The sequence below is a fragment of the Roseateles sp. P1_C6 genome, assembly GCF_056406315.1.
In genome coordinates, this window is sequence record NZ_JBFUAK010000001.1 from 282,710 (window position 1) to 700,960 (window position 418,251).

379 protein-coding genes, 9 tRNA genes, 1 other RNA gene and 1 riboswitch (1 of these 390 running past the window's edge) are annotated in these 418,251 nt (G+C 68.7%); of the genes, 175 read left to right on the forward strand and 214 right to left on the reverse strand.

Features of this window, described 5'->3' with window-relative positions; genetic code table 11:
* On the reverse strand, positions 1-792 hold the 5' portion of the coding sequence (locus AC1D29_RS01060) for a LysR family transcriptional regulator (protein WP_477893885.1). The gene continues 126 nt to the left of window position 1, outside the view; the window shows 792 of its 918 coding nt (coding positions 1-792); it begins with the start codon at positions 790-792; its stop codon lies off the left edge, out of view.
* 96 nt (positions 793-888) lie between these two features.
* Here AC1D29_RS01060 and AC1D29_RS01065 point away from each other — a divergent pair, with 96 nt between their 5' ends.
* The gene (locus AC1D29_RS01065; protein WP_477893887.1) at positions 889-1,533 is read left to right on the forward strand and encodes an FMN-binding negative transcriptional regulator; all 645 of its coding nucleotides are present in this window, start codon (positions 889-891) and stop codon (positions 1,531-1,533) included.
* A gap of 41 nt (positions 1,534-1,574) precedes the next feature.
* Here the strand turns inward: AC1D29_RS01065 and lpdA (AC1D29_RS01070) are convergent, their stop codons facing one another.
* From lpdA (AC1D29_RS01070) to aceE, 3 genes are read right to left on the reverse strand one after another with little or no spacing between them, the layout of a single operon-like run.
* The gene (gene lpdA, locus AC1D29_RS01070; protein WP_477893889.1) at positions 1,575-3,374 is read right to left on the reverse strand and encodes a dihydrolipoyl dehydrogenase; all 1,800 of its coding nucleotides are present in this window, start codon (positions 3,372-3,374) and stop codon (positions 1,575-1,577) included.
* A 15-nt stretch (positions 3,375-3,389) separates the two neighbouring features.
* The gene (aceF, locus tag AC1D29_RS01075) at positions 3,390-5,057 is read right to left on the reverse strand and encodes a dihydrolipoyllysine-residue acetyltransferase (RefSeq protein ID WP_477893891.1); all 1,668 of its coding nucleotides are present in this window, start codon (positions 5,055-5,057) and stop codon (positions 3,390-3,392) included.
* 18 nt (positions 5,058-5,075) lie between these two features.
* Positions 5,076-7,784 carry a pyruvate dehydrogenase (acetyl-transferring), homodimeric type gene (gene aceE / locus AC1D29_RS01080; protein ID WP_477893893.1) on the reverse strand — a complete coding sequence of 903 codons (2,709 nt, stop codon included), beginning with the start codon at positions 7,782-7,784 and terminating at the stop codon, positions 5,076-5,078.
* Between the two features lie 185 nt (positions 7,785-7,969).
* Between aceE and AC1D29_RS01085 the strand changes: the two genes are divergently transcribed.
* The 5 genes from AC1D29_RS01085 to AC1D29_RS01105 all read left to right on the forward strand — a co-directional run bounded on the left by AC1D29_RS01085 (position 7,970) and on the right by AC1D29_RS01105 (position 14,618).
* A complete protein-coding gene (locus AC1D29_RS01085) occupies positions 7,970-10,570 on the forward strand; it encodes a PAS domain S-box protein (RefSeq protein WP_477893895.1) in 2,601 nt (866 codons plus the stop codon).
* Entirely contained in the window at positions 10,567-11,190 is a 624-nt protein-coding gene (locus AC1D29_RS01090; RefSeq protein WP_056195018.1) for a response regulator transcription factor, read from the forward strand. The genes AC1D29_RS01085 and AC1D29_RS01090 overlap by 4 nt, the downstream gene beginning before the upstream one ends.
* Before the next feature lie 62 nt (positions 11,191-11,252).
* Positions 11,253-12,113, forward strand: a complete 861-nt coding sequence (gene folD, locus AC1D29_RS01095) for a bifunctional methylenetetrahydrofolate dehydrogenase/methenyltetrahydrofolate cyclohydrolase FolD (RefSeq protein ID WP_477893897.1) — start codon at positions 11,253-11,255, stop codon at positions 12,111-12,113.
* A gap of 1 nt (position 12,114) precedes the next feature.
* The gene (locus tag AC1D29_RS01100) at positions 12,115-14,103 is read left to right on the forward strand and encodes a M3 family metallopeptidase (protein ID WP_477893899.1); all 1,989 of its coding nucleotides are present in this window, start codon (positions 12,115-12,117) and stop codon (positions 14,101-14,103) included.
* Positions 14,103-14,618, forward strand: coding sequence for a DUF1697 domain-containing protein (locus AC1D29_RS01105; protein ID WP_477893901.1), 516 nt, complete (start codon positions 14,103-14,105; stop codon positions 14,616-14,618). The genes AC1D29_RS01100 and AC1D29_RS01105 overlap by 1 nt, the downstream gene beginning before the upstream one ends.
* A gap of 3 nt (positions 14,619-14,621) precedes the next feature.
* On the opposite strand, the gene AC1D29_RS01110 is transcribed toward AC1D29_RS01105, so the two are convergent.
* The 9 genes from AC1D29_RS01110 to AC1D29_RS01150 all read right to left on the reverse strand — a co-directional run bounded on the left by AC1D29_RS01110 (position 14,622) and on the right by AC1D29_RS01150 (position 24,555).
* Complete coding sequence (locus tag AC1D29_RS01110) at positions 14,622-15,725, reverse strand: patatin-like phospholipase family protein (protein WP_477893903.1); 1,104 nt, start codon at positions 15,723-15,725, stop codon at positions 14,622-14,624.
* A 19-nt stretch (positions 15,726-15,744) separates the two neighbouring features.
* Positions 15,745-16,266: a hypothetical protein gene (locus AC1D29_RS01115; RefSeq protein ID WP_477893905.1), complete on the reverse strand. Its 522-nt coding sequence runs from the start codon at positions 16,264-16,266 to the stop codon at positions 15,745-15,747.
* A gap of 127 nt (positions 16,267-16,393) precedes the next feature.
* The gene (locus AC1D29_RS01120) at positions 16,394-17,029 is read right to left on the reverse strand and encodes a glutathione S-transferase (RefSeq protein ID WP_477893907.1); all 636 of its coding nucleotides are present in this window, start codon (positions 17,027-17,029) and stop codon (positions 16,394-16,396) included.
* On the reverse strand, positions 17,026-17,559 hold the full coding sequence (locus tag AC1D29_RS01125; protein WP_477893909.1) for a hypothetical protein: 534 nt from the start codon (positions 17,557-17,559) through the stop codon (positions 17,026-17,028). Before AC1D29_RS01125 ends, AC1D29_RS01120 begins: the two co-directional genes overlap by 4 nt.
* An 8-nt stretch (positions 17,560-17,567) precedes the next feature.
* A complete protein-coding gene (locus tag AC1D29_RS01130; protein WP_477893911.1) occupies positions 17,568-18,095 on the reverse strand; it encodes a hypothetical protein in 528 nt (175 codons plus the stop codon).
* The gene (locus AC1D29_RS01135; RefSeq protein ID WP_477893913.1) at positions 18,092-18,514 is read right to left on the reverse strand and encodes a VOC family protein; all 423 of its coding nucleotides are present in this window, start codon (positions 18,512-18,514) and stop codon (positions 18,092-18,094) included. The genes AC1D29_RS01130 and AC1D29_RS01135 overlap by 4 nt, the downstream gene beginning before the upstream one ends.
* A gap of 38 nt (positions 18,515-18,552) precedes the next feature.
* Complete coding sequence (locus AC1D29_RS01140) at positions 18,553-21,372, reverse strand: M16 family metallopeptidase (protein WP_477893915.1); 2,820 nt, start codon at positions 21,370-21,372, stop codon at positions 18,553-18,555.
* 134 nt (positions 21,373-21,506) lie between these two features.
* A complete protein-coding gene (locus AC1D29_RS01145; protein ID WP_477893917.1) occupies positions 21,507-23,069 on the reverse strand; it encodes a hybrid sensor histidine kinase/response regulator in 1,563 nt (520 codons plus the stop codon).
* The gene (locus tag AC1D29_RS01150) at positions 23,053-24,555 is read right to left on the reverse strand and encodes an ATPase domain-containing protein (RefSeq protein WP_477893919.1); all 1,503 of its coding nucleotides are present in this window, start codon (positions 24,553-24,555) and stop codon (positions 23,053-23,055) included. Before AC1D29_RS01150 ends, AC1D29_RS01145 begins: the two co-directional genes overlap by 17 nt.
* 330 nt (positions 24,556-24,885) lie before the next feature.
* Between AC1D29_RS01150 and AC1D29_RS01155 the strand changes: the two genes are divergently transcribed.
* From AC1D29_RS01155 to AC1D29_RS01165, 3 genes are read left to right on the forward strand one after another with little or no spacing between them, the layout of a single operon-like run.
* On the forward strand, positions 24,886-27,264 hold the full coding sequence (locus AC1D29_RS01155) for a hypothetical protein (protein ID WP_477893921.1): 2,379 nt from the start codon (positions 24,886-24,888) through the stop codon (positions 27,262-27,264).
* A gap of 21 nt (positions 27,265-27,285) precedes the next feature.
* A complete protein-coding gene (locus AC1D29_RS01160) occupies positions 27,286-27,603 on the forward strand; it encodes a DUF1360 domain-containing protein (protein ID WP_477893923.1) in 318 nt (105 codons plus the stop codon).
* Between the two features lies 1 nt (position 27,604).
* Entirely contained in the window at positions 27,605-27,850 is a 246-nt protein-coding gene (locus AC1D29_RS01165) for a hypothetical protein (RefSeq protein ID WP_477893925.1), read from the forward strand.
* Between the two features lie 34 nt (positions 27,851-27,884).
* On the opposite strand, the gene AC1D29_RS01170 is transcribed toward AC1D29_RS01165, so the two are convergent.
* The 5 genes from AC1D29_RS01170 to AC1D29_RS01190 form a co-directional block, all read right to left on the reverse strand.
* Positions 27,885-30,824, reverse strand: coding sequence for an EAL domain-containing protein (locus AC1D29_RS01170; protein ID WP_477893927.1), 2,940 nt, complete (start codon positions 30,822-30,824; stop codon positions 27,885-27,887).
* A complete protein-coding gene (locus AC1D29_RS01175; protein WP_477893929.1) occupies positions 30,821-31,435 on the reverse strand; it encodes a FecR family protein in 615 nt (204 codons plus the stop codon). The genes AC1D29_RS01170 and AC1D29_RS01175 overlap by 4 nt, the downstream gene beginning before the upstream one ends.
* A 9-nt stretch (positions 31,436-31,444) precedes the next feature.
* Positions 31,445-34,462 (reverse strand): CHAT domain-containing protein, encoded by a 3,018-nt coding sequence (locus AC1D29_RS01180; protein ID WP_477893931.1) that lies wholly within the window; start codon positions 34,460-34,462, stop codon positions 31,445-31,447.
* Between the two features lie 66 nt (positions 34,463-34,528).
* Positions 34,529-35,689 (reverse strand): MFS transporter, encoded by a 1,161-nt coding sequence (locus AC1D29_RS01185; RefSeq protein WP_477893933.1) that lies wholly within the window; start codon positions 35,687-35,689, stop codon positions 34,529-34,531.
* The gene (locus AC1D29_RS01190) at positions 35,686-37,062 is read right to left on the reverse strand and encodes a DNA recombination protein RmuC (protein ID WP_477893935.1); all 1,377 of its coding nucleotides are present in this window, start codon (positions 37,060-37,062) and stop codon (positions 35,686-35,688) included. The genes AC1D29_RS01185 and AC1D29_RS01190 overlap by 4 nt, the downstream gene beginning before the upstream one ends.
* Before the next feature lie 102 nt (positions 37,063-37,164).
* Between AC1D29_RS01190 and AC1D29_RS01195 the strand changes: the two genes are divergently transcribed.
* Entirely contained in the window at positions 37,165-38,658 is a 1,494-nt protein-coding gene (locus AC1D29_RS01195; protein ID WP_477893937.1) for an FAD-binding oxidoreductase, read from the forward strand.
* On the opposite strand, the gene AC1D29_RS01200 is transcribed toward AC1D29_RS01195, so the two are convergent.
* From AC1D29_RS01200 to AC1D29_RS01220, 5 genes are read right to left on the reverse strand one after another with little or no spacing between them, the layout of a single operon-like run.
* A complete protein-coding gene (locus AC1D29_RS01200; protein WP_477893939.1) occupies positions 38,659-39,453 on the reverse strand; it encodes a hypothetical protein in 795 nt (264 codons plus the stop codon). It lies immediately after the preceding gene.
* A complete protein-coding gene (locus AC1D29_RS01205; RefSeq protein ID WP_477893941.1) occupies positions 39,450-40,439 on the reverse strand; it encodes a 2-hydroxyacid dehydrogenase in 990 nt (329 codons plus the stop codon). Before AC1D29_RS01205 ends, AC1D29_RS01200 begins: the two co-directional genes overlap by 4 nt.
* Positions 40,427-41,770, reverse strand: coding sequence for a sodium:proton antiporter (locus AC1D29_RS01210; protein ID WP_477893943.1), 1,344 nt, complete (start codon positions 41,768-41,770; stop codon positions 40,427-40,429). Before AC1D29_RS01210 ends, AC1D29_RS01205 begins: the two co-directional genes overlap by 13 nt.
* Positions 41,770-42,483, reverse strand: coding sequence for a nitroreductase (locus tag AC1D29_RS01215; RefSeq protein WP_477893945.1), 714 nt, complete (start codon positions 42,481-42,483; stop codon positions 41,770-41,772). Before AC1D29_RS01215 ends, AC1D29_RS01210 begins: the two co-directional genes overlap by 1 nt.
* Complete coding sequence (locus AC1D29_RS01220) at positions 42,480-42,920, reverse strand: acyl-CoA thioesterase (RefSeq protein WP_477893947.1); 441 nt, start codon at positions 42,918-42,920, stop codon at positions 42,480-42,482. The genes AC1D29_RS01215 and AC1D29_RS01220 overlap by 4 nt, the downstream gene beginning before the upstream one ends.
* A gap of 177 nt (positions 42,921-43,097) precedes the next feature.
* Here AC1D29_RS01220 and AC1D29_RS01225 point away from each other — a divergent pair, with 177 nt between their 5' ends.
* Both AC1D29_RS01225 and AC1D29_RS01230 read left to right on the forward strand, forming a co-directional pair.
* On the forward strand, positions 43,098-43,559 hold the full coding sequence (locus AC1D29_RS01225; protein ID WP_477893949.1) for a cache domain-containing protein: 462 nt from the start codon (positions 43,098-43,100) through the stop codon (positions 43,557-43,559).
* A gap of 70 nt (positions 43,560-43,629) precedes the next feature.
* On the forward strand, positions 43,630-45,165 hold the full coding sequence (locus tag AC1D29_RS01230; protein WP_477893951.1) for a methyl-accepting chemotaxis protein: 1,536 nt from the start codon (positions 43,630-43,632) through the stop codon (positions 45,163-45,165).
* Here AC1D29_RS01230 and AC1D29_RS01235 read toward each other — a convergent pair.
* Positions 45,143-46,078, reverse strand: a complete 936-nt coding sequence (locus tag AC1D29_RS01235; RefSeq protein ID WP_477893953.1) for a histone deacetylase family protein — start codon at positions 46,076-46,078, stop codon at positions 45,143-45,145. The genes AC1D29_RS01230 and AC1D29_RS01235 overlap by 23 nt on opposite strands.
* A 169-nt stretch (positions 46,079-46,247) precedes the next feature.
* Between AC1D29_RS01235 and AC1D29_RS01240 the strand changes: the two genes are divergently transcribed.
* The 6 genes from AC1D29_RS01240 (at position 46,248) to AC1D29_RS01265 (ending at position 51,289) form a co-directional block, all read left to right on the forward strand.
* A complete protein-coding gene (locus AC1D29_RS01240; RefSeq protein ID WP_477893955.1) occupies positions 46,248-46,805 on the forward strand; it encodes a phasin family protein in 558 nt (185 codons plus the stop codon).
* 167 nt (positions 46,806-46,972) lie between these two features.
* A complete protein-coding gene (locus tag AC1D29_RS01245) occupies positions 46,973-47,707 on the forward strand; it encodes a LiaI-LiaF-like domain-containing protein (protein ID WP_477893956.1) in 735 nt (244 codons plus the stop codon).
* Entirely contained in the window at positions 47,708-48,748 is a 1,041-nt protein-coding gene (locus AC1D29_RS01250) for a sensor histidine kinase (RefSeq protein WP_477893958.1), read from the forward strand.
* The gene (locus tag AC1D29_RS01255; RefSeq protein WP_477893960.1) at positions 48,745-49,476 is read left to right on the forward strand and encodes a LytR/AlgR family response regulator transcription factor; all 732 of its coding nucleotides are present in this window, start codon (positions 48,745-48,747) and stop codon (positions 49,474-49,476) included. The genes AC1D29_RS01250 and AC1D29_RS01255 overlap by 4 nt, the downstream gene beginning before the upstream one ends.
* A 50-nt stretch (positions 49,477-49,526) precedes the next feature.
* Positions 49,527-50,468: a YihY/virulence factor BrkB family protein gene (locus tag AC1D29_RS01260; RefSeq protein WP_477893962.1), complete on the forward strand. Its 942-nt coding sequence runs from the start codon at positions 49,527-49,529 to the stop codon at positions 50,466-50,468.
* Positions 50,465-51,289, forward strand: coding sequence for a lysophospholipase (locus tag AC1D29_RS01265; protein WP_477893964.1), 825 nt, complete (start codon positions 50,465-50,467; stop codon positions 51,287-51,289). Before AC1D29_RS01260 ends, AC1D29_RS01265 begins: the two co-directional genes overlap by 4 nt.
* On the opposite strand, the gene AC1D29_RS01270 is transcribed toward AC1D29_RS01265, so the two are convergent.
* The 3 genes from AC1D29_RS01270 to AC1D29_RS01280 are packed head-to-tail and all read right to left on the reverse strand — an operon-like array spanning position 51,267 to position 53,319.
* A complete protein-coding gene (locus AC1D29_RS01270) occupies positions 51,267-51,899 on the reverse strand; it encodes an LON peptidase substrate-binding domain-containing protein (RefSeq protein ID WP_477893966.1) in 633 nt (210 codons plus the stop codon). The two genes, AC1D29_RS01265 and AC1D29_RS01270, sit on opposite strands and share 23 nt — an antisense overlap.
* Before the next feature lie 6 nt (positions 51,900-51,905).
* Positions 51,906-52,835, reverse strand: a complete 930-nt coding sequence (locus AC1D29_RS01275) for a patatin-like phospholipase family protein (protein WP_477893968.1) — start codon at positions 52,833-52,835, stop codon at positions 51,906-51,908.
* A 58-nt stretch (positions 52,836-52,893) separates the two neighbouring features.
* Positions 52,894-53,319 (reverse strand): Lrp/AsnC family transcriptional regulator, encoded by a 426-nt coding sequence (locus AC1D29_RS01280; protein ID WP_477893970.1) that lies wholly within the window; start codon positions 53,317-53,319, stop codon positions 52,894-52,896.
* A 134-nt stretch (positions 53,320-53,453) separates the two neighbouring features.
* Here AC1D29_RS01280 and AC1D29_RS01285 point away from each other — a divergent pair, with 134 nt between their 5' ends.
* Positions 53,454-54,491, forward strand: coding sequence for an ornithine cyclodeaminase (locus AC1D29_RS01285; protein WP_477893972.1), 1,038 nt, complete (start codon positions 53,454-53,456; stop codon positions 54,489-54,491).
* Positions 54,492-54,619: 128 nt separating this feature from the next.
* On the forward strand, positions 54,620-55,471 hold the full coding sequence (locus tag AC1D29_RS01290; RefSeq protein ID WP_477893974.1) for a DUF4399 domain-containing protein: 852 nt from the start codon (positions 54,620-54,622) through the stop codon (positions 55,469-55,471).
* Here AC1D29_RS01290 and AC1D29_RS01295 read toward each other — a convergent pair.
* Entirely contained in the window at positions 55,468-58,401 is a 2,934-nt protein-coding gene (locus AC1D29_RS01295) for an HD domain-containing phosphohydrolase (protein WP_477893976.1), read from the reverse strand. The genes AC1D29_RS01290 and AC1D29_RS01295 overlap by 4 nt on opposite strands.
* Positions 58,402-58,617: 216 nt before the next feature.
* Between AC1D29_RS01295 and AC1D29_RS01300 the strand changes: the two genes are divergently transcribed.
* From AC1D29_RS01300 to AC1D29_RS01390, 19 genes are all read left to right on the forward strand, one after another.
* Complete coding sequence (locus AC1D29_RS01300) at positions 58,618-59,193, forward strand: outer membrane beta-barrel protein (RefSeq protein WP_477893978.1); 576 nt, start codon at positions 58,618-58,620, stop codon at positions 59,191-59,193.
* A gap of 61 nt (positions 59,194-59,254) precedes the next feature.
* Positions 59,255-60,178: a DNA-binding protein YbiB gene (gene ybiB / locus AC1D29_RS01305; protein ID WP_477893980.1), complete on the forward strand. Its 924-nt coding sequence runs from the start codon at positions 59,255-59,257 to the stop codon at positions 60,176-60,178.
* A gap of 83 nt (positions 60,179-60,261) precedes the next feature.
* The gene (locus AC1D29_RS01310; protein ID WP_477893982.1) at positions 60,262-61,248 is read left to right on the forward strand and encodes a sulfite exporter TauE/SafE family protein; all 987 of its coding nucleotides are present in this window, start codon (positions 60,262-60,264) and stop codon (positions 61,246-61,248) included.
* 4 nt (positions 61,249-61,252) lie between these two features.
* Entirely contained in the window at positions 61,253-62,974 is a 1,722-nt protein-coding gene (locus tag AC1D29_RS01315) for a nitrite/sulfite reductase (protein WP_477893984.1), read from the forward strand.
* Positions 62,971-63,465 (forward strand): DUF934 domain-containing protein, encoded by a 495-nt coding sequence (locus AC1D29_RS01320; protein ID WP_477893986.1) that lies wholly within the window; start codon positions 62,971-62,973, stop codon positions 63,463-63,465. Before AC1D29_RS01315 ends, AC1D29_RS01320 begins: the two co-directional genes overlap by 4 nt.
* The gene (locus tag AC1D29_RS01325; protein WP_477893988.1) at positions 63,462-64,220 is read left to right on the forward strand and encodes a phosphoadenylyl-sulfate reductase; all 759 of its coding nucleotides are present in this window, start codon (positions 63,462-63,464) and stop codon (positions 64,218-64,220) included. The genes AC1D29_RS01320 and AC1D29_RS01325 overlap by 4 nt, the downstream gene beginning before the upstream one ends.
* Positions 64,217-65,182, forward strand: coding sequence for a sulfate adenylyltransferase subunit CysD (gene cysD, locus AC1D29_RS01330; RefSeq protein WP_477893990.1), 966 nt, complete (start codon positions 64,217-64,219; stop codon positions 65,180-65,182). The genes AC1D29_RS01325 and cysD overlap by 4 nt, the downstream gene beginning before the upstream one ends.
* On the forward strand, positions 65,182-66,468 hold the full coding sequence (locus AC1D29_RS01335) for a sulfate adenylyltransferase subunit 1 (protein ID WP_477893992.1): 1,287 nt from the start codon (positions 65,182-65,184) through the stop codon (positions 66,466-66,468). The genes cysD and AC1D29_RS01335 overlap by 1 nt, the downstream gene beginning before the upstream one ends.
* Positions 66,468-67,256 (forward strand): uroporphyrinogen-III C-methyltransferase, encoded by a 789-nt coding sequence (gene cobA, locus AC1D29_RS01340; protein ID WP_477893994.1) that lies wholly within the window; start codon positions 66,468-66,470, stop codon positions 67,254-67,256. The genes AC1D29_RS01335 and cobA overlap by 1 nt, the downstream gene beginning before the upstream one ends.
* Positions 67,253-67,576, forward strand: a complete 324-nt coding sequence (fdxA, locus tag AC1D29_RS01345; protein WP_477893996.1) for a ferredoxin FdxA — start codon at positions 67,253-67,255, stop codon at positions 67,574-67,576. Before cobA ends, fdxA begins: the two co-directional genes overlap by 4 nt.
* Before the next feature lie 26 nt (positions 67,577-67,602).
* Positions 67,603-68,685, forward strand: a complete 1,083-nt coding sequence (locus AC1D29_RS01350; protein WP_477893998.1) for an NAD(P)/FAD-dependent oxidoreductase — start codon at positions 67,603-67,605, stop codon at positions 68,683-68,685.
* 138 nt (positions 68,686-68,823) lie between these two features.
* Positions 68,824-69,423, forward strand: coding sequence for a PEP-CTERM sorting domain-containing protein (locus AC1D29_RS01355; protein WP_477894000.1), 600 nt, complete (start codon positions 68,824-68,826; stop codon positions 69,421-69,423).
* 101 nt (positions 69,424-69,524) lie between these two features.
* Positions 69,525-69,630: riboswitch (TPP riboswitch) on the forward strand.
* Between the two features lie 72 nt (positions 69,631-69,702).
* The gene (locus tag AC1D29_RS01360; RefSeq protein ID WP_477894002.1) at positions 69,703-71,847 is read left to right on the forward strand and encodes a TonB-dependent siderophore receptor; all 2,145 of its coding nucleotides are present in this window, start codon (positions 69,703-69,705) and stop codon (positions 71,845-71,847) included.
* Positions 71,848-71,883: 36 nt separating this feature from the next.
* Positions 71,884-71,959, forward strand: a tRNA-Asn gene (locus tag AC1D29_RS01365).
* A 55-nt stretch (positions 71,960-72,014) separates the two neighbouring features.
* Positions 72,015-72,090, forward strand: a tRNA-Asn gene (locus tag AC1D29_RS01370).
* A gap of 156 nt (positions 72,091-72,246) precedes the next feature.
* A complete protein-coding gene (locus AC1D29_RS01375) occupies positions 72,247-72,801 on the forward strand; it encodes a hypothetical protein (RefSeq protein WP_477894004.1) in 555 nt (184 codons plus the stop codon).
* A 393-nt stretch (positions 72,802-73,194) separates the two neighbouring features.
* Positions 73,195-73,812, forward strand: a complete 618-nt coding sequence (locus AC1D29_RS01380; protein WP_477894006.1) for a PEP-CTERM sorting domain-containing protein — start codon at positions 73,195-73,197, stop codon at positions 73,810-73,812.
* A 169-nt stretch (positions 73,813-73,981) separates the two neighbouring features.
* The gene (locus AC1D29_RS01385; RefSeq protein WP_477894008.1) at positions 73,982-74,497 is read left to right on the forward strand and encodes a PEP-CTERM sorting domain-containing protein; all 516 of its coding nucleotides are present in this window, start codon (positions 73,982-73,984) and stop codon (positions 74,495-74,497) included.
* Positions 74,498-74,615: 118 nt separating this feature from the next.
* Positions 74,616-75,116, forward strand: a complete 501-nt coding sequence (locus tag AC1D29_RS01390) for a PEP-CTERM sorting domain-containing protein (RefSeq protein WP_477894010.1) — start codon at positions 74,616-74,618, stop codon at positions 75,114-75,116.
* A gap of 28 nt (positions 75,117-75,144) precedes the next feature.
* On the opposite strand, the gene AC1D29_RS01395 is transcribed toward AC1D29_RS01390, so the two are convergent.
* Complete coding sequence (locus AC1D29_RS01395) at positions 75,145-75,501, reverse strand: MmcQ/YjbR family DNA-binding protein (protein WP_477894012.1); 357 nt, start codon at positions 75,499-75,501, stop codon at positions 75,145-75,147.
* Between the two features lie 244 nt (positions 75,502-75,745).
* Between AC1D29_RS01395 and AC1D29_RS01400 the strand changes: the two genes are divergently transcribed.
* The 5 genes from AC1D29_RS01400 (at position 75,746) to AC1D29_RS01420 (ending at position 80,811) form a co-directional block, all read left to right on the forward strand.
* Positions 75,746-76,528 carry a tetratricopeptide repeat protein gene (locus tag AC1D29_RS01400; protein WP_477894014.1) on the forward strand — a complete coding sequence of 261 codons (783 nt, stop codon included), beginning with the start codon at positions 75,746-75,748 and terminating at the stop codon, positions 76,526-76,528.
* A 77-nt stretch (positions 76,529-76,605) separates the two neighbouring features.
* Positions 76,606-77,523, forward strand: coding sequence for a LysR substrate-binding domain-containing protein (locus AC1D29_RS01405; RefSeq protein WP_477894016.1), 918 nt, complete (start codon positions 76,606-76,608; stop codon positions 77,521-77,523).
* Positions 77,524-77,590: 67 nt separating this feature from the next.
* Positions 77,591-78,745 carry an alpha-hydroxy acid oxidase gene (locus tag AC1D29_RS01410; protein WP_477894018.1) on the forward strand — a complete coding sequence of 385 codons (1,155 nt, stop codon included), beginning with the start codon at positions 77,591-77,593 and terminating at the stop codon, positions 78,743-78,745.
* A 49-nt stretch (positions 78,746-78,794) separates the two neighbouring features.
* Complete coding sequence (locus AC1D29_RS01415; protein WP_477894020.1) at positions 78,795-79,643, forward strand: DUF2785 domain-containing protein; 849 nt, start codon at positions 78,795-78,797, stop codon at positions 79,641-79,643.
* Positions 79,644-79,653: 10 nt separating this feature from the next.
* Positions 79,654-80,811, forward strand: a complete 1,158-nt coding sequence (locus tag AC1D29_RS01420) for a serine hydrolase domain-containing protein (protein WP_477894022.1) — start codon at positions 79,654-79,656, stop codon at positions 80,809-80,811.
* 6 nt (positions 80,812-80,817) lie between these two features.
* On the opposite strand, the gene AC1D29_RS01425 is transcribed toward AC1D29_RS01420, so the two are convergent.
* Positions 80,818-82,143, reverse strand: coding sequence for a hypothetical protein (locus AC1D29_RS01425; protein WP_477894024.1), 1,326 nt, complete (start codon positions 82,141-82,143; stop codon positions 80,818-80,820).
* Entirely contained in the window at positions 82,140-82,928 is a 789-nt protein-coding gene (locus AC1D29_RS01430; RefSeq protein ID WP_477894026.1) for a phosphodiester glycosidase family protein, read from the reverse strand. Before AC1D29_RS01430 ends, AC1D29_RS01425 begins: the two co-directional genes overlap by 4 nt.
* 133 nt (positions 82,929-83,061) lie before the next feature.
* Between AC1D29_RS01430 and AC1D29_RS01435 the strand changes: the two genes are divergently transcribed.
* On the forward strand, positions 83,062-83,631 hold the full coding sequence (locus AC1D29_RS01435) for a YceI family protein (protein ID WP_477894028.1): 570 nt from the start codon (positions 83,062-83,064) through the stop codon (positions 83,629-83,631).
* A 56-nt stretch (positions 83,632-83,687) separates the two neighbouring features.
* Here AC1D29_RS01435 and AC1D29_RS01440 read toward each other — a convergent pair whose 3' ends face one another.
* The 5 genes from AC1D29_RS01440 to AC1D29_RS01460 all read right to left on the reverse strand — a co-directional run bounded on the left by AC1D29_RS01440 (position 83,688) and on the right by AC1D29_RS01460 (position 88,270).
* Complete coding sequence (locus AC1D29_RS01440) at positions 83,688-85,880, reverse strand: S46 family peptidase (RefSeq protein WP_477894030.1); 2,193 nt, start codon at positions 85,878-85,880, stop codon at positions 83,688-83,690.
* A 225-nt stretch (positions 85,881-86,105) separates the two neighbouring features.
* On the reverse strand, positions 86,106-86,483 hold the full coding sequence (locus AC1D29_RS01445) for a hypothetical protein (protein WP_477894032.1): 378 nt from the start codon (positions 86,481-86,483) through the stop codon (positions 86,106-86,108).
* A 114-nt stretch (positions 86,484-86,597) separates the two neighbouring features.
* Positions 86,598-87,407 (reverse strand): cupin domain-containing protein, encoded by an 810-nt coding sequence (locus tag AC1D29_RS01450; protein ID WP_477894034.1) that lies wholly within the window; start codon positions 87,405-87,407, stop codon positions 86,598-86,600.
* A gap of 10 nt (positions 87,408-87,417) precedes the next feature.
* The gene (locus AC1D29_RS01455; protein WP_477894036.1) at positions 87,418-88,128 is read right to left on the reverse strand and encodes a sigma-70 family RNA polymerase sigma factor; all 711 of its coding nucleotides are present in this window, start codon (positions 88,126-88,128) and stop codon (positions 87,418-87,420) included.
* 16 nt (positions 88,129-88,144) lie between these two features.
* The gene (locus AC1D29_RS01460) at positions 88,145-88,270 is read right to left on the reverse strand and encodes a hypothetical protein (RefSeq protein ID WP_477894038.1); all 126 of its coding nucleotides are present in this window, start codon (positions 88,268-88,270) and stop codon (positions 88,145-88,147) included.
* Between the two features lie 94 nt (positions 88,271-88,364).
* Here AC1D29_RS01460 and AC1D29_RS01465 point away from each other — a divergent pair, with 94 nt between their 5' ends.
* Complete coding sequence (locus AC1D29_RS01465; protein WP_477894040.1) at positions 88,365-88,865, forward strand: SRPBCC family protein; 501 nt, start codon at positions 88,365-88,367, stop codon at positions 88,863-88,865.
* Between the two features lie 6 nt (positions 88,866-88,871).
* Here AC1D29_RS01465 and dcd read toward each other — a convergent pair whose 3' ends face one another.
* The 5 genes from dcd to AC1D29_RS01490 form a co-directional block, all read right to left on the reverse strand.
* On the reverse strand, positions 88,872-89,438 hold the full coding sequence (gene dcd / locus AC1D29_RS01470; RefSeq protein ID WP_119045551.1) for a dCTP deaminase: 567 nt from the start codon (positions 89,436-89,438) through the stop codon (positions 88,872-88,874).
* Positions 89,439-89,560: 122 nt separating this feature from the next.
* Positions 89,561-91,132 carry an ABC transporter substrate-binding protein gene (locus AC1D29_RS01475; protein ID WP_477894042.1) on the reverse strand — a complete coding sequence of 524 codons (1,572 nt, stop codon included), beginning with the start codon at positions 91,130-91,132 and terminating at the stop codon, positions 89,561-89,563.
* Positions 91,129-93,147: an amidohydrolase family protein gene (locus tag AC1D29_RS01480; RefSeq protein WP_477894044.1), complete on the reverse strand. Its 2,019-nt coding sequence runs from the start codon at positions 93,145-93,147 to the stop codon at positions 91,129-91,131. Before AC1D29_RS01480 ends, AC1D29_RS01475 begins: the two co-directional genes overlap by 4 nt.
* Positions 93,148-93,194: 47 nt before the next feature.
* Positions 93,195-93,677: a ribonuclease HI gene (gene rnhA, locus AC1D29_RS01485; protein WP_477894046.1), complete on the reverse strand. Its 483-nt coding sequence runs from the start codon at positions 93,675-93,677 to the stop codon at positions 93,195-93,197.
* Positions 93,674-94,378, reverse strand: coding sequence for a class I SAM-dependent methyltransferase (locus AC1D29_RS01490; RefSeq protein WP_477894048.1), 705 nt, complete (start codon positions 94,376-94,378; stop codon positions 93,674-93,676). The genes rnhA and AC1D29_RS01490 overlap by 4 nt, the downstream gene beginning before the upstream one ends.
* Positions 94,379-94,429: 51 nt before the next feature.
* Between AC1D29_RS01490 and gloB the strand changes: the two genes are divergently transcribed.
* Together gloB and AC1D29_RS01500 are read left to right on the forward strand one after the other, a co-directional pair.
* Complete coding sequence (gene gloB / locus AC1D29_RS01495) at positions 94,430-95,215, forward strand: hydroxyacylglutathione hydrolase (RefSeq protein ID WP_477894050.1); 786 nt, start codon at positions 94,430-94,432, stop codon at positions 95,213-95,215.
* The gene (locus tag AC1D29_RS01500) at positions 95,212-96,813 is read left to right on the forward strand and encodes a transglycosylase SLT domain-containing protein (protein WP_477894052.1); all 1,602 of its coding nucleotides are present in this window, start codon (positions 95,212-95,214) and stop codon (positions 96,811-96,813) included. The genes gloB and AC1D29_RS01500 overlap by 4 nt, the downstream gene beginning before the upstream one ends.
* 4 nt (positions 96,814-96,817) lie before the next feature.
* Here AC1D29_RS01500 and AC1D29_RS01505 read toward each other — a convergent pair whose 3' ends face one another.
* The 5 genes from AC1D29_RS01505 to AC1D29_RS01525 are packed head-to-tail and all read right to left on the reverse strand — an operon-like array spanning position 96,818 to position 101,216.
* A complete protein-coding gene (locus AC1D29_RS01505) occupies positions 96,818-97,210 on the reverse strand; it encodes an MAPEG family protein (protein WP_477894054.1) in 393 nt (130 codons plus the stop codon).
* A 13-nt stretch (positions 97,211-97,223) separates the two neighbouring features.
* Positions 97,224-97,805: a recombination mediator RecR gene (recR, locus tag AC1D29_RS01510; RefSeq protein WP_477894056.1), complete on the reverse strand. Its 582-nt coding sequence runs from the start codon at positions 97,803-97,805 to the stop codon at positions 97,224-97,226.
* The gene (locus AC1D29_RS01515) at positions 97,802-98,128 is read right to left on the reverse strand and encodes a YbaB/EbfC family nucleoid-associated protein (RefSeq protein WP_477894058.1); all 327 of its coding nucleotides are present in this window, start codon (positions 98,126-98,128) and stop codon (positions 97,802-97,804) included. Before AC1D29_RS01515 ends, recR begins: the two co-directional genes overlap by 4 nt.
* 14 nt (positions 98,129-98,142) lie before the next feature.
* On the reverse strand, positions 98,143-100,014 hold the full coding sequence (dnaX, locus tag AC1D29_RS01520) for a DNA polymerase III subunit gamma/tau (RefSeq protein WP_477894060.1): 1,872 nt from the start codon (positions 100,012-100,014) through the stop codon (positions 98,143-98,145).
* A 32-nt stretch (positions 100,015-100,046) separates the two neighbouring features.
* Positions 100,047-101,216: a hypothetical protein gene (locus AC1D29_RS01525; protein WP_477894062.1), complete on the reverse strand. Its 1,170-nt coding sequence runs from the start codon at positions 101,214-101,216 to the stop codon at positions 100,047-100,049.
* Between the two features lie 65 nt (positions 101,217-101,281).
* Here AC1D29_RS01525 and AC1D29_RS01530 point away from each other — a divergent pair, with 65 nt between their 5' ends.
* The 3 genes from AC1D29_RS01530 to ffs all read left to right on the forward strand — a co-directional run bounded on the left by AC1D29_RS01530 (position 101,282) and on the right by ffs (position 103,137).
* Positions 101,282-102,394: an AIR synthase related protein gene (locus AC1D29_RS01530; RefSeq protein ID WP_477894063.1), complete on the forward strand. Its 1,113-nt coding sequence runs from the start codon at positions 101,282-101,284 to the stop codon at positions 102,392-102,394.
* Positions 102,395-102,642: 248 nt separating this feature from the next.
* Complete coding sequence (locus AC1D29_RS01535; RefSeq protein ID WP_477894065.1) at positions 102,643-103,029, forward strand: SirB2 family protein; 387 nt, start codon at positions 102,643-102,645, stop codon at positions 103,027-103,029.
* 10 nt (positions 103,030-103,039) lie between these two features.
* Positions 103,040-103,137, forward strand: an RNA gene (ffs, locus tag AC1D29_RS01540) — signal recognition particle sRNA small type.
* Positions 103,138-103,160: 23 nt separating this feature from the next.
* Here the strand turns inward: ffs and AC1D29_RS01545 are convergent.
* From AC1D29_RS01545 to AC1D29_RS01575, 7 genes are all read right to left on the reverse strand, one after another.
* Positions 103,161-103,589 carry a hypothetical protein gene (locus AC1D29_RS01545; RefSeq protein WP_477894067.1) on the reverse strand — a complete coding sequence of 143 codons (429 nt, stop codon included), beginning with the start codon at positions 103,587-103,589 and terminating at the stop codon, positions 103,161-103,163.
* A gap of 37 nt (positions 103,590-103,626) precedes the next feature.
* Positions 103,627-104,550 (reverse strand): OmpA family protein, encoded by a 924-nt coding sequence (locus tag AC1D29_RS01550; protein WP_477894069.1) that lies wholly within the window; start codon positions 104,548-104,550, stop codon positions 103,627-103,629.
* A 16-nt stretch (positions 104,551-104,566) separates the two neighbouring features.
* The gene (locus AC1D29_RS01555; RefSeq protein ID WP_477894071.1) at positions 104,567-104,833 is read right to left on the reverse strand and encodes a DUF4398 domain-containing protein; all 267 of its coding nucleotides are present in this window, start codon (positions 104,831-104,833) and stop codon (positions 104,567-104,569) included.
* A 297-nt stretch (positions 104,834-105,130) separates the two neighbouring features.
* Complete coding sequence (locus AC1D29_RS01560; RefSeq protein ID WP_477894073.1) at positions 105,131-107,506, reverse strand: protein kinase domain-containing protein; 2,376 nt, start codon at positions 107,504-107,506, stop codon at positions 105,131-105,133.
* 15 nt (positions 107,507-107,521) lie between these two features.
* Positions 107,522-109,300: a serine/threonine protein kinase gene (locus AC1D29_RS01565; protein ID WP_477894075.1), complete on the reverse strand. Its 1,779-nt coding sequence runs from the start codon at positions 109,298-109,300 to the stop codon at positions 107,522-107,524.
* Positions 109,301-109,509: 209 nt separating this feature from the next.
* Entirely contained in the window at positions 109,510-113,352 is a 3,843-nt protein-coding gene (gene hrpA, locus AC1D29_RS01570) for an ATP-dependent RNA helicase HrpA (RefSeq protein WP_477894077.1), read from the reverse strand.
* A 25-nt stretch (positions 113,353-113,377) separates the two neighbouring features.
* Positions 113,378-113,770: a VOC family protein gene (locus AC1D29_RS01575; RefSeq protein WP_477894079.1), complete on the reverse strand. Its 393-nt coding sequence runs from the start codon at positions 113,768-113,770 to the stop codon at positions 113,378-113,380.
* 85 nt (positions 113,771-113,855) lie between these two features.
* Between AC1D29_RS01575 and argA the strand changes: the two genes are divergently transcribed.
* The 14 genes from argA to AC1D29_RS01645 all read left to right on the forward strand — a co-directional run bounded on the left by argA (position 113,856) and on the right by AC1D29_RS01645 (position 134,283).
* Positions 113,856-115,199 (forward strand): amino-acid N-acetyltransferase, encoded by a 1,344-nt coding sequence (argA, locus tag AC1D29_RS01580; RefSeq protein WP_477894081.1) that lies wholly within the window; start codon positions 113,856-113,858, stop codon positions 115,197-115,199.
* 76 nt (positions 115,200-115,275) lie between these two features.
* Positions 115,276-115,554 carry an oxidative damage protection protein gene (locus tag AC1D29_RS01585; RefSeq protein WP_477894083.1) on the forward strand — a complete coding sequence of 93 codons (279 nt, stop codon included), beginning with the start codon at positions 115,276-115,278 and terminating at the stop codon, positions 115,552-115,554.
* A gap of 397 nt (positions 115,555-115,951) precedes the next feature.
* Positions 115,952-116,248 (forward strand): H-NS histone family protein, encoded by a 297-nt coding sequence (locus AC1D29_RS01590; protein WP_477894085.1) that lies wholly within the window; start codon positions 115,952-115,954, stop codon positions 116,246-116,248.
* Positions 116,249-116,525: 277 nt separating this feature from the next.
* On the forward strand, positions 116,526-119,696 hold the full coding sequence (locus AC1D29_RS01595) for a putative bifunctional diguanylate cyclase/phosphodiesterase (protein ID WP_477894087.1): 3,171 nt from the start codon (positions 116,526-116,528) through the stop codon (positions 119,694-119,696).
* A gap of 9 nt (positions 119,697-119,705) precedes the next feature.
* The gene (gene dnaG / locus AC1D29_RS01600; RefSeq protein ID WP_477894089.1) at positions 119,706-121,580 is read left to right on the forward strand and encodes a DNA primase; all 1,875 of its coding nucleotides are present in this window, start codon (positions 119,706-119,708) and stop codon (positions 121,578-121,580) included.
* A 368-nt stretch (positions 121,581-121,948) separates the two neighbouring features.
* Positions 121,949-124,177, forward strand: coding sequence for an RNA polymerase sigma factor RpoD (rpoD, locus tag AC1D29_RS01605; protein ID WP_477894091.1), 2,229 nt, complete (start codon positions 121,949-121,951; stop codon positions 124,175-124,177).
* A 64-nt stretch (positions 124,178-124,241) separates the two neighbouring features.
* On the forward strand, positions 124,242-125,210 hold the full coding sequence (locus AC1D29_RS01610) for an adenylate/guanylate cyclase domain-containing protein (RefSeq protein WP_477894093.1): 969 nt from the start codon (positions 124,242-124,244) through the stop codon (positions 125,208-125,210).
* Positions 125,211-125,225: 15 nt separating this feature from the next.
* Entirely contained in the window at positions 125,226-126,332 is a 1,107-nt protein-coding gene (gene hemH, locus AC1D29_RS01615; protein ID WP_477894095.1) for a ferrochelatase, read from the forward strand.
* A gap of 17 nt (positions 126,333-126,349) precedes the next feature.
* Positions 126,350-126,763, forward strand: a complete 414-nt coding sequence (locus AC1D29_RS01620) for an RNA-binding S4 domain-containing protein (protein WP_477894405.1) — start codon at positions 126,350-126,352, stop codon at positions 126,761-126,763.
* Between the two features lie 80 nt (positions 126,764-126,843).
* Positions 126,844-127,371, forward strand: a complete 528-nt coding sequence (gene grpE, locus AC1D29_RS01625) for a nucleotide exchange factor GrpE (protein ID WP_477894097.1) — start codon at positions 126,844-126,846, stop codon at positions 127,369-127,371.
* A gap of 36 nt (positions 127,372-127,407) precedes the next feature.
* The gene (dnaK, locus tag AC1D29_RS01630) at positions 127,408-129,408 is read left to right on the forward strand and encodes a molecular chaperone DnaK (RefSeq protein WP_477894406.1); all 2,001 of its coding nucleotides are present in this window, start codon (positions 127,408-127,410) and stop codon (positions 129,406-129,408) included.
* A gap of 74 nt (positions 129,409-129,482) precedes the next feature.
* Positions 129,483-130,637 carry a molecular chaperone DnaJ gene (dnaJ, locus tag AC1D29_RS01635; protein ID WP_477894099.1) on the forward strand — a complete coding sequence of 385 codons (1,155 nt, stop codon included), beginning with the start codon at positions 129,483-129,485 and terminating at the stop codon, positions 130,635-130,637.
* 234 nt (positions 130,638-130,871) lie between these two features.
* Entirely contained in the window at positions 130,872-132,509 is a 1,638-nt protein-coding gene (locus tag AC1D29_RS01640; RefSeq protein ID WP_477894101.1) for a response regulator, read from the forward strand.
* A gap of 97 nt (positions 132,510-132,606) precedes the next feature.
* Complete coding sequence (locus AC1D29_RS01645; protein WP_477894103.1) at positions 132,607-134,283, forward strand: phosphoethanolamine transferase; 1,677 nt, start codon at positions 132,607-132,609, stop codon at positions 134,281-134,283.
* A 22-nt stretch (positions 134,284-134,305) separates the two neighbouring features.
* Here the strand turns inward: AC1D29_RS01645 and AC1D29_RS01650 are convergent, their stop codons facing one another.
* Together AC1D29_RS01650 and AC1D29_RS01655 are read right to left on the reverse strand one after the other, a co-directional pair.
* Positions 134,306-135,430 carry a PA0069 family radical SAM protein gene (locus tag AC1D29_RS01650; RefSeq protein WP_477894105.1) on the reverse strand — a complete coding sequence of 375 codons (1,125 nt, stop codon included), beginning with the start codon at positions 135,428-135,430 and terminating at the stop codon, positions 134,306-134,308.
* 84 nt (positions 135,431-135,514) lie between these two features.
* A complete protein-coding gene (locus tag AC1D29_RS01655; RefSeq protein WP_477894107.1) occupies positions 135,515-135,898 on the reverse strand; it encodes a hypothetical protein in 384 nt (127 codons plus the stop codon).
* A 218-nt stretch (positions 135,899-136,116) separates the two neighbouring features.
* Between AC1D29_RS01655 and AC1D29_RS01660 the strand changes: the two genes are divergently transcribed.
* A complete protein-coding gene (locus AC1D29_RS01660; protein ID WP_477894109.1) occupies positions 136,117-136,947 on the forward strand; it encodes a ParB N-terminal domain-containing protein in 831 nt (276 codons plus the stop codon).
* Between the two features lie 100 nt (positions 136,948-137,047).
* Here AC1D29_RS01660 and AC1D29_RS01665 read toward each other — a convergent pair whose 3' ends face one another.
* Positions 137,048-137,665 (reverse strand): OmpW/AlkL family protein, encoded by a 618-nt coding sequence (locus AC1D29_RS01665; RefSeq protein ID WP_477894111.1) that lies wholly within the window; start codon positions 137,663-137,665, stop codon positions 137,048-137,050.
* Positions 137,666-137,852: 187 nt separating this feature from the next.
* The gene (locus AC1D29_RS01670) at positions 137,853-139,127 is read right to left on the reverse strand and encodes an MgtC/SapB family protein (protein ID WP_477894113.1); all 1,275 of its coding nucleotides are present in this window, start codon (positions 139,125-139,127) and stop codon (positions 137,853-137,855) included.
* Between the two features lie 269 nt (positions 139,128-139,396).
* Here AC1D29_RS01670 and AC1D29_RS01675 point away from each other — a divergent pair, with 269 nt between their 5' ends.
* Positions 139,397-139,762 carry a TraR/DksA family transcriptional regulator gene (locus tag AC1D29_RS01675; RefSeq protein WP_477894115.1) on the forward strand — a complete coding sequence of 122 codons (366 nt, stop codon included), beginning with the start codon at positions 139,397-139,399 and terminating at the stop codon, positions 139,760-139,762.
* 250 nt (positions 139,763-140,012) lie between these two features.
* Positions 140,013-140,540: a flavodoxin gene (locus tag AC1D29_RS01680; protein WP_477894117.1), complete on the forward strand. Its 528-nt coding sequence runs from the start codon at positions 140,013-140,015 to the stop codon at positions 140,538-140,540.
* A gap of 1 nt (position 140,541) precedes the next feature.
* Here the strand turns inward: AC1D29_RS01680 and AC1D29_RS01685 are convergent, their stop codons facing one another.
* Positions 140,542-141,486, reverse strand: a complete 945-nt coding sequence (locus AC1D29_RS01685) for a diguanylate cyclase domain-containing protein (RefSeq protein WP_477894119.1) — start codon at positions 141,484-141,486, stop codon at positions 140,542-140,544.
* Positions 141,487-141,506: 20 nt separating this feature from the next.
* Positions 141,507-142,502, reverse strand: a complete 996-nt coding sequence (locus AC1D29_RS01690; protein WP_477894121.1) for a S1C family serine protease — start codon at positions 142,500-142,502, stop codon at positions 141,507-141,509.
* 299 nt (positions 142,503-142,801) lie between these two features.
* Between AC1D29_RS01690 and AC1D29_RS01695 the strand changes: the two genes are divergently transcribed.
* Positions 142,802-143,203 carry a hypothetical protein gene (locus AC1D29_RS01695; protein ID WP_477894123.1) on the forward strand — a complete coding sequence of 134 codons (402 nt, stop codon included), beginning with the start codon at positions 142,802-142,804 and terminating at the stop codon, positions 143,201-143,203.
* A 22-nt stretch (positions 143,204-143,225) separates the two neighbouring features.
* On the opposite strand, the gene AC1D29_RS01700 is transcribed toward AC1D29_RS01695, so the two are convergent.
* Positions 143,226-145,763 carry a cation-translocating P-type ATPase gene (locus AC1D29_RS01700; RefSeq protein WP_477894125.1) on the reverse strand — a complete coding sequence of 846 codons (2,538 nt, stop codon included), beginning with the start codon at positions 145,761-145,763 and terminating at the stop codon, positions 143,226-143,228.
* A gap of 211 nt (positions 145,764-145,974) precedes the next feature.
* On the opposite strand from AC1D29_RS01700, the gene AC1D29_RS01705 reads away from it, so the two are divergent.
* The 4 genes from AC1D29_RS01705 (at position 145,975) to AC1D29_RS01720 (ending at position 148,237) form a co-directional block, all read left to right on the forward strand.
* Positions 145,975-146,181 (forward strand): YgaP family membrane protein, encoded by a 207-nt coding sequence (locus AC1D29_RS01705; RefSeq protein ID WP_477894127.1) that lies wholly within the window; start codon positions 145,975-145,977, stop codon positions 146,179-146,181.
* Positions 146,182-146,189: 8 nt separating this feature from the next.
* Positions 146,190-146,543, forward strand: a complete 354-nt coding sequence (locus tag AC1D29_RS01710; RefSeq protein WP_477894129.1) for a carboxymuconolactone decarboxylase family protein — start codon at positions 146,190-146,192, stop codon at positions 146,541-146,543.
* A 147-nt stretch (positions 146,544-146,690) separates the two neighbouring features.
* The gene (locus AC1D29_RS01715) at positions 146,691-146,867 is read left to right on the forward strand and encodes a YgaP family membrane protein (protein ID WP_477894131.1); all 177 of its coding nucleotides are present in this window, start codon (positions 146,691-146,693) and stop codon (positions 146,865-146,867) included.
* A complete protein-coding gene (locus AC1D29_RS01720) occupies positions 146,864-148,237 on the forward strand; it encodes an MBL fold metallo-hydrolase RNA specificity domain-containing protein (protein ID WP_477894133.1) in 1,374 nt (457 codons plus the stop codon). The genes AC1D29_RS01715 and AC1D29_RS01720 overlap by 4 nt, the downstream gene beginning before the upstream one ends.
* Before the next feature lie 76 nt (positions 148,238-148,313).
* On the opposite strand, the gene AC1D29_RS01725 is transcribed toward AC1D29_RS01720, so the two are convergent.
* Positions 148,314-148,910: an NAD(P)H-dependent oxidoreductase gene (locus AC1D29_RS01725; RefSeq protein ID WP_477894135.1), complete on the reverse strand. Its 597-nt coding sequence runs from the start codon at positions 148,908-148,910 to the stop codon at positions 148,314-148,316.
* Positions 148,911-148,965: 55 nt separating this feature from the next.
* Positions 148,966-150,969: a methyl-accepting chemotaxis protein gene (locus tag AC1D29_RS01730; RefSeq protein ID WP_477894137.1), complete on the reverse strand. Its 2,004-nt coding sequence runs from the start codon at positions 150,967-150,969 to the stop codon at positions 148,966-148,968.
* Between the two features lie 428 nt (positions 150,970-151,397).
* Between AC1D29_RS01730 and AC1D29_RS01735 the strand changes: the two genes are divergently transcribed.
* The 6 genes from AC1D29_RS01735 (at position 151,398) to AC1D29_RS01760 (ending at position 158,825) form a co-directional block, all read left to right on the forward strand.
* A complete protein-coding gene (locus AC1D29_RS01735; protein ID WP_477894139.1) occupies positions 151,398-151,769 on the forward strand; it encodes a response regulator transcription factor in 372 nt (123 codons plus the stop codon).
* On the forward strand, positions 151,766-152,536 hold the full coding sequence (locus AC1D29_RS01740) for an HD-GYP domain-containing protein (RefSeq protein WP_477894141.1): 771 nt from the start codon (positions 151,766-151,768) through the stop codon (positions 152,534-152,536). Before AC1D29_RS01735 ends, AC1D29_RS01740 begins: the two co-directional genes overlap by 4 nt.
* Before the next feature lie 23 nt (positions 152,537-152,559).
* A complete protein-coding gene (locus AC1D29_RS01745) occupies positions 152,560-153,354 on the forward strand; it encodes an ABC transporter substrate-binding protein (RefSeq protein WP_477894143.1) in 795 nt (264 codons plus the stop codon).
* Between the two features lie 3 nt (positions 153,355-153,357).
* Positions 153,358-155,889 carry a sensor histidine kinase gene (locus AC1D29_RS01750; protein ID WP_477894145.1) on the forward strand — a complete coding sequence of 844 codons (2,532 nt, stop codon included), beginning with the start codon at positions 153,358-153,360 and terminating at the stop codon, positions 155,887-155,889.
* 111 nt (positions 155,890-156,000) lie between these two features.
* Positions 156,001-156,777, forward strand: a complete 777-nt coding sequence (locus AC1D29_RS01755) for a response regulator (protein WP_477894148.1) — start codon at positions 156,001-156,003, stop codon at positions 156,775-156,777.
* Positions 156,774-158,825 carry a PAS domain S-box protein gene (locus tag AC1D29_RS01760; RefSeq protein ID WP_477894150.1) on the forward strand — a complete coding sequence of 684 codons (2,052 nt, stop codon included), beginning with the start codon at positions 156,774-156,776 and terminating at the stop codon, positions 158,823-158,825. Before AC1D29_RS01755 ends, AC1D29_RS01760 begins: the two co-directional genes overlap by 4 nt.
* On the opposite strand, the gene AC1D29_RS01765 is transcribed toward AC1D29_RS01760, so the two are convergent.
* The 3 genes from AC1D29_RS01765 to AC1D29_RS01775 form a co-directional block, all read right to left on the reverse strand.
* Positions 158,822-160,432, reverse strand: coding sequence for a methyl-accepting chemotaxis protein (locus AC1D29_RS01765; RefSeq protein ID WP_477894152.1), 1,611 nt, complete (start codon positions 160,430-160,432; stop codon positions 158,822-158,824). The two genes, AC1D29_RS01760 and AC1D29_RS01765, sit on opposite strands and share 4 nt — an antisense overlap.
* A gap of 70 nt (positions 160,433-160,502) precedes the next feature.
* The gene (locus AC1D29_RS01770; RefSeq protein ID WP_477894154.1) at positions 160,503-162,491 is read right to left on the reverse strand and encodes a putative bifunctional diguanylate cyclase/phosphodiesterase; all 1,989 of its coding nucleotides are present in this window, start codon (positions 162,489-162,491) and stop codon (positions 160,503-160,505) included.
* Positions 162,492-162,541: 50 nt separating this feature from the next.
* Positions 162,542-163,330 (reverse strand): Crp/Fnr family transcriptional regulator, encoded by a 789-nt coding sequence (locus AC1D29_RS01775; RefSeq protein WP_477894156.1) that lies wholly within the window; start codon positions 163,328-163,330, stop codon positions 162,542-162,544.
* 242 nt (positions 163,331-163,572) lie between these two features.
* Here AC1D29_RS01775 and AC1D29_RS01780 point away from each other — a divergent pair, with 242 nt between their 5' ends.
* Positions 163,573-164,073, forward strand: coding sequence for a Rossmann-fold NAD(P)-binding domain-containing protein (locus tag AC1D29_RS01780; RefSeq protein WP_477894158.1), 501 nt, complete (start codon positions 163,573-163,575; stop codon positions 164,071-164,073).
* 85 nt (positions 164,074-164,158) lie between these two features.
* Here the strand turns inward: AC1D29_RS01780 and glpK are convergent, their stop codons facing one another.
* A complete protein-coding gene (gene glpK / locus AC1D29_RS01785; protein ID WP_477894160.1) occupies positions 164,159-165,652 on the reverse strand; it encodes a glycerol kinase GlpK in 1,494 nt (497 codons plus the stop codon).
* 31 nt (positions 165,653-165,683) lie between these two features.
* The gene (locus tag AC1D29_RS01790; protein ID WP_477894162.1) at positions 165,684-166,451 is read right to left on the reverse strand and encodes a DeoR/GlpR family DNA-binding transcription regulator; all 768 of its coding nucleotides are present in this window, start codon (positions 166,449-166,451) and stop codon (positions 165,684-165,686) included.
* Between the two features lie 227 nt (positions 166,452-166,678).
* Here AC1D29_RS01790 and glpD point away from each other — a divergent pair, with 227 nt between their 5' ends.
* The 7 genes from glpD to AC1D29_RS01825 all read left to right on the forward strand — a co-directional run bounded on the left by glpD (position 166,679) and on the right by AC1D29_RS01825 (position 174,240).
* The gene (gene glpD, locus AC1D29_RS01795; RefSeq protein ID WP_477894164.1) at positions 166,679-168,301 is read left to right on the forward strand and encodes a glycerol-3-phosphate dehydrogenase; all 1,623 of its coding nucleotides are present in this window, start codon (positions 166,679-166,681) and stop codon (positions 168,299-168,301) included.
* The gene (locus tag AC1D29_RS01800) at positions 168,292-169,362 is read left to right on the forward strand and encodes an ABC transporter ATP-binding protein (RefSeq protein ID WP_477894166.1); all 1,071 of its coding nucleotides are present in this window, start codon (positions 168,292-168,294) and stop codon (positions 169,360-169,362) included. Before glpD ends, AC1D29_RS01800 begins: the two co-directional genes overlap by 10 nt.
* The gene (locus AC1D29_RS01805) at positions 169,362-170,390 is read left to right on the forward strand and encodes an ABC transporter ATP-binding protein (protein WP_477894168.1); all 1,029 of its coding nucleotides are present in this window, start codon (positions 169,362-169,364) and stop codon (positions 170,388-170,390) included. The genes AC1D29_RS01800 and AC1D29_RS01805 overlap by 1 nt, the downstream gene beginning before the upstream one ends.
* Positions 170,387-171,271 carry a carbohydrate ABC transporter permease gene (locus tag AC1D29_RS01810; RefSeq protein WP_477894170.1) on the forward strand — a complete coding sequence of 295 codons (885 nt, stop codon included), beginning with the start codon at positions 170,387-170,389 and terminating at the stop codon, positions 171,269-171,271. The genes AC1D29_RS01805 and AC1D29_RS01810 overlap by 4 nt, the downstream gene beginning before the upstream one ends.
* The gene (locus tag AC1D29_RS01815) at positions 171,264-172,076 is read left to right on the forward strand and encodes a carbohydrate ABC transporter permease (RefSeq protein WP_477894172.1); all 813 of its coding nucleotides are present in this window, start codon (positions 171,264-171,266) and stop codon (positions 172,074-172,076) included. The genes AC1D29_RS01810 and AC1D29_RS01815 overlap by 8 nt, the downstream gene beginning before the upstream one ends.
* Before the next feature lie 30 nt (positions 172,077-172,106).
* Positions 172,107-172,415: a DUF2160 domain-containing protein gene (locus tag AC1D29_RS01820; protein WP_477894174.1), complete on the forward strand. Its 309-nt coding sequence runs from the start codon at positions 172,107-172,109 to the stop codon at positions 172,413-172,415.
* Between the two features lie 91 nt (positions 172,416-172,506).
* A complete protein-coding gene (locus AC1D29_RS01825) occupies positions 172,507-174,240 on the forward strand; it encodes an extracellular solute-binding protein (protein ID WP_477894176.1) in 1,734 nt (577 codons plus the stop codon).
* A gap of 173 nt (positions 174,241-174,413) precedes the next feature.
* On the opposite strand, the gene dnaB is transcribed toward AC1D29_RS01825, so the two are convergent.
* From dnaB to ppsA, 7 genes are all read right to left on the reverse strand, one after another.
* Positions 174,414-175,838, reverse strand: a complete 1,425-nt coding sequence (gene dnaB, locus AC1D29_RS01830; protein ID WP_477894178.1) for a replicative DNA helicase — start codon at positions 175,836-175,838, stop codon at positions 174,414-174,416.
* Positions 175,839-175,988: 150 nt separating this feature from the next.
* Positions 175,989-176,441, reverse strand: a complete 453-nt coding sequence (gene rplI, locus AC1D29_RS01835; RefSeq protein ID WP_477894180.1) for a 50S ribosomal protein L9 — start codon at positions 176,439-176,441, stop codon at positions 175,989-175,991.
* 12 nt (positions 176,442-176,453) lie between these two features.
* Positions 176,454-176,744 carry a 30S ribosomal protein S18 gene (gene rpsR, locus AC1D29_RS01840; RefSeq protein WP_056873839.1) on the reverse strand — a complete coding sequence of 97 codons (291 nt, stop codon included), beginning with the start codon at positions 176,742-176,744 and terminating at the stop codon, positions 176,454-176,456.
* A 43-nt stretch (positions 176,745-176,787) separates the two neighbouring features.
* Complete coding sequence (gene priB / locus AC1D29_RS01845; RefSeq protein WP_477894183.1) at positions 176,788-177,081, reverse strand: primosomal replication protein N; 294 nt, start codon at positions 177,079-177,081, stop codon at positions 176,788-176,790.
* Positions 177,082-177,131: 50 nt separating this feature from the next.
* A complete protein-coding gene (gene rpsF / locus AC1D29_RS01850) occupies positions 177,132-177,497 on the reverse strand; it encodes a 30S ribosomal protein S6 (protein WP_477894185.1) in 366 nt (121 codons plus the stop codon).
* A 145-nt stretch (positions 177,498-177,642) separates the two neighbouring features.
* Entirely contained in the window at positions 177,643-179,709 is a 2,067-nt protein-coding gene (locus AC1D29_RS01855; protein WP_477894187.1) for a sodium:solute symporter family protein, read from the reverse strand.
* Positions 179,710-179,794: 85 nt separating this feature from the next.
* Positions 179,795-182,191: a phosphoenolpyruvate synthase gene (ppsA, locus tag AC1D29_RS01860; protein ID WP_477894189.1), complete on the reverse strand. Its 2,397-nt coding sequence runs from the start codon at positions 182,189-182,191 to the stop codon at positions 179,795-179,797.
* Positions 182,192-182,501: 310 nt separating this feature from the next.
* Here ppsA and AC1D29_RS01865 point away from each other — a divergent pair, with 310 nt between their 5' ends.
* Genes AC1D29_RS01865 through AC1D29_RS01875 form a run of 3 tightly spaced genes read left to right on the forward strand, consistent with a single transcriptional unit; the run spans position 182,502 to position 185,568 of the window.
* A complete protein-coding gene (locus tag AC1D29_RS01865; protein WP_477894190.1) occupies positions 182,502-183,818 on the forward strand; it encodes an HD-GYP domain-containing protein in 1,317 nt (438 codons plus the stop codon).
* Between the two features lie 44 nt (positions 183,819-183,862).
* Positions 183,863-184,684 (forward strand): posphoenolpyruvate synthetase regulatory kinase/phosphorylase PpsR, encoded by an 822-nt coding sequence (ppsR, locus tag AC1D29_RS01870; protein WP_477894191.1) that lies wholly within the window; start codon positions 183,863-183,865, stop codon positions 184,682-184,684.
* Complete coding sequence (locus AC1D29_RS01875) at positions 184,684-185,568, forward strand: EamA family transporter (protein ID WP_477894192.1); 885 nt, start codon at positions 184,684-184,686, stop codon at positions 185,566-185,568. The genes ppsR and AC1D29_RS01875 overlap by 1 nt, the downstream gene beginning before the upstream one ends.
* Here the strand turns inward: AC1D29_RS01875 and glgA are convergent.
* The 26 genes from glgA to rpsB form a co-directional block, all read right to left on the reverse strand.
* Positions 185,557-187,014 carry a glycogen synthase GlgA gene (glgA, locus tag AC1D29_RS01880; RefSeq protein WP_477894193.1) on the reverse strand — a complete coding sequence of 486 codons (1,458 nt, stop codon included), beginning with the start codon at positions 187,012-187,014 and terminating at the stop codon, positions 185,557-185,559. The genes AC1D29_RS01875 and glgA overlap by 12 nt on opposite strands.
* A complete protein-coding gene (glgC, locus tag AC1D29_RS01885; RefSeq protein ID WP_477894194.1) occupies positions 187,011-188,270 on the reverse strand; it encodes a glucose-1-phosphate adenylyltransferase in 1,260 nt (419 codons plus the stop codon). Before glgC ends, glgA begins: the two co-directional genes overlap by 4 nt.
* Before the next feature lie 68 nt (positions 188,271-188,338).
* Positions 188,339-189,517 (reverse strand): DUF2325 domain-containing protein, encoded by a 1,179-nt coding sequence (locus AC1D29_RS01890; protein ID WP_477894195.1) that lies wholly within the window; start codon positions 189,515-189,517, stop codon positions 188,339-188,341.
* On the reverse strand, positions 189,510-190,136 hold the full coding sequence (locus AC1D29_RS01895) for an energy transducer TonB (protein WP_477894196.1): 627 nt from the start codon (positions 190,134-190,136) through the stop codon (positions 189,510-189,512). Before AC1D29_RS01895 ends, AC1D29_RS01890 begins: the two co-directional genes overlap by 8 nt.
* Positions 190,133-190,918, reverse strand: coding sequence for an ABC transporter ATP-binding protein (locus tag AC1D29_RS01900; protein WP_477894197.1), 786 nt, complete (start codon positions 190,916-190,918; stop codon positions 190,133-190,135). The genes AC1D29_RS01895 and AC1D29_RS01900 overlap by 4 nt, the downstream gene beginning before the upstream one ends.
* On the reverse strand, positions 190,915-191,967 hold the full coding sequence (locus AC1D29_RS01905; RefSeq protein WP_477894198.1) for a FecCD family ABC transporter permease: 1,053 nt from the start codon (positions 191,965-191,967) through the stop codon (positions 190,915-190,917). The genes AC1D29_RS01900 and AC1D29_RS01905 overlap by 4 nt, the downstream gene beginning before the upstream one ends.
* A complete protein-coding gene (locus AC1D29_RS01910; RefSeq protein ID WP_477894199.1) occupies positions 191,951-192,784 on the reverse strand; it encodes a heme/hemin ABC transporter substrate-binding protein in 834 nt (277 codons plus the stop codon). The genes AC1D29_RS01905 and AC1D29_RS01910 overlap by 17 nt, the downstream gene beginning before the upstream one ends.
* Entirely contained in the window at positions 192,781-193,848 is a 1,068-nt protein-coding gene (locus AC1D29_RS01915) for a hemin-degrading factor (RefSeq protein ID WP_477894200.1), read from the reverse strand. The genes AC1D29_RS01910 and AC1D29_RS01915 overlap by 4 nt, the downstream gene beginning before the upstream one ends.
* Before the next feature lie 10 nt (positions 193,849-193,858).
* Positions 193,859-195,988 carry a TonB-dependent receptor domain-containing protein gene (locus AC1D29_RS01920; RefSeq protein ID WP_477894201.1) on the reverse strand — a complete coding sequence of 710 codons (2,130 nt, stop codon included), beginning with the start codon at positions 195,986-195,988 and terminating at the stop codon, positions 193,859-193,861.
* A 72-nt stretch (positions 195,989-196,060) separates the two neighbouring features.
* Positions 196,061-196,249, reverse strand: a complete 189-nt coding sequence (gene hemP / locus AC1D29_RS01925) for a hemin uptake protein HemP (RefSeq protein ID WP_477894202.1) — start codon at positions 196,247-196,249, stop codon at positions 196,061-196,063.
* 65 nt (positions 196,250-196,314) lie between these two features.
* Positions 196,315-197,085 (reverse strand): TrmH family RNA methyltransferase, encoded by a 771-nt coding sequence (locus AC1D29_RS01930; RefSeq protein WP_477894203.1) that lies wholly within the window; start codon positions 197,083-197,085, stop codon positions 196,315-196,317.
* Positions 197,082-197,723: a ribonuclease HII gene (gene rnhB, locus AC1D29_RS01935; protein WP_477894204.1), complete on the reverse strand. Its 642-nt coding sequence runs from the start codon at positions 197,721-197,723 to the stop codon at positions 197,082-197,084. The genes AC1D29_RS01930 and rnhB overlap by 4 nt, the downstream gene beginning before the upstream one ends.
* A complete protein-coding gene (gene lpxB, locus AC1D29_RS01940) occupies positions 197,695-198,819 on the reverse strand; it encodes a lipid-A-disaccharide synthase (RefSeq protein ID WP_477894205.1) in 1,125 nt (374 codons plus the stop codon). The genes rnhB and lpxB overlap by 29 nt, the downstream gene beginning before the upstream one ends.
* Before the next feature lie 4 nt (positions 198,820-198,823).
* Entirely contained in the window at positions 198,824-199,612 is a 789-nt protein-coding gene (gene lpxA / locus AC1D29_RS01945) for an acyl-ACP--UDP-N-acetylglucosamine O-acyltransferase (protein ID WP_477894206.1), read from the reverse strand.
* A 14-nt stretch (positions 199,613-199,626) separates the two neighbouring features.
* Positions 199,627-200,109 carry a 3-hydroxyacyl-ACP dehydratase FabZ gene (fabZ, locus tag AC1D29_RS01950; protein ID WP_477894207.1) on the reverse strand — a complete coding sequence of 161 codons (483 nt, stop codon included), beginning with the start codon at positions 200,107-200,109 and terminating at the stop codon, positions 199,627-199,629.
* Positions 200,106-201,146: a UDP-3-O-(3-hydroxymyristoyl)glucosamine N-acyltransferase gene (gene lpxD, locus AC1D29_RS01955; protein ID WP_477894208.1), complete on the reverse strand. Its 1,041-nt coding sequence runs from the start codon at positions 201,144-201,146 to the stop codon at positions 200,106-200,108. The genes fabZ and lpxD overlap by 4 nt, the downstream gene beginning before the upstream one ends.
* A 12-nt stretch (positions 201,147-201,158) precedes the next feature.
* Positions 201,159-201,665 carry an OmpH/Skp family outer membrane protein gene (locus AC1D29_RS01960; RefSeq protein ID WP_477894209.1) on the reverse strand — a complete coding sequence of 169 codons (507 nt, stop codon included), beginning with the start codon at positions 201,663-201,665 and terminating at the stop codon, positions 201,159-201,161.
* Positions 201,666-201,667: 2 nt separating this feature from the next.
* Positions 201,668-203,914 carry an outer membrane protein assembly factor BamA gene (gene bamA, locus AC1D29_RS01965; RefSeq protein WP_477894210.1) on the reverse strand — a complete coding sequence of 749 codons (2,247 nt, stop codon included), beginning with the start codon at positions 203,912-203,914 and terminating at the stop codon, positions 201,668-201,670.
* Between the two features lie 90 nt (positions 203,915-204,004).
* Positions 204,005-205,372, reverse strand: coding sequence for an RIP metalloprotease RseP (gene rseP, locus AC1D29_RS01970; protein WP_477894211.1), 1,368 nt, complete (start codon positions 205,370-205,372; stop codon positions 204,005-204,007).
* Positions 205,369-206,535: a 1-deoxy-D-xylulose-5-phosphate reductoisomerase gene (ispC, locus tag AC1D29_RS01975; protein WP_477894212.1), complete on the reverse strand. Its 1,167-nt coding sequence runs from the start codon at positions 206,533-206,535 to the stop codon at positions 205,369-205,371. Before ispC ends, rseP begins: the two co-directional genes overlap by 4 nt.
* A gap of 7 nt (positions 206,536-206,542) precedes the next feature.
* On the reverse strand, positions 206,543-207,379 hold the full coding sequence (locus tag AC1D29_RS01980) for a phosphatidate cytidylyltransferase (RefSeq protein ID WP_477894213.1): 837 nt from the start codon (positions 207,377-207,379) through the stop codon (positions 206,543-206,545).
* 15 nt (positions 207,380-207,394) lie between these two features.
* Positions 207,395-208,114, reverse strand: coding sequence for a polyprenyl diphosphate synthase (uppS, locus tag AC1D29_RS01985; protein ID WP_477894214.1), 720 nt, complete (start codon positions 208,112-208,114; stop codon positions 207,395-207,397).
* Positions 208,115-208,128: 14 nt separating this feature from the next.
* The gene (gene frr / locus AC1D29_RS01990; protein ID WP_477894215.1) at positions 208,129-208,689 is read right to left on the reverse strand and encodes a ribosome recycling factor; all 561 of its coding nucleotides are present in this window, start codon (positions 208,687-208,689) and stop codon (positions 208,129-208,131) included.
* A gap of 75 nt (positions 208,690-208,764) precedes the next feature.
* On the reverse strand, positions 208,765-209,475 hold the full coding sequence (gene pyrH, locus AC1D29_RS01995; RefSeq protein ID WP_477894216.1) for a UMP kinase: 711 nt from the start codon (positions 209,473-209,475) through the stop codon (positions 208,765-208,767).
* 96 nt (positions 209,476-209,571) lie between these two features.
* A complete protein-coding gene (tsf, locus tag AC1D29_RS02000) occupies positions 209,572-210,465 on the reverse strand; it encodes a translation elongation factor Ts (RefSeq protein WP_477894217.1) in 894 nt (297 codons plus the stop codon).
* 69 nt (positions 210,466-210,534) lie between these two features.
* Positions 210,535-211,281 carry a 30S ribosomal protein S2 gene (rpsB, locus tag AC1D29_RS02005; RefSeq protein WP_477894218.1) on the reverse strand — a complete coding sequence of 249 codons (747 nt, stop codon included), beginning with the start codon at positions 211,279-211,281 and terminating at the stop codon, positions 210,535-210,537.
* Positions 211,282-211,593: 312 nt separating this feature from the next.
* On the opposite strand from rpsB, the gene AC1D29_RS02010 reads away from it, so the two are divergent.
* Positions 211,594-212,841, forward strand: coding sequence for an NAD(P)/FAD-dependent oxidoreductase (locus AC1D29_RS02010; protein ID WP_477894219.1), 1,248 nt, complete (start codon positions 211,594-211,596; stop codon positions 212,839-212,841).
* Between the two features lie 10 nt (positions 212,842-212,851).
* A complete protein-coding gene (locus AC1D29_RS02015) occupies positions 212,852-214,204 on the forward strand; it encodes an NAD(P)H-hydrate dehydratase (RefSeq protein WP_477894220.1) in 1,353 nt (450 codons plus the stop codon).
* Positions 214,205-214,216: 12 nt separating this feature from the next.
* Here AC1D29_RS02015 and rnr read toward each other — a convergent pair whose 3' ends face one another.
* Complete coding sequence (gene rnr, locus AC1D29_RS02020; RefSeq protein ID WP_477894221.1) at positions 214,217-216,553, reverse strand: ribonuclease R; 2,337 nt, start codon at positions 216,551-216,553, stop codon at positions 214,217-214,219.
* 69 nt (positions 216,554-216,622) lie between these two features.
* Between rnr and AC1D29_RS02025 the strand changes: the two genes are divergently transcribed.
* Positions 216,623-216,707: transfer RNA gene (locus AC1D29_RS02025), tRNA-Leu, on the forward strand.
* Positions 216,708-216,966: 259 nt separating this feature from the next.
* Here the strand turns inward: AC1D29_RS02025 and AC1D29_RS02030 are convergent.
* The 20 genes from AC1D29_RS02030 to AC1D29_RS02125 form a co-directional block, all read right to left on the reverse strand.
* Complete coding sequence (locus tag AC1D29_RS02030) at positions 216,967-217,488, reverse strand: phosphoribosyltransferase (protein ID WP_477894222.1); 522 nt, start codon at positions 217,486-217,488, stop codon at positions 216,967-216,969.
* A 34-nt stretch (positions 217,489-217,522) separates the two neighbouring features.
* Positions 217,523-218,857, reverse strand: a complete 1,335-nt coding sequence (locus AC1D29_RS02035) for an adenylosuccinate synthase (RefSeq protein WP_477894223.1) — start codon at positions 218,855-218,857, stop codon at positions 217,523-217,525.
* A gap of 44 nt (positions 218,858-218,901) precedes the next feature.
* A complete protein-coding gene (locus AC1D29_RS02040; protein ID WP_477894224.1) occupies positions 218,902-220,065 on the reverse strand; it encodes an ATP phosphoribosyltransferase regulatory subunit in 1,164 nt (387 codons plus the stop codon).
* 64 nt (positions 220,066-220,129) lie between these two features.
* Positions 220,130-220,312 carry a DUF2065 domain-containing protein gene (locus tag AC1D29_RS02045; protein ID WP_477894225.1) on the reverse strand — a complete coding sequence of 61 codons (183 nt, stop codon included), beginning with the start codon at positions 220,310-220,312 and terminating at the stop codon, positions 220,130-220,132.
* Complete coding sequence (gene hflC, locus AC1D29_RS02050) at positions 220,309-221,217, reverse strand: protease modulator HflC (protein WP_477894226.1); 909 nt, start codon at positions 221,215-221,217, stop codon at positions 220,309-220,311. The genes AC1D29_RS02045 and hflC overlap by 4 nt, the downstream gene beginning before the upstream one ends.
* A 15-nt stretch (positions 221,218-221,232) precedes the next feature.
* The gene (hflK, locus tag AC1D29_RS02055) at positions 221,233-222,429 is read right to left on the reverse strand and encodes an FtsH protease activity modulator HflK (protein WP_477894227.1); all 1,197 of its coding nucleotides are present in this window, start codon (positions 222,427-222,429) and stop codon (positions 221,233-221,235) included.
* Between the two features lie 47 nt (positions 222,430-222,476).
* Entirely contained in the window at positions 222,477-223,724 is a 1,248-nt protein-coding gene (hflX, locus tag AC1D29_RS02060) for a GTPase HflX (RefSeq protein ID WP_477894228.1), read from the reverse strand.
* An 11-nt stretch (positions 223,725-223,735) separates the two neighbouring features.
* Positions 223,736-223,978 carry an RNA chaperone Hfq gene (gene hfq, locus AC1D29_RS02065; RefSeq protein ID WP_056198163.1) on the reverse strand — a complete coding sequence of 81 codons (243 nt, stop codon included), beginning with the start codon at positions 223,976-223,978 and terminating at the stop codon, positions 223,736-223,738.
* A gap of 80 nt (positions 223,979-224,058) precedes the next feature.
* Positions 224,059-225,396, reverse strand: coding sequence for a ribosome biogenesis GTPase Der (gene der, locus AC1D29_RS02070; RefSeq protein WP_477894229.1), 1,338 nt, complete (start codon positions 225,394-225,396; stop codon positions 224,059-224,061).
* Positions 225,393-226,529, reverse strand: a complete 1,137-nt coding sequence (gene bamB, locus AC1D29_RS02075; protein ID WP_477894230.1) for an outer membrane protein assembly factor BamB — start codon at positions 226,527-226,529, stop codon at positions 225,393-225,395. The genes der and bamB overlap by 4 nt, the downstream gene beginning before the upstream one ends.
* Positions 226,526-227,194 (reverse strand): YfgM family protein, encoded by a 669-nt coding sequence (locus AC1D29_RS02080; RefSeq protein WP_477894231.1) that lies wholly within the window; start codon positions 227,192-227,194, stop codon positions 226,526-226,528. The genes bamB and AC1D29_RS02080 overlap by 4 nt, the downstream gene beginning before the upstream one ends.
* Positions 227,195-227,229: 35 nt before the next feature.
* Positions 227,230-228,546, reverse strand: a complete 1,317-nt coding sequence (gene hisS / locus AC1D29_RS02085; RefSeq protein ID WP_477894232.1) for a histidine--tRNA ligase — start codon at positions 228,544-228,546, stop codon at positions 227,230-227,232.
* Complete coding sequence (gene ispG, locus AC1D29_RS02090; RefSeq protein ID WP_477894233.1) at positions 228,543-229,805, reverse strand: flavodoxin-dependent (E)-4-hydroxy-3-methylbut-2-enyl-diphosphate synthase; 1,263 nt, start codon at positions 229,803-229,805, stop codon at positions 228,543-228,545. Before ispG ends, hisS begins: the two co-directional genes overlap by 4 nt.
* Positions 229,805-230,698, reverse strand: coding sequence for a RodZ domain-containing protein (locus AC1D29_RS02095; RefSeq protein WP_477894234.1), 894 nt, complete (start codon positions 230,696-230,698; stop codon positions 229,805-229,807). The genes ispG and AC1D29_RS02095 overlap by 1 nt, the downstream gene beginning before the upstream one ends.
* Positions 230,699-230,731: 33 nt before the next feature.
* On the reverse strand, positions 230,732-231,517 hold the full coding sequence (gene pilW, locus AC1D29_RS02100) for a type IV pilus biogenesis/stability protein PilW (RefSeq protein ID WP_477894235.1): 786 nt from the start codon (positions 231,515-231,517) through the stop codon (positions 230,732-230,734).
* 20 nt (positions 231,518-231,537) lie between these two features.
* Entirely contained in the window at positions 231,538-232,647 is a 1,110-nt protein-coding gene (gene rlmN, locus AC1D29_RS02105; RefSeq protein ID WP_477894236.1) for a dual-specificity RNA methyltransferase RlmN, read from the reverse strand.
* A 40-nt stretch (positions 232,648-232,687) separates the two neighbouring features.
* The gene (gene ndk / locus AC1D29_RS02110; protein WP_348011985.1) at positions 232,688-233,116 is read right to left on the reverse strand and encodes a nucleoside-diphosphate kinase; all 429 of its coding nucleotides are present in this window, start codon (positions 233,114-233,116) and stop codon (positions 232,688-232,690) included.
* Positions 233,117-233,204: 88 nt separating this feature from the next.
* Positions 233,205-235,208, reverse strand: coding sequence for a pseudouridine synthase (locus AC1D29_RS02115; protein ID WP_477894237.1), 2,004 nt, complete (start codon positions 235,206-235,208; stop codon positions 233,205-233,207).
* Positions 235,205-235,960, reverse strand: coding sequence for an SMC-Scp complex subunit ScpB (gene scpB, locus AC1D29_RS02120; RefSeq protein WP_477894238.1), 756 nt, complete (start codon positions 235,958-235,960; stop codon positions 235,205-235,207). The genes AC1D29_RS02115 and scpB overlap by 4 nt, the downstream gene beginning before the upstream one ends.
* Positions 235,961-236,216: 256 nt before the next feature.
* A complete protein-coding gene (locus tag AC1D29_RS02125; RefSeq protein ID WP_477894239.1) occupies positions 236,217-237,197 on the reverse strand; it encodes an RluA family pseudouridine synthase in 981 nt (326 codons plus the stop codon).
* 60 nt (positions 237,198-237,257) lie between these two features.
* Here AC1D29_RS02125 and AC1D29_RS02130 point away from each other — a divergent pair, with 60 nt between their 5' ends.
* Positions 237,258-238,073: an outer membrane protein assembly factor BamD gene (locus AC1D29_RS02130; protein WP_477894240.1), complete on the forward strand. Its 816-nt coding sequence runs from the start codon at positions 237,258-237,260 to the stop codon at positions 238,071-238,073.
* Between the two features lie 2 nt (positions 238,074-238,075).
* On the opposite strand, the gene AC1D29_RS02135 is transcribed toward AC1D29_RS02130, so the two are convergent.
* Positions 238,076-240,016 (reverse strand): ATP-dependent DNA helicase, encoded by a 1,941-nt coding sequence (locus AC1D29_RS02135; RefSeq protein ID WP_477894407.1) that lies wholly within the window; start codon positions 240,014-240,016, stop codon positions 238,076-238,078.
* A 115-nt stretch (positions 240,017-240,131) separates the two neighbouring features.
* Positions 240,132-240,335 carry a YdcH family protein gene (locus AC1D29_RS02140; protein WP_477894241.1) on the reverse strand — a complete coding sequence of 68 codons (204 nt, stop codon included), beginning with the start codon at positions 240,333-240,335 and terminating at the stop codon, positions 240,132-240,134.
* 62 nt (positions 240,336-240,397) lie between these two features.
* Here AC1D29_RS02140 and AC1D29_RS02145 point away from each other — a divergent pair, with 62 nt between their 5' ends.
* Positions 240,398-241,168, forward strand: coding sequence for a PP2C family protein-serine/threonine phosphatase (locus AC1D29_RS02145; RefSeq protein WP_477894242.1), 771 nt, complete (start codon positions 240,398-240,400; stop codon positions 241,166-241,168).
* Here AC1D29_RS02145 and AC1D29_RS02150 read toward each other — a convergent pair whose 3' ends face one another.
* The 5 genes from AC1D29_RS02150 to AC1D29_RS02170 form a co-directional block, all read right to left on the reverse strand.
* Positions 241,169-241,765 carry a hypothetical protein gene (locus AC1D29_RS02150; protein WP_477894243.1) on the reverse strand — a complete coding sequence of 199 codons (597 nt, stop codon included), beginning with the start codon at positions 241,763-241,765 and terminating at the stop codon, positions 241,169-241,171.
* Position 241,766: 1 nt separating this feature from the next.
* Positions 241,767-242,867: a cell division protein ZapE gene (zapE, locus tag AC1D29_RS02155; protein WP_477894244.1), complete on the reverse strand. Its 1,101-nt coding sequence runs from the start codon at positions 242,865-242,867 to the stop codon at positions 241,767-241,769.
* A gap of 65 nt (positions 242,868-242,932) precedes the next feature.
* Positions 242,933-244,354: a dihydrolipoyl dehydrogenase gene (lpdA, locus tag AC1D29_RS02160; protein ID WP_477894245.1), complete on the reverse strand. Its 1,422-nt coding sequence runs from the start codon at positions 244,352-244,354 to the stop codon at positions 242,933-242,935.
* A gap of 18 nt (positions 244,355-244,372) precedes the next feature.
* Positions 244,373-245,635 (reverse strand): 2-oxoglutarate dehydrogenase complex dihydrolipoyllysine-residue succinyltransferase, encoded by a 1,263-nt coding sequence (odhB, locus tag AC1D29_RS02165; RefSeq protein WP_477894246.1) that lies wholly within the window; start codon positions 245,633-245,635, stop codon positions 244,373-244,375.
* A gap of 90 nt (positions 245,636-245,725) precedes the next feature.
* Positions 245,726-248,581: a 2-oxoglutarate dehydrogenase E1 component gene (locus AC1D29_RS02170; RefSeq protein ID WP_477894247.1), complete on the reverse strand. Its 2,856-nt coding sequence runs from the start codon at positions 248,579-248,581 to the stop codon at positions 245,726-245,728.
* A gap of 295 nt (positions 248,582-248,876) precedes the next feature.
* On the opposite strand from AC1D29_RS02170, the gene AC1D29_RS02175 reads away from it, so the two are divergent.
* The 5 genes from AC1D29_RS02175 (at position 248,877) to AC1D29_RS02195 (ending at position 253,859) form a co-directional block, all read left to right on the forward strand.
* Complete coding sequence (locus tag AC1D29_RS02175) at positions 248,877-249,719, forward strand: 2OG-Fe(II) oxygenase family protein (RefSeq protein WP_477894248.1); 843 nt, start codon at positions 248,877-248,879, stop codon at positions 249,717-249,719.
* The gene (locus AC1D29_RS02180) at positions 249,716-250,000 is read left to right on the forward strand and encodes a hypothetical protein (RefSeq protein WP_477894408.1); all 285 of its coding nucleotides are present in this window, start codon (positions 249,716-249,718) and stop codon (positions 249,998-250,000) included. The genes AC1D29_RS02175 and AC1D29_RS02180 overlap by 4 nt, the downstream gene beginning before the upstream one ends.
* Before the next feature lie 70 nt (positions 250,001-250,070).
* The gene (locus tag AC1D29_RS02185; protein ID WP_477894249.1) at positions 250,071-251,639 is read left to right on the forward strand and encodes an ABC transporter substrate-binding protein; all 1,569 of its coding nucleotides are present in this window, start codon (positions 250,071-250,073) and stop codon (positions 251,637-251,639) included.
* The gene (locus AC1D29_RS02190; RefSeq protein ID WP_477894250.1) at positions 251,636-253,201 is read left to right on the forward strand and encodes an ABC transporter substrate-binding protein; all 1,566 of its coding nucleotides are present in this window, start codon (positions 251,636-251,638) and stop codon (positions 253,199-253,201) included. Before AC1D29_RS02185 ends, AC1D29_RS02190 begins: the two co-directional genes overlap by 4 nt.
* Before the next feature lie 7 nt (positions 253,202-253,208).
* Positions 253,209-253,859 carry a trimeric intracellular cation channel family protein gene (locus AC1D29_RS02195; protein ID WP_477894251.1) on the forward strand — a complete coding sequence of 217 codons (651 nt, stop codon included), beginning with the start codon at positions 253,209-253,211 and terminating at the stop codon, positions 253,857-253,859.
* Positions 253,860-253,963: 104 nt separating this feature from the next.
* Here AC1D29_RS02195 and AC1D29_RS02200 read toward each other — a convergent pair whose 3' ends face one another.
* From AC1D29_RS02200 to AC1D29_RS02220, 5 genes are all read right to left on the reverse strand, one after another.
* On the reverse strand, positions 253,964-255,724 hold the full coding sequence (locus tag AC1D29_RS02200; RefSeq protein ID WP_477894252.1) for a beta-1,3-glucanase family protein: 1,761 nt from the start codon (positions 255,722-255,724) through the stop codon (positions 253,964-253,966).
* A 323-nt stretch (positions 255,725-256,047) separates the two neighbouring features.
* A complete protein-coding gene (locus tag AC1D29_RS02205; protein WP_477894253.1) occupies positions 256,048-257,001 on the reverse strand; it encodes an NAD(P)H-dependent flavin oxidoreductase in 954 nt (317 codons plus the stop codon).
* 13 nt (positions 257,002-257,014) lie between these two features.
* Positions 257,015-258,802, reverse strand: coding sequence for an acyl-CoA dehydrogenase (locus tag AC1D29_RS02210; RefSeq protein ID WP_477894254.1), 1,788 nt, complete (start codon positions 258,800-258,802; stop codon positions 257,015-257,017).
* A 78-nt stretch (positions 258,803-258,880) separates the two neighbouring features.
* Positions 258,881-259,813: an electron transfer flavoprotein subunit alpha/FixB family protein gene (locus tag AC1D29_RS02215; protein WP_477894255.1), complete on the reverse strand. Its 933-nt coding sequence runs from the start codon at positions 259,811-259,813 to the stop codon at positions 258,881-258,883.
* Positions 259,813-260,562 (reverse strand): electron transfer flavoprotein subunit beta/FixA family protein, encoded by a 750-nt coding sequence (locus AC1D29_RS02220; RefSeq protein WP_477894256.1) that lies wholly within the window; start codon positions 260,560-260,562, stop codon positions 259,813-259,815. Before AC1D29_RS02220 ends, AC1D29_RS02215 begins: the two co-directional genes overlap by 1 nt.
* Positions 260,563-260,734: 172 nt before the next feature.
* Between AC1D29_RS02220 and murI the strand changes: the two genes are divergently transcribed.
* Together murI and AC1D29_RS02230 are read left to right on the forward strand one after the other, a co-directional pair.
* Positions 260,735-261,535 carry a glutamate racemase gene (gene murI, locus AC1D29_RS02225; RefSeq protein ID WP_477894257.1) on the forward strand — a complete coding sequence of 267 codons (801 nt, stop codon included), beginning with the start codon at positions 260,735-260,737 and terminating at the stop codon, positions 261,533-261,535.
* A gap of 43 nt (positions 261,536-261,578) precedes the next feature.
* The gene (locus tag AC1D29_RS02230) at positions 261,579-261,794 is read left to right on the forward strand and encodes a YjfB family protein (protein WP_477894258.1); all 216 of its coding nucleotides are present in this window, start codon (positions 261,579-261,581) and stop codon (positions 261,792-261,794) included.
* Positions 261,795-261,827: 33 nt separating this feature from the next.
* Here the strand turns inward: AC1D29_RS02230 and AC1D29_RS02235 are convergent.
* The 12 genes from AC1D29_RS02235 to AC1D29_RS02290 form a co-directional block, all read right to left on the reverse strand.
* Positions 261,828-261,916, reverse strand: a tRNA-Leu gene (locus AC1D29_RS02235).
* Between the two features lie 68 nt (positions 261,917-261,984).
* Positions 261,985-262,060: transfer RNA gene (locus AC1D29_RS02240), tRNA-Gly, on the reverse strand.
* A gap of 40 nt (positions 262,061-262,100) precedes the next feature.
* Positions 262,101-262,176, reverse strand: a tRNA-Gly gene (locus tag AC1D29_RS02245).
* A 12-nt stretch (positions 262,177-262,188) separates the two neighbouring features.
* Positions 262,189-262,262 (reverse strand) — tRNA-Cys (locus tag AC1D29_RS02250).
* Between the two features lie 76 nt (positions 262,263-262,338).
* Positions 262,339-262,414: transfer RNA gene (locus AC1D29_RS02255), tRNA-Gly, on the reverse strand.
* Between the two features lie 96 nt (positions 262,415-262,510).
* Positions 262,511-264,925, reverse strand: coding sequence for an endopeptidase La (lon, locus tag AC1D29_RS02260; RefSeq protein WP_477894259.1), 2,415 nt, complete (start codon positions 264,923-264,925; stop codon positions 262,511-262,513).
* A gap of 70 nt (positions 264,926-264,995) precedes the next feature.
* Complete coding sequence (clpX, locus tag AC1D29_RS02265) at positions 264,996-266,267, reverse strand: ATP-dependent Clp protease ATP-binding subunit ClpX (protein WP_477894260.1); 1,272 nt, start codon at positions 266,265-266,267, stop codon at positions 264,996-264,998.
* A gap of 133 nt (positions 266,268-266,400) precedes the next feature.
* The gene (clpP, locus tag AC1D29_RS02270; protein WP_477894261.1) at positions 266,401-267,009 is read right to left on the reverse strand and encodes an ATP-dependent Clp endopeptidase proteolytic subunit ClpP; all 609 of its coding nucleotides are present in this window, start codon (positions 267,007-267,009) and stop codon (positions 266,401-266,403) included.
* 111 nt (positions 267,010-267,120) lie between these two features.
* Positions 267,121-268,434, reverse strand: coding sequence for a trigger factor (gene tig / locus AC1D29_RS02275; protein WP_477894262.1), 1,314 nt, complete (start codon positions 268,432-268,434; stop codon positions 267,121-267,123).
* A gap of 31 nt (positions 268,435-268,465) precedes the next feature.
* A tRNA-Leu gene (locus AC1D29_RS02280) sits at positions 268,466-268,552 on the reverse strand.
* A gap of 135 nt (positions 268,553-268,687) precedes the next feature.
* A complete protein-coding gene (locus AC1D29_RS02285; protein ID WP_477894263.1) occupies positions 268,688-271,864 on the reverse strand; it encodes an efflux RND transporter permease subunit in 3,177 nt (1,058 codons plus the stop codon).
* 13 nt (positions 271,865-271,877) lie between these two features.
* On the reverse strand, positions 271,878-273,017 hold the full coding sequence (locus AC1D29_RS02290) for an efflux RND transporter periplasmic adaptor subunit (RefSeq protein WP_477894264.1): 1,140 nt from the start codon (positions 273,015-273,017) through the stop codon (positions 271,878-271,880).
* A gap of 111 nt (positions 273,018-273,128) precedes the next feature.
* Here AC1D29_RS02290 and hpnC point away from each other — a divergent pair, with 111 nt between their 5' ends.
* The 3 genes from hpnC to hpnE are packed head-to-tail and all read left to right on the forward strand — an operon-like array spanning position 273,129 to position 276,069.
* Complete coding sequence (gene hpnC / locus AC1D29_RS02295; RefSeq protein WP_477894265.1) at positions 273,129-273,953, forward strand: squalene synthase HpnC; 825 nt, start codon at positions 273,129-273,131, stop codon at positions 273,951-273,953.
* Positions 273,950-274,798, forward strand: a complete 849-nt coding sequence (hpnD, locus tag AC1D29_RS02300; RefSeq protein WP_477894266.1) for a presqualene diphosphate synthase HpnD — start codon at positions 273,950-273,952, stop codon at positions 274,796-274,798. The genes hpnC and hpnD overlap by 4 nt, the downstream gene beginning before the upstream one ends.
* Positions 274,795-276,069 (forward strand): hydroxysqualene dehydroxylase HpnE, encoded by a 1,275-nt coding sequence (gene hpnE, locus AC1D29_RS02305; protein WP_477894267.1) that lies wholly within the window; start codon positions 274,795-274,797, stop codon positions 276,067-276,069. The genes hpnD and hpnE overlap by 4 nt, the downstream gene beginning before the upstream one ends.
* Here the strand turns inward: hpnE and AC1D29_RS02310 are convergent.
* Positions 276,009-277,079, reverse strand: a complete 1,071-nt coding sequence (locus AC1D29_RS02310) for a TIGR03790 family protein (protein WP_477894268.1) — start codon at positions 277,077-277,079, stop codon at positions 276,009-276,011. The genes hpnE and AC1D29_RS02310 overlap by 61 nt on opposite strands.
* 73 nt (positions 277,080-277,152) lie before the next feature.
* Here AC1D29_RS02310 and AC1D29_RS02315 point away from each other — a divergent pair, with 73 nt between their 5' ends.
* On the forward strand, positions 277,153-277,923 hold the full coding sequence (locus tag AC1D29_RS02315; protein ID WP_477894269.1) for an IclR family transcriptional regulator: 771 nt from the start codon (positions 277,153-277,155) through the stop codon (positions 277,921-277,923).
* Positions 277,924-277,985: 62 nt separating this feature from the next.
* On the opposite strand, the gene pbpG is transcribed toward AC1D29_RS02315, so the two are convergent.
* The 4 genes from pbpG to pssA form a co-directional block, all read right to left on the reverse strand.
* Positions 277,986-278,969 carry a D-alanyl-D-alanine endopeptidase gene (gene pbpG, locus AC1D29_RS02320; RefSeq protein WP_477894270.1) on the reverse strand — a complete coding sequence of 328 codons (984 nt, stop codon included), beginning with the start codon at positions 278,967-278,969 and terminating at the stop codon, positions 277,986-277,988.
* A 417-nt stretch (positions 278,970-279,386) separates the two neighbouring features.
* Positions 279,387-280,928, reverse strand: coding sequence for a 2-isopropylmalate synthase (locus AC1D29_RS02325; RefSeq protein WP_477894271.1), 1,542 nt, complete (start codon positions 280,926-280,928; stop codon positions 279,387-279,389).
* Positions 280,925-282,613 (reverse strand): 2-isopropylmalate synthase, encoded by a 1,689-nt coding sequence (gene leuA, locus AC1D29_RS02330; protein ID WP_477894272.1) that lies wholly within the window; start codon positions 282,611-282,613, stop codon positions 280,925-280,927. The genes AC1D29_RS02325 and leuA overlap by 4 nt, the downstream gene beginning before the upstream one ends.
* Before the next feature lie 197 nt (positions 282,614-282,810).
* Positions 282,811-283,635 carry a CDP-diacylglycerol--serine O-phosphatidyltransferase gene (gene pssA, locus AC1D29_RS02335; RefSeq protein WP_477894273.1) on the reverse strand — a complete coding sequence of 275 codons (825 nt, stop codon included), beginning with the start codon at positions 283,633-283,635 and terminating at the stop codon, positions 282,811-282,813.
* A 103-nt stretch (positions 283,636-283,738) separates the two neighbouring features.
* Here pssA and AC1D29_RS02340 point away from each other — a divergent pair, with 103 nt between their 5' ends.
* Entirely contained in the window at positions 283,739-284,017 is a 279-nt protein-coding gene (locus AC1D29_RS02340; RefSeq protein WP_477894274.1) for an NIPSNAP family protein, read from the forward strand.
* Positions 284,014-284,418 (forward strand): DUF1810 domain-containing protein, encoded by a 405-nt coding sequence (locus tag AC1D29_RS02345; RefSeq protein WP_477894275.1) that lies wholly within the window; start codon positions 284,014-284,016, stop codon positions 284,416-284,418. Before AC1D29_RS02340 ends, AC1D29_RS02345 begins: the two co-directional genes overlap by 4 nt.
* A gap of 56 nt (positions 284,419-284,474) precedes the next feature.
* Here the strand turns inward: AC1D29_RS02345 and ilvC are convergent, their stop codons facing one another.
* From ilvC to AC1D29_RS02360, 3 genes are all read right to left on the reverse strand, one after another.
* Positions 284,475-285,491: a ketol-acid reductoisomerase gene (gene ilvC / locus AC1D29_RS02350; protein ID WP_477894276.1), complete on the reverse strand. Its 1,017-nt coding sequence runs from the start codon at positions 285,489-285,491 to the stop codon at positions 284,475-284,477.
* A gap of 45 nt (positions 285,492-285,536) precedes the next feature.
* Entirely contained in the window at positions 285,537-286,028 is a 492-nt protein-coding gene (gene ilvN, locus AC1D29_RS02355; RefSeq protein ID WP_056198275.1) for an acetolactate synthase small subunit, read from the reverse strand.
* Positions 286,029-286,194: 166 nt separating this feature from the next.
* Positions 286,195-287,979, reverse strand: a complete 1,785-nt coding sequence (locus AC1D29_RS02360) for an acetolactate synthase 3 catalytic subunit (protein WP_477894277.1) — start codon at positions 287,977-287,979, stop codon at positions 286,195-286,197.
* A 239-nt stretch (positions 287,980-288,218) separates the two neighbouring features.
* Here AC1D29_RS02360 and AC1D29_RS02365 point away from each other — a divergent pair, with 239 nt between their 5' ends.
* The 7 genes from AC1D29_RS02365 (at position 288,219) to AC1D29_RS02395 (ending at position 292,465) form a co-directional block, all read left to right on the forward strand.
* Positions 288,219-288,785, forward strand: coding sequence for an RNA polymerase sigma factor (locus tag AC1D29_RS02365; RefSeq protein ID WP_477894278.1), 567 nt, complete (start codon positions 288,219-288,221; stop codon positions 288,783-288,785).
* The gene (locus AC1D29_RS02370) at positions 288,782-289,255 is read left to right on the forward strand and encodes a DUF3619 family protein (protein WP_477894279.1); all 474 of its coding nucleotides are present in this window, start codon (positions 288,782-288,784) and stop codon (positions 289,253-289,255) included. The genes AC1D29_RS02365 and AC1D29_RS02370 overlap by 4 nt, the downstream gene beginning before the upstream one ends.
* A gap of 10 nt (positions 289,256-289,265) precedes the next feature.
* Positions 289,266-290,075 (forward strand): DUF3106 domain-containing protein, encoded by an 810-nt coding sequence (locus AC1D29_RS02375; RefSeq protein ID WP_477894280.1) that lies wholly within the window; start codon positions 289,266-289,268, stop codon positions 290,073-290,075.
* Entirely contained in the window at positions 290,072-290,584 is a 513-nt protein-coding gene (locus AC1D29_RS02380) for an RDD family protein (RefSeq protein ID WP_477894281.1), read from the forward strand. The genes AC1D29_RS02375 and AC1D29_RS02380 overlap by 4 nt, the downstream gene beginning before the upstream one ends.
* Positions 290,581-290,958 (forward strand): diacylglycerol kinase, encoded by a 378-nt coding sequence (locus tag AC1D29_RS02385; protein ID WP_477894282.1) that lies wholly within the window; start codon positions 290,581-290,583, stop codon positions 290,956-290,958. Before AC1D29_RS02380 ends, AC1D29_RS02385 begins: the two co-directional genes overlap by 4 nt.
* Positions 290,959-291,000: 42 nt before the next feature.
* Positions 291,001-291,789: an AraC family transcriptional regulator gene (locus AC1D29_RS02390; RefSeq protein ID WP_477894283.1), complete on the forward strand. Its 789-nt coding sequence runs from the start codon at positions 291,001-291,003 to the stop codon at positions 291,787-291,789.
* Positions 291,790-291,853: 64 nt separating this feature from the next.
* Entirely contained in the window at positions 291,854-292,465 is a 612-nt protein-coding gene (locus tag AC1D29_RS02395; protein ID WP_477894284.1) for a LysE family translocator, read from the forward strand.
* Positions 292,466-292,472: 7 nt separating this feature from the next.
* On the opposite strand, the gene AC1D29_RS02400 is transcribed toward AC1D29_RS02395, so the two are convergent.
* Positions 292,473-292,811 (reverse strand): P-II family nitrogen regulator, encoded by a 339-nt coding sequence (locus AC1D29_RS02400; protein ID WP_056198291.1) that lies wholly within the window; start codon positions 292,809-292,811, stop codon positions 292,473-292,475.
* A gap of 35 nt (positions 292,812-292,846) precedes the next feature.
* Positions 292,847-294,517, reverse strand: a complete 1,671-nt coding sequence (locus AC1D29_RS02405; RefSeq protein ID WP_477894285.1) for an NAD+ synthase — start codon at positions 294,515-294,517, stop codon at positions 292,847-292,849.
* On the opposite strand from AC1D29_RS02405, the gene AC1D29_RS02410 reads away from it, so the two are divergent.
* A complete protein-coding gene (locus AC1D29_RS02410) occupies positions 294,516-295,724 on the forward strand; it encodes a GNAT family N-acetyltransferase (protein ID WP_477894286.1) in 1,209 nt (402 codons plus the stop codon). The genes AC1D29_RS02405 and AC1D29_RS02410 overlap by 2 nt on opposite strands.
* On the opposite strand, the gene ppa is transcribed toward AC1D29_RS02410, so the two are convergent.
* Complete coding sequence (gene ppa / locus AC1D29_RS02415; RefSeq protein WP_477894287.1) at positions 295,725-296,264, reverse strand: inorganic diphosphatase; 540 nt, start codon at positions 296,262-296,264, stop codon at positions 295,725-295,727. It lies immediately after the preceding gene.
* Between the two features lie 162 nt (positions 296,265-296,426).
* Here ppa and AC1D29_RS02420 point away from each other — a divergent pair, with 162 nt between their 5' ends.
* Positions 296,427-298,607 (forward strand): sodium-translocating pyrophosphatase, encoded by a 2,181-nt coding sequence (locus tag AC1D29_RS02420; RefSeq protein WP_477894288.1) that lies wholly within the window; start codon positions 296,427-296,429, stop codon positions 298,605-298,607.
* Between the two features lie 82 nt (positions 298,608-298,689).
* Positions 298,690-299,523 carry a J domain-containing protein gene (locus AC1D29_RS02425; protein WP_477894289.1) on the forward strand — a complete coding sequence of 278 codons (834 nt, stop codon included), beginning with the start codon at positions 298,690-298,692 and terminating at the stop codon, positions 299,521-299,523.
* A 37-nt stretch (positions 299,524-299,560) separates the two neighbouring features.
* Here the strand turns inward: AC1D29_RS02425 and AC1D29_RS02430 are convergent, their stop codons facing one another.
* Genes AC1D29_RS02430 through AC1D29_RS02440 form a run of 3 tightly spaced genes read right to left on the reverse strand, consistent with a single transcriptional unit; the run spans position 299,561 to position 303,339 of the window.
* The gene (locus AC1D29_RS02430; RefSeq protein ID WP_477894290.1) at positions 299,561-299,995 is read right to left on the reverse strand and encodes a hypothetical protein; all 435 of its coding nucleotides are present in this window, start codon (positions 299,993-299,995) and stop codon (positions 299,561-299,563) included.
* 58 nt (positions 299,996-300,053) lie between these two features.
* Positions 300,054-302,777 carry a serine/threonine-protein kinase gene (locus AC1D29_RS02435; RefSeq protein WP_477894291.1) on the reverse strand — a complete coding sequence of 908 codons (2,724 nt, stop codon included), beginning with the start codon at positions 302,775-302,777 and terminating at the stop codon, positions 300,054-300,056.
* A gap of 7 nt (positions 302,778-302,784) precedes the next feature.
* Positions 302,785-303,339 (reverse strand): ECF-type sigma factor, encoded by a 555-nt coding sequence (locus AC1D29_RS02440; protein ID WP_477894292.1) that lies wholly within the window; start codon positions 303,337-303,339, stop codon positions 302,785-302,787.
* A gap of 223 nt (positions 303,340-303,562) precedes the next feature.
* Here AC1D29_RS02440 and AC1D29_RS02445 point away from each other — a divergent pair, with 223 nt between their 5' ends.
* Positions 303,563-304,072, forward strand: a complete 510-nt coding sequence (locus AC1D29_RS02445) for a diguanylate cyclase domain-containing protein (protein ID WP_477894293.1) — start codon at positions 303,563-303,565, stop codon at positions 304,070-304,072.
* A gap of 165 nt (positions 304,073-304,237) precedes the next feature.
* Here AC1D29_RS02445 and AC1D29_RS02450 read toward each other — a convergent pair whose 3' ends face one another.
* From AC1D29_RS02450 to AC1D29_RS02475, 6 genes are all read right to left on the reverse strand, one after another.
* Positions 304,238-304,945 (reverse strand): ABC transporter ATP-binding protein, encoded by a 708-nt coding sequence (locus AC1D29_RS02450; RefSeq protein WP_477894294.1) that lies wholly within the window; start codon positions 304,943-304,945, stop codon positions 304,238-304,240.
* 82 nt (positions 304,946-305,027) lie between these two features.
* Entirely contained in the window at positions 305,028-305,807 is a 780-nt protein-coding gene (locus AC1D29_RS02455) for an ABC transporter ATP-binding protein (RefSeq protein WP_477894295.1), read from the reverse strand.
* Positions 305,804-307,096 carry a branched-chain amino acid ABC transporter permease gene (locus AC1D29_RS02460; RefSeq protein ID WP_477894296.1) on the reverse strand — a complete coding sequence of 431 codons (1,293 nt, stop codon included), beginning with the start codon at positions 307,094-307,096 and terminating at the stop codon, positions 305,804-305,806. The genes AC1D29_RS02455 and AC1D29_RS02460 overlap by 4 nt, the downstream gene beginning before the upstream one ends.
* A complete protein-coding gene (locus tag AC1D29_RS02465) occupies positions 307,096-308,055 on the reverse strand; it encodes a branched-chain amino acid ABC transporter permease (RefSeq protein ID WP_477894409.1) in 960 nt (319 codons plus the stop codon). Before AC1D29_RS02465 ends, AC1D29_RS02460 begins: the two co-directional genes overlap by 1 nt.
* Before the next feature lie 131 nt (positions 308,056-308,186).
* Positions 308,187-309,437 (reverse strand): branched-chain amino acid ABC transporter substrate-binding protein, encoded by a 1,251-nt coding sequence (locus AC1D29_RS02470; RefSeq protein WP_477894297.1) that lies wholly within the window; start codon positions 309,435-309,437, stop codon positions 308,187-308,189.
* 86 nt (positions 309,438-309,523) lie between these two features.
* A complete protein-coding gene (locus AC1D29_RS02475) occupies positions 309,524-311,170 on the reverse strand; it encodes a 3-(methylthio)propionyl-CoA ligase (RefSeq protein ID WP_477894298.1) in 1,647 nt (548 codons plus the stop codon).
* A 134-nt stretch (positions 311,171-311,304) separates the two neighbouring features.
* Between AC1D29_RS02475 and AC1D29_RS02480 the strand changes: the two genes are divergently transcribed.
* Genes AC1D29_RS02480 through AC1D29_RS02500 form a run of 5 tightly spaced genes read left to right on the forward strand, consistent with a single transcriptional unit; the run spans position 311,305 to position 315,000 of the window.
* Entirely contained in the window at positions 311,305-312,753 is a 1,449-nt protein-coding gene (locus AC1D29_RS02480) for a protein adenylyltransferase SelO (RefSeq protein WP_477894299.1), read from the forward strand.
* Between the two features lie 7 nt (positions 312,754-312,760).
* The gene (gene msrB, locus AC1D29_RS02485) at positions 312,761-313,171 is read left to right on the forward strand and encodes a peptide-methionine (R)-S-oxide reductase MsrB (protein ID WP_477894300.1); all 411 of its coding nucleotides are present in this window, start codon (positions 312,761-312,763) and stop codon (positions 313,169-313,171) included.
* A 56-nt stretch (positions 313,172-313,227) separates the two neighbouring features.
* Complete coding sequence (locus AC1D29_RS02490) at positions 313,228-313,863, forward strand: septation protein A (RefSeq protein ID WP_477894301.1); 636 nt, start codon at positions 313,228-313,230, stop codon at positions 313,861-313,863.
* Positions 313,860-314,138, forward strand: a complete 279-nt coding sequence (locus AC1D29_RS02495) for a BolA family protein (RefSeq protein WP_477894302.1) — start codon at positions 313,860-313,862, stop codon at positions 314,136-314,138. The genes AC1D29_RS02490 and AC1D29_RS02495 overlap by 4 nt, the downstream gene beginning before the upstream one ends.
* A 58-nt stretch (positions 314,139-314,196) precedes the next feature.
* Positions 314,197-315,000 (forward strand): peptidylprolyl isomerase, encoded by an 804-nt coding sequence (locus tag AC1D29_RS02500; RefSeq protein ID WP_477894303.1) that lies wholly within the window; start codon positions 314,197-314,199, stop codon positions 314,998-315,000.
* Between the two features lie 90 nt (positions 315,001-315,090).
* Here the strand turns inward: AC1D29_RS02500 and AC1D29_RS02505 are convergent, their stop codons facing one another.
* Positions 315,091-315,762: an ABC transporter ATP-binding protein gene (locus AC1D29_RS02505; protein ID WP_477894304.1), complete on the reverse strand. Its 672-nt coding sequence runs from the start codon at positions 315,760-315,762 to the stop codon at positions 315,091-315,093.
* Here AC1D29_RS02505 and AC1D29_RS02510 point away from each other — a divergent pair.
* On the forward strand, positions 315,761-316,405 hold the full coding sequence (locus AC1D29_RS02510; RefSeq protein WP_477894305.1) for an arylesterase: 645 nt from the start codon (positions 315,761-315,763) through the stop codon (positions 316,403-316,405). The two genes, AC1D29_RS02505 and AC1D29_RS02510, sit on opposite strands and share 2 nt — an antisense overlap.
* Here AC1D29_RS02510 and AC1D29_RS02515 read toward each other — a convergent pair.
* Together AC1D29_RS02515 and def are read right to left on the reverse strand one after the other, a co-directional pair.
* Entirely contained in the window at positions 316,402-318,408 is a 2,007-nt protein-coding gene (locus AC1D29_RS02515) for a DUF6600 domain-containing protein (RefSeq protein ID WP_477894306.1), read from the reverse strand. The two genes, AC1D29_RS02510 and AC1D29_RS02515, sit on opposite strands and share 4 nt — an antisense overlap.
* A gap of 67 nt (positions 318,409-318,475) precedes the next feature.
* The gene (gene def / locus AC1D29_RS02520; RefSeq protein WP_477894307.1) at positions 318,476-319,012 is read right to left on the reverse strand and encodes a peptide deformylase; all 537 of its coding nucleotides are present in this window, start codon (positions 319,010-319,012) and stop codon (positions 318,476-318,478) included.
* A gap of 51 nt (positions 319,013-319,063) precedes the next feature.
* Between def and AC1D29_RS02525 the strand changes: the two genes are divergently transcribed.
* The 5 genes from AC1D29_RS02525 to AC1D29_RS02545 all read left to right on the forward strand — a co-directional run bounded on the left by AC1D29_RS02525 (position 319,064) and on the right by AC1D29_RS02545 (position 325,766).
* On the forward strand, positions 319,064-320,020 hold the full coding sequence (locus tag AC1D29_RS02525) for an MBL fold metallo-hydrolase (RefSeq protein WP_477894308.1): 957 nt from the start codon (positions 319,064-319,066) through the stop codon (positions 320,018-320,020).
* A gap of 293 nt (positions 320,021-320,313) precedes the next feature.
* Positions 320,314-322,845: a nitrite reductase large subunit NirB gene (gene nirB / locus AC1D29_RS02530; RefSeq protein WP_477894309.1), complete on the forward strand. Its 2,532-nt coding sequence runs from the start codon at positions 320,314-320,316 to the stop codon at positions 322,843-322,845.
* A gap of 13 nt (positions 322,846-322,858) precedes the next feature.
* Positions 322,859-323,182: a nitrite reductase small subunit NirD gene (nirD, locus tag AC1D29_RS02535; protein ID WP_477894310.1), complete on the forward strand. Its 324-nt coding sequence runs from the start codon at positions 322,859-322,861 to the stop codon at positions 323,180-323,182.
* A 33-nt stretch (positions 323,183-323,215) separates the two neighbouring features.
* The gene (locus tag AC1D29_RS02540) at positions 323,216-324,028 is read left to right on the forward strand and encodes a formate/nitrite transporter family protein (protein ID WP_477894311.1); all 813 of its coding nucleotides are present in this window, start codon (positions 323,216-323,218) and stop codon (positions 324,026-324,028) included.
* A gap of 7 nt (positions 324,029-324,035) precedes the next feature.
* Entirely contained in the window at positions 324,036-325,766 is a 1,731-nt protein-coding gene (locus AC1D29_RS02545; protein ID WP_477894312.1) for a bifunctional protein-serine/threonine kinase/phosphatase, read from the forward strand.
* On the opposite strand, the gene ntrC is transcribed toward AC1D29_RS02545, so the two are convergent.
* The 10 genes from ntrC to AC1D29_RS02595 form a co-directional block, all read right to left on the reverse strand.
* Complete coding sequence (gene ntrC, locus AC1D29_RS02550; RefSeq protein WP_477894313.1) at positions 325,763-327,235, reverse strand: nitrogen regulation protein NR(I); 1,473 nt, start codon at positions 327,233-327,235, stop codon at positions 325,763-325,765. The two genes, AC1D29_RS02545 and ntrC, sit on opposite strands and share 4 nt — an antisense overlap.
* Positions 327,236-327,268: 33 nt before the next feature.
* Complete coding sequence (gene glnL / locus AC1D29_RS02555; protein WP_477894314.1) at positions 327,269-328,372, reverse strand: nitrogen regulation protein NR(II); 1,104 nt, start codon at positions 328,370-328,372, stop codon at positions 327,269-327,271.
* A 26-nt stretch (positions 328,373-328,398) separates the two neighbouring features.
* Complete coding sequence (locus tag AC1D29_RS02560) at positions 328,399-328,893, reverse strand: hypothetical protein (RefSeq protein ID WP_477894315.1); 495 nt, start codon at positions 328,891-328,893, stop codon at positions 328,399-328,401.
* Positions 328,894-329,010: 117 nt separating this feature from the next.
* Entirely contained in the window at positions 329,011-330,426 is a 1,416-nt protein-coding gene (gene glnA / locus AC1D29_RS02565; RefSeq protein ID WP_477894316.1) for a type I glutamate--ammonia ligase, read from the reverse strand.
* 165 nt (positions 330,427-330,591) lie between these two features.
* Positions 330,592-331,383, reverse strand: a complete 792-nt coding sequence (locus AC1D29_RS02570) for a competence/damage-inducible protein A (protein WP_477894317.1) — start codon at positions 331,381-331,383, stop codon at positions 330,592-330,594.
* 4 nt (positions 331,384-331,387) lie between these two features.
* The gene (locus AC1D29_RS02575; RefSeq protein WP_477894318.1) at positions 331,388-332,221 is read right to left on the reverse strand and encodes an EI24 domain-containing protein; all 834 of its coding nucleotides are present in this window, start codon (positions 332,219-332,221) and stop codon (positions 331,388-331,390) included.
* 8 nt (positions 332,222-332,229) lie between these two features.
* Positions 332,230-333,204 (reverse strand): sterol desaturase family protein, encoded by a 975-nt coding sequence (locus AC1D29_RS02580; RefSeq protein WP_477894410.1) that lies wholly within the window; start codon positions 333,202-333,204, stop codon positions 332,230-332,232.
* Positions 333,204-333,980, reverse strand: coding sequence for a polysaccharide deacetylase family protein (locus AC1D29_RS02585; RefSeq protein ID WP_477894319.1), 777 nt, complete (start codon positions 333,978-333,980; stop codon positions 333,204-333,206). The genes AC1D29_RS02580 and AC1D29_RS02585 overlap by 1 nt, the downstream gene beginning before the upstream one ends.
* The gene (locus AC1D29_RS02590) at positions 333,977-334,972 is read right to left on the reverse strand and encodes a YVTN family beta-propeller repeat protein (RefSeq protein WP_477894320.1); all 996 of its coding nucleotides are present in this window, start codon (positions 334,970-334,972) and stop codon (positions 333,977-333,979) included. Before AC1D29_RS02590 ends, AC1D29_RS02585 begins: the two co-directional genes overlap by 4 nt.
* 94 nt (positions 334,973-335,066) lie before the next feature.
* A complete protein-coding gene (locus AC1D29_RS02595) occupies positions 335,067-335,879 on the reverse strand; it encodes a TIGR00266 family protein (RefSeq protein ID WP_477894321.1) in 813 nt (270 codons plus the stop codon).
* 105 nt (positions 335,880-335,984) lie between these two features.
* Here AC1D29_RS02595 and AC1D29_RS02600 point away from each other — a divergent pair, with 105 nt between their 5' ends.
* The 8 genes from AC1D29_RS02600 to AC1D29_RS02635 all read left to right on the forward strand — a co-directional run bounded on the left by AC1D29_RS02600 (position 335,985) and on the right by AC1D29_RS02635 (position 342,332).
* Positions 335,985-336,569 carry a GbsR/MarR family transcriptional regulator gene (locus tag AC1D29_RS02600; protein WP_477894322.1) on the forward strand — a complete coding sequence of 195 codons (585 nt, stop codon included), beginning with the start codon at positions 335,985-335,987 and terminating at the stop codon, positions 336,567-336,569.
* Between the two features lie 67 nt (positions 336,570-336,636).
* Positions 336,637-337,065, forward strand: a complete 429-nt coding sequence (locus AC1D29_RS02605) for a thiol-disulfide oxidoreductase DCC family protein (protein ID WP_477894323.1) — start codon at positions 336,637-336,639, stop codon at positions 337,063-337,065.
* 20 nt (positions 337,066-337,085) lie between these two features.
* Entirely contained in the window at positions 337,086-337,481 is a 396-nt protein-coding gene (locus tag AC1D29_RS02610) for a hypothetical protein (protein ID WP_477894324.1), read from the forward strand.
* Between the two features lie 3 nt (positions 337,482-337,484).
* Complete coding sequence (locus tag AC1D29_RS02615; protein ID WP_477894325.1) at positions 337,485-338,303, forward strand: NAD-dependent epimerase/dehydratase family protein; 819 nt, start codon at positions 337,485-337,487, stop codon at positions 338,301-338,303.
* On the forward strand, positions 338,300-338,668 hold the full coding sequence (locus AC1D29_RS02620) for a DoxX-like family protein (protein ID WP_477894326.1): 369 nt from the start codon (positions 338,300-338,302) through the stop codon (positions 338,666-338,668). The genes AC1D29_RS02615 and AC1D29_RS02620 overlap by 4 nt, the downstream gene beginning before the upstream one ends.
* Positions 338,665-339,141 carry a DUF2269 family protein gene (locus tag AC1D29_RS02625; protein WP_477894327.1) on the forward strand — a complete coding sequence of 159 codons (477 nt, stop codon included), beginning with the start codon at positions 338,665-338,667 and terminating at the stop codon, positions 339,139-339,141. Before AC1D29_RS02620 ends, AC1D29_RS02625 begins: the two co-directional genes overlap by 4 nt.
* A 289-nt stretch (positions 339,142-339,430) precedes the next feature.
* Positions 339,431-341,842: an Ig-like domain-containing protein gene (locus AC1D29_RS02630; RefSeq protein ID WP_477894328.1), complete on the forward strand. Its 2,412-nt coding sequence runs from the start codon at positions 339,431-339,433 to the stop codon at positions 341,840-341,842.
* A gap of 118 nt (positions 341,843-341,960) precedes the next feature.
* The gene (locus AC1D29_RS02635; RefSeq protein ID WP_477894329.1) at positions 341,961-342,332 is read left to right on the forward strand and encodes a DoxX family protein; all 372 of its coding nucleotides are present in this window, start codon (positions 341,961-341,963) and stop codon (positions 342,330-342,332) included.
* A 1-nt stretch (position 342,333) separates the two neighbouring features.
* On the opposite strand, the gene AC1D29_RS02640 is transcribed toward AC1D29_RS02635, so the two are convergent.
* The 4 genes from AC1D29_RS02640 to phaC all read right to left on the reverse strand — a co-directional run bounded on the left by AC1D29_RS02640 (position 342,334) and on the right by phaC (position 346,510).
* Complete coding sequence (locus AC1D29_RS02640; protein WP_477894330.1) at positions 342,334-342,816, reverse strand: hypothetical protein; 483 nt, start codon at positions 342,814-342,816, stop codon at positions 342,334-342,336.
* A gap of 94 nt (positions 342,817-342,910) precedes the next feature.
* Complete coding sequence (gene phbB / locus AC1D29_RS02645; protein WP_477894331.1) at positions 342,911-343,648, reverse strand: acetoacetyl-CoA reductase; 738 nt, start codon at positions 343,646-343,648, stop codon at positions 342,911-342,913.
* 34 nt (positions 343,649-343,682) lie between these two features.
* Positions 343,683-344,867, reverse strand: coding sequence for an acetyl-CoA C-acetyltransferase (locus AC1D29_RS02650; RefSeq protein ID WP_477894332.1), 1,185 nt, complete (start codon positions 344,865-344,867; stop codon positions 343,683-343,685).
* A 20-nt stretch (positions 344,868-344,887) separates the two neighbouring features.
* Positions 344,888-346,510, reverse strand: coding sequence for a class I poly(R)-hydroxyalkanoic acid synthase (gene phaC, locus AC1D29_RS02655; RefSeq protein ID WP_477894411.1), 1,623 nt, complete (start codon positions 346,508-346,510; stop codon positions 344,888-344,890).
* A gap of 180 nt (positions 346,511-346,690) precedes the next feature.
* Here phaC and AC1D29_RS02660 point away from each other — a divergent pair, with 180 nt between their 5' ends.
* Positions 346,691-346,960, forward strand: coding sequence for a hypothetical protein (locus AC1D29_RS02660; protein ID WP_477894333.1), 270 nt, complete (start codon positions 346,691-346,693; stop codon positions 346,958-346,960).
* Here the strand turns inward: AC1D29_RS02660 and pgeF are convergent.
* Both pgeF and maiA read right to left on the reverse strand, forming a co-directional pair.
* Positions 346,880-347,611 carry a peptidoglycan editing factor PgeF gene (gene pgeF / locus AC1D29_RS02665; protein WP_477894334.1) on the reverse strand — a complete coding sequence of 244 codons (732 nt, stop codon included), beginning with the start codon at positions 347,609-347,611 and terminating at the stop codon, positions 346,880-346,882. The genes AC1D29_RS02660 and pgeF overlap by 81 nt on opposite strands.
* Positions 347,601-348,236 (reverse strand): maleylacetoacetate isomerase, encoded by a 636-nt coding sequence (gene maiA, locus AC1D29_RS02670; RefSeq protein WP_477894335.1) that lies wholly within the window; start codon positions 348,234-348,236, stop codon positions 347,601-347,603. Before maiA ends, pgeF begins: the two co-directional genes overlap by 11 nt.
* 181 nt (positions 348,237-348,417) lie before the next feature.
* On the opposite strand from maiA, the gene AC1D29_RS02675 reads away from it, so the two are divergent.
* Together AC1D29_RS02675 and AC1D29_RS02680 are read left to right on the forward strand one after the other, a co-directional pair.
* Positions 348,418-348,972: an NUDIX hydrolase gene (locus AC1D29_RS02675; RefSeq protein ID WP_477894336.1), complete on the forward strand. Its 555-nt coding sequence runs from the start codon at positions 348,418-348,420 to the stop codon at positions 348,970-348,972.
* Between the two features lie 22 nt (positions 348,973-348,994).
* Positions 348,995-349,765, forward strand: coding sequence for a substrate-binding periplasmic protein (locus AC1D29_RS02680; protein ID WP_477894337.1), 771 nt, complete (start codon positions 348,995-348,997; stop codon positions 349,763-349,765).
* Here the strand turns inward: AC1D29_RS02680 and AC1D29_RS02685 are convergent.
* From AC1D29_RS02685 to guaD, 3 genes are all read right to left on the reverse strand, one after another.
* Positions 349,762-349,953, reverse strand: a complete 192-nt coding sequence (locus AC1D29_RS02685; RefSeq protein WP_477894338.1) for a hypothetical protein — start codon at positions 349,951-349,953, stop codon at positions 349,762-349,764. The genes AC1D29_RS02680 and AC1D29_RS02685 overlap by 4 nt on opposite strands.
* Positions 349,954-349,965: 12 nt before the next feature.
* A complete protein-coding gene (locus AC1D29_RS02690) occupies positions 349,966-351,885 on the reverse strand; it encodes a S9 family peptidase (protein WP_477894339.1) in 1,920 nt (639 codons plus the stop codon).
* Positions 351,886-351,982: 97 nt separating this feature from the next.
* Positions 351,983-353,290 carry a guanine deaminase gene (guaD, locus tag AC1D29_RS02695; RefSeq protein WP_477894340.1) on the reverse strand — a complete coding sequence of 436 codons (1,308 nt, stop codon included), beginning with the start codon at positions 353,288-353,290 and terminating at the stop codon, positions 351,983-351,985.
* 39 nt (positions 353,291-353,329) lie between these two features.
* Between guaD and xdhA the strand changes: the two genes are divergently transcribed.
* Genes xdhA through AC1D29_RS02710 form a run of 3 tightly spaced genes read left to right on the forward strand, consistent with a single transcriptional unit; the run spans position 353,330 to position 357,689 of the window.
* On the forward strand, positions 353,330-354,805 hold the full coding sequence (gene xdhA / locus AC1D29_RS02700; protein WP_477894341.1) for a xanthine dehydrogenase small subunit: 1,476 nt from the start codon (positions 353,330-353,332) through the stop codon (positions 354,803-354,805).
* Complete coding sequence (gene xdhB, locus AC1D29_RS02705) at positions 354,802-357,120, forward strand: xanthine dehydrogenase molybdopterin binding subunit (RefSeq protein WP_477894342.1); 2,319 nt, start codon at positions 354,802-354,804, stop codon at positions 357,118-357,120. Before xdhA ends, xdhB begins: the two co-directional genes overlap by 4 nt.
* Positions 357,117-357,689, forward strand: coding sequence for a peptidoglycan recognition protein family protein (locus tag AC1D29_RS02710; protein ID WP_477894343.1), 573 nt, complete (start codon positions 357,117-357,119; stop codon positions 357,687-357,689). Before xdhB ends, AC1D29_RS02710 begins: the two co-directional genes overlap by 4 nt.
* Before the next feature lie 14 nt (positions 357,690-357,703).
* On the opposite strand, the gene AC1D29_RS02715 is transcribed toward AC1D29_RS02710, so the two are convergent.
* The 4 genes from AC1D29_RS02715 to polA all read right to left on the reverse strand — a co-directional run bounded on the left by AC1D29_RS02715 (position 357,704) and on the right by polA (position 362,216).
* Positions 357,704-358,339 (reverse strand): response regulator transcription factor, encoded by a 636-nt coding sequence (locus tag AC1D29_RS02715; RefSeq protein ID WP_477894344.1) that lies wholly within the window; start codon positions 358,337-358,339, stop codon positions 357,704-357,706.
* Between the two features lie 34 nt (positions 358,340-358,373).
* Positions 358,374-358,994, reverse strand: coding sequence for an ATPase (locus AC1D29_RS02720; protein ID WP_477894345.1), 621 nt, complete (start codon positions 358,992-358,994; stop codon positions 358,374-358,376).
* Between the two features lie 3 nt (positions 358,995-358,997).
* Positions 358,998-359,363 (reverse strand): type II toxin-antitoxin system prevent-host-death family antitoxin, encoded by a 366-nt coding sequence (locus AC1D29_RS02725; RefSeq protein WP_477894346.1) that lies wholly within the window; start codon positions 359,361-359,363, stop codon positions 358,998-359,000.
* Between the two features lie 78 nt (positions 359,364-359,441).
* Complete coding sequence (gene polA / locus AC1D29_RS02730) at positions 359,442-362,216, reverse strand: DNA polymerase I (RefSeq protein ID WP_477894347.1); 2,775 nt, start codon at positions 362,214-362,216, stop codon at positions 359,442-359,444.
* Positions 362,217-362,258: 42 nt separating this feature from the next.
* On the opposite strand from polA, the gene AC1D29_RS02735 reads away from it, so the two are divergent.
* From AC1D29_RS02735 to AC1D29_RS02750, 4 genes are all read left to right on the forward strand, one after another.
* Positions 362,259-362,552 (forward strand): hypothetical protein, encoded by a 294-nt coding sequence (locus AC1D29_RS02735; protein WP_477894348.1) that lies wholly within the window; start codon positions 362,259-362,261, stop codon positions 362,550-362,552.
* Positions 362,553-362,596: 44 nt separating this feature from the next.
* On the forward strand, positions 362,597-363,586 hold the full coding sequence (locus tag AC1D29_RS02740) for a homoserine kinase (protein ID WP_477894349.1): 990 nt from the start codon (positions 362,597-362,599) through the stop codon (positions 363,584-363,586).
* 82 nt (positions 363,587-363,668) lie between these two features.
* Positions 363,669-364,490, forward strand: coding sequence for a BPSS1780 family membrane protein (locus AC1D29_RS02745; RefSeq protein ID WP_477894350.1), 822 nt, complete (start codon positions 363,669-363,671; stop codon positions 364,488-364,490).
* 90 nt (positions 364,491-364,580) lie between these two features.
* On the forward strand, positions 364,581-366,548 hold the full coding sequence (locus AC1D29_RS02750) for a PhoX family protein (RefSeq protein ID WP_477894351.1): 1,968 nt from the start codon (positions 364,581-364,583) through the stop codon (positions 366,546-366,548).
* A gap of 101 nt (positions 366,549-366,649) precedes the next feature.
* On the opposite strand, the gene AC1D29_RS02755 is transcribed toward AC1D29_RS02750, so the two are convergent.
* Positions 366,650-367,054, reverse strand: a complete 405-nt coding sequence (locus tag AC1D29_RS02755; protein WP_477894352.1) for an HPF/RaiA family ribosome-associated protein — start codon at positions 367,052-367,054, stop codon at positions 366,650-366,652.
* A 146-nt stretch (positions 367,055-367,200) separates the two neighbouring features.
* Positions 367,201-367,623 carry a PaaI family thioesterase gene (locus AC1D29_RS02760; protein WP_477894353.1) on the reverse strand — a complete coding sequence of 141 codons (423 nt, stop codon included), beginning with the start codon at positions 367,621-367,623 and terminating at the stop codon, positions 367,201-367,203.
* 63 nt (positions 367,624-367,686) lie between these two features.
* Between AC1D29_RS02760 and AC1D29_RS02765 the strand changes: the two genes are divergently transcribed.
* Complete coding sequence (locus AC1D29_RS02765; protein WP_477894354.1) at positions 367,687-368,496, forward strand: class I SAM-dependent methyltransferase; 810 nt, start codon at positions 367,687-367,689, stop codon at positions 368,494-368,496.
* A gap of 125 nt (positions 368,497-368,621) precedes the next feature.
* Here the strand turns inward: AC1D29_RS02765 and AC1D29_RS02770 are convergent, their stop codons facing one another.
* Both AC1D29_RS02770 and AC1D29_RS02775 read right to left on the reverse strand, forming a co-directional pair.
* Positions 368,622-370,997: a UvrD-helicase domain-containing protein gene (locus tag AC1D29_RS02770; RefSeq protein ID WP_477894355.1), complete on the reverse strand. Its 2,376-nt coding sequence runs from the start codon at positions 370,995-370,997 to the stop codon at positions 368,622-368,624.
* An 18-nt stretch (positions 370,998-371,015) separates the two neighbouring features.
* On the reverse strand, positions 371,016-371,285 hold the full coding sequence (locus tag AC1D29_RS02775; protein WP_477894356.1) for a hypothetical protein: 270 nt from the start codon (positions 371,283-371,285) through the stop codon (positions 371,016-371,018).
* Positions 371,286-371,372: 87 nt separating this feature from the next.
* Between AC1D29_RS02775 and AC1D29_RS02780 the strand changes: the two genes are divergently transcribed.
* The 4 genes from AC1D29_RS02780 to AC1D29_RS02795 are packed head-to-tail and all read left to right on the forward strand — an operon-like array spanning position 371,373 to position 374,410.
* Positions 371,373-372,305, forward strand: a complete 933-nt coding sequence (locus tag AC1D29_RS02780) for a bifunctional helix-turn-helix transcriptional regulator/GNAT family N-acetyltransferase (RefSeq protein ID WP_477894357.1) — start codon at positions 371,373-371,375, stop codon at positions 372,303-372,305.
* Positions 372,302-372,694: a YchJ family protein gene (locus AC1D29_RS02785; protein ID WP_477894358.1), complete on the forward strand. Its 393-nt coding sequence runs from the start codon at positions 372,302-372,304 to the stop codon at positions 372,692-372,694. Before AC1D29_RS02780 ends, AC1D29_RS02785 begins: the two co-directional genes overlap by 4 nt.
* Positions 372,691-373,380 carry a pseudouridine synthase gene (locus AC1D29_RS02790; protein ID WP_477894359.1) on the forward strand — a complete coding sequence of 230 codons (690 nt, stop codon included), beginning with the start codon at positions 372,691-372,693 and terminating at the stop codon, positions 373,378-373,380. Before AC1D29_RS02785 ends, AC1D29_RS02790 begins: the two co-directional genes overlap by 4 nt.
* 31 nt (positions 373,381-373,411) lie before the next feature.
* The gene (locus AC1D29_RS02795; protein WP_477894360.1) at positions 373,412-374,410 is read left to right on the forward strand and encodes a zinc-dependent alcohol dehydrogenase family protein; all 999 of its coding nucleotides are present in this window, start codon (positions 373,412-373,414) and stop codon (positions 374,408-374,410) included.
* Positions 374,411-374,426: 16 nt separating this feature from the next.
* Here AC1D29_RS02795 and AC1D29_RS02800 read toward each other — a convergent pair whose 3' ends face one another.
* Positions 374,427-376,367, reverse strand: a complete 1,941-nt coding sequence (locus AC1D29_RS02800) for a CocE/NonD family hydrolase (protein ID WP_477894361.1) — start codon at positions 376,365-376,367, stop codon at positions 374,427-374,429.
* Between the two features lie 98 nt (positions 376,368-376,465).
* On the opposite strand from AC1D29_RS02800, the gene AC1D29_RS02805 reads away from it, so the two are divergent.
* On the forward strand, positions 376,466-377,335 hold the full coding sequence (locus tag AC1D29_RS02805; RefSeq protein WP_477894362.1) for an ADP-polyphosphate phosphotransferase: 870 nt from the start codon (positions 376,466-376,468) through the stop codon (positions 377,333-377,335).
* 1 nt (position 377,336) lies between these two features.
* On the opposite strand, the gene AC1D29_RS02810 is transcribed toward AC1D29_RS02805, so the two are convergent.
* Both AC1D29_RS02810 and AC1D29_RS02815 read right to left on the reverse strand, forming a co-directional pair.
* The gene (locus AC1D29_RS02810) at positions 377,337-378,407 is read right to left on the reverse strand and encodes a WD40/YVTN/BNR-like repeat-containing protein (protein WP_477894363.1); all 1,071 of its coding nucleotides are present in this window, start codon (positions 378,405-378,407) and stop codon (positions 377,337-377,339) included.
* A 3-nt stretch (positions 378,408-378,410) separates the two neighbouring features.
* Positions 378,411-378,680 carry a MoaD/ThiS family protein gene (locus tag AC1D29_RS02815; RefSeq protein ID WP_477894364.1) on the reverse strand — a complete coding sequence of 90 codons (270 nt, stop codon included), beginning with the start codon at positions 378,678-378,680 and terminating at the stop codon, positions 378,411-378,413.
* An 88-nt stretch (positions 378,681-378,768) separates the two neighbouring features.
* On the opposite strand from AC1D29_RS02815, the gene rarD reads away from it, so the two are divergent.
* From rarD to AC1D29_RS02830, 3 genes are all read left to right on the forward strand, one after another.
* Positions 378,769-379,647 carry an EamA family transporter RarD gene (gene rarD / locus AC1D29_RS02820; protein ID WP_477894365.1) on the forward strand — a complete coding sequence of 293 codons (879 nt, stop codon included), beginning with the start codon at positions 378,769-378,771 and terminating at the stop codon, positions 379,645-379,647.
* A 9-nt stretch (positions 379,648-379,656) separates the two neighbouring features.
* On the forward strand, positions 379,657-379,899 hold the full coding sequence (locus tag AC1D29_RS02825; protein ID WP_477894366.1) for a glutaredoxin domain-containing protein: 243 nt from the start codon (positions 379,657-379,659) through the stop codon (positions 379,897-379,899).
* Positions 379,900-379,971: 72 nt separating this feature from the next.
* Complete coding sequence (locus tag AC1D29_RS02830) at positions 379,972-380,421, forward strand: hypothetical protein (RefSeq protein ID WP_477894367.1); 450 nt, start codon at positions 379,972-379,974, stop codon at positions 380,419-380,421.
* Positions 380,422-380,619: 198 nt separating this feature from the next.
* Here the strand turns inward: AC1D29_RS02830 and ahpF are convergent, their stop codons facing one another.
* From ahpF to AC1D29_RS02845, 3 genes are all read right to left on the reverse strand, one after another.
* Positions 380,620-382,173: an alkyl hydroperoxide reductase subunit F gene (gene ahpF, locus AC1D29_RS02835; RefSeq protein ID WP_477894368.1), complete on the reverse strand. Its 1,554-nt coding sequence runs from the start codon at positions 382,171-382,173 to the stop codon at positions 380,620-380,622.
* A 137-nt stretch (positions 382,174-382,310) separates the two neighbouring features.
* Positions 382,311-382,874, reverse strand: coding sequence for an alkyl hydroperoxide reductase subunit C (ahpC, locus tag AC1D29_RS02840; protein WP_477894369.1), 564 nt, complete (start codon positions 382,872-382,874; stop codon positions 382,311-382,313).
* 109 nt (positions 382,875-382,983) lie between these two features.
* Positions 382,984-384,114: an HD-GYP domain-containing protein gene (locus AC1D29_RS02845; protein ID WP_477894370.1), complete on the reverse strand. Its 1,131-nt coding sequence runs from the start codon at positions 384,112-384,114 to the stop codon at positions 382,984-382,986.
* 497 nt (positions 384,115-384,611) lie between these two features.
* On the opposite strand from AC1D29_RS02845, the gene AC1D29_RS02850 reads away from it, so the two are divergent.
* The gene (locus AC1D29_RS02850) at positions 384,612-385,478 is read left to right on the forward strand and encodes a class I SAM-dependent methyltransferase (protein ID WP_477894371.1); all 867 of its coding nucleotides are present in this window, start codon (positions 384,612-384,614) and stop codon (positions 385,476-385,478) included.
* 50 nt (positions 385,479-385,528) lie between these two features.
* Here the strand turns inward: AC1D29_RS02850 and AC1D29_RS02855 are convergent, their stop codons facing one another.
* From AC1D29_RS02855 to lysA, 4 genes are read right to left on the reverse strand one after another with little or no spacing between them, the layout of a single operon-like run.
* Positions 385,529-386,623 carry a DegT/DnrJ/EryC1/StrS family aminotransferase gene (locus AC1D29_RS02855; protein WP_477894372.1) on the reverse strand — a complete coding sequence of 365 codons (1,095 nt, stop codon included), beginning with the start codon at positions 386,621-386,623 and terminating at the stop codon, positions 385,529-385,531.
* On the reverse strand, positions 386,623-387,204 hold the full coding sequence (locus tag AC1D29_RS02860) for an acyltransferase (protein ID WP_477894373.1): 582 nt from the start codon (positions 387,202-387,204) through the stop codon (positions 386,623-386,625). The genes AC1D29_RS02855 and AC1D29_RS02860 overlap by 1 nt, the downstream gene beginning before the upstream one ends.
* A complete protein-coding gene (locus AC1D29_RS02865) occupies positions 387,204-388,268 on the reverse strand; it encodes a Gfo/Idh/MocA family protein (RefSeq protein WP_477894374.1) in 1,065 nt (354 codons plus the stop codon). Before AC1D29_RS02865 ends, AC1D29_RS02860 begins: the two co-directional genes overlap by 1 nt.
* Before the next feature lie 31 nt (positions 388,269-388,299).
* Entirely contained in the window at positions 388,300-389,544 is a 1,245-nt protein-coding gene (lysA, locus tag AC1D29_RS02870; RefSeq protein WP_477894375.1) for a diaminopimelate decarboxylase, read from the reverse strand.
* 70 nt (positions 389,545-389,614) lie between these two features.
* Here lysA and AC1D29_RS02875 point away from each other — a divergent pair, with 70 nt between their 5' ends.
* A complete protein-coding gene (locus tag AC1D29_RS02875; RefSeq protein WP_477894376.1) occupies positions 389,615-390,520 on the forward strand; it encodes a LysR family transcriptional regulator in 906 nt (301 codons plus the stop codon).
* Here AC1D29_RS02875 and dxs read toward each other — a convergent pair.
* The 3 genes from dxs to xseB are packed head-to-tail and all read right to left on the reverse strand — an operon-like array spanning position 390,471 to position 393,517.
* Positions 390,471-392,363 carry a 1-deoxy-D-xylulose-5-phosphate synthase gene (gene dxs, locus AC1D29_RS02880; protein ID WP_477894377.1) on the reverse strand — a complete coding sequence of 631 codons (1,893 nt, stop codon included), beginning with the start codon at positions 392,361-392,363 and terminating at the stop codon, positions 390,471-390,473. The two genes, AC1D29_RS02875 and dxs, sit on opposite strands and share 50 nt — an antisense overlap.
* A gap of 11 nt (positions 392,364-392,374) precedes the next feature.
* Positions 392,375-393,262 (reverse strand): polyprenyl synthetase family protein, encoded by an 888-nt coding sequence (locus AC1D29_RS02885; protein ID WP_477894378.1) that lies wholly within the window; start codon positions 393,260-393,262, stop codon positions 392,375-392,377.
* Positions 393,263-393,265: 3 nt separating this feature from the next.
* Positions 393,266-393,517 carry an exodeoxyribonuclease VII small subunit gene (gene xseB, locus AC1D29_RS02890; RefSeq protein WP_477894412.1) on the reverse strand — a complete coding sequence of 84 codons (252 nt, stop codon included), beginning with the start codon at positions 393,515-393,517 and terminating at the stop codon, positions 393,266-393,268.
* Positions 393,518-393,747: 230 nt separating this feature from the next.
* Between xseB and AC1D29_RS02895 the strand changes: the two genes are divergently transcribed.
* From AC1D29_RS02895 to AC1D29_RS02910, 4 genes are all read left to right on the forward strand, one after another.
* Positions 393,748-394,860: an aromatic ring-hydroxylating oxygenase subunit alpha gene (locus AC1D29_RS02895; RefSeq protein WP_477894379.1), complete on the forward strand. Its 1,113-nt coding sequence runs from the start codon at positions 393,748-393,750 to the stop codon at positions 394,858-394,860.
* Between the two features lie 17 nt (positions 394,861-394,877).
* On the forward strand, positions 394,878-395,762 hold the full coding sequence (locus AC1D29_RS02900) for a DMT family transporter (RefSeq protein ID WP_477894413.1): 885 nt from the start codon (positions 394,878-394,880) through the stop codon (positions 395,760-395,762).
* A gap of 2 nt (positions 395,763-395,764) precedes the next feature.
* Positions 395,765-396,589 carry a sulfurtransferase gene (locus AC1D29_RS02905; protein ID WP_477894380.1) on the forward strand — a complete coding sequence of 275 codons (825 nt, stop codon included), beginning with the start codon at positions 395,765-395,767 and terminating at the stop codon, positions 396,587-396,589.
* A 67-nt stretch (positions 396,590-396,656) separates the two neighbouring features.
* The gene (locus tag AC1D29_RS02910; protein ID WP_477894381.1) at positions 396,657-397,091 is read left to right on the forward strand and encodes a universal stress protein; all 435 of its coding nucleotides are present in this window, start codon (positions 396,657-396,659) and stop codon (positions 397,089-397,091) included.
* Between the two features lie 10 nt (positions 397,092-397,101).
* On the opposite strand, the gene AC1D29_RS02915 is transcribed toward AC1D29_RS02910, so the two are convergent.
* The 4 genes from AC1D29_RS02915 to AC1D29_RS02930 form a co-directional block, all read right to left on the reverse strand.
* Entirely contained in the window at positions 397,102-398,136 is a 1,035-nt protein-coding gene (locus AC1D29_RS02915) for an alpha/beta hydrolase family protein (protein ID WP_477894382.1), read from the reverse strand.
* Between the two features lie 95 nt (positions 398,137-398,231).
* A complete protein-coding gene (locus AC1D29_RS02920) occupies positions 398,232-399,278 on the reverse strand; it encodes a helix-turn-helix domain-containing protein (RefSeq protein ID WP_477894383.1) in 1,047 nt (348 codons plus the stop codon).
* Positions 399,265-400,047 (reverse strand): ZIP family metal transporter, encoded by a 783-nt coding sequence (locus AC1D29_RS02925; protein WP_477894384.1) that lies wholly within the window; start codon positions 400,045-400,047, stop codon positions 399,265-399,267. Before AC1D29_RS02925 ends, AC1D29_RS02920 begins: the two co-directional genes overlap by 14 nt.
* A gap of 68 nt (positions 400,048-400,115) precedes the next feature.
* Positions 400,116-400,979, reverse strand: coding sequence for a dienelactone hydrolase family protein (locus AC1D29_RS02930; RefSeq protein WP_477894385.1), 864 nt, complete (start codon positions 400,977-400,979; stop codon positions 400,116-400,118).
* A gap of 58 nt (positions 400,980-401,037) precedes the next feature.
* Between AC1D29_RS02930 and AC1D29_RS02935 the strand changes: the two genes are divergently transcribed.
* Positions 401,038-402,531, forward strand: a complete 1,494-nt coding sequence (locus AC1D29_RS02935) for a Ppx/GppA phosphatase family protein (RefSeq protein ID WP_477894386.1) — start codon at positions 401,038-401,040, stop codon at positions 402,529-402,531.
* An 84-nt stretch (positions 402,532-402,615) separates the two neighbouring features.
* Positions 402,616-403,020, forward strand: coding sequence for a GFA family protein (locus AC1D29_RS02940; protein WP_477894387.1), 405 nt, complete (start codon positions 402,616-402,618; stop codon positions 403,018-403,020).
* A 94-nt stretch (positions 403,021-403,114) separates the two neighbouring features.
* Here AC1D29_RS02940 and AC1D29_RS02945 read toward each other — a convergent pair whose 3' ends face one another.
* Both AC1D29_RS02945 and ppk1 read right to left on the reverse strand, forming a co-directional pair.
* A complete protein-coding gene (locus AC1D29_RS02945) occupies positions 403,115-403,576 on the reverse strand; it encodes a SixA phosphatase family protein (RefSeq protein ID WP_477894388.1) in 462 nt (153 codons plus the stop codon).
* A 7-nt stretch (positions 403,577-403,583) separates the two neighbouring features.
* On the reverse strand, positions 403,584-405,644 hold the full coding sequence (ppk1, locus tag AC1D29_RS02950; protein ID WP_477894389.1) for a polyphosphate kinase 1: 2,061 nt from the start codon (positions 405,642-405,644) through the stop codon (positions 403,584-403,586).
* Positions 405,645-405,708: 64 nt separating this feature from the next.
* On the opposite strand from ppk1, the gene AC1D29_RS02955 reads away from it, so the two are divergent.
* The 10 genes from AC1D29_RS02955 to AC1D29_RS03000 form a co-directional block, all read left to right on the forward strand.
* Entirely contained in the window at positions 405,709-406,596 is an 888-nt protein-coding gene (locus AC1D29_RS02955) for a hypothetical protein (RefSeq protein WP_477894390.1), read from the forward strand.
* Entirely contained in the window at positions 406,593-408,323 is a 1,731-nt protein-coding gene (recJ, locus tag AC1D29_RS02960) for a single-stranded-DNA-specific exonuclease RecJ (RefSeq protein ID WP_477894391.1), read from the forward strand. Before AC1D29_RS02955 ends, recJ begins: the two co-directional genes overlap by 4 nt.
* A gap of 197 nt (positions 408,324-408,520) precedes the next feature.
* Complete coding sequence (locus AC1D29_RS02965; RefSeq protein ID WP_477894392.1) at positions 408,521-410,335, forward strand: bifunctional diguanylate cyclase/phosphodiesterase; 1,815 nt, start codon at positions 408,521-408,523, stop codon at positions 410,333-410,335.
* 46 nt (positions 410,336-410,381) lie between these two features.
* On the forward strand, positions 410,382-411,245 hold the full coding sequence (locus tag AC1D29_RS02970; protein ID WP_477894393.1) for a 3',5'-nucleoside bisphosphate phosphatase: 864 nt from the start codon (positions 410,382-410,384) through the stop codon (positions 411,243-411,245).
* A complete protein-coding gene (locus tag AC1D29_RS02975) occupies positions 411,245-411,880 on the forward strand; it encodes an L-threonylcarbamoyladenylate synthase (protein ID WP_477894394.1) in 636 nt (211 codons plus the stop codon). The genes AC1D29_RS02970 and AC1D29_RS02975 overlap by 1 nt, the downstream gene beginning before the upstream one ends.
* Positions 411,881-412,046: 166 nt before the next feature.
* Positions 412,047-412,319 carry a hypothetical protein gene (locus AC1D29_RS02980; protein WP_477894395.1) on the forward strand — a complete coding sequence of 91 codons (273 nt, stop codon included), beginning with the start codon at positions 412,047-412,049 and terminating at the stop codon, positions 412,317-412,319.
* Between the two features lie 389 nt (positions 412,320-412,708).
* The gene (locus tag AC1D29_RS02985; RefSeq protein ID WP_477894396.1) at positions 412,709-412,981 is read left to right on the forward strand and encodes a hypothetical protein; all 273 of its coding nucleotides are present in this window, start codon (positions 412,709-412,711) and stop codon (positions 412,979-412,981) included.
* 192 nt (positions 412,982-413,173) lie between these two features.
* Positions 413,174-415,366: a TonB-dependent receptor gene (locus AC1D29_RS02990; protein ID WP_477894397.1), complete on the forward strand. Its 2,193-nt coding sequence runs from the start codon at positions 413,174-413,176 to the stop codon at positions 415,364-415,366.
* Between the two features lie 13 nt (positions 415,367-415,379).
* A complete protein-coding gene (locus AC1D29_RS02995; RefSeq protein WP_477894398.1) occupies positions 415,380-416,744 on the forward strand; it encodes a tetratricopeptide repeat protein in 1,365 nt (454 codons plus the stop codon).
* Positions 416,741-418,251: ABC transporter substrate-binding protein (locus tag AC1D29_RS03000; protein ID WP_477894399.1), on the forward strand; the 1,511-nt coding region annotated here is incomplete at its 3' end. The genes AC1D29_RS02995 and AC1D29_RS03000, both read left to right, overlap by 4 nt.

Here is a 418,251-nt window from a genome sequence, read left to right on the forward strand (position 1 = left end):
CCACAGCTCGCTGCGCCAGTCGCGCGGCGGGTCGAACACGCGTCGCAGCTCGGGGTCGGCATCGCCGAGGTAGCAAGGCAAGGCCCCCAGGCCCAGGCCGGCACGCACCAGCTGGCGGACGTGGGCCAGGCTGTTGGTGCGCACTGCCACCTGGCGGCCCAGACCCTGGCTCTCCAGCCAACGGGCCGAGGTGAGATGCGCCAGATCCTCGTCCACACCCACCCAGGGCTGCTGGTCCAGCGTCTGGGCACTGACACCACCCAGGCGGCGGGATGCATAGACCGTGGCCTCGACGCGCGCCAGGCGTCGCCCGACCAGTGGCTCGGGCGGTGGACCACCGGAGCGCAGCGCGACATCGGTCTCGCCCTGCTGCACGTCCAGCAGCGCGTTGCCGCTGCGCACCTGCAGCTGCACCTGATGGCGGGCCTGATAGCTGGCCAGCAGCGGCGGCAGCAGGTCCTGCATCCAGGTGTCCGCCGCGCTGAGCCTCAACAGGCCGCCGGGCCAGGCCTCCCGTCCACGCAGGCTTTCGGTCACGACGTGCAGCTCGCGTGCCATGCGACGCGAGAGTTCCACCAGTTCGGCCCCGGCGCGCGTCGGCACATAGCCCTCGCGCAAACGATCGAACAGCGGCACGCCCAGCTTCTGCTCCAGCGCCCGCAGCCGGCGGAACAACGTCGCATGGCTCAGCCGCCCCGCACCGGCCGCCTTGGCCAGGCCGCCGTGCTGGGCGATCAGCTGCAGCAGGCGCAAGTCGTCCCAGTCCAGGTCGTTGATGGTGGGCGATGTCATGGACGTCAATTTTGCAATGCTTCATTGCAAATCCGCCCATTCAAGCAGCGGCGCTGTTTCCTAGACTGAAGCCCCTTCAGCACGACAGCCAGCGCCATGTCCATGTACGAACAGCTTCCGTTCCAGCCCGCCAACCCCGGCGAGATCGACCGCCTGGTGGCGGCTTTCCCGCTGGCCACGCTGGTCAGCGCCGACGGGGGCCGGATGCTGTCCACGCCGTTGCCGCTGATCCTGCAGCGCGACACCGCCAACGGCGAGGCGCACCTGATCGGCCATCTGTCGCGCCGCAACCCGCAGCTCGCCATGCTGCAACGCCAGCCGCGCGCGCTCGCCGCGTTCACCGGCGCGCAGGGCTATATCGCCAGCAGCTGGATGAGCAACCGCCGCTACGCGCCAACCTGGAACTACGAGTTCGTCCAGTTCGAACTGCACGTGCAGATCGAGGACAGCCCCGAGCAGTTGCTGCACGCGCTGGAGCTGCTGAGCGCCCACGTCGAAGCGCCCTACCCCGACCCCTGGCGGCCCAGCGAGATGGGCCCGCGGCTGGCGCAATTGGCGCAGTACATCGTGCCCTTCAGCGCCCGCATCCTCGAGACCCGTGCCCAGTTCAAGCTGGGCCAGGGTGACCCGGCCGATGCGCGGGCTGATGCCCATGCCGGCCTGTCCCGCTACGGCAACCACGAGTTGACCGCGGCGATGCGGCGCCACGAGGAGTTGCTGCGGGAAGCCCGATCAGCATGAAAAAAGGCCGGCATTGCCGGCCTTGTCTGCTTGCGCGCAGCTCAGCGCTTGCGCACCGGTGGCACGTCCGTGCAGGAGCCGTGCGCCACCTCCGCGGCCATGCCGAGCGACTCGCCCAGCGTCGGGTGCGGGTGGATGGTCTTGCCGATGTCCACCGCGTCCGCGCCCATCTCGATGGCCAGCGCGATCTCGCCGATCATGTCGCCGGCATGCGTGCCGACGATGCCGCCGCCGATGATGCGGTGGCTTTCCTCGTCGAACAGCAGCTTGGTGAAGCCTTCGTCGCGGCCGTTGGCGATGGCGCGGCCCGAGGCCGTCCACGGGAACAAGCCCTTGGTGACCTTGATGCCTTGCGCCTTGGCCTCGTCCTCCGTGATGCCCACCCAGGCCACCTCGGGGTCGGTGTAGGCCACGCTCGGGATCACGCGGGCGTCGAACTGGCTCTTGGCGTACTCGGCATTGCCCAGCAGCTCGCCGGCGCAGACCTCGGCCGCCACATGGCCCTCGTGCACGGCCTTGTGCGCCAGCATGGGCTGGCCGACGATGTCGCCGATGGCGAAGATGTTCGAGACGTTGGTGCGCATCTGCACGTCGACCGGAATGAAGCCGCGGTCGCCGACGATGACGCCGGCGTTCTCGGCACCGATCTTCTTGCCGTTGGGCGTGCGGCCCACGGCCTGCAGCACGAGGTCGTAGCGCTGCGGCTCGGCCGGCGCGCCCTCGCCTTCGAACTTGACCCAGATGCCGTCGGGCTTGGCTTCCGCGGCCACCGTCTTCGTGTTCAACATGATGTTGTCGAAGCGGTGCGCGTTGAACTTTTGCCAGACGTTGACGAGGTCGCGGTCCGCGCCGGTCATCAGCGTGGGCAGCATCTCGACGACGTCCAGACGCGTGCCCAGCGTGGAGTACACGGTCCCCATTTCCAGGCCGATGATGCCGCCGCCGACGATGAGCATCTTCACGGCCTCGACGTTCATCTCCAGCGCGCCCGTGGAGTCGACGATGCGCGGGTCGTCGGGCAGGAAGGGCAGGCGCACGGCCTGTGAACCCGCCGCGATGATGAGGCGCTTGAACGCCACGGTCTGCACCGCGCCGGTCTTGGCCTGGCCCGTCGCGCCCTCGGTCGCCTCGACCTTCAGGTTCTGCGCGTCCAGCAGCGAGCCGACGCCACGCAGCACCGTCACCTTGCGCATCTTGGCCATGGCCGTGAGGCCATTGGTCAGCTTGCCGGTGACCTTGTTCTTGTGCGCTCGCAGCTTGTTGAAGTCGACCTCGGGCTCGCCGAAGGCCACGCCCAGGTCGGCCATGTGGCTGACCTCGTCCATGACGGCCGCGACGTGCAGCAGCGCCTTGGACGGGATGCAGCCCACGTTCAGGCAGACACCGCCCAGCGTCGCGTAACGCTCGACGAGGGCGACCTTGAGGCCCAGGTCGGCCGCGCGGAAGGCGGCCGAATAGCCACCAGGGCCGCCGCCGAGGACGACGACGTCGAAGGCCTGGTCGGCGCTGCCGGTGTAGGTCGCGGCGACCGGAGCGGGTGCTGCGGCGACAGGCGCCGGTGCGGGTGCAGCCGCCACAGGAGCCGGCGCGGGAGCGGCCGCATCGGCGGACTCCAGCGTCAGCACGACCGAGCCCTTGGCGACCTTGTCGCCGATCTTGACGCGCAATTCCTTCACCACGCCGGCAGCGGACGACGGGATCTCCATCGACGCCTTGTCGCTCTCGACGGTGATGAGGCTTTGCTCGACCTTGACGGTGTCGCCGGCCTTCACCAGCACCTCGATGACGCCGACTTCGTCGAAATCGCCAATGTCCGGAACTTGAACTTCAATGATTGCCATGAGTTCAGCTCCTTCTTACAGCGCGATCCGACGGAAGTCGGACAGCAGCGAAGCGAAGTAGACGTTGAAGCGCGCGGCCGCCGCGCCGTCGATGACGCGGTGGTCCCAGCTCAGCGACAGCGGCAGGATCAGGCGCGGCTGGAAGGCCTTGCCGTCCCACACGGGCTCGATGCTGCTCTTGCAGACGCCCATGATGGCGACTTCAGGCGCGTTGATGATGGGCGTGAAGTACTTGCCGCCGATGCCGCCCAGGCTACTGATCGAGAAGCAGCCGCCGCTCATGTCGGCCGGGCCCAGCTTGCCGTCGCGGGCCTTCTTGGCCAGTTCGCCCATCTCCTGGGTGATCTGGAAGATGCCCTTCTTGTCGGCGTCCTTGATGACGGGCACGACCAGGCCGTTGGGCGTGTCGGCCGCGAAGCCGATGTGGAAGTAGTTCTTCAGCACCAGCGTGTCGCCGTCCAGCGAACTGTTGAACTCGGGGAACTTCTTCAGCGCCGCAACGGCCGCCTTGATCATGAAGGCGAGCATCGTGACCTTGATGCCGGCCTTCTCGTTCTCCTTGTTCAGCTGAACGCGGAAGGCTTCGAGGTCGGTGATGTCCGCGTCGTCATGGTTGGTGACGTGCGGGATGACCACCCAGTTGCGGTGCAGGTTGGCGCCCGAGATCTTCTTGATGCGCGACAGCTCCTTGCGCTCGACGGCACCGAACTTCTCGAAGTCGACCTTGGGCCAGGCGAGCACGTTGAGGCCCGAACCGCCGCCAGCCGCAGCGGCAGGCGCGACGGCCTTCTGCGCGGCGGTCTGCACCGAGCCGGACATGACGGCCTTAACGAAGCCCTGCACGTCGCTCTCGACGATGCGGCCCTTGGCGCCTGTGCCCTTCACTTCGGCCAGCGGCACGCCCAGCTCGCGAGCGAGCTTGCGGATGCTGGGCGAGGCGTGCGGCAGCTTGCCGGTCGGCGCGACGGGCTGGTGCGGCGGCAGCGCGGCCGTCGGCACGGTCTTGGCATCGGACGCGGCGGGTGCCGGTGCAGAGGCCTGGGCCGGCGCAGCAGCAGGCGCCGCGGCTGCGGGCGCGGGTGCCGGAGCAGCAGCGCCACCGGCAGCCTTCACGCGGGCCAGCGGCGAACCCTTGGCCACCTTGTCGCCGACCTTGACCAGCAGCTCTTCGATGACGCCGGCGGTCGACGACGGGATCTCCATCGACGCCTTGTCGCTCTCGACGGTGATGAGGCTTTGCTCGACCTTGACGGTGTCGCCCACCTTGACCAGCACCTCGATGACGGCCACCTCGTCGAAGTCGCCGATGTCGGGCACTTCGATGGTGACCGGGCCGCTGCTTTGCGCAGGGGCCGCGGGCGCAGGGGCTGCAGGCTCGGCCGCCGGGGCGGGGGCCGCAGCGGCAGGCGCCGGAGCAGCGGCCGCAGGTGCCGGCGCGGCAGCGCCCTCGCCTTCGACGATCACCACGACGCTGCCCTGTTTGACCTTGTCGCCCACGGCGACCTTGATCTCTTTGACGACGCCGGCCTGCGACGACGGGATCTCCATCGATGCCTTGTCGCTTTCGACGGTGATCAGGCTTTGCTCGACCTTGACGGTATCGCCGACCTTGACCAGCACCTCGATGACGCCGACCTCGTCGAAATCGCCGATGTCGGGAACCTTGACTTCAACCAATGCCATGTCTTGTCTCCCGGGCTCTTAGGCGTACAGCGGGTTGATCTTGTTGACGTCGATGCCGTACTTGGCAATCGCCTCGGCCACGCGTTCGACGGGGATGGCGCCGTCCTCGGCCAGCGCCTTCAGCGCGGCCACGACGATGTAGTGGCGGTTGACTTCAAAGTGCGCACGCAGCTTGGAGCGGAAGTCCGAGCGGCCGAAGCCGTCGGTGCCCAGCACCTTGTACGAACGACCGCGCGGGATGAAGGCGCGGATCTGCTCGGCGTAGTTCTTCATGTAGTCGGTCGAGGCGATGACCGGGCCCTTGGTGTGGCCCAGTTGCTGCGTCACGAAGGGCACGCAGGCCAGCTCGGTCGGGTGCAGCAGGTTCCAGCGCTCGGCGTTCTGGCCGTCGCGGGCCAGTTCGTTGAAACTCGGGCAGCTCCACACGTTGGCGCCCACGCCCCAGTCCTCTTCCAGCAGCATCTTGGCGACCTGGCTTTCGCGCAGGATGGTGCCTGAGCCCAGCAGGTTGACAGCGACGGACTTGCTCGCGTCGGCTTCTTCCAGCAGGTACATGCCCTTGAGGATCTGGTCCTCGGTGCCGGCCTTCAGGCCCGGCATCGGGTAGTTCTCGTTCAGCAGCGTGATGTAGTAGAAGACGTTTTCCTGGTCCTCCACCATGCGCTTGAGGCCGCGCTGCATGATGACGGCGACTTCGTGCGCGAAGGTCGGGTCATAGGACACGCAGTTCGGGATCGTGCCGGCCAGGATGTGGCTGTGGCCGTCTTCGTGCTGCAGGCCTTCGCCGTTCAGCGTCGTACGGCCGGACGTGCCGCCCAGCAGGAAGCCGCGGGCCTGCATGTCGCCGGCGGCCCAGGCCAGGTCGCCGATGCGCTGGAAGCCGAACATCGAGTAGTAGACGTAGAACGGGATCATCACGCGGTTGTTCGTCGAGTACGACGTCGCCGCGGCGATCCAGCTGGCCATGCCGCCCGCTTCGTTGATGCCCTCTTGCAGGATCTGGCCGGCCTTGTCCTCGCGGTAGTACATGACCTGGTCCTTGTCGACCGGGGTGTAGAGCTGACCCTTGGGGTTGTAGATGCCGATCTGGCGGAACAGGCCTTCCATGCCGAAGGTGCGCGCCTCGTCGACGAGGATGGGCACCGTGCGCGGGCCCAGTTCCTTGTCACGCAGCAGCGTCGTCAGGAAGCGCACATAGGCCTGCGTCGTCGAGATCTCGCGGCCTTCGGCCGTCGGATCCAGCACGGCCTGGAAGGTGGCCAGGTCGGGCACCTTCAGCGACTCGTCGGTCTTGGGGCGACGCTTGGGCAGGTAGCCGCCCAGCGCGTTGCGGCGCTCGTGCAGGTACTTCAGTTCCTGCGAGCCTTCGGCCGGTTGGTAGAACGGGATCTTGGGCAGGTCTTCGTCCGACACCGGGATGTTGAAGCGGTCGCGCATCGCGCGGATGTCGTCGTCCTGCAGCTTCTTGGTCTGGTGGGCGGTGTTCTTGCCTTCGCCGATCTTGCCCATGCCGAAGCCCTTGACGGTCTTCACGAGCAGCACGCTGGGCTGGCCGACGGTGTTGACGGCCTTGTGATACGCCGCGTAGACCTTCTGCGGGTCATGGCCGCCGCGCTGCAGGCGCCAGATGTCCTCGTCGCTCATCTTGGAGACCAGCTCCAGCAGCTTGGGATGCTTGCCGAAGAAGTTCTTGCGCACGAAGGCGCCGTCGTTGGCCTTCATGGCCTGGTAGTCACCGTCGACGGTGTCCATCATGACCTTGCGCAGCAGCTCGTCCTTGTCGCGCGCCAGCAGCGGGTCCCAGTAGCCGCCCCAGATCAGCTTGATGACGTTCCAGCCCGCGCCGCGGAACTCGCCTTCCAGCTCCTGGATGATCTTGCCGTTGCCACGCACCGGACCGTCCAGGCGCTGCAGGTTGCAGTTGACGACGAAGATCAGGTTGTCCAGTTTCTCGCGCGCGGCCAGGCCGATGGCGCCCAGCGATTCCGGCTCGTCCATCTCGCCGTCGCCCAGGAACACCCAGACCTTGCGCTTGCTCGTGTCGGCAATGCCGCGGGCGTGCAGGTACTTCAGGAAGCGCGCCTGGTAGATGGCCATCAACGGGCCCAGACCCATCGAGACGGTCGGGAACTGCCAGAACTCGGGCATCAGCTTCGGATGCGGGTAGCTGGACAAGCCCTTGCCGTCGACTTCCTGGCGGAAGTTGATCAGTTGTTCTTCGGTGATGCGGCCTTCCATGAAGGCGCGGGCGTAGATGCCGGGGGCGCTGTGGCCCTGGATGTACAGCAGGTCGCCGCCGTGCACGCCGTCGTCGGCATGCCAGAAGTGGTTGAAGCCGCAGCCCAGCATGGTGGCCAGCGATGCGAACGAGCTGATGTGGCCGCCCAGGTCGCCGCCGTCCTCGGGGTTGTGCTTGTTGGCACGCACCACCATGGCCATCGCGTTCCAGCGCATGTAGGCGCGCAGGCGTTCTTCGATCTCGATGTTGCCGGGGAACCGCTCTTCCTGGTCGGTCGGGATGGTGTTGACGTAGGCCGTCGTGGCCGAGAACGGCACGTCGATGCCGGCCTGGCGGGCGTGGTCGATCAGGGTTTCAAGCAGGAAGTGGGCGCGGTCGCCACCCTCCTCGCCGATGACGGCCGAGAGGGCATCCAGCCACTCACGGGTTTCCGTCGGATCGTTGTCGTTCGCGGCGGCGCCGAGAAACTCTTGCGGCTGGGCGGACATGGCCGGTCTCCTAATGAATCCACCTCTGCGGGCGGAAGTGACAGTTCTAACAGGATGCGAGACGCGAGACCTAGCCCGCGAGCGGGGCGCAGTGTCTCACAAGCCATTGCATTTCCCAAATGGTGCGAGATGATTTCTTAATATGAAATATTCATCGCGGTGCAACACGCCCGGATAATTTCCGGATGCCCGTCGACTCCCCTGCTTCCGAGACCCGCAGCCGCGGCCAACGCCTGCTTGCACCGCTGCGCCGCCTCATCGCGACCTGGTGGTTCCGGCAGTCGCCCTCGCGCCAGGACCGCCTGGCCACGCTGGGCCCGCTGATCTCGGTGCTGCTGTTCCTGGCAGCCATCATTTCGGCCTTCTGGTACCTGCGCAACGAAGAAATCGAGCGCGAGACCGAGTCCGTCAAGCGCGACACCGAGATCTCCCAGCAGCAGATCCGCCTGCGCCTGATCGAGAACCAGGAGCAGCTGGTGCGCATCGCGCGCGAGGTCGTCACGCGGCAGATCGACGCACACGAGTTCTCCGCCCAGGCCCAGGCCTTTGCGCGCGAACGACCGGAGCTGACCCACGTGACCTGGCTGAGCGCCAAGCGCGAGCGCCGCAGCAGCGTCGGCGCGGCGGGCTTCCAGGCCGACGGGCTGATGTCGGCGGAGGGCAACGACCCGTCCATGCCCATGCCCAACCAGTCCAACGCGGCCGAGATCGCCTTCGAGGCCGCCAAGGAAAGGCGCCAGCCCGTCTACTCGCCGCCCTTTGCCGACGCCAACGGCATCACCGTCTTCCAGCTGCACATCCCGCTGATCGACCGCGGCGGCTTTGCCGGCGTGCTGATCGCCGAATACACCGTCGAGGCGCTGCTGCGCTACTACGTGCCCAGCGAGGTGGCCACGCGCCACAGCATCGCTGTGCTGGATGCGCGCGACCAGATCGTCAGCAGTACCGTCACGCCCATGCCGGGCCAGGTGCATCGCCGCGCATCGCTGCTGCACGACGTGCCGCTGGCACCGGCGCTCAACGGCCTGGTGCTGCGCGGCCAGGGCTGGCGCACGTCCATCGGCCTGATCAGCAACGCCCTCTTCTGGCTGGTGCTGGCGCTGGCCGGCCTGACGGTGTGGATGCTGCTGGGCACCTGGCGCCACATGCGCCGGCGCACGCAGATCCAGAACGCGCTGACGCTGGAGACCAACTTCCGCCGGGCGATGGAGAACTCCATGCTGACCGGCATGCGCGCCATGGACATGGACACGCGCATCACCTATGTGAACCCGGCCTTCTGCGCGATGACCGGCTTCTCGGAGGCCGACCTGGTGGGCCGCACACCGCCCTACCCCTTCTGGCCCACGGATCGCCGCGAGGAGAACGCGCGCTTGCTGCAGCAGGAGCTGCAAGGCCGCAGCCCGTCCGGCGGCGTGGAGGTCAAGATCCAGCGCAAGGACGGCAGCCAGTTCGATGCCCGTGTCTACGTGTCGCCGCTGGTCGACACCAAGGGCAAGCAGACCGGCTGGATGACCTCGATGACCAACATCACCGAGGCCAAGCGGGTGCGCGACCAGCTGTCGGCCTCGCACGAGCGCTTCACCACCGTGCTGGAGGGGCTGGACGCGGCCGTGTCCGTGCTGTCGGTCCAGCCGCCCGAGCTGCTGTTCGCCAACCGCAGCTACCGCCTGTGGTTCGGCGCCGACCCGGCCGGCCACGCCTTGCTGGCCGGCGGCCACCTGCTGGGCACGACCAGCCGGCGCGGCGCGCTGGACGATGGCGCCGACGAGGTCGACGACTACTCCGGCCTGCCCGCCGAGGCGCTGACCGAGACCGGCTCCGACCCGCGCGAGGTCTATGTCGAGTCGCTGGCCATGTGGTTCGACGTGCGGGCCCGCTATCTGCAGTGGACCGACGGCCGCCTGGCGCAGATGCTGATCGCCACCGACATCACGATGCGCCGCCACGCCGAGGCGCAGGCCGCGCTGCAGGCCGACAAGGCCCAGGTCACCAGCCGGCTGATGACCATGGGCGAGATGGCCTCCAGCGTCGCCCACGAGCTGAACCAGCCGCTGACGGCCATCACCAACTACTGCAACGGCATGGTCAGCCGCGTGCGCGCGGACAGCATCGACAAGGACGCGCTGATGGCCGCGCTGACCAAGACGGCCAAGCAGGCCGAGCGGGCTGGCCAGATCATTCACCGCATCCGCAACTTCGTGAAGCGCAGCGAGCCGCAGCGCCAGCCCGCCCACGCGGCCGACATCGTCGAGGATGCGGTCGAGTTGGCCGGCATCGAACTGCGCCGCCGCACCGTGGCCATCCACACCTACGTGGCGCAGCGCCTGCCGCAGCTGATGGTGGACCCCATCCTCATCGAGCAGGTGCTGATGAACCTGCTGAAGAACGCCGCCGAGGCCATCGACAACGCGTCGCTGCCCACCTCGCGCCGCCACATCGAGCTGCGCGTCGTGCCCAAGCACAGCGCAGAAATGGGCGGCCAGATCGAGTTCTCGGTGACCGACATGGGCCCGGGTTTGCCCGATGAAGTGATCGCCCGCATGTACGAGGCCTTCTTCTCCACCAAGGCCGATGGCCTGGGCATCGGATTAGGGTTATGCCGGTCTATCGTCGAGTCCCACCAGGGCCGGATAAAAGCCGAGAACCTCTACAATGGCTCCTTGGTCGTTGGCTGCCGATTCGCATTCACGATACCGGTCACCATCACTTCCGAACACCTGCGTCCCGACCCCGCCAACGGTCCTGCCAGCAGCGCTCAGCGAACCGAACCCACCACACCATGAGCTTGATCCCGAAGAAGGGCAACGTCTACGTTGTCGATGACGACGAAGCGGTCCGCGACTCCCTGCAATGGCTGCTCGAAGGCAAGGACTACCGCGTCAAATGCTTTGACTCCGCCGAATCCTTCCTGGCCCGCTACGACCCGCGCGAAGTGGCCTGCCTGATTGCCGACATCCGCATGGACGGCATGACCGGCCTGGAGTTGCAGGACCGCCTGATCGAGCGCAAGAGCCCGCTGCCCATCGTCTTCATCACCGGCCACGGCGACGTGCCCATGGCCGTGCAGACCATGAAGAAGGGCGCGATGGACTTCATCGAGAAGCCTTTCAAGGAAGAAGAGCTGCTGGCCCTGGTGGAGCGCATGCTCGACCAGGCCCGCGAGGCCTTCTCCAGCCACCAGGAAGCCGCCAGCCGCGACGCCCTGCTGGCCCGCCTGACGACGCGCGAAGCGCAGGTGCTGGAGCGCATCGTCGCCGGCCGCCTGAACAAGCAGATCGCCGACGACCTGGGCATCAGCATCAAGACGGTCGAGGCGCACCGCGCCAACATCATGGAAAAGCTCAACGCCAACACGGTGGCGGACCTGCTCAAGATTGCCTTGGGCGCGACCGCCAAGGCTTGAGTTACTGATTCACTCGAGAGGCCGCTGACGAAGCGGCCTTTTTGCTTTCTGGAGTTCCCTTTATGACCGCCCAACTGATCGACGGCCTCGCCCTCTCCAAGCAACTGCGCACCGAAGCCGCGACCCGCGCCGCCGCGCTGACCGCCCAGGGCCACCAACCCGGCCTGGCCGTCGTCCTCGTCGGTGACAACCCGGCCAGCCAGGTCTATGTGCGCAACAAGGTCAAGGCCTGCGAGGAGGCCGGCATCCATTCGCGGCTGGAAAAGTACGACGCGACGATGACCGAGGCCGAGCTGCTGGCCCGCGTCGACGCGCTGAACAACGACCCCAGCATCCACGGCATCCTCGTGCAGCTGCCGCTGCCCAAGCACATCGACGACCACAAGGTCATCGAGTCCATCTCGCCGGCCAAGGACGTGGACGGCTTCCACGTCGCCAGCGCCGGCGCGCTGCTGGTGGGCGAGCCGGGCTTCAAGGCCTGCACGCCCTACGGCTGCATGAAGATGCTGGAACACATCGGCATGAAGGACCTCAAAGGCAAGCACGCCGTCGTCATCGGCCGCAGCAACATCGTCGGCAAGCCGATGGCGCTGATGCTGCTGGCGGCCAACGCCACCGTCACCGTCTGCCACAGCGGCACGGCCGACCTGGGCGCGATGACCCGCCAGGCCGACGTCATCGTCGCCGCGGTGGGCAAGCGCAACGTGCTGACGGCCGACATGGTCAAGCCCGGCGCCGTCGTCATCGACGTGGGCATGAACCGCAACGACGAGGGCAAGCTCTGCGGCGACGTGGACTTCGACGGCGTCAAGGACGTGGCCGGCTGGATCACCCCTGTGCCCGGTGGGGTCGGCCCGATGACGATTGCCATGTTGCTGGTCAACACGCTTGAATCCGCTGAACGTGCCGCCAAGTCCGCCTGACATGACCAACCCTCTGCTCTCCACCGCCGCCCTGCCCGAGTTCGCGGCCATCCAGCCCGAGCATGTGCAGCCCGCCATCCAGCAGCTGCTCGCCAACGCCCAGGTGGCGCTGGACGAAGCCACCAAGCCCGAGACGCCGGCCGACTACGACGCGCTCTCACGCATCCTGGACACGTCGACCGAGCAACTGGGCGCCGCCTGGGGCGCCGTGGGCCACCTGAACGCCGTCGCCGACACGCCGGCACTGCGCGAGGCCTACAACGCGATGCTGCCGGCCGTGACCGAGTTCAGCACCGCGATGGGCGCCAACGAGGCGTTGTTCGCCAAGTACAAGGCGGTGCTCGCCGCGCAAGGCAGCAGCCTGAGCGCGCCCCGCCAGCAGGTGCTCAAGCACGCCATCCGCAACTTCGTGCTGTCCGGCGCCGAACTGCAAGGCGAAGCCCGTGAGCGCTACGCCGCCATCCAGGAGCGCAGCGCCGAGCTGCAGCAGCAGTTCAGCGAACATGTGCTGGACGCCACCGACGGCTGGAGCTACATCGCGACGGCCGAGGAACTGGCCGGCGTGCCGCAGGACGTGCTGGACGCCACCAGGCTGGACGACGGCGGCCACAAGCTGACGCTGCACTTCCCGGTCTACCTGCCGGTGATGCAGTACGCCGAGAACCGCGATCTGCGCGAGAAGCTCTACCGCGCCTACGTGACCCGCGCCAGTGAGTCGGGCAAGCCCGAGTGGGACAACACCGCCGCCATGCGCGAGATCGTCGCGCTGCGCCAGGAAGAGGCCCAGCTGCTGGGCTATGCCAGCTTTGCCGAGGTGTCGCTGGCCCCCAAGATGGCCTCGTCGCCCGACGAAGTGAAATCCTTCCTGCGCGACCTCGCCAAGCGCGCCCGGCCCTTCGCCGAGAAGGACCTGGCGGAACTGCGCGAGTTCGCCAACGGCCAGCCGCTGGAATCCTGGGACGTGTCCTACTGGAGCGAGAAGCTCAAGGAAGCCCGCTACGCCTTCAGCGACCAGACGGTGAAGCAGTACTTCACGGCGCCCAAAGTCGTCGGCGGCCTGTTCTCCATCATCGAGCGGCTGTTCGACGTGGCCATCTCCGAAGCCAAGGCCTCGGTCTGGCACGAGACCGTCAAGTTCTACGAGATGCGCCGCGGCGGCCAGCTCATCGCGCAGTTCTACCTGGACCTGTACGCCCGCAACGGCAAGCGGCCCGGCGCCTGGATGGACGAGGTGCGCAGCCGCTGGCTCAAGCCCACGGGTGAGCAGCAGACCCCGGTCGCGCTGCTGACCTGCAACTTCGCGTCCCCCGTGGGCGACATGCCCGCGCTGCTGACGCACGACGACGTCATCACGCTGTTCCACGAGTTCGGCCACGGCCTGCACCACATGCTGACGCAGGTCAACGACCTGGGCGTGTCCGGCATTTCCGGCGTCGAGTGGGACGCGGTCGAGCTGCCCAGCCAGTTCATGGAGAACTTCTGCTGGGAGTGGGACGTCCTTTGCCAGCTGAGCGGCCATGTCGACAGCGGCGAGCCGCTGCCGCGCGAGCTGTTCGACAAGATGACCGCGGCCAAGAACTTCCAGAGCGGGCTGATGACGCTGCGCCAGATCGAGTTCGCGCTGTTCGACATGCGCCTGCATGGTGAGCCGGGTACTGAGGCCGACGTGCAGAAGGTGCTGGACGAGGTCCGCGCCGAGGTCGCCGTGCTGGTCCCGCCCGCCTTCAACCGCTTCCAGCACAGCTTCTCGCACGTCTTCGCCGGCGGCTACGCGGCCGGCTACTACAGCTACAAGTGGGCCGAGCTGCTCAGCGCCGACGCCTGGAGCGCCTTCGAGGAAGAAGGCGTGTTCAACGCTGCCACCGGCAGGCGCTTCCTGAACGAGGTGCTGGAGCAAGGCGGCGCGCGCGACGCGATCGACAACTTCAAGGCCTTCCGCGGCCGCGAGCCCAGCATCGACGCGCTGCTGCGTCATCAGGGCATGAGCTGATGCGCCAGGTCGCGCTGTGGCGCGGCATCAATGTCGGCAAGGCCAAGCGCCTGGCCATGGCCGACCTCAAGGCCGTGCTGACCGACCTCGGCGCCACCAACGTCGCGACGCTGCTGAACAGCGGCAACGCGGTGTTCGACGCGAAGAAGAAGCTCACGGCGCCGCAGATCCGCAAGGCCGTGGCCGGGCAACTCGGCGTCGATGCCGCCGTCATCCTGAAGACCGCGGCCGAATGGGCTGCCATTGCGGCGCCGCATGGCATCGCCGAGGCGGACGACCCCAGCCGGCTGCTGGTCGCCATCACGGCCAACGCCGATGCGCTCCAGGCGGCCGCAGCCATCGCCGCCGACAGCGGCGAGCGCTTCGTCGTCACCGCCAACGCCGCCTACTTGTGGTGCGGCAACGGCATCCTGCAAAGCAAGGCCGCCGTCGCGCTGCTGAAGAAGCTGGGCGAGGCCGGCACGACGCGCAACTGGGCCACGGTCGAGAAGCTCAACGCGCTGGCCCAGGCCTGAGCCTCAACCGGCGTCGTCCAGCGTGTGCACGCGCATGCCCACGCGGTCGCGCGCGGGCGCCTTCCACGGCGCGCGGGCCAGCATGCGGTGGCCGTCCTTCAGCCCGGTGGTCCAGCGGGCGCGCAGGCGCTCGTCGCTGAAGTCGATGTCGCGCCACGAGTCCTCGCCGGGCAAGGCCCGCATGACCAGGTGCACGATGTCGATGCGCGAGTCGCAGCCCAGCGCCAGCAGCTCCTTCATGGCCGGCTCGGCGGCGGTCTTCGCGTCGAGCTTGCGGCCGACCAGGCGCAGCGCGCGGCGCAGGTTCTGCAGGTGCTCGTGGTCGCCCAGGTGCTCCATGATGCGGCTGGCGTACTGGATGTCCTTGTAGCGCGTCAGCGCCTGCGCCATCGTCTGCGGCGCGGCCTCGCTCGCGTCCCACAGGTCGACCATGAAGCACAGCGTGTCGCGGCGCTCGGCATCGTCCAGCACCACGTCCAGCGGCGTGTTGGAGTAGATGCCGCCGTCCCAATAGGCTTCCTTGCCGATCTGCACCGGCGCGAAGCCGGGCGGCAGCGCGCCGCTGGCCATCACGTGCTCGGGGCCGATGCGCGTGTGGCCGTCACGGTTGTCGAACAAGGCCAGCGCGCCCGACCGCACGTTGACGGCGCACAGCGTCAGGCGTGTCTCGGCCGCGGCGATGCGGTCGAAGTCCACCAATTCGCGCAGCGTCGCGGCCAGCGGGGCCGTGTCGTAGAAGCCCAGCTCGGCCAGCGGCGCGCGGCGGGTCATGTCCCAGGCCTGCGGGCCGCGCGGCTTGAAGAAGCCGGGGATGCCGCTGGTCAGCGTCTGCCAGGTCTGCCAGACGGCGGTGAAGGCGTTGACCGGCAGATGCGGCGTCAGGCCCGGCCGCGTCACGCGATCCCAGAAGCTGCGCAGCGCCTTCACGCGGTCGGCCGGCGCGTTGCCGGCGATCAGCGCCGCGTTGATCGCACCGATGGACGTGCCGACCAGCCAGTCGGGCGGCAGGCTCGCGTCTTCCAGCGCCTCGACGAAGCCGGCCTGGTAGGCACCCAGCGCGCCGCCGCCCTGGAACACGTAGACAGTCTGAGGCGGGCGGCGGTGCATGTCGACGATGAGCCTGCTTTCAAGAGTGCCGGCGACGAATGGCGGTCAAACTGCCAATCCCGAGGAGACCCGCCAAAAGCAATGTGAACGACGAAGCTTCCGGCACCGGTGCGGCAGCGACCGTGATGTAGCTGGTCGCGTCGACCCAATAGTTGTCGTTGTATCCCCCGCTGCCATACGACAAACCGCCGGCGGTGCTCAGCACGGCCCTGTAGCCGTAGGCCGTAATACTCAGTGCATTGCCACCGCCGTAGGAGAACGAGGCAATCTCGCCATCAGCCTTGGCGAAACCGGTGCCACCGAGGCTCACCAACTGCACCTCGGCAAGGTTGATCTTCCCGTCATGATTGAGGTCATCCGCAAAGAAGAAGCCTTCAAGCGACACATGGCCGTAGTCGGTCGCTTGCCCGTTGGTCAGGTCTTCATAGACGTGATGCAGATCATGGAAGACGAAATTCCACCGGTCTGCATGGGCCGCAGAACCCGCCAACGCACAGGCCGCCACAGCAACCTTTGCAATCAAAAAACCAATTCTTTTCATACCGAACCTTGTTGAACGGAAAAACTTTCGAACGTTCACATGCATTCAGCGGTGGTCATATCCCTAACCAGCCAACAGGTCGTCAACGTGAGGTTCAGCAAGCGGTCCAAGGCAGGCGACGGTCACCTCAATGCGTGGGCGGCAAGGTCACTGCGTCGTCGCACGGGATGGCGCGAAACACCGGCAACGCCTCCAGCGCGGCGGAAAGCGCCACCAGCTGCGGGTACAGCGCGGCGGGTACGACCTCGGGGATCAGGAACTGCGAGAAGCCCCAGGCCACGGCAACCGTGATGCCGGACTGGCGGTTGCCGGCCTCGCTCGCGCCCAGCGGCTGCGCGGCGAGCTCTGCCTCCAGCTCGCCATAGGCCGCATGCAGCTGCCCGGTGACGCGTTCGATCCAGGGCTCGTGGCGCTTCTCGGCCGGGCGCAGCCCGCGCTCGTAGACGATCTGCGCCGTTTTCTCGCAGGTGGCCAGCGCCAGGCCGATCAGGCGCAGTTCGCGCACCAGCTCGACCGGGTCGCTGGGCATCAGGCTACGGCCGGCCAGCGCCTCGACGTAGATCAGCAGCAGCGTCGAGTCCATCAGCACGCTGCCGTCGTCGCAGATCAGCGTGGGCGCCTTGACGACCGGGTTGATCTGCTGGAAGGCATCAAACCCACGGAACACCGAAATGGCCGCGTGCTCGAACGGCAGGCCCAGCAGCCGCATCGTGATCGCGACGCGGCGCACGTAGGGAGAGTCCAGCATGCCGATGAGCTTCATGGATTCTCCTTCTTGTCCTGACTGGCGGCGGCCATGTTCAGATCACGCATCAGCCGATCCGCCAGTTCGCCGCCATGACGGCGTTCGATCTCGGCGCGCATCACGCGGTTGTAGCCATCCGCTTGAGCCTGGGAGACGGGCGTCGCGACGTCGCCCTTGTGGACCCAGCTGATGCCATAGCGCTGCTTCAAGCGATGGGCCTTGGCAGTGTCGGCCTTGGTCGGTGGCGGGCCGAACGTCTGCAACTGCAACAGGCCGGCCTCGACATCCAGGCGGGCCTGGGCTTCGCCGCGCTCGGCAGCCACCACGGGGTTGCCGATACGCAGGTCGATGGTCCCGATCAACTGCCGCTGCGGCTTCGCCTCACCCTCCTGGACCCTGAACTGGCTGAACAGGCTGAACACGATGGCCGCCGCCACCACGCTGCACACGACGGCCACGACGCGAACGGCGGTACGGGAGCGGCGCCAACCGGCGCCTAGCCGCTCGTCCGCCAAGGCCACTGGCAGAGCGGATTTTGCTGAATCCATGGGTTGCATCAGTTCCGAAACGCCTGATTCTCGGCGAGCGGCGCCAGGGCAGCCCGCACGCGGGTTTGCCACGCACCCTGCTCGGCCGCGCTCCAGTCCGGCCAGCGCGGCGACTCCGCCTCCAGTTCGGCCGCCAGCGTCCGCAAGCCGTCCAGGCCGGACACCGCAGCCGCCAGGCTGAGCCGGGCCAGCCATTCCTGCGCCTCGCGCACGCGCGGGTAGGCCGCGAACAGCCAGCGCGCCACGTCGGGCCGTGCCCGCCAGTCGGCATCGCCGAAGCGCTCGACGGCCATCGCGGTGAGCCGCTGGCCCGCGCCCAGGCAGTCAAAGGCCACGCAGCCGGAGAAGCCGCGCGCCATCAGATCGACATGGATGCCACAGCGATGGTCGGCGCAGAGGTGCTGGCAGGGCGTCTCGGCCGGCTTGTCGAAGCCGAAGCCCTGCAGGGCATCGAACGGCGGGATCACGCAGCACAGCGCCACGCAGGCCGAGCAGTCGGCCTTCAGATGCGCCGGCAACTGCACCGTGCCGGTCACTCCGCGTCGGCCGAAACGCCCACCATCCAGCCCACGCCGAAGGGGTCGGTGACCATGCCGAACAGCGGCGCCCAGAAGGTCTTGCCCAGCGGCATCGTGACCTGGCCGCCCACGGCCAGCGCGGCGAAGGCCTCGCGGGCCGTGTCCGCGTCGGGGCAGTCCAGCGACAGCGAGAAGCCCTTGAAGCTGCCTTCACCATTGCACATGCCGTCGGACATCATGACCAGCGCGCCGCCGACGTGCACCGAGGCATGCATGATCTTGTTCTCCGAACCCGGCGGCAGCATGCCGGGCGGCGGCGGCTCGGGGCTCTCGGAGTTGCGCATCATGAATTCCACCTTGGCGCCCAGCGCCTTCTTGTAGAACTCGATCGCCTCTTCGCAACGGCCGTCAAAGAACAGGTAGGGATCGATCTTCATCGCGGTCTCCGGTGACGGGGTGTTAGGGGACTTTAGCCCTAGGGATTCTTGAAGTCGCCCGCGGTCGAAATGATGAAGTTCTCGGGCTTGATGTGCTTGCGCCAGGCTGCGTTGGCCTGCTCGACGGTGACGGCGGCGAGTGCCTCGTCACGGGTCTGGGCCGCGGCCCAGGTCTCACCGCGCTCGGCCAGGCTGCTCAGGCCGCCGGCCAGAGCGCCGGGGTCGGCACGGCCTTGCTTGCGACCTTCGAGGATGTCCTTCTTGGCGCGCGCCAGCTCCGCCGCCGTGACGCCCTCGGCCTTCATGCGGGCCACCTCCTCCTGCACGACGGCGATGACGCGCTCCCGCTTGTCCGGCGCATAGCTGGCCTGGATGATGAATCCCCCGGCGTTGCCCCAGAACCCGGCCGACAGGCTGGCGCCTATGCCATAGGTCAGCCCCTCCTTCTGGCGCACGCGCTCGGACAGCCGGCTCTCCAGCCCACCACCGCCGAAGATGTGCACGGCCAGTTCCAGCGCCGCGTAGTCGGGCTCCTCGGTGTTCAGCGGCAGCGTCTCGTGCAGGCGCACGATGGCATTGGCCTTGTCGCGCGCAATCGCGTCAAAGCGCGCCGGCGGCACGGCCACATGCTGGGCCACATGGCGCACGAACTTCGGCGCGGCCGGCTTCTTCCAGTCGCCGAAGAGCTTGTCGACTTCAGCGGCCAAGCCGTCCGGCAAGGCGCCGACGGCGCTGACCTGGGCCTCGTTGGCCGACCAGTAGTCGGCGTAGAACCGCTTCACGTCGTCCAGCGTCGTCGCCTTCAGGTTGGCAATGCGCTCGTCCACGCTCATCACATAGTCCGGGTGACCCAGGCTGACGCCGCGGGCCTTGTTGTAGTGGCCGCGCGTGGCCTCCTGGCGCAGCACGCCGGGCTCCTGGCGCGAGGCCTCGATGCCGGCGATGGCGGACTTGATCTCGCGGTCGAAGGCGTCCTGCGGCAAATTGGGGCGGCGCAGCGCGTCCGCCGCCACACGCAATGCCGGCAGCAGCGTGTCGCGCTCGGCGCTGATGAAGATGCTCGCGCCCTGGTCGTAGCTGGAAATGTTGAGGTTGGCGCGCAGCTTGATCAGCGCGTCCTGCAACTGCTGCCGGGTCAGGCCAGCGCTGCCCTCGCTCATCAGCTGGCCGACCAGGCCGGTGCCGTTGCGCGCAAAGGTGGCACCGCGCTCGCCCCAGCGCAGCTGCATCTGCAGCACCACGGTGTTGCCGCGTGTCTGTTTCTGCAGCGTGTGCAAGGCGATGCCGCTGGGCAGCGTGGCGCGCTTGGTGCGCGACTCCAGCACCGTCGGCACCGGCTCCAGCTGCTCGCCGTCCTCCACCTTGGGCGGGCCTTTCAGCTCGGCCAGGCGCTGCGCCAGCGGCGGCGCGGCCGGGATGTCGACGCGCTCGACCTTGTCGGCCGGCAGGTAACGGCCCAGCGTGCGGTTGGCCGGCCTGAAGTAGGCGGCGCGCACGCGCTCCACGTCGACCAGGGTGACCTTGGGAATGTCCTCCATCAGCTGGAACAGCAGCCGCCAGTCGCCCGCCGCAATGAGGCCGGAGATCTGCTGGATCAACGCCTCGGGGTTCTTCATCTGCTGGCGGTAGCTGTTGACGGCGATGTCACGCACGCGCACCAGCTCGCTCTCCTCGAAGGGCTTGGCCGAGCGCCCCTCGGCCAGGTCCAGCAGCAGCGTCTCGACCTTGCCCACGTCGGCCCCCGGCGGCAGCGCCGCGAAGGCGCTGGTGGTGCCGGGCTCGGCCCCGCCCGCGCCACCAATGCCGGCCGCCACGGCCAGCTTGGGCTCCACCAGCTGCTTGTAGAGTTGGCCGCTGGGCTGCAGGCTCATCAACAGGCCGTAGACGATCAGTGCGGGCGTGTCCGGGTGGGTGATGGCAGGCACGTGGTAGCTGGCCAGCAGGATGGGCTGGCCGCCCAGGCGGCGCACGACGACGCTGCGCTCGCCGTCCTGCGCCGGCTCCACCGTGTAGGGCTGCGGCACGGGCGTGGCAGGCCTGGGAGTGGCGCCAAAGTGCTGGGCGATCAGCGCCAGCGTCGCGGCCTTGTCGAACTGGCCGGCGATCAGCAGCGTCGCGTTGTCGGGCCGGTAGTAGCGCTTGTAGAAGGCCTGCAGCTTCTCGATCGGCACGTTCTCGATGTCGCTCTTGGGGCCGATGGTCGCGTGGCCATAGGGGTGCCAGGCAAACGCCGCCGCGTTGACGCGCTGCGACAGCACGGCAAACGGCTGGTTCTCGCCGCGCTCGAACTCGTTGCGCACCACCGTCATCTCGGTGTCCAGGTCCGCCTTGGCCACGCGGCTGTTGACCATGCGGTCGGCTTCCAGGTCCAGCAGGAAGGCCAGCGTGTCGGCGTTGGCGTTGAAGCTCGCGAAGTAGTTGGTGCGGTCGACCGTCGTCGTGCCGTTGAAGCGCACGCCGCGCTGCGCCATCGCGCCGGGGATGTCCTTCTGGCGCTCGGTGCCCTTGAACAGCATGTGCTCCAGCAGGTGGGCCATGCCGTACTCGCCCGGCGCCTCGTGGCGGCTGCCGACGCGGTAGGTGATGTTGACGGTGGTGGTGGTCTGCGTCGCGTCGGGGAAGAGCAGCAGCTGCAGGCCGTTGGGCAGGCGGTATTCCTCGATGCCACCCAGCTCCAGCAGGCGCTCCGGCACGACGACCGGCGCCGGTGCGGATGCGGCGGGCGCGACGGCGACGGGGCGGACCGCGGCTGGCTTGCGTTTGGCCGCCACCGGCTGAGCCTGAGCCGCGCCCAGTGCCAGCGCCAGCACGGCGATGCCCAGGCATTGCGGCATCCAGCCATCCGTCTTGATTTTCATCTGTCTCTCTCCAGTCAGCCGCGTCTCGGGCTTGCGGGCATTCTGCGTGGTTTCGCGGCGGCGGCCGTTCGTCAGTTCCCAACCCCGGGATGGCTGCGATTGCGGGCGCCCCGACCGGCGCCGATGCAGCGGCGCTAGAGCCTGGCCAGCAGCGCCAAAACGGCGTCCACGCTGGCCGGCTTGGTCAGGTGCTCGTCGAAGCCGGCGGCGCGCGAGCGCTTCTTGTCGTCCTCCGAGCCCCAGCCCGTCAACGCGACCAGCAAGGTGCTGGCAAAACGCTCGTCCTGGCGCAGCAGCGTCGCGAACTCATAGCCGCTCATGCCCGGCATGCCGACGTCGCAGAAGACCGCGTGCGGCAGCAAGTCGGCGGCCGCCGCCAGCCCTGCCCTGCCGTCGTTCTCGACCCGTGCGTCATGGCCGCCCAGCGACAGCAGCATCGCCAGCGACGTCGCCGCGTCATCGTTGTCGTCGACGACGAGGATGCGCAGGATCTTCGCCGACGGCATGGCCGCCGGTTCGCTGGGCGCCGCCGGCGCGGCGTCGCCGGTCACGAGCGGCAGGCGGATCGTGAACGTGCTGCCCTGGCCGAGCCCGGCACTGGCCGCGAACACCTGGCCACCGTGCAGCGACACCAGGCTCCTGACCAGCGCCAGGCCGATGCCCAGCCCACCCTGCGAGCGATCGAGCGAGCGGTTCACCTGCGCGAACATGTCGAAGACGCGCGCGATCATGTCCGGCGGCAGGCCCACGCCGCTGTCCTGCACGGTCAGCACCGCCTCCTCGCCGCTGCGCGCCAGCATGACGGCGATGCGCCCGCCGTCGGGCGTGTACTTGGCCGCGTTGTTCACCAGGTTGCTCAGCGACTGGGCCAGGCGCGTGAGGTCGCCATCGACGCAAAGCTGCTCGTCGGGCAGCGTGACCGCCAGCTGGTGCCCCCCGCGGGCGATCAGGGGTTCGCAGGCCTCCAGCGCCATCTCGACGACGCGGCGCATGTCCAGCCGCTCGCGCTGCAGGTTGAGCTTGCCGGTGGTGATGCGCGACACCTCCAGCAGGTCGTCGATGAGGCGCTGCAGCTGGCTCATCTGGCGTTCCATCATGTCGGTGACGCCCTTGAGCTGCGCCGCGTCCTGCGCGGGCTGCGACAGCAGCTGCAGCCCCGTGCGGATGGGCGCCAGCGGGTTGCGCAGCTCATGCGCCAACGTGGCGAGGAACTCATCCTTGCGCTGGTCGGCCACGCGCAGCGAATGCTCCGCGTGCAGCAACGAATCGATCTGGTCGCGGATCTGGTACTGCGCGCGGCGCCCGCGCAAGGCCGACAGCACCGCGCTGACCATCGCGCGCGTGGACGTCGGGCGGTCGAGCACGGTCAGGTTGCGCAGCTGCGCCTCGCGCAGCGCGGGCGCCTGCAGGCCGTGGCGGCACAAGGCCAGCACCGGCAGGTTGGACCAGGCGGGCTGGCTCTCCAGCGCCCCCAGCAGGCCCGCGAACTCGGGCCTGGCGATCGTGACGTCGGTGACCATCAGCGCACCGGCGCCATCACGGATCAGCGCTTCGACATGCCGCCACTCCGCGGCCGCCACAACGTCGATGCCGGCCTCGGCCAGCAGCCGCTGCGTGACATCCGCATCGCGCGCCGTCGGCGCCAGCACGATGACCCGCTCGCTGTACGAGCGGCCGGCGTCATCCCTCGTGGTCATCGTGTGAATCCGCCTTGCGCCTCGTCGTGGCCCCGACGTCGACGGGAACCCCGGCCAGCACGCCGCGCAGATGCGTCAACGGCGGGCCGAGATGCACGCCCTTCGCATCGAACCAGAGCTGGCGGATCGTGTCCTCGTGCGGGCCGCTGCGCTTCTTGACCACCGAGATGGCCTTGCAGACGGCGCCGGCATGCTCGTACATGCGGAACAGCACCACCGCGTCGGCCAGGTAGCTGGCGTCGACCGGATTGCGCATGCCGCCGCCCAGCATGCCCGATTGCGCCGCCACCAGGAAGGTCGCCACGCCGTGGTTGTTCAGGTAGCTCAGCAGCTCGTGCAACTGGATCGTCAGCGCCCGCTCCTCCGGCATCGCGTTCAGATAGCCGTTGATGCTGTCGATGACGACGACGGTCGCACCGTCCCGCTCGACCGAGTCGCGCACGATGGTCGTGAACTGGCTGGGCAGCACCTCGGTCGCGTCGATCTGGCGCACGTTCAGCTTGCCCGGCCCGATGCCCTCGTCGATGGACATGCCCAGGCCCTGCAACCGGTCCAGCAGCAGCGTGCGTCCTTCCTCGAACGTGAAGATGACCGCATGCGCGCCGCGCCGCGTGGCTGCCACGGCGTACTGCGCGGCGATGGTGGACTTGCCGGCCCCGGCCGGCCCGACCAGCAGCGTGGCCGTGCCGCGCTCGGTGCCACCGCCCAGCAGCTCGTCCAGCGCAGGAACGCCGCTGGGCACGACGTCGCGGCTGAAAGGCGCGCCGTGCTGGTTGGCCGTCAGGCGTGGGAACACTTCCAGGCCGCCGCGCTGGATCAGCAAGTCCTGCTGGCCGCTGATGAAATCGCTGCCGCGGAACTTGCTGATGCGCAGCTGCCGCAGCACCGGCCCGTAAGCAGGCACGCTGCGCTCCAGCGCGATGACACCGTGGGCGATGCTGTGCACCTGCGTGTCCATGCCGTCGCTGGAGCGGTCGTCCAGGAACAGCACGGTGCAGTGGCGCCCGATGAAGAACTGCTTCAGCGCCAGGATCTGGCGGCGGTAGCGCAGCGAGGTCTGCGCCAGCAGGCGCAGCTCGGACAGCGAGTCCAGCACCATGCGGCGCGGCTTGCAGCGCTCCACGGCCTCGAGGATGCGCTTGGTCGTTTCGTTCAGCTCGATTTCCGACGGGTGGTACATCGTCAGTTCGGAGTCGCCGAACAGCTCGTCCTCGTCGACGATGAGTTCGACGATCTCGATGCCGTCCAGCGACCAGCCATGCGATGCCGCGCCCGCGCGCAGCTCGCCTATCGTTTCGCTCAGCGTCACGTACAAGGTCGGCTCGCCGTCGCGCACGCCCTGCATCAGGTACTGCAGCGCCAGCGTCGTCTTGCCGGCGCCCGGTTCGCCATCCACCAGGTAGAGCCGGCCGTCGATCAGCCCGCCGTGGAGCACATCGTCCAGGCCCGGTACGCCGCTCGCCGAACGGGCTTTGCCTGCGCTCATCGTGTTCTCCAGTCGGAAAGAGGATGCCGCCGCATCGAGACCCGATGCCGGCTTTGCAAACGAGTGTATGCCGGTGGGGTGGGCGGTTTGGTCCCCTGACAACGTGACGTCTGCGCGCGGCAGGGGCGCCTCGGGCGCGCCTTGTAACGCTTAGGTCAGCGCCAACCCGGGCGCTGGTGAATATGCCCCGTCTGCCCTAGGGAGGCACCAGTCGCGCGCCCCGCCTAGCTTTGAGATGAGGCACCGCGACACCTTGCTGCCGTCTCCTCGGAACGAGCCAGCGCCGCTGGCGCGGCTCGCCCTTCGCCCTGTCCATTCAAGGAGGCAATCATGGCCACCACCCCCAAGCCCATCCGCCCCGCTGCCGAGCTGCCACCCGGCCTGAACCTGCCGGCCACCGCAGCCAACCCTGATGACGACGAGCCGCTGGACGACGACTTCCACTTCGTGCTCAGCGAGCTGCTGGCCGCCTACAAGCCCGTGCTGGAGGCCGACCTCAAGCGCGCCGAGTCATCTGACGCCCTCATCAAGGACGCCCTGGCCAACCCGCCCAGCTGCGAGGACGAGTTCGCGCAGGCCTTCGCGCTGTTCGACCGCTTCAGCAACGAGGAGGTGGCGCAGCGCCTGCTGCCCGCCGCCGTGCGCGAGCAGCTCGGCCCCATCGAGCGCTGGCGCTGGTGCCTGCTGCACCTGCGCTGCTGCATCGTCTTCGGCTGGCTGATGTGCCGCGGGCCGCGCAGCTTCCGCGGCTCCAGCTACTACCTCTACCGCTACTGGCGCTGCGCGCGCGAGGTGCTGGGCGCGCCGGTCAGCAACCCGCCCACGGCCGCCGAGCGGGCCGACTTCAGCCAGCTCGTGAAGGCACTTGCCACGGCCTACAAGCCCTATCTGGACGACCAGCTCGCCAACGTCGAGTTCGCGCAGGGCTTGCCCGAGCAGGTGATGTCCGGCCAGGTCGACTGCTTCGAGGACGGCGACGCCAACACATTGATCCTGGAGCGCCTGCTGAGCACCGACACCGCCGCCGCGCTGATGGGCCGCGAGCTGATCGCCAAGCACCGTGCCGATCCCTTCTTCTGGTTCTGCCGCTGCTGGTGCCTGTGCGCCATCCGCTTCGGCTGCTGCCTGGCCCGCGCGCGCAACCTGCGCGACGTGTTCCGCTGCCTGCGCAGCTACCGCGCCTGCCTGCGCCGCTGCCAGCGCCCGCTGCACTGCGCGCTCACGTCGCCCCTGGGCTGCGTGCGCGGCGAGACCGACATCCTCCCGGGCCGCATCCTGGAGCCGCTGCACGGCGACGCCGAGGGCAGCAACTTCGGCCACTACCTCATCGAGGTGCGCAGCCCAGGCGGCAACCTGCTCAGCGGCGCCGTCGTCTACCCCAACAACCTGGCCCTGCCGGACGTGGCCGCCACCCAGGGCAACTTCTCGGTGTCGGGCGGCACGCTGGGCTGGGTGGACACGCGCAAATGCGCGCTGGACGCCGGCATCGAGCTGCTGAGCTCCACCACCTTCACGCTGAGGTTGCGCGTCTTCGCCAGCAATGGCGCCGAGCTGCAACCGCCCTGCACCGGCAGCTTCTCGCTGTCGGTCAACGAGGTCTACATCAAGCGCGTCAGCGCGCGCTGGTCGGTGGACTACACCAACCCGGCCGAACCGCTGCGCGCCAGCGACAGCGCGGCCGCCGTGCTGTCCACGATAGGCGGCGACATGCATGTGCGCGGCGCGGCCAATGTCTACGGCTGCCTGGGCGAGAAGATCCGCGAATACACGATCTGGGCCATCCCCGACCCGACCTTCAGCGAGCCGCAGCCCGCGCCGTTCACGGGCATCGTGCCCGGCGGTGACTGGCGCCTTGTCACGCACGTCGAGTTCAATCCGATGAGCATCGCCCAGCCCAGCGGCCCGCCCATCAACTACACGGCCGACCAGGTGCGCAGCAGCAACGTGCTGGACGGCGACCCCACGCCCAGCGTGCTGACCAATGTGTGGAGCGCGCGCAGCGAATGCATCTGCGTGCACATCGACTCGACCAACCTGTGCACCTGCTGGAACGTGCCGTCGCTGGCACCCAGCGCCTTCGACAGCAACAGCCTGCCCAAGCAGGACCCGCCCAACCAGAGCGGTGGCAGCGGCAAGTTCAGCTTCCTGCTGCAGGTCATCGACACGGCCGGCAACACCTACTACGACATCCAGCGCGCGTGGGTCGACAACGAGCCCATCCGCGCCGACATCGTCGGCATCGGCAGCCAGGCACCCTGCTCCGACATGTACACGCAGACCCCCGAGGGCGTCTTCAAGACTGTCGACATCCGCGGCTACGCATGGGACCAGTACATCGACCGCAACGACCTGACGGCGCCGACCAGCAACAACTTCGACAGCTACCAGGTGCGCTTCGTCAAGCAGGGCGCTGTCTCGCCGCAGGTGACGCTGATCAACTCGACCAACACCGTGCCGGCGCGCGCGCTGGCGCTGCCGGCCGAGAGCCTGTCCACCGGCACGCTGACGCCGTGGAACCTGCAGGTGCTGGACGCCGCCAGCAACCCGCTGGGCCTGCCCGCCGACCAGCTGCTCGGCCCGGGCGAAGCCTGCGTCTACGTCGTCATCCTGGAGGCCTGGGACAAGACCGTGGTGAACGAAGGCACCGTGCACTACTCGGGCTGGAAGCTGTTCCCCATCAAGATCATCAATGGGCCCGAGCCCGTTTAACCCTTCGCGCAGGCGCGCCCGATGACCCTGGACGACCTCGGTTTCTGGCCCCGCCTGGCGCTGGCCGTGCTGGCGGCCTGGCGCGTGACGCACCTGCTGGCCGCCGAGGACGGGCCGTTCGGCCTCGTGCTCAAGCTGCGCCAGCGCCTGGGCACGGGCCTGTGGGGGCAGTTGATGGACTGCCCCTATTGCGTGTCGCTGTGGGTCGCGCTGCCGCTGGCCACGCTGCTGGCCACCGACTGGCTCGGCTGGGGTCTGGCCGTGCTGGCGCTGTCCGGCGCCGTCTGCATCGTCGAGGCAGGGCTGGATGCCGTCGCCTCGCATCGCAAGGAGAACTGACATGGGATGTTGTGGACAAGGCCGTGCGGCATTGCGCCAGGCCACCAACACCGCGCCCCCGCGCGCAGCGGCCGGGCCGGCCGAGCGGCGCGTGCTGGTGCACTACCGCGCGAGCGCCCCGGTGGTCGTGCGCGGCGTGGCCAGCGGGCGGCTGTACGAGTTCGACGCCAGCCAGCCCACTCTCTATGTCACCGAGGGCGACGCGGTGGCACTGCTGCGGTCGCGGTGGTTCGAGCGAAGGGACTGACGGCAGCGGGCCGCCACGGACGATCGACGGTGGCCTAGCGCCGCCACGGCGTGCTCTTGATCGCCGCGGTCGCCTGCGCCTCCGGCAGCGCCTTCGCAAACAACCAGCCCTGCCCCACCTGCACGCCCAGGTCCAGCAGCAGCTGGGCCTGGTTCTCGTCCTCGACGCCCTCGGCCAGCGTCTGCTTGCCCAACGCCAGCGCCAGGCCGACGATGGTGCGGACGATCTCCTGCGCCTCGCGGCCGGCCGCCAGGCGGATGACGAAGCTGCGGTCCACCTTCAACGTGTCGAAGGGGAAGCGGTGCAGATAGGCCAGCGACGAGTAGCCGGTGCCGAAGTCGTCGATGCTCAGCTTGAAGCCCATGCGTGCCAGCTCGCGCAGCACCTCGGCGCTGCGCTGCGGGTTGGCCATGGCCATGCTCTCGGTGACTTCGAGCTTGAGGCGGTGGGTGGGCACGTCGCCCAGCGCGGCCAGCGTCGCGCGCGCGTCTGCCAGCAGCTCCAGGTCGCGTTCCAGCTGCACGCCGGACAGGTTCACTGCCACCTCACCCGTGAAGCCCAGCGGCTGCCAGCGCCGCAGTTGAGCAGCAGCCTCCAGCAAGGCCCAGCGGCCGATCGCCGTGATCTGGCCACTGGCCTCGGCGACAGGGATGAAGTCGCCCGGCATGATCAAGCCCTTGCTCGGGTGGCGCCAGCGGATCAGCGCCTCGAAGCCCAGCAGCGCCCTGTCCGACAGGCGCACGAAGGGCTGGTAGTGCAGCTCGAACTGGTCGCCCGCGGCCAGCGCCGCGTCGATGGCGTCGCGCAACCAGCGGCGCGACTGTTCGACCAGTTGCTCGGCCGGGTCGAACTCATGCGTCTGCCCCGGCCCGGCCGTCTTGGCGCGGGCCAGTGCGCCCTCGGCGGCGGCCATCAACTCATCGGCGCTGACGGGGCCGTGACGGCGCTGGGCCCAGGCCATGCCGGCCGAGACCTGCAGGCGCTGCTCGCCAAAGGGCTGCGCCAGCAGCTCCTGCACGCGGCGCGCAAGCTCGGCCGCCGAGTCACCGCCGGCCAGCAGCAGCGCGAACTGGTCAGGCCCCAGACGAGCCACGAGATGACGCGCGCCGAACGCGGCCTTCAGGCGCCCGCCCAGCTCGGTCAGCACCGAATCGCCCGCCACCGGGCCATGGGCCTCGTTCAACGCGCGAAAGCCGTCCAGGCCCAGCAGCAGCAGGCCGGTCTCGGACGCCGGCACGCCGCTGAGCAACTGCGTCAGCTGCTCGCGAAAGAGCAGACGGTTGGCCAGGCCGGTCAGGCGGTCGTGCAGCGCATCGAAGCTGATCTGGCGCTGCAGGCGCTGGCTCTCGGAGATGTCGGTCAGCGAACCCGCCATGCGCACCGGCTTGCCGTCCTCGCGCACCGCCAGGCCGCGCGCCAGCAGCCAGCGCTCCTGGCCGCCCTGGTTGAAATGCAGCACATGGTGGAACTGCAGGCTGTGCCCGTCGAGGTGGGCCTGCAGCTCGGCGTCGAAGGCGTTGCGCGCGGCCGGCTCCAACGGCAGCGTCCAGGCCGTGATGGCATGGCCGGCCTCGGCGGCGGACAGGCTCATCAGCGCCAGCCAGCGCGGCGAGTAATAGACCTCGCCGCTGGTCAGGTCCCAGTCCCACAGGCCGTCGTTGGCGCCCTGGGCCGCCAGCGCGTAGCGCTGCTCGCTGGCCGCCAGGCGCCGCGCCGCGATGCGGCGCTGGCCTTGCTCCACGCCGGCGCGCAGGGCGCTGGCGCCCAACGTCGCCACGGCCAGCGCCAGCAGCGGCGGCGCCAGCGAGAAGACAAGGTAGCGGGTCTCGAACGCCCATTGCGCCAGCGCCAGCAGCAGCAGCGCCACGAGCGCGATCAGTGCCAGCGCCTGGCCCAGCGGCCGGCGCGCGAGCAGCACCACGGCCGCCAGCGGCAGCAGCACGATCAGCGCCAGCTCGGCCGCGCCGCCCCACGTCGGGCGAACGAGGCTGCGGCCGGTCAGCAGGTTGTCGGTGACGGTGGCCAGGCGCTCCATGCCGGGCAGATCGGCGTCAAAAGGCGTGGGCAGATGGTCGCCCGCGGCCAGCGCCGACACGCCGATGACGGCCACGCGGCCGCGCAGCGTGGCCGCGTCCACCTTGCCGGCCAGCAGCTCGGTGAAACCGATGGCGTCGAAGTGACCACTCGGGCCGTAGTAGTTCACGCCCAGGCGCGACAGCCCGTCCAGCGGCACGCTCAGCGCGCTGCCGACGCTCACGTCGCGGCCGAAGCTGGCCCGCGCCGCACGCCAGTCCGCACCGCGCGCGAACGCCGCCAGGCGCAGCGCCAGCGCCGGGTAGACCTCGCCGTTCAGCCGAAGCAACGGCAGGTCGTGGCGCAGGCTGCCATCGGCCTCGCGGTGCGCGCTGACATGGCCCAGACCCGCCGCGGCCGCAGCCAGGCGAGCCTCGGGCGCCAACAGCCGGCGCGGCCGGTAGAAGTCCGCCTCGCTGCGCGCCAGCGCCGCGTCGTTGTCATAGCCCAGCAGGGCCTGGGCCAGCACCGGTGCCGGCGCGGCCGTGGCGCCGGCGGTGCCTTCGTCCGGCAGCGCGAAGGGGATCAGCGTGCGCGCGCCGGCCTTCATCGCCGCGGCCAGCGCCGCGTCGGCCGCGGGTGTACCGCCGCCGGGCAGCAGCAGGATGTCCAGCGCGATGGCGCGCGCGCCGCCGTCCTGCAGCGCCTGCACCGCGCGGGCGATCTCGGCGCGGTCGGGCACACGGCCGCCCAGCGCCTCCAGCGCGGCGTCGTCCACACGCACCAGCAGCAGCGACGGCTCGCGGCCGGGCGCCAACGGGCCGCGCCACTGCGTCTGCATGTCCAGGGAGCCGTGATCCAGGCGCGAGAAAACGCCCACGTCGGCACGCAGCGCCCAGACGGCAGCGCCCAGCAGCGCGGCGGCGAAGGCGATCAGCGCATAGGCCAGGCCGCGCCTCAATCGAGCGACCCCAGGCGCTGCTCGACGCGCTGCACCTTGTCGGCCGTCCAGCCCATGGCTTCGGTGCATTCCTTGGCATCGCAGCGCGTGCCGCTGAGCTGCTTCGCCAGCCGCACCGGGTAGCGCGGCTTGATGCCGCGGGTCTGCGGCCCGGCGGGCTCGACGTCGACCTCGCCGGACTTCACGAGCACGGCGGTCGCGCGGTCGTCGCCCACCTCGACCGTGAACTCGGTGCCGCGCACGGCGGTCACGGCAGTGGGTGTGCGGACCTTCCAGCTGCCGCCGGCCGACGGGTTCACGCGCTGGCCGATGAGGCCCAGCTCCAGCAGCAGCTCGGCCTCGCGCGGTTTGGCCGGGCCGGCGCTGAAGGCCTCGATGCGCAGCTGGCTCTTGTCGGCCAGCACCAGCACCGAGCCGTCGACGAATTTGAGGCGCACACGGCCGGCGGCGCCGGTGCGCAGCGTCGTGCCGACGTCCAGCTTGTCGCCCGCAACGAGGGCCTTGCCGTCGACCCGCTGGGCCTCACCGCTGACGGCCATGACTTCACAGGCCTGCTGCGCGAACGCGGTCGAGCACAGCAGGGGCAACAACATCATCAACAGGGACTTCATGGCCAACTCCTACCGGGACGGATCACCAAACAGCGCGTATCCCGCCCAGTAGAACGGATGCGTCCAGCGGCCGCCACCGAGAGTTCCCTCGATCATCCTCACTTGCGCCATGCGCAGTGCCTCGGCGCGCGGCGCCTTGGCCGAGAACGTGGCCGAGGTCAGCGCGGCCGCCGAGGCCGTCTCGACCGACCAGTGCGTGGCCAGCACCGAACGGCTGCCGGCGAAGAAGAAGCCGCGCACCAGGCCCGACATGGCCGCCCCGCCCTGCTCGCCCGCGGCCGTGTTGCAGGCGGACAGCAGCACGGCCTGGGCGTTCAGGCGCAGCGTCAGCACGTCGTCCAGTTCCAGCAGCGGCGATGCGCCTGCCTCCTTGCCCGGCGCGAGGGCCAGCGCGGGCTTGGAGACGCCGGGCAGCTCACCGGGCATCAGCCCGTGCGTGGCGAAGGCCACCACGCGGCGGTCCAGCAGCGGTGCGGCCAGCACGGCCTCGCGCGTGGCGGCGGCGCCCAGCAGCAGGTCGGCCTGTGGGTTGGCGCCCAACGCCTTGGCCAGCGCGGTCAGCTCGGCACGGGTCTCGGGCAGCGCCGGGATGTCGCCATAGCTGAAGCCCCAGGCCGCGTCGTACTGCGTCGCGCCGCTGCCCAGTGCTGCACGGCCGGCCCTGGCGCTGGACTTGAACAGCGGGTCGCCCACGCCGAACAAGGCCTTGGCCGCGGCGGGCGGCGCGGCCGCGCGGCGCAGCGCGTAGAGCGCGCCGGCCGACGGCAACTGCGTGACGGCCATGCGGCGCGCGAGGAAGGCGCCGGGCTCGGGCGCCGTCAGCGCAGCGGCGAAGGGCATGGCCGCCAGTGCGCCATCGGCCGCGACGAGCAGGCTGCTCACGTCGGTGCCGGGTTGCAGCGGCGCGAGCAGCTCGCGCCAGACGTCGTGCAGCGCCGCGACCGTCTGAGCGGACACGGTGGCCGGCCGACCGGTGCTGAGGTCCAGCGCGGCGCGGATCTGCGCGACCTTGTCCGCCCACCCGGCCGCGCCGATGGCGGACGCCGTGAAGCGCGTGGGCAAGCCCGGCGTGACCAGCCAGGCCAGCGTCGCCGTTTCCAGCGGCTGCACGACCAGCAGCGCCTCGCCGGGCGACAACAGCTTCTGCAGCGCGGCGGGCGCGGGCAGCGTGGGCGTGACGAGGTCGGCATAGGCCGGGTAGGCCTTGGCGACGCGCTCGCGGTGCGCGGTCAGCGCCTCGCGCGCGGCTTGTGCCGCTTCGCGCTGCTGGCGCACCTGTTCGCGCACGGCGGCCAGCTCGTCGGCCAGGACTTTTTGCTGCTTCTTGCGCTCGGCATCGGGCAAGGCCTTGAGCTGGGCCCTGGTCTCGTCGCTGTTGTTGCGACGGCGCACGCGATCCTCCTCGCCCTGCGTCGCGTACAGCGTGCTGTGCCGGGCGGCGGCGGCGGCACGCAGCGTCTGCTCCTCTTCGAGCAACCCGCGCAGCGCAGGCGTGGTGGCCAGCACGCGGGCGCTGGCGTCCACCAGCGCGCGGTGGGTGGCGCCGGTCTGCATGCGGTCGGCCACCTGCATCGCGCGGTCGACCCAGCTGGGCTCGAGCTTGTCACCCCGCTGGGCGCGGGCGGCAACCTCGCGCAGGAACTCGTCGAACGCCAGCCCCAGCACGAAGCCGCGCGCGCCGCTGAGGTCCAGGTCCAGCCAACCGCCGGGCGTGTCCAGCAGGGCCACGAACAGCGGCTGGTAGTCGCCCCAGGCGCCGGCCATGTCGCCCTTGAGCAGCCGCACCAGCGCGCGCACGCCGGCGGCTTCCTGCGTCTGCGGGTGGGCCTCGCCGTACAGCCGCAGGCGCAGGCGGTGGATGCGCTCCACGGTGTCCAGCGCCTCGTCCAGCCGGCCGGCCTTGGCAGCCAGCAGCGCGCGAAGCCGCCAGTCGCTGGCGCGGTCGCGGGCCAGGCTGTCGGCCGGCAGGCTGCCCAGGAACTCGCGGTAGAAGGCATCGGCCTCGTCCCAGCGGCGCAGGCCGATGAGGGAGCGCACCTGCTCCTGGCGCGCCAGCCAGCGTGCATGGCTGGCTGCGCCGGCACCGGCGCGCTGCAGCATGTCGTCGGAGCGCTGCGCGTTCTCCAGTGCCGCGGCGTACTGGCGCGACGCGACCTGGGCCTGCGCGAGCCGGTAGCTCCAGCGCGCACCTAAAGCGTCGTTGAGCTGGCCCGAGCGCCACAGCGCCAGGTTGGTCTGGCCGATCTGCACCGCCTCGGGCGCGCGGCCCTGGCGCACCAGCGCATAGGTCAGCATGCCTTGCGAGCCGTCGTACCAGCCGTAGGCGTCCAGCGCGGCGGGGTCGCGCAGGCTCTTCAGCCCGCCGGGTGCGCGGCGCGCCTCTTCGGCGCCCTTTTGAGCCAGCCGCACGGCCTCGCGCAGCGTGGCCACGGCGTCGGCCAGGCGGCCATCCCAGCGCTCGATCTCGGAGCGCACCTGCAAACGGTCCACCTGCAGCCGCAGCGCGCCGGCGGGGTCGCCGCTGCCCATGGCCTCCAGCGCCTGCTTCGTCAGCCCTTGCGCGCGCGACCACATGCGGTCCAGCTGCGCGCGGTCCTTGGCCTGGGACAGCGCATAGACCTGGCGCAACGCCGCCGCGGCGCGCAGCGGCAGGCCCAGCGACGTGTCGCTGGCGTAGGCATCCGCCGCGGTCAGGCCCTTGCCGGAGCTGCCCCAGACGAATTCGGCGCTGAGGTATTGCCGCACCCAGATCTCGCCGCCCGGCTGCGCGCTGGACAACTTGGCCAGCTCGGCCAGCAGTTCCACCCAGCGGCCGCGCTGCTCCAGCGACTGCGCGGCGCGCACCTGCTGCTGCAGCAACGCCAGCCGCGCCGCCGGCTCGGCCGGCAGCGGCTGAGCCAGCAGCGCCTGAGCGTCGGCGGCGGGCATCAGCACGGTCGCCGAATCCTCCGTCGCCTCCTCGTCCACCTGGGCCAGCGCTGCCGTCGCCGCCAGCATCCCGGCCACCAGCCACATCCGCTTGCGCATGGCCCACCTCCTGCGGCGGATGCTATCGGCTGGTGGCGCCGGGTATGGCCCGCAATCGCGGGGACGCTAAAGCTTGCGCGCCGGCCACTGCGCGAGCAGCAGCAGCGAGGCCATCAGCCACATCGGCGCGACCAGTGCGGTCGCCGCGGCCAGCATGCCGAAGCCCGCAGGCATGGCCACCGTCGCGCCGTTGACGGTCAGCATGCGCAGGCCCAACGCCTGGCCGTGGCGCTCGGCCGGCGTCACGCGGTGCAGCATGGCCATGATCATGGGCTGCACCGAGCCCAGCGCCATGCCCAGCAGCGCCGAGCCGCACATCAGCCCCACCGTGCCGGGCAGCCATGCGTAGGCCATGAAGGTCAGCATCGCCAGCACCATGGCCGCGCGCAGCGCCTTGGCCTCGTCGAGGTCGTCGGCAAAGCGCACGATGGCCAGGCGCACGCAGGTCGCGGCGACGGCAAAGCTGGCCAGCACCAGGCCGATGCTGGAGGCCGACAGACCCCGCGCATGCCCCACCACGGGCACGACGAAGCTGTGCGCGTCCCAGCAGGACGACAGCACCAGGTTGACGAGGATCAGCCGGCGGAAGGCCGGCAGGCGGAACAGCCGCCAGGCCGCCGGCTCGCGGTAGCTCTTGGTGAACGGCTCGGGCAGGTGCCTCGGCACTTTCTGCGCCAGGCCCCAGGCCAGCAGCGGCAGCAGCGCCGCGAAGCCGAAGGACGCCGTCATGCCGACATGGTCGATCAACAAGCCGGCAATGACGGGCGCGAGCGCGTTGGACATGGCCGGGCCCAGCGCCATCCAGCTGAACACGCGCTTGAGCTCACGCGGCTCGTCGGCCATCAAGCCAGCCTCGCGCTGCATGGCCACGGCCGCCACGGCGACCGCCCCGCCGCACAGCAGGCAGCCGATGGCAATGGCCCACAGCTGCTGCACGGCCAACGCCAGCACCGCGCCGACGCCCGCCATCAGCACGCCGATGCCGACCGGGCGATGAAAGCCATGCGTATCGGCCATCCGGCCGGCCCACAGCGACAACACGATGGGCGCGACGGCGAACAGGCTGAGCAGCAGGCCCACCGACGCTTCGCCATAGCCGCGGTTCAGCACCCACAGGCTGGCCGTCACGCGCGTGACGGCCATGCAGGCGTGCACGCAGATCAGCGTCGCGATCAGCCACGGGAAGGCGTGGCGCAGGTTCTGCTGCTTGCCCGCGCCGGCGCTCACTCGGCGTCCTCGATCGCGTCGCTCAACTTGTCCAGTTGCAGCATGCGCTGCGCCGCGTCATCGGGCAGCGCCTCCACGCCCTTGAGCTTGCGCGTCATCGCTCGCGTGCGCACCTCGGCGGCGTCCAGCGTGTTGCCAGCTTCCTCCAGCTTCTTCTTGGCCTTGGCCAGCACGTCACCGAACTTGCCGAACTCGGTCTTGACGGCGCCCAGCACCTCCCAGACCTCGGCCGAGCGCTTCTCCAGCGCCAGCGTGCGAAAACCCATCTGCAGGCTGGTCAGCGTGGCCAGCAGCGTGGTGGGGCCGCACAGCATCACCTTGTGCTCGCGCTGCAAGCCCTCCATCAGCCCGGGGCGGCGCAGCGCCTCGGCGTACAAGCCTTCGGTGGGCACGAACAGGATGCCGAAGTCGGTCGTATGCGGCGGGCCGATGTATTTCTCGCGGATGGTCTTGGCTTCGAGGCGCAGGCGGTTCTCGATGGCCTTGCCGGCAGACTCCGCCGCGGGCGCGTCGGCGCGCTCCTGCGCGTCCAGCAGCCGCTCGTAGTCCTCGCGCGGGAACTTGGCGTCGATGGGCAGCCACAGCGGCTTGCCGTCATCGCGCTGGCCGGGCAGCGAGATGGCGAATTCGACGCGCTCGTTGGAGCCCGGCAGCGTGGCCACGTTGGACGCGTACTGCTCGGGCGTGAAGACCTGGTCCAGCAGGCCCGCCAGCTGCACTTCGCCGAACACACCGCGCGTCTTCACGTTGGTCAGCACGCGGTTCAGCGAACCGACGTCGCGCGCGAGGTTCTGCATCTCGCCCAGGCCCTTGTGCACCTGCTCCAGCCGCTCGGCCACCTGCTTGAAGCTCTCGCCCAGGCGCTGCTCCAGCGTCGCGTGCAACTTCTCGTCGACGGTCGCGCGCATCTGCTCCAGCTTCTTCTCATTGTCCTGCTGGATGCTGGTCAGGCGCTGCTCCACCGTCTGGCGCAGCTCAGCCAGGCGCTGGTCGTTGGCGGTCGACATGGCCTGCAGTTGCTCACGCATGCCGTCGGCCAGGCGCTGCATGGATTCGGTGAGGTTGTGGGCGCTGCGCTGCGCGGCGGCGTCCTGGGCTTCACGGGCGGCCAGGGCCTGTGCGGCCAGGGACTGGTTGCTGCCCTGCAGGCCTTGCGTCAACAGCTGCTGGAACTGGGCCAGGCCTTGCACCAGTTCCTGCCGTGTGGAGCTGCCGCTGCGGCCCAGTTCGTCGCGCAGTTCGCGCTCCAGCCGCTCATTGCTCTGCAGCAGTTCGGGTGGCACGCCTTGCGCCTTTTGACGAGCCCAGATCAGGAACAGCAGGACAAGGATCAGGGCCAGCAAACCCAGCAGCAACACGTCGATCAGGCTCATGCCAGCCATTGTCTCCCGTGATGGGAGCGCTTTCATTGGTATGCCACTGGTATCACATAAAGTCAGCGGTCTGGTCTTTTATTGGTAGCAACAGGAGGCACCATGGAGAGGCGACAGTTCCTGGCTCTGGGCGGCGCCGCCGCGTGGACCGCGGGTTGCGGTGGCGGCGGTTCGCCGGCGCCGGCACCGAGCCCGGCACCACCGGCTGGCGGCACGGACTGGGGCGGCCTCGCCGGCCAGTTGCAGGGCCCGCTGCTGCGCCCCGGGCAGGCGGACTTCGACCGCTACGCACGCGCCGCCAATGCCCGCTACGACACGCTGCAGCCCCAGGCCATCGCGCGCTGCGCCAGCAGCGCCGACGTGACGGCGGCGTTGGCCTTCGCCCGCCAGCAGCAGCTGGGGTTCACGGCGCGCAGTGGCGGCCACAGCTATCTGGGCGCCAGCAGCGGCAGCCAGCTGCTCATCGACATGGGCACGCTGGATTCGGTGCATCTGGATGGCGACCGGGTCACCGTCGGCACGGGCGCCAAGCTGTCGGACGTCTACGACAGCCTCATCACCGCCGGTCGCTGCATCCCGTCGGGCAGCTGCGTCAGCGTCGGCATCGCCGGCATCACGCTGGGCGGCGGCGTCGGCGTGCTGGACCGGGCGCACGGCCTGAGCTGCGACAGCGTGCTGTCGGCCCGCGTCGTGACGGCCGACGGCCAGCTGCTGGACTGCAGCGACACGCTGAGACCGGACCTGTTCTGGGCACTGCGCGGCGGCGGTGGCGGGCAGGTGGGCCTGGTCACGTCGCTGACCTTCCAGACGCATGCGGTGGCGCCGCTGACGCAGTTCGGCGCCACGTTCACGCTCGCCGAGCTGCCAGCGGTGCTGGCCGCCTGGCAGGCCTGGCCGCAGACGATGCCGGACGCGATCTGGTCGCAGCTCGCGCTGTCGGGCCAGGGCCTGCGCCTGTGGGGCATCGCCATCGGCGACGCGGCCTTCGTGCAACCGCACTGGAGCGCCTTGCTGGCGCGCACGGGCCGCACACCGGCCGACGCGGCGATGCAGGCGCGCAGCTACCGCGACGTGATGCTGGGCGGCTGCGCCGCGCTGAGCCGCGCGCAATGCCACCTGCCCAGCCAGAACGCCAGCGGCGTGCTGGGCCGCGTGGCGATGGCGGCCAGCTCCGACTTCTTCGACGCGCCGCTGGACGCCGCCGGCATCGAGGCCTTGCGCACGGCCATGCAACTGCGCCGCGACAGTGGCCGCGCGGGCGCCGTGCTGCTGAACCTGATGGGCGGCGCCATCGCCCGCGTGGCGCCGGATGCGACGGCCTTCGCGCATCGCCGCGCGCTGTTCAGCGCGCAATACCTGGCCGAGCTGCCGGCCGGCACGGCGGCCGCGACGCTGGACGAAGCCGCGAGCTGGACGCACGGCATGCGCACGACCATGCAGCCCTGGAGCAGCGGCGGCGCCTACGTGAACTACCTGGACGGCCTGCTGACCCGCCCGGCCGAGGCCTACTACGGCGCCAACCTGGCCCGGCTGCGCCAGGTCAAGCAGAGCTACGACCCGACGGGTGTCTTCAAGGCCTTGCCGGCGCTGGATTGATCAGGGCGCGACCAGGCTCTTCACCGCGCGCGGCAGCTCGGCTTCGATGAGGGCTTCGAGCGCCTTCACACGCTGCTCCGCCGTCGTGTCGGCCCAGGGGTTGGCAGCGCCCTCGCGCGTGACCGGCAGCCGGCTGGCAACAGCCAGGGACTGCTCGCGCTTGAGCCTGAGGTCGCTGAGGTCGATCAGCGCGACGCGGATGGAGACATAGGGCGCCAGCACCGGCAGCGCCGGCTGGCCATCGAAGCCGATCTGCGCACCGGGGCGCTGGTCCAGCACGAAGCCCGGGCCTTCCAGCGTGGTCAGGATGCGCGCCGGCAGCACGGCGGCCAGTGCCGGCTCCTGGCGGCTGCGCGTGACCAGCAGCAGGTGGGCCGCGCCGCTCTGGCGCACCGCATCGCCGAGCTTGCCGGGCAGGCTGAGCTTGCCGTCGACGAAGAGGTTGGCTGGGTCACCGAACAGGCTGCGCGTGGTCGACGTGTAGAGCTTGACCTCGCGCTTGTCGCTCGTCGCCTTCACGGCCTCGTTCAGCGCCTGCAGCACGGCGTTGTCCAGCCCGCCCGCGGGGCTGGCGGTCCATTCGCCGGACTGCACCGTGTCGCCGCGCGCGGGGGTCAGGCTGAGGAGCTGCACGCTGTCGCCCAGGATGGACAGCGCCGCGAACTTGTTCGGGTCGCGCGGCGTCTTGTCCTCGACCACGGGCGCCGGCGCCGGGGGCGGCATCTTGTTCTTCAGCGACTGGCCGAAAGCCAGCGTGGGCGCGAGGACGAGGGCGAACAGCAGGGGTTTGATCACAGCGGCAGGACTTCAGAATTCAGCGGTGTCGGGGGCGTCGCGCCGGTCAGCGCGGCGACGAGGTTGTCGGCGGCCAGGCCGGCCATGGCCAGGCGGGTCGGCATGGTGGCGCTGGCGATGTGGGGCGTCAGCACCACATTGGGCAGCGTCAGCAGCGCGGGGTTCACGCGCGGCTCGCCTTCGAACACGTCCAGGCCGGCGGCGGCGATGCGGCGCTCGCGCAGCGCGGCGGCCAGCGCGTCCTCGTCGACGATGCCGCCGCGGGCGATGTTGATCAGCGTGGCCGTCGGCTTCATCAGCGCGATCTCGGCGGCGGCGACGCAGTGGTGCGACGCCGCCGAGTAAGGCAGCACCAGCACCAGGTGGTCGGCCTGCTGCAGCAGCTCGCCCTTGCTCAGGTAGCGCGCACCGAGTTCGGTCTCGGTGTCGGCCGGCAGCCGCGAGCGGTTGTGATAGATCACGTTCATGCCGAAGCCGAAGCGGCCGCGGCGCGCGATGGCCTGGCCGATGCGGCCCATGCCCAGGATGCCCAGCGTCGAGTTGTAGACGTCCGAGCCGGCCAGGAAGTCCCAGGACCAGCTCTTCCAGCGCCCATCGCGCAGCAGCCGCTCGCCCTCGCTCATGCGCCGGGCCGTGGCCATCAGCAGCGCGAAGCCGAAGTCGGCCGTCGTCTCGGTCAGCACATCGGGCGTGTTGGTCACCAGCACGCGGCGCGCGGTGCAGGCGGCCAGGTCGATGTGGTTGTAGCCGACCGACATCGTGCAGACGGCGCGCAGGTCCGGGCAGGCCGCCAGCAGATCGGCAGTGATGCGCTCGGTGCCAGTGATGTAGGCGCCAACCTTGCCCTGCAGCCGCGTGCGCAGCTCGTCGGGGCTCAGAGGGGACTCGCCCTGATGGAAGTCCAGCTCGAAATGAGCCGCGAGCTTGTCGATCACGGCGGCCGGCGCGCGGCGCGCCACCAGGACCTTGGGTTTCAGTGCATCCATATCAGCGCCATGATGAAGAGAAGCGGCAACAGCACCGCGCCGGACCACAGCAGATAGCCGCCGAAGCTGGGCATCTTCACGCCACGCTCCTCGGCAATCGCCTTGACCATGAAGTTGGGCGCGTTGCCGATGTAGGTCATCGCGCCCATGAACACGGCGCCGCCCGAGATCGCCGCCAGCACCGGCGCGCCTGCGCCCATCAGCGCCTGCGCATCGCCGCCGGCGAGGTTGAAGAAGGCCAGATACGTGGGCGCGTTGTCCAGCACGGAGGACAGGCCGCCGGTCAGCCAGAAATAGGCAGCCGGCAGTGGCTGGCCGTCGCCGCCCGTCAGCATGGCCGCCAGCGGCGCGAACACGCCGGCCGAGCCGGCCTTGAGCATCGCGATGACGGGCACCATGGTCAGGAAGATGGCGATGAAGAGCTTGGCCACCTCTTCCATCGGCGCCCAGCTGAAGCGGTTCTTCTCGCGCACGCCGGCCGGCGTCAGCCACAGCGACGCGAGCGTCACCGCGACCAGGCCCAGGTCGCGCACGAGAGCCTGCAGCGGCAGCGGCGTGCCCCACAGGTCGAAGACGACGCCGGGCTTCCAGGTGCCGCTCATCAGCACCAGGCCCACGGCCGCTGCCAACGGCAGCAGATTGATGACGCCTTCCAGGCCCAGCTTGGGTGCGTCGGGCGTGGGGTCGGCGCGCGTGATGCCTTCCTTGCGGTAGTACCAGCTGTCGATGGCCCAGAACACGGCCAGCAGCGTGGCTAGCAGGAAGATGGTCTCGGGCAGCAACTGGCCGGCCGTCCAGAAGAAGCTGACGCCTTGCAGGAAGCCCAGGAACAGCGGCGGGTCGCCCAGCGGCGTGAGGGACCCGCCGACGTTGCTGACGATGAAGATGAAGAACACCACGACATGCGCGTTGTGGCGGCGGTTGTCGTTGGCGCGTATCAGCGGGCGGATCAGCAGCATGGACGCGCCAGTCGTGCCCATGAAGCTGGCCAGCACCGCGCCGAGCAGCATCAGGCCGCTGTTCAAGGCCGGGCTGCCGTGCAGGTTGCCGCGGATGAAGATGCCGCCCGCCGTCGTGTAGAGCGCGCCCAGCAGGATGGTGAAGGGCAGGTACTCCTCCACCAGCGTGTGCACCAGCACGCCGCCGGTCTCCGCCGCGCCGAAGGCCAGCGCGAATGGCACCAGCAGTGCCAGCGTCCAGCCCGCGGCGATCTTGCCGAAGTGGTGGTGCCAGAAGGCGGGCGCCGCCAGCGGCATGACGGCGATGGACATCAGCAGACCCGCGAAGGGGGCCGCCCAGGCAACGCCGAGTTCGGCACCGTGCAGCGCCATCAGTTGTCCAGGAAGCGTGTGAACTCGGCCACCGGCGCGCGTTCGGTGACGAGGCTGTTCTCGACGGCCGCCGGGTCGGCAAAGCCCATCGACATGCCGCAGACCAGCATCTGCTCTTCGCTGAGTTGCAGCTCCTCGGCGATGACGCGGTGGAACTGAGTGAACGCCGCCTGCGGGCAGGTGTGCAGGCCACGTGCGCGCGCCGCCACCATGATGTTCTGCAGGAACATGCCGTAGTCCAGCCACGACCCCTGCTGCATGACGCGGTCGATGGTGAAGAAGATGCCCACCGGTGCGTCGAAGAAGATGAAGTTGCGGCCATGCTGGTGCTGCATGCGCGCCTTGTCGGTCTTGGCGATGCCCAACAGGCCGTACAAGTCCCAGCCGACCTTGCGGCGGCGGTCGATGTAGGGGCTGCGCCACTCGGTGGGGTAGTAGGCGTACTCCTCCTTGCTGGCGGCGTTCTGCGCGGGGTCGAGGTAGGTGGCCTGGATGCGGCCGCCCACGCGCGTCAGCGCCTCACCCGTCAGCACATGCACCTGCCAGGGCTGGGTGTTGGTGCCGGACGGGGCGTAGGACGCCACTTCGAGGATGGCCTCGATCGTTGCGCGCGGCACCGGCGTGGACAGGAAGGCGCGCAGCGAGTGCCGGGTCTTGATGGCCTCGTCGACGGCGGCGGTCTGCTCGGGCGTGGGGTGATCGAAACGACTCATGGCGTCAGGGTTTTCAGAGCTTCAAGATAGGCGGCCGGCAGCTCGGCCACAGGCCGGCGGTTGCCGCGGTCGACGTAGACATGCACGAAATGACCCCGCGCGGCGCAGCTGGCGGCGCCCTCGGCGAACAGGCCGATCTCGTAGCGCACGCTGGAGCGCCCCTGCTGCGCCACGCGCACGCCGGCCTCGATGCGCTGCGGGAAGGCCAGCGACTCGAAGAAGTTGCAATGCGTCTCGACGACCAGGCCGATGACGTCGCCGCCATGGATGTCCAGCGCGCCGGCCTCGATCAGCAGGCTGTTCACGGCGGTGTCGAACAGGCTGTAGTAGACGACGTTGTTCAGGTGGCCGTAGGCGTCGTTGTCCATCCACCGGGTGGTCAGGGGCACGAAGCGGGGGTAGGCGTCGCGCGCGTCGGGCTGGGGGCGGGTCGTCATGAGTCCATTCTTTCATGGGCAGGCCGCTGGCTTCTTTACGGGGGCGATTGCGGCATATGCACTTGCGGAATCACTTTTGCAGGAGCGAAACTGGCCCGGAGCCCCAAGGCTGATCGCAGTCACCGCCGGGTGGCGTGGGTGAGGACGGATTCACAACGGCTCGGAAGGAGCATTCGCATGAATCGATTCGCTGTATCAGGTCTTGCCCTCGCACTGGCGGCCCTCATGGGCAGCCAACCCGCACTGGCCCAGAACGCGACCAAGGACGACGCGGTCGCCACGGTCAAGAAGGGCGTCACCTACATCAAGGCCAACGGCAAGGACAAGGCCTACGCCGCCATCACCGCCAAGGACCCGCAGTTCGTCAAGAGCGACCTCTACTTGGTCGTCTACGGCATGGACGGCAAATGCCTGGCCCATGGCGCCAACGAGAAGCAGGTCGGCCGCGACCTCATCGACCTGAAGGACATCGACGGCAAGCCCTTCATCCGCGAGCGCGTGGAGCTGGGCAAGTCCAGCCCCAAGGGCTTCTGGCAGGACTACAAGTTCACCAATCCCGCCACGAAGAAGATCGAGCCCAAGCAGATGTACTGCGAGCGGCTGGACGACACCATCGTCTGCGGCGGCATCTACAAGTAAGCCCGGCGGGACGTGGCCGTCCCGTGCCCTGCCGCCCCGCCCTGGGCGGCTCCCCTGGAAGGCTGACTGAATGAAGCTGGCTGCAAAAATGCTGCTGCCGCCAATGGCGGCGCTGGCGGTCGTGTTGGCGATCAGCCTGGGCAACAACCTGCTCTCGCTGCGCGAGGTGGTCGCGGCCAACGAGGCCGACCAGCAGCGCAACGAGGTCTTCATGACCACCGTGGCCGTGCAGACGCAAGTGGGCGAGATGCATGGCGGCGTGTTCCGCACCATCGCGCTGATCGGCTCTCTGGACGACGCCAAGATCAAGGCGCTGCGCAGCCAGCTCAAGCAACAGGTCGAGGGCCTGTCGCGCACGCTGAACACGCTGGCCGACATGGACAGCACGCCGCCCGAGACCGACGCCCACATCAAGGCGGCGCTGCCGCTGCTGCAGGCCTATCTGAGCAAGGCCGATGGCGCCATCGACCTGGCCTCCGTCGACCCCAACACCGGTGTCGCCGCGATGCAGGACGCGGAGGCGCGCTACAAGGAACTGGCCACGCTGATCGGCAAGGTCGTGCAGAGCATGGACACCGATCAGCAGAGCGCCGCAGCCGCCCAGCAGACCGGTGCACAGAAGCGCGCCTGGCTGTTCGGCATCCTGTCGCTGCTGGCGGCCAGCGCGGGCATGGGCCTGTTGCTGGTCAACCAGCGCAAGATCGCGGCGGACGTGAATGCCTCGCTGTCGCTGGCCGAGTCGGTCGCGGCGGGCGACCTGACGCAGCGCGCCGCGCCGCAAGGCCAGGACGAGCTGGCGGGCCTGATGCGCGCGCTGAACCAGATGTGTGAGCAGCTCGGCCAGACGGTGGGCGAGGTCATGCTGGTGGCGGACTCCATCCGCACCGCGTCGGCCGAGATCGCCTCGGGCAACCAGGACTTGAGCACGCGCACCGAGCAGACGGCCTCCAGCCTGGAGCTCACCAGCACGTCCATGGCCGAACTGACCGGCACCGTGCATCAGAGCGCCGAGCATGCGCAGACGGCCAATCAGCTCGCGACGACGGCGGCGGCCGTGGCCCACCGCGGTGGCAGCGTCGTCCAGCAGGTGGTGGACACGATGAACGACATCGCGGCGTCCAGCAAGCGCATCGCCGACATCATTGGCGTCATCGACGACATCGCCTTCCAGACCAACATCCTGGCCTTGAATGCCGCGGTGGAAGCCGCGCGCGCCGGCGAGCAAGGCCGCGGCTTTGCCGTCGTGGCCGGCGAGGTGCGCAGCCTGGCCGGGCGCAGCGCGGCGGCGGCCAAGGAGATCAAGACGCTGATCGGCGCGAGCGTGGAGCGCGTCGAGTCCGGCGCGCGGCTGGTGCAGGACGCCGGCGCGACCATGGGCGAGATCGTCGGCGCCGTGCAGCGCGTGACCGACATCATGGGCGAGATCAGCACCAGCGCCGACGCGCAGAGCCGAGGCATCGACGACGTCACGCAGGCAGTGACCCAGGTCGACGACATGACGCAGCAGAACGCCGCCCTCGTCGAGGAAAGCGCCGCGGCCGCCGAGTCGCTGCGCGAGCAGGCGCAGCGGCTGGCCCAGGTCGTCAGCGGCTTTCGGGTCCGCTAGACCAGGCCGCCCAGGCCTCGGCGGCCAGGTTCAGCGTGTTGACCTGCACGGCGACCGTGGTCGCCAGGTCATGGCCGTAGCCGCCCGCCATGCTCAGTGCGACCGGGATACGGCGCTGGCTCAACGCCGCCAGCACGCGCCGGTCGCGCTCGGCCAGGCCCGCGTAGCTCAGCTTCAGGCGCCCCAGCCGGTCACCCTCGTGCGGGTCGGCGCCGGCCACGTAGAACGCCAGCCCCGGCTCGCAGCGCTGCCAGACTTCGTCCAGCGCCTTGTCCAGCGCCGCCAGGTAGTCGGCGTCGCCGCAGCCATCGGGCAGCTCCACGTCCAGGTCGCTTGCCTCCTTGCGGAACGGGAAATTGCGCGCGCCGTGCATGGAGAACGTGAACACCGTGTCGTCGTCACGGAAGATGGACGCCGTGCCATTGCCCTGGTGCACGTCAAGGTCGATGACCAGCACGCGCAGCAGGCTGCGATGCTGCCTCGACCACTCGGCCTGCATCAGCCGCGCGGCGACGGCCACGTCGTTGAAGACGCAGTAGCCCGAGCCCTTGTCGGCATAGGCGTGATGGGTGCCGCCGGCCATGTTGGCGGCCACGCCCTCTTCCAGCGCCGCGCGCGCCGCGGCGATGCTGGCGCCGACCGAATGCCGCGAGCGCGCCGCCATCGATGGCGACCAGGGAAAGCCGATCTCGCGCTGCTGGGCCGCGCTCAGGTGGCCCAGCAGCACCGCGTCCACATAGTCCGGCGTGTGGGCCAGCGCCAGCTCGCCCTCGCTGGCGGCCGGCGCCGCCAGCATCCTGAGCCGCCCGGGCTCGCGCTCGAAATGCTCGCGCAGCAGCCGGTATTTCGACTGCGGGAAACGGTGCCCCGGCGGCAGCGCCAGGCTGTGGGCGTCGGAATGGAAAGCCAGCATGGACCGGCACGATAGCCGTGACCGCCTTGGCATGCCGGCATCCCTAATTTGCTGCACTGCACAAAAAGTTCTTGCAATTCGCTGGCCAACCCCTATCATTCAGTCCATGTTGCAGTGCAGCAAAAGAAGCACAGCAAACGGTTCAACCACCTGAAATCGGAGTAACACCATGCTGACCGCTGAACAAGTCCTCGCCGCCCACAAGGCCAATGTCGAAACCCTCTTCGGCCTGACCAACAAGGCGTTCGAAGGCGTCGAGAAGCTCGTCGAGCTGAACCTGCAAGTCGCCAAGACGGCGCTGAGCGAAGCCGCCGACACGACCGCCGCCGCCCTGTCGGTCAAGGACGCACAAGAGCTGCTGTCCCTGCAGGCCGCGCTGCTGCAGCCCACCGCCGAGAAGGCCGCTTCCTACAGCCGCCACATCTACGACATCGCCTCCAGCACCGGCGCCGAAGTCGCCAAGGCTGCTGAAAGCCAGTTCGCCGACGCGCAGAAGAAGTTCTCCACGCTGGTCGACAACGCCGCCAAGAACGCCCCGGCCGGCACCGAGAACGCCGTCGCGCTGGTGAAGTCCGCCGTCGCCGCCGCCAACAACGCCTTCGAGTCGGTCCAAAAGGCCACCAAGCAAGCCGTTGAAGTGGCCGAAGCCAACTTCCAGGCTGCCACGACGCAAGCCGTCAAGGCCACGCAGACGGCCAGCCGCGCCACCAAGCGCGCCACTGCCTAAGCTTCAAGCTTCGCCTCGAAAGCCCGGTGCTCGCGCACCGGGCTTTTTTCATTGGCGAAGGCCGGCGTCGATTCGTCGGCCAAAGGCGTCGATTCGCCGCAGCGGGGTCGAGGCGGCGCAGGCGGGCGGTTCTACTAGCGGCATTCAAAGCCTGGAGCCGCCCCACCATGTACGCCCGCCGCCACCGCCATCGCCACCGCCTGAGCCACCCCGGCCACCGCATCCTGTTCGGCCTGGGCGTCGTCGGCATCGGCGTGCTGGCGCTGCTGGACAACCTGCATGTGTTCGACATCGCGCTGCTGCGCACCTTCTGGCCGCTGGCGCTGGTGCTGTGGGGCCTGAGCCGGCTGGCCTGGCCGCGGCACACCGGCAGCGGCCTGTTCGGGTTGATCATGATCGGCGTCGGCTCGGTGCTGACGGCGCAGAACCTGGGCTACGTGCACTTCCAGCTGCGCGACTGGTGGCCGGTGCTGATCATCCTGGCCGGGCTGTCCATCCTGCTGCGTGGCTTCTACCCGCGCCAGGCGTCGAGCCAGCCGCAGGTGGGCTTCGACACCTCCACGCTGGAGCACGGTGAGCGCGTCGACATCCACACCAGCTTCGGCGCCGTCAACATGCAGAACGATTCGCGCAGCTTCAAGGGCGGCCGCATCGACGTGACCTTCGGCGGCGTGGAGCTGGACCTGCGCCAGGCCGTCATGGACGGGCCGGAAGCGGTGCTGGAAGTGTCGGCGCGCTTCAGCGGCATCGACCTGCGCGTGCCGCGCGAGTGGCAGGTGGTGGTCGAGATCGGCGCCACACTGGGCGGCATCGACGACAAGACCGTGCCGCCGATGAACCCGACGCAGCGCCTGGTGCTGCGCGGCGAGGCGGTGTTCGGCGGCGTCGACATCAAGAACTGAGTGCACCCGCTGCTGACCCGCTGGCGGTATGCGGCCGCCTACCTGCTGGCCTTCGCGCTGGCCGGCCTGGCACTGGCCGCGGGGCTGGTGGCCCAGGGACTCGCGACGCCGGGCTGGGCGCTGCTGTGGGCGCTGCCGTTCGCCGGCGTGCTGGCGCTCGCGGCGCTGTCGACCTACTACCCCTGCCGCAGCCAGCCCTTCACGGCGGGCCGCTGGGGCCGCGCGCTGGCCTCCCGCGTGGCGGCGATGCTGCTGCTGGCGGGCGCCAGCGTGGCGCTGGCCGCGGCCTGGAACGGCGTCGGCGGCTTCGTCGCGATGACGCCGACCGCCTGGCTGCTGGCCCTGGCCGGCAGCCTCACGCTGCTCCTGCTGGCCGTGCTCGCCCACGACCTGCTCATCGCCATCACCGCGGCCCAGGACGCCACGACGCGCGAGACTCAGGCGCGGCTGCTGGCGCGCGACATGGAACTGCAGCTGCTGCGCCTGCAGATCGACCCGCATTTCCTGTTCAACAGCCTGAACTCCATCAGCGCGCTGACCAGCCTGGACCCGCACGCCGCGCGCGCGATGGCCATCGACCTGGCGCAGTTCTTCCGCCAGACGCTGGCGCTGGCCGGCCGCGAGCGCATCCCGCTGGCGGACGAGCTGGCGCTGGTCGAGCACTACCTCGCCATCGAGAAGCAGCGGCTGGGCGACAAGCTGGCCTTCGCCATCGACGCGCCCGCCGACACCTTGAGCGCGCTGCTGCCGCCGCTGACGCTGCAGCCGCTGGCCGAGAACGCGCTCAAGCACGGCCTGCGCCCGCGCGACGACGGCGGCCTGCTGCAGCTGCAGGCGCTGGTGCGCGACGGCTGGTTGCACGTGGCCGTGCGCAACCCCGTGCCCGACAAACCCGCCAACGAAGGCGGCCTGGGCCACGGCCTGCGCAACCTGCGCGAACGGCTGACCGCCCAGTACGGCGGCCGCGCCCGCGTGCACTGGGGCGCAACGCCCACCGGCTTCGCGGTCGAGATCACCCTGCCCCTGGAGACCCTGGCATGACCTTGCGTGCCCTCATCGCCGAAGACGAGACCCTTGCCCGCCGCCTGTTGCGCGAGTACCTCGCGCCGCATGCCGACATCAGCGTCATCGCCGAGGCCCACAACGGCCTGGACGCGGCGCGCGCCATCACCGAGCACCAGCCCGACCTGGTCTTCCTGGACATCCAGATGCCCAAGCTGACGGGGCTGGAAGTGCTGGAGCTGACCGGCCGGCGCGACGGCGTCATCTTCACGACGGCCTACGACCAGCATGCGATGCACGCCTTCGAGCTGCATGCGGTGGACTACCTGCTCAAGCCCTACACGCAGGCCCGCTTCGACACCGCGCTGGAGCGCGCACGCCGCCTGCTGGGCCAGGCCGCGCCGGGGCTGGAGCAGCTCGTCGCGCCCGCGGGGCCGACGATCTCGCGCGTGCTGGTGCGCGACGGCACCGGCGCCGCGATGCAGGTGCTGGCCATCGACGCCATCGACCACATCGAGGCCCAGGCCGACCAGGTCGCCTTCCACAGCGCCGGCCGCGAGTACCTGAAGACGCAGCGCATCTCCGAGCTGGAGACCCAGCTGGACCCCACGCGCTTCGTGCGCGTGCACCGCTCCTTCATCATCAACCTGGCCGCGCTGCAAGGGCTGGAGAAGACCGACAGCGACGCCCATGTCGCCCGCATGAAGAACGGCAAGCGCATCCCGGTCAGCCGCAGCGGTTACGACCGCTTGCGCGCGGCGCTCTGAATCGCCGCCGTCCTACAGCCGCGGCGGGGGCCAGCCAGCAGACTCGGGCCATGTACTGGTTCTACCGGCTTCGCTCCCTCCTGCGCCCGCTGGGCCGCGTGCTGCGGCTGACCTTCGAAGGCTTCCTCGACGACCGCGGGCCGCGCATGGGCGCCGCGCTGGCCTACTACACGCTGTTCTCGCTGGCGCCGCTGCTGCTCATCGTCGTGTCGGTGGCGGGCCTGGTCTGGGGCGGCGAGGCGGTGCGCGGCGAGCTGGTGGAGCAGCTGGGCGTCCTGCTCGGTGACTCCGCCGCGACCACCATCGAAGGCATGCTGAAGAGCGTCGCCTGGCCGGTCGGCGGCTGGCTCAACACGCTGGTGGGCCTGGGGCTGATGCTGGTGGGCGCCACCACCGTGTTCGCCGAGCTGCAGGACGCGCTGGACACCATCTGGCGCGTGCCCGCCCGGCCCGTGCAGGGCTGGCTGAACTGGCTGCGCGCACGGCTGCTGAGCTTCGGCCTCATCCTGGGCCTGAGCTTTCTGCTGCTGGTGTCGCTGCTGCTGGGCGCCGTGATGTCGGCCGCCGAGACGTGGTGGAAGCCGTGGTTTGGCCAGTGGCTGTACGTCGCCGCCGTCGCGAACACGGTGATCAGCCAGGGTCTGGTCGTGGCCGTGTTCGCGCTGATCTTCAAGTGGATGCCGCGCGTGCGCATCGCCTGGCGCGACGTGCTGCTGGGCGCGCTGGTCACGGCCGGCTTGTTCGAGCTGGGCCGCAAGGCCATCGGCGCCTACCTGCAGGGCAGCGGCGTGGTGTCCGGCTTTGGTGCGGCCGCCTCCATCGTCGCGCTGCTGGTGTGGGTGTACTTCTCGGCGCAGATCCTGCTGATCGGCGCGGAGTTCACCTGGGCCTATGCGCGCGTGCTGGGCTCGCGCCGCGAGTCCGAGGTGGGCGCGGCGCAAGCTCGGGCAAACTTGCAGCCCAACCCCGCGACCCACCCCAACACGCGATGACAGCAACCACCGACGACGGCCTCAAGCTCCACACGCGGCGCTGGCCCGCCACCGCGCCCGTGCGCGGCCAGCTGCTCATCGTGCATGGCCTGGGCGAGCACATCGAGCGCTACGCCCATGTCGCCGCGGCGCTGAACGCGCAGGGCTGGGAGGTGCATGGCTGGGATCACCGCGGCCATGGCAAGAGCGAGGGGCGGCGCGGCGACATCCCCGACCACGACGCGCTGCTGCGTGACACGGCGCGCGTCATCGACGCCGTGCGCCGGCCCGCCGAACGCTTCGTGCTGCTGGGCCACAGCCTGGGCGGCGTGATCGCGGCACGCTTTGCGGCCGAGGCGCTGGTGGCCAAGCCGGCCGCCTGGAGCCGGCCGCTGGATGGCCTGGTGCTGTCCTCGCCCGCACTGGACCCCGGACTCAACGGCGGTCAGAAACTCGCGCTCGCGTTGGCCGAGAAGCTGGCGCCGGGCCTGGCCGTCAGCAACGGGCTGAAGCCGGAATGGATCAGCCGCGACCCGGCCGTCGTGAAGGCCTACGCGACCGACCCGCTGGTGCACGACCGCATCACGGCACGCACGACGCGCTTCATCGTCGACGCCGGCGCCCGCGTCATCGGCGACGCGCCGCGCTGGCGGCTGCGCACGCTGCTGATGTGGGCCGGCGCGGACCGCTGCGTGGCGCCGCGCGGCAGCGAAGCCTTTGCGGCCGCCGTGCCCGCCAACGTCGTCGCCACCAAGCCCTGGCCGGGCCTGTTTCACGAGATCTTCAACGAGCCGGAAAAGGCCGAGGTGCTGGCAGTGCTCAGCGACTGGCTGAATCGCTGATCGCGTCCAGCCGGTCCACGACCAGCTCCAGCCGCAGCAGCGGGTTGTCCAGCGCCATCAGCCGCTGGCGCTCCTCGGCCGGCATCGGCAGCAGCTCGGCCCAGCGGTTCGCCAGCCAGCCGGCGTCGTCCCAGGCATAAGGCGGCTGGATGGGCAGCTCCTCGGGCCCGGCACGCTCGCGCCAGTGGGTGAGCAAATCCTGCAGATGCCTGCCGGCCTGGGTCAGGTCTTCCGGCACCGGCACGGCGGCGTCGTCGGGCAGCAGCGCCAGCTGGCCCACCCACAGGCCATGGCTGAGACAGCGCGAGTCCAGCACGCGAAAGCGCTGCGCGCCGCGCGTGCGGATCTGGATGAGGCCCGGCTGGTCGTGCGCGAAGTGTTCGATGCGCGCCAGCGTGCCGACGTGCTGGAAGGCCTCGCGCCGAAAGCCCTCGCCGTCGCGCTGGCGCACCTCCTGCCCCTCGGTCAGCGCGACGACGCCGAAGGGCTGGCCGTGGGCATGGCAGCGCTGCACCATGTCCAGGTAGCGCGGCTCGAAGATGCGCAAAGGCAGGTAGCCGCCGGGAAAGAGCACCGAGCTCAGCGGGAACAGCGGGATCTCGGTGTCCACGCCGGGCTACCTTGTCTTGTCGGCAATGCGCTGGCGCAGCAGCGCCAGCATGGCCTGCGCCGCCTCGCGGCCGGCCTGGATGGCGCGGCGGCGCGCGGTGAAGTCGGCGCTGCCGACACCGTCCAGCTTGGGCCGGATGACGGCGTCCGCCTCGCGCAGCTCGAACATGTTGATGCTGCGGCCCATGATGGAGAAGGTCTGCATCAGCATGCGGAAGGCGTCGCCCGGCGGGTCCTTCTCAGGCGGCGACGTGATGTCCACCGCGATGATGAACTGCGCGCCCATCTCGCGCGCGAAGCGCACCGGCACCGGCGACACCAGGCCGCCATCGACGTACTCGCGCTGGCCGATCTTGACCGGCTGGAACACCGCCGGCACGGCGCTGGAGGCGCGCACGGCCGTGCCCGTGTCGCCGCTGCGGAACAGGATGGCCGAGCCGTCCGACAGGTCGGTGGCGACGATGCCCAGCGGCAGCGCCATCTGCTCGATGCCCTTGCCGCCGGTCTTGTCGCGGATGAAGCGCGCCAGCGCTTCGCCGCGGATCAGGCCGCGCAGCGGGAAGGACCAGTCGGTGATGCCGCCCTCGTCCATGCCCTCGGCCAGCGTCTGCATCTCCTTGCCGGTCTTGCCCGACGCGTAGAGCGCGGCGACCAGGCTGCCGGCCGACGTGCCGGCGACCAGGTCGACCTTGATGCCGTTCTCCTCCAGCACCTGGATGACGCCGATGTGCGCAAAGCCGCGGGCGGCGCCGCCGCCCAGGGCCAGGCCGATGCGCGGCGGCCTGGGTGGCGGCTTGACGAGTGGCGGCGGGTCGGGCGTCGTCGGTGGCGTGACGATGACGGGCGGCTGGGGCGGCTGCGACTGCATGACGGAGCAGCCGGCAAGGACCACGACCAGGGCGGCAAGCCCCGCGCGGCGGATCAAGGCATGAATCATGGTCGGAACAAGGGCCAGGGTGGCCTGAAGAAGCGCTGCGGACGATACCCGAGCCGTGTCACCCGAGTTTGTAGCTCTGCAGGTGAATGCTGGTCTCGGTGCCGGCGATGCCCTTGATGAGGCGCACGCGTTCCAGCACATCGGCCAGCTCCTGCAGGCTGGAGCTGCGGATCTCGGCCAGCAGGTCCCAGCGGCCGTTGGTGTCGAACAGGCCCGTGATGCCCGGCTCACCCAGCAGGATGGAGACCACCTCGCGCGTGCGGTTGCCTTCCACGGTGATGCTCATCCAGGCGGTGATCTGGTTGGGCACCGAGTCCGGCCGCAGCCGCACCGTGTAGCCGGTGATGACGCCGCCGTCCTCCAGCCGCGCGATGCGGTTGGTGACGGTGCCGCGCGACACCTTCAGCTTGGCCGCCAGCGTGGCGACGCTGGCACGGGCGTCGGTGCGCAACAGTGCGAGAAGTTGCTGGTCCAGCGTGTCCATTTGATCAATTTGTCAATTTCCACTGCCATTTTGCCAAATTGCCATCAGTTATTGGCCAAGAGTTGCGCTTCTGTTTGGCGGACGGCCTCGGAAGAATCGCTTCAAGCCTTTTCAAAGACCTCCGGAGACCCGCCATGACCACCGTTCTCACCACCCAAGACGTCGCCCGCCTCGTGCAGCGCGTGGGACTTCCCGATTTACTTCGCCGCCTCGTCGGCTACCTGGAAGCGGACTACGGGCGCTGGGCCGAGTTCGACAAGACGCCCCGCGTCGCGGCCCACTCGGCCGACGGTGTCATCGAGCTGATGCCCATCGCCGATGCCACCCACTACAGCTTCAAGTACGTCAACGGCCACCCCAAAAACCACCGCTTCGGCCTGCCGACCGTGATGGCCTTTGGCGTGCTCGCCGACGTGGCCACCGGCGCCCCGGCGCTGCTGTCCGAGCTGACGCTGACCACCGCGATGCGCACCGCCGCGACGTCGGTCATGGTCGCCAAGCGCCTGGCCCGCCCCGACAGCCGCGTGATGGCCTTGATCGGCAACGGCGCGCAAAGCGAGTTCCAGGCCCTGGCCTTCCACCACCTGCTAGGCATCCGCGAGCTGCGGCTGCACGACATCGACCCGGCCGCCACGGCCAAGCTGGTGCGGCACCTGCAAGCCACGCCGGGCCTGACGCTGACCGTCTGCGCATCGACGGCCGAGGCCGTGAAGGGCGCCGACATCATCACCACCGTGACCGCGGACAAGGCCAACGCGACCATCCTGACGCCGGACATGATCGAGCCCGGCCAACACATCAACGGCGTCGGCGGCGACTGCCCCGGCAAGACCGAACTGCACCGCGACGTGCTGGCCATGGCCCGCGTCGTCGTCGAGTACGAGCCGCAATCACGCGTCGAGGGCGATGTGCAGCAGATGCCGGCCGACTTCCCTGTCACGGAGTTCTGGCGCGTGCTGGCCGGCAGCGCACCCGGCCGCGAGAGCGATGCCCAAGTCACCGTGTTCGACTCGGTCGGCTTTGCGCTGGAGGATTTCTCCGCGCTGCGCCTGCTGCGCGACGTCAGCATGCAGCTGGGCCTGGGCGCCCCGCTGGACCTGATCCCGCAGATGGCCGACCCCAAGGATTTGTTCGGCGAACTGCATCTGGGCCACCAGCTTCAGGTGGCCTAGCGTCACCACTTTTCACGAGGCTCCCCGTCGCGGGCCGCCCCCACAATCGCCGGCAACATCGACGACGGGGGGTTCTCATGGGGTCTGCCGCAAACCGTGGCCGCTGGCTGCTCTGGCCCCTGGGACTGATGCCCCTGCCAGGCCTTGCGGACGCCCTGCCCGCCGACCCGCTGGAGCGGCAGTGCTGGCTGGCCCACACCACCCAGCGCACGGCGATCGACCTGCGCGAGCCGGTCTCCGTGCATTTCAGCAACCTCAAGGCCGGCTACCGCGTGCGCTCGCCGTTCTGGGTCGAGTTCGGCATCCGCGGCATGGGCGTCATCCCGGCGGGCAATGCCAACGAGAAGGCCGGCCACCACCACATCCTCATCGACACGCCGCTACCACGCGACCACACGGCGCCCATCCCGTTCTCCAACACGCACAAGCATTTCGGCAAGGGCCAGACCGGCACCGAGATCGACCTGCCGCCGGGGCGGCACACGCTGCGGCTGCTGTTCGCCGACCACGCGCACAAGCCCTACTTCGTGTTCAGCAACGAGATCGCCATCGTGGTCACGGGCAAGCGCAGCGACCCCGCACCCAAGGTCGCCGCGGGCGACCGCGACAGTTGCGAGGCCTGGTACGAGGACTTGCGCGCCGCGCCGCGCAGCTCGGCCGAACGCCAGGCCTATGTGAAGAACCTGCGCGACGACGAGATCGTGGCCAGCCCCTTCACCGTGTCACTGGGCGTTGTCGGCACGGGGCTAGGCATCGCGCCGGCCGGCACCAGCATCCAGGACACGGGCCACTTCCGCCTGGCAGTCAACCAGAAGGGCAACACGGTGCTGCGCCAGAGCCTGGTCGACGGCCGCACCGAGGCCATCGTCGACCTGCCCGTGGGCGACTACGAGTTGCAGGCGACGCTGCACGACGGCGCGGGCAACCTGCTGCTGAAGGCCGGCGCGGTCAAGTTCAACGTCAACCGCCACGACCGCTAGGCCGCATAGGTCGTCACATCGCTGACGTCGATCAGCGCCGCCGCCATGAAGCGGCGCGCATAGTCCATGCAGACGCCGGAACGCAGGAAGAGTTCGAACAGCTCGCCGTCCAGATGCCCTTCGGCCACCATGCGCCGCAGGATGGCCAGCGCCTCGGACAGGGGCTTGGCGGGCTTGTAGGGCCGGTCGTTCGCCGTCAGCGCCTCGAAGACATCGGCAATCGCCATCATGCGGGCCTGCGGGCTCATCTGGTCGCCCGTCAGTCCGCGCGGATAGCCTTTGCCGTCCATGCGTTCATGGTGGCCGCCGGCGATCTCGGGCACATTGCGCAAGGGCTTGGGGAAGGGCAGCTCCGACAGCATGCGTATGGTCTGCACGATGTGGTCGTTGATCTTGTAGCGCTCCTCCTCCGTCAGCGTGCCGCGCGACACGGCCAGGTTGTGCAGCTCACCGCGGTGGTACAGATGCTCGGGCTGGCTGAGCCGGAAGCCCCAGCGGTTGTCGGCGGCGAGCCGGTCGTTGGCCGGGCGCGGCAGCACATGCTCGGGCCGGTCCTGCAACAGCTGCTCGACGGCCGGCAACGCCGGCCGGCCCGGGCCCAGGCGCCGCGCCTCGTCGGCCGACAGGCCCAGCCGGTCGTCCAGCGTGCGCCACCAGCGCCGCTCGCCGATGCTGCGCAGCCGCGCGAGCGCCGCCGGGTCGAGGTATTCGCCACCCTGGTTGCAGGCCGCGACGAAGGCGTAGTCGGCGTCCAGCTCCGCCAGCGCGCCAGCGGCGTCGGCACGCGCCGCCGCCGCGCCGGCCTCGCCGAGCCGGGCCTCCAGCCGCTCGATCAGCACGTCGCGCTTGAGCACCTCAAAGCGCGTGCGGATCTCGTGCACGCGGTTGTAGATCGTCTCCAGCTTGGTCGCCTTGTCGACGACGTACTCCGGCGTCGTGACCTTGCCGCAGTCGTGCAGCCAGGCGGCGATGTGCAGCGCCTCCCACTGGTCGGCGTCCATCGTGAAGCCGGCGTACGGGCCCTGGGTCGCATCGCAGGCCGCCTGGGCCAGCATCTTGGTCAGCTCGGGCACGCGCTGGCAGTGGCCTCCGGTGTAGGGGCTCTTGGCGTCGATGGCGCCGGCGACGAGCTGGATGAAGCTCTCCAGCAACTCCTTGCGGGCGCGCAGCAGCAGCTGGTTGTCGATGGCCACCGCCGCCGTGCCCGACAGCGCGCGCACGAAGGCCACGTGAGCCGCACCCAGCGGCTCGGCACGGCCCTGGTCCGGCAGCGGGAAGCTCAGCGTCAGGGTGCCTATGGTCTCGTGCTGGCGGTTCTTCAGCGGCAGTGACAGCAGGCGCAGCCGCGCCGCGCCCAGGCCCGAGAACAGCGACTGGTAGGCCGCCAGATGACTCGGGTCCTCCCAGCCCAGTTCCACCTCGACGGCATCGTCCGCGCGCAGCGCCTGCACCGGCGCGCCGACGCTGTCGGCCACGTTCAAGTCCCAGCGGCGGCCGACGTCGGGCGCCAGCTGGTCGTGCAGACGCGCCGATGCCGGCTCCAGCGCGCTGCCATCGGCCGACAGCAGGTGCACGGCACCACCACTGGCGCCGGTCACGGCGATGGTCTCGCGCAGGATCAGGTCCAGCAGCGTGTCGAAGTCGCGTTCGGCGCTCAGCGCGCCGCTGATGTCCAGGAACCGACGCAGCGAGCGCTTCATGGCCGTCATCGCCACAGCCAGGCGGTCCACCTCGCGTATCAGGCTGCGTGCCGGGTCGGGCCCGACGAACTCGAAGCGCTCGATCGCCTCGGCCTGGCGGGCCAACTGGCGCAGCGGCCGCGACACGCGGTCGGCCAGCAGGTGCACCAGCGGCAGCAGCAGCAGCATCAGCGCCAGCGAGATGTAGAAGCTGTGCCGGCGGCTCTCGATCTGGAAGGCCTGCAACTCGTCGCGCGGCGCGGCCATCAGCAGCACCAGCGGCGCGCCGGCCTCGACGGCGCCCGTCAGCGGCAAGGCATGGCTGACCCATTCGCGGTCATCGATGACCTGCACCGGTGTGAGGTGACCCGCGCCATCGCGGCGCTGCCACAGCGCGCGCATCAGCGGCGACGCGGCCTCGGCCACGCGCGGCAGGCCCTGGCCGTCCTTCAGACCGGGCCGGCGGTCACGGCGGGCCTCGGCCAGCATCTCGCCATCGCGGGTCGCGATGAGCAGTTCCGCCGAGCGACTGATCTGCGGCCGCGTCAGCATCTCGCTGAGCGCCTGCAGGCTGACGTCGGCGCCCACGACGGCGTTGCCAGCCGTTTGCGCCAGCGTCACACCGGGCTCGGCCGTCGTGAAGAACAGATAGGGCGCCGACTGCACGACGGCACCGTCCGCGGCACGCCGGGCCAGCTCGAACCAGGGCCGCGTGCGCGGGTCGAAGTCGTAGTCGGCCCGCTCGCGGCGCTGCAGCTCGCGCAGCCCGCCGTCGTAGAACCGGTAGGCACCGCGGGCCGCGCCGCCGGCGTCGCGGTCGACGGTCTGCAGCGCGAAGGCGGCGTCGGCCGGTGCGCCCATGCGTTTGCGCGTGGCCGCGTCGCCCAGGCGGCGCAGCAGCACGAAGGAGCCGCCGGTGTTGCCGGCATAGACCGCCGACACCGAGGCATTGCTGCGCAACGCCGCGGCCATCTGCGGCAGCGCCGCCAGGCGTTCGGTCTCGGTCGTGGCGCGGCCCAGCGTGCCGGTGGCCAGCAGCGCCACGCTGACCCGCGCCGGCCGCAACTCGGTCTCGACCGCGGCCGCGGCCTCACGCCCGATGCGCCGCGCGGCGGCACCGGCCTGCTGCAGCATCAGCGCGTCGCTGCGCCAGCGCTCGTGCAGCAGCAGCACGCCATAGACCAGGATCACGAGGCCCACCATCAGCACGCTGAGGGTGATGTAGAGCGTCTTGGGCTTGATGCGGGGCATGGCGCTGAAGTATCTCCGCCCAGGTGGACAGTTTGCTTTCAGTTACCGGCGTCACAGGCCGGCAGGCGGCGGTCCGGCGCGCCTGCATCGCCCAGTCCTACAGGCGCACCGTGGCGAGGCGCTGACGATGCAAGTCCGCGGTGACCGATCGCGGGATCGCTGCAAGCCCCACCCGGGCCCCTGCGCTCAGATGAACGAAGTAGGAAAGAAGTACCCATGAAGAAGACCGCACTCACTCTTGCCGCCCTGCTGCTGGCCGTCAACGCCCAGGCGCAGTCATCCAACTCGAATCCCTCCGCACAACGCCCGTACGGCCTGCTGTCCCTCGGCCAAGGCCACCTGAATGTCGACTGCACCGGCGTGCAGAGCTGCGACCGGAACGCCACCGGCGGCAAGGCGGTGTTCGGCTACTCGTTCGGCAACGGCTTCTCGCTGGAAGGCGGGTACACGAACTTCGGCAAGTTCCGCGCATCCGATGGCGCGCTGGGCCTGAGCGCCAAGCCGGAAGCGCTGTCCTTCGGCGGCGCCTACACGGCGGCGCTGACGCCGGACTGGGGCCTGGTCGGCCGCCTGGGCGTGGCTCGCGTGCGCACCAAGCTGCATGCCGAAACCGGCGTGCTGAGCGGCTCCGACAGCGAGAGCAAGACCCAGCCCATCGTCGGGCTGGGCCTGAACTACGCGCTGAGCCCATCGACCCGCATCGAGCTGGGCGTGGACGCGACCCGTGCCCAGTACCAGGGCGAGCGCAGCAACGTCCGCCTGGTGTCGCTGGGCGCCCGCATGGCGTTCTGACCCTCGCCGCCTGCCGCCCAGGGCCGCCGCGTGCGGCCCTGGGCGTTCCTACACTGGCGGCATGAACTACGCAGCACTGATCAAGGAACTGGGCCGCGGACCCAAGGGCGCGCGCGACCTGCCGCGGGCGGACGCCGAGCAGCTGTTCGGCGCGATGCTGGACGGCCAGGTGCCCGACATGGAGCTGGGCGCCATGCTGATCGCGCTGCGCGTGAAGGGCGAAAGCGCGGACGAGGTGGCCGGCTTCCTGGCCGCGATGCAGGCGCGCACGGCTTCGTTGGCCGCACCCGACGGGCCGCGCACCGTGCTGCTGCCCAGCTTCAACGGGGCCCGCAAGCAGGCCAACCTGATGCCGCTGGTCGCGCAGTTGCTGGCGCGCGAGGGCGTGCCGGTGCTGGTCTTCGGCCGGCATGACTTCGACAGCCGCCACAGCCCCTTCGAGCTGCTGGATGCGCTCGGCCTGCCCGCCAGCGCGACGCTGAGCGAGGCCGAGGCCCGCCTGGCCAGCAACCGCCTGGCCGTGCTGCCTTTGCAAATGCTGAACCCTGGCTTGAACAGCTTGATGGCCTTGCGCCCACGCCTGGGCGTGCGCAACAGCTCGCACAGCCTCGCCAAGCTGCTGGACCCCTTCCCCGCCGGCCGCGGCGTGCGGGTCGTCGCGGTGACGCACCCGGAGTACCTGGACAGCATGGGCCAGGCCCTGCCCGCCCTGACGGCCGGTGGCGGCCGGGCGCTGCTGATGCGTGCCAGCGAAGGCGAGGCCTATGCCCACCTGCGCCGCAAGGCCCATCTGATCGGCTTCCAGGACGGTCAGACCGCGCCGCTGCACCCGGCGGACACGACGGACCTGGACTGGCCGCTGTCGCCTGCCTGCACGCCGGCCGAGAACGCGGCGCTGATCCAGGCCATGCTGGCAGGCACCGAAACGGTGCCCACACGCATCGCTGAACAGGTCGCGGCACTGCGCGAACTCGCCACAAACTGAAGTTGCTTATTCGGCATGGGCATATAGCCCCAAGAATTAAGTAGTTCTGCGGCGCTGCAACATTCCCTAGAGTCGCGGCCTCAATGAAAGTCCGCGACCTCGACCTCAGCTACAGCCCCGTCAACGCCGAGCATGCCGAGCTCGGCCTGCCGCCGTTGGAGAACGCCGTCACCCATGCGGGCGACCCTGGCCACCCGGTGCTGAAGGTGGCGCTGTGGTCGGTGATGGGGCTGCTGATGGCGCTGTCCATCGCGCTGGCGTCACGCCTGTTCAGCCAACCGGCGGGCAGCCTCAGTGGCTTGGAACTGGTGAGCGCGGCGCTGGCCAGCCGGGAGTTCTGGGCCGCCGCTGCGGTGGGCCTGCTGGCGCAGACCGTGGACGGCGCGCTGGGCATGGCCTACGGCATCACCAGCAGTTCCTTCCTGCTGGCCACCGGCAGCAGCCCGGCCGTGGCCAGCGCGTCCGTGCACATCGCCGAGGTCTTCACGACCGGTGTATCGGGCATCGCCCACCTGAAGCTGGGCAACGTCAACCGCAACCTGTTCCTGCGCCTGCTGGTGCCCGGCATGGCGGGCGCGGCGTCCGGCGCCTGGGTGCTGTCCAGCATCGATGGCAAGGCCATCAAGCCCTTCATCTCCGCCTATCTGCTGGCGATGGGCCTGTACGTCATCAGCAAGATCTTCCGCAAGATCAAGGTGCGCGGCGGCGAACCTCGCCACGTGGCCAAGCTGGGCCTGTTCGGCGGCTTCGTCGACGCGGTCGGCGGCGGCGGCTGGGGCCCGGTCGTGACGACGACGCTGGTGGGCACCGGCCACGACCCGCGCACCACCATCGGCTCGGTCAACCTGGCAGAGTTCTTCCTGACCTTCATCAGCGCCGGCGTGTTTGCGCTGCTGGTCGGCAACGAAAGCCCCTGGAACACCGTCGCCGGCCTGGTGCTGGGCGGCCTGTTCGCCGCCCCCTTCGCCGCGCTGCTGACCAAGCGCCTGCACACCAAGGCCCTGCTGGCCCTGGTGGGATCGACCATCGTCCTCGTCAGCGCGTTCAATATCTACCGTTCCCTGGCCTGAGCCCATGTATCAGTACACCGACTTCGACCGCCGCTTCGTCCACGCCCGCGCCGCGCAGTACCGCGACCAGCTTGAGCGCCACCTGAACGGCACCCTCGGCACCGACGAGTTCCGCGCGCTGCGCCTGCAAAACGGCTGGTACATCCAGCGCCACGCACCCATGCTGCGCGTGGCCGTGCCCTATGGCGAGTTGTCGTCGCGCCAGCTGCGCCAGTTGGCCCGTATCGCCCGTGACTACGACCGCCAGCCCGACGGCCCGTTCGCCGGCCAGGGCGGCTACGGCCACTTCACGACGCGCCAGAACCTGCAATACAACTGGATCCCGCTGAAGGACAGCGCCACGGTGATGGAGCTGCTGGCCGAGGTCGACATGCACGGCATCCAGACCAGCGGCAACTGCATCCGCAACATCACCAGCGACGCGTTCGTGGGCATCGCGCCGGACGAACTCATCGACGCCCGCCCCTACTGCGAAATCCTGCGCCAGTGGAGCACGCTGCACCCCGAGTTCGCCCACCTGCCGCGCAAGTTCAAGATCGCCGTCACCGGCGCCACCGAAGACCGCGCGGCCATCGGCTGGCATGACATCGGCCTGCAGCTCAAGAAGAACGCAGCCGGCGAGGTCGGCTTCCAGGTCTTCGTCGGCGGCGGCATGGGCCGCACGCCCATCCCGGGCGTGGAGATCAACGCCTTCGTGCCCTGGCAGCAGATCCTCGTCTACATCGAGGCCATCGTGCGCTGCTACAACCTGGCCGGCCGGCGCGACAACCTCTACAAGGCGCGCATCAAGATCCTCGTCAAGGCCGAAGGCCAGAAGTTCTTCGACGCGGTCAACGAGGAGTTCCGCCGCATCCTGGCCGACGACGCCGGTGGCCACGAGCAGATCATTCCGCAAGCCGAACTGGACCGCGTGGCGGCCAGCTTCGTCGACCCGGCCGGCGTGAAGGCCGAGCCGGCCGTGGCACTGGACGACAGCGACCCGGCCTTCGCCCGCTGGCTGCAGCGCAACGTGCACGGCCACCGCCTGAGCGGCTACCGCGCCGTCACGCTGAGCCTGAAGCGCGTGGGCATCGCCCCCGGCGACACCTCGGCCGACGTGATGGACACGGCCGCCGCGCTGGCCGACCGCTTCAGCCACGGCGAGCTGCGCGTCACGCACCGCCAGAACCTGGTGCTGCCCTGGGTGCGCGAGGCCGAGCTGGCCGAGCTGTTCCAGGCGGCCCGCGCCGCCGGCTTCGCCACCGCCAACGCCGGCCTGCTGACCGACCAGATCGCCTGCCCCGGCGGCGACTTCTGCGCGCTGGCCAACGCCCGCTCGCTGCCGCTGGCCGCCGAGATCGCCGAGCGCTACCAGGACCAGGACGAGCTGGAAGACCTGGGCGAGATCGACCTGCACATCAGCGGCTGCATCAACTCCTGCGGCCACCACCACAGCGGCCACATCGGCATCCTGGGCGTCGACAAGGACGGCGCCGAGTGGTACCAGTTGACGCTGGGTGGCAGCGACGGCTCGACGCTGTCGGGCACGACGACGCCGGGCAAGGTCATTGGCCCCAGCTTCGCGGCCGACGAGATCGCCGACGCCATCGACGCCGTCATCGAGACCTACACACGCGAGCGCCTGGCCGGCGAGCACTTCATCGACGCCGTGCGCCGCCTGGGGCTCGACCCGTTCAAGACCGCCGCCAACGCCGTGCGCGTGTCCACCGCCAAGGCCCAAGCATGAAGTTCATCAACGCCACCACCTGCGCCTGGAAGCACGCCATCGGCGAAGACGGCCCCAAGCCCGATCCCGATCCGGCACCCAACCGCCTGCTGTCGCTGGAACAGTGGCATGCCGTCAAGACGCGCTGGCCCGCAGGCACGCCCGTGGCCATCGAGTTCCCGAACGACGCCGACATCAACCAGCTCGCGCCGGACCTGGATCGCATCGCCCTCGTCGTGCTCGACTTCCCGAAGTGGACCGACGGCCGCGCCTACAGCCAGGCCCACATCCTGCGCAGCCGCCTCAAGTTCGCCGGCGCCATCCGCGCCCGCGGCGAAGTGCTGGTCGACATGATGCAACTGCTGGCCCGCACCGGCTTTGACGAGGTCGTCATGCGCGGCGACCAATCGCAGGCCGCAGCGCAGAAGGCGCTGGACCTGTTCGCGCCGGTCGGCTTCTACCAGGGCGACGTCAGCGAGACGCGGCCCTGGTTCCAGAGGAGCGCAGCATGAGCGACGGCGTCAGCAGCCTGCCCTGGGCCGCCGCGCCCGCGGCCGGCAATGCGATCGGCCTCTACGCCAAGTGGACGCCAGCGCTCGACGCCAAGATCGAAGCCGCGTTGCAGCGCCTGCGCGACGCCAACATCGAGCACGGCGACGGCCTGGTGCAGAGCAGCAGCCTGGGTGTGGAGGACATGGTCATCACCGACCTGATCGCGCGCACGCAGCTGCCCATAGCCATCTCGACGCTGGACACCGGCAAGCTGCACCCGGAAACGCTGGCGCTGCTGCCGCGCATCCGCGAGCGCTATGGCCGCGACGTCGAGGTCTTCAAGCCCGTGGCCGACGCCGTCATCCAGTTCGTCCGCAAGGAAGGCGAGGAGGCGATGTACAAGAACATCGAGCTGCGCAAGGCCTGCTGCGGCATCCGCAAGATGGAGCCGCTGGGGCGCATGCTGAAGGGCCGCTCGGCCTGGATCACCGGCCTGCGCCGCGAGCAGAGCGGTGCGCGCGGCGATGTGGCCTTCGACGAGGACGACGGCAACAACCGCCGCAAGATCAGCCCCATCGCCGACTGGACCTGGGCCGAGGTCTGGGCCTATGTCGAGAAATACGACGTCCCCTACAACCCGCTGCACGACCAGTTCATGCCGAGCATCGGCTGCGCGCCCTGCACGCGCGCCATCGCGGTCGGTGAAGACTTCAGAGCGGGCCGCTGGTGGTGGGAAGACTCCACCAAGGAATGCGGCCTGCACGCCAAATCATGAATGCTGCTGTGAAACCCGAACAACTCATCGCCGACGTCGACCACGCCCATCTGGACGCGCTGGAAGAGGAAGCCATCTTCATCCTGCGCGAGGTCGCGGCCAGCTTCGAGCGCCCCGCCCTGCTGTTCTCCGGCGGCAAGGACAGCTGCGTCGTGCTGCGCCTGGCCGAGAAGGCCTTCAAGATGAAGAACGCGGCGCACCCGAGTGGCTACTCGGGCCAGCTGCCCTTCCCGCTGGTGCACATCGACACCGGCCACAACTTCCCCGAGGTCATCACCTTCCGTGACCAGCGCGTGGCGGACATGGGCGAGCGCCTGATCGTCGGCCACCTGGAAGACAGCATGGCCAAGGGCACGATCCGCCTGAGCCACCCGCTGGAAAGCCGCAACGGCCACCAGACCGTGACGCTGCTGGAGACCATCGAGGAACACAAGTTCGACGCCCTCATCGGCGGCGCCCGGCGCGACGAGGAGAAGGCGCGCGCCAAGGAACGCATCTTCAGCCACCGCGACAGCTTCGGCCAATGGCAGCCCAAGGAGCAGCGCCCCGAGCTGTGGACGCTGTTCAACACGCGCATCCGTCCGGGCGAGCACTTCCGCTGCTTCCCCATCAGCAACTGGACCGAGCTGGACGTGTGGCTCTACATCGCCCGCGAGAACATCCCGCTGCCGCAGATGTACTTCGCGCACGAGCGTCAGGTCATCCGCCGCAAGGGCCTGCTGGTGCCGCTGACCGACGTGACGCCGCCGGAAGACGGCGAGACCGTCGAGACCGCCACCGTGCGCTTCCGTACCGTGGGCGACATGACCTGCACCTGCCCGGTCGAGAGCCCCGCCGCCAATGCGAGCGAGGTCGTGGCCGAGACGCTGACCGTCACCGTCAGCGAACGCGGCGCCACCCGCATGGACGACCGCACGAGTGAAGCTTCCATGGAGAAGCGCAAGAAGGAAGGGTATTTCTGATGAAGGCGCTGCGATTCCTGACGGCCGGTTCCGTCGACGACGGCAAGAGCACGCTGATCGGCCGCCTGCTGTTCGACGGCCAGGCCATCCTGGCCGACCAGCTCGACACGCTGGAGCGCCGCGCCGCCGGCCGGCCCATCGACCTGAGCCTGCTGACCGATGGTCTGGAGGCCGAGCGCGAGCAAGGCATCACCATCGACGTGGCCTACCGCTACTTCGCCACCAAGACGCGCAAGTTCATCATTGCCGACGCCCCCGGCCATGAGCAGTACACGCGCAACATGGTCACGGCCGCCGCCGGCAGCGATGCCGCCGTCGTGCTGGTGGACATCACCAAGCTGGACCTGACGCAGGACGAGGTGGTGCTGCTGCCGCAGACCCGCCGCCACTCGCTGCTGGCCCAGCTGCTGCGCGTGCCCAGCATCGTCTTCGCGATCAACAAGATCGACGCGCTGGACGACGCCGGCGCCGGCTTCGCCAAGGTCAAAACGGCGCTGGACAAGTTCGCCGCCGCCGCCGGCTTGAACGCCGCAGCCACCGTGCCCGTCAGCGCACTGCGCGGCGACAACGTCACGCAGCCGCTGGACGCGCCGTGGTGGAACGGCGAGAGCCTGCTGCAGGTGCTGGAGCGCCTGCCCACGCTGAGCGAGCGCGCCGACGCGCCGCTGTCCCTGCCGGTGCAATACGTGCAGAAGGACGCCTACCAATCCAAAGGCACCGGCGTTCAGCCGCGCGTGCTGTGGGGCCGCATCGCCCACGGCGCGGTGAAGGCTGGCGACACTGTCGAGGTGCTGCCGTCCCGGCAGACCGCCGTCGTCTCCGAGGTGCGCCTGGCCGGTGAGACCGTCGCCAGCGCCGAAGCCGGCGACTCGGCCGGCCTGGTGCTGGACCGCCAGCTGGACGTCAGTCGCGGCGACTGGATCGTCACGCCGGCCAGCGCCACGGTGACCAAGACCTTCCCTGCGACCCTCGCCTGGCTGGACACCGAAGCCGCCAAGCCCGGCCGCAAGTACTGGGTGCGCCACGGCAACCGCTGGGTGCAGGCGCGCATCTCCGCCATCGACTCGGTGCTGGACATCAACACGCTGACGCCGCAGGACGCGCACGAACTGCCCGTCAACACGATTGGCCGCGTGCAGATGGAAGTGCAGCACGAGCTGCCCGTCGAGCCCTTCGTGGACAACCGCGTCGGCGGCGCACTGATCGTCGTGGACCCCGCCAGCCACCGCACCAGCGGCGCACTGCTGGTCGACGTTCAAACCGCCCCGGCGGAAGAGGCCTGGTGATGGCTGGCCGTGTGATCTTCGTCAGCGCCGGCCCTGGCGCCGCCGATCTGATCACGCTGCGCGGCGCCCGTGCGCTGGCGCAGGCCGACATCGTGTTGGCCGACGCGTTGGCCGACCCGGCGTTGCGCGAACTGGCACCGCAAGCCCGCTGGATCTCGGTCGGCAAGCGCGGCTTCGAGCATTCGGCCAAGCAGACCGAGATCAATGCGCTGCTCGTCAAGGCGGCGCGTGAGCATGCCCTCGTCGTGCGCCTCAAGGGCGGCGACGCGAGCGTCTTCGGCCGCCTGGAGGAAGAACTGCAGGCCCTGCTTGCTGCCGGCATCGCCAGCGAGGTCGTCCCCGGCGTCACCGCGGCCTTGGCCGCCGCCGCCCAGGCGCAACGCCCGCTGACGCGCCGCGGCCGCGGCCGCAGCGTCAGCCTGACGACCGCCATGACCGAAGCCGGCGAATTGCGCGCCGCCCGCTCGGCCGACACCGAAGTCTTCTACATGGCCGGCCGCCAATTGGCCGCGCTGAGCCGCCAGCTGCTGGCCACCGGCTGGGCGCCCGACACGCCCACGCTGGTCGTCTCCCGCGCCGGCTGCGCCGACGCCATCACCAGCGAGCACGCGCTGGCCGACCTTGCCCGCGCCGCGCTGCTGCACCGCGGCCGCCCCACTGTCGTCACGGTCGGGACAGGCGCTTTGCCGCTCGCGGGCCAGGATCAAGTCCTGCCGCCGACTAAAATCGCCGATTCGCCCGAAACATTGCCCACCCAGGCGCCCCTCACTTCCCCGAGCTGCCCATGACCCACGTCGTCACCGAAGCCTGCATCCGCTGCAAATACACCGACTGCGTCGACGTCTGCCCGGTCGACTGCTTCCGCGAAGGCCCCAACTTCCTGACGATCGACCCGGATGAGTGCATCGACTGCGCGGTCTGCATCCCCGAGTGCCCGGTCAACGCCATCCTGCCCGAGGAAGACGTGCCCGGTGATCAGATCCACATGATCAAGATCAACGCGGACCTGGCCAAGTCCTGGCCCAGCATCACCAAGCGCAAGCCCGCGCTGCCCGACGCCGACGAGTGGAAAGACAAGACGGGCAAGCTGCCCGAGCTGATCCGCTGAACTTCGGCGCGTCAGCGCCTGCTTTCATGCCACAAATTCAGCCAGCCGACGTCATCGAGACCGACGCCGTCATCGTCGGCGCGGGCCCGGTAGGCCTGTTCCAGGTCTTCGAGCTGGGCCTGCTGGAGATCAAGGCACACATCATCGACAGCCTGGCCTATCCCGGTGGCCAGTGCATCGAGCTGTATCCCGACAAGCCGATCTACGACATCCCGGCCGTGCCCATGTGCACCGGCAAGCAGCTGACCGACAGCCTGCTCAAGCAGATCGAGCCCTTCGGGGCCACCTTCCATCTGGGCCAGGAAGTCACGACGGTGGCCAGGCAGGACGATGGGCGCTTCTTCGTCGCGACGAGCAAGGGCGTGCAGTTCCTCGCCAAGGCGCTGTTCATCGCCGGCGGCGTCGGCTCCTTCCAGCCGCGCCTGCTGAAGGTCGACGGCATCGAGCCCTACGAGGGCGAACAGGTGCACTACCGCGTCAAGGACCCGGCGCGCTTCGCCGGCAAGCACCTGGTCATCATCGGCGGCGGCGACTCGGCAGTGGACTGGGCGCTGAACTTCTGCGCCGGCAACGCCGACGGCAACCCGCACAAGGCCGAGAGCGTCATCCTCGTGCACCGCCGCGACGACTTCCGCGCCGCGCCGGCCAGCGTCGCCAAGCTGCGCCAGCTCTGCGATGCGCTGGAGATGCAGATCATCATCGGCCAGGCCACGGGCCTCGACGAGCGCGACGGCAAGCTCACGGGGCTGAAGATCACGGGCAACGACGGTGTCACGCGCGTTGTGCCCTGCGACGAGGTGCTGGTGTTCTTCGGCCTGTCACCCAAGCTCGGCCCCATCGCCGACTGGGGCCTGGCGCTGGAGCGCAAGCAGATCGTCGTCGACACCGAGAAGTTCGAGACCAGCGTGCCCGGCATCTTTGCCGTGGGCGACGTGAACACCTACCCGGGCAAGAAGAAGCTCATCCTCAGCGGCTTCCACGAAACCGCGCTGGCGGCCTTCGGCGCCGCGCCCTATGTGTTCCCCGACAAGCGCGTGCACTTGCAGTACACGACCACCAGCCCCAAGCTGCACAAGGTGCTGGGCGTGGAATCGCCGGTGTTCGACTGACGTTGGCACACCGGTGCGTGACGCGCGCTGGTGCCCTCTGCCCGGCGGCGCGCGCGAGGTCACTTCGGAATAGGGCTTGCGTGCTGCAACCTCGCTCGTCAAAGTGCCACCGTCACCGTCGGCGCTTGGAGGAACACCATGAAGGCGAACCAGGTTGCTTCAGCTGCCCTGCTGTGCCTTGCCACAGCCGCGCACGCGACCTTTCAGCCGGTGGGAGAAGGCCCGTACTTCCCCGACTTTGACGACCCGACCGCACCGTCGCTGTTCTACCTGGATACCAGCGGCATCTACCCCTATGCCGGGTATTTCAGCGGTGCCGTCGGCCAGCCTGGCGACGACAGCGACACCATCCACTTCCGGTGGAACCTGCCGGCAGGCAGTTCACCGATCACTGCCCGCTTCGAAGCAAGCGGGTGGGTCACCGCGGGTGCCTTCAACCAGCGACGCGGCGTCAATCTGTACATTGCCGACGCACAAACCGGCGAAGGCCTGCTGTCCCTTGATCTGGATGCCAGCCAGCCGATGTACGTCGACCCTGCACTCGTTTTCAGCAATCACGAGTACTGGATGAGGCTCACGCCTCGCGGCCTGGGCAACTTGGGCCCGGACGTCTTTGCGACGTATTGGATCAGCTTCGCGCTGGCGCCCGTGCCGGAACCGAGCGGTTCGCTGTTGCTGGCAGCCGGCCTGGGCGCGCTGATGCTGCGCAACGCAGCGCGCCGCGGACTTCGCAGTTAGCCCGGCTCAGGCTCGGCTCGAACGGGCGGCGACGCTTGCGCTCGGTAAGCCATCACTGCAGGCTCATTAGAATGCCCTGTCGCTGTCGACGATTCGATGGCGGCATTCGCTAGGGGTGTTGCGCCTGCTTCGGCATCGCGCGGCTGAGACAGTCCCTTTGAACCTGATTGAGGTAATCCTCGCGCAGGGAAGCAGCCGGAACCGCGGCCCCCAATGCTTTGTCGTCTCCGGGGCCTGACGTCTTCAGTGTTTGCCGACCTGCCATCGCTTTGCATTCCGATGGCAAGACCTTCTCTTTCCCCTATCGCCGCCGCGGCCGCCACGGCCGCGCTACTGACCTCCGGCATCGCCTGCGCCCAGTCCCTGCCCCAGGTCAGCGTCACCGGCAAAGCCACCGAAGCCGTGCCCAGCCTGTCGGGCTTCGACGCCCCACCCGCCAAGCTGCCAATGCAGGCGCTGAGCCTGTCCGCCGAGCGGCTGGACGACCTCGGCATCAACCAGCTCTCGGGCATCACCAAGCTCGACGCCTCCGTGTCCGACGCCTACAACGCCGTCGGCTACTGGTCTCAGCTCAAGATCCGCGGCTTCGATCTCGACAACCGCTTCAACCTGCGCCGTGACGGTCTGCCGATCACAGGCGAGACCGCCTTGTCGCTGGTCAACAAGTCGGGCATCGAGCTGCTGAAGGGTAGCTCCGGCATGCAGGCAGGCACCAGTTCACCGGCCGGCATCGTCAACTTCGTCGTCAAGCGACCGCTGGCCGACGACGCCACGGCGCTGATGCTGGAAGCCATCCAGGGCGGCTCGGTGCAAGCCAACCTCGACCACTCGCAGCGCTTCGGCGCCAGCCGCGAGTTCGGCGTTCGCGTCAACCTCGCCGCGGCCCATCTGGACCCGGAGTTGCGCAACAGCAAAGGCCGCTCCCACACCGCTGCGCTGGCCACCGACTGGCGCGTCAACCCCGACACCCTCGTCGAGGCCGAGGTCGAGTTCAACCGCCAGAGCCAGCCCAGCCAGCAAGGCTTCAGCCTGCTGGGCGACCGCCTGCCCGACGCCAGGAGCGTCGACCCCAAGCTCAACCTGAACAACCAGCCCTGGAGCCTGCCCGTCGTCTTCGACAACACGCATGCCTCGCTGCGCGTGCAGCACAAGCTGGGCGGCGACTGGCGCGCTCAGGCAGCACTGGGCATCCAGCGCCTGCGTACCGACGACCGCCTGGCCTATGCCTACGGTTGCAGCGCTGCCGACGGCAGCTACTACGCCGACCGCTTCTGCCCCGACGGCAGCTACGACCTCTACGATTTCCGCAGCGAGAACGAGCACCGCGACACGACGGCCCTCGACATCTCGGCCAGCGGCCCCCTGCAACTGGCCGGCCTGCGCCATGACGTCACCGTCGGCGGGCTGACCAGCCAGTTCAAGAGCCGCTTCCAACGCCAGGCCTACAACTACGCCGGCACCGGCAACATAGACGGCACGGCCGTGACGCCGGCGGCGCCCGACCTGACGGACGAGAACACCAACCGCGACGAGCGCAGCAACGAGCTCTACCTGCGCGACCGTGTGCCGATCACGACTGACACCAGCGCCTGGCTGGGCCTGCGCCACACCCGCCTGCACCGCGAGAGCGTGCGCACCGACGGCTCGCGCGCGACCGACTACTCGCAAAGCGTCACGACGCCCTGGGTCGCCATCAGCCATGCCGTCGCCGCCGACTGGCTGGTCTATGCGAGCTGGGGCCAGGGCATCGAAAGCGAAGTGACCCCCAACCGCGCGCGCTACATCAACCGCGGCCAGGCCCTGCCCGCGCTGAAGAGCCGCCAGACCGAGCTGGGCCTGAAAACCGGCAATCAGCGCGTCGAAGGCTCGCTGACCGTCTTCGACATCCGCCGCCCGGCATGGCGCGATGTGGTGCTGCCCGGTTTAACGGAATGCAGCGCCAACGACAGCTGCGAGCGTCGCGCCGATGGCTTTGCCCGCCACCGTGGCGTTGAGGGCAGCGCCGATCTGAAGTGGAGCGGCGGAGGCGTATTCGGCAGCGTCATGCGGCTGCAGGCGCGCCGCGAGAGCAGCGCTGAGGCCAGCCTCAACGGCCTGCGTCCGGCCAACGTGCCGGAGACGACGATCAAGATTCACGTGCGCCAGGACCTGCTGCCTGGCCTGCAAGCCCAGCTCGGCCTGCGCCACGAGGGCAGCCGGTTCGCCACGCCCGACAACAGCATCGCCGTGCCCGCCTGGACCGTCGCCGACGCCGGCTTGCGCTACACGCAGGGAGTCGGCAACCAGACCTGGATCTGGCGCGCCGCCATCGACAACCTCGCCAACCGCCGCGCCTGGCGCGAGTCGCCCTGGCAGTTCGAGCACAGCTACCTCTACCCCCTTGCGCCGCGCACTTTGCGCGCAAGTCTCGAGGTCCGCTTGTGAAGCACCCGAAAAAGTCTCTATAATCGCGGGCTCTGTTCCTCGATAGCTCAGTCGGTAGAGCGCCGGACTGTTAATCCGTAGGTCCCTGGTTCGAGCCCAGGTCGGGGAGCCAACAGAACCCAAAAAGAACCCGTCGCAACCGAACGACGGGTCGTGTACCGAACGATTCCTCGATAGCTCAGTCGGTAGAGCGCCGGACTGTTAATCCGTAGGTCCCTGGTTCGAGCCCAGGTCGGGGAGCCAAATCAGAAGCCTCACATGCGAAAGCCTGTGAGGCTTTTTTCTTGATGCGACCTCCGCCCCACAGGTTTCATCGGCCGAAAGCGCCAAAAGTACTAGGGATGGTTAGCAGGCAAGACTTGATCTGAACTCCAGATCCCGTCCGCGCCTGAGGTCTCCATGAAAACTCACCTGCCCCTGCTGCTGCTCAGCGGGCTGCTCAGCGCCGCCACGCCCACCTGGGCCGGTCTGCTGGGCACTGACTTCCTCTTCGAATGCCCACAGTGCACGCCCGTGACGGCAGAGCATTTCATTGGCAAGGCAGGTCCGGGCGACTACGCGCTGAAGGCTGACGGCTACACCTGGAACGAAGTGGACATCGAGGCATCGACCATCTCCATCAAGGCCGTGATGGAGGGCTACACGCGGTCGCCACTCATCTTCCGGTTGACATGGTCGCCCACGGACTATCACCTGCTCAACGCCACGGTGTCGCCTTCCTCCACGTTCGTGACCGGCTACTCGTGGGGGGCTGGCGAACTGGTGGTGGACATGGGCGACCAGTACTTCGTGGCGGGCAGCCAGATCACATTCGATCTCACGGCAGCAGCCGTGCCCGAGCCCGGTGCATGGCAGTTGGGACTGGTGGGCGCCGCGGTGTTGCTGTCGCGCCGTCGAGAGGCGCGTCGGCCCGCGGCGTACCAACGCAGAGACCGCGCGGCAAGCGGGCCTTGAGAACATCGCAGGCGTGTGGACGTCGACCTCCTCTCTGCCAAACCTAACTCTTCAAGTACCGGTTGTTGATGCCCCAGAGCCCAACGCGGCGCTTGCGTTCGTCGGTGGATTGGCCGCTGTCGTCGGTTTCACTCGGCGTCGAACGACGCGCCTGGCGTCCAGCACTGAACGAGCCTGACTGGCAGGCGCCCTATGAGACGTCATGCGCCGGTCCGCATGCCTTTTCTGCTCGAGCGCCAACAGAGTTGTCAGAACATCTAGTAGCAACTTGCCCCAGGTTTCCCGCGCGATTTGGCGGAGCATGCCAATAGACGTAGGAAAGCACTGTCCCCAACGCCAAACTGGGTGTCATCTGATTTGTGGAGCTTGGTTGTGGGCAATTTGCGTGAGGTCTTGTTCGCCGTTGTCGGGCTTGTGGCTTGTTTCGCCGCGCCCCCTGCCATGGCGACATGGCACATCAACGAAGAGGGCGAGTACTTCAGCGACTTTGACGGCCCGGATGCGCAGAAGAGCTTCGACGTCTACCCCGCCGGCATCTATGAGCCCTCGCTGTACTTCGCAGGCACTATCGATTGGGCCGGTGATCGCAGCGACACGATCATCTTTCGCCTGGGTGACGCGGGAGCGACAAGCCTGGCGTTGAAGGAGTTCAGAGCTGGGTTCTATATCGACTCCAACACGCTGGTGATGGATTCGGGTGTTGATGTGACCATCCGCTCCCTGAATGCAGCACAGGCGCCGATCTTCACCGCCAGCCGGAGTCCGGGCACTGGCGCCGGAGGCAGCATCGTGGTGCAAGACCTGCCGCTGGCATCAGGCCAGCTCTATGCGCTGACCTTCTCGATGCTGGGAACTGCCGACCCTGCCATCCGAGCCCGCTACACGGTGGGACTCACCATCGTCGAGGCGGTGCCTGAGCCGTCTGCCGCACTGCTGTTCGCGGTCGGGGGCGGGCTGCTGGCGTTTGGTTTCCGTCGGCATCAAAGGCCTATGCAGACAGTCGGCGCATAGGGTTTGCGGCGGGGGCACGGCGCCCATGAGCGCGCTCCCGGCCAACCATGGCTTATGACTAAGGACCCATGGCAGTTGCCAGCGGCGTTTCAACACGCACCAACGCGCCCTAGGGATGGCGCGTTTTCGCGTTTTGCACTGAAGTGCCTGACCCGGCAAAGGATCCAGAATGCAACGCTTCGTTCCACTCGCCCTTGTCGCTGGGCTGCTGAGTGCCTCGATCCCCGCATCGGCGGCGCTGCTCGGAACGGACTTCCTGTTCGAATGTGGCGAATGCACACCTGCCGTCGCCGAGCATTTCGTCGGCAAGGCGGGGCCGGCCGACTACCAATTGAAGTTCGATGGCTACACCTGGTACGAGGTCGATGTCGAGGCTTCGACGATTTCCTTCAAATCGCTGGTCGAAGGGGCTATCCGGTCGCCACTGGTTTTTCGGCTGAGCTGGTGGCCTGCGCAATACCGCCTTTCCCATGCGGCCATTGCGGCGACATCGTCGTTTCAGCCGGGATATTCATGGGCCCAGGGAGAGTTGATGCTGGACCTGGGTGGCTACTACCTGCTGCAGGGAGATCAAGTCACATTCGAGCTGACAGCGGTGCCCGTTCCTGAGCCCGCGTCATGGCTGCTCGCGGCGCTAGGCGCAGTGGCCCTGCTGTGGCGCCAAAAGCGGCTCGCCCGCACGTGAGAGGGTGGGCCATGTCAACTTTCAAGCGCGCCCTGTTCACCTGCCTTGCCGCGGGACTCACCGCGCCGGCGTTTGCGAGCGGACAGGTCTACATCCCGCTGCCGCCCTGGATGGGGCCGTGGGCCAGATCCAGGTCGCCGCCGTTCAACCGCTGGGACAGTCGTTCACGGCGACGCTGCCAAGCGTCGGAGCCATCTGGCTGCGAGTGATCAACATGAACATGGACTTCCAGCTTGCGCAGGACAAGACGCTGACGCTGGAACTGCATGCGGGTGGCAGCCTCGCCGGCACGGTGCTCGGTACCTCGACGGTCGACGTCGATGCCCTGATCGGTTCGCTGAGGGGTGACGAGGGCTTGGTCGAGTTCGGCTTCGGCCATGTGCCCGTGCTCAGCGGCCAGACCTACAGCTTCGAGGTGAAGGCGGCCACGACGCGGTTTGGCGTCAACTGGCTGAGCGAGGGGCACTACGGCGGTGGCCAGGCCCTGCTGCAAGGCACAGGCTCCGCAGCGGATCTCTACTTCAGCGTCGCCGCAGCCGTTCCGGAACCGGCGGCCTATGAGTTGCTGCTGCTCGGCCTGGGCCTGATGGTGGTTGCGCCGGTCTTGCGGCGCCGATGAACCGCTGACATTCAGGCCGCGTCAGCCACTACCCCGCAATCCCGAGGTTCAACCGCACCCGCTTCGGCAACTTGGCCGCGACCAGCTCGTGCGAGCGTTGTACGAGTGCCTTCAGCTCCGCCAACGGCAAAGCCTTCGCATCCGACAGCGCCACCCAGTGATACCGCGCCGCATAAGGCGCCGGGGCGAATCCGGGCACGCCCGTCAGCTCCAGGAAGCGGTGGTCGTCCACCTTGAAGCTGCAATGTGTCCATGGGCCCGGGTGCGGCCCGCCGACCAAGAACATCTTGCCGGCGACGCTGGCGACCCAGTCGGCGCCCCACTTGATGTCCTGCGTGGCACCGGGCAACTCCATGGCGAACTTGGCGAGGGCGGCAAAACTCATGGTGGTCAGAACTGGCGGGCGACTGCGCATTCTGCCCATGCAGGTTCGCCCGCGGCCCGGCCGCGCAGCCAAGAGGCGCGTTGGCCCCTCACCGGCCGCATGCCACAGACCGGGAATATTTCACGGCGGCGGCTCGCGCTCTATCCATCGCCGCTCGGCGCGGGCCCGCGCAGCGGGTGCCGGGTCGCGGGCGTGGCTGACAATTTAGGGATACGCCCCAGGGCCCCTAACGACTTGTTGCTGGATGAACTCCCGAGATCAGGGCCTTGGCCCGACACCGCGTGTGGCGGCGATCGTCACGCCGGCCATCAACCCCTTGCAGCAGGGGCTGGCGCTGTTCCACGCCACGCCGCCGGACTATGCGCGGGCCGTGGGCTGGTTTCGCGCCGCCGCGCAGGGCGACGACGGTGACGGGATGGCCATGCTGGGGCTGTGCCAGCTCGAGGGCCTGGGCATGCCCGCCGACGCGGCGCAGGCGTGGGCGCTGCTGGAGCGTGCCGCGGCACGCGGCAGTGCCATCGGCCGGTTCCAGTTCGGCCGGGTGCTGATGACGGGACGCGGCGGGCCGGCCGACGAGGCGCGCGGCCTGTCGGCCTATGTGGCGGCGGCGGCCATGGGCCATGCCGAGGCCACGTTCAACCTTGCCAACTGCCTGTACGCCGGCGTGGGCTGCCTGCCCGACCGTCTGGCCGCCAAGGCGCTGTACCTGCGCAGCCGCACGCTGGGCTGCGCGTTGCGTGCTCAAGGCGTGCGGGTGCAGCGGCGCGAACTGAAGGCGGTGCGCACGCTGGCGCTGCGCTTTGCCGATCCCAACCGGCTGATCTTCCTGCTGCCCGAGCGCCAACATGAACTGGCCCTGGTGCAGGCCGTCGCGCAGCCGCGGGCTCGGCACGCTCGCGGCACCACGGCAGGCAAGCCCAAGGCCTTGCGGCTCGCGGCAGGTGTCATGGCGGCCATGGCCGGCACGCTGGGCCACTATCTGCGGCCGACGTCCCGCGACGCGGGCCCGACGACGATCAACTTCTGACCTGAAGCGCCGCTTGGCCGGCAGTTCGGGCTGACGGGCCGCAACATGCTCGCAGCGCCGCTGGGTACGATGCCAGCATGCCTGCGCGCCCCATCCGCCTGCCGTCGCTAGACGCCCTGCTCGCCTTCGAGGCCGTGGCACGCGCCGGCAGTTTCGAGGCGGCGGCGACCGAGCTGGCCTTGAGTGCCAGCGCCGTCGCCAAGCGCGTGGCCGGCCTGGAGGAGCGGCTGGACCAGCCCCTGTTCCTGCGCCAGCCGGCCAAGGGCCTGAGCCTCACACCGGCGGGTCATGAATACCTGCCCCAGGTGCGCCAGGCGCTGGCGCTGCTGCAAGCCATGCCGCTGCACCAGCGCGCCAGCCCCCAGCGCGAGCGGCTGCGCGTCAGCTCCACGCCCACCTTCGCCCGCCAACTGCTGGTGCCCGCCCTGCCCGGCTTCACCGCCGCGCATCCGCACATCGAGCTGGAGCTGACGCTGTCCGTGCCGCTGCTGGCCGAGGGCGACGCCGGCGCGGACGTCGAGATCCGGCACGGCGCCGTGCCGGATGAAATGGCGGCCGACCAAGTGCTGCTGCGGGACCGGCTCACGCCGCTGGCCGCGCCGGCGCTGCTGGCCGGCCATGCACCGCTGCGCGAACCGGCCGACCTGCTGGCGCTGCCACTGTTGCGCACGCCGCTGCAGCCCTGGGCACCCTGGCTGCGCGCCGCCGGGCTGACCGACGCACCCGAGCCCGACGAGGGCCCGCGCCTGGTGGACCTGGGGCTGACGCTGGCCGCCGCGCTGGCCGGCCAGGGCGTGGTGCTGGCGCGGCTGAGCCTGGCCCGGCACGAGCTGGCCGAGGGGCGGCTGGTGCAGCCATTCGCGCTGACCGTGCCCGCCGAACGCCACTACGGCCTGGTCTGCCACCGGCCCAGCCCGGCGACCGAGGCCTTCGCGGCCTGGCTGCTGGGCCATTGCCAGGCATTGCAGACGGAAAACTCTTCCGCCGCGGCCTGAGGTTTTTTCCGGGGCGCGACCGGCGCGCCGGGCCTAGCATCGCGGCCATCCCAAAGAAGGCCGCCCCATGCCCGTCATCACCTGCATCGAAGACCTGCGCCAGCTCGCCGAGAAGCGCGTGCCGCGCATGTTCTACGCCTACGCCGATTCCGGCTCCTGGACGGAGACGACCTACCGCGCCAACGAGAGCGACTTCCAGGCCATCAAGCTGCGCCAGCGCGTGGCCGTGAACATGGAAGGCCGCAGCACGGCCGTGAAGATGATCGGCCAGGACGCCAAGATGCCCGTGGCCATCGCGCCCGTGGGCCTGACCGGCATGCAGCACGCCGATGGCGAGATCCACGCGGCACGCGCGGCCGAGATGTTTGGCATCCCGTTCACGCTGTCGACGATGAGCATCTGCTCCATCGAGGACATTGCCGAGCACACGACCGCGCCGTTCTGGTTCCAGCTCTACATGATGCGCGACCGCGAGGCAATGGCGCGCATGATCGACCGCTGCAAGGCGGCCAAGTGTTCGGCGCTGGTGCTGACGCTGGATCTGCAAGTCATCGGCCAGCGCCACAAGGACCTGAAGAACGGCCTCACCGCACCGCCGCGGCCCACGCTGGCCAACATCGTCAACCTGATGACCAAGCCGCGCTGGGTGCTGGGCATGGCGGGCACGAAGCGCCACACCTTCCGCAACCTGGTGGGCCACGTGAAGGGCGTCAGCGACATGCGCTCGCTGTCCGCCTGGACCAACGAGCAGTTCGACCCGCGCCTGTCCTGGGCCGACATCGCCTGGGTCAAGGAGCGCTGGGGCGGCAAACTCATCCTCAAGGGCATCATGGACGTGGAAGACGCCAGGCTGGCCGCGCAGGCGGGGGCGGACGCCATCGTCGTCAGCAACCATGGCGGGCGGCAGCTGGACGGGGCGCCCAGCAGCATCCACGCGCTGCCGGCCATCGTCGCCGAGGTCGGTGGTCAAACGGAGGTGTGGATGGACGGCGGCATCCGCTCCGGGCAGGACGTGCTGAAGGCCTGGGCGCTGGGCGCGCGCGGCACCATGATCGGCCGCGCGATGGCCTATGGTCTGGGCGCGATGGGCGAGGCCGGCGTGACCAAGGCGCTGCAGATCCTGCACAAGGAGCTGGACGTGACCATGGCCTTCTGCGGCCACACGCAGTTGGCGAACGTGACGCGCGACATCCTCGTGCCGGGCACCTACCCGACCGTTTGAGGGCAATGACTTCTTGCCCGCGGCGCTCTGGCATGAGCTACTGCGGCGCATGAAGAACATCGCCCTTGCCTGGCTGCTGCTGCCGGCCCTGAGCCTGGCTCAGACCTGCGCGCCGCCCGCCGGCCTGAAGGACGAAGCGGACGCGGCCCGCATCCAGCAAAAGGCCATCGCGCTGCTGCCCTGCCTGGCCAGCCCCGACCCAAGGCTGCGCGACGACATCGCCTTCGAGCAGCTGTCGGCCTGGGCCCGGGCCGCCAAGCTGGACGTGGCCACGCTGCAGCGGCTGCGCACCGACCTGGTGGCCGTGCTCGACGCCAAGCCCGACGCCGCCGGCGTGCACCAGCCGTTTGCGGCGCTCACGCTGGCCGAGGTGGCGCGCACGGACCGGCTCAAGCCCTGGCTGTCGCCGGCCGAACGCGACGATCTCGTCAACCATGCGGCGCGCTTCCTGGCCAGCGTGCGCGACTATCGCGGCTTCACGCCAGGAGAGGGCTGGCGCCACGGCGTGGCCCACGGCGCCGACCTCGCACTGCAGCTCGGCATGAACGACGCGCTGAGCGCGGCACAGCGTCAGCAGCTGCTGGACGCCATCACCCGCCAGGTGCTGGCAGACCACCGGCACGCCTACCGCTTTGGCGAAGGCCAGCGACTGGCTCGCGCCGCGCTGCAGCTGCAACTGCGGCTCAACCCCGACGCAGCCGCCGTACAGGCGTGGCTGGACCAGCTGCTCGCGCCACTGAAGCAGGCCAAGGCCTGGGACGAGACGGCGCTGACCGACCTGCACAACCTGCGCGAGTTCCTGTGGCCGCTGCTGGCCGGCGTGCTGGATGTCGCCGACGCGGCCCAGCGCGACCGGCTGCAGGCGCCGCTGCAGAAGACGCTGCGCCGCCTGCCCTAGGAGCCCCACCATGCGCCTGCCCCGATTCATCTGGCTGATGGCAGCCTTGCCGCTGTGGGCCGCAGCCGCTTCACCCACCCTCCCCGGCAGCGCCGCCATCGACGCCGAAGTCGCGCGCTTGATGGCCGCGACGCAAGCCCAGGGCATCGCCGTCGCCGTCATCGACGTGGGCCAGGTCGTGCATGTCGGCGCCTACGGCAAGCGCAACGCGGCCGGCGAGCCGCTGCGGACCGACACGGTCATGTACGGCGCCTCACTGACCAAGGCCGTGTTCGCTTACTGGGTCATGCAGCTGGTGGAAGACGGCAAGCTCGACCTGGACCGGCCATTGGCGGGCTACCTGGACCGGCCGCTGCCGGAGTACTCCGGCTTGTTGACGTCCTACTCCTGGCGGCACCTGGCGGGCGACAACCGCTGGCGACGGCTGACCACGCGCATGCTGCTGACGCACAGCAGCGGCTTTGCCAACTTCGCTTTCCTGGAACCCGACCGCCGCCTGCGCATGCACTTCGACCCCGGCACGCGCTACGCCTACTCGGGCGAGGGCCTGCTGCTGCTGCAGTTCGTGCTGGAGCGTGGCCTGGGGCTGGATGTGGGCGAGGCGATACAGCGCCGCATCTTCGACCGCCTGGGCATGGAGCGCACGGCCATGATGTGGCGCGCCGACTTCCGCCCCAACCTGGCCGATGGCTGGACGGCCGAGGGCCAGGTGGAGCCGCACGACGAGCGCAGCAAGGTGCGCGTGGCGGGGTCCATGGACACGACCGTCGCCGACATGGCCCGCATGGCCGCCGGCTACATCAACGGCGTGGGCCTGTCGGCCGAAGGCGCTGCCGCGCTGACGGCGCCGCAGCTGCCGATCACGACGGCTTCACAGTTCCCGACGCTGCAGGCCGAACTGCCGCCGGACAAGCGCCGCCCCGACCTCGCCGCGGGCCTCGGCGTCGTCGTTTTCAACGGACCCCAGGGCCCGGGCTTCTTCAAGGGCGGGCACAACGACAGCACCGGCAACACCTGGGTCTGCGTGAAGGCGAACAAGCGCTGCGTCGTCATCCTCGCCAACGACGTGCGCGCCGAGCGTGCCTTCCCGCGGCTGGTCGAGTTCATCCTGGGCGAGACGGGCGTGCCGTGGCGATGGGAGTACGGGGCACTGACCTTTGTGGACTGAGGCGACTCAACGACCGGCCGCCGCCACCAACACCTGCGCCTCGGCCGGCCTGACCGGTCCTTCGCCCGCCAGCTCCACGACGACGAGATAGCCCGCCAGGTCACTGCGCGCACCCGCGGCGGCATAGGTCTGCGCCAGCGTCAGCTGCCGGCTGGCGAGCAGCCGGCCGGTGGCCGGGTCCCAGTCCTCGTTGGAAATCATGCAGCCCTGCTGCGGCGTGCCGGGGTAATAGCTCGTGCCGGCGTAGTAGGCCGGGTTGATCGTCGTGCCGTGGACCAGCAACTCATCGCGGCCCGCGCGGCCGGCGAGCCAGGCTTCCTTGATGGGCGACCAGGCGCGCCAGCTGTCGGGCAGGAAGCTGTCGTAGACGGCCGCGCTCCATGCGGCGGTGTCGACCATCTCGACATGCTCGAACTCGGCCACGGGCGCCTCGATGGGCAGCTTGCTGTGCAGGTAGGGCGTGGGGCCGATGTTGGGGTTGGTGGCCGTGCCGGCGCCGACGATGCTGAAAACGCCCTGCGGCGTGTTGCCGTTGGTGATGGTGCCCGGCAGGCCGCTGCGCGCCAGTGCGAGCTGCGGTGACGTGAACAGCTGGCCGGCCGCGTCGCGCACGAAGCGGCCGTCGGCGGCACGCACCAGGGCCAGCCCCATCTGCTGGCGGCCGGGGCGCTGCAGGCTGACGATGACCGGGAAGCCCGCGCGCAGTGGCGCGGCCAGCAGGTCGGCCAGCGGTGGCTGGGCCGCGGCGGCGGGTTGCAGGCGCTGCATCAGCGCGGTCAGCCGCGGGTCGTCGGCCCAGCCGGGGAACTGCGAAGGCACCAGGCCCAGCAGCCGCGGCCCCGCGCCGGGGTCCGCCTGCAGCAGCGCATAGGCCGCGATGGCGAATGGCTTGCTGGCCGTCAGCTGTGGCAACAGCGGCCACAGCAGCGGCGCGGACTCAGCCGGGTACAGCGTGTGGGCCGCGGTCAGCAGCGCGCGCTGGGTGTCGGCGTCGCGCTGGCCCAGTTCGGGCAAGGCCTGCAGCAGCAACGGCCGCGCGGCGTCGATCTCGGCGTTGTACTGGGCCACCAGGTCGAACAGCCTGGGCAGCGCCGCGTCGCGCTCGGGGCCGGCAGCCAAGGCGATGCGGGCGCGGATGTCGGCGAGCGCGGCCTCACGCTGCGTGCGCTCGCCGTCGGTGGACATGGCCGGCCACACGAAGGCAGCCGGCTGCAGCGCCAGCAGTTCGGCGGCGTCATAGCGCTTTTCAGCGGGCTTGTGGCTCGGCAGCGGTGCGCAGGCCGCGAGCAGCAGCGCAAGGCCCAGCGGCGGGAGCAGGTGGCGAAGGCTCATGGGGTCAGCAGGTGCAAGGCGTTGGCCACGCGGCGCAGCGCGGGCTCGTTGAAGGGGCGCGGCAGGCGCGACTCGCCGGCGATCAGCAGCGTGGACGAGCCGCCGCCGTCCAGGTTGAAGGCCTGCTGGGCGCCCAGTTCGCGCATCAGCGCGGCGGTCTGCGCCAGCGTCAGGCCCTTGACGTCGCCGCGGCGGCCGGCAGCCAGCAGCACGATGAGCTGGCGGCCCGACGCGTCCAGGCCCACCGCCGTGCGCGGGTGGGTCTGGGCGCACAGGTAGGCGCAGCTCGCGTCGTCGTCGGCCGTGCGTGCGTGGCCGTCGCGCACCAGCCAGGGTGTGCCGCTGACGGCCAGCATCCAGTCAGGCTGGGGTGCAGCCGGCGCGTCGAAGACGATGGTGCAGCGCGCGGCGCAGGCGAGCAGCGGGTCCCTGGCCGCCGCGGGGGCCTTCAGCAAGTCGGGCCAGGGCTGGCCGTTGGACACGGTCAGCCCGCGCGGGCGGAACTCGCGGTCGAAGAAAGAGGCGTTGACGCTGGCCAGTGCGCCACGGCTGCTGGGCATCTGGTCCAGCGGCTGGCCAGCGTCGGCGGGCGGCGACAAGGTCACGCGCAGTTTCGACAGGTCCACGCGCAGCGCCTGCACGTCGCTGTCGGGCAGCGGCGCCCAGGCGCGGTAGGCCAGGCCCGGCGCCAGCGGCTGCCAGCGGTCGGGCGGCGGCGGAGCGATGCTCGCGCAGCCGGCCAGGGCCAGCAGCAGGGGTGCCAGGATCACGTAGAGGCGGTGCATGCCGACGATGCTAACGGGCCGTCACATTGAGCCGGGCCACCGCGGGCGATCATCGGGTTTGTCGAAAACCGCCGGCGTCGATCGTCGTCTGATTGGCGACCCTGCCGCCCCCCTTCACCACCAAGGACATCCGATGAAAGCCCTGACCCTGCTGGCCTGCGCCCTGTTCGTCTGTGCCGCCACCGCCGCGCCGGTGACCTACGAGATCGACCCCACCCACACCTACCCGAGCTTCGAGGCCGACCACATGGGCTTGTCGGTGTGGCGCGGCAAGCTCAACAAGAGCGCCGGCACCGTCGTCTACGACAAGGCCAACGGCAGTGGCAGTGTGGACGTGACGATGGACCTGGCCAGCATCGACTTCGGGCTGGACGCGATGAGCGCCTGGGCGCGCGGCAAGGACTTCTTCGACGTGGCGAAGAACCCGACGGCCGCCTTCAAGGGCCGCTTCGACGGCGCGACCGGCGGTGTGCCGGCGCGGCTGGTGGGCGAGCTGACGCTGAACGGCAAGACCCGGCCGGTGACGCTGGCCATCCACCAGCTCAAATGCATCCCGCACCCGCTGCACAAGCGTGAGCTGTGCGGCGCGGACGCGTCGGGCAGCTTCAACCGCGAGGAGTTCGGCCTCGCGGCGGGCAAGGACTGGGGCTTCAAGATGGATGTGAACCTGCGCATCCAGGTGGAAGCCGTCGCCAAGGAGTGACCCGCCCATGAAAAACCGGCCCCTCGGGGCCGGCTTTGCTTTGGTAACGGCGAGCGTTACTTGACACCCATCTCGTCGAGCAGACGGGTCGTCTTGTCGACCGTGCTCATCTGCCACAGCATGTAGCGCGAGTCCATGCTGATGCTGCGGACCATCTTGGGGTTGAAGTCCCAATCGGAGATGACCGCGTCCAGCGTGCCGTCGAACAGCAGGCCCACCAGCTCGGCCTTCTTGTTCAGCACCGGCGAACCGGAGTTGCCGCCAGTCGTGTCCAGCGTGGACAGGAAGTTCACGGGCACCGAGTCCAGCGACTTGACGTAGTACTTGCCGAAGTTGCGCGCCTTGATGGCAGCCAGCTGTTCGGCCGGCGCGTTGAATTCGCCGCCGGCTTCGTCCGGGCCCTTGTGCTTGGCGACGATGCCGCGCACGGTCGTGAAGGGCGTCCAGTTGCTGCCGTCGCTGCCGGGGTTGCGGCCCTGCACCTTGCCGAAGCTGATGCGCAGCGTGCTGTTGGCGTCGGGGTAGACGGCCTCGCCACGGCTGGCGTGGTAGTCGATCAGCGCCTGCTGCGTGCCCGCGTAGGCCTTCTGCAGCTTGCCGGCGAGTTCCTTGTCGCGGTTCTCCAGTCGGCGGTCGTCGTCGTACAGCGCCACGGCGGCCTTGATGAAGGCGTCGTCGCTGGCCTTGAAGGCGGCCACGTCCTTGTCCAGCCAGCCCATGCGGGAGGCGGTGTCGGACAGCTTGCTGCCGGCGTAGACCTTGTCCAGCTGGGCGCGGATGCCGGCTTCGTCCTGGCCGGCCTTCAGGCCGAACACGTCGACCCAGGCGGGGTTCAGCGTGTTTGCCGGCTGGGCGAGGTATTGGGCCAGGAAGTGGGCGGCCAGGCGCTTGTCGGTGGGCTCGTCGTAGCGGCGGTCCAGCGTCTGCTGGGCGGCCTTCAGGCGCGGCAGGTCGCGGTCCTGGTAACCGGACTTGCGCTCGGCGTCGGGCTTGGCACGCTCCTGCGCCACCTGGTAGAGCTGGCGCGCGGCGGTCAGCAGCGACGGCGTCATGAAGTTGCCCAGGTACTCGGCGCGCTGGATGGCCTGACGCTCGGCCAGCAGGCTCTCGGTGGCGGCCACGTCGGCGCCGTAACGGGCCTTGCGCTTCGCGTCGGCATTGACCCAGGCCTTGAGCTTGTCGAAGTCGGCCTGCTTGCGCGCCAGGATGTCGCTGCCCTCAAAGCTCTGCTGCTGGCCTTGCAGGTTCTTGAAGTAGTTCTGCAGGCCTTGCATCTTCGCGGCCATGCGGATCTCGCCATCGCGGCGGCCGGCGGTCTCGGCCTTGATGATGTCGATGGATTCGCCCATCGCCTTGACCTGCGCCGGCTGCTGCCAGCCGAAGGCGAAGTCGACCTCGGTGGGCAGGCGGTGGCGGTTGGTGCGGCCCGGGTAGCCGGCCACCATGACGAAGTCGCCGTCGTTCAGCGGGCTGGTCTCGGGCGCGGCCAACTTCAGGTGGTGCTTGGGCGCGTAGGGCTTGTTGTCCTTGCTGAACTCGGCCGGCTTGCCGTCCGGGCCCACGTAGGCGCGGTAGAAGCTGTAGTCGCCGGTGTGGCGCGGCCAGACCCAGTTGTCGGCGTCGCCGCCGAACAGGCCCACGCCGGTGGCGGGCGCGTGCACCAGGCGCACGTCGCGGATCTCCAGCTGCTTGATGAGCTGGTACTGCAGGCCGCCGAAGAAGGGGTAGACGTTGCAGCGGTGGCCGGTGTCGGCCTCGCAGGCGGCGACCAGGCTCTTCTCGGTCTTCTCGATGGCGTCCGTGCGGGCCTTGCCGTTCAACGCCAGCGTGCTCGCGTTCAGCACATCGGCCGTCACGTCCTTCATGTCGACCGTGACGAGGATGCGGCTGCCGGGCGCGGCGGGCAGTTCATCGGCCAGCGTCGTCGCGTAGAAGCCGTTCTTCAGCAGGTCGCGGTCGGGCTTGGAGTTGTACTGGATGCTGCCGTAGGCGCAGTGGTGGTTGGTGACCGCCAGGCCCTGCGACGACACGAAGCTGGCCGTGCAGCCGCCCAGGGACACGACGGCGCCCATCGGGAAGGCGGTCAGGTCGTTGAGCTTGGCCGGGTCCAGCGCCAGGCCACCGGCCTTCAGCGGCTTGGCGATCTGCGGCAGTTGCTTGGGCATCCACATGCCTTCGTCGGCATGGGCAGCTGTGGCCAGCGCGGCCATCGAGGCGATGGCCAGCAGCGAGAGGGAGTGACGTGTCATGAAAGCGGGTCGGCAAAAGGCGAAACCGCGAGCGTAACTCGCCACCCGTCATCCTTCGGGGTGCGAAAAGGCAGGGATCAGTCTCGGGAAAGCCCCAGCTTTAGCGGGCCGAGCGCCGGGCCGCTCCCAAGCCGGACCGCCTTGGGCGATGTGCTTGCGGCTCGATGCCGCAAGCGTCGCCGTCCCCTCGGGGGACCGGCCAAGGTACTCCTTGGACGAGGGGCTTCAGTGCGTCAGACCTATCCACTCGCCCGACGCCTGGTAGGCCTCGAACAGCTCCAGCGCCAGCTCGCGCAGGCCCGCGTGGTCGCTGCCATGGCCGTCCGCCAGGCGCTCATAGGCGTAATGGCGGTCGTAGAGCATGCGGGTCGGATTGATGGCCAGGCCGGCGTCGTTCATCAGCTGGCCGAAACGCAGCAGGTCGCCCGTGGCGACCCGGCCGGTCGTGGCGCCGGACACCGTCAACCCCAGCGCGCGGATGTCGCCCAGATGCACGCCCGGCGCGATCTTCAGCCCGGTGTCGCGCTGCCAGGCATGGCCCGGGTCGCCCAGGCCGCGGGGCTCGTCGGTGGGAACGGGGATCAGGTGCAGCGGGATCAGCATGGCGGGCCTCGACGGAAGGTGTCGTGTTGGCCGCCATGGTGCCGGTCCCTCGGCAAAGCGAAGGCCGGATAAAGCCCGAAATGACCGGCCTAACCGGCGCTGATGCCGCTCAAGTCAGCAGAACTGCAGGTCCAGGTCGCCGTGGGCGTACAGGATGACGCCGGTGTCGGTCTCGGTGATGCGGTGGCCCGTGCCGGCAGGCGCCAGCTGGTAGTCGCCCTGCTGCAGCAGCACGTCGTCCAGGAACAGCTCACCCTGCACCATCAGGCATTCCTCGTCGTGGCCGTGGCTGTGGTTGGGCACGCTGGCGCCAGGGTCGGCGCGGTACAGCAGCGCGGCCTGGCCGCCGCCCGTCCACAGCACGCGGCGGCGGATGCCGGGCGCGAACTCCGGCCAGCCGGCCTCGACGTCCCGCACCAGCGTGCGCTTGACGTCGTCGCCGTCGGCCTCGCGCACGAAGACATGCGCGCCATCGGCGCTGCTCAGCACCGGCGCGCTGCCGGCCGGCAGCAGCAGGAAGTCGCGCAGCTCCAGCAGGTCGGCGTCGACCTGGGCGCCGCCGCGCAGTACGAGGAACTCACGCGGCCCGCCCGCGGGCAGCGTCAGCCGGGCTCCGGCCTGCAGCTCGATGACGCTGGCGGCACGCGGTTCGCCGGCGCGCAGCGTGCGCTGCTGCGGCGCGCGGTAGAGCCAGCGTTGCTGCACGCCGTCGGCCAGCGGCTCGGCCTCGGCTTTGCGGCGGCGCACGGTGACCATGCCTTGCTCGGCCAGCAGCGATTGCGTCAGCCGCGCGCTCAGGCGTTCGCCCAGGCGGCCGGGCAGGCCTGCGGGTGCGGGCGCGGTCCAGGCGCGGGCAAAGGGTTCGCTGAGCAGCGGGCTCATGTCTTGTTCTTCGGATTCAGGCGTGGTGGGCAGCATGTTCATGGTGTTGCCCTCATGCCGGCAGCGCGTGGGCGCCGGTGTCACCCAGCGCGTCGCGCAATGTGATCAGCGCGCGGCGGATCTGCGATTTGACCGTGCCCAGCGGCAGGCTGGTCTGGCTGGCGATCTCCTCGTGCGACAGGCCGTTGAAGAAGGCCAGCGCGACGAGCTGGCGCGGCTGCGGCTTGAGCAGCAGCAAGGCGCGGTGCAGCTCGGCATGGCCCTGGGCCACGGCCAGCAGTTCGTCGCCCGACTCGGCCGCCGGGGCGCTGGCTGGCGCGGCCTCCTCGTCCAGCGCCTCGTGCTGGAAGCGCGACTCGCGGCGGATCGCGTCGATGGCGCGCGAACGCGCCATGCCCAGCAGCCAGGTCAGCGGCCGGCCCCGCTCGGGGTCGAAGCGCGGCGCCTGGCGCCAGACCTGGAAATAGACCTCCTCGGCCACTTCCTCGGCGAGCTGGCTGCGCCGCACCAGGCGCAGCACCAGGCCGTAGACGCGAGACAGCGTCGCCTGGTAGAGCGCCAGCAGTGCGCGCTCGTCGTGGTCGACGATGCCGCCTATCCAGGCCTGCAGCTGAGCGTCGTCCAGCGGCAGGCAGCCGGGCTTGACGGCTGCCGCCTCGGCACAGGCCGGCTCGGCTTCGATGTCGTGCAGGTCGACGTCGTCGAACAACAGCGCATGGGCGGGCGGCTCATCGCCAGCCTCGGTCGAACGCGGGAGGGTCATGGTGGCGTCTCCTGGGTTAGACGATGCCGGCGCGCAGCCGGCAGGGAACGACCTTGAGCCCATCGCTCAAAATGCCGCCCTGGGCCAGCAGACGCCGGTACATCGCGCAGGACGGGGCGGGGGTGGCGGAGGGCGAGGTCATAAATACGGGTACGCAGCAGACTTGTTTCCGGATGCAGCGTACTCCTTCGCAGACCCTAGCATCTACCCTGCCCGGCCGGTCGTATCTCTGTCACATGCCCCAGATCGCCTATTTCGACCTCGTCAGCCACTGGCGCCTGGATGCGCCGGTCGAGCGCGTCTGGGGCGCCATCACCGAAACCGAGCACTGGCCCCGCTGGTGGCCGGGCGTCGTGGGCGTGCGCAAGCTGCGCAGCGGCGACGGCACCGGCGTGGGTCTGCTGCAGGAGATCACCTTCCGCACCGGCCTGGGCTACCGGCTGCATCTGCAGCTGGAAGTCACCGAGGTGCTCAAGGAGGAGCGCCTGCGCGCCAAAGCGGCCGGCACGCTGGCGGGCGAAGGCATCTGGCTGATGAAGCAGGCCGCGCCGGGGGTGGGCGGGCACACCGACGTGACCTTCGTCTGGCGCGTCACGCTGCCGCCGGGCATCCTGCGGCGCCTGGTGCCGCTGCTGGGACCGCTGTTCCGCTGGAACCACAAGCGCGTCATGCGGGCCGGACGGCTCGGGCTGACCGGTTACCTGGCGCGGGGTGGCGGCGCGCCGCGGCCGCCCTGAGGACGCCTACGCCTTGGGCAGCGTCACGCCCACCTGCCCCTGGTACTTGCCGCCGCGGTCCTTGTAGCTGACCTCGCAGACCTCGTCGCTCTCGAAGAACAGCACCTGCGCGCAGCCCTCGCCCGCGTAGATCTTGGCCGGCAGCGGCGTGGTGTTGCTGAACTCCAGCGTCACATAGCCTTCCCACTCGGGCTCGAATGGCGTCACGTTGACGATGATGCCGCAGCGGGCATAGGTGCTCTTGCCCAGGCACACGGTCAGCACGTTGCGCGGGATGCGGAAGTACTCCATGGTCCGGGCCAGCGCAAAGCTGTTGGGCGGGATGATGCAGACGTCCTTGTTGACGTCGACAAAGCTGTTCTCGTCGAAGTTCTTCGGGTCCACCACGGTGCTGTGGATGTTGGTGAAGACCTTGAACTCGGGCGCGCAGCGGATGTCATAGCCATAGCTGCTGGTGCCGTAGCTGACGATCTTGCGGCCGTCCTGCTCGCGCACCTGGCCGGGCTCGAAGGGCTCGATCATGCCGTGCTGCTCGCACATGCGGCGGATCCATTTGTCGCTCTTGATACTCATTCGGTCCTCTCAAACTTTCAAATATCCGTACTGCCTTCCCAAGCGGACGCCGTGGACCCGGCTCTGCCGGGCCACCAGCGGTGCCCCCTTGAGGGGGCCGGCGAAGCCGGTAGGGGGTGGTCTCATTTCGTCACGCCATCGAAATACATGCCGCCGTCCAGGTCCAGCACAAAGCCCTTGACCGCCGCGCGCTCGGGCACGGCGAGGCGGCCGTAGGCGATGGGTGTCCAGGGCAGCTGCTCCATGGCGATGCGCTGCGCCTTGGCGTAGATCAGCTTGCGGTCGTCCTGCTTCAAGGCCTGGCGGGCTTCGGCCAGCAGCTTGTCGTAGGCCGGGTTGCACCAGAAAGTGCCGCTGTTGGACCCGCAGGCCAGCTGGCCGGCCGTGTTGGCAGGCTCGGGGTCGCCGTTCCAGCCCGACAGCGCTGCGTCATGCTCGCCGGCGTCGATGCGGCGCAAATACTCGCCCCACTCGTACGTGACGATGCGCGCCGTCACGCCGACCTTGGCCCAGTCGGACTGGATCATCTGCGCCATGCGCTGGCCGTTGGGGTTGTAGGCGCGCACGACGGGCATGGCCCACAGCGTGATGTTCAGCGGCAGCACGCCGGCCTTCTGCAGCAGTGCCCTGGCTTTGGCCGGGTCGTAGGGTGCGGGCTTGAGCGTCGCGTCGTGCGCCCAGTTGGCGGCCGGGATGGGGCTGCTGGCCAGCGTGCCGGCGTCGCCGTAGACGGTGCGGATGATGGCGGCCTTGTCGATGGCCATGTCCAGCGCCTGGCGCACCTCCAGCTTGGCCGTCGCCGGGTGCTTGGTGTTGTAGGCCAGGATGCCCACGTTCATGCCGGGCGCCGTGGCGAGCTTGATGGCCGGGTCCTTCTTCAACTCGTCCAGCTCGGCGGGGCCCACGGGCGCGGCAATGTCGCACTCGTCGCGCTTCAGGCGCTGGGCGCGTACGCTGGCGTCGGTGGTGATGGCGAAGACCAGCTGGTCCGCCCGCGGGCGCTCGTCCTTGCGCCACCAGGTCGGGTGCTTCACGTAGCGGATGACGCTGTCCTGCCGAAAGCTCTTGAACTGGAAGGGGCCCGTGCCGACCGGGACCTGCGCGATGCGCTGCGGCGTGCCGGCCTTCAGCAGCTGGGCGCCCAGCTCGGCCGACTGGATCATCGTGAACGCAAAGCTCAGCGCCGACAGGAAGGACGCATCCCGCTCGGCGAGCGTGATGCGCAGCTGATGGTCGCCGAGCTTCTCGACCGTGCGTATCAGCTTCTCCCAGCCGAACGACACGACATAGGGCGACACGCTGGGCGCTGCCCTGGCAAAGGCGCTGTCGCGGCTGAGCAGGCGGCCGAAGGTGAAGAGCACGTCGTCGGCATTGAACTCGCGCGTGGGCTTGAAGCCCTCGGCGGTATGCCAGGTCACGCCGCGGCGCAGCTCGAAGGTATAGGCCAACCCGTCTGGGCTGACGCTCCAGCTCGTCGCCAGGCCGGGAATGATCTCGTCCGTGCCGCGCCGGGTTTCGACCAGCGTGCTGAAGATGGGCAGATGGGCGACATGGTCGATGCCGCTGTCGGTCATCGCCGGGTCGAAGGTCTTGGGGCTGCCGGCGGCGCAGAAGCGCAGCGTGGTGTCGGCCTTCACCATCCCATGCCCCGCCAGCATCGGCAAAGCCAGCAGCAGCGCCGCAAGACGCCTCACTTCGTGATCTCCGCGGCGGGCACGAAGGGCAGGATGCCCATGGCCTGGTAGAGCGCGGCCGGAGACAGCGCCTTGTCGCCTTGCACGACCAGCGCCACGCGGCGGATCGCGCGGATGTCGGCCACCGGGTCACCGTCCACCAGCAGCAGGTCGGCGCGTTTGCCGCGCTCGATGCTGCCGATCTCGGTCAGGCGGTCGCTGTACTTGGCACCGTTCCAGCTGGCGATCTTCAGCGCCTGCGCGGCCGGGATGCCGGCCTGCACATACAGCTCCAGCTCGCGCTGCAGTGCAAAGCCCGGCGTCGCGTCGGTGCCGGACACCAGCGGGATGCCCGCCGCGTGCATGCGCCGCAGCAGGTCGGTCATGACCTTCCAGCTCGCGCTCCAGCGCTTGGCCTTGCTGTCGTCCATGTCGACCTCGGCCGACAGCAGGCCGCGCTGCACGACGGCCGGCAGGTTGGCCGCCACCATCGCGTAGCTGGGGTTGGGCTGGCCCTGGCGCTGCGTGTACTGCGCCTCGAAGGCGGTCATGGTCGCGTCGACGACGGTGCCGCGCTTCTTCAGCAGCGCGATGAAGTCCTGCGTGCGGCGGTCGTTGAGCTTGAGGTCAGCCGCCTTGTCGCCCACCAGGTTGAAGCGCAGCAGCGTGCGCGTGTCGTCGGTCTTGCTGACGAGGAAGTTCAACGTGACCTGGTTGATGTGGTGCAGCTCGTCATAACCCGCCTCGACGGCCTCGCGCGCCGTCATGAAGGCCGGCACATGGCCGCCGGTGCGCAGGCCCAGGGACCGCGCGTGGGCCACCATGGGCTTGACCCACTCCGGCCGGATGGAGTTGTAGAGCTTGAGCTGGCGGTAGCCATGCGCGGCATACCAGTCGATGGCGGCCAACGCGTCGGGCAGGTTGTCGGGCACGAAGTCGGCCTGCGACGAAAACGGGCTCTTGCCCTCGATGAAGCCGTTGGCCGAGATGCGCGGGCCCAGCACGTCGCCGCGCTCGATGCGGCCGCGCAGCTCGGCCAGGTCGGCGTTGTTGTTGCCGACATCGCGCACCGCCGTCACGCCCGCGGCCAGGTTCAGCAGCAGATCGCCGGGGCCGATGTGGGCGTGCATGTCGACGAAGCCCGGCAGCAGCGTGCGGCCCTTGCCGCTGATGCGCTGGGCCGGCGCGGCGTTCTTCAGGCTGCCGGGCTTGGCGATGGCCGCGATGCGGCCGTCGAGCAGGTAGACGTCAGACGGGCCCCGCAGCTGGGCCGCCTGCGCGTCGAACCAGCGCACGCCTTCGATGACGGTCAGCCCCGGCAGCGGCTGCGGCAGCTCCCTGGCCAGGCGCTGCAGGTGCGCCAGCTGGGCGGCCTTCTGGGCGTCGGCGAGGCGGTCCAGCTCGCCCTCCAGGCCCTGCGGCAGCGTGCCACCCCAGCCCGGGTAGACCTGGGCGAACAGCGCGCGGTTGTCCTCGCGCAGCCACAGGTAGCTGGGCTCCAGGTCCAGGCCGGTGATGGCGTACAGGCCGATTTCGAACGGCTGGCCGGGCAGGCTCAGCTTCTGCACGCGCTCGATGGACAGGCGCCCCACCGGCAGCGCCTCGGTGCGCTGGCCGCTGCGAGCCAGCAGGCTTTGCGCCAGCCGCGCGGCCCAGGCCGGGCTGGCCTGCACGGGCAGGTAGACCACCTCGCGGCCCACGCCGGCGCGCTCGCCGCTGTCCACCGGCGAACGCCACACCGCCTTGCCGTCGGCCTTGCGCTCGAAGCGCTCGTCGATGCGCGCGCCATAGGTGGACTGGCCCTCGGTGCGGTAAGCCATCCAGGCGCCGTCGGGTGCGAACTCCAGCACCTCCTTCTGGTCCGGGCCGCGGCCGTTGTTGCGGTAGCTGTAGTCCACTTCCAGCCGGCCGGCGGTCTCGCTGACCTTCAGGTGGCCGCAGGGCGTCTTCACGCACACCACGGTGAAGTTCTGGGTCTGGGCTTGCGCCGCGCCGGCCATCAGCAGCGCGGCGAGCAAGGTGGGCAACAGCTTCATCGGCAATCTCCCTGGGGGTCTTCTGTGGGGCTCAGCTGGCGCGGACTTTACTGACTGACTCTGCCCAGTGAAGCCACGCCCTTGTTCGCCAGCATGTCCGCGCGCTCGTTGCCGGGGTCGCCGGCATGGCCCTTGACCCAGCGCCATTCCACCGCGTGCAGCTTGCGCAGCGAGTCCAGGCGCTGCCACAGGTCGGCGTTCTTCACGGGCTTGCCGTCGGCCGTCTTCCAGCCGCGGCGCTGCCAGTTGATGATCCATTCGGTGATGCCCTTGCGCACGTACTCGCTGTCCAGGTAGACGACGACGTCGCAGCTGCGCTTCAGGGACGCGAGCGCCTCGATGGGCGCCGTCAGCTCCATGCGGTTGTTGGTGGTCTCGCGCTCGCCGCCGAACAGTTCCTTGTCGTGGCCGCCGCTGGACAGCCAGGCACCCCAGCCGCCGGGGCCCGGGTTGCCCTTGCAGGCGCCGTCGGTGTAGATCGTGACCTGCGGGCGCTTGATGGCCAGCGCAGGCTTCGCTGTTTCAGTCATTCTTTGTTCTGATGGTTGTTCAACGCGACCGCCGGTGCCGTCTTGGCGGCGGTGCGCGAGTTCTTGGCCAGGCCGATCATGCGCATGCCGTGCACGCGCTTGATCGCCTGGATGAAATAAGCCGCCCCCAGCACCGGCCACCAACGCGAGCCGACGGCGTCCAGCCACTGCCAGCGCTGCAGCCAGGCCTCGGTGCGCAGTGGCGGCCGGTAGATGCCGAAGCGCGCCGCCTCGACGTCGAAGGACAGCAGCTTGAGCCAGTCGCGCAGCCGCCAGTAGCCGATGAACTCGCCATCACGCGGCAGATAGGGCTCGCCGCGGGACTTCAGACGGCCCAGGTTCTGGCGCAGCCCCCAGGCGCTGGCAGGGTTCAGCCCGAAGATGATGAGCCGGCCCTCGGGCCGCAGCACCCGTTCCACCTCGCGCAGCAGCACGTGGGCATCGCAGGCCAGCTCCAGCGCGTGCGGCAGCAGCACCAGGTCCAGGCTGGCGCTGTCGAACGGCAGCGCGTCGAACTCGCAGCGCAGGTCGCGCCCGACCAGCCAGCGGTGCGGCATGCGGTTGGTCTGCAGACCGTCCAGTTCGGGCATGCCCAGCTGCAGCGCATGAAAGCCGAACAGGTCGGCCACCGCGGCATCGACCTGCGCCTGCTCCCACGCCAGCAGGTGGCGGCCGGGCGGGGTCTGCAGCCAGGCTGCCAAATCTATAATCGGCGCTTTATCTGTCATGGGTTGGCGCCATTGACGCTCACGTTGACGCTCACGCCTCTCCCCGCTTTCGACGACAACTACCTCTGGCTGCTGGACAACGGCCGCGAGGCCCTGGTCGTCGATCCCGGTGACGCCGCGCCGGTGGCTGCGGCGCTCGATGCTCGGGGGCTGACGCTCGCAGGCATTCTATTGACCCATCACCACGCCGATCACGTCGGCGGCGTCGACGCGCTGCGCCCGCGGCTGCAAGGTCCCATCTACGGCCCCGTCAACGAGCGCATGCCCGAGCCCGTGCAGCGCCTGCACGGCGGCGACACCGTCGAGCTGCTGGGCCTGCGCTTTGCCGTGCTGGACGTGCCCGGCCACACCGCCGGCCACATCGCCTACTTCGCGGCCCATGTCCCGGGCGCCGACCCGCTGCTGTTCTGCGGCGACACGATGTTCAGCGGCGGCTGCGGGCGGCTGTTCGAAGGCACGCCGGCGCAGATGCATGCGTCGCTGCAGTCGCTGGCCGCGCTGCCGCCCGAGACGCGCGTCTGCTGCGCCCACGAGTACACGCTGTCCAACCTGCGCTTCGCGCGCGAGGTGGACCCCGCCAACACCGCCCTGGCCGACTACAACGCCTGGTGCGAGGCCGAGCGCGCCGCCGGCCGGCCGACGCTGCCGGCGCGCATCGGCACCGAGATTCGCATCAACCCCTTCTTGCGCTGCACCGAACCCGCGCTGCGCGACGCCGCCCGGCGCCACGCTCCCATCAAACTCCCGACCGCGCCCAGCCCGGTCGACGTCTTCGCCACGCTGCGCGAATGGAAGAACGGATTCCGATGACGCTGATTCACCGCCTCTCCCCCGTCGTGATGGCCTTGCTGCTCGCGGCCTGCGCCACCACCACCCCGCCCGCGGAGGTCGCTGACCCCGCCACCCCACCCTCCCCGCCCGCCGCCCTCGCTGCCGCCAGTGCCTCCTCCGAGGCCCCCGTGGCCGCGGCACCCGTGCGCGCCATGGCCGCCGAGTTGCTGGAAGACAACCTGCGCCCCGGCGAGAAGATCGACCTCGACTCGCCCGACGCCAGCGCCGACCTTTGGGCCCGCGTGCGCGGTGGTTTCCAGCTGCAGGACCTGGACGACGACTGGGTGCGCAAGGCCGAGGCCTGGTACAGCGCCCGGCCCGACTACGTCGAGCGCATGACCACCCGCGGCAGCCGCTATCTGTTCCACATCGTCGACGAGGTCGAGAAGCGCGGCATGCCCACGGAGCTGGCTTTGCTGCCCTTCATCGAGAGCGCCTTCGTCACGCATGCCGTGTCCACGGCCAAGGCCACCGGCATGTGGCAATTCATGCCCGCCACGGGCCGCGACTTCGACCTGAAGCAGAACATCTTCCGCGACGACCGCCGCGACGTGCTGGCGTCCACGCGCGCCGCGCTCGACTACCTGGGCCGCCTGCACAAGCAGTTCGGCGACTGGCATCTGGCGCTCGCCGCTTACAACTGGGGCCAGGGCAACGTGCAGAAGGCCATCGCCCGCAACCAGAAGCTGGGGCTGCCGACCGACTACGCCAGCCTGAAGGTGCCCGACGAGACGCGCTATTACGTGCCCAAGCTGCAGGCCGTGAAGAACATCGTCTTCGCGCCCGACCGCTATGCGCTGGCGCTGCCGAAGGTGGCCAACCACCCCTACTTCCTGAGCGTGAAGATCGAGCGCGACATCGACGTCGCGCTGGCCGCCGAGCTGGCCGGCATCTCGCTGGAGACCTTCCAGCAGTTCAACCCGCAGATGAACAAGCCGGTCATCCTGGCCGCCGCCACGCCGCAGGTGCTGCTGCCCTATGACCAGGCCAGCGCCTTCGCCGAGAACATGGCGCGCCACAGCGGCGCGATGGCCACCTGGACGGCCTGGGTCGTGCCCAAGACCATGAGCCCCGCCGATGCGGCCAAGCGCGCCGGCATGTCGGAGACGCTGCTGCGCGAGGTCAACCGCATCCCGCCCAAGATGCTGGTCAAGGCCGGCTCCACGCTGCTGGTGCCGCGCGGCGAGCATGTGCGCGACGACGTCTCCGAGCGCCTGGCCGACACGGCCGCGCTCAACCTGGCCCCTGACGCGCCGCCGCTGCGCCGCGTGTCGCTGAAAGCCGGCAAGGGCGATACCGTCGCCAGCATCGCCGCACGCTACAAGCTGCGCACGGAACAGGTGGCGCAGTGGAACAAGGTCGGCAACGCGACGCGCTTCAAGCCGGGCCAGGCGGTGGTGGTCTACACCGCCTTCCAGCCGGCGCCGGCCAAGGCCACGACCGTCGCAGCCCGCACGCCCGCCAAAGCCAAGGCCAGCGTGCGCGCAGCCGCCAAGCCGGCGGCCGGTGCGCGCCCGGTCGCCAAGGCACGCGGTGGCAAGGGTGGCCGCAACGTCGTCGCGTCCGCGGCGCCCTGAGGTTTCAGCGCACGAAGAACAGCGCCACGCAGGCCGCCAGGCCGGCGGCCCACACCAGCGACCGCAGCGTGGCCTTGTCGGCGACGTACAAGCCGATGAAGACCAGCCGCGCCGCGATGAAGCCCAGCGCCAGCGCGTCGACCGTGCCTTGCGCGGCCTGGTGTTGATGGGCGACTAAAAGGCCGGCGATGAAGACCGGCAACGCCTCCCAGCCATTGGCCTGCGCCGCCTGCGCGCGCGCCTGCCAGCCGTCCAGCCGGGCCAGCCATTCACGCGGCTGGTGGTTGTCGAACCCGCCGTCGCGGCGGCGCTTGCCAAAGCCCTTGGACTTGGCCAGCCCCGCGCAGGCGATGGGCAGCACGCAGGCCACCAGGAGGCAGAGTTGAGCGATCGTCATCGGTGGGTGTCCTTCAGCGCCTGTCGCTGAGCGCGTGGGCGATGGTGCCCAGGTCGACGTATTCGAGTTCGCTGCCGACCGGCACGCCGCGCGCCAGGCGCGTCGCCTTCAGCCCGCGCGCGCGCAGCGCTTCGCTCAGCACATGGGCCGTGGCCTCGCCCTCGGCCGTGAAGCTGGTGGCGAGGATGACCTCCTCCACGCCCGCTTCGCTCGCCCGCGCCAGCAGTTCGGCCGCGCCGATCTCGCGCGTGCCGACGCCGTCCAGCGGGCTCAGCCGCCCCAGCAGCACGAAGTAGTAGCCGCGGTAGGAGGCGGTGCGCTCCAGCGCCGCCTGGTCGGCCGGCGTCTCGACGACGCACAGCAGCTTGGCGTCGCGCTCCACGTCCGCGCAGACGCCGCAGATCGGCGTCTCGCTGAAGGTGTGGCAGCGCTCGCAATGCTTGATGCGCTCAGCGGCGGACGTCAGCGCATCGGCCAGCCGGGGCATGGCCAGGCGGTCGTGCTGCAGCAGGTGGTAGGCCATGCGCTGGGCCGATTTCTGGCCCACGCCCGGCAGGCGCTTGAGCGCCTCGATCAGCGCATCAAGTGCCGTCAAAACGGGAACTTCATGCCCGGGGGCATGGGCATGCCGGCCGTCAGCTTGCCCATCTTCTCGCTGCTGGTCGCCTCGGCGCGGCGGGCCGCATCGTTGAAGGCGGCAGCGACGAGGTCTTCCAGCATGTCCTTGTCATCGGCCAGCAGGCTGGGGTCGATGGTGACGCGACGGACCTCGTTCTTGCAGGTCATCACCACCTTCACGAGACCGGCGCCGCTCTGGCCCTCGACCTCGATGTTGGCGAGCTCTTCCTGCGCCTTCTTCAGGTTGTCCTGCATCGCCTGGGCTTGCTTCATCAAGCCGGCGAGTTGGCCTTTCATCATGATCGTGTCCTTGTCTACGGAGTGGGGGTCAGCGGCTGCACGGAACCCGGCAGGATGCGCGCTGAAGGGAATTGGGACAGCAGTGTGCGCGTCATCGGATGCTGGGTGGCCAGATCCTCGGCGGCGCGCTGCTGGGCCTCGGCACGGGCGACCGTGCGCAAGACGATGGAGTCTTCGGCGACGCCAGCCTCGATGTCGAGTTTGGCGTCCAGCGCGGCTTCGAGCTTGGCCACCAGGGCCGATGCGCGCAGCGATTCGCGCTCGACACGCAGCCGCCAGACCTCGCGGCCGTCGACGGTCGCGCAGCCCAGCGCCTGCGCCTGGCGGGCCAGTTCGCCCGTCATGCCGACCAGGTTGAGCGCCGCGATGCGCTCGGCCCATTGCGCGCCTTCGGGCGTCTCGCGCAGTTCGGCGCGGCGCGGCGCCTCGGGCTCACGGGCGGCGGCAGCCACCGACGCGGGGGCATCGTCCGCGTCCATCCACGGCGGTGGCGCGTCGTCGGGCGGTGGGCCGTCCAGATCCACGGCTTCGTCTTCGCCCGCAGCCACGGGTTCGACGGGTCGTGGGCGCAGGCGGTCGCTGAAGCTGGCCGCCGGTTCAGCGGCCCTGGGCGCCACGGCCACGGGCTTGGGCGCGGCCACCGGCGCTGCGGCGACGGGTGCTGCCACCGGGGCGACCACGACGAGCGCAGGCGCGATCACCTTGGGCAGCGGCACGGCCACGACCGCTTTGGCCACCGCCGGCGGGCGCACCAGCGCCGCCGCCTTGACGGGCTTGGGCTGCGTGCCCGCAGGCCGGAAGGCCAGCATGCGCAGCAGCACCATCAGCAGGCCCGCGTACTCGTCCGGCGCCAGATGCAGCTCGGCGCGGCCGTGCAAGGCCATGCTGTACATCAGCTGGATCTCGTCGGCCGGCAGCAGCGCGGCCAGGCGCTTGATCTCGGCGGTCTCCGGGTCGGCATCGTCCAGCGCCGTGGGCGCGGCCTGGGCCAGCGCCATCTGCTGCAGCAGCGTGGCCAGGTCCTCCAGCGTGCCGGCGGCCGACAGGCCCGCGCCGCGCAGCGCATCGGCCTGGGCGACGACGGCGTCGCCGCTCGCCGCCGCCAGCGCATCGACGATGGCCGTGATGTGGCCGCGGTCCACGCTGCCCAGCATCTGGCGCACGCCTGCTTCGCTCAGGCTGCCGGCACCGAAGGCAATGGCCTGGTCGGTCAGCGACAGCGCGTCGCGCATGGAGCCGCGCGCCGCGCGCGACAGCAGCCGCAGCGCGCCGCCTTCGGCCGGCACGTTCTCGGCGCCCAGCACGTTGCCCAGGTGCATCTGCACATCGGCCGCGGCCATGGGGCGCAGGTTGAACTGCAGGCAGCGCGACAGCACGGTGACGGGCACCTTCTGCGGGTCGGTCGTCGCCAGCACGAACTTCAGGTAGTCCGGCGGCTCCTCCAGCGTCTTCAGCATCGCGTTGAACGCGGTGTTGGACAGCATGTGCACTTCGTCGATCATGTAGACCTTGAAGCGCCCGACGACCGGCTTGTAGACCGCCTGGTCCAGCAACTGCGAGATCTCCTCGACGCCGCGGTTGGAGGCGGCGTCCAGCTCCACGTAGTCGACGAAGCGGCCCGAATCGATGTCCCGGCAGGCCGGGCACACGCCGCACGGCTGGGCCGTGATGCCGCCCGTGCCGTCCGGCCCGGTGCAGTTCAGGCTCTTGGCGAGGATGCGCGACACCGTCGTCTTGCCGACGCCGCGCGTGCCGGTGAACAGGTAGGCGTGGTGCAGGCGCCCCTGCGTCAACGCATTGGCGAGGGCTTGCACGACATGTTCCTGRCCGACGAGCTGCTCGAAACTCTGCGGACGGTATTTGCGGGCCAGGACCTGATAACTCATGGACCGGATTCTAGGGAGGGTGGTGAGGTCCCTCAGCCAAGCGTCACCGATTCGATGAGCTCATGCGCGGCCAGCCGCGTCGATTCGCCGCCGCGCAGCACCAGCACCTCGTTGCCGTTGCTGTAGGCGACACCGCCGTCGGGCGCCAGGTCGAAGCTGGCGACATGGCCGGCCAGCACCTCCCAGTCGCCCTGCCCGCGCCGGCGCACCAGCTCCCAGGACCCCGGCACCAGCTTGCCCGCGTACCTGGGGTCGTCGCGCATGTGGCGCAGCTCGATCAGCCGCCCTTGCAGCCAGATGCGGCCCAGGTCCTGATCCAGTTCCGGCGTGCGCGGGCCGCCGGCCGAGCGCAGCGGCTCCTTGCCATAGATCATCGAGAACACGTTCAGGAAGCCGAACACGGCCTTCAGGATGCGGACGGGGAACAGCAGCGTGTCCAGCAGCGCACCGCCGGCCCGTTCGCCGGCCGGCTTCTCGACCGGCCGGCGGATCGCGTACAGGTTGCCGCCGGCATCCATGCGCGGCGCGACGAAATCGAAGCGGGCGTCATCCGCCAGCACGGTCATCTGGCCGCTGCGGTAGTCCAGCCGGCACAGCGTCGCGTAGGCCACGGCCGCCACATAGCCGTGCTCTGGATGACGGGCCACGCCGCTGCTCTGGAACAGCACGGCCGAATCCGCGCCGGGCACGACCGACGGCGAAGCGTCCACGCTGTCACCGCCGGTGACCGCACCCTTCAGGTTGCCGTCCTCGTCATAGACCTCGATCTGCGCCGTGCCGTCCGGGGCGCCCACCGACAGGATCAGATGCCGCTGCTGCGGCTGGTAGGCCAGCCCGCGAATGTCGATCTTGGCCTTGTGGAACAGCCGCACCTCGCGCTGCTCCTGCACATGCAGGCGGAACAGGCCCACCGCCTCGCCGACGCGCAACACGTAGTACAGCGTCTGCGGGTCCGGCCCGAAGCAGGCATGCAGGAAGCGCGGCGGCGCCGTGATGCCGCCGGCCTGGCTGCCCCACAGCGAATGGCTGGGGATGACGCCGGTCTGCTGCTCGCGCGGCGCGTGCTTCCAGGCGGCGCTGCGGCGGCTGCGCTCGTCGCGCTCGATGACCTCGCGCGCGAACGGCGACGTGATGGACTGTGGCGCGGCGCCACCGTCGCCGTGGAGCCAGAGCTCCCCCTTCGCAATGATCAGGCTGGGCATGTGGTTCTCTCCCTTCGGTACGCGGCGGATGGTAGCGACGCCGAAGGCCAACCGATAATTGGCGGATGACCAGCACCGCAGCTCCCCTCACCTACGACCAGGCCGGCGTCAACTACGACCTGATCGACCCGCTCAAGATCACCGCGCAGCGCGCCGCCGCCGCCACCGGCGCCCACCTGGGCGCGCACGGCTTCACCGAGGTCGCGGCCTCGCGCGGCGAGTCGGCCTACGTCGTCGACGTGGGGCCCTTCTACCTGGCCTCCATCGTCGAATGCCTGGGCACCAAGACGCTGGTGGCCGACGAGATGGCCAAGCTGACGGGCAATAGCTTTTTTGCCGGCATCGCGCAGGACACCATCGCGATGGCCATCAACGACCTGATCACCGTGGGCGCGACGCCGCTGGTCGTGCAGGCCTACTGGGCTGCCGGCGGCAGCAACTGGTTCAGCGACGCGCAACGCGCCCAGGCGCTGGTGGCCGGCTGGAAGGCGGCCTGCGACACCTGCCAGGTCGCCTGGGGCGGCGGCGAGACACCGGCACTGGCCGGCATCGTCGAAGAAGGCCGCATCGACCTGGCCGCCTCGTGCACCGGCCTCATCAACCCCAAGGAGCGGCTGTCGGTCGGCGACAAGCTGGGCGACGGCGACGCCATCGTGCTGCTGGCCTCCAGCGGCATCCATGCCAATGGCCTGAGCCTGGCGCGCAAGCTGGCCGAGCGCCTGCCCAACGGCTATCTGACCGAGATCGAACCGGGCCTGAGCTATGGCGAAGCATTGCTGGCGCCTACCGCGCTGTATTCGCCTGTGACGGAAGCGCTGTGGAAGGCCGGCATCGCGCCGCACTACTGCGCCAACATCACCGGCCACGGCTGGCGCAAGCTGCTGCGCCACCCCAGCCAACTGACCTACCGCATCCACACCGTGCCGCCCAAGACGGCGGTGTTGGAATTCATCCAGAAACAAGCCGGTCAGGACGACCGCGAGGCGTACTCGACGCTGAACATGGGCGCGGGCTTCGCGATCTTCGTCAAGGCGGCGGACGCCGAGCGCACCGCGCAGGTCGCGCGCGACTGTGGCATCGGCGCCTGGGTGGCCGGCACCGTCGAGGCTGGCGAGAAGCAGCTGCTGATCGAGCCGCTGAACATCCGCTTCAGCGAAGACGACCTGGCCCTGCGCTGAAAAATGAGCCCGTCAAGCGCGTCGGCAACTGGGCGTGATGCCCTGCGGGCCGGGCGCCGGGCCGCTACCAAGGCGGACCGCCTTGGCGACGTGCATGCCGGTCAATCCGGCATGCAGCGTCGTCCCCTCGGGGGCTTCGGCCGGACACATGGCGCCCATTGGGCGGCATGTGCCTGCCCAAGAGCTGCGGCGCGAGCGGCAGCACGGCCTCCAAGGCCGACCAAGGTATTCCTTGGACGAGGGGCGCCATGACGTGGTTCTACACACAGATGGTCCAGTGGCACGTGCTGCTGGCCTGGTGCAGCGTGGCCTTGTTCTTCACGCGCGGCCTGATGTTCCAGTTCGGCACGCCGCGGCTGCAGGAGATCGCCAAGGACGCACGGTTGCTGGTGCTGGTCTTCGGCGTCAATGCCTGCCTCGTCATGACGGGGCTGAGCCTGTGGGGCTCCATCGGCTACCACCCCATCCGCGACAGCTGGCTGGGCATCAAGCTGGTGGCGCTGGTGGGCTACATGATCTGTGGCCACTGGGCGATGAGCCAGGCGCGCCTGCACCTGCTGGGTTACATGGCCGCGCTGGCGCTGCTGGCGCTGGCCATGGACTTGTCCATCAACCGGCAGTTCCTACCCGGTTAGAATCTCGCTCGACGGGCCTCCCCGCATGGAAGCGCGCCCAACCGGGTCAGGTGGGGAACCAAGCAGCCCTAAGCGTTGCAACCAGTGCCGGGGGTAAGGCTCGTCACCCTCCCCCTTCTTCTCTGCTTCGGTCAGCCCGGTGTCTTCGGGATGTCGACCGAACGCACGGTCAGCGACTTCAGCTGGCCGCCGGCAGCGACGCTGCCCTCCACCGTCCCCTCACGCACACGGCGCTCGCACAGCTCGCGGTCCTCGCTGGGCTGGGCCTGGCAGCGCTTGAGCGCGTTCAGTGCCCACTGGTCGGGTGCGTCGCTCGGCGAAATCAGCTTGCCCTGGCGCGCCTGGGCGTAGGCCGCGCCGGCCTCGCGCAGGCAGACGTCACGCGGCTGGTTGGTCTGGCCGGTCATGCAGGCGGCCCTCTCGCGCTCGTACTGCAGGCGCAGCGGGTCGGCGTTGCGGGCCGCAGGGGCCGCCAGCGCCGTGGCGCTCAGCGCCATCATCAAGGCTGCGGCCGCCCAGGCGGTCACCTGGGAACATCGTCGAATCTGTCGGGTGGTCATCGCAATCTCCTTTGCTGAGTGCTGACTTCGGCGCGGCTCAGCCGCGCGCGCGGACCGGCTGGTTGTCGTTCGAGATGTAGACCTCGACGCGACGGTTCATCGCGCGGTCGGACGTGCTCGAGTTGCTGGCCACCGGGTACTGCTCGCCATAGCCGCGCGTGGCGACGCGGGCCGGGTCGACGCCCTGGGCGCGCAGCGCCTCGGCGACGGCCTGTGAGCGGCGCTGCGACAGCGTCAGGTTGGTCGAATCGCTGCCGGTGCTGTCGGTGAAGCCCTCGATCAGCACGCGGCGGTCCGGGTGTTGGTTGAGGTAGCTGGCCAGCTTGCTGATCGACGCCTGCGCAGCGGGACGGATCTCGGCGCGGCCGGTTTCGAACAACACATCGCCTAGCGTCACCAGCATGCCGCGGTCCGTCTGCTTGGCCTGCAGGTCGGCCAGTTCCCGGGCCAGGGTGGCGGCCTGGGCCTGTGCCTGGGCGGCATCGGCCTGGGCATTGGCGGCCTGTTGACGGGCGACGTTGGCGTCAGCGGTGGCGTTCGCCGCAGCGACCTGTGCGTTGGCGGCCTGGTTCTGGGCCACGTTGGCACGGCGCGCGTTGGCATCGGCACGGGCGCGCTCACGGTCGGCTTCGGCGGCCTTGATGGCCTCTTCCTCGGTCGCTGCCTTGGCCAGGGCCATCGCGGTGCGAGCCTGGGTGGAGGCAACGTAGGCGGCGGAGTCGATGTCGGCCGGCGACTCGCGCTTGGCGCTCAGTTCCTCGGCGCGCTTGAGCGAGTCGGCGGCCTTCTTGACGTCCAGCGAGGCGTACTTCAGCACGCCAGGGTCCGCTTCGGCGGCGCGCACGTTGGCGCGTGCCTGCTGCAGCTGGGGCGTGACGGTAGGCGCGCTGGCGCAGCCCGCAAACAGGGCGCAGGCGGCGGCCAGGGCGGTGAGGGAGGATGCAAATCGGGTCGTGTTCATGGTGTTGTCCTTTCGATCAGGAGCGGTTGAGCTGCGCCTGCAATTGCTGAATGCTTTCGCGCACCTCGGCCAGCGCGCGGCTGGAGCGGGCGGTGCGCGCCGTCGCCTGGGCGAGGGCCGCATCGGCGGCCGCCTCGTCGGCGAGCTGGCGGGCCTGCACATAGTCCTTGCGGGCCATGGCGGCGTTGGCGCGGGTCAGCTTGTCTCGTGCGGTGGAAAGCTCGGCAGGTGCCTCGGCAGCGTTGCCGGTGGCCTGATCGACGGAGGAGTTGGCGACCGCCATCTGCTCCTTGGGCTCGGGGGCTGAGGCACATGCGGCCAATGCGAGGGCGGCACAGGCCACGAGAACTGCCCGGCCATTCCTTGTTATCGATTGCGGATTCATCAGGGACTCCTGGTTGTTGTTTGACCGGACGGGGCGTTGACCACCGAGCGGGCTCAGTGCAGGCTGCCAGACCAGTATTCGCCAACGCGCACGCCAGACCAGTCGGCGGGCCGGTGCGTGTGTGGTCAGCCTCAGGCCCCACCCACTGTGGGACTAGCCCTACACCCCCAGTGGGCGGTGTGCCGCGGCAGGCGCTCAGCCGGCGGCTTGGCGGAAGGCCATCACGGCCTGGTTGCGCAGCGTGCGCAGCAAGGAAAGCTCCTTGTCGCCGAGCTGCACGGCACCCGCTTGCGCATGGTCCGCGTAGATCAGCCCCAGCGGCGCGCCCTTGAGCATCAGCGGCAGCAGCAGGAAGCTGCGCGCATGCATCTCGCCCTTGAACCAGACCGGCAGCCGCGCCGCGATGTTGGCGGCGCGGGCGTCCTGGATCAGCGTGTCCGCGCCCTTCAGGCAGACCGCCGCGAGCAGGTCGGGCGGCTGACCGGTCAGGTCCACGCGCAGCAGCGGCGCCAGGCGCTCGACGTCGTCACCCACGCCCAGGCGGCCGGTCAGCGTCTGGCCGCGCGCATCGCGCAGGCAGAAGATGACGCGGCGCAGGCCCAACGCGCGGTAGATGGTCTCCAGGATCATGCGCAGCACGGCATTCAGCTGCGCGTTGTCGACCATCGCGTCGGTGATCTCCTGGATGCCGGCGGCGAGCAGCTCGCTGGCCTGGGCGGCTGCCGGCGGCGCACCGGCCACGGTGCGTTCCAGCACCTGCGTGGGCGCCAGCTCGTGAGCCGTCAGCGAGTCGTGCACCGAGGGTGTCAGCGGCGCCAGCAGGCGCTGCGCGCGCGAGTCGCGCGGCAGGTGCAGCTCCAGCGCCTCGGTCATCTGTGCGAGGCGCTGGCGCGCCGTGTCGGCGGCCTGCTCGAAGGCCTCGGCGCTGACGCCCAGCGCGCGCGCATGCCGCTGCGCCAGCGCGCGCACCTTGGCATGGGCCTGCTCGGGAGGCGTGTGCAGGATGAGATCGGACATGTCGTTGCTGGCGCGGGCCAGCCAGCGCTGGCGCTCGGCACCGTCCTCGATGAGGCGCGGTGGCGCCTCGCCGCTGGGCCGGCGCATCGCGCGCTGCAGGCTGTCGGGCAGGCCCCACTGGCGCGCCACACCCAGGCCCAGCGCTTCGTAGCTCATGCCCAGCACCTGGGCCGACGCGGCGGCCTCGGTCAAGGACGGCTGGCCGTCATCGACCGGGCTGACGAGGCGGCGCACGGTCTCGGCCTCCTCAGGGAAATAGAACTCGGTCAGCGTGCGGCCCAGGTGGTGCAGCATCGCGCCGAGGAAGGCCTCCTCGGCGTCGCGCGCATTCGCGCACAGCTCGCGCGCCAGCGACGCGGCCATCAGCGAGCGCAGGAAGTCCTCGCGCAGGCGCTGCGCATGACCCTTGTTCTCCATGCGCTCCAGCAGCACCAGGCTCAGCGCCAAGTTGCGGATGCCGGCGAACCCGATCAGCGCGACGGCGCGCGACACGGTGCTGATGCCGCCGCCCCCCGTGTGCCGGTAGGCGGCCGTGTTGACCAGGCGCAGCAGCTTCTGCGTCAGCGCCACGTCTTTCAGGATCTCGTTGGACAGGCTGGCCAGGCTCTCGTCCTCGGACTGCGTCAGGCGCTGGATGCGGCCAATGGCATCGGACAGCGCCGGGAAGTCGCTCTTGTGGCGCATGCGCCGCAGCAGGAAGTCCAGCACCGGCGCGTCATGCGCGTCAGCATCGGGCTCGGCGACGGGGCGCAGCCAAGCGGCCAGCGCGTCATGCAGCGCGGCTGTGCTGGGCCAGCGCGCAGACGGCTCGCGCGCCAGGCCACGTTGCACGATGGCGCGCAGCGCGTCATCCACGTCGCTGGCCAGGCCCGAGGGCAGCACGAGGTCCGTCGTCTGCACGCGCTGGATGGCGCGCCAGGGGTCGGTGTCGTGGTTGAGCCGCTGGCCGCTGAGCATCTCGGCCAGCATGACGGCGGCCGCGAACACGTCCATCTGCGGATGCGCCGGCGCACCGCGCGCGGCCTCGGGTGAGATGTAGCCCGGCGTGCCGACGATGCGGGTCGGCGCGTTGGTGCCCGGCGACACGCGCGCCGCGATGCCGAAGTCCATGACCCGCGCCCGGCCGCGGGCATCGAGCAGGATGTTGCTGGGCTTCAGGTCGCGGTGCACCAGGCCGGCGGCGTGGGCGGCGGTGAGGCCATCCAGCACACCCAGCATCAGCGTGACGGCCTCGGCCGCCGTCAGCTTGGGGCCTGCGCGCAAGCGCTGGCTCAGCGTGCCGCCGCTGACGTATTCGAAGACCAGGTAGGAGCTGCCGCCCTGCGTGTCGGCCTCGAAGACCGGCACGATGTTGGGATGCGTCAGCCGGCTGACCGCGCGGGCCTCGTGCAGCCATTCATCGACGCTGCCGGGCTCGGCGGCGGGCTTGAGGAGCTTGACTGCTACCTCGCGGTCCAGCAGCGGGTCGTGCGCCAGCCAGACCGTCGCCTGCGCACCCTCGCCCAGCCGGCTCAACAACCGGAAGCGGCCAAGGGGGGGCAGGTCTTCGGCCATGGTCGAAAGTGACCTTCAGGAGCCGCTGCCGCGGTTCGCGAGGCGGTCGCGCAGCGAGGCGGCCGGCGCCCCGCCCTGCGCAGGTGCCGGCGTGGCCTGCCCGGGCCGTTGCGTGCCGGGGTTCAGCGCCTCCATGACCTCGCGCAGGCCCAGGCCCAGCGGCTTGGCATAGCGGCGCGTGGCGGCCTCGATGGCGGGGCGGCGCTTGGCCTCCGGCAAGGCCAGCGCATCGATCAGTTCGTTGGCCAGGCTGCAGGTCAGGCGGATGGTGTCGGCATCGTTGCGCGCCGGGTGCACGGGCGCATCCAGCGGCTGGCGGCGGATCATCTGCAGCAGCTCGTCGCCCAGGCCCCAATGGCGGGCGACCGCGGCGCCGAGGGCGTCCATGTCGCAGCCCAGCACCGCGTAGGCCGCCGCCTGCTCGCTCAAGCTGGGCGGGTTGGGCAGCTCCTCAGTGGGCTCGGGCGGCACCATCAGCTGGCGGATCTGCTGCGCGTCGTCCGGGAAGTGGTACTGCAGCAGCAGCCGGCCCAGGTTCTGCATGACGGTGATGAGCTGCACTACCTCGGCGTCATAGCCCGCCGGGCGCAGTGCCTGCGCGACCTGCCCCGCCTTGGCAACGCGGGCCATCAGCTGGCGCAGCATCTCGGCCGCCACCGGCGCCAGCGGCCCCGGCCAGGGCTTGAGCGCGTTGGCGGCCAGCTGCAAGCCGTCCAGGCCCAGCATCTGGATGGCGCGCTGCATGTTCAGCACCGTCTCGCCCACGTGGCCGCTCTGCTTGAGCGCGTTGTTGACGCGGCGCACCAGCTCCAGGCTCAGCGCCATGTCCTTGAGCACCAGCTCCGACAGCGCGCTGGCATGCTGGGCCTCCATGCCGGAGCCGGCCGTGAAGCGGTGCATGCCGGTCGTCGTCGTGGGCAGGTGGCCGATGCGCTGCAGCTTGTCCATCAGCAGCGCGATGGGGCCGCCGCTGTCGTGCGCGGCGGCCGTGCGCCAGCCGTCCAGCGCGCGCCAGAAGCTGCGTGCCAGGTGGTAGCGCTGGCGCAGCTGCCGGTCGGTCGCGCGGTTGCAGATGGCGCGCAGCGGGTCGGGAATGGGGTGCGGCGTCTCCCAGCCCAAGCGCACCATCTCCCGGCCGACGGGCTGCATCTGCTGCACGACATGCTGCAAGTCGTTTTCTTCCAGCACCGGCTTGCCGCTGAGGATGCGGTTCAGCAGCAGGCCGACGCAGAGCACGTCTTCCTCGGCAGACTCGCGCACCGCGCGGCGCGTGACGGTGTTGAAGTCGACGCTGGCCGGGAAGACCTCCTGCGCGACCTCCAGGCCGATCAGGCGCACCTTGTCGTTGGCGTCGATGACCAGGCTGGCGGTCTGGATGTCGCGGTGGGCGTGGCCGGCCTCATGGGCGAAGGCCAGGCCTTCGAGGAGCTGCGCGACCCAACCGGCGGCATCGATGGGCAGCGGCGCGTTCTGGCGCGCCAGGCGCTCGTCCAACGTCTCGCCCAGGCCGCGGTCGTAGGCCACGTAGGGCCAGCCCTCGACCTGGCCGATCTCGAAGACCGGCGCCAGATTGGGATGCTGCACACGCTCGCCGGCCTGGGCCATGCGCAGCCAGTGCTCCAACGCGGCCACGCTGTTGGGCTTGTCGCGCGGCATGCACAACATCAGCTCCTGCGCATGACGCTCGTCGAAGACGCGCCAGATCAGGCTGCGTGCGCTCTTGGACAGCAAAGCGCGCAGCTCGAATCGGCCGAAGCTTCTCAGCGGTGTTGCGGTGGGCGGGGATTCGGGCACGGTGCGGACGAGGTCGGGGCTGTAACAGATGTAAAGCGCATTGGACTCCAGGCTGGCGCCGCCGAAAGACGATGCAGACCCGGAAATGCGACGGAATTCCACAGCATTCCAGGTCTTGCGTGCATCAGCTCACGATCCGCGTCCAGACCTTCAGGCTTCTACCTCACTGACAGCAACGCGCAAGTCAGCCGCCGCCGCAAAGTGCAAGCTCAGCTCGACAACTGAGCCCACACCTTGTCCAGCCGCTTCACGCTGACCGGCTGCGGCGTGCGCAACTCCTGCGCGAACAGGCTCACGCGCAACTCCTCCAGCTGCCAGCGGAAGTCGTCCAGGCGAGCGTCCTTCACGCCCTTCAGCTCGGCCAGCCGGCGCGTGTAGCGTTGCTCCAGCGGCTTGGCCTCGCTCATCAGCTTGGCGTCGCGGGCTGGGTCGGCGCGCAACTTTTCCAAGCGCGTCGTGATGGCCTTCAGGTAGCGCGGCAAGTGCTGCAGCTGCGCCCATGGCGTGTCCAGCGCGAAGCGCTTGGGCACCAACCGTTGCAGCTGCGCGGCGATGTCGTCGGCCACGTCCTTGCTTGGCCGCGAGTCCTTCAGCTTGCGCGTCGCATTGGCCAGCTCCTGCAGCACCGCGTGCGCCGCGCGGGCCACCTCCTGCGCGATGAGGTTCAAGCGGCTGCGGCCCTCATCGATGCGCTTCTTGAAGCTGATTGGGTCGGTCGGCAAGGGGTCGGCCAGGAAGGCGCGGTCCAGCGCCACGGCGATGACCTGGTCGCGCAGATCCTCGGCCGTGCCCAGGCCCATATAGAGCACGGACATGCGCTGCAGATCGGGGATGTTCTTCTCCAGGAACTTCAGCGGCTCCTTGAGCTGCAGCGCAATCAGCCGGCGCAGGCCCGCGCGGTGCTTGGCGGCCGCGACCTCGGGCTCGTCGAAGACCTCGATCTCGACATGCGCACCCTTGTCGATCAGCGCCGGGAAGCCGATCAAGGTCTGGCCGCCCTTGCGGACTTCCAGCAGCTCGGGCAGCTCGCCAAAGGCCCAATCCGTGTAGGCCTGGCTGGCGTCTCGTGCCGGCGCGGAGGGCTTGACGATCTCGGCGCGAACGCCCTTTCCAGCCAGCGGCGCCGGGGCCGGCTTGGCAACCTCGGCGGCCGGCAGCTTCAAAGCCGCCAGCGCCTGGAAGGCCGACCGCGCCTGCCCCCCCAGCTCCGCCTTCAACGCGGCGAGCTGACGGCCCTGGCCCAATTGGCGGCCATGCTCATCCACCACGCGGAAGTTCATGAACAGGTGCGGCGCCAGTTGCTCCAGCTTGAAATCGTTGCGCTGCACCGCGAGCTGGGTGCGGTCCTTCACGGCCCGCAGCAGCGTGTCCACCAGGCCCCCGTGGCAGAACGGCTGCAGCTCGATGAATTCGGCGACGAAGTCCGGCAGCGGCGTCAGCCGCGCCCGCGGCTTCTGGTGCAGGCTCTTCAGCAGGGCCGTGACCTTCTGCGCCAGCATGCCGGGCACCAGCCACTCGGCGCGCTCCTCGCTGACCTGGTTCAGCGCAAAGATGGGCACAGTCACCGTCAGACCGTCGCGCGCGTCGCCGGGCTGGTGCAGGTAGGTGGCCGCGCAGTCCACGCCGCCCAGGCGGATGACCTTGGGGAAGGCCTCGCTGGTGACGCCTGCCGCCTCGTGGCGCATCAGCTCGTCCTGGCTCAGTTGCAAGAGCTTGTCGTCGCTCTTGCTGGCCTCGCGCCACCACTTCAGCAGCGTGGCGCCGGAGAACACATGCGCCGGCAGCTTGTCGTCGTAGAAGGCGTAGATCAGCTCGTCGTCGACCAGCACGTCCTGGCGGCGCGACTTGTGCTCCAGCGCCTCGACCTTGGCGATCTGGCGGCGGTTGTGCGCGAGGAACGGCAGCTGCCTGACCAGGTCTTCGGGCAGCTCGTCGTTGACGATGCCCTCACGGATGAAGATCTCGCGCGCGGCCTTGGGGTCGACGCGGCCGAAGTTCACGCGCTTGTTGCTGTACAGGACGATGCCGTACAGCGTCGCCCGCTCCAGCGCGACGACCTCGGCGGCCTTCTTCTCCCAGTGCGGCTCCAGCAGCTGGGTCTTGATCAGGTGGCCGGCGATGGGCGGCAACCACTGTGGCTCGATGTTGGCGATGCCGCGGCCGTACAGGCGCGAGGTGTCGACCAGCTCGGCCGCGACGATCCAGCGGCCCGGCTTCTTGGAGAGGTGCGCACCGGGATGGCGGTAGAACTTGATGCCCCGCGCGCCCAGGTACCAGTCCTCGTCGTCGCTTTTCTGGCCGATGTTGCCCAGCAGGCCGGCCAGCATGGACAGGTGCAGCTGCTCGTAGGTGGCCGGGCTCTGGTTCAGCCGCCAGCCGTGTTCGGCGATGACGGTGTGCAGCTGCGAGTAAACGTCGCGCCACTCGCGCACGCGGCGCGGGCTGATGAAGTTCTCGCGCAGCAGCTGCTCGTGGCGACGGTTGCTGAGCTTGTGCTCGGTGCCGCCGCCCCTGGATTCTTCGAGCCACCTCCACAGTTTCAGGTAGCCGCTGAACTCGCTCTTCTCGTCGTCGAACTTCTTGTGCTTCTCGTCCGCGGCCTGTGCCGCCTCCATCGGCCGGTCGCGCACGTCCTGGCCGCTCAGCGCCGACGCGATGACGAGCACCTCCGACAGCGCCTCGCGGTTCTTGGCCTCCAGAATCATGCGGCCCACGCGCGGGTCCAGCGGCAGGCGCGACAACTCCTTGCCCAGCGGCGTCAGCTCGTTGGCGTCGTCGGTGGCGCCGAGTTCCGCCAGCAGCTGGTAGCCATCCGCGATCGCCTTCGGGCGCGGCGGCTCCAGGAAGGGGAAGCGCTCGACCTCGCCCAGGTGCAGCGCCTTCATGCGCAGGATGACACCGGCCAGGGACGACCGCAGGATTTCCGGGTCGGTGAACTTGGGCCGTTCGTTGAATTCCTTCTCGCTGTACAGGCGGATGCAGATGCCGTTGGAGACCCGACCGCAGCGGCCGGCGCGCTGGTTCGATGCCGCCTGGCTGACCGGCTCGATCAGCAGCTGCTCGACCTTGTTGCGGTAGCTGTAGCGCTTCACGCGCGCCAGGCCGGGGTCGATGACGTAGCGGATGCCCGGCACGGTCAGCGAGGTCTCGGCCACGTTGGTTGCCAGCACGATGCGGCGCTGGCCGTGCGGCTCGAACACCTTGTCCTGCTCGGCCTGCGACAGCCGCGCAAACAAGGGCAGCACCTCCACCCCCGGCGGATGGTGCTTGCGCAGCGCCTCGGCCGCCTCGCGGATCTCGCGCTCGCCGGGCAGGAAGACCAGCACGTCGCCACCGCCCTCGCGCCACAGCTCGTCCACCGCGTCGGTGATGGCGTTGTTCAGGTCGTACTCGCGGCTTTCCTCGAACGGGCGGTAGCGCTGCTCGACCGGGAAGAGGCGCCCCGACACCGTCAGCACCGGCGCCGGGCCCTTGGCTGAAGCGAAGTGGTTGGCAAACCGGTCCGCGTCGATGGTGGCCGACGTGACGACGATCTTCAGGTCCGGCCGGCGCGGCAGCAGCTCGCGCAGGTAGCCCAGCAGGAAGTCGATGTTGAGGCTGCGCTCGTGGGCCTCGTCGATGATGAGGGTGTCGTAGGCCTTCAGCAACGGGTCGCTCTGCGTCTCGGCCAGCAGGATGCCGTCCGTCATCAGCTTGACCGACGCGGTCTTGGCGAGGCGATCCTGGAAGCGCACCTTGTAGCCGACCACCTCGCCCAGCGGCGTCTTCAGCTCCTCGGCGATGCGCTTGGCCACGCTGCTGGCGGCAATGCGCCGCGGCTGCGTGTGGCCGATCAGGCCGCCACCGTTGAGCCGCCCACGGCCCATCGCCAGCGCGATCTTGGGCAGCTGGGTGGTCTTGCCGGAGCCGGTCTCGCCGCAGACGATGACGACCTGATGCTGATCAAGCGCCTGCGCGATTTCGTCACGCCTTGCCGAGACCGGCAGGCTTTCGGGAAAGGAAATGGAAAGAGCCGGTTGAGGCAACCGGCTCTCGGGTCGTTCGGAATTCATTGAGGCGGGATTGTCCCGCAGTGCGTCACTCCGTCCGCGGGAAGTAGTGGATGACCTGGATCACGCCGCCCTGCGGGTCCTGCAGCACGGCCATGCGGCCGATGGTGGGGATGTCGAACGGGCCGGCGCAAACCGTCGCTCCCAGGCCCTTGGCCTTCTCGACCGTCGCGTCGCAGGACTCCACCGTCACGTACGCGCCCCAGGCTGCCGGCCCGGGTTGCTGCTGGGCCATGACGCCGCCAACGGCAGCCTCGCCGACCTTGATGACGTGGTAGTCGCCCTGACCGAGGTTCATCGTGTCAAAGCGCCAGCCAAACAGCGTGCCGTAGAACTCACAGGCCGCCTTGGGGTCGGGGCTGGACAGTTCGTTCCAGCTGAAGGCGCCGGGGGTCATGTAGACGTCGTTGTAGTCCTTCATCGCGGTCTCCGGGTGGTGGAAGGGCCATGCTCTGCGTCGAATGTGACAGCGTCAAGTGCGTGCAGTCACGGGCCACAATTCGCCCATGACCGGCCTTGTCTTCCCCCACACCTTCGTGCCCTGGTTCCGTTCCGTGGCACCGTACATCCACGCCTACCGCGGCGAAACCTTTGTCGTCGGCATGCCGGGCGAACTGGTCGCCGCCGGCAAGCTGAACGCCTTCGTGCAGGACCTGGCCATCCTGCATGCGATGGGCATCAAGATCGTCCTGGTGCACGGCTTTCGGCCGCAGGTCAACGAGCAACTGCTCGCCAAGGGCCAGACGCCGCGCTACAGCCATGGCCGCCGCATCACCGATGCCGTCGCGCTGGACTGCGCCCAGGAGGCCGCCGGCCAGTTGCGCTTCGAGATCGAGGCCGCGTTCAGCCAGGGCTTGCCCAACACGCCGATGGCCAACGCCACCGTGCGGGTCGTCTCGGGCAACTTCCTGACCGCCCGGCCGGTGGGCATCGTCGACGGCGTGGACTTCCAGCATTCCGGCCTGGTGCGCAAGGTCGACGGAGCCGCCATCCAGCGCGCCATCGACATCGGCGCCATCGTGCTGCTGTCGCCGTTCGGCTTCTCGCCGACCGGCGAGGCGTTCAACCTGTCCATGGAAGATGTCGCCACGTCCGCGGCCATCGCGCTGCAGGCCGACAAGCTGCTGTTCGTCTGCGAGGTGCCGGGCGTGCCCGAGAACCCCGACGACCCCGAAAGCCCCATCGACACCGAGCTGGCGCTGGCCGACGCCGACCGCATGCTGGCCAAGGCCGGCCCGGCGCCGGAGCCGACCGATGTGGCGTTCTACCTGCGCCACTGCGCCGAGGCCTGCCGCGCCGGCGTGGAGCGTTCGCACATCATCCCGTTCGCGGTGGACGGCGCGCTGCTGCAGGAGGTCTACACCCATGACGGCATCGGCACCATGGTCGTCGACGAAAAGCTGGAGAGCCTGCGCGAGGCCAGTTCCGACGACATGGCCGGCATCATCCAGCTGATCGAGCCTTTCGAGCGCGACGGCACGCTGGTCAAGCGCAGCCGCACCGAGATCGAACGCGACGCCGAGATGTACACCGTTATCGAACACGACGGCGTCATCTTCGGCTGCGCCGCGCTTTACCCTTATGTCGAGGCACGCACCGCGGAAATGGCCGCGCTGACCGTGTCCGCCGAAGTGCAAGGCCAGGGCGACGGCGACCGGCTGCTGAAGAGAATCGAACAACGCGCCAAGGCCATGGGGCTGGACAGCATCTTCGTGCTGACGACGCGCACGATGCACTGGTTCATCAAGCGCGGTTTCCAGCAGGTCGACCCGGAATGGTTGCCGGAGGAACGCAAGCGCAAATACAACTGGGACCGCCGCTCGCTGGTGCTGGTCAAGAGATTCAACTAAGCCCGATCCCGCCACCGAAACGGCCAGCGCGCTACAGTGCCGGCCGTTTTCTCTTTTTGTGTCTCAGGAGTCCGCCATGCCCCGCATCGTCCAATGCGCCTATCTGAAGAAGGAAGCCGAAGGGCTGGACTTCCCGCCCTATCCCGCCCACACCGAACTCGGCAAGAAGGTTTGGGAAAACGTCAGCAAGGAAGCCTGGGCGGCTTGGATGAAGCACCAGACCATGCTGGTCAATGAAAACCGACTGAACCTCGCCGACTTGCGCGCCCGTCAATACCTGATGCGTCAGGCGGAACAATTCTTCTTCGGCACGGGTGCTGAAACGGTGGCGGGCTATGTGCCGCCAACGGCCTGAGCGCAGTTCAGGAAAAACAGTTTTGCCGGGGCGCTGACGCCGTGACGGCGAAGCGCCCCGTACCAGCATCGAACCGAATCGCCAATTCATGCCGGGCGCCTGTGGCATTCGTCACGGCAATTACTGGCCTGGGGCGGCACGCCGAGTATCTATTGCAGCGCCGGCTGCACGCCCCACTGGCGGCGTCGAATCCCGCCCTGCCAAAACGGGCGCCGGCAAATTGGCGGCTTCAAATGAAAACCCGTAGCCGGCAACCAACGAAAACTCTTGCCTGAATCCTCGACCCGCGATTTAATTCAATGGCGGAGATAATCGCCGGGCCAGTCGCCCAGCACCTCCAAGGCCCCGATGCCCCGCATCGCGTGTCTCACGGTCAAATCGCAAGAGGAATAGCAGCATGTCCAATCTCAAGGAACTCCTGGCCCAACGCGCCGCGCTGGACGAACAGATCAGCCAAACCAAGGAGCGTGAGCGCAGCGAGGCCGTGGCCAAGGTCAAATCCCTGATGAGCGAATATGGCCTGTCGGTCGCCGACCTCAGCATGCGCACGCCCAAGCCGGTCAAGGTGTCCAAGGTTGCCGCCAAGTATCGCAATCAAGCCACGGGCGAAACCTGGAGCGGCCGTGGCCTGCAGCCGAAATGGCTGAAGGCGGCAATTGGCGGTGGCGCAAAGCTGACCGATTTCGCCGTTTAAGCCGGCCAAAGCCCCCCCCCGCGAATCGGCGGCTGCGGCTCGCGCAGCCCCGCAAATCAGGGCCATCCTCGGGATGGCCCTTTTCATTTGCAGGCGATACGGCGCCTAAACTCGGCGCATGCCTTTCGTCATGCTGTCCGGCCCGCGCAGCCAAGGGTTTTGCCTAGGCGCGACGGGCTATCCACACGACGAGATTCGCGCCATGCCCCTCCTCCACCTCGACCGCCAGTTCCGCCCGCACCGCTCGCCGGTGCCGGGTTTGGCTCGCGGCTGAGCCATGGATCTGCACTCCAGCGTCGGCGAGGGCCTGGACAGCCGCGGCCCGGGCGGCACGACTGCCAGCCTGGCCGCGGACCAGCCACCGTCCACCACGCTGCCGCTGGGCCCGCGGCGCATCCATGACCGCCGTGGCTGGCGCAAGCTGCGCCGCGTCGGTCTGGCGGCGCTGGCGGGCGTCAGTGGCGGGCTGATGGCCGCCTGGGCGCTGGCCGGGGCGGCGTTGCCGCCGCTGCTGCGCCTGCCTCAGCCCGCCGCCGCGGCGCCCGCCACCGATCTGCTGATTCCCATGCTGCTGGCGGCGCTCGGCTTGGCCGCCCTGTGGCGCCTGAGCGCCTGGGTGCTGCCGCTAGTCATCGCCGGCCTGCTGCTGGGCTGCGGCCTGCCCTTGCTGTTGGCCCCGCGCATGGACCCGCTGGACCTGCTGGCATCCGCGCCGCTGCTGACCGTGCTGGGCCTGCCGCTGCTGGCCGCGGTGCTGAACCGCACGCTGCTGCGCCGCGTCGGCCTCACGGGCCGGCTGGCCAACCGGCGCGAGATGGCCAGCTTTGCGCTGCTGGCCGGCCTGGCGGCACCGCTGCTGGCCGGCCTGCTCGCGCTGGGCGTGCTGCTCGCGCTAGGGCTGACCCGGAGTGGCGCCATCGCCGCGGCGCTGGAACTGGCCGCCGCGTGGGCGCTGGGCCTGCTGAGCGCGGGTACGGCGCTGCAGGCCAGCTCGCAGCGGCCGCGGCGCAGCGGCCGCTGGACCGGCCACCTCATCGCCGCTGCCGCCTGCGGCATCCAGCTCGGCCTGGCCTGGCTGCCCGACCCCGGCGCCCTGCTGCTGGCGCCTCACCTCATGCTGTGTCTGCATGCGCTGCAGGCCGCGCCGCGCCACAACGCGCGCCTGGGCGCGGGCTTGCTGGCCCTGTGGGCGCTGAGCGCGCCGGCAGCCCCGCTGGCCTATGCCGCCGGCGCATTGCTGGCCGCGCTGCCGCTGGTGCTGATCGCGCTCAGCCAGCATCAGGTGCGCGACCGCGACGGCTGGCGCAGTGCCCTCGACGCCCAGGGCCTGGCGCTGGCCGAATGGCGCCTGCCCGAGGGCCGGCGGCATGCGTCGGCGCGCTGGCTGGCGCTGACGACGCCGATCGACCCGACCGCCGCGGCGGGCAGCGCGCCGCTGGACTGGGTGCGCATCGCCCACCCGCGCGACCGCGAAGGCGTGCGGCGTGCGCTGCGCGACCTGCTGAGCACCCCCGAGCGCGAGCAGCTCAGCCTGTCGCTGCGGCTGGCCGCCGACGGTGGCGACTGGCGCTGGCATGAACTGCAGGCCCATGTGCCGCAACGCGACCGCAAGGGCCGAGCACGCGGCCTCATCACGACGCTGGCCGACATCAGCTGGCGCCACACGGCCGAGGAGCGCGAGCGCATGTCGGCCACGCTGTTCCAGCAAGCCATCGAAGGCCTGGCCGTGCTCGACACGCAGTGGCGTGTCGTCGAAGTGAACCCGGCCTATTGCGACATCCTGCATGCGCCGCGCGAGGCCCTGGTCGGCCGCCCCGCCACGCCGCTCAGCCTGGCCAACCTGCAGCGCAGCGGCCACGAGCCCACGGCGCTGCAGGCCGAACTCAACGCCGGCTTGTCCTGGAGCGGCCAGCTGCAGGCCGAGTTGGACGACGGCGGCCGCCACACCTTCGCCGCCCGGCTCAGCCCCGTGCCCGAGCCCGACGGCGTGAACCCGCGCTGGCGGCTGCTCAGCCTGACCGACCTCGGTGAGAGCCTGCGCCAGCAGGAGTTGCTGCGGCGCAGCCTGCGCTACGACATCGCCACCGGCCTGCCGAACCGCGACGAGTTCATGCGACTGCTGCAGCAGTCGCTGGTGGCCGCCAATCGCGACGGCTTCAAGCTGGTCATCGGCGTCATCGACCTGGACGACTTCGCCCGCGTCAATGCCGAGCATGGCCAGCTCGTCGCCGACGCGGTGCTCCTGCAGCTCAGCGGCCGGCTGCAGGCCACGCTGCGCGGCGCCCGCGGCGCCTGGCCCGACACCGCCGACCAGCTCGCCCGCCTGCATGGCGACGAGTTCGCCGTGCTGCTGCGCGTGCAGACGCCCGAGGAGGCCCAGCGCGCCGTCGACCGGCTGCTGACGCTGCTGTTCACGCCGGTGGCCATCCGCGAGAGCCGCATCGGCGATGGGCTGGCGCTGGAGATTGGCGCCAGCATGGGCGCCACCATGTACCCGCAGGACGATGCCGACCCCGAGACCTTGCTGCGCCATGCCGGCCACGCGCTCTACCGCGCCAAGCATGCCGGCCGCGGCGGCGTGCAGTTCCACGACCCGACGCTGGACCAGCGCGACGAGGCCGGCCTGATCGCGCTGGCCCGGCTGCAGCGCGCGCTGGACAGCGAGGAACTGCTGCTGCACTACCAGCCGCAGATCGACTTGCGCACCGGCCAGGTCATGGGCGTCGAGGCCCTGCTGCGATGGCAGCACCCGGAGCGCGGCCTGCTCGCGCCGGCGCACTTTCTGCCGCTCATCGAAACGACCGGCCTGGCCGTGCAGATCGGCGACTGGGTCATCGAGAAGGCACTGGCGCAGACGGCGGCCTGGGCGCGCGCGGGCGTCAACGGCGGCCGCGGCCTGCCGGTCAGCGTCAACGTGGGCGCCCGCCAGTTGGGCCGCCACGACTTCCCGCAACGCCTGCAGGAACTGATCCAGCGCCAGCCGCCTGAAGTCGCCCACTTGCTGCACCTGGACGTGCTGGAGTCCGACGCGCTGGCCGAGACCGCCGCCACGCAGGCGCTGATCCAGCGCTGCATGGCGCTGGGCGTGGGCATTGCGCTGGACGACTTCGGCGCCGGCTACTCGCGCCTGTCCTCGCTGAAGCGCCTGACCGTCGACACGCTGAAGCTGGACCGCAGCTTCGTGCAAGGCATGCTGGGCGACGCCCAGGACTTGTCGCTGGTCGAAAGCGTCATCGTGCTGGCGCGCAACATCGGCTGCTCGGTACTGGCCAAGGGCGTCGAAAGCCGGGCCCACGCTCGCGAGCTGCTGCGCCTGGGCTGCCGCCTGGGCCAGGGCAACGGCATCGCCGCAGCCATGCACCCCATGGCCCTGCCCGGCTGGATAGACGCCTTCGGCCACGGCGACTGGGTGGGCCAGTTGCGGGCGCCGTCGCAGACGCCTCTTTAAACTGCACGGGTGATTCCACCCGGCTTTATCCAGGACCTGCTCGCCCGCGTCGACGTCGTCGAGGTGGTGGGCCGCCATGTCGAACTGAAAAAGGCCGGCATCAACCACAAGGGCCTGTGCCCCTTCCACGGCGAAAAGTCGCCCAGCTTCATCGTCAGCCCGAGCCGCCAGACCTATCACTGCTTCGGCTGCGGCGTGCACGGCAATGCGATCGGCTTCCTGATGGAAAACACCGCCGCGACCTTCGTGGAGGCCGTGGAAGACCTGGCCCAGCAGGTCGGCATGCAGGTGCCGCAGGACGAGCGCAGCCCCGAACAGCGCGAGCGCGCCAAGGCCGAAAAGGAGAAGCAGCACAGCCTGACCGACGTGCTGGCCCGCGCTGCGGATTTCTACAAGGCCCAGTTGCGCAAGTCGCCGCGCGCCGTGAGCTATCTGAAAGGTCGCGGCCTGACCGGCCAGATCGCTGCCCGCTTCGGCCTGGGTTACTCGCCCGAGGGCTGGCGTTCGCTGGCCAGCGGTTTCCCGTCCTACGACGACCCGCAACTGGTCGAGTCGGGCCTGGTCATCACGCCCGATGTGGAGCCGGGTGAGGACGCCAAGCGCTACGACCGCTTCCGCGACCGCATCATGTTCCCCATCCGCAACGTGCAGGGCGAGGTCATCGGCTTCGGCGGCCGCGTGCTGGACAAGGGCGAGCCCAAATACCTGAACTCGCCGGAAACACCGGTGTTCAGCAAGGGCCGCGAGCTGTACGGCCTGTACGAGGGCCGGCAGGCCATGCGCCAGCGCGGTCATGCGCTGGTCGTCGAGGGCTACATGGACGTTGTCGCGCTAGCCCAGCACGGCATCGCCAATGCGGTCGCGACGCTGGGCACGGCCTGCACGGCCGAGCACGTGCACAAGCTGTTTCGCTTCACGGAGTCGGTCGTCTTCAGCTTCGACGGCGACGCCGCCGGCCGGCGTGCCGCCGTGCGCGCGCTGGAGGCCGCGCTGCCGCACGCGAACGAGACGCGCAGCGTCAAGTTCCTGTTCCTGCCCACCGAGCACGACCCCGACTCCTACGTGCGCGAACTGGGTGCCGAGGCCTTCGAACGCTGCATCGAGACGGCCGTGCCGCTGTCGCGCCAACTGGTCACCGTCGCCGCCGACGGCTGCGACCTCGGCACGCCCGAGGGCCGCGCCCGCATGCTCAACCAGGCAAGGCCCCTGTGGGCACTGCTGCCGGACAGCCTGCTGCGTCGCCAGTTGCTGGGCGAAATCGCCCGCCAGGGTCAGATGCCCGAGGCAGAACTGCAGTCATTGTGGCTGGGCGAGCCCGCCGCCGCGTCGGCCGCTGCCGCGCCGGCACCCGCGGCGCTCAGCGAGAAGCCGCGCTGGCAGCCCAAAGGGGAATGGAAGCCCAAGGGCGACTGGAAATCGCGCAAGGACCGCGACGCCGAGCCCCGCCCTGCCGGCCCGCGCGCCACGCCGGCCACGGCTGCCGACCATGCCACCCGCCTGCTGCTGCAGCACAGCGAGCTCTGGGAGACCCTGGGCGACGAGGACCGCGCGCTGCTGCATGACCTGCCAGGTGCGCACGGCGAACTGATCCACTGGCTGGAACGCCACCTGACCCACCACGGTGCCAGCCCTTGGGCCGTGGTCCAGGCCGGCCTGGCCGCTGACGGCCTGGCCGACAAGGCGCAGCGGCTGGCGCGCTCCTTTCAGGAGCTAGGCATCGAGGAATCCGACCCCGCCGGCGATCTGACCAGCGCGGTGGCCGAATTGCGGTCGCGGGCGCCTGCGGCGCTTCCCGTGGGTGCCACCGCCTCCGACGACGAGCGCCGGCGGGCGCTGGAAGCCCTGGCCCGGCTGCGCGAACGGCATGGCGTGCCGCCGGGCTGAGGGCGCGGTTTCGACTAGGTTTTGCAATCTCCGCGCCAATCGAGGATAATCTCCTGTTTTCCGCGCGCGTCAACAAGAGTGACGGCAGAGAGATGCCGGTCCCCGGCCACCCAGCGACACTGGGCAACCCAAAGGTTTACCAAGGGGTTTTAATGGCCAACTCATCCGCCACCTCTGCACTCCAAACGATCACGCCAGCTTGTTCGCGGCACGCCTGGGTCCCTCGGCCGATCTTCGACTGACACCCGGCGACGAAAGCCACCGCCACCTGCCCCGCCGGTTTGACGCTGAGCCCGGGCAGGCCGCGGTGGCTGCTGCATTTCCGAAACTGAATCTAGAACGCCCGCGCCACCCGCCGAAGGACCTGCATGACCGCCAAGAAGACCGCGACCAAGGCCAGCCCCGCTCCCGCCGAAGAGCTGAAGAAGAAGCCCGCTGCCAAGACCGCAGCCACCAAGGCCGCCGCCAAGCCGGCCGCCAAAGCCGCGGCCGCAACCGACGACGACAAGCCCAAGCGCGGTCGCAAGCCCAAGGCGGAAACCGAGTCCAAGAAGGCCGGTGGCAAGAAGGACGTCGAGGAAGACATTGACTTGTCCGATGTCGACGCCGAGCTCGAGGGCGAGGTGGAAGCCGAGGTCGAGGAAGTCACCGCCGTGGCGGAGGACACGCCCAAGGCCAAGCCGCTGCGCATGAAGGTCAGCCGCGCCAAGGAGCGGGCGCTGATGCGCGAGTTCGGCCTGGAAGAGACCGCGCTGACCGAAGAGGAAGCCCTCAAGCGCCGCACGGAGCTGAAGACCCTCATCAAGATGGGCAAGACGCGGGGTTTCCTGACGCACCAGGAAATCAACGACCACTTGCCCGAAAAGCTGGTCAGCGAGGAAATCCTCGAGGCCATCGTGTCGATGCTCAACGACATGGGCATCGCCGTCTACGAGCAGGCGCCTGATGCGGCCACGCTGCTGATCCAGGGCAACACGACGGCCACGTCGACCGAAGAGGAAGCCGAAGAAGCTGCGGAAGCCGCGCTGTCGACGGTGGACTCCGAGTTCGGCCGCACGACCGACCCGGTGCGCATGTACATGCGCGAGATGGGCACGGTCGAACTGCTGACCCGTGAAGGCGAAATCGAAATCGCCAAGCGCATCGAAGGCGGTCTGCAGGCCATGATGCTGGCGATCTCGGCGTCGCCGACGACCATCGCCCACATCCTCGAGTTCGCGACCAAGATCCGCGCCGGCGAGATGCAGATCTCCGACGTCGTCGACGGCTTCGTGGCCGAGGACGAGGCCGACGACTACGTGGCCGAGGAAGACTTCGACGAATTCGACGAGGAAGACGACGACGACGGCAACGGCGGCTCCAAGGCGCTGACCAAGAAGCTCGAAGAGCTGAAGAACGCCGCGCTGGTGAAGCTGGACTCGATGTCCGCCGCCTTCGACAAGATGCGCAAGGCCTTCGAGAAGGACGGCTACAAATCGATCTCGTACAACAAGGCTCAGCAGGCCATCAGCGCCGAGCTGATGACCATCCGCTTCACGGTCAAGACCATCGAGAAGCTGTGCGACATCCTGCGCAGCCAGGTGGACGACGTGCGCCGCTACGAGCGCGAACTGCGCAAGATCGTGGTGGACAAGTGCGGCATGCCGCAAGAGCACTTCATCAAGACCTTCCCGCCCAATGCGCTGAACCTGAAGTGGGCCGAGAAGGAAGTGGCGCTGGGCAAGCCCTACAGCGTCATCCTGGCGCGCAACCTGCCGCCGGTGCAGGAACTGCAGCAGAAGCTGACGGACATCCAGGCCAAGGCCGTCGTGCCGCTGGACGACCTGAAGGACATCAACAAGAAGATGAACGAGGGCGAGAAGGCCTCTCGTGATGCGAAGAAGGAAATGATCGAGGCCAATCTGCGCCTCGTGATCTCCATCGCCAAGAAGTACACCAACCGCGGCCTGCAGTTCCTGGACCTGATCCAGGAAGGCAACATCGGCCTGATGAAGGCGGTGGACAAGTTCGAATACCGCCGCGGCTACAAGTTCTCGACGTACGCGACGTGGTGGATCCGCCAGGCCATCACGCGCTCCATCGCCGACCAAGCCCGCACCATCCGCATCCCGGTTCACATGATCGAGACGATCAACAAGATGAACCGCATCTCGCGCCAGCACTTGCAGGAGTTCGGCTACGAGCCGGACGCCCCGACGCTGGCCGAGAAGATGGAGATTCCGGAAGACAAGATCCGCAAGATCATGAAGATCGCCAAGGAGCCGATCTCCATGGAGACGCCGATCGGCGACGACGACGACAGCCATCTGGGCGACTTCATCGAGGACACCAACAACACGGCGCCTATCGAAGCGGCCATGCAGGCCGGCTTGCGCGACGTGGTGAAGGACATCCTCGACTCGCTGACGCCGCGCGAAGCCAAGGTGCTGCGCATGCGCTTCGGCATCGAGATGCAGAGCGACCACACGCTGGAAGAAGTCGGCAAGCAGTTCGACGTCACGCGTGAGCGCATCCGCCAGATCGAGGCCAAGGCGATCCGCAAGCTCAAGCACCCGAGCCGGTCGGACAAACTCCGCACGTACCTGGACAACCTGTAAATCGCGGCTTTCCGTGATGAAAGGCCGGCTCTGCCGGCCTTTTCTACGCCGGTACACTGAAAACATGAGCGCGATCCGCGAACGCACCGTCCTATTCGCCGACCTGCGCGGCAGCACCGGGCTGTACGAATCCCTGGGCAATGCCGAGGCGAGCGCCATGGTCACGCAGACCGTGGGCCAGATCAGCGGTGCCGTGCTGGAAAGCGGTGGCCAGCTGATCAAGACCTTGGGCGATGGCCTGATGGCCGCCTTCGACATGCCGCGCGAGGGCGTGCGCGCGGCCCAGCGCATGCAGGAGCTGCTCGAGAAGACGGTGCAGCGCGCCCGCCGCCAGAACAACCCCGCCCTGCTGGCGCTGCGCCTGCAGGTGGCGCTCGCGCGCGGCGAAGTCGTGGAGCTGAACGGCGACTGCTTCGGCGACGCAGTCAACGTCGCGGCCCGCCTCATCGACCATGCCGGCGACGGCGAGATCCTCGTCACGGCCGAGGTGCTGGCCGGCCTGCACCACGCCTCCAAGGGCCGCTTTCGCAGCCTGGACCGCATCTCGGTGCGCGGCCGCATCGAGCCCGTGCATGTCTACCGGCTGGACGCGGCGCCGCTGGTCAGCGCCGATGACACCGCGACCCAGTTCGGCGAACCGATGCGCTCTGTCGAGCCGGACGGCATGCGCCTGGTCTGGCAGGACCTGGACCGCGTCTTCGACATCGGCGCCATGCCCATCGTGCTGGGCCGCAGCGTGCAGGCCACCTACTGCATCACCGACGCCCGCGTGTCGCGCTCGCATGCCCGCATCGACTGGCAGGGCAGCAGCTTCGAGCTGACCGACCTCTCGTACAACGGCACCTACGTCCGCTTCGGCGACTCGGGTGAGTTGCTCAGCCTCAAGCGAGGCAGCTGCACGCTGCATGGCAGCGGCATCATCGGCCTGGGTGGCCTGCCGACGGATGAGCAGTCGCCCATCGTCCGGTTCGAAGTGCTGCATTTCGCCGATACCGAGCCGCAACCGTTCGGCGGCCCGCGCTCAAGGCGCTGATCCCCTCTCCTTCACATGCCCTTCCTGCCTGAACCGCCGCAGCGCCACGGCGCCGCGCCTGCTGGTCCGCTCGCCACCGACGTGGCCGTGCTGCTGTGCAACCTCGGCACGCCAGACGCACCGACTGCGCCGGCGCTGCGGCGCTACCTGGCCCAGTTCCTGGCCGACCCGCGCGTCGTCGAGATCCCGAAGCTGCTGTGGCTGCTGATCCTGCACGGTGTCATCCTGCGCGTGCGGCCCGCCAAGTCCGCGGCAAAGTACGCCACCGTCTGGACGGCCGACGGCTCGCCGCTGAAAGTCTGGACGCAGAAGCAGGCCAAGCTGCTGCAGGGCATGCTTGGCGAACGAGGCCTGCGCGTGCGCGTGGCCTATGCGATGCGCTACGGCCAGCCGGCCATTGCCGCGACGCTGGACGCGCTCAAGCGCGAAGGCGTGCGCCGCGTGCTGGTGCTGCCGGCCTACCCGCAGTACTCCGGCGCGACGACGGCCAGCGTCATCGACGACGTGGCGCGCTGGGCGCTGCAGACCCGCCACGTGCCCGAGCTGCGCTTCATCAACCGCTACCACGACGACGCCGGCTATATCGCCGCGCTGGCGCAGACCGTGCGCGAGCACTGGCAGCGCGAGGGCCGCGGCGACAAGCTGGTCATGAGCTTTCACGGCATGCCCGAGCGCACGCTGCATCTGGGCGATCCCTACCACTGCGAATGCCTGAAGACGGGCCGCCTGCTGGCCGAGGCGCTGGGGTTGAAGGACGGCGAGTGGCAGGTGACCTTCCAGAGCCGCTTCGGCAAGGCCAAGTGGCTGCAGCCCTACACCGAGCCCAGCCTTGTCAAACTGGCCAAGGGCGGTGTGAAGTCCGTGGACCTCATCTGCCCCGGCTTTTCGTCGGACTGCCTGGAGACACTGGAAGAGATCGACCAGGAGGCCCGCGCCGCCTTCCTGGCGGCTGGCGGCCAGCGGTTTGCGTACATCCCCTGCCTGAACGACCATCCGGCCGGCATGCAGGCGCTGACCGGGCTGGCCGAGCGCCATCTGCAAGGCTGGCCGACAGCCGCCCCTCACCCCGACACCCTGGCCGTGCAGCGCGAACGCGCCAAGGCCGCCGGAGCCCGCGAGTGAGCGAGGCGCCGACCAGCATGCGGCTGGACAAATGGCTGTGGGCCGCGCGCTTCTACAAGACCCGGGCTCTGGCGGTGGACGAGATCAACCTGGGCCGCGTGCGCGTGGGCGGCCAGCCGGTCAAGCCGGCGCGGGACGTCAAGGTGGGCGACCTGCTCAGCATTCGCATCGGCACGCTGGCCCGCGAGGTCGAGGTCAAGGGCTTGTCCAACCAGCGGGGGCCGGCGCCGCAGGCGCAGGCGCTCTACGCCGAAACCCCCGCCAGCATCACCGCCCGCGAGGCCGCCGCCGAGGCGCGCCGGCTGGCGCCTGAGCCCGCCGACACCATCCAACAAGGCCGCCCGACCAAGCAGGACCGGCGCCGGTTGGCGGACTGGGACCGCTGGTCGGTGTCGCTGGACGATGCCGACGAACCCGACCCTCCGGGTTGACCCGGATAATCCGAATTCAATCCCCCTCTTGAAACCAGGGCATCGCTCCCCAAGTGGACGCGATTCCGCTTTTTGCTGCCATGAAGCCCGACACCCCCCTGCCCGAAGACGCGACCAACGCCACCGCCGGTGAGCCCACGGCCGCCGAACTCAACCCCGAGATCAAGATTGCCGAACTCGAAGGCCGCCTGGCCGAGATGAGCGACGCCTATCTGCGCGCCAAGGCCGAGGTCGAGAACATCCGCCGCCGCGCGGATGAGGACGTCGCCAAGGCCCGCAAGTTCGCCGTCGAAGCCTTCGCCGAAGCCATGCTGCCCGTCATGGACAGCATGGAGGCGGCCATCGCCACGCCCGACGCCAAGGTCGAGACGGTGCTGGAAGGCGTGCACGCCACGCGCCGCCAACTGGCCAGCGCGCTGGAGCGCAACAAGGTTGTCGAGATCAACCCGAGCGCCGGCACCAAGTTCGACCCGCACCAGCACCAGGCCATCTCGGTCGTGCCGGCCGCCCAGGAGCCGAACACCGTGGTCGCCGTGCTGCAGAAGGGCTTCCTGATCGCCGACCGGGTGCTGCGCCCGGCACTCGTGACGGTTTCCGCGCCCAAGTAATACACAGGGCGCTGTGCCCTTGAAACAGCGCCAGTTATCCACAACTCGAATACATCACCAAATCCTCAGGAGCACCTCATGGGAAAGATCATCGGCATTGACTTGGGCACCACGAACTCGTGCGTGGCCGTCATGGAAGGCAACACCACGCGCGTCATCGAGAACGCCGAAGGCGCCCGCACCACGCCGTCCATCATTGCCTACCAGGAAGACGGCGAGATCCTCGTCGGCGCCTCCGCCAAGCGTCAGTCGGTGACCAACCCGAAGAACACGCTGTACGCCGTCAAGCGCCTGATCGGCCGCAAGTTCTCCGAGAAGGAAGTGCAGAAGGACATCGACCTGATGCCCTACACCATCGCCGCCGCCGACAACGGCGACGCCTGGGTGGAAGTGCGCGGCAAGAAGTTCGCGCCGCCCCAGGTCAGCGCCGAGGTGCTGCGCAAGATGAAGAAGACCGCCGAGGACTACCTCGGCGAGGAAGTGACCGAAGCCGTCATCACGGTGCCGGCCTACTTCAATGACGCCCAGCGTCAGGCGACCAAGGACGCCGGCCGCATCGCCGGCCTGGACGTCAAGCGCATCATCAACGAGCCCACCGCCGCAGCGCTGGCCTTCGGCCTGGACAAGCACGGCAAGGGCGACCGCAAGATCGCCGTCTATGACCTGGGTGGCGGCACCTTCGACGTGTCCATCATCGAGATCGCCGACGTCGACGGCGAGATGCAGTTCGAAGTGCTGTCGACCAACGGCGACACCTTCCTGGGCGGCGAAGACTTCGACCAGCGCATCATCGACTACATCATTGCCGAGTTCAAAAAGGACCAGGGCGTCGACCTGACCAAGGACGTGTTGGCCCTGCAGCGCCTGAAGGAAGCCGCCGAGAAGGCCAAGATCGAGCTGTCCAACTCATCGCAGACCGACGTCAACCTGCCCTACATCACGGCAGACGCGACCGGCCCGAAGCACCTGAACGTCAAGCTGACCCGCGCCAAGCTGGAGTCGCTGGTCGATGAACTGATCGAGCGCACCATCGCCCCCTGCCGCACCGCGGTGAAGGACGCCGGCGTCGCGCTGGCCGACATCGACGACGTGATCCTGGTCGGCGGCATGACCCGCATGCCCAAGGTGCAGGACAAGGTCAAGGAGTTCTTCGGCAAGGAGCCGCGCCGTGACGTGAACCCCGACGAGGCCGTGGCCGTCGGCGCCGCCATCCAGGGCCAGGTCCTGGGCGGCGAGCGCAAGGACGTGCTGCTGCTGGACGTCACCCCGCTCTCCCTGGGCATCGAGACCCTGGGCGGCGTGATGACGAAGATGATCAAGAAGAACACGACCATCCCGACCAAGTTTGCGCAGACCTTCTCCACCGCCGACGACAACCAGCCGGCCGTGACCATCAAGGTCTACCAGGGCGAGCGTGAGCTGGCCCAGGCCAACAAGTCGCTGGGCGAGTTCAACCTCGAAGGCATCCCGCCGGCCCCGCGCGGCGTGCCGCAGATCGAGGTCAGCTTCGACATCGACGCCAACGGCATCCTGCACGTGGGCGCCAAGGACAAGGGCACCGGCAAGGAAAACAAGATCACCATCAAGGCGAACTCGGGCCTCTCCGAAGCCGAGATCGAGAAGATGGTGAAGGACGCCGAAGCCAACGCGGCCGAGGACAAGAAGAAGGTCGAGCTGGTGCAGGCCCGCAACCAGGCCGACGGCCTGGTGCACAGCGTGCGCAAGTCGGTCACCGAGCATGGCGACAAGCTCGACCAGGCCGAGAAGGACGCGATCGAGGCCGCGGCGAAGGATCTGGAAGAAGCCATCAAGGGCGACGACCAGGCCGCCATCGAGGCCAAGACCGAGACGCTGATGACGGCCAGCCAAAAGCTGGGCGAGAAGATCTACGCCGACCAGCAGGGTGCGCAAGCCGCCGCTGCAGCCGCGGCCGGTGCTGCCGAGCAGCCCCAGGCCGCGCCGCAAGGCGAAGCCAAGCGCCCGGCCGACGACAACGTCGTGGATGCCGAGTTCAAGGAAGTCAAGGACGGCAAGTAAGCCCTCGATGATCCCGGCCCGGCGGTGCTGCGAAGCGCCGCCGGGCCTTTGCCCTTGAAAGAAGAGCGAAGAGCATGGCGTCCAAGCGCGATTACTACGAAGTCCTCGGCGTCGCGAAGAACGCGACGGAAGAGGACATCAAGAAGGCCTACCGCAAGCTGGCCATGAAGCACCACCCTGACCGCAACCAGGGCGAGGGTGCGAAGAAGGCCGAGGAGAGCTTCAAGGAGGGCAAGGAAGCCTACGAGATGCTGTCCGACGCGCAGAAGCGCGCGGCCTACGACCAGTACGGCCATGCCGGCGTGGACCCCAACATGGGCGCCGGCCGCGGCGGCCCCGGGGCGGAAGGCTTTGGTGGCTTTGCCGAAGCCTTCGGCGACATCTTTGGCGACATCTTTGGTGGCCAGGGCGGCCAGCGTCGTGGCGGCGGTGGCGGCCAGCAGGTTTACCGCGGCAGCGACCTCAGCTACGCGATGGAGATCACGCTCGAGGAAGCCGCGCGCGGCAAGGAAACGCAGATCCGCATCCCCAGCTGGGAAGGCTGCGAGACCTGCGGCGGCTCCGGCGCCAAGCCCGGCACGTCGGCCAAGACCTGCGGGTCATGTGGCGGCTCCGGCACGGTGCACATGCGCCAGGGCTTCTTCAGCATCCAGCAGACCTGCCCGCACTGCCACGGCAGCGGCAAGATCATTCCCGACCCCTGCACCACCTGCAACGGCCAGGGCAAGGTCAAGAAGCAGAAGACGCTGGAGGTCAAGATCCCCGCCGGCATCAACGAGGGCATGCGCATCCGCTCGGCGGGCAACGGCGAGCCCGGCGTGAACGGCGGCCCGAGCGGCGACCTCTACATCGAGATCCGCATCAAGCAGCACGACCTGTTCGAGCGCGACGGCGACGACCTGCATTGCACGATGCCGGTCTCCATGGTCACCGCCACGCTGGGCGGCAACATCGAGGTGCCGACGCTGGGCGGCAAGGCCGAGATCGAGCTGCCCGAGGGCACGCAGCACGGCAAGACCTTCCGCCTGCGCGGCAAGGGCATCAAGGGCGTGCGCTCCAGCTATCCCGGTGACCTGTACTGCCACATCGCCATCGAGACGCCCGTCAAGCTGACCGAGCACCAGAAGAAGCTGCTCAAGGAGCTGGACGAGTCGCTGAAGAAGGGCGGCGAGCGCCATTCGCCGAATGCTAAGAGCTGGACGGACCGGGTCAAGGACTTGTTCAAGTAGGCCCGCCCCCGCTACCCGAAGCCGCGGCGCCCGACAGGGCCCCGCGGCTTTTTCATGCCCGCAATGCACGCGTCTTAAGTCACGGCAGGCCAGAAAAACGCGAGTAAACCAGCTCACTCCGCTTGACTCATAAACCCTAAAGTGCGCCGACTGTCACACCGATGACTCATAAGTGATTGCCGATCCACGTCTCCCGCTCACAGTCCACGGCCGCACGCCGGGGAGGGAGGCCGCATGTTCCTGATGGATCAGACCATCCAGGGCGCGTCGGCGCTGATCATCGACAGCAACGCCAACTCCCGCAGCCTGATGTCCGCGCAGTTGCGCGACCTGGGCGTGGGCACGGTGCGCCAGACGCCGCGCGTGAAGGACGCGCGCGTGATGCTGGAGCACCAGACCTTCGACATCGTGCTGTGCGACTACCACTTCGACGCCAGCGACACGTCGGGCCAGGACCTGCTGGACGAGCTGCGCCGCGAAGGCCTGCTGCCTTACTCCACGGTCTTCGTCATGGTGACCAGCGAGGCCACCTATGCCAAGGTGGCCGAGGCCGCCGAGGCGGCGCTGGACGCCTACCTCATCAAGCCCTACACCAGCGCCAACCTGGCCGAGCGCCTGGCCAGCGCGCGCCAGCGCAAGCGCATGCTGAAGGACATCTTCGAGGCCATCGAGAACCAGGACTTCGAAACCGCCGCCAACCTGTGCATGGCGCGCTTCGAGGCCAAGGAAAAGTACTGGCTGTACGCCGCCCGCATCGGCGCGGAACTGCTGCTGCGGCTGAAGCGCTTCGACGACGCCAAGATCCTGTACGAAGCCATCATCGCGGCCAAGACCGTGCCCTGGGCACGGCTGGGCGTGGCGCGCACCGAGGTGGCCAGCGGCAACCTGCAGAAGGCCCGCCGCACGCTGGAGAACCTGATCGGCGAGCTGCCGGACTACGCCGACTCGCACGACCTGATGGGCCATGTACAGATGGAACAGGGCGAACTGGCCGAGGCGCTCAAGACCTACCAGACCGCCGCGACGCTGACGCCGGGCTGCCTGCTGCGGCTGCAGCGCTGCGGCTCGCTGGGCTTTTACGCCGGCCAGCGCGCTGAGGCGCTGAAGATGCTGGAACGCGCGATGTCGCAAGGCCTGCGCTCCAAGCTCTTCGACATGCTGAGCCTGGTGCTGATCGGGCTGATGCGCTTCGACAGCAAGGACTACAAGGGCTTCAAGTACGCGCATGACGCGGTGGTCACGGCGATGGAACGCGCGCCGGGCTCGATACGCCTGCAGCGCTTCGACCTGGTGTTCCGCGGCCTGGCCTTCCTGCTGGAGCGCCGCGTGGGCCAGGCGCTGGTCGTCGCCCGCGAGTTCACCGAGCACTCGCAGAGCGGCAACTTCGACCTCGAGGCCGCGTCGCTGCTGACGGCACTGTGGATACGCCTGTCCAGCCAGGAGGTGGAGCTGGAAGAAATGATGCCCATCCTGCGCGAGCTGGGCATGCGCCACTGCACGGCCAAGGCCAGCACCGAGATCCTGGTCGCGATGACCGAAGGCCACCAGGCCGCGGCCGAGCAGTTCCGCGACTGCCATCACCAGATCTTCAACGTCGCCGAGACGGCCATGCGGCATTCGATGCGCGGCACCGCCAAGACCGCCGTGGAACTGCTGATCCAGCAAGGCGAGACCACGCGCAACGCCAAGCTCATCGACATGGCCGGCCTGGTGCTGAAGCGCCATGCCGAGAAGATCGAGGGCGCCGAAGGGCTGGCCGAGCAGATCGACGCGCTGCACGGCCGCTATGTGAAGCCCATGACCGGCGCGCCCAGCAAGGCGCGCGCGGCCGGCGGCGTCGCGCTGCGCACCGCCGCCGCGGCGTCGGCCTGAGCTTGCAGTCGGCGGGCTGACACACCAGCCCCCTGTCATCCCGCGTGCGCGGCCAGCCGCGAGAATGCGCGCCGCTGCCCTCTTCCGACTCTTGCCCATGTCCCTGCTCAAGCGCCTGCTGGCCTGGTTCCAGCCCGACACCTCGCGGCCCCTGACCCAGGCCTGGCTGGCTGCCCTGTGGATGGGCCTGCTGGCCAACTGGCCGCTGTGGCAGCAGCTGCACGCGCTGCCCGACATCACCGGTGCGCGCGGCGTCATCTTCACGCTCGCCTTTGCCGGCATGGTCACGGCGGCCACCGGTGCGCTGTTGAGCCTGCTGGCCTGGCCGCGCGTCATCAAGGTGCTTCTCGTCGTGCTGCTGCTGGCCGCCGGCGCGCTGGCCCATTTCATCGGCAGCTACGGCATCGTCTTCGACCCGACCATGGTCGTGAACATGGTGCAGACCGACGTGCGCGAGACACGCGACCTGCTGAGCTGGCGGCTGCTGCTGAGCATGGCGCTGCTGGGCGCCCTGCCCGCCTGGTGGCTGCTGCGCCGGCCCGCGGCGCCGCGTCAGGCCGTCGCGAAGCGGCTGGGCGGCAACCTGGCCGGCTTCGCGCTGGGCCTGGTCGCGATGGTGCTGCTGGCGCTGTCCGTGTTTGCCACGCTGTCGTCGACGATGCGCAACTACAAGACGCTGCGCTACATGGTCACGCCGCTGAACGCGGTCTACTCGGTCAGCGCCGCGGCCTTGCGCAGCCAGGCCGCCCCCAGCGGCCCGCCGGCCATCATCGGCGCGGATGCCCGCCTGCTGCCGCGCGCCGAAGGGGCCAAGCCGCCGCTGCTGCTGTTGGTCGTCGGCGAGACGGCCCGGGCGATGAACTTCAGCCTCAACGGCTATGAACGGCCCACCAACCCCGAGCTCGCCAAGCTGCCGGTGCTGAGCCTGCGCCAGGTCACGTCCTGCGGCACCAGCACGGCGGCGTCGCTGCCCTGCATGTTCTCGCCGCTGGGCCGCACGGCCTTCGGCGACGTGAAGGGCACGCAGGAGAACCTGCTGGACGTGCTGCAGCGCGCCGGCCTGGCCGTGCTGTGGCTGGACAACCAGAGCGGCTGCAAGGGCTTGTGCGACCGCGTGCCCAACAGCCCCACGGCCAAGCTGCCCGACGGCGCGGCGCCGTTGCCGGCGGGCCTGTGCGACGGCGAGGAATGTTTCGATGAGTCGCTGCTGCACGCGCTGGACCAGCGCGTGGCCGCGCTGGACCCGGAACGCGTCAAGCGCGGGCTGGTGCTCGTCATGCACCAGATGGGCAGCCACGGGCCGGCCTACTTCAAGCGCTCGCCACCCGACCTGAAGCCCTTCCAGCCCGAGTGCCAGAGCAACGCCTTGCAGCAATGCCCGCGCGAGCAGGTCGTCAACAGCTATGACAACACGCTCGTGACGACCGACCGCCTGCTGGCGCGCAGCATTGCGTGGCTGCAGACGCAGGCCACGCGCTTCGACGCCGGCATGCTCTACGTGTCCGACCACGGCGAGTCGCTGGGCGAGAACGGCCTGTACCTGCACGGCATGCCCTACGCCATGGCGCCCAATGAGCAAACCCATGTGCCCATGGTGCTGTGGGTGCCCGACGGTGGCGGCCTGGCCGCGACGCTCAAGCCGGGCTGCCTGAACGGCCTGCGCGACAAACCGGCGTCCCACGACAACCTGTTCCACACGGCCATGGGCTGGGTCGGCGCGCGCGCCGATGTCTACAAGCCCGAGTGGGACTTGCTGGCCGGCTGCAGGCGCTGAAGACGCGCTGGTTCAGCGCGTCCTAGAAGAGATCGCCCTGCGCCGACGGCTTCCTTGGTCGTTGGAACAGCGCGAGCTGCACCGGCCGACGCTCCGTGCGCAGCCCCAGCTTGGCCACCGCCCGCCGCAGCCGCGCGCGCAGCAGGTCGGCCCAGATGCCCTCGCCGGTGAAGCGCGTGCCGAAGCGCGCGTCGTTGTCCTTGCCGCCGCGCATCTCGCGGATGCGCGCCATCACGCGCTCGGCGCGGTCCGGGAAGTGGCGCTGCAGCCAGTCCTGGAACAGCGGGTTCACCTCCCAGGGCAGGCGCACCGGGATGCTGAAGGCGCTGCTGGCGCCGGCCGCCGCGGCGGCTTCGAGGATGCGCTCCAGCTCGGGCTCGTTGATGAAGGGAATGATGGGCGACACGCTGACGCCCACCGGCACGCCGGCTGAAGCCAGCGCCTGGATGGTGCGCAGCCGCCGCGCCGGTGCGGCCGCACGCGGTTCCAGGATGCGCGCCAGGTCGTTGTCCAGCGTCGTGATGGACAGGTAGACGGACACCAGCCCCTGCGCGGCCATCGGCGCGATCAAGTCCAGCTCGCGCTCGATGCCGCTGGACTTGGTGACGACCGAGAACGGATGCTGGGTCTCGGCCAGCACCTCGACGATGCGGCGCGTGATGCCCAGCTTGCGCTCGATGGGCTGGTAGGCATCGGTGGCCGTGCCCAGCACCAGCGAACGCGGCTCGTAGCGCGGCGAGGCCAAGGCCTCGCGCAGCCGCTCGGCCGCGTTGACCTTGGCGACGATGCGCGTCTCGAAGTCCAGCCCCGGCGACAGGTTCAGGTAGCTGTGCGTGGGCCGCGCGAAGCAGTAGACGCAGCCGTGCTCGCAGCCGCGGTAGGGATTGATGGAGTAGTCGAAGGAGATGTCCGGCGACTGGTTGCTGGAGATGATGGACTTCGCCTGCTCCTCGATGACCTGCGTGGCCGGCGGCAGATGTTCCTCGGCGGCGTCCTGGTCCAGCGCCCCCCAGCCGTCGTCGTATTGCTCGCGCTGCTGCACTTCAAAGCGATGCGGCATGGCCGTCGCGGTGCCGCGGCCCTTGATGGAGTCCAGCGGTACAAGGGCCGGCTGGGCTGCGGCGATGCGGGGATGAACGGGCGACATGCTGTAAATATATACAGTATTCCACGTCCCTTCCAGCGCTTCCCGAACGATCAGGACGTCAGCCGCACCCTGCCCTTCAGCGAGTCATCGGCCTGGCGCCGCAGGCGGCCGGCGTTGCCACTGCTCGACGGCGTTGACGACTCGGTCCCAGGCGCCACGGTCGTAGGTGACCGCCGCGAACAGGTTGTCCTTGCTGGGCTGCTGCCTGACGGCCGTGCGCGCGAGATGTTCCAGTGCATCGCGCGCCGCCGCGACACAGCCGCCCAGATCGGCGAATGCGGAGCCCACCCGGTGGAACAGCACGCCGCGATGGAGTTCCGTGGCCTTCAGCGAGGGCGCCTCCAGCGCGCGCAGGAAGATCCGTGCCTGGCCCTCGCCAAGCAGTTCGACGCAGAACTCACGGCGCCAGCCGGTGAGGTTCTGTGCGGATGTCAACGTCGTCTGGGTGTCATCGATGTGCAGGGTCATCGGGACAGTCTGCACGACGCGTGTTGGCTTGGCGCCATGGGTTGTGTCGCGATGCTTCCAAGGCGGCCTGCGAGCGGCCGCCCGCTAACCCGGCACTGCGACAAGTTGCGCGCTGTTTCCTCGGCGCTCAGCCGCACGCATGCGTTGCTGAATCCCGATCAGCCTGGCAGCACTCTCTAAAATGCCGCCCCTTTGCCCGCACGCTTGCACCCGGCTCCATGGATATCGTCGTCAACGAAGAACTCAAGGCTTACATCGACCCATTGACGCCGGAGGAGTACGAGGCCCTGGAGCGCAGCATCCTGGCCGAAGGCTGCCGCGACGCGCTGGTGCTGTGGGGCAACGTGCTGGTGGACGGGCACAACCGCCACGGCATCTGCAGCAAGCACGGGCTGGCGTTCCAGACGGTGCAGAACTCGCGCTTCAAGTCCATCGAGGACGTGCACCTGTGGATGATCGACCAGCACCTGGGCCGACGCAGCATCTCGGACTTCCAGCGCGGCGTGCTCGCGCTGCGCAAGCGCGAGATCGTGGCAGAGCGGCGCGTGCGCACGGCGGCTGCGGCAGACCCGCAGGCGCCGACCATGGCGGAGCCCGTCGCGATGGAAGCAGCCGCGGCATCCGCCCAGGAGGCGCTGGAAACACGCGAGGCGCTGGCCAAGGCGGCGCGGCTGAGCAGCAACCAAGTGGTGCTGATCGAGAAGATTCAGCGGCAGGGCGCACCAGAGCTGGTCGCCGCGGTGAAGGCCGGCGCGATCTCGATCAATGCAGCCGCCGCCGTCGCCACCTTGCCAGCCGAGGAACAGGCCGCCGCCGCAGCCGCCGGTGCTGCAGAGCTCAAGCAGGCCGCCAAGCGCGTGCGCGAGGCCAAGCGCAAGCCGCCCGCGGCCGACCTGGCACCGGATGCCAGTGCCGCGACGGGCGATGCAGCCCCACCGGTCGAAGCGGCTGGGGCGGAGGACACGATGGAAGCGCTGCGCCAGCGCGTCGCGGCACTCGAGGCCGAGAACGCCGCACTGCGGCAGGAGCTGGCGGCCCTGCGCGCTTGATAGAAATTGAAGGGCAGTTCCGAAGCGGTCGCCGAAGCTCAGCGTTCGTCGCGCGACTCAGGGGCTTGCCCTTCGCGGGGCGTCATCCCCGCGCCGCTGGCTACATGAAGCGCCAGCCAAGGCCAACGCTGCCCAGCGTCGGGTTGACCTTGAACTTCCCAGCCGAAGCACCGCTCGAATACACCGTCGTGCCCAGGCTCAGCTTCTTGAGGTCGAAGTTCAGGTAGAGCCCCTTTGCGACCTCGACGTCAGCACCGATCTGCCAGGCGGCACCCCAGCTGCTGTGCTTGATGCCAGGATGCAACGCGGCTTGCACGGCAGGTGTGAATCTGACGCTGGAGAAGTTCGTGTAGTTCACGCCCGCGCCGACATAGGGCCGCACGGTACCGCTCGGGTTGAAGTGATATTGCAGCGTCAGCGTCGGCGGAAGATGCTTGAGCGAGCCGATCTCACTGCCATTCGAGTACAGCGTCTGCTTCTGTGGGTAGGTCAGCACCAGCTCGGCTGCAAGCTGGGGCGCCAGGAAGTAGCTGATGTCGAGCTCGGGGAAAGTCTTGTCGTTGATCGACAGGCCCAGGCCCGTGCTGTCCTTGTTGGCCGACTGCAGATGCAGGGCGCGCACGCGAACGAGCAACGCCCCCTCGTCCGCGAAGGCTGGCAGGATGGTGAGGCTTGCCACGGCAATGACGGCGAGGCGCAGGCTTTTCGAAGGGTTCATCAATGACTCCGGGTGATGGGACGAATCCCGATGGGGTCATTGAACAAACTGCGGGCGCTGTGCGCCTTGAGGCAACACAACCCTGCTCCGGGGAGCGAGGCACGTGAAGCTGCACTTTGTGCTGCATCAAACCTTCGTGCCGATGGCGAGGCGGCAACGCCACAGCGCAGGCAGACAACGGCCAACTTCAGACCCAGGCCCACGCCGCGACCGCGCCGATGAGGCCTATCGCGGCGCTCGCCACGCACACGTCACGACGCACGGTTCCGCGAGCGACCAGCATCACCATGGCCACCTTCACCACCGTGTTGGCGAAGAGCGCCGCAAGGAGGGCCCACGCGGTCCAGGCGATCGTCGAGGTGGCGTCCTGCTGACCGCTGAGCGACAGCACGATGGCGTCAACGTCAGCAGCGCCGGCGAGCGCCGAGATCGCGATCAGACCTCCGCCTGGGAATTGCTGCTGAGCCAGCTTCACGACGACCAGCACGACCGCAAAGACGGCACCGAAGCGGATTGCCGCGCTGAGGCTGAACGGGTTCTTCAGCGGTGCGCTGGCTTGCGTGCCGGCGCTGTCGGTGACAGCGCCGGCGAGGTAATGCCGCAGCGCCAGGGCGCCGGTGATCAGGCTCATCATCAACAGCGGCAGCCAGAGCTCGGCCAGCAACGGCCGGTTGAGGATGGCGACTAGCGTCGCCACGCGCAGGACCATCACCAGCCAGGCGCACAGGATGCCGGCGGTGATGGCACTGCCATTGGCGGCCGGGCCAAGCTTGCGGCTGTCGCGCGCAAAGTTCAGCGTGGTGGCGGTGGACGACACCAACCCGCCTGCAAGACCCGTGATCGCGGCGCCGCGCGCCGGCCCCAGCCAACGCATGCCGATGTAGCCGGCCAGCGAGAGCGCGGAGATCAGCACCACCATAAGCCACAGCAGGTAGGGGTTGAGGACCCGCCATGGGTCCACGGTTTCGTTTGGCACGAGAGGCAACACGATGACTGAGGCGATCAGTAGCTTGATGCCCGCCAGGATGTCGTCGATGCCCACCCGCTCCACCAGTGCGTGCAGCGGCTGCTTGAAGGCGAGCACCGCCGACAGCGTGACCGCCAAGGCCACGGCCAGCGGCTGGCTGCTGGTCGCCGCCATGCCGCCAAGCAGCACGACGGCCATGCCCGCGATCTCGCTGGTCATGCCGGATCCGGCGTTCTCGCCATCGCGGCGCGAAAGGAAACGGCTGGCAATCGCCATGGCAATGACGGATGCGAGCACCACAACGAAGAGCCACTGCAACTGCAGCTCCTGCCCGAGCCACGCCGAGGCCGCACCGGACAAGGCCAGCAAGGCATGCGTGCGGATGCCACCGAAGCTGCGAGCGGAGCCCGTCGAGTGCTTCTTCTCCCTCTCGATGCCAACCAAGATGCCGATCAGAAGCGCGACGAAGAAGCGGCCCGCGAGCTCAGGCGTCATGCCTGCCCCCACGCTGCCTGCGCTCCATCGTATCCATCGGCATCCTGGCGTCCCGTTTGCGAAGCAGCCGGCCAGCGCCGGTGCGAAGCGGCAATCTAGGCGGGTTGCTCGGTCCGCTCTTTGATGCGGGTCAATCCAGCCGGGTGGCGATCGCTGCACCCGACTCCCACCAGTCAGCTTGATCCAGCGCAACTCGATCGCTGGCGCGCTGCCTAGCATGGCTCATCGCCGGACCGGCGTGTCATCAGATGCAGCAGAGGACCAAACAGATGGAACTTCAGACTCAAACCGACCTGCCCGCGCTGCGCCAGTTGCTGCTGTGCCGCCAGACCGAGCTGCGAACCGAGGTGCATGCTGCGCAGATGGCGCGTCAAGCAGCGCAGATGGATAGCCCGGAAGTCCGAGACCTCAAGGATGACGCCGAGCTCATGCAGCGCCAGCAGACGGAGGATTTCCAGGCCACCCGAGACTTGCAGGAGTTGCAGGACGTCGATGACGCGCTGGACCGCCTGGCCACGGGCACCTATGGCGACTGCGCCCGCTGTGGCGAGGCCATTGCGCTGGCGCGTCTCACGGCGCGGCCGTCGGTGCGGCGATGCGCGTCCTGCCAGGCTGCGCAGGAGCGCTCGTCATAGCTCAAGCGCCCGCCAGACGATAGCGTCGTCGTGGTTTGGCGCTAAGCCACGGGCGGGATCTGCCGGACCACGTAGCCGACGATGCGCTGCGGCCGCGCGACGCGGCGTGGAGGTCGCTTCTCACCATGACCGCAACCTCGGCGTCGACGTTGTCGGCCGAGCTTGCACGGCCACCGTGCGCGGCCAGCACATAACGCAGCAATTGAGCTGCATCAAATCGCCGGTGCGGCAAATGCCTACGCTCGCAAGGATGAGCAAGATCCTCGTCATCACCTACTCATTCACTGGGACAGGCACGCGTCTGACGGAGCTGCTGTGCCGATCCCGCAATTGGGCGTCCGGGCAGATCCACGAGAGACGGCCACGCAAGAGGCTGGTCACGTTGCGCTGCGCCATCGATTCGCTGCTGCGGCTCAAGCCGTCGATCACCTACACAGGTCCGCACCCGGACGAGTTCGATCTGGTGGTGCTTGTGGCACCGATCTGGCTGTGCCGGCTCGCCAGCCCCATGCGCAGCTTCGTGGTCGGATTCCGCGACTGGCTGCCCCAGGTGGCGGTGATCAGTGTCATGGGCGGCAAGGGTGGGCAAAACGCTCCCGCGGAGATAGGCACCATCCTCGACACGGCACCCCTCATGAGCACGACCTTCAGGACGCACGAGGTCGAAGACGGCAGCTACGCGCCCAGGCTGCTGGCGCTGGCAGCGGCAATGGAGGCGGCAACCGAACTGTCGGACGTGGTGCGCCCCTTCGAGCTGTCGCCTGAAGCCTCGGGTTGAATCACTCCGGCGACGGTGAGCGGAAGGCGAAGGTGTGCCTCCCACGGCGCTTGGCCTCGTACATGGCGCCATCCGCGGCTTGCAGCAGGTCGGCCGCCGAGAGGCCGTCGCCGGGGTAGATCGCGATGCCCACGCTGGCCTGCGGCGAGATCGTCTGGCCCGAGATCTGCAACGGCGCGCAAACCTCTGCCAGCATCTTGCGGGCCACGCCGGCCGCCTCGCTGCGGTCGCGCAGACGCTCCAGCAGCACGACGAACTCGTCTCCGCCGAGACGCGCGACCAAGTCCTCCGAACGGACGGCCTTGCGCAGCCGCTGCGCCACGTCGATCAAAAGCTGGTCGCCAGCGGCATGGCCCAGCGTGTCGTTGATCGTCTTGAAGTGGTCCAGGTCGACGAAGAGCAAGGCGACGCCGCGGTGATTGCGATCGGCGTGGAGCAAGGCCCGCTCCAGAAAGGACACGAAGAACAGGCGGTTGGGCAGGTCGGTGAGCGCGTCATGGTGGGCAAGGTGGTCGAGCCGCTCCTGCACCGCCTTGACAGGCGTGATGTCGGATGCGATGGCGACGAACTGAACAATACGACCGCGCCGGTTGCGGATGACGCTGATGTTCTGCCAGACGGGGTAGGCCTCTCCGCTCTTGCGCCGGTTCCAGATCTCGCCTTGCCACTGGCCCGTGTCGTTCAACGCCCGCCACAGTTCGCGATAGAAGGCCTGGTCATGCCGCCCGCTTTGCTGCACGCGCGGGTTGCGGCCCATCAGCTCAGCCTCGGTATAGCCGGTCATGTTGCAGTACGCACGATTGACGGCGATCACATTGGCGCGGGCGTCGGTCACGATGATGCCTTGATCGGAGTGGTCGAACACCAGGGCCGTCAAGCGGACGTGCCGCAGTTGCCGGCGCATCCATGCGCAGCAGGCGGCGCCCAGCAACGCCACCGTGGCCATGACGAGCAGGGCCGCAAGGTTCATTCGAGCTGCAGCACCAGCTCGTGGCCGGCGCGGCGGACGATCAGTTGCGTGTGGGGCGCGCTGCGCCAGGCGAGCAGCGAGTTGACGAAGTCCGCACCGCTGGTGATCGGGTGACCATTCATCATGGTCACGACGTCGCCGGCACGCAGTTGCATGCGGTCGGCCAGGGTGCCGTGCGGGACGGAGAGGATCAACGCGCCGCTCACGTCGCCGCGGCCAGCCGCCCAGGCTGCCGCCGGTGAGACGTCGTCGAACATCGCCCCCAGCCGCGGTCGCCTGGGCCCGGTGGCTTCTTTGCGCAATTCCCCCACCAGTTGCAGCACGATGTCGATGGGGATGGCCAGGCTCGCGCCCGGTGTACCGGGCGGGCCGACGATCGTTCGCGCATTCATGCCGACAATGGCTCCTGTCGCGTCCAGCAACGGTCCGCCGGAATTGCCGGGGTTCAGCGACACGTCGCTCTGGATGAACATCAGTTCGCCGTCGTCACCGAAATGCCGGTCCTTGCCGCTGACGATGCCGACCGAAGCCGAGCGCTCCAGGCCGAAGGGTTCGCCGACAGCCAGCACCCAATCGCCAACATGCACGCTTGGCGCGTGCGCGAACGCCGGGCGCCCCTTCGGTGGCGGCTTCACGCGCAGCAAGGCAACGTCGGCCACCTCGTCCAGCCCCTCCAGCGTTGCGGCGAGCAGCCGCTTGTCCGGCAGCGCGACAAGGATCTGCTGATCTTTGCCGAACAGGTGCGCGACGGTGGCGATGGCACCTTGATCGTCGAGCAGGAACCCGGCGCCCACGCGCGGCTCTTCCTCGCCGGGCACGAACAGATAGACCCCGACGGCCCAGGCAGCGCCGCGCCGATAGGCGGCTGCCAGGCCCGTGGTGTGCGGTCCGGTCGCTGTGATCCGGGCTGCGTCAACCGCGGGAGCCGGCGTCGCGGCGCTGACCAGCGCCGCAGCCCACGCGAGGAAGAAGCAGAGATGGCGTTTGAACATTCGCGAAGCGGCTCTTCGCCGGGCAGCAGTACAGCCTCATCTTCCGAGAACAGCCGCGCACGCGGCTTGATGCGGATCAACAGACCTCCACTGCCCAAGGGGCCGCCACGTCGCGACGCCGGCCTTGGCGGCCTAGATCTGCTTGCGCTAACCAGAAGGCCGTGTGCGGCCACATCGCAACGCTGCCTGAACGGCAACTGAGCGAGCGTGCCGTGCCGCATGGATGGCGTCAGAATCATGTTTCACACCCACGACTGTGCGATGCAGTCCTCCCATTCCCGCGCGACGGCGTGAACTCGATGCCATACAAACTCACCTGGGAAAACTCCGGCGTCTTGAGGCAGTACTTCGGCGACGTGTCGATTGCCGAAAGAAGGGCGTCCTTTGACAAGATCTGCAGCGATCCGCGCTTCGATGACCTGCGCTACACGATCACTGACTACACCGCCGTGCAGGAATATGAGGTCACGACCAGTGCCACGATGGAGATCGCGGCCATGCACATCGGCCCCCTCTTCACCAACTCAAGGATATTGATCACCGCGGTGTCAAACAGGCCGGACATCACCGCCGCGATACACGACTTCATGGCTCTGGGCATCGTTGCCGCGCCCTACCGGGTCTTCCAGTCCGTCGACGAAGCCCGGGCATGGATCGCGTCGCTGGATCCAAGCCCGAGTGGCAGACCCCTTCGGTCCTAAAGTGACCGAGGCACGTTGAGCCTCAACCCCGCCGCCTGCGGCTGCTCAGCCGCGTGCCGACAGCCACTGCCACGACAACCGCGGCAACCGCCAACGTCAGGTCGCCAGCGGTGGGGACAGCAAAGTGCAGCAACCGGCGAGCACCTGGAACCAGCACGGCCACGGTCAGTGCGGCGATGGCGACCGCGGCCACGGCCCAGAAGGCCCGCGCACTGGGCTCGGCCAGCGCGCGCAGCCCACTGCCCGCCGACGTGTTGGCTGCAACAAGCAGCAGGTTGCCCACGGTCAGCCCCACCATCGCAAGGGTGCGCGCCACATCGCCATCGCGGCCGGTGTGCAGTGCCGCCGCGTACAGGCCCATCGTCGCAATCAGCAAGCAGCCACCCTGAGCAAGCCCCTGCCACAGCATCGGCCAGCCCACGATGCCGTCGTCATCGCGGCGCGGCGGCCGGCGCATCAGGCCGGGTGCCTCGGGCGCGCCCTCGAAGGCGAGTGAACACACCGGGTCGATCACCATCTCCGTCAACACGACGTGGGCCGGCAGCATGAGCGGCGGCAAACCGAACAGCAATGGCAGCAGCGCCAAGCCCGCCACAGGTACGTGGATCGCCGTGATGTAGACCATGACCTTGCGCAGGTTGTCGAAGATGCGCCGACCCATGCGCACGCCTGCGACGATGCGGCCGAAGTCTTCGTCCAGCAGCACCAGCCCGGCCGCCTCGCGTGCGACGTCGGTGCCGCGCACACCCATGGCGATGCCGATGTGCGCCGCCTTCAGCGCCGGGGCGTCGTTGACGCCATCGCCGGTCATCGCCACGGTCTCGCCGTTGCGCCGCAATGCCTGCACGAGCCTGAGCTTCTGCTCGGGCATCACGCGTGCGAACACGCGGACGCGGCGCACGGCCACCGCCAAGGCAGCATCGTCCATGGCTTCGATCTCCGCGCCGCTCAACGCGCCCGCCGTGACGTCCAGCCCCGCCTGGCGCGCGATGGCCAGCGCGGTGGCCGCATGGTCACCGGTGATCATCGCGACCGCGATGCCGGCTTCTCGCGCCTGTGCCACCGCCGCTGGGACGCTGGCCCGCAGCGGGTCTTCGAAGGCGGCCAGGCCCAGCAACGTGAAGTCGTGGTCGTGCTGGCGCTGCGCGGTCGCTCCGCCGGGCGCCGAGCCTGCCGCAATGGCCAGCACGCGCAGTCCCTGCGCGGCCAGCAGTTGGACGCGCGCCAGCAGGGCTTCGGTGCGTTGCGCGTCCAGGTGGCACAGGTCGCCCACCGCTTCCGGCGCCCCCTTCGCGGCGATGCGACGCCGGCCGTCGGCGTCCGTCCATTCGTGCGACATCGCGAGCAGGTGCGCGCTGAGGGGGAATTCGTGCGTCAGCCGCCATTCCGGATGCAGATGCTCTGTGTCCGCCAGCGCGGCGTCGCCCTGCGCAAGCAGCGCGCGGTCCAGCGGGTCGGTTCCACCTCGCCGGGACGCCAGCATGCCGAACTCCAGCAGCCGGTGTACCGCCTCGGGCACGGCGGCACCGATCTCCACGGCGACGTCCGCGTCATCGGTGACGAGTCGGCGCAGTTGCATGCGGTTCTCGGTGAGCGTGCCGGTCTTGTCGACGCACAGCACGGTGGCGGCCCCCAGCGCCTCGACGACGGCGGGCCGCCGCGCCAACACCTGGATGCGCGCCAGCCGCCATGAGCCCAACGCCAGGAACACCGCCAACGCCATCGGAAACTCTTCTGGCAGCATCGCCATGCCCAGCGCGATGGCCGACAGCACGCCTTGCATCCAGTCGCCGCGCAGCAAGCCGTAGCTGACCACGACGATCCCGCAGGCGGCGATGGCGGCCACGCCAAAGACATGCACCAGCCGCCTCAGATGCTGCTGCAGCGGCGTCGGTGCGGTCTCGATGCCGGCCAGCGACGCACCGATACGACCGACCTGGGTGTGCCGGCCGGTGGCAAGCACCTGCACGGCGGCATGGCCACCCACCGCCAGGGTGCCCGCATACACACAGGACGCGTCGTCGCTGCCCGGCTTCGCCATCGTCTCGTGCGCCGGCAGCGCGGCTTGCTTGCTGACCGGCACCGACTCGCCCGTGAGCAGCGACTCGTCGACCACCAAGCCGACGGCGTCGCGCAAGAGGCCGTCGGCGGCGACACGCTCGCCCTCACCCACCAAAAAGACGTCCCCCGGCACGAGCTCGCGCGCGGGTACGCGGCGAACGCAGCCATCCCGCACGACGCGCGCCTGGCGCTGCGCCAACGTGCGCAGCGCGTCCAGCGCATGCTGGCTGCGGCGCTCCTGAAGGACGACCAGGCCGACGCTCACCAAGGCGAAGAAGGCGAGCAGCAAGCCTTCACCGAGGTCTCCCACGATCAGGTAGATGGCCGCAGCGACGAGCAACAGCAGGAACATGGGCTCGGTCAACACGCTGCGCAGCGTGGCCGACAGCCCCCGCGCCTCCCGGTCCCGGATCTCGTTGGCCCCATGGACGGACAAGCGGTGGGCGGCCTCCGCATCGGTGAGCCCCGCCCGGATGTCCGGGCTTTCTGGCGTGACCATCAGGCGCGAAGCACGTTGGTGCGCACGCCGCGAAGGCGAGATCGTGGTTGCCGCATGGCTGCTCTCCCTTGACGGAGCAGCCATGAAACCACCGCACGCCGTCGATGAACTTGATGGCCGTCAACTGAAGGTGCCGGAACACCTCCTTGACCTTCGTCAAGCTACGCACAACAGGAAGTGCCGACGATGCAGCCTCTGCAAGGAGGTTCCCATGCTGTTCAACGTTGGCACCATCGACCGCTTCGTTCGGGTACTCGTCGGCCTGGCCCTGATCGCCGCGGCTTGGCTCGGCGGCATCGGCAACTGGGGCTGGATCGGCCTGCTGCCGCTGCTGACCGGGCTCGTCGGCTCCTGCCCGGCCTATCTGCCGTTCGGGTTCAACACCTGTTCGGTCAAGGGCCGTGCACGCGGGCGCTAGGAGCAGCCATGCCAACCGCAACCAGCGACTTTCGCCAGTTGACCCAGCGCATCAGCGCGGACCTGGCCACGCTGCGCACCGGCACGCCGGACGCGATGAAGGCGTTCAACGACCTGGGCCGTGCCGCCATGGCCGATGGCGCCCTGAGCCGCAAGACCAAGGAGTTGATCGCACTGGCGCTGGGCGTTGCCGCGCACTGCGATGGCTGCATCGGCTTTCACGTGCAAGCGCTCGTGAAGCTCGGCGCCAGCCGCCAGGAGATCGACGAAACCCTTGCCGTGGCGACTTACATGGGCGGCGGGCCATCGCTGATGTACGCGGCCGGCGCCGTCAGCGCCTTCGACGAGTTCTCGCGCATGTGAGGCGGCGCCATGGGCTTGTCCGTCGCATGGACGAGCCGTGCAAGACGGGCGGCACAGCGCCGTTCCTTGACGTGGCGCAAGCGGCCACCGCAACGGGCCGCCTACGCTGTCTTCACTGAGCCGCATGCTCAGCGTCTGGAGGCCGTCATGGGGATGAACATCGGGACCACGGATCGCATCCTGCGAGCCTTGGTCGGGGCCGCGCTGGTGGTCGCAGCGGCGCAGGGCCTCATCGGCCCGGCGGGCTACTTCGGCATGCTGGCCTTCATCACGGGCCTCGTCGGCTACTGCCCGGTGTACCGGATCCTGCGGTGGCAGTCATGACCGCGCCCCTCGCGCCCACGCTGCGTTTCCTCGGCGCCACCGGCACGGTGACGGGGTCGCGCTATCTCGTCGAGTTCGGTGGCCGCCGCCTGCTCGTCGACTGCGGGTTGTTCCAGGGCCTGAAGCAGCTCCGGCTGCGCAACTGGGCGCCATTCCCGGTCCCTGCGTCGTCCATCGACGCCGTCGTACTCACGCACGCGCACATCGACCACAGCGGCTACCTGCCCCGCCTCGTTGAAGAGGGTTTTCGCGGCAGCATCCATGCTTCGCCTGGGACGGCCGACCTGCTGGCCATCCTGCTGCCGGATTCCGGCCACCTGCAGGAGGAAGACGCCCGCTACGCCAATCGTCATGGCTTCAGCCGGCATTCGCCGGCGCTGCCGCTGTACACCGAGGCGCAGGCGCTGCACAGCCTGAAGCAGGTGCGGCGGCATGATTTCGGCCGGGCGTTCGAGCCGCTGCCGGGCCTGATGGCGTCGTTCAGCCACGCGGGCCACATCATCGGCGCTGCCAGCGTCCATCTGTCCACCGACGCCGGGTCGATCACGTTTTCCGGCGACCTCGGGCGGACCGACGACGCCGTGATGCTGCCACCTGCCGCCGCGCCCGCCGCGGACATCGTCGTCATCGAGTCCACCTACGGCGACCGGCGCCACCCGGCAGCGCCCAGCGCCGATGTGCTGTGCCAGGTCATCGCCCGCACCGCGGCGCGCGGCGGCACGACGCTGATCCCGGCCTTCGCGGTCGGCCGCGCGCAGGCCATCCTCCACGCCATCCTTCGCCTGAAGGCCGAGGGCCGCATTCCCGACATGCCGCTGTACCTCAACAGCCCCATGGCCACGTTGGTGACCCGGCTCGTGCAGACCCGCGCGGACGAACATCGGCTGACCGAGGCCGACCGCCGTGACCTTGTGGACAAGGTTCGCTACGTGCGCACCGAGGAGGAGTCGCGCGCACTCAACCGCCCCGGCTTCCCGAGCGTCATCGTGGCGGCCAGCGGCATGGCCACGGGTGGCCGGGTGCTGCATCACCTGCAGGCGCTGGCGCCCGACCCCAGGAATACCGTGGTGTTCGTCGGCCACCAGGCCGCGGGCACGCGCGGCGCAACCATGCTGGCCGGGGCCGAAAGCATCCGCATGCACGGCAAGTGGGTGCCCGTGCGCGCGGAGGTGGTGGCCATCGACGGCATGTCCTCGCACGCCGACCAGCCGCAGTTGCTGGATTGGCTGGCCACGCTGCCCCGCGCGCCACGCCACGTCTACGTGACGCATGGCGAGCCACAGGCCGCCGACGCGCTGCGCCAGGCCATCGGAGAGCGCCTGGGCTGGCACGCCTCGGCACCCGAATACCTCGACAGCGCCGGGCCCTGATCCGCGCGCTCCGCTCTTCCATCGTCGGCACGCGACAGGACCTTCTCGACAACCTGCGCATGGCCACTCGAGAGGGTCAGTCCGCCTTTTCGCCCGCGTTGCGCATCCGCTCCAACCACTTGGCGACGCCAGACTCGCCAAGGGACTCGACGCTGCCGACCAAGGTTTCGTGCACCGGAGCGAAGCCGACGAATCCCAGGACGTTGCGCTCCAGAGATTTCACGCTGTGGGCACGGAAGTACCAGCGATAGACCAGTGCTGGCATGCCCATGGTCACCACCACGCGTGCGGAGCGCCCCGCGAGAAGCTTGGCGCCCGGCGCTGGATCGCCGGCTTTGCCAAGCGCGAAGCCCGGTCGCGCCACCTGCTCCAGGAAGCCCTTCAGCAGGGCCGGCATGTCGCCGAGCCACAGCGGGAAGAACAGCACGACATGCTCAGCCCATGCGATGTCCTCCTGCGCGGGCAGCAGCGAGGCCGGCACGACGCCCTGCTCCCAGTCTTTCTTGCCGCGCAAGAGCGGAAAGTCGAGCGCCGCCACGTCGATGCGGCACACCTCATGCCCCGCGGCCAGGGCGCCTTCGGCGTAGGCCGAGGCCAGCGCATGGCAAAGGTGATGCTCCGAGTTGTCGGGGTGGCCAAGGATCAGCAGGATGCGCCGCACATGCGAACTCATGCCAGCACATTAGTTGAACCGCCGCGAGGCGTTCATGCGCTGGATCAACCCAGCGTCATTCATGCGACGGCAGCTTGAAGCGCGCCACCTCCGCGGCCAGGTCCTGCGCCTGGTCGCGAAGCGATGATGCCGCCGCAGCGGTCTGCTCCACCATCGCCGCGTTCTGCTGCGTGGCCCGGTCCAGTTCCTGAACGGCACTGCCGACCTGACCGATGCCCTGACTCTGTTCGCCGGAGCCGGTGGCAATTTGCGCCAGCAGCACGTTGATGTGATCGGCACTGGTCACGATGTTGTTCATCGCCGTGCCAGCCTCCCGAACGATGTTCGTGCCGCTCTCGACTTTCTCGACGCTGGTGGAGATCAGGCTCTTGATCTCGCGGGCCGCGCTGGCCGAACGCTGCGCCAGCGCGCGCACCTCGGACGCCACGACCGCGAAGCCCCGCCCTTGCTCGCCGGCGCGGGCCGCTTCAACGGCGGCGTTCAGCGCCAGGATGTTGGTCTGGAACGCGATGGTGTCGATGACGCCGATGATGTCGCTGATCCGCTTGGAGGACGTCTGGATGTCCTCCATCGTCATCACCATGGTCTTGATGACCTCGCCACCATGGCCGGCGACGCTGGCATTGCGTGAGGCGATGCGGGTGGCCTCCTGCGTGTGGTCCGAGGTCTGACGCACGGTGGCGCTGATCTGCTCCATCGCCGCGGCCGATTGCTGCAGGTTGGCCGCGGTCTGCTCCGTGCGCGCCGACAGGTCGTTGGAGCCGTCGGCGATCTCGGTGCTCGCATCCACGATGCCGTCCGACGCCGCCCTGACCTTGGCCACCATCTGGCGCAGGCTGGATTGCATGTTTGCCAGCAGCAGCATCAGCTCCGCTGCCTCGTCGCGACCCCAGGGCCGGGGCGAAGTGGTGAGATCGCCATCGGTCATCGCCGTCAGATGGCGGCTCACTTCCTTCAGCCCACCATGCATCACCAGGTAGAACGCATAGAACAGATAGGCCGCGACGGCGAGCGAGCAGCCGATGATGGCGAGCACCCATTGCCGCTCCGCGCTGGTGGCGTCGATGCGGGCCTGGATGAGCTCGCCCAGCAAGCCGTTCGCCCGCGCACCCAGCGCGCGCAGGCCGTCCACCGCGTCCTGGCCGGGCTGCGACAGTCCCTCCACGTTGGCGTTGAAGTCCGCAGCGAACCAGTCCTGCGCCGATGCGTCATAGAAAGCCCGCGCCTGGGCGATGGGCTCTTCCGGCTGCAGGCGACGGCGCACATCGGGGTTGGCTTCGCCGGATCGGTTGACGGCGTGGGTGACTGCGCCGATGCGCTCGCGCCCGGCGTACCAGACACCGTAGAGCTCGTGCAGCTGCGCGGCCTGTGTGGTGCCGCGGCGGGCGGCTGCGCCGGCCATCGCACGCGAGCGTGACACCGACTCGATCACATCAGAGACACCATCGGTGGAAAGACTCATCAGGTAGTAGGTGTCCTGGTCGGGGTCGAGGGTCAGGTTGGATCGGTCGAGCACCGCGGTGCGCAGGTCCCGCAAGGCATCGACATAGGCTTGCAGCGGAGCCTCCAGGCCATCGACGCCGGCCTGCGAGGACAGTGCCTTCAGGGCCTGCTGCTGCTGCTCGACCTTGGCCATGTCCTTGCGCATGTCCAGGCCATCCGGAAGGGTGTCGACCAGAGCCCGCACCTGCTCCTGCTGCCTGGCAATCCCCTCCCAGTCGATCGCGGCGGCCGCTCCGGACAGGATGAGGCGGCGCTGCTTCTGGGCGTCGATCAGCCAAGGCTCGATCCTGGCCACCACCGCAACGCCGGCCAGCTCGTGACGGGCGAAATCGATCGTCGATTGACTGCTGCGCACAAAGGCAACCGTCAGCACCGCCATCGGCACGACGAACGCCAGGGAGATGAGGCCGGCCTTGGCGGCGAACTTGAGCTTGCGGAACAGACGGACCCCAAGGGCCCATGGCCCGTGGTGCATGAAGAAGCCGCCACCTCGCGCCGATGGCGTTCCGGTGGTGCGGCTCCCGGCAGGGCCGGCGTTGATGTCAATGGTTTGCATGGAAATTCCTGTTGGAGCCTCGGCAGCTGCCGGCGCGCCTTTTCTTGCGTGCCATCGGCCAGGGGGAGTGGGCGGCTCCGGCATTGCACACCCGGGAGGTGCCACTTGTTTGCGCCAGATCAAAGCGCGGCCAATTGAATGACCACCTGGCTGTACAAGGCGACGCCTTGCGTGTACAGCGTCACGGATTGCGTCTGCCGCCCTGCCTCTTCGCTTTCTTGCTTTGGCGACAAATTCAATATAAATGATAATTTCGTACAGCAACAGCAAGAGACCTGTCGAGCGCCCTTCAGATCCACTTTTGCGCAAATATATCTAGGAACTAGAGCAGTTCTACCGGAACTGAGGACCGGCCAGCCCGACAACCATAGACGGCAAATTTGATACACATGACACTTACTCCGCAACACAGACATACGGAGCGAGCCATGAAGAAAATCTTGATCGTCGACGACCACGCGCAGATCCGTCGGCTGATCCGCATGACGCTCGAATTCGAGGATTACGAGATCAGCGAGGCGTCAGATGGGGAGTCGGCGCTGCGGCTGGCGATCGCGCAGCAACCCGACCTGATGCTGCTCGATGTGATGATGCCCGGCGCCATGGATGGGCTTGAGCTTTGCAAACGGTTGCGCACGGCATTCCCGGCATCCGGTCTGCGCATCATCATGCTCAGCGCACGGGGCCAGGCTCATGACCGCGAAGCTGGCCTGCGGGCCGGTGCCGATACCTATCTGGTCAAGCCCTTCAGCCCCTTGCAGTTGATCGACTGCATTGCGGACCTTTGGGCCACGGCATGACCGCGCAGTCGATGGCGATCTCCGGCCCGACCGGCGCGGACAACGGTTTCGACGACGCCGCTGCCGCACAAATGGAGCGCTTCGTGGTGGACCTGCGCCGCATGTACCACGAGCGCAACGAGGCGTTGCGCGAGGTCACCCGCGCCCATCACGAAGCGCTGCTGCGGCTGGCCCTCGCCGCTGACTTCAGGGACGATGACACCGGCGTGCACATGGTGCGCATCGGTTACCTGGCGGAGGCACTCGCCCTCACGCTCGAACAACCGGCCGCGTTCGCGGGCATGCTGCGCCGCGCGGCACCCATGCACGACGTGGGCAAGATCGGCATCCCGGACGACATCCTGAAGAAGCCCGGCGGCTACACGCCGGCCGAGCGGCTCGTCATGAACAGGCACCCGGAGATGGGCGCCGACATCCTCGGTCGCTCGCGCGTGCCGCTGTTCCAGCTGGCCGCAGAGGTCGCCCTGACCCACCACGAGCGCTGGGACGGCGCGGGCTATCCCAAGGGACTGGCCGGCGCAGCGATCCCGCTGTCGGGGCGGATCGTGGCCGTCGTGGACTTCTTCGATGCGCTGACCATGGACCGCTGCTACCGCAAGGCTTTCACCGACGACGTGGCACTGAGCATGCTGCTCGAGCAGCGCGGCGCGGCCTTCGACCCGCGCGTCGTGGACGCCTTCGTGGACAGCGCCCCGGCCCTGATCGAACTGCGTGAACTCATCAACCGCCAACCGCCCAGCTTCGAGGACCTGGCGGGACTGGATTGAACCGCAACCGTGGAGGTGCCCTCATGAACGTCACTCGCAGCCTGTTGACCGCTTTCGTGTCCCTGGCGCTGAGCACTGGCTCGGTCGTGCGGGCACAGACCCTGGAGCGCGTGCGCGCGGCCGGCACCCTGCGTGTGTGCGTCTGGCCCGACTACTACGGCGTGACCTACCGCAGCCCGCGCACACAGCAGCTGGGTGGCATCGACATCGACCTGTCTGCCGAGCTGGCACGCGAACTGGGCGTCGGCGTCGAGTACGTCGAGTCGTCGTTCCCGCAACTGGTGAGCGACGTCAACGCGGGGCACTGCGACGTGGCGATGTTCGCAGTCGCGATGCTGGCCAGCCGCAAGGAGCAGCTGGCCTTCACCGAGCCCTACCTGCAAAGCGACATCTACGGTGTGACGACGCGCGCCAGCCGCACCGTGCGCCAGTGGTCGGACATCGACCAGCCCGGCGTCATCGTCGCGGTGCAGGCCGGCACCTTCATGGAACCGGTCATGCATGACGCGCTCAAGCACGCCAGGATGGTGGTGGTTCGCCCGCCGGCGACGCGCGAGCAGGAGCTGGAAACCGGCCGGGTCGACGTTTTCATGACCGACTACCCCTACAGCCGCCGGCTGCTGGACAACGCCGACTGGGCCCGCCTGGTCGCGCCACCCAAGCCCTTCTTCGTGCTGCCGTACGGCTATGCGACCAAGCGTGGCGATGCCAAATGGCTCGCCCGCCTGGACGAATTCGTCGCCGGCATCAAGCGCGATGGCCGTCTGCTGGCCGCCGCGAAACGGCACGGGTTGGCGGACATTGTCGTGACGCGATAACGCATGCAACCGCGCCCCTCGCCTTCGCCGCCGAAGGGCTGCCGGCCCTTGCTCGGCCGGGCCCGCATCCTGGCGCTGGCGCTCGCGGCGGTGCTGGCGATCACGGTCGCCGTTGCGCTGGCCGCGTTGGCCGCCTTCGATCGACGCGCGACGCTGGACAACGCCCAGGACCGGGTGGAGCTGATTGCCCGAACCCTGGAGGACCACGTCACACGCACCGTGGAGTCCGCGTCGCTGATTCTGCAGACATTGGCGGAAGGCATTGCGCAGCAGACCTCGGCCGACCCGGATCGGCTGCAGCCGCTGCTGGGCCAGGGCCTGCTGACCAGCCTGCCGTTCCTGCGCGGCACGGCGGTGCTGGACGAGCGCGGCACCGTGCTCGCCAGTTCGGTCGCGGCCGAACGGGGCCTTCGCATCGACGTGCGCAGGCTGGGCACCCTGCCCCGCGACGGCCAGGACCTGCTGCTGCCACCGCTGCCTGGACGCAGCCTTGCCGACCTCGCGTCCGATGCCAAAGCCCCCCGCGCGGCCGGCGTGGGCATGCTGCCGCTGCTGCGCACGGTGCGTGGCGCGAGCGGCCAGCGACTGCTGCTGGTCGCCCTCATCAACCCGGGCGCACTGGCCAATTTCCAGCAGGGCGCCCTGTCAGACGAGGGGGGCGTCGCCCTGCTCGGCAACCTGAGCGGGCAGCTGATCGCCGCCAATGACCAGGTGACGCTGGAGCCGGGGGCGAGGATTGCCGGGCATCCGGTGTTCGAAAGCTGGCTGCCGTCGCGTGAGCATGGCGAGTACATCGGTCAGGGCTTGCTGTCGGGCCGGCAGGTGATCGCCTTTCGCGCATCGCGCACGCGGGCGCTCGTGGTGCTGGTCGAACTGGCCGAACCGGTCGTGCTGCAGACTTGGTACGCGCGCTTGCGCTGGCTCGGCACGTTGGGTCTTTTGGCGCTGCTGGCCATCGCCGGCGGCCTGGTGGCGCTGCTGCGCGAGATGAACGCGCGCGAGCAGGTACGCCATGCGCTGGATGGCGCACACGACCAGGTGGCCATGCGCGAGCATGAACTGAGCGTGCTGCTCAAGAGCGTTCAGGAGCTCATCTTCCGCACCGACGCGCACGGCGCCATCACCTTCGTGAACGCGCGCTGGGCCGCCATCAGCGACGAGGGGTTGAAGCAGGCCAAGGGCAAGCATCTCAAGGACCTGGTTATCGCCGCTGATCGACAGCGCACCGCCGGCCTGTTCCGCACCGAGGAGAGCGCCGGCGTGCGGCGGGCGCAGATCTGCATCCCGGCGGCAGATGGAAAGCCACGCCATTTCCAGGTCGCCGTCGTGCCCCTGCACGGCGAGGGCCGCATCGTCGGCTTTGCGGGCAGTGCGCTCGACGTCAGCGAGCGAGTGGCGTCGGACCATCAGTTGCAGCACCAGCTGGCCTTCACCGGGTTGCTGCTGGAATTGAGCCCGCTGCCCGTGTCCATGTTCGATGCGTCGGGGCGCTACGTGATGGTCAACCAGGCCTGGGAGGAGTTCGTGGGTCGGTCCCGGGCGGAGGTGATCGGCAGCCCCGCGGGCCATTTCCTGTCACCCGAGGATGCCGAGCTGCACGCCGAACAGGACGCGCGCCTGATGGCTTACGGCGGCAAGCTGCGCTACGAGACACAGGCGCTGCACCGCGACGGCTCACGCCGCGACATGGTCGTCACCAAGGTGCTGGTGCCCGAGGACGACGGCGCGCCCGCAGGCATCCTGTGCACGCTGATGGATGTCAGCGAGTTCCGGGACGCCGAGCGGGCGACGCGCGAGGCGCGTGACGCGGCGGAGGAGGCCTCGCGTTCCAAGTCCGAGTTCGTTGCCAACATCAGCCACGAGCTGCGCACGCCGCTGCAGGCCATCCTTGGTTTCTCCGAGCTGGGCTACACCCGCGGCTGGGACAACCCAAAGGTGGCCGGCATGTTCACCGACATCCACCACTCCGGCCAGCGCATGCTGGCACTGGTGAACGACCTGCTGGACGTTTCCAAGATCGAGAGCGCCGTCGGCACCTTCCATCTCGAGCGTTGCGACTTGCGCACACTGGTGCATGCCGTGCTGCGGGAGCTCGACCCCCTGATGGGCAAGCGCAGGCTGCGCCTGTCACTGAACCTGGCCCAGGAGCCGCTGAGCTGCAAGGTCGACCCGTCGCGCATTCACCAGGCCATCCGCAACGTCGTCGCCAACGCCATCAAGTTCTCGCCCGACGGCGGCATGCTGCAGATCGAAGCGGCGAGCACGCCGCAGGACGACATCCTGCTGACCGTTGCCGACCAGGGCCCCGGCATCCCGCCCGGCGAGCTGGAAACCATCTTCGAGGCCTTCGTGCAGTCCAGCAAGACCAAGGACGGTTCGGGCGGCACGGGGCTGGGGCTGGCGATCTGCCGCAAGATCCTCGCGATCCACGGCGGCCGCATCGACGCGCGCAATCGATCCAGCGGTGGCGCGGTCTTTCGCATCCATCTGCCGCTGCGCGTCCCGGGCGATTCGCAGCTGCACACCTCCTATTGAGGACTGGCACCAGCCACGTCTGGCTGTACATTCGCTTGCCGGACTGTTTTCTTGGCCTGCCGCCGGGTTAAAGGTGTTTCAATGCCATAACGCCCCAGCCATGCCGACGCCTTGACGCACCAGCACATCGCCGTTGTCGACGACGAATCAGCCATCACCGAGCTGCTGGCCCACTACCTTGCGGGCCACGGCTTTCGCACGACCCAATTGCATTCGGGGCGCGCACTGATGGACACCATGGCCAGCGACCCTCCCGAATTGGTCCTGCTGGACCTGGGCCTGCCCGGCGAGGACGGTTTCGCCATCGCCCGGCAGCTGCGCGAACACTGGAGATGCGGCCTGGTCATCATCACGGGCCGGGGTGATTCGGTCGACAAGGTGGTGGGCCTCGAAGTGGGCGCCGACGACTACGTCACCAAGCCCTTCGACCTGCGTGAGCTGGTGGCCCGCATCAAGGCGGTGCTGCGCCGGATCACGCCTGTGCAGCCGCCCGACGCCGTGGCCGAGCGGCCGATGGCCGCCGCGCCGCAGCCGGTTGCCGAACGCGAGTGCCTGGCTTTCGACGGGTGGCGTCTGGACCTGTCGGCGCGCCGGCTGACGGACGCGCAGGGCAACGAGGTCGTGCTGACGGCGGGCGAGTTCGACCTGTTGCAGACCTTCGCCCAGCATCCGGGGCGGGTGCTGTCACGCGACTTCCTGCTGTCGCAGACGCGCGGCCGCGAGGCCGGGCCCTTCGATCGCACCATCGACGTCCAGGTCGGGCGCTTGCGCAAGAAGCTCGAACCGCAGGCCGAGACGCCGCAGATCATCAAGTCGGTTCGCAGCGCCGGCTATCTCTTCACGCTGGCCGTTTCCAGCGCGGGCCGCGACGCGAACGCGCCGCCATGACGCTGCAATCGTCCCTGCCAGCCGGGCTCGATGACAGCACCGTCTTTCGCACGCTGTTCTCCGCCTATCCCGACGGCCTCCTGCTGGTCGACGCCGCAGGCCACATCGTGCTGGCCAACCCCGCAGCCGCCAGCCTGCTGGGGTACGGCGTTGATGAACTGATCGGCACCAGCGTGGACGACCTGGTGCCGGACAGCATCCGCCCGCGCCACGCCTCCTATCGCAATGCCTATGCCCATGCGCCGCGCGCGCGGCCCATGGGCACGCAGATGGAGCTGGTGGCCAAGCGGCGCGACGGCTCGGAGGTGATGGTCGAGATCGCGCTCAGCCCGCTGCAGGACCATGGCCTGCCATTCGTCGTGGCGGCCATCCGCGACATCGGCGCCTATCCGCGCGTCAAGCAGGCGCTGCAGCGCGCGCGCTACAGCGAGCATCTCGCGCAACTGGGCCGGCTGGCCGTCGACGCACGCGATACCCAGGTGCTGCTGCAGCAGGTGCCCGCGATCGCAGCTGAGGCGCTGGAGGTCGAGATGGCGCTGGTCTTCCTGCTGGAGAGCAACCGCCTGGCACTGCGCGTCGCCGGCGGCGTGGGCCTGATTGCCGGCGAGGCGCTGGGCTCCATCGTGCCCAACCGCGCCGACACGCCGCTGGGCTTCGTGCTGGCCCAGGGGCGGCCGGTGGTGGTCGAGGACTTTCGCAGCGAGCATCGCTTCGCCGTGCCGTCGGGGTATCTGGAAGCGGGGCTGGTCAGCGCGCTGGCCGTGCCGGTCTCGGATCGCGGGCGCGTCATCGGTGCGCTGAAGGTGCGCTCCCGCCAGCTCAAGCGCTTTGGCGATGACGAACAGCGCTTTCTGGAATCGCTGGCCAATCTGCTGGCCACCTGCCTGCAGCGGGCGCAGACCGAGGAGGCGCTGAACCATGCGCAGCGCCTGGAAAGCGTCGGCCAGCTGACCGGTGGCATCGCCCACGACTTCAACAACCTGCTGACCGTCATCCAGGGCAACCTGCAGGTGCTCGAGGAGTTGCCCGCGCTGGCGCAGGACGGCTTCGGCCAGCAGCTGGTGAGCGCGGCCATGCGCGCCTCCAAGCGCGGGGCCGAACTGACCGGCAAGCTGCTGGCCTTCTCGCGCCGCCAGGTGCTGCAGCCCAGCGTGGTCGACGTCCATGGCCTGCTGCATCCGCTGTCCGACATGCTGCGGCGCACGCTGGACCAGCGCATCCGCATCAGCGTCGACGTGGCGCCCGAATGCCCCATGGCGATGGCCGATGCGGGGCAGCTGGAAGCGGCCTTGCTCAACATCGCCATCAATGCACGTGACGCCATGCTCGACGGCGGCACGCTGCGCTTCCGCGCTGGGCCTGCCGGGGCGCTTTCGGCCGGCCTGCGGCACGAGCTGGGTGAAGGGCCCTTCGTCTGCATCTCCGTCGTCGACACCGGCACCGGCATGCCCGAGGCCGTCAAGGAGCGCGCCTTCGAGCCCTTCTTCACCACCAAGCAGGCGGGCAGAGGCACGGGCCTGGGGCTGAGTGCCGTCTACGGCTTCGTCAAGCAGTCGCAGGGCGCCGTCGCGCTGGAGAGCGCCCCCGGTCAAGGCACGACGATCAGCCTCTACCTGCCGGTGCCCGGCAGCGCGCAGGCCGGGCCGCAAGAGGGCGACCATGGGGCCGACGCGGTGCCGCCAGGGCTGAAGGTGCTGGTGGTCGAGGACGATGCCGAGGTGCGCGCGGTGGCCCAGCATTTCCTGAACGGCCTGGGCTGCGAGCTGAGCGTGTGCGCCAGCGCCGAGCAGGCGCTGCAGCTGCTGACGCCGACGGCTGATTTCGACCTGCTGCTCACCGACATCGCGCTGGGTGCCGGCATGCGCGGCACCGAGCTGGCCCGCATCGCCCAGCAACGCGTGCCCGACCTCGCCATCCTGCTGATGTCGGGCTTCTCGGCCGAGCTGCTGGACGCCGACCGCGAATCGCCGGCGGACTGGGAGCTGCTGCCCAAGCCCTACAGCCGCGGCCAGCTGGCGCAGGCCATCGCCCGCGTCTTGGCGGCCTAGGCAGCGCGCAATTTCGCCACGCGGCGCAGCGCGACGGCGTCGGGCAGGACCGTCCGCGCGCGACTGCCTTCCAGCCGGAACACACGCAGCGCCGCGCTGACCTCCTCGGACTGCGCCAGCATCTGCTGGGCGGCGCCCGACAGCTGCTGCACCATGCCGGCGTTCTGCTGCGTGAAACCGTCCATTTGCTGGATGACCTCGTGCATCTGCGAGATGCCCAGCAACTGCTCCTGCGCGCCGCGGTCGATGTCGCCGATCATGGTGGCGAAGTTCTCCACCGATTTCAGCGTCGTGTCGATGCTGGAGCGTGCGTTGTCGCTCAGGCGCTCTGCTGACTGGACCTGCTCGGTGGAATCCAGGATCAGCTGCTTGATCTCGCGGGCCGCCGTGGAGCTGCGCTGCGCCAGCGCGCGCACTTCGCTGGCCACCACCGCGAAGCCACGCCCGTGCTCGCCGGCACGGGCGGATTCCACGGCCGCGTTGAGCGCCAGGATGTTGGTCTGGAAGGCGATGCTGTCGATGACCTGGATGATGTCGGCGATCTTCTGCGAGGCGCGGGTGATGCCGCCCATGGTCTCGGTGACCGAGTGGACAACCTGGGCACTGCGGCGCGAGACGCCACTCAACTCCTCGGCCACGCCGCTGGCCCGGTGCGTGGTGTCCGTGCTCTGGCGCACGGTGGCGGTGATCTGCTCCATGCTGGCCGCGGCCTCCTCCAGGCTGGCAGCCTGGGACTCGGTGCGCTGGGCCAGGTCTTGATTGCCTTGGGCGATCTCGCGGCTGACGCGGTTCATCTGCTCCAGCTCGATGCGGGTGTCGGACACCAGCGAGCGGACGTTCACCGCCAGCTGGGCCAGCGAGAGCTCCAGCCCGCGGCTCTGCTCGTTGCCGCTCGGTTCAAGGTTGCGGCTGAGATCGCCCGCGGCCAGCTGGTTGGCATAGCGCTCGATGTGAACCAGGCTGCGGCGCAAGCGCTGCTGGCTCAACGCAGCCGCCACCGCGGCCGCCAGCGCGACGGCGCCCGCGGCCAGCCAGGTCGGTTGGTCGGTCAGCAGCAAGCCCAAGGCGCCCACCACCGCATAGGTCGGCACATGGCTCAGCCAGGGCATCGAGCGCCACAGGCCGCCCAGCCACCCGCGCCAGCCGCGGCGCTGCAACTGGCCGCGGTGCAACACGTGAACCAGGTTGCCGGCCTGCTGTTCCTCTCGCATGCGCGCGTAGAGGGCCTCGGCGGCCTCGATCTGGGCGCGTGTGGCGCGCGAGCGCACCGACATGAAGGCCACTGGCTTGCCGTCTTCCATCAGCGGCGTGACGTTGGCCTGGACCCAGTAGTGGTCGCCATCCTTGCGGCGGTTCTTCACCAGGCCCGACCAGGGCTGGCCGGCGGCGATCGTCTCCCACATGTCGCGGAAGGCCTCCTGCGGCATGTCGGGATGGCGGATCAGGTTGTGGGGCTGGCCCAGCAGCTCATCGCGCGAGAAGCCGCTGACCTCAACGAAGGGCGCATTGCAATGCAGGATGCGGCCCTTCAGGTCAGTCGTGGAGACCAGGTTGCGATCCGAAGGAAGCAGGAATTCGCGATGGGTGACAGGCAGGTTGTTGCGCATGGGTGTCTCCTTGCCGCGTGACGAGGCGGCGACCGGTTTGAAAAGTGGATGAAAGGCGCCGGGACGGGTCTCAGCGCGCGGGCACGGCGGGCACATCTGCCGCCAGTTGTCGCTGCAGCGAGTCGGCCGGTGCCGGGCGGCCGAAGTGGTAGCCCTGCATTTCGTCGCAGCCCTGCTGCCGCAGGTAGTCGCGCTGCTGCGCGGTCTCAACGCCCTCGGCGACGACGCGCAGATGCAGGCGGTGGGCCAGCGCGATCACCGCGTCAACCAGCGCCGCGCCGTCGGGCTGCTCACCGATGCGGCGGGTGAAGGACTGGTCGATCTTCAGCGTGTCCAGCGGGAAGTGCTGCAGGTAGGCCAGGCTGGAGTAGCCGGTGCCGAAGTCGTCCAGCGACAGCTTGATGCCCAGCGCCTTGATGCGCTTGAGCATGCCGATGGCGGCGTCCGGGTCGGTGATCAGCATGCCTTCGGTGATCTCGATCTCCAGCCACTGCGCATCCACCCGATGGCGCTGCAGTGCGCGGGCCACGACCTGGTCCAGGTCGCCCGCCGCGAACTGACGGGCCGCGACGTTGACCGCCACGCGAACGAGGGGCTGGCCGGCATCCATCCAGGCGCGGATCTGCCGACAGGCTTCGTCGATGACCCAGGCGCCAATGTCCAGCATCAGGCTGCTCTGCTCCGCCACCGGGATGAACTGGCCCGGTGGCACCAGGCCTTCGCCGTTGCGGTTCCAGCGCAGCAGGGCCTCGGCACCGGCGATGCGACCGCTGGCGGCATCCACCTTGGCCTGGTAGTGCAGCAGCAATTCACCGCGCTTCAGCGCCCGGCTCAATGCGGCCTCGACCTCCAGCTTGGCCACCGCCTCGGTGTTCATGTCGCTGGTGAAGAAGCAGAAGCAGTTGCGGCCCTGCTCCTTGGCCCGGTACATGGCGGCATCGGCATCGCGCAGAAGCTCGACCACACCCTGGCTGCCGTCCACCGGGTGCAGGCTGATGCCGATGCTGGCCGTGACGTAGGCATCCCTGCCGCACGTCAGGGGCACCGGCGCGGCCAGCGTGTCCAGCAGGTCGCGGGCCAGGGTGGCCACGTCGGCCGGCGCCCCGCAGCCCTCCAGAACCACGAGGAACTCGTCGCCACCCAGCCGGCCCAGCAGGTCGTCGGCCCGCAGGCGCGTCTGCAGCCGCGCGGCCACGCAGACCAGCAGTTCATCGCCGGCCGGGTGCCCCAGGCTGTCGTTGACGGTCTTGAAACCATCCAGGTCGATGACCATGACCGCCGTGGTCGTGTCGTGGCGCTGCGCGCGCGCCAACACCTGCTCCAGCCTGGCCTGCAGCAGCACACGGTTCGGCAGATCGGTGAGCCGGTCGTAATGGGCCAGCCGCTCCAGTTGCGCCTCGACGGTCTTGCTGCCGGTGACGTCGGTGAAGACACCCACGTAGTGCGTCACCTGGCCCGCGTCGTCGCGAACGACGTTCAGCGTCAGCCACTCGGGAAAGACTTCGCCGTTCTTGCGGCGGTTCCAGATCTCGCCCTGCCAGCGCCCGTCTTCCAGCAGCGTGGCCCACATCTGCTGGTAGAACTCCGGCGGGTGACGGCCGGACTGCAGCAGCTTGGGCGACGCACCGACGGCCTCCTCGGCGCTGTAGCCCGTGATGGCGGTGAACGCGGCGTTGACGGTCTGGATGCGGCAGCTGGCGTCGGTGATCATCACGCCGTCACCGATGTTCTCGAAGGCCATGGCCCATTGGCGCCAGCGCGCCTGTTCGCCGCGCCGCGCGGTGATGTCGGACTGGCGATCGCGGCGCAGCAGCAGCCGGTACAACAGAGCGCCGGTGAAGAGCACGAAGGCCATGCCCTTCAGGCGCCCGAAGTTGGCCAGGCTGGCCATGTCGGGCGCCATCGCCAGCAGCAGGCGGTCGGAGTAGCCAATCCAGACCAGGCCCAGCACGGCGTAGGCGATCGCCACCCAGGCCGGTCCGCCCTGCCCTGCACCCGCGCTGCGGGCCTCGGTCGCCGCCTCACGGGTCGAAGTTCGAGAAAGCGTCTGCTCCGTCATACAAGCCTCCCTGGCTTTTTCTGTTTGACTTGGCACTCGGACGGTTGCGGTTACTGCAGGGTGTGGCCCACCGGCGCCAGGCATTGCTGGACGTAAGCCTCCAGCCGGCCGACGTCGGGGATGCTGATGTCGCGCCGGCCCTTCTCGGGGAAACAGATCAAGGCCTGCTTCGCCAGCCTGGACAGCGCTCGGCTGACCGTCTCCAGCGTCATGCCCAGGTAGTTGCCGATCTCGGCGCGGGTCATGCACAGCGAGATCTGGTCCGTGCGCAGCCCGCGGCGGGCCAGGTTGTCGGCCCAGTCGCGCAGGAAGTCGGCGACACGCGCATCGGCAGGCAAGGTGCAGACCGACATCATGGAGTCGCGGTCGCGCAGGATCTCGCCACTCATCGCCTGGTGCACCAGGGTCATCAGTTCGGGGTGCAGCGCACAGGCGGCGAGCAGCGCGTCGTAGCGGATCGCCCAGACTTCACCGGTGTCCATCGCGACCGCGTCGCAGACATAGCGCCCCTTGGCGATGCCTGCGAACCCCAGCCAGTCGCCACGGAACTTCAACCCCACGACCTGCTCGCGACCATCGGCCGACAGGCTCAGCAGCTTGAAGATGCCGGAGTTGAGGACGTAGAGGTGGCTGAAGGGCTCGCCGCTCTGGTAGATCGAGTCACCGGCGCGCACGACACGGCGTTGCGGGTTCAGCGTGCGCACCAACAGTTGCAGCGTCTCGCTGATGCGCTGGCTGGCCTGGCGGTTGGCGTGGTCGCTGCGCGCAGCATGTGGCACGGGCTGCACGAGCACCGCGATCGACGGGCCGGCGGGCGAAACTGTGGTGCTGCTGAGCATGGCCATCTCCTGGGTTGGGCTGATGAAGACATGCTAGGAAGCAGCGGCAAACGCCGTGGCAATGCAGAGCGTCGCTCGGTCACGCTGCGTAAACGGATTGCAAACGGACCGTAAGCCCGTGGCCGCGGTGGCAGGTAGCGGCGTCGACGACTTGAGCCCTTGATCCTGATCAAGGCGCGGTGCGATCAGCCGTCTAGTCTTTGGGTCATCGCAATGGCGCAAGCGCGTTCAAGGTTCCGGCCATGTCTCCCGCCTCCTGGCTGTGCCCTCCGGCCCAGGCCACCCGTCACTCCGAGGAAGAACTGCAGGCGTTGCTGGCGCGGGCGAAGGCATTGCGGCGTGATGCTTCGCAGCACGCCAGGCCGTTGCTGGGCAAGCGGCTGGGCCTGATCAGTGCCGAGCCTGAAAGCGAGGATGCCCGCTTGTTCCGGCAGGCCGCGCAAGAGCTGGGCGCCCATGTCGCGCTGATCCCGGCGCCGATGGAGCAACTCGAGAGCCAGGCCGACCCGCTGCCTGGCGTCGGTCGACTGCTGGGGCGCCTCTACGACGCGGTGGAATGCCAGGGGCTGAGCGACGACATGGTCCGCGCGCTGGCCAGCGCCGCGAGAGTCCCGATATTCGCCGGCCTGGCGGGCCACGGGCACGCCATCTTCCAGCTGGCCCACGGGTGGAGGACCTCAGCACCGCTGCTCCATCGCCGTCGTTGGCTTGTTCAAGCCGCGTTGCTGGGGGCAATCACCTGACCCTCCTCGGGATCGTCAGCGTCGCAGGGCAGGCCCTTGATCCTCCAGGCCACGCGCATGCGGGCTTGCCAAGAAGACCGTCGCGCTACTCGGTGACTGTCTGACGAACCGCCCGCTCCCAGCTGACCATCAGCTCCTGCGCCCGTTCGCGCGGCAGCGTCGGATGGAAGCGCCGCTCGGCCTGCCATTGCGCCGACAGCTCATCCAGGTTCTTGTAGATGCCTGTTGCAAGTCCTGCGAGGTAGGCGGCTCCCAGTGATGTGGTCTCGATCACTCGGGGTCGCACGACAGGAATCCCCAGCAGGTCAGCCTGGAACTGCATCAGCAGATCGTTCACGCAAGCGCCCCCGTCCACCCGAAGTTCCGAGACCGCGGCACTGCCGGCAGCTTGCGCGTCGCGCGCCATGGCCTGCAGCAGGGCGGCGCTTTGAAACGCGATGCTCTCAAGCGCGGCACGCGCGATGTGGGCGACGGTGGTGCCGCGCGACAGCCCCAGGATGGCTCCGCGGGCATCGGGCTTCCAGTACGGCGCACCCAGCCCGGCAAACGCAGGCACGAAGACCACGCCGCCCGAATCGGGGACGCTCTCCGCCAAGGACTGCACCATGCCGCTGGCGTGGATGGCACGCAGGCCGTCGCGCAGCCACTGCACCACGGCGCCACCGATGAACACGCTGCCCTCGAGGGCGTACTCGGGTGTGGCGCTTGGCTGTGCCGCGCTGGTGGTGATCAGGCCGTTTTGCGACGGTTGAAACGCGGCACCGGTGTGCATGAGCATGAAGCAGCCCGTGCCATAGGTATTTTTCGCCAGCCCCGCCTTGAAGCAAGCCTGACCGAACAACGCGCTCTGCTGGTCCCCCGCGATGCCGCCGATCTTCACGGGCGCACCGAACACCGAGGGATCCGTCTCACCGTAGATGTAGGCGGACGGATGCACGCTGGGCAGCACCCCGCAAGGAACGTCCAGCAGTTCCAGCAGCTGCTCATCCCAGGCATTGCGGCGCACGTCGAAGAGCATCGTCCGGGAGGCATTGCTCACGTCGGTCGCATGCACTCGACCGCCAGTGAGCTTCCACACCAGCCAGCTGTCCACGGTTCCGAATGCCAGTTCGTCGCGCGCGGCCGCCGCGCGGGCGCCGTCGACATGGTCAAGGATCCACTTCAGTTTGCTGCCGGAGAAGTAGGCATCGATGATGAGGCCCGTGCGCGCTTGCACGAAAGCCGCGTGCCCGCGCTCGCGCAACGCCAGACAGGTCGGCTCGGCGCGCCGGTCCTGCCAGACGATGGCGTTGTGGATCGGCTCGCCGGTCTTGCGGTTCCACACGACGGTGGTCTCGCGCTGGTTGGTGATGCCCAGGGCAGCAATGTCCTTCGCGGCGATCCCGGCCTTGGCCAAGGCTTCGCGCGCAGTGGCGAGCTGGCTCTCCCAGATTTCGATCGGATCATGTTCCACCCACCCGGGGTTCGGAAAGATCTGGCGGATCTCGCGCTGCGCCATGGCCACGATGTGGCCTTCGGCATCGAACACGATGCTCCGCGAGCTGGAGGTTCCTTGGTCGAGTGCAAGCAGATACGTCATGCAGTTCCTTCAATGGGTCATGCCGAGCGCATCAGGCCGGCGCGACCTCCAATTGCACGCCCGCTTCCGACAGCAGCGCGGGAAATGGTTCTGGCGGCGCCTGATCGGTGAACAGCATGTCGACCTCATCGAGCCTGGCCAGTTTGACCATGGCCGGCCGATTGAACTTCGAATGATCTGCCGCCAGCCACACCTGCCGTGAATGCTCAATGATGGCGCGCGCGACCTTGACCTCGCGGTAGTCGAAGTCGCGCAAGGTGCCGTCGTCTTCGATGCCGGAGATGCCGATCAAGCCGATGTCCACCTTGAACTGGCTGATGAAGTCCACCGTGGCTTCGCCAACGATGCCGCGGTCGCGAGACCTCACCACGCCACCCGCCACGATGACCTCGCAGTCCGGGTTGTCGCTCAAGATGGCCGCGACATTGAGGTTGTTGGTGATGACCCGCAGGCCTTTGTGATTCATCAGCTCGTGCGCGACCGCCTCGGCCGTCGTGCCGATGTTGATGATGAGGGAGCAGTCTTCAGGCACGACCGCTGCGATCGCCCGCGCAATCCGCTGCTTGCTGTGCTCATTGAGCCGTTGGCGCTGTCTGTACGCAATGTTCTCGGTCGTCGAGGTCGGGACGCGCACGCCGCCGTGGAAGCGCGCCAGCAATCCGGCCGCGGCCAACTGCTTCACATCGCGCCGGACCGTTTGCAGCGTCACGTTGAACTGCTCGGCCAAAGCCTCCACGGAGACGGCGCCGCGGTTGCGTACCTCCTGAATCAGCAGAGCTTGGCGAGGGTTGGGAATCATGCGCGCGCAGCGAGGATCAAGTTTGGGAGGCCAGCGTAATGGGCCGCTCCGATGTTCCGCAGCGGTGGATTCGCTCTTGTGCGATGTTCGTTTGTGCGATAAAAAGAAAAGCTACGAACCAATACGAACAAAAGCGAACTTTCCGAAGTGCGCTTTGTTGAAGATCGCCGCCCTGCCCTCGTCGGTGCGCTTGGCGCGTGTGGCAAGCAACACAGATCGGAGACAGCTTGAACGACTCCCCAGCCGGTGCGGCGCCCACAGCCGCGTCTTCCGTGGATCCGCATGCAGTGCAAGAGTGCGACGTGCTCGTCGTGGGTGGCGGCATCAATGGCGTGGGCATTGCGCGCGACCTGGCGGGGCGCGGCGTGTCCGTGGTGCTCTGCGAGAAGGACGACCTGGCAGCCCATACGTCGTCAGCATCGACCAAGATGGTCCACGGCGGCATCCGCTACCTGGAGTACTACGACTTCCTGCTGGTGCGAAAGGCGCTGGCCGAGCGCGAAGTGCTGCTGCGCAGTGCGCCGCACATCATGTGGCCACTGCGACTGGTGGTGCCCCACGACCCCAGCATGCGTCCTGTCTGGATGATGCGAATCGGCCTGTTCCTTTACGACCACCTCGCGCGACGCGAGTTCCTGCCCGGCTCACGCACCATCCGCCTGCATGGACACGCGTTGGGCGCACCGCTGAACCCCCGCTACTCGCGCGCCTTCCTGTACTCCGACGGATGGACGGACGACGCGCGGCTCGTGGTGCTCAACGCCCTGGACGCCGCCGAACGGGGGGCCAAGGTGATGACTGGCTGGCGATGCATGGATGCGCAGCGTGACGGCAGCCGTTGGCAGATCAGACTCCAGAGCGGCGCGGGCGAATCGCGGCTCGTGCGTGCACGGGCCCTCGTCAACGCCGCGGGGCCGTGGGCTGCACAGTTTCTGAAGGACCACGTGCACGCCTCGAAGATCAAACCGTTGCGTCTGGTCAAGGGCAGCCACATCGTGGTGCCGAAACTCTTCGACCACGATCACGCCTACGCGCTGCAAGGCGCCGACAAGCGCGTCATCTTCATCATTCCCTACGAGCGCGACTACACGCTGATCGGCACCACCGACGTCGAGCACAAGGGCGCTGTCGGCCAGGCGACGATCGATGACAGCGAGATCCGCTACCTCTGCGAACAGGCGAGCCGCTACATGGTCAAGCCGGTGGTGCCGAGCGACGTGGTGTGGAGCTACTCCGGCGTGCGCCCGCTGATCGAGGATGACGCCGAGGACCCGTCGGCCGTGACGCGTGACTACCTGCTCGAGCTCGACACCGACAGCGCGCCATTGCTGACCGTGTGGGGCGGCAAGATCACGACCTTTCGCAAGCTGGCGGAGGACGCTGCAGACGGGCTGTGCAAACGCCTGGGCGTGAAGAGCGCAGCCTGGACGGCAGGCACCTATCTGCCCGGTGGCGACCTGAGCGCCTGGATCGGCGCGGCCACGCGACCGGACGATGACTTCGCCCGCTTCGAAGCGAAGCTAGGGGAGCGCTACCCGGAACTGCCGGCCACACTCCGGCATCGGCTGGCTCGCTGCTATGGCGCTCGCATCGACAAGGTTCTTGGCCAAGCAGGGCTGGGTGAGGCGATCGCACCAGGCCTGCAGGAGAGCGAACTCGTCTACCTGCATGACCACGAATGGGCGCGCACGGCCGACGATGTGCTGTGGCGCCGCACCAAGCTCGGGCTGCACCTGACCGAGGCGCAACGCCAGGACGTCGCCCGCTGGTGGGCGGCGCGCTGGCCAAGTGAGACGACAACTCAAACGACAAACATCGGAGACGACGTGAGGACGACGACATGGAGTTAACGCTGGAGCGGGTCGACAAAGTGGTGGGGCCGCAGACCCACCTCTACCCGCTGAACCTGAAGCTTGTGCCGGGCGCCGTCACCGTTCTGCTGGGCGCCACACAGGCGGGCAAGACGACGCTGATGCGGCTGATGGCGGGCTTGGATACGCCCTCGCACGGGCAGGTCTACGTGGACCGCAAGGACGTGACCGGCATGCTCGTGCGCGAGCGCAACGTCGCCATGGTGTACCAGCAGTTCATCAACTACCCGTCGATGAGCGTGTACGACAACATTGCGTCGCCGCTGAAGCTGCGCCGCGAGAAGAACATCGCCGGCCGTGTGCAGGAGCTGGCCGCCAAGCTGCACATCGAGCAGTTCCTCACCCGCCTGCCGGCGGAGCTTTCAGGTGGCCAGCAACAGCGTGTCGCGCTGGCCCGCGCGCTTGCCAAGGCCGCGCCCTTGATGTTGCTCGACGAGCCTCTCGTCAACCTGGACTACAAGCTGCGCGAAGAGCTGCGCGACGAGCTGACGCAACTTTTCGCCGTCGGTGACTCCACCGTCGTCTACGCCACCACCGAGCCCACCGAGGCGTTGCTCCTCGGCGGCTACACCGCCGTGATGGACGCCGGCGAGGTGCTTCAGTACGGTCCCACGGCCGAGGTGTTCCACAGGCCTCAGTCGATCCGCGTCGCACGTGCCTTCAGTGACCCGCCGATGAACCTCATCGCCGGCAATGCCGCGACGTTGGGAGTCAGCCTTCCGGCGGGTGTGCAGATCACGGTACCCCTGCCCGCCACGCGGAGTGCTGCGCTCACCATCGGCGTTCGCGCAAGCGCCTTGCGCCAGCAAAGCCGCCCTGGCGACGTCGCCCTCCCCGGCAAGGTGGAGTTGGCGGAAATCTCGGGCTCCGACACCTTCGTGCACGTGGACACACCCGTGGGGGAGCTCGTGGCGCAGTTGACCGGTGTGCACTTCTTCGAGCTGGGCGCGAGCCTCACGCTCTATCTGAATCCCGCCCAGGTGTACGTGTTCGACGCCGACGGCACTCTGCTGGTCGCGCCCAGCAAGGAGGTGTCCTGATGGCCCGCATCGAACTCGACCTGGCTCACGCCTACCGTGCCAACCCACAGAAGGATGAAGACTACGCGCTGCTGCCGCTGAAGATAGTCTTCAGGGATGGCGGCGCGTATGCGCTGCTCGGTCCGTCGGGCTGCGGCAAGACCACGCTGCTCAACATCATTTCCGGCCTGGTCACGCCGTCGCACGGCACGGTGCAGTTTGACGGCAGGCATGTGACCCGGCAGACGCCGCAGCAGCGCAACATCGCCCAGGTGTTCCAGTTCCCCGTCATCTACGACACGATGACGGTGGCCGAGAACCTGGCCTTCCCCTTGAAGAACCGCGGCGTCCCGCGAGAGAAGATCAAGCAGCGCGTCGGCGTGATCGCCGAGATGCTGGAGATGAGCGGTCAACTGGACAGCCGCGCCGCCGGCCTCGCGGCCGATGCGAAGCAGAAGATCTCGCTGGGACGCGGCCTGGTGCGCGAGGACGTGAGCGCCGTGCTCTTCGACGAGCCCCTCACGGTGATCGACCCGCACCTCAAGTGGCAGCTGCGCCGCAAGCTCAAGCAGATCCATCACGAGCTCAAGCTCACACTGATCTACGTGACGCACGATCAGGTCGAAGCCCTGACCTTTGCCGAAGAGGTGGTGGTGATGACGCGTGGCCGCGCGGTGCAGATCGGCTCGGCGGGCCAACTCTTCGAACGCCCTCAGCACACGTTCGTGGGGCATTTCATCGGCTCGCCCGGCATGAACTTCCTGCCTGCAGACGTCCTGCCCGGCGCACCCGTCGGCGCGACGAAGCTCGGTGTGCGGCCCGAGTACGTGACGCTGGCCGAGCCACATGCCGCCGGCGCACTGCAGACCGTCGTCACCCAGCGCCAGGACGTCGGCACCTACTGGCTGGTCACCGCCAGGTCCGGCGACAGCCTGATACGTGCACGCCTCAGCCCCGACATCACGCCGGCGGCCGTCGGCGAGACCGCGTGGTTCAACGTGAAGGGCAGCCACACCTGCTACTACAAGAACGAGGAGTTGATGGCATGAAGCCGGTCAATCAGAAAGCCTGGTTCCTGATCCTGCCGGTGATCCTCTGCGTGGCGTTTTCGGCCATCCTGCCGTTGATGACGGTCGTCAACTATTCGGTGCAGGACATCATCTCGCCCGAGCGCCGCGTGTTCGTCGGCACCGAGTGGTTCAAGGCCGTGCTGCGCGATGAGGATCTGCAGAGCGCGCTGCTGCGCCAGGTGGGGTTCTCCTTTTCAGTACTGCTCGTGGAGATTCCATTGGGCATCTGCCTCGCGCTGTCGATGCCCGCTCAGGGCTGGAAGTCTTCCGCGGTGCTGGTGCTGGTGGCCATCTCGCTGCTCATTCCGTGGAACGTGGTCGGCACCATCTGGCAGATCTACGGCCGCACCGACATCGGCCTGATGGGCGCAGCGCTGGCCAAGCTCGGCATCGACTACAGCTACACGGGGAATGCGACCGACGCCTGGTTGACGGTGCTGGTGATGGACGTGTGGCACTGGACGCCGCTCGTCGCCCTGCTCTGCTTCGCCGGCCTGCGCGCCATCCCCGACGCGTACTACCAAGCCGCGCGCATTGACGGCGCCAGCAAGCTCTCGGTCTTCCGCTTCATCCAGCTGCCCAAGCTGCGTGGCGTGCTGATGATCGCCGTGCTGCTGCGCTTCATGGACAGCTTCATGATCTACACCGAGCCCTTCGTGCTGACCGGCGGCGGCCCAGGCAACGCCACGACGTTCCTGTCGCAATACCTGACACAGAAGGCCGTGGGCCAGTTCGACCTGGGCCCGGCAGCGGCCTTCTCGTTGATCTACTTCCTCATCATCCTGCTGCTCTGCTTCATCCTCTACAACTGGATGCAGCGCGTCGGCACCACCAGCTCTGAAGGAGCATCCCATGGATGAGCGCCGCTTCAAGAAGCGCTCGATCTTCCTGTTCGTCTACATGCTGTTCGCCATCCTGCCGGTGTACTGGATGGTCAACATGTCGTTCAAGACGAACACCGAGATCCTGTCGACGTTCAGCATGTTCCCGCAGCACTTCACTTGGGAACATTACAAGACCATCTTCACCGACGAGAGCTGGTATTCCGGCTACATCAACTCGTTGATCTACGTGGCCATCAACACGGTGATCTCGCTGCTGGTGGCCCTGCCGGCTGCCTATGCGTTCAGCCGCTACAGCTTCCTCGGTGACAAGCACGTCTTCTTCTGGCTGTTGACCAACCGGATGACGCCGCCGGCAGTTTTCCTCCTGCCCTTCTTCCAGCTCTACACGACGCTGGGTCTGATGGACACCCACATCGCCGTGGCGTTGGCGCACTTGCTGTTCAACGTGCCGCTGGCGGTCTGGATCCTGGAAGGTTTCATGAGCGGCATCCCGCGCGAAATCGACGAGACGGCGTATATCGATGGCTACTCCTTCCCCCGCTTCTTCCTGACGATCTTCGTCCCGCTCATCAAGGCCGGCGTGGGCGTGGCGGCGTTCTTCTGCTTCATGTTCAGCTGGGTCGAACTGCTGATGGCGCGCACGCTCACGAGCGTGAACGCCAAGCCCATCGTCGCGACGATGACGCGCACGGTCAGTGCGTCGGGCATGGACTGGGGCGTCCTTGCCGCGGCGGGTGTGCTGACCATCGTGCCTGGCGCGATCGTCATCTGGTTCGTGAGGCACTACATCGCGAAGGGTTTCGCGATGGGTCGCGTCTAGCGCTCCGCCATCAAGCAAAAGGAGACAAACATGTTTGAGTGGATGGCATGGACGCTGCCGGTGGCGGTGTTCTTCTGCAGCATCGTTGTGATGCTGATCGGCATGACGGTCTGGGAGTTGAAGTCGCCCACCACCAGCCGACGTGGCTGGCTGCCGTTGGACACGACGCGCGGCGACCGCCTTTTCATCGGTCTGCTGGCAGCGGCCTACGTCAATCTGGCCTTCGTGGCCCTGAGTGAAAAGATGGTCACATGGTTCGGCCTTGAGAACGAGCCCTCCATCTGGATCAGCTTCGTGATGTCCATGGCGCTGCTCGCGCTGATCATGCGCAAGGGCTGAAGCCACGCGGTTCTTCTAGAAGGCAGCCGGCCATCCCTTCCCAACCGGCGCGCCAGTGCAAGCAACGGGAAGCAATATCAGGAGACAGAACATGAAATTGCGCTTGAACGCCGTGGCCTTGGCCGCTGCTGCTCTGGCCGTGGGACAGAGCGCATGGGCCGGTGAGGCCGAAGCCAAGAAGTGGATCGACACCGAGTTCCAGCCGTCCACGCTGAGCAAGCAGCAGCAGGCGGCCGAGCTGAAGTGGTTCATTGAGGCCGCCAAGAAGCTGCAGGCGAAAGGTGTGAAGGAGATTTCCGTGGTGTCGGAGACGATCACCACGCACGAGTACGAATCCAAGACGCTCGCCAAGGCCTTCGAGGAGATCACGGGCATCAAGGTCAAGCATGACCTGATCCAGGAGGGCGACGTCGTCGAGAAGCTGCAGACGTCCATGCAGTCGGGCAAGTCGATCTACGACGGCTGGATTTCCGACTCCGACCTGATCGGCACCCACTACCGATACGGCAAGATCATGAACTTGACGGACTACATGGCCGGCAAGGGCAAGGAGTGGACCAACCCCGGTCTGGACCTCAACGACTTCATCGGCACCAGCTTCACCACGGGCCCTGACAAGAAGCTCTACCAGCTTCCCGACCAGCAGTTCGCCAACCTGTACTGGTTCCGTGCCGACCTGTTTGCCCGGCCGGACCTGAAGGAAAAGTTCAAGGCCAAGTATGGTTACGAGCTGGGTGTTCCGCTCAACTGGAGCGCCTACGAAGACATCGCCGACTTCTTCTCCAATGACGTGAAGACCATCGATGGCAAGCCCATCTACGGCCACATGGACTACGGCAAGAAGGACCCCTCGCTCGGCTGGCGCTTTACCGACGCCTGGCTGTCCATGGCGGGCACGGCCGACATCGGCATTCCGAACGGCAAGCCGGTGGACGAATGGGGCATCCGCGCGTCGGCGGACGGCTGCACGCCGCTCGGCGCCAGCGTGTCGCGTGGCGGGGCGACCAATTCGCCGGCCGCTGTCTACGCACTGACCAAGTACGTCGACTGGATGAAGAAGTACGCCCCGAAGGAAGCCACCGGCATGACCTTCGGCGAGGCCGGGCCCGTGCCCGCCCAAGGCCAGATCGCCCAGCAGATCTTCTGGTACACCGCCTTCACTGCCGACATGACCAAGCCCGGCTTGCCGGTGGTCAACGCGGACGGCACGCCCAAATGGCGCATGGCCCCTGGCCCGAATGGGCCGTACTGGAAGCAGGGCATGCAAAACGGCTACCAGGACGTGGGCTCCTGGACCTTCTTCGAAGCGCACGACGCCAACAAGACGGCCGCCGCCTGGCTGTACGCACAGTTCGTGACCGCCAAGAGCGTTTCACTCAAGAAGACGATCGTGGGCCTGACCCCCATCCGTGAGTCCGATATCCGAAGCAGCGCCATGACCGAGCTGGCACCGAAGCTGGGCGGACTGGTCGAGTTCTATCGCAGCCCCGCACGCGTCGCGTGGACACCGACCGGCACCAACGTGCCGGACTACCCGAAGCTCGCACAGCTCTGGTGGAAGAACGTGGCCGTCGCCGTGACGGGTGAGAAGACGCCGCAAGCCGCCATGGACAACCTGGCAGAGGAGATGGACCAGGTGATGAGCCGCTTGGAGCGTGCAGGCATGGCCCGCTGCGCCCCGAAGCTCAATAAGAAGGAGGACCCGAACAAATGGCTGTCCGACAAGGGGGCCCCTTGGAAGAAGCTCGCCAATGAGAAGCCCAAGGGCGAAACGATCGCCTACGACACGCTGCTGAACGCATGGAAGTCCGGCAAGGTGCGTTGAACGCGGTCATTGCCGCCTTCCCGTCACTGCGGGAGGGCGGCGACGCGTCAGACCCGGCCGAGCGCCGGGTTTCCTGGGAATCGCGCCGTCCCCTTTCGGGACGCCCGATGTGACAAGGGCCACTGACGCGCTCGTCGCATCAGTGGCCCCTCTTTGAAGGCAGCAGCGGACGGTCAGTATTCGTCCCGCTCCACGCCCACGTACCCGGGGGCGAGATTCTCAAACTTCGTGTGCATGCGCTGGAACATCAGCTTCACCGTGCCCACCGGGCCATTACGCTGTTTCGCAATGATGATCTCGGCGACGCCGGGCTCCTTGCACTCTTCCTTTGTGTAGTACTCGTCGCGGTAGATGAACATGATGATGTCCGCGTCCTGCTCGATGGCGCCGGACTCACGCAGGTCGGACATCATGGGCCGCTTGTCGGGCCGCTGCTCCACCGAACGGTTCAGCTGCGACAACGCGATGACGGGGCAGCGCAATTCCTTGGCCAGCGCCTTCAGGCCGCGCGAGATCTCGCCCAGCACCGTGGCGCGGTTCTCCTCGCTGCCGCCACCATTGCCGCTCATCAGCTGCAGGTAGTCGATGACGATCAGCCCCAGCTGGCCGCTGATGCGCGCCTGGCGCCGCGCACGGGCGCGCACCTCGCTGGGCGACAGGCCCGGGCTCTCGTCGATGTAGATGGCGGCCTTGCCGAGCTTGTCGACGGCCTCGGACAGCCGTCCCCACTCGTCGTCCTTCAACTGGCCGGTGCGCAGGTGGCTCTGGTCGATGCGGCCGATGGAGCCCACCATCCGCAGCGCCAACTGGGCCGCGCCCATTTCCATCGAGTAGATGACGACCGGCAGGCCTTCGTTGATGGCCACGTTCTCGGCGATGTTGACCGCAAACGCGGTCTTGCCCATGGATGGGCGAGCGGCCAGCACGATGAGGTCGCCGCCTTGCAGACCGGCGGTCTGGCGGTCCAGGTCGTAGAAACCGGTGCGCACACCGGTCACGTCCTGCGCGCCGCTCTCGGCCAGTTCGTTGACGCGGTCGATCAGCGCGACGACCAGCTGGTCCATGCTCTGAAAGCCCTGGCGGCTGCGCGAGCCTTCCTCGCCGATGCGGAAGATCTTGCCCTCGGCCTCATCCAGGATCTGCGTGACCGCGCGGCCCTGCGGGTTCATCGCGGCGGTGGCGATCTCGTCCGATGTGGCCACCAGCTTGCGCAGGATGGCGCGCTCGCGAACGATCTCGGCATAACGGCGCAGGTTGGCGGCGCTGGGCACGCTCTGCGCGAGCGCATTCAGGTACGCCAGGCCGCCGCACTCTTCAGCGCGGCCCACCGACGTCAGCTCGTCGAAGACGGTGACCACGTCGGCCGGCTTGCCGGCATTGATGAGCTTGCCGACGGCCGCGTACACGTGCTTGTGCTCGAAGCGGTAGAAGTCGCTGTCGGTCAGCAGGTCGGCCGCCTTGTCCCAGGCCGAGTTGTCGATCAGCAGGCCACCGAGCACGCTCTGCTCGGCCTCGACCGAGTGCGGCGGCACGCGCAGACGGGCGACCTCGTCGTCATGCGGCGCGGCGGAAGAGGAAGCGGGAAAGATCGCGGACATGCCTGTGGATAAAGCTGTGAACGAACTGGGAACATCCGGTGGGCCGAGCGGGAAAACTCGCCCCAGAAAAACCGAAGGCCGAAACCCTCGGGGCCTCGGCCTTCGTTTGATGCTGCGGCGACAAGCACCGCAACGTCTGAGGAAGCGAGATTACTCGACTTCGGCAACCACCTGAACGGTGATTTCAACAACCACGTCGGTGTGGGCAGCCACATTGACGGGGAACTCGCCGACGGTCTTCAGCGGACCGTTGGGCAGGCGCACCTGCGACTTGGCGATGGGCGAACCGGACTTGGTCAGCGCGTCGGCCACGTCGGCATTGGTGACGGAGCCGAACAGGCGACCGTCAACGCCAGCCTTCTGAGCGATGCGCACCGTCTTGCCGGCGATGGCTTCACCCAGCTTCTGGGCTTCGGCCAGCTTGGCGGCGGCGGCCTTTTCGAGCTCGGCACGGCGGGCTTCGAATTCCTTGATCGCGACTTCGGTGGCGCGGCGCGCCTGCTTGGTCGGGATCAGGAAGTTGCGGGCATAACCGTCTTTGACCTTGACGACGTCGCCGAGGTTGCCGAGGTTGGCCACTTTTTCGAGCAGGATCACTTGCATGTCGTCAGCTCCTTAGACCTTGTGCTGGTCGCTGTACGGCAGGAAGGCCAGGAAGCGCGCGCGCTTGATGGACACCGTCAGCTGACGCTGGAAGAAAGCGCGCGTGCCGGTCAGGCGAGCGGGCGTGATCTTGCCGTTTTCGGAGATGAAATCGCGCAGTGTGTCGATGTCCTTGTAGTCGATCTTTTCGACACCGGCGACGGTGAAGCGGCAGAAACGCTTACGACGGAACAGCAACGATTGTTGGTTGCGCTTGGGCTTCTTGTCTTTGGAGAAGCGACCTTTACCACGTGGCGGGGGCATAGAGGACCTCTGTTAAATCTATCCGGATTCAAAACTTCCGGGTTCAGGGAGCAGCGGGTTCGATCACGGTCACATGGGCGATGAAGCCCCGGCCGTTGCGCTGGTGGGTCAGAAAGCCGCGGAACACCGCATGGCCACCGACCCCCAGAGCCTGCAACTCCTTGGCCAACTCGCCCACTGCGACCGCCTTGATCTCCAGGGAGACCTTGCGCGGCTTGCCGGCTTCGATGACTTCGGACTCGGCCTTGAGGCTGGCGTCCAGGGCCATCAGCCCGGCGGGTGTGTAGCGAACTTGTCCGAGTTGCTGGATCTGCGCCTTCAGGTGAAGTTGATTCACGCCGGAGGCACGCTGCTCGAAAAACCTGGTTCTTTAGCGATGGCCTGGGCTCAGGCAGCTTCTTGCTGCTGCGGCGCCTTGCGGGCTTCTTCGCGCTCGACGGCCTTCATCATGACCGAAGGGGTCGTGATGGCCTTGTCCTGGACCACGGTGAGGTGGCGCAGCACGGCGTCGTTGAAGCGGAAGCCGGTCTCGAGTTCACCCAGGATTTCCTTGGTGGCTTCGATGTTCAGGCACAGGTAGTGAGCCTTGCCGAGCTTCTGGATCTGGTACGCCAGTTGACGGCGGCCCCAGTCTTCGACCCGGTGCACGACACCGCCACCGGCGGTGATCAGGCCTTTGTAACGCTCCAGCATGGCCGGAACCTGTTCGCTTTGATCCGGATGGATCAGCAGAACGATTTCGTAGTGACGCATAGGTACTCCTTGTGGATTCCAGCCGGGCGCTGTCGATATGAACTGCCCAGCTGAGGAAGCCGCGCCACGGCGTCTACTCGTGGCCCGGCAAGGGGGAACCCGCGATTCTAGCCCGGACGGCCGAAATGACCAAATCCGCAGCGGATCAGGGCGCCGGGCGGGCCCGCAGCATGGCGACGAACGCCTGCTCACGCTCGCCCGGCGGGCGCGTCAGCAGGCTGACCAGCGCGAGCACCAGCGCCCCCGCCGGCACGCCGAACAGGCCGGCCGACGCCGGCTGTATGCCCCAGATCAGGCTCACCGGCCCGGGCAGGCCGATCAGCGCTCGCAGGCTGGGGTGAGCCATGAACAGGTAGCCCAGGCAGACGGCGAGCCCGGCCAGCATGCCGGCCAGCGCGCCGGTACGGTTGGCGCGGCGCCAGAACACGCCGGCGATCAACGCGGGGAAGAAGGTTGAGCCGGCGATGGAGAAGGCCGCCGTGACAACGGCCAGGATGTCCGCCGGCCGGCTGGACGCCACCGCCGCCGCCGCCAGCGCCGCCGCCAGCAGCAGCGCCTTGGACAGCGTGACGCGGCGCGTGCGCGAAGCCTCGGGGTTGATGGCCTTGTAATACAGGTCGTGCGACAGCGCGCTGGAGATGGCCAGCAACAGTCCGTCGGCCGTCGACAACGCCGCCGCCAGGCCGCCGGCCGCCACCATGCCCGAGATGACGTAGGGCAGCCCACCCAGCTCGGGCATGACCAGCATGACGAGGTCGGGGTGCAGGCGCAACTCGCCCAGTTGCAGCCGGCCGTCGCCGTTCAGGTCCACCGCCGACAGCAGCCCCGGGTCGACGCGCTGCCACTGGCGTATCCAGGCCGGCAACTGGTCGAAGGGGCTGCCGACGAGGTCGTTGAAGACCTCCGTCTTGACCATGACGGCCAGCGCCGGCGCGGTCAGGTAGAGCAGGCAGATGAAGACCAGCGACCAGGCCACGGACTCGCGCGCCGTGGCAACGGACGTCGTCGTGTAGTAGCGCGTCAGCAGGTGCGGCAGGCCGGCCGTGCCCACCATCAGGCACAGCGCCAGCGCGATGAAGTTGCGGCGCGCCTCGCTGGCCTGCTCGCGCTCGGCTGGGCTGCCATCGGGGTTGCCGGCAAAGGGCTGCGTGTGCGGCACCAGGCCGGACAGCGGCTGGGCCAGCCGCGCCTCGCCGACCTGCTCGCGCCGCCAGCGCTCCTCGGCCTCGGCCGGCGTGCGTGGCAGCGCGGCCCGCTGCTTCTCGGCGGCCTGGATCTGCGCGAGCGGCGCGTCCTTGGCCTTCAGTGCCGCCACGCTGGCGGCCGCCCTCGCCTGCTCGTCGGCCAGCGCGGCGGGCACATCGGCCAGGCGCGTGGCGGCGGCGTCGGCCCGCTGCTGGTGGATGGCACGCACCTGCAGCTCGGCCGGGTCACGGATCAGCTCGCGCTCGCGCTCGGCCAGCTGGTGCAGCTGCTGCCCGTAAACGAGCTGCGGCAGCGGCCAGCCGGTCTGCTTGACGCTGAGCCAGATGACCGGCACCAGGTAGGCCAGGATCATGATGAGGTACTGCGCCACCTGCGTCCACGTGACCGCGCGCATGCCACCCAGGAAGGAACAGACCAGCACGCCGCCCAGGCCCACGAAGACACCGACCTCGAAGCCCAGGCCGGTCAGGCGCGTCGTGATCAGGCCCACGCCGTAGATCTGCGCGACCAGGTAGACGAAGGACACCAGGATGGCAGCGCCTGCGCCCACCAGCCGCAGCGCGCGGCTGTCAAAGCGCTCGGCGAGAAAGTCGGCCAGCGTGTACTGGCCGAAGCGGCGCAGATAAGGCGCGATGCACAGCGCCACCAGCACGAAGCCGCCCGTCCAGCCCAGCACATAGGCCAGGCCCGCGTAGCCGCTCGCGTACAGCGTGCCGGCCAGGCCGATGAAGCTGGCCGCGCTCATCCAGTCCGCGCCCGCGGCCATGCCGTTGTACAGCGGCGGCACGCGGCGGCCGGCAACGAAGTATTCAGCCGGGTCCGTCGTGCGGCACAGGATGCCGATGACGGCATAGACCGCCACCGTCGCGCCCAGGAAGGTGTAGCCGATCCAGACCTTGGGCAAGCCACGCTGCTCGCCCAGGCCCAGGGCCACCACCAAGGCGATGAAGCTCAGCGCAAAGAGGGCGTAGCGGCGGTGGAGATGGCGGGCGGGGCCGGTGAACATGGCCGCGATCATGGCAACAAAAGGCCCGGATTCCCCTTACGGAGAACCCGGGCTGGTCGTCAATCGCGAAGATTGGCTTGGCGCCTTACTTGGCAGCCAGGCGCTGCCAGGTCTCGATGACCGTGTCGGGGTTCAGCGAGATGGACACGATGCCTTCCTCGGCCAGCCAGTCGGCGAAGTCCGGGTGGTCGCTGGGGCCCTGACCGCAGATGCCGATGTACTTGCCAGTGGCGCGGCAGGCGCGGATGGCGCGCGAGATCATGGCCTTGACGGCCGGGTCACGCTCATCGAAGTCGCCGGCCAACTGCTCCAGGCCGGAGTCGCGGTCCAGGCCCAGCGTCAGCTGCGTCAGGTCGTTGGAGCCGATGGACATGCCGTCGAAGTGCTCCAGGAACTGCTCGGCCAGGATGGCGTTGCTCGGCACCTCGCACATCATGATGATGCGCAGGCCGTCCACACCACGCTTCAAGCCGCGCTCCGCCAGCATGTCGACGACGCGCGAGGCCTGCTTCACGGTGCGCACGAAGGGCACCATGATCTCGATGTTGGTCAGGCCCATGTCCTTGCGCACGCGCTTCAAGGCCTCGCATTCCATCGCGAACGCGTCCTGGAACTCGCCGCTGATGTAGCGCGACGCACCGCGGAAGCCCAGCATGGGGTTCTCTTCATCCGGCTCGTAGCGGCTGCCGCCGATGAGCTTGCGGTACTCGTTGCTCTTGAAGTCCGACAGACGAACGATGACCGGGCGCGGGAAGAAGGCGGCGGCAATCGTCGCGATGCCTTCGGCCAGCTTGTCCACGTAGAAGGCGCGCGGCGATGCGTGGCCGCGGGCCACCGACTCGACGGCCTTCTTCAGGTCGGCGTCGATGTTCGGATAGTCCAGGATGGCCTTGGGGTGGACGCCGATGTTGTTGTTGATGATGAACTCAAGGCGGGCCAGGCCCACGCCGCCGGAGGGCATCTGCGCGAAGTTGAACGCCAGTTGCGGGTTGCCGACGTTCATCATGATCTTGATGGGGCAATACGGCAGCTCACCGCGGTGCACCTCGCTGATCTCGGTCTCCAGCAGGCCGTCATAGATGAAGCCGGTGTCGCCTTCAGAGCAGGCCACCGTGACCAGTTGACCGTCCTTGAGCTTCTCGGTCGCATCACCGCAGCCGACGACGGCCGGGATGCCCAGCTCGCGCGCAATGATGGCCGCGTGGCAGGTGCGGCCGCCGCGATTGGTGACGATGGCGCTGGCGCGCTTCATGACCGGCTCCCAGTTCGGGTCGGTCATGTCGGTGACGAGCACGTCGCCCGGCTGCACGCGCTCCATCTCGGCGACGCTGTCGACCAGGCGGACCGGGCCGGTGCCGATCTTCTGGCCGATGGCGCGGCCCTCGGCCAGCACGGCGCTGTGGGCCTTGAGCTTGTAGTGGTGCTCGACCTGGCCGGCGGACTGGCTCTTCACCGTCTCCGGGCGGGCCTGCAGGATGTAGATCTTGCCGTCGACGCCGTCTCGGCCCCACTCGATGTCCATCGCGCGGCCGTAATGCTGCTCGATGATCAGCGCGTACTGGGCCAGCTCGGTCACCTCGGCGTCGTTCAGCGAATAGCGGTTGCGCTGCTCGGGCACGGTGTCGACGGTGCGCACCAGCTTGCCGCTGGCGGCCTTCTCTTCAGGCGTCGCGAACTCCATGCGCAGCAGCTTGGAGCCCAGGTTGCGGCGGATGATGGCCAGCTTGCCGGCCTTCAGGGCCGGCTTGTGGACGTAGAACTCGTCCGGGTTCACGGCGCCCTGCACCACTGTCTCGCCCAGGCCGTAGCTGGACGTGATGAAGACGACTTCCTGGAAGCCGCTCTCGGTGTCGATGGTGAACATGACGCCGGCCGAGCCCAGGTCGGAGCGCACCATGCGCTGCACGCCAGCGGACAGCGCCACGTCGCCGTGGGCAAAGCCCTTGTGCACGCGGTAGCTGATGGCGCGGTCGTTGTACAGCGACGCGAACACCTCGCGCATCTTGTGCAGCACGTCGTCGATGCCGACGACGTTCAGGAAGGTCTCCTGCTGGCCGGCAAAGGACGCGTCGGGCAGGTCTTCGGCCGTGGCGGACGAGCGCACGGCGAAGCTCACGCCCGGGTTGTCGGCGGTCAGTTGCGCGAAGGAAGCGCGCACGCCGGCTTCCAGGTCGGCCGGGAAGGGTTGGTTCTCGATCCAGCCGCGGATCTCGGCGCCGGCCTCGGCCAGCGCGCGGACGTCATCGGTGTTGAGCGTGCTCAGGCGCGCCGCGATGCGCGCGTCCAGCCCCTCGTGCCTGAGGAACTGCCGGAAGGCGTGCGCCGTGGTGGCGAACCCTCCGGGGACGCGCACGCCGCTGGCGGCGAGCTGCGAGATCATTTCGCCGAGGCTGGCGTTCTTGCCGCCAACTGCCTCGACATCGGTCATCCTCAGGTTCTCAAACGGTACGACCAGGGCGGTCGCCTCGAACAGGGTGGACATGGGGAAACTCCGGGAGGTTGAAAAACCGGTGTCGTCGCGTCGTCCTGGCCCGGGGCCGAGCCACAGGGCTCAACGCAGGCGCTGCTCCAGCCATTTCTGGATTCTTCTGGGAGGAAGGAGGAGCGCATGGGGCTGATCGCGAGGAATTGCGGCGGATTCTAGGCGTTGGGTTTCACCCGGTAACGGCCGCGGGATGTGCAATAAGTCCCTTCCCGACGCCATGTCCCCTCTTTCGGGGTGGCGTGAGGCCGATGCCCACCGCCTGACGCAAGTCAAGCCGCCCTGGGTTCCGGCTGTGCACAATGCCAGTGTGAGCATCGACGAACCCAGCCCCGAGGAAGTCAACCCGCACTACCTGGATCACGTGATCCGCACGTCCGAGTCGCGCCCCGTCGAGGCCTGCGAGGACATCGTCAGTCACAACGGCATCAAGCTGCTCGCCAAGGGCGCGCAGATCAACGCCAAGGTGCGCGACCGCCTGCTGATGCACAAGCTGCAGAAGCCGCTGGAGGACTGCATCCAGGTCACGAAGGGAGTCATGCCCGAGAGCTTCGGCCCGCTGGGCGAGGCGCTGTTTGAGCAGCATCCTCTGCTGAAGGCGATCTGCGCCCACGATCTCTACCCCAGCGCACCGACCACGCTGGCCACACTCAAGCTCAGCGCGCCCGTGCAGTCGCTGCTGACCGTCTACGCCGATCACCAGGGCGACCGCCTCAAGCACACCGCCGGCGTCGCGATGCTGGCGCTGGCACTGGCGCGGCGCATGCTGCCGGGCGAGACCGAGCAACACCGCATGCTCGCGCTGGCCGGCTTGCTGCACGACGTCGGCGAGCTCTACATCGACCCGAAGTACATGCGCCCCGGTACGCCACTCGGCCCGCAGGAATGGCGCCATGTGGCCTCGCACCCGGTGGTGGGTGAGCGCGTGCTGCGCGGCATGCCAGGCGCCGGCAAGGAGGTGGCCAGCGCGGTGCTGCACCACCATGAACGCCTTGACGGCTTCGGCTACCCCCGCGGCATCCAGGGCGCCGCGCTGCCGCTGGCGGGCCAGATCCTCGCCGCGGCCGAATGGCTGATGGCCCTGATCGAGACCAGCATGACGCCGATGACACGCGCCAGCGTCGCCACCAAGCTCATCCCGGGCGAATTCAGCCGCGAGCTGACCGAGGCCATCGCGATGGCGGCCCAGGCCAGCCTGCCGCAGGTCGCTGCCGTCGCCGACCCCATGCCGCTGGAGTCCGCGATCCCGCGGGTCATCGGCATCGCCTCCACGCTGGAACGGTTTCGCGAGGCACGCCCCTGGATCGAGGAACGCATTGCTGCGGCGCGGCCGGCCTTGCGTGCCGTGCTCGAAGCCGGGCTGCAGCGCCTCCTGCGCATCCAGACCGCGTTCTCCAGCACGGGCCTCGACGCCCACGACCCCGACGCCCTCGTCGCCGGCCTGGCGGAGCAGCGCGACCCGACGCTGCAGGTCGAGCTGATGACGGTCGTCGGCGAACTGGAATGGCGACTGCGCGAGTTGGAGCGCGAGTCCATGCTGCGCGCCGGCCTGCTGGCGCCCACCGAGAGCGCCGTCATGCGCGAATTGATCGCCAGGCTGAAGGGCGAGGCCGCGGGCGCCGCTTGAGCGCTGGCTATCATGGCCAGGCCCCAGCTACACGAGCCGCCGCCATGACCGCCAGAACCGTTTACTTCGTCTCTGACGGCACCGGCATCACCGCCGAGACCTTCGGCAACTCCATCCTCGCGCAGTTCTCCATCAAGCCCCGCCACGTGCGCCGGCCGTTCGTCGACTCCGCCGAGAAGGCCCACGCCGTCGTCGCCGAGATCAACGAGGTGGCCGTGCGCGAGGCGCAGCGACCCATCGTGTTTGCGACGCTGGTGGACCGCGACGTGCTGAAGATCGTCCGCGAACACTGCCAGGGCCGCGTGATGGACATGTTCGGCACCTTCATCGAGCCGCTGGAAGACGAGTTCGGCATCAAGAGCAACCACCGCGTGGGCCGCTTCTCGGACGTCGCCGAGAGCCAGGAGTACCACGACCGCATCGAGGCCATCAACTTCTCGCTGGCGCATGACGACGGCCAGAGCAGCAAGAACCTCGACGTGGCCGACGTCATCCTGGTGGGCGTGTCGCGCTCCGGCAAGACGCCCACATCGCTGTACCTGGCGATGCAGCACGGCATCAAGGCGGCCAACTACCCGCTGATCCCCGAGGACTTCGAGCGCCGCAAGCTGCCGCCGTCGCTGATGCCGCACCGGCGCAAGTGCTTCGGCCTGACCATCGACCCCGAGCGCCTCTCGTCCATCCGCAACGAGCGCCGCCCCGGCAGCAAATACGCCGACGTGCTGAACTGCCGTTACGAGGTCAACGAGGCCGAGGCGATGATGAAACGCGAGGGCATCTCGTGGCTGTCGTCCACGCACAAGTCCATCGAAGAGATCGCGACGACCATACTGCGCGACATCCGGCCCGACCGACTCATGTACTGATGCCGGCCCACGCGCTCGCCCTCGTCCTCACCGCCGCCCTCCTCCACGCGCTCTGGAACCTGGCCGCCAAGAAATGGGGCGGCGGGCCGCATTTCGTTTTCACCTGCGCCTTGGGCGTGACGGTGCTGTGGCTGCCGGCCGTGCTGTGGGTGGGGCTGGACGAGCTGCCCCGCTGGTCGCTGCTGGCCTGGGGCTTCGTCGCGGCCAGCGCCGTCGTGCACCTGGCCTACTTCAATTGCCTGATCGCCGGCTACCGGGCCAGCGACCTGACCGTCGTCTACCCGGTGGCGCGCGGCAGCGGGCCGCTGCTGTCGGCTTGTGCCGCCGTGCTGCTGCTGGGCGAGCACCTGGGCGTGTATGGCGCGCTGGGCCTGGCGGGCGTCGTGGGCGGCATCCTGCTCATCACGATGGGGCCGCGCCTCATCGGCCGCGGCGTGGCGCACGACGCCGAAGCCGCCAGGCGCCGCCGCCACGGTGTCTGGTGGGGTGCGGCGACCGGCACGCTGATCGCCGGCTACACGGTGCTGGACGGCTACTCGGTCAAGGTGCTGGCCGTGTCGCCGCTGATGCTGGACTACTTCGGCAACGTGATGCGCGTGCCGCTGCAGCTGCCCGTCGCGCTGCGCCAGGCCCACAGCTTCTGGCCGGAACTCAGGCGCAGCTGGAAAGGCGTGCTCGCCGTCGCGGGCCTGGGGCCGCTGGCCTACATCCTCGTGCTGCTGGCCATGCGCGAGGCGCCGCTGTCGCGCGTGGCGCCGGCGCGCGAGGTGTCCATGCTGTTCGCGGCGCTGCTGGGCGGGCAGTTGCTGGGCGAAGGCGAGCGCGGCTGGCGGCTGGCCGGCGCGGCGCTGATCGGCGCCGGGGTCATCGGGCTAGCGATCTAGCTCCTTGTAGATCTCGACATAGCGCTGCGCCGCGGCGTCCCAGCCAAAGCGCTGGCGCATCGCCGCCATGCGCACGCGGCCCCAGTACTCCTGCCGGCTCCACAGCGCGAACGCGCGGCGCAGTGCGCGGCGGTAGGCGTCGGCCGTGAAGGCGTCGAAGACAAAACCGGTGGCGGTGCCGGCGGCGAGGTCTTCCAGCGTCGTGTCGACGATGGTGTCGGCCAGGCCGCCGACGCGGTGGACCAGCGGCAGCGCGCCGTAGCTGAGGCCGTAGAGCTGCGTCAGGCCGCAGGGCTCGAAGCGGCTGGGCACCAGCACCACGTCGCTGCCCGCATAGATGCGGTGCGCCAGGCCCTCGTCCATGCCGGTGCGGCGGGCGATCTGGCCGGGGTGCTTTCTGGCCGCGTCGGCGAACGCCGCCTCCAGCCGGGCATCACCGGCGCCCAGGACCACAAGCTGCCCCCCCGCATCGATCAGGTCGTCCAACGCCTCCAGCACCAGCGGCAGGCCCTTCTGCTCGGTCAGGCGGCTGACGATGCCGAACAGCGGCGCGTCCGGCTTCACGGCGAGGCCGCATTCGCGTTGCAGCGCGGCCTTGCAGGCGGCTTTACCGGTCGAATCGTCGGCGTCGTAGCGGGCCGCGATGGCATCGTCATGGTCAGGCGACCAGACGTCGTAGTCCACGCCGTTCAGGATGCCGTGCAGCACACCCGCGCGATGGCGCAGCAACCCGTCCAGCCCGCAGCCCTGCACGGCGGTCTGGATCTCGCGGGCGTAGCTGGCGCTGACGGTGGTGATCGCGTCGGCGAAGTGCAGGCCGGCCTTCATGAAGCTGACCTGGCCGTAGAACTCCAGGCCCTCGACGGCGTAATGCTGCGGCGGCAGGCCCAGGTCGCTGAAATGGTCGGCCGGGAACAGCCCCTGGTAGGCCAGGTTGTGCACGGTGAAAACCGTCTTGGCCTCGGTGCGGCGACGCGAGCGGCTGGCGGCCACGTGCGCGCAGGCCAGGCCGGCATGCCAGTCGTGGGCGTGCACGATGTCGGGCCGCCACGCGCCGTCCACGCCTTCGGCCAGCCGCGCGGCAGCCAGGCCCAACAACGCGAAGCGGCGGTGGTTGTCGGCATAGGCCACGCCGGCAGCGTCGGCATAGGGGTTGCCGGGGCGGTCGAACAGGCCGGGGGCGTCCAGCACGTAGGCGGGCACATCGAAGCCCGGCAGGCGCCCACGCAGCAACGCCGCCCTGCCCTCGCTCCAAGGCAGCGCGACGGGCGCGACGGCGCATTCCTGCACCAGGGCGTCGCGGATGGCCGGGAAGCCCGGCACCAGCAGCCGCGGCTCGGCGCCGGCCGCGGCCAGCGCGGCGGGCAGCGCGCCGGCCACATCGGCCAGGCCACCGGTCTTCAGCAGCGGGAACAGCTCCGCGCTGACCTGCAGGACGCGCGTCACAGGCGCGCGAGCATCTGCCGCGTGATCAGCACGACGCCGTTGTCGGTGCGCTCGAAGCGGGCGGCGTCCAGCACCGGGTCCTCGCCGACGACCAGGCCGTCGGGGATGTCGCAGGCGCGGTCGATGATGGTTTTGGTCAGCCGGCAGTGCCGGCCGATGCTGACGCCGGGCAGCAGCACGCTCTGGTGGATGTTGCAGAAGGAGCGGATGCGCACGTTGTTGAACAGCACCGACTGCACGACGTGCGAGCCCGACACGATGCAGCCCGCGCTGACGATGGTGTTGACCGTCATGCCGTGCATGCCGTTGTGGTCGGGGATGAACTTGGCCGGCGGCAGCTGGCGCTGGTAGGTCCAGATCGGCCAGTCGGTGTCGTAGATGTCCAGCTCGGGGCTGATGGAGGCCAGGTCCAGGTTGGCGGCCCAGAAGGCGTCCAGCGTGCCGACGTCGCGCCAGTAAGGCGTCGCGCCATTGGGGTTCATGATGCAGCTCATGCCGAAGGGATGGGCCACGGCGCGGTCTTCGGAGACAACCTTGGGGATGACGTCCTTGCCGAAGTCGTGGCTGGAATTGGGGTCGGCCAGGTCCTCGGCGAGCAGGCGGTAGAGGTAGTCGGCGTTGAAGACGTAGATGCCCATGCTGGCCAGGCACACGCCGTCGCGGCCGGGCATGCAGGGCGGGTCGGCGGGCTTCTCCTGGAAGGACGTGATGTGGCGCTCGCCGTCCACGGCCATCACGCCGAACGCGCTGGCCTCGGCCCTGGGCACCTCGATGCAGCCGACCGTGCAGCCCGCGCCGCTGGCGACGTGATCCACCAGCATGCTGGAGTAGTCCATCTTGTAGATGTGGTCGCCGGCCAGCACGACGATGTAGTCGGCGCCGGTGCTCTGCACGATGTCCAGGTTCTGGAACACCGCGTCCGCCGTGCCGCGGTACCAGCTCTCGTCGTCGGTGCGCTGCTGGGCCGGCATCAGGTCCACCGTCTCGTTCAGCTCGGCGCGCAGGAAGCTCCAGCCGCGCTGGATGTGGCGCAGCAGCGAATGGCTCTTGTACTGCGTGACGACACCGATGCGGCGGATGCCGCTGTTGACGCAGTTGCTGAGCGCGAAGTCGATGATGCGGAACTTGCCGCCGAAGTAGACGGCCGGTTTGGCGCGCGTGTCAGTCAGCTGCTTGAGCCGGGAGCCGCGGCCGCCAGCCAGGACGAGGGCGATGGCGCGGCGCGCGAGCTGGTGGGGCGAGGCGACGGGGGGCATAACGGTCTCCGGCTGCAAACGCTTGCAGTTTGCGCCCGCCAGGTGGCCGCCTTGCTGCGGGCTTCCCCTCAGGCCTGCGCTTCGAGCCCTTCGTCGGCAGCGGCCTGGGCCAGCGCACGTTCGAAGGCGCTGCGGCTGGGTGTGTCGACGAACACACAGCGCTTGTGGTGGCGCTTGCAGTGGTCCTTCACGCGCCAGTAGGCGTCGTGGCTGATGCAGCCGGTCTGGCAGATGACGAGGTCGGCCGCGGCGAGCTGGGGCTCCAGCTGCGCCGGCTTGTGTTCGCTGCCGCCGTCGTGGTGCAGGAACTGTGCGCCGCAGCCCTCCACCGCCTGGCGGTAATGCGGCACGCTGCCGCCGCGGCCGCCCACGCACAGCACGACGCGGTGCTCCAGCAGCACCGGCGCGGGCGGCGCCTCGCTGGCCGCAGGCAGGGCCGGCACCGCCTCGGCCAGCGGCGGCGTGCGCGACGCCAAGCGGGTGATCTCGCGTTGCAGCGCCTGGTTGCGCTCCAGCTGCTCCATCAGGCGTTCGCGCAACTGCTCGCGCTCGGGCAGGTCGGGCCGCGCGGCCTGCCAGTGCGCCAGCAGCTCCTGCGCCTGCGCGAGCTGGGTCTGCAGGCCGATCTGCACGGCACGGGCCTGCATGCGCTCCTGCTCCCACGCCTGCTGCTCGCGGGCTCGCTCCAGGCTCCAGGCGGTGACGCGCTGCTGCACCTGGGCGTAGTCGCGCGCCAGCGCCTGGTGCTCGGTGGCCAGCTCACGGTGGGCAGCCAAGTCCACGCGCTGCGCGGCGCCGACCTGGTGCTGCAGCATGTGCACCTGGCCCAGCACGCGCATCTCCAGCCAGTCATCGCAGCGCGCATGCGTCAGCGTCGCCCACAGCGCGCCGGCAATCTCGCCCTGGGCGGCGCGGTTGCGCCACCAGGTCATCAGCGTGTCGCGGCACTTGGCCTGCGCGGCGGCGCGCACGTCCAGCGCAAAGCGCTGCTCCAGGTCCTTCTGCACGGCCTCGGCCACGGCGTTGCGGCGCGCGGCGGCGGTGACCAGGCTGCAGTGCAGCGTGTAGTCGTCCTCGTCGCCCTGCAGCACGAGCAGCTTCTTCGCCAGCACGCGCACGCGCTCCAGCGGCAGGCAGACGCCCACGACCGGGCAATGTGCGTGGCTGCCCAGCTCCCACACGCGGCGGCGGCGCGAGCCGGTGGTGGGGGGCAGGGCCGCGTGGGCGGCGCAACAGCTTTCAGCCATTTGATGAGGTCTCCAGGGCGAAGCGGACGGGGAACTCCACCCAGCTGCCGACGGGCTGCACGCCCCGCAACGCCGGCTGGAAGGGGCAGCGGCGGGCTTGCGCCACAGCCGCGTCGTCAAACAGGCGCCAGCCGCTGCTGGCCGCCAGCAGCACCTGGCCCGCGCGGCCCAGCTCGTCGACCCAGACGCGCAGGCGCACGACGCCTTCGATGCCGCGTTCGCGCAGCGCCAGCGGGTGCGGCGCGGGCGCGCAGGCGGCGCGGCGGGCCGATTGCAGCGTGGGTTCGGCGGTGGGTGGTTCGTCGCGCGGTGCGGGCGGCGCGGCATGGGCCGCTTGCATCGGCGCGGCGGCGGACGGCGCAACCACGGCAGGCGGCGTGGGGCGGGCATCGGCCAGCACGTCGAAGCTGGGGGGCGCGATGGCCGCGACGGCTGGCAGGCTCAGCGCCGGCGGCGCGGCGCGGGGCGCGGGCCTGGCGGGTGCGGCGGCGGCAGGCAGGAGCCTCACGGCCAGTTCGCGCCGCGCGCCGGCTGGGCTCACGCGCTGCTGGCCCGGCCACAGCGCGAGCAGTGCTGCGCCATGCAACGCCGCCACAGCCAGCAAAGGCAGCGCTCTCACGCCGCGGCCTCCAGCCGCCTGGCCGACAGCGCCCAGCCGCCGCCCTGCGCCGGCAACGCCTGCAGGCGCAGGCCGAACAAGGCCTCCAGGGCCGGCAGCGCGGCGGCGCCGGCCGGCACGTCGGCCTGCACCTGGCCTCGGCACACCAGCACCAGGCGCTCGAAGCCGTTCAGCGCCTGCTGGATGTCGTGCAGCACGGCCACCAGCGCATGGCCGCGCTCGCGGCAGAAGGTGGACAGCGTGTCCAGCAGCTCCAGCTGCAGGCCGGGGTCCAGCGACGCGAGCGGTTCGTCCACCAGCAGCAGGCCGTGTTCGACATCGGCCAGTTGCGCCAGCACGCGGGCCAGTTGCACGCGCGCCTGCTCGCCGCCCGAGAGCTGGTCGTAGCGCCGGCCCTGCAGATGGCCGGCACTGGCCCAGGCCAGCGCCTGGCGCACCCAGCGGGTGTCATCGGCACCGGCAGACCCTGACCAACGGCCCAGGCCGACGACGAGTTCCACCGGCAGCCCGAAGGCGATCTGGTGCGACTGCGGCAGCACGGCGCGGCGCCGGGCGCGCTGGCGCGGGTCCATGGCCGCGATAGCCTGCCCGTCCAGCAGCGCGCGGCCTTGCGTGGGCGCAAGATCGCCGGACATCAGCCGCAGCAGCGTCGACTTGCCCGCGCCGCTGGGGCCCAGCAGCGCGACCCGCTCGCCGGGGTCCACGCGCAGCGCGAAGGGGCCGAAGCGCTGGCCGTGGCGGAGCAGCGTCGCGTCGTCGAGCAGCAGCATGTGGTGCGTCACCAGCCGCCTCCCACTTCTCGCTGTGCCCGCTTCAGCAGCACGAACAGCACCGGCGCGCCGAGCAGCGCGGTCAGGATGCCGACCGGCAGCTCGGCCGGCACGACGACGGTGCGCGCGGCCGTGTCTGCCAGCAGCAGCAGCACCGCGCCGAACCATGCGGCGGCGGGCAGCACGCGGCGCGCATCGGCCCCCACCAGGCCGCGCGCCGCATGCGGTGCCAGCAGGCCGATGAAGCCGATGAGCCCGCACCAGGCCACGGCCAGGCCGCTGAGCAGCGCCAGCGTCAGCACCAGCACGCGCCGCATGCGCACGACGGGCACGCCAACCTGCGCCGCCACCGCTTCGCCCAGCGCCAGCGCGTTCAGCGCCTGACCCCAGCGGCGCGACAGGGCCAGCACGCCCACCACCGCCGCGCCCAGCACCGCGACGATGGGCCAGGTGGCCAGCGCCAGCGAGCCGAGCTGCCAGAAGGTCAGGTTGCGCAGCTGCTCGTCGGTCGCGAGATAGGTACACAGCCCGACGACGGCCATCGCCAGCGCATTGAGTGCCAGCCCCGCCAGCAGCAGCCCGGCCACGGCGCCGGGCACCAGCAGCCGCGCCAGGCCTTGTAGCAGGCCGCACATGACCCAGGCGCCCGCCAGCGCCGCCACCGGCACCGCGAACGGCCGCCACGCCGCCGGCAGGCCACCGGCCCAGGCGGACAGCACGGTCAGCATCAGCGCGACGGCGCAGATCGCGCCGCCAGGGATGCCCAGCAGCGTGGGCTCGGCCAGCGGGTTGCGGAACACGCCCTGAGACAGCGCGCCGGCCAGGCCCAGCGCCGCGCCCACGACGACGGCAAACGCCACACGCGGCAGCCGCAGCTGCGCCAGCACCATCGCGCCCTGCCCGTCCTCCCCGTTGAGCAGCGCCCGCCAGTCGGCCCAGCCCAGCTTCAGCGCGCCGCTGTTGGCCGCGACGACGATGGCCGCGGCCAGCAGCGCGAATGCGATTGGCCAGCCCGGCAGCGCGGGCCAGCGCAACACTGCCCGATCAAGCCGTGCGTCCATGCAGCTTGCTCGTCAGTTCCGCCACGGCCTGCGGCAGGCGCGGACCGAAACCCAGCAGCAGCAAAGCCTCCATGCCCACCACGCGGCGCGCACGGCCGGCGGGTGTCAGCGCCAGACCCGGTGCCGTCAGCAGGCCATCGGCGCCGCCCTGCGCCACCAGGCCCTGGTCGGTGCAGAGGATGACGTCGGGCGCCGCCTGCAGCGCGGCTTCGGCCGTCAGCGGCTTGTAGCCCTGCACGCCGGCAAAGGCATTGCGCGCACCGGCCAGCGCCAGCATCGCGTCGGCGCCCGTGCCCTCGCCCGCCACGCGCAGCTGGCCGCCGGCATGGGCCAGCACGAACAGCACGCGCGGCAAGGGCGCGGCAGGCGGCGGGGGCCGGGCGGCCCAGTCCTGCTGCAGCCTGGCGACGAGCTGCGCGGCTTCAGCTTCGCGGCCGCACAGCGCGCCAACGCGCCGGGTGCGGGCCAGCACGCCGTCGAAGCGGTGGTGGTCGTCCAGCACCTCCACACGCACGCCGGCGCGTTGCAGCTGGGCCAGCACGGTGGGCGGGCCGGCCTCGCCGCTGGCCAGCAGCAGCTGCGGCGCGAGGGCCAGCACGCCTTCGGCGGACAGCGTGCGCGCATAGCCGACCTGGGGCAGCCGGGTCGCATCGGCGGGAAACAGCGAGGTCGTGTCGACGCCGACAAGCTGGCCTTGCGCACCCAGTGCAAAGATGGTCTCGGTAACGGCGCCGCCGACGCTGACGATGCGCGGCCGGCCCTGGGCCTGCGCCAGCGCGGGCAGCCACGCCAGCGCCAGGCAATCGCGGCGCTTCATGCGGCGCACCCCGCGGTCGCTTCCTGCCAGGCGGGGTCGTCCACCTGCGCGTCCAGCAGCTCGCGCCAGGCGCAGCGCTCGGGCTGGCCAGGCTTGCGCTGACCGAAGAACTGCGCGATCAGCTCGCCGTCCTGCGCGTACAGCTCCAGCGAGCTGACGAGGCCATCCACGGTGGGCTTGCGCACGGCCCAGGCCTGGTGGATGGCGTCTTCGCGCAGATGCAGGTTGAAGCGCGGGTCCAGCACGTTGAGCCAAGGGCCCATCACGGCCACGCGCTGGATGGGGCCGCCGTGGATCTGGATGACGCCGGGGTTGCCGACGAAGACCATGATGGGCGTGCCATTGGCGGCCGCGCTCTGCAGCACGACGCGCGCGGCATGCAGGTCCACCGGCTGCGCGAACCCGGGCGCCGCAAGCTGCATCGCGCTGATGCGGCGCAGGCCATGCTTGCGCAGCAGGCCGAAGAACTCGTGCGTGTCGCGCAGCGCGGCCCAGCCCGCGCGGAAGGCTCCCGCGTCGATGACAGCCGGCTCCACGGCGACGGCCGCAGGCTCGGGCAGCCACTGCGGCGCGGGCGCATCGACGTCCGCCCAGCGCACGCGCAGCGCCTGCCAGGCCGCGAACTGCGTCGCCGGCCGCGTGAAGACCTTGTGCACGGCCACGCCGCGTGCGTCGAAGAACTGCAGGCTTTGCTGCTCACCCTCGCGCACTGCGTAGCCATGGGCCCAGTGGCTGTAGAACAGGCGCAGGTCGATCTCGTCGCCCAGCGCCATGCCCATCTCGCGGCCGGGCTCGCCCTGGGCGCTCAGGTGCTCGTAGACGCCGGTGCGCTCGTGCACGCAATGCGGGTTGCGCGTCAGCGCCATCAGCTCGCCCGCACGGCTCAGCTCGGACAGCAGGCGCGGGAAGTCGCGGCGCAGGCGCTGGGCCTGCAGGCCGCCGTTCGGTGCGCCGACGTGGGCGTCGATCAGCATGCCCTCGGTGACGCCGATCGCCTGGGCGATGTCGCGGTGGCGGGCGGCGCCGGCGGCGCGGGCGTCGGCATAGGCTTGGCGGAGATCCATCAACGCTCCTTCAGAGCTGGGCTTGCAAGACCAGGCCGAACTGGCGGCCAGGGGCGGTGTAGGCGTCCAGCGCCGGGCTGGCCGTCGTCAGGCCGCGCACGTCTGCCCAGCGCCAGTACTTGCGGTCGGTCAGGTTGTCGACGCGCGCCGACAGCGACCACACGGGGCTGATCTGCCAGCCGGCGGCCAGGTCCAGCACCGTGTAGCCGGCCGGTGTGAACGGGTTGGTGGCGTAGACGCGACTGGGCTGCTTGCCCGACGCGTGCAGCACGGTGGCCTCCCAGTGCCAGGCCGCGCGCTGCTGGCGCAGGCTGACCGAGGCCTTGGTGGGCTCCACGGTATCCAGCGGCCGCTTGACGCCGTTGCGTTCCGCATTGCCATGCGTGCGCGCATAGGCCAGGCCCAGGCGCCACTGCCTGTCGAACTGGCCGTTCAGCTTGGCCTCGACGCCACGGATGCGTGCGCCGTCGAGGTTGATGGACTGGAAGACGATCTTGCTGCCGGGCGCGCCGCCGGAGACGACCTCCTGGCTGATGAAGTCGTCGTAGCGGTTGTCGAAGGCGGCGAGCTGCCAGCGCCAACCGCTGAAAGAACCACGCAGGCCCAGCTCGAAGCTGTCGGCGCGCTCGGCCTTCAGGTCGGGGTTGCCGATGGTCTCGTAGTTCTGCACCGGGTTGGAGAAGCCGTTGTTCACCTGCGAGGGCGTCGGCGCCTTGAAGCCCCGGGCCCACTGCGCATAGGGCGTGAGGCCCGGCGCGGCCTTCCACAGCACGCCCAGGCGCGGCGTCACGGCGCTGTCGCTGAGGTTGACGATGGGCGCGCTGTAGCCACTGGCCGAAGGCTCGAGCGAGAAGTGCTCGTAGCGCAGCGCGGGCACCAGCTGCCAGTCGCCGGTCGTGAACTCGCCCTGCACGAAGGCGCCGACGAGGCGGTAGTCGGTGTCGGGGAAGGGCTTGGCCGGCAGCGGGTCGCCGGCGGACGGCGTGACGCCATCGCGCAGGCCGGCCACGGTGTTGCGGCTGGCGTCCAGGCCCACCGTCACGCGCTGCGCGCCCCAGCCGATCTGGCCTTGCGCGGACACGCCGGTCAGCGTTTCGTCGTAACGGTTGTCGCGCGCGCGGTCGGTGCTGGTGCGGTCCTCGAAGGCGGTCTGCCAAACGCGCGAGTCCTGGCGGTAGAGCTGCACGCTGGCCTGCTGCAGCCACTCGGCGTTGGGGTCGTCCAGCGTCCAGCCCAGCGACGAGCGCCAGCGGCGGCTGTCGTCGTCGGCGCGCAGGTCCACTGTGGTGGCGGTGCGGGCGGACAGCACGTTGTAGCGGTCGCGCTGCTTCACGCCTTCCAGCGTCAGCTCCAGGCGCTGCTGGGCGCTGAGCGCCAGGCCCGCCTTGCCGAGCAGCGTGTGGCGCTCGCGGTCCAGCGGGTCGGGCTCGGTGCGCGTGGCGCCATCGCCGCCGATGCTGCCCTTGTTGTCCAGCTCGTGCGAGCGGCGCGTGGCGGCTTGCAGCAGCCAGTCCCAGGCGCCCTCTCGCCAGGCGCCGGCGAGGTTGAGGCCCGCGCCGCCGTCGCCCGTGTAGGCCGAGGCCTGGGCGCGCACCGCCACGTCCTGGCCGGGCTTGAGCAGGTCGCTGGCGCGCAGCGTGCGCAGGGCCAGCGCGCCGGCCAGGCCGTCGCTGCCGAACTGCGTGGACGCGGGGCCGCGCAGCACTTCGAGCTGCTGGGCGCCCTCCAGGTTCAGCAGGCCTACGCGGCCCGTGGCGAAGGGACCGAAGCTGAAGGCCTGCGGCATGCGGATGCCGTCCACCAGCATCAGCACCTGATTGCCCTCCAGGCCACGGATATTGAGGCCCTCGTTGCCGGCGCGGCCCGTCGAGCTGGCGGCCAGGCTGAAGCGCGGGGTGGGCGCGCGCACGGCGAGGTCGACCTCGTTGCGCAGCAGCTCGCGCAGGTCGCGGGCGCCTGGCGCGGGCTTGAACACGCTGACCGTGGCGGGCACCTCGTCCACGCGGCGGTCGCCGCGGGCGGCGGTGTTGGTCAGTTCGGGCAGCTCGGTGGCTGCGTCAGGTTCGGTCTGGGCTTGCGATGCGGTGGCAAGGCAGGCACAGGCGCAGGCGGCGGCCAGCGCGACAGCGGTCTTCAGCACGGGGGCTCCGGTGGGAGGCGCGGGCTGGCAGCGGCTGGCTGGCGCGGGGGTATCGAACGGGGATGAAGGGGTTTACTTGGTCAGGATCAGCTTGCCGAGCGAGGTGACGCGCAGGCGGTAGACCTGCTGCTGATGGACGATGAAGACCTCGCCCTGCGGGCCGAGCAGCGCGGCGCTGTCGATGCGGCGGGCCTGGCCCAAACCTTGACTCAGCGCCGGCGGGGCTGCCGGCGGTTTTGGCGGGTTGTGGTCAGCAAGCATGTCGCCACTGTAATGAGAATCATTCTCGATTGCAAGTCCGATGCGGCCGCAGCGGCGGCTGGCGATCACCCGCGCTGGCGCTCGCTTTCGTACAGGCAGATCGCGGCCGCAGCGGCCACGTTCAGCGATTCCTCGCCGCCGGGCTGCGGGATGCCCACGGTCAGCGCGCAGCGGGCCATCAGCTGGGGCGACACGCCCTGCCCTTCGTGGCCCATGATCCAGGCGCAAGGCGAGGGCAGTACGACGCGGTGCAGCGCGTGCTCGGTGTGCGAGCTGGTCGCGATCAGCGGCACGGCGAGTTGTGCGAGGTCGCCTGCCTCCAGACCTTCGACAAGGCGCAGGCCGAAGTGGGCGCCCTGCCCCGCCCGCAACACCTTGGGCGACCACAGCGCCGCCGTGCCCTTGATGGCCAACACCTGGCGCACGCCGAAGGCCGCCGCGCTGCGCAGGATGGCGCCGACGTTGCCGGCGTCCTGCAGGCGGTCCAGCACCACGCTGGCGGCCTGCGGGTCGATGGCGGGTGCGACCGGCAGCGTCAGCTCGGCGCCGATCTGCGCGGGCGACTCCAGGCCGCTCAAGCCCTTGAACAGGGCCGTCGGCACGACGAGGGCGCGCGGTGCGGATTCGGCCAGCGCCGCAAGCGCGGCATCCTGCATCGCAGCCTCGGTCAGCACGACGAGCGCCGGTACCCGGCCGCGCTGCAGCGCCGCGCGCAGCAGATGGTCACCCTCGATCCAGACGCTGCCGGTCTTGCGGTAGCCGCCGGCGTCCAGCGTCAGCTTGCGCAGTCTGACGAGGGCCGGGTTGTCGCGGGACGTGATGTGGTCGAGCTTCATGCCAGCGTGTTGGTCGTCACGTCCACGCAGACCTCGCGCACCGGCGCGAAGCTGCGGCGGTGCCAGGGGCTGGCGCCGTGGGCTTTCAGCGCGGCCAGATGCTCGGGCGTGCCATAGCCCTTGTGCGCGGCAAAGCCGTACTGCGGATGGCTCTGGTGCATCTGCTCGCAGAACAGGTCGCGCGCCACCTTGGCGAGGATGCTGGCGGCCGAAATGGCCTGCACGGTCGCATCGCCCTTGACGATGGCCTCGGCCGCCATGGGCAGCACGGGCAGCCGGTTGCCGTCGATGCGCACCAGCGCCGGCTTGAGCCGCAGGCCCGTCACCGCGCGCTGCATGGCCAGCATCGTGGCCTGCAGGATGTTGATGCGGTCGATCTCCTCGGTCGTCGCGTGCGCGATGCAGCAGCACAGCGCCTTGGCGCGGATCTCGTCGTACAGCCGCGCGCGCTTGGCCGCCGTCAACACCTTGGAGTCGGCCAGGCCCCGGATGGGCTGCAAGTCGTCCAGGATGACGGCGGCAGCGAACACGGGGCCGGCCAGCGGGCCGCGGCCGGCCTCGTCCACGCCGGCGATGAGGCCGGGCGGCGTCCAGTCGAGCGCGACCTGTTCAGGCACCAAGGAGGCTCGCGATCGCATCGCTGGCACGCCGCGCGGTGTCTTGCCGCAGCAGCTCATGGAGTTGGACAAAGCGCCCATGCAAGGCGGCGCGGCGCGGCGCGTCGGCCAGCAAGGCCTCGGCCTCGCGGGCCAGGTTCTCGGGCGTGCAGCCGTGCTGGATCAGCTCGGGCACCAGGAACTCGCGCGCCAGGATGTTGGGCAGGCCCACCCAGGGCAGCAGCCCCTTGCCCTTCATGCGCCACCAGTTGAGCGCGTTCATGCGGTAGGCGATGACCATCGGCCGCTTGAACAGCGCGGCCTCCAGCGTGGCCGTGCCGCTGGCCACCAGCGTCAGGTCGCAGGCGGCGAGCGCCGCGTGCGATTGGCCGTCGACCAGCTGGATGTCGACGCCGCCCAGCATGGGCTCCACGAGGCCGCGCAGGCCCGGCACCACGGGCATGATGAAGCGGCGGCCCGGCCGGGCCAGCAGCCGGGCCGCGCCGATCAGCGCCGGTGCGATGTACTTGATCTCGCTCTTGCGGCTGCCGGGCAGCAGCGCGATGACGGTGTCGCCTTCGGTCAGGTTCAAGGCCTCGCGCGACGCCGCACGCGGTGGCTCCATGGGAATGGCGTCCGCCAGCGGATGGCCCACGTAGGTCGCACCGATGCCGGCCTTGTGCAGGATCTCGGGCTCGAACGGGAACAGGCACAGCACATGGTCCGCGGCCGCCTTGATCTTCACGACGCGCTCCGGCCGCCAGGCCCAGATGGACGGGCAGACGAAGTGCACGGTCTTGATGCCGGCCTCGCGCAGCCGCGTCTCCAGGCCGAAGTTGAAGTCGGGCGCATCGACGCCGATGAAGACGTCGGGCCGGTTCGAGATGAGGCGCGTGCCGAGCTGCTTGCGGATGGCCAGCAGCTCACGGATGTTCAGCAGCGCGTCGACGTAGCCGAAGATGGACAGCTTGCTGTGCGGCCACCAGGTCTCGAAGCCCTGGGCGATCATCTTGGGGCCGCCGATGCCCTGCGCGGTCAGTGCGGGCCAGCGCGCACGCAGGCCTTGCAGCAGCAGGCCGGCCAGCAGGTCGCCGCTGGCCTCGCCGGCCACCATGCCGAGGCGGGGCGCGGTCTGCATCGGTTCAGCGGACGATGCCGCGGGTTGAAGCGGCAAGGAAATTCAGCATCAGGTCGATGTCGACATCCGCCGCGCCGCCGTCCGAACCACGCAGCGCCTCGATGGCCGTCTTGGCCTCATCCAGCGTGTAGCCCGTGCGGTACAGGAGCTTGTACATCTGCCGGATGACGCCGATGCGCTCGCTGCTGAAGTCGCGGCGCTTCAGGCCGACGACGTTGACGGCGCGCGCCGCGAGCGGGTTGCCGTCCACCGTCATGAAGGGCGGCACGTCCTGGGCCACGTGGGCCTGGAAGCCGATCATCGCGTGGTCGCCGATGCGCATGCGCTGCAGGATGCCGGTCAGGCCGCMGATGGTGACATGGTCGCCCACGCGCACATGGCCTGCAAGCGTGGCGTTATTGGCCAGCACGCACTCGTTGCCGATGACGACATCGTGGGCCAGGTGGCAGTAGGCCATGATCCAGTTGTCGTTGCCCACCGTCGTCTCGCCGCGGTCCTGCACCGTGCCGATGTTCAGCGTGCAGAACTCGCGGATGGTGTTGCGGTCGCCGATGACCAGCGTCGTCGGCTCGCCGGCGTACTTCTTGTCCTGGTTGGCCGCGCCGATGGAGCTGAACTGGAAGAAGTGGTTGTCGCGGCCGACGGTCGTGTGACCTTCGATGACGCAGTGCGGGCCGACCTTGGTGCCGGCACCGATCTTCACGTGCGGGCCGATCAGCGTGTACGCGCCGACCTCGACGCTGCTGTCCAGCTGCGCGCCGGGGTCGACGATGGCGGTGGGGTGGATGGCCATCTGGCGGCGCGCGCTCAGGCTTCGATGCGGCGCATCGTGCACATCAGCTGCGCCTCGGCGGCGAGCTGCTCGCCCACCAGCGCGCGGCCACTGAACTTGTAGATGCCGGCCTTGGCGCGGTCCAGCGTCACTTCCAGGATGAGCTGGTCACCCGGCTCGACGGGGCGCTTGAAGCGGGCGTTGTCGATGCCGGCGAAATAGACCACCGACTTCTCGTCCAGCACCATGTCCATGCTGGCCAGCGACAGCAGCGTCGCGGCCTGGGCCATGGCTTCCAGCACCAGCACGCCGGGCATCACCGGGCGGTGCGGGAAGTGGCCGAGGAAGAAGGGCTCGTTGATGGAGACGTTCTTGATGGCGCGGATGCGCTCGCCCTTGATCAGCTCGACGACGCGGTCCACCAGCAGGATGGGATAGCGGTGCGGCAGGCGCTTGAGGATTTCGTGGATGTCCATCGTCATCGGGATGGCGGTCGGGGTCGGGGTCGGTTCGTTCATTTGTTCTTCTCCAGCGCGCGCACGCGCTCGCGCAGGGTGGAGAGCTGGCGCAGCGTGGCTGCGTTCTTCTGCCAGCTCGAATTCTCTTCGAAGGGATAGGGGCCGCTGTACACGCCGGGCTCGCTGATGCTGCGCGTGACGGTGGTGGCGGCCGAGATGTGCACGCCGTCCACCAGCGTCAGGTGGCCGATGATGTTGGCCGCGCCGCCGATGGTGCAGTTGGCGCCGATGCGCGTGGACCCGGCCACCGCCGCGCAGCCGGCCATGGCCGTGTTGCGGCCGATGTGCACGTTGTGGGCGATCTGGATCAGGTTGTCGAGCTTGACGCCGTCCTCGATGACGGTGTCGGCCAGCGCACCGCGGTCGATGCAGGTGTTGGCACCGATCTCGACATCGTCGCCGATGCTGACCGCGCCGAGCTGTTCGATCTTCACGTAGCCGCTCTTGCTGGGCGCAAAGCCGAAGCCGTCGGCGCCGATGACCACGCCGCTGTGCACGAGGCCGCGCGCGCCGATGCGACAGCCATGGCCCAGCACGGCGCGCGGCGCGAGCCGCGTGTGCGCGCCGACGCTGGCGCCGCGCTCGACAACGCAGTGCGCGCCGATGCGGGCGTGGTCGCCGATGACGGCACCGGCCTCAATGACGGCCAGCGGGCCGACTTCGACACCCTGCCCCAGCGTTGCCTCGGGTGACACCACGGCGCTGGCGTGCACGCCGGCCTGGGCCGGCGGGCGCGTGCGCGCCGCCCACCACTGCGTGAGGCGCGCAAAGTACAGGTAGGGGTCGGGCGTGACGATGGCCGCGCCGCGCGCGGCGGCGACGTCGGCCAAGGCCGGCGCGACGATGACGCAGCGGGCCGCGGTCGTTGCGAGCTGGGCCTGGTAGCGCGGGTTGGCGAGGAAGCTGATGCTGTGCGCGTCAGCCTCGTCCAGCGGTGCAATCCGCGAAACATGCGCGGTGCGCACATCGGACCCACCAAGCAAATCGCCGCCCAAGGCGGCGATCAGCTCGGTGAGCGCGACAGGAGTCGGGCTCATGAGTTGCGCGACTTACTTCTGCGCGTTCAGCGTGTCGATCACCTTCTTGGTGATGTCCACGCGGGCGCTGAAGTGGATCGCGTCCTGCAGGATCAGGTCGTACTTCTCGGCGTCGAAGATCTGCTTGATGACCTTGTTGGCCTTCTCGACCACCACGGACAGTTCCTCGTTCTTGCGCTGGTTCAGGTCTTCCTGCCATTCGCGGCGTTTGCGCTGCAGGTCGCGTTCCTGCTCGACGACGTCGCGCTGGCGGCGGTTGCGCTCGGCTTCGGACAGCGTGGGCGCGTCCTTCTCGAGCTTCTCGGCAGCGCCGCGCAGCTTGGTTTCCAGATCGCGCAGGTCCTTCTCGCGCTTGCCGAATTCCGTTTCCAGCTTGATCTGTGCCGTCTTGGCCAGGTTGGCTTCGCGCAGCACACGCTCGCTGTTGACGTAGCCGATCTTCAGTTCCTGGGCTTGCACGGCCGAGGCGGCCACCATCATCGATGTGGCCAGAGCCACCGATTGCAAGAGCTTGCTCATCATCAGAATGCAGTCCCGATCTGGAATTGGAATTTCTCGATTCTATCCGTGCGTTCCTTGCGGATAGGTTTGCCGTAACTCAGGCGCAGCGGACCCATCGGCGAGATCCAGGACAGGCCCAGACCGGCCGAGGCGCGGATGCTGTCGAACTTCAGCTTTTCGTGCGAGCCCCAGACGTTGCCGGCGTCGGCGAACAGGAAGATGCGGAAGCTCTTGTCGTTGCCGCTGCCGGGCACCGGCAGGTAGAGCTCGGCGTTGGTGTTGAAGCGGCGGTTGCCGCCGCTGTAGGAGCCGGTGTTGTCGACCGGGCCCAGCGAGCCGGCCTCGAACACGCGCACCGAACCCAGGCCACCGCCATAGAAGTTCTTGAAGACCGGATAGGGCCGGCCGCCGAGGCCGACACCCCAGCCCAGCTCGCTGTTGATGCCCAGCGTGATCTTGTTCGTGATGTCGAAGTACTGCTGGTATTGCAGGTTCAGTCGCGCGAACTGGGCGTCACCGATGGGGCTGAGCTCGAAGTTGACGCGCTGGTAGCGGCCCTTCAGCGGGGAGATGACGCTGTCGCGGCTGTCGCGCTGCCAGCCCACCGTCAGCGGCACGGCATTGCTGCGCTGGCCGAACTGGTTGACGAACAGCAGGTAGCTGTTGGGCAGACCCTTGGACGTGGTGATGTCGGTCTGCTCGTAGCCGATGCCGAAGAAGACCGTGTCGACCTCGGAGAACGGCACGCCGAAGCGGATCGCGCCGCCCTTGGTGACGTACTGGTACTCCTCGCCCAACGTGTTGATGGGGCGGGTCGTGCGGTAGAACAGGTCGACCGCGCGGGACACGCCGTCCACCGTGAAGTACGGGTCCACCGTGCTGATCTGCAGCTGCCGGCCGGTGCGCGCCGTCGCCACGTCGATGCCCAGGTAGTTGCCCGAGCCGAACACGTTGTCCTGACGGATGGAGCCGGTGAAGGACAGCTTTTGCTGGCTGGAGTAGCCGGCACCGACCGTGATGGCACCGGTGGGGCGCTCGACGACGGTCAGGATCACGTCCACCTGGTCCTGGGCACCCGGCACCTCCTGGGTGTCGATGGTGACTTCCTTGTCCTTGAAATAGCCCAGGCGTTCGACACGGTCGCGCGAGGCCTTGATCTTCTGGCCGTCGTACCAGGCCGCCTCGAACTGGCGGAACTCGCGGCGGATGACCTCGTCACGGGTGCGCGAGTTGCCGGACAGCACCACCTTGCGCACGTAGACGCGGCGCTGCGGCTCGGCGACGAAGGTGACGACGACCTGGCCGGTGGCGCGATCGATGTCCGGGCGGCTGTCGACGCGGGCGAAGGCATAGCCGTAGGTGCCGAACAGGTCGGAGAACGCACGCGTCGTCTGCGCGACGGCCTCGCCCTGGTAGGCCTGGCCGGGCTTCAGGAAGACGAGGTGCTTGAAGTCCTCCTCGCGGCCGAGGAAGTCACCCTCCAGCTTGACGCCGGTGACGGTGTAGGGCTGGCCTTCGCTGACCGTGATGGCGATGCTGATGCTTTGCTTGTTCGGCGAGATCGTGACCTGCGTGGACGTGACCGCAAACTCGAGGTAGCCGCGGTTCAGGTAGTAGCTGCGGATGGTTTCCAGGTCCGCGTTCAGCTTGGCGCGCGAATAGCGGTCGGTCTTGGTGTACCAGGTCAGCCAGCCGGTCGTCGTCTGCTCCAGCAGGCCTTGCAGCGTGCTCTCGGAGAACACCTTGCTGCCCAGGATGCGGATCTCGGCGATCTTGGCGGGCTCGCCCTCGGTCACGTTGAAGCTGACGTTGACGCGGTTGCGCTCGATGGGCGTGATCGTCGTCGTGACCTCGGCGCCGTACAGGCTGCGGGTCAGGTACTGGCGCTTCAATTCCTGCTCGGCGCGGTCGGCCAGGGCCTTGTCGAAGGGCTTGCCTTCGCCGATGCCGACGTCCTTCAGCGACTTGGTCAGCGCCTCGGTGTCGAACTCCTTCAGGCCGACGAAGTTCACGTTGGCGATGATGGGGCGCTCGTCGATGATGACGACGACGGCGTTGCCCTCGATGCTGATGCGCACGTCCTTGAACAGGCCGGTGGCGAACAGCGCGCGCAGCGCCGCGGCACCCTTCTCGTCGTTGTAGGTGTCACCAATGCGGAAGGGCAGCGACGCGAACACCGTGCCCGGGTCGGTCCGCTGCAGGCCTTCGACACGGATGTCCCTCAGCACGAAGGGATCGACCGCCCAGGCCAGGCCTGACTGGAACATCCCCGTGACAGCCAGAGCCAGCAAGCCGAGGCGGAAGGGGCGACGCTTCGCTCCCGAACTGAAAGAAAAGGACATGGGGAACGGGGAGTTTCAGTGCCAGCCCGTCAGACGGGAGACAAGATCGTTGGAAAGGGCCAAGGCCATCATCAGCATCAGGATCAGCGCACCAGCTCGCTGCAGTTGCCGTTGCCACCATTCGGAGACGGGGCGGCCACTCAGACCCTCGAAAAGATGATACATGAGGTGCCCACCATCAAGCATGGGCAGCGGCAGCAGGTTCAGCACGGCCAGGCTGAGCGAGATCTTGGCGAGGAAATCGAGATAGGGCACCAGGCCGGCGCGCGCGGACTGGCCTGCGTAATCGGCAATGGCCAGCGGGCCGCTGAGGTTCTTCAGCGAGGCCTCGCCGATCAGCATGCGGCCCAGCAGCCGCACGGTGGTCGCGGCCATGTCCCAGCTCTGCTGGGCGCCCAGCCACAGCCCGTCAACAAAGCCGTGGCGGACGAAGACGCGCTCGGGCGGCGAGCCGACGCCGATATCCAGCCGCGCGATGCGGCGCCCCGCCTCGTCGATGAGGCGCGGCGTCGGCGTCAGCTCGACGACCTGGCCCGTCCGCTCGACGCGCCAGGCCATCGCGCGCGGCTGATCGCCATCCACGGCGCGGCGGATCGCGTCGCGCAGGAAGCCGGCATCGGGGACGTTGCGGCCGTCGATGGACAGCACGCGGTCACCGGCCAGCAGCCCGGCCGCCGCGCCAGGACCGCCGGCAGCGACCTGCCGTATCAGCGCATCGGACAGCGGCGCCAGGCCGATCTCGTTGAACAGCTGGACGTCGGGCGCCCGGCCGGCCAGGCGCTCGGTCTCCAGCCGCACACTGCGTGAGGCATGGCCCGGTGCGCCGACCGACAGGTGCAGGCCCTCGCCCAGCGCCTGCGCGCGGGCCACGGCGGACTGCAGGTCGGACAGCGATTCGATGTCCTGCCAGTCCTGGCCATCGGCCGACACGGCGCGGACCGCGTCACCGGCGTGCAGGCCGGCACGTTCGGCCAGCGACCCAGCCGGCGGCGTGCCGAGCACCGCCCGAGGCACCTCGCTGCCCAGCCAGGCCACCGCGGCGAACAACAGCACGGCCAGCACCCAGTTGGCCGCCGGCCCGGCCGCGACGATGGCGGCGCGCTGGCGCAGCGGGCGCTGGTTGAAGGCTTGCTGCTGCTCGTGCGGCGCGACCGGGCCGTCGCGCTCGTCCAGCATGCGCACATAGCCGCCCAGCGGCAGCGCCGACAGCGTGAATTCGGTGCCGTCACGGCCCACGCGGCGCCACAGCACGCGGCCGAAGCCGATGGAGAAGCGCAGCACCTTGACGCCGCAGGCCCGCGCGACCCGGTAGTGCCCCCATTCATGGAAGGCGATCAGCAACGCGATCGCGAGCAGGAAGGGCGGGATGTCGGCGAGCGTCATACCAGCTGCAGCGCGTGCTCGCGGGTGCGGGCATCCAGGGCCAGCAGCGCTTCGACGCTGGCGCAGTCGCCCGGCTGGATGTCGGCCAGGCATTGCGCGTTGATCGCATGGATGCGGTCGAAGCGCAGCCGGCCGTTCAGGAAGGCATCGACGGCGATCTCGTTGGCGGCGTTCAGCACCGTGGTGCTGCCCTCGGCGCCCTTGAGCGCCTGCCACGACAGGTGCAGGCCGGGGAAGCGCACCGCATCGGCTTCTTCGAAGGTCAGGCTGGGCGTCGTCAGCAAGTCCAGCCGGCTGGCGCCCGATGTGATGCGCTCGGGGAAGGACAGGCCGTAGGCGATGGGCACGCGCATGTCGGGCGTGCCGAGCTGGGCCAGCACGGACTGGTCGCGGCAGACCACCATCGAATGGATGATGCTCTGCGGATGGATCAGCACCTTGATCTGGTCCGGGGCGAGGTTGAACAGCCAGCGCGCCTCGATGACTTCCAGCGCCTTGTTCATCATGGTCGCCGAGTCGACCGAAATCTTGCGGCCCATGACCCAGTTGGGGTGGGCGCAGGCCTGGTCGGGCGTCACGTCGGCCAGCGTCTTCGGATCGCGGCTGCGGAAGGGGCCACCGGAGGCCGTCAGCACGATATGGTCGATGCGCTCATGCCACGCCGCGCGGTCCTCCGGCAGGCACTGGAAGATGGCCGAGTGCTCGCTGTCGATGGGCAACAGCGTCGCGCCGCCCTGCTCCACCGCCTGCATGAACAGGGCGCCGCCGACGACGATGGCCTCCTTGTTGGCCAACAACAGACGCTTGCCGGCGCGGGCGGCGGCGATGGCGGGCGCGAGGCCGGCGGCACCGACGATGGCTGCCATGACGGTGTCGACGTCGGGATGGGCGGCGATGTCGGCCAGCTTGTCGGCGCCGTCCAGCACCTCGGTGCGGCTACCGGCTTCGCGCAGGCGCTCACGCAGGCGGGCCGCGGCTGCGCGCTCGGGCATCACGGCAAAGCGCGGCTCCCAGGCCAGGCACTGGGCCAGCAGTTCGTCGACGCGGCTCATCGCGCTGAGTGCGACGACCTCGTAGCGTTCGGGATGGCGCGCGATGACGTCCAGCGTGTTGACGCCGATGGAGCCGGTCGAGCCGAGGACGCAGACACGTTGGCGGGTCATGAGGGGATCACAGGCTGATCAGCGCGAGGGCCAGCGGGAACACCGGCAGCAGCGCGTCGATGCGGTCCAGCACACCACCGTGGCCGGGCAGCAGGTTGCTGCTGTCCTTGGCACCGGCCGCGCGCTTGACGAGGGATTCGAACAGGTCGCCGACGACACTCATCGCGCCCAGGAAGACCAGAGCCAGCAGCGACACGATGCCCTGGCGCTGCACCAGCAGCGTGAAGAGGCTGGACGAATCGACGGTCAGCTTCACGTCGATGACGTGCACCCAGATGAAGCCGAGCAGGATGACGCCGGCCAGGCCGCCCCAGACGCCTTCCCAGCTCTTGCCGGGGCTGATGGCCGGTGCGAGCTTGCGCTTGCCGAAGGCGCGGCCGCAGAAGTACGCAGCGATGTCGGCCATCCAGACCAGGCAGAACACCGACAGGATGAAGTTGATGCCGTGCACCTTGGCCTGCACGATGGCCAGCCAGGCGCCCCACAGCAGCACGGCACCCAGCGCCAGCCGGGCCCCACGCGCGATGCGCGGCCAACCCGTCGGGCCGGCACGCAGTGCGTAGGCACCGCCCAGCACCCAGACACCGCTGGCCAGCCACCAGATCCACGATGGCGGCGCGTTGAGCCCGCCGATCACCAGCGTCCACACGCAGGCCAGCGCCAGCGCCACGCCCGCGGCAATGGCGCCGGTGCCGGGCAGGCCGTTGAGCCTGGACCACTCCCAGCCGGCCGCGCCGATCATCACGACGGTGACCCAGGCGAACGGCCAGGGCGACGCCTGGAACAGCACCGGCAGCAGGATGGCCAGCAGCACGACGGCGGTGATGACGCGGGTTTTGAGCATGGGGACCTCTGCGGCTCAGGCCGCGGGCGCTTCCTTGACGCCGCCGAAGCGGCGGTCGCGCTCGTGGAAGGCGGCGATGGCCGCATCCAGCTCGCGCTCGCCGAACTCGGGCCACAGGCAGTCCGAGAACACGAATTCGGTATACGCCGCCTGCCACAGCAGGAAGTTGCTGATGCGCACTTCGCCGCCAGTGCGGATGAAGAGGTCGGGGTCCGGCGCATAGCTCATGGCCATGAACTCGGACAGCTTGGCCTCCGTCAGCTCCGCCGCCGGCACGCCGGCGGCGATGGCGGCCTTGCAGGCCTGCACGATGTCCCAGCGACCGCCGTAGTTGAAGGCAACGTTCAGCGTCAGCTTGGTGTTGTGGGCCGTGCTGGTCTCCGCCTCGTTCCAGGCGTTGCGGAGCTTGTCGGACACCGCGTCGCGGTCGCCGACGATGCGGATGCGCACACCCATCGCACCCATCTTGGCCAGGTAGCGGCTGACGGCCGCCAGCACCAGGCCCATCAGGCCGGAGACCTCGTCGCTGGGCCGCTTCCAGTTCTCGCTGGAGAAGGCGAAGACGGTGACGTGCTCGATGTTGCGGTCGATGCAGGCCTGCACGACCTTGACAAGCGAATCCACGCCTGCCTTGTGACCGAAGAAGCGCGGCAGAAAGCGCTTCTTGGCCCAGCGGCCGTTGCCATCCATGACGATGGCCACATGGCGCGGCGGCGCTGGACGTTCTTGGGCCACGACCGGGAGCGCGCTCAAACCGCCAGGATCTCGGCTTCCTTGCCCGAGATCAGCTTGTCGATCTCCGAGATCACCCGGTCGGTGAGCTTTTGCACCTCGTCGAGGCTGCGACGCTCGTCGTCCTCGCCGATTTCCTTGTCCTTCAGCAGCTTCTTGGCATGCTCGTTGGCGTCGCGGCGCAGGTTGCGCACGGCCACCTTGGCGTCTTCACCGGCGTTGCGCACGACCTTGGTCAGGTCACGGCGGCGCTCTTCGGTCAGCGGCGGCATGGGCACGCGGATCAGGTCGCCCTGGCTGGCCGGGTTCAGGCCCAGGTCCGACTCGCGGATGGCCTTCTCGATCTTGGCGCCCATGCCCTTTTCCCAGGGCTGCACGGAGATGGTGCGAGCGTCCAGCAGCGTCACATTGGCCACTTGCGAGATCGGCACCATGGAGCCGTAGTAGTCGACGCTGACCTGATCCAGGATGCCGGGGTGGGCACGGCCGGTGCGGATCTTGTGCAGTTCGTTCTTCAGGGCGTCCACCGATTTGGCCATCTTGGCCTCGGCGTTTTTCTTGATGTCGGCAATGCTCATGATCGATACCTATGAATTTGCGGGACAGACCGCCCGAGCGTCAGCGAGTAGCTCTGTCCCCAACTGATTAAGGTTTTAAACGTGCACCAGCGTGCCTTCGTCCTCGCCCTGCACCACGCGCTTCAGGGCACCCGGCTTGAAGATGCTGAACACCTTGATCGGCAGCTTCTGGTCGCGGCACAGCGCGAAGGCGGCGCCGTCCATCACCTGCAGATTGCGGCTGATGGCCTCGTCGAAGGTGATGGCCGAGTAGCGCGTGGCCGTCGGGTCCTTCTTCGGGTCGGCCGTGTAGACGCCGTCGACCTTGGTGGCCTTCAGCACGATCTCGGCGCCGATCTCCGCACCGCGCAGCGCGGCGGCCGTGTCGGTCGTGAAGAAGGGGTTGCCGGTGCCGGCGGCGAAGACGACGACCTTGCCTTCTTCGAGGTATTGCAGCGCCTTGGGGCGGACATAGGGCTCGACGACCTGCTCGATGGCGATGGCCGACATCACGCGGGCCACCATGCCCTCCTGGCGCATCGTGTCGGCCAGCGCCAGCGAGTTCATCACCGTGGCCAGCATGCCCATGTAGTCGGCGGTGGCGCGGTCCATGCCGACGGAGCCGCCGGCGACGCCGCGGAAGATGTTGCCGCCACCGATGACGACGGCGACTTCCACGCCCATCTGCGTGATCTCGCGGACCTCCTGCACCATGCGCACGATGGTCGCGCGGTTGATGCCATAGGCGTCGTCGCCCATCAGGGCTTCGCCGGAGAGTTTGAGCAGGATGCGCTTGTACGCAGGCATGGTGTCCTCGGAAATCGTGGGGGCCAACGGGTGGCCCAGAAGTTTAAAGGGCGCCTCGGTGTTATTCCGGGCGCCCTGGGGGTCAGCTAAGAAGCTTTACTGGCCCTTGGCCGCGGCGACCTGGGCAGCGACTTCGGCCGCGAAGTCGTCGACTTTCTTCTCGATGCCTTCGCCGACGACGTAGAGCGTGAAGCCCTTCACCGTGGTGGCCTTGTCCTTGAGCATGGCGGCGACGGTCTGCTTGCCGTCGGCGGCCTTCACGAAGACCTGGTCCAGCAGCGAGACTTCCTTCAGGAACTTCTGCACCGAGCCTTCAACCATCTTGGCGACGATGTCGGCCGGCTTGCCGGACTCGGCAGCCTTCTCGGTGGCGATGCGACGCTCCTTGTCGACCAGTTCGGCGGACACGTCGGCGCTGGACAGCGCGGCCGGCTTCATCGCGGCCACGTGCATGGCGACGTCCTTGGCGGCGACGTCGTCACCCTCGAACTCGACCATCACGCCGATGCGCGTGCCGTGCAGGTAGGACGCCAGCTTGGCGCCGGTGTAGCGCTGGAAGCGGCGGATCGTCATGTTCTCGCCGATCTTGCCGATCAGGCCCTTGCGCACGTCTTCCACGGTCGGGCCGAAGCCTTCCTGGGACAGCGGCAGTGCCGACAGCGCAGCCACGTCGGCCGGGTTCTGTTCGGCCACCAGGCCAGCCAGCGCATTGACGAAAGCCAGGAAGGCGTCGTTCTTGGAAACGAAGTCGGTTTCGCAGTTGACTTCGATCAGCGCGCCATTGCCGCCCACGACGGCCGAGGCGACGATGCCTTCGGCGGTGATGCGCGACGCCGCCTTGCCGGCCTTGTTGCCCAGCTTGACGCGCAGGATCTCTTCGGCGCGGGCCAGGTCGCCCTCGGCCTCCGTCAGCGCCTTCTTGCACTCCATCATCGGGGCGTCGGTACGGGCGCGCAGTTCGCCCACCATGCTTGCGGTGATTGCAGCCATTTCTCTTCTCCAGATTTCAGTTGGCAAAAGGGGCCATGACGGCCCCTTTCAATGCAGGGCGGAAGGGGCTCAGGCCTCTTCGGAGACCTCGACGAACTCGTCACCAGCCGGGGCAACCGCGGCCAGGACTTCGTTCGTGGCGTTGGCCTTGCCTTCCAGCACGGCGTCGGCGACGGCGCGGGCGTACAGCGCCACGGCCTTGGCCGAGTCGTCGTTGCCGGGGATGACGTAGTCGATGCCTATGGGCGAGTGGTTCGTGTCCACGATGCCGATGACGGGGATGCCGAGCTTCTTGGCTTCAGCGACGGCAATCTTGTGATAGCCGACGTCGATGACGAAGATGGCGTCGGGCAGCGCGGTCATGTCCTGGATGCCGCCGATGTTCTTTTCCAGCTTGGCGATGTCGCGCTGGAACAGCAGGGCTTCCTTCTTGATCGCGGGCTGGGTGCCGGCGTCGATCTGGGCCTGCATGTCCTTCAGGTTCTTGAGGGACGTCTTGACCGTCTTGAAGTTGGTCATCATGCCGCCCAGCCAACGCGAGTCGACGTAGGGCATGCCGGCGCGCTGCGCTTCGGCGGCGATGAACTCGCGGGCCTGGCGCTTCGTGCCGATCATCAGGATGGTGCCGCGCTTGGCAGCCAGCTGGCGCACGAACTTCATCGCATCGTTGAACGCGGGCAGCGTCTTCTCGAGGTTGATGATGTGGATCTTGTTGCGATGGCCGTAGATATACGGGGCCATCTTGGGATTCCAGAAGCGGGTTTGGTGACCGAAATGGACGCCGGCTTCCAGCATCTCGCGCATCGTGACAGACATGGGTCTTACTCCGAAGGTTGTGTCTAAAATCCGGCCCGAATTGCGTTGCAGCATCTGGAAACAAGCGTTTCCCGAAGCCGCAAACCACAACACCTTTGTGTGACCGGTTTGCGATTTGTTGCGACGAGTGGCGACCGAAGGCTTCAGCCACACCACCCTCACAACCGTTCTGCCGAGGCTCGCAGCACTGCAAAAGCGCTGGCCCCTCCGGCAAAACCCGCAGAGTATACACAAACCCATGGCCCTCCCCCGCCGACCCCGCGCAGCGGCCGCCGCCACGCCCGTCCCCGCTCGCCACCGCCAGGTGCGCGCGTGAGCCGCCGCGTCGCGGTCGTCGGCGCCGGGCTCGCCGGCGTGGCCACGGCCTACGAGCTGGCCGCGTTGGGGCTGACCGTGCAGGTGTTCGAGCGCGGCGGCAGCGTCGCCGAGCAGGCCAGCTTCGCCGGCAGCGCGCTGCTGGCGCCCTTCGCGCCCGGCCTGACCGAAGCGGCACCCGCCCCGCTGGCATGGCGCTGGCGGCGCTGGCGAGCCGATCGCCGCGGCGGTGACGCCGGCGCGGCGCTCGCGGCGCTGAGCGTGTTGAGCCTGGCGCGCACCACGGAGCTGCGCCGCAGCCTGGCGCTGGACGACGAAGCGGCTGGCGGCCTGCTCGTCGCGCTGGCCGACGCCCGCCGCGTCGCCGCGGCCGAGGCCCGCCTGGAGGGATGGCGGGCGCTGGGTCTTCAGGTCGAGCTGCTGGACGGCAGCCAGGCGCGCCTGCGCGAGCCCGGCCTGAATGGCGAGGCAACGCTGGCGGCCGCACTGGCATTTGCGCCGGGCGGCGTCGGCAATGCGCGCCTGTTTGCGCAGCAGTTGCGCCACCAGGCCCAGCGGTTGGGCGCCAGTTTTCGCTTCCACACGACAGTGCGCGCCATTGCCAGCGACGGCGCCGGGCTGACACTGCGCCACGAGTACACGCCGCCCCCGGAAGCGCCGACGCGTGGCGTCGAGCGCGACGCGGGCGACACGGTGCCGCAGCTGCTGGGCCCGCAGGACGAGCGTTTCGACGCCGTCGTGCTGTGCAACGGGCTGGATGCCGGCGCGCTGCTGGGCCACGCCATCCGGCTCGCTGCCCAGCATGAGGCCTCGGTCACCGCGCCCTTGCGCCTGCTCGAAGCCCACCCCGACCTCGGCCCCAAGTCCGGCTGGGTCGACCCTGCGCTGGGCCTTGCGATCGCCCGCATCGGCCAGCGCGTGCGCGTGACCGGAGCCCCCACGGTGACCGGCGCGAACACCCGGCTCACCCCCGACTTCGAAGCCCTGCACCGCGGCCTGCAGCACTGGTTCCCCGGCTCGGTACTGCACCAGCAGGTGCAGCACGGCCAGAGCCGGCGTGCACTGCCGGCCGACGGCCTGCCGCTGCTGGGCGCCAGCGCAAGGCCCGGCGTGTGGCTCAACCTGTCGCCCGGCGGCCAGGGCTGGGGCCTGGCCTGCGGCATGGCCCAGGCACTGGCGCAGCAGATTGCCGGGCAAGTGCCGGCCGTCGACATCGCCCCGCTGGGGCCGCAACGCGTGGCCTAAGCTTGCGGGCATGCACGCGCTGCTGCCCACGACCACCACCTTGCCGCTGTTCGATGTCGCCGCCAGCCGGCGCATCGAGGCGCGCGCTCTCACCCACTCGCCCGCCCTGATGGAGCGCGCCGGCCTGGCCATCGCCAAGCTGGCGCTGGCCCTGCGGCGCGGCGACGGGCCGGTCTGGGTCGTCTGCGGACCGGGCCACAACGGCGGTGACGGCCGGATTGCCGCGCGACGGCTGGCCGAGGCCGGCGTCGCAGTGCATGTCGGCCATGACGCACCCGAACGCCCCGCCCTCGTCATCGATGCGCTGCTGGGCCTGGGCCTGAACCGCGCGCCGTCGGCCGACCTGCTCGCCACGATGGCGGGGATGCAGGCCTGCGGCGCCCCCATCATCGCCGTCGACCTGCCCAGCGGCCTGCTGGCCGACACGGGCCAGCCCGCGGGCGAGCGCGCCGTGCGCGCCGACCACACGCTGACGCTGCTGACGCTCAAGCCCGGCTTGTTCACGGGCGAGGGCCGCGCGCATGCGGGGCACATCTGGTTTGACGACCTGGGCATTGCGCCGGATGACGCGCCGACGGCGGAACTGCTGGGGCCAGGGGCCGCACCGCAGCGCGCACCGACCAGCCACAAGGGCAGCCATGGCCAGGTGCTGGTCGTCGGCGGCGCGCCGGGCATGCAGGGTGCCGCGCGCCTGGCCGCCCGCGCAGCACTGGCCTGCGGCGCCGGGCGCGTCTATTTGGACCTGCTGCGCCAGGCTGCCGGCGAGCCCGCCGACGCCGGCCGACCCGAGCTGATGCGCGGCACGCTGGCCGAACTGCCGCAGGCGATCGGTGTTGTCGGCTGCGGCGCCGGGCCAGGCATCGCAGCCGCCCTGCCCGCGCTGCTGCGGCAACTGCCGCGCCTCGTGCTCGATGCGGATGCGCTCAACGCCATTGCCACCGACGCAGCGCTGCAAGGCCTGTTGCGCTGCCGAACTGCAGGCACGACGCTGCTGACGCCACACCCTCTCGAAGCCGCGCGCCTGATGGCACGTGACACAGCCAGCCTGCAGGCCGACCGCCTCGCCGCGGCCCGTGACCTGGCCGACCGCTTCGGCTGCACGGTCGTGCTGAAAGGCTCGGGCAGCGTCATCGCCTCGCCCGGTGAGCGGCCGGCCATCTGTGCCGGCGGCGGCCCGGCGCTGGCAACGGCCGGCAGCGGCGACGTGCTGGCCGGCTGGCTGGGCGGGTTGTGGGCCCAGCAGCCGACGGCGACGGCCCGGTCCATCGCCTGCGCCGGCGTGGACGCGCATGGCCGCGCCGGCGAGACCGGTGGCGTGCTGCGCGCCGGCGACCTCATCGAACGCCTGGCCGCGCAGCGCTGACGGCCGACGCCCTCAGCGGCGCTTGCGCGGTGCCGGCTTGGCGGCCGTCTTCTTGGACGCCTTGCTCGCGGCGCGCTTGGCCGCCTGCTGCGCCGCCTTGACCGGGTGCAGCGCCGCGACGACGGCCTTGCGGCTCTGCTTCACGTCGCGGTCGGTCTGGCGCACCTCGTCCAGCGTCTCGACGGCCGTCTTGGGCGCGCGCTTCTTGGCAGGCGCATTACCTGACGGTTTGCCAGACGACTTCCCCGACGGCTTGCCCGACGCGCCACGGCTGGGCGCTCGCACCTCATCGGCACCACGCACCAGGCGGAAGTCGATGCGGCGGCCATCCAGGTCCACGCGGCTGACCTGCACCTGCACGCGCGCGCCGGTGGCGTAGCGGATGCCGGTGCGTTCGCCGCGCAGCTCCTGGCGCACGTCGTCGAAGCGGTAGTACTCGCCACCCAACTCGGTGATGTGCACCAGGCCTTCGACGTAGAGCGCGTCCAGCTGCACGAACAGGCCGAACGACGTGACCGCACTGACGGTGCCGGCGAACTCCTCGCCGAGACGGTCACGCATGTAGCGGCACTTCAGCCAGGCCTCGACGTCGCGGCTGGCCTCGTCGGCACGGCGCTCGTTGGCGCTGCAGTGCGCGCCGACGACTTCCCAGCGTTCGGCCTCGTTGCGCGCTTCCGCCGGGTTCGGCGGCGCCGCACGGCCGGGGCGCTTGGGCGCCTGCGGCACGTTCATCTTGCTGGCGTCCAGCGTGTACTTCTTGCCGCCCAGCAAAGCCTTGATGACGCGGTGGACCAGCAGGTCGGGGTAGCGCCGGATGGGGCTCGTGAAGTGCGTGTACGCCGGATAGGCCAGGCCGAAGTGGCCGGAGTTGGTGCCGGTGTAGATGGCCTGCTGCATGGAACGCAGCAGCATGGTGTGGATCTGCTGCGCGTCCGGGCGGTCCTTGGTCGCCTGCGCGATGGCCTGGAACTCGCGCGGCGTCGGGTCGTCGGAAACGCCCATGCCGATGCCCAGCGAGCGCAGGTAGTTCTGCAGCGTCGTGCGCTTCTCGGGCGTGGGGCCCTCGTGCACGCGGAACAGCGAGTGGTGCTTGGACGACTGGATGAAGTCGGCCGAGCAGGTGTTGGCGGCCAGCATGGCCTCCTCGATCAGCCGGTGCGCGTCGTTGCGTGTGCGCGGGATGATCTTCTCGATGCGGCCGTTGTCGTCGCAGACGATCTGCGTCTCGGTGGTCTCAAAGTCGATGGCGCCACGGCGACCACGCTCGGCCAGCAGCGCGCGGTAGACCTCGTGCAGGTGCAGCAGATGCGGCACCAGCTCGCGCCGCTTGGCGGCTTCGGGGCCATGCGTGTTGGCCAGGATGGCCGCGACCTCGGTGTAGGTGAAGCGCGCATGCGAACTGATCACCGCCGGGTAGAACTGATAGGCGCTGACCGTGCCGTCGGTGGAGACGAGCATGTCGCAGACCATGCTGAGCCGGTCTTCATACGGGTTCAGCGAGCACAAGCCGTTGGAGAGCTTCTCCGGCAGCATGGGGATGACGCGGCGCGGGAAGTAGACGGATGTGGCGCGCTCGTAGGCATCGGCGTCCAGCGGCTCGCCGGGCTTCACGTAGTGCGACACGTCGGCGATGGCCACCAGCAGCCGCCAGCCCTGGAAGGCGCTCTTGCCGCGCCCCTGCTTGTGTGGCTCGCAGTAGACGGCGTCGTCGAAGTCGCGCGCGTCTTCACCGTCGATGGTGACCAGGGGCACGTCGCGCAGATCGATGCGATTCTTCAGGTCGGCGGCGCGCAGCTTCTCGGGGAGCTTGGCGCTCTGGGCCAAGGTGTCGGGGCTGAAGCGGTGTGGCACGTCGTACTTGCGCACGGCGATCTCGATCTCCATGCCGGGGTCGTCGATCTCGCCCAGCACCTCGACGACTCGGCCCACCGGCTGCGAATACAGCGACGGTGGCTCGGTCAACTCGACGGCGACGACCTGGCCGGCCGTGGCATTGGCGATGCCGTTCTTGGGGATCAGGATGTCCTGGCCCATGCGGCGGTCTTCAGGGGCGACGAGCCAGATGCCGGATTCCAGCAGCAGGCGGCCGATCAACGGACGCCTCTTGCGCTCGAGGATCTCCAGCACCTTGCCCTCGGGCCGGCCGCGCTTGTCGAAGCGCGTGACGCGCACGCGCAGCCGGTCACCGTGCATGACGGCGTGGGTCTCCTGCGAAGACAGGTAGATGTCGGCCGAGCCGTCGTCGGGGATCAGGAAGCCATGGCCGTCCCGATGGCCTTGCAGCGTTCCTTCGATCTCGCCGAGCAGGCCCGCCCCATCGCCCGTAGGCGACGCATTTGTGTTCTTCAAGTTTTTGATGATATAGTCTCTGTTTTCCTGAAATGGCTCAGGACTTCAATCAGAAGTTTTGAGCACCTTGCCCAGGTGGCGGAATTGGTAGACGCACTAGTTTCAGGTACTAGCGGGTAACTCCGTGGAGGTTCGAGTCCTCTCCTGGGCACCAAACAAAAGAAAAAAGGCCGACGCGAAAGCGCCGGCCTTTTTTCTTTGGTGCCCAGGAGAGGGCTCGAAGGGCACGTCACCAAGGACCAAGGGCACGCCCTGAGGCTTGCCCGACGCCTCGGTGAAGGCTTTGCGCTTGCAAGCGCAAAGCCGCCTGCTGGGGTCGCGAGTGTCCGAGTCCCCGACGATGCGCCCTCGATGGGCGCTTCGTCGAGTGGTGGCACAAACCGAGACTTCGATCCGCGCCATAAGCCCACTCCTCAAACGACGAACTTCTTCGCCAACGCCTCAGGCCCCATCCCGTCGTACTCCTCGAACGGCTGATGGATCCAGGGCGAGGTCTCCAGCATCTCGACGTAATAGTCCGGCGTGTAGGCCGACACCTTCTTCGTCCAGATGACGGCCGAGCGCAGTTCGCTGATGGCCGGCATGCCGCGCAGCCGCTCCACCACCGCCTTCAGCGTGACGCCCGAATCGGCCAGGTCGTCCACCAGCAGCACGCGGCCGGCCAGTTCGCCCTTGGGCATGGTGATGTACTTGGCCATGTCCAGGCGGCCCTGGATGGTGCCGGCCTCGGCGCGGTAGGAGCTGGTGGACATGATGCCCAGCGGCTTGTCGAACACGCGCGACAGCACATCGCCCGGGCGCATGCCGCCGCGGGCCAGGCACAGGATCTGGTCGAAATGCCAGCCCGATGCGTGCACCTTGAGCGCCAGGCGCTCGGTCAGCAGGTGGTACTCGTCCCAGGACACGTAGAGATGTTTGCCGTCGTCGGTCAGCATGGTGCGGAAGTCTCCGTGGATGGGGTGTGTAGTTTCAGGCGGAATAGGGGTGGCGCAGCACGATGGTGTGCTCGCGGTCGGGGCCGGTGGAGACCATGTCGATCGGCGTGCCGATGACTTCCTCGACGCGCTTCAGATAGCTGCGCGCATTGGCCGGCAGCGCGTCCCAGGAGGTGATGCCGAAGGTCGTCTCGGTCCAGCCGGGGAAGGTCTCGAACACCGGCGTGCAGGCCTCGATCTCGTCGGCGTCCAGCGGCAGGATGTCGAGCTGGCGGCCATCGAGCTCGTAGCCCACGCACATCTTGATCTCGGTGAGGCCGTCCAGCACGTCCAGCTTGGTCAGGCACAGGCCGGTGATGCCGTTGATGATCATGGAGCGCTTCAGCGCGGCGGCGTCCAGCCAGCCGCAACGGCGCGCGCGGCCGGTGACGGTGCCGCGCTCCTGACCCACGGTGGACAGGTGGTAGCCGACGGTGCCGGGCACTTCCCAATCCAGCTCGGTCGGGAACGGGCCCGAGCCGACGCGCGTCGTGTAGGCCTTGGTGATGCCCAGCATGTAGTGCAGCATCTGCGGGCCCACGCCGGCACCGGCGGCGGCGTTGCCGGCCACGCAGTTGCTGGACGTGACGTAGGGATAGGTGCCGTGGTCGATGTCCAGCAGCGTGCCCTGCGCGCCCTCGAACAAGATGTTGGCGCCGGCCTTGTGGGCCTTGTGGATCATGTAGCCGACATCGGCCAGCATGGGCTTGATGGCCTCGGCCATCTTCATGGCCTGGTCGAAGATGGGCTGGAACTCCAGCGTCTCGCCCTTGAGGTAGCCGGCCAGCGCGAAATTGTGCAGTTCCAGCAGCTCGCGCAGCTTCTTGGCAAAGCGCTCGGGGTGCTTCAGGTCCTGGGCGCGCAACGCGCGGCGTGCGACCTTGTCCTCGTAGGCCGGGCCGATGCCCTTGCCGGTCGTGCCGATCTTGCCGCTGCCGCTGGTCTCGCGCAGCTGCTCGCGCGCTTTGTCCACGGCCACGTGGAAGGGCAGGATCAGCGGGCAGGACTCGCTGATGAAGAGGCGCGAACGCACCTCGACGCCGGCCGCTTCCAGGCGTTCGATCTCGGTCAGCAGATGGGTCGGGTCCAGCACGACGCCGTTGCCGATGTAGCAAGCCACGCCGTCGCGCATGATGCCGCTGGGGATCAGTTGCAGCGCCGTCTTCACGCCCTTGATGACCAGCGTGTGGCCGGCGTTGTGACCGCCCTGGAAGCGCACGACGCCCTGCGCGTGATCGGTCATCCAGTCCACGACCTTGCCCTTGCCCTCGTCACCCCACTGGGTGCCGACGACGACCACATTGCGTCCACGCGCGGTTTGGCTCTGCATCTTGTTTGCCTGCTTAACTTGGGATTGGGAAGGGCCGCCCGCGCTCAGAGCGCTCGGACGACCCAGTCAGTGTGCTCGCGAACCAGTTCGCGGTCACAGTCGAATTCATCGGCCTCGTGCTCATGCCCGGGCAGCACGCAGACCACCGTCTCGCCCTGCTCGCGCAAGGCGCGCACGGCCTGGCGCAGCGAGGCGTCTTCGCCCCACGGCGCACGCACGGCCGCGCGCAGCGGCGAGACAGGTGCCAGCGCCACCAGCGTCTTCAGGTCCAGGCTGAACCCGACCGCCGGGCGGCGGCGGCCAAAGGCAGCGCCGACCTCGTCGTAGCGCCCGCCGCGCAGCACGGCGTCGGAGCAGCCCGACGCATAGGCCGCGAAGCGAATGCCGGTGTAGTAGGCATAGCCCTGCAGGTCGGCCAGGTCGAAGCCCAGCGCCACCTCGGGGTGGACGGCGGCCAGGTGGCCGGCCAGCCAGTCCAGGTCGGCCAGCGCCGCCCTGACGAGCGGATGATCGGGAAGACGACGTGCGGCCTCGGCCAGCACCTCGCGGCCGCCGAACAGGCTGGGCAAGGCCAGCAAGGCCTCGCGCGTGACCGCGGGCAGATCGGCGCTCAACGCGGACAGCGCGGAGAGGTCCTTGGCGGCCAGCGCCGCAGTCAGCGCTTCCAGCGTCTCGGGTGCGAGCTTGATGCCGTCCAGCACGCCTTGCAGCAGGCGTGCGTCGCCCAGGTCCAGCATGACATCGCTGAGGCCGGCGCGGCGCAGCGCGTCCAGCGCCAGCTCATGCACTTCCAGGTCGGCTTCCAGGCCGGCATGGCCGTAGATCTCGACGCCGAACTGGAGCGGCTCGCGGCTGGTGTTGAGGCCGTCGGGCCGCGTGTGGGCGACCGGGCCGCAGTAGCACAGGCGCGTCACGCCCTGGCGATTCAGCAGATGCGCGTCGATGCGGGCCACCTGTGGCGTCGTGTCGGCGCGCAGGCCGAGCGAGCGGCCGGACAGCTGGTCGACCAGCTTGAAGAGCTTGATCTCGGAGCCGCTGCCCGTGCCGGACAGCAGCGAATCCAGGTGCTCCAGCAGCGGCGGGATGACGAGCTCGCAGCCATAGCTGCGGGCCATGTCGAGCAGCTCGCGGCGCAGCTCTTCGATGCGGCGTGCCTGCGACGGCAGGACATCGGCGATGTGCTCGGGCAGCAGCCAAGCAGAGGTCATGGGCGCGGGCTAGGCGGTTAAAAACGGCATTGTACCGGCGCCCTCTGGCCCTCGACGCTTCGGATCAGCGCAACAACAGCAGTCCGAACAAGCCGATCAGGATGCTGGCCAGGCCGACAAAACGGATCTGGCCGTCGCTCAGCGCGAGGATGCGGCTGAAGACCTCACGCCATCGCACCGGGCTGATCAGGGGCATCAACCCCTCGATGACCATCACCAGCGCGAGCGCGCTCAGCAGTTCGCTCACTTGCGCGCGGGCGCGGCGGCAGGGGCGGCGCCGGCGCCGCCCGAACTTCCCCTCATGGCCTTGAAGAAGTCGCTGCTGGGGTCGACAACCATCACATCGCTCTTGTTGCGGAAGCTGCTGCGATAGGCCTCCAGCGAGCGGTAGAACTGCGCGAACTGCGGGTCGCGGCCGAAGGCTTCGGCGTACAGCGCCGAAGCCTTGGCGTCACCTTCGCCCTTGGTCTTCTGTGCGTCGCGATAGGCCTCGGCGACGATGATTTCGCGCTGACGGTCGGCGTCCGCACGGATCTTGTCGCCCTCGGCAGCGCCGGTCGAGCGCGCCTCGGCAGCCACGCGCAGTCGCTCAGACTTCATGCGGTTGTAGACCGAGTCGGTGATGCTCGACGCAAAGTCCACGCGCTTGATGCGCACGTCGACGATCTCGATGCCGAACTGCTTGGCCTCGTCGGTCAGGCGCTTGCGCACATCGTTCATGACCTTCTCGCGTTCGGTCGCCAGCACAGCGATGACGGTGCGCTTGGTGACCTCTTCGTTGAAGGCCGCCTGCACCACGGGCGCGAGGCGGTTCTCGATGTTGCGCATGTCCGAGCCGCTGTTGCGGATGAACTGGCGCGGCTCGGCGATGCGCCACTTGATGAGCCAGTCGATGACCAGGCTCTTCTTCTCGGCCGTGAAGATGGGGCGCGACTCGGGGCTGTCCAGCGTCTGCACGCGGCGGTCCAGCAGCACGACGTTCTGCAGCGGCGGCGGCAGCTTGAACTTCAGGCCCGGCTCGGTGACGACTTCCTTGATCTCGCCCAGCGCATAGATGGCGGCGAATTGCCGCTGGTCGACGATGAAGAGCATCGACGACAACAGCATCAGGATGACGAGGGCGCCGGCGACGATGGCGGCAATACGGTTCATTCGGATGATCCTCGATCAGCGGCCGTCGCGGCTGCGCTGGTTGTCGCGGCTGCGCAGGTCGTTGGAGCCAGGCACGGCCTGCGGCTCGGGCACGGTGGTGGGCTGGGGCGCGGACACGGTCACGCTGCCGCTGCTGCCTTGCTGCAGCAGCTTGTCCAGCGGCAGGTAGAGCAGGTTGGATCCGCTCTTGCTGTCCACCATGACCTTGCTGACGTTGCTGTAGACCTGCTGCATCGTGTCGATGTAGATGCGGTCACGCGTGACTTGCGGTGCCTTCTGGTACTCGGTCAGCACGCTCTTGAAGCGCTGCCCGTCACCCTCCGCCGTGGCGATGACGCGGGCCTTGTAGCCCTCCGACTGTTCGCGCAGCTTGGCGGCTTCGCCCTGAGCACGCGGAATAACGTCGTTGGCGTAGGCCTGGGCCTCGTTCTTGGTCTGTTCCTTGTTCTGGCCGGCCTTGAACGCGTCCTCGAACGCAGCCTGCACCTGCTCGGGCGGCTGCACGCTCTGCACGTTGACGTTCTTGACCAGGATGCCGGCCTTGAGCCGGTCAAGCTGCGCCTGGATGGATTTGACGAGGTCAGTGGCGATCGCGTCACGCTGCTCGTAGAGCACCGAGTCCATCGTGCTCTTGCCGACGATCTCGCGCACCGCCGACTCGGCGGCCAGCATCACCGCATCCTTCGGCTCGCGGTTTTCATACAGGAAGTCGCGCGCATCCTTGATCGTGTACTGCACCGTGAAGCGGATGTCGACGATGTTCTCGTCCTGCGTCAGCATGGACGAATCGCGCAGGCCCGTCGCGGCGACGACCGAGTTGCGGCCCACCTCGACCTGCTGCAGCTGCGTGACCGACACGATCTCGTGCTGCTGCAACGGATACGGCAGGCGCCACTGGAAGCCGGCCTCGACCGTCTTGCTGTACTTGCCGAAGGACGTCACGACGCCCTGCTGGCCTTCCTGCACGATGAAGAAGCCGCTGGCCAGCCAGCCCAAGGCGACGACGCCGGCGATCAGGCCCACGCCGATGCCGGCACCCTTCATGTCGGGACCGCCGCTGGAGCCGCTGCCGCCGGTCGGTCCGCCGGACTTGCCGCCGAACATGCCGGAGAGCTTGCGGTTGAAGTCGCGCCAGAGCTCGTCGAGGTCGGGCGGGCCGTCGTTGCGACCGTTGTTCAGCAGCCGGCCTGCGGCGCGCGCAAGGGGCGTCATCAGGCGCCGAGCCCACGGGCTGCGGGGCGGGGTGTGGGAAGTGCTGCTCATGCCTGGGAGGGGTCTTCTGAGGAAGAGGGCTCGGGGTCGTCCAACGGATCAGCGTCGAAACGTGGGTCCCGTTCGTCGGGAATCAAGGGCTGGGTCTGCATGGCCGACGCGATCAGCTGGCGCAACTCGGCCAGGCCGTTGCCATCGACGGCGCTGACGAAGACACGCGGCGTGGGGCCGGTGCCGCCCGCGTTGCGCAACACGGCATCAACGACCTCGCGCGGGCGCTGGTCGTCGGCCAGCAGGTCCTGCTTGTTGTAGACCAGGATCTGCGGCACGTCGGCCGCGCCGATCTCGGCCAGCACCTTCTCGACCTCGACCATCTGCTCCTCCAGCACGGGGCTGGACGCATCGACGACGTGCAGCAGCAGGTCGGCGTCGGCCGCCTCCTGCAGCGTCGCGCGAAAGGCCTCGACGAGCTTGTGCGGCAGGTCGCGGATGAAGCCCACCGTATCGGACAGCGAGACGCTGCCGCCGGCCTGCTCCAGGTAGAGCGAGCGCGTCGTCGTGTCCAGCGTCGCGAACAGCTGGTTGGCCGCATAGGCGCGCGCCTTGGTCAGCGCATTGAACAGGGTGCTCTTGCCCGCATTTGTGTAGCCGACCAGCGAGACCTTGAAGACGCCGTTGCGCGAACGGGCCTTGCGCTGCGTGCCGCGCTGGCGCTGGACGCGCTTGAGGCGCTCCTTGGTCTGCTTGATGCGGTCGTCGATCATGCGACGGTCCAGCTCGATCTGGGCCTCGCCGGGACCGCCGCGCATGCCGATGCCGCCGCTCTGGCGCTCCAGGTGGCTCCAGCGGCGCACGAGGCGCGTGGCCAGGTATTGCAGGCGGGCCAGTTCGACCTGCAGCTTGCCCTCGTGGCTCTGCGCGCGGGCAGCAAAGATCTCGAGGATCAGCGCGGTGCGGTCGGCGACCGGCACGCCCAGCACGCGTTCGAGGTTGCGCTGCTGGGCCGGCGAGATGGCCTGGTCGAACAGCACGGTGTGCGCCTGGTGGGCGTCCACCAACAGCTTGATCTCGTCGGCCTTGCCGGAGCCGACGAACAGCGCCGCATCGGGCGCCGCGCGGCGGGCAATGACCTTGGCGACCGGCGTGTCACCGGCGGATTCGGCCAGCAGCGCCAGCTCGTCCAGGCTTTCATCGAAGCCGCGGGCGGCGGAGTGACGACCGAAATCGACACCCACAAGAATGGCGCGCGCCGCCTCGGAGGGCGGCGTCGCGGCGTGGGCAGGGGTCGAGGACAAGGGGGCGGGGATCAGGCGTCCGCGGGAGCGTCGCCAGCGTGGAAGTTGACAGCGCGGCCCGGCACGACGGTGGAGATCGCGTGCTTGTAGACCATCTGAGTCACCGTGTTGCGCAGCAACACGACGTATTGATCAAAGGATTCGATATGGCCCTGGAGCTTGATGCCGTTGACCAGGTAGATCGAGACGGGCACGTGCTCTTTGCGGAGCAGGTTCAAAAAGGGGTCCTGCAAAAGTTGGCCTTTGTTGCTCATCGGTATGCTCCGAGTTATCGGGGGGTGGGGGACTACGGGTAAGACCTTAACACAGCGCCCCCACGTGACCGGGCGTCACGCTAGGTCTTTTCGTCGAAGGGATTCTTCGAGGAACGTAGCTCGATCTTCAGCGGCGTGCCGACCAGTTTGTAGTGGGCGCGGATGCGGCCTTCGAGGTAGCGCTTGTAGACCTCGGTGACGCCGTCCAGCGCATTGCCGTGGATGACGACGATGGGCGGGTTCTGGCCGCCCTGGTGGGCGTAGCGCAATTTGGGGCGCGACACGCCCGAGCGCTTGGGCTGCTGGTGCTCCACGGCCTCGGCGATCAGGCGGGTCAGCACGGGCGTCGTCATCTTGCGGTAGGCCGACGCATAGGCGTCGGCCAGCGAGTTCCAGACCGCCGACAAGCCCTGGCGCTTCAGCGCCGAGATGTTGTGCAGCGGCGCGAACTTCAGGAAGGCCAGGCGCTGCTCGATCTGGCGCTGCAGCGTCTCGCGCTGGTAGCTGTCGACGGCGTCCCATTTGTTGATCGCGACGACCACCGCGCGGCCGCTGTCGAGGATGTAGCCGGCGATGTGGGCGTCCTGGTCGGTCACGCCTTGCGTGGCGTCCAGCAGCAGCAGCACGACGTGGGCGTCGGCGATGGCCTGCAAGGTCTTCACGACCGAGAACTTCTCGATGGCCTCGAACACGCGGCCCTTGCGGCGCAGGCCGGCGGTGTCGATGAGCTTGAACTTCTGGCCGTTGCGCTCGAAGTCCACGGCGATCGCGTCGCGCGTCGTGCCGGGCATGTCGAAGGCGACGAGACGTTCCTCGCCCAGCCAGGTGTTGATCAGCGTGCTCTTGCCAACGTTGGGGCGGCCGGCCACGGCAAGGCGGATGACGCCGTCCTGTTGCGGCCCGGCACCGTACTCCTCGCTGGCGTCCTCGAAGGGCTCCAGCACGGCGTCCAGCAGGCTGCGTATGCCCTGGCCGTGGGCCGACGAGATCGGGTGCGGTTCGCCCATGCCGAGCTCATGGAACTCCGCCAGCAGCGGCGACTCGCTCATGCCCTCGGCCTTGTTGACGGCCAGGTGCACGCGCTTGTTGACGCTGCGCAGGTAGCGGGCGATGTCGCTGTCGTGGGCCGAAAGCCCCAAGCGGATGTCGACGACGAAGATGACCGCATCGGCCTCGGCGACGGCCTGCTTGGTCTGCTTGGCCATCTCCTTGACGATGCCGGTGCTGCTGTCGGGCTCGAAGCCGCCGGTGTCGATGCAGATGAACTCGCGGTCGCCCAGGCGGCCGTCACCGTAGTGGCGGTCGCGCGTCAGCCCGGCGAAGTCGGCCACGATGGCGTCGCGCGACTTGGTGAGCCGGTTGAACAGCGTCGACTTGCCCACGTTGGGGCGGCCGACCAAAGCGATGACGGGTTTCATTCGGCCTTGATCGCGAACAGGCCGCCGCTCTTGGTCGCGACCAGCGCGGTGTCGCCCAGCAGCGCCACGGACACGACCTGCGAGCCATCGGTGGCCAGGCGCGAACGGGTCTTGCCCGTCTCGCGGTCCAGCAGATGGACCTGGCCTTCGTAGTCGCCGATCAGCACCTGCTTGCCGACGAGCACGGGCTCCGACAGCTTGCGGTGCTGGAACTGGTCGCCCGACCAGGCCAAGTCGCCGTTGGCCAGCTTCCAGGCGGACAAGCGGTCCGACGCGTCGCCGGCGACGACGACCTGGTCGTCCGCGCCGATGCCATTGGTGCCACCGACCACGCGGTTCCACAGCGCGCTGCCGCGCTCGGCGTTGACGCAGCCGACCGAGGACTGGAAGGCGCGCGCGCAGATCACGTCACCCTGGCGCACGGCCGGGCCGACCAGATCGGCCAGGCGCTCGACCTCGTTGGTGCCGCGCGGCGTGGCCACGCTGGCTTCCCAGCGCAGCTGACCCTTCAGCGGGTCGACACCGGCCAGGCGCGAGCCCTGGCCGACGATCAGCGTGTCCTTGTAGGCCAGCAGCACGCCGGCCTTGGCCAGCGTCAGCGGCTCGCCGGGGCGCTTCAGTTCCCAGATCTTGCGGCCGTCGAGCGCGTCGAACGCGATCACCTGGCGGTCCAGCGTCAGCGCGAAGACGCGTTCGCCGGCCACCAGCGGCGCGGCGATGACGGGCGTGGGCAGCGCCTTCTTCCAGACCACGCGGCCGGCGTCCAGCACGACCAGCTCGTTGTCGCGGTTGACGACGGCGGCGAAGCGGCCATCGCTGCCGATGCCGGCCAGCAGCTTGGCGCCGGCCTCGCCGCGCCACAGCTCGCGGCCGTCCGCGGCGGCCAGTGCGCGCACGCTGCCGTCCGTGCCGGCGACGACGAAGCGGTCAGCCGGCGTGGCGATGCTGAGCGGGAAGTTGATGTTGTCGCCCTTGGCGCTCCAGACGATGCGGCCCGTGGCCGGGCCGGACAGCGTTTCCAGCGCGGCGGGCTTGCCCTTGTCGCTGCCGAACCAGGAATTCCAGGTCGAGCTGATGGTGGAACAGCCCGACAGCGAGACGGCCAGCAGGGAGATCAGGACGGCGCGCTTCATTGCGGGGCTCCGGTGGCGTCGACGGCGGTGGGCACGCCCAGCGTGGCGAGCTTGGCTTCGACGATGCGGCGGTAGTCCTGGTTCTTGTCCAGGCCGGCCAGCGCCTTCTGGTACTCGGCCTTGGCGGCATCGCGCTTGTCCTGCAGCAGCAGCGCGTCGCCGCGGCGGTCGGCGACCAGCGCGGCGAACTCGGTGGACTTGACCGCGTCCAGCGTCTTGGTGGCCTCGTCATAGGCCTTGGCGTCGATCTGCAGGCCGGCCAGGCGCAGGCGCGCCAGGTCGCGGTAAGGGCCTTCCGAGCCCTGCTCGGCAACCCAGCTCAGGCTCTGCTTGGCATCGTCGGCCTTGCCCTTGTCCAACTGCAGCTTGGCGACCTGCAGGTTGGCCTGCGCGGTGTAGCCGGTGCTGGCGAAGTGGGCCTTCAGGTCGCCCGCGGCGGCGGCGGCCTTGTCGAGGTCTTGCGCGGCGAAGGCGCGGTCGAACTCGTCGTACATCGCGGCGGCCTTGGCGGCCTGGTCGCGCTGGTACCAGTTCCAGCCCTGCCAGGCGGCAAAAGCGGCCAGCACGGCGGTCAGCAGCCAGGTGATGAGATTGCCCCAGCGCTTCCAGAAAGCCTTGAGCTGGTCGAGTTGTTCTTGTTCTTCGAGGTCGAGATGCGATGCCATGAGAGGAAGACTGCTGTGCGGGGCAAGGCCCGGGATTATGCGGTGCGCAGTTCGGTGGCCCAGGAGGCCACGTCGGCGAGCGGACGGGCGACCTGTTCGGGGCCTCCGCGCAGGGATTTGAGGCCAACCTCGCCACGTGCGAGCTCGTCGGCGCCGAAGACCAGCGCGAAGCGAGCGCCCGAGGCGTCGGCCTTCTTGAATTGCGATTTGAACGAGCCGCCACCGGCATGCATCTGCACGCTCACGCCGGCTTCGCGCAGCGCCTCCAGCACACCCACCGCCTGCGGCAGCGCGCTCGCGTCGGGCAGGATGGCGTAGGCATCGGGCGCCGACGACGGCACAGGCAGCCCCAGCTCGTCGATCAGCAGCAGCAGCCGCTCTATGCCCAGACCAAAGCCCACGGCCGGCGTCGGCTTGCCGCCGAGCTGCTCGAACAGGCCGTCATAGCGGCCACCGCCGCAGACCGTGCCCTGCGAGCCCAACTGGTCGGTGACCCACTCGAAGACGGTCAGGTTGTAGTAGTCCATGCCGCGCACGAGGCGCGTGTTGACGCGGTATTCGAGGCCGGCCGCGTCGAGGATGGCGCGTACCGCGTTGAAGTGCGCCAGCGTCTCGTCGCCCAGGAAGTCCATCAGCTTGGGCGCCGCCTCGATGACGGGCTGCATCGCCGGGTTCTTGCTGTCCAGGATGCGCAGCGGGTTGCTGTGCAGCCGCTTCTTGCCATCCTCATCGAGCTTGTCGGCATGCGCCTCGAAGTGGGCGATCAGCGCCTCCCGATGGGCGGCGCGCTCGGCCGGCTGGCCCAGCGAGTTCAGCTCCAGGCGCACGTGCTCACCGACCACCAGGCCCAGCGCCTGCCAGAGCCGGCGCACCATCAGGATGATCTCGGCGTCCACGTCCGGGCCGGCAAAGCCCAGCGCCTCGACGTCCAGCTGGTTGAACTGGCGGTAGCGGCCTTTTTGCGGGCGCTCGTGGCGGAACATCGGTCCCATGGTCCACAGCCGCAGCGGCCCGTTGTAGAGCGCGTTGTGCTCGACCATCGCGCGCACGATGCCGGCCGTGGCCTCGGGGCGCAGCGTCAACTGGTCGCCGTTCATGCTGTCGGTGAAGGAGTACATCTCCTTCTCGACGATGTCGGTCACCTCGCCGAGGCCGCGCACGAACAACGCCGTGGGCTCGACGATGGGCGTCAGCATGTACTGGTAGCCATAGCGCTGCAGCACGCTGCGCAGCGTGGTTTCGAACCAACTCCACAGCTCGCTGCTGGGGAGCTTGTCCTTGCGGGTGACGCTGCTCGGCAGGATGTCGTTCATCCCCTTCACGGCGGGGAGGATCTTGGGCTTGTCGCTCATGCAGCAGATGTGGCGCCGAAGCGCTTCTCGATGTAGTTCTCGACCAGCGCGTGGAACTCGTTGGCAATGTTGTCGCCGCGCAGTGTCAGCGCCTTCTGGCCGTCGATGAAGACGGGCGCGGCCGGCGCTTCGCCGGTGCCGGGCAGGCTGATGCCGATGTCGGCATGCTTGCTTTCGCCGGGGCCGTTGACGATGCAGCCCATGACGGCCACCTTCATCTCCTCGACGCCGGGGTACTTGTTGCGCCAGACCGGCATCTGCAGGCGCAGGAAGTCGTCGATCTGCTTGGCCAGCTCCTGGAAGGTCGTGCTGGTCGTGCGGCCGCAGCCTGGGCAGGCGGTCACGCTGGGGTTGAAGTGGCGCAGGCCCAGCGCCTGCAGGATCTCCAGCGCGACGACGACTTCCTGCGTGCGCGACTCGCCCGGCTGCGGCGTGAGGCTGACGCGGATCGTGTCGCCAATGCCCTCTTGCGCCAGGATGCCCAGCGCGACCGACGAAGCCACCGTGCCCTTGGTGCCCATGCCGGCTTCGGTCAGGCCCAGGTGCAGTGCGTAGTCGCAGCGGCGAGCCAGCTCGCGGTAGACCGAGATCAGGTCCTGCACGCCGCTGACCTTGCAACTGATGATGATGTTGTCGGGGTTCAGGCCCAGCTCGGCGGCATAGGCGGCCGAGGTCAGCGCGGACTCGACCAGCGCCTGGTACATGACCGGCTTGGCGTCCCACGGCACCGCGCGCTTGGCGTTCTCGTCCATGAACTGCGCAAGCAGCTCCTGGTCCAGGCTGCCCCAGTTGACGCCGATGCGCACGACCTTGTCGTATTTGGCCGCGGCCTCGACCATCATCGCGAACTGGCGGTCCTTCTTGTCGCCCTTGCCGACGTTGCCGGGGTTGATGCGGTACTTGGACAGCGCCTGCGCCATGGCCGGGTACTCGGTCAGCAGGCGGTGGCCGTTGTAGTGGAAGTCGCCCACCAACGGCACGTCGATGCCCATGCGGTCGAGTTGCTCGCGGATGTAGGGCACCTGCTCTGCCGCCTCGGGCGTGTTGACGGTGATGCGCACCATCTCCGAGCCGGCGATGGCCAGCTCCTTGACCTGGATGGCCGTGCCGATGGCATCCACCGTGTCGGTGTTGGTCATGGACTGCACGCGCACCGGCGCGTCGCCGCCCACGGTGACGACACGGTTGCCCCAGACCACACGGGCCTGGCGGCTGCGGCGCGGGGCCGGCATGGCTTCGGGAATGATCAGTTCGCTCATCACTTCAACTCCAGACGGGCGACGTTGTTGCTGGCGCGCTCGGCAAGGTTGACGGCAGCGCCGCGCCATTCGACGCGGGTGCCGCTGACATTGCCCACGCGCAACTTGTAGGGTGCTGCGCCACCGAAATCCTGCTGCTCGCCCTGGCGCAGCACGCGCGACAGCAGCATCTGGCCCTTGGCGTCGACGACCTCGACCCAGCTGTCCGCCGTGGCCGTGACGCGCAGCGCCTGGCCGGCAGGCACGGAGGCCGCCACCGCCGGCGGCGGGGCGACGTCACGCACCTGCAGCGGCGCGGACGCGACCGGCAGCGGCGCGGGCGCGTCCACGGTGACGGGCACCGACGACGACGACGGCTCGGGCGCCGCGGGCGCCGGGATGAATTCGACCACCGGCGCACTGGCCGCGGCCACCGTGCCCGAAGCGGCCGGGGCTGCGGCCGTTGTCTCACCACGCTCGGGCAACCAGCCGGCGGGAATCCAGTAGACGGCCGCCGCGGCCAGCAGCAGCAGCGCCAGGCCCCAGACGACGGGCCGCTTCAGCACGGCCAGCGCACCACCGTCGACCGGGCCACCGCGCTCGCGGAAGGGCTGGTTCAGGCCGGGGCGCACGTCGAAGGCCTGGCCGGTGCGCGGCAGCAGCGCCAGCACCGGTGCTGGGTCGACCTTGAGCGCGCGGCACATGGCCGTGGCCAGCGCACGCGCGAAGGTGGCGTCAGGCAGCTCGTCGAAGCGGTCGGCCTCCAGCGCCTCCAGCTTGGCCTGCGGCACCTTGAGCATGACGGCCAGCGCGGCGATGTGCAGGCCGCGTTGCTGGCGGGCGTTCCTGAGCCAGGCACCAGCGCTGCTGGCCTGGCTGGTGCGTCCGTCGAATCCCTCGGAGATGGGTTCCATCGTCTCTTCTTGTTGTCGACCGCTGCTCGCGGCTTATTCGTCGTAGCGACCCGCGTCCAGCGACTGGGTCTCGGGCGACTGGGGGTACTTGCGGCGCAGCTGCTGGGCCAGGTCTTCCACCTGCGCGGCGTTGCCCATCTTGCGTTCGATGCGCAGCTGCAGCCACAGGCTCTGCGCGTTGACCTGGTCGGCCTGGCCGTTGACGCGGCGCACGTAGAAGCGCGCGCGCTCCAGCTCACGGTTGCGGTAGAGCACCTCGGACAGGTTGACCGCGACGGCCGGGCTGCCAGGGTCCAGCTCGAAGGCGCGCTGCAGCGTCTTCTCGGCCACCAGCATGCGGCCGGCGCGCGCCTCGCAGACGCCCTTGGCCAGCAGCGTGCGCGCCGGCGCGCGGTAGGTCGACTGGGCCAGCGCCTGGTCGAACAGCGCGTCGGCCGTCTCCCAGCGCCGCTGCTGGCACATGAACCAACCGTAGTTGTGCAGCGTGTCGGGGTCGTTCGGGTAGACGACCAGCGCGCGGCGGAAGGCCTCTTCGGCGAGCTGGTTCTCACCCATCGCGCCGTAGATCAGGCCGCGCAGGTTCACGGCTTCGCGCATGTCGGGCTTGGCCTGCAGCGCGAGCTTGAGCTCGTCCAGCGCCGTGTTGAACTGGCCGCGCGAGAAATAGCCCTGGGCCAGCTCCAGCCGAATGCCGGCGCGGCGGTCGCCGTCGGTCTGGTCGGAATCGGTCTTGATCTCCCGCTCCGCGGTCGGCGCGGTGCCCGTGGTCGCGCAGGCGGTCAACAGGACGGCGGTCAGAACGGTCAGCAATCGCTTCATCGGAATCTCGGCGGTGGACATCAGTCCGATTTGGCCACCGTGACGGGTGCCCTGACCATGCGGATATGCGCGCGGGTGCGGTCCTGCACTTCACCCGCCAGTTGGCCGCAGGCCGCGTCGATGTCATCGCCACGCGTCTTGCGCACCGTCGTGACGATGCCGGCCTGGATCAGCACCTCGGCAAAGGCCTGCACGCGCACATTCGTGCTGCGCGTGAGGCCCGACGCCGGGAAGGGGTTGAACGGGATCAGATTGATCTTGCAGCTGACCTTGCCCTTGAGCAGCTTGACCAGCGCATGCGCCAGCTCCGGCGTGTCGTTCACCTCCTGCAGCATGCAGTACTCGAAGGTGATGAAGTCGCGCGGCGCCTTCTCCAGGTAGCGGTTGCAGGCGTCCAGCAACTCGGCGATCGGGTACTTCTTGTTCAGCGGCACGAGCTGGTCGCGCAGCGGGTCGATCGGCGCATGCAGGCTGACGGCCAGCGCGACCGGGCAGTCCTCGCGCAGGCGGTCGATCATCGGCACGACGCCGGAGGTCGACACCGTCACGCGGCGCCGGCTCAGGCCGTAGCCATGGTCGTCCAGCATGGTCTTGAGTGACGGCACCAACTGGTCGTAGTTCTGCAGCGGCTCGCCCATGCCCATCATCACGACGTTGGAGATGACGCGCTCGTCGGTGTTCAGGCGCTTGCGCAGGTTGTGCTCGGCAAACCAGAGCTGGGCCGTGATCTCGGCCGTCGTCAGGTTGCGGCTGAAGCCCTGGTGCCCCGTGGAGCAGAAGCGGCAGCCCACGGCGCAACCGGCCTGGCTGGAAATGCACAGCGTGCCACGGTCGTCTTCGGGGATGAACACGGCCTCGACCGCGTCGCCGTTCCCGACGTCGAACAGCCACTTGATGGTGCCGTCCGTCGAGACGTGCTCGGAAATGACGGCCAGGGCGCTGATGTGGGCGCGGCCCTTGAGCTTCTCGCGCAAGGACTTGGCGAGGTCGGACATCTGTTCGAAGTCCGACGCTCCCTTTTGGTGGATCCAGCGGAACAGCTGGGTCGCACGGAATTTCTTTTCGCCCAGTTGCTCGCAGTAGGCGGCCAGCCCTTGCAGATCGAATCCGAGCAGGTTGACCGCGTCCATGCGAGCTTCCTGGGCCGGGGTCACCGACCCCGTTGGGGGTTTACTTGGCAGCGTAGACGTTCATGCCCGGGAAGAAGAACGCCACTTCGACGGCGGCCGTCTCGGCGGCGTCGGAGCCGTGCACGGCATTGGCGTCGATGCTGTCGGCGAAGTCGGCGCGGATGGTGCCCTTCTCGGCCTTCTTCGGGTCGGTCGCGCCCATCAGGTCACGGTTCTTCAGGATCGCGCCTTCGCCTTGCAGCGCCTGGATCATCACCGGGCCGGAGATCATGAAGCTGACCAGGTCGTTGAAGAACGGGCGGGCCTTGTGCACGGCGTAGAAAGCCTCGGCATCGGCACGCGACAGCTGCACCAGCTTGGCGGCGACGATCTTCAGGCCGGCGCCCTCAAAACGCGCGTAGATCTGGCCGATGACGTTCTTCGCCACGGCATCGGGCTTGATGATGGACAGGGTGGTTTCGATCGCCATGGAATTCTCCTGAAGGGCTGTATTGGACAAAGCCTGCGATTGTAGCGGGCAGGGATGACCCTAGGTTGTCAGTCGCCGGGGCGCTGCCTCAGCGACGGCCACCGTAGCCGCCACCCGAGCGGCCGCCACCGCCGCCGCCCTTGCCGCCGCGGCCCCCACCGCCGCCGCCACGGCGCAGGAAGGCGTCGCCGCCGATGTAGCCCACGGCCGTCTGCAGCGGATCGGGCTCACGCGGGCCATTGCCCTTGTTGCCGCCGCCCTTGCCGTGCCGGTTGTCCTGCTGGCTGCCGCCGGCGCCGAACCCCTGAGGGAGACCGCGCTTGCCGCTGGTGGCGTGGCGGCGGTCGAAGGTCTGCTCCAGCGGGTTGACGTGATGCGGGATGAAGTCGTCGTCCTCGCGTTCGCCATCTTCATCGCGGCGCGGCGCGCGCTCCTCACGCGGCGGGCGCACCTGCTGCGCCTCGGGCGGGCGGCTGGGGCGCGGGCCGACGCCGGCGTGGCGGTCGTCGTTGCGGCGCTTGTTGCGGTCGTTCTTGTTGCCCTGCTGTTGTTGCGGCTGGCCTTTGCCCTGCCCCTGGCCTTGTCCCGGGTTCTGGCCTTGCTGGCCTTGCCCCTGGTTGCCGGTGTGCCCGGCCAGGCGGCGGATGACGCGCACGTCGTCGTCGCCCAGCTCCACCCAGACGCCGCGCTTGAGGCCACGCGGCAGCACCACGGTGCCGTAACGGATGCGAATCAGGCGGCTGACAACCATGCCGACCGCCTCGAACAGCTTGCGCACCTCGCGGTTGCGCCCTTCGGTGATGACGACGCGGTACCAGCGGTTGGCACCTTCGCCGCCGCCGTCCTCGATGCTCTTGAACGACGCGACCTGCCCTTCCACGTTGACGCCGTCGAGCAGCTTGGCGCGCTGCTCGTCGCTCAGCGCGCCCAAAACGCGGGCCGCGTACTCGCGCTCCACGCCGAAGCGCGGGTGCATCAGCTGGTTGGCCAGCTCACCCGAGTTCGTGAACAGCAGCAGGCCTTCGGTGTTGATGTCCAGGCGACCGACGGACTGCCATTTCTGGCCCTGCACGCGCGGCAGCGTGCGGAACACCGTCGGGCGGCCTTCGGGATCGTTGAAGGTCGACACCTCGCCAGTGGGCTTGTGGTACGCCAGGATGCGCGGGTTGGGCGGCGAAATGCGCACGCGCACATCCTTGCCGTTGACGCGCACGCGGTCACCGAAGGAGATGCGCTGGCCGACATGGGCGACTTCGCCGTTCACCTCGATCTTGCCCTCGGCAATCCAGTCCTCGATGTCGCGGCGCGAGCCGATGCCGGCCTGGGCCAGCACCTTTTGCAGCTTGGGCGCGTCGGCATCGGCGGCCAGCACGCGCTTGGTCTCGCCCTCGGCCTCTTCCGATTCGTCCTCGGCCTGCGCCACCGGCGCAGCGGCGAGCACGGGCGGCTCGGCATCCGGCGCTTCGGATTCAGCGTCCAGGCTGCCCGACAGCACATCGGCAAAGCGCGCCCCCGCGGCCTCGACGAGTTCCGGCGCCAGCAACGGGCCGGCCGGCTTGTCCGTGCCGCCCGCCTCCTGCCCGGTCGCCTCGCGCTCGGCGCGCTCCTTGCGGTTGCGACGACGGTTGCGGCTGCGGCTGCCGCGCTCACCGTCTTCACCCTCACCGCCACCGTCTTCGTCCGACTCGCCACCCTCGCCCGCCGACACGGCCGGCGCGTCCTCACCCAGCGTGAAGAGGGGCGCGGCAGCCGGCGCCGCCGCGGGCGCCTCTGCGGTCACGGGCGCCGGCGCGGCTTCTTCCGTCGCGGCGGCCTTGCGCGGCGCGCGCTTGCGGGCCGGCGCGGGCGCTTCGTCGGCCGGAGCCGCAGCGGCCACGGGTGCCGCAGCAGCCTCGCCGGGCTCGGCCTCGGCCGGCGCCTCGGCCTTGCGGCGGGTGCGCTTCACGGGGACGGCCACGTCGGCGGCAGCCTCCGGGGCGGCTTCGGCCGCGGCCTTGGCCGTCGTGCGACGCCGCTTGGGCGCGGGCGCCTCGGCATCGGTGGCATCAGCGGCGGGAGGCAGGGGCTTGTCTTGATCGGCAGCGTCGTTCATGCGGGTTCGGACTGGGGTTGCGGGGGCGGGTCGGAGGGATCGGGATTGGGAAGTGCCGGCGTGCCGTCGTCGCCGAACAGGCTCAGGCTCGGGGCGGGCACTTCGGCAGGCGCTTCAGCGGGCAGATCTGCGGGAACTTCAGCTGGGGCCACGGCCGGCGTCTCGGCGGGCGCGTCATCGGCGGCGTCGGCCGCCTCGAGCAACTGGCCTTGCAAGGCCTCGAAGGCCGGCGGCTCGCTGCCGCTGACGTCCAGGGCCGGCAGCTGCTCCAGGCTGGCCAGGCCCAGGTCGTCGAGGAAGGACTTGGTCGTCGCGTACAGCGCCGGGCGGCCCGGCGTCTCGCGGTGGCCGATGGCCTCGATCCAGCCGCGGTCCTCGAGCTGCTTGACGATCTGGCTGGCGACGACGACACCGCGGATGTCCTCGATGTCGCCCCGCGTGACCGGCTGACGGTAGGCAATGATGGCCAGCGTCTCCAGCACGGCGCGCGAGTAGCGCGGCGGCTTCTCGGGGTGCAGCCGGTCGAGGTACTCGCGCAGCTCGGGGCGGCTCTGGAAGCGCCAGCCCGAGGCCAGCGCGACCAGCTCCACGCCGCGACCGTCCCAGTCACGGGTCAGTTCGTCGAGCAGGCTGCGCAACGTGTCGGCGCCGAGTTCGTCGGCGAACAGGCTGCGCAGCTCGCGCAGCGTCAGCGGTTGCGAGGCACAGATCAGCGCGGTCTCGAGGACGCGCTTGGCATCCTGGGTGTTCATGAACTCAACTTCGCACCCTCAATGGGCAGAGCTCTGGCGTTGGCCCCGGCCTGGGCGCTTTTGTCACGCTCGTCAGGCGGCTGGGGTGGGTCTTGCACCGGGCGCGGTGCCGGCCGTCTAAGCGGCCGGTCGCACCAGCGGGGTGGTTGACGGCTTCCGGGGTGGACTGCAATCCGGCGGCGGGGCTACCGGGTCCGCATCTCATGACGCTGGGCACGGCGCTCAGGCGCGACAACCGAAGTGCATTGTAGCCATGTCAGGCGGGCAGCTCATCGGCGCCGATCTGGCTCCAGGCCAAAGCCATGTCGGCGGGCAGCGGCGCGGTCAGCACCAGGGCCTCGCCCGAGATCGGATGCGTGAAGCCCAGGCGCGCCGCGTGCAAGGCCTGGCGGGCCAGGCCCAGCGCGGGCGCGCCGCCGTAGAGGGTGTCGGCCAGCAACGGATGGCCGCGGTGCATCAGGTGCACGCGGATCTGGTGCGTGCGGCCGCTGTGCAGCACGCAGTGCACGGCGCTGATCGGCCGCCCCTGTACCTCACCCACGCCGAGCGGATAGACGTCCGTGCGCGCCGGCTTGCCGAGATTGGCGGGCGCGACGGCCATCTTCACGCGCGACACCGGGTCGCGGCGCATCGCCTGCTCGACGATGAAAGCGTCCTCGATGCGGCCCCAGGCCAGCGCCAGGTACTCGCGATGCACCTCGCGCGCGGCGATCTGGCGCACCAGGGCCGTGACCGCCTCCAGCGTCTTGCCGACCACCATCACGCCGCTGGTGTCCTTGTCCAGCCGGTGCACGATGCCGGCGCGCGGCAAGCCGGCAGCCGCCGGGTGATGGGCCAGCAGGCCGTTCATCAGCGTGCCGGACCAGTTCCCAGCGGCAGGGTGCACGACCAGGCCGGCCGGCTTGTTGACGACCAGCAGGTGCTCGTCCTCGAAGACGAAGTCCAGCGCCATCGCCTCGGCGCGGAAGGCGCGGCTCTCGTCGGTGGGCTGCAGTTCGATGACGATGCGCTGGCCCGCGCGCAGCTTGTGCGCGGCCTTGTCCAGCGGCTTGCCGTCGGCGATCACGCAGCCGCGCTCGATCAGCGACTGCAGGTGGTTGCGCGAGAACTCCGGCGCCAGGCGCGTCAGCCAGCGGTCCAGCCGTTCACCATGGCCGGCGGCGTCGACGTCGGCCGTGCGCCGTTCGGCCTCACTGCCCTCCTCGGCCTCCTGCTCGAAATCGTCCTGACCCCCCACCCTATACTCCGCGTCCATTGTTCAGTGTGACCGGCCGGCAGCTAAGCCCCGACTTCAGACATGTTTGTTGAGAAATTCAAGGCCGCCCGCGTCGTCGCCGGCACTGTCCTGATGGCGTTCGCGCTTGGCTTGAGCGGCTGCGGCTCCACCGCCAAGGAGGACCCCAACTCCCAGCAGGCGCTGGACAAATTGTATGCAGACGCCAAGGACGACCTGAACTCCGGCAGTTACGACCGGGCGATCAAGTCGCTGGAGAAGATCGAAGGCCGCGCCGCCGGCACGACGATGGGCCAGCAGGCCACGCTGGACCTGGCCTGGGCCTACTACCGCACGGCCGAGCGCGCCCAGTCCATCGCCACGCTGGACCGCTTCATCAAGCTCAACCCGTCCAGCCCGGCGCTGGACTACGCGCTGTACATGAAGGGCATCGTCAACTTCAACGAGGACCTGGGCCTGTTCGGCCGCCTGGCCAACCAGGACGTCGCCGAGCGCGACCAGCAGGCCTCGCGCGAGGCGCTGCTGGCGTTCCGCCAGCTGGTCGAGCAGTTCCCCGACTCCAAGTACGCCGCCGAGGCGACGACGCGGATCAACTTCATCACCAACACGCTGGCGGCCTACGAGATCCACGTCGCCCGCTACTACTTCAACCGCAAGGCCTATGTGGCCGCGGCCAACCGCGCGCAGTCAGCCGTGGCCGAGTTCCAGTACGCACCGGGCATCGAGGAAGCGCTGTACATCATGGGCGAGAGCTATGACCAGCTCGGCCTGACCCAGCTGCGCGACGACGCGCGCCGCGTGCTGGACAAGAACTTCCCCGACAGTGCCTACGCCAGTGGCGGCGCCAAGCGCAAGAAGCGCTGGTGGCAGTTGTGGTGAGTTCAGTGCGCGGCTGACAGCGCCGTCAGCCAGGCCAGCGCTTCGGCCTCGTTGGCCACCGCCGTCATCGGCGGTAGTGCCGCGCGCAGCCGGCGACCGTAGTTCATGCCCGCCATGCGCGGGTCGCACACCACCAGCAGGCCGCGGTCGGTCTCGGTGCGGATCAGCCGGCCGGCGCCCTGCTTCAGCGCGATGGCCGCCTCGGCGACGAAATACTCCGAGAACGCATTGCGCCCCTGCGCCTCCAGCCGCTGCACGCGCGCTTCCACGAGCGGGTCATTGGGCGGCGGAAAGGGCAGCTTGTCGATCAGCACGCATTGCAGCGCGTCGCCGGGCACGTCGATGCCCTCCCAGAAGCTGGCCGAGCCGACCAGCACCGACGCCGGGTTGTCGATGAAGCGCTGCAGCAACAAGCGCTTCGGCAGAGCGCCCTGCTGCAGCACGGCGATCGCGTCGCCGCCTTCCTCGAAACGCTCGCGCAGCGCATCGGACACGGTCTGCAGGTTGCGCAGCGTGGTCGTCAGCACGAAGGTGCGGCCGCCCAGCGCCCGCGCCAGGCGTGAGGCCAGCAGCGCGACGCTGGCCGGGTGGCTGGGCTCGCTGGGCTTGGGGAAGCCGCGCGGCACGTAAAGGCGCGCATGGGCCGGGTAGTCGAACGGGCTGCCCACGCGCAACACCTCGGCCTCGGTCAGGCCGGCGGGTTCGGTGAACCAGGTCAGACCCTCGTCGTCGCCCAGCGTGGCGGACGTGAACACCCAGGCCTTGGGCGGGCCGGCCAGCTGCTGCTGCATCGCGTCGCGGATGTCCAACGGCGACTCCACGAGGCGGGCCGAATGCGGGCTGATGTCGATCCAGCGAACGTCGCCGGGGTCAGGCTCCGCCGCGAAGGCCTTGGCCAGCTCGCGCAACTCCTGGGCGCGTTCACACAAGCGAGCAAAGTCGGGTGCGGCCTCGCGCACGGCGGTCAGCGCTTCCAGCGCCTGGGCGCAGGCCTGCTCGACGCCGGCCAGCGCCGTGGCAAAGGCCGGCTGGGTCGCACGTTCGCGCCAGCCGAGCTTGAGCGTGCCGCGCAGCTCGCGCCCGGCCGTGGCCAGCGGCCCGGCGGCGGCCAGGCGCAGCTCGCGCGCGGCCTTCTCGACACCGGCATGCAGGCCTTGCCAGTCATGCGCGCCGCGCGCATGGGCCAGGCCCTGGGCCAGCACATCACGCGCGAAATCGATCAGCGACGCCGTGCCGAGCAATGTGCCGAGGAATTGCACGCCGGCCTCGGCCAGCTGGTGGGCCTCGTCGAAGATGGCGATCTCGACGCTGGGCAGCAGCTCGGCCACGCCGGTGTCGCGCAGCGTCACGTCGGCAAAGAACAGGTGGTGGTTGACGACCACGACGTCCGCCTCCATCGCCTCGCGTCGTGCCTTGACGACGTAGCAGCTCTTCCAGTCCGGGCACTCCTGGCCCAGGCAGTTCTCGCGGCTGGAGCTGACGATGGGGATGATGGGCGAGCGCTCGTCCAGCCCGTCGATCTCGGCGAAGTCCCCCGTCGTCGTGCCCAGCGCCCAGCGCTCGATGCGTGCCAGCGACAGCGCCGTGCGACGGTCCGGGAACTCGCCGGACACGCGCGCCTCTTTCATGCGATGCAGGCACAGGTAGCTGCTGCGGCCCTTCAGCAGCGCCAGCCGCACGGGCATCTGCAGCGCCTTGGTCAGGCGCGGCAGGTCGCGCAGGAAGAGCTGGTCCTGCAGGCTTTTCGTCGCCGTGCTGATCAGCGCCCGGCTGCCGGCCAAGAGCGCGGGCACCAGATAGGCGAAGGTCTTGCCGACACCCGTGCCGGCCTCGACGACCAGCGCCTGGCGCCGCGCCAGCGCCCGGGCCACGGCACGGCTCATCTGCAGCTGCGGCTCGCGCGGCTTGTACCCCGGGTCCAGCCGCGCCAGCGGGCCGTCCATGTCGAAGGCGGCGACGACCGCCTGTTCCAGCTCATCAACGGCAGGCGGCGCCAGCGGTGTTGCACCGTCCAGCGCGTCCAGCCAGTCGTCGAGGTCTTGATCGGGCGAGGCCGACTCAGGCGAGGTCATCGGGCTCGACAGTGGCCTCAAGCCGGGCAATCATGTCGCGCAGCGCCAGGCGGCGCTTCTTGAGCCGCTGCAGTGCCAACTCGTCCACAGGTGCCTGTTCGACCAAGCGGTCGATCATCGCGTCCAGGTCGGCATGCTCCATGCGCAACTCGATGAGCCGCCGCGGCAACGAGTGAAGTTGTTCATCCATCCGAGGGTTTATGGGTCAGGTTGCGGCGGGGCGTAAGCTCACTGGCCAGTATAGTTTTCAGCATGCCCTCACCCACCGCCGTCGGATTCCGACTCACCGCCGCCACCGGCACCCATCGCGGGGACCGGGCCTACCAGCAGGACCAGGTGGCCGTCATCGCTCACCCTCGCATCGAGGGCTGCGTGATGGGCATCGTGGCCGACGGTATGGGCGGCAAGAGCGGCGGCCGCAAGGCGGCCGACCAGGTCATCCTGACCGCCCAGCAGCTGTTCGAGCGCTATTCCCCCGGGGACGAATCACCGGCCGAGTTGCTCGGCCAGATCACGTCCGAGGCGCACCTGATGATCAAGCTGACGGCCATCTCCGCCGAGGAAGAGCCGCACAGCACCATCGCCGGTTTCGTCGTCACCAGCGACCGATGCGTGCACTGGATCCACTCCGGCGACTCGCGCATCTACTGGTTCCGCGGCGCGCGGCTGGTCAAGCGCTCCATGGACCATTCCTACGTGCAGCGCCTCGTCGACGAGGGCCAGCTGACCGAGGCCGAGGCCAGCTCGCATCCGCAGAGCAACCTGCTGACGGCCTGCCTGGGCACCGTGCAGGACCCGACGTCGACGTCCGAGCGCTTCGAGGGCCTGGAGGTGGGCGACACGCTGATGTCGTGCAGCGACGGCCTGTGGCATTACTTCACCGCCCAGGAGCTGGGCAGCGTGCTGTACAGCCTGCCGCCCCGCGAGGCGGCCGAGCTGCTGGTCAGCAAGGCGCGCCAGCGCGCGCGCGGGGGCGGCGACAACCTGTCCATCGCCATCGTCAAGCTCGAAAACCTCGACTGACTACTTGGGCGCAGACGACGCGGACGCGCCCGGCAAGGGCAAGGGCGCGGCCGCCGGCTTGCTGCGATTCTTCTGCCGGGCCTCGTGTTCAGCCACGCGCTGCTGCTGGCGTTGCAGACGCTGCTGCGCCTGCTCGCGGCGCTTGCCGGCCTCGACCTCCGCCTTGCCAACCGCCTCGCGGCGCTCCCGCTCGGCCTGCTGCGGGCTGCGGGCCTTGGCGGCATGGGACGCGGGCGCGCTGGGCTGGGGCACAGGTGCGGCGGTCAGCAGGCGTTCGCGGCGCTGGCCCTCGTCCTGAGCCACCGCGAGTTCACGCTCGCGCACCCGCTGCGCCTGGGCGGCGGCGCGGGCGCGGCGCTCTTCGGTGGCCAGTTCATGCTCGCGTTTGACGAGCGGGGCCAGCGCTTCCTGGCGGCGCTGGCGCAATTCTTCCAGGCAGGGGTTGACGGCGAACCGCTGCTCGCACTCGACCTTCTCGCGCGCAAAGCGCTGCTCCACCGCGACGCGCTGGGCGGCGACTTCGGCGCGCGTAGCCGCCTGGTCCAAGGGTGTGGAGGCGGCCGCCGCGGCAGCGAGCAGGATCAACAAGGCGGTCATGTCAGGTCAGCGAGGTGTCGACTTCGCGGCGGGCCAGCGCAAGGTACTCCGCGGAGCGCATCTCCTGCAAGCGCGACACGGTGCGCGGGAATTCATGCGCCAGCGGCCCATCGGTGTAGAGCTGCTCCGCCGGCACCGCGGCCGAGATGATGAGCTTGACGCGGCGGTCGTAGAGCACGTCCACCAACCAGGTGAAACGGCGCGCCTCGCTGGCCAGGCGCACGGGCATCTCGGGCACGTCGGACAGGATGACGGTGTGGAACTGGCTGGCCAGTTCCAGGTAGTCGTTCTGCGAACGCGGGCCGCCGCACAGCGTCTGGAAGTCGAACCAGACAACGCCACCGGCGCGCCGCCTTGCCAGCAGCGCACGGTGCTCGATCATCAGCTTGCGGTCCTCGTCCTTGGCTTCAGACAGCGCCTCGAAGGCCTTGGTCAACGCCGCTTCATTGGCATCGTTCAGCGGCGTCAGATAGAGGTTCATGTCCTCCAGCGTGCGCCGCCGGTAGTCGGTGCCGGCGTCGACGTTGATCACCTCGAGATTGGCCTTCAGCAGCTCGATGGCCGGCAGGATGCGGTCGCGGTGCAGGCCGTTGGGATACAGCTCGTCCGGGTGAAAGTTGGACGTCGTGACGATGGACACGCGGTTGCGGAACAGCGCGTCCAGCAGCCGGTGCAGGATCATCGCGTCGGTCACGTCAGCGACGTGGAACTCGTCGAAGCAGATCAGACGGAACTTGCGCGCGATGCGCTTGCCGAGCTCCTCCAGCGGGTCGGCGATGCCCTTGAGCTCCTGCAGCTCGCGGTGCACCTCGCGCATGAACTCGTGGAAGTGCAGCCGCGTCTTGCGTTGCAACGGCACGGCCTGAAAGAAGCAGTCCATCAGGAAGCTCTTGCCCCGGCCCACGCCGCCATACATGTAGACGCCGCGCGGGATGGGCGGGCGCACGAGCAGCTTGGTGACGGCGTTGGCGCGGCGCGCCTTGTAGCTGGCCCATTCGTCCTGGCAGCGTTGCAGGGCTTCGATGGCGCGCAGCTGTGCCGCGTCGGCGGTGAAGCCACGCTCGGTGAGGATCTGCTGGTAGAGGTCGCTAACGGACGTCATTCAGGGAGGTCATCGCAAAAAAAGGGGCGACTGTCTGGCCGCCCCTTTGGTTTCGCTGCGTGCGATCAGAAGTTCAGCGTGCGCTTGTCGACGGCCAGGGCCGCTTCCTTCGTCGCCTCGGACAGCGACGGATGCGCGTGGCAGATGCGCGCGATGTCCTCGGCCGAGGCCTTGAACTCCATCGCGACGACCGCCTCGGAGATCAGCTCGGATGCGAACGGGCCAATGATGTGCACGCCCAGGATCTCGTCGGTGGTGGCGTCAGCCAGGAACTTGACGAAGCCCGTCGTGTCGCCCAGCGCCCGGGCGCGGCCGTTGGCCAGGAACGGGAACTGGCCGGCCTTGTAGGCCACGCCCTCGGCCTTGAGTTGCTGCTCGGTCTTGCCGACCCAGGCGATCTCCGGGCTGGTGTAGATGACCCAGGGGATGGTGTTGAAGTTGACGTGGCCGTGCTGGCCGGCCATGCGCTCGGCGACGGCAACGCCCTCTTCCTCGGCCTTGTGCGCCAGCATGGGGCCGCGCACGACGTCGCCAATGGCCCAGACGCCGGGCAGGTTGGTCTTGCAGTCGTCATCGACGACGATGGCGCCGCGCTCGTCCAGCTTCAGGCCCACGGCATCGGCACCCAGGCCGATGGTGTTCGGCACGCGGCCGATGGAGACGATGAGCTTGTCGACGTCCAGCGTCTTGGCCTCGCCCTTGGCGTCGGTGTAGGCGACGCTGACACCCTTCTTGCCCGACTTCACCTCGCCGACCTTCACGCCGAGCTGGATGTCCAGGCCCTGCTTCTTGAAGACCTTGGCGGCTTCCTTGGCGACGGACTCGTCCACGGCGCCGAGGAAGGCCGGCAGGCCTTCCAGCACGGTGACTTCGGCACCCAGGCGGCGCCAGACCGAGCCCATCTCCAGGCCGATGACGCCGGCGCCGATCAGGCCCAGTTTCTTGGGCGTGGCGCCGACGCGCAGCGCGCCGTCGTTGGACAGGATCAACTCTTCGTCGAACGGCACACCGGGCAGCGCGCGGGCGTTGGAGCCGGTGGCGATGATGACCTGCTTGGTAGCGATGGTCTCATCGCCGGCCTTGAGCTCATAACCGCCGTCCTTCGCAGCCACGAAGGATCCCCGGCCGTGGAAGAACGTGACCTTGTTCTTCTTGAACAGGTAAACGATGCCGTCGTTGTTCTGCTTCACGACCTGCTCCTTGCGGGCCAGCATCTTGGCGACGTCGATCTTGACGTTGTCGGCCGTGATGCCGTGGTCGGCGAAGTGGTGGTTCAGGTGCTCGTAGTGCTCGCTGGACTGCAGCAGTGCCTTGGACGGGATGCAGCCGACGTTGGTGCAGGTGCCGCCGAGGGCCGGGCCACCCTTGTCGTTCTTCCATTCGTCGATGCAGGCCACGTTCATGCCCAGCTGGGCCGCGCGGATGGCCGCGATGTAGCCGCCGGGGCCGCCGCCGATGACGACGGCGTCGAATTGCTTGGTGCTCATGCTGATCGTTCCTTGGTCTTAGATGTCGAACAGCAGACGCGCCGGGTCTTCCAGCGCTTCCTTCATGGTCACCAGGCCCAGCACGGCTTCGCGGCCGTCGATGATGCGGTGGTCATAGGACATGGCGAGGTAGTTGATCGGGCGCACGACGACCTGGCCGTTCTCGACCACCGCGCGGTCCTTGGTCGCATGCACGCCCAGGATGGCCGACTGCGGCGGATTGATGATGGGCGTGGACAGCATGGAGCCGAAGGTGCCGCCGTTGGAGATGGAGAAGGTGCCGCCGGTCAGGTCGTCGATGGACAGCTTGCCGTCCTTGGCCTTCTGGCCGAACTCGGCGATCTTCTTCTCGATGTCGGCGAAGCTCATCTGGTCGACATTGCGCAGCACCGGCACGACGAGGCCACGCGGCGAGCCGACGGCGATGCCGATGTCGAAGTAGCCGTGGTAGACGATGTCATTGCCATCGACCGACGCATTGATGATGGGGTACTTCTTCAGCGCCGCGACGGCTGCCTTGACGAAGAAGCTCATGAAGCCGAGCTTGACGCCGTGTTCCTTCTCGAACTTCTCCTGGAACTTCTTGCGCATCTCCATGACCGGGGCCATGTTGACCTCATTGAAGGTGGTCAGGATGGCATTGGTCGACTGCGACTGCACCAGGCGCTCGGCGATGCGGGCGCGCAGGCGGGTCATGGGCACGCGCTGCTCGGGGCGGTCACCAAGGTTGGGCTGAACCGGTGCAGCCACGGCCGGCAGCGGCTTGGCCACGGCGGGCGAGGCGGGCACGACCAGCGGTGCGGCCACAGCGGCGGGCTTGGCGGCGGCGCCGAGGGCGTCGCCCTTGGTCACGCGGCCATCCTTGCCGGAACCGGCGACGTCGGTCGCAGCCAAGCCCTTCTCGGCCAGGATCTTGGCGGCGGCCGGCATGGCCACGTCGCCCTTGTTGCCGCCGGTGGCGGCAGCAGCGGCGGCGGGCGCGGGCGCGGCGGGGGCCGCAGCAGGTGCGGCAGCCGCAGGCGCTGCAGCACCGGCCTTGCCTTCGCTGTCGATCTTGGCCAGCAGTTGCTGGCTGGTGACGGTGCTGCCGTCAGCGACCAGGATTTCGGCCAGCACGCCGGACGCGGGTGCCGGCACTTCGAGCACGACCTTGTCGGTCTCGATCTCGACGAGGGTCTCGTCGATGGTGACGGCTTCGCCGGGCTTCTTCTTCCAGGTCAGCAGCGTGCCCTCGGAAACGGATTCGGAGAATTGGGGAACTTGGACGTCAACGATGGCCATGGTGGGAGGCTCCGTGTCTTCTATTTGGGTGTGTGGGTCGCAGGCGCGAGCGAGCGCAGCACCAAGGAACTGGCGCTGCGCTGAACGGTCTTATTTGGTGAGGATGAAGCCCTTGAGCTTGGCGAACGCCTGATCCAGCAGCGCCTTCTGCTGCTCCTGGTGCAGGTGCGCGTAGCCGCAGGCCGGGCTGGCGCTGGCCGGGCGGCCGGCGTAGCCGAGCTTCTGGCCTTCGCTCATGTTCTCGTGCACGTAGTGCTGCACGAAGAACCACGCGCCCTGGTTCTGCGGTTCGTCCTGGCACCAGACGATGTCGGTCGCGTTCGGGTACTTCTTCAGTTCCGCCGCGAAGGCCTTGTGCGGGAAGGGGTAGAGCTGCTCGACGCGGATGATGGCCGCATCGGCGGACTTCTTCTCAGCGCGGGCCCGCACCAGGTCGTAATAGACCTTGCCCGAGCAGACGATGACGCGCTTGACCTTCTCGGCGTTCAGCGTCGTGTCCTGCTCACCGATGACGGTCTTGAACTCGCCCTTGGTGAAGTCGGTCAGCGGCGAGGTCGCGTCCTTGGCGCGCAGCAGGCTCTTGGGCGTCATGATGACCAGCGGCTTGCGGAACATGCGCAGCATCTGGCGGCGCAGCACATGGAAGATCTGCGCGGCGTTGGTCGGCTGCACGATCTGCATGTTGTTGTCCGCGGCCAGCTGCATGAAGCGCTCCAGGCGAGCCGAGCTGTGCTCGGGGCCCTGGCCTTCGTAGCCGTGCGGCAGCATCATCGTCAGGCCGTTGGAGCGGCCCCACTTCACTTCGCCCGACGCGATGAACTGGTCGATGACGACCTGCGCGCCGTTGACGAAGTCGCCGAACTGCGCCTCCCAGATCGTCAGCGTGTTGGGCTCCGCGGCGGCGTAGCCGTACTCGAAGCCCAGCACCGCTTCTTCCGACAGGATGGAGTCGATGACGGTGAACGGCGCCTGGCCTTCTGCGACGTTCTGCAGCGGGATGTAGGTGCCGGCGTCCCAGTTGGAGCGGTTCTGGTCGTGCATGACCGCGTGGCGGTGCGTGAACGTGCCGCGGCCGCTGTCCTCACCGGACAGGCGCACCGGGTAGCCCGACGCCACCAGCGACGCGAAGGCCATGGACTCGCCCATGCCCCAGTCGATGTTGACCTCGCCCCGGCCCATCGCGGCGCGGTCGCCGTAGAGCTTTTGCACCAGGTTGTGGGCGGCGAAGTCCTTGGGAATGGTCGTCAGCTTCTCGGCCAGACGCTTCCACTCGGCCACGGGGATGGCGGTGTCGCAGCTGTCGGTCCACTTCTTGCCCAGGAAGGGCGACCAGTCGGTGGCGAACTTGCTCTTGAAGTTGGTCAGCACCGGGTCGACGGTGTGGCGGCCTTCGTCCATGGCGGCGCGGTAAGCCTTGACCATGTCGTCGGGGCCTTCGGCCGGCAGCACGTTCTGCGCCACCAGCTTGTCGCCATAGACCTTGCGCGTGCCCGGGTGGGCCGCGATCTTCTTGTACATCAGCGGCTGGGTCAGGGCCGGCGTGTCCTGCTCGTTGTGGCCCAGCTTGCGGAAGCAGACGATGTCCAGGACCACGTCCTTCTTGAACTCGGCGCGGTAGTCCATGCACAGCTGCGTGGCCCACACGACGGCTTCGGGGTCATCGCCGTTCACGTGCAGCACCGGCGCCTCGATCATCTTGACGACGTCGGAGCAATACCAGGTGGAGCGCAGGTCGCGCGGGTCGCTGGTCGTGAAGCCGATCTGGTTGTTGATGACGATGTGGACCGTGCCGCCGGTGCGGTAGCCACGGGTCTGGGCCATCGCCAGCGTCTCCTGCACGACGCCCTGGCCACCGAAGGCCGCGTCACCGTGCACCAGCACCGGCAGCACTTGGGCGCCTACGGTGTCGCCGCGGCGGTCCTGGCGGGCGCGCACGCTGCCTTCGACGACCGGGTTGACGATTTCCAGGTGGGACGGGTTGAAAGCCAGGCTCAGATGCACCGGGCCGCCGGACGTGGACACGTCCGAGCTGAAGCCCTGGTGGTACTTCACGTCGCCGGCCGGCAGGTCTTCGGCAGCCTTGTGCTCGAACTCGGCGAACAGGTCGGCGGGCATCTTGCCCAGCGTGTTGACCAGCACGTTCAGGCGGCCGCGGTGAGCCATGCCGATGACGATTTCCTGCACGCCGGTTTCGCCGCCGCGCTGGATCAGCTCGTCCATCGCTGCGATGAAGCTCTCGCCGCCTTCCAGCGAGAAGCGCTTCTGGCCGACGTATTTGGTGTGGAGGTAGCGCTCCAGGCCTTCGGCCGCGGTCAGGCGGTCGAGGATGTGCTTCTTCTCATCGGCCGTGAAGGACGGCTTGCCGCGCGCCTTCTCCAGCCGCTCCTGCCACCAGCGCTTTTCGCCGGGGTCGGAGCCATGCATGAACTCGGAGCCGATGGAGCCGCAGTAGGTCTCGCGCAGCGCCTGCACGATCTGGCGCAGCGTCATCGTCTCGCCACCGAAGTAGCTGTTCACGGCGCTGAACGAGATGTCCATGTCGGACTCGGTCAGGTCGTAGAACGCGGGGTCGAGCTCGGGAATCTTGGGGCGCTCGGCGCGCTTGAGGGGGTCCAGCTCGGCCCAGCGGTTGCCCAGGAAGCGGTAGGCCGCAATCAGCGACTGCACGTGCACCTGCTTGCGGGCGACGGCCAGGTCGGCGCTGGAGGCCTTGTTGGCGAAGGCGTTGGCCTTGGCGCGCTGGGCAAAGGATTCGACCACCGGCGCGTGGGCCACGTCGCGGGCCTCGCTGCCGTCGACCGCCGGGACATGCTGCAGCGCGTCGAAATAGGCGCGCCAGTTGTCCGGGACGGAACCGGGGTTGTCGAGGTAGGCCTCGTACATCTCCTCCACATACGGCGCGTTTCCGCCGAACAGGTAGGAGTTGGACCTGTATTGCTGCATCATCTTTCGCTCACCTCATACCCCGGCTTCCAGGGAGTTGGCTGGTTGAAGAACCTTCCGCGACACGGCTCGACCGGTTGGCGGATTGCGACCCACCTTCGCTGTTGCCAGCAAAAGGGACGGGAAGGATTAAAAGTATCAGGGGACGGACTCTAGCACCGCGGGTTTGCCCGACAAGGTCGCCGGGGTGCCACAAAGTTCACGCACTGGCATGCCGCAAAGTTGACTGACTCGTAAACTTGCGGCCACGCCAGCCCCGCGATTGAATGGCTGCGTCAAGGGACATTCAGGAGATCCCATGCAAGTTCAAGTGGTCGACTACCGCGCACCCGATGCGGCCGAAAAGTTCACCCGCTCCCTGCACGAGACCGGCTTCGGCGTGCTGACCAACCACCCGATCCGCCAGGCGCTGGTCGAGAAGATCTACGCCGACTGGCTGGCCTTCTTCAACAGCGAGGCCAAGCATGGATTCGCGTTCTCCAAGGAGACCCAGGATGGTTATTTCTCCACCGCGATCTCCGAAACCGCGAAGGGCTCCACCCAGAAGGACATCAAGGAATACTTCCACGTCTACCCCTGGGGCCGCATCCCGGAGCAGCTGAAGGCAGACGCCCTCACCTACTACCGCGAAGCCAACGCGCTGGCCGAGGAGCTGCTGGGCTGGGTCGAGAAATACACGCCGCCGGAGATTGCCGCGAAGTACCGCGAGCCGCTGTCGAACATGATCCAGGGCAGCAGCAAGACGCTGCTGCGCGTGCTGCGCTACCCGCCGCTGACGGGCGACGAGCCGGCGGGCTCCATCCGCGCCGCGGCGCATGGCGACATCAACCTGCTGACCATCCTGCCCGCCGCCAACGAGCCGGGCCTGCAGGTGCTGGGCACCGATGGCGCCTGGCATGACGTGCCTTGCGATTTCGGCACGCTGACAATCAACATCGGCGACATGCTGCAGGAAGCGTCGGAAGGCTATTACCCGTCCACGCAGCACCGCGTCGTCAACCCGACCGGCGAGGGCGCGAAGAAGAGCCGCGTGTCGCTGCCGCTGTTCCTGCATCCGCGCGACAACGTCGTGCTGAGCGACCGCTACACGGCGGACAGCTACCTGAACGAGCGCCTGCGCGAGTTGGGCGTGAAGACCTGAACCGGATCATCGCGATCCACCCCGAGGCGCCGCCCAAGCCGGCGCTCGGGGAACCGTGCAACGGCTGCGGCGTCTGCTGCCTGGCCGAACCCTGCCCACTGGGCGTCATGCTGAGCCGGCGCCTCAAAGGTGCGTGCGTCGCACTGCGCTGGGACGGCGCACGCTATGTGTGCGGCGCGCTGACGGCGCAACCGAGCGGGCTGCGGGGCTGGCTGGTGCGACGCTGGATCGCCGCGGGCGCCGGTTGCGATTGCTCACTCGAAGTTGCGGGCAAGCCCTAGCCGGACCACCCTCAGTCGCGGCTAGTATTTTTGACTTCTGCCGTCCCGCAATCTCGACCGAGGAAGCCGCATGAAATCCCTGCTCCGACTCCTGCCACTGCTGGCCGCGCTGACGCTGGGTGCGGCGACAGCCGCCCCGCTGCGCTGGGCCGCCCAGAACGACATCCTGACGCTGGACCCGCACTCGCAGGACCACAACACGTCCAACGCCATCGGCACCCACATCTACGAGGGCCTGACCCGGCTGGGCAAGAACTACCGCCCCGAGCCGTCCCTGGCCACCAAGTGGACGTACACCTCGCAGACTCAGGTGCGCTTCGAACTGCGCAAGGGCGTCAAGTTCCACGACGGCTCACCGTTCACGGCGGACGACGTGGTGTTCAGCTTCGGCCGCATCACGCAGCCGCAGGGCACCAAGCAGACCTATGTGTCGGGCATCAAGGAAGTCAAGAAGATCGACGACCACACCGTCGACCTGCTGCTGGAAGCGCCGACGCCGATGCTGCTGCAGAACATCATCAGCTTCCCCATCATGAGCAAGGTCTGGTCGACCAAGAACAACACGACCAACACGCAGGACTACAAGGCCAAGGAGGAGAACTACGCCTCGCGCAACGCCAACGGCACCGGGCCCTACAAACTGGTCAGCTGGCAGCCGGACCAGGCTGTCAAGATGGTCGCCAACCCCGACTGGTGGGACAAGAACCCGGGCAACGTGACCGAGCTGAGCTACCTGCCGATCAAGAGTGCACCGACGCGCGTGGCGGCGCTGCTGTCCGGCGACGTGGACATCGTCACCGACCTGCCGCCGCAGGACTTCTTCAAGCTCAAGGAAGAAGGCAAGGTCAAGCTGCTGGAGGGCGCGGAGATCCGCACGGTGTTCTTCGTCATGGACCAGGGCAGCGACGAGCTGCGCGAGTCCAGCTTGAAGGGCAAGAACCCGTTCAAGGACAGAAAAGTGCGCGAGGCCATGAACCTGGCGCTGGACCGCGAAGCCCTCAAGCGCAGCATCATGCGCGGACTGTCGGTGCCGGCGGCGCTGATGGTGCCGCCCGGCGTCAACGGCTATGACGCCACGCTGGACGCGCCCATCAAGCCCGACCTCGACAAGGCCCGCAAGCTGCTGGCCGAGGCCGGCTACCCGCAGGGCTTCGAGGTGCCGCTGCACTGCCCCAACAACCGCTACGTCAACGACGAGCAGGTCTGCCAGGCGGCGGTGTCGATGTGGGCCAAGATCGGCGTCAAGGTGCGCCTGATCGCCGCGCCCTTCTCCACGCACAGCCAGACCTTCCAGCGCGGTGAATCACCCTTCTACATGCTGGGCTGGGGCGTGTCGACGTATGACGCGCTGTACGCGATGCAGGCCTGGGGCCACACGCGCACGCAGGGCGCCGACGGCAACTTCAACTTCGGCAAGGTCAGTGACGCGACTCTGGACGGCCTGATCCAGAAGATCAAGTTCGAACCCGATGTGCCCAAGCGCAATGCGCTCATCAAGGAGGCGCTGCTGCGCATCCGCGATGAGTCGCTGTTCGTGCCCATCCATCACCAGATCCGCCCCTGGGCGATGAAGCCGGCCGTGGACACCATCCACCGCTCCAACGACTATTTCGAAGCCCGCTACACCACCGTCAAATGAAGAAACTCATCCCCTTCGCCGCGGCGCTGCTGCTGACGTCCGGCCTCGCCACCGCCAACACCTTGCGCTGGGCCGCGCAGAACGACATCCAGACACTGGACCCGCACTCGCAGAACCACTCCGCGACGACGACGATCTCGGGCTATGTCTACGAGAGCCTGACGCGCTACACGGAGAAGTTCGACGTCGAGCCCGCGCTGGCCGCCAAGTGGACCTACGTGACACCGACGCAAGTGCGCTTCGACCTGCGCAAGGGCGTCAAGTTCCATGACGGCACGCCGTTCACGGCCGATGACGTGATCTTCAGCCTGCAGCGCATCAAGCACCCGGCCAGCAACATGATCATCTATGCCTCCGGCGTCAAGGAGGTGAAGAAGATCGACGACACGACGGTGGACTTCATCCTCGACGGCCCCAACCCCGTGCTGATGCGCAACCTCACCTATGTGCGCATCATGAGCAAGGCCTGGGCGCTGAAGAACAAGGGCGAGAACCCGCAGGACTTCAAAGCCAAGGAGGACACCTACGCCTCGCGCAACGCGATGGGCACGGGGCCGTTCAAGATCGTCAGCTGGCAGCCCGACCAGAAGATCACCATGGTGGCCAACAAGGACTGGTGGGACAAGCCCAAGGGCAACATCGCCGAGGTGACCTACCTGCCGATCAAGTCCGACGCCACGCGCGTCGCGGCGCTGCTGTCGGGCGACCTGGACCTGCTGACCGACCTGCCGCCGCAGGACGTGGCCAAGCTCAAGGCCGACCCGCGGCTCAAGGTCATCGAGGGGCCGGAGAACCGCACCATCTTCTTCGCGCTGGACGTGGGCAGCGACGAGATCAAGGGCGCCAGCGTCAAGGGCAAAAACCCGTTCAAGGACCGCAAGGTGCGCGAGGCGCTGTCGCTGGCCATCGACCGCGAGGCCATCAAGCGCAGCCTGATGCGCGGCCTGTCGGTGCCGGCAGCCCTCATGGTGGCGCCGGTGGCCTATGGGTACTCGGCCGAGCTGGACAGCGTGGCCAAGCCCGACGTGGCGCGCGCCAAGCAGCTGATGACGGAGGCCGGCTACGCCGACGGCTTCGAGGTGCCGCTGGCCTGCCCCAACGACCGCTACGTCAACGACGAGGAGATCTGCCAGGCGGTGGTGTCGATGTGGGCGCGCATCGGCGTGAAGGCCAAGCTGACGACGCAGCCGATGACGCAGCACTCCGCGGCGCTGCAGCGCTATGAACTGCCGCTGTACATGTACGGCTGGGGCGTGACGACCTTCGACGCGCAGTACACGCTGCAGGACATCGTCCACACCAAGACCACCGGCGCCGACGGCAAGGGCAACTACTCGCGCGTCAGTGACGCGAAGGTCGATGCGCTGGTGCAGCAGATGAAGGTGGAGACCGACGTGCCCAAGCGCCTGGCGCTGATGCAGGAGGCACTCAAGCGCACGCGCGACGAGTTCCTGTTCATCCCCATCCACCACCAGGTACGGCCCTGGGCGATGAAGGCCGGCGTGACCATCCCGCACTCGGCCAACGACGCGCCGCAAGCGCGCTGGGCCACTGTGAAATAGCGCAAGGGTGAAGCCGCCCGTCATCAACTTCTCGACGATCCAGTCCGTCGTCGAGATCACCGCCACGGTGGCCTTCGCGCTGTCCGGCCTGCTGGCCGGCGCGCGCAAGCAGCTGGACGTCGTCGGGCTTTGCATCGTCGCCGGCCTGTCGGCCTTTGGCGGCGGCACGCTGCGCGACGTGCTGCTGGACCGGCGGCCCTTCTTCTGGGTCGAGCACGCGGACTGGCTGTGGGCGCTGATGGCGCTGTCCTTCGCCGCGATGCTGTTCATGCGCCGGCGCCACCTCGCGCTGACGGAGAAGGCCATCCAGTGGCCCGACGCGTTGGGCCTGGGTCTGTTCACGGCCAACGGCGCGTTGATCGCGTTGGACATGGGCCAGCCGCCCATCGTCGCGGTGCTGATGGGCGTCATCACGGCCACCTTTGGCGGCGTGCTGCGCGACATCGTCTGCAACGAGATCCCGGCAGCCTTCCACGACCATCGGCCTTATGCGCTGTGCAGCTTCGTCGGCGGCTGGGTCTTGGTGGCGGCCGTGCACCTCAATGCACCGCAGTGGGCCGTCATCACCGCAGCATCGGCAACGGCGGTGCTGCTGCGCGGCCTGTCCCTGTGGACCGGGTGGACGCTGCCCGTCTGGCGGATCAACGCCAAGCGCTGAACGCCAGGCTTCTTTGGCAGCCTCTCGGCGCCGCACGCCAGTCCGGCAGACAAACGGAAAAGGCCCCGCACCGCGGGGCCTTTGTCATGGGTGGAGCCGTCGGCTTACCAGCCGATCGTGTACGTCACTGTCGTCGGCGCCGACGTGTGGATGGACGGGCTGAAGTCGCCCACGTCGTCATAGGCGAAGCCGTAGGCCTTCTTGGCGAGGCTGTGGTCGTGCCAGAACTTGGCGTACCAGTTGCCCAGCTGGCCCGCCGGGTAGTGCGCGGACTGCACGTACCAGTTGGCCGGCGACTCCATCACGTGGCGGTTCAGCGCAGCGCACACCTGGGCCTGGATCTGCAGCTGCGTGCCCGTGTTGGTCGGGTTGCCGCTGGCATCGGCCAGCAAGCCCGCGCCCAGCAGCACCATGGCGGTGTCGGGCTTGCCGTTGATGTAGAAGGTGCCGGCCGGCGAGCCACCGGTGAAGGTGAAGCGGTCGCCGCTGACGCGGCCGCGGAAGGTGCCCAGGTTTTGCAGCGTGAAGACGAGGTCTTCGTTGCGGTAGCGGGCCCAGACGGCGTCGATGTAGGGCTGCAGGTAGTTGGCGTTGGCCTGGCCGGGTTTGAAGGTGCCATGGGCCGGCGCCATGATGCGGTACGGTGAGTACGGCGACTGCGCCAGCGGCTTGAAGGGCGCCGGCACTTCGGCGATGAACTTGCTGAAGAGCTGGTCACGCGTCTCGGCCAGCGCCTCGCCCACCGTCTGGTCGAAGCCGCCACCGCCCTGCACGCGCAGCTTCAGCGGGAAGCCGAAGTGGTCGACGCGCGTCGTGTTGATGAAGATGCCCTGGTTGGCATGGCCGAGCGGCAGGATGGCCATCTCGCCGAAGTCGAAGTAAACGTCGATGTTGGGATCGGTCGGGTTCTCGATGTTGGCGCCGGCATAGCCGATGTTGCCGTTGCCATCGACGACGACCTTGATGTACATCGGCGAGCCCACCGACATCAGCACGCGGGCCGAGTCCAGCGCCGGGATGGTGATGGAGCGGGTGTTGCTGAGCTTGTGGAAGTAGTTGGTGTACGTGACACCGCCCTTGCTCAGCGCGCCGTTGTCGGCCGTGGACATGGGGATGAGGTTGCCCGCGGCGTCCACGCGCACGAACTTGCCGGTGGCCCAGTCCCTGCCGATGATGGCCCAGTAGACCTGATCGTCGGCCCAGCGGCCGGCCGTCTGGTTGACGATGTTGAACGTCGTGCGGCCGTTCCAGCTGGTGGAGCTGGTGCCGACGCGGTAGGACGACGTCAGGTCGTTGAAGCCGCGGTTCACGAGGTTGGGCTCATTGGCCGACAGCGCCAGCGAGCCGCCGCCGTGGTTGACGTCGTTGTACAGCGTGACCTGGTAGCCGGCCTGCACCTTGACGGACGACACGCGGTCGTTCCAGGCGGTGCCTATCCAGCTCGAGTCGGCGCTGGCGCAGAAACTGGCGCCGGTGTAGTTCACGTCGGCATAGAAGCAGACCGGGCCGGTGGCCGTGTCGCCGCCGACGGTGTATGTGAACTTGGGCGTGTCGTACGCCGGTGTGCCGTTGTTGTAGGTGAACCAGTAGCCGATGACATTGCCGGTCGCCACGGTGACCTTCTGCTCATAGCGGCCGTTGGCGGCCGTCATGCGGATGTTCTGCTGCGGGCCGTTGTTGACGGTGTAGTGGGCGTCGACCCAGGTGGTCGACACATTGGATTTGAACCAGAGGGTGGCGGTGGTGCCGCTGACCTCGACGCCTTGTGTGTAGTCCTGGGCCAGCGCCGGCGTGGTGCCCAGCAGGCCCAGGGCCAGCAACCAGCAGGCGCCGAGCAGGCGCATGCAACGCAAAACAAGATTCACCTTTGTCTCCTTTGCCCGCTCGTGAAGAGGTCGGCAGGTCGTTCAGGGGCCCAACGATTGATGAAAAGCGAGGCCGGTGTCTCGGCTGCGAAGGCCTACTGCGCTCCCCCGGCATGCAGCCGCTGCCGGGTCAGGCCGCCAATCGAAAGCAAACTGAAAGCGCTTTCAAATTTGCGTCGCATCCTCCTGGGAGAGGCAAGAAAGCGGTTTCATGGAAAACCCGTGCGAGACGTTTTCATGAGTCGCCGGCTTCTGGGACAGGAAACTCACAAAAGGAAACGGCCGCCTCGTGGGCGGCCGTCGACGGGCAGAGGCTCAGAGCCTCAGTTCAAAGCCAGGCGCTCCCGCGCCGCTTGGTACTCGCGCTTCAACCGCGCCACCAACTGCCCCGCAGGCAGCACCTCGCGCACGGCACCTATGCCTTGGCCGCTGCCCCAGATTTCCTTCCAGGCCTTGGCCGCACTGCCGCCGAAGTTCATCGCGCTCGGGTCGCTCTCGGGCAGGTTGTCCGGGTCCATGCCTGCCGCGACGATGGAGCCGCGCAGGTAGTTGCCGTGCACGCCGGTGAACAGGTTGCTGTAGACGATGTCGTCGCTGTTGCTGGCGACGATCATCTGCTTGTACTCGTCGCTGGCGCGTGCTTCTTCGGTCGCGATGAAGGCCGAGCCGATGTAGGCCAGGTCGGCGCCCATGGCCTGCGCGGCCAGGATGGCGTCACCCGTGCCCATGGAGCCCGACAGCGCCAGCGGGCCGTCGAACCACTCACGGATCTCGTGGACCAGTGCGAATGGGCTCTTCACGCCCGCATGGCCGCCCGCGCCGGCCGCCACGGCGATGAGGCCGTCGGCGCCCTTATCGATGGCCTTCTTCGCGAACTTGTTGTTGATGATGTCGTGCAGCACGATGCCACCCCAGGCATGCACGGCGTTGTTCACGTCCTCTCGCGCACCCAGGCTCGTGATGATGATGGGCACCTTGTACTTGGCGCACACCTGCATGTCGTGCTCCAGGCGCTCGTTGCTCTTGTGCACGATCTGGTTGATGGCGAACGGCGCGGCCGGCTTGTCCGGGTTGGCCTTGTTGTACGCCGCCAGCTCGGTCGTGATCTCGTTGAGCCACTCGTCGAGCAGCTCGGCCGGCCGGGCGTTCAACGCCGGCATGGAGCCGACGATGCCGGCCTTGCACTGCTCGATGACGAGCTTGGGGTTGCTGATGATGAACAGCGGCGAGCCGATGGCCGGCAGCGGCAAGTTCTTCAGGATTGCGGGCAATGCCAAGGGGATGTCTCCGTCAGAAAGCTTCGAGGCTGAGTTCGGTCACGCTGTCCGCGCCATCGACGATGGCCGAGCGCAGCGCCGCGGTGCGCGGCAGGATGTGTTCGGCATAGAAGCGCGCGGTCACGATCTTGGCGGTCATGAATTCCTTGTCAGTCGCCAAGGCGTCTTCCGCGGCCATCAGCGCGCGCGCGAGTTGCCAGCCAGCGACCAGGTTGCCCGCCAGCATCAGGTAGGGCACCGAGCCGGCGTAAGCCGCATTCGGGTTGGCCTTGGCCGAGCCGGCGATGAAATCGACGGCGGCGAGGAAGTCCTCGCGCGAGGCGCGCAGCGCCTTCAGCACCGACTTCGCGGCGGCGCTGTCGCGCTTGGCCAGTTCCCCTTCCGTCACCTCGATCTGCCCGGCCACGCCGCGGGCGAGTTGGCCGCCATCGCGCGTCGTCTTGCGGCCCACCAGGTCATTGGCCTGGATGGCCGTCGTGCCTTCGTAGATGGTCAGGATCTTGGCGTCGCGGTAGTACTGCGCCGCGCCGGTCTCCTCGATGAAGCCCATGCCGCCGTGCACCTGCACGCCCAGCGAAGTGACCTCCAGGCTCATCTCCGTGCTGTAGCCCTTCACCAGCGGCACCATGAAGTCGTAGAACGCCTGGTTCTGCTTGCGCGCGTCGGCATCGGGGTGATGGTGGGCCGCGTCGAATGCTGCGGCCGCCGTGCTCGCCATCGCGCGACAGCCCTCGGTCAGCGAGCGCATCGTCATCAGCATGCGGCGCACGTCGGGGTGATGAATGATGGCGGCGCTGCCGGCCACCGAGCCGTCCACGGGACGCGACTGCACGCGGTCTTTCGCGTAGGTCACGGCCTTCTGGTAGGCGCGGTCGGCGATGGCGATGCCCTGCAGGCCCACGCCGTAGCGAGCCGCGTTCATCATGATGAACATGTACTCCAGGCCGCGGTTCTCCTGGCCAATCAGCGTGCCGATCGCACCGCCGTGGTCACCGAACTGCAGCACGGCCGTCGGGCTGGCCTTGATGCCCATCTTGTGTTCGATGGACACGCAGTGTGCGTCATTGCGTGCGCCCAGGGAACCGTCCGCATTGACGAGGAACTTCGGCACCAGGAACAGGCTGATGCCCTTCACGCCCTCCGGCGCGCCGACCACGCGGGCCAGCACGAGGTGGACGATGTTCTCGGCCATGTCGTGCTCACCGTAGGTGATGAAGATCTTGGTGCCGAAGACTTTGTACGTCCCGTCGCCCTGCGGTTCGGCGCGCGTGCGCACCAGCGCCAGGTCCGAGCCGGCCTGCGGCTCGGTCAGGTTCATCGTGCCGGTCCACGAGCCGTCCAGCAGCTTGGGGATGTAGACCGAACGCTGCTCGTCGCTGCCCGCGGTCAGCAGCGCCTCGACGGCGCCGTCGGTCAGCAGCGGGCACAGCGCGAAGCTCATGTTGGCCGACTGCAGCATCTCGTTGCAGGCCGCCGCGATGGTCTTGGGCGCGCCCTGCCCGCCAAACTCGGTCGGGTGGACCAGGCCCTGCCAGCCGCCTTCGGCGTAGGCACGGAACGCCTGTTTGAATCCGGGCGTCGTCGTGACCACGCCGTCCTTCCAGGACGACGGGTTCTTGTCGCCCTCGAAGTTCAGCGGCGCGATGACGTCCTCGGTCAGCTTGGCGCACTCTTCAAGCACGGCGGCGGCGGTGTCCAGGCCGAAGTCGGCAAAGGCGGGGACTTGTTGCGTCAGCGATTCCAGCCCGGCGAGGTGCTGGATGTTGAAGAGCATGTCCTTGACGGGGGCTTGGTAACTCATTTGTTCCTCCTTGCGGAAACAAAAAGGGCGCCGCGACAGACGAAGTCGAGGCGCCCGAGGTGCGGTCGGCGCGCGGGTTTACAGCGCAGCGACGAGTTCCGGCACGGCCGTGAACAGGTCGGCTTCCAGGCCGTAGTCGGCCACCGAGAAGATCGGGGCTTCCGGGTCCTTGTTAATCGCGACGATGACCTTGGAGTCCTTCATGCCGGCCAAATGCTGGATCGCGCCGGAGATGCCGGCGGCGATGTACAGCTGCGGCGCGACGATCTTGCCGGTCTGGCCGACCTGCCAGTCGTTGGGCGCATAGCCCGCATCAACGGCGGCGCGCGAGGCACCCAGCGCCGCGCCCAGCTTGTCGGCCAGCGGCGTCAGCACTTCCATGAACTTGTCGTTCGAGCCCAGCGCACGACCACCCGACACGATGATCTTGGCGGCGGTCAGCTCGGGGCGGTCGCTCTTCGTCACCTCACGGCCGACGAAACTGCTCTTGCCGCTGTCAGCAGCGGCAGCCAGCGTCTCGACGGCGGCACTGCCACCGGTGGCGGCGGCTGGGTCGAAGCCGGTGGTGCGCACGGTCAGCACCTTGGTCGCATCGCCGCTCTGCACGGTGGCGATGGCGTTGCCGGCGTAGATGGGGCGCTCGAAGGTGTCGGCGCTGATGACCTTGGTCACGTCGCTCAGCTGGGCCACGTCCAGCAGCGCAGCCACGCGCGGCGCGACGTTCTTGCCCGAAGCGGTGGCGGGGAACAGCAGGTGGCTGTAGCCCGACGCCACGGCGATCACCTGGGCGGCGACGTTCTCGGCCAGGCCGTCGGCCAGCGCGGCGGAATCGGCGTGCAGCACCTTGGTGACGCCGGCGATCTGCGCGGCAGCCGCGGCAGCCGCAGCGGCGTTGTGGCCGGCGACCAGCACATGGACCTCACCACCGGTGGCAGCGGCAGCGGTGACGGTGTTCAGCGTGGCGCCCTTGATGTGGGCGTTGTCGTGTTCGGCAATAACCAGAGCAGTCATCAGATCACCTTCGCTTCGTTCTTCAGTTTGTTCACCAGGGCGGCCACATCGGCCACCTTCACGCCAGCGCCGCGCTTGGGCGGCTCGCTGACCTTGAGCGTCTTGATGCGCGGCGCCACGTCCACGCCGAGGTCGGCCGGCTTGACGATGTCGAGCTGCTTCTTCTTGGCCTTCATGATGTTGGGCAGCGTCACGTAGCGCGGCTCGTTCAGGCGCAGGTCCGTCGTCACGACGGCCGGCAGGCTCAGCGACACGGTCTCCAGGCCGCCGTCGACTTCGCGCGTCACGTTCAGCTTGTCGCCGGCCATCTCGACCTTGGACGCGAACGTGCCTTGCGGCATGCCGGTCAGCGCGGCCAGCATCTGGCCGGTCTGGTTGCAATCGTCATCGATGGCCTGCTTGCCAAGGATGACCAGTTGCGGCTGCTCCTTGTCCACCAGTGCCTTCAGCAGCTTGGCGACGGCCAGCGGCTGCAGCTCCTCGGATGTCTCCACGAGGATGGCGCGGTCCGCGCCGATGGCCATGGCGGTGCGCAGGGTTTCCTGGCACTGCGTGACGCCGCAGGACACGGCGATGACCTCGGTCACCACGCCCTTCTCCTTCAGACGCACGGCCTCTTCGACGGCAATCTCGTCGAAGGGGTTCATCGACATCTTCACATTGGCGATGTCGACGCCCGTGCCGTCGCTCTTGACGCGCACCTTGACGTTGTAGTCGACGACGCGTTTGACAGGAACCAAGACCTTCATCGGAAACTCCAGCTCGAATTGACGTAAACGTTAACCAGATTCTACGGGCGCTCCTCGAAGGAGCCGCGCTTAAAAAAGCACGATCGTTCGATTCTAGCCAGACGCCCGCCACCATCGGCAGAACTCTTTTTGGAGAGGCCTCTCGAATCGCGAAGCTAGACTGCTCGCGCTCATGCAGATTGACCCTTCCCAAGGCCGAGAAATCGGCGTGTTCGACTCCGGCGTTGGCGGCTTCACGGTACTGCGCGAGCTCCACGCGATGCTGCCCACCGCCCGGCTGCGCTACCTGGCCGACACCGCCTACGCCCCCTATGGCAACCGTACGCCCGAGGAGATCCGTGCGCGCAGCATGGCCATCTCCGAACACCTGATCGCCCAAGGCGCCGAACTGATCGTCGTGGCCTGCAACACGGCCACCGCGCACGCCATCGAGGCGCTGCGCGCGCGATGGCCCATCCTGCCCTTCGTCGGCACCGAACCGGGCATCAAGCCCGCCGTCGCCGCCACGCGCAATGGCCGCATCGGCCTGCTGGCCACGCCAGCGACGGCGGCGAGCGCGCGTCTGCGCGCCTTGATCGAGCGTCATGCGAACGGGCGGGAGGTCATCGTCCAGGGCTGCCCGGGCGTCGTCGACCGCATTGAGGCCGGCGATCTCGACAGCATGACGTTGCGGGCCCTCGTCGAGCGCCACTGCACGCCGCTGCGCGCGGCTGGTGTCGACACCGCTCTGCTGGGCTGCACGCACTACCCACTGATCGAACCACTGTGGCAGGCCGCGCTCGGCCCTGACGTGCAACTGCTGCGCATCGAGACCGCGGTGGCCCGCCGGACCGTGGATTTGTGGGTGCCAGGCCCCGAGTCGCCGGCGCTGCACATCGAAACCAGCGGCACCCCGGCCGTGCTGCAGGGCTGGATCACGCGCGTCATGGGCTGGCGCGAGGTGGATGTGCGGCACTGGTCAGCCGCCAGTTGAATTCGGCCCTCAAGTTGGCGGAGCAACAGCCGATAGGCCAAAGATGAACATCGCCAATTCCGCCAGCGTCAGCGCGGCTGTCAACAGCGCCTCCAGCAGCGACCTTGGCAGCGTGCAGAGCGCGGCTAGCACCTTGGTGCTCAGGAAGGCGCTCGATGTGCAGGCTGCGGGGGCCATCGCGTTGCTCAATGCGTTGCCGCAGCAACCCGCCCTGGCCACGCAGGGCAGCGTGGGTCGCAACATCAACACCTTTGCCTGACGACCTGTCGTCCTGACCAGCCGGCACTTGGCTTGGTGCCCGGGACGGGACTCGAACCCGTACTTCCGTTTCCAGAAGGCGGATTTTAAGTCCGCTGCGTCTACCGATTTCGCCACCCGGGCGGCGCGCGAATTATCCGGGCCGCACAAAAGAAAACGGGAGATTCGATCAACGAATCTCCCGTGAAGTTTGGAGCGGGATAAGAGGCTCGAACTCTCGACCTATACCTTGGCAAGGTATCGCTCTACCAACTGAGCTAATCCCGCATCGCCGGAACACCCGAAGGCGCACCGTGGCGTCAAACACTGGAGCGGGATAAGAGGCTCGAACTCTCGACCTATACCTTGGCAAGGTATCGCTCTACCAACTGAGCTAATCCCGCAGTGTCTTCTTCTGGAGGCGCGATCCGGAGTCGAACCGGACTAACCGGATTTGCAATCCGGGGCATAACCGCTTTGCTATCGCGCCGCCGTAAACCCGATCAAGGCCGTTTGGCGCGGCCTTGACGAAAAAGGGAAGCCTGGGCTTCCCTTTCGGAAAATCTTGGAGCGGGATAAGAGGCTCGAACTCTCGACCTATACCTTGGCAAGGTATCGCTCTACCAACTGAGCTAATCCCGCTTTGTTCCGTCGGACAGTCAACTTTGCAGTTGGCTATCTAGCGAAGCTGGCATTGTAATCCAACTTTTTGTCGGCTGACAAGCCAGCTGCACTCACTCAGTGAGGGACCACCGTGCTCTTGGCCGCGCCGTCTTCCGGCTTGGCCGCGGCCACGGCCACTTCCTCGTCGGGCAGCGGCGTGGGCATGGTCTCCAGCGCCACCTCAAGCACGCGGTCGATCCAGCGCACGGGCACGATCTCGAGCTGGTTCTTCACGTTCTCGGGGATGTCCTGCAGGTCCTTGACGTTCTCTTCCGGGATCATCACGGTCTTGATGCCGCCGCGGTGGGCCGCGAGCAGCTTCTCCTTCAGACCACCGATGGCGGTGACTTCACCGCGCAGCGTGATTTCGCCGGTCATCGCGACGTCCGCCCGCACCGGGATGCCGGTGAGCGCCGACACGAAGGCCGTCGTCATCGCCGCACCCGCGCTCGGGCCATCCTTGGGCGTCGCGCCATCGGGCACGTGGACGTGCACGTCACGCTTCTCGAAGACCTCGTCCTTGATGCCCAGGCGGCGGGCGCGCGAACGCACCACCGTGCGGGCCGCCTCGACGGACTCCTTCATCACGTCGCCCAGCGAGCCGGTGCGGATGATGTTGCCCTTGCCCGGCATCGCGGTGGCTTCGATGGTCAGCAGATCGCCACCCACCTCGGTCCACGCGAGGCCGACGACCTGGCCGACCTGGTTCTTCTTCTCGGCACGGCCGAAGTCGTACTTGCGCACGCCGAGGAAGTCATGCAGGTTCTCGTCGGTGACGACCACCTTGCCCACGTAGGCCTTGAGCTGGATGCCCTTGACCACCTTGCGGCAGATCTTGGACATCTCGCGCTCGAGCGAACGCACGCCGGCTTCACGGGTGTAGTAGCGGATCACGCCGCGGATGGCCGACTCGGTGACGTCCAGTTCCTCGTCCAGCACGCCGTTGTTCTTGCGTTGCTTGGGCAGCAGATAGGTTTGCGCGATGTTGACCTTCTCGTCCTCGGTGTAGCCCGACAGGCGTATCACTTCCATCCGGTCCAGCAGGGCCGGCGGGATGTTCATCGAGTTCGACGTCGCCACGAACATCACGTCGGACAGGTCGAAATCGACCTCGACGTAGTGGTCGCCGAAGGTGTGGTTCTGCTCCGGGTCCAGCACCTCCAGCAGCGCCGATGACGGGTCGCCGCGGAAGTCCATGCCCAGCTTGTCGATCTCGTCGAGCAGGAACAGAGGGTTGCGCGTGCCGATCTTGGACAGGCTCTGCAGCACCTTGCCCGGCATGGAGCCGATGTAGGTGCGGCGGTGGCCGCGGATCTCGGCTTCATCGCGCACGCCGCCCAGCGCCATGCGGATGAACTTGCGGCCGGTGGCGCGCGCCACGCTCTGGCCGAGCGAGGTCTTGCCGACACCCGGAGGGCCGACCAGGCACAGGATGGGTGCCTTGACCTTGTCGACGCGCTGCTGCACCGCGAGATATTCAAGGATGCGGTCCTTGACCTTCTCGAGGCCGTAGTGATCTTCGTTCAGCACCGCCTCGGCATTCGCGAGGTCGTGCTTGATCTTGGTCTTCTTGCTCCAGGGCAGGTTGACCAGCGTGTCGATGTAGTTGCGCACCACCGTCGCCTCGGCGGACATGGGCGACATCAGCTTGAGCTTCTTCAGCTCGGCGTCGGCCTTCTTGCGCGCCTCCTTGGGCATCTTGGCGGCGAGGATCTTCTTCTCGAGCTCCTCCATGTCGGCGCCTTCTTCGCCGTCGCCGAGTTCCTTCTGGATGGCCTTGACTTGCTCGTTCAGGTAGTACTCGCGCTGACTCTTCTCCATCTGGCGCTTGACGCGGCCACGGATGCGCTTTTCGACCTGCAGGATGTCGACTTCGTGCTCGAGCAGGTCGAGCAGCTTCTCGAGGCGCTTGGCCACTTCGGCCAAGTCCAGCACGGCCTGCTTGGCGTCGAGCTTGAGCGGCAGGTGGGCGGCGATGGTGTCGGCCAGGCGACCCGGATCGTCGATGCCGCCGATGGACGTGAGGATCTCGGGCGGGATCTTCTTGTTGAGCTTGACGTACTGGTCGAACTGCTGCGTCACGGCGCGGCGCAGGGCTTCGACCTCGGGCGCGTGCTCGGTCTCGGGCGGGATGGGCGTGACTTCGGCAACGAAGTGCTCACCCGGCTCGCTGATCGAGCTGGTCGTGGCGCGCTGCAGGCCTTCGACGAGCACCTTCACGGTGCCGTCGGGCAGCTTCAGCATCTGCAGGATGCTGGAGACGCAGCCGACCTCGAACATGTCTTCGGGCTTGGGCTCGTCCTTGCCGGCGGCCTTTTGCGCCACCAACATGATCTGGCGGCCCGCTTCCATCGCGGCTTCCAAGGCCTTGATGGACTTGGGACGCCCGACGAACAGCGGGATGACCATGTGCGGGAAAACGACCACGTCACGCAGCGGCAACAGCGGCAGCGTGATCGGGTCGGCGGGAAGGATGGGATGTCCGGACATGAAGACCTCTCTTTCTCAGGCCGATATCAGGCCTGAGGGGGCGATTGCAAGTTGAGGGCTTGGGAGGAGCTCAGGCGCTGGCCTTGGCCTGCTCGCGATAGACCAGCAAGGGGCGTGCCGACGTGTCCTCGATGTTGTGCTCGTCCAGCACGACCTTCTCGACGCCATCCAAGGCGGGCAGGTCGAACATGGTGTCGATCAGCGACTGCTCCATGATGGAACGCAGGCCGCGGGCGCCAGTCTTGCGGGCCAGCGCCTTGCGGGCGATGGCAGCCAGGGCCGGCTTGCGGATTTCGAGTTCAACGCCATCCATCTCGAACAGCTGCTGGTATTGCTTGACCAGCGCGTTCTTGGGCTCGGTCAGGATCTGCACCAGCGCGTCCTCGGTCAACTCGCCGAGTGTGGCGACGACGGGCAGGCGGCCAACCAGTTCGGGGATGAGGCCGAACTTGATGATGTCCTCGGGCTCGCACTCGCGGAAGACTTCGCCGACGCGCTTGTCGGACTTGCTCTTCACGGTCGCGCCGAAACCAATGCCGGACTTCTCGCTGCGGTTCTGGATGACCTTTTCCAGGCCGTCAAAGGCGCCGCCGCAGATGAACAGGATGTTGGTCGTGTCGATCTGCAGGAAGTCCTGGTTCGGGTGCTTGCGGCCGCCCTGAGGCGGCACCGAGGCCATCGTGCCTTCGACGAGCTTGAGCAGCGCCTGCTGCACGCCCTCGCCCGACACGTCGCGCGTGATCGACGGGTTGTCGGCCTTGCGCGAGATCTTGTCGATCTCGTCGATGTAGACGATGCCGCGCTGCGCCCGCTCGACGTCGTAATTGCAGTTCTGCAGCAGCTTCTGGATGATGTTCTCGACGTCCTCGCCGACGTAGCCGGCTTCGGTCAGCGTCGTCGCGTCGGCGATCACGAACGGCACGTTCAGCAGTCGTGCCAGCGTCTGCGCCAGCAGCGTCTTGCCGGAGCCCGTCGGGCCGATCAGCAGGATGTTGCTCTTCGACAGCTCGACCGAATCCTTGGTCGACGCCATGTGGCGCAGCCGCTTGTAATGGTTGTACACGGCCACCGCCAGCGTGCGCTTGGCGACATCCTGGCCGATGACGTACTGATCGAGGCTGGACTTGATCTCGCTGGGCACGGGCAGGTCGGACTTGCCGGCGCGCGCGGCCGGTGCCGGCGCCGGGATCTCGTCACGGACGATGTCGTTGCACAGCTCGATGCATTCATCGCAGATGAAGACCGAGGGGCCTGCGATCAGCTTCTTGACCTCGTGCTGGCTCTTGCCGCAGAACGAGCAGTACAGAACTTTTTCGCTGGAGGTGCCTTTTTTGTCGGCCATGGGTCTGCTCGGGGAATGCCAGTGGACAGGCGGGTGCCTGAATGATGATAGTCCAAACGATCTCGGGGCCCTTGTGGGGATAAGGGCCCCGATTTCGCTGCGAATCCGGGGGCCGGTTACAGCCCCTCACGACTTACGGCCGGTGTTCCAGCACCTGGTCGATCAGGCCGTAGGTCTGGGCCTCGGCCGCGGACATGAAGTAGTCACGCTCGGTATCCGACTGGATTTTCTCCAGGGTCTGGCCCGTGCGCTCGGCCAGGATGCGATTGAGAGCCTCACGCGTCTTCAGGATTTCACGCGCATGGATCTCGATGTCGGTCGCCTGGCCCTGCGCGCCGCCCAGCGGCTGGTGGATCATGACCTTGGCGTTGGGCAGCGAGAAGCGCTTGCCCTTGGCACCGGCCGCCAGCAGGAAGGCGCCCATGCTGGCCGCCATGCCCATGCAAAGCGTCGAGACTTCGGGCTTGATGAAGTTCATCGTGTCGAAGATGGACATGCCGGCCGACACGCTGCCGCCCGGGCTGTTGATGTACAGCGAGATCTCCTTGTCGGGGTTCTCGCTTTCCAGGAACAGCATCTGCGCGACGACGAGGTTGGCGACGCCGTCATTGACGGGGCCGACCAGGAAGATGATGCGTTCGCGCAGCAGGCGCGAGTAGATGTCGTAGGCGCGCTCGCCACGGCCGGACTGTTCGATGACCATGGGCACGAGGCCGAGATTGCTGGTGTCGAGAGCGCTCATTCAGATCCTTGAAAACAAATCAGTAACAGCTGTTATGGGGGCAGATTATGGCCACGCAAGTAAAAAGGCGCCGGGCCTTGCGGCACGGCGCCTTCGTCAGGCGAGGGGCTCTCAGTTGCCCGCGGCCATCAGCTCGTCGAACGGCAGGGACTTGTCGGTCACCTTGGCCGTGGACAGCACGAAGTCCGTGACATTGTTCTCGACGACGACGGCTTCGACTTCGGCCATGCGCTCGCGGTCGCTCAGGTACCAGCGCATCACTTCGGCGGGCTTCTCGTAGCTCTGCGACAGCTCTTCGATGTGTGACTGCAGCTGGGCCGGCTTGGCCTGCAGGTTATTCGAGCGCACCAGCTCGGCGACCACCAGGCCCAGGCGCACGCGGCGCTCGGCTTGGGGCTTGAAGATGTCGGCGGGGATCTCGGCCTTGTCGGCGTCCTTGACGCCGCGCTTCTTCAGGTCCTCGCGGGCCTGCTCGACCATGCGCTCGGCTTCGCCTTGCACCAGCGCGTTGGGCACATCCAGTTCGGACACGGCAACCAGCGCGTCCATGACGGCGCCCTTGTTGCGGGCCAGCACGCGGAACTTCACTTCGCGCTCGAGGTTCTTCTTGATGTCAGCGCGCAGGGCTTCGACGGAAGCATCCTTGATGCCCAGCGACTTGGCGAACGCCTCGTTCACTTCGGGCAGGTGCTGGGCCTCGATCTTCTTGACCGTGACGAGGAAGTCGGCTTCCTTGCCGGCCACGTCCTTGCCGTGATAGTCCTCGGGGAACTGCAGCGGGAAGGTCTTGCTCTCGCCGGCCTTCATGCCACGCACGGCGGCGTCGAACTGCTCCAGCATCTGGCCTTCGCCGATCAGGAACTGGAAGCCTTCGGCCTTGCCGCCCTGGAAGGGCTCGCCGTCGATCTTGCCTTCGAAGTCGATGGTGACGCGGTCACCGGCGGCGGCCACGTCGGCGGCGGCGCGCTGGGCGAAGCTGCGGCGCTGCTTGCGCAGGATCTCGACGGTCTTGTCGATGGCTTCGTCGGTCACGTCGCTGGTGACGCGCTCGACGTCGGCCGCGGCCAGGTCGCCGATCTTGACTTCGGGGTAGACCTCGAAGGTGGCGTCGAAGGCCATCTGGCCTTCCGGCGCCTGGTCCTTCTGCTCGATGCGCGGTGCGCCGGCGACGCGCAGCTGCGCTTCGTTGGCGGCGGTGTTGAAGGCGGCGCCGAGCTTGTCGTTGACGACTTCGTACTGCACCGAGTAGCCGTAGCGCTGGGCGACGACGTTCATCGGCACCTTGCCGGGGCGGAAGCCGTCGGCCTTGACGGTGCGGGCCAGCTTCTTCAGGCGGGCTTCGACTTCGCTGTTGATCTCAGAGGCCGCCACGTGCAGGGTGATGCGGCGTTCCAGCTTTTCGAGGGTTTCGACGGTGACGGCCATGATGGACTCGGGAACAGTTGAAGGACAGAGGTGGTGCGCGGGGCCGGACTCGAACCGGCACGCCCGTGAAGGCGTCAGGACCTAAACCTGGTGCGTCTACCAATTTCGCCACCCGCGCGGGTCTTGCTTGGGCTGCCCCACTTGCGTGAACTGGCAACCCCGTAGGCGATTCGGCAAACCGGCGATTGTAGCGATGCCGCGCGGCCTGCCCGCCGCCCCGGTCCACGGGGCGGCAAAACCCTAGCAAAACAGCTTAGAGCTGTTCGCCGGGTTCGGTGTGCAGCCGGCTGTGCATGCGGCTGTGCTCCTCGGGCCGCTCGACGCGGAACCAGGCCGCGTACATGGCCGGCAGTGCCAGCAGCGTCAGCACGGTGGCGACGATGAGACCGCCCATGATGGCCACGGCCATCGGGCCCCAGAACACGCTGCGCGACAGCGGGATCATCGCCAGCACCGCCGCCGCGGCGGTCAGCACGATGGGACGGAAGCGCCGCACGGCGGACTCGACGATGGCCGACCAGTCCGGCACGCCACGGGCGCGGTCCTGCTCGATCTGGTCGATCAGGATGACCGAGTTGCGCATGATCATGCCCATCAGCGCAATGACGCCCAGCAGCGCGACGAAGCCGAACGGCCGGTTCAGCAGCAGCAGCGCACCCGCCACGCCGGCGATGCCCAGCGGGCCGGTCAGGAAGACCAGCATCGCGCGGCTGAAGCTTTGCAGCTGCAACATCAGCAGCGTGAAGGTGATGAACAGCATGATGGGCACGCCGGCCGCGATGGAGCCCTGGCCCTTGCTGCTTTCCTCCACCGCGCCGGCGATCTCGATGCGATAGCCGATGGGCATGCGCTTCTGCAACTCGTCCAGCTGCGGCCAGACCTCCTTGGTCACCGTGGCGCCCTGCAGGCCTTCGGCGACGTCGCCCTGCACAGTGACCGCGTAGTTGCGGCCCTCGCGCCACATGACGCCGGGCTCCCAGTCGAACTCGACCTTGGCGATCTGCGTCAGCGGGATGGTGCGGCCCGAGCTGGTGGGCAGGTTGGCATTGGCGAGGTCGGTGATGACGGCACGCTCGTTCAGCGGCTGGCGCAGCACGATGTCGATGAGCTTGTCGGCCTCGCGGTACTGGCCGATGACGGTGCCCGACAGCAGCGTGCGCGACGCCTGTGCCAGGCCCTGGCTGGTCACGCCCAGCGCACGCGCCTTGTCCTGGTCGACACGCAGGCGCAGCATCTTGACGTTCTCGTTCCAGTTGTCGTTGACGCCGCGCATGTTGGGGTTGGTGCGCAGGATGTCCTTGGCCTTGTCGGCCCAGTCGCGCACGATCTTGGGGTCGGCCCCGGCGACGCGGAACTGCACGGGGTAGGGCACCGGCGGGCCGTTGGGCAGCAGCTTCACGCGGCCGCGCGCCTCCGGGAATTCCTCGGCCAGCAGGGCCGGCAGGCGCTTCCTGAGCTCCTCGCGCTCGGTCAGGCTCTTGGGCACCAGGATGGACTGCGTGACGTTGGCCTGCGGGAAGATCTGGTCCAGCGGCAGGTAGAAGCGCGGCACGCCGGAACCTATCCAGGTGGTCACCGTGGCGATGGCCGGCTCCTTCAGCATGCGCGCCTCGAAGCGCTTGGCCAGCGCTTCGGTCTCCTGGATGGTCGAGCCCTCGGGCAGCCACAGGTCGACCAGCACCTCCGGGCGGCTGGAGTCCGGGAAGAACTGCTGCTGCACCCGGCCCATGCCGACGATGCCCAGCGCGAACACCAGCAGCGTCAGGCCGATGGTCTTCCAGCGGTTCTCCACGCACCAGCGCACGACGCCGCGGAAGCGGTTGTAGAACGGCGTGTCGAAGAGTTCGTGCACCTCGCCCTCGGCAGCGGGCTTGGCCTTGAGCAGCAGCGCGCCCAGGTAGGGCACGAAATAGACCGACACGCCCCAGGAGATGACCAGCGACGCAGCCGTCACGGCAAAGATCGCGAAGGTGTATTCGCCCACCGTCGACTTCGCCAGACCGATGGGCAGGAAGCCGACCGCCGTGATGAGCGTACCGGTCAGCATGGGCATGGCCGTCACGTCGTAGGCGTAGGTCGCCGCGTGCATCTTGTCGTAGCCCTCTTCGAGCTTGCGCACCATCATCTCGACCGCAATGATGGCGTCGTCGACCAAGAGGCCTAGCGCAATGATCAGCGAACCCAGCGAGATCTTGTGCAGGCCCACGCCCCAATAGAACATGGTCGTGAAGGTGATGGCCAGCACCAGCGGGATGGTGATGCCGACGACCAGACCGGGCCAGATGTCGATGCGCAGCGGCTTGGTGTGCAGGCCCAGCGAGATGAAGCTGACGGCGAGCACGATGACGACGGCCTCGATCAGCACATGGACGAATTCGCCCACCGACGTCGACACGGCCTTGGGCTGGTCCTGGATCTGCTCCAGTTGCACGCCGGCCGGCAGGTCGCGGTCTATGGTCTTGAGCGCGGCATTCAGCGCCTTGCCCATCGCAATGATGTCGCCGCCCTTGGCCATGGACACGCCCAGCGCCAGCACTTCCTTGCCCTGGTGGCGCACCTTGGTGGCCGGCGGGTCGACGTAGGCGCGCTTGATCTCGGCGATGTCCCCCAGGCGCATCTGGCTGGCCACACCGCTTTGCGGGTTGACGGCGCGGATGGGCACGTCGGCCAGCGCCTGCGCCGTCGTGAACTGACCCTGCACGCGCACCTGGAAGTTGGCGCTGCCGGCGTTCAGCAGGCCGGCGCCCTCGACCGCGTTCTGCGCGCCGATCTGGTTGATGACCTGGTTGAAGTCCAGGCCCAGCTGCGCAAGGCGCTTCTGCGAGACCTCGATGAAGAGCTTCTCGGGCTGCACGCCGAAGATCTCGACCTTGGCGACGTCCTTGACCTGCAACAGCGCCTGGCGCACACGGTCAGCGTGCTCGCGCAACTCTTCGCGGCTGAAGCCGTCGGCGGACAGCGCGTAGATGGAGCCGTAGACGTCGCCGAACTCGTCGTTGAACACCGGCCCCAACACGCCCGCGGGCAGCGTGCCGCGCATGTCGCCGATCTTCTTGCGCGTCTGGTACCAGAGGTCGGAGACCTCCTTGGGCGGCGTGTTGTCCTTGAGCTGGAAGACGGTCAGCGACTCACCGGGCTTGGTGTACGAGCGGATCTTGTCGACATGGCTCACCTCCTGAAGCGTCTTCTCGATCTTGTCGGTGACCTGGTCGGCCATCTGCTGGGCCGTGGCGCCCGGCCAGAAGGCTTGGATGACCATCGCGCGGAAGGTGAACGGCGGGTCCTCGTCCTGGCCAAGCTGGAAATAGGCGACGAAGCCCATCAGCATCAGCACCACCATCAGGTAGCGCGTCAGGGCCGGGTGCTCCAGCGCCCAGCGGGAGACGTTGAACCCACCCACTTGGAGCTGCTTCGGTGTCGGGGAAGTCATGCGCGGCCCCGGCTCAGCGAGACGCTGCGGGAGCCGCAGGGGGGGTGGGCGAACTCGCCGTGCGCGGCGGCACGTAGCGCCTGACCTTCTGGCCCGGGTTCAGCACATGCACGCCGGCAACGACCACCTCCTGGCCTGGCGTGAGCCCCGCGGCGACGATGACCTCGTTGCCTTCGGCGCCGGCCACCTGCACGGCCTGCGGCTTGACGGTCATCGATGCGCCGTCCAGCACCCAGACCGAGGTCTTGCCGCTCTGCTGCAGCACGGCCGCCAGCGGCAGCTTGATGACGCCCGCCGTCTGCGGCAGGTTCAGCACGACGATGGCGGACTGGCCCAGCTTCACGTCCAGCTTGCCGGCATCGGCCTTGACGAGGAAGGTGCGCGTCACCGGGTCTGCCGCGGCGGCCACCTCGCGCAGCTTCAAGGGATAGACCTTGTCGCCCCCCCACAGGCGCACGTTCAACGCGCCAGGCAGTGCGGCGGCGGCCTTCACGCGCACGACCTGGTCCTCGGGCACGGCGAAGACGATGTCACGCGGCCCGTCCAGCGCGATGCGCACGACCGGCGTGCCGGCGGCCAGCACCTGGCCCGGCTCGGCATCCACGCCGGTCACGACACCGGCGCCGTCCGCCACCAGCTGGGCATAGCCCGCCTGGTTGCCCTGCACATCGGCCTGGGCCTTGGCCTGCTCCAGCTGGGCCTGGGCAGACTTGAAGGCGGAATCGCGGCGCTCCAGTTCGGCGGCGCTGATGAAACCCTGGCGCTGCAGGTCGACGAAGCGCTTGTAGTCGGCGCCGGCCTGGTCACGGTTGGTTCTTGCGGCGTTCACGCCGGCCATCGCTGCGGCCTCGGCCAGCTTCAGGTCCTGGGCATCGATGCGGGCCAGCACCTGGCCGGCCTTGACCGTGTCGCCCAGATTGACCGCGCGGCTCAGCAACTTGCCGTTGACGCGGAAGGACAGGCGCGACTCGACGCGCGCCTTCACCTCGCCCGCATACTCATGGCTGGCGCTCGCCGTGCTGGCGCTGACGAGCTGGGTGCGCACCGCGCGCTCCGGCTCTGGGGCGGCGGCTTGCTTGCTGCATCCCGACACCAGGGCCGATAGCAGGACCGCCAACAACAGGGGCGGTGCGAGACGCAGAAGATGGGGCATGCAGACCTCGTCAGGGTGAACGGCCTAAAATTTAATGACCGGCGGGTCAGTAATGTATGCAGGCCTGGTGACAACTGTCAAACCTCATTGACAAATCGAAGATTGAGCTCGATGAGCGTCGACCATTACGAAAACTTTCCCGTGGCCTCGTGGCTTTGCCCGCCGGCGCTGCGACCGGCCGTCGTCGCCATCTACCAGTTTGCGCGCACCGCCGATGATCTCGCCGATGAAGGCGACGCCACCAGCGCCGAACGCGTGCAGGCGTTGCGCGATTACCGCGCCGACCTGAGTGCCGTGGTCGCCGGGCGAGCACCGTCGCGGCGCTGGCCGCAGGTCTTCGTGCCACTGGCGCGCCAGTTGCCGCGCCTGCAGCCCAAGCTGCTGCACGACCTGCTGGACGCCTTCGAGCAGGATCTGGCGCCGCCGCGTTACCGCGACCGCGCCCATCTGCTGGACTATTGCCGCCGCTCGGCCGACCCCGTCGGGCGCCTGCTGCTGGGGCTGTACGGGGTGGCCGATGCGACGTCGCTGCGCCGTTCGGACGCGATCTGCTCGGCGCTGCAACTGATCAACTTCTGGCAGGACTTCAGCCGTGACGGCCCGAACGAGCGCCTCTATGTCCCGCAAGCTGATCTGGACCGCCACGGCGTTGCGGCCGCCGACGTGCTGGCCTGCCGCGACAGCCCGGCCGCCCGGGCGCTGATCCAGGATCTGTGCGGCTGGGCGCGCACGCTGATGCTGGAGGGCGCGCCGCTGGCGTTGACGCTGCCCGGCCGCGCCGGCTGGGAGCTGCGCTTCGTCGTGCAGGGCGGCCTGGCCATCCTCGACAAGATCGCCGCCCGCGGCTACGACAGCCTGCTGCATCGCCCCGCACTCGGGGCCTGGGACTTGCCGCGCCTGGCCTGGCGCGCGCTGACAATGCGGGCCAGATCATGACCCCCGAGCAATACGTCCAAGAGAAAGCCGCCGCGAGCGGCTCGAGCTTTTACTACGCCTTCCTGTTCCTGCCGCCGCCGCGCCGCGCCGCGATCACCGCCTTCTACGCCTTCTGCCGCGAGGTGGACGACGTCGTCGACGAGACACAGGACGCCGGTGTCGCCGCGACCAAGCTGGCCTGGTGGCGCAAGGAGGTGGCCAGCGCCTTCGCCGGCCAGCCAAGCCACCCGGTGATGAAAGCGCTGATGCCGCACACCGCCACCTACGACATCCGCATCGACCACCTGAACGCCGTCATCGAAGGCTGCGAGATGGACTTGCAGCAGACGCGCTATCTGGACTACCCCGGGCTGGCGCGCTATTGCCATCTGGTCGCCGGCATCGTCGGCGAGGTCGCCAGCAGCATCTTCGGCCGCACGCAGCCGCAGACCATCGCCTACGCCCACAAGCTGGGCCTGGCGATGCAGCTGACCAACATCATCCGCGACGTCGGCGACGACGCGCGGCGCGGGCGCATCTACCTGCCGGTGAACGAGCTGCAGCAGTTCGGCGTGAAGGCCAACGAGATCCTGCTGCGCAGCGCGCCCTGGGGCTACAGCGAGCGCTTCACGGCGCTGATGAAGTTCCAGGCCGAGCGCGCCCACCAGACCTACGACGAGGCGCTCGGGCTGCTGCCCGAGGCCGACCGCGCGGCGCAAAAGCCGGGGCTGATGATGGCCAACATCTACCGTGCACTGCTCGTCGAGATCGAGCGCGAGAACTTCCAGGTGCTGCACCAGCGCATTGCATTGACGCCGCTGCGCAAGCTGTGGATCGCGATGAAAACCAATTGGCGCGGCCGTTGAAAGTCGCCGTCGTTGGCGGCGGCTGGGCCGGCATTGCGGCGGCCGTGGCGCTGGCCGATGCGGGTCACGACATCGCCGTCTTCGAGATGGCGCCGCAGCTGGGCGGCCGCTCGCGCAGCGTCCCGGGCGAGCCGCCGTACGACAACGGCCAGCACATCCTCATCGGCGCCTACCGTGACAGCCTGGCGCTGATGCGCCGCCTCGGCGCCGATCCAGAACAGGTGCTCAAGCGCCTGCCGCTCGCCCTGCCCTACCCCGGCGAAGCTGGCCTGCAGCTGCCGCCAGGCGCGCCGTTGATCAGCTTCACGCGCGGCGTGCTGGCGCATCGCGGCTGGCCGCTTGCGGCGCGGCTCGGTCTGCTGATGGCGGCCGGCGGCTGGCTGGCGCGCGGTTTCAGCTGCGATGCGCGCCTCAGCGTGGCCCAGCTGTGCGCCGGCCTGCCAGCGACCGTGAAGCGCGACCTCGTCGAGCCACTGTGCGTGGCCGCGCTGAACACGCCGGCTCCGCAGGCCAGCGCCCAGGTGTTCCTGCGCGTGCTGAAGGACGCGCTGTTCAGCGGCGCGGGCAGCGCCGACCTGCTGCTGCCGAGGCGCCCTCTGTCCGACCTGCTTGCCGGCCCAGCGACCGCTTGGCTCGGTAACCGGCTGCGGCTGGGCCATCGCGTGCAACAGATCGAGCCGGGTTGGCGCGTCGACGGCGAGGCCTTCGGCGCCGTCCTGCTGGCCTGCACCAGCGTCGAGGCGGCACGCCTGACCGCTGCCCTCTCACCGACCTGGTCGGCCACCGCGCAGGCGCTTCGCTTCGAGCCCATCATCACCGTCTACCTGCACAGCCCCGGCAGCGCCCTGCCGGCGCCAATGCTGGCGCTGCGTGAGGGGCCGGAGGCGCCGGCCCAGTTCGTCTTCGATCACGGCCAGCTGGGCGGCGCGCCGGGGCGCTTCGCCTTCGTCGTCAGCGGCGCGGCCGACTGGGTCGCACGCGGCGGCTGCGCCGAAGCCGTGCTGGCGCAGGCGCTGCGCGAGCTGCGCTGGGCCACACCGCCCGTTGTCGACAAGGTGCTGACCGAGAAGCGTGCGACGTTTGCCTGCACGCCCGGCCTCGCTCGGCCGTCGACTCAGATCGCGCCCGGGCTGTGGGCTGCCGGCGACTATGTCGATGGCCCCTACCCCGCCACGCTGGAAGGCGCCGTGCGGGCCGGCCGGGCTGCGGCTCAGGGAATCGGCACCGTCGCGAACGGCGCCGCCAGCGGCTCACCCACGAACACGCCCTGAGCCGGCCAGGCGACGCTGTGCCAGTAGGCCTCCAGCGCGCTGACGCCCTGGGCATAGGCCTGGATCAGCATCTGCGGGTGGGGAAACTTCTGCACATGGTTGCAGGGCTCGCTGACCGTGCCGTAGGTGGCCGTCACGCCGGCGTCAATCCAGTCCAGCACATTCATCTGCCCGTCGCCCACCGGCCGCTCCAGCTGGCCGCCGAACGAGGTCAGGTGATCCGCCAGCGCGCCGGGCAGCCATTCGCCGCCCAGCGGCGCCGGCACGCGGGCCAGGCCCGTCTCGTAGACCAGCGTGCGGCGCATCACCGGCAGCGCGTCGCTCCTGACGCGGGCGACCTCGAAGCCCGTGACGCCAGGCACCGCGCCCGCCGGCGGGAAGAGGCGCTCGCGCACATTGCGCGCGGCGTCGGGCGTGGCGGCCAGATAGGCCATGGCCGGTTCGGGCGTGCCCGCGGCCAGCGTGTGGTCGGACGCGATGCCGCGCTCGATCATGGCCAGCGCGGCCGGCACCGAGCGGGCGGCCAGCTGCATGGTCGGGCGCAGGCCGATGACGATCCAGGGCTTGGCGCCGAAATAACCGGTGTACGGATTGATGCGCGTCGCCGCGCAGTGGTTGGCGCAGACATCGGACTGCAGGCCCATGCCCAGCGCACTGGTCAGCGAGTTGCACTCCACCGCATAGGGCTGCACCCAGGCCAGCGCCAGGCCGTTGACATGCTCCGGCATCTGGCTGCGTATGGCCTGGTCCAGCGCCGTGAACTCCTCGCGCGTCAGGCTGTTGCGCGGCGGCAGTTGCACGCGCACGATCTGCCCCGCCGGGATGCCGCGTCGCTTGGCGTAGTACTCGCCGACGCTGACCGAGTAGGGATCGGCCGTGTTGATGACCAGGCCCAGCTCATTGGCCGTGACGCGGCCGTACAGGCGCGGCACCCGGCTCCAGCGCGCTTCGGTCCCCGCTGGGGCCGGCTCGGCGGCCTGGCTCACGGCACTCCAGGCCAGCAAGGCCATCGCAACAGCTTGCCACCTGCTGAACCCTGCTTTCGCCATACAAAACACCAGCAATCTCCCCCACAATGACGCCATGAAACCGAAAGAGGCCCAGCAGACCCCGGCGATCCAGGTGTTGGAGCGCATGTTCTCGCTGCTGGACGTGCTGGCCAGCCACCAGGATCCGGTGTCGCTGAAGGCCTTGTCCGAGGCCACGGGCCTGCACCCGTCGACGGCGCACCGCATTCTCAATGACCTGACGCTGGGTCGCTATGTCGACCGACCGGAAGCCGGCAGTTATCGCCTGGGCATGCGCATGCTGGAGCTGGGCAACCTGGTGAAGGCGCGGCTGGACGTGCGCGACGCGGCGCTGCCGGCCATGCGCGAGCTGCACAAGTTCACCCACCAGCCGGTCAACCTGTCGGTGCGCCAGGGCGACGAGATCGTCTACATCGAGCGCACCTATTCCGAACGCTCGGGCATGCAGGTCGTGCGCGCCGTCGGCGGCCGTGCGCCGCTGCACCTCACGTCCGTGGGCAAGCTCTTCCTGGCCAGTGACGACAGCCCACGCGTGCGCGCGTACGCAACGCGCACGGGCCTGTCTGGCCACACGCGCAACAGCCTGACCGACATCGGCGCGCTGGAACGCGAGCTGGCGATGGTGCGCCAACGCGGCATCGCGCGCGACGACGAGGAGCTGGAGCTGGGCGTGCGCTGCATGGCCGCCGGCATCTACGACGACCAGGCCAAGCTGGTCGCGGGCCTGTCGATCTCGGCACCGGCCGACCGGCTGGAGGAGAACTGGGTCGTGCGGCTGAAGGAAACCGCTGCGCAGATCTCGTCGGCGCTGGGCCACCGAGGCTGAGCACAGCCACCAAGCAAAACGCGGCGCCTCGGCGCCGCGTTTTGCTTGGGATGCCCTGCGGTTCAGAGCTTGGCGGAAGCCGTCGCCGGCTGCTCGCCGGGCAGCGTCGCCAGCCACTTGCGCATGCGCTCGGCGTCGGCAATCCGCGACGCCTTGCCGCTGGAGTCCAGGAACACCATGATCAGCTTGCGGCCGGCCATGCTCGCCTGCATCACCAGGCACTTGCCGGCTTCGTTGATGAAGCCCGTCTTCTGCAGGCCGATGTCCCACACCGGGCTGGACAGCAGGCCGTTGGTGCTGCGGAACTGCACCATGCGCTTGCCCAGTGCCACGCGCGCCTCGCGGGACGTGGACAGGTCACGCAGCAGCGGTACCTGGCTGGTCACGTTGACGAGCTTGGCCAAGTCGGCTGCGCTGCTCTGGTTGCGGCTGGACAGGCCTGTGGGCTCGACATAGTGGGTGTCGGCCATGCCCAGACTCAGGGCCTTGGCGTTCATCGCGCTCACGAAGGCGCTCAGGCCACCCGGATAGTGCCGGCCCAGCGCATGGGCGGCGCGGTTCTCGCTGGCCATCAGCGCCAGATGCAGCATGTCGCCACGTGTCAGCGTCGTGCCGACGGCCAGGCGCGAGCGGGTGAACTTCTCGTTGTCGATGTCCTCGTCGGTCACCGTCAGCTTCTCGTCCAGCGACAGGCCGGCCTCGACGACGACCAGGGCCGTCATCAGCTTGGTGATGGACGCGATGGGCAGCACCGCCTGCGGGTTCTTGGAGAACAGCACCTCGTTGGTGTCCTGGTCCAGCACGTAGGCGACGCTGGACTTCAGCGCCAGCGGGTCGTCCACGTCATGCAGGCCGGCGACTTGGCCGAAGGTGGGCACGGCGGGCAGGACGGGGATGGCGACGGCCTGCTTGCGCAGCACGACGGACTTGACCTTGCGGGTCTGCGTCGCGCTGGTTTTGGACTTGCTGGCGGTGGCGGCGGCCTGGGTGGTGCCCACAAAGGACAGCAGGCTCAGGCTCAATAGTGCGGCGGCAAAAGGCTTCAACGGGGTCCCCAACAGCTGGGCGGCAGTGTAAGCGCCACCAAAAACACTGACAAGATAAGAACTTAAGTGAAACACCTCAAGTGAACTCTTGCCCCGCTTATGGGGGAAAGGCACCACAGGCCTGCCACCGGCTCTCTCGCTTTGCAGCTGACTCCAACGCTCGCAAGTAGGCCTTGGCCGACAAGGCTTAGGAATCCGGGCGCGCCCGAATGCCAAGGATTGCCGGCCAGCCGAACCGCACGCTGCCTGCGGACCTGACCTCTGGACGCAATTCTGAGGTCGCCGACCCGCTTTCGAGCCTGGAGCAGCGCGGTCTTTCCGCGCCAGATTCCACGCCGGCTGGTAACGATTGCGACAGGCGTGACGCGGGTCACGCCGGTTACACGCGGCCCGGCGGCTTCCCAGCCCCGGGGAGCGTCAGCCCTGGGCCGCTACGCGTTCGGTCTTGCTCTGCAGCTTGTTCAGCGCCGACAGATAGGCCTTGGCCGAGGCGACGATGATGTCCGGATCGGCGCCCACGCCGTTGACGATGCGGCCGGCGTGCTGCAAGCGCACCGTCACCTCGCCCTGCGACTCCGTGCTGCCGCCGGTGATGGCGTTGACCGAGTACAGCAGCATCTCGGCGCCGGACGACACGATGGACTCGATGGCGCGCAGCGTGGCGTCCACCGGGCCGTTGCCGTCGCTCTCGGCGCGGTGCTCCTGGTGGCCGATCGAGAAGACGATGGCCGCGTGCGGGCGCTCGCCGGTCTCGCTGCGCTGGGACAGCGACAGCAGCCGGTAGTGCTCGTCATCCGCAATGACGGACTCGTCCATGACCAGCGCAATGATGTCCTCGTCGAAGATCTCGTTCTTGCGGTCGGCCAGGTCCTTGAAGCGCTGGAAGGCCGCGTTGACCTCGGTCTCGCTCTCCAGCTGGATGCCCAGTTCCTGCAGCCGCGCCTTGAAGGCGTTGCGGCCCGACAGCTTGCCCAACACGATCTTGTTGGCGGCCCAGCCCACGTCCTCGGCACGCATGATTTCGTAGGTGTCACGCGCCTTCAGCACGCCGTCCTGGTGGATGCCCGAGGCATGTGCGAAGGCGTTGGCACCGACGACGGCCTTGTTGGGCTGCACGACGAAGCCGGTGGTCTGCGACACCAGCTTGGAGGCCGGCACGATCTGCGTGGTGTCGATGCCCACGTCCAGGCCGAAGTAGTCGCGCCGCGTGCGCACGGCCATGACGACCTCTTCCAGCGAGCAGTTGCCGGCGCGCTCGCCCAGCCCGTTGATGGTGCACTCCACCTGGCGCGCGCCACCGATCTTCACGCCGGCCAGCGAGTTGGCGACCGCCATGCCCAGGTCGTTGTGGCAGTGCACGCTCCAGATCGCCTGGTCGGAGTTGGGCACCTTCTCGCGCAGCCGGCGGATGAAGTCGCCGTACAGCTCGGGGATGCCATAGCCCACCGTGTCGGGGATGTTGATCGTGCCGGCGCCTTCCTTGATGACCGCCTCGCAGACGCGGGCCAGGAAGTCGATGTCGGAGCGGTAGCCGTCCTCCGGCGAGAACTCGATGTCGCCGCACAGGTTGCGCGCGAAGCGCACGGCCAGCGTGGCCTGCTCCAGCACCTGCTCGCGCGTCATGCGCAGCTTCTTCTCCATGTGGAGTTCGCTGGTGGCGATGAAGGTGTGGATGCGCGACCGCTGCGCGGGCGCCAGGGCTTCGGCTGCGCGGGCGATGTCGCGGTCGTTGGCGCGGGCCAGCGAGCAGATGGTGCTGTCCCTGACGGCCGCCGCGATGGCCTTCACGGCCTCGAAGTCGCCGTTGCTGGACGCCGCAAAGCCGGCCTCGATGATGTCGACCTTCATGCGCTCCAGCTGGCGGGCGATGCGCAGCTTCTCCTCGCGCGTCATCGACGCACCCGGCGACTGCTCACCATCACGCAGCGTGGTGTCGAAGATGATCAGCTTGTCGGTCATCGCACGTTTTCCTCTCGTGTTTGCGGTACGGCCACGGGTGCGCGCGACAGGCCGGACAGGATGGCCTGCATGGACGCACGCACGATGCTGCCATCAATGCCCACGCCGTGGCGTGTCACGTCGCCGACGCGCAGCTCGAGGTAGGCCACGGCGCGCGCATCGGCGCCGCTGCCGATGGAATGCTCGTGATAGTCCAGCACCCTCACCTCCTGCCCCAGGCGGGTCGACAACGCGTTGACGAAGGCGTCGATGGGACCGTTGCCCTCGCCCTGCACATGGCCCATCCAGCCGCCCAGCACGACTTCGGCGGACAGCCGCATCGCGCCGCCGGTGACCTCGGTCATCTGCGGCTGCACGACGGACGCTGCGGCGTCGCCGATGCCGTACTCGCGCTCGAAGATGGCGTAGATGTCCGCGGCGGTCAGCTCCTTGCCGGCATCGTCCATGACGCGTTGCACGACCTGGCTGAACTCGATCTGCAGGCGGCGCGGCAGCTCCAGGCCGTACTCGGCCTCCAGCAGGTAGGCGATGCCGCCCTTGCCGGACTGGCTGTTCACGCGGATGACCGCGTCATAGCTGCGGCCGAGGTCCTTGGGGTCGATGGGGAGGTAGGGCATGTCCCAAATTTCCCCCTCCTGGCGGGCCGAGAAGGCCTTCTTGATGGCGTCCTGGTGCGAACCGGAGAAGGACGTGTAGACCAGGTCGCCGACGTAGGGGTGGCGCGGGTGCACAGGGATCTGCGTGCAGTGCTCGACGCAGCGGCGCACCTCGTCGATGTCGGAGAAATCCAGCTGCGGGTCCACGCCCTGCGTGTACAGGTTCAGCGCAATGTTGACGAGGTCGACATTGCCGGTGCGCTCGCCGTTGCCGAACAAGCACCCCTCGACGCGGTCGGCACCGGCCATCAACGCGAACTCACCCGCCGCCGTGCCGGTGCCGCGGTCGTTGTGCGGGTGCACGGACAGCACGATGCTGTCGCGGCGCTCCAAGTGGCGGTGCATCCACTCGATCATGTCCGCGAAGATGTTGGGCGTGCTGTGCTCGACGGTGGACGGCAGGTTGATGATGCACTTGCGATCCGGTGTAGGCGCCCAGACGGTCGTCACGGCATCGACGACGCGCTTGCTGAAGGCCAGCTCGGTGCCGGAGAACATCTCGGGCGAGTATTCGAAGCGCCAGTCCACGCCCGGCCGCGCGGCGGCCAGTTCCTTGATCTGGCGGGCGTGCGAGGCGGCCAGCTCGACGATGCCGTCCTCGTCCTGCCCCAACACCACGCGGCGCATGATGGGCGCCACCGCGTTGTAGACATGGACGATGACGCGCCGGGCACCGTCCAGCGACTCGAAGGTGCGCTCGATCAGGTGGGCGCGCGCCTGCGTCAGCACCTGGATGGTCACGTCGTCGGGGATGTGGCCGCCGGCTATGAGCAGGCGGACGAAGTCAAATTCGGTCTGCGATGCCGACGGGAAACCGACCTCGATCTCCTTGAAGCCGATCTTTACCAGCTGCTGGAACATGCGCAGCTTGCGGGCAATGTCCATCGGCTCGATCAGCGCCTGGTTGCCGTCACGCAGGTCGGTGCTCAGCCAGATCGGCGCGCGGGTCAGCACGGCGTCGGGCCAGGTGCGGTTGGCCAGGGCGATGGGCGCGAAGGCGCGGTACTTTTGCTGCGGTTGCTTCAACATGGGTCTTCCATCCGAGGGTGGGTGGCGCAACCAGCAGCCTTTGAAAACACGAACGGCCCGCTGCGGTTGCATACGGGCCGTTGGGGTCAGAGTGAGCGTGTAGGCGTGACTGACTAGCGAACCCGTGGTTCCTCTAGGGCTAGTAGCAGGCTAATTCGCGTGGCGCGGCTCATGGGTCGTGAATCTAGCATGAAAGCTTATTGATGCAAGCCGCGTTCATCGGGCTCGTCGGTGCTGGTCGAGATCACGCTGACGGGCTTGCCCTTGGACTTGCGCCAGCCGTAGATGACATAGCCAGACAGGCCGTACACGCAGAAGATCACAAACAACACCGTGGGCGGATCGAGGGCAATGAGGCCGATGCCGAGCATGATGGCCACCAGCACGATGAACGGCACGCTGCGCCGGCGGTCGAAGACTTTGAAGCTGTAGAAGGGCGCATTCGTGACCATCGAAAGCCCGGCAAACAGCGTCACACTGAACGCGGTCCAGCGCAGCCACGGCATGTTGCTGACGCCGCTGTACCAGGGCGCATCAACCGCGCACCAGATGAGCCCCATGACGATGGCCGCCGCTGCCGGGCTGGGCAGGCCCTGGAAGAAGCGCTTGTCGACCACGCCGATGTTGACGTTGAAGCGCGCCAGCCTGAGGGCTGCGCCAGCGATGTAGACGAAGGCCGGGATCCAGCCTGGTTTGCCCATGTCTTTCAGCGCCCACATGTAGACGATCAGCGCCGGCGCGGCGCCGAAGGCGACCATGTCGGACAGGCTGTCCATCTGCTCGCCGAAGGCCGACTGCGTGTTGGTCATGCGGGCCACGCGGCCGTCCAGGCTGTCGAGAATGGCGGCGGCGAAGATGGCGACGCAGGCGACCTCGAAGCGGCCATTCATCGCCATGATGATGGCGTAGAAGGCGCTGAACAGCGCACCTAGCGTGATCGCGTTGGGCAGCGCATAAATGCCTTTGCGGCGGGGGCGGACGGCGAGGCTGGGCTCGTCGTCCTCGATGGGGTCGGGAGTCATGGGCGGCAGGATAGCCCAGCGGCCTAGGATGCACCGCATGAAACTGATCGAAGTCCGCACCTAAAAGCTCAAGCCCGGCTGTGCCGAGCGTTTCGTCGCCGCCGTGCAGGCCGCGCTGCCGCTGGTGCGCGGCAGCGGCATGGACGTCGTCGCCTTCGGCCGCTCGGACCATGAGCACGAGAGCTTCTACCTGATCCGCGCCTTCGCCAGCCGCGAGCAGCTGGTCGCGCAGCAGGACGCGTTCTATGGCTCGGACACCTGGCGCAACGGACCGCGCCAGGGCCTGGTCGATTGCCTGGACGACTACCTCAACACGCTGCTTTGGTTGCCCGAGGAGGCGGTCGAGGCGCTGCGGGCGAACAACGGCATGCCCGCTGCATGAGCCTGGAACGCTTTGTCGAGGCGCAGGCTGGTCGCTACGAGCAGGCGCTGGCAGAGTTGAAGGCGGGTCGCAAGAGCGGCCACTGGATCTGGTTCGTGCTGCCGCAACTGCGCGGGCTGGGCCGCAGCGCGGCGGCGCATGAATACGGCATCGCCGATCGCGCGGAGGCCCAGGCCTACCTGGCGCATCCGCTGCTGGGCGAACGGCTGCGCGACTGCGTGCAAGCGATGCTGGCGCACAGCGATCGTTCGGCGATCAGCGTGCTGGGTGATGTCGACGCGCTGAAGTTCCGCTCCTGCCTGACCTTGTTCCATGCGGTCTCGGACGAGCCGTTGTTCCGCCGAGCGCTGGACGCGTTCTACGACGGCCAGCCCGACGAGGCGACGCTGGCGCTGCTCTGAAAGAAAAAAGGGCCGGCGCCTTGCGGCACCGGCCCTTCCTGTTCGCTGCAAGGCGATCAGTTCTTGGACTTGTCGACCAGCTTGTTGGCCTTGATCCAGGGCATCATTTCGCGCAGCTTCTCGCCAACCTGCTCGATGGGGTGCTCGGCCGTCAGGCGGCGACGGCTGATCAGCGTCGGGGCGCCGGCCTTGTTCTCCAGGATGAAGGACTTGGCGTACTCGCCGGTCTGGATGTCCTTCAGGCACTGGCGCATCGCGTTCTTGGTGTCTTCCGTGACGACGCGCGGGCCGGTCACGTATTCACCGTACTCGGCGTTGTTCGAGATCGAGTAGTTCATGTTCGCGATGCCGCCTTCGTAGATCAGGTCCACGATGAGCTTGAGCTCGTGCAGGCACTCGAAGTAGGCCATCTCGGGGGCGTAACCAGCTTCGGTCAGCGTCTCGAAGCCCGCCTTGATCAGCTCGACGGCGCCGCCGCACAGCACGGCCTGTTCGCCGAACAGGTCGGTCTCGGTTTCTTCGCGGAACGAGGTCTGGATGATGCCGGCCTTGCCGCCGCCGTTGGCTGCGGCGTAGCTCAGGGCCAGGTCACGCGCCTTGCCTGTCTTGTCGGCGTAGACGGCGATCAGGTGGGGCACGCCGCCACCTTGGCGGTAGGTGTTGCGCACCGTGTGGCCGGGGGCCTTGGGGGCGACCATCCAGACGTCCAGGTCGGCGCGCGGCTGCACCTGGCCGTAGTGCACGTTGAAGCCGTGCGCGAAGGCCAGCGACGCGCCCTGCTTGATGTTGGGCTCGACCTCGTTCTTGTAGACGTCGGCGATCTGCTCGTCGGGCAGCAGGATCATGACCACGTCGGCCGTCTTCACCGCATCGGCGATCTCGGCGACCTTCAGGCCCGCGCCTTCGGCCTTGGACCAGGACGCGCCGCTCTTGCGCAGCGCCACGGTGACCTTGCAGCCGCTGTCGTTCAGGTTCTGCGCGTGGGCGTGGCCTTGTGAGCCGTAGCCGATGATGGTGACGTTCTTGCCCTTGATGAGGCTGAGATCGGCGTCCTTGTCGTAGTAGACGTTCATGATGGGTCGCTCCAGGAAAAAACTGTGGTGTAGGGGTGGGACGGATCAGACGCGCAGGATGCGCTCGCCGCGGCCGATGCCGCTGGCGCCGGTGCGTACGGTTTCGAGGATGGACGCACGGTCGATCGCATCGATGAAGGCGTCGAGCTTGCCGGCGTCGCCGGTCAGCTCGATCGTGTAGGTCTTCTCGGTCACGTCGATGACGCGGCCGCGGAAGATGTCGGCGGTGCGCTTGATCTCCTCGCGCTCCTTGCCGACGGCTCGCACCTTGATGAGCATCAGCTCACGCTCGGTGTAGTTGCCCTCGGTCAGGTCGACGACCTTGACGACCTCGATGAGGCGGTTCAGGTGCTTGGTGATCTGCTCGATGACCTCGTCGCTGCCGGTGGTCACGATGGTCATGCGCGACAGCGACGGGTCTTCCGTCGGCGCGACCGTCAGGCTCTCGATGTTGTAGCCGCGGGCCGAGAACAGGCCGACGACGCGCGACAGCGCACCCGGCTCGTTCTCGATGAGCAAAGCAATGATGTGTTTCATGGGGTCTTCGTCCTTCGCGCTCTTCAGTGCCGGCGGCGGTAACCGCCGGACCTTGGCTGCGCTTGATCGAGTGAATGGATTCGCTGCGGTGCCGGACTGATCGCGCTGTTCACCGGAAGTCCCGACTGGCGCGGTAACGCCAGCCAGAGCTTTCGGCTTCAGGCACTCACAGGTCTTCCGATCCCAGCAGCATCTCGGAAATACCCTTGCCCGCCTTGACCATGGGCCAGACGTTCTCGGTCGGATCGGTGCGGATGTCCAGGAACACCGTGCGGTCCTTGAGGCGCATCGCTTCCTTCAGCGCCGGCTCCACGTCCGACGGCTTCTCGACCAGGATGCCCACGTGGCCATAGGCCTCGGCCAGCTTCACGAAGTCGGGCAGCGCATCCATGTAGCTGTGCGAGTAACGGCCGCCGTAGTCCAGCTGCTGCCACTGGCGCACCATGCCCAGGTAGCGGTTGTTCAGCGAGACGATCTTGACCGGCGTCTGGTATTGGAAGCAGGTCGACAGCTCCTGGATGCACATCTGGATGCTGCCCTCGCCGGTGATGCAGAACACATCCGACTCAGGCTTGGCCAGCTTGATGCCCATCGCGTACGGCAGGCCCACGCCCATCGTGCCCAGGCCACCGGAGTTGATCCAGCGGCGCGGCTGGTCGAACTTGTAGTACTGCGCCGCCCACATCTGGTGCTGGCCGACATCCGACGTGATGTAGGTGTCGCGGTCGCGTGTCAGGCGCCACAGCGTGTCCACGACCATCTGCGGCTTGATGACCTCGTCCGAGCCCTTGAAGGCCAGGCAGTCCTTGCGGCGCCAGTCGTTGATCTGGTTCCACCACGCGCCGATGGCGGCGGCGTCCGGCTTGGCCTGGGCTTCCTTGATCTGCACGATCAGTTCCTGCAGCACGTCCTTGACGTCGCCGACGATGGGGATGTCGACGCGCACGCGCTTGGAGATCGACGAAGGGTCGATGTCCACGTGGATGATCTTGCGCTCCACGGAGCCGAAGTGCTTGGGGTTGCCGATGACGCGGTCGTCGAAGCGCGCACCCACGGCCAGCAGCACGTCGCAGTGCTGCATGGTCATGTTGGCCTCGTAGGTGCCGTGCATGCCCAGCATGCCCAGGAAGCGCGGGTCGGTGCCGGGCATGGCGCCCAGGCCCATCAGCGTGTTCGTGCAGGGGAAGCCCAGCAGGTCGACCAACTCGCGCAGCTCGGCCGTGGCTTCACCCAGGATGACGCCGCCACCTGTGTAGATGTAGGGCCGCTTGGCCTGCAGCAGCAGCTGCACGGCCTTGCGGATCTGGCCGCTGTGGCCCTTCTTGACCGGGTTGTAGGAACGCATCTCGATGCGGTCCGGGTAGCTGAAGGTGGTCTTGGCGAGAGACACATCCTTGGGGATGTCCACGACGACCGGGCCGGGGCGGCCGGTGCGGGCGATGTGGAAGGCCTTCTTCAGCGTCAGCGCCAGGTCGCGCACGTCCTTGACCAGGAAGTTGTGCTTGACGATGGGCCGTGTGATGCCGACCGTGTCGCACTCCTGGAAGGCATCCAGGCCGATCGCCGGCGTGGGGACCTGACCCGTGATGATGACCATCGGGATCGAGTCCATGTAGGCCGTCGCGATGCCGGTGACGGCATTCGTGACGCCCGGCCCCGAGGTGACCAGCGCCACACCCACTTCGCCGCTCGCCCGGGCAAAGCCGTCGGCGGCATGCACGGCGGCCTGCTCGTGGCGCACCAGCACATGCTGGATGCTGTCCTGCTTGTAGAGCGCGTCGTAGATGTAGAGCACCGCGCCGCCGGGGTAACCCCAGAGATGGCGCACCCCTTCGGCCTGCAGGCAGCGAACGAGGATCTCGGAGCCATTGAGCTCCGTCGGTGTTTGGGAGGGGGAAGTTTGCGGCTGCGCCAGGACGGCGCGCTTGATTTCCGCGGCAGACATATCCATTTTTAGAACCTCTGTGATTTTCTCTAACGAAAAACCATTGGTGCCCCTCTTCTCGTCCTCGTGAGACGGATTCGGAACCTGCGCGTCAACAGATGGGGCCCCAGTCGGGCGACCACTGAGAGACCATGACTCTTTGTGCGAAGCAACATTATGCCGAGCAAAATCGCGCGAGCCTTCGTATGAGACGAATGCAGTAGCCGATGCGATAATTTGTGTTGCTGCCCGGATAGCCTGCCGCCTTGGCCACCGACAAAGAACTCAACGATTTCCTGCGTACCGTGGACCGCCGCGCCTTCAAGCGCACGGCCTATGTCGTCCGCGATGACGATGCCGCCCTGGACATCGTGCAGGACGCCATGATCAAACTGGCGGAAAACTACTTCGACCGCCCCGCGGCCGAGTTGCCGCTGTTGTTCCAGCGCATCCTGTCCAACGCGACGATGGATCATTTCCGTCGGCAGAAGGTGCGCAACGCCGTCATGACCAACATGTCGGACTTCGAAGGCGGCGATGCCGACGGCGATTTCGACCTGCTGGAGATCCTGGAAACCCAGGACGGCGCCATGGGCGCGCTCAGCGCCGCCGACGAGGTCGGCCGGGCGCAGATCTTGCAGCGCATCGAGGCCGAAGTCGAACAATTGCCGACGCGTCAACGCGAAGCCTTCCTGCTGCGTTACTGGGAGGAACTGGATGTTGCAGAGACCGCCTCGGTGATGGGCTGCTCGGAGGGGAGTGTGAAAACACACTGCTCACGAGCCGTTCATGCATTGGCCAAGGCGCTCAAGGCCAAGGGGATCACGCTATGACGTCGCCGAATTTTTCCGCCCTTCCTGCCGAGTTGGACGCTCGCGTCACGCGCTTCGGGCTGCGCGTGGCTGCCGGCCTGACCGAGCGCAGTGCCGCGCTGCCGCACGATGTGTCGGAGCGCCTGCGCTTCGCGCGTGAACAAGCCCTGGCCCGTGCCACCCAGGCCCGCGCCGCCGCCAGCACGAAGCTGAGCACCGCCAGCCCCAGCCTGGTGCAGATGGGGACCACGGTGGCCCTGAGCGGTGGCCCGCGCGGCGCCGGCGGTGACGGCGGTCTGTGGTCCAAGATCGTGTCCTTCCTGCCGTTGATCCTGTTGCTGGCCGGCCTGCTATTGATGCAGCAGGGCCAGATCCACGAGCAGATCGCCGCAGCCGCCGAAGTGGATACCGCGCTGCTCAGCGACAACCTGCCACCGTCCGCCTTCAGCGACCCGGGTTTCGCGGAGTTCCTGCGAGATGGGGAAGAATGACCGGATGCGCATGACCCGAGCCGCTCCGACGCTGCCCGCCCCATCACCCCGCCTGCTGATCGCCCTGCTGCTCAGCGCAGCGGGGCTTTGTGCTTTTGCGCAGGCGCCTGAGGCCGCCTCTGCTCCAGAAGCGGCCGCCAGCGTCGCGCCCAAGGTCAAGCCCGTGCCTGTCGCCAAGCCGGTGGCGCCGGGGCTGACTGCGCCACCGGCCTGGAACGGCTTGACGCAGAGCCAGCAGGCCTTGCTCGCACCGCTGGCGCGCGACTGGGACGGCATCAGCCCCACACAGCGCAGCAAGTGGCTGAGCGCCACGCCGACGCTGGCCACGCTGCCGGCGCCCGAACTGGCCCGCGTGCATGACCGCATGCGCGACTGGGCACGCCTGTCACCGTCCGAGCGGGTGAACGCCCGCATCGGCTTCCAGGTCGCCAAGCAGGTCGACGCCGAGCAGCGCCAGGCCAAGTGGGAGGCCTACCAGGCCTTGACGCCCGAAGAGCGCCAGGCGCTCGGCGAGAAAGCCGTCGCGCGCCGCCAGGCTCAGGCCGCCGCGCCCGCCCATTCGGCCAAGCGACTGGCCACCCAGACCAAGTCCAACATCGTTCCGGCGGCACCCAAGCTGCTGCCGCCCATCCCCGTGACCGGCAGCCTCATCCAGGCCAAGCCGGGCGCCACCACCGTGCTGATGACGCGCGGGCTGGCCTTGCCCAGCCACCACGCAGCGGGTGAAGCCAAGGTCGTGGCCGACCCCGCGCTGGTCGACCCGAAGACGCTGCTGCCCAAGTCGCTGAAGGCGCCCACCGCGTCCGCACCGAGCCGATGACCGCGCCGGTCGATCTGCACGCCGCGCCCCCGGGCCTGGCGAGACGCTTCGCCGCCTTCCTCTACGAAGGCGTTTTGCTGTTTGGCGTGCTGTTCTTCACCGGCTTCCTGTACTCGGTGCTGACGCGCCAGCAGCACGCCATGCAAGGACGCGTCGGCATGGGCGTCTTCCTGTTCGCCGTGCTGGGCCTGTATTTCGTCGGCTTCTGGACCCGTTCCGGCCAGACGCTGGCGATGAAGACCTGGCATCTGCGCGTCGTCGATGCCGCCGGACAGCCGCTGGGCTGGGGCCGCGCGCTGCTGCGGTATGCCTTCAGCTGGCTCTGGTTCCTGCCCGCGCTGGTCAGCGTCTGGGCGCTGGGTCTGCATGGCGGCGGCGCCATCATCGGCAGCCTGATCGCCGGCGTGGCCGCCTATGTGTTGATCGCACGCCTGCACCCGCAGCGACAATTCCTGCACGACGCGCTCAGCGGTTCGCGCGTCATCACCCAGCTTCCGCAGCGTTCATGAGCAATCCCCACAAGGGCCGCACCGGCCTCGACCGCATCGTGCACGCCGCCGGCTACTCATGGGCCGGCCTGAAGGCCGCGTACACCGGCGAGAGCGCCTTCCGCCAGGAAACCTGGCTGGTGGTCGTCGCCACGCCGCTGGCCTTCTGGCTGGGCAACGACTGGGTGCAGATCGCGCTGCTGCTGGGCTCGCTGCTGCTGCTGCTCATCGTCGAGCTGCTGAATTCGGCCATCGAGGCCGTCGTCGACCGCGTGTCCTTCGAGCTGCATCACCTCTCCAAGCGCTCCAAGGACATCGCCAGCGCGGCCGTGCTGCTGTCGCTGGTGCTGGCCGGCGGCGTCTGGGCGGCAGCCATCTGGCAGCACCTGCGCTGACGCGGGCTGTGCCACAGTCGGGGCCGCACCTGCCCCGACGCGATGAAGAAGACCCCCGGCTTTCGACTGCTGCGCTGCAGCCTGGATGGCGCCGACGCCGTCGTGGCCGACTCGGCCCATGCCTTTGGCCGGCACACGCATGACCAGTTCGGCATCGGCCTGATCGAGCGCGGCGCGCAGAAGTCCGCCAGCGGGCGGGGCGTCGTGCAAGCCGGCCCCGGCGACCTCATCACCGTCAACCCGGGTGAAGTGCACGACGGCTCACCCCTCGATGATGCCGGCCGACGCTGGCGGATGCTCTATCTGGCCCCGGTCCACCTCCTCGACGCCGGGCGGGACATCACGCCCGGCTCGCACTTCGAGTTCACGGCGCCGGTCATCCGCGATGCGGCGCTGACGCTGCGCTTTCGCGCCCTCTTCGACGCCACAACGGCCGACGACGACGCACTGCGCGCCGAGACAGCCCTGCTGGCGCTGGTCGGCGGGCTGCTGCGGCCAACCGTGCATGGGCGCCCCGCTGTGGGCGCCGGCGTCGCCGCGGCGCGTGAGCGCATCGACGACGACCCGGCGGCCACGCCGACGCTGTCGGACCTGGCCAACCAGGCCGGCCTGAGCCGCTACCAGTTCCTGCGCGCCTTCACGCGGCTGACCGGCCTGCCGCCACACGCCTACCTGCTGCAGCGCCGTGTGCAGCATGCCCGACAGCTCGTGCGTGGCGGCGCAGCGCTGGCCGAGGCCGCGGCCGCCAGCGGCTTTGCGGATCAGAGCCACATGACGCGCTGCTTCGTGCGCAGCTTCGGGCTCACACCCGGCGCCTTCGCGCGGGCCTGAAATTTCGTTCAAGACCGGGCCGCATCGCCCACGCAGCATGGCGTCCTCAATGAGGAGCGCCTGCATGAACATCGAATTCCTGACCATTTCGCTGCTGGTCGTCGCGTCACCCGGCACCGGCGCCGCGGTGACCATCGCCACGGGCCTGTCGCGCGGCACGCGCACAGCCGTCGTCGCAGCCTTCGGCTGCACGCTGGGCATCGTGCCGCACATGCTGGCCGCGGTGACCGGCCTGGCGGCGCTGCTGCATGCCAGCAGCCTGGCCTTCGAGGCCATCAAGATCGCCGGCGTGGCCTATCTGCTGTACCTGGCCTGGATGACTTGGCGCGAGCAAGGCGTGCTGAAGATCGAGGCAGACGGCGCGCGGCGCACCGACGGGCAGGTCATCCGGCACGCCGTGCTGGTGAACCTGCTCAACCCCAAGCTGTCGATGTTCTTCCTGGCGTTCCTGCCGCAGTTCATCGCCGCGGATGACGTGGCACCGACGGTGACGATGCTGCAGCTGTCGGCCATCTTCATGGCCATGACCTTTGCGGTGTTCGCCGTCTATGGCGCCTTTGCGGCGCGCATGCGCCAGCACGTGCTGGGCAACGCCACCGTGCTGGCCTGGCTGCGGCGCAGCTTCGCCGCGACCTTTGTGGGCCTGGGCGTCAAGCTGGCGCTGACCCAGCGCTGACCAGCGCTTAGACCGCCGCTTCGTCCGTCTCGCCGGTGCGGATGCGAACGACCTGCTCGACCGGCAGCACGAAGATCTTGCCGTCGCCGATCTTGCCGGTCTTGGCGGCCTTCAGGATGGCGTCGATGCAGCGGTCGACCTCGTCATCCTTCACGACGACCTCGACCTTGACCTTGGGCAGGAAGTCGACGACGTACTCGGCGCCGCGGTACAGCTCGGTGTGGCCCTTCTGGCGGCCGAAACCCTTGACCTCGGTGACCGTCAGGCCCGAGGCGCCCACCTCGGCCAGCGCCTCGCGCACCTCGTCGAGCTTGAAGGGTTTGATGATGGCGGTGATCTGCTTCATTGCTGGCACTCCAAGTTGGCAAGGTTCACCCAAGTTTACGCACGGAACTTGGACGTGATGGGATATCTCCAGTCCCGTCCGAAGCCGCGATGGGTGATGCGTATGCCCACCGGCGCCTGACGGCGCTTGTACTCGTTGATCTTGATCAGCCGCGTGACGCGCTCGACATCCTCGGGCTTGAAGCCGGCCGCGACGATCTCCGCGATGGACTGGTCCTGCTCCATGTAGAGGGCCAGGATGGCGTCCAGCACCGGATAGGGCGGCAGGCTGTCCTCGTCCTTCTGGTCGGGACGCAGCTCGGCCGACGGCGGGCGGGTGATGATGCGGTCGGGGATGATTTCCTTGCCCTGCGCATTGCGCCAGCGCGCCAAGCGGAAGACCAGCGTCTTGGCCACGTCCTTGATGACCGCAAAGCCACCGGCCATGTCGCCGTAGAGCGTGCAGTAGCCCGTCGCCATCTCGCTCTTGTTGCCGGTCGTCAGCACGATGCTGCCGAACTTGTTGGACAGCGCCATCAACAGCGTGCCGCGGATGCGCGCCTGGATGTTCTCCTCGGTCGCGTCCAGCGGCAGGCCCTGGAACTCATCGGCCAGCGTCGCGTTGAAAGCGTCGAACATCGGCACGATGGACTTCTCGTCGTAGCGCACGCCCAGGCGCTCGGCCATGTCGCGGGCGTCTATCCACGAGATGTCGGCCGTGTAGGGCGACGGCATCATCACCGTGCGCACCTTGTCGGCGCCCAGCGCGTCGACGGCAATGGCCAGCACCAGGGCCGAGTCGATGCCGCCCGACAGGCCGATCAGCGCACCGGGGAAGCCGTTCTTGCCCAGGTAGTCGCGCACGCCGGTCACCAGCGCCTGCCAGACCTGCGCCTCCATCTCGGGCTCGGGCAGGATCTCGCCCTGCAGCCGCCCCGTCGCATCGACGTCGATGACGGCCAGCGCCTCCGCGAACATCGCCGCGCGCGCGGCCAGCGTGCCGTCCGCCTGCACGGCGAAGGAGGCGCCGTCGAAGACCATCTCGTCCTGGCCGCCGACAAGGTGGGCGTACAGCAACGGCAGGCCGCTCGCCCGCGCGCGCTCGGCCATGCGCTCCTCGCGCTCGGCCACCTTGCCCACGTGGAAGGGCGAGGCGTTGACGACGCACAGCAGCTCGGCGCCGGCCGCCTTGGCTGCCGCGGCGGGCTCCTCGAACCAGGCGTCCTCGCAGATCAGCAGGCCGACCTTGAGGCCGCGCACGTCGAAGACGACGGGCTGCAGGCCTGCATCGCGGCCCGAGTAGAAGTAGCGGCGCTCGTCGAAGACCTGGTAGTTGGGCAGCTCGCGCTTGGCATAGGTGTGGCTGATGCGCCCGCTGGCGACGACGGAGGCCGCGTTCAGGCAGGGCGGCAACGACCAGCTGCGCTCACGCGCGACGCTGCCATCACGGGCCATCGGGTGGCCCACGACGACCTGCAGCCCTGGCAGATCGGCCAGTTCGGCGGCGATGCGCGCCAGTTGCTCCTCGCAACCGGCCAGGAAGGCCGGGCGCAGCAGCAAGTCTTCGGGCGGGTAGCCGCACAGCGCCAGCTCAGGCGTGACGACCAGATCAACCCCAGCCGCGTGCGCCGCGCGCGCTTGGGCAATGATGCGGTCCGCGTTGCCCACAAGATCGCCCACGGTGACATTGATCTGGGCAAGGGCGACTTTCACGGGCTGCGAGGGCATGGGACTCATTTCGATGGAGGCTGCAAAAAATTATGTCATCCGGGTCGATGCCGACCCGGCGGCATTGCCTTGTGCCGCCTGGGACGCCCTGCTCGCGGCCCAGGCGCGGCCCACGCCCTTCATGCGACTGGCCTATCTGCAGGCGCTGCACGCGTCCGGCAGCGCGGTGGCCGAGACCGGCTGGCAGCCGCAGTTCGTGTCGATCTGGTCCGGCGACGAGCTGGTGGCCGCCTGCCCGGCCTATCTGAAGAGCCACTCTTACGGCGAATACGTCTTCGACTGGGCGTGGGCCGACGCCTACCGACGCCACGGCCTGAGCTACTACCCCAAGCTGCTGGTGGCCGTGCCGTTCACGCCGGTGCCGGGCAGCCGGTTGCTGGCGGTGGACGACGAGGCCCGGGCGCTGCTGGCGCATGCGCTGCGGGCGCTGGCCAAGGAGGCGGACGCGTCGTCGCTGCACGTGCTGTTCGGCGACGAGGCCGACCAGGCCGCGCTGGCTGATGCCGGCTGCACGGCGCGGGCGGGCGTGCAGTTCCACTGGATGGCAGAGGGCGATGCGGACTTCACGGCCTTCCTCGCGCGGCTGCATCGTGACAAGCGCAAGAAGATCCAGCAGGAGCAGCGCCGCGTGCGCGAGGCGGGCGTCGTCTTCGAAGCGCGCTCGGGCACAGAGATCACGCCCGACGACTGGGACTTCTTCTACCGCTGCTACCAGCAGACCTACCGCGAGCACCACAGCACGCCCTACCTGAGCCGCGACTTCTTTGCGCGCATGGCCGCTGACATGCCGGAGCACTGGCTGATGTTCACGGCCCGGCGTGGGGACGAACGCGTGGCCATGTCGCTGATTGCCCTGGACCCCGACCGACGCGCCGCCTTTGGCCGCTACTGGGGCGCCGTCCAGCACATCCCCAACCTGCACTTCGACGCCTGCTATTACCAGCCGCTGGCCTGGTGCATCGCCAACGGCTACCAGCGCTTCGAGGGCGGCGCCCAGGGCGAGCACAAGATGGCCCGCGGTCTGATGCCCACGCCCACCGCCTCCAGCCACTGGCTGGCGCACCCGTCGTTTGCGGATGCGGTGAACGACTTCCTGGCCCGGGAGGGCGAGGCGATGGCGGGCTACGTCAACGAACTGGGCGAACACACGCCCTTCAAAACAAAAGACGCCGCGGATGCGGCGTCTTTGCAGGCAGGCCAAGGCTGATTACTTCTGCAGCGTCTTGGCGTAGTTGGCCATGCCTTCGGTGATCTCGGACTTGGCCTTTTCCGGGCCTTCCCAGCCCTTGACCTTGACCCACTTGCCGGCCTCCAGGTCCTTGTAGTGCTCGAAGAAGTGCTGGATGGCCTTGATGCGCATCGGGTTCACGTCCTCGATCTTTTCCCAGTGGCTGTACATGGGCAGGATCTTGTTGGTCGGCACGGCGAGCAGCTTGGCGTCACCACCGGCCTCGTCGTCCATCATCAGCACGCCAAGCGGGCGGCAGGTCACGACGACACCAGGTGTCAGCGCGAACGGGGTGATGACCAGCACGTCGACCGGGTCGCCGTCGTCCGCCAGCGTCCTGGGGATGTACCCGTAGTTGCACGGGTAGTACATCGGCGTCGTCAGGAAGCGATCGACGAACAGCGCGCCGCTGTCTTTGTCGACCTCGTACTTGATCGGGTCGGCATTCATCGGGATCTCGATGATGACGTTGAACTCGTCGGGCGCCTTGGCGCCGGGGGTCACGTTGTGCAGGCTCATGGTCGTCGTTGTAGTTAAAGGAAAACCCGCATTCTAGATTTCCCCAACATCGCTGGTAAACGCGCAACTGTGGCGCCAAACCCGGCCCTTAAGCTCAAACCGCCGAGCCCACGCATACCCTGCTGCGGGCCATGGATCACACGCTAAACAGGAGACTCATACATGTCGACGGAAATGGCGCTGTATTTCGCGCTGGCCTGCGGCCTCGCGGCCGTTCTTTATGGCTTCATTCAACGAAGCTGGATCCTCAGCCAAGACGCGGGCAATGCCCGTATGCAGGAGATCGCCGCGGCGATCCAGCAAGGTGCCGCCGCCTACCTGGGCCGGCAGTACCGCACCATCGGCATGGTGGGCGTCGTGCTGGCCATCGCCATCGCGGTGGTGCCGGGCCTGGGCACGACGACGGCCATCGGCTTCGTCATCGGCGCGGTGCTGTCGGGCATCTGCGGCTTCATCGGCATGAACATCTCCGTGCGCGCCAACGTGCGCACCGCGCAAGCCGCCTCCAAGGGCATCGGCCCGGCGCTGGACGTGGCCTTCAAGGGCGGCGCCATCACCGGCATGCTGGTCGTGGGCCTGGGCCTCTTGGGCGTGGGTGGTTTCTACATGGCCATTGGCGGCGGGCATGACAGCACGGCGCTCAAGCCCATGCTGGGCCTGGCCTTCGGCTCGTCGCTGATCTCCATCTTCGCGCGCCTGGGCGGCGGCATCTTCACCAAGGGTGCGGACGTCGGCGCCGACTTGGTGGGCAAGGTCGAAGCCGGCATCCCCGAGGACGACCCGCGCAACCCGGCCGTGATCGCCGACAACGTGGGCGACAACGTCGGCGACTGCGCCGGCATGGCGGCCGACCTGTTCGAGACCTACGCGGTCACGCTGATCGCCGCGATGGCGCTGGGCGCGCTGATGATCACCGGCAGCAGCGCGCTCGCCGGCGTCGTCTACCCGCTGGCGCTGGGCGGCGTGTCCATCCTCGCCTCCATCGTCGGCTGCTACTTCGTCAAGGCCAGCCCGGGCATGAAGAACGTGATGCCGGCGCTGTACAAGGGCCTGATCGTGGCCGGCGTGCTGAGCCTGATCGCCTTCTTCTTCGTCACCAAGGCGATGTTCCCCGGCACCATCGAGCTGAGCACCGGTGGCACGACCACCGCGATGGCGCTGTTCGGCGCCTGCACGGTGGGCCTGGTGCTGACGGCCGCCATGGTCTGGATCACCGAGTACTACACCGGCACGCAATACCACCCGGTGCAGCACGTGGCGCAGGCCTCCACCACCGGCCACGGCACCAACGTCATCGCCGGCCTCGGCGTGTCGATGAAGTCCACCGCCTGGCCCGTGCTGTTCGTCTGCGCGGCCATCTACTCAGCCTATGCGCTGGCCGGCCTGTACGGCATTGCCGTCGCGGCCACGTCCATGCTGAGCATGGCCGGCATCGTCGTGGCGCTGGACGCCTACGGCCCCATCACCGACAACGCCGGTGGCATTGCCGAGATGGCCGAGCTACCTGCCAGCGTGCGTGACGTGACCGACCCGCTGGACGCCGTGGGCAACACCACCAAGGCCGTCACCAAGGGCTATGCCATCGGCTCGGCGGGCCTCGCCGCGCTGGTGCTGTTTGCCGACTACACGCACGCACTGGAAGCGCGCGGCATGCACGAGGTGTTCTCGCTGTCCGACCACAAGGTCATCCTGGGCCTGTTCCTGGGCGGCCTGATCCCCTTCCTGTTCGCCGCCATGGCCATGGAAGCCGTGGGCCGCGCGGCCGGTGCCGTCGTCGTCGAGGTGCGCAAGCAATTCGCCGACGGCGCCATCATGGCCGGCCAGCGCAAGCCGGACTACAGCGCCGCGGTCGACATGCTGACCACCGCTGCCATCAAGGAAATGATCATCCCCTCGCTGCTGCCCGTGGTGGCGCCCATCCTGGTGGGGCTGATCCTCGGCCCGGCAGCGCTGGGCGGCCTGCTGATGGGCACCATCGTCACCGGCCTGTTCGTGGGCATCTCGATGTGCACCGGCGGCGGTGCCTGGGACAATGCCAAGAAGCTGATCGAGGAAGGCTTCACCGACAGCAACGGCGTGCTGCACAAGAAGGGCTCGGAGGCGCACAAGGCCGCCGTCACCGGCGACACCGTGGGCGACCCCTACAAGGACACCGCCGGCCCGGCCGTGAACCCGCTGATCAAGATCATCAACATCGTCGCGTTGCTGATCGTGCCGCTGCTGCCGATGGCGGCGGGCGGCAAGGCGCCGGAGCCAGTGCCTGTGCCGGCCGCGGTGTCGGCCGCGCCGATGGAGCCGGCCGCCACCATGGCCGAGCTGCCCGCGTCGGGAGCTTCCCAGTAAATCTCTGGTAAACCCCGTGAGCAACGGCCCGTTCGCGGGCCGTTCGCACGTCTGCGCACGGCAAAATCCAGCCATGGCGAGCATGGCGATCACCCGGCACGAACTGACAAGGCGACGCGAGCAACTGCAGGACATGCAGCGCTACCTCGCCGTGCTGGAGGCCGACCACGACGGCGCCCGCGCCAAGCTGTTGGGTTTTCGCCTGCGCTATCTCGAAGCGTTAGGCCCGTTGATGCGCGAGCTGGACGAGCTGGAAGGCCAGTTGCAGCAGGCCACCGCACTGTTGTCGGAGGCGCTGAAACGCCAGGGTGTGGATGCTCCGCTGTCCGCCAGACCCAGCACCAAGCCCTGGCCCGACATCCCGGCCCTGCCCGACGCGACACCGCTGCCGCCCGAGCCCACCGGCCCGCTGACCGACCTGCCGCCGCCCAGCCTGAAGACGCTGTACCGGCGCGCGGCGATGCGCTTCCACCCCGACTTGGCCCCGTCAGGCCCCGAGCGCGAGGTCTGCGAGCAGCGCATGATGGTGGTCAACGAGGCCTATGCCGGCAGTGATCGTCACAAGCTGGAGACGCTGCTGCTGGCGGCCGGCGAACTGCCCGAGAAGGTCATCGGCGGGCCGGCGGACGCCGTGCGCGCCTGGCTGGGCCTGTGCGAGCACATGGTGCAAGGTCGCATCCGTGTCGTGCAGGCGCAGACGCTGGTGCTGGAGAACCTGCAGATGCACCAGTTGCGTATCGCCATCGAGCGCGCCGAGACGGGCGGCATGAAGCCGCTGGACATCATGGCCTCGAGGCTGCGCGCGCAGATCGCCGAGCGGCGCCAGGAGCTCTACATCGGACAGCGGCTGCTGCCCGATTCGGACCTGGCCGAGAGCTTCGTGAAGCAACGCCAGGCCCGTATCGGCGGGCGTTGAACGTCACCTCCCGCATGCGGCGGGAGGCGCTGACCGCCTAGCGCTCGTCGTTCTGCGTCTGCGGATCGGCGCTGGGATAGAAGTTCAGCATGTCACCCGCATCGCTCACCTGGACGAACAGCAGGACCACGCCGCGCGTGGTGTAGTTGTTGGCGCCCCAGGGGATGACGACGGCATCCACCCAGCCGTCGCCCGACTGCGCACGGGTGGCCGGCAGGTAGTTGTAGGGATTCATGGTCGGATCGTTGCCCACCGTCTTCGCCGCCGCGCCGACCAGGCGGAGGTTCTCGCCATCCACGGTCGCTTCGGTGAAGGAGATGGTCAGCTCGCCGACCTGACCTTCAGGCGTGGACGTGGTGAGCGGGGCATCCGGCGGCACCTGCACGCCGTTGCCATCGACATAGGTGCATTGCGACAGGCCACCGACGGTGCTGGTGACGGTGACGGTGTAGGGAGGAACAAGTGTGGGCACGGAAACTCCTTGGGGGCTGGGGAAGAAAGGCGCCGGACAGCCATGAGCCGGCGCCGGGTCAGGAATCGCGTTGCCGCTGCAGCCAGGTTTGCGCGGCTTGCCAGTCGGGCCGCTCGCTCGCTCGCGGGTCCAGGCAGGTCTGCACTTGAAGCCATCGCTGGGTCAGATCTGCGTGCGATTGCGACCAACCATCGCGACGCTGCAGCAGGCCCTGCGCGCGGGCACACGCGGCCTGGCTGGTCGATCGATCAGCGGCGGCGTGCGGTTGTGCCTTGAGCAACTGCAGGCGCACGGCCGCATTCAAGGTTTGCAGCGGCGTGGCTTCAGGCCGGTTGGCAATCACCGTGTCCAGGCGCTGCTCGGCCCGCGACAAGGCCTGCTGCCAGGCGGCGCAGTCCTCTGGCGCACAGCCCGGGCTGGCCATGAGTTCCACCAATGTGACCCACAGCGGCAACCAGTTGTCCAGGGGCGGCTTGCCTGGCCGCAAGCCGTCCAGCGCCTGCATCAGCGCCAAGGCCTGGCGACCTCGCGCGGTGGGCGCCAGGTCGGGCCTCTGCGCCAGCAGATCGGCCTCGATGTCCAAGGCGAGCACGGCCCAGCTGACGTTGGCCGGGTCGCCACGGCGCAACTGATCCGCGGCGGCCTTCGCCCGAGTCAGTGTCGGCATGGCGTTGCGGCCTGCGCCCACCTGCGCTCGACCGAGTTGAAACAGCAGGCTCGCTTCGCGTTTCAGCCACTCCAGGTCGGCGGGATGTTGCTGGCGCAGCGATTGGATGGGCGGCAATGCGCGCTCGAAGGCCTGCGCAGAGCCCTCGTACCGGCCCGTCTGTTGCAGCAGCCGGCCTATCCAGCTGACGGTGTCGCTCCAGTCACTGCGCAGGCCCGGATCGTCGGGCCGCCGCGCCAGCACCGCCTCCTTGAGCGCCAGCGAGTGCCGGAAGGCCTGTTCCGCCTCAGCGAACTGGCCCCGCCCCAGGCGCAGGCTGCCCAGGCTGTTCTCGGCATAGGACAGCTCCAGCTGCGCGTCCGCAGCGTTCGCATCGGCCTGCAGCCAACTCGCGCTCACGTCGCGATACCGGGCCCAGTGCCGCTCGGCCTGGTCGAGCTGACGCTGGCGGAAGAACACTTCGCCCTGCCAGAACGCCGCGGCGCCTTGCGCCTTGCGCCACGCCGCCGTCATGTCGCCGGCCGGCGGATCGAATTGCAACAGCTCGGCGGCCGCCTGCAGTGGCTCCAGCGCCGCGTCGAGCTCCCGCTTTGATACCCGCACCTCACCGATCACGGTCAGGGCCTTGGCGCGCTGCAGCCGGTCCGCCGGGCTGAGCGGGCCGTCTTGGTCAAGCACCTTCAACGCCTTGCCGCCCACGCTGTCGAGCAACTCCAGCCGTCCGATGGGGCGCAGCTTGTCGGCGAACTCGCCCAGCATGAAGCTGAGCACATCCTCGGCCTGGTGGCGGCGCGCCTGGGCCTGCTGCTCGGCTTGCTCCGCGCGACGGGCCTGCAACAGGCTGACGGTCGTCAGGGCCAGCAGCGCGCACGCCGCCAGACCGCCGGCAGCCACGGCCACGCGATGTCGCCGCACGAAACGCCCCAGCACATAGAGCCGGCTGTCCGGCCGCGCGCGGATGGGCTCGTGGTCCAGCCAGCGTTGCAGGTCTTCCGACAGCGCCTGCGCATTCGCATAGCGTTCGCCCGGCGTCTTCTTCAGCGCCTTGGCGACGATGGTGTCGAGATCGCCACGCAAGCGCCGGGCCTGGCCGGCTATGGAGCTGTCGTCCTGGCTGGCTGCCACATCCGACAGCCGCCGCGGCACATGCTCGACAACGGCCTTGAGCCGGTCCAGCTGGGTCTGCGTGTCGTCGGCCGTCGGATGGCTGCCGCCCAGCAGCAGGTAGAGCAGCACGCCCAGGGCGTAGACGTCGGTGGCCGTCGTCACGTCGGCCTGCTGCACCTGCTCGGGTGCGGCGAACTGCGGCGTGAAGGCACTGCCGGCGCGCTGGGTCAGTTCGGTGGCCGCGGCGCCCTGCTCGGCCTGCGTCGCGTCGTCCAGCAGCTTGGCGATGCCGAAGTCCAGCAGCTTCACGTCGCCCTGCTCCGTGACGAGGATGTTGCTGGGCTTGAGGTCGCGGTGCAGGATCAGCCGCGCATGCGCATGGGCCACGGCGGCCAGCACGTCCAGGAAGAGGCGCACGCGGGCCTCGACGTCGAGGTGGTGCACGCGGCAGTAGACGTCGATGGGCCGCCCGTCCACGTACTCCAGCACGAGGTAGGGCTGCTGGTCCGGGCCGGCCTGATGCAGGCCGGCATCCAGCAGCCGGGCGATGTGGGGGTGGGACAGGCGCGCCAGGATCTCGCCCTCGCGGGCGAAACGACCCGCGTCGCCGCGCCCGAGCAGGCCGGCCATCAGGAACTTGACGGCCACCTGGCCCTCGAAGCGGCCGTCGGCGCGGCGCGCCAGCCAGACCGTGCCCATGCCGCCCTGCCCCAGCTGGCGCTCCAGCAGATAGGGGCCGATGGCCTGGCCGGCCAGGTCGGGCGGCGGCGCGTCGTCGGGCACCGAGGCCAGGGCTTCATGCCATTGGGCCACGACCGGCTCGCTGAGGAAGCCTTGCTGTTCCAGGCTTGTCGCCCGGGCCAGCAGGCGCGTCAGGTGCTCGGCAGCCTCGGGGTCTTCGGTCCGCAGGGCGGCCAGGCGCTCGTCGCGAGCGGGCGGCTCGAGGTCCAGCAATTCATCCAGCAAAGGACTCAGCGCGAGCCAGTGTTGCTTGTCCAAGGCGTCCATGCCGGCGTCAGGCACCAAGGCTCAGGGACAAGAACAGCCGGGCCTTCTGCCAGTCGCGCTGGACGGTGCGCTCCGTGATGCTCAGCGCCTCGGCGATCTCCTGTTCGCGCAGGCCGGCGAAGTAGCGCATCTCGACGACCTGGGCCAGGCGGGGCTCCAGCTGGGCCAGTTCGTCCAGCGCCTCGTGCACGCGCAGGATGTCCATGTCGCCCTGCGGCAGCTGCTCGGCGATGGCCGTGTCCAGCGTCAGGTGGGCCTGGCCGCCACCGCGGCGCTCGGCCTGGCGGGCGCGCACCAGGTCGATGACGACAGAGCGCATCGCTTGAGCGGCATAGGCCAGGAAATGGCGCCGGTCCGGGAAGCCGGCCTCCTGGTTGCCGGCCAGGCGCAGCCAAGCCTCGTGCACCAGCGCCGTGGTGTCCAGCAGCGTCAGATGACCCGCCTGGCGCACCTGGCGGCGCGCCAGGCGCTGCAGGTCCGCATAGAGCTGCGCCACCACCTGGTCGGCGGCGGCGCGGTCGCCCTGCTGGGCGGCCTGCAGCAGTTGGGTGATGTCATGCACCGGCCGGACTCTAACGGCTGGCGCTGTCGGAGCGCAGGCCCGGCAGCCGGGTCAACGCCTTGGCGGAAAACTTTTTTTGAGGGCCATGTCGGGTTTGGCGACTGCCTTGCGTTCTGGTGGATGAGGGCCGATGGCGAAGACGGGCCAGGGAGGCCGGCACGAGCCGGTCCGTGGCGCCATCAAGCCCTCACCTTTTGCGCTCAACCTCCACCGGAGTGATCCCGTGTCCCACGCCCAACTGCTCGCCACCGACGCACCTGCGCCCACCCGCGGCAGCACGCCCGAGCCATTGCCCCAGGTGGACTCGCTGGCCACCTATGGCCTGCGCGTGTCGCGCCAGTTCGCCCAATGCCGCCGCGGCGGCGGGCAGCTGGCGCTGCTGTGGATAGAGCTGGACGTGCTGGGCGGTCACGGCGCCAGCTTGAGCGACGCGGCGCGCGACAGCCTGATCCAGCTTGTCAGCCTGCGCCTGCGCAACCGGGTGCGCGGCACCGACGACGTGCAGCGCGTGGGCGAGCAGAGCTTTGCGGTGCTGCTGGCGGCCGGCGCGGCCGAGGCGGCCATTGCCGAGCAACGGCTGCTGAAGACCGCCCGGGGGGCCTACAACGTCGACGGGCAGGTGGTGCAGGTGGGCGTGCGCCTGGGCACGGCGGTGTTCCCGCAAGCCGGGCGCAACGGCACCGAACTGGCCGAGGCCGCCCGCGCCAGTCTGGGCGCGGTCAGCGCCGATTAGGGACTGATAACGCTACGGCAATGGGCCCGCGTTGTGGCCACAAAGGCCGCAAGCAAGGCACAAACCGCAGCCGGGTTGGACACCCGGCGAGGATCTGCAACACAGCGCGTGGCCTTTCCGGCCACAGCCCGAAGGGAAGGTCCATTGCCGTAGCGTCATCAGCCCCTAGACCTCCAGCCACTCCTTGCGGATGTAGGCGTTGGCGCGCAATTCCGCGGGCGTGCCCTCGAAGACGATGCGGCCGTGGCCCATCACATAGCAGCGCTCGGAGATCTCCAGCGCGATGGCCAGCTTCTGTTCGACCAGCAGCACGGCGATGCCACGGTTCTTCAGCTCCTTCAGGTACTCGGCCACCAGCTCGACGATCTTGGGTGCCAGGCCCTCGGTGGGCTCGTCGATCATGATGAGGTCGGGGTCGCCCATCAGCGTGCGGCACAGCGTCAGCATCTGCTGCTCGCCGCCCGACAGCACGCCAGCCTCGGTGAACTGCCGCTCCTTGAGGCGCGGGAACATCTTGTACATGTCGTCGAAGCCCCAGCGCGGGCTCTTGGCGCCGCTCTTCTGCCCCAGCAGCAGGTTCTGATGCACCGTCAACTTGGGGAAGATGTCGCGGTTCTCGGGCACGTAGCCCAGGCCCATGTGGGCGATCTCGTAGGCCTTGCGACCCACCAGCTCGACATCGCCGAACTTGACCGAGCCCTTGGCGTCGACCTGGCCCATGATGGTCTTGACCGTCGTCGAGCGGCCCGCACCGTTGCGGCCCAGCAGGCTGACGATCTCGCCCGGGTTGACCTCCATGCTGACGCCATGCAGCACATGGCTCTTGCCATAAAAGGCGTGGACGTTGTCCAGTTTGAGTTGACGTCCGGTCATTGGTACCCCTCGCCTTGCGAGTACGCCAGGCGGTCCCCCAGGGGGACGCGCGCCGGCTCGGGAGCGGCCCAGCGCTCGGCGCTCATGCCGCTGCCGCCTGTGTTTCGGCCAGAACCGAGCCGAGATAGGCCTCCTGCACGCGCGCGTTGGCCCGCACCGCATCGGGCGTGTCGAAAGCAATGACCTCGCCGTAGACCAGCACGGCGATCTTGTCGGCCAGGCCGAAGACGACACCCATGTCGTGCTCCACGGTCAGCAGCGTCTTGCCGACCGTCACGTCGCGGATCAGCTGGATGAAGCGCTTGGTTTCGCTCTTGCTCATGCCCGCCGTGGGTTCGTCCAGCAGGATGACGCTGGAGCCGCCGGCGATGGTGATGCCGATCTCCAGCGCGCGCGCCTCGGCATAGGTCAGGTTCATGGCCAGCACGTCGCGGCGCTTGTCGAGCTTGATCATCTCCAGGATCTGCTCGGCGCGGTCGTTGGCGTCGTCCAGGTCGGCCAGGAACTTCCAGAACGCGTAACGGTGGCCCAGGCTCCACAGCACCGCGCAGCGAATGTTCTCGAACACGCTCAAACGCGTGAACAGGTTGGAGACCTGGAAGCTGCGCGACAGGCCCAGACGGTTGATCTCGTAGGGCTTCTTGCCGTGGATGCGCTGGCCGTGCAGCTGGATCTCGCCCGAGGTCGGCGCGAAGCGGCCGCTGATCAGGTTGAACAGCGTGCTCTTGCCCGCGCCGTTGGGGCCGATGATGGCGACACGCTCGCCGGCCTGCACGGCCAGGTTGGCGCCGCGGATGATCTCGCTCTTGCCGAAGCTCTTGCGCACGTCGCGCAGTTCGAGGGCGTATGCGGTGCTGCTCACAGCGCTTCCCTCCGTTTGATTTCCTTCTCGATCTCTTCCTGGATCTCGCCCCACTGGTGCGCGTAGTGACGCCGCACCAGCTCGAACAGGGCGATGCCCACGACCATCAGCCAGCAGGCGCCGAACCAGGCATCCACGCCCGAACTGTTCAGCGTCGCGCCCATGAAGCGCAGTTCCGGGCCCAGGGCCTCGTTGAGCTGGCGGTGGTAGACCATCTCGATCATGGCCGCCGCGCCCGTCAGCGCCGCCAGCGCTGTGCCGGCCAGCGCCAGGTAGGACGTCCAGATGCGGCCCAGCTTGCCGAAGGCCGCCACGCGCAGGTTCATCAGGATCAGGCTCGCGAAGCCGCCCGGCGCGTACATGACCATGAACAGGAACACCAGGCCCAGGTAGAGCAGCCAGGCGCTCGTCAGCTCCGACAGCAGCACCAGCGCGATGACCATCAGCACCGCGCCCAGGATGGGCCCGAAGAAGAAGGTCGCGCCGCCCAGGAAGGTGAAGAGCAGGTAGGCGCCGGAGCGCGATGCGTGCAGCACCTCGCCGTTGACGATCTCGGTGTTGATGGCGCCCAGCCCCCCGGCGATGCCGGCGAAGAAGCCGGAGATCGTGAAGGCCATGAAGCGCACCCAGTGCGTGTCGTAGCCGACGAACTCGACGCGCTCGGGGTTGTCGCGCACGGCGTTCAGCATGCGACCCAGCGGCGTGCGCGTCAGCGCGAACATCGCCGCCGTGCAGATGAAGCAGTAGAGGGCGACGAGGTAGTAGACCTGGATCTGCGGCCCGAAACTGATGCCCAGCAGCGGTTTGCCGATGACGCGGTTGCTGGACACGCCGCCCTCGCCGCCCGAGAACTCGGGCAGCATCAGCGCCAGCGCGAACACCAGCTCGCCGATGCCCAGCGTGATCATCGCGAAGGGCGTCCCGGCCTTCTTGGTCGACACATAACCCAGCAATGCCGCGCACACCAGGCCGGCCAGGCCGCCCACCAACGGGATCAGGCTGACGGGAATGCCCAGCGTGCCGGCGCCGGCCATGTTCAGCGCATGGATGGCCAGGAAGGCGCCCATGCCGCTGTAGACCGCGTAGCCGAAGCTCAGCATGCCGCCCTGGCCCAGCAGGATGTTGTAGGCCAGGCAGGCAATGATGCCGATGCCCATCTGCGTCAGCATGGTCTGCGCGAGGCCGCTGGTCCAGATGCGCGGTGCGACGAGCAGGATCAGCGCGAAGACGCCCCAGACGATCCAGCGCCCGACGTTGTAGGGCTTGAAATGAAACTCTTGCGCCTTCATCAGTCTTCTCGCGTGCCCAGCAGGCCCTTGGGCCGGAAGATCAGGATCAGCACCATCAGCAGGTAGGGCAGGATCTGCGCCACGTCCTTCAGCGCCAGCCGCAGCACCGGGTAGCCCGGCGTGGATGGCGTGACGGTGAAGCCCATGGACGTCAACGCCGATGCCAGCGAGGCGTCCACCGTCAGCGGCAGCGTCTGCAGCAGGCCGATGACCAGCGAGCCGACGAAGGCGCCGGCCAGCGAGCCGATGCCGCCCACCACCACCACCACGAAGATGATGGAGCCGACGATGGCCGCCATGTTGGGCTCGGTCACGAAGGTGATGCCGCCGATGACGCCCGCCAGCGCCGCCAGCGCGCAGCCGCTGCCGAAGACCAGCATCAGCACGCGCGGCACGTTGTGGCCCAGCGCCTCGACCATCTCCGGGTGCGTCAGCGAGGCCTGGATGACCAGGCCCACGCGGGTGCGCGTCAGCAGCAACCACAGTGCCACCAGCATCAGCAGTGCGACGAACATCATGAAGGCGCGCGTGATCGGGAAGGTCGAGCACAGCGCGGCCGTGCAAAGCTCCGGCGCGGCCTTGCCCAGCGCGAAGGACATGCCCTGCACGGGGTGCGAAATGATCGTGAACGCGGAGCCCTGCAGCTCGGGCGGCGGCGTGAACGGCACCGCCGTGCGGCCCCAGATCAGCTGCACCAGCTCCAGCACCACATAGGACAGGCCGAAGGTGATCAGCAGCTCCGGCACATGGCCGAACTTGTGCACGCGGCGCAGCGCCAGGCGCTCGAAGCCCGCGCCCATCACGCCAACCAGCAGCGGCGCCAGCAGCAGCGCCGGCCAGAAGCCCAGCACGCCCACCAGCGAGTAGGCGACGTAGGCGCCCACCATGTAGAAGCTGGCATGCGCGAAGTTCAGCACGCCCATCATGCTGAAGATCAGCGTCAGCCCGGAGCTGAGCATGAACAGCAGCAGGCCGGACGACAGGCCGTTCAGCAGGTTGATGAAGACTTGATCCAAAGCGGCAGCCGGCAAGGTCAGGAGAACGCGCCGCCGTGGAAACGGACGGCGCGGCGAGTCAGGCGCTCAGGCGATCAGCCCGGCCTTTTCATTTGGCAGGACGTCGGCGTGGATGACACGTAAGCGTCGTACTGCTTCACCGGCGCCAGCGTCATGCCGGTCTTCTCGGGGCTGTAGGAGTACTTGGCGTCGGCCTTCTGCCAGACCGAGATGAACAGCGGCTGCTGCAGCTGGTGGTCGCTCTTGCGCATCGTCACTTCGCCGTTGAAGCTCTTGACGGACAGGCCCTCGAGCGCCGCCGCCACCTTCACCGGGTCGGTGGACTTGGCGTTGGCCATGGCCTGGCTCAGCAGCGTGTAGATGTGCTGGATGCTGAGCGTGTACATGTCGTCGTTGAACTTCTTGTTGTATTCCTCGGCATCCTTCTGCGCCTGGCCGCCCATGTTGTAGTGGCTGTACGCCACCTGGAACACGCGGCCCGCGCCGCCGGTGCCCAGCGCCGTCGGCGTGCCGGTCACGCCGGTGTAGTAGGTGAAGAACTTGCCGTTGTAGCCGGCCTCGTTGGCCGCCTTGACGAGCAGGGCCAGGTCGGAGCCCCAGTTGCCCGTGATGACGGTATCGGCGCCGCTGGCCTTGATCTTGGCGACGTAGGGCGCGAAGTCGCGCACCTGGGCCAGCGGGTGCAGGTCTTCACCCACCACCTGCACGTCCGGGCGCTTGCGGCCCAGCATTTCCTTGGCGTACTTGGCGACCTGGTGGCCGTGCGCGTAGTTCTGGTTCAGCAGGAAGACCTTCTTGACGTCCGGCTGGTCCTTCATGAAGGTGGTCAGCGCCTCCATCTTCATGGATGTGTCGGCGTCGAAGCGGAAGTGCCAGTAGCTGCACTTGCTGTTGGTCAGGTCGGGGTCCACCGCCGAGTAGTTGAGGTAGACGATTTCCTTGCCGGGGTTGCGCTCGTTGTGCTTGGCGACCGCGTCGCTCAGCGCCAGCGCGACGCTGGAGCCGTTGCCCTGCATGATGTAGCGGATGCCCTGGTCGGCCGCGGCCTTCAAGAGGTTCAGCGACTCGGCCGGGCTGAGCTTGTTGTCGAACGTGACGATCTCGAACTTCACGCCGGCGGGATTGCTCTTGTTGAACTTCTCGCCGAGGAACTGGAAGGTCTTGACCTGGTTCTGGCCGACCGGTCCCATCAGGCCCGACAGCGCGTCGATGTAGGCCAGCTTGACCGTCTCGCCCTTCTGGGCCTGGGCGCCGGCGGCGGCCAGCACCAGCGTGGCGGCTGCGATGGCACGCAGTGGGGAGCGGGTCGAGGTGATGTCGAACATGCTTGTCTCCTGTTGTGATGGCTCGAATGTGAACGGAAGTTAATGCAGCCGGGTCGCAATGGCGTCCCGTGCTTACCCCAGACGACTCAGGTCGTCGGCAACTTGTGGTGCAGGAACTGCTCGCGCAGCTTGAGCTTTTGCACCTTGCCGGTGGCCGTGTGCGGAATCTCGGTGACGAAGGCGACGTCGTCGGGGACCTGCCACTTGGCGATGCGGCCGTCGAAGAAGGCCAGCAACTCCTCCCGTGTGACGGTGGCGTCAGGCTTCTTGACGACCACCAGCAGCGGGCGCTCGTCCCACTTCGGGTGGCGCGCGGCGATGACGGCGGCCTCGTGCACGCCCGGGTGGGCCATCGCGATGTTCTCGAGGTCGATGGAGCTGATCCACTCGCCGCCGGACTTGATGACGTCCTTGCTGCGGTCGGTGATCTGCATGAAGCCATCGGCATCGATGGTCGCCACGTCGCCGGTCGGGAACCAGCCTGGCTCGCCGTCGACGCTGATCAACGGCGACTCGTCATGGTTGAAGTACTGGGAGATGACCCAGTGCCCGCGCACGACCAGGTTGCCTGCGCTGGCGCCATCCCAGGGCAGCGAGCGGCCCTCGTCGTCGATGATGGCCATGTCCACGCCGTAGATGACACGGCCCTGCTTCTCCAGCAGGCGCTGCTGCTGTTCGGCCGACAGCTCGAGCTGGCGCGTTGTCAGCTTGGACAGCGTGCCCAGCGGCGACATCTCCGTCATGCCCCAGGCGTGGATGACCTCGACGCCAAAGTCCTGCTGCAGCGACTTCATCATGGCCGGCGGGCAGGCCGAGCCGCCGATGACGGTGCGCTTGAACGTCGAGAACTTCAGGTTGTTGGCCTTGACGTAGTTCAACAGGCCCAGCCAGACGGTCGGCACGCCGGCGCTGAAAGACACCTTCTCGTTCTCGAACAGGTCGAAGAGGCTTTTGCCGTCCAGGTGCGGCCCGGGCAGCACCAGCTTGCAGCCGACGATGGCGGCGCTGTAGGGCAGGCCCCAGGCGTTGACGTGGAACATCGGCACGACGGGCAGGATGACGTCGCGGCCGGAGCAGTCCATCGCGTCCGGCAGCGCGGCGGCATAGGCGTGCAGCACGGTCGAGCGGTGGCTGTAGACGGCACCCTTCGGGTTGCCCGTGGTGCCCGACGTGTAGCAGATGCTGGACGCGGTGTTCTCGTCGAACTGCGGCCAGTTGTAGTCGCCGGTCTCGGCGTCCAGCAGGTCATCGAAGCACAGCAGGTTGGGAATGGCCGTGGTCGCTGGCATGTGGGCGCGCGAGGTCATCAGCACGAAGTGCTTCACCGTCTTCAGCAGCGGCGCGACCTTCTCGACCAGCGGCAGGAAGGTTGCGTCAAAACACAGCACGCGGTCCTGCGCGTCGCTGGCGATCCAGACGATCTGCTCGGGAAACAGGCGCGGGTTGATCGTGTGGCAGACCAGCCCGGAGCCGGAGCTGCCGTAGTAGATCTCCATGTGGCGGTGGCCATTCCAGGCCAGCGTCGCGACACGGTCGCCGCTCTCGCAACCCAGGCGTGCAAACGCCTGCGCGGCCTGACGCGAACGGCGCGCAAGCTCGCGCCAGTTGCTGCGGTGCAGGTCGCCCTCGACCCGCTTGCTGACGATCTCGGTCTCGCCCGAATGCCGCTCGGCGTGCCTCAGCAGCGACGAGATCAGCAGCGGATCCGACATCATCCGGCCCATCAATGCCATGGTTGTCTCCTGGCGGTCTTATCGACCCAGTCTAGCCCCCGCCTCCGGCAGCCGACCGTCACAACCGCGACCCTTGGACCCCGGGGAAACACCCAGGCCAGCGGGGCAAAACGCCTCGTCACTAAACTGGTGCGATGAAACCGCTCGAGGGTCTGGCCTGGACCAACCGCTTCGCCGCACTGGGCACCGAATTCTTCACCGAGCTGCCCGCCCAAGGCCTGCCCGACCCGCACTGGGTCGCCCAGAGCACAGCCTGCGCGGAACTGCTCGGCTGGCCCGCCGACTGGGCCTCGCGTCCCGAGGCGCTTGCGGCGTTCTCCGGCAATGCCACCTGGCCCGGCATGCGGCCGCTGGCCAGCGTCTACAGCGGCCACCAGTTCGGCGTCTGGGCCGGCCAGTTGGGCGACGGCCGCGCGCTGTGGCTGGGCGAGGTCGACACGCCCCATGGCCCGCACGAACTGCAGCTGAAGGGTGGCGGCCAGACGCCCTACTCCCGCCGCGCGGACGGCCGCGCGGTGCTGCGCTCCTCCATCCGCGAGTTCCTGTGCTCGGAGGCGATGGCCGCCTTGGGCGTGCCGACGACGCGCGCGCTGTGCATCACCGGCTCGCGCCTGCCCGTCATCCGCGAGACGGTCGAGACCGCCGCCGTCGTCACGCGCGTCGCGCCCAGCTTCATCCGCTTCGGGCACTTCGAGCATTTCGCCCACCACGACCAGCTGGACGCGCTGCGCCGCCTGACGCATTTCTTCATTGCACACCACGCGCCCGAATGCGCCGACGCGCCCGAGCCCGCCGTCGCGCTGCTTCAGCGCGTGTCGTTGCAGACGGCCGACCTCGTCGCGCACTGGCAGTCCGTCGGCTTTTGCCACGGCGTCATGAACACCGACAACATGTCCATGCTGGGCCTGACTCTGGACTACGGCCCGTTCGGCTTCATGGACGCCTTCGACCCGGGCCACATCTGCAACCACAGCGACGACCGCGGCCGCTACGCCTATGCACGCCAGCCGTCCGTCGCGTTCTGGAACCTGCATGCGCTGGCCCAGGCCTTGCTGCCGCTGCTGGACGGCGAGCCCGAGGCGGCCGGCGAACGGCTGCTGGAGGCCGTCGAGGCCTACCGCGGGCGCTTCGCCAGCGCGATGCTGGGCCGCTTGCGTGCCAAGCTGGGTCTGGACGGCGAGACCACCGACGACCAGGCCCTGGCCGATGACTTCCTGAAGCTGATGGCCGCGTCGCGCGCGGACTTCACGCAGAGCTTCCGCCGCCTGTCCCGAGCGCTGACCGATGCCGGGCCGCTGCGCGATCTCTTCATCGACCGCGACGCACTGGATGCCTGGCTGGCGCGCTGGCGCCCGCGCGCGGCGCCCGACGCCGAGGCGCGCATGCTGGCCGTCAACCCGGCCGTCGTGCTGCGCAACCACCTTGCCGAAGGCGCCATCCGTGCGGCGCAGAGCGGCGATTTCAGCGAGATCGACCGTTTGCTGAAAGTTCTGAGCCGCCCGTTCGACGAACCGGTTCTCCCCAGCGACGCCGCCCTGCCGCCCGACTGGGCCCAGACCCTCGAAGTCTCCTGCTCCTCCTGAGGCCGACATGACCGACAAGCCCTACCCCGTCCAGAAAACCGATGCCGAGTGGCGCGAGCAGCTCGATCCCCTGCAATACCAGGTCGCCCGCCAGGCCGGCACCGAGCGCGCCTTCACCGGCAAGTACTGGGACCATTTCGAGAACGGCCACTACAACTGCGTGGGCTGCGGCACGCCGCTGTTCGAGGCCGACACCAAGTTCGACGCCGGCTGTGGCTGGCCCAGCTACTGGGCGCCGGTGAACAGCGAGGTGGTCGAGCGCATCGTCGACCGCAGCCACGGCATGGTGCGCGTGGAGGTGCGCTGCAACAAGTGCGGCAGCCACCTGGGCCATGTCTTCCCCGACGGCCCCGAGCCGACCGGTGAGCGTTTCTGCATCAACTCCGCATCGATCGATTTCGTCGGGGACAATTCCTGAACTCGGGGACAGACCGCCCGAGCGGAGCGAGTCGCTCTGTCCTCGACTGATTCAACATGAAGTTATTGCTCGACTTTCTGCCGCTGATCCTGTTCTTCGTCGCCTTCAAGGGCGCCGAAGGCAACCCGGATGCCGCCGCGGCGTTCGCGACCCAGCACTTCGGCTTCCTCGTGCAGGGCGGCGTCGTCGGCCCGCAGGAGGCGCCGGTGCTGCTGGCCACGGTGGTCGTCATGGTCGCGACACTGGCCCAGGCGGCCATCCTGAAGCTGCGCGGCAAAAAGATCGACCTGATGCTGTGGATCAGCCTGGCGCTGGTCGTGGTGCTTGGCGGCGCCACGGTCTGGTTCCACAACGAGACCTTCATCAAGTGGAAACCCACCGGCCTGTACTGGGCGATGGCGCTGACGCTGTGGGTGTCGCAGGCCTGGTTCGGCAAGAACCTGATCCAGAGCATGTTGAGCGCGGACCTGGCGCTGCCCGACGCGGTGTGGCTCAGGCTCAACCGCGCCTGGGTGCTGTTCTTCGCCGCGATGGGTGTCGTCAACCTCTACGTGGCCTACCACTTCTCGACCTCGGCCTGGGCCAACTTCAAGGTCTTCGGCGTGACCGGGCTGATCCTGCTGTTCACGCTGGCCCAGGGGCTGTACCTCAGCAAGCATCTGCCACCGCAGGAAGAGGACAGCAAGCCGTGAGCCTCACCACCGAGATCGAGGCGCGGCTGCGCGCCGAACTGGCGCCCACGGCACTCGCCATCCGCGATGACAGCGCCCAACATGCCGGCCACGCCGGCGCCCGCGAGGGCGGCCACTTTCACGTGGCTGTCGTGTCGGATCGCTTTACCGGCCTGCAAAGATTGGCCCGTCACCGCCTCGTTTATCATTCTTTGTCTGACCTGATGCAGCGCGGCATTCACGCGCTGGCGATCGATGCCCGCGCCCCGGGCGAGGCCGAGTCAGGTCAAGCGTGATCGAACCACGCGCCCATCCCGGGCGCGATTTTTTTAGCCAGAGTCACACCCCCACCCCATGAAGAAGTTTGCGCTCGCCGCCGTCGTCGCGGCCACCATCTCGGCCCTGCTGCCGGCTGCCGCAATCGCGCAGAACGTCGCCACGGTCAACGGCAAGCCCGTGCCCAAGGCCCGCGTCGAGACGCTGATCCAGCAGGTCACCAAGAGCGGCCAGCAGCAACGCTCGCCCGAACTGGAAGCCCAGGTCAAGGACGAGGTCGTGCGCCGCGAGATCTTCATGCAGGAAGCCGAGAAGCGCGGCGTCCCGCAGAGCGCCGACTACAAGGCGCAGATGGACCTGGCCCGCCAGATGCTGCTGATCCGCGGCCTGATGGACGACTTCAAGACCAAGAACCCCATCAGCGACGCCGATGCCCAGGCCGAGTACGACAAGTTCAAGGCTGCCAACAGCGGCAGCGAATACCGCGCCCGCCACATCCTGGTCGAGAAGGAAGAAGACGCCAAGGCGCTGATCGCGAAGATCAAGGCCGGCGGCAACTTCGAGGAACTGGCCAAGGCCAACTCCAAGGACACCGGCTCCGCCGCCAACGGTGGCGATCTGGACTTCGCCAACCCCAACAACTTCGTGCCCGAGTTCAGCAAGGCCATGACGGCGCTGCAAAAGGGCGAGATGACGCAGGAACCGGTGAAGAGCCAGTTCGGCTACCACATCATCAAGCTGGAAGACACGCGCGCGGCCACCTTCCCGGCCTTCGACGACGTCAAGGCACAGATCAAGCAGCGCATCGAACAGCAGAAGATGGCCGAGTTCCAGGACGGCCTGATCAAGAAGGCCAAGACCGACTACACGTTCTCGAAGTAAGCCAGGCGCCGAACCGAAACGATCAAGCCCGCCTCCCGGCGGGCTTTTTCTTAGGACCTGTTAACGCTACGGCAGTAGGCCGCGAAGGCCCTAGACGGCCAGGCGGCCGGCCTCGATGCGCAACTGTCGCTCGCAGCGCGTCGCGATCTCGCGGTCATGGGTGACCAGCACCAGCGTCGTGCCAGCCTCGCGGTTGAGCTCGAACATCAGCGCCATCACCTGCGCGCCGGTGGCGAAGTCCAGGCTGCCGGTCGGCTCGTCGGCCAGCAGCAGCGCCGGGCGCAGCACGAAGGCGCGCGCCAGCGCCACGCGCTGCTGTTCACCGCCGGACAGCACGCGTGGGTAGTGCGACAGCCGCTCACCCAGGCCCACGCGGGCCAGCATGGCCGCTGCCTGATCGCGCGCGTCACGCTCGCCGCGCAGCTCCAGCGGCAGCATGACGTTCTCCAGCGCCGTCAGGTTGGGCAGCAGCTGGAAGCTCTGGAACACGAAGCCCAGTTCGCGTGCGCGCACGGCGGCGCGCTGGTCCTCGTTGAGCGTGAACAAGTCCTGGCCGCGCAGCTTGACGGTGCCGCCGCTGGGCGTGTCCAGGCCGGCCAGGATGGCCAGCAGCGTGCTCTTGCCCGAGCCCGAGGCGCCGACGATGGCGACGGACTCCCGCGCGGTCAGCTCGAAGCTGATGTCATGCAGAATCGTCAGCTCCCCGGTCGCGTCGCGCACGCGCTTGGTGATCTGATCAACTTGAACAAGGGCTTCGGGCATGTCGGGACTGCGTCGGCGGGCGGTGGTGGCGCACTTTAGCCTGGGGGTGCTGGCCGGCTGGTCGTCAGGGGTTGCTGCGGCCGCCGAGGCGCCGGTCATCCTGGTGGTGGGCGACAGCCTGTCGGCCGAATACGGCCTGAAGGCGGGTGCCGGCTGGGTGGCGTTGCTGCAGGCGCGGCTGGCCGAGCAGAAGAAGCCGCATCGCGTCGTCAATGCCAGCATCAGTGGCGACACGACGTCCGGCGGCCGCAGCCGCCTGCCGGCCGCGCTGCGCACCCACAAGCCGGCCATCGTCATCCTCGAACTGGGCGGCAACGACGCCTTGCGCGGCCTGCCGCTCGCGAGCACGCGCGACAACCTGCTGACGATGGCGCGCACCGCGCAGGCGGCTGGTGCCAAGGTCATCGTCGTGGGCATGCAGGTGCCGCCCAACTACGGCAGCAGCTATGCGCGCGACTTCGAGGGGCTGTTCGCGGACGTCGCCAAGCAGGCACGCGCCGGCCTCGTGCCGTTCCTGCTGAAAGGCGTGGCCGAACGCGCGGACGCGATGGACTGGTTCCAGCCCGACCGCATCCACCCGCTGGCCAAGGCGCATCCGCTGATGCTGGACAACGTCTGGCCGGCCCTGAAGCCGCTGCTTTAGCGCTCGTTTTCCTTGCGGTCGCCGCGCTTGTCGCTGCGCACCGGCACGCCGTCCTGACGGCCACGCTGCGGTCCTTCGTCGCGCGGCTGGGCGCGGGGAGGCTGGACCTGCGGCTGCGCTTGTTGCGGCTGCGGTTGCGGCATCTGCACGCGCGGCGGCTCCGCCTGGCGTTGGGGCTCCGGCTGCGGCATGCGGCGCTGCTGCTCTTCCCGGCGCTGCTGCATCTCGCGCTGCTGCATCTCACGCTGCTGCATGTCGCGTTGCTGCATGTCGCGTTGCTGCGCCTCGCGTTGCTGGGCTTCCCGTTGGTGGGCCTCCCGCTGCTGCACCTCGCGCTGCTGCATCTCGCGTTGCTGCTGCGCTTCCCGGGCCTGCTGTTGCTGCTGCTGCTGCTGCTGTTGCTGTTGCTGTTGTGCACGCCAGGGCATGTTGTCGCCACCACGCTGCGGCTCGGCACCCGGGCGCGGCTGCATCGGCACCGGCTGGGCCTGCGGCGGCTGCGGCTGGACGATGGCGGGCGTCACCGGCTGCGTGGCCGGCGCATCGGGCCCGCGATGGCTGTCGCGGCGCACGGGCACCTGGCCGTCGCTGCGCCAGCCCATGCCGGGCTCACGGTCGCCGCGGTCGCGGTCACGCTGGCGGGGCGAGTCGGCTTCCACCGGCCGTGTCGGCGCGGCGGGCAGCACGGCTGCGAAGTCTCCACGGCCCGGCGCCGTCGGCAGCGGGCGGGTCCAGCCCGGCTCGGGCTTGCGGTCCGGGCCACGCACGGGCATGGGCTGGATGCGCGCTCCGGGCGCCGGCAGCGTACTGACGGCCGTGGGCACGTCGCGGTAGCGGTGCGGGCGCTGCACGGTGACGGGGTCGCGCACGTCGCGCGGGTCGTTGATGCGGTTCACGTAGCGCGGGCTGTGGTGGTAGGCCGGCCGGTAGACCTCGCGCGGCGCCAGCGGATACCAGCCGTAGCGCGGCGGCGGTGCGCGACCGCCGATGCTGATGCCTACGCTGACGGCGCCACCGCCCACCCAGCCGACCAGGGCCGGCGCGTAGACGGGCCGGTGCACGTAGGCGCCCGGCGCCCAGCACCAGCGCCCGCCCCAGCTGACCCAGCGGCCGTAGTGGAAGGGCGCGAAACCCCAGGGCGCGTCGTCCACCCAGGTCCAGCCCCAATGGCGCGACCACGCCCAGCGGCCGTAGCGGTAGGGCGCCCAGTCGGCGACGACAACGGTGGTGGGAATCCACACTGTGCCGTACTCGGGTGCGGTCTCCCAGCGGCCATAGCGGTCCAGATCCTCGGCGCCGGTCATCTCGGGCGACACGTAGCGGGCCACCGGCCGGTCGCCCTCCTCACGGCTCTCGGACAACACCCAGTCGCCGAAACCGTCGCTGTACAGCGGCGAGCGCTCGGCACGCGGGCCGTCGGGCCACCACAGCTCCACCTGCTCGCCGGTGCCCACGTGCACGGGCGAGGCGCCGCGCGCCCATTCAAAGCGCATGCGGCCCTGCCAGACGTAGAGCTTGCTGCCGCGGTCCAGCTGCTCGACGCGGTACAGGCCTTCGCGCTCGGGCTGGGCCGTGCCCTCGCGGGTGCGCAGCCGCGTCTCGGCGGCGTTCTCGGGCGAGCGCAGGCGCAGCGCGACGTCGCCGCGGTCCAGTTGCAGCAGCGTCTGGCCTTCGTCGAGCTGGCTCAGCTCCAGGTCGCTGCGCTCGTCGACCCAGATCGTCGTGGAACCGGCGCGCAAGCTGATGCGGGCGCGGTCGTCGGTGCGCAGGCGGTCACCCTCGCCCACCGTCTGGTTGCGCGTCAGGCGCGTCCATTCGCGCGTGTCGTTGTCGAACAGCCAGGCATCGCCGACGACGTCGACGACACGGGCCGCGCGCGACGGCGGGTCACGGTCGGCATCCTGCGCCTGGACGCCGGGGGCGATGGCGACCAGGAGCGTCAGCGCCAGGACGCGCCAGGTGCGACGGTTCAGGACGAGCTTGGAATCGGCGAGCGTGGCCATGGAAAGGCTCCTTTACGCCACGCTAACGCACCAGCGTCGCAGCCGGTGGACGCCGCTTACAAAGGTTTCAATCATCCGCATTCGCGTCCAGCTCCGGGAAAAGCACCGACGTGAAGCCGAAGCGGGTGAAGTCGGTGACACGCATCGGGTACAGGATGCCGTCCAGGTGGTCGCACTCGTGCTGCACGACGCGGGCATGGAAGCCCTCGGCGATGCGGTCGATGGGCTGGCCGTCGGCGTCGAAGCCACGGTAGCGCAGGCGCTCGTCGCGCTCGACGACACCGCGCAGACCCGGCACCGACAGGCAGCCCTCCCAGCCCTCGGTACGGCCACCGTCCAGCACCTCGATCACCGGGTTGATCAGCACCGTGGGCGGCACCGGCGGTGCGTCGGGGTAGCGCACGTTTTTCGTGTAGCCAAAGATGACCAGGCGCAGGTCCACGCCGATCTGCGGCGCCGCCAGGCCGGCGCCGTTGGCGGCGGCCATGGTCTCGAACATGTCGGCGATCAATTGCTTCAGTTCAGGCGTGCCGAACTCGGTCACCGGCTGCGCGACGCGCAGCAGGCGCGGGTCGCCCATCTTCAGAATCTCGTGAACGGCCACCGCGGGCTCCTTCGGCTATCGTGACCGGCGATTCTAGGAAGCCTCCTCTCCATGCTTGATTTCATCGAAGACCTCGGCCAGGGCATCTACGCCATCGACACCGGCTTCCAGCGCCCGCGCTTCGACGCCGCCTACCTGATGGTGGAGGACGGCCGCGCCGCCTTCATCGACACCGGCACCAACCACGCCGTGCCGCGCCTGCTCGCAACGCTGGCCGCGCTGGGCCTGGGCACGGACGCCGTGGACTGGGTGATCCCGACCCATGTGCACCTGGACCACGCCGGCGGCGTGGGCCTGTTGACGCAGGCGCTGCCCCACGCCCGCGTGCTGGTGCACCCGCGCGGGCTGCGCCACATGGTGGACCCGAAGGCGCTGTGGCTGGGCGCGCTGGCCGTCTACGGCGAAGAAGAGATGCAGCGCAGCTACGGCAAGCTGATGCCGGTGCCGGCCGAGCGCGCCGAGGCCAGCCATGACGAGCAGGTCATCCACCTCGCCGGCCGGCCGCTGCGCCTGATCGACACGCCGGGCCATGCCAAGCACCACCACGCGATCTGGGACGAGCAGAGCCGCAGCTGGTTCACCGGCGACACCTTCGGCCTGTCCTACCGCGCCTTCGACATCGCCGGCCGCGCCTGGATCCTGCCCACCAGCACGCCGGTGCAGTTCGAGCCCGGCCCGCTGAAGGCCACGGTGGCCCGCCTGCTGGCCGCCGAGCCGCTGGCCATGCAGGTCACGCACTACGGGCGCATCGGCGGCACGGTGGCCGAGTTGCAGCGCCTGGCCGCCGTGATGCTGGAACAGGTGGACGAGATGGTGACCTTGGCCGAGTCGCTGCGCGCGGTGCCGGACCGGCATGAACGGCTCAAGGCCGGCCTGCTGGATAGCTACCTGGCCCGGTTGCGGGCCCACGGCCACCCGGCCGATGCCGAAGCCGCCGACTGGCTGGCGCTGGACGCCGAGCTGAACGCGCAAGGGCTGGAAGTGATGCTGGACCGCCCGGCCCGCTGACGGGGCGACCCGCCCCGCGCCGGTGCGCGCCACCGCACCGCGCCAGTGCCGCGCCGCCGTGCGCGGTGCTCCACCCCCAGGGCGCAGCCCGAATCCGACGCAGGCATGCGTCTTGCGATGACTTGCCTGAGGTGCTGCGCCGAAGCCGCCCTCTGCTGACAAAGCATCGCCACAGACGGCGAACTCATCCAGGCCCCGACCGAGCAGACCGCTGCTCTCGGGGCTTTCTTACTTGTCGCTCCGACCTGGCCCGCAATGCCCGGTCGGCGCAGCCTGCTTCGCCAGAACAGACCATGCACATCGTCCTCATCGGCCACGGAATGGTGGGCCAGAAGTTTCTCGAATCCCTTGCGGACGGCCCCGCCGCGGCCGACGTGCAGGTGACGGTGCTGTGCGAGGAGCCGCGCCCGGCCTATGACCGCGTGCACCTGTCCGAGTTCTTCTCCGGCAAGTCCGCCGAGGACTTGTCGCTGGTGGCGCCGGGCTTCTTCGAGAAGACCGGCTTCACGCTGCGCCTGGCCGCCAAGGCCGTGGCCATCGAGCGCCGCGACCACAGCATCACGCTGGCCGACGGCGAGGTCATCCACTACGACAAGCTGGTGCTGGCCACCGGCTCCTACCCCTTCGTGCCGGCCGTGCCGGGCCGCGACCGGCCGCACTGCCATGTCTACCGGACCATCGAGGACCTGGAGGGCATGAAGGCCAGCGGCGCCGTGTCCAAGTCCGGTGTCGTCATCGGCGGCGGCCTGCTGGGCCTGGAATGCGCCAAGGCGCTGCGCGACATGGGCCTGCAGACGCATGTGGTCGAGTTCGCGCCGCGCCTGATGGCCGTGCAGATCGACGAGACCGGCGGCCGCGTGCTGCGCACCAAGATCGAGGAACTGGGCGTCGAGGTGCACACCCAACGCAACACGGTGGAGATCACCGACGGCGCGATGGCGCGCCACCGCCTGGTCTTCACCGACGGCACCTGGCTGGAGACCGACATGCTGGTGTTCTCCGCCGGCATCCGGCCGCGCGACGAGCTGGCGCGCCAATGCGTGCTGGCCATCGGCCCGCGCGGTGGCGCCGTCATTGACGACCACTGCCGCACCAGCGACCGCAATGTCTACGCCATCGGCGAGGTGGCGGCCTGGAACGAGCAGACCTATGGCCTGGTCGCGCCAGGCTACGAGATGGCCCGCGTCGCGGCCCGCCACATCGCCGGCGATGCCGCAGCCGCCTTCCCCGGCGCGGATCTCTCCACCAAGCTCAAGCTGATGGGCGTGGACGTGGCCAGCATCGGCGACGCACACGGCAAGACGCCGCACTGCCGCAGCTACCAGTACGTGGACGAGCGCAAGCAGGTCTACAAGAAGATCGTCGTCAGCGAGGACGGCAGCACGCTGCTGGGCGCCGTGCTGGTGGGCGATGCGGCCGAGTACGGCACCTTGCAGCAGATGCAGCTCAATGGCATCAAGCTGCCGGCCGAGCCCGAGTTCCTCATCCTGCCGAGCAGCGACGGCAAGGCCAAGGTGGGCATCGGCCCCGACGCGCTGCCGGACAGCGCACAGCTGTGCTCGTGCAACAACGTCAGCAAGGGCCAGATCTGCGCAGCCGTCGGCGACGGCGCGACGACCATGAGCGCCATCAAGGCCTGCACCAAGGCCGGCGCCACCTGCGGCGGCTGCGTGCCGCTGGTCACGCAGGTGATGAAGTTCGAGATGGCCAAGCGCGGCATGGCTGTCAACAACCACCTCTGCGAGCACTTCCCGCATTCGCGCCAGGAGCTGTACCACCTGATCCGCGTGGGCGGCATCAAGAGCTTCGGCGAGCTGCTGGGCCGCCATGGCCATGGCCTGGGCTGCGACATCTGCAAGCCCGCCGCCGCGAGCATCTTCGCGTCGTGCTGGAACGAGTTCGTGCTGGAGCCCAAGCTGGCCGCGCTGCAGGACAGCAACGACTACTACCTCGGCAACATCCAGAAGGACGGCAGCTACTCCGTCGTGCCGCGCATGCCGGGCGGCGAGGTCACGCCCGACGGCCTCATCGCCGTGGGCCAGGTGGCCAAGAAGTACGGCCTGTACACCAAGATCACCGGCGGCGCGCGCGTGGACATGTTCGGCGCCCGCGTGGAGCAATTGCCCTTCATCTGGGAAGAACTGATCGCCGCCGGCTTCGAGAGCGGCCATGCCTACGGCAAGTCGCTGCGCACGGTGAAGAGCTGCGTGGGCAGCACCTGGTGCCGCTACGGCGTCGACGACTCGGTCGGCCTGGCCGTTGAGATCGAGAACCGCTACAAGGGCCTGCGCGCGCCGCACAAGATCAAGTTCGGCGTGTCCGGCTGCACGCGGGAATGCGCCGAGGCCCAGGGCAAGGACGTCGGCATCATCGCCACGGAAAAGGGCTGGAACCTCTACGTCGCCGGCAATGGCGGCATGAAGCCGCGCCACGCCGAGCTGATCGCCAGCGACCTCAGCAAGGCCGACCTGATCAAGTACATCGACCGCTTCCTGATGTTCTACGTGCGCACGGCCGACCGCCTGCAGCGCACCAGCACCTGGCGCGACAACCTCGAAGGCGGCCTGGACTACCTGAAGGACGTCGTCATCCACGACAGCCTGGGCCTCGCCGCCGAGTTGGAGGCGCAGATGCAGGCCGTCGTCGACACCTACCAGTGCGAATGGAAGACCGCCGTCACGACGCCGGAAGTGCGCCAGCGCTTCCGCTCCTTCGTCAACAGCGACAAGCCGGACGAGCAGATCGTCTTCGTGGAAGAGCGCGGCCAGATCCGCCCGGCACGCCCGGATGAGCGCGCCGAAGAACGCGACGAAGCCACCGCCTGATCAAGGAAGCCCCATGACCTACACCCCCATCTGCGCCGTCGACGACATCCTGCCCAACACCGGCGTGGCCGCCCGCGTGGGCGACCGCCACGTGGCCGTGTTCCGCGTCGGCCAGGAAAGCTTCCACGCCATCGACAACATCGACCCGCGCTCCGGCGCCAGCGTGCTGGCACGCGGCCTGGTCGGCAACCTCGGCGAGCGCATCGTCGTCGCGTCGCCGCTTTACAAGAACCATTTCGACCTGAGCACCGGCGAATGCCTGGAAGCACCCGAGCAATCGGTGCGGGCGCATGCCGTGCAGGTGCAGGACGGCCGCGTGCTCGTCGCGCTGCGTTGATGACTATTTGATTGGCGAAAGAGGAGACAAACCATGGCCTACGTCGTACCCACCGAGTTCGTGACCAAGATGGTCGATTCGGGTGAATCCAAGCTGCTGATGTCCACGCGGGACACGCTGATCCGCGCCTACATGGCGGGCGCCATCCTGGCGCTTGCCGCGGCCTTCGCCGTGACGGTCAGCGTCAACACGGGCAACCCGTTGCTGGGCGCCGTGTTGTTCCCGGTCGGCTTCATCCTGCTGTACCTGATGGGGTTCGATCTGCTGACCGGCGTGTTCACGCTGGTGCCGCTGGCCGTGCTGGACAAGCGCCCCGGCGCGACCTGGGGCGGCGTGTTCCGCAACTGGACGCTGGTGTTCTTCGGCAACTTCGCCGGCGCGCTGACGGTGGCGGTCTTCATGGCCATCATCTTCACCTTCGGCTTCAGCGAGGCGCCCAATGCGGTGGGCGTGAAGATCGGCAGCATCGGCGAAGGCCGCACGGTGGGCTACGCGGCCCACGGCGCCGCCGGCATGCTGACGCTGTTCATCCGCGGCGTGCTGTGCAACTGGATGGTCTCCACCGGCGTCGTCGCGGCCATGATGTCCACTTCGGTGTCTGGCAAGGCCATCGGCATGTGGATGCCGGTCATGGTGTTCTTCTACATGGGCTTCGAGCACAGCATCGTCAACATGTTCCTGTTCCCATCGGGCCTGATGCTGGGCGGCAAGTTCACGATCATGGACTACCTGATCTGGAACGAGATCCCCACCGTGGTCGGCAACCTGGTCGGCGGCCTGACCTTCGTCGGCCTGTCGCTGTACGCCACGCACTACAAGACCGCGCCCAAGCGCGTGCTGACCTGACCTCGCCATGGCCGCGGCGGGCCTGAGCATCCGGCTGGGCCAGCACTCCGACGCTGGCCCGAAAGCGCTGAACCAGGACTTCCACGGCGCTGCGCTGCCCACCGACGCGCAGCGCCGCTCGCGCGGCATTGCGCTGGCCATCGCCGATGGCATCAGCAGCAGCGCCGTCAGCCAGGTCGCCAGCGCCGCGGCCGTGCGCGGCTTCCTGGAGGACTACTACGGCACCTCCGAGGCCTGGACCGTGCGCCGCGCCGCGCAATGCGTGCTGGCCGCCACCAACGGCTGGCTGCATGCGCAGACGCAGCGCGGCGACGGCCGCTTCGACAAGGACCGCGGCCATGTCTGTACCTTCAGCGCGCTGGTCTTCAAGGGCCGCGAGGTGCACCTGCTGCATGTGGGCGACACGCGCGCCTACCGCGTGCACGCCACGGCGCTGGAGCAGCTGAGCCAGGACCATCGCGTGCGCCTGGACGGTGGCCAGACCTATTTGGGCCGCGCGCTGGGCATCAGCCCGCATCTGGAGATCGACCACAGCTGCTGGCCCACCGAGGTCGGCGAGACCTTCCTGCTGGCCACCGATGGCGCCTACGAGCACCTGGACGCGGCCGTCGTGCAGGCGACGCTGGCGCGGCATGGCGACGACCTGCAGGCGGCCTCGCAGGCCCTGGTGAGCGCGGCGCTGGCGCGTGGCAGCCAGGACAACGCCACCGTCATGCTGGCACGCGTCGAGTCCCTGCCCGACCAGCTCGCGCCGCCGGTGCGCCGCGACGGCCTGCGCCTGCCGCCGCGCCTGGCGCCGCGCATGGATTTCGAGGGCTATCGCGTCGTGCGCGAGCTGTACACCAGCGCGCGCAGCCAGGTCGTGCTGGCCGTCGACGTGGACGGCCGCGAATGGGCGCTCAAGCTGCCGTCGGCCGAGCTGGGCACCGACGCGCAGGCGCTGGACCGCTTCGCGACCGAGGAATGGGTGGCGCGCCGCGTCGACAGCCCGCATGTCATCAAGGCCGCGCCGCCCGAGCGAAGGCGCGAGCACCTCTTCACCGCGATGGAGTTCGTGCCCGGCCAGACGCTGGCGCAGTGGATGACCGACCACCCGGCGCCGGGGCTCGATGACGTGCGCCAGCTGGTCGACCAGATCGCCCGCGGCCTGCAAGCGCTGCACCGCAAGGAGATGCTGCACCAGGACCTGCGGCCGGAGAACCTCATCATCGACCGGCATGGCACGGTCGTCCTCATCGATCTCGCGTCGGCCCATGTGGCGGGCCTGAGTGAAGGCCTGGGCGACGCACGGGCGCGCGAGATCGCCGGCAGCCTGCAGTACACGGCGCCGGAGTACTTCACGGGCGAAGGCGGCTCGCCGCTGTCCGAACTGTTCTCGCTGGCCGTGCTGACCTACCAGATGCTGACCGGCGCCCTGCCCTATGGCCTGCAGGTGCCGCAGGTGCGCGGGCCGCGCGACCTGCACAAGCTGCAATACGTGCCGCTGCGCACGCGCCGCCCCGACCTCCCTGAATGGCTGGACCGCGTGCTGCGCAAAGCGCTGCAGCCGCTACCCGGCAGGCGCCAACAGGCGCTGTCGGAGTTCCAGCACGACCTGCACGCGCCCGGCGGCGAGTTCCTGAAGCGCGACCGCACGCCACTGCAGCAGCGGCATCCGCTGCTGTTCTGGCGCGGGCTGACGCTGCTGTTAGGGCTGGCGACGCTGGTGCTGCTGGGCCTGCGCGTGACCGGTCGCTAGACGTCCAGACCCAGTTCCTGGATCTTGCGCGTGATGGTGTTCCGCCCGATGCCCAGCTTCTGCGCGGCCTCGATGCGCCGGCCACGTGTGATGTCCAACGCGGTCAGGATCAGCTGGGCCTCGAAGCGTTTGGTCAGCGCGTCCCACACATCGGGTTCCCCCGCCAGCAATCTGGCGCGAGCGTCGGCGGCCATGTCGGCCAGCCAGCCTTCGCCGCTGCTGGTGCTGGCAGGAGCTGCGGCCGGCAGCGGCGCGGCGGCGCTGGGCTGGGCCAGCGCGGGGCTGGTCATGGCCGTTGTGGACGGCGCCGCGACATAGCCGGGCTGCAACTCGTCCGGCAGGTCCTTGGGCTCGACCACCTGGCTGGGTGCCATGACGCTGAGCCAGTGGCAGATGTTCTCCAGCTGGCGCACGTTGCCGGGGAAGTCGAAGGCCGTCAGCACGGTCAGCGCCGCATCCGACAGGCGCTTGGGCTCCACGCCCAGTTCGGTCGCGCTACGCTGCAGGAAGTGACGGGCCAGCGAGGCGATGTCCTCGCGGCGCTCGCGCAGCGGCGGCAGGCGCAGGCGGATGACGTTGAGGCGGTGGAACAAGTCCTCGCGGAACACGCCCTGCCGCACACGGTCTTCCAGGTTCTGGTGGGTGGCGGCGATGACGCGCACGTTGCTGCGCATCGGGCTGTGGCCACCGACACGGTAGAACTGGCCATCGGACAGCACGCGCAGCAGGCGCGTCTGCAGCTCGAACGGCATGTCGCCGATTTCGTCGAGGAAAAGCGTGCCGCCGTCGGCCTGCTCGAAGCGGCCGCGCCGCGAGGCCTGGGCGCCGGTGAAGGCGCCGCGCTCGTGGCCGAAGAGCTCGCTTTCCAGCAGGTCCTTCGGAATCGCTGCCGTGTTGATGGCGACGAAGGGGCCTTCGCCACGCGGGCTGTGCTTGTGCAGCGCGCGGGCAACCAGCTCCTTGCCCGAGCCGCTCTCGCCCGTGATCATCACCGTGACATGGCTCTGCGAGAGGCGCCCGATGGCGCGGAAGACGTCCTGCATCGCTGGCGCCTGGCCCAGCATCTCGGGCACTTGCGCGGCGGCTTCCTGCTCGCCGGCCTCGCGCTGGCTTTCCTCCTGCGCGCGGCGGATCAGCTCCACGGCGCGCGGCAGGTCGAAGGGCTTGGGCAGGTACTCGAAAGCGCCACCCTGGAAGGCCGACACGGCACTGTCCAGGTCGGAGTAGGCTGTCATGATGATGACGGGCAAGGCCGGCAGGCGCGCCTTGACCTTGGCCAGCAGCTCCAGCCCCGAGCCGCCGGGCATGCGGATGTCGGACACCAGCACCTGCGGTGAGTCGTCGTCGAGCGCGGCGAGCATGTCGCGCGCATTGCTGAAGCTGCGCACCGGCAGCCCCTCGCGGGCCAGGGCCTTCTCGAGCACGAAGCGGATCGAGTGGTCGTCGTCAACAACCCAGATGGATTTCATGCGGTTCCTCAGCCGCGCCCCTCACCTTGTGAGTTAGGGCAGCGGCAGCGTGATTCGGAAATTCGTCAGGCCCGGCTCGCTCTCGCAATCGATCATCCCTTGGTGCTGTTGGGCGATCGTCTGCGCGAGCGTGAGTCCGAGCCCCGAGCCGCCCTCCCGCCCTGAGACCAGGGGAAAGAAGATGCGATCCCGGATCTCGGCGGGGACGCCGGGACCGTTGTCCTCGATATGCAATTCCAATGCCAAGCGCCAGCGCTGCTTACCGATGGTCACCTGTCGGGCCACGCGCGTGCGCAGCACGATCTGCGCGTCACCCGCCGCGATGCGCGATACCAGCACCTGCGCGGCGTTCTGCACGATGTTCAGCGTCATCTGGATGAGCTGCTCGCGGTCGCCGCGGAAATCGGGCAGCGAGGTGTCGTAGTCGCGCTGGATTTCCAGGCCGCGGGGGTATTCGATGAGCACCAGCGCGCGCACGCGCTCGCAGATCTCGTGGATGTTGACGTCGCCGACGACCTGGGCCTTGCGGTGTGGCGCCAGCAGCCGGTCGACGAGGCTCTGCAGCCGGTCCACCTCGTGCACGATGACCTGCGTGTATTCGGTCAGCTCGGCATCACCCTCGGCGCCGCCCAGCTCCAGGGCCAACAGTTGGGCCGCGCCGCGGATGCCGCCCAGCGGGTTCTTGATCTCGTGGGCCAGGTTGCGCGTCAGCTCCTTGGTCGCCTGAACCTGGTCGAGGCTGCGCTCGTCGCGGTCCTGGCGGGCCTGCTGGGCGATTTCGATCAGCTCCACCAGCACGCGCGGTGAGCCGTCCGCGGCGGCGTCCATCTGCGACACGATGGCGTGCACCGGCAGGCCGTCTTCGTGAGCCCAGGCGCCGCGGCGCAGCAGCGCGTCGAAGCGGCTGCTGGAGTATTGGTTGGCGGCCACGCCGGCCAGCGTCTCGGTCAGGCGCTGGGCGTCGTCGAACCAGTCGGGCAGCTGCGCCTTCTGCACCGCGCGGCGCGACAGCCGCATGATGTTCTCGAAGGCGGTGTTGGCGAACAGGCATTCGCCTTCGGCGCTGGTGACGACGACCATGGTCGCCAGCAGGTCCAGGCCGGCGAACTCGGCCGGCAGCAGGGAGGTATCAGTCATGGCGCGCGCCGGCGCCATGCCGGCGGTCAGGGAAGTTTTGCGATCTCGCGCTTGAGCGCCTGCACATCGGCCTCGTAACGGGCGATGTTGTCCTTGAGCTCGGCCATGCGGTCGAGGTACTTCTGGTAGTTGCGCTCGTCGCCGCGACGCTCGCCCTGGCCACTGTTGAATTCCTTCTGGGCCATGGTGAGGCGTTCCTCGGCCTGGCGCAGTTCGGTCTGCAGCACGCGCTTGCGCTCATCGTCGCGCACGCGCTGCTGGCCGGCGTCGACGCGGCTCTCAGCACCCCGCGCTCCATCCACGGTGGACGACGGCACTGTGGCGCCGGCCCGCGGCTTGACGGTCTGCACGACGGTGATGGGCGTGCCCTCGATCGTGCGGCAACCCTTCTCGTGCGCCTCCTTCGCGGACAGCGCGTCGGTGTACAGCACCGGCGGGCCGGGGCAGCGGTAGACCGTGCCCTGCGCCTGGGCACCCAGGCTCGCGACGACGATCAGCAGACCCAGCAGTCGATTCAGCATGGCGGCATTGTGGCGCAGGCAAACGGCGAGCCGACGCCATCGCCCGACGCATAAAAAAGGGGCCGCACGGGCGGCCCCTGTCCGTCGACAAGGCAGCGTTGAGGCTGCCCATGACGATCACAGCGCGTAGTACATGTCGAACTCGACCGGGTGGGTCGCCATGCGGAAGCGGGTAACTTCCTGCATCTTCAGTTCGATGTAGGCATCGATGTAGCTGTCGGTGAACACGCCACCCTTGGTCAGGAACGCACGGTCCTTGTCCAGGTAGTCCAGCGCCTGGTCCAGGCTGTGGCAGACGGTCGGGATCTTCGCGTCTTCTTCCGGCGGCAGGTGGTACAGGTCCTTCGTGGCGGCTTCGCCCGGGTGGATCTTGTTCTCCACGCCGTCCAGGCCGGCCATCAGCAGCGCGCTGAAGGCCAGGTAGGGGTTGGCGGAAGGATCGGGGAAGCGCGCTTCGATGCGGCGGCCCTTGGGGTTGCCGACGTAGGGGATGCGGATCGAGGCGGAGCGGTTCTTGGCCGAGTAGGCCAGCTTCACCGGGGCTTCGAAGCCGGGCACCAGACGCTTGTACGAGTTCGTGCCGGGGTTGGTGATGGCGTTCAGCGCGCGGGCGTGCTTGATGATGCCGCCGATGTAGTACAGCGCGAATTCGCTCAGGCCGGCGTAGCCGTCACCGGCGAACAGGTTCTTGCCGTCCTTCCAGACCGACTGGTGCACGTGCATGCCGGAGCCGTTGTCGCCAACGAGGGGCTTGGGCATGAAGGTCGCGGTCTTGCCATAGGCGTGGGCGACGTTCTGGATGATGTACTTCTGCAGCTGCAGCCAGTCGGCGCGCTGGACCAGCGAGCTGAACTTGGTGCCGATTTCCATCTGGCCGGCGTTCGCCACTTCGTGGTGGTGAACTTCGACGGGGATGCCCATCTGTTCGAGGATCAGGCACATCTCCGAGCGCATGTCCTGGCCGCTGTCGACCGGGGGCACGGGGAAGTAGCCGCCCTTGACGGTGGGACGGTAGCCGGAGTTGCCGTGCTCGTATTCCTTGGATGAGTTCCAGGCGCCTTCTTCGGACTCGATCTTGAAGAACGAGCCGGACATTTCATTGCCCCAGCGCACGCTGTCGAAGATGAAGAACTCGGGTTCCGGGCCGAAGTAGGCGGTGTCGCCCAGGCCGGAGGCCTTGAGGTAGGCCTCGGCGCGCTTGGCCAGCGAACGCGGGTCGCGCTCATAGGCCTTGCCGTCGGCGGGGTCGACCACGTCGCAGGACAGGATCAGCGTCGGCTCTTCGAAGAAGGGGTCGACGTTGGCGGTGTTGGGATCGGGCATGAGCAACATGTCCGAGGCTTCGATGCCCTTCCAGCCGGCGATCGAGGAGCCGTCAAAGGCGTGACCCGACGTGAACTTGTCGTCATCGAAATGGGAAACGGGCACCGTGACGTGCTGTTCCTTGCCACGGGTGTCGGTGAAGCGGAAGTCAACGAACTTGATTTCGTTGTCCTTCACAAGTTGCATCACATCGGCGACGGTCTTGGCCATCAATAGCTCCTAGCGGGATCGAGAGGGGTGGGTTGCTGCCATCGGCGCACACGCGCCAGCGGCCACGGGGGGAATCAAAGCAGGTTGCATGCCAGATGCACCGACATGGGTTGCCGCAGGGTGGGCGCGAGCATTATGGGGTGGGTGTCGCCGGAGCAGTGCGAGTCACCGCACCAGTTCGGTGCTTATGATGGCACCAAACTGGATCACGCCCCGTTTCAGCGCATCGTAGGCCGGGTCGAGCTGGGTCGGCTCGCCCTTCACGCCCAGCTCGATGCAGCGACCCCACTGCGGGTGATCGACGCTCGGCAGGCTGAACACCTTGATGCCCGTGTACTCGGCTTCCACAGCCACCATCAGGGGCGTCAGGCTGGCTTCCATGGCGCCTTGGACGATCAAAGAACGCTCGATGACATCGACCGCGCGGTGAAGTTGCGGGTAGCGGTCCAGCACCCAGGCCATCATCGGATGGGCCATCACGGGGAAGCCTGGCACGAAGTGGACGTTGCCGACGAAGAAACCCGGGATCTTGTTGTAGGGGTTGGGAACGATGCCGGCGCCCTCGGGGAAGACGCCCATCTCCAGCCGGCGCAGGCTGTCGGGCTCGTCCGGCGTGACCGTCTTGCCCTGCTCGGCCGCCGTCTGCTGGATGCGTTGCCAGATCAGCTCGCGCGCCTCGGGCTGCAGCGCCAGCGGCCGACCCAGCGCGGCGGCGGCGGACTGGCGCGTGTGGTCGTCGGGCGTGGCGCCGATGCCGCCACAGCTGACGACGAGGTCACCGCCGGCGAAGGCGTCGCGCAGTTTGCCGACGAGCAGCTCGCGGTCGTCGCCGAGGTACTGGGCCCACGCCAGCTGCATGCCGCGCGCCGACAGCAGCTCGATGAACTTGGCCAGATGCGAGTCCTGGCGTTTGCCGGACAGGATCTCGTCGCCAATGATGATGAGACCCACTTGCATCGTTTCAGACTCCTGGCAGGACTTCGGAGATGACGACCGGCTCCGCCGCTCGCCGCGCCTGCAGGGCCGCGAGCGCGTAGTGCGTGAACCAGGCGGTGGAGAAAGCGAACACCAGCGTGTAAAGCCAGATCGCCAGCAGCACGACGAAGGGCGCAAAGATGACGGCCGTCACGCCGGAGATGGCCCAAATCAGCGATGGCACGGCGCCCAGGTAGCCGCACAGGATGCCCATGACCAGCATGGGCATGCGGTGCGCCTTCAGCAGCGCGCGGCGCTCGTCGGCCGAGGCATGCTCGGCCAGCACGTCGAAACCGAACACGCGGTAGGTCAGCCAGCCCCAGATCAGCGGCGGCAGCACCATGACCAGCGGCGGGATCAGCCACAGCGGCATGGACAGCAGGATGAGCACGAGGGCCAGCAGCGTCGCGCCCAGCGATGCGGCGACGCTTTGCGCCAGCGTGCCGCCGCGCTTCTTCTCCAGCAGCGGAAAGCGCCGCTCTGCCACCAGGCGCACGATGGCCGGCGTCATGCACAGCGCGACCAGCAGCAGGCTCAGCAAGATGACGACCGGCAGCACGCCGGCCAGCACGACGACGGCAGCCAGCGCGCTGCGAAAGGACTGCAGGCCGAAGGAGTCCAGCCAGTGCAGCAGGCTCTCGATCAGCATCCAGCTTTCCAGCGTCGCGCGCACGCCGGCGATGGCCGACTCCCAGAAGAAGAACATGAAACCGAACACCAGCACGCCGGAAATCACCAGCGGCAGCAGCGACAGCGCGATGACGCGCGGATGCAGGCAGTAGGCGACGGCGCGCCAGAAGGAGTCGGCGAGACCTTGCATCCCTTGCATCAGGCGGGCTTTCTGAAGGAGTGGGCGAGCCGGGTCAGCCCCAGCCATTGCTGGCGCCAGAAGCCGCTGCCGTAGTCACGGCCGCCCTCTTCGGGCAGCTGATCGCGAACGCCAGTGGCGTCGAAACGGTTCTCAAAGTTGTGCGTGCGGAACAGCATGTCCCACAACGGCAGCAACACGCCGAAGTTGTGCCCGCCCAGCGTGCCGCGGCCGCCGGATTCGTGGCCGATGCCGATGCTGTGGTGAAGGCGATGGAAGCGCGGGCTGACCAGCAGGCGCTCACCGATGGCGCCGAAGCTGATGCGTGCGTTGGCGTGCTGCAGGCTTTCGTGCAACTGAGTGATGACGGTGATGGCGACGAACTGCCCGGGCTCGACGCCGATGAAGCGAGCCAGCAGCGCGAAGGCCGTGCCCATCAACACGTCGTCCAGCAGGTGGTTGCGGTTGTCGCTCCACATCGTCATCTGGCGCTGGCTGTGGTGCAGGCTGTGCAGTGCCCACCACCAGTTGACGCTGTGCTGCCAGCGGTGCAGCCAGTAGCCGACGAAGTCGAACACGACGAGATACAGCAGCAGGCTGACCCAGGCGATGTCGGTCACGCCGGGCCAGATGCCGTCCAGCTGCCAGGTCGGCAGGCCTGCCAGCCGCAGCTCGCTGGCAATGCTGTCCCAGACCGGTTCGATGCTGAAGAACATCAGCAGCCGCACCAGGCCCAGGCGGTGGATCAGCGTGTAGACGACGTCGGTGCGCACGGCCGCATGGTCGGTGACCGGCTCGACGGGCCAGCGCCGCTCCAGCAGTCCGATGCCGAGCAGGATGACGCCGATCTGGATCAGGCCCAGCAGCAGCCAGCCGGTCGCGTCGAAGGCGTCCTCCAGCAGGTTGCCGAAACCCAGCGCGAACACCACCGGCTGCACGACGGTCTCGTACAGCGCGAGCTGCAGGCTGTCGAAGGTGTTGGCAATCCAGTCGATCACGGCTTCTTGAACAGGGGCGCGTAGCGTGGGTGGTCGCGCAGCGAGGCGAAGCATAGGCCGCGCTGCTCCAGGCCGGTCATCAGCGGCTCCAGCACCGCGGGCGCCCAGGGGTCTTGGCGCTCCCAGATGCCCAGGTGGGCGACCAGGATGTCGCCCGGCTTGATATCGCGCAGCGCCTTCTCCAGCAGCTGCGCGTTGGGGGCGCTCTGGCTGGGCAGCTCGTCGCCCAGAAAGCCGGCGCGGCTCCAGCCCACATGCGTGAAGCCGCAGGCCCTGGCCGCGTTCAGCAGCGCCGTCGACGTGCGCCCGGCGGGTGCGCGGAACAGCGGCGAGAGCGGCTTGCCGGTCATCGCCGTGAAACGGTCGCCGACCTTCTTCAGGCTGGCGCAGTACTGCTCGGCCGTCAGTTCGCGCACGACCGGCGGGTTCACGCCGGCCTGCGTGCGCACCTTGAAGCGCGTGACCTTGCCGTCGGCGTCGAGGATGTCCTCCAGGAACACATCGTGATCCCAGGTGTGCGAGCCGAACTCGTGACCCTCGGCCACGCGTTCGCGCCACCAGGGCGCCCAGGTCTCGTCCAACGTCGTGCCGCCGGTCAGCGTGGGTTCGCTGGCCAGGAAGAAGGTCGCCTTGGCGTTGTGCTTCTTCAGGGTCTCGGCGATCAGCGGCGCGACACCCATGTGACCGGTGTCGAAGGTGAGGTAGACCGGCTTGTCGCAAGCAGGCTGCGCAGTGGCAGCGGTGGCCACGAGCGCCAACAGCAAGGCCTTCATAGCCGCGGCTGGTGATCCAGCGTCCAGATGCCGTGCGGTGACTTGCCCACCTTGACCTGGCGCACGACCTTGCGCGTGGCCGTGTCGATCTGCGTCAGCTTGCCGGCCCAGCGCGACGTGACCAGCAGCGTGCGGCCATCGGTCAGCAGCTCCATGTCGTCAGGCCCGGCCGGTGCGGGGAACTGGTCAACGACGGTCAGCGTGCCGAGGTCGATCTTGCTGATGGTGTTGCCGGCGCGGTTGGACACGAGCACGTGGCGCTTGTCGCCCCAGGCGCGGAAGGAGTGGGCGCCGGCGCCGGTCTGGATGCGCCGCGCCAGCTTGGGCGTCGCGCCGCTGACGTCCCAGGCCTCGACGAACTTGTCGCCGGTCAGGCCCACGAGCAGGTACTTGTCGTCCGGCGTCAGGTAGATGTCGGCGGGCATCTTGCCGACCGGCTGCTTCCACTTGATGGCCTGCGTCGCCAGGTCGATGGCCAGCATCTCGTCGCTGTCCTGCAGGCTGACGTAGAGCGTCGTGCTCTTGGTGTCGATGTTCAGATGGCTGGGCGTCTTGGGCGCCGGGATGCGCTTGACGAGTTGCAGCGGCTCCGCGGCCAGGCTGCCTTGCCAGCGGTAGAGGTCCACGCGGTCCAGACGGTTGGAGGCCGTCACGAACCACTTCATGTCCGGTGAGAAGCGCAGGTGGTAGGGGTCCGGCACGCCGCGCACGACGCGCTGCACATCGGCCGTGCGCGGATCGATGAAAGTCAGCGAATCGCCCAGCGCGTTCGCGACGATCAATGACTTCTCGTCGGGCGACAGGTAGAGGTGGTGCGGCTCCTTGCCGGTCGGGATGCGCTTGACGACGGCGAAGCTGGCGGGGTCGACGACGGCGATGTCGGCGTCCAGCGAGTTCAGCACGAAGACCGGCGGGCGCCCTTGCTGGACTTGCTGGGCCTGGGCTCCCAGAGCCGCCACGAATCCCAAGGCCACCGCCCAACTGCGCAACATCCAGCTCTCCAATGGAAAGGGCGGCCCGTTGCCGCCCTGTGCGCTGGAGTTTACCCGGGGGGTCTGTCTGGGCCCTGACCCAGGTCAAGCCCGTTCAGTCGTCGTCGCCGCCCAGCAGACCACCCAGCAGGCCGCCGCCGGCAAAGCCGCCCAGCACCGAGCCCTCTTCCTTGCTGCCGCCGCGCTGCGGCGCCGCCGCGAAGATGCGCGAGGCCAGGCGCGAGAACGGCAGGCTCTGCAGCCAGATCTCGCCCGGGCCGGTCAGCTTGGCCAGGAACAGGCCCTCGCCGCCGAACAGCGCCGTCTTGATCTTGCCGACGTACTGGATCTCGAAGCTGACGCTGGGCGTGTAGGCCACCACGCAGCCGGTGTCCACCAGCAGCGTCTGGCCGGGCTGCAGCGTGCGGCGCACGACGGTGCCGCCGGCATGCACGAAGGCCAGGCCGTCGCCTTCGAGCTTCTGCATGATGAAGCCCTCGCCGCCGAAGAAGCCGGTGGACAGCTTCTGCTGGATGGCGATGCCCAGCGACACGCCGCGCGCGGCGCACAGGAAGGCGTCCTTCTGGCAGATCAGCGTGCCGCCCAGCTGGCGCAGGTCCATCGGCAGGATCTTGCCCGGATAGGGGGCCGCGAAGGCCACGCGCGCCTTGCCGGGGGCGTTGTTGGTGTAGATCGTCGTGAACAGCGACTCGCCGGTGATCAGGCGCTTGCCGGCACCCAGCAGCTTGCCGAAGAAGCCACCCTGGGATGCCGAGCCGTCGCCAAAGATCGTGTCCATGGCGATGCCCGCGTCCATGAACATCATGGAGCCGGCCTCGCCGATGGCTGCCTCGCCGGGGTCCAGTTCGACCTCGACGAACTGCATCTCGGCACCCTTGATCTCGTAATCGACTACATCCATGGCCATGCTCAAACTCCCGGCTTAAAAACGGGCCGCATGATAGCCATGACCGGCTGCGGCAGTTTTAATTTCTTTATTGACAGAAATTTCAGACGTCGTAAGCTTGCGGCCATGGAACTCACCGACATCAGCCGCCGCTTCATCGTCCACTGGGGCGAGATGGGCTCCAACTGGGGCGTCAACCGCAGCGTCGCGCAGATCCACGCGCTGCTCTACGTGCACGGCCAGCCGTTGCACGCCGAGGACCTGGCCGACACGCTGGCGCTGGCCCGCTCCAATGTCAGCAACAGCCTGAAGGAGTTGCTGAACTGGCGGCTGATCCGCGTCACCCACCTGCTGGGCGACCGGCGCGACTACTACGAGACCTCGGGCGACGTGTGGGAGCTGTTCCGCACCATCGTGCGCGAGCGCAAGGAGCGCGAGTTCGACCCCACCGTCGCTCTGCTGCGCGAGCTGTCCAGCGACCCAGCGCTGGAGAAGGAATCCCCCGCGATGCAGGACCGGCTGCGCAGCACGCTGGACTTCATGCAGACGCTGGGCAGCTGGAGCGACGAGATGCTGCGGCTCTCGCCCGCCACACTGGAGAAGATCCTTAAGCTGGGTGCGCAAGTGCAGCGCTTCGTGCGCCCGGCCGATGCGGTCGACACCGCGCCCAGCATCTTTCCCGTCACACCGCCGATGCCGCCGATCGGATGACCGCCCCGGACTCCCAGCGAGTCCCTTTTTTTGACTTCATATTTCATTTTTGACAGAAATAACCGCCGTGACCGCAAATACCCACCTCATCCACACCGTCTACTACGACGGCGCCTGCCCGCTGTGCAGCGGCGAGATGGCGCTGCTGATGCAGCGCAACGGCGCCGGCCGGCTGGCGTTCGTCGACATCGCCGCGCCCGGCTTCGATGCCGCGCCGCTGGGCGTCTCTCTGGACGCGATGCTGCATCTGATGCATGTGCGCCGCCCCGATGGCGGCTGGCTGATCGGCATCCCCGCCTTCGTCGTCATCTACGAAGCCACCGGCTTCGACGGCGTCGCGCGCTGGCTGCGCCGCCCCTGGTTCGCCCGCCTTGCCGCGAAGGCCTACCCCTGGCTCGTGCGCCACCGCTACCAGTTGCCGCACACGCTGGTGCAGGGCTTCTTCCGCTTCCAGGACCGCAGCTGCCCGGCCGACGGTGCCTGCCGTATGCACTGATTCAACCCAAGGAGACAACCATGTCCGAGCTGAACTTTTCCGTCACCCTCTTCATCGCCATCCTCGGTCCCGTCATCGCCATCGGCTATCTGCAGCCCATCCTGCTTGTGGTGCTGGACTCGCTGTGCACAGAGCCGCTGCCCGGCAAGGTCGGCGCGCATTTCTGGGTGCGCAGCGCCTACGTGCTGGCCATCGCCGGCACGCTGGTGCTGGCCCTGACCTTTGGCGAGTTCTACGGCAGCCTGCTGGGCGCCGTGCACCGCGCGCTGTGGCTGACGGCGGCGGGCAGCTTCGTCAGCATCGCCCTCATCACGCGCCGCGTCTGGGCGCCGGTGCAGGACAGGATGGCGAAGCGGGCCGCGCCGGTGGCGCCCCTCGGCCCCGTTGCCGCAGCGGCTTCCAGGACGGGGGGCTGAGCCATGAAGATCCTCGTCGTCGGTGCCGGCGGCTTCATCGGCCGTCATGTCTGCGCGGCGCTGGCCGCGGCCGGGCACGAAGCCCTGCGCCCCGAACTGCGCCCCGTCCAAGACTGGGGCAGCGCCGGCGCGTGGGCGCCCTCGCTGCACGGCATGGACGGCGTCGTCTACGCCGCCGGCTGCCTGCGCGACCGGGCCGATGGCGTGGACGACCTGCTCGACCTGCTGCACCACCGCGCGCCCGCCGCGCTGGCCGATGCCTGCGAGGCGGCCGGCGTGCAGCGCCTGGTGCACATCTCGGCGCTGTGCGGCGGTGTCAGCGCCTATGCGCGCAGCAAGCACGCCGGCGAGATCTCGCTGGCGGGGCGGGCCTGCATCGTGCGGCCCAGCCTCGTCGTCGGCGCGGGCGGCGTCAGCAGCCGCACGCTGGACCTGCTCGCCCGCCTGCCTTGGCTGCCACTGCCGGCCGCCATCGCGCGCTGCCGCGTGCAGCCCATCCGCGTCGAGGACCTGGCCGCCGGCATCGTCGCGGCACTTGTCGCACCGCGGCCCGCCGCGTCGTGGACGGCGGTCGGGCCTGAGGCAGCGCCAGTGGTCGAGTGGATCGCCCGGCGCCGCACCATGCGCGGCCACGCCGCCGCGTGGCACATCCAACTGCCCGACGCGCTCACTCGAGCGTCGGCCCGCCTGGGCGACCTCGTCGCGCTGGGCCCCTGGTGCAGCACCGCGCTGGAACTGCTGGCGCACGACAGCGCGGAGCCTGCCGCGACCTCGCCGCTGGGCCGACCCCTGCGCGACGCGATGGAAGGCGCCTGGGCATGACGAGCTTCGCCCGCGCGTCCCTGCTGCTGCTGTGGTGGGGCACGGTCGCGGCCAGCCTGCACGACGGCGGCGAGGCCGGCATCGCGCTGCTGCAGCAGGCCACCGGCGTGGGCCCGGGTGCTGCGCTGGCCCTCGTGCTGCTGGGCTGCGCCTGGGACGCCGCCATCGGCTTGCTGCTCCTGCTGCAGCCCGGCGCCTTCACCTACCGCCTCGCGGCGGCCGGCGTCATCGGCATGACGCTGCTGGCCAGCGCGCTGCTGCCCACGCTGTGGCTGGACCCTTTCGGCGCGCTGCTGAAGAACCTGCCGGTGCTGGCGTTGCTGGCACTGCTGGCGCGATCGGCTCGGAAGGAGGGCCGCGCATGAACACCTACCTGCTCGTCAAGTGGCTGCACATCGTCTCCAGCGTCGTGCTGGTGGGCACCGGCTTCGGCTCGGCCTTCTACCTGTTCTTCGCCAACCGCAGCGCCAGCCTGGAAGCCCGCGCCGTCGTCGCCCGCCTGGTCGTGCGCGCCGACCTGTGGTTCACGACGCCGGCCGTCGTCGCGCAGCCGCTCAGCGGCGCGTGGCTGGCGCACGCGGCCGGCTGGCCACTGACGACGCCCTGGCTGCTCGCGTCGCTGCTCCTCTACGCGCTGGCCGGTGCCTGCTGGCTGCCGGTGCTGTGGCTGCAGTTGACGATGGCGCGCGAGGTGGATGCGGCGCTCGCCGAAGGACGGCCACTGCAGGCGCGCTACCAGCGCTGGCAGCGGGCCTGGGAATGGCTGGGCTACCCGGCCTTCGCGGCCATGCTGGGCGTGTTCTTCCTGATGGTGAACAAGCCCGCGCTCTGGAACTAGCGCTGCGCGCCGTGCGTTTTCAGCAACGGCGCCTGTCCCCTTTTTCCTGGGACGCGCAAACCCCAGGGGCGCCACGGCGCTGTAGCGCCATGGCCACCGGCCTTCATGGGTGAGCGCCCGGGCGGGCACGACACCCGCTGACGGCCACCCGCCTTGCACTCTTCGGGGAAAACCTTCCTATTCAGTAAAAAAGCTCACTACCCTCGCGCCGGTTTTTTGTGGATGGCGATGCCGGCATGGCCCGGCTCGCTGACGGCTCCCGCCCCAACAGCCCTGCAACGAGGACCCCATGAAAGCTCCCTTCGCCCCCCGCGCGCTTGTCGCCGCCCTGCTGCCCGTCCTGCTCGCCGCCTGCGGTGGCACCTCCGAGCCGCCCCAGGCGCAGGCCATGGAATCCGACCACCTGGCCAAGGCGCAGCAGGCGCACCCCAGCGTCAAATACCCCGACCACCACGAGTTCGAGGCTGAGCTGCAGGTGCCCTTCACCAGCAGCAACGCGAGTGGCGCCCGGCGCTTCACGGTGACGCTGGACTACCTCGGCGCGCCCGACGGCGAGCAGCTGGCCTACCGGCTGGAGCTGGTGGCGCCGGATGGCAGCGTCGTGCAGCGCTATGCAGGCATCGAAAAATACGCCGGCAAGCCCGTCACGCTGAGCTTCGACTGGGCCGGGCGGGGTTCTGCCGCGGCGCTGCCCGACGGCGTCTACGAGGCCCGCCTGACGGCCTTCGCCGCCGATGCCGGCGTCAGCAGCCAAGGCACCGTCGAGTCGCTGCAGGCCAACGCCGATGCCCACGGCCATGCGCCGCATGAGCTGAGCTTCAAGTTCGCGATGGGCGCCGCGCCCACCGCCAAGATGCCGGCCTACCGCGCGATGCCGCTGGCCAGCCAGCTCAACGGCGAGGAGCAGCCCCGCGCCCGCGCGATGGCCGCCGCGGCCATCGCCAGCTGGCCCTACACCGTCTACTACGGCTCGCTGCACGGCCAGACGAACGACTCCGACGGCGGCGGCGCGGTGGCCAGCTGCAGCTCGTCGCAGGCAGCGCAGACGGGGCAGTACGGCCCGTCCTCGGCCTTCCCGTATGCCAAGGGCAAGGGCCTGGACTTCTTCGGCAACACCGACCACAACCACTACTTCGACGGCAGCTCGAGCCTGGGCACCATCCCGGCCACCACGGCCAAGTCGCGCTACACGGCCGGTGTGACGACCGCAAACAACTACAGCGCCAGCAACCCCAGCTTCCTGGCCATGTACGGCATGGAATGGGGCGTCATCAGCAATGGTGGCCACCTGAACATCTTCATCAGCGACGAGCTCTACAGCTGGGAGTACGACCCCAGCAACCAGCTCTACGGCCACCGCTTCGTCGCCAAGAACGACTACGCATCGCTGTACTCGGTCATGCGCGCCGCGGGCCAGGTCGGGCAGTTCAACCACCCCGACACGTCAGGCCAGTTCATCATCAACGGCGTGGACTTCGGCTACACGGCCGACGGCGACGAGGTCATGGTGCTGGCCGAGATCTCCAACACCAGTGCCTTCTCCAACGTCGAGGATGAGAGCCAGCAGCCGGGCTCCGGCTACGAGAGCGCCTTCCGCAAGATCCTGGAGCGTGGCTTCCACGTGGCGCCCGCCACCAACCAGGACAACCACTGCGCCAACTGGGGCGCGGCCTACACCAACCGCACGGCGGTGCTCATCCCCAACGGCACGGCGCTGAGCAAGGCCAGCTTCACCGAGGCGCTGCGCGCCCGCCGCGTGTTCGCGACGCATGACAAGAACTCCCAGCTCGTCTTCAGCGCCAACGGCGCCATCATGGGCTCGCGCATCAACAACAGCGGCACGCTGAACCTGAACGTCGGCTTTGCCAGCACCACCGGCAAGACAGCGTCGCTCGTCGAGATCTGGGAAGGCGTGCCGGGTCGCGGCGCCACCATGACGCTGCTGACCAACAACGCGACGCACAGCTTCACGCCCAGCACCGGTGCGCACATGTACTACGCCAAGCTCACGCAGAGCGACGGCAAGATCCTGTGGTCCGCGCCCATCTGGGTGACGCAGGGCACGGGCGGCGGCGACACCACACCGCCCACCGTCAGCGCCAGCGAGACGGGCACCAGCGGCAGCATCACGCTGTCGGCCCTGGCCAGCGACAACATCGGCGTCACCAAGGTCGAGTTCTGGGTCGACGGCACGCTCAAGGGCAGCGACACCACGTCACCCTTCAGCATGACGCTGGACTCGTTGACGCTGGCCAACGGCAGCCACAGCCTGGTCGCCAAGGCCTTCGACGCGGCCGGCAACAGCACGTCGTCCAGCACGGTGAGCTTCAGCGTCAGCAACACCAGCGCGGCGATGAACGAAGCGGAGTCCAACAGCACCATCGCCACGGCCAACAGCGTGGGCACCGCCACCACCGTCAACGGCTTCATCAGCAGCACCAGCGACAAGGACTATTTCAAGGTCAGCCTGGCCGCCAACAAGAAGATCCGCGTCGACATGACCGGCCCGAGCGGCGTCGACTACGACCTCTACCTCGTCAATGCAAGCGGCACCACGCTGACCTCGTCCGAAGGCACGACGGCGTCGGAGTCCATGACCTACACCAATGGCAGCACGGCCACGACGGTCTACATCAAGGTGCAGAGCTACAGCGGCTCGAGCACCTCGGTGGGCTACAAGCTGACGATCAGCTATCCCTGAAGACGGGTGACCGCATGGCGCGCTGCCGGCACTTGCCAGCGGAGCCCAACGGCTTGGCGTCTTTGCGCCATGATGGGTGCTCCGTCCGAACGACCTCCTCGATCGGAGACCGCACCCGATGAACACCTTGTTGTGGGTCTTGCAAGGCCTGGCCGCGCTGGTCTACGGCGCGTCTGGCGTCATGAAGATCTTCATGTTCGACAAGATCAGCGCCGACGTTCGCTCGTTCGATGCTCTGCCGCGGCACATCTGGCGAGACCTCGGCATGCTGGAACTGATCTGCGTCGTGGGCTTGATTGCCCCTGTCCCGCCGCACTGGCAGCAGTTGCTGGTCAGTTTGGCCGCCGGGATGCTCGCACTGGAAAGCCTCGTGTTCATCCGCGTGCACCTCAAATACCGCGAGGTGCCGTCCATCGTCATGAGCGCCGCACTGGGCCTGCTGATGGCCTTTGTCGCCTACGGGCGAGCCGTGCTGGCGCCGTTCGTCTGAGTCAACCCGGCGCAGAGGCCGCCGCTGCTGCGGGCGCCATGCAGGCGTCGGGCTGGTCGGCGCGGTACTGCGCCAGCAACTGGTCGGCCTGCGCCTCCTCCAGCGCCGTGAGCGGGCGATAGAAGCGGCCATAGCCCCAGCCGTAGCCCCGGCGGAACGGGCTGGGCAGGTAGGGCGTGCCGCCGGCGCGCACGCCGGTCTTCATCGTCTGCCCCAGTGCCTGGTCACCCGTGGCGGCGCGCACGCAGGCCTTCAGCTCGTTGTCCGCCACGCGCCGCGCTTGCGCCGTACCGCCGCGCCAGTACGCCATGTCGTGCGCCACGCAGCAGCAGCGCCACGCCTTGCCCGACACCACGTCACGATCCGGGAACAGGCTGCAGCCGTCGGTGGCGAACTGCTGCAGGACGCCCGTGTTGGCACAGCCCGCGAGCGCGCCGGCCAGCAGGGCCAGCGAAGCCAGACGGAGGTGACGCAGACCGCTCATCGTCGATGGGCCCGGCAGGACGCGCGGCGGCCGTTGCAGCCGCCGGCGAAGGAACGATCGGAGCCCGGCCGGGCTCCGTGAAGCGCTCGGGCCATCAGCCCATGTGCATGCCGCCGTTGCAGGAGAAGTCGGCACCGGTCGAGAAGCCGGAGTCGCCGCTGGCCAGCCAGGCGACGATGGAGCCGATCTCCTCGGGCGTGCCCAGGCGCTTGACCGGAATCGTCGCGACGATCTTTTCCAGCACCTCGGGCTTGATGGCCTTGACCATGTCGGTGCCGATGTAGCCGGGGCTGACGGTGTTGACCGTCACGCCCTTGGACGCCACTTCCTGCGCCAGCGCCATCGTGAAGCCGTGCATGCCGGCCTTGGCGGCCGAGTAGTTGGTCTGGCCAGCCTGGCCCTTCTCGCCGTTGACGGACGAGATCTGGATGATGCGGCCCCAGCCCTTCTCGACCATGCCCGGCACGACCTGCTTGGTCACGTTGAACATGGAGTTCAGGTTGGTGTCGATGACGGCCTTCCAGTCCTCGGGGCTCATCTTCAGGAACATGCGGTCGCGCGTGATGCCGGCGTTGTTGACCAGCACGTCGATGGCGCCATGCTCCTGCACGGCCTTGGTGAAGGCCTCCACGGTGGAGTCCCAGTCGGCCACGTTGCCCACCGAGGCGTAGAAGGTGTAGCCCAGCGCCTTTTGCTCGTCCAGCCACTTCTTGAAGTCACGGCTGGGGCCGCAGCCCGCGATGACCTTGAAGCCTTCCTTGTGCAGGCGCTGGCAGATGGCGGTACCGATGCCGCCCATGCCGCCGGTGACGTACGCAACTTTCTGGCTCATGGTTTGTCTCCTTCAGTGGTGATTTGAATTGCTCTCAACGCTCGACGGTAAGGGCGACGCCCATGCCGCCGCCAATGCACAGCGACGCGATGCCCTTCTTGGCGTCGCGCTTGATCATCTCGTGCAGCAGCGTGACCAGCACGCGGCAGCCGCTGGCGCCGATGGGGTGGCCCAGCGCAATGGCGCCGCCGTTGACGTTGACCTTGCTCATGTCCCAGCCCATCTCGTTGTGCACGGCGCAGGCCTGGGCCGCGAAGGCCTCATTGATCTCCAGCAGGTCCAGGTCGGCGGGCTTCCAGCCGGCACGCTCCAGCGCCTTCTTGGCCGCCGGCACCGGACCCATGCCCATGTAGGCCGGGTCCAGGCCGGCCGAGGCGTAGGAGGCGATGCGCGCCAGCGGCGTCAGGCCCAGCGCAGCGGCCTTGGCGGCGGTCATGACGACCACGCCAGCCGCGCCGTCGTTCAGGCCCGAGGCATTGCCGGCCGTCACGCTGCCGGCCTTGTCGAAGGCGGGGCGCAGGCCGGCCAGGGCCTCGGCGTTGGACTTGCGGTTGATGAACTCATCGGCGGCAAACACGATGGGGTCGCCCTTCTTCTGCGCGATGCTGAAGGGCACGATCTCGTCCTTGAAGCGGCCGGCGTCCTGGGCGGCAGCGGCCTTCTGCTGGCTGCCCAGCGCCAGCGCGTCCTGCTGCTCGCGGGTGATGCCGTACTTCTTGGCGACGTTCTCGGCGGTGATGCCCATGTGGTACTGGTTGTACACGTCCCACAGGCCGTCAACGATCATCGTGTCGATCATCTTCCAGTCGCCCATGCGCTGGCCGTCGCGCGAGCCCGGCAGCACGTGGGGGCTGAGGCTCATGCTCTCCTGCCCCCCGGCGATGACGATGTCGCTGTCGCCGTCGCGGATGGCTTGCGCGGCCAGCATGACCGCCTTCAGGCCCGAGCCGCAGACCTTGTTGATGGTCATGGCCGGCACGACGTTGGGCAGGCCCGACTTGATGACGGACTGGCGCGCCGGGTTCTGGCCCACGCCGGCCGTCAGCACCTGGCCGAGGATGACCTCGTTGATCTGGTCGCCCGCCAGGCCGGTGCGGCGCAGCAGGTCCTGGATGACGGCGGCGCCCAGTTCGCTGGCGGGGGTCTTGGCGAGCGTGCCGCCGAACTTGCCGATGGCGGTGCGCGCGGCGGCGACGATGACGATGTCTTGCTGGCTCATGCTTGTCTCCTAAAAAACGATCAGGCTTTGACCTTGACGTAACGGCCCGGTGCGGGCTCGATGGCTTTGAAATTGCGGCTGCCAGGCGTCTTGGGCGCCGGCTTGCTGGCACCCGCGTGCGAGGCCAGCCAGGCGGACCAGTCCGGCCACCAGCTGCCGGCGTGCTCGGTGGCGCCGGCGAGCCAGGCGTCGGCATCGGCCGGCGTGGCCGCGCCCTTGGCGATCCAGTGGCTGCGCTTGGGTGGCTTGCCCGGCTTGGGCGGCGGATTGATGACGCCGGCGATGTGACCCGAGGCACCCAGCACGAAGCGCTTCTTGCCTTTCAGCACCTGCGTGCTGCGGTAGGCGCTGGTCCAGGGCACGATGTGATCCTCGCGCGAGCCGTAGATGTAGACCGGCGCGTCGATGGCGCCCAGGTCCAGCTTCTCGCCACAGACGGTCAGCTTGCCCGGCTGCTTCAACTCGTTTTGCAGGTAGGTGTGGCGCAGGTACCAGCAGTACATGGGCCCCGGCAGGTTGGTCGAGTCGCCGTTCCAGTACAGCAGGTCGAAGGCCGGCGGCGCCTCGCCCTTCAGGTAGTTGCCGACGACGTAGTTCCAGACCAGGTCGTTGGGACGCAGGAAGCTGAAGGTGGTGGCCAGCTCCTGGCCGTGCAGCAGCTGCGGACCCTTGGGCGAGTCCGGGCCCAGCGTGGCCTCGCGCAGCCGCACGCTGGCTTCGTCGACAAAGATGTCCAGGATGCCGTTGTCGGCAAAGTCCAGCAGCGTCGTCAGCAGCGTGACGCTGGCGGCCGGCTGCTCGCCACGCGCGGCCAGCACGGCCAAAGCTGTGGCGAGGATGGTGCCGCCGACGCAGAAGCCCAGCGTGTTGATCTGCTCCTGGCCCGAGATCTCCTGCACGACGCGGATGGCCTCGATGGCGCCGGTCTCGATGTAGTCATCCCAGCCCAGCTGCTTGATGGACTCGTCGGGGTTGCGCCAGCTGACGACGAAGACGCGGTTGCCTTCTGCCACGGCATAGCGGATCAGCGAGTTGTCGGGCTGCAGGTCCAGGATGTAGAACTTGTTGATGCAGGGCGGCACCATCAGCAGCGGCCGTGCCTTCACGTTGGCGGTCAGCGGCGCGTACTCGAGCAACTGGAACAGCTCGTTCTCGAACACGACATGACCCGCGGTGGTGGCCACGTTCTTGCCGACCTCGAACGCGCTCTCGTCCGTCTGCGACACATGGCCGCGCTGCACATCGCCCCACAGGTGCTGCAGGCCGCGGGTCAGCGTCTCGCCCTGGCTGTCCAGCGCCAGCTTCTGGGCCTCAGGGTTGAGCGCCAGGTAGTTGCTGGGCGAGACGGCATCGACGAACTGCTGCACCGCGAAGCGGATGCGCGCCTTGGTCTTGTCGTCGGCCTCCACGGCCGAGGCCATCTGCGCCAGCGTACGGCCGTTGAGCAGATAGAGCTGGGTCATGAAACTGGCGGCCGGGTTGGCCCGCCATTCGGGCGCCGCGAAGCGCCGGTCGCTGACCGCCGGAGCCTCGCCCTGGCCCAGCGACGCGTTCCACAGCGACGTGGCCTGTTTCAGGTAGTCGGCCTGCAGCTCGGCCAGCGCCGTGGGCGAGATCTGCGGCAGATGCGCCATCTGCTGCATCAGGTCCGCAAACGGCTGCCCCTCCATGGGCGGCGACGTGTCGTTCTTCTTGCGAGTGGCCATGTGTTCCTCGGAGCTCCCGCCTCGGCGGTGTTGTCTCGTTCCGTTGCAATAAGCTTGCCACATCTCGTAGACCCTGTTTGTACTCCTGCGCACTGACGTGCCAATGACAGCCCCATCATGTACCTTGTTGCCATCGCCTGGGCCTATGTCGCGCTGCTGATGGCCGCAGCCGAAGCGCTCAGTCCACAGGGCTCGCTGTTCGGTGCCTTCGTCACGCTGATGCTCTACGGCGTACTTCCGCTGGGCCTGCTGCTCTACATCCTCGGTACGCCGGGCCGCAAGCGTCGGCGACGCGCGGCCGAAGAGTCAGCGCGCCAGAGCGATGCAAGCGGCCATGCGACCGCGGGGCCGGCCGAAGGCCTCGCCCCGGAACGAGAAGAAGCGTGAATCATCAGTCAGCGTGCACCACGAGCCGCCGCTGATTTGGGTGACATTGACCGAGATCAAACGTTCGCGAGCCAGCAGGGGCAAGTCGGCACGCCAGCGCGGCTCGGGATTGGGGCGGTACAGGAAGCCGGGTTGGTCGTGCGGCAGCGCCTCACGGCCAAACGCGGCGACAACTTCGGGGCCGACCTCGAAAGCCTCGGGGCCAATGCAGGCACCCAGCCAGGCCCTCACGTCGCGCGGCTCGCACCCGGCCGCAGCGCACAACTCGGCCACCGTGTTCTCCAGCACGCCGGCGGCCAGCCCGCGCCAGCCGGCATGCGCGCCCGCCACGCCGCCAGGCGCGGTGAACAGCACCGGCAGGCAGTCGGCCACGAGGATGGCCACGGCCAGTTCGGGGTCCGTGGACACGGCCGCGTCGGCCTTGGGTGCGTTGCCGTCGTGCCAGTCCGCCTGCAGGCGCACGACGTCGGCGCCATGCACCTGGTCGAGAAAGATCGGCCGTGCGCCCAGCAGGGCGGCAAGCTGCGCCCGGTTGGCATGGGCGACGTCGCGGTCACCGGCCTTGCGACCGAAGTTGGGGCCTCGCGTCGTCATGAAGGCGGTGACGCCCGCCCAGTCAGGCTGCAGCCACGGCGTCGGATCAAGCGGCATCGGGACAGACGCTGGGGTGAGTGTTGGCAAACGCCGGCTGCGCCAGGCAGGCCGCGTTCACGCGCAGCACGGTGGGGTAGTCGTCCAGCGGGCACTCGAAGCGCTGCGCGTTGTAGACCTGGGGCACCAGCAGGCAGTCGGCCAGACCGGGCGTGTCGCCGAAGCTGAACACGCCGGCCGTGCCGGCCAGCCGCTGCTCGACGATGGCCAGGCCGGTGGCCACCCAGTGCAGATACCAGCGGTCCACCGTGGCCTGCTCCTGGCCCAGGTCGTTCTTCAGGTAGCGCAGCACGCGCAGGTTGTTGATGGGGTGGATGTCGCAGCCGATGTCCTGGGCCAGCGCCCGCACCTGGGCGCGCGCCAGCGGGTCCTTGGGCAGCAGCGGCGGCTCGGGATATGTCTCGTCCAGGTATTCGAGGATGGCCATGGACTGGCTCAGCCACTGGCCGTCGTCCAGCACCAGCGCCGGCACGAGGTGCGAGACCTGCTGGTTGGCGAAGGGCTCGGCGAACTGCTCGTTCCTGGCCAGGTGGACGGCCGCGTAGTCGTAGTCCAGGCCCTTGAGCGCCAGGCCGATGCGCACGCGCCAGGAGGCCGAGGAGCGGAAGTAGTTGTAGAGCTTCATGTCAGTGATTCATTCCGTAGCCACAGTGTCTGCGGGCCGAGCGCCGGGCGGCTCCCAAGCCGGCCCGCCGTGGGCGACGTGCTTGCCGGTCGACCCGGCAAGCGTCGCCGTCCCCCCGGGGGACCGGCCAAGGTAGTCCTTGGACGAGGGGCTCACATTTTGGACCTCTAAACTCGGCCGCATGCCTTTTCCCAGCCGCTTCAAGCACTGCCCCAACTGCGGCGCCGCCGTGGACTACCGCATCCCGGCCGACGACAACCGCGAACGCGCGGTCTGCCCGGCCTGCGCCAGCATCCACTACCAGAACCCGCTGAATGTCGTCGGCACGCTGCCGGTCTGGGAAGCGGACGGCCGTGTGCTGCTGTGCCGCCGCGCGATCGAGCCGCGCCACGGCCTGTGGACGCTGCCGGCCGGCTTCATGGAGCTGGGCGAGACCACGGCCGAGGGGGCGCTGCGCGAGACACAGGAGGAGGCCGGTGCCGACGTGGAGATGGGGCCGCTGTACACGCTGCTGAACGTCGTTCGCGTGGGCCAGATCCACCTCTTCTACCGCGCCACGCTGCGCTCGCCGGACTTCAACCCGGGGCCGGAGTCGCTGGAGGCGCGCCTGTTTGCCGAGGAAGAGATCCCCTGGGACGAGATCGCCTTCAAGACGACGCGCGAGACGCTGCGCTGCTTCTTCGACGACCGCCGCGCCGGCCGCGGGTTCACGCTGCATTCCATCGACATCGCCTGAGCGGCGGCGCATCATCGGCGCCATGCCGACACGCCGTCTCTGCCTCCACGCGGGCCTGGCCTGGATGGGCGCCGCGGGGCTGGTCGCGCCCGCACGCGCGGCACCGCTGCGGGCCGTCGGCGCGCAGTTCGCGCGCATCTTCGAAGGCAGCGAGGGCCAGCCGCCCAAGGGCCTGGCGGTGGACCTGCTGGGCCAGCTGTTCGGCGACGGCATCCGCTGCGAATGGCTGCCCTGGCCGCGCGCCCAGCTGATGCTGGAACAGGGCGAGGCCGACATCCTCGTCGGCCCCTACCGCACGCCGGAGCGCGAGGCGCGCATGCTGTTCAGCGTGCGCTCCTTCTACTCGGACGCGATGGTCTGGTATGCCCGGCGCGGCGAAGAAGCGCGCTGGACGGGCGAGTTCGGCGAGCTGGCGCAGACGCCGGTGGCCGCCGTGCGCGGCTGGGCCTACGGCAGCCGCTTCGAGCGCATGAAGCCATCCATAGCCCAGCTGACCTGGGTGCAGAGCGTGGAGGCGGGCCTGCAGATGCTGGTGAAGCGCCGCATCGAACTGTTCGCGGCCAATGATCGCAACTGCCAGCCGGTGCTGCAGCGCCTGGCGATGACGGACGCCGTGGCGCGCTGTTCGCCGCCGCTGGACGTGCTGCACGGCCACATGGCCTTCGGCCGCAGCGCCGGCGGCGAGGCGCTGTCGCAGCGCTACGACCAGGCCTTCGAGCGCTGGCTGCGCGGCAGCGACGCGACCGAGCTGTACCGACGCTGGGGCGTCGACAAGCCCGTCACCGCCACCTAGCGCCCGCCCAGCACGCGCGCCGGCAGCATGACGACGGCGCGCAGCAACCCGAACACGCCGTCGACCGCGATGCCCAGCAGCCTGAAGGGCAGCGTGATCAGCCAGACCAGCGGCCACAGCAGCAGCGCCAGGATGGCCAGCGGCCAGCAGATCACGAACAGCACGCACCAGAGCAGAAAGCTGAACATCGCGGTCTCTCCTTACTTGCCCAGACCGGGCTTCAGGTACTTGTCAAGGAACTCGACCATGCGACGGTTCGCTTCCAAGGTGTTCTTCTTCTTCGAGAAGCCGTGGCCCTCGTCGTCGAACACCAGGTAGTCCACCGGCACGTTGTTCTTCTTCACGGCGGCGACGATGTCGTCGCTCTCGGGCTTGATGACGCGCGGATCGTTGGCGCCCTGGATGACCATCAGCGGCTTCTTGATCTCGCCGGCATGGAACAGCGGTGACGTCGCCATCAGGCGCTCGCGGTCCTTCACCGGGTCGCCGATCTCCTGGTACAGCGCCAGGCGCTGCGCCTCCCAGTAGGGCGGGATGCTTTCCAGCGTGCGGATCCAGTTGGCGACGCCGAAGATGTCGATGCCGACCTTGAAGGCCTCGGGCCGGAAAGCCATGGCCGACAACACCATGTAGCCGCCATAGCTGCCGCCGACGATGCCGATGCGCTCGTGGTCGATGACGCCCGTGCTGGCCAGGAAGGTCTTGGCCTCGATGCAGTCCCACAGCGGCTCGCGGCCATGCTTGCCGTCGTCCGACGTGAAGAAGGTCTTGCCGTAGCCCGAGCTGCCGCGGTTGTTGATGCCCAGCACCGCGTAGCCGTTGTTGACGAAGTACTGCATCAGCGCCGAGTAGCCGCGCATGGTCTGGCCGCCGGGGCCGCCGTGCACCCAGACGATGGCGGGCACCTTGTGCGCCGGCGAGGCCTCCTTGGGCAGCATCAGCACCGAGGGCACCACCATGCCGTCGAAGCTCTTGAAGCGCACGATGGAGGCGTCCACCAGCTCGGCCGGGTCGATGTCCTTGGACAGGCTCTGCGTCAGCTGCCTGGGTGCGGCGTTGGACCCCACGTCGGCGACGAACAGGTTGCTGGGCGAGCGGTCACCGTTGACGTAGAAGGCCATGCGCTTGCCGCTGCGCGAGAAGGACACGCCGCGCACCTCACCGCCGGGCAGCGTGGGCAGCGCGATCTGCTTGCCGTCGCGGTACAGGCGCAGCGCGATGCTGGCGTCGGCGTTGATGCCGGTGACGCGATGGCGGCCGTCCTTGGAGAAGGCCGTATAGGCCACGTCCCAGTCGGCCTTCTCGACCTCGCGGGTCTTGCCGCTGGCCAGGTCGTAGGCGATGACGCGGGTGAACTCGCCGCCGTCATTGGTCGTCATCAGCAGCTCGCGGCTCTCCGGGTCGAAGTCCTGGGAGGCGTACTGCGCCAGGCCCTGGTGCTTGCTGATGTGCTTGATCTCGCCGCTCTTCAGGTCGACCAGGTGCACGTCGGCATCGGCCGTCGTGTTGGTCTTGCCCAAGGCGAGCCAGCGGCCGTCGCGGCTGATGTCGCTGACCTGCCAGCCCGCCTCGTTCTTGAACACCACCGTGCGGGCGTAGGTCTTGGCGTCGTAGCGGTACAGGTCGAAGAAGCGCGCATCGCGCTCGTTGGTCGCCACGTAGAAGGCCGTGTCGTCGCCGCTCCAACCGCGGAACTGCGCCTTGAGCTTCTCGCCCGGCGTCAGGTCCTTCTCGCTGCCGTCCAGCTCGCGCACGTAGAGGTGGTTGAGCTCGTTGCCCGACTGGTCGCGGGTGTACAGGAAGCGGTCGTCGCCCGGGAAGAAGCCGACGGCGTAATGGCTGTCGGTCTTGGAGCTGGTCAGCTGCACCGGCTTGCCGCCGGCCACGGGCATCGCGTAGACGTTGAAGATGCCCGTCTCGTTGCTGTGGAACAGGATGCGGCTCTCGTCGGACGAGAAGCTGGCGCCGCCGATGTTCACGGTGGCCATGAACTGCTCGATGGTGTAGCGCTTGGCGGGCTTGGGCGCGGCGGCTGCGGGCTTGTCGGCAGCCAAGGCGGCCTGAGGCGCACCGGCCAGCAATGCAAGGGACGCAACCAGGGTCAGCAGGGGTCGGCTCATGGAGTCTCCGTGAAATGAAGTGGGCAGACTCTAGCCAGCCTCAGCGCCCTCCCCCATCAGGGTTGTGACGAAGCGGCGGATTCGCGGGACAGGCAGTTCAGACGCGCTGTTCACCTGCCACGTAGCAGGCGGCGAGGTTGCGCTCGTCGGCCAGCGTCATCCAGGCGAAGACACGTTCGTGCAGCTCGCGTGCGACCGCGTCGCGCGCCTCGGCGACAGGGCCTTTGGCCCAGTCCCAGACGCAGAGGTCCGCCGTGTGGCCTACCGACAGCCCGCCGATCTCGTCGCCCAGCTGCAGCGCCTGGGCCGCGCCACGCGTGGCGGCATGCAAGGCTGCCCAGGCGGTCAGACGGTCGCCGCGCAGCGCCTGCACCTTGTAGGCGTCGGCCATGTTGCGCGGCAGGCTCAGCGTGGTGCCGCCACCCACATCCGACGCCAGGCTGACGTTGAACGCCGCGCCGGGCCAGTCGAACAGGCCGCTGCCCAGGAACAGGTTGCTGGACGGGCAATGCGCCACCTGCGCGCCGCGTTCGGCGATGACCACCTTGTCCCGCGCATCCAGCCAGATGCCGTGGGCCAGCACCGCGCGCTCGTGCACCAGGCCGACGGCGGCGTAGACGTCCAGGTAGCTGCGCGCCTGCGGGAACAGCTGCGCCACCCAGTCCACCTCGGCACGATTCTCGGCCACATGGGTCTGCATGTAGAGGCTGGCGTCGGCCCGGCACAGCGCGCCGGCCATGGCCAGCTGCTCGGGCGTGCTGGTCGGCGCAAAGCGCACGGTGACGGCATAGGCCAGGCGGTCGCGGCCGTGGAAGCGACCGATGAGGTCGATGCAGTCCTGCTCGGCCTGCCGGACATCATCCCGCAGGCCGTCCGGCGCGTGGCGGTCCATCAGCACCTTGCCGGTGATCAGCCGCATGCCGCGCGCCGCAGCGCTGTCGAACAAGGCCTCGGCGGACACCTTGTGAACGGTGGGGAAGACCACCGCCGAGGTCGTGCCGCTGGCCAGCAGTGCGTCCAGGAAGACCTCGGCGCCGGCACGGCTGCGTGCCGGATCGGCAAACGCGCACTCGGCCGGGAAGGTGTAGCGCTTCAGCCAGTCCAGCAGCTCGGTGCCGTAGGAGCCGATGACCTCCAGCTGCGGGCAGTGCACATGGGTGTCGATGAAGCCGGGCAGCACCAGCTGTCCGGCATGGTCCTTGCGCGCCCAGGTCTCGTCCGGCGCGGTCGCCTGGCGGCCGACGATGCGGCCGTCCTCGACCAGCAGCCAGTGGTCACGGTCGAAACGCACCGCCGGCGATTCGGTATCGCCCCAGCTTGGGGCGGCCGTGAAGTCCAGCAGATCGCCCCGCAAGGCCCATCGCCTGGGGCTGTCGGCGAATTTTTCCTGGTTAGTAAAACTCATATGGCAATTCTGAGGCAACGCTCGACAATCGGAGCCAGCATGAATACGCGTCCCATCCGTTTTTTCCACCGCGGCGAGGTCGTCGAGGTGACCGACCTGCCCCCCACGACCACCGTGCTGCAGTACCTGCGCGAGCATGCCGCCTGCACCGGCACCAAGGAAGGCTGCGCCGAAGGCGACTGCGGCGCCTGCACGGTCATCCAGGGTGAGCTGGACGCCGCGGGCCAACTGCAGCTACGCAATGTCAATGCCTGCACGCAGTTCCTGCCCACGCTGGACGGCCGCGCGCTGCTGACCGTGGAAGACCTGGGCGGCCCCGCGCAGCTCAGCCCCGCCCAGCAGGCGCTGGTGGATTGCCACGGCTCGCAATGCGGCTTCTGCACGCCCGGCTTCGTCATGAGCCTGACCGCCTGCTACGAGCATCACCAGGCCGCCGGCACCACGCCCACGCGCCAACAACTGGCCGACGCCTTGTCCGGCAACCTGTGCCGCTGCACCGGCTACCGGCCCATCCTGGACGCCGGCGAGCGCATGTTCGACGCGCCGGCGCGCTGCCTGGACCGTGCGCCCATCACCGCGGCGCTGCAGGCGCTGAGCAGCGACGAACCGCTGGACTACGGCCACGCGGGCGCGCGCTTCCATGCGCCGCAGAGCGTCCACGACCTGGCGCTGCTGCGCGAGACCTACCCGCAGGCCACGCTGCTGGCCGGCTCCACCGACGTGGGGCTGTGGGTCAACAAGCAGTTCCGCGACCTGGGCGACGTCATCTACACCGGCCGCGTCGCGGCGCTGCGCGAGATCCGGCCCGAGGACGGCGGCCTGTGGATTGGCGCCGCCGCGTCGCTGGAAGACAGCTGGGCCGCGCTGGCCGCCGCCGTGCCGCGCCTGCGCGAGCTGTGGCTGCGCTTCGCGTCGCCGCCGGTGCGCCATGCCGGCACGCTGGGCGGCAACATCGCCAACGGCTCTCCCATCGGCGACGGCGCCCCGGCGCTGATCACACTGGGCGCCGACGTCATGCTGCGCCGCGGCGCGCAGCAGCGCCGGCTCAAGCTGCAGGACTTCTACCTGGACTACCAGAAGAAGGACTTGCAGCCCGGCGAGTTCGTCGAGGCGCTGCACGTGCCGCTGCCCTCCGCCGACTGGCGCCTCAGCGCCCACAAGATCTCCAAGCGTCACGACAGCGACATCTCGGCCGTGTGTGCGGTGCTGGCGGTGCGCGTCGACGCCGGCATCGTCCGCGAAGCCCGCTTCGCGTTCGGCGGCATGGCGGCCATCGTCAAGCGCGCCGCTGCCGCCGAGGCCGCCGTCGTCGGCCAGCCCTGGACCGAAGCGGCCGCCCAAGCTGCGGCCGCCGCGTTGGCGCAGGATTTCAAGCCCATGACCGACATGCGCGCATCAAGCGGCTACCGGCTCAGGGTCGCGCAGAACCTGTTCACCAAGCTGTGGCTGGAGACCGGCAGCGCCCGCACGCTGCCCATCGGCGTCTGGCCGTCGCTGCAGGAGGTGGTGGCATGAACAAGCCCGAAGTCCTCCCCGTCGCGCAACCGGTGGTCGGCAAGTCGCTGCCGCACGAGTCGGCGCATCTGCACGTCAGCGGCGCCGCGCCCTACATCGACGACCTGCCCGAACCCGCCGGCACGCTGCACGCGGCACTGGGCCTGTCGCCCATCGCCCACGGCAAGCTGCTGGGCATCGACCTGGCGCGCATCCGCCAGATGCCCGGCGTCGTCGCCGTGCTGAGCGCGGCCGACATCCCGGCCGAGAACAACTGCGGCCCGCTGCTGCACGACGACCCCATCCTTGCGGCCGACGAGCTGCGCTATGTCGGCCAGCCGGTGTTCGCCGTCATTGCGACCCACCGTGAGCTGGCGCGCCGCGCGGCGGGGCTGGCCAGGCAAGTCATCCAGGCCGAACCGCTGCCGCCGGTGCTGACCGCGCTGGACGCGCATGCGAAGCAGCAATACGTGCTGCCGCCCATGCACCTGACGCGTGGCGAGCCCGACCAGCACCTGGCCAGCGCGCCGCACCGCCTGCAGGGCACGTGGAGCCTGGGCGGCCAGGAGCAGTTCTACCTGGAGGGCCAGATCAGCCTGGCGGTACCGCAGGAAGGCGGCGAGGGCCTGCTGGTGCATTGCTCGACGCAGCATCCCAGCGAGATGCAGCAGCTGGTCGCGCATTGCCTGGGATGGCATGCGCACCGCGTCGTCGTGCAATGCCGGCGCATGGGCGGCGGCTTTGGCGGCAAGGAATCGCAGTCGGCGCTGTTCGCCTGCGTCGCAGCCATCGCCGCCTTGAAGCTGAAGAAGCCCGTCAAGCTGCGCGTGGACCGCGACGACGACTTCCTCGTCACCGGCCGCCGCCACGGCTTCGACTACCGCTGGGACGTGGGCTTCGACGCCGACGGCCGCATCCTGGCCGCGGAGATCGACCTGATCTCCAACGCCGGCCACAGCGCCGACCTGTCCGCGCCGGTCATGGCCCGCGCGCTGTGCCACTTCGACAACGCCTACTGGCTGCCGCACGTGGCCATGCACGGCTACTGCGCGAAGACCAACACGCAGAGCAACACCGCCTTCCGCGGCTTCGGCGGCCCGCAGGGCGCCATCGCCATCGAGATGATCCTGGACGGCGTCGCCCGCCGGCTGGGGCTGGACCCGGCCGAGGTGCGCCAGCGCAATTTCTACACGGCAGGGCAGGACACGACGCCCTACGGCCAGCAGGTCGAGGAGCTGCATGCTCAAGCGCTGACGGCGCAACTGCTGGCCAGCAGCCGCTACGCCGAGCGCCGCGCCGAGATCGCCGCCTTCAACGCCGCCAGTCCTGTGCTGAAGAAGGGCCTGGCCTTCACGCCGGTCAAGTTCGGCATCTCCTTCAACGTGGCCCACCTGAACCAGGCCGGCGCGCTGGTGCATGTCTACACCGACGGCTCGGTGCTGGTGAACCACGGCGGCACGGAGATGGGCCAGGGGCTGAACACCAAGGTCGCCCAGGTCGTCGCGCATGAGCTGGGCCTGCCGCTGGCCAGCGTGCGCTGCTCGGCCACCGACACCAGCAAGGTCGCCAACACGTCCGCCACGGCGGCGTCCACCGGCAGCGACCTGAACGGCAAGGCCGCGCAGGACGCGGCACGCAAGATCAAGGCGCGGCTCGCGGCCTTCGCGGCCGAACGCTTCGGCTGCGCGGCCGAGCTGGTCGCGTTCGCCGACGGCCATGTCACCGGGCTCGGGCAAAGCCTGCCCTTCGAGGATCTTGTCGCCGCGGCCTACCTGAAGCGCGTGCAGCTGTGGAGCGACGGCTTCTACGCCACGCCCGGCCTGCACTGGGACCGCAGCAAGCTGCAAGGCCACCCCTTCTATTACTACGCCTGGGGCGCCGCGGTCTGCGAGGCGGTCGTTGACTCGCTGACCGGCGAGAGCCGCATCACGCACGCCGACATCCTGCACGACGTCGGCAGCAGCCTGAACCCCGCCATCGACGTCGGCCAGATCGAAGGCGGCTTCATCCAGGGCATGGGCTGGCTGACGATGGAAGAGCTGGTGTGGCACCCGGTGACGGGCCTGCTGACGACGCACGCACCCAGCACCTACAAGATCCCGACCGCCAACGACTGCCCGCCCGAGCTGAACGTGGAGCTCTTCAATGTGCCCAACGCCAGCGAGACCATCCACCGCAGCAAGGCCGTCGGCGAGCCGCCGCTGCTGCTGGGCTTTGCGGCGCTGCTGGCCATCAAGGACGCCTGCGCGGCCTGTGGACCGGAGCGCTGCGACCCGCCGCTGCGCGCGCCGGCCACGGCCGAGGCGGTCCTCAACGCGATCGACGCCGTCCGATGAAACGCATTGCCTGCCTCGCGCTGTCTTTGGTCCTTGCCGGCTGCGCCAGCACCCCGCCGGCGCCGCCGATCGTCCCCGTCGAGGCCTGGGGCGGCAGCTCGGTCGCCAGCAGCGCGCCGCCACAGCAGATCACGCACATCACGCTGCACCACCAGGGCGAGATCTGGAAGGACGGCACCGATGTCGAGGCCTATCTGCGCCGGCTGCAGCAGTGGTCGCGGCTGACCAAGCGCTGGGCCGACATCCCCTACCACTACGTCATCGCGCCGGATGGCCGCATCTACGCGGCGCGGCCGCTGACGCAGGCGGGCGACACCAACACCGAGTACGACCCGCGCGGCCATGCGCTGGTCATGCTGGTGGGCAACTTCGAGGAACAGCAGCCCACGCCGGCGCAACTGAAGGCCGCCGTCGACGTGACCGCCTGGCTGGCCCGGGAGCACCACTTGGGCCTGGACGCGATCGCCAGCCACAAGGAGCACAGCAGCCAGACCGTCTGCCCGGGCAAGAACTTCTACGCCTACCTGGAATCGGGCTGGTTCAAGGCCGAGGTCGCCAAGCGCCTTTAGGAAGGCGCGCTTCCTCAGGAGCGCATCTTCTGCGTGGCGATCAGCACGGCCTGCGTGCGCGAGTTGGCGCCCAGCGCCTTCAGCACGGCGGCGACATGGTCCTTCACCGTCTCGACGCTGACGCCCAGCTCGCGCGCGATCAGCTTGTTGGACAGACCCTGCGTCAGCAGGTGCAGCACATGCTTTTGGCGCGGCGTCAACGGCAGCCCGGCCCAGTCCTGCGGCACGGCCTCGGCCGACACGGCCGGCTCGGGGGCGTCGTCGACCCGCGGGCGCAGCGGCGGCACATAGGTGCCACCGGCCAGCACCAGGTGCAAGGCCTGCACCAGCGTGTTCAGGTCGCTGCGCTCGGGCACGTAGCCCATCGCACCGGCGCCGATGGCCTGCAGCGCATCCTCGGTTTCGTCGCTGCCTGAAATGACCACCACGGGCAGCAGCAGGTGCTCGCGGTGCAACTGCTGCAGCAGCTCGAAGCCGCCTTCCACGTGCAAGTCCAGCAGCACCAGGCGGGGAATGGCCTCGCCCAGCGCCACCCGTGCGGCGGCCGCGGTGTCGACGCCCTGCACCTGGGCGCCGGCAAAGTGCTGCTCGATCAGGCCGGTGAGCGCAGCGCGCACCATCGGAAAAGCATCGACCAGCAGAACCCTCATCGCCCAACCTCTCTTCAATGGGCGCCGATGATAGTCAACGCAGGGCGGCCGCCAGCAGAGGCTTGGCCCACGCGGGCACCGCCCGCAACGGTGCATGCGCAACGACGCGGCCCGCCTGCATCTGCAGCAGCAAGACCGGCTGCGGCCGCCGCCCGGACCGTGGGTCGGCCTCGAAGCTGTTGTCGAAGAGGCGCAGGCTGGCCAGGTGCGGCATCAGCTTGACGAGGTTGGCCCGGCTCGCGTCGAAGCGCTCGCGCACCTTGGCCTGCGGGATGTCATGCCCACCCGCCAGCACACGGGCGGCGATGCGGCGCAGGTGCAGCTCCGGCGTCGCCAGGCCGGCGAACCACACATGGACCTCGGCACCGGCGCGGGCGCCGTCCAGCAGCAGCTGGGTCATGCTGGTGCCGCCCAGCGTCGTCTCGAAGGCGTAGGTCAGGCCTGACGCCAGCGCCTTCTCCAGGCCACGCCGGCCCAGCGTCCAGGCCAGGCCGTTGGCCTGTTCGGCGGACAGGCCGGGCTGCTGCTCGCGCAGCCGCGCGGCTGCAATGTCGGGGTTGAAGAACTCGGCACCGCTGGCCTGGATGGCCGCACCGCCCAGCGAACTCTTGCCGGCGCCGTTGACGCCGGCGAGCACGAACAGTTTGGCGGGCAAGGCTCAGGCGGCCTTGCGAACAGCCTTGCGAGGCTTGGCGGCCTTCACGGCGGCCTGGCCGACAACCTCGGGGGGCATCGCGAAAGCATCCGCCAGCGCCTCGCCCTGCCCTTGCATGCGCGCCAGCATCGCGTCGAACTCGCCGCCCAACGCGCTCAGATCGGGCTCGGCGGCGCGCTGCATCTCGCGATAGCGCTCCACCGACATCAGCACGAAGGCGGGCTGGTCGTGCTTGGTGATCAGCACCGCGCCATGGGCGGCCACGGTGCGGCCGACCTTCTGGATGCCGGCGACGAGCTGGGTGGCCGAGACGCTGGGCAGTTCGGCAGCGAACTCGGCAATGACGGGCTGGTCGACGAAGGCGGACATGGAAGTGCTCCCACTAAGCATGTCCGCTATTTTGCCTAATTTACGGAAATTGGGGAAATCAGGGATTTTCAGCGCGCCTCAATGCGCCTCGTCCCAGTTCGGGCCCACGCCCACCTCGGCCAGCAACGGCACCTTCAGCTCGGCCACGCCGGCCATCAGGCGTGGCACCTCGGCGCGCAGCCAATCCAGCTCGGCCTCGGGCACCTCGAACACCAGCTCGTCGTGCACCTGCATGACGATCTTGGCCTGTTTGCCCGCGCGGTCCAACTCCGCCTGCACGGCGAGCATGGCCAGCTTGATCAGGTCGGCCGCCGTGCCCTGCATGGGCGCGTTGATGGCCTGGCGCTCGGCGCCGGCGCGGCGCGGCCCGTTGCCGCCACGGATCTCCGGCAGGTAGATGCGCCGGCCGAACAGCGTCGAAACATAGCCGAGTTCGGCCGCACTCGCCTTGGTCTCGTCCATGTAGCGCTTCACGCCGGCAAAGCGCGTGAAATAGCGCTCGATGTAGTCCTTGGCGGCCTTCTGCTCGATGCCCAAGGCCGCGGCGAGACCGAAGGCGCCCATGCCGTAGATCAGGCCGAAATTGATGGTCTTGGCATAGCGGCGCTGCTCGTTGGAGACCTCAGCCAGCGGCACGTTGAAGACCTCGCTGGCCGTCGCACGGTGCACGTCCTGGCCTTCCTGGAAGGCGCGCAACAGGCCGGGGTCCTCGCTGATGTGGGCCATGATGCGCAGCTCGATCTGCGAGTAGTCGGCGCTGACGATCTTGAACCCCTGCGGTGCGACGAAGGCCTCGCGCACGCGCCGGCCCTCGGTCGTGCGGATGGGGATGTTCTGCAGGTTCGGCTCGTTGCTGGACAGCCGCCCCGTCACGGCCACGGCCTGCGCGTAGTTGGTGTGCACGCGGCCGGTGTGGGCGTTGATTTGCAGCGGCAGCTTGTCGGTGTAGGTGCTCTTGAGCTTGGACAGGCCGCGGTATTCCAGGATCTTGGCCGGCAGCGGGAAGTCCGCCGCCAGCTCGGTCAGCACCTCTTCGTCGGTAGACGGTGCACCGGTGGCGGTCTTCTTGACGACCGGCAGACCCAGCTTCGTGAACAGGATGTCGCCGATCTGCTTCGGCGAGCCTATGTTGAAAGGCTGGCCGGCGATCTCGTAGCACTGCTGCTCCAGCAGCACCAGGCGCTGGCCGATCTCATGGCTTTGCATCTGCAGCCGGCCCGCGTCGATCAGCACGCCGTTGCGTTCGATGCGGGCCAGCAGATCGGCCGTGGGCATCTCGATGTCGCGGTAGATGTGCGTCAGCCCGGCGTCGGCCTCGATCTGAGGCCACAGCACGCTGTGCAGGTGCAGGCACATCTCGGAGTCCTCGCCCGAGTAGGTGGTCGCCTTGGCCACGTCCACCTGGGCGAACGGGATCTGGTGTGCGCCCTTGCCGCACAAGTCCTCGTAGCTCAGGCCCTTGCGGCCCAGGTGGCGTTCGGCCAACGCTTCCAGGTTGTGGGTCTTGTGGGCTTCGAGCACGTAGCTCTCGAGCAGCGTGTCGTGCTGCACGCCGGCCAGGTTGATGCCGGCATTGGCCAGCACATGGCGGTCGTACTTGAGGTTCTGGCCGATCTTCTTGGCGGCGTCGTCCTCCAGCCAGGGCTTCAGGCGCGCCAGCACCTCGTCCATCGGCAGCTGCTCGGGCGCATCCGGGCCGCTGTGGGCCAGCGGGATGTAGGCCGCCTCACCGGCCTTGTCGGCGAAGGAGATGCCGACGATGCGCGCGGTCATCGGGTCCAGCGAATCGGTCTCGGTGTCCAGCGCGCACAGCGGCGCGGCACGCAGGCGGGCGATCCAGGCGTCGAGCTGTTCGAACGTCAGGATGGTGTCGTACTGGCGCGCCAGATCGCCCGCATCAGCAGCCGCGCTGGCGGGCGACTCGGCTTCGTCGAACAAGCCGGGGTTGGCCGCCGGCGCCGCCTTGGCCTTGGGCGCGGGTGCCTCGCCGGTCAGCTCCTCCAGCCAGGCCTTGAAGCCGTTGCGCTTGTAGAACTCGGCGAGCGGCGCCTTGTCCGGCTCGCGGAAGGCCAGTTCCTCCAGCTGGGGCCAGCCAGCCACGTGCTCGGCCAGCTCGCAGTCCAGCTTCACGGTGACCAGCTTGCGGCCCATGGGCAGCCAGTCCAGCGCGGCACGCAGGTTCTCGCCGGCCTTGCCCTTGATGGCTGGCGCCGCGGCGATGACGCCGTCCAGCGAGCCGTACTCGGCGATCCACTTCGCGGCCGTCTTGGGGCCGACGCCGGTCACGCCCGGCACGTTGTCGACGGTGTCGCCCATCAGCGTCAGGTAGTCGATGATGCGGTTGGGCGGCACACCGAACTTCTCGAACACGCCAGCTTCGTCCAGTCGCTCGTTGCTCATCGTGTTGATGAGCTCCACGTCCGGGTTCACCAATTGGGACAGGTCCTTGTCACCGGTGGAGACGATGACGCGGTGGCCCTGGGTGGCGGCGATACAGCAGAGCGTACCGATGACGTCGTCCGCCTCCACGCCCGCCACCGTCAGCGTGGGCCAGCCCAGCAGCTTCACGACCTCATGGATGGGTTCGATCTGCGCGCGCAGCTCCGGCGGCATGGGCGCGCGCTGGGCCTTGTACTCGGGGTACCAGTCGTCGCGGAAGGTCTTGCCCGGCGCGTCGAACACGCAGACGGCGTGCGCCGCGCCAATGTCGCTCTGCAGCTTCTTCAGCATGGCCACCATGCCGCGCACCGCGCCGGTGGGCTGGCCCTCGGGGCCGCGCAGGTCGGGCATGGCGTGGAAGGCGCGGTACAGGTAGCTGGAGCCATCGACCAGCAGCAGGATGGGTTTACTCATGGGCAGGGATTCTCGATCAGCACGCCGCCTAGAATCGACAGCATGCTGCGCCTTGCCGTACCCCTGCTGATCGCCGCCCTTTGTGGCGGCGCCTTCGCCGACCCGCCGCCCGAACCCAAGGTCGAGCGCACCGTGGCGGAGGATGACCAGGTGCGCATCGAGGAGCTGAAGGTGCGCGGCGAGGCCAAGAAGGTCACGGTCAAGAACAAGATCACCAAGGCGCCGGACTACGAAATCGTCGTCAACGACGCGGGCCGCGAGTCGGCCGGTGGCACCGGCACCGGCCTGAGCAAGAGCGGCTCGGGCACGCGGGTCTGGCGAGTCCTCAACTTCTGACCGCGCGCGGCCTGCGGGCCGTTTCAGTCGCTTTCCCCCGACCCATGGCCGTTTTCACCGAAGTCAGCACCGCGCAGGCCCAAGTCCTGCTGGACCATCTTTCCCTCGGGCGCCTCACGTCGCTGCGCGGCATCGGCGCCGGCATCGAGAACACCAACTACTTCGTCGACTGCGAGTCGGGCCATTACGTGCTGACGCTGTTCGAGCGCCTGACGGCCGAGCAGCTGCCCTTTTACCTGCGCCTGATGCAGCACCTGGCGCAGCGCGGCGTGCCGGTGCCCGAGCCGCATGCCAATCAGGCCGGCGAGATCCTGTTCGACGTGGCGGGCAAGCCGGCGGCCATCGTCGACCGCCTGCACGGCGGCCACCAGCTCGCGCCCGACGCCTTCCACTGCCGGCAGGTCGGCGCCACGCTGGCGCGCATGCACCTGGCCGGCCGCGACTTCGCGCTGCAACAGCCCAACCTGCGCGGCCTGGCCTGGTGGCGCGAGGTGGCACCGCAGCTGCTGCCCTTCCTGGACACAGCGCAGGCCGAGCTGGTGCGCAGCGAGCTGGCCTACCAGGAGCAGCTCGCCGCATCCGCCGAGTACGCGCACCTGCCGGCGGGGCCTATCCACGCCGACCTGTTCCGCGACAACGTCATGTTCGAGCCCGGTGAAGGCCCCGGCCGCGAGCGGCTGACCGGCTTCTTCGACTTCTATTTCGCGGGTTGCGACACCTGGCTGTTCGACTTGGCCGTGTGCCTGAACGACTGGTGCATCGACCTGACGACCGGCTGCCTCATCGAGGAGCGCGCCAGCGTCTTCGTCGCCGCCTACGAAAGCGAACGGCCGCTGTCCGGCGCCGAGCACCGCCTGCTGCCGGCGCTGCTGCGCGCGGCGGCCTTGCGCTTCTGGCTGTCGCGCCTGTACGACCTGCACCTGCCGCGCGAGGCCAGCCTGCTGAAGGCGCACGACCCCAGCCACTTCGAGCGCGTGCTGCGCGAGCGCATCGCCAAGCCCTGGCATGCGCTGGCGGGAGGTGGCGAAACATGAGCCGCGCAGCGCTGGGCCGCCCCAAGCAAGCGGCCATCCCCCTGGGGGATCGGGCAACGTACTCGTTGACCGACGGGCAGACATGACCATGCAGCTGCACCTGCAAGACGTGCCGGCGCGCAACGGCCGGCTCTGGATACGCCACGGCTTCAAGGTCTTCCAGCGCCAGCCGCTGGCGCTGGCCGGGCTGTTCGGCATGTTTCTGTTCGCGGGCTTTTTCGCGATGCTCATCCCCGGCGTGGGCCTGATGCTGACCATGGCCTCGCTGCCGCTGCTGTCGCTGGGCTTCATGCTGGCCACCCACCTGGTACTGCAGAAGAAGACGCCGACGGCCACGGTCTTCGTCGCGCCGCTGAAGCTGACGCCCCAGCGGCGCAACGCCCAGCTGATGCTGTGCCTCAGCTACGCCGGCGCAGCGCTGCTGATCGGCCTGCTGGCCGACTGGGTGGACGGCGGCAGCACGCGCGACCTGCAGCGGCTGATCGCCGAGAACGCCGACAACGACGCCATCGCCAATGCCGCCACCGACCCGCGGCTGTTCTGGGGCATGGCCACGCGGCTGGGCCTGGTGGCGCTGCTGTCGGTGCCCTATTGGCATGCGCCGGCCCTCGTGCACTGGGGCGGCCAGGGCGTGGCCCAGGCGTTGTTCTCCAGCACGCTGGCACTGTGGCGCAACAAGGCAGCGTTTGCGTTGAATGCGCTGCTGTGGGGCGGCCTGCTGATGGGCGTGGCCGGCGTCGTCAGCCTGGCCTTCGCGATGCTGGGCCTGGCGCAGTTCGCACCCATGGTGCTGATGGCCACGGGGTTGCTGCTGTCGACAGTGTTCTACGCGTCGCTGTACTTCAGCTTCGTGGACTGCTTCATGTTCGGCGCGCCGCCGGGCCTGCTGGACGACCAGGCCTGACCCGACACGGCCCTCGGTTTTTCACGAGGCCGACATGCAAGTTGCATAGATTGCCGCGCTTCCATTGCTCGGGCAGTCACTGCCGCTTCCATGTCCCAGTCCAACGTTCTCCATCGTCGCCAAGCCCTGAAGTTCCTGGGCACCCCGCTCATGCTGCCGCTCGGCGGCACTGCCCTGGGCAGCCTGCTGACCGCCTGCGGCGGCGGCAGCGACGACGACACGCCACGCCCCAGCTTCGCATCGGCCAGCTTCACCGGCATGGCCGCACCCAGCCTGGTCACGCCGGCCGACATGGCCAGGACGCTGGTCAGCTCGACATTGACCGTCAAGTTCAGCGACGACAGCACGCAGGGCTTCACGCTGGCCTACCAGCCCTTCTTCACGACCGGTGACCTGGTGCCGGACGGCAAGGGCGGCACCATCCTGGCGGGTGGTTATGTCGACTTCGCCGGCAAGGCCATCGTCGATACAACGGTGGCCGCCAGCCCGCGCCAGTTCTTCAGCGACTCGCCGGACGGCACCTCGCTGCTCAAGCTCGACAACGCCGCCGTCCCCGGCGTCAAGGGCAATACCGTGTTCGCCGTCGTGCAGTTCGAATACACGACCTGGGCGCAGGACGGCAAGACCGACATGTACGGCAAGCTGCCCTCGCCCATCGCCGTGCTGACGCTGGACCAGGACCCCGCCACCGGCAAGCTGTCGCTGGTCAAGTACCACAACGTCGACACCGCGCCGGCCATGGGGCTGTGGATCACCTGCGGCGCCAGCCTGTCGCCGTGGAGCACCCACCTGTCCAGCGAGGAGTACGAACCCGACGCGTTCACCATCGCCAGCAACGCGCAGTTCAAGGCCTACAGCAAGAACCTGTTCGGCAGCGAGACGCAGGCCAACGTCTACCACTACGGCCACCTGCCCGAAGTGACCGTCAACCCCGACGGCACCGGCACGATCAAGAAGCACTACTGCCTGGGCCGCATCTCGCATGAGCTGATCCAGGTCATGCCCGACAACCGCACCGCCATCATGGGCGACGACGCGACCAACGGCGGCTTCTTCATGTTCGTCGCCGACAAGGAGAAGGACTTGTCGGCCGGCAGCCTGTATGTCGCCAAGTTCGGTACCGGCTTCTCGCTGGACCCGGCCGCCGCGGGCGCGGCCATCACGTGGATCAAGCTCGGCTCGGCCGCCAGCGCCGAGGTCAAGGCGCTCGCCGACACGCTCAAGCCCACCGACATCATGGACGTGGCCACCACCGACCCGCTGGACGCCAGCTACACCAAGATCTGGTTCAGCGGCAAGGTGCAGTGGGTGCGCGTGAAGGCCGGCATGGACAAGGCGGCCGCCTTCCTGGAGACCCACCGCTACGCCGCGCTCAAGGGCGGCTCCATGGCCTTCACGAAGATGGAGGGCACGACCATCAACGCCAAGGACAAGATCGCCTACTCGGCGCTGCAGAACATGCAGAGTTCCATGGTGAAGGGCAACGCCGCCTGGAACCCGGACTTCAACATCACCATCGACAAGGCGTTGAATGCCGGCGGCGTGCTGGCCCACACGCTGAGTGCCGGCCAGAAGGACACGGCAGGTGCCGTCATCAACAGCGAGTGGGTGCCGTCGCTGACCAAGGCGCTGCTGGTCGGCGAAGACCTGGCCGCGGCCGACGCCCTGGGCAACCTCGCCAACCCCGACAAGATCGGCGCGCCGGACAACCTGAAGTTCTCGGAGAAGCTGCGCACCCTCTTCATCGGCGAGGACAGCAGCTACCACGTCAACAACTTCGTCTGGGCCTACAACGTCGACACCAAGGTGCTGAGCCGCCTGGTCTCCATGCCCTCGGGTGCCGAGGCCACGGGCCTGGGCGTGGTCGACGACCTGAACGGCTGGACCTACATCACCAGCAACTTCCAGCATCCCGGCGACTGGGGCACGCCGTTGCACAACATCGTCAAGGCCACGCTGGACCCGCTGGTGCGCGCCAACTACAAGGACCGCTTCGGCGCCCAGGTGGGCTACCTGACCGGCGCGGCCACGGGCATGAAGTTGGCGAAGATCGCCTGAAGGAGGACTTGATCGTCGAGTGATGGAAGGGGCGGCGGGAGCAGCCCCTTTTTCGTGGGGCGCGGCAAGAGCCCTTCAAGCGCTTGCCGGCGCCTATCGCATCACCGTGGTTCGGCCGCGGGTGGCGCCTCATCGTCGAACTCGCGGGCCACGTCGGCGCTCAACTCGCCGGTGCCCGGATGGCGCCGCTGGCGGTCCTGCTGCTTGCCCAGCGCCGATTCGAGCGCCCTCGTCAACTTGTCGGCTGCGCCCTCGATCGCCAGGTGCAGGCTTTCGGCCTGGTGCTTGACCGCGATGTTCTTCAGCCCCGTCACACGCGCCTCGAGCACGCAGCGCATGTCGTCGGGGCCCGATTTCTCGCCGCTGTTCATGTCGCCCAGGTGCGCCTCCACATGCGTCACCTGGCCCTTGTAGTGGTCAACCGCGTCGCGGATCACGCCCTCGACATGCTCAATCAGCTTCTCACGGCCATCCACATGGTTGTCGGTCTCGATCTGCACCTGCATTGCATTCCCTTCCGGCGCACGGACGTCACGCGCTTGGAAAGAAGGGGGCAAGCGGCGTGCCGTGCGGTCTTCGTCTCGAAGTCCGCAACGGGTCAGTAGCGGCCAATCCTTGCGCGTATCGACCGACGGGCTGCGTCCGAAAGGCCTCAGCGCTCCCGCGGAATCGCGTAGGTGCCCGTCGCGTGCGCCACCGGCTCGTCCTCGCCATCGGAGTAGATCCACACCTCGCCCACCGCGAGCGTCTTGCCCAGCTTCATCAGCCGGCAGCGCGCGACGACGCGCCGATCCGCGCGCGGCTTGCGCAGGAAGTTGATGGCCAGGTTGGTCGTCACCGCCAGCGGCACGATGCCGATGCGCGCCAGGATGGCGATGTACAGCGCCACATCGGCCAGCGTCATCATGACCGGCCCCGACACCGTGCCGCCGGGCCGCAGCTCGGCCTCGCCGACGGGGTGGGCCACGACGACGCTGCCATCCTCGTCGAGCTCCTCCAGCGTGCAGCGGTTCTGCGGAAACTCGGCCTGCAGGAAGGCGGTCAGCGCCGCATGTGTAGGACGGTGTTCAGTCATGGCATTTGCAAGCAATTGCGTGGAAAGCGGCGGCCAGCCTAGCACCGGCTCAGAATCGGGCGCATGAACCTGGCCGACCGGGGCTTCACGGGCTCCATCCCGCAGCTGTACGAGCACTACCTCGTGCCGCTGATCTTCGCGCCCTATGCGCAGGATTTGGCGGCGCGGGCGGCTGCGCTGCGCCCGCAACGGGTGTTGGAGCTGGCGGCTGGCACCGGCGTGCTGACCCGCCATCTGGTGGCCCAGTTGCCCGCCGAGACGGCCATCGTCGCCAGCGACCTGAACGCGACCATGCTGGACATGGCCGCCACGCTGGGCACCGACCGCCCCGTCGAATGGCGGCTGGCCGACGCGCAGGACCTGCCCTTTGCCGACGAGAGCTTCGATCTCGTCGCCTGCCAGTTCGGCGTGATGTTCCTGGACCGTCCGCGCGCCTTTGCCGAGGTCCGCCGCGTGCTGCGGCCTGGCGGCGTGTTCCTGTTCAACGTCTGGGACCACATCGGCAGCAACGAGCTGGCCGACACCGTCACGCAGGCCATGGCCCAGGCCTTCCCGGACGACCCGCCGCGCTTCCTGGCGCGCACGCCGCATGGCTGCCACGACCTGGACGGGCTGCGCGCCGATCTGACCGCGGGCGGCTTCGAGCACCCGGCCGACGCCGTGACGCTGCCCATGCGGGCCTGTGCCGAGTCACCGTCAGGGCCGGCGCTGGGCTATTGCCAGGGCACGCCGCTGCGCAACGAACTCGAGAGCCGCGCGCCGGGCCGGCTGCCCGAGCTGACGGCCCACGCCGCCCAGGCCATCGCGGCACGCTTTGGCGTCGGCGCCATCGACACGCTGATCCAGGCCCACGTCGTCATCGTCGGCCGCTGAGCTCTGGCTGCCTTTTTCGGGCCGAGCGCCGGGCCGCTGAAGGGCTGCGGCACTGCCGCAGCGCGGTCTGCAGGGCCGACCAGACTCGCTCGCTTTCCGCGATGGGAGGCTGGGCGAGGGGCATGTCAATCCGTCGGGGTCAATTTCGCCACCGACAGTGCCAGCCACTTCGTGCCGTGCCGGCCGAAGTTGACCTGCGCGCGAGCATCCGCGCCGCTGCCTTCCAGCGTCAGCAGCACGCCCTCGCCGAACTTGTTGTGGAACACGCCCTTGCCCACGCGCAGGCCGCCGTGCTCGTTCGACACCTTCTGCCGCATGGCCGCCGGCACCGGTGGCTCCACCCAGGCAGCCTTCTCCACACGGCCGGCGCCCACCATGCCCTTCAGGCCCGAGCCCCGGTCCCAGGCCTGCTGGTATTCGCGCGCAAAGCCCGAGCCAAAGCCCTGGTTGCGCGGCGTCAGCCACTTCAACGCGTCTTCCGGCAGCTCGTCGAAGAAGCGGCTCTTGATGTGATAACGCGTCTGTCCGTGCAGCATGCGCGTCTGGCAGAAGCTCAAAGAGAGCTTCTTGCGCGCCCGCGTGATGGCCACGTACATCAGGCGGCGCTCTTCTTCCAGCCCGTCGTGGTCGGACATCGCGTTCTCGTGCGGGAACAAGCCCTCTTCCAGCCCGCTGATGAAGACCGCGTCGAACTCCAGCCCCTTGGCCGAGTGGACGGTCATCAGCTGCACGGCGTCCTGGCCGGCCTGCGCCTGGTTGTCGCCGGCCTCCAGCGACGCATGCGTCAGGAAGGCCACCAGCGGCGACATGATCTCGCCCGTCTCCGCATCGGGCACCGCGCCGGGCGCGCCCGCCTCGGCGACTTCATCGACGGGCAGGCCCACGGCGTTCTTGCCGAAGCCCTCCTGCATGACGAAGGCCTCGGCCGCGTTGATCAGTTCGTCCAGGTTCTCCAGCCGCTCGGCGCCGTCCTTGTCGGTGCGGTAGAAGTCCAGCAGGCCCGAGGTCTCCAGCACCTGCTCGATGATCTCGCGCAGCGTCATGCCCTGTGTCAGGTTGCGCGTGGAGTCGATCAGGTTGGTGAAGGCCAGCAGGTTGGCGCCGCCCTTGCCGGTGATGGCGCCCACGCTCTGGTAGAGGCTGCGGCCAGAGCTCTTTGCGGCGTCCTGCAGGTTCTCCAGTGTCTTGGCGCCGATGCCGCGGGTCGGGAAGTTGACGACGCGCAAAAAGCTGGTGTCGTCGTTGGCGTTCTCCAGCAGCCGCAGATAGGCCAGCGCATGCTTCACCTCGGCGCGCTCGAAGAAGCGCAGCCCGCCGTAGACGCGGTATGGGATGCCCGAGTTGAACAGCGCCGACTCGATGACGCGCGACTGCGCATTGCTGCGGTACAGGATGGCGATCTCCTGCCGGTCCAGGCCGCCGCGGTGCAGGCTCTGGATCTCCTCGATGATCCACTGCGCCTCGGCGAAGTCGCTGGGCGCCTCCTGCACGCGGATGGGCTCGCCCAGGCCCGCGTCGGTGCGCAGCGTCTTGCCCAGGCGCTGGCTGTTGCGGCTGATCAACTCGTTGGCGGCGTCCAGGATGTGGCCGAAGCTGCGGTAGTTCTGCTCCAGCTTGATGACCTTCTTGACGCGGTACTCGCGCTCGAAGTCGGCCATGTTGCCCACGCGCGCGCCGCGGAAGGCGTAGATGCTCTGGTCGTCGTCGCCCACCGCCAGCAGGCTCTGGCCGTTGCCGGCATTGGGCGGTGCAAACATCTTCAGCCACGCGTACTGCAGCTTGTTCGTGTCCTGGAACTCGTCGACGAGGATGTGCCGGAAGCGGCGCTGGTAATGCTCGCGCACGGCCTGGTTGTCGCGCAGCAGCTCGTAGCTGCGCAGCATCAGCTCGGCGAAGTCCACCACGCCTTCGCGCTGGCACTGGTCCTCGTAGTTGGCGTAGATCTCGATGAGCTTCTTCGTCTGCTCGTCGCGAGCCTCGACGTCGCCGGGGCGCTGGCCATCTTCCTTGCAGCCGGCGATGAACCAGCCGACCTGCTTGGGTACAAAGCGTTCTTCATCGAGCTTCATCGCCTTGATGACGCGCTTGACGGCCGAGGTCGTGTCGCTCGCGTCCAGGATCTGGAAGGCCTGCGGCAGGTTGGCCAGCTTCCAGTGCGCGCGCAGGAAGCGGTTGCACAGGCCGTGGAAGGTGCCTATCCACATGCCCCGCACGTTGAACGGCAGCATGGTCGACAGACGCGTCAGCATCTCCTTGGCGGCCTTGTTCGTGAAGGTCACGGCCATGATGCCGCCCGGGCTGACCTGGCCCGTCTGCAGCAGCCAGGCTATGCGGGTGGTCAGCACACGGGTCTTGCCGGAGCCGGCACCGGCCAGGATCAGCGCGGGTGCCGGTTCCGCCGTCACGGCGGCAAGCTGCTCGGGGTTGAGGTTCTTCAGGAGGGGACTGTGCTGAGCAGCGACCGGCTCAGGCGCGTCAAGGCCATCTGGCGAGGGATTCATCGACGCATTTTAAAGAGGCTACCTCCGGCGGGTCTTTCCGGCCCGGCCGGCCTTGGACCATTCATAGGCCTCGCCGTCCGGCGTCCTGCCCGCCTCGACGGCTGCGACGCCCGCCTGGCCGACCCGGTCCTCCAATTCGGTCGAGATGCAGACATGGCGGTGGCCCTGCCTGCGCCGCGCCTCTGCGCAGGCCAGCGCCTGCGTCAACTGCTGGCTGCTGAACGACTCACAGCCCGGTTCGGCCTCGCCGCCCACGGGCACTTCCAGCCAGTACACAACGATGCCCACAACCCACTCCCGTCGATCAGCCAACCTAGAGCGTAGTCGCCGAATAAATGATTGCCAAAAGCAAGCATTTTGCCGATGATCGCACCCATGACTGTCGATCACGCGCTGGACGTCCGCGCCTTCAACCGCTTCTACACGCGCCGCATCGGCGTGCTCTCGCCCAAGCTGTCGGGCAGTGACTTCACGCTGCCCGAGGCGCGCCTGCTGTGGGAGCTGGCGCACCACGCGCCGGTCAGCGCGTCGGCGCTGAGCAAGCGCCTGCAGCTGGATGCCGGCTACCTGAGCCGCCTGCTGCGCGGGCTGAAGAGCCGCGGCCTGTTGGCGGAACAGGCGCACCCCAGCGACGGCCGCCAGACCTTGCTCAAGCTCAGCCCCGCCGGCAAGCGCGCCTTCGCGCCGCTGGACCGCAGCAGCCAGGCCGAGACCGAGGCGTTGCTGGCACCGCTGGCGGCGCCACAGCGCCAGGCACTGGTGGGCGCCATGTCGCGCATCCAGGCGGTGCTGGAGCCCGACGCGGCGGCGGTCGAGCTGCGCCCGCCACAGCCCGGCGACCTGGGCTGGCTGATCGAGCGCCACGGCGCCATCTATGCCGCCGAGTTCGGCCTGGACGCCCGCTTCGAGGCGCTGGTGGCGCGCATCTGCGCCGACTTCGTCGACCGCCTCAAACCCGAGTGCGAGGCCTGCTGGATCGCCGCGCGCGGCGCCGACCGACTGGGCGCCGTCATGCTCGTGCAGGCGCGCGACGACGCCAACGGTCGCGTGCGCGCGGGCGTGGCCCAGTTGCGCCTGCTGCTGCTGGAGCCGCACGCTCGCGGCCTGGGGCTGGGCAAGCGCCTGGTGCGCCAGTGCAGCGAGTTCGCTCGCGCCGCAGGCTACAAGCGCGTCACGCTTTGGACGCAGAGCGCGCTGACCGCCGCGCGGGCCATCTACGCGGCGGAGGGCTATCAGCTCGTCAGCAGCGAGGCCTTGAACAGCTTCGGCCAGGACGTCATCAGCGAGCGCTGGGAGCTGGTGCTGTGACGGCGCCCTGCCCTTGCGGCTCGGGCTCTGCGTACAAGGCCTGCTGCGGCGCGTTGCATGCCGCCTTCACAGCCGAAGAGCGGTTGACCGCGTCAACGCCCGAGGCGCTGATGCGCTCGCGCTACGCCGCCTTCGCGCTGGACCTGCGCCCCTACCTGCTCGCCAGCTGGCATGCCAGCACCCGCCCAGCCAACCTGGAGGCCCCAGAACCCGGCCTGACATGGCTGGGTCTGGCCGTGAAGCGCAGCGCCATGCAGGACACCGACCACGGCACGGTCGAGTTCGTCGCGCGCAGCAAGCTGGGCGGCCGCGCGCACCGGCTGCACGAGGTCAGCCGCTTCGTGCGCGAGGACGGCACCTGGTTCTACGTCGACGGCGACCTGTCTTGACGCTGGCCATCCTCCACCAGGACGAACACCTCGTCGCCATCGACAAGCCGCCCGGCCTGCTGGTGCACCGCACACAGCTCGCCGCCCACGAGGACGAGGCCGCGCTGCAGCGGCTGCGCGACCAGCTGGGCCAACCGGTCTGGCCCGTGCACCGGCTGGACCGCGGCACCTCGGGCGTGCTGCTGTTCGCGCTGTCGGCCGACGTGGCCTCGCTGCTGGGCCCCATGTTCGAGCAGGGGCAGATGCGCAAGAGCTACCTCGCCCTGGTGCGCGGCTGGCCGGTTGAAGACGCCGGCGTGGTCGACCACCCGCTGGCCCGCGACCCCGAGCTGCCGTCCACCGGGCAAGCCCTGCTGGCGGCGCAGACGCGCTGGCGCGTGCTGCGCCGCATCGAATGGCCGCTGGTGACCGACCCGCGCTTCCCGACCACGCGCGTCGCGCTGCTGGAGGCCGAGCCGCTGCAGGGCCGCCGGCACCAGATCCGCCGCCACCTGAAGCACATCGCCCACCCCATCCTGGGCGACGCCACGCATGGCAAGGGCCCGCTGAACCGCGCCGTCGCGGCCCACCTGGGCACGCAGCGGCTGTGGCTGCATGCACGGTCGCTGGCGCTGACTCACCCCGTCAGCGGCGCGGCGCTGCAATTGCTGGCGCCGCCGGATGCGCAATGGCCCGCCGCAGGTTGAGAATCGGCGACCCACAACGCAGGAGACTGGCATGAGCATCCCAGGCATCAAGGCGCAGTACGAACAACGCGGCCCGGTGCCGCACGACGTCATCCATGCCGTGCCCTTCGAGCCAGCCGCGCCCGGTGCCGGCCAGGCGCTGGTGGCCGTGCTGGCCGCGCCGGTCAACCCGTCCGACGTGCTGATGCTGACGGGCGGCTACGGCATCCTGCCGCCGCTGCCGGCCACGGGCGGCAGCGAGGGCGTGGGCCGCATCGTCACGCTGGGCGAAGGCGTCAGCCATCTCAGCGTGGGCCAGACCGTGCTGCTGCCGGCCGGCAGCGGCACCTGGGCCAGCCACCTGGTGGCCGACGCCAAGCGCCTGGTGCCGCTGCCCGCCGGCGCGGACGCGCAGCAACTGGCCATGCTGACCGTCAACCCGGCCACGGCCTCGCTGATGCTATCGGAGTTCGTCACGCTGCAGCCCGGCGACTGGGTCATCCAGAACGTCGCCAACTCCGGCGTGGGCGGCTACCTGACGCAGCTGGCCAAGCTGCGCGGCCTGCGCACCGTCAACATCGTGCGGCGTGAGAGCGCGGCCGCGGCGGTGACCGCCGACGGCGGCGACGTGGTGCTGGTGGACGGCGACGACCTGGCCAAGCGGGTCAAGGACGCGGTCTCGGGCGCGCCCATTCGCCTGGGCATCGATGCGGTGGGCGGCAAGGCCACCAACCGGCTGGCCAGCTGCGTGGCCGAGGGCGGCACGGTCGTGAACTACGGGCTGATGAGTGGCGAGCCCTGCGTGGTGTCGCCGCAGTCCTTCGTCTTCAACGACTTGACGCTGCGCGGCTTCTGGCTGGCCAAGTGGTTCCGCGTCGCGTCACGCGAGGCGCAGCAGGCGCTGTACGGCGAGCTGACCAGGCTGCTCGCCACCGGCCAGCTGAAGGCACGCATCCACGCGACCTACCCGGTGGAGCGCATCCAGGAGGCGATCGCCGCCGCCAACGCCGGCGAGCGCGACGGCAAGATCCTCATCGTGCCCCAGCAGTGATGCTCACGCTGATGGGTCAGCGCGGCGGCGCTGTCAGCACCTTCACCTCCAGGCCCGACGCCTGGCCGGCCCAGCGGTAGAGCTTCTGCGTCGCGGCCTGGAAGTCCTCGGGCCGTGCGCTGCGGATGGGCACGAAGGTCTGCGGGTTGCGGTCGATCAGCGGGAACCAGCTGCTCTGCACCTGCACCATGATGCGGTGGCCGCGGCGGAAGCTGTGGTTCACGTCCTGCAGCTCGACCTTCAGCGCCTCGACCCGGCCGGGCACCATGGCCTCGGGTGCGGTGAAGCCGTTGCGGAAGCGGCCGCGCAGCGGGTCGGCACGCACCAACTGCTGCAGGCCGCCCAGCACGGCCTCCTGCGGTTCGACGTCCTCCGTGCGCTTCTTGCGCTTCGGGCGCTCGTCGGGTTCCAGCTCGCTCGGGTAGACGTCAATGAGCTTGACGACCCAGTCGGCGTCGCTGCCGCTGGTGGACGCGAACAGCCGCGCGGTGATCGGGCCGGCCAGCGTCACGTCCTCCTCCAGCACGTCGCTGCGATAGGTCAGCACGTCGGGCCGCGTGGATGCGAAGCGCTGGTCGCTGACCATGAACTCCTGCGGCACGCCCAGCGTCGCATAGCCGACGAAGGGCACGGGCTTGGCGGGGTCGCTGATCCAGCTGTCGAACTCGGGCTGCGCCGCCGTGGGCGCCGTGAAGCCCAGCTTGCCGCCAGGGCCGAAGTACAGCGTGCGCGATTGCGCCTCCCGTGGCGGCCAGGCGTCGTAGCGGCGCCAGACGTTGGTGCCGGTCTCGAAGACGGTGGCGCGCGCGATGGGCGCCTTGGGCGCCACCTCGCGCAGGTGCTGCTCGAAGAAGGGCAGCAGCACGTCCTTCTGGAACTGCTCGGCCGTGGGCTGGTGGAACTGCACGCGGCCCAGCTGGCGGCCCGGCGCGCCGACCCAGCCGCCGTGCACCCAGGGCCCCATGACGAGGCGGTTGTCGGCCGCGGGGCTGAGCCGGGCGATGGCGCGGTAGGTGGCCAGCGTGCCGGCCAGGTCCTCGGCGTCGAACCAGCCTCCCACCGTCAGCACGGCGGCGCGGATATTCTTCAGGTGCGGCGTGAGGGCCCGCGAGCGCCAGAACTCGTCGTAGCGGTCGTGCGCCAGCTGCACGTCGAAATAGGGGTTGGGGCCGCCCTCCCTGGCCATGCGCGCGGACATCGCATCGAGGTTGGTGAACTGCAGGAAGAACTCGTAGCCGTCCAGCGTGCCCCAGTCGAACAGCGGGCGTTGCTTGGGCGGCGGCGTGGGCCCCTGCTGCGGCTTGAAGCCGGTGTAGAAGCCGAAGTTGCCCGCCAGCATGAAGGCGCCGCCGTGGTAGCTGTCGTCGCCCATGAAGAGGTCGGCGATGGGCGCCTGCGGTGACGCGGCCTTGATGGCCGGATGCGAGTCGATGATGGACGCCGACGTGTAGAAGCCCGGGTAGGAGATGCCCCACAGGCCCACGCGGCCATTGTGGCCGGGCACGCGGTCCAGCAGCCACTGCACGCTGTCGTGGGTGTCCGAGCTTTCGTCGACCTCCGACGCGAGCTTCTTGACCGGCCGGTGCGGCGTCATCTCGATGAACTCGCCCTCGGACAGGTTGCGGCCGCGCACGTCCTGGCAGACAAAGATGTAGCCGGCCTTCAGGAAGTCCTCGCTGGGCGCCAGGCCCTTCAGGCCGTCGCGGTCCACGCCGTAGGGGCCGCAGCCATAGGGCGTGCGCACCATCAACACGGGATATTTCTTGCTCTGGTCCTTGGGCTGGTAGACCACCGTGAACAGCTTCGCGCCATCGCGCACCGGCACGCGGTACTCGTACTTGGTGTAGTGCTCGCGCGGCTCGTAACGCGGCACAGGCGGTGTCTCGTCGTCGGCGGCATGGGCGGCGGCGCCGGCCAGACCAAGCAGCAGCAGGAGGGAGGCGCGAAGCAAGGACATCGGTGTCGCAGTGAGATGAACGAGGGGCGAAGTCTGACACCGGGCGGGCAGGCAACGGCGTTAGGCTGGGGCCTCGTCGTCTGCCGCGAGGTCATGCCATGAAGATCGCCACCGAGGACTACCGGGTCGCGCCCGGCCGCAAGGTCAAGCTCAAGCGCTGGCCCACGGCCGTGGAGCCGCTGTACCGCGACGAGGGCGACTACGAGCACCAGCTGGGCGCCCATGTCGAGCGCCTGAGCGAGCTGCAGAACCTGCTCTACGCGCACAACCGCTATGCGCTGCTGCTGATCTTCCAGGCCATGGACGCGGCCGGCAAGGACGGCGTCATCAAGCATGTGATGTCGGGCGTGAACCCGCAAGGCTGCCAGGTGTTCAGCTTCAAGCACCCGAGCGCCCAGGAGCTGGACCACGACTTCCTGTGGCGTACGACGCAATGCCTGCCCGAGCGCGGGCGCATCGGCATCTTCAACCGCTCCTATTACGAGGAGGTGCTGATCGTGCGCGTGCACCCGGACATCCTGAAGGCGCAGTCACTACCCAAGGAGGCGGCGAAAGCGCCCAAGATCTGGGCCGAGCGCTATGCGTCCATCAACGCGCTGGAGCAGCATCTGCATCACAACGGCACGCGGGTCATCAAGTTCTTCCTGCACCTGTCCAAGGACGAGCAGCGCAAGCGCTTCCTGGCACGGCTGGACGACCCGGCCAAGAACTGGAAGTTCATGAGCAGCGACATCGACGAACGCGAGCACTGGCCGGACTACATGCAGGCCTACGGCGACGCACTGAGCGCCACCAGCAGCAAGCAGGCGCCCTGGTACGTCGTGCCGGCGGACGACAAGCGCAACGCGCGGCTCATCGTGTCACGCGTCATCGTCGAACACCTGAGCGCGCTGAAGATGCACTACCCCGAACCGAGCTTCGACGCCGCGGAGCTGGCGGACATCCGCGCGCGGCTGGACAAGGCCTGATTCAGCCGAACTTGACGGCGTAGATGGGCGGCAGATGGGCTGACACGGTCTGCCAGCTGTCGCCGGCATCGCCACTGGCCCACAGGCTGCCCGTCGTGGAGCCCATGACCAGTTGCTCGCCGCTGTCGTCCACCGCCAGGCCGTGGCGGAAGATCAGGTCGTAGCAGTGCTGCTGCGGCAGGCCGTTGCGCAGCACCTCGAAGCTTTGGCCGCCGTCGCGCGTGCGGGTCACGCACAGCGCGGCATCGACGGGGATGCGGCGCTCGTCCTTGATGGCGGGCACGAACCAGGCCGTCTGCGGGTCGGCCGGGTGCGCGGCGACCGCAAAGCCGAAGCTCGACGGCCGCGACTGCAGCGCCACCCAGGTCGCGCCGTTGTCGCTGCTGCGGAAGATGCCGCAGTGATGCTGGCACCAGAGCACGTCGGGCTCGGCCCGGCAGCGTGCGATCAGGTGCGGGTCCTGCGAGTTCTCGTCGCCCGCCAGCTCGGGAGGCATGTAGTCGGCCCGCATGCCCTGGGCCCGCAAGTCCCAGCTGGCTCCGCCATCCGTCGTGCGCCAGGCGCCGCCGCAGGACACGCCCACCAGCAGCTCGTCGGCTTGCGTCGGGTGCGGGCAGATGGAATGCATCGCCGGCGCCGGGTTGCCGCCCCCCATCCACTGCACGCGGCGCGGGTCCCGCCACAGCGCCTCGCTGAGCTGCCAGGTCCGGCCGCGGTCGCGGCTCGCGAACAGGCCGCCGGGGACGGTGCCGCACCAGATGGCGTCGCCAGCACGCTCCAGCGAGAAGACATGGTCCAGCTTCCACTCCGGGCCCTCCAGCGGATCGGGCTGGGGCGGGAAGGCAGGCGCGGCCACCTCGGTCCAGGTCTTGCCGGCGTCATCGGACGCCTGCAGCTTGGCGCCGAAATGGCCCAGGTTGAGCCCGGCCAGCATGTGGCCGGAGGCGTCGGGCGGCAGCACCATGGTGACCGGGTCGGCCACGAAGCTGAGGTTCTCGATCTGCCAGCTGCCCGCGCGGCGGCGCAGCTCGAACAGGCCTTTGCGGGTCGCGGCCCAGGCGCGGTCATTCATGGTTCAACCTCCGGAGAGTGCTTGCAGGACGTGGATGCGGCTGTCGGAGCGCAACGGGTCGCTCAAGCCGCGCAGGTCGCGCGCACGCCGGCCGTCTATGAAGACGACCACGTTGACGCGCAGATGGCCTTGCTCATCCAGGATGTAACCCCGCAGCCGCGGCTGCTCGGCAAAGGCGGCGTCCAGCGCTTCGCGCAGCGTGGCCGCCTCGCACTGGCAGGACGGCGCATCGACGAAGCGGCGCAGCTGCGGGGTGAATTCGACAAGGGCCATGGAGCGACGACGAATGACGGCGGTTCAATTCGACATCGCCCATCCCTTGAAAATCCCCGGGCTTACCCGCAGAGCCAGAATGCGGGCGATGAATTCAGGTGTGCTCTTCGCCCTCGGCGCCTATCTGAGCTGGGGGTTGTTCCCGCTCTACTTCCGGCAGATCGCCGCCATCCCCGCACTGCAGATCGTCGCCCACCGCACGCTGTGGTCGCTGGCCTTCGTGGCCGTCGTGCTGCTGGTGACGCGCAATCTCGCCTGGCTGAAGCGGGTCGACGCGGCGACCTGGCGGCGCTTTGCGGTGTCGGCCACGCTGATCGCGATCAACTGGCTGACCTATGTCTGGGCCGTCGGCCACGGCCATGTGCTGGACGCAAGCCTGGGATATTTCATCAACCCGCTGGTCAACGTGGCGCTGGGGTTTGCCGTGCTGCACGAGCGCCCGCGGCCGGTGCAGTGGCTGGCCGTGGGCCTGGCCGCCTTCGGCGTGCTGTGGCTGACGGTGGCCGCCGGGCGCCTGCCCTGGGTGGCGCTGGTGCTGGCGGTCAGCTTCGGGCTGTACGGCCTGATGCGCAAGACGGCCGCTCTTGGCGCCATCGAGGGCCTGACGCTGGAAACGCTGATCCTCGCGCCGCTGGCTGCCGCAGGCCTGATCTGGTGGTCCCAGGACGGCAGCATGGCCGGCCAGACGGCGGTGGACTGGGCCTGGCTGATCGGCACCGGGCCGGTCACGGCCGGCAGCCTGCTGCTGTTCGCGGCCGGCGCGCGGCGCATTCCGCTGGCGACGCTGGGTCTGGTGCAATACGTGTCACCGTCGCTGCAGTTCCTGCTCGGCGTGTTCCTGTTCCACGAGCCGATGAGCGCGAGCCGTCTCGTCGCCTTCGGGTTCATCTGGGGCGCGCTGGCCGTCTACAGCGCGGAGGGCCTGTGGCAGACCCGCCGCGCGCTGCAAGTCAAACCGATTTTCTGAACTCGAACCATGCAACTCAACATCGTCGTCTATTCCAAGTCCGCCTGCCCCCAGTGCGACACCGTCAAAAGCCTGCTCAAGGCCAAGGCCCTGGCGTTCGAGGAGATCAAGATCGACGAAGAGGCGCAGCGCCTGGCCTTCTACGAGAAATGCGGCCCCGCCGTCCGGCAGATGCCGCAGGTCTTCATCAATGACCAGCGCGTCGGCGGTGTCGCCGGGCTGCAGGCTGCGTTTGCGCAGCTGAAGCTGTAACAAGGCCGGCGGGCGTCAACCGGCCCCGGCCGCGCGGCGTTGCATCGAATGCTCAACAGCGGGGTAGTCGCCGTGAAAACTCTCGTCCGTACGCTGATCGTTGCCACGTTGGTGGCCGCCACCGGTCTCGCAAGCGCCGGCCCGCGCTATTACGAGCCGCCGCCGCGCCACCATCATCACCATCACGGTGGGGCTGGCTTGGGTGCATTGGTGGTGGGCCTGGCGATCGCGGTACCGCTGATCGCGTTGGCGAATCAGGCCGATCGCGCCGACCGGGCACCCGAGGTGGTCTATGTGCCGCCACCGGCGCCGCTGCCGCCGCCCGCGCCGGTGGTGTACGCACGCAGCCGCGCCGAGCCGGTCATCTACCCGCGCAACGGGCAGAGCAGCGCGCAACTCGAGGCCGACAACCGCGAATGCAACCGCTGGGCGACGACGCAGCAGGCCGCGATGGCCGATGCCAGCGTGTTCAATCGCGCCGTCGAGGCCTGCATGGACGGGCGCGGCTACACGCTGCGTTGAGCCGTCTCCTGTGGGCCGGTGGCCGGCCACGACAGTCGCCGCGGCCGTAGTGCATGTCTTTGGGCCGAGCGCCGGGCCGCTCCCAAGCCGGCCCATCTGGCGATGTGCTTGCGGCTTGATGCCGCAAGCATCGCCGTCCCCTCGGGGTACCCGCCCGGGCCCACCGCGTTCAGCGAGGTGGGACTGGGCGAGGGGCCGTCAGTTCCGCATCAGGTAGTCGAAGGCGCCCAGCGCCGCCTTCGCGCCGTCACCGGCGGCGATGATGATCTGCTTGAACGGCACGGTCGTCACATCGCCCGCGGCAAACACGCCAGGGATGGATGTGGCGCCCTTGGGGTCCACGATGATCTCGCCGTGCTTGCTCAGTTCCAGCGTGCCGCGCAGCCACTCGGTGTTGGGCACCAGGCCGATCTGCACGAAGCAGCCGTCCACGTCGACGCGCTTCGCTTCGCCCGACACACGGTCGGTGTAGTTCAGGCCGTCGAGCTTGCCGTTCGTGCCGGTGAATTCGGTCGTCTGCGCATTGGTGTGGATGGTCACGTTGGGCAGGCTTTTCAGCTTGTTGACCAGCACCGCGTCGGCGCGCAGCTCGGCGCCGAACTCGATCAACGTCACGTGCCTGACGATGCCGGCCAGGTCGATGGCCGCCTCGACACCTGAGTTGCCGCCGCCGATGACAGCGACCGGCTTGCCCTTGAACAGCGGGCCGTCGCAGTGCGGGCAGTAGGCCACGCCCTTGTTCTTGTACTCGGCTTCGCCGGGCACGCCGACGTTGCGCCAGCGCGCGCCGGTGGACAGGATGACGGTCTTGCCCTTGAGCTTGGCGCCATTGGCCAGTTCGACCTCGACGAAGCCGCCGGGCTGCGCGGCGGGCGTCAGCTTTTCGGCGCGCTGCAGGTTGTGGATGTCGACCTTGTAGTCCTTGACGTGCCCTTCCAGCGCCGCAGCGAACTTCGGGCCGTCGGTCACCGAGACGGAGATGTAGTTCTCGATGCCCAGCGTGTCGTTCACCTGGCCGCCGAAGCGCTCGGCCGCGACGCCGGTGCGGATGCCCTTGCGGGCTGCGTACACGGCTGCCGCCGCACCGGCGGGGCCACCGCCGATGATGAGCATGTCGTAGGGCTCCTCTGAATCGAGCTTCTTGGCGTCGCGCGCAGCGGCGCCGGTGTCGAGCTTGGCGACGATCTCTTCCAGGCTGACGCGGCCGGAGACGAAATGCTGACCGTTCAGGTAGACGCTGGGCACGGCCATGACGTCACGCGCCTCGACTTCGGCCTGGAACAGGCCGCCGTCGATGATGGTGGTGCGGATGCGCGGGTTGACGATGGACATCAGCGACAGCGCCTGCACGACGTCCGGGCAGTTGTGGCAGGTCAGGCTCATGTAGATCTCGAAGTCGAGATCGACGTCCAGCGCCTTCACGGCATCGATCTGCGCCTGCTCGACCTTGGGCGGATGGCCGCCGGTCCACAGCAGCGCGAGAACCAGCGACGTGAACTCGTGGCCCAGCGGGATGGCGGCGAAGCGCAGGTTCTGCTCCGTGCCGGCGCGGCGCAGCAGGAAGGACGGCGTGCGCGTGTCCACACCGTCGGCGCGGAACGAAATCTTGTCGTTCATGCCGGCGATCTGCTCCAGCAGTTCGCGCATCTCATCGCTGCTCGTCGAGTTGTCCAGCGAGGCGACGATCTCGAAGGGAAGCTTGACGTGGTCCAGGTAACCCTGGAGCTGGGTCTTCAGTGCGGCGTCCAACATGGTGAGGTCCTTTCAGCGAGGGACGTGGCGGGGCGGGCCACTGCTGAAAGGGTCCCCTCAGAGCGGAGGCCCTTTCAGCAGAACCTGTGAGGCTCTGCGCAAGGAAGGAGCCCTCCCGGGCTCCTCGCAAACAGCATTTAGATCTTGCCGACCAGATCCAGCGAAGGGGCGATGGTCTTGGCGCCTTCGTTCCACTTGGCCGGGCAGACCTGGCCGGGGTGGGCGGCGGTGTACTGGGCAGCCTTCAGCTTGCGCAGCGTTTCCTTGACGTCACGGGCGATCTCGTTGGAGTGCACTTCGGCGGTTTTGATGACGCCGTCCGGGTTGATGACGAAGGTGCCGCGCAGCGCCAAGCCTTCCTCGGGGATGTGCACGCCGAAGGCGTTGGTCAGCGTGTGGGTCGGGTCGCCCACCAGCGGGAACTTGGCCTTGCCGACGGCCGGCGAGGTTTCGTGCCAGACCTTGTGCGAGAAATGCGTGTCGGTTGTGACGATGTAGACCTCGGTGCCCAGCTTCTGGAATTCGGCGTAGTTGTCGGCCGCGTCTTCGACTTCGGTCGGGCAATTGAAGGTGAAGGCAGCCGGCATGAAGATCAGCACGGACCACTTGCCCTTCAACGATTCGTCGCTGACGGTGATGAACTTGCCGTTGTGGAAGGCTTCGGTCTTGAAGGGCTGGACTTGGGTGTTGATCAGGGACATCGGGATCGCTCCGTGAGGGGTGGATGGGATAGGCAGAACTATATCGATGATGCGTTTTCAGTTGAAAACATTTATCAAATCGCTGCTATTGACTCAGCCTATCGGCGGGTCAGGCCTCGAACCGGCGGTCGTACAGCCGGTGCGGGCTCAGCTTCACGCGCAGCAGCTGCGCGGACGCCAGGCCCGTGATCGCATGCTCGCTCGACGCCGTGTCGCGCCTGACCGGCGAGCCTAAGGCATCTCCGTGACGATTCATCACAGCGCTGACGATGGGTGTGTTGCCCGATGTACCGCGGCGCACGGCCACCGCGATCTCACCGCTGGCCAGCTTAACCAAGGTGCCGGGTGGGAACATCCCCAGCTCCTTGACCAGCAGCGCGGCGAAGGCGTGGCCGCTGCTGTCGGTGTAGAGCGACTTGGCCGCCTGAGGCGCCGGCAGCCCGGCCCGGCCCCCGCGGCTGGCCAGCTTGGCCAGGAAGATGTCGACAAGGCGAAGCAGTTGCGCCGCCTCACCGGGCTCGGCCAGGCCTTGCGGATAGCCGCCGCCGCCCGGTTGCTCATGGTGCTGGGCGACCGCGGTCAGCCATTCCGCGTCGTCCAGGCCGGCATTGCGCAGCCAGGCCACGGCCTCGTCCGGATGGCGGTCGATGGCGGCGCGCTGCGGCGGCAGCAGCTTGCCGCCACGCGAGGCCAGGCGCCCCTGCAGGTCGATGATGGACAGATTCATCGTCAGCGCCGCGCCGACGAGGCTGCGCTGGCGCTCCGGGCCCCAGCAGAGCCGGCGTGCCAGCAACGCGCTGACGGCGGCGCTGTGCAGCAGATGGGCCAGGCCATAGACCTCGTGCCGGCTGTGGTCGTGCTGGATGCCGACGAAGAGCAGTTGGTCGGGAAAGCGCTCTGCCCAGGCGATGAGCTGGCCGCCGCACTCCTTGACGCGCGGCAGGAAGAGCGTGTCCTGCGGCGTGCGCAGCAGCACGGACAGCCGCGTCTGCAGCGCCTCCCAGCGCGCAAAGAAGTCCTCGCCGCCCGTCCCCCCGTCGCCGCCGCGCGCGGAGGCGTCGCGAAGCTCGTCCATGTCGACAAAGACGCCGCGGGCCAGCAGCGTCTCGCGCATCTGCTCGTTCGGCACCATCTGGCCCTTGGCCAGCAGCAGCTTACCGTCAGCGTCACGAACCCCGAAAGGCAGGGGTGCACCGGATTTGATGTGGCCGCTTACCTGCTGAATCGGAACGAGTTTCATGAATGGAGGTCATCAAAACGGGCAATCGATCCCCACGTCTGCGCCTGAGGAACTCGCGCATGTTTGAGCGCAGCGATTGGCACGCTAGTCCGAGCCATTATCAAAATCGCGCCGAGAGGTGGCCTCGCCAATTCCGATATGGCCCTTGAAATCTCACGGGGACGTATTCCAGCCTACCGGAACACGTTTCAGGCCTCAGGAATACCCGGCATCAGAATGCGCTCGACGCGGATTTCTTTCCACAGCGCCATATAAATCGAATTGAACCCGGGTCACCACAGGCCGCCACCGCCACAAATCCATTGAGCTGCCGCTTGATACTCTCGTAAGTTGGTACACAAAACCCTAACGATGGATTTGAGCGTCGCCGCCATTTGTCCCGGCGCCCGGCCACGGAGCGATGACCGCCGTTCTCTGATGCGGCGCAACATTAGGCAATCCACCTATGAGCGCCCGCCGCGGCGGCGGCGATAACACGGCATCTACCGGGAGCAGGCATGTCGAATCAGTCCACCGGACCTGAAGAAAGCTCCCCGCCGGGCGCGCGCCTGCGTGAAATCTACGAGAGCACGCCCTATCTGTCGCTGAAGCACAGCTCCTACTTTCATGTCTACGAAACGCTGCTGTCCCGCTATGTGGGGCGGGCCTTCACATTCGTGGAGATCGGTGTTCTCAACGGCGGTTCGCTGGCGATGTGGCGACGGTTTTTCGGACCACAGGTGCGCATCGTCGGCATCGACATGAACCCGGCCGCATTGCGCTGGCGCGAGGCGGGCTTCGAGATCCTCATCGGCGACCAGGCCAACCCGGCGTTCTGGGCCCAGCTGAAGGCCGAGTTGGGCGCCATCGACGTGTTGCTTGACGACGGCGGGCACACCAACCTGCAGCAGATCACGACGGTGGCGCATGCACTGCCCCTGGTACGGGACGGCGGTCTGGTCATCGTCGAAGACACGCACTGCAGCTACTTCCGCGAATTCGGCAACCCGTCGAAACACTCCTTCATGAGCTACGCCAAGCGCCTGACCGACCACGTCAACTCGCGCCACCCACGCATGCACAGGCACGCGCCCGATTGGGGCGGCGTGATCGCGTCCATCCGCTTCTTCGAATCCATCGTCGCTTTCGAGGTGGATCGACGGCTGTGTTTCGTGCCGACGCCGACGTCCAACGGCGGAGCGTCGGTGCAGGCCAAGGACTTCCGCTACGAGGTTGGCTTGGCGGCCAAGCTCAGCGACTTGCAGGCCAGACTGGAACCGCTGGCACGCATGCCGCTGTTATGGCGCGTCAAGCTGCTGTTTCCGCATCTGTTCGGCGTGCTCGGCCGGTTGCAGAGCGTCCGACTGGGCAAGCGCTACGGTTGAAGACAACTGCGCCGCTGCACCGCGCCCGCGCGGCGCTTCAGCACGCGGGGTCAGGACTGGGCGGCCAGCGCCGCAACCACCTGGTCCATTTGAGCGGCCGTCAAATCGGCGCTCATGGGCAGGCTCATCACGCGCTTTGCCGCGGCGATGCTGTGCGGATAGTCCTCGGCCTTGCCGTACTTGGCATATGCCGGCTGATGATGCAGCGGCCGTGGGTAATGCACCGCCGTCGGGATGCCGGCTTGCTTCAGCCCGGCCTGGATCGCGTCGCGGTCGTCGACAAAGACCGTGTACTGGGCCCACACGCAGTCGCGGTCGTCGCGCACGGCCAGCAGTTGCAGGCCTGGGATCGCCGCATTGAGCTTGCGCCTGTAGGCGTCGCCCAACTCAAGCCTGCGCCTGATCTCCCACTCGAAGCGGTCCAGCTTGCCCAGCACCACCGCGCATTGCAGCGTGTCCATGCGGCCGCCCACGCCCAGGCGGGTGTGCAGGTAGCGCTGGCTCTGGCCGTGCGTTCGGATCTCACGGCAGGCCTGCGCCAGAGCGTCGTCGTTCGTGAAGATGGCGCCGCCGTCGCCATAGCAGCCCAGCGGCTTGCTGGGGAAGAAGCTGGTGCAGCCGAAGGTGGAGAGATTGCAGCTCTTGCGATTCTTGTAGCTGGCGCCGAAGCTTTGCGCGGCGTCTTCGATGACCGCCAGCCCATGCTTGTCGGCAATGGCATTGATCGCGTCCATGTCGGCCACCTGGCCGTACAGGCTGACCGGCATGATGGCCTTGGTCTTGGCGGTGATGGCGGCGGCTATCAGCGTCGCGTCGATGTTGGCCGTGTCGGGTTCAATGTCGACGAACACGGGCACGCCGCCGGCCAGCACGATCATCTCGGCCGTCGCGGCGAACGTGAAGGGGCTGGTGATGACTTCGTCGCCGGGCTGCAGGTCCAGCGCCATCAGGCAGATCAGCAGCGCCTCGGTGCCGCTGGCGACGCTGATGCAGTACCTGGTACGGGTGTAGGCGGCCAGCGCGGCTTCCATCTCCTTGACCTCGGGGCCCAGGATGTATTGGCCATGGTCCAGCACCGCCTGGATGCGGGCGTTGATGTTGTCGCGCAGCGCCGCGTACTGGCTCTTGAGGTCGATGAAATCCATCAGATCAGACTCAGTTGACTGCCGACGAGGCGGTAGCGCTCGCCGGTGTGGGGGCAGGTGGTGTAAAGCGGTTCGGCGCTGGACAGCGGCAGCGCCAGCCGCTCGCCGAAGCGGCTCATCCAGCCGACCTGCCGGGCCGGCACGCCCACCATCAGCGCGAAGTCGGGCACGTCGCAATTGATGACGGCACCGGCGCCGATGAAGGCGTGGCGGCCAATCGTCGTGCCGCAGACGATGGTGCTGTTGGCGCCCAGCGTGGCCCCCTGCTTCACCAGCGTGCGCCGGTATTCATCCTTGCGCGCGACGGCGGAGCGCGGGTTGTAGACGTTGGTGAACACCATGCTGGGGCCGCAGAAGACGTCGTCCTCCAACGTCACGGCGTCATAGACGGAGACGTTGTTCTGGATCTTGACGTTGTTGCCGATAGAGACGTCGTTGCCGACGTAGACGTTCTGGCCGAAGGAGCAGCGCGCGCCGATGCGGGCGCCGGCGCTGATATGCACGAAGTGCCAGACGCGGCAGTCGGCACCAAGCTGGGCGCCATCGTCGACGATGGCGCTGGGGTGGATGGTCGTGGCCATCAGTAATGCAGCGGCAGGTTGATGCGCTTGCCGTCGCGTGAGCTCATGTACATCGCAATCAGCAACTCCAGAGACTTCAACCCCTCGCGACCATCCGTCTCGGCCTCGGCTTCGCCGCGCAGCGTCTGGATGACGTTGTCGTAATACAGCGGATGGCCAAAGCCATAGACCGAGGTGGTCTTGTAGCTGGCATCCTTGATGAGCGCGTCCATCTCGTGCGGCGCATCGAACTCCCAATGCTGGATCTCGTTGACGGCCAGGCCTCCGACCCGTACCGAGCCCTTCTCGCCCAGCAACGTGATCGAGCCTTCGAAGTTCTTCGGGTAGGTCAGCATGGTCACATTGACGGTGCCCATCGCGCCGTTGCGCCACTTGAGCGCGGCCACGCCGGTGTCTTCGACCTCGATGTTGCGCGCCAGCGTGCCGGTGTAGGCCATGACGCTCTCGACCGGTCCGCAGATCCAGTCCAGCAGGTCGATGTAGTGGCTGGCCTGGTTCATGAAAGCGCCGCCGTCAAACTCCCAGGTGCCGCGCCAGGCGGCGCTGTCGTAGTAGCTCTGCGGGCGGGTCCAGAAGACGTTGACGGCGACGTTGTAAAGCCGCCCGAAGCGGCCTTCCGCCATCGCTCGCTTGAGCAATTGCAGTGTCGGATTGCGACGGTTCTGCTTGACGACGAAAAGGCGTACGCCGGCCTCGTCGCACGCTCTCACCATGGCAAGCCCGTCCTGCCACCGAGTGGCAAGAGGCTTCTCCGTCATCACGTCAATGCCTGCTTGGGCCACCTCGATGGTCTGGCGCGAGTGCAGGCCGCTCGGCGTGGTCAGCACCACACAGTCCAGGCCCAGTTGCGCCGCGAGCAGCTCGGTCAGGGAGGCGAAAGGCCGGGCGCCAGACTTCTGCGCGGCTGCGGCCAGGGCTGCGGGATCCGTGTCACAGACGGCCACCAGCTCTGCCCGGTCGGCATGGCGGGCGACGGCTTCGATATGGTTCTGCGCGATGCGGCCGCAGCCGATCAGCGCGAAACGGACCTTGCGGCCCTGGACGGGCGGGCGGGAGGTGGGCATGGGCAATTCGGGGATCTGAATCCCCGGATTGTCAGACCTCCAAGGCCAAGAGTTCTTCGACGGTTTGTCGACGACGGATCAACCGCGCCACATCGCCATCCACCAACACTTCCACCGCCAATGGCCGGCTGTTGTAGTTGCTGGACATGGACGCGCCGTACGCGCCCGCGTCGTGGATGACCAGCAGATCACCCACCCGGGCCTCGGGAAGCGCTCGCGTCAGCACCTCGCCGCCCGCGGCCTGCGTGAAGACGTCGCCGGACTCGCACAAGGGACCGGCGACGACCGACTCCCTCACCGGCCGCGCCACGCCGTCGCTCGGCAGCAGCGTCATCGCGTGGAAGCTGCCGTACATGGCCGGGCGCATCAGCTCGTTGAAACCGGCGTCCACCAGCACAAACCGGTTGGCGCCCGCGTTCTTGATCGCCCTCACCTCGGCCAGCAGCACGGCGCTTTCGGCGACGAGGTAGCGGCCGGGCTCCAGCTCCAGCTTCAGCGGATGGCCGACGAGGGCCTCGGACTCGCGGCGCGCGGCGTCCCAGAGGCCGAAGTAGTGGTCCACGTCGATGCCGGCGTCGCCCTCGCGGTAGGGAATGGACAGGCCGCCACCCGCGGAGATCGCGTGCAGGTCATGACCGGCCGTGACGGTCTCGCGCACCAGGCCCACCATGGCCTGGCCGACCTGGGCCAGATGCCCGTAGTCCACGCCCGAGCCGATGTGCATGTGCAGGCCGACGAGCTTGAGGCCGTGGCGGCGGATGGCGACCAACGCGGTGCCCAGGTCCGCATGCCAGATGCCATGCTTGCTGTGTTCGCCGCCCGTGTTGGTCTTGTGGCTGTGGCCGTGGCCGAAGCCGGGGTTGATGCGCAGCCAGACGGCATGGCCCGGCGAAGCCGCGCCGAGCTGGTCCAGCATGTCGATGGAGCCGGCATTGACGGGGATGCGGTGTTCAACGACCGTGGCCAGCGTCGCATGGTCCAGCAGGTCGGCCGTGAAGACGATCTCGTCGCCGCCCGCCTCATAGCCGGCAGCCAGCGCGCGCAGGATCTCGCCACGCGACACCGAGTCGACCTTGACGCCTGCCTCGCGCAACAGCTTCAGGATGTGGATGTTCGAACAGGCCTTCTGCGCAAAGCGCACGACGTCGAAGCGCTTCAGCGACGCGGCGCGGGCGCGGATGGTGGCGGCGTCGTAAACCCACAGCGGCGTGCCGTGTTCGGCAGCCAGGGCGGTGAGGCGGGCGGGGGTCAGCGCAGGCGGCAGGGGCTTGGTCATGCCTCGCAGGATGCCGCGATACGTCTATTCAATCAAATTGCAATTTATCCGCAGACAATCCATTCCTGATATGGATATCCAGCACCGCCACATCGAAGTCTTTCGCGCCGTCATGACGGCGGGCAGCGTGACGGGCGCCGCCGCGCTGCTGCACACGTCGCAGCCGACGCTGAGCCGCGACCTCGCGCGGCTGGAGCAACTGCTGGGCTATGCCTTGTTCGAGCGCGAACGCGGACGCCTCAAGGCGACGGCGCGCGCGCGGGCGCTGTTCGACGAGGTGGAGCGCAGCTTCCAGGGCCTGGCCCGCGTCATCGAGCGCGCCGAGGCGCTGGGCCGCGATGCGGACGCGGAGTTGAGCGTGCTGTGCCTGCCGGCGCTGAGCCACGCGCTGCTGCCCGGCGCACTCGCGGTCTTGCTGGCGCAGCATGCCGGCGTGCGTGTCGACATCACGCCCGCCGAGCCGCCGCTGCTGGATGCGTGGATGAGCGAGCAGCGCTTCGACCTGGGCCTCGCCGAGCAGGCCACGCCGCGGCCCGGCGTGCGCGTGGAGCCGGTGCTTGAGGCCGACGAGGTGGCCGTGCTGCCGACCGGACACGCGCTCGCGGCGCGCCAACGGCTGGCGCTGAAGGATTTCGCCGCGCAGGACTTCGTCAGCCTGGCGACCGACGACCCCTACCGGCGCGAGATCGATGCACGCTTTGCCGACGCCGGCGTCGAGCGCCGGCTGCGCGTGCAGACACACAGCGCCGTGGCCGTCTGCGAACTGGTGCGTGCCGGTCTGGGCATCGCCATCGTCAACCCGCTGACGGCCGCGGCCTGCGCGAACGCTGGCCTGGTCGCGAGGCCGTTGACCGTCTCGATTCCCTACCGCGTCAGCGCGCTGATCCCGCTGCACCGGCCGGCGCAGCCGCTGGTGGACCGTCTGCTCAGCGCGTTGCGGCGCGAACGACCGTCGGCTTGGCGCCGAAGCGCTTGACGATGCTGGCCTCGATGCCGGCCGCGTCCAGGCCGCACAGGCTCATCAGCTTGGCCGGGTCGCCATGTTCGACGAACTCGTCGGGCAGGCCCAGTTGCAGCACCGGCACGTTCAGGCCTGCGGCGTTCAGCGCCTCTGTCACGGCGCTGCCGGCGCCGCCCATGATGCAGCCATCTTCGACGGTGACCAGCACGTCATGCGTGCGCGCCAGCTCGGCGACGAGATCGGCGTCCAGCGGCTTCACGAAGCGCATATTGGCCACCGTGGCGTCCAGGCGCTCGGCAGCCGCCAGCGCCGGGTACAGCAGCGTGCCGAACGCCAGGATGGCGATGCGCTGCCCCTTGCGGCGCACCTCGCCCTTGCCCCAGGGCTGGGCCGTCATCGCCTTGACCGGCACGACGCCAGCACCCGCGCCGCGCGGGTAGCGCACGGTCACCGGGCCGTCATGCATGAAGCCGGTGTACAGCGCCTGGCGGCATTCGTCCTCGTCGGCCGGCGTCAGCACGGCCATGTTGGGAATGCAGCGCGTGTAGGCGATGTCGTAATTGCCGGCATGCGTGGCGCCATCGGCGCCGACCAGGCCGGCGCGGTCCAGCGCGAACAGCACCGGCAGGTTCTGGATGGCCACGTCGTGGACCATCTGGTCGTAGGCGCGCTGCAGGAAGGTCGAGTAGATCGCCACGACCGGCTTGATGCCCTCGCAGGCCAGGCCGGCGGCGAAGGTGACCGAGTGCTGCTCGGCGATGCCCACGTCGTGATAGCGCTGCGGGAAGCGCTTGTGGAAATCGACCATGCCCGAGCCCTCGCGCATGGCCGGCGTGATGCCCACCAGACGCGGATCGGCCTCGGCCATGTCGCACAGCCAGTCGCCGAAGACCTGCGTGAACGTCAGCTTTCCCGGCGTGGCCGGCTTGACGAAGCCCACGGCCGGGTCGAACTTGCCGGCCGCCGCGTGGTACTTGACCGGGTCGGCCTCGGCCAGCTTGTAGCCGGCGCCCTTCTTGGTGACGATGTGCAGGAACTGCGGGCCCTTCTTGTCGCGCAGGTTCTCCAGCGTCGGGATCAGCGAATCCAGGTCGTGGCCGTCGATGGGGCCCACGTAGTTGAAGCCGAACTCCTCGAAGATCGTGCCCGGCACGACCATGCCCTTGGTGTGCTCCTCGAACTTGCGCGCGAACTCGTACAGCGGCGTGTTCTTCAGCACGCTCTTGGCGCCCTCGCGCGCGGCGGCGTAGATGCTGCCGCTCATCAGCCGCGCCAGGTACTTGTTCAGCGCACCGACCGGCGGGCTGATCGACATGTCGTTGTCGTTCAGGATGACCAGCACGTCGCCCAGCAGGCCGCCATGCGCCACGCCGGCGTTGTTCAACGCCTCGAAGGCCATGCCGGCCGTCATCGAGCCGTCGCCGATGATGGCCACGGCCTTGCGGCTCTCGCCCTTGAGCTTGGCCGCCATGGCCATGCCGTGGGCGGCGGAGATGCTGGTCGACGAGTGGCCGGTGCCGAAGGTGTCGTAAGGGCTCTCGTCGCGGCGCGGGAAGCCGCTGATGCCGCCGATCTGGCGCAGGCCCGGCATGCGGTCGCGCCGGCCGGTCAGCACCTTGTGCGGGTAGGTCTGGTGGCCCACGTCCCACACCAGCCGGTCTTCCGGCGTGTTGTAGACGTAGTGCAGCGCCACGGTCAGCTCGACGGTGCCGAGGTTGGAGCCCAGGTGGCCGCCGGTCTTGGAGACGCTGTCCAGCACGAAGGCGCGCACCTCGTCGGCGACTTTCCTCAGCTCACCGCGCGGCAAGCGGCGCAAGTCGGCGGGGCTGTCGATGGCGCTCAGCAGGGGGTAGTCCATGGTGATGCCCTTCAGTTGTCGCGCTCGACCACCGAATCAGCCAGCAGGCTGAGGTGGCTCACATCGGCCAGGCCGCTGGCGGCCAGTGCCGCCTTGGCCTCGGCCCGCAGCTGCTGTGCCAGCGCGCGTGCTTCGCTCAAGCCCAGCACACTGACATAGGTCGGCTTGTTCGCATCCTGATCCTTGCCGGCCGTCTTGCCCAGCACATGCGATTCCTGCGTCACGTCCAGGATGTCGTCGACGACCTGGAAGGCCAGGCCCAGCGCCGCGCCGTAATCGGACAGCGCTTTTGTCGCCTGCGTGGACGCCGACCCGCAGGCCGCGCCCATCATGACGCTGGCCTGCAGCAGCACGCCGGTCTTGCGGCGGTGCATGTCGCGCAGCGTGCGTTCATCGAGCTGCTTGCCGATGCTGGCCAGGTCGATGGCCTGGCCGCCGGCCATGCCGTCGTGGCCGGCCGAGCGGGCCAGCAGCGCGCACAGCCGGGCCTGCAGCGCGGGGGCGATGCCGGTGTCCGGCGTCAGCACATCGAAGGCCAGCGCCTGCATCGCATCGCCGGCCAGCATGGCCTGGGCCTCGCCGAACTGCACATGCGTCGTCGGCTTGCCGCGGCGCATCACGTCGTCGTCCATGCAGGGCATGTCGTCGTGCACCAGCGAGTAGGCGTGGATCAACTCCACCGCACAGGCCGCGCGCATCGCCGCGAAGCTGTCGCCGTTGACGGCCGCGCAGCTCGCCAACACCAGCAGCGGCCGCAGCCGCTTGCCGCCGCCCAGCACGGCATAGCGCATGGTCGCACCCAGGCCAGCCGGCGCATTGGCAGGCACCAGGTCATCCAGGACTGCCTCGAAAGCAGCCAGGGACGTGTCGACCCAGTGGTCAAAATCCTTTGCATCCATGGTTCAGGAGCCCTCCCAGGCTTTCAGTTCCGCCCCATCCAACAGCTTGACCTGCTGCTCAACGGCTTGCAGGCGGCCTCGGCACAGGACCAGCAATTCGGCCCCACGCTGATAGCTCAGCAGGAGTTGGTCCAGCGGCAATTGCTGCCCCTCCATCGCCGCCACCAGGCGCTCCAGCTCGTCGAGCGCTTGCTCGTAGCTGAGTTCAGTGCCGTCTGACGCGGCAGCCTTGGTGCGGGACGAAGTCTTTGTCATTTCAAAACGCGAAACGGCGATTGTAGTCAGCGGCTTTTGACATTCCGATGCCACCAGTCGTAACCGTCGGGCGCCCGCCACCGGCATGGGTAGAATCCCGCACCTCTCGCTCGAGCGCGCCTGCGCACGAGCTCCCCCTCTCCACCACCTAGCAACCTGGCCGACTCGGTAAAACGAGATGCGCCGGAGGGACGCAGCACCCCATTCCGCCTGAAAGACCCGCCTGGATCATGTCCGACCTGAGCCTTCCCGTCTCGGCGCTACAACGCAGCCAGACCCAGCTCCCGGTGAGCGCCTACTTCGACCCCGATCTGTTCCAGCGCGAGCAGGCCAGCATCTTCCAGCGAGGGCCCCGCTACGTCGGCCATGCACTGGCGGTGCCGGAGGTTGGCGACCACTATGCGTTGCCGCAGGAGGGCGAAGGCCGGGCTTTGGTGCGGTCGGCACAGGGCATCGAGCTGATCTCCAACGTCTGCCGCCACAGGCAGGCGCTGATGCTGAAGGGCCGCGGCAACACCCAGGCCAACATCGTCTGCCCGCTGCACCGCTGGACCTACTCCCACCAGGGTCAGTTGATCGGTGCGCCGCATTTCGAGCAAGACCCCTGCCTGAACCTGAACCGCTACCCGCTGCAAGAGTGGAACGGCCTGTTGTTCGAGGCCAACGGTCATGACGTCGCCGCCGAGCTGGCAAAGCTGGGCCCGCGCGGCCAGTTGGACTTCTCCGGCTATGTGCTGGACAAGGTCCAGGTCCACGAGTGCAACTACAACTGGAAGACCTTCATCGAGGTCTACCTCGAGGACTACCACGTCGGCCCCTTCCACCCGGGCCTGGGCGGCTTCGTCAGCTGCGACGACCTGGCCTGGGAGTTCGGCAAGCACCACTCGGTGCAGACGGTGGGCGTGCACCAGGGGCTGGAGCGCCCCGGCTCGCCGGTCTACCAGCGCTGGCATGACCAGCTGCTGAAGTACCGCGAAGGCCGCCCGCCCGAGGCGGGCGCGATCTGGCTGACCTACTACCCGCACATCATGGTTGAGTGGTACCCGCATGTGCTGGTCGTGTCGACGCTGCACCCGGTGTCGCCTCAGAAGACCGTCAACCTCGTCGAGTTCTACTACCCCGAGGAGATCGCCGCCTTCGAGCGCGATTTCGTCGAGGCCCACCAAGCGGCCTACATGGAGACCTGCGTCGAGGACGACGAGATTGCCGAGCGCATGGACGCCGGCCGGAAGGCCTTGATGATGCGCGGCGACAACGAGGCCGGCCCGTACCAGAGCCCGATGGAAGACGGCATGCAGCACTTCCACGAGTGGTACCGCAACGAGATCGGCGCGCCTCTCTGATGCCCGCGCCGGTGCTCATGGTCCTGGCGACCTTCCTGTTCGCCACCATGGGCGTCTGCGTCAAGCTGGCGTCGGAGTTCTACGCCGCCAGCGAGATCGTCATGTACCGCGGCCTGGTCGGCATGACCATGATGGCGCTGCTGTGCAGGCAGCAGCGCATCGGCCTCAAGACCCGCGTGCCCGGCATGCACCTGTGGCGCAGCATCTCCGGCGTCACGTCGCTGTCGCTGTGGTTCTACGCCATCGGCAAGCTGCCGCTGGCCACGGCCATGACGCTGAACTACATGTCCTCCGTCTGGATGGCCCTCTTCCTGCTCGGCGGCGCCGTGCTGATGGGCGCGCAGAAGCTGGACTGGCGGCTGATGGCTTCCGTGCTACTGGGCTTTGCCGGCGTCGCGCTGATCCTGCGCCCGACGCTGGACCAGCAGCAGCTGTGGCACGGCCTGGCCGGCCTGCTGTCCGGCATGCTGGCCGCGATGGCCTATCTGCAGGTGACGGCGCTGGGGCGCGCCGGCGAGCCCGAGCTGCGCGTGGTCTTCTATTTCTCGCTGGGCGGCGCGCTGGCCGGCGCGGTCATCACGGCCGTCACCCAGGGCGGTCTGCAGACCCACACCCTGTGGGGCGCAACGCTGCTGCTGGCCGTGGGCCTGCTGGCCACCACGGCGCAGGTGCTGCTGACGCGCGCCTACTCGATCGGCCGCCCGCTGGTGAACGCCTGCCTGCAATACCTGGGCATCGTCTTCTCCTTCATCTACGGCATGCTGCTGTTCAAGGACGCGCTGACCTGGCCGGCCACCATCGGCATGCTGCTCATCATCGGCGCCGGCGTGGCCGCCACGCTGCTGCGCTCGCGCGTCGCGCCGCCGCCCAAAGACAGCCAGTTCAACCCCGCGGAGTCCTGACCGTGACCTACAAGACGTTGATCACCGCCACCGAGCTGCGCGCTCTGGCCGACCCGCTGATCCTCGACTGCAGCTTCGAGCTCGCCGACACCGAGGCCGGCCAGCGGGCCTACGCGACCAGGCACATCCCCGGCGCCCACTACCTGCACCTGGACCGCGACCTCGCCGGCCCCAAGACCGCGGCCGACGGCAGCTTCGCCGGCCGACACCCGCTGCCGGACCGCGAGACCTTCGCCGCGCTGCTGCGCCGCCTGGGCCTGACGACCGGCCGTCAGGTCGTCACCTACGACCTGCAGGGCGGCCCCTACGCCGCACGCGCCTGGTGGATGCTGCGCTGGCTGGGCCATGCCGAAGTGGCCGTGCTGGACGGCGCCTGGGACGGCGAACTGAGCACCGCCGTGCCCGCCGCCACGCCGAGCGACTGGCAACCCGGCGCGCCGCTCGTCGGCCAGATCACGGCGGGCGAGCTCGTGGCCCGCCTGGGCCGCGTGCGCCTCATCGACGCGCGCGCGCCGGAGCGCTTCCGCGGCGAGGTCGAACCGCTGGACAAGGCGGCCGGCCACATCCCCGGCGCCAGCAACCGCCCGTTCAAGGACAACCTCGACGCCGACGGCCGCTTCAAGCCTGCCGCCCAGCTGCGTGCCGAGTTCGCGCCGCTGCTCGCGCCCTATGCGGCCGGCGACGTCGTGCAGCAATGCGGCTCGGGCGTCACCGCCTGCCACAACCTGCTGGCCATGGCCCATGCCGGCCTGGGCGACAGCCTGCTCTACGCGGGCTCGTGGAGCGAATGGTCCAGTGACCCCGCGCGACCGATCGCAACCGGTTGATTCAGCGCAAACACGCGGACGCGCCAAGGGCGCACACTGTGGTTCTCCGCAACGACTGGAGGACAGAATGTTCCAACGCATCCTCGTTCCCACCGACGGCTCCGACATCACCGTCAACGCGGTCAACACCGCCATCCAGCTCGCCAAGGTGCACGGCGCCCAGCTGCTGACGCTCAGCGTCATGGAGCCCTTCCCCTACAGCGCGGTGTCCGAGATCCAGCCCGTGCCGCCACAGGAGTTCCTGGACGCGCAGCTGCGCGTCGCCAGCAAGCGCGTCGAGGCCGTCAGCGCCGCCGCCGCCGCCCAGGGCCTGGCCTGCCGCATGCACACCGTCGAGGCGCTGCACGCCTGGGAGGCCATCATCGACCACGCCAAGAGCGAACAGGTGGACCTCATCGTCATGGCCTCGCACGGCCGGCGCGGCGTCGCCGCGCTGCTGCTGGGCAGCGAGACGCAGAAGGTGCTGACCCACACCGAGCTGCCCGTCCTCATCGTCAAGTAGCACGGCGCGCTCAGGGCGCGTCCAGCAGGTGCCGCCGCAGGAAACCCACGGTGCGGCCGACCCACAGCGCCGTTGCGGCCTGCCGGTCGAAGCCGGCAGGGTCGCAGAGCAGCTCGCATTCCAGCCGGTCCAGCGCGTCGGCCGCCGGTGGCGGCGCCAGCAGCGCGCCATGCCCGGCGCCGTGCAGGTCGGCCAGCAGCTCGCAGCCGGTGCAGGCCGCTCGCAGCGGGTCGCTGTGAAAGCGCGGCAGCAGCCAGCGGTCGCCATCCGCCGTGATCAGGCCCAGCGGCACGCGCGGGCGGGCCAGCGTCGCCAGGTCGAAGTCGGCGGCCAGCGGCACGCCGGCGACGACGGCCGCGATGCGCGGGTCGTCATGGGTCTGCGGCGCCGCGTCGCCGCGGAACTTCCAATCCAGCACGCGCCGCGCCAGCCACCGCTTGAAGCCGTCCAGCGCACCGCCCGTCAGCCGCGTCGCCAGGCCCACGCAGCTGTAGAAGTCCTCCGCCAGGTGCCGCTCGCAATGGGCGCGAAAGCGCTCGGGCGACCAGGCGCCGCCAGCCAGGCTCAGCATCGTGTGGCCGCCGGCGGACATGCCGAAGGCGCCGACGCGGTCCAGCTTCAGCCCGGCAAAGCGCGGGTCGGCGGCCACGCGGTCGATGGCGTGGCTGATCTCGCCCGGGCGCTGCTTCCAGCTGTCCGGGCCGGGGTGGCCGGGTTCGGTCCAGTTGTCGCCGCGGTGCAACGGCAGCACGACGACGAAGCCGGCGTCGACCAATGCCTGGGCCAGTGCCGTGTGCACCCAGGGCCCGCCGCCGGAGCCGTGCGAGATCGCGACCAGCCGGCCATTGCCCGGCGCCGGTGCAGTGTCCGGCGCCAGCATGACGTGGAGGTCGCCGCGCGTCTCGCGCCGGCCGGCCGCGGACGTTGGGTAGAACAGCGTGACGGCACCGCCCTGCTCGTCGGCGGGCCAGGTCAGCGTGCCCAGGGTGTCGGCGTGCGCGGAAAGGCTCAGCGTCAGGCCGGCCAGCAGCGTGCGGAAGAACATGGTGGCTCCTCGGGGGTTGAGAAGCCGCCAGCGTCGGGCCCGGCGTTCGCCGCGTCTGGCCGAAACCCGCGCCTTGCAGGTTTCGGCGCTGTTTTTCAGGAATCGGCCAGCGCCTGCTGGCGGAACTCCGTCGGCGTGAGCCCGGTGTCGGCCTTGAAGGCGCGGTTGAACGGCCCGATGGAGCCAAAGCCCACGTCCAGCGCGATGCTCAGCACCGGCAGCTGGCGCTCGGCCGGGTCGGCCAGGCGGCGCTTGGCCTCGGTCAGGCGCAGGCCGTTGACGAAGGCGTTGAAGTTGCGGTGACCCAGGCCCTGGTTGATGACGCGGCGCAGCCGGTACTCGGGCGTGCCGAGCTGCCGGGCCAGGCCGGCCAGGCTCAGCCCCTCCTGCGCATAGCCGCGGCCTTCGCCCATCCAGCGGGCCAGCGCGGCGGCCACGGCCGGGTCCGGCGGGTCCGCGAGCAGTGGTGCGGGCGCGGGCAGCGGCACGGCGTCCTCGCCCCACAGGCCGTCGGCGCGCGGCACCAGCAGCTGCCAGGCGACCACGCTGGTCAGCGTCAGCAGCATGGCCACGTCGCCCAGCGCCGCGGCGCCGCTCAGGCTGCCGTCGGACGAGCCGATGCGCAGGCCCACCATGACCAGCGCATAGGCCGCGCCGCCACCCACGACCAGGCCGCGCCAGCGCCGGCGCTTCTCGACCAGGTCCACCCGCCACGGCCCGACCACAGCCGCCAGGCCCGCCACGGCGAAGGCGATGGGCACCGCCCGCATCAGCACGAAGCCGGGCCACCAGCGCGACCACAGACAGATGCCCGCGCCGTACAGCACCACGGCGGCCCACAGCGCGGCGTGCCAGCCGCGCAGCTTGAAACCGTCCTCGAAGACCGCGCGTGCGAACAGCCAGAACAGCGCCGCCGCGCCCAGCGACAAGCCGATGCCGGGCGCCTGCGAGGCGCAGCTCAGGCCATGCTCGACCCAGGGCGAGGCCGAGACGGCCTGCACGGCCAGCGACACCGCCAGCGCGATGCCCACGCGCACGAGGTCGGCATGCCGGGCGTGCCGCCAATGCGGCAACAGCGCGACGACGACGAGCACCAGCAGCGCGACCAGCGCGCCGCGCAGCGCCGCGTCAATGAGCGCCATGCAGCAGGCTGGACACGGCGAAGGCCACGCCCAGGCCCACGGCCAGCCAGACCACCTGGGCCAGCGTCTCGCGCCAGGCCAGGCGCTGCTGCAGCTGCGGCAGCAGGTCGGCCACCGAGATATAGATGAAGCTGCTGGAGGCCAGTACCAGCAGATAGGGCAGCACGCCCTCGAAGCCGCCGATCAGGAAATAGCCCAGCACGCCGCCCACCACGGCCGCCATGCCCGAGATCGCGTTGAACAGCAGCGCCTTGGCGCGGCTGAAGCCGGCATTCAGCAGCACGATGTAGTCGCCCACCTCCTGCGGGATCTCGTGCGCGACGATGGCCAGCGCCGTCGCGAAGCCCAGCCGCGTGTCGGCCAGGAAGGCGGCCGCGATGATGGCGCCGTCGCAGAAGTTGTGGATGCTGTCGCCCACCAGCACCGTCAGCCCGCCGCGGCCGGCCTGCTCGGCGTCGAAATGGTGGTGGTGATGGTGGCCATCGCCCTCGTGGTGGTGCACGTGGCGGTACAGCTCCACCTTCTCCAGCAGCCAGAAGAACAGCAGGCCGCCCAGCAGCACGGCGAACAGCGTCTGCGGCTGGGCCGTGTGGCTTTCGAAGGCCTCGGGCAGCACGTTCAGCAGCGACGTGCCCAGCAGGATGCCGGCCGACAGGCTGACCAGGCTCTTCACGAGGCGGGTCAGCACGCCGACGGTCAGGCTCGCGGCGACGAGCACCGACAGCAGCCCGCCCGCGAAGGTGGCGAGCACGATGTAGATCAGGGTCATGGGATCAGTAAAAGGAAAGGGCCACAGCCTTGGACTGCGGCCCGAACCCGTTCAGCCTAGCAGAGCTGTCAAGCCACCCCGTTTTTGCGGAACCAGGCCAGGCAGCGCGCCCAGGCATCGTCCGCCGCCGCCTTGCGGTAGCTGGGGCGGTAGTCCGCGTAGAAGGCATGCGGCGTGTCGGGGTAGACGACGATCTCGCATCGGCTGTTGCCGGCGGCCTTCAGCGCGGCTTCCAGCTGGGTCAGCGTGTCGACCGGGATGCCGCCGTCCGCCGCGCCGTACAGGCCCAGCACCGGCGCCTTGATGCTGGCGGCGCGTTCGATGACGGTCTTGTCGCCCGCGAAGTAGTTGCGCGCCACCGGTCCGTACCAGGCGGCCGCTGCGGTCACTTTCGGGTTGTGCGCGGCATACGACCAGGTCGTGCGCCCGCCCCAGCAGAAGCCCGTGATGGCCAGCCGCGTGGTGTCGCCGCCGTGGGCCGCGGCCCAGGCGACAGTGGCGTCCAGGTCGCCGTTGACCTGGGCGTCGGAGGCCTTGCCGACGACCTCGCTGATGAGCTTGGGGATGTCCGTGTAGGCCGCCGCGTTGCCGTGGCGCACGAACAGCTCCGGCGCGATGGCCAGGTAGCCCTGCTTGGCCAGGCGGCGGCAGACATCGGCGATGTGCTCGTGCACGCCGAAGATCTCGCTCGCCACCAGCACGACCGGCAGGTTCTTCCGGCCGGCGGGCGCGGCACGGTAGGCGGGCATCTGCAAGTCGCCCACGGCGATGCTGACACTGCCGGCCTCCAGGCCCGCGCTGTCGGTCGTGATGGTCTGTGCCGTCACGGGCAGCACGGCGGCCGCAAAGCCGCTGCCCACGGTGGTCTGCACGAAGCTGCGGCGGCTGAAGTCGCGGCCGGGGACCAGGCTGGCTATCTCGTCTTTCAACATGGGGCTCCGGGGGTGAGGTTACGAAGGGGCCACAAATTTTGCCCCGACAATCCTCGCCATGACGACGCGCCCCGACCTTGCCGGCCAGCCCTGGGCCTCCATCGACATCGGCTCCAACAGCTTCCGGCTGGAGCTGGCCCGCCTCAGCGGCGAGCGTTATCAGCGTGTCAGCTACATCAAGGAGAGCGTGCGCCTGGGCGCCGGCCTCGATGCGCAGGGCATGCTGACCGAAGACGCGATGCAGCGCGGCCTGGCCTGCCTGAAGGGCTTTGGCGAGCAGCTGGTGGGCATCCCGGCCGAGCGCATCCGCGCCGTCGCCACGCAGACGCTGCGCGAGGCCCGCAACCGCAACGCCTTCCTGCAGCGCGCGCAAGCGGTGCTGGGGCATCCCATCGAGGTCATCTCGGGCCGCGAGGAAGCGCGCCTGATCTTTGCCGGCGTCGCGCGGCTGCAGCCCTCCAACAAGGCGCGCCTGGTCATCGACATCGGTGGCCGCTCCACAGAAATGATCCTGGGCAGCGGCCGCAAGCCGCTGCTGGCCGAGTCCTTCGGCGTCGGCAGCGTCGGCCTCTCGATGCGCTTCTTCGCCAACGGCATCTACACGGACGAGGCCTTCCGCGCCGCCCAGGTGGCCGCCGGCGCCGAGCTCGAAGAGGCGCTGACGCTGTTCCGCCCCGAGCTGTGGCAGGAAGCGCTGGGCTCGTCGGGCACCGTCGGCGCGGTGTCGCAGATCCTCGCAGCCTCGGGCCAGACCGATGGGCGCATCACGCCGGACGCGCTGCGCTGGTGCATCGCCCAGTGCCTGGCCGCCGGCTCGCAGGACAAGCTGCAACTGCCGGGCTTGAAGGACGACCGCCGCCCCGTCGTGGCCGGTGGCCTGTGCATCCTCTACACGCTGCTGACGCAGTTCGGCATCGATGAACTGCTGCCCACCAAGGGCGCGCTGCGCCAGGGCGTCATCTTCGACCTGGCCGAGCGACTGCAGCCCAGCGGCGCCCGCGACCCACGCGCCGGCTCGGTCACCGAGCTTCAGGAGCGCTTCGGCGTCGACAAGCCCCAGGCCGAGCGCGTCGCCGAGCAGGCCGAGCGGCTGTACCGCCAGCTCGCGCCCAAGGCCACGCCCGAGCTGCAACGCGAGCTGGGCTGGGCCGCCGCGCTGCACGAGGTGGGCATGCTGATCTCGCACCACGACCACCACCGCCACAGCGCCTACGTCATCGCCCATGTCGACGCCGCGGGCTTCTCCACCAACCAGCTGCAGCGCCTGGCTGCGCTGGCGCTGGGCCAGCGCGGCGGCCTGCGCAAGATGGAATCGCAGCTGGCCGATGCCAGCCTGCTGGAGCAACTCGTCGCGCTGCGCCTGGCCGTCATCCTGTGCCATGCACGCACGCCGCTGACGGCGGGTCCGCCGAAGCTGGAGCGGGCCGGCAAACAGCTGACGCTGCACTGCCCCAAGAGCTGGTCGGTCGGCCAGGCGCGCACGCGCTTCCTGCTGAAGGAAGAGGCCGAGGCCTGGGCGCGCAGCGGCGTGCTGGAGCTGGCAGTGGCGTAACGGTGCGCAACAGCATGACTCCTGTCACACGCTGACAGCGATGCTAGAGAGGATGCTCACGTCCTCATTCACCGCGAGACCGCCATGCTGAAGACCTACACCGGCAGCTGCCACTGCAAAGCCGTTCGCTTCGAAGTCGACCTGGACCTGGCCGCCGGCACCGGCCGCTGCAACTGCTCCATCTGTTTCAAGACACGCAACTGGAGCGCCAGCGTCAAGCCCGAGGCCTTCCGGCTGCTGGCCGGCGAAGACGCGCAGAGCGACTACCAGTTCGGCTCCAACAGCGTCCACAACCTGTTCTGCAAGACCTGTGGGGTGCGTTCCTACGGCCACGGCTACATCGAGGAGGTGGGCGGCGCCTTCGTGTCGGTCAAGGTCAACTGCCTGGACGACGTGACACCCGAGGAGCTGGTGGCCGCGCCGGTGCAGTACTTCGACGGCCTGCACAACAACTGGTGGCACAAGCCCGAGGAGACGGGGCATCTCTGAGCCCTCGGCGGCGGCGCTTGCGGCGTGAGCCGCAAGAACATCGCCACCGCGGGCCCGCTTGGGAGCGCCCCCGCGCTCGGCCCGAAAGTCCTGGTTAGAGCGCGTCCGGCCCCTGCACCGCGTGCAGCGTCACCTCGGGCTCGCCATCGCGCTGGCGCCAGCGCAGCCACCAGACGGCGCCCTTCTTCACGGCCCATTCCTGGTCGACGCCGGCCAGCAACTGCGCGGCCAGCAGGCCCAGCGTGGGCTGGTGGCCACACAGCAGCACCGGCTCGCTGGCCTTGGGCCAGCGCGACGCCTCGATGAGCGCCTCCAGCGGCGCGTCCGGCGCGATGGCCGGCACGATGCGGAGCTCGCGGCCCAGCGCCTCCGCCGTCTGGCGGCAGCGCAGCGCCGGGCTGACGATGACGCGCGTCGTCGCCGCCAGCCGATGGTTGAGCCAGGCCGCCATGCGCCGCGCCTGGCGCTCGCCCTTGGGCGTCAGCGCGCGCTGCAAGTCGTCCTGGCCGGGGGCGATGACCTCGGCCTCGGCGTGGCGCCACAGGATCAGGTCCATGCCCGGCTCACTCCGAATAGCGCCGCATCAGCACCTGCTGCGCGCTGATGCCGTGGTCGCTGATGCGCACCGAGCGGCCGTCGGGGCCCAGCTGCCAGGCGTCCATGGTGTCGTGCAGGTAGGGCTGCAGCGCCTCGTCGATGACGCGCTGGCGCAGCCGCGCGTCCAGCACCGGCCAGGCCACCTCGATGCGGCGGAACATGTTGCGGCTCATCCAGTCGGCACTGGACAGGAACAGCGCCTCGCCGTCGTCGCCCTCGCTCGGCTCGTCGGCCCAGCGGAAATAGCAGATGCGTGAATGCTCCAGGAAGCGGCCGACGACGGAGCGCACGACGATGTTGTCACTGACGCCCGGCAGGCCCGGCGGCAGCATGCAGGCGCCGCGCACGATGAGGTCCACCTTGGCGCCGGCCTGGGCCGTGCGCAGCAGGCCGTGGATCAGCTCGGCGTCGGTCAGCGCGTTGATCTTGACGACCACGCGCGCCGACTTGTAGCCGGCCAGCGCCGCGGCCTCGACCTTGGCGAGCAGCTCCAGCATGCGGCTGTGCATGTTGAAAGGTGCCAGCAGCATGCGCCGCGGCGCCTTGAACTTGCCCAGTGACGCGAGCTGGCGGAACACCGAATCGGCATCGGCCGTCAGGTCCGCGTCGGCCGTCAGCAGGCCCAGGTCGGTGTACAGGCGTGCCGTCTTGGGGTTGTAGTTGCCGGTGGAGATATGGCCGTAGCGGCGCAGCCTGCCGTTCTCGCGGCGCATGATCAGCAGCAGCTTGGCGTGGGTCTTGTAGCCGACGATGCCGTACACGACCTGCGCGCCGACGGCCTCCAGCCGCTCGGCCCAGTTGATGTTGGCCTCCTCGTCGAAGCGCGCCTTCAGCTCGACGACGGCCATGACCTCCTTGCCGCGCCGCGCCGCCTCGATGAGCAGGTCCATCAGCTCCGACTTGGCGCCGGTGCGGTAGATGGTCTGCTTGATGGCCAGCACGTCCGGGTCGTTGACCGCCTCGCGCAGCAGCGCCACGACGGGCTCGAAGCTCTCGAAGGGGTGGTGCAGCAGCACGTCGCCCTTCTTCAGCTTCTCGAAAATGGACTTGTGGCGCGGAAGGCGGCGCGTCGGCCAGGCCGGCTCGAAGGGCTTGAAGCGCAGACCCGGCGCATCGGTCTGATCGATCAGCTCGTTCAGCCGCACCAGGTTGACGGGGCCGTTGACGCGATACAGCGCCGCGTGCGGCAGGCCGAACTGCTCCAGCAGGAACTCCGACAGCTCGGCCGGACAGGTGTTGACGACCTCCAGCCGCACCGCGCGGCCGAAGTGGCGCGTCGTCAGTCCCGAGCGCAGCGCGTGGCGCAGGTTGGCGATCTCCTCCTCGTCCACCTCCAGGTCAGAGTCGCGCGTGACGCGGAACTGCGAGAAGGCCTCGACCTTGCGCCCCGGGAACAGCTCTTCCAGATGGGCGCGGATGACGCTGGTCAGCAGCACGAAGGCCTGGCGGCCGTCCGAGAGGTTGGCCGGCAGCTTGATGACGCGTGGCAGCACGCGCGGCACCTTGACGATGGCGATGCGGTTGTCGCGGCCGAAGGCGTCCTTGCCCGACAGCCGCGCGATGAAGTGCAGCGACTTGTTGGCCACCTGCGGGAAGGGGTGCGCCGGGTCCAGGCCCACGGGAACGAGCAGCGGCTTGACCTCGCGCTCGAAATACTTGGACACCCAGCGCCGCTGCGGCTCGTCGCGGTCGGCGTGGTTGAGCACGACGATGCGCTGCTTGACCAGCAGCGGCGTCAGCTGCTCGTTGAAGACGTGGTACTGCTCGTCGATCAAGGTGTGGGCCGCGCGGCCCACGCGCTCGACGTCCTGACCGGTGACGCTGCTCAGCGGGTCGCGCGCGGCGTCCAGCATGTCGGCAAAGCGCACCTCGAAGAACTCGTCCAGGTTGCTCGACACGATGCAGACGTAGCGCAGCCGCTCCAGCAGCGGCACGTCTTCGCGTTGGGCCTGTGCCAGCACGCGACGGTTGAATTCGAGGATGGCGGTTTCGCGGTTGATCAGCTTCAACGGGGTCGGGTCGGTCATGACGAAAAGTGTATGAAGCTTGTGTGACAACCGGTTGAATCACGCCCCCCCGGATAATTCACTCATGCATTTGATGATTCCCCATGCCGGCGCGCAAGACGAGGCAGCGCGGCATGCGCTGTCCGGCCTGGCCCTGCCCAATCTGGCCGCGCTGCTGGGCCGGCTGAGCCCGGCCGAGACCTGGGGCAGTGACGAGTTCTCGCCCCAACCGCCGCACCACATGGCGCTGGCCGCACTGCGGGGCCAGGCCGAACCCAGCGCCGCCGCCTGGGGCCTCCATGCCGGCCCCGAGCTGGCCTGGGCGCTGCTGTCCCCGGTGCACCTGGCCGTCGGCACCGACGGCGTCGACGTGCTGCCGCCCGCGGCGCTGCACCTGTCCGAATCCGACGCGCCCCGCTTCGCCGAAGTGCTGCACGAACTGTGGCCCGAAGCCGAAGGCTGGCATTGGCGGGTGCTGGACGCCACCCACTGGGCGCTGGGCCATGCCGACGCGCTCGACGACCTGCAGGCCGCCAGCATCGAACGCGCCGCCGGTCGGCCCATCGAACCCTGGCTGCCGCAGAGCCGCGTGCTGCGCCGCTGGCAGAACGAGGCGCAGATGCTGCTGCACGAGCACCCGTTGAACGTCGAACGCGAGGCGCGCGGCGAGCACGCGATCAACTCGGTCTGGATAGGCGACATCGGCCGCAGCAACGGCCGCGCGACGGACATCACCGTGGACAACCGCCTGACCGAGCCGCTGTTGACTGGCGACCTCGCCGCCTGGGCCGAGGCCTGGCAACGCCTGGACGCCGGCCCGCTGGCCGCGCTGCTGAAGCAACCCCAGGCCAGCCTGACGCTGTGCGGCGAACGCTTTGCGCGTCACTTCAGGCCGCAGCCGCTGTCGCTGGTCGAGCGGCTGAAACGGCGCTGGCAGACGCCCGACGTCACCGCCACGCTGGAGGCGCTGTGAACCCGCCCCGGTTGATCGAACGCGACGTGCCGCCGCGCACCGCGTGGGCGCTGGAGCAGGCCGGCATTGCGCCGCTGCTGGCGCGCCTGCTGGCGTCGCGCGGCGTGCGCGACGCGGCCGAGCTGGACGAGAGCCTCAACCAGCTGCTGCCGCCCAGCGGGCTGAAGGGCCTGGCCGAGGCCGGCCGGCTGCTGGCCGACGCCATCCAGCAGAACCAGCGCATGGTCATCGTGGCCGACTACGACTGCGACGGCGCCACCGCCTGCGCCGTCATGTTGCGCGGCCTGCGCCTGCTGGGCGCTCGACCCGAGCAGCTGGGTTACGTGGTGCCCGACCGCGCCGTGCACGGCTACGGCCTCACGCCCACCATCGTGGACCTCGCGCTGGAGCAGCAGCCGGCCCTGCTCGTCACCGTCGACAACGGCATCGCCAGTCTCGCGGGCGTGGCCCACGCGCGCGCCCTGGGCCTCAAGGTGCTGGTGACCGACCACCACCTGCCGGCGCTGGTCGACGACGCCATCGTCGTCCCCGAGGCCTCGGCCATCGTCAACCCCAACCAGCCCGGCTGCACGTTCGCGAGCAAGTCGCTGGCCGGCGTGGGCGTGGCCTTCTACGTGCTGATGGGCCTGCGCGCGGAGCTGCGCTCGCGCGGCGCCTTCACCGAGGTGCCGCGGCTGGACGGCCTGCTGGATCTGGTCGCGCTGGGCACCGTGGCAGACGTCGTCAAGCTGGACGCCAACAACCGCCGCCTCGTTGCGCAAGGCCTCAAGCGCATGCGTGCCGGCCGCGCCCAACCGGGCGTCATGGCGCTGTTCAGCGCGGCCAAGCGCGATGCGAGCAAGGCGCAGGGCTTTGACCTTGGCTTCGCCCTGGGCCCGCGCATCAACGCCGCCGGCCGCCTGGCCGACATGACGCTGGGCATCGAATGCCTGACGACGGACGACCCCGAGCGCGCGCTTGAGCTGGCCACCCAGCTCGACGCGATCAACCGCGAGCGCCGCGAGATCGAGAGCGGCATGCGCGAGATGGCCGAGGCGCGGTTGGACGCGCTCGTCGAGGCATTGTCCGGCGCGCTGCCACCGGCCGTGGCCTTGTTCGACGCCGACTTCCACGAAGGCGTGGTCGGCATCGTCGCGTCGCGCATCAAGGACCGCGTGCACCGCCCCACCTTCGTGTTCGCCCGCGGTGCCGATGGCCAGCTCAAGGGCTCGGGCCGCTCCATCCCGGGCTTTCATCTGCGCGACGCGCTGGACCTGGTCAGCAAGCGCGAGCCCGACCTGCTTGCCAAGTTCGGCGGCCACGCGATGGCGGCCGGCGCGACGCTGGTCCGGCCTGAGGTCAGCGACATCAGCCGCTTCGCGCTGGCGCTGGCGCGCGTGGCCGAGGAGTGGCTGAGCGAGCAAGACCTGACGCGCACGCTGCGCCACGACGGCGCACTGCCGCAGGAGGCCGCGACCGCCGAGACGGCGCGCCTGCTGGACGCACAGGTCTGGGGCCAGGGCTTCGAGGCACCGGTGTTCTGCGACCGCTTCGAGGTGATCTCGCAGCGGCTGGTCGGCGAGAAGCACCTGAAGCTGCGTCTGCGCCAGGGCGGCAAGCTCATCGACGCGATCTGGTTCAACCACATCGACATGCTGCCCGAGCGCGCCATGCTGGCCTACCGGCTCAGCCTGGACGAATGGCAGGGCCAGCAGCGCGTGCAATACGTCGTCGAAGCCTGTTCCTGAAGCCCCTCGTCCAAGGAGTCCCTTGGGCGGTCCCTCGAGGGGACGGCCCTGCGCTCGGCCCGCAAGACGTGACGGAGTTGGCATGCACGCGCGGTCCGAAAGCACACGTCACCGAGCTGTCACGGGTGCTTCCAAGAATGCCCGGCGGTAGCGCTCCCGGATGTCTCGGGCCTGCGCGCCTGCCCCCGGAGCCCCCGATGCGCGACCACGCGCCTGACCCCCTTGCCGACGCGCTGCACCGTCTGATCGAGACGCGCAGCTTTGACATTCATTTCCAGCCGCTGGTCGCCATCGACCGGGCGGAGATCTACGGCTATGAGGCGCTGACCCGCGGCCCGGCCGATGGGCCGCTGCATTCACCGCTGGTGCTGTTCGAGGCCGCGGCCCGGCAGGGTCGCCTCGTCGAGCTGGAGCACCTCATCGTGCGCCGCGCCATCCAGCGCTTCAAGGCCCTGGGCCTGCCGGGCCAGCTCTTCATGAACGTGACCGCCGACACGCTGCTCGGTGCGCGCGAGCATGCCGGCCTGCTGGCCGCCGAGCTGAGCGAGCTGGGGCTGCCGACGTCACGCGTCGTCATCGAGCTGACCGAGACCCGCCCCATCGAGGACCTGGCCCAGCTCGACGACGCGCTGCAGGCACTGCGCGAGCGCGGCTTTCGCGTCGCGTTGGACGACCTCGGCGAGGGCTTCGCGTCCCTGCGCCGCTGGATGCAGATGCGGCCGGACTTCGTCAAGATCGACCGCCACTTCATCGACGGCATCGCGCAGGAGCCGCTGAAGCAGCAGTTCGTGCGCTCCATCGTCGAGATGGCCGCCACCAGCGGCTGCGAGGTCGTCGCCGAAGGCTTGGAGCAGGAGCCCGACCTGGACGTGCTGCGCCGACTAGGTTTGACGATCTGCCAGGGCTACCTGTTCGCACGCCCGAGCGCGGCGCCGCGGGCGTCCTTGAGCGCACAGTGGAGTGGCCGCCTGGCCGCCGACGCGCAGCCGCGGCTGCTGCAGAACGATCTCGCGCTGCCGCTGAGCCAGGGCGCCATCACCAGCGCCGCCCAGCTGGCGCGCCGCGGCCTGACCGTCACGCCCGAGACCAACTGCCGCAGCATCATCGACCTCTTCCACCGCGACGACCAGCTGCTGGCCGTGCCGGTGCTGGACCCGCACCAGCGCCCCATCGGCCTGCTGCGCTCGCTGCATGTGCTCAAGCGCAGCACCGAGCGCTATTTCATGGACATCTTCGACAAGCGCAGCTGCGTCGAGCTGATGGACCCCAACCCGCTGACCTTCGACGTGGCGACGCCGCTGCGGGCGATGAGCGATGCGATGGCCAACCTCGACGAGCGCCTGCTGGTCGACGGCTTCATCGTCACGCGCGACGGCGCCTACTTCGGCTCGGGCCGCAGCTCCGACCTGCTGAAGGCCGTGTCCGACCTGCAGGTGCACGCAGCGCGCTACGCCAACCCGCTCACACTCCTGCCCGGCAACGTGCCCATCGACAACCACCTGGATCGCCTCATCGAGGCCGGCGAGACCTTCGCCGCGGTGGTCTGGGACATCGATCACTTCAAGCCCTTCAACGACGTCTACGGCTACCGCATCGGCGACGACATCATCCGTCTGGCCGCCCGCGCGCTGACGCAGGCGGCCGACCCGCAGCTGGACTTTGTCGGCCACATCGGCGGCGACGACTTCGTCATGGTGCTCAGCAGCACCGACTGGGAGGCGCGGCTCACGCGCGTCTGCGAGGCGTTTGATGCCGGCGTGCGCAGCTTCTTCTCGGCCGAGCACCTGGCCGCCGGCGGCTATGTGACGCTGAACCGCCAGAACCAGCAGAGCTTTCACCCGCTGCCGACGATCTCGGCCGGCGCCGTGCTGCACCTGCCCGGCAGCTTCGACAGCGCACGCGCATTGAGTGCCGCGCTGGCCGAGCCCAAGCGCGTGGCCAAGGGTCGCGCCGGCGGCAGCCGCTTCTTCGTCGACCGCCGCACGCCCCAGCGCGCGCTGCTGGCGGCCTAGCCCCTGGTAACGGCTTGGTGACAGGGGGCCTGACACAATCGGGGCTGTGAACCTCGACCCCACACTCAACGCCGATCTGCACTGCCATTCCGTCATCTCGGACGGCACGCTGACGCCCGAGGCGCTGGCCGCCCGCGCCGCCGAGCGCGGCGTGGCGTTGTGGTCGCTGACCGACCATGACGAGATCGGCGGCCAGCAGCGCGCCATCGCCGCCGCCAGGGCCGCCGGCCTGCCCTATCTGACCGGCACCGAGATCTCGGTCAGCTTCGCCGGCCGCGTCGTGCACATCGTGGGCCTGGGCTTCGATCACGAGGCGCCCGAGATCATCGAAGGCCTGCGCTCGACGCGCGGTGGACGCGAGGCACGCGCCCGCGACATGGCGGCCGGCCTCGCGCAGGTGGGCATCCACGGCGCGTTCGAGGGGGCGTCGAAGTACGTCGGCAACCCCGACCTGATCTCGCGCACGCATTTCGCGCGCTTTCTCGTCGACGCCGGCCATTGCAGCGACATCCCCGAGGTGTTCCGGCGCTTCCTGACGGAAGGCAAGCCCGGTTTCGTGCCACACAAATGGGCGGCGCTGAAGGACGCGGTCGGCTGGATCACGCGCGCCGGCGGCGTCGCCGTCATCGCCCACCCGGGGCGCTACGACTTCACGCCGACCGAGGAGTACGCGCTGATCACCGAGTTCATCGGCCATGGCGGGCGCGGCATCGAGGTCGTCACCGGCAGCCACACGGCGGCCGAGTTCGTGAAATACACCGACACGGCGCTCGAATTCGGTCTGCTGGCGTCGCGCGGCTCGGACTTCCACAGTCCGGACGAGAGCCGCGTCGACCTGGGCACGCTGCCCCCGTTGGCGGCCAAGCTGACGCCGGTGTGGGCGGAACTGGCCCAACGCATCCACCACTGATGGCCCAGCTCTTCGAAGTCCACCCTGACAACCCGCAGCCCCGCTTCCTGCGCCAGGCGGCGCAGATGCTGCAGGCCGGCGGCATCGGCGCGATCCCGACGGACTCCAGCTACGCCTTCGTCTGCCGCCTGGACGACAAGCCCGCTGCCGAGGCGCTGCGGCGCGTGCGCGGTGTGGACGACAAGCACCACCTGACGCTGCTGTGCCGTGACCTGTCCGAGCTGGCCAACTACGCGATGGTGGACAACCGCCAGTACCGGCTGCTGAAGCTGGCCACGCCCGGCGCCTACACCTTCATCCTGCCGGCCACCAAGGAAGTGCCGCGGCGGCTGTCCCACCCCAGCCGGCGCACCATCGGCCTGCGCGTGCCCGACCACCGGGTCACGCAAGACCTGCTGGCGCTGTTCGGCGAACCGCTGTTGTCCACCACGCTGATCCCGCCCGGCGAGACCGAGCCCATGAACGACGCGGCGGACGTCTGCGCGCGGCTGGACCGCCAGCTGCAGTTCGTGCTGGACGCCGGCGCCTGCCCCGCCCAGCCCACCACCGTGCTGGACCTCAGCCAGGGCGACGAGCCCGTGCTGGTGCGCCAGGGCCGCGGCGAGCTGGCCAGGCTCGGTCTGCATCTGGACTAGGCCCTGGTTGCGGGGGGTTTGCCGCAGCTCATCCAGCGTTCTTGCAGTTCATCCAGCGCGGCTGGCGCTTGATCGCAGGCGCCTGGCAGCGCCCGGGTCCATTGCCGAAACTGACTCCATCGAACAAGCAATCACGCGGTTCGACACCCACCCACCGGAGTCCATCATGAGCCTGCAAACCACCCTCTTCGCCGCCGCTGTCCTGGCCTTCTCTGCCGCCGCCCAAGCCGCCCCGCAAGCCACCGTCAAGCTGGAACGCGTCGTCGTCACCGGCAAGGCCACGCAGGAAGTTGCCCAACTGCCGCGCGTCGTCGTGACGGGCTACGCTCAGCGCGAAGTGGCCCAGCTGCCGCGCGTGGTCGTCGTCGGCTACAGCGAAGCCACCCAGCTGCAACGCCAGACGCTGGCCGCCGCCAAGACCAGCACCAAGCGCGTTTGAGATTGGCGTCGCCCCGACATGCACATGACGCTTTTTTCCACCGCCGCCGAGCCGAGTCGCCAGTACTGCTGAGCCAGTACTGCCGACTCGGCTCGGTCGTTGGCGACGCCACGCACCCCGCAGACCGGTCCCGACCTCATGAAGCCGCCCGATGGGCGGCTTCGCCGCCTGTGGCGCACGAGCGCATCGCCACCCGAGGCGGGCCACAGGCCCGCGCGGACTACCCGGTGGACGTCGAACGCAGACACCGCTCATCCGCCGCGCTTGCAGTTCATCCACCGCAGCCCGCGCTTGATCGCAGGCGCCTGGCAGCGCCCGGGTCCATTGCCGAAACTGACTCCATCGAACAAGCAATCACGCGGTTCGACACCCACCCACCGGAGTCCATCATGAGCCTGCAAACCACCCTCTTCGCCGCCGCTGTCCTGGCCTTCTCTGCCGCCGCCCAAGCCGCCCCGCAAGCCACCGTCAAGCTGGAACGCGTCGTTGTCACCGGCAAGGCCACGCAGGAAGTTGCCCAACTGCCGCGCGTCGTCGTGACCGGCTACGCCCAACGTGAAGTGGCCCAGCTGCCGCGCGTCGTTGTCGTCGGCTACAGCGAAGCCACGCAACTGCAGCGTCAGACGCTGGCCGCCGCCAAGACCAGCACCCAGCGCATCTGAGCCCGGCGTCTTCACATGAACTTGACGATGCCTTTTTCCACCGCCGCCGAGCCGAAGCGCCAACGCTGCTGAGTCAGCGCTGACGTTTCGGCTCGGTGTCTTTTTGCGCATATCGATGCGCCCAATGCTTCGTGGCCCGGCAGGGCCGGCCTTCCTAGAGTGCGACGCTTTCCAGCTCGCGATCTCCGGGACATGCCGTACCGCCGCCACCTTCTGAACCCCCTCACCGCCGCACTCACCGCCGCCCTCCTTCCCACCGCCCACGCCGCGGACGTCAACACGCTGGACCGCGTCGAGGTGACTGCCCAGCGCCGCGCCGAGTCCGCGCAGGACGTGGGCATCGCCATCAGCGTGTTGTCCGGCGACGAGCTGAAGGCCAAGGGCATCCAGCAGATCAACCAGCTGCAGGGCGAGCTGCCCAGCCTGGAGATCGAGCCCGCCTTCGGCAGCGGCCAGCCGCAGTTCCGCATCCGCGGCATCGGCTTCCAGGATTACGGCAGCAACAACGCGTCGCCGGTGGGCGTCTACGTGGACGAAGTGGGCTACGCCTTCCCGGTGCAGACCAAGGGCTTGCTGTTCGACCTGGAGCGCGTCGAGGTGCTGCGCGGGCCGCAGGGCACGCTGTACGGCAAGAACACGACGGCCGGCGCCATCAACCTGCTGTCACGCCGCCCGACCCGCCAGGCGGAGGCTGGTTTCAGCGTGGGGCTGGGCTCCAACGCTGCCGTGCAGGCTCAGGGTTATCTGTCCGGCTCCATCGGCGACGGCGTGCGCGGCCGGCTGTCCATCGCCAGCGAGCGCGGCGGCGCGTGGCAGAGCAACCGCCTGACCGGCGAGAAGCTGGGTGACCAGCGCGTGGACGCCGTGCGCGGCCAGCTGGAGGTCGACCTGACGCGCGAGCTGCAGGCGCGCATCAGCGTCAGCCACAGCCGGGACAAGTCCGACGCGCAAGGCCTCTACGTCTTCACGCCGCGCAGCCACACCGACCAGGCCGCGGACACCGACACCACCCGCACCGGCTGGGGTCTGCAGAGCGACTTCGCACAGCTCATCGGCGTCGACCCCGGCGCCAAGCCCGGGCGCGACCACGAGGCCAGCAACTTCGCGCTGACGCTGGACTGGAACCTGGGCGGCGCCAGGCTGACCAGCATCACCGCCCATCAGCGCTTCACCCGCCACGAGCTGGGCGACTGGGACGGCACCGCCGTCAACCACTCCGACGTGTACTGGCAGGACCGCGCCCGCGTGACGACGCAGGAGCTGCGCCTGGCCTCCGCCCCGCAGGCCGCCCTGCCCTGGGTCGTTGGCGCCTACTACGCCAAGGAAAGCCTGGCCGAAGACTGGCGCACCGACTTCCGCCACGACTACGGCCTCATCACGCGCACCCAGTACGACCAGGACGGCCGCACACGCGCCGTGTTCGGCCAGGTCGACGTGCCGCTGGCGCCGCGCTGGACGCTGGTGGCGGGGCTGCGCCTGGAACGCGAGACGCGCAGCGTGCACGACTTCAGCACCAGCACGACGCCGGTCGTGCCGGGCCTGGGCGTCAGCGGCGCGGCCTCGTCGCTGACCAGCAACCAGACCTCCGGCAAGCTGGCGCTGCAGTTCAAGCCCGAGGCCGGCACGCTGGTCTATGCGTCGCTGAGCCGCGGGCTCAAGTCCGGCGGCATCACGGCGCACAACACCTTCGACACGCTGGCGCTGACGCCCTTCCGGCCCGAGAAACTCGTCGCGCTGGAAGCCGGCGTGAAGGCCGACCTCGGCCGCCAGCTGCGCATCAACGCTGCCCTCTTCCACTACGACTACCGCGACCAGCAGTTCCAGGATGTCACCACCTCGCCCACCGGTGCGCTGGTCGGCAAGATCATCAACATCGCCCGCTCCAAGGTCGACGGCGGCGAGGTCGAGCTGCATTGGAAGCCGCTCGCGGGCTTGAGCATCGGCCAGTCGCTGGGCTACAAGCATGCGGTGTTCAAGGACTTCAACTCGCCGCTGCTGGGCAATCTGTCGGGCCAGGGTCAGTTCATTCCCAAGCTCAGCTACGGCGGCTCGGTCGCCTATGCCTGGCAGGCCGGCGGGCTGGACCTGAAGCTGGCGGGCGACTACAGCTACCGCAGCCGCTACCCATCGTGGCTGAACCGGCTCAACGTCGACGGCGGCAACGCCTACGACATCCCGGCCTACTGGCTGGCCAATGCGCGGCTGGAGATCGCGCCGGCCAACTCGCCGTGGCTGGCCACCGTCGGCGTGCGCAACCTGTTCGACCGCCAGCACGACCTGACGCGCAACTTCTTCGGCAACCGCCCCAGCACGGCCGACGACCTCAACGTTGCCGCCGCCGGCCAGCCACGCACCTGGCAGGCCACGGTCAGCTACGCCTACTGACTATGCTGACGCCATGGCGCAAGACGAACTGGGCAACCCGCTGCTGGACGACAACCCCGAGCTGGTCGCGGGGCTGAACGATTTCATCGGCGGCTTCCTGGCCTACGAGACGCGGGCCGAGCGCATCCTGGCCACGGCCGCGGTCTTTCCGGGCTCCGTGCTGGCGCAGGTGTATGCCGGCTGGCTGTGGATGTTCCTGGAGGCGCCCGAGGCGCCGGCCAAGGCGCAGCCGTTTCTGGACACCGCCCGGGCCGCGCTCACGGCCGGCACGACGCCCCCCCATGAGCGCGCGCGAGAGCACATCGCGCTGCTGGCCGACTGGATCGCCGGCGACACGGCCGCCGTCGAGACCCGCGCCGCCGTGCTGACGCAGCGCTTCCCGCTGGACCTCGTCGTCGTCAAGCTGGCCCAGTACCTCGCCTTCAACCGCGGCGACGCGCCGGCCATGCTGCGCGGCATCCTGGCCGTGCTGCCCGCCAACGCCCAGCGCGCGCATGCCCACGGCATGGCCGCCTTTGCCTACGAGCAATGCCACCGGCTGGACGAGGCCGAGGCCGCCGCCCGCCGGGCGCTGTCCATCCAGCGCCGCGAACCCTGGGCCCAGCATGCGCTGGCCCATGTGCTGCTCACGCGCGGCCGCGTCGACGACGGCACGCGCTTCCTGGAGGGTGCGCGCCCCAGCTGGACCGGGCTGAACTCCTTCATGCTGACCCACCTGTGGTGGCATCTGTGCCTGTTCTACCTGGCGCGCGGCCGCAACGCGGAGGCGCTCGCGGCCTATGACCGCGAGGTCTGGGGCGTGTCGCCCGGCTACTCGCAGGACCAGGCCGGCGCCGTGCAGCTGCTGGCGCGGCTGGAGTGGGTAGGCGTCGATGTCGGGCCGCGCTGGCAGCAGCTGGCCGAGCACCTGGCCGCGCGCGCCGAGGACACGACCGAACCCTTCCTGAGCCTGCTCTACCTCTACGGCCTGGCGCGCGCCGGCCGGCCCGAGGCGGACCGCCTGCTGGCCGGCATCGGCGCCCGGGCGGCCCGCAGCCAGGCCGAAGCGCGCATCGCCTGGCATGACGCCGCGCTGCCGGCCGCGCAAGGCCTGGTGGCGCTGGCCCGCGGCGACGCGGTCACCGCCGACGCGGCCTTGTCCCAGGCCCTGCCACGGCTGGCGCGCATCGGCGGCAGCCACGCCCAGCGCGACCTGTTCGCGCAGCTGCAGATCGACGCGGCCACCCGCGCCGGCAACTGGCGCGACGCCCAGCAGGCGCTGGAGCTGCGCCGCCTCGTGGACCCGCAGGACGTGCCCGTCAACGCTCGGCTGGCCGTGCTGTACGGGTGCCTGGGGCTGCCCGGCCTCGCGGCCGACGCGCGCGCGTTCGCCGCATGAGGCGCCTGCTCGCCGCGCTGCTGCTCGCGCTGTGCCTGCCCGCCCTGGCCGGCACGCTGCGCGTTGCGCTGCAGCTGGAGCCGCCGCTGCTGGACCCCACTGTCGGCGCCGCCGCGCCCATCAGCGAGGTCGTCTACGGCAATGTCTTCGAGGGCCTGGTCACGCTGGCCGAGGACGGCGAGCCGCGTCCGCGCCTGGCCGAGCGCTGGGACATCGCCGCCGACGGCCTCGGCATCCGCTTCCAACTGCGCGCCGGCGTGCGCTTTCACGACGGCACGCCGTTCGATGCCAGCACCGCCCGGTTCGCACTGGACCGCGCCCGCGCCACCAACTCGGGCAACCCACAGCGCAGCCTGCTGGACGCCATCGCCAGCATCGCCACGCCGGACCCGCTGACGTTGGAGATCCGCCTCAAGCGCCGCGACGGCGGCCTGCTGCAAAGCCTGGGCAGCGCGGCCTTCGTCATCGTGGCGCCCGCCACGGTCGCCACCAACCCGACCCGACCCAATGGCACGGGCCCATGGCGCTTTGTGCGCTGGCAGCGCGGCAACGCCATCGAGCTGGCGCGCTTCGACGGCTACTGGGGCGACAAGGCCAGGCTCGATGGCCTGAGCTACCGCTTCATCGCCGACCCGTCCGCCGCCTACGCCGCGGTGATGGCCGGCGACATCGACCTGTTCGCCAACTTTCCCGCGCCCGAGCACCTGGCGCAGATCCGCGCGGACCAGCGCTTCGCGTTGCAGGTGGGCGTCAGCGAGGGCGAGACGCTGCTGGCCACCAACCACCGCCGCGCGCCGCTGAACCAGCTCGCCGTGCGCCGCGCCATCGCGCTGGCCATCGACCGCAAGGCCCTCATCGACGGCGCGATGTTCGGCTACGGCACACCCATCGGCAGCCATTTCTCGCCGCGCCACAGCGCCTATGTCGACCTGACCGGCCACAGCCCGCACGACCCGGTCCAGGCCCGCAAGCTGCTGGCCGAAGCCGGCTTCGACAAGGGCCTGACGCTCAGCCTCAAGCTGCCGCCCACGGCCTACGCGCGGCGCAGCGGCGAGATCCTGGCGGCGCAGCTGGCCGCCGTGGGCATCCGCACCCGCGTCGAGAACCTGGAGTGGGCGCAGTGGCTGGACCAGGTCTTCGTGCGGCACGACTTCGACCTCACCGTCGTCGCCCACACCGAGCCGCTGGACTACGGCATCTATGGCCGCGACGACTACTACTTCGGCTACCACAGCGACCGCGTGCAGGCCCTGCTGCGCGCGCTGGGCGAGCAGACCGCGCCGCTGGAGCGCCGCACCACGCTGCAGGCCTTGCAGCGCCAGCTCAGCGACGACGCGGTCAACGGTTTCCTGTTCCAGTACCCGCGGCTGCTGGTGCGGCGCGCCGGGCTGGCCGGCGTGCAGGCCAACGCGGTCGGCAGCCTGGAGCTGGCCGGCGCCACGCTGGCCGGTGCGGATGCCGGCCGCGCGCTAGGCCGCGGCGGCGTGCCGCGGGCGGTGGCGGGCGC

What these genes read in the sequence shown, in the direction of transcription:
- AC1D29_RS01065 (WP_477893887.1), top strand. Translation starts at nt 889, where the DNA reads ATGTCCATGTACGAACAGCTTCCGTTCCAGCCCGCCAACCCCGGCGAG.
- lpdA (WP_477893889.1), bottom strand. Translation starts at nt 3,374, where the DNA reads ATGGCAATCATTGAAGTTCAAGTTCCGGACATTGGCGATTTCGACGAA.
- aceF (WP_477893891.1), bottom strand. Translation starts at nt 5,057, where the DNA reads ATGGCATTGGTTGAAGTCAAGGTTCCCGACATCGGCGATTTCGACGAG.
- aceE (WP_477893893.1), bottom strand. Translation starts at nt 7,784, where the DNA reads ATGTCCGCCCAGCCGCAAGAGTTTCTCGGCGCCGCCGCGAACGACAAC.
- AC1D29_RS01085 (WP_477893895.1), top strand. Translation starts at nt 7,970, where the DNA reads ATGCCCGTCGACTCCCCTGCTTCCGAGACCCGCAGCCGCGGCCAACGC.
- AC1D29_RS01090 (WP_056195018.1), top strand. Translation starts at nt 10,567, where the DNA reads ATGAGCTTGATCCCGAAGAAGGGCAACGTCTACGTTGTCGATGACGAC.
- folD (WP_477893897.1), top strand. Translation starts at nt 11,253, where the DNA reads ATGACCGCCCAACTGATCGACGGCCTCGCCCTCTCCAAGCAACTGCGC.
- AC1D29_RS01100 (WP_477893899.1), top strand. Translation starts at nt 12,115, where the DNA reads ATGACCAACCCTCTGCTCTCCACCGCCGCCCTGCCCGAGTTCGCGGCC.
- AC1D29_RS01105 (WP_477893901.1), top strand. Translation starts at nt 14,103, where the DNA reads ATGCGCCAGGTCGCGCTGTGGCGCGGCATCAATGTCGGCAAGGCCAAG.
- AC1D29_RS01110 (WP_477893903.1), bottom strand. Translation starts at nt 15,725, where the DNA reads ATGCACCGCCGCCCGCCTCAGACTGTCTACGTGTTCCAGGGCGGCGGC.
- AC1D29_RS01115 (WP_477893905.1), bottom strand. Translation starts at nt 16,266, where the DNA reads ATGAAAAGAATTGGTTTTTTGATTGCAAAGGTTGCTGTGGCGGCCTGT.
- AC1D29_RS01120 (WP_477893907.1), bottom strand. Translation starts at nt 17,029, where the DNA reads ATGAAGCTCATCGGCATGCTGGACTCTCCCTACGTGCGCCGCGTCGCG.
- AC1D29_RS01125 (WP_477893909.1), bottom strand. Translation starts at nt 17,559, where the DNA reads ATGGATTCAGCAAAATCCGCTCTGCCAGTGGCCTTGGCGGACGAGCGG.
- AC1D29_RS01135 (WP_477893913.1), bottom strand. Translation starts at nt 18,514, where the DNA reads ATGAAGATCGATCCCTACCTGTTCTTTGACGGCCGTTGCGAAGAGGCG.
- AC1D29_RS01140 (WP_477893915.1), bottom strand. Translation starts at nt 21,372, where the DNA reads ATGAAAATCAAGACGGATGGCTGGATGCCGCAATGCCTGGGCATCGCC.
- AC1D29_RS01145 (WP_477893917.1), bottom strand. Translation starts at nt 23,069, where the DNA reads ATGACCACGAGGGATGACGCCGGCCGCTCGTACAGCGAGCGGGTCATC.
- AC1D29_RS01150 (WP_477893919.1), bottom strand. Translation starts at nt 24,555, where the DNA reads ATGAGCGCAGGCAAAGCCCGTTCGGCGAGCGGCGTACCGGGCCTGGAC.
- AC1D29_RS01155 (WP_477893921.1), top strand. Translation starts at nt 24,886, where the DNA reads ATGGCCACCACCCCCAAGCCCATCCGCCCCGCTGCCGAGCTGCCACCC.
- AC1D29_RS01160 (WP_477893923.1), top strand. Translation starts at nt 27,286, where the DNA reads ATGACCCTGGACGACCTCGGTTTCTGGCCCCGCCTGGCGCTGGCCGTG.
- AC1D29_RS01165 (WP_477893925.1), top strand. Translation starts at nt 27,605, where the DNA reads ATGGGATGTTGTGGACAAGGCCGTGCGGCATTGCGCCAGGCCACCAAC.
- AC1D29_RS01175 (WP_477893929.1), bottom strand. Translation starts at nt 31,435, where the DNA reads ATGAAGTCCCTGTTGATGATGTTGTTGCCCCTGCTGTGCTCGACCGCG.
- AC1D29_RS01180 (WP_477893931.1), bottom strand. Translation starts at nt 34,462, where the DNA reads ATGCGCAAGCGGATGTGGCTGGTGGCCGGGATGCTGGCGGCGACGGCA.
- AC1D29_RS01190 (WP_477893935.1), bottom strand. Translation starts at nt 37,062, where the DNA reads ATGAGCCTGATCGACGTGTTGCTGCTGGGTTTGCTGGCCCTGATCCTT.
- AC1D29_RS01195 (WP_477893937.1), top strand. Translation starts at nt 37,165, where the DNA reads ATGGAGAGGCGACAGTTCCTGGCTCTGGGCGGCGCCGCCGCGTGGACC.
- AC1D29_RS01205 (WP_477893941.1), bottom strand. Translation starts at nt 40,439, where the DNA reads ATGGATGCACTGAAACCCAAGGTCCTGGTGGCGCGCCGCGCGCCGGCC.
- AC1D29_RS01210 (WP_477893943.1), bottom strand. Translation starts at nt 41,770, where the DNA reads ATGGCGCTGCACGGTGCCGAACTCGGCGTTGCCTGGGCGGCCCCCTTC.
- AC1D29_RS01215 (WP_477893945.1), bottom strand. Translation starts at nt 42,483, where the DNA reads ATGAGTCGTTTCGATCACCCCACGCCCGAGCAGACCGCCGCCGTCGAC.
- AC1D29_RS01220 (WP_477893947.1), bottom strand. Translation starts at nt 42,920, where the DNA reads ATGACGACCCGCCCCCAGCCCGACGCGCGCGACGCCTACCCCCGCTTC.
- AC1D29_RS01225 (WP_477893949.1), top strand. Translation starts at nt 43,098, where the DNA reads ATGAATCGATTCGCTGTATCAGGTCTTGCCCTCGCACTGGCGGCCCTC.
- AC1D29_RS01230 (WP_477893951.1), top strand. Translation starts at nt 43,630, where the DNA reads ATGAAGCTGGCTGCAAAAATGCTGCTGCCGCCAATGGCGGCGCTGGCG.
- AC1D29_RS01235 (WP_477893953.1), bottom strand. Translation starts at nt 46,078, where the DNA reads ATGCTGGCTTTCCATTCCGACGCCCACAGCCTGGCGCTGCCGCCGGGG.
- AC1D29_RS01240 (WP_477893955.1), top strand. Translation starts at nt 46,248, where the DNA reads ATGCTGACCGCTGAACAAGTCCTCGCCGCCCACAAGGCCAATGTCGAA.
- AC1D29_RS01245 (WP_477893956.1), top strand. Translation starts at nt 46,973, where the DNA reads ATGTACGCCCGCCGCCACCGCCATCGCCACCGCCTGAGCCACCCCGGC.
- AC1D29_RS01255 (WP_477893960.1), top strand. Translation starts at nt 48,745, where the DNA reads ATGACCTTGCGTGCCCTCATCGCCGAAGACGAGACCCTTGCCCGCCGC.
- AC1D29_RS01260 (WP_477893962.1), top strand. Translation starts at nt 49,527, where the DNA reads ATGTACTGGTTCTACCGGCTTCGCTCCCTCCTGCGCCCGCTGGGCCGC.
- AC1D29_RS01265 (WP_477893964.1), top strand. Translation starts at nt 50,465, where the DNA reads ATGACAGCAACCACCGACGACGGCCTCAAGCTCCACACGCGGCGCTGG.
- AC1D29_RS01275 (WP_477893968.1), bottom strand. Translation starts at nt 52,835, where the DNA reads ATGATTCATGCCTTGATCCGCCGCGCGGGGCTTGCCGCCCTGGTCGTG.
- AC1D29_RS01280 (WP_477893970.1), bottom strand. Translation starts at nt 53,319, where the DNA reads ATGGACACGCTGGACCAGCAACTTCTCGCACTGTTGCGCACCGACGCC.
- AC1D29_RS01285 (WP_477893972.1), top strand. Translation starts at nt 53,454, where the DNA reads ATGACCACCGTTCTCACCACCCAAGACGTCGCCCGCCTCGTGCAGCGC.
- AC1D29_RS01290 (WP_477893974.1), top strand. Translation starts at nt 54,620, where the DNA reads ATGCCCCTGCCAGGCCTTGCGGACGCCCTGCCCGCCGACCCGCTGGAG.
- AC1D29_RS01295 (WP_477893976.1), bottom strand. Translation starts at nt 58,401, where the DNA reads ATGCCCCGCATCAAGCCCAAGACGCTCTACATCACCCTCAGCGTGCTG.
- AC1D29_RS01300 (WP_477893978.1), top strand. Translation starts at nt 58,618, where the DNA reads ATGAAGAAGACCGCACTCACTCTTGCCGCCCTGCTGCTGGCCGTCAAC.
- ybiB (WP_477893980.1), top strand. Translation starts at nt 59,255, where the DNA reads ATGAACTACGCAGCACTGATCAAGGAACTGGGCCGCGGACCCAAGGGC.
- AC1D29_RS01310 (WP_477893982.1), top strand. Translation starts at nt 60,262, where the DNA reads ATGAAAGTCCGCGACCTCGACCTCAGCTACAGCCCCGTCAACGCCGAG.
- AC1D29_RS01315 (WP_477893984.1), top strand. Translation starts at nt 61,253, where the DNA reads ATGTATCAGTACACCGACTTCGACCGCCGCTTCGTCCACGCCCGCGCC.
- AC1D29_RS01320 (WP_477893986.1), top strand. Translation starts at nt 62,971, where the DNA reads ATGAAGTTCATCAACGCCACCACCTGCGCCTGGAAGCACGCCATCGGC.
- AC1D29_RS01325 (WP_477893988.1), top strand. Translation starts at nt 63,462, where the DNA reads ATGAGCGACGGCGTCAGCAGCCTGCCCTGGGCCGCCGCGCCCGCGGCC.
- cysD (WP_477893990.1), top strand. Translation starts at nt 64,217, where the DNA reads ATGAATGCTGCTGTGAAACCCGAACAACTCATCGCCGACGTCGACCAC.
- AC1D29_RS01335 (WP_477893992.1), top strand. Translation starts at nt 65,182, where the DNA reads ATGAAGGCGCTGCGATTCCTGACGGCCGGTTCCGTCGACGACGGCAAG.
- cobA (WP_477893994.1), top strand. Translation starts at nt 66,468, where the DNA reads ATGGCTGGCCGTGTGATCTTCGTCAGCGCCGGCCCTGGCGCCGCCGAT.
- fdxA (WP_477893996.1), top strand. Translation starts at nt 67,253, where the DNA reads ATGACCCACGTCGTCACCGAAGCCTGCATCCGCTGCAAATACACCGAC.
- AC1D29_RS01350 (WP_477893998.1), top strand. Translation starts at nt 67,603, where the DNA reads ATGCCACAAATTCAGCCAGCCGACGTCATCGAGACCGACGCCGTCATC.
- AC1D29_RS01355 (WP_477894000.1), top strand. Translation starts at nt 68,824, where the DNA reads ATGAAGGCGAACCAGGTTGCTTCAGCTGCCCTGCTGTGCCTTGCCACA.
- AC1D29_RS01360 (WP_477894002.1), top strand. Translation starts at nt 69,703, where the DNA reads ATGGCAAGACCTTCTCTTTCCCCTATCGCCGCCGCGGCCGCCACGGCC.
- AC1D29_RS01375 (WP_477894004.1), top strand. Translation starts at nt 72,247, where the DNA reads ATGAAAACTCACCTGCCCCTGCTGCTGCTCAGCGGGCTGCTCAGCGCC.
- AC1D29_RS01385 (WP_477894008.1), top strand. Translation starts at nt 73,982, where the DNA reads ATGCAACGCTTCGTTCCACTCGCCCTTGTCGCTGGGCTGCTGAGTGCC.
- AC1D29_RS01395 (WP_477894012.1), bottom strand. Translation starts at nt 75,501, where the DNA reads ATGAGTTTTGCCGCCCTCGCCAAGTTCGCCATGGAGTTGCCCGGTGCC.
- AC1D29_RS01400 (WP_477894014.1), top strand. Translation starts at nt 75,746, where the DNA reads ATGAACTCCCGAGATCAGGGCCTTGGCCCGACACCGCGTGTGGCGGCG.
- AC1D29_RS01405 (WP_477894016.1), top strand. Translation starts at nt 76,606, where the DNA reads ATGCCTGCGCGCCCCATCCGCCTGCCGTCGCTAGACGCCCTGCTCGCC.
- AC1D29_RS01410 (WP_477894018.1), top strand. Translation starts at nt 77,591, where the DNA reads ATGCCCGTCATCACCTGCATCGAAGACCTGCGCCAGCTCGCCGAGAAG.
- AC1D29_RS01415 (WP_477894020.1), top strand. Translation starts at nt 78,795, where the DNA reads ATGAAGAACATCGCCCTTGCCTGGCTGCTGCTGCCGGCCCTGAGCCTG.
- AC1D29_RS01420 (WP_477894022.1), top strand. Translation starts at nt 79,654, where the DNA reads ATGCGCCTGCCCCGATTCATCTGGCTGATGGCAGCCTTGCCGCTGTGG.
- AC1D29_RS01425 (WP_477894024.1), bottom strand. Translation starts at nt 82,143, where the DNA reads ATGAGCCTTCGCCACCTGCTCCCGCCGCTGGGCCTTGCGCTGCTGCTC.
- AC1D29_RS01430 (WP_477894026.1), bottom strand. Translation starts at nt 82,928, where the DNA reads ATGCACCGCCTCTACGTGATCCTGGCACCCCTGCTGCTGGCCCTGGCC.
- AC1D29_RS01435 (WP_477894028.1), top strand. Translation starts at nt 83,062, where the DNA reads ATGAAAGCCCTGACCCTGCTGGCCTGCGCCCTGTTCGTCTGTGCCGCC.
- AC1D29_RS01440 (WP_477894030.1), bottom strand. Translation starts at nt 85,880, where the DNA reads ATGACACGTCACTCCCTCTCGCTGCTGGCCATCGCCTCGATGGCCGCG.
- AC1D29_RS01445 (WP_477894032.1), bottom strand. Translation starts at nt 86,483, where the DNA reads ATGCTGATCCCGCTGCACCTGATCCCCGTTCCCACCGACGAGCCCCGC.
- AC1D29_RS01450 (WP_477894034.1), bottom strand. Translation starts at nt 87,407, where the DNA reads ATGAACATGCTGCCCACCACGCCTGAATCCGAAGAACAAGACATGAGC.
- AC1D29_RS01455 (WP_477894036.1), bottom strand. Translation starts at nt 88,128, where the DNA reads ATGACCCTCCCGCGTTCGACCGAGGCTGGCGATGAGCCGCCCGCCCAT.
- AC1D29_RS01460 (WP_477894038.1), bottom strand. Translation starts at nt 88,270, where the DNA reads ATGACCTCGCCCTCCGCCACCCCCGCCCCGTCCTGCGCGATGTACCGG.
- AC1D29_RS01465 (WP_477894040.1), top strand. Translation starts at nt 88,365, where the DNA reads ATGCCCCAGATCGCCTATTTCGACCTCGTCAGCCACTGGCGCCTGGAT.
- dcd (WP_119045551.1), bottom strand. Translation starts at nt 89,438, where the DNA reads ATGAGTATCAAGAGCGACAAATGGATCCGCCGCATGTGCGAGCAGCAC.
- AC1D29_RS01480 (WP_477894044.1), bottom strand. Translation starts at nt 93,147, where the DNA reads ATGAAGCTGTTGCCCACCTTGCTCGCCGCGCTGCTGATGGCCGGCGCG.
- rnhA (WP_477894046.1), bottom strand. Translation starts at nt 93,677, where the DNA reads ATGACTGAAACAGCGAAGCCTGCGCTGGCCATCAAGCGCCCGCAGGTC.
- AC1D29_RS01500 (WP_477894052.1), top strand. Translation starts at nt 95,212, where the DNA reads ATGACGCTGATTCACCGCCTCTCCCCCGTCGTGATGGCCTTGCTGCTC.
- AC1D29_RS01505 (WP_477894054.1), bottom strand. Translation starts at nt 97,210, where the DNA reads ATGACGATCGCTCAACTCTGCCTCCTGGTGGCCTGCGTGCTGCCCATC.
- AC1D29_RS01515 (WP_477894058.1), bottom strand. Translation starts at nt 98,128, where the DNA reads ATGATGAAAGGCCAACTCGCCGGCTTGATGAAGCAAGCCCAGGCGATG.
- AC1D29_RS01525 (WP_477894062.1), bottom strand. Translation starts at nt 101,216, where the DNA reads ATGCCCAGCCTGATCATTGCGAAGGGGGAGCTCTGGCTCCACGGCGAC.
- AC1D29_RS01530 (WP_477894063.1), top strand. Translation starts at nt 101,282, where the DNA reads ATGACCAGCACCGCAGCTCCCCTCACCTACGACCAGGCCGGCGTCAAC.
- AC1D29_RS01535 (WP_477894065.1), top strand. Translation starts at nt 102,643, where the DNA reads ATGACGTGGTTCTACACACAGATGGTCCAGTGGCACGTGCTGCTGGCC.
- AC1D29_RS01545 (WP_477894067.1), bottom strand. Translation starts at nt 103,589, where the DNA reads ATGACCACCCGACAGATTCGACGATGTTCCCAGGTGACCGCCTGGGCG.
- AC1D29_RS01550 (WP_477894069.1), bottom strand. Translation starts at nt 104,550, where the DNA reads ATGAACACGACCCGATTTGCATCCTCCCTCACCGCCCTGGCCGCCGCC.
- AC1D29_RS01555 (WP_477894071.1), bottom strand. Translation starts at nt 104,833, where the DNA reads ATGGCGGTCGCCAACTCCTCCGTCGATCAGGCCACCGGCAACGCTGCC.
- AC1D29_RS01560 (WP_477894073.1), bottom strand. Translation starts at nt 107,506, where the DNA reads ATGGCCGAAGACCTGCCCCCCCTTGGCCGCTTCCGGTTGTTGAGCCGG.
- hrpA (WP_477894077.1), bottom strand. Translation starts at nt 113,352, where the DNA reads ATGAATTCCGAACGACCCGAGAGCCGGTTGCCTCAACCGGCTCTTTCC.
- AC1D29_RS01575 (WP_477894079.1), bottom strand. Translation starts at nt 113,770, where the DNA reads ATGAAGGACTACAACGACGTCTACATGACCCCCGGCGCCTTCAGCTGG.
- argA (WP_477894081.1), top strand. Translation starts at nt 113,856, where the DNA reads ATGACCGGCCTTGTCTTCCCCCACACCTTCGTGCCCTGGTTCCGTTCC.
- AC1D29_RS01585 (WP_477894083.1), top strand. Translation starts at nt 115,276, where the DNA reads ATGCCCCGCATCGTCCAATGCGCCTATCTGAAGAAGGAAGCCGAAGGG.
- AC1D29_RS01590 (WP_477894085.1), top strand. Translation starts at nt 115,952, where the DNA reads ATGTCCAATCTCAAGGAACTCCTGGCCCAACGCGCCGCGCTGGACGAA.
- AC1D29_RS01595 (WP_477894087.1), top strand. Translation starts at nt 116,526, where the DNA reads ATGGATCTGCACTCCAGCGTCGGCGAGGGCCTGGACAGCCGCGGCCCG.
- rpoD (WP_477894091.1), top strand. Translation starts at nt 121,949, where the DNA reads ATGACCGCCAAGAAGACCGCGACCAAGGCCAGCCCCGCTCCCGCCGAA.
- AC1D29_RS01610 (WP_477894093.1), top strand. Translation starts at nt 124,242, where the DNA reads ATGAGCGCGATCCGCGAACGCACCGTCCTATTCGCCGACCTGCGCGGC.
- hemH (WP_477894095.1), top strand. Translation starts at nt 125,226, where the DNA reads ATGCCCTTCCTGCCTGAACCGCCGCAGCGCCACGGCGCCGCGCCTGCT.
- AC1D29_RS01620 (WP_477894405.1), top strand. Translation starts at nt 126,350, where the DNA reads ATGCGGCTGGACAAATGGCTGTGGGCCGCGCGCTTCTACAAGACCCGG.
- grpE (WP_477894097.1), top strand. Translation starts at nt 126,844, where the DNA reads ATGAAGCCCGACACCCCCCTGCCCGAAGACGCGACCAACGCCACCGCC.
- dnaJ (WP_477894099.1), top strand. Translation starts at nt 129,483, where the DNA reads ATGGCGTCCAAGCGCGATTACTACGAAGTCCTCGGCGTCGCGAAGAAC.
- AC1D29_RS01640 (WP_477894101.1), top strand. Translation starts at nt 130,872, where the DNA reads ATGTTCCTGATGGATCAGACCATCCAGGGCGCGTCGGCGCTGATCATC.
- AC1D29_RS01645 (WP_477894103.1), top strand. Translation starts at nt 132,607, where the DNA reads ATGTCCCTGCTCAAGCGCCTGCTGGCCTGGTTCCAGCCCGACACCTCG.
- AC1D29_RS01650 (WP_477894105.1), bottom strand. Translation starts at nt 135,430, where the DNA reads ATGTCGCCCGTTCATCCCCGCATCGCCGCAGCCCAGCCGGCCCTTGTA.
- AC1D29_RS01655 (WP_477894107.1), bottom strand. Translation starts at nt 135,898, where the DNA reads ATGACCCTGCACATCGATGACACCCAGACGACGTTGACATCCGCACAG.
- AC1D29_RS01660 (WP_477894109.1), top strand. Translation starts at nt 136,117, where the DNA reads ATGGATATCGTCGTCAACGAAGAACTCAAGGCTTACATCGACCCATTG.
- AC1D29_RS01665 (WP_477894111.1), bottom strand. Translation starts at nt 137,665, where the DNA reads ATGAACCCTTCGAAAAGCCTGCGCCTCGCCGTCATTGCCGTGGCAAGC.
- AC1D29_RS01670 (WP_477894113.1), bottom strand. Translation starts at nt 139,127, where the DNA reads ATGACGCCTGAGCTCGCGGGCCGCTTCTTCGTCGCGCTTCTGATCGGC.
- AC1D29_RS01675 (WP_477894115.1), top strand. Translation starts at nt 139,397, where the DNA reads ATGGAACTTCAGACTCAAACCGACCTGCCCGCGCTGCGCCAGTTGCTG.
- AC1D29_RS01680 (WP_477894117.1), top strand. Translation starts at nt 140,013, where the DNA reads ATGAGCAAGATCCTCGTCATCACCTACTCATTCACTGGGACAGGCACG.
- AC1D29_RS01685 (WP_477894119.1), bottom strand. Translation starts at nt 141,486, where the DNA reads ATGGCCACGGTGGCGTTGCTGGGCGCCGCCTGCTGCGCATGGATGCGC.
- AC1D29_RS01690 (WP_477894121.1), bottom strand. Translation starts at nt 142,502, where the DNA reads ATGTTCAAACGCCATCTCTGCTTCTTCCTCGCGTGGGCTGCGGCGCTG.
- AC1D29_RS01695 (WP_477894123.1), top strand. Translation starts at nt 142,802, where the DNA reads ATGCCATACAAACTCACCTGGGAAAACTCCGGCGTCTTGAGGCAGTAC.
- AC1D29_RS01700 (WP_477894125.1), bottom strand. Translation starts at nt 145,763, where the DNA reads ATGGTCACGCCAGAAAGCCCGGACATCCGGGCGGGGCTCACCGATGCG.
- AC1D29_RS01705 (WP_477894127.1), top strand. Translation starts at nt 145,975, where the DNA reads ATGCTGTTCAACGTTGGCACCATCGACCGCTTCGTTCGGGTACTCGTC.
- AC1D29_RS01710 (WP_477894129.1), top strand. Translation starts at nt 146,190, where the DNA reads ATGCCAACCGCAACCAGCGACTTTCGCCAGTTGACCCAGCGCATCAGC.
- AC1D29_RS01715 (WP_477894131.1), top strand. Translation starts at nt 146,691, where the DNA reads ATGGGGATGAACATCGGGACCACGGATCGCATCCTGCGAGCCTTGGTC.
- AC1D29_RS01720 (WP_477894133.1), top strand. Translation starts at nt 146,864, where the DNA reads ATGACCGCGCCCCTCGCGCCCACGCTGCGTTTCCTCGGCGCCACCGGC.
- AC1D29_RS01725 (WP_477894135.1), bottom strand. Translation starts at nt 148,910, where the DNA reads ATGAGTTCGCATGTGCGGCGCATCCTGCTGATCCTTGGCCACCCCGAC.
- AC1D29_RS01730 (WP_477894137.1), bottom strand. Translation starts at nt 150,969, where the DNA reads ATGCAAACCATTGACATCAACGCCGGCCCTGCCGGGAGCCGCACCACC.
- AC1D29_RS01735 (WP_477894139.1), top strand. Translation starts at nt 151,398, where the DNA reads ATGAAGAAAATCTTGATCGTCGACGACCACGCGCAGATCCGTCGGCTG.
- AC1D29_RS01740 (WP_477894141.1), top strand. Translation starts at nt 151,766, where the DNA reads ATGACCGCGCAGTCGATGGCGATCTCCGGCCCGACCGGCGCGGACAAC.
- AC1D29_RS01745 (WP_477894143.1), top strand. Translation starts at nt 152,560, where the DNA reads ATGAACGTCACTCGCAGCCTGTTGACCGCTTTCGTGTCCCTGGCGCTG.
- AC1D29_RS01750 (WP_477894145.1), top strand. Translation starts at nt 153,358, where the DNA reads ATGCAACCGCGCCCCTCGCCTTCGCCGCCGAAGGGCTGCCGGCCCTTG.
- AC1D29_RS01760 (WP_477894150.1), top strand. Translation starts at nt 156,774, where the DNA reads ATGACGCTGCAATCGTCCCTGCCAGCCGGGCTCGATGACAGCACCGTC.
- AC1D29_RS01765 (WP_477894152.1), bottom strand. Translation starts at nt 160,432, where the DNA reads ATGCGCAACAACCTGCCTGTCACCCATCGCGAATTCCTGCTTCCTTCG.
- AC1D29_RS01770 (WP_477894154.1), bottom strand. Translation starts at nt 162,491, where the DNA reads ATGACGGAGCAGACGCTTTCTCGAACTTCGACCCGTGAGGCGGCGACC.
- AC1D29_RS01775 (WP_477894156.1), bottom strand. Translation starts at nt 163,330, where the DNA reads ATGCTCAGCAGCACCACAGTTTCGCCCGCCGGCCCGTCGATCGCGGTG.
- AC1D29_RS01780 (WP_477894158.1), top strand. Translation starts at nt 163,573, where the DNA reads ATGTCTCCCGCCTCCTGGCTGTGCCCTCCGGCCCAGGCCACCCGTCAC.
- glpK (WP_477894160.1), bottom strand. Translation starts at nt 165,652, where the DNA reads ATGACGTATCTGCTTGCACTCGACCAAGGAACCTCCAGCTCGCGGAGC.
- AC1D29_RS01790 (WP_477894162.1), bottom strand. Translation starts at nt 166,451, where the DNA reads ATGATTCCCAACCCTCGCCAAGCTCTGCTGATTCAGGAGGTACGCAAC.
- AC1D29_RS01800 (WP_477894166.1), top strand. Translation starts at nt 168,292, where the DNA reads ATGGAGTTAACGCTGGAGCGGGTCGACAAAGTGGTGGGGCCGCAGACC.
- AC1D29_RS01805 (WP_477894168.1), top strand. Translation starts at nt 169,362, where the DNA reads ATGGCCCGCATCGAACTCGACCTGGCTCACGCCTACCGTGCCAACCCA.
- AC1D29_RS01810 (WP_477894170.1), top strand. Translation starts at nt 170,387, where the DNA reads ATGAAGCCGGTCAATCAGAAAGCCTGGTTCCTGATCCTGCCGGTGATC.
- AC1D29_RS01815 (WP_477894172.1), top strand. Translation starts at nt 171,264, where the DNA reads ATGGATGAGCGCCGCTTCAAGAAGCGCTCGATCTTCCTGTTCGTCTAC.
- AC1D29_RS01820 (WP_477894174.1), top strand. Translation starts at nt 172,107, where the DNA reads ATGTTTGAGTGGATGGCATGGACGCTGCCGGTGGCGGTGTTCTTCTGC.
- AC1D29_RS01825 (WP_477894176.1), top strand. Translation starts at nt 172,507, where the DNA reads ATGAAATTGCGCTTGAACGCCGTGGCCTTGGCCGCTGCTGCTCTGGCC.
- dnaB (WP_477894178.1), bottom strand. Translation starts at nt 175,838, where the DNA reads ATGTCCGCGATCTTTCCCGCTTCCTCTTCCGCCGCGCCGCATGACGAC.
- rplI (WP_477894180.1), bottom strand. Translation starts at nt 176,441, where the DNA reads ATGCAAGTGATCCTGCTCGAAAAAGTGGCCAACCTCGGCAACCTCGGC.
- rpsR (WP_056873839.1), bottom strand. Translation starts at nt 176,744, where the DNA reads ATGCCCCCGCCACGTGGTAAAGGTCGCTTCTCCAAAGACAAGAAGCCC.
- rpsF (WP_477894185.1), bottom strand. Translation starts at nt 177,497, where the DNA reads ATGCGTCACTACGAAATCGTTCTGCTGATCCATCCGGATCAAAGCGAA.
- AC1D29_RS01855 (WP_477894187.1), bottom strand. Translation starts at nt 179,709, where the DNA reads ATGTTCACCGGCCCCGCCCGCCATCTCCACCGCCGCTACGCCCTCTTT.
- ppsA (WP_477894189.1), bottom strand. Translation starts at nt 182,191, where the DNA reads ATGTCCACCCTGTTCGAGGCGACCGCCCTGGTCGTACCGTTTGAGAAC.
- ppsR (WP_477894191.1), top strand. Translation starts at nt 183,863, where the DNA reads ATGACCGCCAGAACCGTTTACTTCGTCTCTGACGGCACCGGCATCACC.
- AC1D29_RS01875 (WP_477894192.1), top strand. Translation starts at nt 184,684, where the DNA reads ATGCCGGCCCACGCGCTCGCCCTCGTCCTCACCGCCGCCCTCCTCCAC.
- glgC (WP_477894194.1), bottom strand. Translation starts at nt 188,270, where the DNA reads ATGCCCCCCGTCGCCTCGCCCCACCAGCTCGCGCGCCGCGCCATCGCC.
- AC1D29_RS01890 (WP_477894195.1), bottom strand. Translation starts at nt 189,517, where the DNA reads ATGGCTGAAAGCTGTTGCGCCGCCCACGCGGCCCTGCCCCCCACCACC.
- AC1D29_RS01905 (WP_477894198.1), bottom strand. Translation starts at nt 191,967, where the DNA reads ATGGACGCACGGCTTGATCGGGCAGTGTTGCGCTGGCCCGCGCTGCCG.
- AC1D29_RS01910 (WP_477894199.1), bottom strand. Translation starts at nt 192,784, where the DNA reads ATGAAGCGCCGCGATTGCCTGGCGCTGGCGTGGCTGCCCGCGCTGGCG.
- AC1D29_RS01915 (WP_477894200.1), bottom strand. Translation starts at nt 193,848, where the DNA reads ATGGATCTCCGCCAAGCCTATGCCGACGCCCGCGCCGCCGGCGCCGCC.
- hemP (WP_477894202.1), bottom strand. Translation starts at nt 196,249, where the DNA reads ATGCTTGCTGACCACAACCCGCCAAAACCGCCGGCAGCCCCGCCGGCG.
- AC1D29_RS01930 (WP_477894203.1), bottom strand. Translation starts at nt 197,085, where the DNA reads ATGAAGCTCGACCACATCACGTCCCGCGACAACCCGGCCCTCGTCAGA.
- rnhB (WP_477894204.1), bottom strand. Translation starts at nt 197,723, where the DNA reads ATGCGATCGCGAGCCTCCTTGGTGCCTGAACAGGTCGCGCTCGACTGG.
- lpxB (WP_477894205.1), bottom strand. Translation starts at nt 198,819, where the DNA reads ATGCAGACCGCGCCCCGCCTCGGCATGGTGGCCGGCGAGGCCAGCGGC.
- fabZ (WP_477894207.1), bottom strand. Translation starts at nt 200,109, where the DNA reads ATGAACGAACCGACCCCGACCCCGACCGCCATCCCGATGACGATGGAC.
- lpxD (WP_477894208.1), bottom strand. Translation starts at nt 201,146, where the DNA reads ATGAGCCCGACTCCTGTCGCGCTCACCGAGCTGATCGCCGCCTTGGGC.
- AC1D29_RS01960 (WP_477894209.1), bottom strand. Translation starts at nt 201,665, where the DNA reads ATGAGCAAGCTCTTGCAATCGGTGGCTCTGGCCACATCGATGATGGTG.
- bamA (WP_477894210.1), bottom strand. Translation starts at nt 203,914, where the DNA reads ATGTTCCAGTCAGGCCTGGCCTGGGCGGTCGATCCCTTCGTGCTGAGG.
- rseP (WP_477894211.1), bottom strand. Translation starts at nt 205,372, where the DNA reads ATGACGCTCGCCGACATCCCGCCCTTCCTGCTCGCGATCGCGTTGCTG.
- ispC (WP_477894212.1), bottom strand. Translation starts at nt 206,535, where the DNA reads ATGACCCGCCAACGTGTCTGCGTCCTCGGCTCGACCGGCTCCATCGGC.
- AC1D29_RS01980 (WP_477894213.1), bottom strand. Translation starts at nt 207,379, where the DNA reads ATGCTCAAAACCCGCGTCATCACCGCCGTCGTGCTGCTGGCCATCCTG.
- frr (WP_477894215.1), bottom strand. Translation starts at nt 208,689, where the DNA reads ATGAGCATTGCCGACATCAAGAAAAACGCCGAGGCCAAGATGGCCAAA.
- pyrH (WP_477894216.1), bottom strand. Translation starts at nt 209,475, where the DNA reads ATGCCTGCGTACAAGCGCATCCTGCTCAAACTCTCCGGCGAAGCCCTG.
- tsf (WP_477894217.1), bottom strand. Translation starts at nt 210,465, where the DNA reads ATGGCTGCAATCACCGCAAGCATGGTGGGCGAACTGCGCGCCCGTACC.
- rpsB (WP_477894218.1), bottom strand. Translation starts at nt 211,281, where the DNA reads ATGTCTGTCACGATGCGCGAGATGCTGGAAGCCGGCGTCCATTTCGGT.
- AC1D29_RS02015 (WP_477894220.1), top strand. Translation starts at nt 212,852, where the DNA reads ATGCACGCGCTGCTGCCCACGACCACCACCTTGCCGCTGTTCGATGTC.
- AC1D29_RS02030 (WP_477894222.1), bottom strand. Translation starts at nt 217,488, where the DNA reads ATGCTGACCGACGACGGCAAACATCTCTACGTGTCCTGGGACGAGTAC.
- AC1D29_RS02035 (WP_477894223.1), bottom strand. Translation starts at nt 218,857, where the DNA reads ATGCAGAGCCAAACCGCGCGTGGACGCAATGTGGTCGTCGTCGGCACC.
- AC1D29_RS02040 (WP_477894224.1), bottom strand. Translation starts at nt 220,065, where the DNA reads ATGACCTCTGCTTGGCTGCTGCCCGAGCACATCGCCGATGTCCTGCCG.
- hflC (WP_477894226.1), bottom strand. Translation starts at nt 221,217, where the DNA reads ATGAACCGTATTGCCGCCATCGTCGCCGGCGCCCTCGTCATCCTGATG.
- hflK (WP_477894227.1), bottom strand. Translation starts at nt 222,429, where the DNA reads ATGACGCCCCTTGCGCGCGCCGCAGGCCGGCTGCTGAACAACGGTCGC.
- hfq (WP_056198163.1), bottom strand. Translation starts at nt 223,978, where the DNA reads ATGAGCAACAAAGGCCAACTTTTGCAGGACCCCTTTTTGAACCTGCTC.
- der (WP_477894229.1), bottom strand. Translation starts at nt 225,396, where the DNA reads ATGAAACCCGTCATCGCTTTGGTCGGCCGCCCCAACGTGGGCAAGTCG.
- bamB (WP_477894230.1), bottom strand. Translation starts at nt 226,529, where the DNA reads ATGAAGCGCGCCGTCCTGATCTCCCTGCTGGCCGTCTCGCTGTCGGGC.
- AC1D29_RS02080 (WP_477894231.1), bottom strand. Translation starts at nt 227,194, where the DNA reads ATGGCATCGCATCTCGACCTCGAAGAACAAGAACAACTCGACCAGCTC.
- hisS (WP_477894232.1), bottom strand. Translation starts at nt 228,546, where the DNA reads ATGAGCGACAAGCCCAAGATCCTCCCCGCCGTGAAGGGGATGAACGAC.
- ispG (WP_477894233.1), bottom strand. Translation starts at nt 229,805, where the DNA reads ATGAGCGAACTGATCATTCCCGAAGCCATGCCGGCCCCGCGCCGCAGC.
- AC1D29_RS02095 (WP_477894234.1), bottom strand. Translation starts at nt 230,698, where the DNA reads ATGGAACCCATCTCCGAGGGATTCGACGGACGCACCAGCCAGGCCAGC.
- pilW (WP_477894235.1), bottom strand. Translation starts at nt 231,517, where the DNA reads ATGAAGCGATTGCTGACCGTTCTGACCGCCGTCCTGTTGACCGCCTGC.
- rlmN (WP_477894236.1), bottom strand. Translation starts at nt 232,647, where the DNA reads ATGGACGCGGTCAACCTGCTCGGATTCGATCTGCAAGGGCTGGCCGCC.
- ndk (WP_348011985.1), bottom strand. Translation starts at nt 233,116, where the DNA reads ATGGCGATCGAAACCACCCTGTCCATCATCAAGCCCGATGCCGTGGCG.
- AC1D29_RS02115 (WP_477894237.1), bottom strand. Translation starts at nt 235,208, where the DNA reads ATGAACGACGCTGCCGATCAAGACAAGCCCCTGCCTCCCGCCGCTGAT.
- scpB (WP_477894238.1), bottom strand. Translation starts at nt 235,960, where the DNA reads ATGAACACCCAGGATGCCAAGCGCGTCCTCGAGACCGCGCTGATCTGT.
- AC1D29_RS02130 (WP_477894240.1), top strand. Translation starts at nt 237,258, where the DNA reads ATGTTTGTTGAGAAATTCAAGGCCGCCCGCGTCGTCGCCGGCACTGTC.
- AC1D29_RS02135 (WP_477894407.1), bottom strand. Translation starts at nt 240,016, where the DNA reads ATGGACGGCCCGCTGGCGCGGCTGGACCCGGGGTACAAGCCGCGCGAG.
- AC1D29_RS02140 (WP_477894241.1), bottom strand. Translation starts at nt 240,335, where the DNA reads ATGGATGAACAACTTCACTCGTTGCCGCGGCGGCTCATCGAGTTGCGC.
- AC1D29_RS02145 (WP_477894242.1), top strand. Translation starts at nt 240,398, where the DNA reads ATGCCCTCACCCACCGCCGTCGGATTCCGACTCACCGCCGCCACCGGC.
- AC1D29_RS02150 (WP_477894243.1), bottom strand. Translation starts at nt 241,765, where the DNA reads ATGACCGCCTTGTTGATCCTGCTCGCTGCCGCGGCGGCCGCCTCCACA.
- zapE (WP_477894244.1), bottom strand. Translation starts at nt 242,867, where the DNA reads ATGACGTCCGTTAGCGACCTCTACCAGCAGATCCTCACCGAGCGTGGC.
- lpdA (WP_477894245.1), bottom strand. Translation starts at nt 244,354, where the DNA reads ATGAGCACCAAGCAATTCGACGCCGTCGTCATCGGCGGCGGCCCCGGC.
- odhB (WP_477894246.1), bottom strand. Translation starts at nt 245,635, where the DNA reads ATGGCCATCGTTGACGTCCAAGTTCCCCAATTCTCCGAATCCGTTTCC.
- AC1D29_RS02170 (WP_477894247.1), bottom strand. Translation starts at nt 248,581, where the DNA reads ATGATGCAGCAATACAGGTCCAACTCCTACCTGTTCGGCGGAAACGCG.
- AC1D29_RS02175 (WP_477894248.1), top strand. Translation starts at nt 248,877, where the DNA reads ATGCAAGTTCAAGTGGTCGACTACCGCGCACCCGATGCGGCCGAAAAG.
- AC1D29_RS02185 (WP_477894249.1), top strand. Translation starts at nt 250,071, where the DNA reads ATGAAATCCCTGCTCCGACTCCTGCCACTGCTGGCCGCGCTGACGCTG.
- AC1D29_RS02190 (WP_477894250.1), top strand. Translation starts at nt 251,636, where the DNA reads ATGAAGAAACTCATCCCCTTCGCCGCGGCGCTGCTGCTGACGTCCGGC.
- AC1D29_RS02210 (WP_477894254.1), bottom strand. Translation starts at nt 258,802, where the DNA reads ATGAGTTACCAAGCCCCCGTCAAGGACATGCTCTTCAACATCCAGCAC.
- AC1D29_RS02215 (WP_477894255.1), bottom strand. Translation starts at nt 259,813, where the DNA reads ATGACTGCTCTGGTTATTGCCGAACACGACAACGCCCACATCAAGGGC.
- AC1D29_RS02220 (WP_477894256.1), bottom strand. Translation starts at nt 260,562, where the DNA reads ATGAAGGTCTTGGTTCCTGTCAAACGCGTCGTCGACTACAACGTCAAG.
- murI (WP_477894257.1), top strand. Translation starts at nt 260,735, where the DNA reads ATGCAGATTGACCCTTCCCAAGGCCGAGAAATCGGCGTGTTCGACTCC.
- AC1D29_RS02230 (WP_477894258.1), top strand. Translation starts at nt 261,579, where the DNA reads ATGAACATCGCCAATTCCGCCAGCGTCAGCGCGGCTGTCAACAGCGCC.
- lon (WP_477894259.1), bottom strand. Translation starts at nt 264,925, where the DNA reads ATGTCCGGACATCCCATCCTTCCCGCCGACCCGATCACGCTGCCGCTG.
- clpX (WP_477894260.1), bottom strand. Translation starts at nt 266,267, where the DNA reads ATGGCCGACAAAAAAGGCACCTCCAGCGAAAAAGTTCTGTACTGCTCG.
- clpP (WP_477894261.1), bottom strand. Translation starts at nt 267,009, where the DNA reads ATGAGCGCTCTCGACACCAGCAATCTCGGCCTCGTGCCCATGGTCATC.
- tig (WP_477894262.1), bottom strand. Translation starts at nt 268,434, where the DNA reads ATGGCCGTCACCGTCGAAACCCTCGAAAAGCTGGAACGCCGCATCACC.
- AC1D29_RS02285 (WP_477894263.1), bottom strand. Translation starts at nt 271,864, where the DNA reads ATGACTTCCCCGACACCGAAGCAGCTCCAAGTGGGTGGGTTCAACGTC.
- AC1D29_RS02290 (WP_477894264.1), bottom strand. Translation starts at nt 273,017, where the DNA reads ATGCCCCATCTTCTGCGTCTCGCACCGCCCCTGTTGTTGGCGGTCCTG.
- hpnC (WP_477894265.1), top strand. Translation starts at nt 273,129, where the DNA reads ATGAGCGTCGACCATTACGAAAACTTTCCCGTGGCCTCGTGGCTTTGC.
- hpnD (WP_477894266.1), top strand. Translation starts at nt 273,950, where the DNA reads ATGACCCCCGAGCAATACGTCCAAGAGAAAGCCGCCGCGAGCGGCTCG.
- AC1D29_RS02310 (WP_477894268.1), bottom strand. Translation starts at nt 277,079, where the DNA reads ATGGCCTTGCTGGCCTGGAGTGCCGTGAGCCAGGCCGCCGAGCCGGCC.
- AC1D29_RS02315 (WP_477894269.1), top strand. Translation starts at nt 277,153, where the DNA reads ATGAAACCGAAAGAGGCCCAGCAGACCCCGGCGATCCAGGTGTTGGAG.
- AC1D29_RS02325 (WP_477894271.1), bottom strand. Translation starts at nt 280,928, where the DNA reads ATGACCGACAAGCTGATCATCTTCGACACCACGCTGCGTGATGGTGAG.
- leuA (WP_477894272.1), bottom strand. Translation starts at nt 282,613, where the DNA reads ATGTTGAAGCAACCGCAGCAAAAGTACCGCGCCTTCGCGCCCATCGCC.
- pssA (WP_477894273.1), bottom strand. Translation starts at nt 283,635, where the DNA reads ATGACTCCCGACCCCATCGAGGACGACGAGCCCAGCCTCGCCGTCCGC.
- AC1D29_RS02345 (WP_477894275.1), top strand. Translation starts at nt 284,014, where the DNA reads ATGAGCCTGGAACGCTTTGTCGAGGCGCAGGCTGGTCGCTACGAGCAG.
- ilvC (WP_477894276.1), bottom strand. Translation starts at nt 285,491, where the DNA reads ATGAACGTCTACTACGACAAGGACGCCGATCTCAGCCTCATCAAGGGC.
- ilvN (WP_056198275.1), bottom strand. Translation starts at nt 286,028, where the DNA reads ATGAAACACATCATTGCTTTGCTCATCGAGAACGAGCCGGGTGCGCTG.
- AC1D29_RS02360 (WP_477894277.1), bottom strand. Translation starts at nt 287,979, where the DNA reads ATGGATATGTCTGCCGCGGAAATCAAGCGCGCCGTCCTGGCGCAGCCG.
- AC1D29_RS02370 (WP_477894279.1), top strand. Translation starts at nt 288,782, where the DNA reads ATGACGTCGCCGAATTTTTCCGCCCTTCCTGCCGAGTTGGACGCTCGC.
- AC1D29_RS02375 (WP_477894280.1), top strand. Translation starts at nt 289,266, where the DNA reads ATGACCCGAGCCGCTCCGACGCTGCCCGCCCCATCACCCCGCCTGCTG.
- AC1D29_RS02380 (WP_477894281.1), top strand. Translation starts at nt 290,072, where the DNA reads ATGACCGCGCCGGTCGATCTGCACGCCGCGCCCCCGGGCCTGGCGAGA.
- AC1D29_RS02385 (WP_477894282.1), top strand. Translation starts at nt 290,581, where the DNA reads ATGAGCAATCCCCACAAGGGCCGCACCGGCCTCGACCGCATCGTGCAC.
- AC1D29_RS02390 (WP_477894283.1), top strand. Translation starts at nt 291,001, where the DNA reads ATGAAGAAGACCCCCGGCTTTCGACTGCTGCGCTGCAGCCTGGATGGC.
- AC1D29_RS02395 (WP_477894284.1), top strand. Translation starts at nt 291,854, where the DNA reads ATGAACATCGAATTCCTGACCATTTCGCTGCTGGTCGTCGCGTCACCC.
- AC1D29_RS02400 (WP_056198291.1), bottom strand. Translation starts at nt 292,811, where the DNA reads ATGAAGCAGATCACCGCCATCATCAAACCCTTCAAGCTCGACGAGGTG.
- AC1D29_RS02410 (WP_477894286.1), top strand. Translation starts at nt 294,516, where the DNA reads ATGGGACTCATTTCGATGGAGGCTGCAAAAAATTATGTCATCCGGGTC.
- AC1D29_RS02405 (WP_477894285.1), bottom strand. Translation starts at nt 294,517, where the DNA reads ATGCCCTCGCAGCCCGTGAAAGTCGCCCTTGCCCAGATCAATGTCACC.
- ppa (WP_477894287.1), bottom strand. Translation starts at nt 296,264, where the DNA reads ATGAGCCTGCACAACGTGACCCCCGGCGCCAAGGCGCCCGACGAGTTC.
- AC1D29_RS02420 (WP_477894288.1), top strand. Translation starts at nt 296,427, where the DNA reads ATGTCGACGGAAATGGCGCTGTATTTCGCGCTGGCCTGCGGCCTCGCG.
- AC1D29_RS02425 (WP_477894289.1), top strand. Translation starts at nt 298,690, where the DNA reads ATGGCGATCACCCGGCACGAACTGACAAGGCGACGCGAGCAACTGCAG.
- AC1D29_RS02435 (WP_477894291.1), bottom strand. Translation starts at nt 302,777, where the DNA reads ATGGACGCCTTGGACAAGCAACACTGGCTCGCGCTGAGTCCTTTGCTG.
- AC1D29_RS02450 (WP_477894294.1), bottom strand. Translation starts at nt 304,945, where the DNA reads ATGACCGGACGTCAACTCAAACTGGACAACGTCCACGCCTTTTATGGC.
- AC1D29_RS02460 (WP_477894296.1), bottom strand. Translation starts at nt 307,096, where the DNA reads ATGAAGGCGCAAGAGTTTCATTTCAAGCCCTACAACGTCGGGCGCTGG.
- AC1D29_RS02465 (WP_477894409.1), bottom strand. Translation starts at nt 308,055, where the DNA reads ATGCTCAGCTCCGGGCTGACGCTGATCTTCAGCATGATGGGCGTGCTG.
- AC1D29_RS02470 (WP_477894297.1), bottom strand. Translation starts at nt 309,437, where the DNA reads ATGTTCGACATCACCTCGACCCGCTCCCCACTGCGTGCCATCGCAGCC.
- AC1D29_RS02475 (WP_477894298.1), bottom strand. Translation starts at nt 311,170, where the DNA reads ATGGCATTGATGGGCCGGATGATGTCGGATCCGCTGCTGATCTCGTCG.
- AC1D29_RS02480 (WP_477894299.1), top strand. Translation starts at nt 311,305, where the DNA reads ATGAAACCGCTCGAGGGTCTGGCCTGGACCAACCGCTTCGCCGCACTG.
- msrB (WP_477894300.1), top strand. Translation starts at nt 312,761, where the DNA reads ATGACCGACAAGCCCTACCCCGTCCAGAAAACCGATGCCGAGTGGCGC.
- AC1D29_RS02490 (WP_477894301.1), top strand. Translation starts at nt 313,228, where the DNA reads ATGAAGTTATTGCTCGACTTTCTGCCGCTGATCCTGTTCTTCGTCGCC.
- AC1D29_RS02500 (WP_477894303.1), top strand. Translation starts at nt 314,197, where the DNA reads ATGAAGAAGTTTGCGCTCGCCGCCGTCGTCGCGGCCACCATCTCGGCC.
- AC1D29_RS02510 (WP_477894305.1), top strand. Translation starts at nt 315,761, where the DNA reads ATGTCGGGACTGCGTCGGCGGGCGGTGGTGGCGCACTTTAGCCTGGGG.
- AC1D29_RS02505 (WP_477894304.1), bottom strand. Translation starts at nt 315,762, where the DNA reads ATGCCCGAAGCCCTTGTTCAAGTTGATCAGATCACCAAGCGCGTGCGC.
- AC1D29_RS02515 (WP_477894306.1), bottom strand. Translation starts at nt 318,408, where the DNA reads ATGGCCACGCTCGCCGATTCCAAGCTCGTCCTGAACCGTCGCACCTGG.
- AC1D29_RS02525 (WP_477894308.1), top strand. Translation starts at nt 319,064, where the DNA reads ATGCTTGATTTCATCGAAGACCTCGGCCAGGGCATCTACGCCATCGAC.
- nirB (WP_477894309.1), top strand. Translation starts at nt 320,314, where the DNA reads ATGCACATCGTCCTCATCGGCCACGGAATGGTGGGCCAGAAGTTTCTC.
- nirD (WP_477894310.1), top strand. Translation starts at nt 322,859, where the DNA reads ATGACCTACACCCCCATCTGCGCCGTCGACGACATCCTGCCCAACACC.
- AC1D29_RS02540 (WP_477894311.1), top strand. Translation starts at nt 323,216, where the DNA reads ATGGCCTACGTCGTACCCACCGAGTTCGTGACCAAGATGGTCGATTCG.
- AC1D29_RS02545 (WP_477894312.1), top strand. Translation starts at nt 324,036, where the DNA reads ATGGCCGCGGCGGGCCTGAGCATCCGGCTGGGCCAGCACTCCGACGCT.
- ntrC (WP_477894313.1), bottom strand. Translation starts at nt 327,235, where the DNA reads ATGAAATCCATCTGGGTTGTTGACGACGACCACTCGATCCGCTTCGTG.
- glnL (WP_477894314.1), bottom strand. Translation starts at nt 328,372, where the DNA reads ATGACTGATACCTCCCTGCTGCCGGCCGAGTTCGCCGGCCTGGACCTG.
- AC1D29_RS02560 (WP_477894315.1), bottom strand. Translation starts at nt 328,893, where the DNA reads ATGCTGAATCGACTGCTGGGTCTGCTGATCGTCGTCGCGAGCCTGGGT.
- glnA (WP_477894316.1), bottom strand. Translation starts at nt 330,426, where the DNA reads ATGGCCAAGACCGTCGCCGATGTGATGCAACTTGTGAAGGACAACGAA.
- AC1D29_RS02570 (WP_477894317.1), bottom strand. Translation starts at nt 331,383, where the DNA reads ATGCAAGTGGGTCTCATCATCATTGGCGACGAGATCCTGTCCGGCAAA.
- AC1D29_RS02575 (WP_477894318.1), bottom strand. Translation starts at nt 332,221, where the DNA reads ATGCAAGGTCTCGCCGACTCCTTCTGGCGCGCCGTCGCCTACTGCCTG.
- AC1D29_RS02585 (WP_477894319.1), bottom strand. Translation starts at nt 333,980, where the DNA reads ATGAAGGCCTTGCTGTTGGCGCTCGTGGCCACCGCTGCCACTGCGCAG.
- AC1D29_RS02590 (WP_477894320.1), bottom strand. Translation starts at nt 334,972, where the DNA reads ATGTTGCGCAGTTGGGCGGTGGCCTTGGGATTCGTGGCGGCTCTGGGA.
- AC1D29_RS02595 (WP_477894321.1), bottom strand. Translation starts at nt 335,879, where the DNA reads ATGGCCATGGATGTAGTCGATTACGAGATCAAGGGTGCCGAGATGCAG.
- AC1D29_RS02600 (WP_477894322.1), top strand. Translation starts at nt 335,985, where the DNA reads ATGGAACTCACCGACATCAGCCGCCGCTTCATCGTCCACTGGGGCGAG.
- AC1D29_RS02610 (WP_477894324.1), top strand. Translation starts at nt 337,086, where the DNA reads ATGTCCGAGCTGAACTTTTCCGTCACCCTCTTCATCGCCATCCTCGGT.
- AC1D29_RS02615 (WP_477894325.1), top strand. Translation starts at nt 337,485, where the DNA reads ATGAAGATCCTCGTCGTCGGTGCCGGCGGCTTCATCGGCCGTCATGTC.
- AC1D29_RS02620 (WP_477894326.1), top strand. Translation starts at nt 338,300, where the DNA reads ATGACGAGCTTCGCCCGCGCGTCCCTGCTGCTGCTGTGGTGGGGCACG.
- AC1D29_RS02625 (WP_477894327.1), top strand. Translation starts at nt 338,665, where the DNA reads ATGAACACCTACCTGCTCGTCAAGTGGCTGCACATCGTCTCCAGCGTC.
- AC1D29_RS02630 (WP_477894328.1), top strand. Translation starts at nt 339,431, where the DNA reads ATGAAAGCTCCCTTCGCCCCCCGCGCGCTTGTCGCCGCCCTGCTGCCC.
- AC1D29_RS02635 (WP_477894329.1), top strand. Translation starts at nt 341,961, where the DNA reads ATGAACACCTTGTTGTGGGTCTTGCAAGGCCTGGCCGCGCTGGTCTAC.
- AC1D29_RS02640 (WP_477894330.1), bottom strand. Translation starts at nt 342,816, where the DNA reads ATGAGCGGTCTGCGTCACCTCCGTCTGGCTTCGCTGGCCCTGCTGGCC.
- phbB (WP_477894331.1), bottom strand. Translation starts at nt 343,648, where the DNA reads ATGAGCCAGAAAGTTGCGTACGTCACCGGCGGCATGGGCGGCATCGGT.
- AC1D29_RS02650 (WP_477894332.1), bottom strand. Translation starts at nt 344,867, where the DNA reads ATGAGCCAGCAAGACATCGTCATCGTCGCCGCCGCGCGCACCGCCATC.
- phaC (WP_477894411.1), bottom strand. Translation starts at nt 346,510, where the DNA reads ATGCAGCAGATGGCGCATCTGCCGCAGATCTCGCCCACGGCGCTGGCC.
- AC1D29_RS02660 (WP_477894333.1), top strand. Translation starts at nt 346,691, where the DNA reads ATGTACCTTGTTGCCATCGCCTGGGCCTATGTCGCGCTGCTGATGGCC.
- pgeF (WP_477894334.1), bottom strand. Translation starts at nt 347,611, where the DNA reads ATGCCGCTTGATCCGACGCCGTGGCTGCAGCCTGACTGGGCGGGCGTC.
- maiA (WP_477894335.1), bottom strand. Translation starts at nt 348,236, where the DNA reads ATGAAGCTCTACAACTACTTCCGCTCCTCGGCCTCCTGGCGCGTGCGC.
- AC1D29_RS02675 (WP_477894336.1), top strand. Translation starts at nt 348,418, where the DNA reads ATGCCTTTTCCCAGCCGCTTCAAGCACTGCCCCAACTGCGGCGCCGCC.
- AC1D29_RS02680 (WP_477894337.1), top strand. Translation starts at nt 348,995, where the DNA reads ATGCCGACACGCCGTCTCTGCCTCCACGCGGGCCTGGCCTGGATGGGC.
- AC1D29_RS02685 (WP_477894338.1), bottom strand. Translation starts at nt 349,953, where the DNA reads ATGTTCAGCTTTCTGCTCTGGTGCGTGCTGTTCGTGATCTGCTGGCCG.
- AC1D29_RS02690 (WP_477894339.1), bottom strand. Translation starts at nt 351,885, where the DNA reads ATGAGCCGACCCCTGCTGACCCTGGTTGCGTCCCTTGCATTGCTGGCC.
- guaD (WP_477894340.1), bottom strand. Translation starts at nt 353,290, where the DNA reads ATGAGTTTTACTAACCAGGAAAAATTCGCCGACAGCCCCAGGCGATGG.
- xdhA (WP_477894341.1), top strand. Translation starts at nt 353,330, where the DNA reads ATGAATACGCGTCCCATCCGTTTTTTCCACCGCGGCGAGGTCGTCGAG.
- xdhB (WP_477894342.1), top strand. Translation starts at nt 354,802, where the DNA reads ATGAACAAGCCCGAAGTCCTCCCCGTCGCGCAACCGGTGGTCGGCAAG.
- AC1D29_RS02710 (WP_477894343.1), top strand. Translation starts at nt 357,117, where the DNA reads ATGAAACGCATTGCCTGCCTCGCGCTGTCTTTGGTCCTTGCCGGCTGC.
- AC1D29_RS02715 (WP_477894344.1), bottom strand. Translation starts at nt 358,339, where the DNA reads ATGAGGGTTCTGCTGGTCGATGCTTTTCCGATGGTGCGCGCTGCGCTC.
- AC1D29_RS02725 (WP_477894346.1), bottom strand. Translation starts at nt 359,363, where the DNA reads ATGTCCGCCTTCGTCGACCAGCCCGTCATTGCCGAGTTCGCTGCCGAA.
- polA (WP_477894347.1), bottom strand. Translation starts at nt 362,216, where the DNA reads ATGAGTAAACCCATCCTGCTGCTGGTCGATGGCTCCAGCTACCTGTAC.
- AC1D29_RS02735 (WP_477894348.1), top strand. Translation starts at nt 362,259, where the DNA reads ATGCTGCGCCTTGCCGTACCCCTGCTGATCGCCGCCCTTTGTGGCGGC.
- AC1D29_RS02740 (WP_477894349.1), top strand. Translation starts at nt 362,597, where the DNA reads ATGGCCGTTTTCACCGAAGTCAGCACCGCGCAGGCCCAAGTCCTGCTG.
- AC1D29_RS02745 (WP_477894350.1), top strand. Translation starts at nt 363,669, where the DNA reads ATGACCATGCAGCTGCACCTGCAAGACGTGCCGGCGCGCAACGGCCGG.
- AC1D29_RS02750 (WP_477894351.1), top strand. Translation starts at nt 364,581, where the DNA reads ATGTCCCAGTCCAACGTTCTCCATCGTCGCCAAGCCCTGAAGTTCCTG.
- AC1D29_RS02755 (WP_477894352.1), bottom strand. Translation starts at nt 367,054, where the DNA reads ATGCAGGTGCAGATCGAGACCGACAACCATGTGGATGGCCGTGAGAAG.
- AC1D29_RS02760 (WP_477894353.1), bottom strand. Translation starts at nt 367,623, where the DNA reads ATGACTGAACACCGTCCTACACATGCGGCGCTGACCGCCTTCCTGCAG.
- AC1D29_RS02765 (WP_477894354.1), top strand. Translation starts at nt 367,687, where the DNA reads ATGAACCTGGCCGACCGGGGCTTCACGGGCTCCATCCCGCAGCTGTAC.
- AC1D29_RS02770 (WP_477894355.1), bottom strand. Translation starts at nt 370,997, where the DNA reads ATGAATCCCTCGCCAGATGGCCTTGACGCGCCTGAGCCGGTCGCTGCT.
- AC1D29_RS02780 (WP_477894357.1), top strand. Translation starts at nt 371,373, where the DNA reads ATGACTGTCGATCACGCGCTGGACGTCCGCGCCTTCAACCGCTTCTAC.
- AC1D29_RS02795 (WP_477894360.1), top strand. Translation starts at nt 373,412, where the DNA reads ATGAGCATCCCAGGCATCAAGGCGCAGTACGAACAACGCGGCCCGGTG.
- AC1D29_RS02800 (WP_477894361.1), bottom strand. Translation starts at nt 376,367, where the DNA reads ATGTCCTTGCTTCGCGCCTCCCTCCTGCTGCTGCTTGGTCTGGCCGGC.
- AC1D29_RS02805 (WP_477894362.1), top strand. Translation starts at nt 376,466, where the DNA reads ATGAAGATCGCCACCGAGGACTACCGGGTCGCGCCCGGCCGCAAGGTC.
- AC1D29_RS02810 (WP_477894363.1), bottom strand. Translation starts at nt 378,407, where the DNA reads ATGAATGACCGCGCCTGGGCCGCGACCCGCAAAGGCCTGTTCGAGCTG.
- AC1D29_RS02815 (WP_477894364.1), bottom strand. Translation starts at nt 378,680, where the DNA reads ATGGCCCTTGTCGAATTCACCCCGCAGCTGCGCCGCTTCGTCGATGCG.
- rarD (WP_477894365.1), top strand. Translation starts at nt 378,769, where the DNA reads ATGAATTCAGGTGTGCTCTTCGCCCTCGGCGCCTATCTGAGCTGGGGG.
- AC1D29_RS02825 (WP_477894366.1), top strand. Translation starts at nt 379,657, where the DNA reads ATGCAACTCAACATCGTCGTCTATTCCAAGTCCGCCTGCCCCCAGTGC.
- ahpF (WP_477894368.1), bottom strand. Translation starts at nt 382,173, where the DNA reads ATGTTGGACGCCGCACTGAAGACCCAGCTCCAGGGTTACCTGGACCAC.
- ahpC (WP_477894369.1), bottom strand. Translation starts at nt 382,874, where the DNA reads ATGTCCCTGATCAACACCCAAGTCCAGCCCTTCAAGACCGAAGCCTTC.
- AC1D29_RS02845 (WP_477894370.1), bottom strand. Translation starts at nt 384,114, where the DNA reads ATGAAACTCGTTCCGATTCAGCAGGTAAGCGGCCACATCAAATCCGGT.
- AC1D29_RS02850 (WP_477894371.1), top strand. Translation starts at nt 384,612, where the DNA reads ATGTCGAATCAGTCCACCGGACCTGAAGAAAGCTCCCCGCCGGGCGCG.
- AC1D29_RS02855 (WP_477894372.1), bottom strand. Translation starts at nt 386,623, where the DNA reads ATGGATTTCATCGACCTCAAGAGCCAGTACGCGGCGCTGCGCGACAAC.
- AC1D29_RS02860 (WP_477894373.1), bottom strand. Translation starts at nt 387,204, where the DNA reads ATGGCCACGACCATCCACCCCAGCGCCATCGTCGACGATGGCGCCCAG.
- AC1D29_RS02865 (WP_477894374.1), bottom strand. Translation starts at nt 388,268, where the DNA reads ATGCCCACCTCCCGCCCGCCCGTCCAGGGCCGCAAGGTCCGTTTCGCG.
- lysA (WP_477894375.1), bottom strand. Translation starts at nt 389,544, where the DNA reads ATGACCAAGCCCCTGCCGCCTGCGCTGACCCCCGCCCGCCTCACCGCC.
- AC1D29_RS02875 (WP_477894376.1), top strand. Translation starts at nt 389,615, where the DNA reads ATGGATATCCAGCACCGCCACATCGAAGTCTTTCGCGCCGTCATGACG.
- dxs (WP_477894377.1), bottom strand. Translation starts at nt 392,363, where the DNA reads ATGGACTACCCCCTGCTGAGCGCCATCGACAGCCCCGCCGACTTGCGC.
- AC1D29_RS02885 (WP_477894378.1), bottom strand. Translation starts at nt 393,262, where the DNA reads ATGGATGCAAAGGATTTTGACCACTGGGTCGACACGTCCCTGGCTGCT.
- xseB (WP_477894412.1), bottom strand. Translation starts at nt 393,517, where the DNA reads ATGACAAAGACTTCGTCCCGCACCAAGGCTGCCGCGTCAGACGGCACT.
- AC1D29_RS02895 (WP_477894379.1), top strand. Translation starts at nt 393,748, where the DNA reads ATGTCCGACCTGAGCCTTCCCGTCTCGGCGCTACAACGCAGCCAGACC.
- AC1D29_RS02900 (WP_477894413.1), top strand. Translation starts at nt 394,878, where the DNA reads ATGGTCCTGGCGACCTTCCTGTTCGCCACCATGGGCGTCTGCGTCAAG.
- AC1D29_RS02910 (WP_477894381.1), top strand. Translation starts at nt 396,657, where the DNA reads ATGTTCCAACGCATCCTCGTTCCCACCGACGGCTCCGACATCACCGTC.
- AC1D29_RS02915 (WP_477894382.1), bottom strand. Translation starts at nt 398,136, where the DNA reads ATGTTCTTCCGCACGCTGCTGGCCGGCCTGACGCTGAGCCTTTCCGCG.
- AC1D29_RS02920 (WP_477894383.1), bottom strand. Translation starts at nt 399,278, where the DNA reads ATGGCGCTCATTGACGCGGCGCTGCGCGGCGCGCTGGTCGCGCTGCTG.
- AC1D29_RS02925 (WP_477894384.1), bottom strand. Translation starts at nt 400,047, where the DNA reads ATGACCCTGATCTACATCGTGCTCGCCACCTTCGCGGGCGGGCTGCTG.
- AC1D29_RS02930 (WP_477894385.1), bottom strand. Translation starts at nt 400,979, where the DNA reads ATGTTGAAAGACGAGATAGCCAGCCTGGTCCCCGGCCGCGACTTCAGC.
- AC1D29_RS02935 (WP_477894386.1), top strand. Translation starts at nt 401,038, where the DNA reads ATGACGACGCGCCCCGACCTTGCCGGCCAGCCCTGGGCCTCCATCGAC.
- AC1D29_RS02940 (WP_477894387.1), top strand. Translation starts at nt 402,616, where the DNA reads ATGCTGAAGACCTACACCGGCAGCTGCCACTGCAAAGCCGTTCGCTTC.
- AC1D29_RS02945 (WP_477894388.1), bottom strand. Translation starts at nt 403,576, where the DNA reads ATGGACCTGATCCTGTGGCGCCACGCCGAGGCCGAGGTCATCGCCCCC.
- ppk1 (WP_477894389.1), bottom strand. Translation starts at nt 405,644, where the DNA reads ATGACCGACCCGACCCCGTTGAAGCTGATCAACCGCGAAACCGCCATC.
- AC1D29_RS02955 (WP_477894390.1), top strand. Translation starts at nt 405,709, where the DNA reads ATGCATTTGATGATTCCCCATGCCGGCGCGCAAGACGAGGCAGCGCGG.
- AC1D29_RS02965 (WP_477894392.1), top strand. Translation starts at nt 408,521, where the DNA reads ATGCGCGACCACGCGCCTGACCCCCTTGCCGACGCGCTGCACCGTCTG.
- AC1D29_RS02975 (WP_477894394.1), top strand. Translation starts at nt 411,245, where the DNA reads ATGGCCCAGCTCTTCGAAGTCCACCCTGACAACCCGCAGCCCCGCTTC.
- AC1D29_RS02980 (WP_477894395.1), top strand. Translation starts at nt 412,047, where the DNA reads ATGAGCCTGCAAACCACCCTCTTCGCCGCCGCTGTCCTGGCCTTCTCT.
- AC1D29_RS02985 (WP_477894396.1), top strand. Translation starts at nt 412,709, where the DNA reads ATGAGCCTGCAAACCACCCTCTTCGCCGCCGCTGTCCTGGCCTTCTCT.
- AC1D29_RS02990 (WP_477894397.1), top strand. Translation starts at nt 413,174, where the DNA reads ATGCCGTACCGCCGCCACCTTCTGAACCCCCTCACCGCCGCACTCACC.
- AC1D29_RS02995 (WP_477894398.1), top strand. Translation starts at nt 415,380, where the DNA reads ATGGCGCAAGACGAACTGGGCAACCCGCTGCTGGACGACAACCCCGAG.